General features: G+C 47.3%; 413 protein-coding genes, 5 tRNA genes, 3 rRNA genes, 1 pseudogene and 1 riboswitch. Of the genes and pseudogenes, 208 read left to right on the forward strand and 214 right to left on the reverse strand.

Features of this window, described 5'->3' with window-relative positions:
- Window positions 1–100 precede the first annotated feature (100 nt).
- Both dnaA and ACMUEV_RS00010 read left to right on the forward strand, forming a co-directional pair.
- A complete protein-coding gene (gene dnaA / locus ACMUEV_RS00005; RefSeq protein WP_026149035.1) occupies window positions 101–1,492 on the forward strand; it encodes a chromosomal replication initiator protein DnaA in 1,392 nt (463 codons plus the stop codon).
- A 115-nt stretch (window positions 1,493–1,607) separates the two neighbouring features.
- Entirely contained in the window at window positions 1,608–2,051 is a 444-nt protein-coding gene (locus ACMUEV_RS00010; protein WP_081614815.1) for a hypothetical protein, read from the forward strand.
- 50 nt (window positions 2,052–2,101) lie between these two features.
- Here ACMUEV_RS00010 and ACMUEV_RS00015 read toward each other — a convergent pair whose 3' ends face one another.
- The 3 genes from ACMUEV_RS00015 to radA form a co-directional block, all read right to left on the reverse strand.
- Window positions 2,102–2,440, reverse strand: a complete 339-nt coding sequence (locus tag ACMUEV_RS00015) for a DUF86 domain-containing protein (protein WP_026149034.1) — start codon at window positions 2,438–2,440, stop codon at window positions 2,102–2,104.
- On the reverse strand, window positions 2,430–2,720 hold the full coding sequence (locus ACMUEV_RS00020; RefSeq protein WP_017291400.1) for a nucleotidyltransferase family protein: 291 nt from the start codon (window positions 2,718–2,720) through the stop codon (window positions 2,430–2,432). Before ACMUEV_RS00020 ends, ACMUEV_RS00015 begins: the two co-directional genes overlap by 11 nt.
- A gap of 62 nt (window positions 2,721–2,782) precedes the next feature.
- A complete protein-coding gene (radA, locus tag ACMUEV_RS00025; protein ID WP_190652527.1) occupies window positions 2,783–4,279 on the reverse strand; it encodes a DNA repair protein RadA in 1,497 nt (498 codons plus the stop codon).
- Between the two features lie 173 nt (window positions 4,280–4,452).
- On the opposite strand from radA, the gene rpaB reads away from it, so the two are divergent.
- Window positions 4,453–5,184 carry a response regulator transcription factor RpaB gene (gene rpaB, locus ACMUEV_RS00030; RefSeq protein ID WP_017291398.1) on the forward strand — a complete coding sequence of 244 codons (732 nt, stop codon included), beginning with the start codon at window positions 4,453–4,455 and terminating at the stop codon, window positions 5,182–5,184.
- Window positions 5,185–5,283: 99 nt separating this feature from the next.
- On the opposite strand, the gene ACMUEV_RS00035 is transcribed toward rpaB, so the two are convergent.
- On the reverse strand, window positions 5,284–6,489 hold the full coding sequence (locus ACMUEV_RS00035; RefSeq protein ID WP_242044652.1) for a glycoside hydrolase family 5 protein: 1,206 nt from the start codon (window positions 6,487–6,489) through the stop codon (window positions 5,284–5,286).
- Between the two features lie 533 nt (window positions 6,490–7,022).
- Between ACMUEV_RS00035 and ACMUEV_RS00040 the strand changes: the two genes are divergently transcribed.
- Window positions 7,023–7,772 carry a hypothetical protein gene (locus ACMUEV_RS00040; protein WP_190652529.1) on the forward strand — a complete coding sequence of 250 codons (750 nt, stop codon included), beginning with the start codon at window positions 7,023–7,025 and terminating at the stop codon, window positions 7,770–7,772.
- Between the two features lie 92 nt (window positions 7,773–7,864).
- Here ACMUEV_RS00040 and ACMUEV_RS00045 read toward each other — a convergent pair whose 3' ends face one another.
- Entirely contained in the window at window positions 7,865–8,560 is a 696-nt protein-coding gene (locus ACMUEV_RS00045) for a hypothetical protein (RefSeq protein WP_017291395.1), read from the reverse strand.
- A gap of 403 nt (window positions 8,561–8,963) precedes the next feature.
- Here ACMUEV_RS00045 and ACMUEV_RS00050 point away from each other — a divergent pair, with 403 nt between their 5' ends.
- The 5 genes from ACMUEV_RS00050 to bcsA are packed head-to-tail and all read left to right on the forward strand — an operon-like array spanning window position 8,964 to window position 19,254.
- Window positions 8,964–10,562, forward strand: a complete 1,599-nt coding sequence (locus ACMUEV_RS00050) for a carbohydrate porin (RefSeq protein ID WP_190652530.1) — start codon at window positions 8,964–8,966, stop codon at window positions 10,560–10,562.
- A 12-nt stretch (window positions 10,563–10,574) separates the two neighbouring features.
- Window positions 10,575–12,920 (forward strand): tetratricopeptide repeat protein, encoded by a 2,346-nt coding sequence (locus ACMUEV_RS00055; protein WP_242044654.1) that lies wholly within the window; start codon window positions 10,575–10,577, stop codon window positions 12,918–12,920.
- A 20-nt stretch (window positions 12,921–12,940) separates the two neighbouring features.
- Entirely contained in the window at window positions 12,941–14,167 is a 1,227-nt protein-coding gene (locus ACMUEV_RS00060) for a glycosyl hydrolase family 8 (protein ID WP_190652531.1), read from the forward strand.
- The gene (locus ACMUEV_RS00065) at window positions 14,164–16,692 is read left to right on the forward strand and encodes a cellulose biosynthesis cyclic di-GMP-binding regulatory protein BcsB (RefSeq protein ID WP_190652532.1); all 2,529 of its coding nucleotides are present in this window, start codon (window positions 14,164–14,166) and stop codon (window positions 16,690–16,692) included. Before ACMUEV_RS00060 ends, ACMUEV_RS00065 begins: the two co-directional genes overlap by 4 nt.
- A gap of 6 nt (window positions 16,693–16,698) precedes the next feature.
- Window positions 16,699–19,254, forward strand: coding sequence for a UDP-forming cellulose synthase catalytic subunit (gene bcsA, locus ACMUEV_RS00070; protein WP_190652533.1), 2,556 nt, complete (start codon window positions 16,699–16,701; stop codon window positions 19,252–19,254).
- Between the two features lie 139 nt (window positions 19,255–19,393).
- Here the strand turns inward: bcsA and ACMUEV_RS00075 are convergent, their stop codons facing one another.
- Window positions 19,394–20,569, reverse strand: coding sequence for a glycosyltransferase (locus tag ACMUEV_RS00075; RefSeq protein WP_190652534.1), 1,176 nt, complete (start codon window positions 20,567–20,569; stop codon window positions 19,394–19,396).
- 294 nt (window positions 20,570–20,863) lie between these two features.
- On the opposite strand from ACMUEV_RS00075, the gene ACMUEV_RS00080 reads away from it, so the two are divergent.
- A complete protein-coding gene (locus tag ACMUEV_RS00080) occupies window positions 20,864–21,601 on the forward strand; it encodes a response regulator transcription factor (protein ID WP_017291388.1) in 738 nt (245 codons plus the stop codon).
- A gap of 4 nt (window positions 21,602–21,605) precedes the next feature.
- Here the strand turns inward: ACMUEV_RS00080 and ACMUEV_RS00085 are convergent, their stop codons facing one another.
- Window positions 21,606–21,863, reverse strand: a complete 258-nt coding sequence (locus tag ACMUEV_RS00085) for a chlororespiratory reduction protein 7 (protein WP_017291387.1) — start codon at window positions 21,861–21,863, stop codon at window positions 21,606–21,608.
- Between the two features lie 113 nt (window positions 21,864–21,976).
- Between ACMUEV_RS00085 and ACMUEV_RS00090 the strand changes: the two genes are divergently transcribed.
- The 5 genes from ACMUEV_RS00090 to ACMUEV_RS00110 all read left to right on the forward strand — a co-directional run bounded on the left by ACMUEV_RS00090 (window position 21,977) and on the right by ACMUEV_RS00110 (window position 29,500).
- Window positions 21,977–22,942, forward strand: a complete 966-nt coding sequence (locus tag ACMUEV_RS00090) for a YegS/Rv2252/BmrU family lipid kinase (RefSeq protein WP_190652535.1) — start codon at window positions 21,977–21,979, stop codon at window positions 22,940–22,942.
- 105 nt (window positions 22,943–23,047) lie between these two features.
- Window positions 23,048–26,272, forward strand: a complete 3,225-nt coding sequence (locus tag ACMUEV_RS00095; protein ID WP_190652536.1) for a PAS domain S-box protein — start codon at window positions 23,048–23,050, stop codon at window positions 26,270–26,272.
- The gene (locus tag ACMUEV_RS00100) at window positions 26,260–27,210 is read left to right on the forward strand and encodes a response regulator (protein ID WP_017291384.1); all 951 of its coding nucleotides are present in this window, start codon (window positions 26,260–26,262) and stop codon (window positions 27,208–27,210) included. The genes ACMUEV_RS00095 and ACMUEV_RS00100 overlap by 13 nt, the downstream gene beginning before the upstream one ends.
- A gap of 756 nt (window positions 27,211–27,966) precedes the next feature.
- Entirely contained in the window at window positions 27,967–28,494 is a 528-nt protein-coding gene (locus ACMUEV_RS00105; protein ID WP_190652537.1) for an outer membrane beta-barrel protein, read from the forward strand.
- Between the two features lie 160 nt (window positions 28,495–28,654).
- Window positions 28,655–29,500 carry a hypothetical protein gene (locus ACMUEV_RS00110; protein WP_017291382.1) on the forward strand — a complete coding sequence of 282 codons (846 nt, stop codon included), beginning with the start codon at window positions 28,655–28,657 and terminating at the stop codon, window positions 29,498–29,500.
- Between the two features lie 140 nt (window positions 29,501–29,640).
- On the opposite strand, the gene ACMUEV_RS00115 is transcribed toward ACMUEV_RS00110, so the two are convergent.
- Window positions 29,641–30,714 (reverse strand): tetratricopeptide repeat protein, encoded by a 1,074-nt coding sequence (locus tag ACMUEV_RS00115; RefSeq protein WP_026149033.1) that lies wholly within the window; start codon window positions 30,712–30,714, stop codon window positions 29,641–29,643.
- A 622-nt stretch (window positions 30,715–31,336) separates the two neighbouring features.
- Here ACMUEV_RS00115 and ACMUEV_RS00120 point away from each other — a divergent pair.
- On the forward strand, window positions 31,337–31,981 hold the full coding sequence (locus tag ACMUEV_RS00120; protein WP_017291380.1) for a hypothetical protein: 645 nt from the start codon (window positions 31,337–31,339) through the stop codon (window positions 31,979–31,981).
- Window positions 31,982–32,142: 161 nt separating this feature from the next.
- Here the strand turns inward: ACMUEV_RS00120 and ACMUEV_RS00125 are convergent.
- Window positions 32,143–32,216 (reverse strand) — tRNA-Arg (locus ACMUEV_RS00125).
- Window positions 32,217–32,254: 38 nt separating this feature from the next.
- On the opposite strand from ACMUEV_RS00125, the gene moaC reads away from it, so the two are divergent.
- Both moaC and ACMUEV_RS00135 read left to right on the forward strand, forming a co-directional pair.
- Entirely contained in the window at window positions 32,255–32,761 is a 507-nt protein-coding gene (gene moaC / locus ACMUEV_RS00130; RefSeq protein WP_017291379.1) for a cyclic pyranopterin monophosphate synthase MoaC, read from the forward strand.
- Between the two features lie 132 nt (window positions 32,762–32,893).
- Window positions 32,894–33,058, forward strand: coding sequence for a hypothetical protein (locus ACMUEV_RS00135; RefSeq protein ID WP_154660841.1), 165 nt, complete (start codon window positions 32,894–32,896; stop codon window positions 33,056–33,058).
- Window positions 33,059–33,309: 251 nt separating this feature from the next.
- Here the strand turns inward: ACMUEV_RS00135 and ACMUEV_RS00140 are convergent, their stop codons facing one another.
- Window positions 33,310–33,462: a hypothetical protein gene (locus ACMUEV_RS00140; RefSeq protein WP_017291378.1), complete on the reverse strand. Its 153-nt coding sequence runs from the start codon at window positions 33,460–33,462 to the stop codon at window positions 33,310–33,312.
- Between the two features lie 123 nt (window positions 33,463–33,585).
- On the opposite strand from ACMUEV_RS00140, the gene ACMUEV_RS00145 reads away from it, so the two are divergent.
- Both ACMUEV_RS00145 and ACMUEV_RS00150 read left to right on the forward strand, forming a co-directional pair.
- Window positions 33,586–34,362 carry an S-adenosyl-l-methionine hydroxide adenosyltransferase family protein gene (locus ACMUEV_RS00145; RefSeq protein ID WP_190652538.1) on the forward strand — a complete coding sequence of 259 codons (777 nt, stop codon included), beginning with the start codon at window positions 33,586–33,588 and terminating at the stop codon, window positions 34,360–34,362.
- Between the two features lie 112 nt (window positions 34,363–34,474).
- Window positions 34,475–35,266 carry an IS5 family transposase gene (locus ACMUEV_RS00150; RefSeq protein WP_415354614.1) on the forward strand — a complete coding sequence of 264 codons (792 nt, stop codon included), beginning with the start codon at window positions 34,475–34,477 and terminating at the stop codon, window positions 35,264–35,266.
- A gap of 101 nt (window positions 35,267–35,367) precedes the next feature.
- Here ACMUEV_RS00150 and ACMUEV_RS00155 read toward each other — a convergent pair whose 3' ends face one another.
- The gene (locus tag ACMUEV_RS00155) at window positions 35,368–36,183 is read right to left on the reverse strand and encodes an inositol monophosphatase family protein (RefSeq protein WP_190652622.1); all 816 of its coding nucleotides are present in this window, start codon (window positions 36,181–36,183) and stop codon (window positions 35,368–35,370) included.
- A gap of 116 nt (window positions 36,184–36,299) precedes the next feature.
- Window positions 36,300–38,162 carry a chromosome segregation ATPase gene (locus tag ACMUEV_RS00160; protein WP_190652621.1) on the reverse strand — a complete coding sequence of 621 codons (1,863 nt, stop codon included), beginning with the start codon at window positions 38,160–38,162 and terminating at the stop codon, window positions 36,300–36,302.
- 224 nt (window positions 38,163–38,386) lie between these two features.
- Between ACMUEV_RS00160 and fabG the strand changes: the two genes are divergently transcribed.
- Window positions 38,387–39,127: a 3-oxoacyl-[acyl-carrier-protein] reductase gene (gene fabG / locus ACMUEV_RS00165; RefSeq protein ID WP_190652620.1), complete on the forward strand. Its 741-nt coding sequence runs from the start codon at window positions 38,387–38,389 to the stop codon at window positions 39,125–39,127.
- 151 nt (window positions 39,128–39,278) lie between these two features.
- Here the strand turns inward: fabG and ACMUEV_RS00170 are convergent, their stop codons facing one another.
- Together ACMUEV_RS00170 and hisD are read right to left on the reverse strand one after the other, a co-directional pair.
- Window positions 39,279–39,707: a universal stress protein gene (locus ACMUEV_RS00170; RefSeq protein WP_017291372.1), complete on the reverse strand. Its 429-nt coding sequence runs from the start codon at window positions 39,705–39,707 to the stop codon at window positions 39,279–39,281.
- A gap of 98 nt (window positions 39,708–39,805) precedes the next feature.
- The gene (hisD, locus tag ACMUEV_RS00175; RefSeq protein ID WP_017291371.1) at window positions 39,806–41,119 is read right to left on the reverse strand and encodes a histidinol dehydrogenase; all 1,314 of its coding nucleotides are present in this window, start codon (window positions 41,117–41,119) and stop codon (window positions 39,806–39,808) included.
- A 217-nt stretch (window positions 41,120–41,336) separates the two neighbouring features.
- Between hisD and rpsT the strand changes: the two genes are divergently transcribed.
- The 5 genes from rpsT (at window position 41,337) to ACMUEV_RS00200 (ending at window position 52,256) form a co-directional block, all read left to right on the forward strand.
- A complete protein-coding gene (gene rpsT / locus ACMUEV_RS00180; protein WP_017291370.1) occupies window positions 41,337–41,636 on the forward strand; it encodes a 30S ribosomal protein S20 in 300 nt (99 codons plus the stop codon).
- A gap of 11 nt (window positions 41,637–41,647) precedes the next feature.
- Entirely contained in the window at window positions 41,648–42,454 is an 807-nt protein-coding gene (locus ACMUEV_RS00185; RefSeq protein WP_190652619.1) for a TatD family hydrolase, read from the forward strand.
- A 422-nt stretch (window positions 42,455–42,876) separates the two neighbouring features.
- Window positions 42,877–46,197, forward strand: coding sequence for a DNA-directed RNA polymerase subunit beta (gene rpoB / locus ACMUEV_RS00190; RefSeq protein WP_017291368.1), 3,321 nt, complete (start codon window positions 42,877–42,879; stop codon window positions 46,195–46,197).
- A 123-nt stretch (window positions 46,198–46,320) separates the two neighbouring features.
- A complete protein-coding gene (locus tag ACMUEV_RS00195) occupies window positions 46,321–48,186 on the forward strand; it encodes a DNA-directed RNA polymerase subunit gamma (RefSeq protein ID WP_190652618.1) in 1,866 nt (621 codons plus the stop codon).
- 104 nt (window positions 48,187–48,290) lie between these two features.
- Window positions 48,291–52,256, forward strand: a complete 3,966-nt coding sequence (locus tag ACMUEV_RS00200) for a DNA-directed RNA polymerase subunit beta' (RefSeq protein WP_017291366.1) — start codon at window positions 48,291–48,293, stop codon at window positions 52,254–52,256.
- A gap of 166 nt (window positions 52,257–52,422) precedes the next feature.
- On the opposite strand, the gene ACMUEV_RS00205 is transcribed toward ACMUEV_RS00200, so the two are convergent.
- Both ACMUEV_RS00205 and ACMUEV_RS00210 read right to left on the reverse strand, forming a co-directional pair.
- Window positions 52,423–52,785: a pentapeptide repeat-containing protein gene (locus ACMUEV_RS00205; RefSeq protein ID WP_017291365.1), complete on the reverse strand. Its 363-nt coding sequence runs from the start codon at window positions 52,783–52,785 to the stop codon at window positions 52,423–52,425.
- Between the two features lie 124 nt (window positions 52,786–52,909).
- Window positions 52,910–53,215 (reverse strand): RNA recognition motif domain-containing protein, encoded by a 306-nt coding sequence (locus ACMUEV_RS00210; protein ID WP_017291364.1) that lies wholly within the window; start codon window positions 53,213–53,215, stop codon window positions 52,910–52,912.
- Window positions 53,216–53,483: 268 nt separating this feature from the next.
- On the opposite strand from ACMUEV_RS00210, the gene ACMUEV_RS00215 reads away from it, so the two are divergent.
- On the forward strand, window positions 53,484–53,783 hold the full coding sequence (locus ACMUEV_RS00215; RefSeq protein ID WP_017291363.1) for an RNA recognition motif domain-containing protein: 300 nt from the start codon (window positions 53,484–53,486) through the stop codon (window positions 53,781–53,783).
- 146 nt (window positions 53,784–53,929) lie between these two features.
- Window positions 53,930–54,118, forward strand: a complete 189-nt coding sequence (gene rpsU / locus ACMUEV_RS00220; protein WP_017291362.1) for a 30S ribosomal protein S21 — start codon at window positions 53,930–53,932, stop codon at window positions 54,116–54,118.
- A gap of 133 nt (window positions 54,119–54,251) precedes the next feature.
- On the opposite strand, the gene ACMUEV_RS00225 is transcribed toward rpsU (ACMUEV_RS00220), so the two are convergent.
- Window positions 54,252–55,517, reverse strand: a complete 1,266-nt coding sequence (locus ACMUEV_RS00225; protein ID WP_017291361.1) for a sensor histidine kinase — start codon at window positions 55,515–55,517, stop codon at window positions 54,252–54,254.
- 162 nt (window positions 55,518–55,679) lie between these two features.
- Between ACMUEV_RS00225 and ACMUEV_RS00230 the strand changes: the two genes are divergently transcribed.
- On the forward strand, window positions 55,680–56,069 hold the full coding sequence (locus ACMUEV_RS00230) for a VOC family protein (RefSeq protein ID WP_017291360.1): 390 nt from the start codon (window positions 55,680–55,682) through the stop codon (window positions 56,067–56,069).
- A 94-nt stretch (window positions 56,070–56,163) separates the two neighbouring features.
- Here the strand turns inward: ACMUEV_RS00230 and hisIE are convergent, their stop codons facing one another.
- The 3 genes from hisIE to ACMUEV_RS00245 form a co-directional block, all read right to left on the reverse strand.
- A complete protein-coding gene (gene hisIE / locus ACMUEV_RS00235; protein WP_017291358.1) occupies window positions 56,164–56,808 on the reverse strand; it encodes a bifunctional phosphoribosyl-AMP cyclohydrolase/phosphoribosyl-ATP diphosphatase HisIE in 645 nt (214 codons plus the stop codon).
- A 12-nt stretch (window positions 56,809–56,820) separates the two neighbouring features.
- Complete coding sequence (locus ACMUEV_RS00240) at window positions 56,821–57,732, reverse strand: ROK family protein (RefSeq protein WP_190652617.1); 912 nt, start codon at window positions 57,730–57,732, stop codon at window positions 56,821–56,823.
- Window positions 57,733–57,972: 240 nt separating this feature from the next.
- A complete protein-coding gene (locus tag ACMUEV_RS00245; protein ID WP_017291356.1) occupies window positions 57,973–58,212 on the reverse strand; it encodes a hypothetical protein in 240 nt (79 codons plus the stop codon).
- A gap of 132 nt (window positions 58,213–58,344) precedes the next feature.
- Between ACMUEV_RS00245 and ACMUEV_RS00250 the strand changes: the two genes are divergently transcribed.
- The 3 genes from ACMUEV_RS00250 to ACMUEV_RS00260 all read left to right on the forward strand — a co-directional run bounded on the left by ACMUEV_RS00250 (window position 58,345) and on the right by ACMUEV_RS00260 (window position 61,601).
- Entirely contained in the window at window positions 58,345–60,411 is a 2,067-nt protein-coding gene (locus tag ACMUEV_RS00250; RefSeq protein WP_190652616.1) for an NAD(P)/FAD-dependent oxidoreductase, read from the forward strand.
- A gap of 75 nt (window positions 60,412–60,486) precedes the next feature.
- Complete coding sequence (locus tag ACMUEV_RS00255) at window positions 60,487–61,035, forward strand: hypothetical protein (RefSeq protein WP_190652615.1); 549 nt, start codon at window positions 60,487–60,489, stop codon at window positions 61,033–61,035.
- On the forward strand, window positions 61,032–61,601 hold the full coding sequence (locus ACMUEV_RS00260; protein ID WP_017291353.1) for a hypothetical protein: 570 nt from the start codon (window positions 61,032–61,034) through the stop codon (window positions 61,599–61,601). The genes ACMUEV_RS00255 and ACMUEV_RS00260 overlap by 4 nt, the downstream gene beginning before the upstream one ends.
- Window positions 61,602–61,664: 63 nt before the next feature.
- Here ACMUEV_RS00260 and ACMUEV_RS00265 read toward each other — a convergent pair whose 3' ends face one another.
- Window positions 61,665–62,519 carry a GNAT family N-acetyltransferase gene (locus ACMUEV_RS00265; protein ID WP_190652614.1) on the reverse strand — a complete coding sequence of 285 codons (855 nt, stop codon included), beginning with the start codon at window positions 62,517–62,519 and terminating at the stop codon, window positions 61,665–61,667.
- A 143-nt stretch (window positions 62,520–62,662) separates the two neighbouring features.
- On the opposite strand from ACMUEV_RS00265, the gene ACMUEV_RS00270 reads away from it, so the two are divergent.
- Complete coding sequence (locus ACMUEV_RS00270; protein WP_190652613.1) at window positions 62,663–63,016, forward strand: resolvase; 354 nt, start codon at window positions 62,663–62,665, stop codon at window positions 63,014–63,016.
- A gap of 62 nt (window positions 63,017–63,078) precedes the next feature.
- Complete coding sequence (locus ACMUEV_RS00275; RefSeq protein ID WP_190652612.1) at window positions 63,079–64,680, forward strand: ABC transporter substrate-binding protein; 1,602 nt, start codon at window positions 63,079–63,081, stop codon at window positions 64,678–64,680.
- Window positions 64,681–64,845: 165 nt separating this feature from the next.
- On the opposite strand, the gene ACMUEV_RS00280 is transcribed toward ACMUEV_RS00275, so the two are convergent.
- Both ACMUEV_RS00280 and ACMUEV_RS00285 read right to left on the reverse strand, forming a co-directional pair.
- Window positions 64,846–65,829 (reverse strand): ATP-binding cassette domain-containing protein, encoded by a 984-nt coding sequence (locus ACMUEV_RS00280; protein ID WP_190652611.1) that lies wholly within the window; start codon window positions 65,827–65,829, stop codon window positions 64,846–64,848.
- 138 nt (window positions 65,830–65,967) lie between these two features.
- Window positions 65,968–66,387: a hypothetical protein gene (locus tag ACMUEV_RS00285; protein ID WP_017291348.1), complete on the reverse strand. Its 420-nt coding sequence runs from the start codon at window positions 66,385–66,387 to the stop codon at window positions 65,968–65,970.
- Here ACMUEV_RS00285 and ACMUEV_RS00290 point away from each other — a divergent pair.
- The gene (locus ACMUEV_RS00290; RefSeq protein WP_190652610.1) at window positions 66,386–67,045 is read left to right on the forward strand and encodes a class I SAM-dependent methyltransferase; all 660 of its coding nucleotides are present in this window, start codon (window positions 66,386–66,388) and stop codon (window positions 67,043–67,045) included. The two genes, ACMUEV_RS00285 and ACMUEV_RS00290, sit on opposite strands and share 2 nt — an antisense overlap.
- A gap of 9 nt (window positions 67,046–67,054) precedes the next feature.
- Here the strand turns inward: ACMUEV_RS00290 and ACMUEV_RS00295 are convergent, their stop codons facing one another.
- Window positions 67,055–67,759: a hypothetical protein gene (locus tag ACMUEV_RS00295; protein WP_190652609.1), complete on the reverse strand. Its 705-nt coding sequence runs from the start codon at window positions 67,757–67,759 to the stop codon at window positions 67,055–67,057.
- A 198-nt stretch (window positions 67,760–67,957) separates the two neighbouring features.
- Here ACMUEV_RS00295 and cbiD point away from each other — a divergent pair, with 198 nt between their 5' ends.
- From cbiD to ACMUEV_RS00315, 4 genes are all read left to right on the forward strand, one after another.
- A complete protein-coding gene (gene cbiD / locus ACMUEV_RS00300) occupies window positions 67,958–69,037 on the forward strand; it encodes a cobalt-precorrin-5B (C(1))-methyltransferase CbiD (RefSeq protein ID WP_190652608.1) in 1,080 nt (359 codons plus the stop codon).
- 180 nt (window positions 69,038–69,217) lie between these two features.
- Entirely contained in the window at window positions 69,218–70,765 is a 1,548-nt protein-coding gene (gene guaA / locus ACMUEV_RS00305) for a glutamine-hydrolyzing GMP synthase (RefSeq protein WP_190652629.1), read from the forward strand.
- Window positions 70,766–70,870: 105 nt separating this feature from the next.
- Complete coding sequence (locus tag ACMUEV_RS00310; protein WP_190652607.1) at window positions 70,871–71,767, forward strand: aspartoacylase; 897 nt, start codon at window positions 70,871–70,873, stop codon at window positions 71,765–71,767.
- A 108-nt stretch (window positions 71,768–71,875) separates the two neighbouring features.
- On the forward strand, window positions 71,876–72,370 hold the full coding sequence (locus ACMUEV_RS00315; protein ID WP_190652606.1) for a DUF3122 domain-containing protein: 495 nt from the start codon (window positions 71,876–71,878) through the stop codon (window positions 72,368–72,370).
- Window positions 72,371–72,457: 87 nt separating this feature from the next.
- On the opposite strand, the gene ACMUEV_RS00320 is transcribed toward ACMUEV_RS00315, so the two are convergent.
- Window positions 72,458–72,931 carry an NAD(P)H-quinone oxidoreductase subunit N gene (locus tag ACMUEV_RS00320; protein ID WP_071596195.1) on the reverse strand — a complete coding sequence of 158 codons (474 nt, stop codon included), beginning with the start codon at window positions 72,929–72,931 and terminating at the stop codon, window positions 72,458–72,460.
- Window positions 72,932–73,192: 261 nt separating this feature from the next.
- Here ACMUEV_RS00320 and ACMUEV_RS00325 point away from each other — a divergent pair, with 261 nt between their 5' ends.
- From ACMUEV_RS00325 to ACMUEV_RS00335, 3 genes are all read left to right on the forward strand, one after another.
- Window positions 73,193–74,272, forward strand: a complete 1,080-nt coding sequence (locus ACMUEV_RS00325) for an MFS transporter (RefSeq protein WP_144056297.1) — start codon at window positions 73,193–73,195, stop codon at window positions 74,270–74,272.
- Between the two features lie 204 nt (window positions 74,273–74,476).
- Complete coding sequence (locus ACMUEV_RS00330; protein ID WP_190652605.1) at window positions 74,477–75,256, forward strand: YoaK family protein; 780 nt, start codon at window positions 74,477–74,479, stop codon at window positions 75,254–75,256.
- A gap of 18 nt (window positions 75,257–75,274) precedes the next feature.
- A complete protein-coding gene (locus ACMUEV_RS00335) occupies window positions 75,275–75,730 on the forward strand; it encodes a hypothetical protein (protein ID WP_017291339.1) in 456 nt (151 codons plus the stop codon).
- Window positions 75,731–75,805: 75 nt separating this feature from the next.
- On the opposite strand, the gene ACMUEV_RS00340 is transcribed toward ACMUEV_RS00335, so the two are convergent.
- Entirely contained in the window at window positions 75,806–76,480 is a 675-nt protein-coding gene (locus ACMUEV_RS00340) for a hypothetical protein (RefSeq protein WP_017291338.1), read from the reverse strand.
- 315 nt (window positions 76,481–76,795) lie between these two features.
- Between ACMUEV_RS00340 and hppD the strand changes: the two genes are divergently transcribed.
- From hppD to ACMUEV_RS00375, 7 genes are all read left to right on the forward strand, one after another.
- Window positions 76,796–77,884: a 4-hydroxyphenylpyruvate dioxygenase gene (hppD, locus tag ACMUEV_RS00345; RefSeq protein WP_190652604.1), complete on the forward strand. Its 1,089-nt coding sequence runs from the start codon at window positions 76,796–76,798 to the stop codon at window positions 77,882–77,884.
- 61 nt (window positions 77,885–77,945) lie between these two features.
- A complete protein-coding gene (locus tag ACMUEV_RS00350; RefSeq protein ID WP_190652603.1) occupies window positions 77,946–78,566 on the forward strand; it encodes a DUF3859 domain-containing protein in 621 nt (206 codons plus the stop codon).
- Complete coding sequence (locus ACMUEV_RS00355) at window positions 78,566–80,227, forward strand: asparagine synthetase B family protein (RefSeq protein WP_190652602.1); 1,662 nt, start codon at window positions 78,566–78,568, stop codon at window positions 80,225–80,227. Before ACMUEV_RS00350 ends, ACMUEV_RS00355 begins: the two co-directional genes overlap by 1 nt.
- Window positions 80,228–80,508: 281 nt before the next feature.
- Entirely contained in the window at window positions 80,509–81,642 is a 1,134-nt protein-coding gene (locus tag ACMUEV_RS00360) for an SGNH/GDSL hydrolase family protein (RefSeq protein WP_190652601.1), read from the forward strand.
- 29 nt (window positions 81,643–81,671) lie between these two features.
- A complete protein-coding gene (locus tag ACMUEV_RS00365) occupies window positions 81,672–83,072 on the forward strand; it encodes an MBOAT family O-acyltransferase (RefSeq protein WP_190652600.1) in 1,401 nt (466 codons plus the stop codon).
- A gap of 75 nt (window positions 83,073–83,147) precedes the next feature.
- A complete protein-coding gene (locus tag ACMUEV_RS00370; RefSeq protein WP_190652599.1) occupies window positions 83,148–83,978 on the forward strand; it encodes a DUF6920 family protein in 831 nt (276 codons plus the stop codon).
- A 100-nt stretch (window positions 83,979–84,078) separates the two neighbouring features.
- Window positions 84,079–84,417, forward strand: a complete 339-nt coding sequence (locus ACMUEV_RS00375) for a DUF4342 domain-containing protein (protein ID WP_190652598.1) — start codon at window positions 84,079–84,081, stop codon at window positions 84,415–84,417.
- 2 nt (window positions 84,418–84,419) lie between these two features.
- Here ACMUEV_RS00375 and ACMUEV_RS00380 read toward each other — a convergent pair whose 3' ends face one another.
- Window positions 84,420–85,481, reverse strand: coding sequence for an ATP-dependent 6-phosphofructokinase (locus ACMUEV_RS00380; protein ID WP_190652597.1), 1,062 nt, complete (start codon window positions 85,479–85,481; stop codon window positions 84,420–84,422).
- A gap of 204 nt (window positions 85,482–85,685) precedes the next feature.
- Between ACMUEV_RS00380 and glyS the strand changes: the two genes are divergently transcribed.
- Window positions 85,686–87,824 carry a glycine--tRNA ligase subunit beta gene (gene glyS / locus ACMUEV_RS00385; RefSeq protein ID WP_190652596.1) on the forward strand — a complete coding sequence of 713 codons (2,139 nt, stop codon included), beginning with the start codon at window positions 85,686–85,688 and terminating at the stop codon, window positions 87,822–87,824.
- Between the two features lie 70 nt (window positions 87,825–87,894).
- Window positions 87,895–89,187: an FAD-dependent oxidoreductase gene (locus ACMUEV_RS00390; protein ID WP_190652595.1), complete on the forward strand. Its 1,293-nt coding sequence runs from the start codon at window positions 87,895–87,897 to the stop codon at window positions 89,185–89,187.
- Between the two features lie 121 nt (window positions 89,188–89,308).
- On the opposite strand, the gene ACMUEV_RS00395 is transcribed toward ACMUEV_RS00390, so the two are convergent.
- A complete protein-coding gene (locus ACMUEV_RS00395) occupies window positions 89,309–91,573 on the reverse strand; it encodes an amylo-alpha-1,6-glucosidase (RefSeq protein WP_190652594.1) in 2,265 nt (754 codons plus the stop codon).
- A 411-nt stretch (window positions 91,574–91,984) separates the two neighbouring features.
- Here ACMUEV_RS00395 and pyk point away from each other — a divergent pair, with 411 nt between their 5' ends.
- Window positions 91,985–93,766, forward strand: a complete 1,782-nt coding sequence (gene pyk / locus ACMUEV_RS00400) for a pyruvate kinase (RefSeq protein WP_190652593.1) — start codon at window positions 91,985–91,987, stop codon at window positions 93,764–93,766.
- Window positions 93,767–94,126: 360 nt separating this feature from the next.
- Window positions 94,127–95,296: a hybrid sensor histidine kinase/response regulator gene (locus tag ACMUEV_RS00405; RefSeq protein ID WP_190652592.1), complete on the forward strand. Its 1,170-nt coding sequence runs from the start codon at window positions 94,127–94,129 to the stop codon at window positions 95,294–95,296.
- Here ACMUEV_RS00405 and ACMUEV_RS00410 read toward each other — a convergent pair.
- The 4 genes from ACMUEV_RS00410 to ACMUEV_RS00425 all read right to left on the reverse strand — a co-directional run bounded on the left by ACMUEV_RS00410 (window position 95,285) and on the right by ACMUEV_RS00425 (window position 118,148).
- Entirely contained in the window at window positions 95,285–96,451 is a 1,167-nt protein-coding gene (locus ACMUEV_RS00410) for an Lpg1974 family pore-forming outer membrane protein (RefSeq protein WP_190652591.1), read from the reverse strand. The genes ACMUEV_RS00405 and ACMUEV_RS00410 overlap by 12 nt on opposite strands.
- 79 nt (window positions 96,452–96,530) lie before the next feature.
- Window positions 96,531–114,959 (reverse strand): DUF4347 domain-containing protein, encoded by an 18,429-nt coding sequence (locus tag ACMUEV_RS00415; protein ID WP_190652590.1) that lies wholly within the window; start codon window positions 114,957–114,959, stop codon window positions 96,531–96,533.
- 220 nt (window positions 114,960–115,179) lie between these two features.
- Complete coding sequence (locus tag ACMUEV_RS00420; RefSeq protein WP_190652589.1) at window positions 115,180–116,001, reverse strand: peptidyl-prolyl cis-trans isomerase; 822 nt, start codon at window positions 115,999–116,001, stop codon at window positions 115,180–115,182.
- A 239-nt stretch (window positions 116,002–116,240) separates the two neighbouring features.
- Complete coding sequence (locus tag ACMUEV_RS00425) at window positions 116,241–118,148, reverse strand: acetate--CoA ligase family protein (RefSeq protein ID WP_190652588.1); 1,908 nt, start codon at window positions 118,146–118,148, stop codon at window positions 116,241–116,243.
- A gap of 144 nt (window positions 118,149–118,292) precedes the next feature.
- On the opposite strand from ACMUEV_RS00425, the gene ACMUEV_RS00430 reads away from it, so the two are divergent.
- Together ACMUEV_RS00430 and ACMUEV_RS00435 are read left to right on the forward strand one after the other, a co-directional pair.
- Window positions 118,293–118,562, forward strand: coding sequence for a hypothetical protein (locus ACMUEV_RS00430; protein ID WP_190652630.1), 270 nt, complete (start codon window positions 118,293–118,295; stop codon window positions 118,560–118,562).
- Between the two features lie 88 nt (window positions 118,563–118,650).
- A complete protein-coding gene (locus ACMUEV_RS00435) occupies window positions 118,651–119,502 on the forward strand; it encodes a cyanophycinase (RefSeq protein WP_017291319.1) in 852 nt (283 codons plus the stop codon).
- Window positions 119,503–119,539: 37 nt separating this feature from the next.
- Here ACMUEV_RS00435 and ACMUEV_RS00440 read toward each other — a convergent pair whose 3' ends face one another.
- From ACMUEV_RS00440 to ACMUEV_RS00465, 6 genes are all read right to left on the reverse strand, one after another.
- On the reverse strand, window positions 119,540–119,782 hold the full coding sequence (locus ACMUEV_RS00440; RefSeq protein WP_190652587.1) for a hypothetical protein: 243 nt from the start codon (window positions 119,780–119,782) through the stop codon (window positions 119,540–119,542).
- A gap of 91 nt (window positions 119,783–119,873) precedes the next feature.
- Complete coding sequence (clpB, locus tag ACMUEV_RS00445; RefSeq protein ID WP_190652586.1) at window positions 119,874–122,498, reverse strand: ATP-dependent chaperone ClpB; 2,625 nt, start codon at window positions 122,496–122,498, stop codon at window positions 119,874–119,876.
- A gap of 203 nt (window positions 122,499–122,701) precedes the next feature.
- Entirely contained in the window at window positions 122,702–123,598 is an 897-nt protein-coding gene (locus tag ACMUEV_RS00450) for a hypothetical protein (protein WP_190652585.1), read from the reverse strand.
- 84 nt (window positions 123,599–123,682) lie between these two features.
- Window positions 123,683–123,841 (reverse strand): PCP reductase family protein, encoded by a 159-nt coding sequence (locus ACMUEV_RS00455; protein WP_017291315.1) that lies wholly within the window; start codon window positions 123,839–123,841, stop codon window positions 123,683–123,685.
- Window positions 123,842–124,015: 174 nt separating this feature from the next.
- Window positions 124,016–126,187 carry a tetratricopeptide repeat protein gene (locus ACMUEV_RS00460; protein WP_415354725.1) on the reverse strand — a complete coding sequence of 724 codons (2,172 nt, stop codon included), beginning with the start codon at window positions 126,185–126,187 and terminating at the stop codon, window positions 124,016–124,018.
- A 75-nt stretch (window positions 126,188–126,262) separates the two neighbouring features.
- Window positions 126,263–126,724 carry a hypothetical protein gene (locus ACMUEV_RS00465; RefSeq protein WP_190652583.1) on the reverse strand — a complete coding sequence of 154 codons (462 nt, stop codon included), beginning with the start codon at window positions 126,722–126,724 and terminating at the stop codon, window positions 126,263–126,265.
- A gap of 237 nt (window positions 126,725–126,961) precedes the next feature.
- Here ACMUEV_RS00465 and ACMUEV_RS00470 point away from each other — a divergent pair, with 237 nt between their 5' ends.
- A complete protein-coding gene (locus ACMUEV_RS00470; RefSeq protein WP_190652582.1) occupies window positions 126,962–127,501 on the forward strand; it encodes a C39 family peptidase in 540 nt (179 codons plus the stop codon).
- Between the two features lie 5 nt (window positions 127,502–127,506).
- Window positions 127,507–127,815 carry a hypothetical protein gene (locus ACMUEV_RS00475; RefSeq protein WP_190652581.1) on the forward strand — a complete coding sequence of 103 codons (309 nt, stop codon included), beginning with the start codon at window positions 127,507–127,509 and terminating at the stop codon, window positions 127,813–127,815.
- A gap of 116 nt (window positions 127,816–127,931) precedes the next feature.
- On the opposite strand, the pseudogene ACMUEV_RS00480 reads toward ACMUEV_RS00475, so the two are convergent.
- The 4 genes and pseudogenes from ACMUEV_RS00480 to ACMUEV_RS00495 all read right to left on the reverse strand — a co-directional run.
- Window positions 127,932–128,111, reverse strand: a pseudogene (locus ACMUEV_RS00480) (DUF4351 domain-containing protein); the annotation flags it as partial.
- 172 nt (window positions 128,112–128,283) lie between these two features.
- Window positions 128,284–128,934 carry a peptidase gene (locus ACMUEV_RS00485; RefSeq protein ID WP_190652579.1) on the reverse strand — a complete coding sequence of 217 codons (651 nt, stop codon included), beginning with the start codon at window positions 128,932–128,934 and terminating at the stop codon, window positions 128,284–128,286.
- Window positions 128,919–129,227, reverse strand: a complete 309-nt coding sequence (secG, locus tag ACMUEV_RS00490; protein WP_263970843.1) for a preprotein translocase subunit SecG — start codon at window positions 129,225–129,227, stop codon at window positions 128,919–128,921. Before secG ends, ACMUEV_RS00485 begins: the two co-directional genes overlap by 16 nt.
- 3 nt (window positions 129,228–129,230) lie before the next feature.
- The gene (locus tag ACMUEV_RS00495; RefSeq protein ID WP_190652578.1) at window positions 129,231–129,806 is read right to left on the reverse strand and encodes a hypothetical protein; all 576 of its coding nucleotides are present in this window, start codon (window positions 129,804–129,806) and stop codon (window positions 129,231–129,233) included.
- 351 nt (window positions 129,807–130,157) lie between these two features.
- Here ACMUEV_RS00495 and ACMUEV_RS00500 point away from each other — a divergent pair, with 351 nt between their 5' ends.
- The 5 genes from ACMUEV_RS00500 to ACMUEV_RS00520 all read left to right on the forward strand — a co-directional run bounded on the left by ACMUEV_RS00500 (window position 130,158) and on the right by ACMUEV_RS00520 (window position 135,289).
- Window positions 130,158–130,823 carry a hypothetical protein gene (locus ACMUEV_RS00500; RefSeq protein ID WP_190652577.1) on the forward strand — a complete coding sequence of 222 codons (666 nt, stop codon included), beginning with the start codon at window positions 130,158–130,160 and terminating at the stop codon, window positions 130,821–130,823.
- A 129-nt stretch (window positions 130,824–130,952) separates the two neighbouring features.
- The gene (locus ACMUEV_RS00505) at window positions 130,953–131,279 is read left to right on the forward strand and encodes a hypothetical protein (protein WP_017291307.1); all 327 of its coding nucleotides are present in this window, start codon (window positions 130,953–130,955) and stop codon (window positions 131,277–131,279) included.
- A gap of 196 nt (window positions 131,280–131,475) precedes the next feature.
- A complete protein-coding gene (locus ACMUEV_RS00510; RefSeq protein ID WP_199329649.1) occupies window positions 131,476–133,146 on the forward strand; it encodes a transglutaminase-like domain-containing protein in 1,671 nt (556 codons plus the stop codon).
- Window positions 133,147–133,306: 160 nt separating this feature from the next.
- Window positions 133,307–134,431, forward strand: coding sequence for a glycosyltransferase (locus tag ACMUEV_RS00515; protein ID WP_190652576.1), 1,125 nt, complete (start codon window positions 133,307–133,309; stop codon window positions 134,429–134,431).
- A gap of 102 nt (window positions 134,432–134,533) precedes the next feature.
- Window positions 134,534–135,289, forward strand: coding sequence for a hypothetical protein (locus ACMUEV_RS00520; RefSeq protein WP_190652575.1), 756 nt, complete (start codon window positions 134,534–134,536; stop codon window positions 135,287–135,289).
- Between the two features lies 1 nt (window position 135,290).
- On the opposite strand, the gene ACMUEV_RS00525 is transcribed toward ACMUEV_RS00520, so the two are convergent.
- Window positions 135,291–135,869, reverse strand: coding sequence for an Npun_F5749 family FMN-dependent PPOX-type flavoprotein (locus ACMUEV_RS00525; RefSeq protein ID WP_017291303.1), 579 nt, complete (start codon window positions 135,867–135,869; stop codon window positions 135,291–135,293).
- 55 nt (window positions 135,870–135,924) lie between these two features.
- Between ACMUEV_RS00525 and ACMUEV_RS00530 the strand changes: the two genes are divergently transcribed.
- Entirely contained in the window at window positions 135,925–136,626 is a 702-nt protein-coding gene (locus tag ACMUEV_RS00530; protein WP_190652574.1) for an esterase/lipase family protein, read from the forward strand.
- Between the two features lie 63 nt (window positions 136,627–136,689).
- Here the strand turns inward: ACMUEV_RS00530 and ACMUEV_RS00535 are convergent, their stop codons facing one another.
- Together ACMUEV_RS00535 and ACMUEV_RS00540 are read right to left on the reverse strand one after the other, a co-directional pair.
- The gene (locus ACMUEV_RS00535) at window positions 136,690–137,544 is read right to left on the reverse strand and encodes a hypothetical protein (RefSeq protein WP_190652573.1); all 855 of its coding nucleotides are present in this window, start codon (window positions 137,542–137,544) and stop codon (window positions 136,690–136,692) included.
- A 172-nt stretch (window positions 137,545–137,716) separates the two neighbouring features.
- The gene (locus ACMUEV_RS00540; RefSeq protein ID WP_190652572.1) at window positions 137,717–138,232 is read right to left on the reverse strand and encodes a L,D-transpeptidase; all 516 of its coding nucleotides are present in this window, start codon (window positions 138,230–138,232) and stop codon (window positions 137,717–137,719) included.
- A 139-nt stretch (window positions 138,233–138,371) separates the two neighbouring features.
- Here ACMUEV_RS00540 and ACMUEV_RS00545 point away from each other — a divergent pair, with 139 nt between their 5' ends.
- Both ACMUEV_RS00545 and ACMUEV_RS00550 read left to right on the forward strand, forming a co-directional pair.
- The gene (locus ACMUEV_RS00545) at window positions 138,372–138,665 is read left to right on the forward strand and encodes a DUF2470 domain-containing protein (RefSeq protein ID WP_017291298.1); all 294 of its coding nucleotides are present in this window, start codon (window positions 138,372–138,374) and stop codon (window positions 138,663–138,665) included.
- A gap of 21 nt (window positions 138,666–138,686) precedes the next feature.
- The gene (locus tag ACMUEV_RS00550) at window positions 138,687–139,889 is read left to right on the forward strand and encodes a glycosyltransferase family 4 protein (protein WP_242044657.1); all 1,203 of its coding nucleotides are present in this window, start codon (window positions 138,687–138,689) and stop codon (window positions 139,887–139,889) included.
- Window positions 139,890–140,015: 126 nt separating this feature from the next.
- On the opposite strand, the gene ACMUEV_RS00555 is transcribed toward ACMUEV_RS00550, so the two are convergent.
- Window positions 140,016–141,029, reverse strand: a complete 1,014-nt coding sequence (locus tag ACMUEV_RS00555) for a type I glyceraldehyde-3-phosphate dehydrogenase (RefSeq protein WP_017291296.1) — start codon at window positions 141,027–141,029, stop codon at window positions 140,016–140,018.
- An 826-nt stretch (window positions 141,030–141,855) separates the two neighbouring features.
- Between ACMUEV_RS00555 and murC the strand changes: the two genes are divergently transcribed.
- The 4 genes from murC to ACMUEV_RS00575 all read left to right on the forward strand — a co-directional run bounded on the left by murC (window position 141,856) and on the right by ACMUEV_RS00575 (window position 145,551).
- Window positions 141,856–143,331, forward strand: coding sequence for a UDP-N-acetylmuramate--L-alanine ligase (murC, locus tag ACMUEV_RS00560; RefSeq protein ID WP_017291294.1), 1,476 nt, complete (start codon window positions 141,856–141,858; stop codon window positions 143,329–143,331).
- Between the two features lie 103 nt (window positions 143,332–143,434).
- The gene (gene murB / locus ACMUEV_RS00565; protein WP_347277624.1) at window positions 143,435–144,460 is read left to right on the forward strand and encodes a UDP-N-acetylmuramate dehydrogenase; all 1,026 of its coding nucleotides are present in this window, start codon (window positions 143,435–143,437) and stop codon (window positions 144,458–144,460) included.
- Window positions 144,461–144,740: 280 nt separating this feature from the next.
- Window positions 144,741–145,088, forward strand: coding sequence for a YbaB/EbfC family nucleoid-associated protein (locus tag ACMUEV_RS00570; RefSeq protein ID WP_017291292.1), 348 nt, complete (start codon window positions 144,741–144,743; stop codon window positions 145,086–145,088).
- 67 nt (window positions 145,089–145,155) lie between these two features.
- Window positions 145,156–145,551 carry a hypothetical protein gene (locus ACMUEV_RS00575; RefSeq protein ID WP_190652571.1) on the forward strand — a complete coding sequence of 132 codons (396 nt, stop codon included), beginning with the start codon at window positions 145,156–145,158 and terminating at the stop codon, window positions 145,549–145,551.
- On the opposite strand, the gene ACMUEV_RS00580 is transcribed toward ACMUEV_RS00575, so the two are convergent.
- The 4 genes from ACMUEV_RS00580 to ACMUEV_RS00595 form a co-directional block, all read right to left on the reverse strand.
- Complete coding sequence (locus ACMUEV_RS00580; protein ID WP_017291290.1) at window positions 145,548–146,576, reverse strand: serine/threonine-protein kinase; 1,029 nt, start codon at window positions 146,574–146,576, stop codon at window positions 145,548–145,550. The two genes, ACMUEV_RS00575 and ACMUEV_RS00580, sit on opposite strands and share 4 nt — an antisense overlap.
- Before the next feature lie 115 nt (window positions 146,577–146,691).
- Entirely contained in the window at window positions 146,692–147,348 is a 657-nt protein-coding gene (locus tag ACMUEV_RS00585) for a nucleoside triphosphate pyrophosphatase (protein ID WP_017291289.1), read from the reverse strand.
- 4 nt (window positions 147,349–147,352) lie between these two features.
- On the reverse strand, window positions 147,353–147,904 hold the full coding sequence (gene psbP, locus ACMUEV_RS00590) for a photosystem II reaction center PsbP (protein ID WP_017291288.1): 552 nt from the start codon (window positions 147,902–147,904) through the stop codon (window positions 147,353–147,355).
- A gap of 121 nt (window positions 147,905–148,025) precedes the next feature.
- A complete protein-coding gene (locus tag ACMUEV_RS00595; RefSeq protein ID WP_017291287.1) occupies window positions 148,026–148,208 on the reverse strand; it encodes a hypothetical protein in 183 nt (60 codons plus the stop codon).
- A 126-nt stretch (window positions 148,209–148,334) separates the two neighbouring features.
- Here ACMUEV_RS00595 and ACMUEV_RS00600 point away from each other — a divergent pair, with 126 nt between their 5' ends.
- The 3 genes from ACMUEV_RS00600 (at window position 148,335) to ACMUEV_RS00610 (ending at window position 150,932) form a co-directional block, all read left to right on the forward strand.
- A complete protein-coding gene (locus ACMUEV_RS00600) occupies window positions 148,335–148,970 on the forward strand; it encodes a DUF3038 domain-containing protein (RefSeq protein WP_026149027.1) in 636 nt (211 codons plus the stop codon).
- Complete coding sequence (locus ACMUEV_RS00605) at window positions 148,967–150,478, forward strand: DUF4335 domain-containing protein (protein WP_190652570.1); 1,512 nt, start codon at window positions 148,967–148,969, stop codon at window positions 150,476–150,478. The genes ACMUEV_RS00600 and ACMUEV_RS00605 overlap by 4 nt, the downstream gene beginning before the upstream one ends.
- A gap of 97 nt (window positions 150,479–150,575) precedes the next feature.
- Entirely contained in the window at window positions 150,576–150,932 is a 357-nt protein-coding gene (locus tag ACMUEV_RS00610) for a DUF6464 family protein (RefSeq protein ID WP_190652569.1), read from the forward strand.
- On the opposite strand, the gene cbiE is transcribed toward ACMUEV_RS00610, so the two are convergent.
- Window positions 150,929–152,110 carry a precorrin-6y C5,15-methyltransferase (decarboxylating) subunit CbiE gene (gene cbiE, locus ACMUEV_RS00615; protein WP_190652568.1) on the reverse strand — a complete coding sequence of 394 codons (1,182 nt, stop codon included), beginning with the start codon at window positions 152,108–152,110 and terminating at the stop codon, window positions 150,929–150,931. The two genes, ACMUEV_RS00610 and cbiE, sit on opposite strands and share 4 nt — an antisense overlap.
- A 49-nt stretch (window positions 152,111–152,159) precedes the next feature.
- Here cbiE and ACMUEV_RS00620 point away from each other — a divergent pair.
- Both ACMUEV_RS00620 and ACMUEV_RS00625 read left to right on the forward strand, forming a co-directional pair.
- A tRNA-Lys gene (locus tag ACMUEV_RS00620) sits at window positions 152,160–152,231 on the forward strand.
- 295 nt (window positions 152,232–152,526) lie between these two features.
- The gene (locus tag ACMUEV_RS00625) at window positions 152,527–152,889 is read left to right on the forward strand and encodes a hypothetical protein (RefSeq protein ID WP_144056292.1); all 363 of its coding nucleotides are present in this window, start codon (window positions 152,527–152,529) and stop codon (window positions 152,887–152,889) included.
- Between the two features lie 152 nt (window positions 152,890–153,041).
- On the opposite strand, the gene ACMUEV_RS00630 is transcribed toward ACMUEV_RS00625, so the two are convergent.
- Window positions 153,042–153,710: a hypothetical protein gene (locus ACMUEV_RS00630; RefSeq protein WP_415354726.1), complete on the reverse strand. Its 669-nt coding sequence runs from the start codon at window positions 153,708–153,710 to the stop codon at window positions 153,042–153,044.
- A 74-nt stretch (window positions 153,711–153,784) separates the two neighbouring features.
- On the reverse strand, window positions 153,785–157,462 hold the full coding sequence (gene cobN / locus ACMUEV_RS00635; protein WP_190652566.1) for a cobaltochelatase subunit CobN: 3,678 nt from the start codon (window positions 157,460–157,462) through the stop codon (window positions 153,785–153,787).
- A gap of 257 nt (window positions 157,463–157,719) precedes the next feature.
- Here cobN and ACMUEV_RS00640 point away from each other — a divergent pair, with 257 nt between their 5' ends.
- Together ACMUEV_RS00640 and ACMUEV_RS00645 are read left to right on the forward strand one after the other, a co-directional pair.
- Window positions 157,720–159,465, forward strand: a complete 1,746-nt coding sequence (locus ACMUEV_RS00640) for a GAF domain-containing sensor histidine kinase (protein ID WP_017291241.1) — start codon at window positions 157,720–157,722, stop codon at window positions 159,463–159,465.
- Window positions 159,466–159,493: 28 nt separating this feature from the next.
- Window positions 159,494–160,246, forward strand: coding sequence for a hypothetical protein (locus ACMUEV_RS00645; RefSeq protein ID WP_190652565.1), 753 nt, complete (start codon window positions 159,494–159,496; stop codon window positions 160,244–160,246).
- Here ACMUEV_RS00645 and ispD read toward each other — a convergent pair.
- Entirely contained in the window at window positions 160,224–160,925 is a 702-nt protein-coding gene (gene ispD / locus ACMUEV_RS00650) for a 2-C-methyl-D-erythritol 4-phosphate cytidylyltransferase (RefSeq protein WP_190652564.1), read from the reverse strand. The two genes, ACMUEV_RS00645 and ispD, sit on opposite strands and share 23 nt — an antisense overlap.
- Before the next feature lie 124 nt (window positions 160,926–161,049).
- Window positions 161,050–161,811, reverse strand: coding sequence for a pentapeptide repeat-containing protein (locus tag ACMUEV_RS00655; RefSeq protein ID WP_190652563.1), 762 nt, complete (start codon window positions 161,809–161,811; stop codon window positions 161,050–161,052).
- A 147-nt stretch (window positions 161,812–161,958) separates the two neighbouring features.
- Here ACMUEV_RS00655 and ACMUEV_RS00660 point away from each other — a divergent pair, with 147 nt between their 5' ends.
- Entirely contained in the window at window positions 161,959–163,155 is a 1,197-nt protein-coding gene (locus ACMUEV_RS00660; protein WP_190652562.1) for a WD40 repeat domain-containing protein, read from the forward strand.
- A 101-nt stretch (window positions 163,156–163,256) separates the two neighbouring features.
- On the opposite strand, the gene dapB is transcribed toward ACMUEV_RS00660, so the two are convergent.
- Both dapB and ACMUEV_RS00670 read right to left on the reverse strand, forming a co-directional pair.
- On the reverse strand, window positions 163,257–164,078 hold the full coding sequence (gene dapB / locus ACMUEV_RS00665) for a 4-hydroxy-tetrahydrodipicolinate reductase (protein WP_017291236.1): 822 nt from the start codon (window positions 164,076–164,078) through the stop codon (window positions 163,257–163,259).
- A gap of 95 nt (window positions 164,079–164,173) precedes the next feature.
- Window positions 164,174–166,618 (reverse strand): AMP-binding protein, encoded by a 2,445-nt coding sequence (locus ACMUEV_RS00670; RefSeq protein WP_190652561.1) that lies wholly within the window; start codon window positions 166,616–166,618, stop codon window positions 164,174–164,176.
- A 268-nt stretch (window positions 166,619–166,886) separates the two neighbouring features.
- Here ACMUEV_RS00670 and ACMUEV_RS00675 point away from each other — a divergent pair, with 268 nt between their 5' ends.
- Window positions 166,887–167,042, forward strand: coding sequence for a hypothetical protein (locus ACMUEV_RS00675; RefSeq protein ID WP_190652560.1), 156 nt, complete (start codon window positions 166,887–166,889; stop codon window positions 167,040–167,042).
- On the opposite strand, the gene hemC is transcribed toward ACMUEV_RS00675, so the two are convergent.
- The 3 genes from hemC to psbQ form a co-directional block, all read right to left on the reverse strand.
- Window positions 167,039–168,007 (reverse strand): hydroxymethylbilane synthase, encoded by a 969-nt coding sequence (gene hemC / locus ACMUEV_RS00680; protein ID WP_017291233.1) that lies wholly within the window; start codon window positions 168,005–168,007, stop codon window positions 167,039–167,041. The two genes, ACMUEV_RS00675 and hemC, sit on opposite strands and share 4 nt — an antisense overlap.
- 305 nt (window positions 168,008–168,312) lie before the next feature.
- Entirely contained in the window at window positions 168,313–169,389 is a 1,077-nt protein-coding gene (locus ACMUEV_RS00685) for an NAD(P)/FAD-dependent oxidoreductase (RefSeq protein ID WP_190652559.1), read from the reverse strand.
- 48 nt (window positions 169,390–169,437) lie between these two features.
- Entirely contained in the window at window positions 169,438–169,881 is a 444-nt protein-coding gene (gene psbQ / locus ACMUEV_RS00690) for a photosystem II protein PsbQ (RefSeq protein WP_017291231.1), read from the reverse strand.
- A 175-nt stretch (window positions 169,882–170,056) separates the two neighbouring features.
- Between psbQ and ACMUEV_RS00695 the strand changes: the two genes are divergently transcribed.
- Complete coding sequence (locus ACMUEV_RS00695) at window positions 170,057–171,241, forward strand: HhoA/HhoB/HtrA family serine endopeptidase (RefSeq protein WP_190652558.1); 1,185 nt, start codon at window positions 170,057–170,059, stop codon at window positions 171,239–171,241.
- A gap of 20 nt (window positions 171,242–171,261) precedes the next feature.
- Here ACMUEV_RS00695 and ACMUEV_RS00700 read toward each other — a convergent pair whose 3' ends face one another.
- Window positions 171,262–171,585: a DUF760 domain-containing protein gene (locus ACMUEV_RS00700; RefSeq protein ID WP_017291229.1), complete on the reverse strand. Its 324-nt coding sequence runs from the start codon at window positions 171,583–171,585 to the stop codon at window positions 171,262–171,264.
- Window positions 171,586–171,675: 90 nt separating this feature from the next.
- On the opposite strand from ACMUEV_RS00700, the gene tadA reads away from it, so the two are divergent.
- A complete protein-coding gene (gene tadA / locus ACMUEV_RS00705) occupies window positions 171,676–172,191 on the forward strand; it encodes a tRNA adenosine(34) deaminase TadA (RefSeq protein WP_190652557.1) in 516 nt (171 codons plus the stop codon).
- Window positions 172,192–172,219: 28 nt separating this feature from the next.
- Here tadA and hemB read toward each other — a convergent pair whose 3' ends face one another.
- Window positions 172,220–173,203: a porphobilinogen synthase gene (gene hemB, locus ACMUEV_RS00710; RefSeq protein WP_017291227.1), complete on the reverse strand. Its 984-nt coding sequence runs from the start codon at window positions 173,201–173,203 to the stop codon at window positions 172,220–172,222.
- 166 nt (window positions 173,204–173,369) lie between these two features.
- Between hemB and ACMUEV_RS00715 the strand changes: the two genes are divergently transcribed.
- Together ACMUEV_RS00715 and ACMUEV_RS00720 are read left to right on the forward strand one after the other, a co-directional pair.
- A complete protein-coding gene (locus tag ACMUEV_RS00715) occupies window positions 173,370–174,515 on the forward strand; it encodes an FIST signal transduction protein (protein ID WP_190652556.1) in 1,146 nt (381 codons plus the stop codon).
- A gap of 3 nt (window positions 174,516–174,518) precedes the next feature.
- Complete coding sequence (locus ACMUEV_RS00720) at window positions 174,519–175,574, forward strand: sensor histidine kinase (RefSeq protein ID WP_017291225.1); 1,056 nt, start codon at window positions 174,519–174,521, stop codon at window positions 175,572–175,574.
- Here the strand turns inward: ACMUEV_RS00720 and ACMUEV_RS00725 are convergent.
- Together ACMUEV_RS00725 and ACMUEV_RS00730 are read right to left on the reverse strand one after the other, a co-directional pair.
- The gene (locus ACMUEV_RS00725) at window positions 175,566–176,744 is read right to left on the reverse strand and encodes a bifunctional sterol desaturase/short chain dehydrogenase (RefSeq protein WP_190652555.1); all 1,179 of its coding nucleotides are present in this window, start codon (window positions 176,742–176,744) and stop codon (window positions 175,566–175,568) included. The two genes, ACMUEV_RS00720 and ACMUEV_RS00725, sit on opposite strands and share 9 nt — an antisense overlap.
- A gap of 70 nt (window positions 176,745–176,814) precedes the next feature.
- The gene (locus ACMUEV_RS00730; RefSeq protein WP_017291223.1) at window positions 176,815–177,762 is read right to left on the reverse strand and encodes a cation diffusion facilitator family transporter; all 948 of its coding nucleotides are present in this window, start codon (window positions 177,760–177,762) and stop codon (window positions 176,815–176,817) included.
- A gap of 62 nt (window positions 177,763–177,824) precedes the next feature.
- Here ACMUEV_RS00730 and ACMUEV_RS00735 point away from each other — a divergent pair, with 62 nt between their 5' ends.
- Entirely contained in the window at window positions 177,825–178,649 is an 825-nt protein-coding gene (locus ACMUEV_RS00735; RefSeq protein WP_190652554.1) for a Cof-type HAD-IIB family hydrolase, read from the forward strand.
- Between the two features lie 177 nt (window positions 178,650–178,826).
- Here ACMUEV_RS00735 and ACMUEV_RS00740 read toward each other — a convergent pair whose 3' ends face one another.
- Window positions 178,827–179,294, reverse strand: coding sequence for a DALR anticodon-binding domain-containing protein (locus ACMUEV_RS00740; RefSeq protein ID WP_415354797.1), 468 nt, complete (start codon window positions 179,292–179,294; stop codon window positions 178,827–178,829).
- On the opposite strand from ACMUEV_RS00740, the gene ACMUEV_RS00745 reads away from it, so the two are divergent.
- A complete protein-coding gene (locus tag ACMUEV_RS00745) occupies window positions 179,246–179,371 on the forward strand; it encodes a hypothetical protein (protein ID WP_277880436.1) in 126 nt (41 codons plus the stop codon). The two genes, ACMUEV_RS00740 and ACMUEV_RS00745, sit on opposite strands and share 49 nt — an antisense overlap.
- A gap of 617 nt (window positions 179,372–179,988) precedes the next feature.
- Window positions 179,989–180,708: a Crp/Fnr family transcriptional regulator gene (locus ACMUEV_RS00750; protein WP_017291220.1), complete on the forward strand. Its 720-nt coding sequence runs from the start codon at window positions 179,989–179,991 to the stop codon at window positions 180,706–180,708.
- Between the two features lie 250 nt (window positions 180,709–180,958).
- Here ACMUEV_RS00750 and ndhD1 read toward each other — a convergent pair whose 3' ends face one another.
- The gene (ndhD1, locus tag ACMUEV_RS00755; protein ID WP_017291219.1) at window positions 180,959–182,563 is read right to left on the reverse strand and encodes a photosynthetic/respiratory NAD(P)H-quinone oxidoreductase subunit D1; all 1,605 of its coding nucleotides are present in this window, start codon (window positions 182,561–182,563) and stop codon (window positions 180,959–180,961) included.
- A 151-nt stretch (window positions 182,564–182,714) separates the two neighbouring features.
- Window positions 182,715–184,787 (reverse strand): NAD(P)H-quinone oxidoreductase subunit 5, encoded by a 2,073-nt coding sequence (locus ACMUEV_RS00760; RefSeq protein ID WP_190652552.1) that lies wholly within the window; start codon window positions 184,785–184,787, stop codon window positions 182,715–182,717.
- A gap of 301 nt (window positions 184,788–185,088) precedes the next feature.
- Here ACMUEV_RS00760 and ACMUEV_RS00765 point away from each other — a divergent pair, with 301 nt between their 5' ends.
- The gene (locus ACMUEV_RS00765; RefSeq protein WP_190652551.1) at window positions 185,089–186,864 is read left to right on the forward strand and encodes an autotransporter domain-containing protein; all 1,776 of its coding nucleotides are present in this window, start codon (window positions 185,089–185,091) and stop codon (window positions 186,862–186,864) included.
- 106 nt (window positions 186,865–186,970) lie between these two features.
- Here ACMUEV_RS00765 and ACMUEV_RS00770 read toward each other — a convergent pair whose 3' ends face one another.
- The 3 genes from ACMUEV_RS00770 to ACMUEV_RS00780 form a co-directional block, all read right to left on the reverse strand.
- The gene (locus ACMUEV_RS00770) at window positions 186,971–187,567 is read right to left on the reverse strand and encodes a hypothetical protein (protein ID WP_017291215.1); all 597 of its coding nucleotides are present in this window, start codon (window positions 187,565–187,567) and stop codon (window positions 186,971–186,973) included.
- Window positions 187,568–187,673: 106 nt separating this feature from the next.
- A complete protein-coding gene (locus ACMUEV_RS00775; protein ID WP_190652550.1) occupies window positions 187,674–188,924 on the reverse strand; it encodes a glutathionylspermidine synthase family protein in 1,251 nt (416 codons plus the stop codon).
- Window positions 188,921–189,205 (reverse strand): hypothetical protein, encoded by a 285-nt coding sequence (locus tag ACMUEV_RS00780; RefSeq protein ID WP_144056291.1) that lies wholly within the window; start codon window positions 189,203–189,205, stop codon window positions 188,921–188,923. Before ACMUEV_RS00780 ends, ACMUEV_RS00775 begins: the two co-directional genes overlap by 4 nt.
- 149 nt (window positions 189,206–189,354) lie before the next feature.
- On the opposite strand from ACMUEV_RS00780, the gene ACMUEV_RS00785 reads away from it, so the two are divergent.
- From ACMUEV_RS00785 to ACMUEV_RS00805, 5 genes are all read left to right on the forward strand, one after another.
- On the forward strand, window positions 189,355–191,448 hold the full coding sequence (locus ACMUEV_RS00785) for a S8 family serine peptidase (protein ID WP_190652549.1): 2,094 nt from the start codon (window positions 189,355–189,357) through the stop codon (window positions 191,446–191,448).
- A 212-nt stretch (window positions 191,449–191,660) separates the two neighbouring features.
- Window positions 191,661–192,965: a preprotein translocase subunit SecY gene (gene secY, locus ACMUEV_RS00790; RefSeq protein WP_017291208.1), complete on the forward strand. Its 1,305-nt coding sequence runs from the start codon at window positions 191,661–191,663 to the stop codon at window positions 192,963–192,965.
- On the forward strand, window positions 192,965–193,516 hold the full coding sequence (locus ACMUEV_RS00795) for an adenylate kinase (RefSeq protein WP_017291207.1): 552 nt from the start codon (window positions 192,965–192,967) through the stop codon (window positions 193,514–193,516). Before secY ends, ACMUEV_RS00795 begins: the two co-directional genes overlap by 1 nt.
- A 142-nt stretch (window positions 193,517–193,658) precedes the next feature.
- The gene (locus ACMUEV_RS00800) at window positions 193,659–194,090 is read left to right on the forward strand and encodes a hypothetical protein (RefSeq protein WP_190652548.1); all 432 of its coding nucleotides are present in this window, start codon (window positions 193,659–193,661) and stop codon (window positions 194,088–194,090) included.
- Window positions 194,091–195,269 (forward strand): cation:proton antiporter, encoded by a 1,179-nt coding sequence (locus ACMUEV_RS00805; protein ID WP_190652547.1) that lies wholly within the window; start codon window positions 194,091–194,093, stop codon window positions 195,267–195,269.
- On the opposite strand, the gene ACMUEV_RS00810 is transcribed toward ACMUEV_RS00805, so the two are convergent.
- On the reverse strand, window positions 195,266–197,230 hold the full coding sequence (locus tag ACMUEV_RS00810) for an FHA domain-containing protein (RefSeq protein WP_190652546.1): 1,965 nt from the start codon (window positions 197,228–197,230) through the stop codon (window positions 195,266–195,268). The two genes, ACMUEV_RS00805 and ACMUEV_RS00810, sit on opposite strands and share 4 nt — an antisense overlap.
- A gap of 12 nt (window positions 197,231–197,242) precedes the next feature.
- Window positions 197,243–197,770, reverse strand: coding sequence for an FHA domain-containing protein (locus tag ACMUEV_RS00815; RefSeq protein ID WP_017291202.1), 528 nt, complete (start codon window positions 197,768–197,770; stop codon window positions 197,243–197,245).
- 364 nt (window positions 197,771–198,134) lie between these two features.
- Here ACMUEV_RS00815 and ACMUEV_RS00820 point away from each other — a divergent pair, with 364 nt between their 5' ends.
- On the forward strand, window positions 198,135–198,371 hold the full coding sequence (locus ACMUEV_RS00820; protein WP_017291200.1) for a hypothetical protein: 237 nt from the start codon (window positions 198,135–198,137) through the stop codon (window positions 198,369–198,371).
- Window positions 198,372–198,434: 63 nt separating this feature from the next.
- Here the strand turns inward: ACMUEV_RS00820 and pntB are convergent, their stop codons facing one another.
- Entirely contained in the window at window positions 198,435–199,823 is a 1,389-nt protein-coding gene (pntB, locus tag ACMUEV_RS00825; protein WP_190652545.1) for a Re/Si-specific NAD(P)(+) transhydrogenase subunit beta, read from the reverse strand.
- 9 nt (window positions 199,824–199,832) lie between these two features.
- On the reverse strand, window positions 199,833–201,521 hold the full coding sequence (pntA, locus tag ACMUEV_RS00830; protein ID WP_287455123.1) for a Re/Si-specific NAD(P)(+) transhydrogenase subunit alpha: 1,689 nt from the start codon (window positions 201,519–201,521) through the stop codon (window positions 199,833–199,835).
- 412 nt (window positions 201,522–201,933) lie between these two features.
- Here pntA and ACMUEV_RS00835 point away from each other — a divergent pair, with 412 nt between their 5' ends.
- From ACMUEV_RS00835 to ACMUEV_RS00890, 12 genes are all read left to right on the forward strand, one after another.
- Window positions 201,934–202,467 carry a DUF2808 domain-containing protein gene (locus ACMUEV_RS00835; RefSeq protein WP_199329648.1) on the forward strand — a complete coding sequence of 178 codons (534 nt, stop codon included), beginning with the start codon at window positions 201,934–201,936 and terminating at the stop codon, window positions 202,465–202,467.
- A gap of 90 nt (window positions 202,468–202,557) precedes the next feature.
- On the forward strand, window positions 202,558–202,704 hold the full coding sequence (gene rpmH, locus ACMUEV_RS00840; protein ID WP_026149018.1) for a 50S ribosomal protein L34: 147 nt from the start codon (window positions 202,558–202,560) through the stop codon (window positions 202,702–202,704).
- 1 nt (window position 202,705) lies between these two features.
- The gene (gene rnpA / locus ACMUEV_RS00845; RefSeq protein WP_017291195.1) at window positions 202,706–203,053 is read left to right on the forward strand and encodes a ribonuclease P protein component; all 348 of its coding nucleotides are present in this window, start codon (window positions 202,706–202,708) and stop codon (window positions 203,051–203,053) included.
- Window positions 203,043–203,441: a PH domain-containing protein gene (locus ACMUEV_RS00850; protein WP_190652544.1), complete on the forward strand. Its 399-nt coding sequence runs from the start codon at window positions 203,043–203,045 to the stop codon at window positions 203,439–203,441. Before rnpA ends, ACMUEV_RS00850 begins: the two co-directional genes overlap by 11 nt.
- 97 nt (window positions 203,442–203,538) lie before the next feature.
- Window positions 203,539–204,702: a membrane protein insertase YidC gene (gene yidC, locus ACMUEV_RS00855; RefSeq protein ID WP_026149017.1), complete on the forward strand. Its 1,164-nt coding sequence runs from the start codon at window positions 203,539–203,541 to the stop codon at window positions 204,700–204,702.
- A 12-nt stretch (window positions 204,703–204,714) separates the two neighbouring features.
- Window positions 204,715–205,218, forward strand: a complete 504-nt coding sequence (locus tag ACMUEV_RS00860; protein ID WP_190652543.1) for a protein jag — start codon at window positions 204,715–204,717, stop codon at window positions 205,216–205,218.
- Between the two features lie 276 nt (window positions 205,219–205,494).
- On the forward strand, window positions 205,495–206,031 hold the full coding sequence (locus tag ACMUEV_RS00865; RefSeq protein WP_239741245.1) for a YceD family protein: 537 nt from the start codon (window positions 205,495–205,497) through the stop codon (window positions 206,029–206,031).
- 39 nt (window positions 206,032–206,070) lie between these two features.
- On the forward strand, window positions 206,071–207,594 hold the full coding sequence (locus tag ACMUEV_RS00870; protein ID WP_017291190.1) for an AAA family ATPase: 1,524 nt from the start codon (window positions 206,071–206,073) through the stop codon (window positions 207,592–207,594).
- Complete coding sequence (locus tag ACMUEV_RS00875) at window positions 207,595–207,783, forward strand: RNA-binding S4 domain-containing protein (protein ID WP_017291189.1); 189 nt, start codon at window positions 207,595–207,597, stop codon at window positions 207,781–207,783.
- Between the two features lie 94 nt (window positions 207,784–207,877).
- Window positions 207,878–208,648: an MBL fold metallo-hydrolase gene (locus tag ACMUEV_RS00880; protein WP_190652542.1), complete on the forward strand. Its 771-nt coding sequence runs from the start codon at window positions 207,878–207,880 to the stop codon at window positions 208,646–208,648.
- A complete protein-coding gene (locus tag ACMUEV_RS00885; protein WP_017291187.1) occupies window positions 208,645–208,923 on the forward strand; it encodes a 4a-hydroxytetrahydrobiopterin dehydratase in 279 nt (92 codons plus the stop codon). Before ACMUEV_RS00880 ends, ACMUEV_RS00885 begins: the two co-directional genes overlap by 4 nt.
- A 145-nt stretch (window positions 208,924–209,068) precedes the next feature.
- Window positions 209,069–209,884, forward strand: coding sequence for a helix-turn-helix domain-containing protein (locus ACMUEV_RS00890; protein ID WP_190652541.1), 816 nt, complete (start codon window positions 209,069–209,071; stop codon window positions 209,882–209,884).
- 111 nt (window positions 209,885–209,995) lie between these two features.
- Here ACMUEV_RS00890 and ACMUEV_RS00895 read toward each other — a convergent pair whose 3' ends face one another.
- From ACMUEV_RS00895 to serA, 3 genes are all read right to left on the reverse strand, one after another.
- On the reverse strand, window positions 209,996–210,580 hold the full coding sequence (locus ACMUEV_RS00895) for a hypothetical protein (protein ID WP_199329647.1): 585 nt from the start codon (window positions 210,578–210,580) through the stop codon (window positions 209,996–209,998).
- Window positions 210,564–211,454 (reverse strand): 50S ribosomal protein L11 methyltransferase, encoded by an 891-nt coding sequence (prmA, locus tag ACMUEV_RS00900; RefSeq protein ID WP_190652540.1) that lies wholly within the window; start codon window positions 211,452–211,454, stop codon window positions 210,564–210,566. Before prmA ends, ACMUEV_RS00895 begins: the two co-directional genes overlap by 17 nt.
- A gap of 205 nt (window positions 211,455–211,659) precedes the next feature.
- Window positions 211,660–213,240 (reverse strand): phosphoglycerate dehydrogenase, encoded by a 1,581-nt coding sequence (serA, locus tag ACMUEV_RS00905; protein ID WP_026149015.1) that lies wholly within the window; start codon window positions 213,238–213,240, stop codon window positions 211,660–211,662.
- Between the two features lie 192 nt (window positions 213,241–213,432).
- Between serA and ACMUEV_RS00910 the strand changes: the two genes are divergently transcribed.
- From ACMUEV_RS00910 to ACMUEV_RS00920, 3 genes are read left to right on the forward strand one after another with little or no spacing between them, the layout of a single operon-like run.
- On the forward strand, window positions 213,433–213,669 hold the full coding sequence (locus tag ACMUEV_RS00910) for a DNA cytosine methyltransferase (protein ID WP_268242242.1): 237 nt from the start codon (window positions 213,433–213,435) through the stop codon (window positions 213,667–213,669).
- A 46-nt stretch (window positions 213,670–213,715) separates the two neighbouring features.
- On the forward strand, window positions 213,716–213,859 hold the full coding sequence (locus ACMUEV_RS00915) for a DNA cytosine methyltransferase (RefSeq protein ID WP_347277625.1): 144 nt from the start codon (window positions 213,716–213,718) through the stop codon (window positions 213,857–213,859).
- The gene (locus ACMUEV_RS00920) at window positions 213,798–213,941 is read left to right on the forward strand and encodes a hypothetical protein (RefSeq protein ID WP_242044665.1); all 144 of its coding nucleotides are present in this window, start codon (window positions 213,798–213,800) and stop codon (window positions 213,939–213,941) included. The genes ACMUEV_RS00915 and ACMUEV_RS00920 overlap by 62 nt, the downstream gene beginning before the upstream one ends.
- Window positions 213,942–214,439: 498 nt before the next feature.
- Here ACMUEV_RS00920 and glyQ read toward each other — a convergent pair whose 3' ends face one another.
- On the reverse strand, window positions 214,440–215,327 hold the full coding sequence (glyQ, locus tag ACMUEV_RS00925; RefSeq protein WP_017291182.1) for a glycine--tRNA ligase subunit alpha: 888 nt from the start codon (window positions 215,325–215,327) through the stop codon (window positions 214,440–214,442).
- A 321-nt stretch (window positions 215,328–215,648) separates the two neighbouring features.
- On the opposite strand from glyQ, the gene ACMUEV_RS00930 reads away from it, so the two are divergent.
- The 6 genes from ACMUEV_RS00930 to ACMUEV_RS00955 all read left to right on the forward strand — a co-directional run bounded on the left by ACMUEV_RS00930 (window position 215,649) and on the right by ACMUEV_RS00955 (window position 221,261).
- Window positions 215,649–217,136: ribosomal RNA gene (locus ACMUEV_RS00930) — 16S ribosomal RNA — on the forward strand.
- A 114-nt stretch (window positions 217,137–217,250) separates the two neighbouring features.
- Window positions 217,251–217,324 (forward strand) — tRNA-Ile (locus tag ACMUEV_RS00935).
- Window positions 217,325–217,338: 14 nt separating this feature from the next.
- Window positions 217,339–217,414: transfer RNA gene (locus ACMUEV_RS00940), tRNA-Ala, on the forward strand.
- Window positions 217,415–217,613: 199 nt separating this feature from the next.
- Window positions 217,614–220,497, forward strand: a 23S ribosomal RNA gene (locus ACMUEV_RS00945).
- A gap of 114 nt (window positions 220,498–220,611) precedes the next feature.
- A 5S ribosomal RNA gene (gene rrf, locus ACMUEV_RS00950) occupies window positions 220,612–220,728 on the forward strand.
- Together the 16S, 23S and 5S rRNA genes with 2 tRNA genes alongside form the textbook arrangement of a ribosomal RNA operon.
- Before the next feature lie 149 nt (window positions 220,729–220,877).
- Window positions 220,878–221,261: a single-stranded DNA-binding protein gene (locus ACMUEV_RS00955; RefSeq protein WP_017291181.1), complete on the forward strand. Its 384-nt coding sequence runs from the start codon at window positions 220,878–220,880 to the stop codon at window positions 221,259–221,261.
- A gap of 50 nt (window positions 221,262–221,311) precedes the next feature.
- On the opposite strand, the gene ACMUEV_RS00960 is transcribed toward ACMUEV_RS00955, so the two are convergent.
- Window positions 221,312–222,724, reverse strand: coding sequence for a glycosyl hydrolase family 57 (locus ACMUEV_RS00960; RefSeq protein ID WP_190649761.1), 1,413 nt, complete (start codon window positions 222,722–222,724; stop codon window positions 221,312–221,314).
- Window positions 222,725–222,870: 146 nt separating this feature from the next.
- Between ACMUEV_RS00960 and glgA the strand changes: the two genes are divergently transcribed.
- On the forward strand, window positions 222,871–224,346 hold the full coding sequence (gene glgA, locus ACMUEV_RS00965; RefSeq protein WP_190649759.1) for a glycogen synthase GlgA: 1,476 nt from the start codon (window positions 222,871–222,873) through the stop codon (window positions 224,344–224,346).
- Window positions 224,347–224,421: 75 nt separating this feature from the next.
- Here glgA and ACMUEV_RS00970 read toward each other — a convergent pair whose 3' ends face one another.
- From ACMUEV_RS00970 to ACMUEV_RS00980, 3 genes are all read right to left on the reverse strand, one after another.
- A complete protein-coding gene (locus tag ACMUEV_RS00970; protein WP_190649757.1) occupies window positions 224,422–226,224 on the reverse strand; it encodes a M3 family oligoendopeptidase in 1,803 nt (600 codons plus the stop codon).
- Window positions 226,225–226,320: 96 nt separating this feature from the next.
- Window positions 226,321–227,229, reverse strand: a complete 909-nt coding sequence (puuE, locus tag ACMUEV_RS00975; RefSeq protein WP_190649755.1) for an allantoinase PuuE — start codon at window positions 227,227–227,229, stop codon at window positions 226,321–226,323.
- The gene (locus tag ACMUEV_RS00980) at window positions 227,229–227,651 is read right to left on the reverse strand and encodes a hypothetical protein (RefSeq protein ID WP_190649753.1); all 423 of its coding nucleotides are present in this window, start codon (window positions 227,649–227,651) and stop codon (window positions 227,229–227,231) included. The genes puuE and ACMUEV_RS00980 overlap by 1 nt, the downstream gene beginning before the upstream one ends.
- Before the next feature lie 151 nt (window positions 227,652–227,802).
- Between ACMUEV_RS00980 and ACMUEV_RS00985 the strand changes: the two genes are divergently transcribed.
- From ACMUEV_RS00985 to ACMUEV_RS00995, 3 genes are all read left to right on the forward strand, one after another.
- Entirely contained in the window at window positions 227,803–228,240 is a 438-nt protein-coding gene (locus tag ACMUEV_RS00985; protein ID WP_199329389.1) for a DUF3574 domain-containing protein, read from the forward strand.
- A 318-nt stretch (window positions 228,241–228,558) separates the two neighbouring features.
- Window positions 228,559–228,703: riboswitch (cobalamin riboswitch) on the forward strand.
- Between the two features lie 103 nt (window positions 228,704–228,806).
- Window positions 228,807–229,262, forward strand: coding sequence for a hypothetical protein (locus ACMUEV_RS00990; RefSeq protein ID WP_190649749.1), 456 nt, complete (start codon window positions 228,807–228,809; stop codon window positions 229,260–229,262).
- A 37-nt stretch (window positions 229,263–229,299) separates the two neighbouring features.
- The gene (locus ACMUEV_RS00995) at window positions 229,300–230,121 is read left to right on the forward strand and encodes an acyl-CoA desaturase (RefSeq protein WP_190649747.1); all 822 of its coding nucleotides are present in this window, start codon (window positions 229,300–229,302) and stop codon (window positions 230,119–230,121) included.
- Between the two features lie 153 nt (window positions 230,122–230,274).
- Here ACMUEV_RS00995 and ACMUEV_RS01000 read toward each other — a convergent pair whose 3' ends face one another.
- On the reverse strand, window positions 230,275–230,664 hold the full coding sequence (locus ACMUEV_RS01000; RefSeq protein WP_017291171.1) for a RidA family protein: 390 nt from the start codon (window positions 230,662–230,664) through the stop codon (window positions 230,275–230,277).
- Window positions 230,661–231,089 (reverse strand): NUDIX domain-containing protein, encoded by a 429-nt coding sequence (locus ACMUEV_RS01005; RefSeq protein WP_017291170.1) that lies wholly within the window; start codon window positions 231,087–231,089, stop codon window positions 230,661–230,663. Before ACMUEV_RS01005 ends, ACMUEV_RS01000 begins: the two co-directional genes overlap by 4 nt.
- A 102-nt stretch (window positions 231,090–231,191) precedes the next feature.
- Here ACMUEV_RS01005 and malQ point away from each other — a divergent pair, with 102 nt between their 5' ends.
- The 3 genes from malQ to ACMUEV_RS01020 all read left to right on the forward strand — a co-directional run bounded on the left by malQ (window position 231,192) and on the right by ACMUEV_RS01020 (window position 233,922).
- The gene (malQ, locus tag ACMUEV_RS01010; RefSeq protein ID WP_190649745.1) at window positions 231,192–232,700 is read left to right on the forward strand and encodes a 4-alpha-glucanotransferase; all 1,509 of its coding nucleotides are present in this window, start codon (window positions 231,192–231,194) and stop codon (window positions 232,698–232,700) included.
- A gap of 120 nt (window positions 232,701–232,820) precedes the next feature.
- Window positions 232,821–233,189 (forward strand): response regulator, encoded by a 369-nt coding sequence (locus ACMUEV_RS01015; RefSeq protein WP_017291168.1) that lies wholly within the window; start codon window positions 232,821–232,823, stop codon window positions 233,187–233,189.
- A gap of 205 nt (window positions 233,190–233,394) precedes the next feature.
- A complete protein-coding gene (locus ACMUEV_RS01020) occupies window positions 233,395–233,922 on the forward strand; it encodes a nucleoside monophosphate kinase (RefSeq protein WP_017291167.1) in 528 nt (175 codons plus the stop codon).
- Between the two features lie 20 nt (window positions 233,923–233,942).
- On the opposite strand, the gene ACMUEV_RS01025 is transcribed toward ACMUEV_RS01020, so the two are convergent.
- On the reverse strand, window positions 233,943–234,152 hold the full coding sequence (locus tag ACMUEV_RS01025; RefSeq protein ID WP_190649743.1) for a hypothetical protein: 210 nt from the start codon (window positions 234,150–234,152) through the stop codon (window positions 233,943–233,945).
- A 56-nt stretch (window positions 234,153–234,208) separates the two neighbouring features.
- Between ACMUEV_RS01025 and ACMUEV_RS01030 the strand changes: the two genes are divergently transcribed.
- A complete protein-coding gene (locus tag ACMUEV_RS01030; protein WP_017291165.1) occupies window positions 234,209–234,496 on the forward strand; it encodes a DUF3288 family protein in 288 nt (95 codons plus the stop codon).
- A 56-nt stretch (window positions 234,497–234,552) separates the two neighbouring features.
- Here ACMUEV_RS01030 and ACMUEV_RS01035 read toward each other — a convergent pair whose 3' ends face one another.
- Window positions 234,553–235,251: a hypothetical protein gene (locus ACMUEV_RS01035; RefSeq protein ID WP_017291164.1), complete on the reverse strand. Its 699-nt coding sequence runs from the start codon at window positions 235,249–235,251 to the stop codon at window positions 234,553–234,555.
- Between the two features lie 179 nt (window positions 235,252–235,430).
- Here ACMUEV_RS01035 and ACMUEV_RS01040 point away from each other — a divergent pair, with 179 nt between their 5' ends.
- The 6 genes from ACMUEV_RS01040 to ACMUEV_RS01065 all read left to right on the forward strand — a co-directional run bounded on the left by ACMUEV_RS01040 (window position 235,431) and on the right by ACMUEV_RS01065 (window position 244,404).
- Window positions 235,431–235,940, forward strand: a complete 510-nt coding sequence (locus tag ACMUEV_RS01040; RefSeq protein WP_190649741.1) for a peptidoglycan-binding domain-containing protein — start codon at window positions 235,431–235,433, stop codon at window positions 235,938–235,940.
- A gap of 166 nt (window positions 235,941–236,106) precedes the next feature.
- On the forward strand, window positions 236,107–238,743 hold the full coding sequence (locus ACMUEV_RS01045) for an AAA family ATPase (protein ID WP_190649739.1): 2,637 nt from the start codon (window positions 236,107–236,109) through the stop codon (window positions 238,741–238,743).
- Between the two features lie 55 nt (window positions 238,744–238,798).
- A complete protein-coding gene (locus ACMUEV_RS01050; protein WP_190649738.1) occupies window positions 238,799–239,704 on the forward strand; it encodes a DUF4351 domain-containing protein in 906 nt (301 codons plus the stop codon).
- Window positions 239,705–239,792: 88 nt separating this feature from the next.
- A complete protein-coding gene (locus tag ACMUEV_RS01055; protein ID WP_242044312.1) occupies window positions 239,793–241,148 on the forward strand; it encodes a serine/threonine protein kinase in 1,356 nt (451 codons plus the stop codon).
- A gap of 70 nt (window positions 241,149–241,218) precedes the next feature.
- On the forward strand, window positions 241,219–243,447 hold the full coding sequence (locus ACMUEV_RS01060; RefSeq protein ID WP_190649736.1) for a hypothetical protein: 2,229 nt from the start codon (window positions 241,219–241,221) through the stop codon (window positions 243,445–243,447).
- Window positions 243,448–243,504: 57 nt separating this feature from the next.
- The gene (locus ACMUEV_RS01065) at window positions 243,505–244,404 is read left to right on the forward strand and encodes an amino acid ABC transporter substrate-binding protein (RefSeq protein ID WP_190649734.1); all 900 of its coding nucleotides are present in this window, start codon (window positions 243,505–243,507) and stop codon (window positions 244,402–244,404) included.
- 230 nt (window positions 244,405–244,634) lie between these two features.
- Here ACMUEV_RS01065 and metH read toward each other — a convergent pair whose 3' ends face one another.
- The 3 genes from metH to ACMUEV_RS01080 form a co-directional block, all read right to left on the reverse strand.
- Window positions 244,635–248,267 (reverse strand): methionine synthase, encoded by a 3,633-nt coding sequence (gene metH, locus ACMUEV_RS01070; RefSeq protein WP_190649732.1) that lies wholly within the window; start codon window positions 248,265–248,267, stop codon window positions 244,635–244,637.
- Window positions 248,268–248,531: 264 nt separating this feature from the next.
- Window positions 248,532–250,373, reverse strand: a complete 1,842-nt coding sequence (gene ftsH3 / locus ACMUEV_RS01075) for an ATP-dependent zinc metalloprotease FtsH3 (protein ID WP_017291153.1) — start codon at window positions 250,371–250,373, stop codon at window positions 248,532–248,534.
- Between the two features lie 213 nt (window positions 250,374–250,586).
- Window positions 250,587–250,901, reverse strand: coding sequence for an ATP-dependent metallopeptidase FtsH/Yme1/Tma family protein (locus ACMUEV_RS01080; RefSeq protein WP_017291152.1), 315 nt, complete (start codon window positions 250,899–250,901; stop codon window positions 250,587–250,589).
- Window positions 250,902–250,996: 95 nt separating this feature from the next.
- Here ACMUEV_RS01080 and ACMUEV_RS01085 point away from each other — a divergent pair, with 95 nt between their 5' ends.
- Complete coding sequence (locus tag ACMUEV_RS01085; RefSeq protein WP_190649729.1) at window positions 250,997–252,181, forward strand: tetratricopeptide repeat protein; 1,185 nt, start codon at window positions 250,997–250,999, stop codon at window positions 252,179–252,181.
- Window positions 252,178–252,957 carry an aminotransferase class IV gene (locus ACMUEV_RS01090; protein WP_190649727.1) on the forward strand — a complete coding sequence of 260 codons (780 nt, stop codon included), beginning with the start codon at window positions 252,178–252,180 and terminating at the stop codon, window positions 252,955–252,957. The genes ACMUEV_RS01085 and ACMUEV_RS01090 overlap by 4 nt, the downstream gene beginning before the upstream one ends.
- Here the strand turns inward: ACMUEV_RS01090 and ACMUEV_RS01095 are convergent.
- From ACMUEV_RS01095 to ACMUEV_RS01105, 3 genes are all read right to left on the reverse strand, one after another.
- Window positions 252,947–254,920 carry a tetratricopeptide repeat protein gene (locus ACMUEV_RS01095; RefSeq protein WP_190649725.1) on the reverse strand — a complete coding sequence of 658 codons (1,974 nt, stop codon included), beginning with the start codon at window positions 254,918–254,920 and terminating at the stop codon, window positions 252,947–252,949. The genes ACMUEV_RS01090 and ACMUEV_RS01095 overlap by 11 nt on opposite strands.
- Window positions 254,921–255,007: 87 nt before the next feature.
- A complete protein-coding gene (locus tag ACMUEV_RS01100) occupies window positions 255,008–255,895 on the reverse strand; it encodes a S1 RNA-binding domain-containing protein (RefSeq protein ID WP_190649723.1) in 888 nt (295 codons plus the stop codon).
- 40 nt (window positions 255,896–255,935) lie between these two features.
- Window positions 255,936–256,649, reverse strand: a complete 714-nt coding sequence (locus tag ACMUEV_RS01105) for a dienelactone hydrolase family protein (protein WP_190649721.1) — start codon at window positions 256,647–256,649, stop codon at window positions 255,936–255,938.
- Window positions 256,650–257,041: 392 nt separating this feature from the next.
- Between ACMUEV_RS01105 and ACMUEV_RS01110 the strand changes: the two genes are divergently transcribed.
- Window positions 257,042–258,031, forward strand: coding sequence for a GntR family transcriptional regulator (locus ACMUEV_RS01110; protein ID WP_017291146.1), 990 nt, complete (start codon window positions 257,042–257,044; stop codon window positions 258,029–258,031).
- Window positions 258,032–258,111: 80 nt separating this feature from the next.
- Here the strand turns inward: ACMUEV_RS01110 and ACMUEV_RS01115 are convergent, their stop codons facing one another.
- From ACMUEV_RS01115 to ACMUEV_RS01165, 11 genes are all read right to left on the reverse strand, one after another.
- A complete protein-coding gene (locus tag ACMUEV_RS01115) occupies window positions 258,112–258,288 on the reverse strand; it encodes a hypothetical protein (protein ID WP_017291145.1) in 177 nt (58 codons plus the stop codon).
- On the reverse strand, window positions 258,289–258,540 hold the full coding sequence (locus ACMUEV_RS01120) for a DUF2281 domain-containing protein (RefSeq protein WP_199329387.1): 252 nt from the start codon (window positions 258,538–258,540) through the stop codon (window positions 258,289–258,291).
- 367 nt (window positions 258,541–258,907) lie between these two features.
- Complete coding sequence (locus ACMUEV_RS01125; RefSeq protein ID WP_190649719.1) at window positions 258,908–259,387, reverse strand: GNAT family N-acetyltransferase; 480 nt, start codon at window positions 259,385–259,387, stop codon at window positions 258,908–258,910.
- A gap of 168 nt (window positions 259,388–259,555) precedes the next feature.
- On the reverse strand, window positions 259,556–261,697 hold the full coding sequence (gene topA, locus ACMUEV_RS01130; RefSeq protein WP_190649717.1) for a type I DNA topoisomerase: 2,142 nt from the start codon (window positions 261,695–261,697) through the stop codon (window positions 259,556–259,558).
- 101 nt (window positions 261,698–261,798) lie between these two features.
- The gene (arfB, locus tag ACMUEV_RS01135) at window positions 261,799–262,215 is read right to left on the reverse strand and encodes an alternative ribosome rescue aminoacyl-tRNA hydrolase ArfB (RefSeq protein WP_190649715.1); all 417 of its coding nucleotides are present in this window, start codon (window positions 262,213–262,215) and stop codon (window positions 261,799–261,801) included.
- A 222-nt stretch (window positions 262,216–262,437) separates the two neighbouring features.
- Window positions 262,438–264,888, reverse strand: coding sequence for an ATP-dependent Clp protease ATP-binding subunit (locus ACMUEV_RS01140; RefSeq protein WP_190649713.1), 2,451 nt, complete (start codon window positions 264,886–264,888; stop codon window positions 262,438–262,440).
- Between the two features lie 176 nt (window positions 264,889–265,064).
- Window positions 265,065–265,241: a twin-arginine translocase TatA/TatE family subunit gene (locus ACMUEV_RS01145; protein ID WP_017291139.1), complete on the reverse strand. Its 177-nt coding sequence runs from the start codon at window positions 265,239–265,241 to the stop codon at window positions 265,065–265,067.
- 110 nt (window positions 265,242–265,351) lie between these two features.
- Window positions 265,352–267,820, reverse strand: coding sequence for a beta strand repeat-containing protein (locus tag ACMUEV_RS01150; protein ID WP_190649711.1), 2,469 nt, complete (start codon window positions 267,818–267,820; stop codon window positions 265,352–265,354).
- Window positions 267,821–267,939: 119 nt separating this feature from the next.
- Complete coding sequence (locus tag ACMUEV_RS01155; protein ID WP_190649709.1) at window positions 267,940–271,395, reverse strand: AAA-like domain-containing protein; 3,456 nt, start codon at window positions 271,393–271,395, stop codon at window positions 267,940–267,942.
- A 311-nt stretch (window positions 271,396–271,706) separates the two neighbouring features.
- On the reverse strand, window positions 271,707–272,651 hold the full coding sequence (locus tag ACMUEV_RS01160; RefSeq protein WP_017291136.1) for an SPFH domain-containing protein: 945 nt from the start codon (window positions 272,649–272,651) through the stop codon (window positions 271,707–271,709).
- 12 nt (window positions 272,652–272,663) lie between these two features.
- A complete protein-coding gene (locus tag ACMUEV_RS01165) occupies window positions 272,664–273,074 on the reverse strand; it encodes an NfeD family protein (RefSeq protein WP_017291135.1) in 411 nt (136 codons plus the stop codon).
- Between the two features lie 176 nt (window positions 273,075–273,250).
- Between ACMUEV_RS01165 and ACMUEV_RS01170 the strand changes: the two genes are divergently transcribed.
- Together ACMUEV_RS01170 and ACMUEV_RS01175 are read left to right on the forward strand one after the other, a co-directional pair.
- Entirely contained in the window at window positions 273,251–275,122 is a 1,872-nt protein-coding gene (locus tag ACMUEV_RS01170) for a PP2C family protein-serine/threonine phosphatase (RefSeq protein WP_190649707.1), read from the forward strand.
- A 64-nt stretch (window positions 275,123–275,186) separates the two neighbouring features.
- Entirely contained in the window at window positions 275,187–275,444 is a 258-nt protein-coding gene (locus ACMUEV_RS01175; protein WP_317135202.1) for a ferredoxin-thioredoxin reductase variable chain, read from the forward strand.
- On the opposite strand, the gene ACMUEV_RS01180 is transcribed toward ACMUEV_RS01175, so the two are convergent.
- Window positions 275,445–275,672, reverse strand: a complete 228-nt coding sequence (locus tag ACMUEV_RS01180; protein ID WP_017291132.1) for a hypothetical protein — start codon at window positions 275,670–275,672, stop codon at window positions 275,445–275,447.
- Window positions 275,673–275,828: 156 nt separating this feature from the next.
- Between ACMUEV_RS01180 and ACMUEV_RS01185 the strand changes: the two genes are divergently transcribed.
- From ACMUEV_RS01185 to ACMUEV_RS01230, 10 genes are all read left to right on the forward strand, one after another.
- The gene (locus ACMUEV_RS01185; protein ID WP_190649705.1) at window positions 275,829–277,172 is read left to right on the forward strand and encodes a sensor histidine kinase; all 1,344 of its coding nucleotides are present in this window, start codon (window positions 275,829–275,831) and stop codon (window positions 277,170–277,172) included.
- An 87-nt stretch (window positions 277,173–277,259) separates the two neighbouring features.
- Complete coding sequence (locus ACMUEV_RS01190) at window positions 277,260–277,988, forward strand: DUF2993 domain-containing protein (protein ID WP_190649702.1); 729 nt, start codon at window positions 277,260–277,262, stop codon at window positions 277,986–277,988.
- Between the two features lie 13 nt (window positions 277,989–278,001).
- A complete protein-coding gene (locus ACMUEV_RS01195) occupies window positions 278,002–278,526 on the forward strand; it encodes a DUF2231 domain-containing protein (RefSeq protein ID WP_017291129.1) in 525 nt (174 codons plus the stop codon).
- Between the two features lie 102 nt (window positions 278,527–278,628).
- Window positions 278,629–278,982, forward strand: a complete 354-nt coding sequence (locus tag ACMUEV_RS01200) for a hypothetical protein (RefSeq protein WP_199329386.1) — start codon at window positions 278,629–278,631, stop codon at window positions 278,980–278,982.
- 86 nt (window positions 278,983–279,068) lie between these two features.
- Window positions 279,069–279,941, forward strand: a complete 873-nt coding sequence (locus tag ACMUEV_RS01205; RefSeq protein WP_190649701.1) for an SDR family oxidoreductase — start codon at window positions 279,069–279,071, stop codon at window positions 279,939–279,941.
- A 660-nt stretch (window positions 279,942–280,601) separates the two neighbouring features.
- Window positions 280,602–281,861 (forward strand): RNA polymerase sigma factor, encoded by a 1,260-nt coding sequence (locus ACMUEV_RS01210; protein WP_190649698.1) that lies wholly within the window; start codon window positions 280,602–280,604, stop codon window positions 281,859–281,861.
- A 72-nt stretch (window positions 281,862–281,933) separates the two neighbouring features.
- The gene (locus ACMUEV_RS01215) at window positions 281,934–282,302 is read left to right on the forward strand and encodes a YciI family protein (protein WP_190649696.1); all 369 of its coding nucleotides are present in this window, start codon (window positions 281,934–281,936) and stop codon (window positions 282,300–282,302) included.
- 36 nt (window positions 282,303–282,338) lie between these two features.
- Entirely contained in the window at window positions 282,339–282,818 is a 480-nt protein-coding gene (locus tag ACMUEV_RS01220) for a DUF1579 domain-containing protein (RefSeq protein WP_190649694.1), read from the forward strand.
- A 22-nt stretch (window positions 282,819–282,840) separates the two neighbouring features.
- Complete coding sequence (locus tag ACMUEV_RS01225) at window positions 282,841–283,197, forward strand: YciI family protein (RefSeq protein WP_190649693.1); 357 nt, start codon at window positions 282,841–282,843, stop codon at window positions 283,195–283,197.
- A gap of 100 nt (window positions 283,198–283,297) precedes the next feature.
- Entirely contained in the window at window positions 283,298–283,729 is a 432-nt protein-coding gene (locus tag ACMUEV_RS01230; RefSeq protein WP_190649691.1) for a YciI family protein, read from the forward strand.
- A 198-nt stretch (window positions 283,730–283,927) separates the two neighbouring features.
- On the opposite strand, the gene ACMUEV_RS01235 is transcribed toward ACMUEV_RS01230, so the two are convergent.
- The 6 genes from ACMUEV_RS01235 to ACMUEV_RS01260 all read right to left on the reverse strand — a co-directional run bounded on the left by ACMUEV_RS01235 (window position 283,928) and on the right by ACMUEV_RS01260 (window position 289,062).
- Window positions 283,928–284,956 carry an aromatic ring-hydroxylating oxygenase subunit alpha gene (locus tag ACMUEV_RS01235; protein WP_026149007.1) on the reverse strand — a complete coding sequence of 343 codons (1,029 nt, stop codon included), beginning with the start codon at window positions 284,954–284,956 and terminating at the stop codon, window positions 283,928–283,930.
- Window positions 284,953–286,101: an LptF/LptG family permease gene (locus ACMUEV_RS01240; RefSeq protein WP_017291113.1), complete on the reverse strand. Its 1,149-nt coding sequence runs from the start codon at window positions 286,099–286,101 to the stop codon at window positions 284,953–284,955. The genes ACMUEV_RS01235 and ACMUEV_RS01240 overlap by 4 nt, the downstream gene beginning before the upstream one ends.
- Before the next feature lie 3 nt (window positions 286,102–286,104).
- The gene (lptB, locus tag ACMUEV_RS01245) at window positions 286,105–286,833 is read right to left on the reverse strand and encodes an LPS export ABC transporter ATP-binding protein (RefSeq protein ID WP_017291112.1); all 729 of its coding nucleotides are present in this window, start codon (window positions 286,831–286,833) and stop codon (window positions 286,105–286,107) included.
- 40 nt (window positions 286,834–286,873) lie between these two features.
- Window positions 286,874–287,344 carry an LptA/OstA family protein gene (locus ACMUEV_RS01250; protein WP_017291111.1) on the reverse strand — a complete coding sequence of 157 codons (471 nt, stop codon included), beginning with the start codon at window positions 287,342–287,344 and terminating at the stop codon, window positions 286,874–286,876.
- Between the two features lie 158 nt (window positions 287,345–287,502).
- Window positions 287,503–287,925, reverse strand: coding sequence for a DUF309 domain-containing protein (locus ACMUEV_RS01255; RefSeq protein ID WP_190649689.1), 423 nt, complete (start codon window positions 287,923–287,925; stop codon window positions 287,503–287,505).
- A gap of 15 nt (window positions 287,926–287,940) precedes the next feature.
- A complete protein-coding gene (locus tag ACMUEV_RS01260) occupies window positions 287,941–289,062 on the reverse strand; it encodes a DUF58 domain-containing protein (protein ID WP_190649687.1) in 1,122 nt (373 codons plus the stop codon).
- A gap of 282 nt (window positions 289,063–289,344) precedes the next feature.
- Between ACMUEV_RS01260 and ACMUEV_RS01265 the strand changes: the two genes are divergently transcribed.
- The 7 genes from ACMUEV_RS01265 (at window position 289,345) to ACMUEV_RS01295 (ending at window position 297,411) form a co-directional block, all read left to right on the forward strand.
- On the forward strand, window positions 289,345–290,622 hold the full coding sequence (locus tag ACMUEV_RS01265) for a type IV pilus twitching motility protein PilT (protein WP_017291108.1): 1,278 nt from the start codon (window positions 289,345–289,347) through the stop codon (window positions 290,620–290,622).
- A 75-nt stretch (window positions 290,623–290,697) separates the two neighbouring features.
- The gene (locus tag ACMUEV_RS01270) at window positions 290,698–291,309 is read left to right on the forward strand and encodes a 2OG-Fe(II) oxygenase (protein WP_190649684.1); all 612 of its coding nucleotides are present in this window, start codon (window positions 290,698–290,700) and stop codon (window positions 291,307–291,309) included.
- Between the two features lie 34 nt (window positions 291,310–291,343).
- Window positions 291,344–291,604, forward strand: a complete 261-nt coding sequence (gene grxC, locus ACMUEV_RS01275) for a glutaredoxin 3 (protein WP_190649682.1) — start codon at window positions 291,344–291,346, stop codon at window positions 291,602–291,604.
- Between the two features lie 78 nt (window positions 291,605–291,682).
- Window positions 291,683–292,651, forward strand: a complete 969-nt coding sequence (gene gshB, locus ACMUEV_RS01280) for a glutathione synthase (RefSeq protein ID WP_190649680.1) — start codon at window positions 291,683–291,685, stop codon at window positions 292,649–292,651.
- 225 nt (window positions 292,652–292,876) lie between these two features.
- Window positions 292,877–295,075 (forward strand): CHASE2 domain-containing protein, encoded by a 2,199-nt coding sequence (locus ACMUEV_RS01285; RefSeq protein ID WP_190649678.1) that lies wholly within the window; start codon window positions 292,877–292,879, stop codon window positions 295,073–295,075.
- An 82-nt stretch (window positions 295,076–295,157) separates the two neighbouring features.
- On the forward strand, window positions 295,158–295,862 hold the full coding sequence (locus ACMUEV_RS01290; RefSeq protein ID WP_190649676.1) for an MFS transporter: 705 nt from the start codon (window positions 295,158–295,160) through the stop codon (window positions 295,860–295,862).
- Entirely contained in the window at window positions 295,846–297,411 is a 1,566-nt protein-coding gene (locus ACMUEV_RS01295) for a DHA2 family efflux MFS transporter permease subunit (RefSeq protein ID WP_190649673.1), read from the forward strand. The genes ACMUEV_RS01290 and ACMUEV_RS01295 overlap by 17 nt, the downstream gene beginning before the upstream one ends.
- Before the next feature lie 38 nt (window positions 297,412–297,449).
- Here ACMUEV_RS01295 and ACMUEV_RS01300 read toward each other — a convergent pair whose 3' ends face one another.
- Window positions 297,450–298,838, reverse strand: coding sequence for an adenylate/guanylate cyclase domain-containing protein (locus ACMUEV_RS01300; RefSeq protein WP_190649671.1), 1,389 nt, complete (start codon window positions 298,836–298,838; stop codon window positions 297,450–297,452).
- 103 nt (window positions 298,839–298,941) lie between these two features.
- Here ACMUEV_RS01300 and alr point away from each other — a divergent pair, with 103 nt between their 5' ends.
- Entirely contained in the window at window positions 298,942–300,174 is a 1,233-nt protein-coding gene (alr, locus tag ACMUEV_RS01305; RefSeq protein ID WP_190649669.1) for an alanine racemase, read from the forward strand.
- A gap of 120 nt (window positions 300,175–300,294) precedes the next feature.
- Here alr and ACMUEV_RS01310 read toward each other — a convergent pair whose 3' ends face one another.
- Entirely contained in the window at window positions 300,295–301,059 is a 765-nt protein-coding gene (locus tag ACMUEV_RS01310; protein WP_190649667.1) for a hypothetical protein, read from the reverse strand.
- A 487-nt stretch (window positions 301,060–301,546) separates the two neighbouring features.
- Window positions 301,547–301,936, reverse strand: a complete 390-nt coding sequence (locus ACMUEV_RS01315) for a Mo-dependent nitrogenase C-terminal domain-containing protein (RefSeq protein WP_190649665.1) — start codon at window positions 301,934–301,936, stop codon at window positions 301,547–301,549.
- A 548-nt stretch (window positions 301,937–302,484) separates the two neighbouring features.
- Here ACMUEV_RS01315 and ACMUEV_RS01320 point away from each other — a divergent pair.
- Together ACMUEV_RS01320 and ACMUEV_RS01325 are read left to right on the forward strand one after the other, a co-directional pair.
- Window positions 302,485–302,736 (forward strand): hypothetical protein, encoded by a 252-nt coding sequence (locus tag ACMUEV_RS01320; RefSeq protein WP_026149006.1) that lies wholly within the window; start codon window positions 302,485–302,487, stop codon window positions 302,734–302,736.
- Between the two features lie 68 nt (window positions 302,737–302,804).
- Window positions 302,805–303,968 carry a murein transglycosylase A gene (locus tag ACMUEV_RS01325; protein WP_190649663.1) on the forward strand — a complete coding sequence of 388 codons (1,164 nt, stop codon included), beginning with the start codon at window positions 302,805–302,807 and terminating at the stop codon, window positions 303,966–303,968.
- Window positions 303,969–304,091: 123 nt separating this feature from the next.
- On the opposite strand, the gene lexA is transcribed toward ACMUEV_RS01325, so the two are convergent.
- Complete coding sequence (gene lexA / locus ACMUEV_RS01330; protein WP_017291096.1) at window positions 304,092–304,712, reverse strand: transcriptional repressor LexA; 621 nt, start codon at window positions 304,710–304,712, stop codon at window positions 304,092–304,094.
- A 422-nt stretch (window positions 304,713–305,134) separates the two neighbouring features.
- On the opposite strand from lexA, the gene hemL reads away from it, so the two are divergent.
- Window positions 305,135–306,433 carry a glutamate-1-semialdehyde 2,1-aminomutase gene (hemL, locus tag ACMUEV_RS01335; protein ID WP_190649661.1) on the forward strand — a complete coding sequence of 433 codons (1,299 nt, stop codon included), beginning with the start codon at window positions 305,135–305,137 and terminating at the stop codon, window positions 306,431–306,433.
- Window positions 306,434–306,517: 84 nt separating this feature from the next.
- On the opposite strand, the gene ACMUEV_RS01340 is transcribed toward hemL, so the two are convergent.
- From ACMUEV_RS01340 to ACMUEV_RS01360, 5 genes are all read right to left on the reverse strand, one after another.
- Window positions 306,518–306,682, reverse strand: a complete 165-nt coding sequence (locus tag ACMUEV_RS01340) for a metallothionein (RefSeq protein WP_190649660.1) — start codon at window positions 306,680–306,682, stop codon at window positions 306,518–306,520.
- Window positions 306,683–306,817: 135 nt separating this feature from the next.
- The gene (locus ACMUEV_RS01345) at window positions 306,818–307,309 is read right to left on the reverse strand and encodes a YajQ family cyclic di-GMP-binding protein (RefSeq protein WP_017291093.1); all 492 of its coding nucleotides are present in this window, start codon (window positions 307,307–307,309) and stop codon (window positions 306,818–306,820) included.
- Between the two features lie 16 nt (window positions 307,310–307,325).
- Entirely contained in the window at window positions 307,326–307,754 is a 429-nt protein-coding gene (locus ACMUEV_RS01350; RefSeq protein ID WP_190649658.1) for an MAPEG family protein, read from the reverse strand.
- A 6-nt stretch (window positions 307,755–307,760) separates the two neighbouring features.
- Window positions 307,761–308,267 (reverse strand): hypothetical protein, encoded by a 507-nt coding sequence (locus tag ACMUEV_RS01355; protein WP_017291091.1) that lies wholly within the window; start codon window positions 308,265–308,267, stop codon window positions 307,761–307,763.
- A 36-nt stretch (window positions 308,268–308,303) separates the two neighbouring features.
- A complete protein-coding gene (locus ACMUEV_RS01360; protein ID WP_190649656.1) occupies window positions 308,304–308,888 on the reverse strand; it encodes a PadR family transcriptional regulator in 585 nt (194 codons plus the stop codon).
- 132 nt (window positions 308,889–309,020) lie between these two features.
- Here ACMUEV_RS01360 and ACMUEV_RS01365 point away from each other — a divergent pair, with 132 nt between their 5' ends.
- Genes ACMUEV_RS01365 through ACMUEV_RS01385 form a run of 5 tightly spaced genes read left to right on the forward strand, consistent with a single transcriptional unit; the run spans window position 309,021 to window position 313,890 of the window.
- Window positions 309,021–310,172 carry an ABC exporter membrane fusion protein gene (locus ACMUEV_RS01365; protein ID WP_190649655.1) on the forward strand — a complete coding sequence of 384 codons (1,152 nt, stop codon included), beginning with the start codon at window positions 309,021–309,023 and terminating at the stop codon, window positions 310,170–310,172.
- A 33-nt stretch (window positions 310,173–310,205) separates the two neighbouring features.
- Window positions 310,206–310,595, forward strand: a complete 390-nt coding sequence (locus tag ACMUEV_RS01370; protein WP_017291088.1) for a DUF3291 domain-containing protein — start codon at window positions 310,206–310,208, stop codon at window positions 310,593–310,595.
- Between the two features lie 7 nt (window positions 310,596–310,602).
- Window positions 310,603–311,763, forward strand: a complete 1,161-nt coding sequence (gene devC, locus ACMUEV_RS01375; protein ID WP_190649653.1) for an ABC transporter permease DevC — start codon at window positions 310,603–310,605, stop codon at window positions 311,761–311,763.
- 2 nt (window positions 311,764–311,765) lie between these two features.
- Window positions 311,766–312,437 carry a DevA family ABC transporter ATP-binding protein gene (locus ACMUEV_RS01380; RefSeq protein ID WP_190649652.1) on the forward strand — a complete coding sequence of 224 codons (672 nt, stop codon included), beginning with the start codon at window positions 311,766–311,768 and terminating at the stop codon, window positions 312,435–312,437.
- Between the two features lie 25 nt (window positions 312,438–312,462).
- Complete coding sequence (locus ACMUEV_RS01385; RefSeq protein WP_190649650.1) at window positions 312,463–313,890, forward strand: carotenoid oxygenase family protein; 1,428 nt, start codon at window positions 312,463–312,465, stop codon at window positions 313,888–313,890.
- A gap of 79 nt (window positions 313,891–313,969) precedes the next feature.
- Here ACMUEV_RS01385 and ACMUEV_RS01390 read toward each other — a convergent pair whose 3' ends face one another.
- Complete coding sequence (locus tag ACMUEV_RS01390) at window positions 313,970–314,518, reverse strand: response regulator (protein WP_017291084.1); 549 nt, start codon at window positions 314,516–314,518, stop codon at window positions 313,970–313,972.
- Between the two features lie 279 nt (window positions 314,519–314,797).
- On the opposite strand from ACMUEV_RS01390, the gene lipA reads away from it, so the two are divergent.
- Window positions 314,798–315,724, forward strand: a complete 927-nt coding sequence (gene lipA / locus ACMUEV_RS01395; RefSeq protein ID WP_190649647.1) for a lipoyl synthase — start codon at window positions 314,798–314,800, stop codon at window positions 315,722–315,724.
- Window positions 315,721–316,131: a gamma-glutamylcyclotransferase gene (locus ACMUEV_RS01400; protein WP_199329379.1), complete on the forward strand. Its 411-nt coding sequence runs from the start codon at window positions 315,721–315,723 to the stop codon at window positions 316,129–316,131. Before lipA ends, ACMUEV_RS01400 begins: the two co-directional genes overlap by 4 nt.
- Before the next feature lie 39 nt (window positions 316,132–316,170).
- On the opposite strand, the gene ACMUEV_RS01405 is transcribed toward ACMUEV_RS01400, so the two are convergent.
- From ACMUEV_RS01405 to ACMUEV_RS01415, 3 genes are all read right to left on the reverse strand, one after another.
- Window positions 316,171–316,692 carry an anti-sigma factor family protein gene (locus ACMUEV_RS01405; RefSeq protein WP_190649646.1) on the reverse strand — a complete coding sequence of 174 codons (522 nt, stop codon included), beginning with the start codon at window positions 316,690–316,692 and terminating at the stop codon, window positions 316,171–316,173.
- Between the two features lie 170 nt (window positions 316,693–316,862).
- Complete coding sequence (locus tag ACMUEV_RS01410) at window positions 316,863–317,522, reverse strand: sigma-70 family RNA polymerase sigma factor (protein WP_017291080.1); 660 nt, start codon at window positions 317,520–317,522, stop codon at window positions 316,863–316,865.
- A 152-nt stretch (window positions 317,523–317,674) separates the two neighbouring features.
- A complete protein-coding gene (locus ACMUEV_RS01415) occupies window positions 317,675–317,824 on the reverse strand; it encodes a hypothetical protein (RefSeq protein ID WP_190649644.1) in 150 nt (49 codons plus the stop codon).
- 284 nt (window positions 317,825–318,108) lie between these two features.
- On the opposite strand from ACMUEV_RS01415, the gene ACMUEV_RS01420 reads away from it, so the two are divergent.
- The 3 genes from ACMUEV_RS01420 to ACMUEV_RS01430 all read left to right on the forward strand — a co-directional run bounded on the left by ACMUEV_RS01420 (window position 318,109) and on the right by ACMUEV_RS01430 (window position 321,617).
- Entirely contained in the window at window positions 318,109–318,678 is a 570-nt protein-coding gene (locus tag ACMUEV_RS01420) for a L,D-transpeptidase (protein ID WP_190649642.1), read from the forward strand.
- 362 nt (window positions 318,679–319,040) lie between these two features.
- Entirely contained in the window at window positions 319,041–321,284 is a 2,244-nt protein-coding gene (locus ACMUEV_RS01425) for an ATP-dependent RecD-like DNA helicase (RefSeq protein ID WP_199329377.1), read from the forward strand.
- A gap of 99 nt (window positions 321,285–321,383) precedes the next feature.
- The gene (locus tag ACMUEV_RS01430; RefSeq protein ID WP_190649640.1) at window positions 321,384–321,617 is read left to right on the forward strand and encodes a photosystem II protein, Psb35-related; all 234 of its coding nucleotides are present in this window, start codon (window positions 321,384–321,386) and stop codon (window positions 321,615–321,617) included.
- Between the two features lie 173 nt (window positions 321,618–321,790).
- Here the strand turns inward: ACMUEV_RS01430 and ACMUEV_RS01435 are convergent, their stop codons facing one another.
- The 3 genes from ACMUEV_RS01435 to ACMUEV_RS01445 form a co-directional block, all read right to left on the reverse strand.
- Window positions 321,791–323,803: a hypothetical protein gene (locus ACMUEV_RS01435; protein WP_190649638.1), complete on the reverse strand. Its 2,013-nt coding sequence runs from the start codon at window positions 323,801–323,803 to the stop codon at window positions 321,791–321,793.
- 309 nt (window positions 323,804–324,112) lie between these two features.
- On the reverse strand, window positions 324,113–324,541 hold the full coding sequence (locus ACMUEV_RS01440) for an aspartyl protease family protein (RefSeq protein WP_190649636.1): 429 nt from the start codon (window positions 324,539–324,541) through the stop codon (window positions 324,113–324,115).
- Entirely contained in the window at window positions 324,534–324,749 is a 216-nt protein-coding gene (locus ACMUEV_RS01445; protein ID WP_190649634.1) for a hypothetical protein, read from the reverse strand. Before ACMUEV_RS01445 ends, ACMUEV_RS01440 begins: the two co-directional genes overlap by 8 nt.
- A 287-nt stretch (window positions 324,750–325,036) precedes the next feature.
- Here ACMUEV_RS01445 and ACMUEV_RS01450 point away from each other — a divergent pair, with 287 nt between their 5' ends.
- Entirely contained in the window at window positions 325,037–326,098 is a 1,062-nt protein-coding gene (locus tag ACMUEV_RS01450; RefSeq protein ID WP_190649632.1) for a RuBisCO accumulation factor 1, read from the forward strand.
- Window positions 326,099–326,195: 97 nt separating this feature from the next.
- On the opposite strand, the gene ACMUEV_RS01455 is transcribed toward ACMUEV_RS01450, so the two are convergent.
- From ACMUEV_RS01455 to fraC, 10 genes are all read right to left on the reverse strand, one after another.
- Window positions 326,196–326,876, reverse strand: a complete 681-nt coding sequence (locus ACMUEV_RS01455) for a potassium channel family protein (RefSeq protein ID WP_017291074.1) — start codon at window positions 326,874–326,876, stop codon at window positions 326,196–326,198.
- A 57-nt stretch (window positions 326,877–326,933) separates the two neighbouring features.
- Window positions 326,934–327,140 carry a glycogen debranching protein gene (locus ACMUEV_RS01460; RefSeq protein ID WP_190649630.1) on the reverse strand — a complete coding sequence of 69 codons (207 nt, stop codon included), beginning with the start codon at window positions 327,138–327,140 and terminating at the stop codon, window positions 326,934–326,936.
- A gap of 49 nt (window positions 327,141–327,189) precedes the next feature.
- The gene (locus ACMUEV_RS01465; RefSeq protein WP_190649628.1) at window positions 327,190–327,666 is read right to left on the reverse strand and encodes a GNAT family N-acetyltransferase; all 477 of its coding nucleotides are present in this window, start codon (window positions 327,664–327,666) and stop codon (window positions 327,190–327,192) included.
- 46 nt (window positions 327,667–327,712) lie between these two features.
- Window positions 327,713–329,149 carry a phosphoglucosamine mutase gene (glmM, locus tag ACMUEV_RS01470; protein WP_190649626.1) on the reverse strand — a complete coding sequence of 479 codons (1,437 nt, stop codon included), beginning with the start codon at window positions 329,147–329,149 and terminating at the stop codon, window positions 327,713–327,715.
- Between the two features lie 93 nt (window positions 329,150–329,242).
- Window positions 329,243–329,542 carry a hypothetical protein gene (locus tag ACMUEV_RS01475; protein WP_017291070.1) on the reverse strand — a complete coding sequence of 100 codons (300 nt, stop codon included), beginning with the start codon at window positions 329,540–329,542 and terminating at the stop codon, window positions 329,243–329,245.
- Window positions 329,543–329,573: 31 nt separating this feature from the next.
- Window positions 329,574–330,179, reverse strand: a complete 606-nt coding sequence (locus ACMUEV_RS01480; protein ID WP_190649624.1) for a DUF3177 family protein — start codon at window positions 330,177–330,179, stop codon at window positions 329,574–329,576.
- A 59-nt stretch (window positions 330,180–330,238) separates the two neighbouring features.
- The gene (locus ACMUEV_RS01485) at window positions 330,239–332,056 is read right to left on the reverse strand and encodes an ATP-binding protein (RefSeq protein ID WP_017291068.1); all 1,818 of its coding nucleotides are present in this window, start codon (window positions 332,054–332,056) and stop codon (window positions 330,239–330,241) included.
- 178 nt (window positions 332,057–332,234) lie between these two features.
- A complete protein-coding gene (locus ACMUEV_RS01490; protein WP_017291067.1) occupies window positions 332,235–333,035 on the reverse strand; it encodes an ABC transporter permease in 801 nt (266 codons plus the stop codon).
- 52 nt (window positions 333,036–333,087) lie between these two features.
- On the reverse strand, window positions 333,088–334,131 hold the full coding sequence (locus tag ACMUEV_RS01495) for a DUF5357 family protein (RefSeq protein ID WP_017291066.1): 1,044 nt from the start codon (window positions 334,129–334,131) through the stop codon (window positions 333,088–333,090).
- A 12-nt stretch (window positions 334,132–334,143) separates the two neighbouring features.
- A complete protein-coding gene (gene fraC, locus ACMUEV_RS01500) occupies window positions 334,144–334,677 on the reverse strand; it encodes a filament integrity protein FraC (protein ID WP_190649623.1) in 534 nt (177 codons plus the stop codon).
- 156 nt (window positions 334,678–334,833) lie between these two features.
- Here fraC and ACMUEV_RS01505 point away from each other — a divergent pair, with 156 nt between their 5' ends.
- Window positions 334,834–335,715 (forward strand): S-methyl-5'-thioadenosine phosphorylase, encoded by an 882-nt coding sequence (locus ACMUEV_RS01505; RefSeq protein WP_190649621.1) that lies wholly within the window; start codon window positions 334,834–334,836, stop codon window positions 335,713–335,715.
- On the opposite strand, the gene ACMUEV_RS01510 is transcribed toward ACMUEV_RS01505, so the two are convergent.
- The 15 genes from ACMUEV_RS01510 to ACMUEV_RS01580 form a co-directional block, all read right to left on the reverse strand.
- The gene (locus ACMUEV_RS01510; RefSeq protein WP_190649618.1) at window positions 335,702–337,123 is read right to left on the reverse strand and encodes an O-antigen ligase domain-containing protein; all 1,422 of its coding nucleotides are present in this window, start codon (window positions 337,121–337,123) and stop codon (window positions 335,702–335,704) included. The genes ACMUEV_RS01505 and ACMUEV_RS01510 overlap by 14 nt on opposite strands.
- Window positions 337,124–337,126: 3 nt before the next feature.
- Window positions 337,127–338,266, reverse strand: coding sequence for a glycosyltransferase family 4 protein (locus tag ACMUEV_RS01515; protein WP_190649617.1), 1,140 nt, complete (start codon window positions 338,264–338,266; stop codon window positions 337,127–337,129).
- Between the two features lie 12 nt (window positions 338,267–338,278).
- Window positions 338,279–339,442 carry a glycosyltransferase family 4 protein gene (locus tag ACMUEV_RS01520; protein WP_190649615.1) on the reverse strand — a complete coding sequence of 388 codons (1,164 nt, stop codon included), beginning with the start codon at window positions 339,440–339,442 and terminating at the stop codon, window positions 338,279–338,281.
- A 36-nt stretch (window positions 339,443–339,478) separates the two neighbouring features.
- Window positions 339,479–341,344, reverse strand: coding sequence for a heterocyst formation ABC transporter subunit HepA (gene hepA, locus ACMUEV_RS01525; RefSeq protein WP_190649613.1), 1,866 nt, complete (start codon window positions 341,342–341,344; stop codon window positions 339,479–339,481).
- Between the two features lie 65 nt (window positions 341,345–341,409).
- Complete coding sequence (hepC, locus tag ACMUEV_RS01530) at window positions 341,410–342,372, reverse strand: heterocyst development glycosyltransferase HepC (RefSeq protein WP_190649611.1); 963 nt, start codon at window positions 342,370–342,372, stop codon at window positions 341,410–341,412.
- Between the two features lie 527 nt (window positions 342,373–342,899).
- Complete coding sequence (locus ACMUEV_RS01535; RefSeq protein ID WP_190649609.1) at window positions 342,900–345,116, reverse strand: polysaccharide biosynthesis tyrosine autokinase; 2,217 nt, start codon at window positions 345,114–345,116, stop codon at window positions 342,900–342,902.
- 70 nt (window positions 345,117–345,186) lie between these two features.
- Window positions 345,187–345,876: a glycosyltransferase gene (locus tag ACMUEV_RS01540; RefSeq protein WP_263972366.1), complete on the reverse strand. Its 690-nt coding sequence runs from the start codon at window positions 345,874–345,876 to the stop codon at window positions 345,187–345,189.
- A 114-nt stretch (window positions 345,877–345,990) separates the two neighbouring features.
- Window positions 345,991–346,542, reverse strand: a complete 552-nt coding sequence (locus ACMUEV_RS01545) for an IS630 family transposase (RefSeq protein WP_415354687.1) — start codon at window positions 346,540–346,542, stop codon at window positions 345,991–345,993.
- Window positions 346,543–346,562: 20 nt separating this feature from the next.
- Complete coding sequence (locus ACMUEV_RS01550; RefSeq protein ID WP_415354688.1) at window positions 346,563–347,066, reverse strand: helix-turn-helix domain-containing protein; 504 nt, start codon at window positions 347,064–347,066, stop codon at window positions 346,563–346,565.
- A gap of 54 nt (window positions 347,067–347,120) precedes the next feature.
- Window positions 347,121–347,426: a hypothetical protein gene (locus tag ACMUEV_RS01555; protein ID WP_415354727.1), complete on the reverse strand. Its 306-nt coding sequence runs from the start codon at window positions 347,424–347,426 to the stop codon at window positions 347,121–347,123.
- A gap of 257 nt (window positions 347,427–347,683) precedes the next feature.
- On the reverse strand, window positions 347,684–347,884 hold the full coding sequence (locus ACMUEV_RS01560; protein ID WP_017291056.1) for a hypothetical protein: 201 nt from the start codon (window positions 347,882–347,884) through the stop codon (window positions 347,684–347,686).
- 75 nt (window positions 347,885–347,959) lie between these two features.
- The gene (locus ACMUEV_RS01565) at window positions 347,960–348,721 is read right to left on the reverse strand and encodes a M48 family metallopeptidase (RefSeq protein WP_017291055.1); all 762 of its coding nucleotides are present in this window, start codon (window positions 348,719–348,721) and stop codon (window positions 347,960–347,962) included.
- An 80-nt stretch (window positions 348,722–348,801) separates the two neighbouring features.
- A complete protein-coding gene (dnaB, locus tag ACMUEV_RS01570; protein WP_415354728.1) occupies window positions 348,802–350,217 on the reverse strand; it encodes a replicative DNA helicase in 1,416 nt (471 codons plus the stop codon).
- Between the two features lie 71 nt (window positions 350,218–350,288).
- Window positions 350,289–350,747, reverse strand: coding sequence for a 50S ribosomal protein L9 (rplI, locus tag ACMUEV_RS01575; RefSeq protein ID WP_017291053.1), 459 nt, complete (start codon window positions 350,745–350,747; stop codon window positions 350,289–350,291).
- A 71-nt stretch (window positions 350,748–350,818) separates the two neighbouring features.
- On the reverse strand, window positions 350,819–354,745 hold the full coding sequence (locus ACMUEV_RS01580) for a non-ribosomal peptide synthetase (RefSeq protein WP_190649607.1): 3,927 nt from the start codon (window positions 354,743–354,745) through the stop codon (window positions 350,819–350,821).
- Window positions 354,746–355,362: 617 nt separating this feature from the next.
- Between ACMUEV_RS01580 and ACMUEV_RS01585 the strand changes: the two genes are divergently transcribed.
- Window positions 355,363–355,433, forward strand: a tRNA-Gly gene (locus ACMUEV_RS01585).
- Between the two features lie 133 nt (window positions 355,434–355,566).
- Window positions 355,567–355,959 (forward strand): SCO5389 family protein, encoded by a 393-nt coding sequence (locus tag ACMUEV_RS01590; RefSeq protein WP_017291051.1) that lies wholly within the window; start codon window positions 355,567–355,569, stop codon window positions 355,957–355,959.
- Window positions 355,960–356,128: 169 nt separating this feature from the next.
- Here ACMUEV_RS01590 and ACMUEV_RS01595 read toward each other — a convergent pair whose 3' ends face one another.
- Both ACMUEV_RS01595 and ACMUEV_RS01600 read right to left on the reverse strand, forming a co-directional pair.
- Window positions 356,129–356,644: a DUF3531 family protein gene (locus ACMUEV_RS01595; protein WP_017291050.1), complete on the reverse strand. Its 516-nt coding sequence runs from the start codon at window positions 356,642–356,644 to the stop codon at window positions 356,129–356,131.
- A gap of 1 nt (window position 356,645) precedes the next feature.
- Complete coding sequence (locus tag ACMUEV_RS01600; RefSeq protein ID WP_036044956.1) at window positions 356,646–357,563, reverse strand: Sll0314/Alr1548 family TPR repeat-containing protein; 918 nt, start codon at window positions 357,561–357,563, stop codon at window positions 356,646–356,648.
- 207 nt (window positions 357,564–357,770) lie between these two features.
- Between ACMUEV_RS01600 and ACMUEV_RS01605 the strand changes: the two genes are divergently transcribed.
- Both ACMUEV_RS01605 and rsmG read left to right on the forward strand, forming a co-directional pair.
- Window positions 357,771–358,442 (forward strand): ABC transporter ATP-binding protein, encoded by a 672-nt coding sequence (locus ACMUEV_RS01605; protein WP_017291048.1) that lies wholly within the window; start codon window positions 357,771–357,773, stop codon window positions 358,440–358,442.
- Window positions 358,436–359,161, forward strand: coding sequence for a 16S rRNA (guanine(527)-N(7))-methyltransferase RsmG (gene rsmG, locus ACMUEV_RS01610; protein ID WP_017291047.1), 726 nt, complete (start codon window positions 358,436–358,438; stop codon window positions 359,159–359,161). Before ACMUEV_RS01605 ends, rsmG begins: the two co-directional genes overlap by 7 nt.
- On the opposite strand, the gene ACMUEV_RS01615 is transcribed toward rsmG, so the two are convergent.
- From ACMUEV_RS01615 to ACMUEV_RS01625, 3 genes are read right to left on the reverse strand one after another with little or no spacing between them, the layout of a single operon-like run.
- Window positions 359,158–360,507: an AAA family ATPase gene (locus ACMUEV_RS01615; protein ID WP_190649606.1), complete on the reverse strand. Its 1,350-nt coding sequence runs from the start codon at window positions 360,505–360,507 to the stop codon at window positions 359,158–359,160. The genes rsmG and ACMUEV_RS01615 overlap by 4 nt on opposite strands.
- Before the next feature lie 40 nt (window positions 360,508–360,547).
- Window positions 360,548–360,961, reverse strand: a complete 414-nt coding sequence (locus ACMUEV_RS01620; RefSeq protein ID WP_190649603.1) for a VOC family protein — start codon at window positions 360,959–360,961, stop codon at window positions 360,548–360,550.
- A 42-nt stretch (window positions 360,962–361,003) separates the two neighbouring features.
- Window positions 361,004–361,513, reverse strand: a complete 510-nt coding sequence (locus ACMUEV_RS01625; RefSeq protein WP_017291044.1) for a TIGR02652 family protein — start codon at window positions 361,511–361,513, stop codon at window positions 361,004–361,006.
- Window positions 361,514–361,635: 122 nt separating this feature from the next.
- On the opposite strand from ACMUEV_RS01625, the gene ACMUEV_RS01630 reads away from it, so the two are divergent.
- The 4 genes from ACMUEV_RS01630 to ACMUEV_RS01645 all read left to right on the forward strand — a co-directional run bounded on the left by ACMUEV_RS01630 (window position 361,636) and on the right by ACMUEV_RS01645 (window position 363,893).
- Complete coding sequence (locus ACMUEV_RS01630) at window positions 361,636–362,175, forward strand: gamma carbonic anhydrase family protein (protein ID WP_017291043.1); 540 nt, start codon at window positions 361,636–361,638, stop codon at window positions 362,173–362,175.
- Between the two features lie 94 nt (window positions 362,176–362,269).
- Window positions 362,270–362,383, forward strand: coding sequence for a photosystem II protein Y (locus ACMUEV_RS01635; RefSeq protein WP_017291042.1), 114 nt, complete (start codon window positions 362,270–362,272; stop codon window positions 362,381–362,383).
- Window positions 362,384–362,492: 109 nt separating this feature from the next.
- Window positions 362,493–362,972, forward strand: coding sequence for a flavin reductase family protein (locus ACMUEV_RS01640; protein WP_190649601.1), 480 nt, complete (start codon window positions 362,493–362,495; stop codon window positions 362,970–362,972).
- A gap of 147 nt (window positions 362,973–363,119) precedes the next feature.
- Window positions 363,120–363,893 carry a TerC family protein gene (locus ACMUEV_RS01645; RefSeq protein WP_017291040.1) on the forward strand — a complete coding sequence of 258 codons (774 nt, stop codon included), beginning with the start codon at window positions 363,120–363,122 and terminating at the stop codon, window positions 363,891–363,893.
- Window positions 363,894–364,125: 232 nt separating this feature from the next.
- Here ACMUEV_RS01645 and ACMUEV_RS01650 read toward each other — a convergent pair whose 3' ends face one another.
- The gene (locus ACMUEV_RS01650; protein WP_190649599.1) at window positions 364,126–364,764 is read right to left on the reverse strand and encodes a C40 family peptidase; all 639 of its coding nucleotides are present in this window, start codon (window positions 364,762–364,764) and stop codon (window positions 364,126–364,128) included.
- Window positions 364,765–364,785: 21 nt separating this feature from the next.
- Between ACMUEV_RS01650 and ACMUEV_RS01655 the strand changes: the two genes are divergently transcribed.
- Window positions 364,786–365,721, forward strand: a complete 936-nt coding sequence (locus ACMUEV_RS01655; protein WP_190649598.1) for a serine hydrolase — start codon at window positions 364,786–364,788, stop codon at window positions 365,719–365,721.
- Here ACMUEV_RS01655 and ACMUEV_RS01660 read toward each other — a convergent pair.
- From ACMUEV_RS01660 to cax, 5 genes are all read right to left on the reverse strand, one after another.
- Entirely contained in the window at window positions 365,718–365,897 is a 180-nt protein-coding gene (locus ACMUEV_RS01660; protein WP_190649595.1) for a hypothetical protein, read from the reverse strand. The genes ACMUEV_RS01655 and ACMUEV_RS01660 overlap by 4 nt on opposite strands.
- 73 nt (window positions 365,898–365,970) lie before the next feature.
- Window positions 365,971–367,431 carry a GTP-binding protein gene (locus tag ACMUEV_RS01665; protein ID WP_190649593.1) on the reverse strand — a complete coding sequence of 487 codons (1,461 nt, stop codon included), beginning with the start codon at window positions 367,429–367,431 and terminating at the stop codon, window positions 365,971–365,973.
- 108 nt (window positions 367,432–367,539) lie between these two features.
- Window positions 367,540–367,719, reverse strand: coding sequence for a 30S ribosomal protein S21 (gene rpsU, locus ACMUEV_RS01670; RefSeq protein ID WP_017291035.1), 180 nt, complete (start codon window positions 367,717–367,719; stop codon window positions 367,540–367,542).
- Window positions 367,720–367,866: 147 nt separating this feature from the next.
- Complete coding sequence (locus tag ACMUEV_RS01675) at window positions 367,867–369,129, reverse strand: hypothetical protein (RefSeq protein ID WP_017291034.1); 1,263 nt, start codon at window positions 369,127–369,129, stop codon at window positions 367,867–367,869.
- 370 nt (window positions 369,130–369,499) lie between these two features.
- A complete protein-coding gene (gene cax / locus ACMUEV_RS01680) occupies window positions 369,500–370,603 on the reverse strand; it encodes a calcium/proton exchanger (protein WP_190649591.1) in 1,104 nt (367 codons plus the stop codon).
- A gap of 504 nt (window positions 370,604–371,107) precedes the next feature.
- Here cax and ACMUEV_RS01685 point away from each other — a divergent pair.
- From ACMUEV_RS01685 to ACMUEV_RS01695, 3 genes are all read left to right on the forward strand, one after another.
- Window positions 371,108–373,588 (forward strand): DUF3536 domain-containing protein, encoded by a 2,481-nt coding sequence (locus tag ACMUEV_RS01685; protein WP_242044311.1) that lies wholly within the window; start codon window positions 371,108–371,110, stop codon window positions 373,586–373,588.
- A 263-nt stretch (window positions 373,589–373,851) separates the two neighbouring features.
- The gene (locus tag ACMUEV_RS01690; RefSeq protein ID WP_026148998.1) at window positions 373,852–374,271 is read left to right on the forward strand and encodes a BlaI/MecI/CopY family transcriptional regulator; all 420 of its coding nucleotides are present in this window, start codon (window positions 373,852–373,854) and stop codon (window positions 374,269–374,271) included.
- Window positions 374,271–375,101, forward strand: a complete 831-nt coding sequence (locus ACMUEV_RS01695) for a M56 family metallopeptidase (protein ID WP_190649587.1) — start codon at window positions 374,271–374,273, stop codon at window positions 375,099–375,101. Before ACMUEV_RS01690 ends, ACMUEV_RS01695 begins: the two co-directional genes overlap by 1 nt.
- Window positions 375,102–375,360: 259 nt before the next feature.
- Here the strand turns inward: ACMUEV_RS01695 and aroB are convergent, their stop codons facing one another.
- The 3 genes from aroB to ACMUEV_RS01710 all read right to left on the reverse strand — a co-directional run bounded on the left by aroB (window position 375,361) and on the right by ACMUEV_RS01710 (window position 379,239).
- Window positions 375,361–376,467, reverse strand: coding sequence for a 3-dehydroquinate synthase (gene aroB / locus ACMUEV_RS01700; protein WP_017291029.1), 1,107 nt, complete (start codon window positions 376,465–376,467; stop codon window positions 375,361–375,363).
- Between the two features lie 90 nt (window positions 376,468–376,557).
- Entirely contained in the window at window positions 376,558–377,703 is a 1,146-nt protein-coding gene (locus ACMUEV_RS01705; RefSeq protein ID WP_190649584.1) for an alpha/beta hydrolase, read from the reverse strand.
- A 9-nt stretch (window positions 377,704–377,712) separates the two neighbouring features.
- Window positions 377,713–379,239 carry an aldehyde dehydrogenase family protein gene (locus ACMUEV_RS01710; protein WP_190649582.1) on the reverse strand — a complete coding sequence of 509 codons (1,527 nt, stop codon included), beginning with the start codon at window positions 379,237–379,239 and terminating at the stop codon, window positions 377,713–377,715.
- Window positions 379,240–379,332: 93 nt separating this feature from the next.
- On the opposite strand from ACMUEV_RS01710, the gene ACMUEV_RS01715 reads away from it, so the two are divergent.
- Together ACMUEV_RS01715 and ACMUEV_RS01720 are read left to right on the forward strand one after the other, a co-directional pair.
- Window positions 379,333–379,932: a peroxiredoxin gene (locus tag ACMUEV_RS01715; RefSeq protein WP_017291026.1), complete on the forward strand. Its 600-nt coding sequence runs from the start codon at window positions 379,333–379,335 to the stop codon at window positions 379,930–379,932.
- Window positions 379,933–380,011: 79 nt separating this feature from the next.
- Complete coding sequence (locus tag ACMUEV_RS01720) at window positions 380,012–380,557, forward strand: peroxiredoxin family protein (RefSeq protein ID WP_190649580.1); 546 nt, start codon at window positions 380,012–380,014, stop codon at window positions 380,555–380,557.
- Window positions 380,558–380,630: 73 nt separating this feature from the next.
- On the opposite strand, the gene ACMUEV_RS01725 is transcribed toward ACMUEV_RS01720, so the two are convergent.
- Window positions 380,631–381,629: a DnaJ C-terminal domain-containing protein gene (locus ACMUEV_RS01725; protein WP_017291024.1), complete on the reverse strand. Its 999-nt coding sequence runs from the start codon at window positions 381,627–381,629 to the stop codon at window positions 380,631–380,633.
- A gap of 217 nt (window positions 381,630–381,846) precedes the next feature.
- Window positions 381,847–382,758, reverse strand: a complete 912-nt coding sequence (gene queG / locus ACMUEV_RS01730; RefSeq protein ID WP_190649579.1) for a tRNA epoxyqueuosine(34) reductase QueG — start codon at window positions 382,756–382,758, stop codon at window positions 381,847–381,849.
- Between the two features lie 54 nt (window positions 382,759–382,812).
- Here queG and ACMUEV_RS01735 point away from each other — a divergent pair, with 54 nt between their 5' ends.
- Both ACMUEV_RS01735 and ACMUEV_RS01740 read left to right on the forward strand, forming a co-directional pair.
- Complete coding sequence (locus ACMUEV_RS01735; protein WP_190649577.1) at window positions 382,813–383,184, forward strand: nuclear transport factor 2 family protein; 372 nt, start codon at window positions 382,813–382,815, stop codon at window positions 383,182–383,184.
- Window positions 383,185–383,213: 29 nt separating this feature from the next.
- Window positions 383,214–383,657, forward strand: a complete 444-nt coding sequence (locus tag ACMUEV_RS01740; protein ID WP_190649575.1) for an Rrf2 family transcriptional regulator — start codon at window positions 383,214–383,216, stop codon at window positions 383,655–383,657.
- Between the two features lie 210 nt (window positions 383,658–383,867).
- Here the strand turns inward: ACMUEV_RS01740 and ACMUEV_RS01745 are convergent, their stop codons facing one another.
- The 5 genes from ACMUEV_RS01745 to ACMUEV_RS01765 all read right to left on the reverse strand — a co-directional run bounded on the left by ACMUEV_RS01745 (window position 383,868) and on the right by ACMUEV_RS01765 (window position 393,912).
- Window positions 383,868–386,921: a hypothetical protein gene (locus tag ACMUEV_RS01745; RefSeq protein WP_190649574.1), complete on the reverse strand. Its 3,054-nt coding sequence runs from the start codon at window positions 386,919–386,921 to the stop codon at window positions 383,868–383,870.
- A gap of 6 nt (window positions 386,922–386,927) precedes the next feature.
- Window positions 386,928–388,745: a response regulator gene (locus ACMUEV_RS01750; protein ID WP_190649573.1), complete on the reverse strand. Its 1,818-nt coding sequence runs from the start codon at window positions 388,743–388,745 to the stop codon at window positions 386,928–386,930.
- A gap of 19 nt (window positions 388,746–388,764) precedes the next feature.
- Window positions 388,765–390,891, reverse strand: coding sequence for a response regulator (locus ACMUEV_RS01755; protein ID WP_190649572.1), 2,127 nt, complete (start codon window positions 390,889–390,891; stop codon window positions 388,765–388,767).
- 16 nt (window positions 390,892–390,907) lie between these two features.
- Window positions 390,908–393,409: a response regulator gene (locus ACMUEV_RS01760; protein ID WP_190649571.1), complete on the reverse strand. Its 2,502-nt coding sequence runs from the start codon at window positions 393,407–393,409 to the stop codon at window positions 390,908–390,910.
- Window positions 393,410–393,732: 323 nt separating this feature from the next.
- Complete coding sequence (locus ACMUEV_RS01765; RefSeq protein ID WP_190649570.1) at window positions 393,733–393,912, reverse strand: hypothetical protein; 180 nt, start codon at window positions 393,910–393,912, stop codon at window positions 393,733–393,735.
- A gap of 345 nt (window positions 393,913–394,257) precedes the next feature.
- Between ACMUEV_RS01765 and ACMUEV_RS01770 the strand changes: the two genes are divergently transcribed.
- From ACMUEV_RS01770 to ACMUEV_RS01780, 3 genes are all read left to right on the forward strand, one after another.
- Complete coding sequence (locus ACMUEV_RS01770; protein WP_190649569.1) at window positions 394,258–394,653, forward strand: hypothetical protein; 396 nt, start codon at window positions 394,258–394,260, stop codon at window positions 394,651–394,653.
- Between the two features lie 66 nt (window positions 394,654–394,719).
- Complete coding sequence (locus tag ACMUEV_RS01775) at window positions 394,720–394,998, forward strand: type II toxin-antitoxin system ParD family antitoxin (protein ID WP_190649567.1); 279 nt, start codon at window positions 394,720–394,722, stop codon at window positions 394,996–394,998.
- Window positions 394,995–395,288, forward strand: a complete 294-nt coding sequence (locus ACMUEV_RS01780) for a type II toxin-antitoxin system RelE/ParE family toxin (protein ID WP_190649565.1) — start codon at window positions 394,995–394,997, stop codon at window positions 395,286–395,288. Before ACMUEV_RS01775 ends, ACMUEV_RS01780 begins: the two co-directional genes overlap by 4 nt.
- A 99-nt stretch (window positions 395,289–395,387) precedes the next feature.
- Here ACMUEV_RS01780 and ACMUEV_RS01785 read toward each other — a convergent pair whose 3' ends face one another.
- Window positions 395,388–396,518, reverse strand: a complete 1,131-nt coding sequence (locus tag ACMUEV_RS01785) for a cob(I)yrinic acid a,c-diamide adenosyltransferase (RefSeq protein WP_190649564.1) — start codon at window positions 396,516–396,518, stop codon at window positions 395,388–395,390.
- Window positions 396,519–396,691: 173 nt separating this feature from the next.
- Between ACMUEV_RS01785 and ACMUEV_RS01790 the strand changes: the two genes are divergently transcribed.
- Window positions 396,692–397,201, forward strand: coding sequence for a phosphate-starvation-inducible PsiE family protein (locus ACMUEV_RS01790; protein WP_190649562.1), 510 nt, complete (start codon window positions 396,692–396,694; stop codon window positions 397,199–397,201).
- 82 nt (window positions 397,202–397,283) lie between these two features.
- On the opposite strand, the gene tsf is transcribed toward ACMUEV_RS01790, so the two are convergent.
- Together tsf and rpsB are read right to left on the reverse strand one after the other, a co-directional pair.
- Window positions 397,284–397,946 carry a translation elongation factor Ts gene (tsf, locus tag ACMUEV_RS01795; RefSeq protein ID WP_017291010.1) on the reverse strand — a complete coding sequence of 221 codons (663 nt, stop codon included), beginning with the start codon at window positions 397,944–397,946 and terminating at the stop codon, window positions 397,284–397,286.
- Between the two features lie 96 nt (window positions 397,947–398,042).
- Window positions 398,043–398,822: a 30S ribosomal protein S2 gene (rpsB, locus tag ACMUEV_RS01800; protein ID WP_190649560.1), complete on the reverse strand. Its 780-nt coding sequence runs from the start codon at window positions 398,820–398,822 to the stop codon at window positions 398,043–398,045.
- 147 nt (window positions 398,823–398,969) lie between these two features.
- On the opposite strand from rpsB, the gene ACMUEV_RS01805 reads away from it, so the two are divergent.
- From ACMUEV_RS01805 to ACMUEV_RS01815, 3 genes are all read left to right on the forward strand, one after another.
- Window positions 398,970–399,485 (forward strand): hypothetical protein, encoded by a 516-nt coding sequence (locus ACMUEV_RS01805; RefSeq protein ID WP_190649558.1) that lies wholly within the window; start codon window positions 398,970–398,972, stop codon window positions 399,483–399,485.
- Between the two features lie 53 nt (window positions 399,486–399,538).
- Window positions 399,539–400,771: a site-2 protease family protein gene (locus tag ACMUEV_RS01810; protein WP_190649557.1), complete on the forward strand. Its 1,233-nt coding sequence runs from the start codon at window positions 399,539–399,541 to the stop codon at window positions 400,769–400,771.
- 66 nt (window positions 400,772–400,837) lie between these two features.
- Window positions 400,838–401,464, forward strand: coding sequence for a Uma2 family endonuclease (locus ACMUEV_RS01815; protein WP_017291006.1), 627 nt, complete (start codon window positions 400,838–400,840; stop codon window positions 401,462–401,464).
- Window positions 401,465–401,474: 10 nt separating this feature from the next.
- Here the strand turns inward: ACMUEV_RS01815 and ACMUEV_RS01820 are convergent, their stop codons facing one another.
- Complete coding sequence (locus tag ACMUEV_RS01820; protein ID WP_190649555.1) at window positions 401,475–403,019, reverse strand: ArnT family glycosyltransferase; 1,545 nt, start codon at window positions 403,017–403,019, stop codon at window positions 401,475–401,477.
- A 228-nt stretch (window positions 403,020–403,247) separates the two neighbouring features.
- On the opposite strand from ACMUEV_RS01820, the gene ACMUEV_RS01825 reads away from it, so the two are divergent.
- A complete protein-coding gene (locus ACMUEV_RS01825) occupies window positions 403,248–403,883 on the forward strand; it encodes a serine/threonine protein kinase (RefSeq protein WP_190649553.1) in 636 nt (211 codons plus the stop codon).
- A 52-nt stretch (window positions 403,884–403,935) separates the two neighbouring features.
- On the opposite strand, the gene ACMUEV_RS01830 is transcribed toward ACMUEV_RS01825, so the two are convergent.
- The 8 genes from ACMUEV_RS01830 to hpsL all read right to left on the reverse strand — a co-directional run bounded on the left by ACMUEV_RS01830 (window position 403,936) and on the right by hpsL (window position 410,453).
- Window positions 403,936–404,154 carry a DUF4926 domain-containing protein gene (locus tag ACMUEV_RS01830; protein ID WP_190649551.1) on the reverse strand — a complete coding sequence of 73 codons (219 nt, stop codon included), beginning with the start codon at window positions 404,152–404,154 and terminating at the stop codon, window positions 403,936–403,938.
- Between the two features lie 71 nt (window positions 404,155–404,225).
- Window positions 404,226–404,504 (reverse strand): DUF6883 domain-containing protein, encoded by a 279-nt coding sequence (locus ACMUEV_RS01835; protein ID WP_190649549.1) that lies wholly within the window; start codon window positions 404,502–404,504, stop codon window positions 404,226–404,228.
- A gap of 155 nt (window positions 404,505–404,659) precedes the next feature.
- Window positions 404,660–405,013: a DUF5615 family PIN-like protein gene (locus ACMUEV_RS01840; RefSeq protein ID WP_190649547.1), complete on the reverse strand. Its 354-nt coding sequence runs from the start codon at window positions 405,011–405,013 to the stop codon at window positions 404,660–404,662.
- Window positions 405,010–405,246: a DUF433 domain-containing protein gene (locus ACMUEV_RS01845; RefSeq protein ID WP_017291001.1), complete on the reverse strand. Its 237-nt coding sequence runs from the start codon at window positions 405,244–405,246 to the stop codon at window positions 405,010–405,012. Before ACMUEV_RS01845 ends, ACMUEV_RS01840 begins: the two co-directional genes overlap by 4 nt.
- A gap of 72 nt (window positions 405,247–405,318) precedes the next feature.
- Window positions 405,319–405,543: a type II toxin-antitoxin system HicA family toxin gene (locus ACMUEV_RS01850; RefSeq protein ID WP_017291000.1), complete on the reverse strand. Its 225-nt coding sequence runs from the start codon at window positions 405,541–405,543 to the stop codon at window positions 405,319–405,321.
- Complete coding sequence (locus ACMUEV_RS01855) at window positions 405,536–405,760, reverse strand: type II toxin-antitoxin system HicB family antitoxin (protein WP_017290999.1); 225 nt, start codon at window positions 405,758–405,760, stop codon at window positions 405,536–405,538. Before ACMUEV_RS01855 ends, ACMUEV_RS01850 begins: the two co-directional genes overlap by 8 nt.
- 73 nt (window positions 405,761–405,833) lie before the next feature.
- On the reverse strand, window positions 405,834–408,695 hold the full coding sequence (locus ACMUEV_RS01860; protein WP_190649545.1) for a pentapeptide repeat-containing protein: 2,862 nt from the start codon (window positions 408,693–408,695) through the stop codon (window positions 405,834–405,836).
- A 138-nt stretch (window positions 408,696–408,833) separates the two neighbouring features.
- Window positions 408,834–410,453, reverse strand: coding sequence for a hormogonium polysaccharide biosynthesis protein HpsL (gene hpsL, locus ACMUEV_RS01865; protein ID WP_190649543.1), 1,620 nt, complete (start codon window positions 410,451–410,453; stop codon window positions 408,834–408,836).
- 83 nt (window positions 410,454–410,536) lie between these two features.
- Between hpsL and ACMUEV_RS01870 the strand changes: the two genes are divergently transcribed.
- The 6 genes from ACMUEV_RS01870 (at window position 410,537) to rplY (ending at window position 417,372) form a co-directional block, all read left to right on the forward strand.
- Window positions 410,537–412,147: a glycosyltransferase family 39 protein gene (locus ACMUEV_RS01870; protein ID WP_190649541.1), complete on the forward strand. Its 1,611-nt coding sequence runs from the start codon at window positions 410,537–410,539 to the stop codon at window positions 412,145–412,147.
- A gap of 34 nt (window positions 412,148–412,181) precedes the next feature.
- On the forward strand, window positions 412,182–413,408 hold the full coding sequence (locus ACMUEV_RS01875; protein WP_190649539.1) for a glycosyltransferase: 1,227 nt from the start codon (window positions 412,182–412,184) through the stop codon (window positions 413,406–413,408).
- Between the two features lie 110 nt (window positions 413,409–413,518).
- Window positions 413,519–414,451: a J domain-containing protein gene (locus tag ACMUEV_RS01880; protein WP_190649537.1), complete on the forward strand. Its 933-nt coding sequence runs from the start codon at window positions 413,519–413,521 to the stop codon at window positions 414,449–414,451.
- 18 nt (window positions 414,452–414,469) lie between these two features.
- Window positions 414,470–415,675: an ATP phosphoribosyltransferase regulatory subunit gene (locus tag ACMUEV_RS01885; RefSeq protein WP_190649535.1), complete on the forward strand. Its 1,206-nt coding sequence runs from the start codon at window positions 414,470–414,472 to the stop codon at window positions 415,673–415,675.
- Window positions 415,676–415,718: 43 nt separating this feature from the next.
- Window positions 415,719–417,059: an adenylosuccinate synthase gene (locus tag ACMUEV_RS01890; protein ID WP_017290992.1), complete on the forward strand. Its 1,341-nt coding sequence runs from the start codon at window positions 415,719–415,721 to the stop codon at window positions 417,057–417,059.
- 19 nt (window positions 417,060–417,078) lie between these two features.
- Window positions 417,079–417,372 carry a 50S ribosomal protein L25 gene (rplY, locus tag ACMUEV_RS01895; RefSeq protein WP_190649533.1) on the forward strand — a complete coding sequence of 98 codons (294 nt, stop codon included), beginning with the start codon at window positions 417,079–417,081 and terminating at the stop codon, window positions 417,370–417,372.
- Window positions 417,373–417,421: 49 nt separating this feature from the next.
- On the opposite strand, the gene ACMUEV_RS01900 is transcribed toward rplY, so the two are convergent.
- Both ACMUEV_RS01900 and ACMUEV_RS01905 read right to left on the reverse strand, forming a co-directional pair.
- Window positions 417,422–417,757, reverse strand: a complete 336-nt coding sequence (locus tag ACMUEV_RS01900; RefSeq protein ID WP_190649532.1) for a XisI protein — start codon at window positions 417,755–417,757, stop codon at window positions 417,422–417,424.
- Complete coding sequence (locus ACMUEV_RS01905) at window positions 417,745–418,161, reverse strand: XisH family protein (RefSeq protein ID WP_190649530.1); 417 nt, start codon at window positions 418,159–418,161, stop codon at window positions 417,745–417,747. Before ACMUEV_RS01905 ends, ACMUEV_RS01900 begins: the two co-directional genes overlap by 13 nt.
- A 165-nt stretch (window positions 418,162–418,326) precedes the next feature.
- Here ACMUEV_RS01905 and ACMUEV_RS01910 point away from each other — a divergent pair, with 165 nt between their 5' ends.
- The 3 genes from ACMUEV_RS01910 to ACMUEV_RS01920 all read left to right on the forward strand — a co-directional run bounded on the left by ACMUEV_RS01910 (window position 418,327) and on the right by ACMUEV_RS01920 (window position 422,790).
- Window positions 418,327–419,820: an AAA family ATPase gene (locus ACMUEV_RS01910; RefSeq protein WP_190649528.1), complete on the forward strand. Its 1,494-nt coding sequence runs from the start codon at window positions 418,327–418,329 to the stop codon at window positions 419,818–419,820.
- Window positions 419,821–420,008: 188 nt separating this feature from the next.
- Window positions 420,009–420,386, forward strand: a complete 378-nt coding sequence (locus tag ACMUEV_RS01915) for a hypothetical protein (protein ID WP_190649526.1) — start codon at window positions 420,009–420,011, stop codon at window positions 420,384–420,386.
- 139 nt (window positions 420,387–420,525) lie between these two features.
- On the forward strand, window positions 420,526–422,790 hold the full coding sequence (locus ACMUEV_RS01920) for a GUN4 domain-containing protein (protein ID WP_190649524.1): 2,265 nt from the start codon (window positions 420,526–420,528) through the stop codon (window positions 422,788–422,790).
- Window positions 422,791–423,029: 239 nt separating this feature from the next.
- Here the strand turns inward: ACMUEV_RS01920 and ACMUEV_RS01925 are convergent, their stop codons facing one another.
- Both ACMUEV_RS01925 and ACMUEV_RS01930 read right to left on the reverse strand, forming a co-directional pair.
- Window positions 423,030–423,830, reverse strand: coding sequence for an Rpn family recombination-promoting nuclease/putative transposase (locus ACMUEV_RS01925; RefSeq protein ID WP_190649522.1), 801 nt, complete (start codon window positions 423,828–423,830; stop codon window positions 423,030–423,032).
- A 204-nt stretch (window positions 423,831–424,034) separates the two neighbouring features.
- Window positions 424,035–424,208 carry a hypothetical protein gene (locus ACMUEV_RS01930; protein ID WP_017290985.1) on the reverse strand — a complete coding sequence of 58 codons (174 nt, stop codon included), beginning with the start codon at window positions 424,206–424,208 and terminating at the stop codon, window positions 424,035–424,037.
- Between the two features lie 178 nt (window positions 424,209–424,386).
- Between ACMUEV_RS01930 and ACMUEV_RS01935 the strand changes: the two genes are divergently transcribed.
- The gene (locus ACMUEV_RS01935) at window positions 424,387–424,614 is read left to right on the forward strand and encodes a helix-turn-helix domain-containing protein (protein WP_242044310.1); all 228 of its coding nucleotides are present in this window, start codon (window positions 424,387–424,389) and stop codon (window positions 424,612–424,614) included.
- 28 nt (window positions 424,615–424,642) lie between these two features.
- Here ACMUEV_RS01935 and ACMUEV_RS01940 read toward each other — a convergent pair whose 3' ends face one another.
- Window positions 424,643–425,344: a response regulator transcription factor gene (locus ACMUEV_RS01940; protein WP_190649519.1), complete on the reverse strand. Its 702-nt coding sequence runs from the start codon at window positions 425,342–425,344 to the stop codon at window positions 424,643–424,645.
- Window positions 425,345–425,568: 224 nt separating this feature from the next.
- On the opposite strand from ACMUEV_RS01940, the gene ACMUEV_RS01945 reads away from it, so the two are divergent.
- Together ACMUEV_RS01945 and ACMUEV_RS01950 are read left to right on the forward strand one after the other, a co-directional pair.
- Window positions 425,569–426,309: a phycobilisome rod-core linker polypeptide gene (locus tag ACMUEV_RS01945; RefSeq protein ID WP_190649517.1), complete on the forward strand. Its 741-nt coding sequence runs from the start codon at window positions 425,569–425,571 to the stop codon at window positions 426,307–426,309.
- Between the two features lie 6 nt (window positions 426,310–426,315).
- Complete coding sequence (locus tag ACMUEV_RS01950; RefSeq protein ID WP_190649515.1) at window positions 426,316–428,520, forward strand: PAS domain S-box protein; 2,205 nt, start codon at window positions 426,316–426,318, stop codon at window positions 428,518–428,520.
- A 379-nt stretch (window positions 428,521–428,899) separates the two neighbouring features.
- Here the strand turns inward: ACMUEV_RS01950 and aroC are convergent, their stop codons facing one another.
- Entirely contained in the window at window positions 428,900–429,979 is a 1,080-nt protein-coding gene (aroC, locus tag ACMUEV_RS01955; RefSeq protein ID WP_190649513.1) for a chorismate synthase, read from the reverse strand.
- 113 nt (window positions 429,980–430,092) lie between these two features.
- On the opposite strand from aroC, the gene ACMUEV_RS01960 reads away from it, so the two are divergent.
- The gene (locus ACMUEV_RS01960; protein ID WP_017290977.1) at window positions 430,093–430,617 is read left to right on the forward strand and encodes an alpha/beta hydrolase; all 525 of its coding nucleotides are present in this window, start codon (window positions 430,093–430,095) and stop codon (window positions 430,615–430,617) included.
- A gap of 52 nt (window positions 430,618–430,669) precedes the next feature.
- Here the strand turns inward: ACMUEV_RS01960 and ACMUEV_RS01965 are convergent, their stop codons facing one another.
- The 5 genes from ACMUEV_RS01965 to ACMUEV_RS01985 form a co-directional block, all read right to left on the reverse strand.
- Window positions 430,670–430,861 (reverse strand): hypothetical protein, encoded by a 192-nt coding sequence (locus ACMUEV_RS01965; protein WP_190649511.1) that lies wholly within the window; start codon window positions 430,859–430,861, stop codon window positions 430,670–430,672.
- Between the two features lie 98 nt (window positions 430,862–430,959).
- Window positions 430,960–431,559 (reverse strand): low-complexity tail membrane protein, encoded by a 600-nt coding sequence (locus ACMUEV_RS01970; RefSeq protein WP_190649510.1) that lies wholly within the window; start codon window positions 431,557–431,559, stop codon window positions 430,960–430,962.
- Between the two features lie 131 nt (window positions 431,560–431,690).
- Window positions 431,691–431,909 carry a hypothetical protein gene (locus ACMUEV_RS01975; protein WP_017290974.1) on the reverse strand — a complete coding sequence of 73 codons (219 nt, stop codon included), beginning with the start codon at window positions 431,907–431,909 and terminating at the stop codon, window positions 431,691–431,693.
- A gap of 340 nt (window positions 431,910–432,249) precedes the next feature.
- A complete protein-coding gene (locus ACMUEV_RS01980) occupies window positions 432,250–432,417 on the reverse strand; it encodes a hypothetical protein (protein WP_190649508.1) in 168 nt (55 codons plus the stop codon).
- A 154-nt stretch (window positions 432,418–432,571) separates the two neighbouring features.
- Window positions 432,572–433,735: a GuaB3 family IMP dehydrogenase-related protein gene (locus ACMUEV_RS01985; RefSeq protein WP_017290973.1), complete on the reverse strand. Its 1,164-nt coding sequence runs from the start codon at window positions 433,733–433,735 to the stop codon at window positions 432,572–432,574.
- Window positions 433,736–433,993: 258 nt separating this feature from the next.
- Here ACMUEV_RS01985 and ACMUEV_RS01990 point away from each other — a divergent pair, with 258 nt between their 5' ends.
- Both ACMUEV_RS01990 and ACMUEV_RS01995 read left to right on the forward strand, forming a co-directional pair.
- A complete protein-coding gene (locus tag ACMUEV_RS01990; protein ID WP_017290971.1) occupies window positions 433,994–434,512 on the forward strand; it encodes a Ycf51 family protein in 519 nt (172 codons plus the stop codon).
- A gap of 22 nt (window positions 434,513–434,534) precedes the next feature.
- Complete coding sequence (locus ACMUEV_RS01995) at window positions 434,535–435,704, forward strand: iron-containing alcohol dehydrogenase family protein (protein WP_190649506.1); 1,170 nt, start codon at window positions 434,535–434,537, stop codon at window positions 435,702–435,704.
- Between the two features lie 217 nt (window positions 435,705–435,921).
- Here the strand turns inward: ACMUEV_RS01995 and ACMUEV_RS02000 are convergent, their stop codons facing one another.
- Entirely contained in the window at window positions 435,922–437,238 is a 1,317-nt protein-coding gene (locus ACMUEV_RS02000; RefSeq protein WP_190649504.1) for a hypothetical protein, read from the reverse strand.
- Between the two features lie 70 nt (window positions 437,239–437,308).
- Window positions 437,309–437,575 (reverse strand): hypothetical protein, encoded by a 267-nt coding sequence (locus tag ACMUEV_RS02005; RefSeq protein WP_190649502.1) that lies wholly within the window; start codon window positions 437,573–437,575, stop codon window positions 437,309–437,311.
- Between the two features lie 178 nt (window positions 437,576–437,753).
- Here ACMUEV_RS02005 and ACMUEV_RS02010 point away from each other — a divergent pair, with 178 nt between their 5' ends.
- From ACMUEV_RS02010 to ACMUEV_RS02020, 3 genes are all read left to right on the forward strand, one after another.
- On the forward strand, window positions 437,754–438,551 hold the full coding sequence (locus ACMUEV_RS02010) for a Uma2 family endonuclease (RefSeq protein WP_190649768.1): 798 nt from the start codon (window positions 437,754–437,756) through the stop codon (window positions 438,549–438,551).
- Window positions 438,552–438,648: 97 nt separating this feature from the next.
- Window positions 438,649–439,833, forward strand: coding sequence for an aspartate aminotransferase (locus tag ACMUEV_RS02015; RefSeq protein ID WP_190649500.1), 1,185 nt, complete (start codon window positions 438,649–438,651; stop codon window positions 439,831–439,833).
- A gap of 80 nt (window positions 439,834–439,913) precedes the next feature.
- Complete coding sequence (locus tag ACMUEV_RS02020) at window positions 439,914–441,614, forward strand: alpha/beta hydrolase (protein ID WP_190649498.1); 1,701 nt, start codon at window positions 439,914–439,916, stop codon at window positions 441,612–441,614.
- A gap of 180 nt (window positions 441,615–441,794) precedes the next feature.
- Here ACMUEV_RS02020 and ACMUEV_RS02025 read toward each other — a convergent pair whose 3' ends face one another.
- Window positions 441,795–447,608, reverse strand: coding sequence for an AAA family ATPase (locus ACMUEV_RS02025; RefSeq protein ID WP_190649496.1), 5,814 nt, complete (start codon window positions 447,606–447,608; stop codon window positions 441,795–441,797).
- 307 nt (window positions 447,609–447,915) lie between these two features.
- Here ACMUEV_RS02025 and ACMUEV_RS02030 point away from each other — a divergent pair, with 307 nt between their 5' ends.
- Window positions 447,916–449,616, forward strand: coding sequence for an NAD(P)H-quinone oxidoreductase subunit 4 (locus tag ACMUEV_RS02030; protein WP_199329375.1), 1,701 nt, complete (start codon window positions 447,916–447,918; stop codon window positions 449,614–449,616).
- 113 nt (window positions 449,617–449,729) lie between these two features.
- Here ACMUEV_RS02030 and ACMUEV_RS02035 read toward each other — a convergent pair whose 3' ends face one another.
- From ACMUEV_RS02035 to ACMUEV_RS02110, 16 genes are all read right to left on the reverse strand, one after another.
- Complete coding sequence (locus tag ACMUEV_RS02035) at window positions 449,730–449,909, reverse strand: hypothetical protein (protein ID WP_190649495.1); 180 nt, start codon at window positions 449,907–449,909, stop codon at window positions 449,730–449,732.
- A complete protein-coding gene (locus tag ACMUEV_RS02040) occupies window positions 449,910–450,281 on the reverse strand; it encodes a hypothetical protein (protein WP_017290962.1) in 372 nt (123 codons plus the stop codon).
- Window positions 450,278–450,553, reverse strand: coding sequence for a hypothetical protein (locus ACMUEV_RS02045; RefSeq protein ID WP_017290961.1), 276 nt, complete (start codon window positions 450,551–450,553; stop codon window positions 450,278–450,280). The genes ACMUEV_RS02040 and ACMUEV_RS02045 overlap by 4 nt, the downstream gene beginning before the upstream one ends.
- 129 nt (window positions 450,554–450,682) lie before the next feature.
- The gene (locus tag ACMUEV_RS02050) at window positions 450,683–450,847 is read right to left on the reverse strand and encodes a hypothetical protein (RefSeq protein ID WP_242044309.1); all 165 of its coding nucleotides are present in this window, start codon (window positions 450,845–450,847) and stop codon (window positions 450,683–450,685) included.
- A 20-nt stretch (window positions 450,848–450,867) separates the two neighbouring features.
- Window positions 450,868–451,029 carry a hypothetical protein gene (locus ACMUEV_RS02055; protein WP_190649492.1) on the reverse strand — a complete coding sequence of 54 codons (162 nt, stop codon included), beginning with the start codon at window positions 451,027–451,029 and terminating at the stop codon, window positions 450,868–450,870.
- A 337-nt stretch (window positions 451,030–451,366) separates the two neighbouring features.
- A complete protein-coding gene (locus ACMUEV_RS02060) occupies window positions 451,367–452,500 on the reverse strand; it encodes an ISAs1 family transposase (protein ID WP_415354710.1) in 1,134 nt (377 codons plus the stop codon).
- An 80-nt stretch (window positions 452,501–452,580) separates the two neighbouring features.
- Window positions 452,581–453,405: a hypothetical protein gene (locus ACMUEV_RS02065; RefSeq protein WP_190648614.1), complete on the reverse strand. Its 825-nt coding sequence runs from the start codon at window positions 453,403–453,405 to the stop codon at window positions 452,581–452,583.
- A 224-nt stretch (window positions 453,406–453,629) separates the two neighbouring features.
- Window positions 453,630–454,280: a response regulator transcription factor gene (locus ACMUEV_RS02070; protein WP_017290958.1), complete on the reverse strand. Its 651-nt coding sequence runs from the start codon at window positions 454,278–454,280 to the stop codon at window positions 453,630–453,632.
- Window positions 454,281–454,715: 435 nt separating this feature from the next.
- Complete coding sequence (locus ACMUEV_RS02075; protein WP_190648609.1) at window positions 454,716–455,129, reverse strand: (2Fe-2S) ferredoxin domain-containing protein; 414 nt, start codon at window positions 455,127–455,129, stop codon at window positions 454,716–454,718.
- Window positions 455,130–455,160: 31 nt separating this feature from the next.
- Window positions 455,161–457,269 (reverse strand): PhoD-like phosphatase, encoded by a 2,109-nt coding sequence (locus ACMUEV_RS02080; RefSeq protein ID WP_190648606.1) that lies wholly within the window; start codon window positions 457,267–457,269, stop codon window positions 455,161–455,163.
- Window positions 457,270–457,287: 18 nt separating this feature from the next.
- Window positions 457,288–458,721: a glycerol kinase GlpK gene (glpK, locus tag ACMUEV_RS02085; RefSeq protein WP_190648603.1), complete on the reverse strand. Its 1,434-nt coding sequence runs from the start codon at window positions 458,719–458,721 to the stop codon at window positions 457,288–457,290.
- 9 nt (window positions 458,722–458,730) lie between these two features.
- Window positions 458,731–459,546 (reverse strand): DUF6671 family protein, encoded by an 816-nt coding sequence (locus ACMUEV_RS02090; protein WP_190648600.1) that lies wholly within the window; start codon window positions 459,544–459,546, stop codon window positions 458,731–458,733.
- Window positions 459,547–459,550: 4 nt separating this feature from the next.
- Window positions 459,551–460,045, reverse strand: coding sequence for an AAA family ATPase (locus ACMUEV_RS02095; RefSeq protein ID WP_190648598.1), 495 nt, complete (start codon window positions 460,043–460,045; stop codon window positions 459,551–459,553).
- A 67-nt stretch (window positions 460,046–460,112) separates the two neighbouring features.
- Window positions 460,113–460,391: a GIY-YIG nuclease family protein gene (locus tag ACMUEV_RS02100; protein WP_190648595.1), complete on the reverse strand. Its 279-nt coding sequence runs from the start codon at window positions 460,389–460,391 to the stop codon at window positions 460,113–460,115.
- Complete coding sequence (locus tag ACMUEV_RS02105; RefSeq protein ID WP_415354729.1) at window positions 460,384–460,677, reverse strand: hypothetical protein; 294 nt, start codon at window positions 460,675–460,677, stop codon at window positions 460,384–460,386. Before ACMUEV_RS02105 ends, ACMUEV_RS02100 begins: the two co-directional genes overlap by 8 nt.
- A gap of 40 nt (window positions 460,678–460,717) precedes the next feature.
- Window positions 460,718–461,275: a hypothetical protein gene (locus tag ACMUEV_RS02110; protein WP_190648590.1), complete on the reverse strand. Its 558-nt coding sequence runs from the start codon at window positions 461,273–461,275 to the stop codon at window positions 460,718–460,720.
- Between the last annotated feature and the right edge of the window lie 98 nt (window positions 461,276–461,373).

Raw genomic sequence — 461,373 nt, forward strand, 5'->3', positions numbered from 1 at the left:
AATGCGGTTTTGATCGAAAAAAAGTTCGCTTGATCGCTTCGAGGCAAAATGCAATAGAGTAGATTATTCTATGCTTTGGTCTGGGGTTCGGAGCGCAACTATGGCGGTAGACAGTTCGATCGATAGAATGTGGTCTGAAGTTCTGGACGTTTTGGCCCTCAAGTTCAGCCGCCCAACGTTTGAGGCGTGGGTGAAAACGGCGATCCCTGAAGAGCTGACAGAAACTTGTTTAACGTTGAGAACCTCGAATCCATTTGCCAAGAACTGGATTCAGAAGTACTACATGAAAACGATTCTCGAAGTCGTTCACCATGTTCTCGGTCGTCCGGTCGAGGTGCAATTTCGGTTTGTGCCTGATCCGGATGCGGTGGTCGAGGAGGATGCCGATTTGTTTTATCCGTTCATGACGGAACCTCCGCCGATTAATAACCAGTTACCTGCTCAGGGTCAAGCGAGCAAGTCTACTGACCTCAACTCGAAATACGTCTTTTCTCGTCTCGTTGTCGGGCCGAATAACCGCATGGCACATGCCGCGTCGCTGGCAGTTGCCGAATCTCCCGGACGAGAATTCAATCCTTTATTCCTCTGCGGTGGGGTCGGACTGGGCAAAACTCATTTGATGCAGGCGATTGGGCATTACCGTCTGGAGATTTCTGCGGATGCGAAAGTGTTCTACGTCTCAACTGAGAAATTTACCAACGATTTGATCACAGCCATTCGTAAAGACGACTTGCAGAGTTTTCGCGATCGCTATCGTGCTGCTGATGTGCTCCTCGTCGATGACATCCAATTTATCGAAGGCAAGGAATACACCCAAGAAGAGTTCTTTCACACCTTCAATACGTTGCATGAAGCAGGCAAACAGGTTGTGCTCGCTTCGGATCGCCCCCCGAATCAGATTCCTCGCCTGCAAGAGCGGCTCTGTTCTCGCTTTTCCATGGGCTTAATCGCCGATATTCAACCGCCTGATCTCGAAACTCGCATGGCAATTTTGCAGAAAAAAGCGGAATACGAGAACATGCGACTGCCGCGTGAAGTGATCGAGTACATCGCCTCTAGCTATACCTCGAATATTCGAGAATTAGAAGGCGCACTGATTCGAGCGGTGGCATATATCTCAATCTCTGGGTTGCCGATGACCGTTGAGAATATCGCTCCGATGCTGAATCCACCGATCGAGAAGGTTGAAGCTTCTCCTGAAGCCGTTTTGAACTCAGTTTCAGAGGCGTTTGGGGTGTCGATCGAGGACCTCAAAGGCAACTCTCGCCGTCGAGAAATCAGCGTTGCTCGACAAGTTGGGATGTATTTAATGCGTCATCACACTGAATTGAGTCTGCCAAAAATCGGTGAAGTGTTTGGGGGCAAGGATCATACGACGGTCATGTACAGTTGCGAAAAAATCGGACAATTAAAAGAGAAAGACTCCAGCATGGCGCAAACCTTACGGCAACTCAGCGATCGCATTCAGCTTGCAAGCCAGGGGCGAAAATAAGGGTATAGAGAATGCCAATGATCCTGTCTTGAAACTGTCCATCACCCATGACAGATCAGAAAAAAGCCACTAGAGTGTAGTGGCACAAACTTTAAGTTCTTGTTTTTTACGTAAAGTGTCTGATGTTCTGACTCAGCTTAGCCACGGGCAATCGCTGATAGTGAATAGCCGTAGACGAAATGGATTAATTATTTATAAGCAGTTTCATGCGGAGTTTGCAGGTCCAGGTGCGGCGGTCGGAAATTTATTCGATCGAGATTGCAAAGGGGTGTTGGCAGTCGGAGATCTGTCATTAGTGTATCCAAAAGCTCACGATGAGCGGCAGAAGGCTTATTTAATTCGTCGGCAATGGATTCGTTTAACGCAGCAGATTACAGATAATGCGCTGCCGTTTCAGCGCGCGCAAATGATTCTGAATCAATTTGAAAATTATTTTGGAGCCGAATTAGTGTCCCGCTTACCGAGTGAAGCGTTTGCGCTAATGGTAGGCGTATTGCCTCAAACGATCGAAATCGTCCGCTACTGCCCTGATCACCCATCCATAAAAGGGCGCAACTAAAACTTCTCCCCTTGCATCCTTACAATGATGTGCAACCTTTAGCTTTGTCCTCAAGGGTCTAGTAATTGGCGAAGAGAAAATTCCAATGAAACAAGGTCTTCTTGAATCGTTTGCCAGATGATAGACAAATTCACTTGAAAGTACTCGTGAATCACGATATTCCGCATTCCGCGCATGTCGTTCCAGGGAATTTCAGGGTGTGAAGCTTCTAAGTCAGGTGGAATGATACGAACTGCTTCACCAATCATGGCAAGGTTATACAAAACGGCACTGATCGTCTTTCGATCGGCTTGGAACTGTTCAAACGTGATCCCGTTTGTAAACTCTCGGATCTCCACGATCGCAGTTAGCACGTCTCTGACTCTATTTTGCCAATCTCTAGAAGGCACGGATCGCCTCCCGAAAAACGGGTTCTCGCAAGTAAGGTTTGAGAGAGTCAGGCGTGCCCAGATCAACCGGGCACTCTAAAATCTCTTCCAGATATCGCTTCAAGCGTACAAACGTGAATAACCCGACCGGACGATCAAACTCTACTAGCAGATCCACATCGCTGTCTGTTCGCCCTTCATCCCGTGCCACTGAACCGAACAGCATGAGAGACTTCACGCCAAAACTCTTCAGCGTTGTTTGATGGTTTGCCAGTACTGCAAGGGCTTCTTGTTGACGCATAATCCAAGCTGTAACGAAAGGAAAACCTACCGAGAATTCTATCTCACCTCCCGATGACTTCTCTACTCGACGACATCCTCCCGCTCAATTTCATGTTCCTCTTGCTGTCGCGCCCGACTTCCCGCCAGCGCGACACTGATCGCATCCAAAACCCGCGACACTGGGATCACTTCCATCCCGACATCTCCATAACTCGCGCCCTTGGGAACGATCGCTTTTTTAAATCCCAATTTTGCCGCCTCCTTCAGCCTTAATTCCGTCTGCGAAACCGGGCGCACCTGACCCCCCAACCCGACCTCTCCGATCAAAACCGTGTAGGGATCAACAATACGATCGCGAAAACTCGCTGCCACCGCGACTGCTACGCCCAAATCCGCCGCAGGTTCCCCAACATTCAACCCACCCGACGACGCAACATAGGCATCCAACTTCGATAACGGAATGCCAACCCGTTTCTCTAGAACTGCCAGAATTTGCAGCAATCGATTGTATTCAATCCCTGTCGTCGATCGACGAGGTGAACTATAACTCGTCGCACTCACCAAAGCCTGCAATTCCACCACAATCGGACGAGTCCCTTCACACGCGACGATTGTAGCTGTTCCGGTTGCCGCTTCTTCTCGACTGCCTAAGAACAATTCCGACGGATTCAGAACTTCTTGCAGCCCTTGATCGACCATTTCAAATACGCCGATTTCATGCGTTGCGCCGAATCGATTCTTCACCGATCGCAATAATCGATGACTTGCAAAGCGATCGCCTTCAAAATACAGAACCGTATCAACCAAGTGTTCTAAGACTTTTGGGCCCGCGATCGCGCCTTCTTTGGTTACATGCCCGACGATAAACAGCGTAATATTCTGCCGTTTTGCAACCTGCATCAGCACCGAAGTACACTCACGCACCTGCGAAACTGATCCCGGAGCCGAAGTCAACGCACTGTAGTACAACGCCTGAATACTATCGATGATCGCCACTCTTGGCTTCAGCGATTCCAACTCCGCCAAAATCGTATCTAAATCAATCTCTGGCAATAAATGCAGGCTGCCTTGCTCCTCAGAAGGATCGAGCAGTTCAGTTGCTTCTCCCTGCTTGCCAACGCCAAGCCGTTGCGCTCGCAGTTTCACTTGTCGCCCGGATTCTTCCGCACAGACATATAGCGTCCGATATTTCGTCGCTAATCGATTCGCTGTCTGCAGCAACAGCGTCGATTTCCCGATTCCTGGATCGCCCCCAATCAACACCAGCGATCCTGGTACGATTCCGCCTCCTAAAACGCGATCGAGTTCCACATATCCTGACCCTAATCGATCCTGCGCCGTATCCGAAATTTCATTTAGTTTCAACGATGCGATCGCGCGGGCGGGAGAGTCAGAGTGCGATCGCCCTTTCGTTGCGCCTCGTAACCGGGTCATCTGAGCCGCTGCAGGGGGGGCAGCTGGACGAGAGACCTGTTCCTCTAGCGAATTCCACGTGGAACAGCTCGGACAGCGCCCAAAATGTTGAGAAAATTCAGCCCCACATTCATTGCAAACAAACGTCGATCGTACTTTAGGCATTCGTAAAAATTAATGATAAATTGCGTGTAGACATTAGCAAAGCTTAAGAAAGCTTGAAGCTCAGACATAATCAGGATTTGATGCCCTGAAAATTAAAAAGTGAGCTACTATCTCCATAATAAAAGTTGGAAAAATTAACGACTACGGATTTGACTTAAGGAGTATTACAAATCGTGGAAAGTCATAAAGAAAAAATTCTGGTTGTAGACGATGAAGCAAGCATTCGTCGTATTCTAGAAACTCGGCTCTCAATGATTGGTTACGATGTCGTGACGGCTGCTGATGGGGAAGAAGCCCTTGATACATTCCGCAACGCTGATCCCGATCTCGTCGTTCTCGACGTCATGATGCCAAAGCTGGATGGCTACGGTGTCTGCCAAGAACTCCGTAAAGAATCCGATGTCCCGATCATCATGCTCACTGCTCTGGGTGATGTTGCCGATCGTATTACCGGACTCGAATTGGGTGCAGATGATTATGTCGTCAAGCCATTCTCGCCTAAAGAACTCGAAGCTCGCATTCGTTCGGTGCTGCGTCGGGTAGACAAAACGGGCGTAACCGGAATTCCCAGTTCTGGCGTCATCCACATTAACAGCATTCGTATCGATACCAACAAACGCCAAGTTTACAAAGGGGACGAACGGATTCGCTTAACGGGCATGGAATTCAGCCTGCTCGAACTCTTAGTCAGCCGATCCGGCGAGCCATTTTCGCGATCGGAAATTCTCCAAGAAGTTTGGGGCTATACGCCTGAGCGCCATGTCGATACCCGCGTTGTAGACGTACATATCTCCCGCCTGCGCGCCAAACTGGAAGACGATCCGAGCAATCCAGAACTGATCTTGACGGCTCGTGGAACAGGCTATCTCTTTCAGCGCATTCTAGAACCCGGTGAAGAACTTTAAGTAAAGTGTTGGCGAGGAATGTCCCCGCCCCACTAACGTTCAATCCATGAGCGTGAGACCCATTGACGTGAAACCAACTGATATTCAAACAGTGTGCTGTTAACGAGCTTGGGTCTGCATCGGTTGAACGGGGAGCAATTGATTGAGTAACTGTTGTTTCGGTTGATCGATCGCGACCCAATCATCCTGCAAAATCCCACCTGTATCCTGGCTATTCGGATTCCAACTCCAATACGCGAATCCTAATTGGTTGCGCTTCAAATAATCCACAAATCGGCGCTGCCAAATCCCTTCTTTAGATTTTTCGTCAACTTGCCGACCGCCGAACTCTCCAACAAAGATCGGCGCAATCTTTTGTCGGACAATATAAAAAAATCCTTGCTCCCATCGGGTGGTCAGATTCCGCGGAAAATCGATCGCAGAGAACCAAGGCTGCTGAAAGACCCCTGCACCATATTCATGCGGCGAGTAAACCACGCGATTCTGCACGGCTAAACGAACCGGGAATCGCTTCACCCCTTCAAGATTGCCGCCCATCCAGTGCTTCAGTCTCTGCCCTGGCACATTGTTCTCAACCCCTTCGACCACAATCAGCCAATTGCGATTTACTTTCAAAATGGCATTTCCAGCCCGTTCTGCCGCCAATCGCCAATCTGTTGCTCGATCTCCAGTACCCCAACTTGCTTTGCCATGCGGTTCATTTTTCAAATCAGCCCCAATCACATGCGGCTGATTCTTATATCGCTCTGCCAGCATTGTCCAAGTGGAAATCCAATCCTCTTCTGTAAATCCATCGCCATACCAAAGCTCAGGAATGCGCTGATTATTCAAGCGATGGCTATCCAGCAACACCATCAATCCTTGCCGTCCTGCCTCTTGGATCACTGCATCCATTACCTCGATCGGCTTTTTCCCCTGTAATTCCTGATTGCTCCCGATCGCAAAATTGATCCCGCTTACCTCAGCCGCCCGCAATCCTTGCACCGAATACGGCAATCGAATCACGTTGTATCCCAACCCCTTGATCTGCCCCAACATTTCTTTATAGTCACGCGCCCAAAGCCCATGCGGCGAATTCGTCTCTGTCTCCAGTCCAAACCAGTTCACCCCTCGCAGCAATACAGGTCGTCCTGCCGCATCTACAATCTCAGATCCCCGTGTCGAGAGCGGAAGTTGAATTCGCACGGTCATTTGAGCCACAGAAGGCAAAGATTCAGGTGCAATGAAATTGAAAAGAATTGCGGCGATCGCGGCGACAAACAGAATTGGATAGAACGGTTTACGGCTCAAGTGCCGATGCAACATTGATCGAATCAAGAATTCACGTAGCCTATTTACAAAGCAATCAATTCGCTGATTGAGTCTCATGATTTCGGGAATGTTTGAAAGAGAAACCTGAATAAAGCAGAGGAATCTTGCGCTATTAAACCTGAAGCAGCGATCGCGAAAATGCTCATCTAAAATACTCTTCCATCCTTGACGTAACCCTCAGACAAAAGTCTCATCTTCATTGATGAAACTTTTGTGAATTCCTGAAATCGCGACAAACCTCTGCGATTTCGCCTCTACGGATCTAACCCCTGTTAGCCGTTGAATTTCGTGAATCTTGATAAAAACAACCGCATTTTTACAGAAACTTTTCTGTGATTTGGCGATTCTTCATCAGATTTACACCTGTTTTCCCTCTTAAACAGATTAAGGTTAGTAGCAATAAGTAATCCTTCCGAGTGCCGTCGGTTGTCTTGATTCCGTTTCCATCGTGAATCCTGGCCGCGATCACTCAAAGAAATTACTGATCTAACCCGGTTTTCTAACCAAGATACTCAGAACAGTCACTTATGTCTTCACTTGCAAAACTCTTTGTGCCTGCTGCCCTCAGTGCTGGAGCGGTCTTCTCAGCCTCTGCTGTCCCTCTTACGCTATATGGTTCTCAGCCGCTCGCGGTTCAATTTAAGGAAGAGCGTATATTTGAGGGACAATTGAGAGAGGTTGCAACTCCTTATCTCGCGATCGCCGGCTTTCTCAGCTTGGGAACTAGCCTAACGATCTGTGCGGCTCTCGGTTGGAGACGTGCTGCCCAAAACGCAGAATTCGCTGAAGCGCAACTCCTAGAAGTAGAAAAGCAGCTGAAGCAGAAAGAAGCTCAGTTGCAGAACACGCTGATGTCTGAAGCTTATCTAGCAGATTCTAACTTGAAGTTTTTCCTCGATGAAGATGTGCCGCTCCCTACTCCTAGCGTCCCTAAGTTGGTCACGCCTCAACCTGCTGTCAGGTCAACTCAAGTGACTCAACCTGTTGCGGCTCAAATTCAAACTGCCGTACCTCTTCATGCAGCCCAAACCTATCTGGGATTTTCACGCTCGACTGCGGTAGTTCAGTCTACTACTGCTCCCAATGAAGCGGATGCGATCGCAAAAATGCAAAAGCTCCAAAGCCAACTTCAGCACATCATGACTGAGATTGAAACGATCCAAAGCACGCTGCGCGTCGAGCCTGCATCAACTTCAACTCCTGTCTCTGATGCTCCTCTGAATCATCTCGCTCAACGCTTTCAAGCACTTGATCCAGCTTGGGTAGTCCAGAAGTAATCAAAAAAGCACTCAAGCTCACCTGCTCAAGTGCCCCATCATTGCTTCAATTCAAAGTCCCGCATTTGGGAGCCTGCAAAACCTATCTTGTGTCAACGCATAAATGCGTTTACAGGAAGTGCAGCATCAATCTGCTCTTTCACATCGTTTACTTTATTGACAGGTTGAACTGAAACTTTCACCACAGTTGTACCGGATTTCTGACTCGCCACTTTCGCAGTTGGCGGCTCGATCGACATCCACTGTTCTGTCTGTAAGTAACTTTTCCCATCTGCAGTGAATTGAACACTGGTTGCTTGATTCTTTTGGGCTTGTGATTGCACTGAGATCGAACTTCGAGTTGGATCAGTCAGTGCTAGAAATCTCACCTGATTATCGGGCTGAAATTTCAAAGCCAATTCTTGATTGCTCTGCTGCCAAGTTTCTAAAGCCCCATTCTGACCAGGTTGCAACAGATTCAGCGAGGTTTGCCATTTGCCTTTCTCAACACTCACTTGAGTCTTTGCCAGGATGGAGTAAGACCGCTCAGCAGCGATTTGTACATCTCGTCCCGGAATTTGCAGCGCTCGGATTGCTTGAACGGTAATCTGAGTCTGTTCTGGCAGATTTGTTTGACCGGAGATTTTGTAAACGCCTGTTTCTCCAGTTGCCTCAACTTGCATGGATAAAGTCGTCGTCTGTTGAGAACTACTCAGAAATGGCATCTGGGTACAGCCTGTGCAGAGAATCAGAAGCGAAATCAGGGTACTACTCGCAAATTTACGGAGAAATTGCTGCAAACTTTTCATAACTCATCATGGGTAGAGGGTAGTCAATTTGTCTAGCGATCGCAAATGTCAGACAACACCCTTATTCATTCCCTGACAGCTGAACTGACTCACATTTCTAATTTTCAAGGACACTTTGCCCACCGTCCAAATAATTGTGTCATTTTTTACCAGGCAAGTTAAAAGAGTAATAACCAGAGAAAATTTGAGGTTTCATTCCGAGATTTCGCGGGAACTCTAGGCATGGGAAATGCTGGCGCAAGTTGTAGTACTGAAATTCAGCTTTCCAGAAGCCGTAGGGTCATCAAATTAAGTATTTAAAAGCACGAGTTAATTCGTGAGATTACTTAGAACAGGCTTCGCAGTTCGTCCAAGTCCAAACAGTAAAAACCTGTCTATCGAGTCAATATGGTGTGGGTGAAGCATGTCAGATGTATCCCGGTTTCCTAAATTTATCTCTCTCATTTCTTGGGTTGCCTTCTCGTCAGTCTTAACAGTCCTGACGACTCAGGCAAGTTTCGGTAATTCAGCCCAAGCAAACCCCTTAAATTCCAAATCTCCTGAAAAGATTGCTGCTGTTTCTCAACCGAGCAGCCCAGCTTTGCTGATTGAGAAATCGCAACCCGTGAATCAGAGCGAAGCAGATTTAATTCAACAACTATCCGGTCAAGCGACCTCTGTGCAGCCTGTGAGTGCTGCGATGCCCAGTTTCGCTCCGCCTGCTGCTACAGTTCCAATTGCTGCTCAAAGCGTTCAACGTCCTGAGCCAGATTCTCCATCACTCGTCGCTTCTACCCTCTCTGGCAGTGATGTCAGCGCGAATCTAGTCCCCAAGACCCGCTTTAAGGCTTCGACTGCATCAATTCGCGGCATTAACCCAGACGCATTCAACTCTACGATCTCACTGCAATCCCCGACAACAGCTCCAGCAGCTCCAGCGATTGCCGTCCAAAATAAAGCTAATTTCTTGGCACAATCCGGACGCAATGCGGAGATGCTAGGACGACCCAATCGTCCGTTCATGCGAAGTACAGCCTTAACACCTCCAAGTTTGACCTTTCAGGGTGTTTTTCTTTATCAAGGTGATGAAACCTCAGCACGGGCAAGACTTTACGGCGTATACCCACTTAGCCCAAGTGCCTTAGTGGGAGCAACTTTAGATGTCACGACTGGCAATAGCTTCACTGATACGCCCGAGAACGGCTTTAATGTGAACGAGTTATATTTTGCGATGTCTCCCCGTGACATTCCCAACCTGCGCTTTGTCGTTGGACAAATTGATTTTACGTCCTACTTCGATCGCAATAGTTTTGCAAAAGACGGTGCAACTCACTTCTTCAATCCGATTTTCCAAACGAACCCTGCTCTCAGCGCAACGGGTATTGCATCTCGTCCTGGCGCACTTGTTAATTTCAGCTTGACGGACAACATCGAAGCAAAAGCTGCGGTCTTCTCTTCTTCAAAGGGATTAAGCGACTTTGCCTTAGACGGTTTTGCTGGTGAGTTGGGGATGCGCTACGGAAACTTGATCGTGCGTGGAACCTACGCCACTGATCGAGATTCTGGCTCAAACAGCGGCTTCCAAGAAATTTTCCAGCTGAGCCGGGGCGGAGGTCGTACTGGATTATTAAAAGGCGATCGAGAACAAGCTTATGGTGTCAATGCAGAAGTTTTCATTCCTAACTTGAAGATGGGAATCTTCGGGCGATATGGACGCTATAACAATCTTGATCTAGACGAAAGTGGCGACACCTTCAGTGGGGGCATCACCTTCCTCGATTTATTTAGCCCTGACGATCGTTTAGGACTCGCTTACGGTCGCGCGTTGTCAAATGACAAGCTCAGACGGAACAGTGGCGAAAATGTACCCGATGCTTTGGAGTTGTTCTACGACTTCAAGCTTCTGTCGAACTTGCGTGTGGGCTTCTCAGTCCAACAGCGCAATAATTTCTCGGAAACCATCGCGGGCGTTCGTCTTAGAAGCGAATTTGATGTCACACCCAGAGGAAGACTGGTTCAATAATTCACCTGCATCATGAGTACACGGAAACACCCTGCTAAGATGTCTCGCGTTAAGAAACAGTTCACGCTCTCTCTTTGCCTTGGATGGCTACTTGCCGGAACACCTCTGCTGACTCTTGCAGAGGCACAAATGGCAATCGCTCAAACGCAAAACATCCCTGCGGATGTCCGTCAAGCTTATACGCTACTCGGCAAAGGTTGGGTAGACGATGCAATCCAAGCATTCCAGCGATCGATTCAACGCTATCCAGACTCAGTTGAAGCGAAGCTAGGATTAGCGATCTCGCTGCGTCGAGCAGGTCGTGATTCTGAGGCGTGGCAAGCCTATCAACAAGTGTTGCAGCAAGATCCGAACAATCAATTAGCGCTGAAAACAGTTGGACTTTTAGCAAGCTTTAAGCCGGAGTGGCAGAAGCAAGGGATCGATGCCTTGACGACGCTGCTTCAACTCAACGCAGGGGAAACTGAAGCACGTGCCCAACGTGCCTTGCTGTATGGCTATCAAGGTCGTTTTACCGAGGCACTTGCAGATTATGAGATGGTCTTAGCAACAAATCCAACGCCAGAAGTTCTGTTAGGAGCCGCTCAAATCTATACCTATGCTGGAGATAGCCAGAAAGGACTGGAGTTATTTGAGCGATATCGTTCGCGCACTCGTACTCCAATTACGGGCAATGCAGCGATCGCCTATGCCCGTGCTTTGCGTGCAGCAGGAAACAATACTCAAGCTATTCAAATTTTAGAAGGGCAACTTCCAAAGCAAATGAATGCGTTTGGAATTCAAGTACGCTCTGAACTCTCTCAAGCTTATTTGGCAAATCGGCAGTCGGCGCAGGCACTCGCAATCCTTGATCCATTACGCGATCGCACTGATTCTCGGTTGCCGTTAGCACGTGCATTGAATGAACTGGGCAGACAGGAAAACCGCCCAGAACTTCTAGCACAGGCAGGAGCATTGTACAGACAGGTCTTAGCATCAACATCGAACCCTTCTCCAACGCTGCTTCGAGAGATTGCAGATGTCTTGGGTGGAATTTCTCAAGAGCGCCAAACGGCTCTACAGATCTATCGTCAACTCGTTCAGCAACAACCGAACAATCAGACTTTAGTCATTCAGCAATTGGCATTAGAGAGCCAGCTTGGCACGCTGAATCAAAGCGAAATTCGGCAACGTTTAAGACCGATTTTACAAAGTTTGCCGAACGAGCCTGCTCAACAATTTGCGATCGCTCAAGCACTGGTTCGATTAGAACCCGATCCTGAGTTCTTCGACATCTATGAGACATTAATCCAGAAAGAAGTCAGTGAACCGTTCTTGAACTTCCGTTACGCGCAGCTTTTGATTGAGCGTAACGAATTTGAAGCAGCAAGAACCGCTTTATCTCGCTATCAATCGACTTCAGTTGGCGCACGCGACCAAGCTCCAGAACTGCTATTTGCAGAACTCGATCGCCGACAAGGTAACTTAGAAGCTGCCGCAAAACGCTATGAAGCTTTAATTGCGAGTACCTCAGCAAATGATGAGTTAAAAGCAGGAGCAATTCGTTCTCTCGCAGGCTTGAGACTGTCTCAAAATCGCTTCGACGATGCCTTGAAATTGTACGATCGCTTAATTGCAGACAACCCTGACGATTTACAACTTCAACTCGGTCGCACTTCTGTTGCTTATCAGGCAAAGAAAATTTCAGAGCGTGAAGCAGAAGTTGTGCTGGCTCGATTCTTGCAGTCTCGCCCTTCTGAAACGCCTGCTGAACTGTATACCTTGGTAGGAATTTTACCGAGTGATGTCAGCCGCGAACCTCTATACAACGCTCTCATTGAAGCTGATCCCACAAATGTTCCGGTTCAGGTGCGGTTGATTCAACTGTTAGCCAGTCGCGATCCGCTGCAAGCGAGAGCACAGGCAAATCGGCTGATTGCGAAAGTACGGCGAACTGCATCAGACGATCGCACCAATCTTTCTCTGTTATTCCTCAAAGCTCAATTAGAGCAAACACTCGGAAATAGTAATCGTGCAGAAGATGCTTATCAAGCAATTTTGAAAGTTGAACCTGAGAATTTAGACGCGCTTTCTGGTTTAGGGGGAGTGAAGTTCCAACAGAGACAATTTACATCAGCCGAAAATATCTACACTCAAATCCTGGAAATGAATCCAGACAATTTGATTGCTCAGCGATCGCTGGCTGAACTCTCTGCGGCTCAAGGTCAACCTTTGGCAGCACTAGATCAATTTGAACGGCTGAAAATTCAACAGGCCGAGCAAGGAGCATCAGATTTAGAACTGGAGCAACGAATTCAGAAACTCCAGGAAGGAATGTTGCAACAACGCGGTTTCCAGCCGCCTTGGGAACGTTATTAACTTAACGGTGACTTAACTGTATGCTGCGATTGCTTGTCCCGCTCACGATTATCGGATGCATTAGCATCGGTGGCTTAGTGTCTTGCACCGTTCCACCTCCGCGATCGACATTGGCTTCTAGCGTGGAAGTTTCTGACCATCGTGCCTTACTTGCTGAGAGTTGGACAGCTTATCGAAAGCGATTTATTCAAGCCGATGGTCGCGTGATCGACTGGGAAGCGACGGGTCGCTCGACTTCAGAAGGTCAAGCCTACGCCATGCTTCGAGCCGTGATTGCAGACGATCCCGAAACATTTGAACGAACGCTACGCTGGGCAGAAACCAACCTGCGACGACAAGATCAATTCCAGACTCCGATCGATTCCCTCTGGGCTTGGAAATGGGGACAGGACGCTGGAGGCAAGTGGAGAATCCTCGATCCAAATGTTGCGAGCGATGCTGATATTGATGGAATTACCGCATTAATTTTGGCATCGCGACGATGGCAGCGATCGGACTATCTCACCCTCGCGCGCCGTAAATTAAAAGATCTTTGGGCAAAAGCAACCGTCACGCTTCCAGCCGATCAGAAACGATATCTCCTCCCTGGCGCTGTGAATCTATTTCAGCGCAACGAAAAGCTCAAAGCGAACCCCTCATACCTTGCCCCTTATGCCTTTCGTCTCTTTGCCCAAGTTGATTCAGAGCGAAATTGGCTGAGTCTAGTCGATAGTAGCTATCAGATGTTAGAGCAATCCTCGAAAGTCTCCCCTGTCGGCTTACCGAGCGATTGGATCGCCCTCGATCCGAAAAATGGACAGTACAGTGCATTAGATCCAGGCAGTCCACTGATTACCCAATATGGTTTTGATGCGAGTCGAGTTTGGTGGCGGGTTGCCTTGGATGCGACCTGGTTTAATGAGCCAAGAGCGAAGTCATACCTTCAATCAAATCTGGGACATCTCAAACAGATGTGGCAAGCTCAGCGCAAAATTCCTGCCAAACTCGATTTACAAGGACAGGCTGTTGTGGATTACGAAGCCACCTCGCAATACGGCATGTTATATGCTGCCTTCCGAGTGATTGATCCCGCGATCGCTGAGGAAATTCTCACCGAAAAGCTCCTGCCCGCGTATCGCAACGGATTCTGGGATAACGATTCCGCTTATTACTCTCAGAATCTCGCCTGGTTTGGACTGCTCCCTCCAAATGTCATGGCGGCTTATCTTACAGATCCTACTCAAGCTGCAACTATATCCCTCCCATGAACAAACGGTTTTCAGATCAGTCCTCTCATTCAGGACATCCACGTCGATTTTCTAAAACACTGCTGAAACGGGCATTAATTCTCTGCTGTGCAGGTTTAGTCACTGGGCTTGCGATCGTGCTTTTGCACGCCCCGCAACCTATCTCAGCTCAAGGTGTTCAAAGACAGGAAGATCAGCTCATTCGGGACTTTAAGCTCCCATCCACGCCAGTTGAGGCACCTGTCTATCGCCCACAAGCCCCTGTCTATCAGCCTGAACCTGCTCCTATCGTTGAAGCACCGCCAGCAGCAGAGCCTTACTACGAGCCTGCACCGTCACAACCTGCGCCTGTAGAATCGGCTATACCCGCACCGTCGCAATCTGCACCCAAAGCCGAGCCAAAGTCTGAGCCAACCAAGGCTGCCAGCGCAGAAGCATTGAGCCGATATGTTTTAGAATTCAACCGGAGTCCAGCGATCGGGAACCGTTTCCGTTTACAGGGAACCTACGCTGAAGCACGGATTGGCTTCACACGACCCAAAAACTGGACGGTCAAAACTGCAAAAGTTGTCGTTCGATTCCAGCATTCTCCCGCGATCGTGGCAGACAAATCGAATCTGATTGTCCGCGTTAACGATACCAGCATCGGCAGCGTTCCATTGAACTTGAAGAATGCTCAAATCGGTGAAGCAGTGGTGAATATCCCAGCGAATCTGATTCAGGATTACAACGAAGTCACCTTAGTCGCTCAGCAATCTAATTCCCCAACTTGTGCAAATCCTGACGATAAAGCCCTCTGGTCAGAAGTTCTGCCTGACTCGAAAGTGGTGCTAGATTATCAGCCTCAGCCACTCGCATTAGATTTCAGCCGCTATCCTTTGCCGTTCTTTGACAATCTCGGCTTAGATACAACTCGGTTGAACTATCTTCTGCCCGGACAAGTGAATGAAGCTTGGCTCACCGCTACGAGTCGTTTTCACGCGCATTTCGGACGGTTAGCTGATTTTCGATCGCTAGAAACCAGCCTCGTAAAAGACACGAAGAAGTTTCAGTGGAACGATCGCTTAATCATCATCGGCACACCCAAAGACCAACCAACTCTCAAATCGATGAAGTTGCCTTTGAACATCACGAACGATCAGATCGTGGATGGGAATAAAACGGCACTTCCTGACAATGTCGGTGTATTGATGCTGGCAACGCTCAACAACGGCGGTATTCCGGTTCTCATTGCTTCTGGAAACAGTCCAGAAGCAGTTGCAAAAGCAGTTCAATTCCTGGTGCAACCGAGCAATAGCCAGATTGGAGCAGGGCAAGTTGTTTTAGTTCAGAATGTTGCAGAAGTCGAAAGTCCAAGACCTCGTAGTTGGGAACGCTACTTGCCACTTGAAGATTCTTTCCAATTGAGCGCGTTGAAAGGCTTAGATAACAAGCCATTTAAGGATGTGACAGTCCGTGGAACTTCTGCGCCACCGGTTCAGTTTCAGTTCCGAGCGTTGCCCGACGATCGCATGTTACGGGGTAGCTCAATGAATTTGAAATATAGCTACAGCGCTCAAGTCAACACCCGCAAGTCTTCGCTCTCTGTACGAATTGATGGCGTTACAGTCGGAAGCAAGAAACTGACTTCTGATAATGGTGCAAGTAATGAAACGTTCAACGTTGATTTGCCGCCCAATTTGATCAAGTCGGATTCTGTAATTGATGTTGCTTTCGATCTCTATCCCAAAGAATCTTTGAAATGCGGCCAGGTCAGCGATCAGCAGCTGTCGGGAACCGTTCACAGTTCAACAGAGTTCAAGATCAACCGTGAAAACTCTGTCGAGTTACCAGACCTCAAACTGTTGACCACGGGTTATCCATTTGCCGCGCCGCAAGATCTTTCCCAAACGGCGATCGTGGTTCCTGACGCTCCGACTGAAGCAGATGTGATGACGCTGCTGAAATTTAGTGAGCGTTTAGGGCGGCTCAGCCAAGCTCAATCCGTCAAGCTCGATGTCTACAAGCCTGGAAGCCTGACTGAAGCAGTGAAAAAAGATCGGCATTTAGTCGGAATTGGGACACGCGATCGCTTCCCCATTCAGGAAATGCTGGAGGCAAATAGCGGTTTCCGCCTGATGGATTCTTTTACTAGAGAATCTGGCAAAGAGAAGATTAACGTCTTACCCGATCAAGGCGGTGTGATCAAGAGCATGATGTCGCCTTGGAATCGCGATCGCGTTCTACTAGCACTGACCGCTCAAACAGATTTCGGCTTGAAGCAAGTTCAAGATGTTTTCAGCAATGACCTTTGGTTCTACCAACTTAAAGAAGACACAGCTCTGATCAGCACGAATCAAACGAATCCTTCACCTTTCGATTCCAACGCTTATCAAATGCAGTTTGTGAGCCAATCGGAGCGCCGTCGAATTGAAGACACAAGCATTGTGAGCAAGGCAAGGCAATTCCTGCAAGAACAGTGGTATCTGCTTCCGGTCGGCATTGTCGGCAGCTCAGTCGTGCTCTATGGCATCAGTCAGCTTTTCTTGAAGCAAGTTGGAGGTTAATTGATCATGGCAAATTCATCTCCAAGACGCTACCAAAGTAAAGGACAAAGAGTTCTAGCTTGGTTTGTCGAACTCATTCCAAATTTCTTCGATCGACTTTTTCAGAGAAATAGCGCTCCTCAGCTTGTCTTCCTGATGGTGCTGCTGCTCGTACTCGCAATTCCTCTCATCATCACTCCGCTTGAAATTTGGCAGCAAGGAATTGTGGCGATCCTTTTAATCGGATTGGGCTGGGGCGTCACAGACATCGAGCACAAGCACGCAAAAGGACAGACGAGCGAGTATCTACACCTTTTCATGGTGTGGCTCAGTCTGATTACAACGTTTCGCTATCTTTACTACCGCACCAACTACACCCTCAATCTGACAAGTGGTTGGCTTGATGCGGTGTGCAGTGTGCTGCTCTTTTTAGCAGAACTATATGCCATCATGACGCTCGCTTTAGCGTTCTTCCAAACCCTAAAGCTCAAAGAGCGCAAGGCTGTTGATCTGGCAACGATTCCCGAGAATCAATGGTTTAAGGTCGATATCTACATTCCAACTTACAGTGAGGATGTGGAGATTGTTCGCAAAACCGCACTCGGGGCATTAGCGATCGACTATCCGGCTGACAAGAAACGAGTTTACATTCTCGATGATGGTCGTGCAGAGAAGTTCCGGGCAAGACGTGAGCAGTTACGGCAAATGTGTGCTGAGCTAGGATGCACGCTGCTCACGCGAGATAACAACGACCATGCGAAAGCTGGAAACATCAATACAGCGCTGCGTCGGACAGGGGGCGACCTAGTTCTCATTCTCGATTGTGATCACATTCCAGTCCGTCACTTTTTGAAAGACACCGTTGGATTCTTCTACAGTCCTAAAGTTTCTCTCGTTCAAACCCCTCACTGGTTCTACAACCCTGATCCCTTTGAACGGAACTTGCAGACAGGCGGAAAAATTCCAGTCGGGAATGAATTGTTCTACAAGGTGCTACAAAAAGGAAATGATTTTTGGAACGCAGCATTTTTCTGCGGTTCTGCGGCAGTTGTCCGAAAATCGCACTTGCTAGAAGTGGGCGGAATTGCAGTAGAAACGGTGACGGAGGATTGCCATACCTCGTTGAGACTGCATTCTTTGGGCTATGAGTCGATTTACTATGACAAGATCATGGTAGCTGGACTTGCACCAGAGAAATTTTCAGCTTATGTCGGTCAACAAATTCGATGGGCGCGAGGAATGGCACAAATTCTTCGGATTGAAAACCCTTTGTTCAATCCGAAGTTGAAATTGTCGATCGGGCAAAGAATCTGTTATTTCAGTGCAACGTCTCACTTCTTCTATGGATTTCCTCGATTGATGTATGCGCTTGCGCCTGCACTGTTTCTCGTGTTCGGGATTAATCCAATCCGAGGTTTAGGGTTAGAGACGCTGGCTTACGCACTGCCACACTTCTTTGTGTCAACTTACGCAAACTACATTACTTACAAAAATGTCCGCTTCTCGTTCTGGAATGAGATCTATGAGTTTGCCATGTCATTCCACGCTGGAATTGTGACATTCCTCGCATTGGTCAATCCGAAGTTGGGAAGCTTCAACGTCACAGATAAGGGGTTATCGGTGACAAAACGCAGTTTCGATTGGGGTTCAGCAAGAGCGCTAGCGGTCGTCACGTTGCTAGTTATCGCTGCGATCGCGGCAGTTCCGTTCTGGTTGATTCTGCGTCCTCAAGATGCGGAAGCTGTGTTAGTCAACATGGCTTGGAGTATTTTCAACCTGCTGCTGATTGTTTCGGCGTTGTTGGTCGCGTTAGAACAACCCCAGTTGAGACGGGCGCATCGACTCGATCGCAAGTTGCCTGCGACCCTTTACAGCAATGGGGCAACCGTTCCTGGCTATACTCAGAATGTCAGCGAAACGGGTTGCCAGTTGATTGTTGAGAGTTGGGCAGATTTTCTCGAAGATGCAGAAATCGAACTGGTGGGAGACTACGGTGCGCGCGCGTTTGTAAAAGGTCAGATTATTCGGATCGTCCCGGTCAGTGAAACGCAGTCGATGTTATCGATCGAGTTTATTGATCTCACCCGCGCTCAGCTGGATGCCCTCAGTATTGTGATTTACTCAGATGTGCGGGAATGGTACTCGCAGCAACGGGAAAACGTGGACGATCCGTTGCAGTCTTTCAAGTTCATTGCAGGCAGCTTCTTTCGATCGTTCCAGCAGCGCAATGCTGAGCCAAGCAATGTCACGAGAGTGCGGAAACAGATTCATGCACATGCTCAACTTTATTGGAGAGGGCAATTCTACTCAGGCATTGCGACTCAAATTAGCAATCGCAGTTTGAGATTAGAAATTCAATCTGACGCGATCGAAGATGTCAGGCTCTTAGAGTACTATCAGCCTTTGGTTGGAGTGCTCTTGAGTCAGACTGCGGATGAATCTTTGCCAAATCGACTGCTTGCAAAGGTAGAACAGGTAGACCTGATCATGGGCGATCGCACAATCGTTGAATTGCAGTTTCCCGAGCAAGTGATGCAACGACAAGAAAGCAAAATTAAGCAGCTTGTCGATACGCTGAACTAGCAATAATCTGGAATTGTGCAAAGAGGGCATATTAGCATGCCCTCTTTTTATTTTTCTAGATGCCTAGGAAAGCGAGTAGACATAGGATCGAAACTGAGATTGCCTTTCAGGTGTGCGGTTTACAAGTAACCTTTCGCTCTTAGAGTCTTTCTAACTGTCTGCCTCGCCAAGTCCAACCCCAACCTGTCTCGGTTTTAATGATCGAGGTCAAGACGATCGCACAGACCACTAATCCTCCGGCTCCCATCATCCACCAGTTTTGCAGTGGGATAGTAGTAAAGGGCGCGCTCTCGCGTCGAACTCGATATTGCAGAAAAATGCCGATCGCGCTGATGCTCAACGCGATTGCATTCCAAATCGTGAGCGAGGAGAGCGCCAGATCAATCAGTCCACTCACTATCCCAATCCAAGGCAGCGCAAAAATCATGAATGTGACAAATACACAGTACAAGGCGGCTTGATAGTTGCGATTTGACCCCATAAACCAATTTTTCGTCCAACCTTCCCACAAAGCCGAAAAAGATTGATACATCTGCGCTTCAGCCAGATTAGCTCCCAAACCGTACCACAGTTTGAAATGTTGTTGTTTAATGCGACGGCTCAATTCGACATCTTCCACCACTTGATCGTGCACGGCTGCATGTCCGCCGATCGCGTCATAAGCGCTACGACGAAATAGCATGAATGGTCCTGCCGCAAACGCGGTGTCCGAAGTCGGATCATTGACAGGAGCAAAATCAAATCCGACCCCTAGTAAAAGCACAACAATCGGCTGCACTAACCATTCCGACCAATGACGACACAGAATCACAACGGCAAGCGAAAGCAAATCGATTTTTTCCTGTTGAGCATACGCGATCGCCGTTTCAATACTCTTTGGCTTCAATCGCACATCCGCATCGATAAACAAAAGAAACTCGCTTTGAACCTGCTGCACGGCTTGAGTACAGGCCCAATTTTTGCCGACCCAAATCTTCCCTCCTGGGCGGGATTTTCCCGATAAAAGTTTCAATCTGGGATCTAGACGGGAGCCTTGTAGAAGTTCAACGATCGCAGCCGTTTCATCTGTCGATTGATCATCCACAACCCAAACTTCAATCTCTAAATCTGTACTTTCTAAAACAGATGTGACACACGCCTCGATATTTGCAGCTTCGTTATATGCAGGAATGATGACGGATACCGAGAAAGAAGAATCAATTGAATCAGGATCAATTGAAATCTTTGGGGCGCTATTTAAGGCGCGGCTAAGCTTGCCAGAAAAAATAATGATCGCAATGATAGAAACAACTAAACCCAAGACAAGAATTATCACAATGAATGGCTGCCGAGAAGAGACAAATCATGTTCCTTACCTTATCGCATCAACGGCAGCACGCTTCTACTAGACAGAGTATCCTGAGACGGTTAGATACATTTATTTACAAATAAATCACAAAGAATTTAGATTTGAAAAAAAGTCCTTTTTGCTCTATTTTTTCTATGAGACTAACTTTATATATCGAAGGAATTAAGATCCTTGCGTATAATCTGAACAAGGTTCTTTACTATTTTTTGAGCCTCGACTTCCGCGATCATTCAACCTCCTTTAGTTAGAAGAGATTTAATCATGCCGCGTATCCTTGTAATCGACGATGATCCTGCGATCGCAGAACTCGTCGCTGTCAACCTAGAAATGGCAGGCTACGATGTGAACCAAGCGTCGGACGGCATTCGTGGACAAGCCCTTGCTCTCCAAATTCAGCCTGACTTAATCATGCTGGATCTCATGCTGCCTCAAGTCGATGGATTCACCATCTGCCAGCGCATTCGCCGAGATGAACGAACGGCTGACATTCCCGTCCTGATGCTGACTGCCTTGGGTCAGACCCAGAATAAAGTGGAAGGCTTTAACGCTGGCGCAGATGACTATTTAACAAAACCGTTTGAAGTTGAAGAAATGTTGGCGCGGGTGCGGGCGTTGCTGAGACGGACGGATCGCATTCCTCAAGCGGCGAAACACTCAGAAATTCTCAGCTATGGACCCCTGACCCTCGTACCTGAGCGGTTTGAGGCGATCTGGTTTGGCAAAACCGTGAAACTGACGCATCTAGAATTTGAGTTGCTCCATTGCTTGCTACAGCGACATGGGCAAACTGTTTCACCGAGCGAAATTCTCAAAGAAGTTTGGGGTTACGATCCCGATGACGACATTGAGACGATTCGCGTTCATGTTCGCCATTTGCGCACCAAGCTTGAACCAGATCCGCGTCATCCTCGCTATATCAAAACCGTCTATGGTGCAGGGTATTGCTTGGAACTGCCGAGTGAAAGTGTTGCGATCGAAGACGTACAAATGGCTGGCTAACGGCTCATTTCTCCAACCGCACCGCATACCACTGTAAATACTCGCCCGGCGCCATATCCAACTCGCAGGTCGTATCTAATAGATATCGAATCTGGTTGTCGATTGTGCCTGCTTGTTGAAGGTCTGGGGACAACGTGTCTTGACGAGTTGCGAGAATCGATCGCAGTTTTTCACTCAGTTCGGCTGCGCTCAGAATTGCTTCAGGCTGGTTCGTTTCAAGAACAACAAAGTGTTCTTCTTCGTACATCGATGCCGCAGACATAAGGTTTCGGAGATTGAAGATCTCTCTCATCTTGCCATTTAAATCTCCCGCAGGTCAGAACCAGATGGCTTTATAGCCATGATATCCAGAAAGTATTTCTATCCGGAATTGATATGCAAACGGCACACTTGATTTTTAATCCCGTCGCTGGCCAGGGAAACGCTGAACAGGAACTTGCACTGATTCAAGAACTCTTAAGCAAGAAGTTTGACTTTGAGACGCATTTAACGACACCTGAGATCGGAGCAGACGACTTAGCAAAGCAGGCGGTGCAGCAAGGTGTAGATGCGCTTTTTGTATCCGGCGGGGATGGAACGGTTTCGACAGCAGCAACAGCCGTGATTCGGACAGGGATTCCGCTCGGTGTGATTGCCCGTGGAACTGCGAATGCGTTTGCGAATGCGTTAGGGATTCCAACTGGAATCGAGGCTGCCTGTGAAGTCATTTTGAAACAGCAAACTAAGACTGTCGATGTCGCATTCTGTAATCATTTGCCGATGGTCTTGCTTGCCGGTATCGGATTCGAGGCAGAAACCGTTCAACTGGCAAGCCGAGAAGCGAAGAATCGATTCGGAATTTTGGCGTATATCTTAGCGGGTTTGCGGAAGTTACAAACGCTGGAACAGTTTGAAGCAGAAGTAGAGACAGACGATCGCGTGATTTCTTTCACGGCATCGGCGTTGACGATCGCGAATGCCGCACCTGCCACTTCAGTCTTGGCTCAAGGGCCTGCCGGGTTAATTGTCGATGATGGGTTATTGGATTTGACGATCGTCGCTCCAGCCAATCGAACTAGTGCGATCGCAGCCACTTACCATCTGCTACAGTCTGCCCTCAGCGGCAATCCAGCCGAGCGAGATGACGTCGGCTACGTCCGATCCAAGCGTTTCAAAGTGACAACCCATCCCCCTCAGAAAGTTGTGGTCGATGGAGAAATGGTCGGGACAACGCCGATCGAGGTGGAATGCGTTCCAGCGGGGCTGACCGTATTTATGCAAGATCCTGAAGCCGAAATTCCAACGGAGAAATTAGAAGGATTACCCGACCTTGTGATTGAGCCTAAAGATTCCGGAAGTTAACGATCGAGGAATTTTTCCATAGACTATAAAAAGAAAAACTGAGAACAGTGTTCTCAGTTGAGGCGTGACCAAAATGTTCGTGATTTTGGCTGTTTTGTCAGCTAAATGTACGAATTACGAATTGTGGAATTGGCAGGCAAAATGGCGGTGAGTCTCGAATGGGTCTTTGGAGGGGCGGCTTTCTTCGCCGCGATCGCAAATGGCGTTGGGTTTTGGTATTATTGGCGATCGTCTCGTGTCGAAAGTTCGGAACAAGAGTTGCAAGCCGCACTTTGGCGGCAATCGATCGCAGTTGAAGCTGCTTTAGATGGAATTGCGATTCTCAGCGATGCCGGAAAATTGCTGTATCTCAATGATGCTCATCTAGAAATGTTTGGCTACAGTCGGACAGAACTGATTGGGAAAAGTTGGAAAACGCTGTACTACCCCGAAGAAAGTCAGCGTATTGAGCGGGAAATTCGCCCGATTCTGCAACAGACAGGACAATGGCGCGGACAGGTGATCGCAAAGCGCAAAGACGGCAGTACTTTCTTTGAAGAAGTTTCCCTGACACAAACTGAAAAAGGGGTCGTTTCCGTCTGTCGAGATATTACTGAAACGAGACAGACTGAGATTCGCCTCAAAGTTCTAGAACGCGCGATTAGTGCGAGCAGTAACGGGATCATTATTACCGACCCAACTCAGTTGGATAATCCGATGATCTACGTCAATCCAGGATTTGAGCGAATGACAGGCTATGCTGCGGTCGATGTTCTTGGCAAAAATAGCCGCTTGCTGCAAGGCGCTGCAACAGAAAAGGATGCGCTCGAGCGGTTACGTCAAGCCTTTAAAGAAAACGAAGACTGTACGGTTACGCTTCGCAACTACCGGAAAGATGGAACCGTGTTTTGGAATGAGTTATCGATTTCACCGATTATGAATGAGCACGGACAGGTGACTCACTATATTGGAATTCAAACTGATGTAACCGAACGTATTCGCACAGAAGAAGCGCTGCAACTTCAGATCCAACGCGCTCATTTATTAAAGCAAATTACGCAAGAGATCCGCCAAAGCCTCGATACACAAGAGATTTTTCAAACCACTGTGACTCAGATTGGCAGAACGTTTGGGGTCGATCGCTGTTTGCTACATGCCTATATCGAGCGTGAAGAAGATGCGATCGCGTCCGGCTTTGCCATGTCTCAGCTCGATACAGTCTTTCCAAAAATTCCAGTGGTGGCGCAATATCTGGAGCGAGGCTGCGATTCCATGCAGGAGGTTGAAGTCCCAATTCAAGGCAATCCTCATACCCAGAAAGTTCTAAACTGCGATCGGGCAATTTCTTCCCCAGATGTGCAACGCGATCCATTGCTTCGCTCTACTCTACCGCTCTGTGAGCGCGCCCGCATCAAATCAATGCTTGCCGTTCGCACCTCTTATCAAGATGTCCCCAATGGGCTGATTTGCTTACATCAATGTGAAGGATTGCGCGCTTGGAAAGACGACGAAATTGAACTGCTCGAAGCCGTTGCCGACCAAGTTGGCATCGCGATCGAACAATCTCGACTCCTCAAACAAGAACGACTGCAACGGGAGCAACTCACGAAACAAAATTTAGCCCTAGAACAAGCGAAACAGATTGCCGAGACCGCAAACCGTGCAAAAAGTGAATTTCTAGCAACGGTGAGCCATGAGATTCGGACTCCGATGAATGCCGTCATTGGCTTGACGGGCTTACTGCTAGAGATGGAACTGACCGAGCAGCAGCGAGATTTTGTGGAAACGATTCGCAACAGTGGCGATTCTCTGCTGACGATTATCAATGACATTCTTGATTTCTCCAAGATCGAATCTGGCAAACTCGATTTTGAGCAACAGCCCTTTGATTTGAAAGCTTGCGTCACCGAATCGATCGACTTGCTGAGTCCTAAAGCGATCGAGAAAAACTTGACTTGCACTTATCAAATTGCACCCGATGTCCCCAAGATGGTCGTGGGAGATGTCACCCGCCTGCGCCAAATTCTCGTCAATCTGCTTAGTAACGCCGTTAAATTTACGCAGCAAGGTGAAATTACCGTTTCAGTCACACTTGCACCCCCTTGTAACATGGCATCTGTCTGCAAGACGACTAGAATCGTTCACTGTGCTCAACTTCCTAGTGAGCAATCGTTGGGATTGCAATTTGCCGTCAGGGATACAGGGATTGGCATTCCACCGGAGCGGATGACACGACTCTTTAAATCATTCAGCCAAGTCGATTCCTCAACCAGTCGTCAATATGGTGGAACGGGCTTAGGATTGGCAATTAGTCGGCGTTTGAGTGAAATGATGGGGGGATGTATCTGGGTCGAAAGCCAAGGTGCGATCGGAGGATGTCCTCCTCAAAACTTTGTTGCCACTCAACATTCATCTCAACCGGGTTCAACATTTTACTTCACGCTTTGCACACGTGCAGCTGACTCCAATGCAACTCAATTGATCGAGCCAATTGCCAATGTCGAATTCACGCAAGAATCTCCGCAGGTCACACCGCGATCTCAACCGCTGAGAATCCTGCTGGCAGAAGATAACGTCGTCAACCAGAAAGTGGCCTTACATTTACTATCCCGATTAGGATATCGCGCAGACGTTGCAGGCAATGGGCTAGAAGTCTTATCTGCTCTGGATCGTCAAGTCTATGATGTCATTCTCATGGATGTGCAAATGCCGGAAATGGACGGCCTAGAAGCGACCCGGAAGATTGTATCGGGTGCATTTCCAGTTCAGCCCTATATCATTGCCATGACCGCAAATGCGATGGAAGGCGATCGCCAACTCTGTCTAGATGCAGGAATGAATGATTATTTAAGCAAACCGATCCGGGTTGATGCGTTAAAATTTGTTCTCAGCAAGTGTATCCCTGTTGCACGATCAGTACTCAAGCGGAGCAATCTCGATTCCACAGAGTCTCCCCCTGCTTCTGTGCCATCCTCTCTCTCAATTGCTCCCTCAGATCCAAACCCTGATCCTGCTGTTCTGCTGTCTCGTGACTTGACCCACGATTCCGGATCGACTCTCTCTTCTGATTTGATCAATCAGTATCTTAGCGATACCCGACTTTGGGTTGCTCGGCTCCAGCAGGCCACTCAATCAACGGATGTGCGAACCCTACATCAGATGGTTCGCCGTTTGCGATCGAGCAGTCTGCGTGTTGGAGCAACGGCAATGGTTGAGCAGTGCGATACGTTGGAATCCTGCCTGAGTCTGGGAACGCTAGAACAGGTCGCTTTTCGAGTCCGCCAATTAGAAGCCGAGTACGATCGTGTCCAGGCTTCGCTACATTTGGAACTTCAGCAATGCCAGAAATGATGCCCTCTTTCCATAATCCCCCGCTAATCTTAGTCGCAGATGATGATAAAACCATGCGGCTCGGTGTGCGTCAAGCGATGGAGCAAGATGGCTATCAAGTAATTGAGGCACACGATGGCAATACCTGTCTGAGTGTGTTCGAGCGGGTTCGCCCGGATGTGGTCTTGCTCGATGCCATTATGCCTGCGATCGATGGCTTTACCTGCTGCCGTCGCATTCAAGAAATGAGTGGAATACGTCGTACTCCGGTTCTGATGATCACAGGACTGGAAGACCAAGATTCAGTGGATAAAGCCTTTTCAGTTGGAGCGGTTGATTACATCACGAAGCCGATTCACTGGGCAGTATTGCGGCAGCGCGTGAAACGATTGATTCAGCAAGTTCGCCTTTATCAACAGCTTGAGACGGCGAATCATGAACTGCAACGATTAGCCGCGATCGATAGCCTGACTCAGGTCGCAAATCGCCGCAGATTTGACGAGTATTTGCAGCAAGAATGGCAGCGAATGTTGCGCGAACAGTTGCCGTTGTCGTTGATTCTGTGCGATATCGATTGCTTTAAGCTTTATAACGATACGTATGGGCATCAAGCGGGCGATGATTGCTTACGCCAAGTCGCACAGGTCATTCAGAATGCGGCAAAAAGAGCGATCGATTTACCTGCCAGATACGGGGGTGAAGAATTTGCCGTCATTTTGCCTAATACGGATCAAGAAGGCGCAATTTTAGTTGCACAGGATATTCAGACCGGGGTGAAGAATTTGCAAATTTCTCACACGGCTTCCAAGGTCTGCGACACGGTGACAGTGAGCCTGGGAGTATCCAACACGATTCCGAGTGTGATTACGTCTCCAGAGTTGTTGATCAATGCAGCAGATAAAGCGTTGTATCAAGCAAAGGCGGAAGGACGCGATCGCTATTGCACATGTCTTAGCTAGAGCAGACTCAATCGGAACAAATTCAGAGTTAGGACGGTCTGAAGCTGTATTAGGGTGAAATTTATCTCAATACAGCTGTGGAAGCATGTGCGCATTTTCTAAAAATCTGCGTCTTGTTCGGCTCGACTTCGCTCCATCGTTCAAATTAGGGAACTTGGTGCAGTTAGAGCTGAACTGATTGAAAGCAATACATCTGTGAAAGTCTCCCTCGAAAAGTATACCAATGCAATCAATCTGAGTGTTCTTCTTAGCAGCAGACAGAGCATTTATGAAAAAAGACTACTACAACTTTCCGAAATCACCCGAGTGATGAGCGTAGTTATCTTCAGCCTTTAAGGTTAGGAATCTTCTTCAAACGTACAACTTATGTATGAAGATAACCGAACTTCAACGCTAAATATTTACGCCTATAACTTCTAATAGGAATGCTTTATTCAGTTAAAAACCTGACAGCATTCCTATTTTTTTGTTCCTTAAAAATTGTCATATTCTATTATGTGACAGTTGAAGAACAGACCATTATTCTAGATAATCTAAGCGCCCTAACGATACAAATTAGATATGAGAAATCGATACGGTTTGTACACGATAACTCACCGTTCCTCTAAAGACAAATCAGCAAATCAACCGCTTGTAAATAAAGACAAAAAGTTGCTGAGTTTCTAGGAACAAAAACACTCTTTCTTACGACTATTAAAGTAAGAAATCTGAGAAAAAAGCTCTCAATCAAATCTTCAGTTACTCTAGGATATAGTCATGAAACTCTCTCTTAAGTCGGTTGCAACTCTCTCTGCCCTTTCCGCGCTCGTTCTCTCGCCTTTGTTTGTTGCTGGTTCTGCTTCTGCTCAACCTGTTCGCTTCGATGGTAGCTACGTTGGTGCAGGGGTTGCAGCAGGTATCACCAATGGTGGACGTGATAATGATGCAGCCACATTCGGAGGTAATATTCAAGGACGATTTGCAGTTCCGAATGCTCCTGTTTCTGTTCGCGGCTCTGTCTTGTTTAATGGCAACAACAGTGTGATCATTCCTTCCTTAACTTACGACCTTCCTGTTGCTAAAAACACAAACGTTTATGCTGGCGCAGGCTACGGTTTCGTTCAGAAAGATGGTCAAGCTTCTCAAATGGGGAACAAAGATGCAGCCGTTCTTTCTGTAGGTGTTGAATCGGAAGTTACGAGAGGCGTAGTTGTCTACAGTGATGCAAAATATGGCATCAATGCTTATCAAGGAAGTGGCGCTGGTTCATTGAGCTTACAGGGTGGCGTTGGGATTAGATTCTAATTGCAATTCTGCAATCTCAATCTGTTTGTCTCTCTGATCTAAAAATTAGCTCCTAGCAATGCTAGGGGCTTTTTTATTAGCCCTAAGAAAGAGGGTGTTTTAAAACTGCTTCGTCAATATAAAGACAGAGATTTGAAAAAGTTTTTAATTAGAGGATGGTATGACTAATTCTGCCAAAGAAAAAATTTCAACAGATTTGCAACAAGCCAAAGAAGTTGGACAACTGCGTGCTGATCGGATTCGGGAAATCATGCGCAACGCGATCGCTCAGGTCATGTCAGAACTGAAATCCGGTACAGGAGATATTCGATCGCTGGTGAAAGACGCCTTCTCCAGTGCTGCAAGCAGCCTGCAAGAAAGCGGAACTCAAGTCAAAGAAGACATTACTGCATCTGTTGAAGGCGTGATTGAAGGGATTAGTCGCACTCGGCAGCAGCAAATTGCAGAAACCGAAGCTCAAGTGAAGCAATTACAATCGCAATTATCCGAGCAAGAAGAGGAACTTGAGCAAGAAGTAGAAGCGGGAATGCATGGACTGAAAGACGCAGCGAAAGATATGTCAGCCGAAGTTCGAGAGCAGATTGAACAAACCATTGAATCGATTCGCAATAGCGAGGAAGCGACTTTGTTGAAGAGACGATATGCTCAGGTTCAAGCGCAATTGGCAATTCTCAGAGCAAACTTGGCAGCGCGGACAGAAGATTATCACGATCGGGCACAAGCTCATCTCGATGAAGCGAGAGAGTGGTACGACAAAGCACGCCCGCAAGCTGAAGCTGCAAAGACTCAAGCTGATCAGAAGATGGCTCAGCTAGACCAAAAAATGGGAGAGGCAGGAATAGCTTTGGCTCAGAAGGAACGGCAAGTCAAGCAGTTGCTGAAAGATCTTCTGAAACAGGCAACGGATATGGTGAAGGATGCGAGTGAATCTCGCAAAGCCCCCAAATCTTCAGAACCAAAATTGCCCCCGACTCAAATCGAAATCGAGGACAGTAAAATTCGTTAGAACCGTTGTGAGATTTAGTTTCGGCTTTACTCAATCCGCGACGCTCTTAGAGTTATAGGTTGAGCGGAGCCGAGACGCATTCTTCCGGTTGCTTGCTGTGATTGATCCAGCACGATCGAGCAGCCCGATCGTGCATTCATTTAAGATCGTCTTGTTTGCTCGATTGCATCTTCTGCACGTTTCGCATCTTCTGCTTTGCCCTGCTCCTCAAACAGTGTTTTAGCGCGTTCAAATGCCTCGATCGCGTCTCTTGGAAAATCACGCGCCTTCAACGCAGTGCCTAACTGGAAATAGGCACTGGCATTATTTGGATCTAGCTTGATGACTTCTCGAAATACCATAATCGACCGCATCGTTTCTTTCTGTTCTAAAGCTGTTTCTGCTAGAGCAAATTGTGCTTCAACAGAATTTGGATCCAAATTGACCGATCGCTGAAACGCGGCTAAAGCTGCTGCATTATTCCCGACTTCCCGAAGAATCTTGCCGATTTGAAGATGCAGCTTTGAATTATTCGGATCTAATCTGACCGCCCGATTGAATGCAGTCAAAGCAGCCGTCGAATCTCCCTTACTTAACAAAGCAATCCCTATACCAATTTGAGTACTGGTTCGTCTTGGATCAAGCTGAGCTGCCCTTTGAAGTGTAGCGATTCCTTGATCAATCTGCCCTTGTTGAATCTGGATTAGCCCCATTGATTCTTGTGCATCTACATTTCGACTATTGAGCCTTATAGCCTGCTGATAGGCTGCCAAAGCTTGCGACAAATTCCCCTGACGTGCGAGTACCGTTCCTAAACCCAAAAACGCGTTGACATTGCGAGCGTCTAATTCTGTCGCCCGACGATAAGCAGTTGCCGCCGCACTATCATTGCCCAAATTCGCCAGGCTAAATCCCAATGCATAAACAAAATCTGCATTTGCAGGTTCTAGCGTAATTGCCTGCTGATAAGCATCTGCGGCTTCCTGAAACTTTCCTTGCTGAGCGTAAATGTAACCCATGCCAGAAAAGATTCGAGCATTACGATTATCGATCGACGAAGCTCGCTGAAAGGCATCGATCGCCTCAGTCCACTTCTTTTGATCGACTAACTCTCGCCCTTGTTCGAGGAGCTTATCGAGTTCAGTATCTTGAGACTGGGCAAACGCCAACGAAGGCATCAATCCTGCCCAAAGCAAGACAGTCAGTGGCAATATTGATCGACGAATTCGAGTCATTGTGAGCATACGAGAATCTATAAAACAATTACGAGGAACGTCAAGTCGATCAGAAACTAGCGTGTTCAGATGTTCGATGAAACATTGCAATTTCGATGAAACATTGCAATTATCTGCGAGCACTTCTATCAAAGGGCAGTATTCACCTGGATAAATTCTATGATCTTACCTACACCAGATGTGCTTAAAAATCTAGTGATCGGATCATACCTTGCGATTGTCACAGCTGACATCGGGTACGCGATAAATGCGTGAAACACCCTCTTGATGGTATTCAAAGACTGATAGGAAAAGGACTACAAGCTACAAATGCAGATTTGCACAAGAACACCCACCCTAGACAGGTAGAACTTCAGCAGTAGGCAAAACTCTAGCTACACCTGCTGTAATAGGGTATCAAGATCGATACTGAGACGATTTATCTTGTTCAATCTGGCGTTTTTTTCTGATCACTGCAGTGTGGACTACCGTAAAAATTTGCTGATCCCGCAGAATTTCTTTCTAATGATGGATCAAGGTCATCTCACTCTCGATAGAGTGATTTCCATTGAGCAGCCCATATAGTCTTAGGCAAGAGTAATTTCTTTGCAAATGACTATTTTGTTCGAGGAGCAAATTTACAATGGCATATACTAATCGTCCTGTAACTGAAGCGGCTGTCATTCCTGTAGCGGCTGATTATCATGATCGGGTTCGTTGGGGTCCGATTCTCGCTGGCTTATTCGTCGCGCTAGTTTCGCAGTTAATTTTGAGTGCACTGGGTGCAGCAATTGGGGCAACCTCGATCGCAAATTCGGGCGCACCCCGCTCTGACGCAGGTGGAGTTGGTACAGCAGTTGGCATCTGGGCAACGATTAGCTTACTGATTTCTCTGTTTATTGGAAGCTGGATTATGGCACGGGCTTGCGGTCCGATGACCCGAAGTACGGCTTTGCTGAATGGGGCAATTCTTTGGGCAACGACCCTAGCGTTGAGTGCTTTTCTTTTAGCGAGTGGTGTATCAGGCGCGTTTGGCTTAGCAGCTACAACAGCGGCAAATGTTGCAGGGGCGGCTTTGCCTCAAACTGGAGTGCCGAATGTCGATCCAAATGCAGCGCCCAATATCAGCGCTCAAGATGCCCGAAATATCGCAGGTACGACTGCAACCGCAGGTTGGTCATTTGTGATTGGTTCACTTTTGGGCTTAGCGGCATCTCTTGCAGGCGCAGCAACCGGCACTCGCAGACCGCGGGCTGCTTATGTTGAACCAGGTCGTGTCGCGCAGTAATTGTCGCAACAGCGATCGTTGAAAACCCCTCACAGCAGTTAGGGGTTTTTATTTTGGATTTTGGATAAAAAGTACAAGTCAGAAAATAGAATAGTGTGGAACAGGAAAATTGCCTTTAAAACATTAAAGGGGTGTCTCATCAACACCCCTAAAATATTAAACGGGCTAGGAGGGATTCGAACCCCCGACACCGTGGTCCGTAGCCACGTGCTCTAGTCCACTGAGCTACAAGCCCTTGTCAGCACTTATTCAATATACAACAATCTGCTCCAAATGACAAAAAATTCTGAAAATTCCTCAACACTTTCTCATCTTGATGCTCAAGGACAAGCGCAGATGGTTGATGTATCAGCTAAATCTGCAACGATAAGACAAGCAACAGCGATCGCGCGGGTGCGGATGAAGCCCGAAACTTTACTGGCGATCGAGTCGGGTAATAGTCCGAAAGGGGATGTTCTAAGCACAGCCCGAATCGCCGGAATCATGGCAGCGAAGCAAACATCCAATTTAATTCCACTGTGTCACCCACTCCCGATTCAAAAAGTCGAAGTCAATATTATTGCCGTGCCCGAACTTCCCGGATTTGAGATTCAAGCCACTGTGAAAATCAAAGCAGAGACGGGCGTTGAAATGGAGGCTTTGACAGCAGCCTCTATTGCGGCTTTGACGCTCTATGACATGGCGAAAGCGCTCGAGAAATCCATTACGATCGAACAAATTTGCTTGCTGAGCAAAACGGGAGGAAAATCGGGAGATTATCAGCAATCACCAAACCCGTAATTCCTCTTAAATTTTTTGTAAAGCGGGAACTATTTGAAGGCGTTCCCCGTGAAATTGCTTATACTCAGGAAATGCTCCCTTGACATCGCCCCCTCATTTTTCCATTGGCAAATCCAAGGTGGTATTCCCGCAATGAATGAACCGAACGAATTAGAACTGACTGAATCGCTCTTTAATGCGATCGCACAAGCTTTAGAGGCGTGTTGCCACTCCGGACATTTATCGGCAGATGAATACATCTCACTGCTTGACTCTGTATGGTTTACGCTCGACTTCGGCACGCGTCGTCCGAGATGAATCATCAGCCAGGTTGCGGCTCTGCTCAACGTGCAATTCTAAAATTTCTGCGAGTTCAGCGAAACCCAAGCCCGGATCTCACGATCAGTTGAATTGAGTTCTCTTATATTAAGGTGGATTTTGAATTGCAGAATTGATAGGGACAGGACGATTGCTGAAGCCGTCCTTCCTCAATCCAAAATTCACCATTAAAAAAGCGCGGCTAAGCCGCGCATATTTGAGATCCTACAATGAGAGATGAGGGAGACACTTTATCTCAGATAACTTGCTTCTGCTTCCAACATCCGCAGCAGAGCTTGATCGCCACGTGCTCTTGCGGCTTCCATGCGGCGTTGTAGATTTCGTTGTAAGTTTTCGCGGTGAACGCGGGTAACTTCGGCTGCGTGAAGACGATTTCTATTCATATGTAGGGTTCCTAGAGGTTAGTTTTTCTTATCACCATGATTTGATATTAGCATTGGCAAATTAAAACGGTAGCTTATGCTACTAAAAATTCATACTTGAGATGTAGTTTTTTGACAAAACAGATGATTGTTACCCTGATGACAGACTTTGGATTAAGTGATGCTTATGTCGGAGTGATGAAAGGTACGATCGCTCAAATTAATCCAAGGCTGCAAACTATTGACCTTACGCATCAAATTCCTCCGCAAGATATTACTTCTGCCCGTTTTCAACTTATGACTGCCTATCCGTATTTTCCGGACGGGACAGTTCATGTTGTCGTGGTTGATCCAAGCGTGGGCAGTTCGCGCAGAGCGATCGCAGTGCAGCTGAAAGCTGGATTTGTGGTTGCGCCAGATAATGGTTTGGTGAGCGGCATCTTAGAACATGCAGTGGCAGCGGTCGAGTTAACGAATCGAAAATATTGGCGATCGCAAACTCCCAGCGCAACATTCCACGGGCGCGATATCTTTGCCCCGGTTGGAGCACACCTTGCAAGTGGCGTTCCCTTGAAAGAGTTAGGGGATGAAATTGATTTGAATTCGATCATCAAATTGCCAATTCCTGATGCGATCGCAACCGAGAACGGCATTCAAGGAGTAATTCAGGCGATCGATCATTTCGGCAATTTGATCACCAATATTCCGGGGGAAAGGTTTTTCAATTGCTCTTGGTCAGTTCAGATTCATCAATCGATTTATGCAGGTCATACAACCTATGCTGATGCGAAAGTTGGCGAGATCATCGGACTGATTGGAAGTCACGGTTGGGTTGAAATTGCGATGAATCATGGCAATGCTCAGAGCTATTTGAAATTGGGGATTGGAACGTCGATCGTGACTGTTATTCAGTCAAATTAGTCCGAAAACTTCAAGACTTCTGAGAGGATGTTTTAAAAGACAATTGAGGCTGTAAAAAAGCTCTCCGGTCATAAGCTGTAAATACGTAAAAGCACAGCACCGAGAGAGCTACATGAGTAAATCGTATCCCAGTAACCTCACTCCTGCCCAATATGAATTGTTGAGCGACCTGCTACCTGATGCAAAACCAGGGGGACGACCGCGAGAAGTAGACTTATGGGACATTCTCAATGCAATTTTTTATGTTTTAGTCGAAGGAGTGCGGTGGCGAGCGTTACCTGGAGATTTTCCAGCTTGGCAAACGGTCTACACTTACTTTCGTAATTGGCGTAAGGATGGAACCTGGTTGAGCATTCACGACCGTCTCTATCGCTGCATCCGCATCGAAGTCGGGCGCTCTCCGAGCCCATCTGAAGCAATTGTCGATAGCCAAAGCGTGAAAAGTGCGGCAGGAGTGCATGCAGCAATCGGATTTGATGCAGGTAAGGTGATCAAAGGGCGCAAGCGATTCATCACGGTCGATACGCTGGGATTGATCTTACGGGTCTTTGTCACTGCTGCCAGCACCCCAGAACGCGCCGGCGGCAAAACTGTTCTCCAGCGGGTGCGACAACGCGGGAAAGCCGTGTCTCGTCTACACACGATTTGGGTGGATGGCGGCTTCGATGGCTTTCCCTTTATGCACTGGGTGGTCACCATCTGTCGTTGGATTGTCCAAGTGGTCTTACGCCCGGAACAAACCAAAGGCTTTGTCCTGCTCAAAAAGCGATGGGTGGTGGAACGAACTCTGGGCTGGCTGATGCACTGTCGTCGCTTAGTTCGGGATTATGAGTTACTTCCAGAAACTTCAGAGACTTGGATTTACTTAGCAATGATTCGGATCATGGTTAGGAGATTGGCATAAAATTTGACCGACTCCGACTTTTAAAACACCCTCTGAGTTCACCATCCAATCATTGAAAGAACCATGAAGCGTTGAAGGCTTGTAGATTGTTCAAATCACCGCTATTTAAATTTACCGATCGCCCGAACCAACGGCTCAAAAACCTCGATCAACTCTTTGCGACTCACGACTAACGTGGGATACGATCGTGCTCCATAATCTTTCCCAACCTCTAACGGAAAAATCGGGGTTAACTCTAGCGGATACCAAACGGCTCCTGATGCTTGCACGATCGCCCAAACCGCCGCAATATCCCAAATTTTTGGAGTCGCCTCAACTCCGCCCATTGTTGACCCCGCCGCAACGGTCAGCAAATTGTAAGTCGCTACTCCCAACATCCGAATTTTCGCAGGAAACGGCTGCTGCAAAACCGAAGTACTTCTTGCACAGAGATTAAAAAAGTGATTCTTCGTTAAAGCTTCTTGGCTCGATCGAATCGGTTTGCCATTGAGAAAAGCCCCCGACGGCATCTCTAGCCCTGATTCACCCTGCCAATATCCATAAAAAGACTGCCCCAATGGGGGCAAATGTACCAATCCAAAAACCGGAGTGCCCTGATAAAGCAATCCGATCGAGATTCCCCACAGCGGCAACCCTCGTGCAAAATTCGTTGTGCCATCGACTGGATCAATAATCCAGCACCATTCTCGATCGGGAAAAATATGCTCCACTTCTTCACTCAAAACCCCATGATCAGGGAAAACTTGAGCGATCGCGCTGCGAATCCGTTCATCTGCCCACTGATCCGATTGAGTCACCACACTGCCATCAGCTTTTTCGACCGCTTGAGCTTGTCCAAAATCCTTAAGCAATTGCGCGCCAACTTCTGTAGTAATTTGCTGAGCAAAAGAGAGAACTGTATTCCAAAATTCAGACATATCGAAATCCTAAAGCAGTGCAGGAGATAGGGAGCGGGGAGCCTTCTTCCATCATCCTGCAAAATGCTCCTTCATCTTTTCATCCCTCAAACTCAGACGCTCAACCTCAGAACGGGCTATCTTCTCAAGCTACGTTGCCATAAGGAAATCAACGACTGCGCCTGATCGTAAGCATTTGTGCCAAGTGGAATTCTTTGTGCGATCGCGATCGCGCCCGCCGGATCTACACTCGCTTGTGACATTGCCGTTTGCAGCAATTGCTGACTCAGATCATTCATCAACGTCTGAGCTTCTGGGCGGAGTGGGCTAGCTATGGGTACAGTATCTGCAATCTGAATTCCTTCTGTGACCGAATCAACCGTACCACCATTCGCCGCCGCTCTTGCTTTCTGCAACGTGAGTACAGCATCCCCACCCTGTAGCGGAGTTGCTGAATCAGGGACAGGACTAGACACAGGTTGAGCCAACGCCTGTTCGCGCTCGCGAATGGCTTGAAGTTGCTGAGCATACTGACCGCGTTTATCGGCTGCTTCTGCACCGAGCGATCGCCGGGAAGAAATGCGACCCAGCAAATCGATCGCTTGTTGCAACGATCCTGCATCGCCTCGACTCGCAATTTGCTCTGCTTGCTGAATGAGGGGACGATCCTCTTGATCTTGCATCTCGCTGGTAATTCGCTGGATCAACTGGCGAGCTTCCCGAGACTTCGGATTAGAACTAGAAACCTGAGATGCAGCATCAATCGCCGCTTGCAAATCTTCAGGTCGGTTGGATTGCGCAAGCTGCTGTGCTCGATTCAATTGCGCCATATCTCCTTTTTCTGCTTGCCAACGCGCAATTAACCGCTGCGCTTTTCCAAAAGTCGGACGATCTGCACCAATTTTCTGCGCTTGGGCGGTCGCGGCATCATAGTCTTCGGGCAAACCATTGCCGATTCGATTGATCGCACTTGCTAATGTTTCGTAGTCTTCGATCTCTTGCTTCAAATTTGCAGCTTCTGGAATTTGCCGAATAATGTCTAATGCAGCCGTTGTGTCTCTACGATCGAGTGCTGCATCAGCTAACGCCAACATCTTCTTCCCAGCATCGACCAGGGTTTCCTGCGCACCTTGGTAGACATAGCTCTTATTGTTGATGCTAGCCAGCAGTTTGATTGCTTCTTGAAAATTCTGTATCCCGCCGGACTCGATCAAACTTTTTGCTTTCGTAATCTTGCTGATGTCGTCGCGGGTTGCAGCAATGATGCCGCTAATCTCTTGGTATTTTGTAGTTTGCCAGAAGGTATTGTCGATCGACAATAACCGTCCTGCTTCTGTCATTGCTAACCGCCAATTTTGCTGCCGTAGCGCTTCTTCAGCTTTGCGGTAAAGCGTTTCAGCAGATGACCAAATACTCTGCCATTTTTTAATTCGCTCTTCGACTTGAGTATGGGCAGTCCCAACTCTTGGAACCCTTCTTGCTGTTTTAATGGCAGCATCGAGTTTTCCAGCTTGGAATGACTCTTCACTCAAGTCCAAAATCTCTTGTGCCCAAGCTTCAATCAACCGAGTCGCTTCTGCATAAAGCGGATGATCGGAGGGAAGATTTTTGACAAGCTCGATCGCTTCTAATAAATCATTTGGAGTCCGCTTATTTGCTGCGAGCTGAGCACAATGGAGTCTTAGAGAAGCTGAAGCGAGCGGCCAGAAAATTGAAGGACAATTGGGAACGGCAGGAAGCTTGAACAAAAATGCGAGCGAGAGCGCAGTTGTGCCCCCTGTGATTGCGAGTGACAATGCGATCATTGCCCGCCAATCACTAAATAGCCAGGTTCGCGCTTGATTGAGGCGATCGAGCACAGCAGCCAACTTAGTCGGAGACTCTTTCGGGGAAGGGAGTTCTTGAACCGCTTGGGTCGATCGCGAAGAAGCTGCCACGCTTCGGTGAGACGGCGATGACTTACGGTTCCGACGATTAGGAATGCCGCGTTCTCTGGTCATAGGTGAGTGTAAAACTGCAAGAGAGCGATCGATACAAATTGAGAGATCGCAATAGAAGCCATCCTACTCCTCAATGAGGGGAAAAGACCATCTAGCTTCTGCGAGTTAATCATCTTTTCACCAAATTTTCAAGCTATCCGGGATCAGTCCTGGCAGATTCACTGATCTGCGATTCCCGCTTCTCGATATGATCAGATTCGCATATTTACATCGGATTAGACCTCATGGAACTGCAAGGAAAAGTCGCGATCGTCACGGGCGCATCACGAGGAATCGGACGGGCGACCGCATTGGCATTGGCAGAAGAAGGCGCAACAGTCGTTGTGAATTACGCGAGTTCTAGTGGTGCAGCAGATGCAGTGGTAGCAGAAATTGTTGGAAACGGCGGAAGTGCGATCGCGCTGCAAGCCGACGTGTCGAAAGCAGATCAAGTCGATGCCTTAATCAATTCCACCATGGAGAAATACGGCAGAATTGATGTCTTGGTCAATAATGCAGGCATTACACGCGACACGTTGCTGCTAAGAATGAAGCCTGAAGAGTGGCAAGCCGTCATCGATTTGAATTTGACGGGCGTATTTCTCTGCACGAGAGCCGTGAGCAAAACTATGTTGAAGCAGCGGAGCGGCAGAATTGTAAATATTACTTCTGTGGCTGGACTAATGGGCAACCCGGGTCAAGCGAATTACAGTGCAGCAAAAGCGGGTGTTATTGGATTTACAAAAACCGTTGCGAAAGAGTTAGCAAGTCGCGGAATTACCGTCAATGCGGTTGCACCGGGATTCATTGAGACAGATATGACCCATGATCTGAAAGCGGATGAAATTCTCAAATTCATCCCGCTCAATCGCTATGGCAAACCCGAAGAAGTGGCAGGACTGATTCGCTTTTTGGCAGCGTCTCCCGCGGCTGCCTATATCACCGGACAAGTCATGAATGTCGATGGTGGAATGGTGATGGCTTAGTTGAATGCAAAAACCTCGCTCACGAATCGCAACTTTGAGCGAGGTTTATTGTTGTACTGAATTGCAAATGTCTGGGTTAGCGCAATCGGTTGAAATCGCAAAATCGAATCGTAGAGTGATTGAACCAAAAATGGGCAAGTTCGCGATCCGCCTATTTTGGTTTCACCACTAAGACAGAACACGGTGCATCTTCTACAATCTGACTGCTAACAGAGCCAAGCAAAATTCGCTTCATCCCAGTCAAACCTCGACTTCCCAGCACAATCAGATCCGCGTGATGAATCTTTGCGAGCCTCAAAATTTCTTCGGCAGGATCACCCGTGACAATTTCAACTTCGCTCTTACAAGCCAGCGAGTGTTGATAGGTTTGTAACTGCTTTTCAATTTCAGCGTAGGGAAAGCTTTCTAAATCAGCGCTCGGTCGATCGACGACGATATCCACTTCAGATTGATTCGTTGGCACAACATGCGACAACACAACTTTCGATCGCGGTTCGAGTTTCAACTCCTCAACTGTATTGAGCACCTGTCTCGCAGAAGACTCTGCGACATCGATCGCGACTAATACCGTATTTAGCATCAGGTCTGCCTCCCATAGAGCGCCACACTTTGACTGTAGCGCTCTATCTTTAGAGTTCTAAAAACTACCGGAATCCCTTAATCTTCAATCGAGTATTTCTACGGTTCAGGATTGAGCAGCGAATCTTTGCGAACTCGGATCGAGTTTGCATGAGAGTGTAAGCCCTCAGCCGTCGCTAAGATATCGACTGCGCTCGCAACCTTTTGCAGCGCGATCGGCGAATACTGAATCACACTTGAGTGTTTCAAAAACGTTTCCACACCCAGCGGCGAAGCATATCGAGCCGATCCAGACGTTGGCAATGTGTGATTAGGTCCTGCCAAATAATCTCCGACTGCCTCAGGAGTCGAATCTCCTAAGAAAATCGCTCCAGCATGACGGATATTTTGCATCAACTCCCAAGGATCAGCGACTTCGAGTTCTAAGTGTTCTGGCGCGAACTCGTTAGAAAGCTCGGCTGCCGCTTCTAAGGTTTCTACAACAATAATCAAGCCGTAATGCGCGATCGCTTTTTCGGTCAAGGTTCGACGCGGATGATCGACTAACTGCTGCTCAACTTCATCCACAACCTTCCGCGCCAAAATCGCATCGGTTGTAATCAGAATCGAGGCTGCCATTGCATCATGTTCCGCCTGCGCCAACATATCCGCTGCCACATGAGTCGGGTTTGCGGTGTGATCGGCAATGATCAACACTTCAGACGGGCCTGCTAGAGAATCGATGCCAACGGTTCCGTAAACTAATTTTTTTGCCAAGGTCACATAGATATTGCCGGGACCTGTGATCACATCGACTTTCGGAATCGTCTCCGTCCCATACGCCAAAGCACCAACGGCTTGCGCTCCACCTACCCGATAGATATCTGTCACTCCTGCTTCTTGAGCCGCAACCAGAACGGCTGGATTGATGGCTTTATCTTTTCCAGGTGGAGTCACCATGACGATCTTGGGCACTTGCGCCACGATCGCGGGAACCGCATTCATCAAAACCGTACTTGGATACGACGCTTTTCCGCCTGGAACATACAACCCGGCGCGATCGACCGGAGTGTAGCGTTTCCCCAGAACAACATCATCGTCGCCAAAATGCACCCAGCTTTTCGGCACACGCTGACGGTGAAAGGCTTCGATTTGTTTGCGGGCAAGGCGAATTGCATCAATCAGCTCACCAGAGACTTGGCTATAAGCAGCTTCAAGTTCTAGGGGGCTAACTTTTAATTCTTCAGGAGCCAATTCTTGTTGGTCAAACTCTAAGGTATATGCCAAAAGCGCACGATCACCTTGACGTTTGACAGCTTGCAGTACCTCCCGGACTGTCGCTTCTTTGTGTACAACTTGATCGTCATGAGTGCGATCGCAAATGCGTCGCAGTTCAGATGTTGCCTCAGACCACTGAGTAATGATTCGCAGCATGGAGTTAGGAAGTGTCAGTCTCTAAAAGAACCCGTCCGAGATATGCAGGGCTTGAACGATTCTAACGGTCTTGACCCGAATTGGGGAGCGTTTGTCGTTTCTTTATCTAGCTTAACCTGGATTTCTGAAGGAATACACAGATCGAGCGATCCTGATGTTATAGTATTTTATCTGACTATTTTTCTGTCCATCTAGAACAAGCTTTCTAAGACTCACCGTGGCAAACATCAAATCTGCTAAGAAGCGCGTCCAAGTTGCAGAGCGTAATCGCCTGCGTAATAAATCCTATAAATCAGCGGTAAAAACCCTGATGAAGAAGTATTTTGCGGCTGTCGATCAGCTTGCCGCAAATCCGTCAGATTCGGAAGCTAAGAAAGCAGTCGATGAGGCAATGTCGGCAGCTTACAGCAAGATCGATAAGGCTGTAAAACGTGGAGTTCTCCATCGCAACACTGGCGCACGTCGCAAAGCTCGGTTGAGCCGCGTGCTGAAGCAAAAGACCGCAGTCGCTTCGTAATTCATCTCTGAATGCAACTGATCGATACTCACGTTCATATTAATTTCGACGCATTCGAGCCTGACTTGGATGCGATCGCTGAGCGTTGGCGTGAAGCAGGCGTGGTTCGATTAGTCCATTCCTGCGTGGAACCGTCGGAATTTCCGCAAATTCAGAATCTAGCAAATCGTTTTCCCGAACTCTCGTTTGCGGTCGGTCTTCATCCGCTCGATGTCGAGGAGTTATGGTCGGCGAATTCAGAACAGGAAATTCTCACCCTGGCGCAATCGGATTCGCGGGTTGTGGCGATCGGGGAAACCGGGCTAGATTTTTTCAAAGCAGAAAATCGATCTGAGCAGATTGCAGCATTTCGGACACAGTTAGCGATCGCGAAGCAGTTAGATCTGCCCGTGATTATTCACTGTCGAGACGCGGCTGAAACGATGGCAGAAGTGGTGCAAGACTTTTGGCGCGAGCAAGAACAAGTCAAAGGCGTGATGCACTGCTGGGGCGGGACTCCAGCAGAAACTCAGTGGTTTCTGGATTTAGGCTTTTATGTCAGCTTCAGCGGTACAGTTACGTTTAAGAACGCGAAGCAAATCCATGAATCCGCCAAACTTGTTCCGAGCGATCGCATCTTAGTCGAAACCGACTGTCCGTTTTTGGCTCCGGTTCCAAAACGGGGGGAGCGGCGGAATGAACCATCCTATGTTCAGTACGTGGCTCAACACGTCGCAGCACTCCGTGACGTTTCGATCGAGCAGCTTGCAAAACAGACGACAGAAAATGCTTGCCGACTGTTCGGGCTGACGATTTCTGAATCGCTTGCTCCGAATTGAGCAGCGATCTCTAATCGACGTGGGAGGTATGCAGTTTCAGCCGCATCCGCTAAGCCTGCATCTCACAAGTTCCTCGAATCGTCAAGGCACAAAATGAAAAACTTGCGCCATAATGAGAAGAGTGCGAAAATTACTAGGCTAATTTTCATTGACTTGTTGAATTCAGCTTTTCGGGGTTGAATTCTATGAGCTTTTCGCACCGCCAACGAATCAAGGCTACGCGGCTCACCTTTTTCGTTCCACCTTCATTGGCAACCTTGGAGGCTTAACTGGCTAACTCACCCGTTTCTCAACGTCCAACAATCTAATATTCCGTTGTTTTGGGGTTCTTTAGAAGCCCAAACTTTTTGCATTGACATATTTTTGCAATTACCGTAAAATCTGGGATTCGCGATCGCAGCGCGACCCTGCAGAGGAGACGCATGACTGAGCAGCAGACCTATACCACTCCCGCCTTCGTACTACCGGATTTAGTTGAAATCCAGCGGGCAAGCTTCCGTTGGTTTCTCGAAGAAGGGCTTATCGAAGAACTCGACAGCTTTTCACCGATTACTGATTACACCGGGAAGCTAGAACTTCATTTTATCGGCAAAAACTTCAAACTGAAACGTCCGAAGTATGATGTCGATGAAGCTAAGCGTCGAGACAGCACTTACGCCGTTCAGATGTATGTCCCCACTCGCCTCATCAACAAAGAGACTGGGGAAATCAAAGAACAGGAAGTGTTTATTGGTGACTTGCCGCTGATGACCGATCGCGGAACGTTCATCATCAACGGTGCGGAACGTGTGATCGTGAATCAGATCGTTCGTAGCCCTGGCGTCTATTACAAATCAGAAACCGATAAGAATGGTCGTCGGACTTACAATGCGAGTCTGATTCCCAACCGAGGCGCATGGTTGAAGTTTGAAACCGATAAGAACGACTTGGTTTGGGTACGGATCGATAAAACTCGGAAACTGTCGGCGCAAGTGCTCCTCAAAGCGTTGGGTCTGACCGATAACGAGATTTTTGATTCGCTGAGACATCCGGAGTATTTCCAGAAAACGATCGAGAAAGAAGGTCAGTACGGCGAAGAAGAAGCGTTGATGGAGCTTTACCGGAAATTGCGTCCGGGTGAGCCTCCGACCGTTTCAGGTGGAGCACAACTTTTAGAGTCGAGATTCTTTGACCCCAAACGCTACGACTTGGGCAAAGTGGGTCGCTATAAGTTGAACAAAAAATTGCGCCTGAACGTACCGGAAGCGACCAGAGTTCTGACTCCGCAAGATATCTTGTCGGCGATCGACTATCTGATCAACCTGGAATTCGATATCGGCATGATCGACGATATTGACCACTTGGGAAATCGTCGCGTTCGTTCGGTTGGTGAATTGCTGCAAAACCAGGTGCGAGTTGGGCTGAACCGTTTAGAAAGAATCATTCGGGAACGGATGACTGTTTCTGATTCGGATTCATTAACTCCTGCATCTTTGGTCAACCCGAAACCGTTGGTCGCTGCAATCAAAGAGTTCTTTGGTTCGTCGCAGCTATCGCAGTTCATGGATCAAACCAATCCTCTCGCCGAGCTGACCCACAAACGCCGGATCAGCGCACTCGGTCCAGGTGGCCTGACTCGTGAGCGTGCAGGTTTCGCGGTGCGTGATATTCACCCATCGCACTATGGACGGATCTGCCCGATCGAGACTCCTGAAGGTCCGAACGCGGGTCTGATTGGTTCACTTGCAACTCACGCACGCGTTAATCCGTACGGATTTATCGAAACGCCTTATTACAAGGTGGAAAACGGTCGGGTTCGCAAAGACTTGCCAGCCGTCTATATGACCGCGGACGAAGAAGACGATCTGCGGGTGGCAGCAGGTGACATCAACACCGACGAAGACAACAACATCATTGGAGAATCGATCGCAGTTCGATATCGCCAAGACTTTACGACTGCTGCACCTGAAGAAGTGGACTATGTTGCCGTTTCTCCGGTACAGATCATCTCGGTTGCAACTTCGCTGATTCCATTCCTGGAACACGATGACGCGAACCGGGCATTGATGGGATCGAACATGCAACGTCAGGCAGTTCCTCTGCTGCGTCCAGAACGTCCTTTAGTGGGAACTGGATTAGAAGCACAGGCAGCGCGTGACTCTGGGATGGTCGTCGTCAGCCGAACTGATGGTGAAGTGACTTATGTCGATGCGACAACGCTGCGCGTGAAAGATGCTGCAACTGGTAAAGAAATTGAATACCAGATGCAGAAGTATCAGCGATCGAACCAAGATACCTGCTTAAACCAACGCCCGATCGTCTTTGTCGGCGATAAGGTGAGAGCTGGGGAAATTTTGGCAGACGGTTCTGCGACTGAGCGAGGCGAATTAGCGCTAGGTCAAAACATCCTAGTCGCCTACATGCCTTGGGAAGGCTACAACTATGAGGATGCGATTCTAATTAGTGAACGCCTCGTTTACGACGACGTTTATACCTCAATTCACATTGAGAAATATGAAATTGAAGCGCGTCAAACCAAGTTAGGGCCGGAAGAAATCACGCGTGAAATTCCCAACGTTGGGGAAGATTCTCTGCGTCAACTGGATGAAAACGGCATTATCCGAATTGGAGCCTATGTCGAAGCGGGCGATATCCTCGTCGGTAAAGTGACTCCGAAAGGGGAATCTGATCAGCCTCCTGAAGAAAAACTCCTGAGAGCGATCTTCGGTGAAAAGGCGCGCGATGTAAGAGACAACTCTTTGCGTGTACCAAACGGTGAGAAAGGTCGGATCGTTGACGTGCGGGTGTTTACTCGTGAGCAAGGAGACGAATTGCCGCCGGGTGCAAACATGGTTGTTCGGGTTTATGTCGCTCAGAAACGGAAGATCCAAGTCGGCGACAAAATGGCGGGGCGACATGGAAATAAAGGGATTATTTCGCGGATTTTACCGATCGAAGATATGCCCTATCTTCCCGATGGCACACCCGTTGACATCGTTCTGAATCCACTCGGTGTACCGAGCCGGATGAACGTGGGTCAGGTCTATGAATGCCTCTTAGGCTGGGCAGCTCAGTGTCTGGAAGCTCGATTCAAAATCGTGCCATTTGATGAAATGCACGGCGAAGAAAAATCGCGTGAATCGGTGCATGGCAAATTGCAGGAAGCTCAGGACACGCGGATCAAAGCAACCGCAGATGGTTACTGGCTCTACAATCCAGACGATCCAGGTAAGATTCAGGTCTATGACGGACGAACGGGTGAAGCCTTCGATCGACCGATCACAATCGGTAAAGCTTACATGCTGAAACTGGTTCACTTGGTTGACGACAAGATCCACGCGCGATCGACTGGTCCGTACTCGCTCGTTACTCAGCAACCGTTGGGTGGAAAAGCGCAGCAGGGTGGACAGCGATTCGGAGAAATGGAAGTGTGGGCGCTCGAAGCATTTGGAGCTGCTTACACCCTGCAAGAATTGCTGACAGTGAAATCCGACGACATGCAAGGGCGAAATGAAGCGCTCAATGCGATCGTTAAAGGTAAAGCCATTCCGCGACCTGGAACACCGGAATCCTTTAAGGTCTTGATGCGCGAGTTGCAATCTCTCTGTCTTGATGTGGCAGTCCACAAGGTTGAGACCAAAGACGATGGAAGCAGCCGAGATATGGAAGTTGATTTAATGGCGGATGTCAATAGCCGTCGCGCGCCGTCGCGTCCAACTTATGAGTCGATTTCGCGTGAATCGCTGGAAGAGGACGACGATTAAGCCTAGAAGTTAGAACGCTGTAAATTAGCATCTATCCTTATCCAGGCAAGATGTCGCCTTCACAGCGTTCTGCTTCGTACCCCTCACACATTTTTGTCGCTACACCAACTCAAGGACAACACGATGCCAAAGATAGAACAGCGGTTTGACTATGTGAAAATCGGTCTGGCATCTCCGGAACGCATTCGCCAATGGGGAGAACGGACTTTACCGAATGGGCAAGTCGTTGGAGAAGTCACGAAGCCAGAAACCATCAACTACCGTACACTCAAGCCTGAAATGGACGGCTTGTTTTGTGAGCGGATTTTTGGACCTGCAAAAGATTGGGAATGCCATTGTGGCAAATACAAGCGGGTTCGCCATCGCGGGATTGTCTGTGAGCGTTGCGGAGTCGAAGTAACCGAGTCCCGCGTTCGTCGTCACCGGATGGGGTATATCAAACTGGCGGCTCCTGTCGCTCACGTCTGGTACCTCAAAGGGATTCCAAGCTACATGGCGATCTTGCTCGATATGCCACTGCGCGACGTTGAGCAAATTGTTTACTTCAACGCTTACGTTGTTCTCAATCCCGGTAATGCTGACAATCTGACCTACAAGCAATTGCTGACCGAAGATCAGTGGATTGAGATCGAAGATGAACTCTACAGCGAAGATTCTCAGCTGAGCGGAATCGAAGTTGGCATCGGGGCAGAAGCACTGAAACAGCTGCTGCAAGACATCAACTTAGACGAAGAAGCGGAAAGACTGCGCGAAGAAATCGCAGTTTCCAAAGGTCAGAAACGCGCCAAATTGATCAAACGTCTGCGCGTCTTAGATAACTTCATCGCGACAGGCTCACTGCCTGAGTGGATGGTGTTAGATGTCATTCCGGTGATTCCGCCTGACTTGCGCCCGATGGTGCAACTCGATGGTGGACGGTTTGCGACTTCCGACTTGAACGATTTGTATCGTCGCGTGATCAACCGCAACAATCGTCTGGCTCGTCTGCAAGAAATCCTCGCACCTGAGATTATCGTGCGGAATGAAAAGCGGATGTTGCAAGAAGCCGTAGACGCATTGATCGATAACGGTCGTCGCGGTCGAACAGTCGTCGGGGCAAACAACCGTCCGTTGAAATCGCTCTCTGACATTATCGAAGGGAAACAAGGTCGATTCCGTCAGAACTTGCTGGGTAAACGGGTTGACTACTCCGGTCGTTCTGTAATTGTGGTCGGGCCAAAGCTGAAAATTCATCAGTGTGGACTGCCGCGAGAAATGGCGATCGAGCTTTTTCAACCGTTCGTGATTCATCGCCTAATTCGTCAAGGCTTAGTCAACAACATCAAAGCCGCGAAGAAACTGATTCAGCGGAACGATCCGACCGTTTGGGACGTTCTAGAAGAGGTGATCGAAGGACACCCTGTATTCCTGAACCGCGCCCCGACGCTACACCGTCTGGGGATTCAAGCCTTTGAACCCATCCTCGTCGATGGTCGTGCTATTCAACTGCACCCGCTTGTCTGTCCAGCCTTTAACGCTGACTTTGACGGTGACCAAATGGCGGTTCACGTGCCGCTCTCGCTCGAAGCTCAGGCAGAAGCGCGCCTCTTAATGCTGGCATCGAATAACATTCTTTCGCCTGCAACCGGTCGCCCGATCATTACGCCTAGCCAAGATATGGTCTTAGGCTGCTACTACTTGACCGCAGAAAATCCAGAAGCGACAAAGGGCGAAGGACGCTACTTTGCGAATCTCGACGATGCGATCACAGCTTACGAACAGAACCAAATTGATCTGCACTCCTACGTTTGGGTGCGATTTGATGGCGAAGTCGAGGGTGGCAATGGGGACTTGATCGAGCAACAAGAAACCGAGGGCATTGTGACCAAAATCTATGAGTCTTGCCGTCGTCGTGAAGATGCAGACGGGAATTTGATTTCGCAGTACATCAAAACGACAGCAGGGCGAATTATCTACAACAAGACAGTGTTCGACGCATTGGTTAGCTAGTCGGGAGCTAGGAGCTAGGGAAATTGGGGGAAGCTTTGAGAACACTTCCCCACTCCCCACTCCCCACTCCCCCACAAAAACTCACGGCAAACATGGGGCACAGCATGGCAGAGCAGAACTCAGAAAAGCAAGTTTTTCGTAATCAGGTTGTCAACAAAAAAGAATTGACTAACTTGATCGCGTGGTCATTCACCCACTATGGAACTGCCCGCACCGCACAAATGGCAGACTTGATCAAAGATCTTGGCTTCCGATATGCAACGCGCGCAGGCGTTTCCATCAGTGTCGATGACTTACAAATTCCTCCGACAAAGCGAGCGCTACTTGATGCCGCGACTGAAACGATTCGCGACACCGAAGAGAAATATACTCGCGGAGAAATCACGGAAGTCGAACGGTTCCAAAAAGTAATTGATACTTGGAACGGAACCAGTGAAGAACTTAAAGACGAGGTGGTTCGACATTTTCGATCGAATAACCCGCTCAACTCGGTCTACATGATGGCATTCTCCGGAGCACGGGGAAATATCTCACAGGTTCGTCAGTTGGTCGGGATGCGGGGCTTGATGGCAAACCCACAAGGGGAAATTATTGACTTGCCCATTAAGACCAACTTCCGAGAAGGCTTAACGGTAACCGAGTACATTATTTCCTCTTACGGTGCGCGCAAAGGTCTTGTCGATACCGCACTTCGAACAGCAGACTCTGGATACCTCACCCGTCGATTGGTGGATGTCTCTCAGGATGTCATCATTCGTGAACTCGACTGCGGCACGACCCGAGGGATTCCAGCGCGTCCCATGATGGATGGCGATCGCGTTCTTATTCCGTTGAAAAATCGTTTGCTCGGTCGCGTTGCCGCTCAAGATGTCCTGCATCCTGAAACCGGGGAAATCATTGTTGCTCGCAATGAAGCCATTTCAGATGACATTGCTCAACTGATTGGGAAAGCAAAAGTTCAAGAAGTCGTCGTGCGATCGCCGTTGACCTGTGAATCTGCGCGATCGGTTTGTCAGCATTGCTATGGCTGGAGCTTAGCCCATGCTCACATGGTCGATATTGGAGAAGCAGTCGGGATTATCGCGGCTCAATCGATCGGGGAACCCGGTACACAGCTTACGATGCGGACATTCCACACGGGTGGGGTGTTTACTGGAGAAATGGCGCGTCAAGAACGGGCAAACTTTGATGGAACGATCAAGGTTCCCAAACGCTTGAGAACTCGTCCCTACCGGACTCGTCATGGAGAAGATGCGCTGATTGTTGAAAGTGCAGGATCGGAACTGAAAATTACGCTGGAAGGCTCAGGCGGACAGCAACAAGCTTTCACCGTTTCACAAGGGGCGACGCTCTTAGTGAAAGATGGAATGAAGGTGAAAGCTGGACAGACTCTTGCAGAAGTTCCCTTAACCGGACGCGGACGCAAGACGACTGAGAAAGCCTCGAAGGACGTTGCCTCTGACTTAGCTGGAGAAGTTCGGTTCGCAGATGTCGTTCCCGAAGAGAAAAAAGACCGTCAAGGTAACACCACTCGAACTGCACAAAGAGGCGGTTTGATGTGGGTACTCTCGGGCGAAGTGTATAACTTGCCGCCGGGTGCTGAACCTGTGGTGAAAAACGGCGATCGCATTGAAGCCAATAGCACGATCGCTGAAACGAAGCTCGTCACTGAAAATGGTGGGGTCGTTCGTCTACCTGAGAACGGAGTCGAAAATAGCAAAGGCGGTCGCGAGATCCAAATCATCACGGCATCCGTCATGTTGGATCAAGCGCGAGTTCGGGCTGAGACCTCTCAAGGACGGGATCAGTACTTGCTGGAAACCGCTGGAAATCAGACTTTCTTACTGAAAGCGACTCCAGGAACTCAGGTTACAAACGGTCAAGTCGTCGCTGAACTGAGAGACGATCGCTACCATACTCAAACTGGAGGAATCATCAAGTACTCCGGCGTTGAGATTGGCAAGAAAGGCAAGGCAAAACAAGGCTACGAAGTCATCAAAGGTGGAACCATTCTCTGGATTCCCGAAGAAGCGCATGAGGTGAATAAAGACATCTCGCTTCTGATGGTCGAAGACGGTCAGTATGTCGAAGCCGGAACCGAAGTTGTGAAAGACATTTTCTGTCAAAGCAACGGAGTTATCGAAGTCACGCAGAAAAATGACATTCTGCGCGAAGTGGTGATCAAGCCCGGCGATCTGCACATGATCGATAGCTTGGATGAGGTGATCACTCGTGAAGCAACGCTCGTCAATCCAGGGCAGCAAGTCATGCCTGGATTAACCGCGAGTGAACTGCTGTATGCCGAGTACGTTGAAACACCGGAAGGTCCGGCAATTCTGCTGCGTCCGGTGACTGAATTTAACGTACCAGATGATCCAGCGGTTCCAAGCCAAGAATCTGCTAAGGAAGAATCGGGTCGAGCAATTCGTCTGAGAGCTGTTCAACGCCTGCCTTACAAAGATGGTGAGCGGGTCAAATCCGTTGAAGGTTTGGAATTGCTCAGAACTCAACTCGTTCTCGAAGTCGATCAAGACGCGCAACTCGCTGCTGATATCGAATTGATTCCTGATGAGACTGATCCTGAAGTCATGCGGCTTCAGTTGGTGATTCTCGAATCGCTGGTGATTCGGCGTGACATTGCCGCTGACGTGACTCAAGGCAGCACTCAGACTCGCATCATGGTCAAAGATGGCGACCAGATTACCGCAGGAGCGGTTGTTGCTCGGACTGAAATTCTCTGTAAAGAAGCAGGGGAAGTTCAAGGGATTCGCCAAGGGGCTGAATCGATTCGTCGGATTCTCGTCGTTCGTGAAGTCGATACCGTCACCCTGACCGCTAGTAACCCGAGTGTCAAAGCAGGCGATCTGTTGATTGCTGGCAGTGATATCGGTGGAACTGTTCTTGAGGAATCTGGACAGATCTTGAGTGTCCAAGGCGATCAAGTTGTTGTGCGGATTGCTCGTCCGTATCGCGTCTCTCCGGGTGCAGTACTGCACGTCGATGATGGTGACTTGGTACAACGGGGCGATAATCTCGTGCTGCTGATTTTTGAGCGCACGAAGACGGGAGACATCATTCAAGGTTTGCCGAGAATTGAAGAACTTCTAGAAGCTCGTAAGCCAAAAGAAGCTTGTATTCTGGCACGTCGCGCGGGAACGGCTCAGGTCGTTTATGGAGAAGACGATTCGGTTGAAGTGAAGATTGTCGATCGAGAAGGTCTGATCACCGAATACCCAATCGGACCTGGACAAAACGTGATCATCGGGGATAGTCAAGAAGTCGCGGCTGGAGAACGGCTTACAGATGGCCCTGCAAACCCGCACGAATTACTCGAAGTGATGTTCCGAGCCAGAAATGAAGAAGTCAGTTTGCATGATGCGGCTTTGTTTAGCTTGCGGGAAGTTCAGACCTTCTTGGTAAACGAAGTGCAATCGGTGTATCAATCTCAAGGGATTGATATTTCTGACAAACACATCGAAGTCGTCGTGCGTCAGATGACCTCAAAAGCACGAGTCGAAGACGGCGGTGATACAACCATGCTGCCTGGTGAGTTGGTAGAAATTTACCAGATTGAACAGGTAAATGATGCCATGTCGATCACAGGGGGCGCACCTGCTCAATATGAGCCTGTATTGCTCGGGATCACGAAAGCTTCGCTCAACACAGATAGTTTCATCTCTGCGGCAAGTTTCCAAGAAACGACGCGGGTACTGACTGAAGCTGCGATCGAAGGAAAATCTGACTGGTTGCGCGGTCTGAAAGAGAACGTGATCATCGGTCGTCTCATTCCTGCGGGAACGGGCTTCAATGCTTACGAAGAAATGGGTAGCCCAGCCGACATTGATCCAGTTTATGATCCGATGTTCCTAGATGAGGATACTGATTTCTCGGATGTCGTTCTTGACGATCGTACGGCGCGCTCTTATGGCTTAGAAGCAATGGACGATCGTCCTAGCTTTAGCTTTGAGAGCTTCGGCAACTCAGATGAAGCAGATTCAGATTCGATCTATTCGCCGATTATTGATGATGATGATGATCTGATCGCAGATGATATGGATGACGATCTGTAATGCTAGGGAGAGCCGGATGTTGAGGAATTGACCCGCATCCGGCGATTCATGCAAACCGTCGAATGACTCGATCCATAGTTCATATAAAAGCCTCCGGCTAGACACCGGAGGCTTTCTTACTTGAAGAAATAAAATTCTAAGAAAATAGCACTTATACAGATAGTACCTATACAGGTGGAGAGGTGAGAGGAGTTTTAGGAGAAGTACGATTCACTAGGTCGGGTAGGATTGTTCCTTTCAGATAGGTCTGCCTGAAATTCGCCTGATTCGGATTGGTATCGCTTAGATTGGCATTAGTAAGGTTGGCTTGAGTAAAATTCGTGCCTGTTAACGTTGCTCCAGTCAGAATCGCATCTGTGAGGTTGGCATGACTGAGGTTAACTTGAGTCAGATTTGCCTTCGTTAAGTTAGCACCACTCAGATTGATGCCCGCTAGATTCAGATTTCTAAAGTTAACAGCAATCAGATTCAGATTGCTAAAGTCTCGTTGTCCTGCCGCATATCGACTGATAATTTCTTTGATATTCATTGGGATGAGGATAGAGAAGAACATGCCTTGCAACAGCGCATCATAAGAAATGAGGCAGACTGTTAGCCTGCCTGCAAGACTTTATAAGATGCGACTGAATTAAGAATTCAGAAGATTCAACACTCTAATAGCGCCGAGAGGAGCCACCTTTACGATCGAAACTGCCGCCACGAGAAGAGCCTCTGTCTTCACGGGGTCTTGCTTTATTCACTGTTAAATCGCGTCCCATCCATTCCGCACCATTTAAGGCTTCGATCGCGGCATCCTCTTCCGCATCGCTCGCCATTTCAACAAATCCGAATCCGCGTAAGCGTCCTGTTTCGCGATCGGTCGGAAGCTGAACACGCTTGACTGTTCCAAATTCAGCGAAAATCTCAGCAAGATTTTCTTGTACAACCTCATAAGAGAGGTTACCAACATAAATTGACATACAATTGTTGCCCCAGAATTACAGTGTAGAGAGAGTTAGATTCGGAGCAACATTTGATAGAGGAGATCACATTGCCGAAGATAGTCTCTTCTATAAGAAGTTTAGCATAATCTTGACCCTTAGGTGCGATCGCACAAATCAATTTCCCCGCATATTGCTCTCTCTATGCTAAACTTCCTGATAAGGTTTATCTTCGGGCGTGTAAATCGTTCCAGCCTAGCGTTTCTCCGAACATACCTCTCTTCATTGATGATTCTGGAGAATCTTTATGTCAGTTTACGTTGGTAATTTGTCCTATCAGGCAACACAGGATGGTTTAACCCAGGCTTTCTCAGAGTATGGAACCGTGAAGCGGGTGCAACTGCCGACCGATCGCGAAACGGGTCGGATGCGGGGATTTGCTTTTGTCGAGATGGGAACCGATGCAGAAGAAGACGCTGCGATTGAAGCACTCGATGGAGCCGAGTGGATGGGGCGCGATCTCAAGGTGAATAAAGCGAAACCCCGTGAAGACCGCGGGTCGTCTCAGGGGGGGTGGGACAATCGAGGCGGTTCTAGACGTTACTAAACTTAAAGACTGGAGCAGATGCGCAAATTTCGCTGTGCGTTAATGGCAGCTTGAATGCTTACAGTCAAAGTTGGTCAGAGGCTACTCAGTCATGGGTAGCCTTCTTCATCAGCTTTCATCACATTTCATGTTCGGGAGGAGAATGAATGCCCCAAGTTATTCCAGGTGAGAATGAAGGAATCGAATCTACATTACGTCGATTTAAGCGAGAAGTTTCTAAGGCAGAAATTTTTCCAGATATGAGAAAGCATCGCTATTTTGAGACACCAATCGAAAAACGCAAGCGTAAAGCATTGGCGAAGCATAAACAGCGGAAGAGAAAATTCCGGCATTAGCCTGGTAAAAGATGAAAAGCCGAGCTGTTTCGTTCCTGTGCCGCTTGGAACTCAAGTTCAGGATGGGTAAACCCAACATTTTTCAATTACCCTACTGAGCGAACCAAAAGCCTGAGGCGCAAACGTTTTAAACCTATGTTGGGGACTGGCTATCGGATTGGGGGAGCGTTACAGTAACAGTTGTTCCCTGGTTTACCTGACTGTCAACTTGAATGTGTCCATGATGGTTTTCAACAATGGCGAGCGCGATCGCGAGTCCCAATCCTGATCCTCCCGTTGCTTTTGTTCGAGCTGGATCAACTCGATAGAACCGATCGAACAATTTCGCGATCGCGCCTTCTGGAATTCCAATGCCCGTATCAATGACTTTGGTTTGTAATCCAGCTTTCGTTGCGACTAGCTCAACTGTGATTTCTCCCTGCTCGGGAGTGTATTTGATCGCATTACTAATCAAATTTGTAAACAGTCGAGAAAGCTGATCCCGGTCACCCTGTAACCAATATTCTGACGTGCGATCGACCTTAAATGACAATTCCTTGTCTGCGGTGGTAATGCCTTGTTCTTCTAAAACCTCATCAAGTAAATCATCGAGCGCGAGCGCAGTTCTCTGAGGTTGAACAATCCCGCTATCCTGTCTCGCTAAAAATAGTAAATCATCGACTAGTTTGCCTAGTCGCTGAGTGAGCCGTTCAATCACTTGCAAATATTGCTGCTGAATCTGAGGGTCAGGATCGGACAGTGCCACTTGTACATTCGTTTGAATGACAGCGATCGGGTTTCTCAACTCATGCGATGCATCAGCGGTAAACTGCTTCAACCGTTGATAGGATTCGCGAATCGGTTGCATGGCAATTCCCGACAGAAACCACCCGATCGCAGCAACAATTCCCACCATGATCGCCGTGCCAACACTCAAGTCCAATACTAATTGACGAGTTGGCTTTGTGACTTCAAACCAAGGATGGCTCACGCGCAAGTATCCTAATACCCGATTGCCAATCTGAACTTTCTCAGTCACCTGCCGCAAGAGTTGTGTGTCGGAGACATGAACAGTCTCGCCATCGTGATTGACATGCATGGGAATAGAAAGGGGTTCTGCAAAGGTTGACCACAGTTGTTGTCCCTTCGCATCGAACCACTCCAAATCGATGTGATCGTCTTCCAAAGAAATGGAATTATCCCGAAAGCTCGCTTCAACATTGACGCTCACCTGATCCCCGATCGCTTGGATCACCAGCGATCGCTGAACAACTTCTGCCACATGATTTAGAGTGTCATCGATGCGCTCGATTAATGTCGATCGCACATAAAAATAAAACCCACTTGCAAACACTAACAACAACACAGCGGTGACCGTGGTGTACCAAAGTGCTAATCGTCGTCGTGTCGCTTGGAACATAGTTTTAATGACTTCGAGGAGGTGTGAATCGACCCCTTCCATTTGATAGAAGTTGCAGAGCCTTCTACTCGTTAATTTAGCAGAAACTTCTGGCTGAACTCCTTTAGTTTCAGGTTCCGATTACGATCAATTTGATTGATCTTGTATTCATTTGACCAGACGATGCAAAACATTCAAGCCGTTCATCACATTGCAATTATTTGCTCCGACTACGATCGCTCAAAGCATTTCTATGTCCATTTACTAGGCTTTTCAATCATTCGTGAGGTCTTTCGAGAAGCACGCCAATCGTACAAGCTCGATTTGCAAGTTGATTCTCAGACTCAAATTGAATTGTTCTCTTTTCCGAATCCGCCTGAGCGACCCTGCTATCCCGAAGCTTGTGGTTTGAGACATCTCGCTTTTTCGGTGGCAGATTTGGATCTCGCGATCGCTGACCTCTCTGCAAAAGGAATCGAAACTGAACCTGTTCGAGTCGATGAATGGACGGGTAAGCGATTTACTTTCTTCAAAGATCCAGATGGTTTGCCATTAGAACTCTACGAACGCTAGTGAACCTGAATTTGATGCAGAATTGCCTGATCAAAAAATTCAAACTGCTCATCCATGATTTTTGGGTGAATTTCTTCGATCAAGCCGTGCATCTCTATCGGCGAGACTGAAGCTTGCGATAAACATCTTTCAAATCCACACCATGATGCGCGATCGCGACTAATGAATGAAAGAACAAATCCGCCACTTCACCCGCGATCGCATCTTTGTCATCATCCTTACAAGCCATCACCACTTCTGCCGCTTCTTCCCCAATCTTCTTGAGAATCTTGTTATCTCCGCCTTCAAATAATGTCCGAGTGTAAGACTTCTCAATAGGGTTATCTCTGCGATCGCAAACCACAGCAAACACTTGCGACAAGGTATCAGCAAGCGGAGGCGTAATGCTGCCATTCACTTGATGAAAGCAGCTTCTTTCGCCTGTATGACAAGCAATATCACCAATCTGCTCAACTGAAATTAACAGCGCATCACTATCGCAATCGTATCGAATCGCCTTCACCTTCTGCGTATGTCCAGACGTTGCCCCTTTATGCCAAAACTCTTGCCGCGATCGACTCCAAAACCAAGTCTCACCAGTTGCTAGCGTCTTTTGCAGAGACTCTTGGTTCATCCACGCCATCATCAAAACCGCACCATCCAAATAATCCTGCACGATTGCAGGTACCAACCCGCGATCGTCATATTTAATCTTGTCAGTGGGGATGGAATCAGCAGAAACAAGTTCGATGGAAGCCATAACAATCGGTGTTTATTCAGGGCAGTTCTCAATGTAACGTGAATTGAGAGCTAATTTTGCAGCCCCAATCATTCCAGCGCAATTCCCTAACTGAGCAGGAATGATCTGTAATCCTTCTCGCGAAGTTGGCATGACTCGTTGTTCGATTTCTGCGATCGCGCTCGGTAAGAAGAATTCTGCACTCGCACTGATTCCCCCACCAATCAAGATCGCTTCTGGAGTCAGGACATAAATTAAACTCGTCAAACCCAGCCCCAAATCGCGTCCATAGAATCGCCAAAATTCTAAGGCTGCTGGATCGTGCGATCGCGCTAATCTGCACAATTCATCCGGTTCTTTTCCCGTCCGTCGTCGAATTGCTTGAATCGACGTATGCTGCTCCAGAGAGCCGCGATTTCCACTCTTACAGGGCGCGCCATTCGCATCTAAGCTAATCAGCCCTAATTCACCTGCTGCGCCCGTATGTCCGATAAACAGTTCCCCGTTCAAAATAATTGCCCCTCCGACCCCGGTTCCCAGGGTCAGAAGAATGAAATTTTGAAAGGCTTTGCCAGCACCGAGCCACGCTTCTCCTAAACCTGCACAATTGGCATCATTCGACAAAATCGTCGGTCGTCCTGTTTTTTCTTCGATCCAATCGGCTAAGGGAATCTCAATCCAATCCGGCAAATTGATTGCGATTCGGGCGATGCGACCTTTAGCATCGGTTGGTCCTGGCATACCAATTCCGATCGCACAAGCTTCGCGCTTCGGATCAAGGTCAGCGATCGCATCAACGATCGTCATCAGCACCGCTCTAGGCAAAGCGGGTTGAGGCGTTGGAACCGTGAGTGCTTGAAGGCACGTTCCATCTGGAGTAAACCGTCCCAATTTAATTGCTGTCCCACCTAAATCGATGCCCAGAACTTGAATTGCAGCCTTCATCACGTTGCCTGAAAAATAGGATCAATCAAGAGCCTACCGGATAAACTGCAAAACTGGCTCAACCTCGGTAAGCCGCATCCGACTTTTCAAAGAAAGTTTCGGATTTCGCACATACCATGTCCGCTTTAATCACTCCTACACAGACTTCGGCAACCCCCAAATGAAGGTGATTCCGGGATGGACTTCTCATAGAAATTGATCGCTTAGAAGTGTAATTGATAGCTTCTCAACTTAGACATTTCAGCATGAGTGCGGAAAATCCTGCCAAGCTTGCGTCACAATATCGCTGAGCCATTGCCGCTGTTGGGCATCTAGAATTGCGTCGTCGGCTAGGACTTCAGCTTTGATTTCTTCTAAAGACTGTCCCTGAGAGCGAGCGGTTTCGATCACAACAGCGATCGCGTTGAGAATAAGTTCTTCAGCCCCAGGAGACCGTACTGAGATAGATTCAGAAGCGCGCGGTGAAATAGGATAATTCATAGTGCTGATCTGATCCGAGTCCTCGATAATAATGAAAATGATGTAAAGAATTTAATTTGGTATCAGGAGTAGCTTGTTTTTTATTGGTTTGTCAACCGTCTTGCTGAATTGATCGGAGTTTAGATCTTACTCATGGAAGAAATCCTTTACCTAGAAGTCCCCACCCCCGATACGGCTGCGGTCATTTCATGGCTGCATGCTGACTATGCTCCTGAACAAGGCGAGAAAGTCCTCATGCCTGCGGGGATTCGGCTAGGTGAACTTTCGATATTTGTCTGGTCAGTTCAGCGATCGACCTATCTGAAAGTATTTCGCTGGGCAGATCGCGCTGGAGCAGGTGAAGCAAAAATTCTCCGAAAATTAGTGGCGGATTTGAGAGAAGAATTTCCGCCAGTCTATCCTGCCCCTCCAAACATTGATTTATCGCAGCAGTCGATTTTTGAAGCATTAGCGGCAGATTATCCGAAAACGGTTGAGTTTTTCAAGAAAATACCGAATGGCGAGTATGACTTAAATCGCGTGTACTGGTGGGAACAACGCTGGCGTGAGAGTGTCCAGACTCCTCAAACTCCGAAGCAAGTTGTTTTCCGCACGGATGATGGCAATATCACGCCAGCGAAGCCATCTTATGACCTCATCTACATTGGAGGGGCGTTAGGCATTGTTCATGCGGCTGTGATGGCAAAATTGGGCTACCGGGTGCTACTGCTGGAGCGGATGCCGTTTGGACGGATGAATCGGGAATGGAATATTTCACGCAGTGAGTTTCAGAGTTTGATCGATTTGGGATTGTTTACAGTCGCCGAATTCGATCGAGTGATTGCGGCTGAGTATGTCGATGGCTTCCACAAGTTCTTTGATGCAAACAATCCACCGCAAGCTAAGGCAAAGATTCTGCATACGCCGACGGTTTTGAATATTGCGATCGACGCAGAAAGATTTCTCAAACTCTGCGGGGATAAGTTCCGCGAAGCAGGTGGCGAAATTTGGGATGAGACTGAGTTTGAGCGCGCCGACATTAACCCAGATAAGGCGACGATTTACGCCAAACATTTGCCAACGGGAAGCGATCGTCAAGTCACAGGGCGGTTGCTCGTAGATGCAATGGGAACGGCTTCACCGATCGCGTGGCAACTCAATTCAGGTCGAGCCTTTGATAGTGTTTGCCCAACAGTTGGAGCGGTGATTTCTGAAGGATTTGAGCCGGAAGTCTGGGATGTGCAATATGGCGATGTGCTGAATAGCCACGGAGACATTTCTCGCGGACGGCAGTTGATCTGGGAACTTTTTCCGGCTGAGGGCAAAGAACTGACGTTTTATCTGTTCCACTATCATCAAGTGCATCCTGAAAATCCAGGTTCTTTACTTGAGATGTACGAGGATTTCTTTACGATCCTGCCCGAGTATCGGCGTTGTGATATGGAGAAGTTGGTCTGGAAGAAGGCAACATTTGGCTACATTCCAGGGCATTTCAGCATGAGCAGTCGCGATCGCACCATTGCATTCGATCGCTTAATTGCGATTGGCGATGCTGCTTCGTTGCAATCTCCGTTAGTGTTTACAGGCTTTGGGTCATTAGTACGGAATCTATCTCGTCTGACTCATTTACTAGATACAGCACTGAAGCATGATTTACTCGATCAGCGATCGCTGAATGCAATTCGGGCTTATCAAAGTAATGTCTCTGTGACTTGGATGTTCTCAAAAGGCATGATGGTGCCAACCGGTAAGATTTTGCCGCCGCAGCAAGTCAATTCGATGCTGAATACCTTCTTTGATGTCCTTGCTGATCAGCCGCCAGCGATCGCAGATGCATTTATCAAAGATCGGGTGACTTGGACAAGATTTAATCGCATGGCACTCGTTGCTGCTAAGAAAAATCCGCGTCTTTTACTCTGGATCTGGCAAATGGCAGGCGCAAAGGATCTGACCCGCTGGCTAGGGAATTACTTGAACTTTGCCGTCAGTGCGTTGATGAGTTGGATCTTTAGCGGCTGGTTTCCAAAGCTGCTTTATCAGATGCAGCCTTGGTTAGAGCCTCGATTGCCTTCAGTATGGCTGTGGGGATTATCTCAGAGCTATGCACTGACTTATGGGCTAGGAAAACCACATTTGATGCCGAAGTTTCAGCTTACAAAGCCGAGAGCGAAGGTGGAAGTGCGATCGCGATTAGGTAGTCAGGAACCAGAAATCGGATAAGTCCGCGCGGGATCAGAACTCGAAGTTGTCAGAAAACTTCGAGTTCTGGTCAATCAGGGTTACAAAGAGAAAAAGATGCCAACAGCATTAGAATACGAACGCAGAATCACCTGCTACGACTGGGACGAACCCTTAATGCTATGGAACCAAATTCAGTTGGGTGATACTCCTGATTGGGAACGTGGGAAAGCAATGGAATACCTAGTACTCAGGGCATTTCATTTAGAAGGTGCAGAAGTTATCTATCCTTACAGTGTGGTCATTGAGGAAGAAGAATTAGAGCAAATTGATGGTGCAATTTATTCCAATGGGCTTGCTTGCTTAATCGAATGCAAAGACGTAGCAGAGCGTGTCAATATCGAGCCGCTGGCTAAAATGCGAAACCAGCTATTGCGCCGACCTGCATCAACGATCGAGATTTTGTTTAGCCGGAATGGATTTACGTATGCTGCAATTTCTCTTGCTCGGTACATTGCTCCTCAAACAATTTTGCTGTGGACTGGAGACGAGATTGAATATGCGCTACAGTCAAGACAAATGCAACAATCGTTGCTGAAAAAGTATCGATTTTGTGTGCAGCAAGGAATTCCAAACTATCGAATTCAAGCGGAGGAAGGGGGATGAATCGAGTTTATTTGATTACAGAACGTCCTTCTGATGCAGAGATTCTTAGAAAAGTGCTGCCAAAATCGGCACAAGAAGGAGTTCAGTTTGTTGAAAGCAAAAGCGATTATGATGCAGAATCTCGGGCAATGTCTCTGCTTGCCGAGAAGCGTCTACCTGTAGTCTTGGTTCTGAATTCGAGAACAAATGATGAGTCAGCAATTCAGCAAAGAAAAGCAGATTTAGGGTACTTGCTTCGGACTTATGCTGGCTCTGTGCCATTCAAATTAGCGATCGCTGTTCCAGAACTAGAAGTTATCTTTTTCCAAGATCGATCGCTTATCGAAACTCTCATTGGCAAAGCCTTGACTGATCTAGAGTGGAAATTTGCTCAGCGGCATCCTCAAGAGCTATTAGACACTCTAGCAGAAGACAAGACAGCCTTGTTAGCAGAAATCTTGAGACTCCTCTCTCCAGAGACACGTCAACTTTTACAACAGTATCCCTTGATTCATGAAATCACAACATTTTTGCTAGAAATTAGCATTCATCAGAAATCGATTGAAGAAAGCGCAGTTCCAGGTTGACACCAATGCATTAGAGCGTGTCATCAATTAGGCAAATCGTAGATGGGCGTTCAATCTGAGTGCTTATCCCAATTCCAGAGTCGTCGCACCAAAAATACGATCGACAGGCAAGGTTGGAACTTGTCCCCAATACATTCGCACACAAGTGAACATCGGTTCTAATGCATATCGTTGCTTTAAGCTTGGCAAAGCAGGATGAACATCTGGAATATCGATAAACACAGGCTCTGTTCCCGCTTTAACGATCAAGGCTTGCAAAATAGCTTCTGCAATTTCTAGCGAATCTGCAAATAGCGGACAGACTTTAAATCCCTGCACACAGCGGCGAATTACACCATAACCAACTAATCGATTCTGTTCCACAACTCCATACGCTGCACTTTCTGGCATCTGAAGCCATGATTCTAGAAAGTGCGAACGGGATGCCGGAAATAGTTCAGCGTCATATCGAAGAATCTCTGCTAATGGAAGTTGATTGAGAGGAATTACCCAGTCAGGATGCTGAGCTGAACCATCGGGTTGATGAAGATGCCGGATATGACGGTAAGCTGGAACGAATCCAGCCTGGCGATAAGTGGCTTCTCGAGCGAGCACTCCATCTAACCCAATACTGGCATCAGCATCGAGTCTTGATACAAATTGCTGCCATGCCGTCTGCCATAATTTCAAACCGTAGCCTTTCCCTCTCCATTCGGGTTGAACGATGTACAGCCCAATGAAACCAAACTTCTGGCTGTAGCGAACGACAGAGATACAGCCAATCGGTTGTTCATCGAGTTCTGCAAGTAAAAATCCATCGGGGTCAGCTTTGGAGAAAGGTTCTGCATCATAAAGTCCTGGATTCCAGCCTTCTTGGGCTGCCCAGTTTAAGGCAATTTGAACCTCTGCTAGGGTCATCGATCGAATCTTCAAAGTCATCGCCAACCTCTCAAAATTGATCCATCTATACCAATTAACAGTAAAGGTAGAGTTCTCCAAGCGGATCAGAACAATCGATAAATCCTACTTTACACAAAGATTCTTATGTTAAGATTTTCGCGTCTAATTGCGAGAATGAATGCATGTACGCGGATACCGAATTTGGTGGAACCACAGGTTTAATGGATGTCGAAGCTGTTCAGAAAACTCTGAATCGATCGCGCGCTTCGGTCTATCGCTATGCCAATACTGACCTTGAACAACTCAATCCTCCGTTCAATCCCAAACGTCTTAATCCTGAACTGCGGCAATCTCCGAACGATCCATTGATGTTTCACTCAAATGAAGTCGCTCGATTTGCCAAAGAAGTTTTGAAAATCAAACAAGTGACGATCGAGATTCAAGAGCCTCAACCGAATCACACGCAAGAAGTCCTCGAAGCCATTCTCGCTGAACTCAAGAGTATTCATGAACTGCTCAAATCTCGATCGTCTTAGGCACTCAACTGTCAGACCACCTTTCCTGCTACACTCAAAAAACTCATTTTTGGCACTCGACAATGCTGAGAAAAATTGGGCGATCGCTCTTCTTAATCTGTCTTTGTTTCTCACTGGTGGTTGGTTGTACTCGATCGACATACGAACCTCCTGCAAATGCAGATGGACAAATTACGATTGGCTCAACTGCTAGCATTAACACGATCGATCCGGCTGATGCTTATACGAATTTTGCAGGCAGCTTGTTGTACAACTTAGGCGATCGACTTTACGGATATAAGCCTGGCACGAGCGAATTACAGCCTCAATTAGCAACAGCTTTGCCGAAAGTCAGTGCAGATCGATTGACCTATACGATTCCGATTCGTCAAGGCGTTGTGTTTCATGATGGCGAACCGTTTAACGCCAAAGCCATGGAATTTTCGCTGAAACGGTTTATCGAAAATGGCGGCAGTCCTTCGTTTTTACTAGCAGATGTGATTGATTCGATCGCGGCTAAAAGTGAAAATGAGCTTGTGATTAAGCTGAAAAAACCCTTTGCAGCATTTCCTTCGCTACTCGCATTTTCAGGTGCTTGTGCTGTTTCTCCTAAAGCTTACGAGATTGGTCAAAATAAGTTCAATTCCGAAGTGTTTGTAGGAACGGGAGCTTACAAGCTAGTAAAGTATGGAACAGATTCGCTGAAGCTCGAAGCGTTCGATCGCTATTGGGGAACTAAACCTGCGAATCCAGGGATTAATATTCAATTTTTCTCAAGCTCTGCGAATTTGTTTAATGCCTTTCGCACAGGCGCGATCGATGTTGCTTATCAAGGTCTAGCACTCGATCAAATTCGGATGCTCAAAGATGGAGCGAAAAATGCGGCTTGGAAAATGCTGGAACAGTCTGGCAGTGGCATTGATTATTTAACGCTGAACTTGAAGTCTCCGCCCTTAGATCGCTTAGAAGTTCGTCAAGCGATCGCGGCAATGATGGATCGTCCGTTGCTAGAAAGTCGAGTTTTTCAGGGACAGATTGAACCGCTGTATAGTCTGCTTCCGAAAACCATGAAAGAGCAGAAGCCTGTGTTTCAGGAATTGGGCGACCGCAATGTCGAGAAAGCTAAATCATTACTTGCCAAAGCAGGCTACAGCGAATCGAATCCGCTGAAAGTACAACTCTGGTATCGATCGAATGTCTCAACTGATGGCATGGCAGCGATTACTCTCAAAGAGTCTGTACGTAAGAGCTTGGGCAATTTGATGCAGATTCAGCTAGACAGTGTGGAGTCTACTACGGCTTATCGAAACATTGATAAAGCTGCTTATCCGATGTTTCTATTTGACTGGAATCCTGATTTTCTCGATGCTGATAACTACATTCAGCCGTTTATGGAGTGCACTAAGGCAACAGCAGATCAGCGATGTGAGAGTGGTTCAACCGTGTCTCAAGGGTCGTTTTACTTTAGCGATCGCGTCAATCAATTAATTGATCAAAGTCGCCAAGAGCTAGATCCAGTCAAGCGCAAAGGATTGTTTGAGCAGTTGCAGGCTGAATTGGTCAAGGATGTGCCGTTTATTCCATTGTGGCAAAACAAGGACGTTCTGTTTGTGCAGAACAACATTCAGAATGCGAGCTTGGAAGTAACGCAGAAGGTTCCGTTTGGACGAATGAAGAAAGCTTAGAACAATCAAGCGGTGGCTTTCTGCAAGAAAACGCCTGCTATGGAGAGCTATCTTTTGGCAAGCGCTTTTGTCTTTGCCTCTTCCCGATCGAGTTCTATGTCCTAAGCATCTCTAAGTCAATACAAGTTTCTAAGATTCAACTTGAGACAAACTGTAATCTGAGCCTCAAATCACTGCGCCTGCTTGGAATACTCGCCCAATGACTTCTTCGATCGGAGGATCACTCACTGCTAAATCAACCACTTGCAACTCGGCTAGGATTCTCGCGATCGCTTGTGTCAAGTCCTCTTGCTGCACTAAAAAGCGCACGGATTGTTTCTCAACCTCTTGTACATACCCATAAGCTGAAAGTTCCGACTCAGTGTACGTGCGATTAAATTCTACTTTGACCTCGCGACAGGGAGAGAAGCGATCGACTAAGCCATCCAAACTGCCGTCATAAATTAGCTGTCCCTGATGAATCATCAACACCCGCTCACACAAAGCAGTAATATCTGCCATGTAATGACTAGTTAGTAAAACGGTTGCTTTGTATTGAGCATTATATTCTTTCAAAAACTCTCGAACAGAGACTTGTGCATTCACATCTAGCCCTAAAGTCGGCTCGTCTAAAAACAAAACTTGGGGTTCGTGAAGTAAAGCGGCTAGCAATTCGCATTTCATGCGTTCACCGAGCGAAAGTTTGCGGACAGGCTGAGTCAGTTTGCCTTCTAGAGACAGCATCTCTGAAAGTTCGCCGATCCGAGCTTTTAGCGTACGATCGCTAATTCCATATACCGCAGCATTGATGCGCAAAGAATCAGCAGCAGGCAAATCCCAAATCAACTGCTGCTTTTGTCCCATGACTAGCGTGATTTTTTGCAAAAAGCTCGATCGACGCTCAAAAGGCACATGTCCTGCAACGGTCACTTTGCCAGAAGACGGATGAATCAATCCGGTGAGCATTTTCAACGTCGTCGTTTTTCCTGCTCCGTTTGCCCCTAAAAATCCGACCACTTCGCCCGGTTCGATATGAAACGAAACATCCTGAACCGCTTTCACCTGGCGATAAGTGCGTTTGAAAAAGTGGGTCACTGTTCCTCTGAACCCTGCCTCTTTCACAGCAACAGGATAGACTTTCGTTAAGCGATCGACGGTGATGCTAGACATAACAGCAGAGAAAAACACTAATTCTGTTTATTCTAAGACGGCTTGCCGTGAATCGAATCTACTTTAGGGATTGTGACAAACAGGATTGCTCAATTCGCAAGAAGATCGATCGGTCAGCCCGATAAATTCGGCAAGAAACTATCCCTTACGTGCCCCAATCGGCTGTAAGTTCCAATCATCCTCGGTACGTTGTGCCAGTTGCCAGGTTTGCGTTTTGCCTTCGGGTTTCCGTTGGAGATAGAGGTCGAACGGATTGTCACTTTGGCTTTCTTGACGTTTCGGGAGTTTGAGCGTGAAATCATACACGCCTTTGACGTGGAAGCCGTCCGATCCTTGAATCTTTAGGGGCGATTGTTCGGTAATTTTGACCCGATCGATACTCACCTTCGGATCGGCTGACAATTTCAATTCCTGGCTAATCTGTTGCTCGGTTTGATTCACCGAAATGGCGATCGCATTTTTCAACACATTGTCTGGAACCGAATATCGCCCACCGCACGCAACTAAGCCGATTGCTAGGACAATAGATAAGATAATTTGTAGTGATTTTCTCAACATGTTTAAGCAGGCATTTGGTGTAGACGAGTCTCTATACGCCTATATTCTCTCAAACTCGCTGCACGAATCCGACATTCTCGCCCAACTTCGTCACGAAACCAGCGAAATGCCGCAAGCCCGAATGCAGATTTCGCCGGATCAGGGTCAATTCATGGCGCTGTTGGTGCGATTGATGCAGGCAAAAAAAGCGATCGAAGTTGGAGTCTTTACCGGATACAGCTCGCTGTCTGTAGCAATGGCAATGCCAGAAGATGGAAAATTAATTGCCTGTGATGTGAGCGAGGAATATACCGCGATCGCTCGGAAATATTGGAACCTTGCAGGCGTAACAGACAAAATCGATCTGCGAATTTCTCCTGCGATCGAGACGCTCGATCAATTACTTCAAGACCAAGCTGGAACCTTCGATTTTGCGTTTATTGATGCGGATAAGGGAAACTATGCGAATTACTACGATCGTGTAATTCAGTTGGTTCGCTCAGGTGGATTAATTTTGATTGATAACGTGTTGTGGTCAGGTCGAGTGGCAGATGCCAGCGATTCCGATAAGATTGTCAATACGATTCGCGCTTTCAATACAAAACTTGCTCAAGATGAACGTGTTTTGATCACAATTTTACCGATCGCAGATGGATTAACGTTAGCGTTGAAAAAATGAGTTGTCTTTTTAGTTCGAGCGACTACTAGAAACTACAACTTCATCCGTTCTGACTGGGGAAAGACTGGGCTGTTTGAGCAGTGAGATACCATACCAACACAATAGGCTCATAACAATCATTTCACCCCCATCCTCTGCCAATTCAAATGCAAACCCCAGGGGAATTCCAGGTCGATTAATGACCTCAATCATGATATGCAGCGCATCAACTACGACACCAAAAAAAGCAAGACAGCCAAGTAATACGAAGAGACGTTTGCAGATCCAACGAAACTGTTGTGTGCCCAACCAATAGGAAACACCAATGAGCAACAGAAAAAATAGACCCGTACTAGCGGCAACAACTAACTCGCCCAAATCAATTGCTCTTAATCCCAAGACTGGCTGAAAATTTTGAGTCGTTGCAATCCACTCCCCAACTCTCTCATGGACAAGAAATGCATCATCGATCAGCAGATAACCGAATAGCAAGGAAAAAGACAGATATGACCATTCCGCCCGACTGCTCGCCAAAATTGCAAAGCTACAGAACAGCCAAAACTCCTTGACGTATTGAAACGTTTCCCCAAATCCGCGATCGGTAGTGATTGTCCAATAAGTAGACTTAATCTGAGGCGAAAGACGGAGAGCGAAATGCGCCAAGATGGATAAAAAATCAGTTAGCAGCAGTAGCAGGAGAATTTCAGCAGCGGGTTGAAATTTTAGTTTCTTCATGAAGTTTTCAGGCTTTAGGACTTGGGATTGAAGAATGGAGTGTCATAAATTACACTGATTGCTTTCCTAGAGATCAGGAGTAACACATAAAATTTAACCTCTTTTTATTCCAAAATTAATACTCGCTTAACCTAAAGAACGCATGTAACTTAAGACATACATCTGAACAGTTAGGAGTTAATTCTTAAGAGAATTTTTATGAAATCTGGTTATACACTTCCTGTTTTCGCTTGTGCTTCCGCGATCGCTGCCGTGCAACACTTAAAACATCAATCTGCAATTTCTGAAGTGGAAGTGGATCTGATTAATCCAGTTGCACAGGTGAAAATCCCGATCGAACAAGTCGCCAAATTAACACCCCATTCAGCACTAGCAATTACTCGCAGCGATCCCGGCGACAATCTCGACTTGACTCGCAACACCCCAATTTGGGCAATGGTCGAACTGACTCAAGGACAAGGGATTGAAATCATCGGCGGAGAAGGCATCGGACAAAAAGCCGACCAGCAAGCCGCAATTTACGCTTACGCTCAGCAACTCATCCAAACGAATCTAGAACGGCTTTTAGAACCCAATGAAGCGCTCCGCATCACCCTGATTTTGCCGGAAGGTCGGCAACTGGCAAAACGCACATCCAACGAAGCATTTGGCGTGGTTGAAGGCTTATCTTTACTCGGTACATCTGGCATCGCTCACCCTCTCAGCGCCCCGGATCAGTTAGAACTGTTTCGAGCCGAGTTACAGGAGAAAGCGCAGCAATTCGAGACGCTCGTCTTCTGCATTGGTGAAAATGGATTAGATTTGGCAGCCAAGATGGGAATTGAGCGCGATCGCACGCTCAAAACTGCCAATTGGATCGGCTCTCTCCTCGTCGAAGCGGGAATGCAGCGAGTCAAATCGATTCTGCTGTTTGGCTATCACGGGAAACTGATCAAACTTGCAGGTGGCATTTTCCACACGCATCATCATGTGGCAGATGCTCGGCAAGAAATCCTAACAGCACATGCGGCAAAAGTCGGTGTCTCAACTTCTGATCTACAATCAATCTTTACCAGTTCTACGGCTGAGGACGGATTGACATACTTGAGAACCTTGGGCAAAGAGATTGCGGTTTACGATTCGATCGCGGCTGCAATCGAAACTCGCGCTGAAGAATATATTTATACCCACAGCGAAGCAAGCGTTGAAATCGGCGTAATTTTGTTTGATCGATCGCGTCAAGTTTTAAGACAAAGTAGAAAAGCAGAGAAACTGCTTGAGTCGGTTCGAGAATTGTGATTAAAATAGCCAGAATATTCAAAACCCTTGCTTTTTTATTCCGCTTCAAAAGTTCGTTTAACCTCGTTTGACCTTCGTTCTCTCTCATCAGGACACACTCTCGTGACTCCACCTATTGAACCGTCTGTTTTGGATGCACCCGCATCTACTTCGCAAGGATTTGATGCACTCGAACGCCAGATGATTGTAATTCTCGATTTTGGATCGCAATACTCAGAACTGATTGCCCGTCGCATCCGCGAAACGCAAGTTTATTCTGAAGTGTTGTCTTATCGCACAACGGTTGAACAACTCCGCCAACTCAATCCGAAAGGCATTATTTTGTCGGGTGGCCCTAACTCGGTTTACGACCAAGGCGCACCTCAGTGCGATCCAGGGATTTGGGAGCTTGGCATTCCTGTTTTAGGGGTTTGTTACGGGATGCAGTTGATGGTGCAACAGCTTGGCGGTAGCGTTGAGCGCACCGATCGCGGTGAATATGGAAAGGCAAAGATTGAGATCGACGACCCCACCGATTTGCTGACGAATGTCGAAGATAACTCGATCATGTGGATGAGTCACGGAGATTCTGTGACCAAGTTGCCAGAAGGATTTGGCTTACTCGCACATACGACGAATACACCTTGCGCGGCGATCGCAGAACACGATCGCAATCTGTACGGCGTGCAGTTCCATCCCGAAGTCGTGCATTCGCAATTTGGACAAGCGCTGATTCGCAACTTCGTCTATCACATCTGTAAGTGTGAGCCGACTTGGACAACGGAAGCATTTGTTGAAGAATCGATTCGAGAAATTCGCGCCAAAATTGGCGATAAGCGGGTGCTGCTGGCTTTATCGGGTGGCGTTGATTCTTCGACGCTGGCATTTTTGCTGCATCGCGCGATCGGGGATCAACTGACTTGTATGTTCATCGATCAGGGCTTTATGCGGAAGTTAGAGCCAGAGCGTCTGGTGAAACTTTTCCATGAGCAGTTCCACATTGATGTTGCGTATGTGAATGCGCGGGAGCGATTTGTGAACGCGATCGCAGGCATCACCGATCCCGAGGAAAAACGCAAACGCATCGGACATGAATTTATCCGAGTGTTTGAAGAAGAATCGAAGCGATTGGGGCCGTTTGACTATCTGGCGCAAGGAACGTTGTATCCAGACGTGATCGAATCTGCGGATACCAATGTTGATCCTCAGACCGGAGAACGAGTCGCCGTCAAGATCAAGAGCCATCACAATGTAGGCGGACTGCCGAAAGATCTGCAATTCAAGCTGGTTGAACCGTTACGGAAGCTGTTTAAGGATGAAGTGCGGAAAGTTGGGCGATCGATTGGTCTGCCTGAAGAAATCGTCAATCGTCAACCCTTCCCTGGCCCAGGTCTAGCGATCCGGATTTTGGGAGAAGTGACGAATGAGAAGTTAAATATCTTGCGCGATGCAGATTTGATTGTGCGGCAAGAGATCAATCGGGCTGGCATCTATCACGATGTTTGGCAAGCCTTTGCTGTGCTGCTTCCTGTCCGCAGTGTCGGTGTAATGGGAGATCAGCGCACTTATGCTTATCCGATCGTGCTGCGTTGTGTGAAGAGTGAAGATGGCATGACAGCAGATTGGGCACGCATTCCTTACGATTTGTTAGAAACGATTTCTAACCGAATTGTGAATGAAGTGAAGGGTGTGAATCGAGTTGTGTATGACATCACCTCGAAGCCGCCTGGAACCATCGAGTGGGAATAGTTTAGAGACTTGCCCTGATTCGCTCCGAAAGCCCCCGGTTTTACTGGGGGTTTTCCCATTGGTTCAGACCCCCAATTATTGCAGTCACACAGAGGGGGAATTGTTATGTCTAAGTTGATTCGACGAGTCGCAATTGTCGGCGGAACGCATGGAAATGAATGGACAGGCGTTTATCTCGTCAAAAAGTTTCAGCAATTTCCAGCATTGACGACTCGATCGAGCTTTGAAACCATCACACTCTTGGCAAATCCAAAAGCGATCGAACTAAATCGCCGCTATATCGATCAAGACTTGAATCGAAGCTTTGCCAGCGAGGATTTATTGAATCCCAAATTGATCAACTATGAGAATCAACGTGCGCGGGATATTGTCGCTCAACTTGGTTCTAGAGATCGGCCTCAAGTAGATGTGATTATCGATCTGCATAGCACCACGTCGAATATGGGGCTGACGATTCTTCCTTCGACTCCTGATCCCTTTAATCTGCGACTCTCTGCTTATTTGAGCCAGATTTATCCGGATGTGCGAGTGGCTTTAGGAATGAATTGTACGCAAGATGCGCCGTTATTGCGATCGCTCTCGCCCTTGGGCTTCACGATTGAAGTTGGAGCAGTAGCTCAGAGTGTTCTCAACGCTGATTTATTCCTCAAAACCGAGCAACTCATTTACGCCGTTTTGGATTACATCGAAGCTTTGAATCAAGGAAAACCACTGGATGTGCCGCCTCGTTTGACGTTGTATCAAGCGATCGAGGCTATCGATTATCCCAGAGACGCGATCGGGAATCTACAAGCTTTCATTCATCCTGATCGCCAGTTCAAAGACTATGAACCGTTACAGCCTGATGAGCCGATCTTTCTGACTTTTGCGGGAGAATCGATTCGTTATCAAGGCAACTCTACAGTTTTTCCAATTTTTATTAACGAAGCTGCTTACTACGAAAAACAGATTGCGATGATTTTGACTGAAAAGCGCGAGATTGAGCTAGATAAAGAATATTAAAAAACGCTTAATTGATGTGTTTCTCAGTGTTTTTTCGAGCGTAATTTTAATGACAGACTAAAGTCTTAAATTATAAAATTCAAATTGTGGAAAACCGGTGAATAAGCTGTGGAAAATCTGTTTCGCTTGTGGAAAACTTGCGTTTTAGTCGGAGTAATTTGGCTTTTTGTCTCGACTTCTGCATTTGCTTCGGTTCATACTTATTCGGATCAAAATAGCGTATTGTATCGATCGCTATCAAGATTACAAGATGACTCAAATCGAGCCTGGCAAGTGGTTTTTTATAAACGATTTCCGCTTGGACAGCCCAATTCAGTTCATTTAAGATTAGTGGGATTTCCTGGAGCGGTGACGATCGATCATCCGCGATCGTTAGAAGTTGAAGCCAATCGATCGCTCTTGAGCATTGAGGATGTGACCTCAAAAGATTTCCCGATCGCTCATGTGGGCGAATATGATTTCAAACCTATCTTGAACCAGTTAGATACCGATACCAAGCTCACTTTGATTCTGCCCTTGAAATCTGGAGAAGCGCGGTTAAAGGTTCCCCAAGACACGGCATTGGAATGGTGGCGAGTGGCAAGTTGGCAGCCGGAGCAGTAGAGGAGATTAACGACTCCTATAGATCAGTAAAGGAGCGATCGACACAAACTCGATCGCTCCTTCAAACTCAAAGAAAAATTCTCAGACTTACGCCGCAATCACTTGAGTCAGCGGTGACCAGCGGAAATATCGCTCTCCACCGACTTCAATCACAACCTTCACTCGCGGCTCAATCTTCGGCAAGTTCGCTAAATACTCAAGCTCTTGATTCGACAGAATATGTCCCTCAATAATCCAAAGCAATAATCCCTTCGACTTCGGCGGCAAGTGAGCAATTTGACTCGTCACGATCGGCGGAACGAAATAGGTATATCCAACCGCTGCACCCGATCCGGTGCTCTTTTTGCCCAAATGCGGAGGACGAACGCCATGGACTCCTGTCAGATAAGCCGCCACATCCCCTAAACCTCTTGCCGTAATGCTGAGCGACTTGTAACCTGCTGACCGAATTCGACGGCGATAGCGTCCTTCAAATCCGCCTTCGAGGGGAACATAGGCAGCGATCGCGCCGTGGGTTTCAAGATCTTTAATTAGCTGTCCGCCTGTGGTGAGAAGTGCCATGCCGCTCGAACCTTCCTAAATTTAACGGTAAACATTTCAGAGATGCTCAGCATCCCTACTTATTCTAAAGGGTTATCTTCTTCTAAACCTTCAAGAATCTCTATTCCATTCATAATTTTCTCCATCGATTGAACTCAATGGGTCTTTCTCAAGATGGGTGAAAACTAATATGAAAAAGATTATTTGTATACAGTATGCGATTTTACAAACTGAGTGCCTTAGTATACTTCATACTTCAGTGGTGCAATTTATCCTAACCTTATGAAACACTCTGCCCTATGGTTAATGACGATCGCCTGTACGATCTCGATTGGCAGTCTTTACTATAACCAGCCAATGCTGGGATTAATTAGCACGCATTTCCAGGTGTCAATTACGGATGTGAGTGCTGTCCCAACCCTGACCCAGATTGGATATGCGATCGGGATGCTCTTCTTTGTCCCCTTAGGGGATCGGCTGGATCGGCGGAAATTGATTGTTTGGCTGAGTGGATGCAATGCGATCGCGCTGCTGTGTGCCGCGCTGTCTCCTGGATTTTATTGGTTAATTGCTGCAAGCTTCATGATTGGACTCACAGCGGTCGTGCCTCAATTATTGATTCCTTTTGCTGCTCAGTTGGCAGATTCGGAGCAGAGAGGACGAATTGTGGGAACTGTGATGAGCGGCTTGCTCGTTGGGATTGTATTAGGGCGAGTTGCAGGTGGGTTTTTCGGAGGAGAATTCGGCTGGCAGTCCACATTTTTGATTGCGGCAGGATTGATGGTGGGATTAGGCATCGTCTTGGTCAAGCAATTGCCGAGCACGTTGCCTGCTAAAACTGAGATTTCTTATTTGGAATTATTGCGATCGCTGCCTGTTTTATTCGCAGAACATTCAACCTTGAGAAAGCGATCTATTGCGGGAGCAATGTTCTTTGCCGCCTATAGTGGCTTTTGGGCAATCCTGCCCTTCTTATTGGAACGTCCGCCGTTTGAATTTCAAAGTGAGATGATTGGGCTGTTTGGATTAGTTGGGATCATGAGCGCAGGAGCTTCTCCCCTGTTAGGAAAGATGACCGATCGCACCAATCCAAGAGTGATGCTGAGAATTGCGATCGGGCTATTTCTCGGCGCACTTCTCGTTTTATTTCAGTTTCACAGTACGCTTTGGGGATTGATTGTCGGCGCAATCCTACTGGATCTCGGAACACAAACAGGTCAGATTTCTAACAAGGCAAAAATTTATAGCTTACCGATTGAAGTTCATAACCGTCTCACGACAGTTTATATGGTGATCTTCTTTACAGGTGGTGCGATCGGCTCGTGGTTGTGTGCCTATGGATGGAAGTTTTCGGATTATTAATTTAATTGGGGTTTAGAGCAATTTTGTAGTTCAACATACAATTTTGATCCGGCTAGATTGATAAACCTAGAATCTGCCCTAGCTTTGATATACGGTATACGCGATTCATCCGTTTGGACAGTACAAGGATTCAATACGGAGCAAATTACTGTATGTGCAGATGGGTGAACCGCAAGCTCAACGCCCTGAAAAACCCGAAAAACCATGACAATTACTGCACCTGAGAAAGAGCGATTTAGCCTAAGTGCGTTTCTAATTCGTGATGCTCCTGCTCGATTTTTGCTCAGTTGGGTTGCAGGATTTGTCGATACGGCGGCTTTTATTGTGCTGTTCGGTATTTTCACAGCTCATGTGACAGGAAATATTGCACTCGCCGGTTCAGCCTTTGCCAGTTCTGATCCTCAGACGACCTTACTCCGGCTCTCCATGCTTCCCGTTTTTATGCTATCGGTGGCTTTTACGTCACTGTTAGCAAATTTTGCTCGAAAGATCGGATGGGCAGTGTTGCCTGTGTTGTTGAGTGCAGAAGCGATCGCACTGGGGATCTTTATGGTCGTCGGATTGCAGTTCTCAGCGACCTTGCTTGTCGATGTGCAGGATGAGTTGATTTTCCCGATCGCAGTTACGGGCGTTATGGCAATGGGAATTCAGAATGCGCTGATGAAGGAAGCGGCTGCTTCATTTACGGGCTATTTTCCGACCACGGTGATGACCGGAAACTTTACACAGTTCACGATCGATTTAGTTCACTACATCAGTGCGAAGTTTGTCAAACAGACCGAGGAAACAAAGGCAGAAGCAGCAGAAGCAATGAGAAAGTTAAAACTGACTTTGCCCTTGCTGACTGGCTTCTTTTTGGGTGGGACAGGAGCCGCTTACTTTGTGCCTTCAGCTGAATTTTGGTGTTTATCAATGCCATTGTTTGCAGTCAGCCTGCTAGCAGTTGCTGCTTACATTCAGGCAGGAGTAACAAAGACTGTTTAAGAGATTAGGAAATCAACCATGCAACGGACCTTGATTACAATTTTTGCTTGTGTGATGTGCTTATTGGCAGGTCTGAGTTTTGCGAATTTAGTGCAGGCGGCTCCGATGCTTGTTGCTGATGTGACTTCGGCAAGCGATCCATTTACTGCGTTGAAGGCAAAGATTGTTCCAGAGCTTGAGAAGATTTTGACTCCGGATCAGAAGACTCAGTTTGAAGATGCGATCGCGAATGGCGTGACTTTGAAGAAAGCGTTTAAGTCGATTACGCTGACTCCTGCACAGAAAAGCAAAGTTGGAGCGATGCTGAAATCGGTTCCTAAAGATTATTTTGCATCGCTGTCTCCGGCTCAGAAACGGGAGCTTTTTATGCAAAAAAAAGACTTCTATATGGAAAAAGGCAAGGAGAAGGCAGCAGAAGCAATCGAAATCGCCAAGGACGTGATAGAGAAAGTTAAGGATGCTGTAGCAAACTAGCAAGATTCTAAACGTCGGACAAGCCGAACTCAACTAAATCGCAAAATGCTTCATGCTTTAGAGCAAGTGGTGGTTTCAAACATGATTGAAAATCATCACCATCAAGCCAAGAGTCAGAAGCACGATCGCGCTTCCAAGCCAATCTGTCTTGGGATTGCTCAATCGAAATGCAGGCTGTAACCAAAATCGTAATGCGTTACTAATTTGAGGCATCACAATCCAGGTGAGTAAGGATGACACTACGAAATTACTGATTAGAGTCACGAAAGCGGGCGACCAAGACTGCAAAAAACCAAGTGTCGGAAGAATTTTGGTTTGGATCATGACCAGTGGATAGAGTCCCAAAACTACTGACATGACTTGTTTCCAGGGAGGAGTCCCTAAACTGGATCGCTCTTGTCCTGCCGCAGATGAAAACCATCCTTCTAACCCTGTCGTGAAAGATTTGAACTTGTAGTTATCAAAGATATTGTGTCCAGACTCAACGAGTGTGGCGCGATCGCGAGAATTCAGCCAATCATTCAAATGATCAGGCGTATCAAAATGCACGATCGAGTACCACTTCATCACACCATCTACGCACTGCAATGGTAGACAAGAATCTGTTCTGATATAGCCTGGAAATCGCTTTGCAGAGCACATCAGAGTATTATGCCACTTGCGAAACATGGCGCGATTTTGATTTGGAACAATATACTCTAGAACAACGGTGGAGTAGAAGACGCGATCGTTAATTTCAGGATTCAACATTACTAAAAGTTTTAACTAGGACTTCATCGATAACACATTTCTGTGATTCATTAAATCAACATCAAGAGACATATCACTCCTGTCACTTAGGTTACAGAATGTGGAATTGAGCAGGAATTCAAGCAATCTTTTTGCACGAAACTTCTGCCTGGGACACAATCCCCCTCAAGGTATATTTATTGCCAAGATTTTACGCATAGCCTAGTAAGGCGCTAATTTAAGAACAAATCTATATTTCTTCCTAGAAAAACCAGAGTGAATCATTTCACAGTGATATGAATTTTCTGAGTTCAATTTCTATACTTTAGGCTTTGCATGAGCGACGCTTTTTCGATTCTGACCTTTGATCATTTAGAATTTTATGTCGGGAACGCAAAGCAAGCAGCGATGTTCTACGATCGCGGTTTTGGCTTCTCGACGATCGCATATCGAGGACTTGATACTGGAGAACGCCATGTTGCGTCTTATGTCATGCAGCAGGGCGAAATTCGCTTAGTCTTAACTTCTGCACTCAACCCAGATCACCCAATCGCTTCAAGAGCGGCGAAGCATGGAGATCATGTAGCAGTGATTGCTTTGGGTGTTAGAGATGTCGATCGTGCATTTCAAGTCAGTACCTCCCGAGGCGCATTAGAAGCGGTTGCACCGAATGAGGAGCAAGACGAAGCGGGAAAGTATCGTTACGCAATGATTTATGGCTATGGCAATACTTTAATCAAGTTTGTGCAACGCGATCGCTATCAAGGTGTTTTCGCGCCAGGATTTGTCCCCCGCTCGATTCCGTCTCGCGCCAATGCCGGATTGATTCAAATCGATCACGTCGTTGGCAATGTTGAAAAAGGACAAATGAACCACTGGGTGGAGTTTTTTCAGAAGACGTTGGGATTGGAATTACTCGTTAAATTTGACGATCGAGCAATCTCGACCGAATATTCTGCGCTTACGTCATCGGTGATGCAAAGTTCAACAGGAAGGGTCAAACTTCCGATTAATGAACCCGCGATCGGCAAAGGCAAATCTCAGATTCAAGAATTCCTGGAATACAACTACGGTGCGGGTGTACAGCATGTTGCTTGTCTGACTCATAACATTGTTGAAACCGTCACCGAATTGAAAAATTCAGGAATTGAATTTCTCAGTGTCCCGAGTTCTTACTATGCAAATTTAGAAGCTCGGGTTGGCAAAATTGATCAATCGATCGAGCAACTGGCTCAACTCGGAATTTTAGTCGATCGCGATCGCGAAGGATATTTGCTGCAAATCTTTACGCAACCTGTGCAAGATCGCCCGACTTTATTTTTTGAAATCATTGAACGGCATGGATCTCAGGGTTTTGGAGAAGGAAACTTTAAATCTTTGTTTGAAGCGATCGAGCGAGAGCAGCTAATCAGAGGAAATCTTTAAGTCTAAGCAGATCACAGGATCGCTTATGCTATGACAGATTCATTGCGAGACTGTTTTGAATATGGATACCCGCCTTACGCAAGCTCAACTTTCTCAAGTCATAGCTGAAATCGATCGCTTATCTCAACTTCGCGACAACGAACTCGATCGTGAGCAAGTCAAACAGATTTTACAAGAGTTAAATTTGCCCGACGATTTACTCGATGACGCGATCGTGCAATTGCGCCGACGAGAAGCTCTAGCTCAGCAAAACCAGCGCCATAAAATTGTCATTTCAACCATTGCAATTATGATTGTTGGCCTGATTGCAACCGTTGCTGTCGTTCAGCAGAAACAGCACAATAAGATTGCTCGCATTGCTGCGATTCAAGACATTGTGACGTTAAAAGATTCAACTAATTCAGTCACCCAGTTCGATCGCACAAAAGACGCACAAGTGTTTTACCGAGTCACATTGAAAAATCCCCCGATCAACGATCGCTTAGCTGTCAGTTGTGATTGGTTAGATTCAACAGGTGAGAGAATTCATCAGAGTCGTTTCCAGACTCAAGAAATTACACGATCGCCCTGGACAACGTTTTGCTTTGCTCCTTTATCGCCGCAGTCCAAGCCTGGAAATTGGACGGTGAAAATGTCGATCGCAGAACGTCCCATTAGTGAAGAAACGTTTGTGGTGAAGTAATGTTGGGATATTGGGGCTATGGTGATCAGCCCAAACTGATACAGAGACTCTCTGAACTCAGTGATGCAAAGATAGCAACTCAATTCTGCACTGATCAGTGGGGATTTGCAACGACTCAAACTCGGCTCAGTGCTTGCGGAAGAAGCACTATCAATGATGTGTGGGTCAATGCAACTGAAGCGTCTTTAGAACTAGGTCGAGACGCATTTGGTCGAGTTCCACTTTACTGGATCAAAATTGAATCGGTTATCTGGTTCTCAACCCAGTTGAAATCCCTGCTCAAACTCGCTCAACCAACAGTAAGCCATGCTGCACTGTATGCTTATACTTGCTTTTCTTATGTTCCAACACCGCTAAGCCCGATCGCAGAAATCGCTTCTATCTCTGCTGGCACGACGCTGACTTGGACAAAAGATTTTACTTGCACCATTTCTGAGACTGAAGACTGGCGCGAATCCAGCACAATGATTCACGATGAAACTGAAGCCGTCAGACAGCTTCAAGCACTGTTGAAAACAGCGATCGCACATCAGATTGAAGATTTACCCGATGAGCCTGTTGGCGTATTTCTATCTGGTGGGATTGATTCCTCGATCGTGGCTGCTTTACTAGTTCAATCTGGGGTTAAAGTTCGAGCTTATGCTCTTGATTTTGGCGTAGAAGATTCAGAGCTACCTTACGCGCAGCAAGTTGCAGACTATCTCAACATTCCATTGACTCTAGTTCCAGCCCAAGCGAAACAGATTATTCAAGCTATTCCTGAAACGGCTAGAGCTTTAGATGCACCGTATGGAGATGGTGTTACAGCTCCACTATTGTTGCTCAATCAAGCTGCATCTCAAGATGTTCGCGTTGTATTCAACGGGGAACACGGCGATCAGTTATTTGCAGGCTGGACGAATAAGCCTTTAATTGCGAATCAAGTATACGACTCAGAGAATTTCATGTTATCAAAACAGTATCTCAATACATTTGGCAGATTGTACGGTTGTGAATCTCGAATCTTTTCTAATTCTGTTTACCAAAGTATTCGCGAACTTGATCTCCAACCTTATCTCGGTGATGCTTTGAATCCTGAAAAATGTGGTTCTCTTCTGGCTCAATTAAGGCGTGCATCGCTGATGTTAAAAGGCGCACAGAATATTCAACCGCGTGCGACTGCCTTGGCACTTTCACAAGGATTGCAAGTACGATCGCTATTTTGTGATCCCGACCTGACTCGCTGGACATTCAAAATTCCTGGCGAACTGATGTTACAAGGAGCTTGCGAAAAGTACATTCTCAAACGTGCGGTTGAATCTTGGTTGCCCTCAGAGGTCGTTTGGCGAGAGAAACGAGGCATGCGAGTGCCGTTGCGTCCTTGGTACTATGGCGAGTTTTGGCGTGAGATTGGTAAATGGTTGAATCCGGGCGTGCTGCGGGCTGAAGGGCGATGGCAGCCCCAGATTGCAGAACAGATGATGTCAGGACAGATGGGAGCGAATTTACGCGATCGCTATTTAGGCAACAATCTTTGGCTTCTGATCATGTGGCAAGCTTGGCGAATTGAAGTCTTGGGAGAATCAGTTGGGGCATCTTCTTGGGATCATCCATTTTGTCTGCCACCGCAAGTCTGGCAGAGAGTCAGAAAAGTTCGGCAAGTTTTTGAGAGGTCGTTCTAGCGTTGCGGAGACTTAGCAGTAGCTCCGCTAGAAATCGCTCATTCTTTTGTGAACATCACTTCAAAACTGGCGACTCGTCTTTAAAGAGACGATAAAGTTAGTTAGATACAGTAATTACACTGAAATTAGTAATGTAAGCTCTCTGTATTCTTAAGTGAAATTAGGGATATAACAAGCGCTGTTAGATGCCGATCTCGCTCCTAAGTCGCAATTAACACGATTCCTGGCTGTGTCTCATCCGGGCGCAGTGGTTGTTTTAAAACTTGGTTTAATCATGCATCATGAGAAATTTTACGTCAGGACGGTCGAGCGCCCCACGACCGCTTCTAGAGACAACTAACCCCATACAAGAAGATCGTTACTCCTCTCAGAGAGCGATTCTTTACGTCCTGTTAAAGTCCGCGATCGCGATCTTGTTATCACTTTTTGCTTGGGAAATCATTGTCCGAAATACAATCGAGCAGTCCCCAGGAACCACAAAACATCCAAGCCTAGGAAGAATTTATAACCCTGGTGACAGAATCGAATCGGGTGAAGGCTTCAGCCGCACTAGAATGAACAGCTTAGGAATGCGCAACGACGAGATTCTGCCCAAAGCTCAAGGCGAATTTAGAGTTTTGTCGATCGGGGATTCGTTTACGAGTGCAGAACAAGTCGAAGATGCCAAAACCTACAGTGCGCGAATTGGATCGACTTTCAAGCAGCAGAATTCGCCTGTCATGGTTATCAATGGAGGTAGAACCGGGGCGACACCTGCCTACTATTTGCACTTAGCAGATTTCTACAAGACTCAATTGCAGCCTGACGCTGTGATAGTTCAAATTAACGATTCTGATTTTACTGAAGAAGGCTTAGATCCCACAAAAGAGTTCTACATTCGTGCTCAAGGCAACACATTTCAAGCTATTCACAATCAGGATTTTGCTAGTGATGATCGCTTATCTCAACTCTTTCAGCAAAAGTTTCCGCAGCTGAGCTTTATGCTGCAAATTTCGACACTACGAGTCGGCGGAAAGAACCTCCAAGCGATGCTGAAAAAACAGGCGAAACCGACTGAAGCAGCACCGAAAAAATCGCAGGGCAATTACGATCGCTTGATTGAATGGACAGTTGTGAATTTGAAAGCGAAGTACCCGAACTTGGTGATTCTGCATATTCCCTATGTCACTTTCAACAATCCAAATGAGCCACCTAATCCGGCTGAAGCAGCTTTGATCGAAATCGCAGAAAAGCACAAGGTTCCGATCGTGGCAATGCGGCGCGATTTTGTGAACTATCATCAAACGTTCCATCAACCGACCAGCGGGTTTAACAATTCTGTTCCTGGCACAGGTCATATCAATGAAATTGGGCATGAACTGATTGCACAACGGCTCGTTCCCCTGCTCGAAGCAATGCGCAAAAAGACAAATTAGTCACTCATGATGTCTGAGGCTGCTGAACCATGATTTTCTCAAGCTTAGAATTTTTTGTCTTTTTTAGCGTTCTGATTGGAATTTTATTGCTTGCGAGATCGCAGGGATTCAAAAAAATCATTTTACTCGGTGCTAGCTACTTCTTCTACGGCTATTGGGACGAACGCTTTGTTTTTCTGCTTGCTGCACTGACGATCGTGAATTACGCGATTGGTTTCCAGATTGAATCGACCCAGAATCCAGAGAAGAAGCGATGGCTGATTGCAGGGATTACTTTCAATCTGATCGTGCTAGGGTTCTTCAAATATTTCAACTTTTTCATCGATTCGCTCAATCTGGGTCTGAATGTTCTGAACCTGAATTTGTCCAACCTCCGGATCATTTTGCCGATCGGCATTTCGTTCATCACTTTTGAAGTCATTAGCTACCTAGCAGATATCTATCGTGGAACGAGCAGACCCGCAAAAACGTTTTGGGATTTTGCGCTTTTGGTTGCGTTTTTTCCACATTTGATTTCGGGACCAATCCTGAGATCGAGTCAGTTCCTTGGCGAAATTCAGAAAGGCATTCACTTAAACCGGGAGAATTTCAGTCAGGGTGCTCAACTTTTCTTACTGGGCTTAGTCAGAAAAGTGATTGTTGCCGATCGCTTAGCTTTGTTTGTGAATGAAGTGTTTAAGCAGCCTGCTGATTACAGTGCAATGACGCTTTGGCTTGCGGTGATTGGATACGCGATTCAGCTTTATTGTGATTTTTGCGGCTACAGTGATATGGCGATCGGGACTGCAAAAATTCTCGGCTTTGATATTCCCAAAAACTTTGCGACACCTTATCTCTCACGCAGTATTACCGAGTTTTGGCGACGCTGGCATATTTCGCTCTCGAATTGGCTACGCGATTATCTCTATATTCCTCTGGGCGGCGATCGACGTGGGAAAGTTCAGCAATATGGCAATCTGATGATTGTGATGCTGTTAGGTGGATTATGGCATGGAGCAAGCTGGAACTTTGTGGTTTGGGGTGGGCTACATGGTGGAGCACTTGTGGTGCATAAACTGTATGCAGACAGAATCCCAAAAAGCAGCGTTACACAAGCCTGGGACTATCAGCTTTGTGCAAATTTTGTCACTCTACTCTTTGTGTGTCTAACTTGGATCTTTTTTCGATCGTCAGATTTCTCGACCTCTTTGTTCATTTTGCAGAAGCTATGGGGTGTGATTGATCCAACGGGCATCAATTGGTTTGCAACTGCACTGGCGATCGCAGTTCCAATGTTCATTCTGACGGACTATGCAGGTCACCAGCTAGCTCAAGGAATGCGCTTGAGATTAAGTTCACTTCCGGGTCTATGTGCCTTCTTTTTTGTCATGTTTGGCGTACTTTTTCTCGCTCCAGCTCAGCCTGCACCATTTATCTATTTTCAGTTCTAGGATGATCTGAGTTCTCTACATCCGAAGCACGACTATAGTAGAGAATGAGTACACCAAAAATTTCAAGGTGAGGCTATGCTGGCAAAGATTTTATTCCTTGTCGGATCGTTAGTTGCGATCGCATTGATCGCGCTACTCATCATACAAGCAAAAAATAATGCAGAGATTGCACAAATTTGGCAAACCTTAGAACCTAAAACACCCGCAGTCGAACCATTTAGCCAAGACCTAATTGCAGATCAACCGGAACCTGTACAGCGATATTTTTTACATGCGATCGCGCCTGGAACGCCCCTAGCAAACGCTGTCTACCTAACAATGAAAGGTACAATTCGACTTGCACCCAATCAAGACTGGATGCCTCTCCAAGCAGAAGAACTGCTTTCTACTACAGGATTTGTCTGGCAAGCGAACGCAAGACAAGGAATTATCCAGATGCAAGGAGCAGACTACTACACTGCTAGTACTGGACGAATGCGGTTTTCGCTCTGGGGGGTGATTCCTGTTGTCAATGCTCAAAGTCCTGATCTGATGCGCTCGGCAATTGGGCGCTCTGTAGGAGAGTTGTTCTGGTTGCCGTCTGCTTTACTGCCTCAGCGAGGTGTGAGTTGGCAAGTCATTAATGACAACACAATTCAAGCGAGCCTGACGCTCGACAATGAGCCGATTACTCTGACTTTTGTGATTGATAGCCAGGGCAGATTACTCAAGAGTTCTTTTCTTCGTTGGGGGGATCAAACCGAAGATAAACAGTATGCCAAGATTCCTTTTGGTGGGGAATACCAAGCAGAACAGACCTTTGGCGGTTACACAATTCCCTCGCAGATGGGCGCAGGCTGGTGGATTGGCAGCGATCGCTACTTTGAATTCTTTCGCGTCACCCTTGAGCAAGCAGTATTTCAATGAGGTTACAGAGCTTGAATCGTTGAAAAACTGTCCTCCCTCACAACTTCCTCAACTTTTATCTCTACGCTTTAGATATCAATCATGATGGAGATCTATATCTATGAATACTCCTCTCGACGAACCTAAAGAAGTCATCGAAACAGTTCCAACTGAAGTGGTTCCTCCAGAAACTGAAACTCACTTTGAAGAGAAAGGAACGATCGAGGAATTTACAATTAGCGGCGATGCTTTAGTCGCGAAAGTCAGAGAACTGATTCATCAAGGCAATATTCGCCGGATTATTCTCAAAAACGAAGAGCGAACACTCATCGAAATTCCACTCACGGTTGGGGTCGTCGGTGGTGTTGTCAGTGCAGCTTTGTTTCCGGTCATTGCGGCTGTCGGTGTGATTGGAGCAATGGTGGCACATCTGACGATCGTGATTGAGAAAAAAGAATAGCTTTACTTGCCTGTATAGATGCCTAAAGCCCTTGCAGTCTGTACCAGATCACTTGCCGGATCAACAGAACACGGACTCTTTGCTAAAACTGCATCAAGCGGAACGGTTTCAGCATGACCATTCTGCCAGGCAACCATTTTTCGAGTCTCTCCGTTCGCAATTAAATCGACGGCAGTTTTGCCCAAGCTAGCTGCGATCAGGCGATCGAGTGCTGAAGGAATGCCACCTCGCTGAATGTGGCCTAGCACCGAGACTCGGCAATCGACAGGGTAAGGGCTACATTTTGCGATTTCATTCGCAACATATTGTCCCATGCCACATTTTATGGCTTCGCAAGATTGATTTGCGCTTTCTAAACTCCGATGTGCGCCTTCCGCAACGACCACGATCGCAAATCTTCGTCCCCAGCGATCGCGCAGTTCGGCAAGATGTTGACAGACTTGCTCGATCGAGTAAGAAATTTCAGGGATCAGAATCACATCCGCTCCGCCCGCAATTCCAGAATGCAAAGCGAGATGCCCCGCTTCTCGTCCCATCACTTCGACGATCATGACGCGATCGTGACTCGCAGCAGTAAAGGTTAATCGAGTCAGGGCTTCTGTAATCGTATTGACTGCGGTATCGAATCCAATGGCTCGTTCAGTGCAAGCAACATCATTATCGATCGTTTTCGGAATGCCAATAAACTGCCAATTCCCTTGAGTTGCGAGTTGATTGAGAATCGCTAAACTGCCATCTCCACCAATTCCAATCAACGCATCAAGCTCTAAGGCAGCATATCCATCTAAAACATCCTGAATTCTACTCAGGGTATCTCCTTTGTTAATGCTGCCAAGAATCGTTCCGCCCATTGTCAGCAGCGGATCAATTCCTTTTAAATCTAAGCCGTGTAAGCTCAGTGGCATCATTGCTCGATCGAGCAAGCCTCGGGTTGCATAAGGAATCCCCACAACATGCCAACCGTAAGTGAGCACGGCATGGCTGATGACCGCCCGGATGACTGCATTCAACCCTGGGCAATCTCCTCCACTGGTTAAAATTCCGAGTCGTTCCAATGTCTTCATATCTGGCAGTAATTCACGATGCTCGAAGACTAAATCAAGAATCTGAGGATCTCGTGAAGATTAACTTCTCCCCTAACAAAATCGCTGTGTTCTTATCATGATGCGCTTCGGATGCGGGTTGCAGACTGAAAATTGCGTGAAGATTGCAGTGGCACGGTAAACTGATGAGATTGATTAATTCGCTCATTTCGATCGTCCCCAGTCATGCCGTCATTTTTACTAGAAGTTGGAACTGAAGAACTACCCGCAAGTTTTGTCGATGAAGCGTTGTCACAATGGCGATCGCGGATTCCGAAACAATTAGCGGAGTTAAATTTGACGACTGACGCAATTCAGTTTTATGGAACGCCGCGACGATTAGCGATCGTCATTCAAGGGTTGCCTGCTCAACAACCGGATCAAGAGGAAGAAGTCAAAGGACCGCCTGCACAAGCAGCTTTCAAGGATGGACAGCCCACCAAGGCAGCCGAAGGATTTGCCCAAAAACAAGGAGTCTCGATCGCGGATTTTGAAATTCGTCCAACCGAGAAAGGCGAATTCATTTTTGTCAAAAAAACAATCAAAGGCAGAGCGATCGCGCAAATCCTAACGGAATTGATTCCGCAATGGATCACACAATTGGAAGGAAAACGCTTTATGCGTTGGGGAGATGGCGATCTGCGCTTTTCTCGACCAATTCGCTGGTTGGTCACGTTGCTTGATGGCGATGTTTTACCGATCGAGATTACGAGTAATTCGATTGCATACAAGAGCGATCGCATTTCTTGGGGTCATCGCGTTTTACATCCTGATCCGGTTTCAATTCCGAATCCAGAATCTTATGTTTCAACCTTGAAATCTGCATTCGTTGAAGTTGATCCCGAACAACGTCAGATTGTAATTAAACAGCAAGTCGAAGCAGCAGCAAAACAGTTGAATGGAGTTGCCATTATCGATGCTGATTTGCTGCGTGAGGTGACGAACTTAGTCGAGTATCCTTCAGCGGTTGTTGGCAAGTTTGATGCAGAATTTTTAGAACTTCCGGCGGAAGTAATCACAACCGAAATGGAAAGCCATCAGCGGTATTTCCCGGTGCAGAAAGCAGGCAGTTCTGAACTATTGCCGAACTTTATTACGGCATCCAATGGCGATCCTCAAAAAGCAGCAATCATTGCATCCGGAAATGAGCGAGTGATTCGGGCGCGGTTGTCCGATGGGAAGTTCTTCTTTGATGCCGATCGTAAAATCCCTCTGGAAGCCTATTTACCCAAGCTCGAAACAGTGACATTCCAAGCGGATTTGGGATCAGTCCGTGCAAAAGTCGATCGCATTGTGGCGATCGCAGGTCAGATTTGCACTCAGTTACAAGTTGGGGATCGCACTGAAATTGAACAAGCAGCACTCTTATGCAAAGCTGATCTCGTGACTCAAATGGTAGGCGAATTCCCAGAGCTTCAAGGGGTGATGGGACAGAAATACGCGATCGCAGGAGGTCAGTCCGAAACGGTTGCGAATGCGATTTATGAACATTATTTGCCCAGAGGTGCAGGCGATGATTTGCCGCAATCTTTAGCAGGTCAGATTGTCGGAATTAGCGATCGCTTAGATACCTTAGTCAGCATTTTTGGATTGGGATTAATCCCGTCTGGATCGTCTGATCCATTTGCGCTGAGACGAGCAGCAACCGCGATCGTCAACATTACTTGGGCAGCAAACTTAAAGCTGGATCTCAATTTACTTTTAGAACAGTTAGTTAAGGGTTTTAGTGAAAACTACGCGCAAGTCCAGAAATTAGCGACGGCTGATTTGCTCAAGCAGTTGAAAGACTTTTTCTTACAGCGCGTTGAAACATTGCTGAAAGACGAAAAAATTGACTATGACTTAGTCAATGCTGTGTTGGGTGAGAATGACCCAGACTACGCAGCGCGGGCATTGCAGAACTTATTAGATGTCCGCGATCGCGCGAATTTCTTACAGACGATTCGCAATGATCAGCGTCTAGCAACCATTTACGAAACTGTGAATCGTGCGTCTCGACTCGCCGTTCAAGGCACATTAGATCGTCAACAGCTTGATCCCGTTCCCGTCATTCGTTCTGAACTGTTTGAAAAGAATTCTGAGAAAGCTTTCTTTACTGCCCTGCAACAGTTGAATCAAACCCTGCAAGGCAAGACTGATTACACGAAGCTCGTTGAGGCTTTAAGTCAGATTGCTCCAACCGTTAGCGCCTTTTTTGATGGAGAAGATAGCGTGTTGGTGATGGATTCCAATCCAGACATCAAGCAGAATCGTTTGAATTTGTTGGGGATTTTGCGAAATCATGCGCGATCGCTAGCGGATTTTGGCGCGATCGTCAAATCTTAGCGATCTGGGCAACCTTGCAATTCAATCCTCGAATCGTTATCTTCGGGATTGAGTTGCTCCCATCAAATCTATGCCTATCCAACAGAATCAACATGCGATCGTCATTGGTGGCAGTATTGCTGGATTGCTTGCGGCGCGTGTGCTATCCGAATACTTTCAGCAAGTGACAATTGTCGATCGCGATCAGCTTCCTCTGACGGCTGAACCGCGACGAGGCGTACCGCAATCTGTTCAACCGCATGTTCTATTTACCAAAGGCTACCGAATCTTAGAAGCACTCTTTCCTGGCATTGACGATGCACTTGCAACGGCTGGAGCCATTCCGTTTGATTGGGGAAAAGACTTCTTGTACTTTCAAGCGGGTCGTTGGTCACCCACAACTGAAACACCAGTCGGGCTAGAATCTTACACCTGTACCCGCCCATTGCTCGAAAGCGTAATTCGACAGCAGGTGAGTAAAATCGCCAATATTACTTTTTTACAAGAGCAACGAGTGATTGGATTGTTGTCTACTGGAACTGCAATTCAAGGGGTCAAACTTCCAAACGGCGAACTTACTGCCCAACTTGTTGTAGATGCCAGTGGTCGCAGTACCCATGTTCCTCAATGGTTAGAAAGTCTTGGAATCACTCCACCTCCTACAACTGTGATTGATCCAGGATTAGGCTATACAACTCGTCGATACCGCATTCCCTCTCAGTTTCAGCCGGATGGTAGGGTTTTGCTGATTAGCCAAGTCCCCCCTGATCAAACTCGTTTGGGATATTTAGCTCAAGTGGAAAATGATCAATGGATTGCTACCTTGGGAGGATATGCACATGATTATCCGCCGATCGAGGAACAAGGCTTTTTACAATTTGCTCAAAGTTTAGATCATCCTGCTTTCTATGAAGCGATCGCGCAAGCAGAACCCGTGTCTGATATTCAAGCCCATCGCGCCACAATGAATCGACTGTATCACTACGAAAAAATTGCGATGCCAGAAGGGTTAATTGCGATCGGAGATGCGGTCTGCGCGCTCTGTCCCATCTATGGACAAGGGATGACCGTAAGTGCATTAGCCGCGCTGGTTTTACAACAATGGTTAGCAAAATTGCAGAAACCCAATTTTCAAAAGCAACTGGCTCGCAGTAATGCTTTTGCTTGGTCACTAGCAACCGGATCTGATTCTAAGTTTCCAACAACGAAGGGAGCGATCGCGCCGAAACAAGGAGCAAAATTATTCCAGGTTTATCTCGATCGATTGATGGCTACTGCACAAAAAGATGTTGAGGTACATTTGGCTTTTTTACAAATGGCACATATGCTGAAGCCTCCGAGTATTGTGTTTCATCCCAAATTAGTGCTGAAAACATTGTTCTAATGTGAGGTGAATCTGACAGAATGATGCGAAAAGTATCTGTTCTCTCTGAAAGCTAAATTCCACAAATTTGGGAATTGAGGGGCGCAAATCACTTGAAATAGCACCCCTCATCGAATTGACGTTAAGCCTCAATTACCACTCGCAAATTCCCTCGTTTCTTCGACACCCGACAAGACGTAGAAGACCCCGATCGCTCAAATTCGAGATCCAACAATGTTGGACCCACCCGTAAGTTCTGCAACGACAGCGAATTAATCGACTCTGGCAAAGCCGGATCAATCACTCGCAAACAGTTCCCAGGCGCGTCTGGAACCAAGTTCACAATCATATGCACCAATTGGAAAATGCTTCCCGTTGCCCAAGCTTGCGGCGTACAAGCCACTGGATATTGAACTGGCTCATTATCATCTGTGCGATCGTAGCCGCAGAACAATTCCGGCGGACGTTGATACGGCTGATAGCGCGTCATATCGAGCAAGCCTTTACACAGTTCTAACGCTTGGTCAATTAACCCAAGCGAACGTAGCCCGATCGCAATTAAAGCATTGTCATGAGGCCACACCGAGCCAACGTGATAGCCCATCGGATTATAAGCAGGCGACAAACTACTTAATGTCCGAATGCCCCAACCATTGAACATATCCGGCGCACGTAACCGTTCCGCCACACTGTAAGCTTTCTCCGGCGTGAAAATGCCTAAGCTCAAACAGTGCCCTGGATTTGAGGTAATACTATCGACTGGATTGCCATCGCCATCTAATGCCAAAGCACAGAAATCTTGATCTTCCATCCAGAAATCGCGATTGAAGCGAACTTTCAGATCTCTTGCTTCCTCATCCCAGCGATCGGCAAGATCAATCCGCTTCTTCATCCGGGCAATATGGCTCAGCCGAACTTTCGCAGAATACACATAGCCTTGAACCTCGCAAAGCGTAATCGCACCTTGAGCGAGTCTACCTTTACGATCGACAATACAATTCCCCGAATCTTTCCAGCCTTGATTGTCCAGCCCTCGCTTTGACGTGCGGTGATAAGCAAGATAGCCCGTTTCTCGCATATTGCGATCGATCCAATCCATCGCAGCTAGTGCAGAATTCCATAAGCGATCGAGCGTCTCATAGTCTGCTGTCCAGGAGAAATACTCTGCATACAGCATTAACCACAACGGGGTTGCATCCACCGTTCCATAGTAAGGAGTGTGCGGAATCTCCTGACAGCGCGCCATCTCACCAAATCGAATCTCATGCAGAATTTTTCCGGGTTGCTCTTCGCGCCATTCATCATCTGCTTTGCCTTGATAGTGCGCCAGAATTGCTAGCGTTTCTTTCGCAATTTGGGGATCAAGGAGTAACGTCTGAGAAGCGGCAATGATGGAATCGCGTCCAAACAAAGTCGAGAACCACGGAACGCCAGCCGATAACGCTTTATTTCTGCCAAAGGTTTGTCTGAGCAAGTACACATCTTGCTCGGCTCGTTCGATCACTCGATTGAAAGTATTTTTATCCGATCGAATCTGAGTCACCTGCTGCCGCCAATGTTGCTCCTCGGAAAGTTCTGCCGCTTTGGCTTGGGAAAGCGTCATCGGCGTGCTGACTCTCGAAACCGGACGACCGTTACTCAAAGGCTGCAAGCGATAGCCAAATTTCTGAGTCTCATGCGGCTGCAATTTGAGTTGCCATAGGGCTGTATAGCCTTTGAGGAAGTGCGGTTGATGATGCACGAAGTCGATTCGAGATTCTAAAACCGAGCCATCTAACCCTTGATATGCCAGAGTCAGTTCAACCTGAGCCGTTTCTGGCGCTTCAAACGAATCCGGATCTGACTCGACTTCTTCTACAGGTTTGGTCATCTCAACGGGTACATGACGAAGCAGCGTGCCGCGTTGCGATCGATCAAAGCCCCGTACCTCAAACAAATCAATAAAGTCTGCATCAAAGCTAAGACTTAATTCAAACTCAATCGGTTCGGTACTATAGTTCGCGATCTCGATCTCCTCAAAGAGTCCTCCATTTAGCACCAATTCGCGTTTGATCCCGATCGTTTCAGCAGGAATGCGATCGTCAATGCGAGGATTCGTACACAGCACAGATAGTACAAATCCTTTTTCTGCCGTGCTGCTCAGCAAAATGGGAGGGCGACCATCGATCTGAAACTCTAACCGATTCAGAAAGCGCGTATCATGACAAAACAATCCTAAACCGCTACTGCGTCCCTCATCCGAGGAGCCGCCAATGTTGCCAAACGTATCCGTGAGTAGAAACAGATCATCATCTTTGAGCGTCAAAATGGGTTGGGGGCGCTCATTCAACACAGAAGCCCACTCTGGAATGGGCAACTCTTCAGCCGGAACAAACTTTTTACCGTCGATTTCAATGATTTCTGACATTGGTCAAGAAAAATGGGCAAGGGGACAGAATAAAACTTCTCGAAGTTCGTTTAAGGATTAAGACGAGTTATAAATCGTAACCATTTTAACGATGAAGTGATCCGTAGATTTGAGGTTTCGATCTTTTGCTTCTCTTTTTCTTTGATTGCAATTGTTTTAGTTTATTCATGAGTTGTCAGGCTGAACGCGACCAACAATATGTTTTGTAAGCAATTGTCTGTGCTTTGTGTAACATTTTGCTTAAAGTCTTCGTCAATCTCTGTCTGGATGCCATTTTGAGATCGACCTAAACGTGGTAGTATCCCAAGTGCCCTAGATCAGCATTTTGAACGTCCTGGGTCTTACTGCTTTTCGACGAACGGAGAAAGCAGGTTTGGTTTATTTGATCGTCTATAGAGTTGTTCACCGTACATGCCGCTGCCATCTTCCCACCGTCGAACTAAAATTGTCGCTACGATCGGTCCTGCAACCAGTAGTCCCGAAGTCTTGCGCGACCTCATTGAAGCGGGTGCAACAACACTCCGCCTCAATTTCTCCCACGGAACGCACGATGATCATCTCCGAAGCATTCGCTTAATTCGGCAGATTTCCTTTGAATTGAATCAGCCCGTCGGGATTTTACAGGACTTACAAGGACCAAAGATTCGACTTGGGCGCTTCGAGAATGGCCCAATTACGCTGAAAAAAGGCGACCCCTTTACGCTTACCAGTCGCACCGTTCCCGGAACCCAAGAGATTAGCTCAGTCACTTATGAGCATCTCTCTGAAGAAGTTCCTGAAGGCGCAACAATTCTGCTCGATGATGGCAGAGTCGAAATGAAGGTTGAAAAGGTCGATCAAGCTGATCGATCGCTGCATTGTCGAGTCGTTGTCGGTGGTCCGCTTTCTAACAACAAAGGGGTGAATTTCCCTGGCGTTTACCTCTCGATCAAAGCTTTAACCGATAAAGACCGCAAAGATTTGGTCTTTGGCTTGGATCAAGGTGTGGATTGGGTGGCATTGAGCTTTGTGCGCAATCCTCAAGATGTTTTGGAGATCAAAGAACTGATCGCCAGTGCAGGTAAGTCTGTTCCAGTAATTGTGAAGATCGAAAAGCACGAAGCGATCGAGCAAATGGAAGCGATTCTCTCGATCTCAGATGGAGTCATGGTCGCGCGGGGCGATTTAGGCGTTGAACTTCCGGCTGAAGATGTGCCGATTTTGCAGAAGCGATTGATCAAAACGGCGAATCGTTTAGGGATTCCGGTGATTACTGCCACTCAAATGCTCGATAGTATGGTGAGCAGTCCTCGCCCGACTCGTGCAGAAATTTCGGACGTGGCGAATGCGATCTTAGATGGCACCGATGCGGTGATGCTGTCGAATGAAACGGCAGTTGGGAAATACCCGATCGAAGCAGTTTCGCAAATGGCAACGATCGCGATTCGGATCGAGCAAGAGCATTCTCAAAAACTGTTGGAAAATACAGGTCGATCGATTCCGAATGCGATCAGTCAAGCGGTCGGTAATATTGCGATGCAGCTAGATGCAGCCGCAATTATGTCCCTGACGAAGACCGGAGCGACAGCGCGGAACGTGTCAAAATTCCGTCCGAGAACTCCGATTTTGGCAATTACGCCGCACGTAGATGTAGCACGGCAGATGCAGCTTGTCTGGGGCGTAAAACCTTTACTCGTTCTAGATTTGCCTTCCACAGGTCAGACGTTCCAAGCGGCATTGAACGTGGCACAAGAAAAAGGCATGGTGTCTGAAGGAGATCTAGTCGTGCTCACGGCTGGAACACTTCAGGGGGTCGCGGGTTCGACTGATTTAATCAAAGTTGAAGTCGTCACAGCAGTCCGTGGCAAAGGCGTAGGAATCGGACAGGGATCAGTCAGCGGTCGCGCCCGGTTAGCTTCCACCATTCGGGAAATCCACCAATTTCATTCGGGTGAGATTTTAGTTGCACCGAGTACAACGGCAGAGCATATTGATGCGATTCGCAAAGCGGCAGGGATTGTCACAGAAGACAGTAGCCTCACAAGCCATGCAGCGGTGATTGGCTTGCGGTTAGGCATTCCTGTGTTAGTGGGTGTGAAAAATGCAACCGGGGTCATCCGCGATGGTGAAATTGTGACGTTGGATATGCAACGAGGATTGGTTTATTCCGGTTCGAGTGGTGCAACGCAGACAGATGCGGCTCTGTCAGTCTAGAGTTTAGTCTCGACTTGCGTTGAAATGAGAAGCATAAGGCACAGAGAGATAGGAAATTCTCGTATCTTATGCTTCGATTGCTATGTAGCAATGATAGCAACTAGTACGGATTGACATTGATTCCCAAACGTCAGAATCTAGTAAGGCAAAGGTTCGCGTACTTAGGAATAAGAATTGATTCTCTGCAATGTCTCGAACTTGCTCTCATTTTCGATCCGTCTTCCGGTTTGGGAGCAAAGGTCGTTTAAGATGGAGGCAAAGCCGTTCAGAGTTGTAGATCATTAAATTCATGACTCTTGGCACCGTTGAAGTCTGGCTCTTTCTGCATCTTCCTCATAGGTGTTTCCCTGGCAGAATGATATGAAGCAGTTCTGCACTCTTCTCCTGATTCGCCGATCTCAGTTTGACAATGCTCTCTTTCAGCGATCGCTCAGTCAGTCCCCTGACGTTGACTGGAATATCGTTGTAGCACGTTCAGGCAATGCGGCGCTGAATATTTGTTGCCATGCTGCTCCAGATGCGATCTTGATGCACTCCGATCTGCATAATATGGAAGGCGAACAATTTATTAGCAAACTCAAGCAATTTGAAGACACAGTTCCGATCGTTGTGATCGCGCACACATTAGAAATTGCATCGCAACTTCTAAAAGCAGGTGCAAAAGATTACATCCTCTCGCACAAAGTAACGCCAGAAGTATTACAACATACACTGCAGAGCGTAGTACTGCGGCAAATGATCGAGGGAAACCAAAAGGATCGATTAAATCAACAGCTTAAACAAAGTCAAATTGCGCTGAGAAGAGCGATCGCGCAACGCGAAGAAGCAGAAACCGCAAATCAAAATAAAGACGAATTTCTCGCTGTCGTTACGCACGAATTGCGCACACCACTCAATGCCATTTTAGGCTGGGCGAAATTACTGCGATCGCGCAATCTCGATTCTGAAAGTATCGATCGAGCCTTAGAAACGATCGAGCGCAATGCCCAATCTCAATCTCAATTAATTGAAGACCTCTTAGACATTTCACGCATTATTCGAGGTCAATTGCCGATCAAAGTCATGATGGTCAATTTATACGCAGTCATTTCTGCTGCGATCGAGGGCGTTCGACCAACAGCAGCAGAAAAGAACATTCAGCTTGAATTTAGCTCGATGGATTTAGATCTGGTCATTTCAGGCGATCCGAAACGATTGCAGCAGATTTTATTAAACTTGCTCACCAATGCAATTAAGTTCACTCCAGCAGGCGGAAAAGTTACAGTTCAACTCACTGAACTAGATGGAATGGCATACGTCAAAGTGATCGATACCGGGATTGGGATTCAGCCTGAATTTTTACCGCATATTTTCGATCGGTTTCGTCAAGATGAAACCAATGCTGCTTCCGCAGACGGGTTAGGTCTAGGTCTGACGATCGTGCATCAATTGGTCGAACTGCATCGAGGATCAATCACCGTTGAAAGTGAAGGCAGCGATCGCGGTGCGACATTCACCGTCCAGTTTCCACTTGCTTCGCTAAAACTCTGAACTGATCCCAAGTTTCATAAAGAAGCCTTGAAAACTGAAATCATTCTGGCTTTCAGAAAATACGCCTGGACTCGCTCCATCGACAAATCGAATCGAATTCGACACATTAAAGAGATGTTGATATTCATAACCCGCACTCAGATTCAAAGTCGCTTGCTGACTGATTTTGGGTTGCCAACTCACTCCTAAAGCAAACTCCAAACCTGGCACAAACGTTTGATATTTATCCTGCGAAATTCGAGCGACCAGATCAGCACGATTGTTATCGGTTTCTTCGTAGCTCGTTGTCCGATTGCCCACTAGAATCATTCCTGCACCGCGACCAAACAGACTAAAATCTTTGCCGAGTCTAAGATCTGCTTGCGCGCCCATGCGAGGTCCAAACCCACTCAATCGATTCTCAATCCGAGCCGTTGCCTGGTTAAAATCTCGCCCATCATAGGCAACATTCATCACTTGATTCACAGTCGCAAATCGCAATCCTCCAAACACTCGCACACCCAAGCTTTGTCCAATTTTGAACCGATAAGCTAGTTCAGCATCAGTCGCTGCATAATTCATCCGCGCACTGGCGTCCGCCGTATTGGCAGAATCATTCTGAACCGGATGCGTCAACGTAGAGTACAAGAACCCTTGAGTCGGTCGAACGGCACTTTGCTGCCCGCCAGTATTGAAAAACATATGAGTTGCAGCCACTTCCCAAGCCGTCTTTTCAGGACGATAGGTTAAACCCACGCGCAGCGCCGTTGGATCTTCATATCGAACTCTTGCCAGATCCCCACTAACTGCTAGTGCTTGTCCTGAATCTACGATCGCGAAATCCATCGCGTTACTCGTTCGAGCCTTTAAGAATAATGCTTCTGCCGAGACTTCAAACTGTTGAGGACGTTTTTCAGGAGCAGTCACCCCGACTTGATTAGAAGTAGGCTTTTTAGCAGTGCCGGATTGTGGCGAAATCTGCTGCCGTAAGCTTTCAATTTCTTGTTCTAGCTCTTGCTGCTTTTGCTCTAGTAATTGGAGCTTTCTAATTAGCTCTGCATTAGGAGAAGCTTGAGCGATCGTCGAAGGAGCAGGAGAAACTTCAGTCGCAAAAGCACTGAAAGGAGCGAGAAAAATTGCGGAAGCTGCAATCCAAGGGGCATGAATCTTTTTCACGGGAAAGTCCTAACAGGTAAGTGAGCTGGCAAAGGAAGCGTATTACTTATAACTCAATACGCTCGGCTTACTGAAAAAATTAATCCGGGAAGGAAAGCTGGAACCGTCCTTCGAGAGTGAGTTTGTTTTTCTCTTGATCTAGCTCTGAGATATAGCGCTGGAGAGCAGGACTGAGGAAGTTCACAAGATAGGCGTTGATGCGAGGATTGATGATTGTGCTGTCCCCTGCACTGGGATTTGTTGCTCGGATCACATTTGTTCCTAATGTGTCATTCAGTACATCCGTCTCTGCACCTCCAAACAAGTAATCATCTCCAGCATCTCCTTGCATCGTATCAACGCCTCGAAGTCCAAACAGGATGTCATTTCCATCGCCGCCTGTCATCGTATCTTCAGCAAATCGCGTTGCTCCTAGATTTGAATTGCGGTAGATCAAATCGTACTGATGAGGTAGACCTTGACTGAAGTTGTAAGATTCGTCGCTGGAATCGAGATAGCCTCTGACGATTTCAAAGCTGAGATTGATTTGTCGATCGACGATCGGGAGCAGCAGCGTTGCATTATCGCCCAACATCAAGTCATCGCCTGCTTCACCATTCATCACATCGTTTTGAGCAATCAGGGTATGAGACTGATTGTTATTGACATACTCAATGCCGTGATTGGTATTGTGCAGGTCGCGAATGAAGGTTCTGACATCTTCAGCAAACAGTTCGAGATCGCGTTGGAATTGTAGGCGATCGCTTTGAGTGACAGGCGCTTGATTTGCGAGCGGCAGAATCACATTACTATAACCAGCAATCATTAAGTCATTTCCAGAACCACCATTCACCAAATCGTTGCCGAGCTTCAGGTTAAACTCGCGCAGCGTAGAACGAGCAGGCTGATCACCGCCGATAAGTGCATAGTTCCAGAAGCTGCCTTTCACATAGTTGGGATTGCTGAAGTTAGGAGCAAGAACAAAAGTGTCATCAGCGAGAAGCTTGTCATCGCCACTATTTCCAGTGATTTGATCATTGCCGATCGCTAAAGTAAACGGCTGATTCATGGGTCGAGTGGTGAGCGGATCTAATACCGTATCAACGGTGCGATTGAAGTTCGCAATTAATTGCTGAAGATTTCCGACCATTGTACTAATCGCCGCAGCATTACTCGGTGATTTAATCGTTAAGCCCCCGATCAAGAAGGCATTGTCACCCATGACTAAATCGCGATCTCCCCCTGCATCAATCACATCTCCACCGAGTGTAATTTCTCGTGCAGCCGCACCACTGGTTCCAGTTAGTGCGAGTTCTAAACCATGCAGGTCATAGTTCAACTGATACAGCGATCGCATCATCAGATCCAACGATTGATCAATTCCAGCTACTCCTGTTCTCAGCGGAATAGTATTTGTATAGTTATCTCCCACAACCGTGTCTAAGCCAGCACCCGCCGAAATTTGATCATTTCCTGCTAGTAAATCAAGATGATTGATCACATCAGGAATGACAGCAGCTAGCGTTTGGAACGTTACACCCGAGGTTGTACGAAGCGCACCCGTGATCGGAGTCGGAGAATGATCGCGCGTTAAAGTTGGTGAGAGCGTCAAGGCTGGCAGCAAGCCCGAAATTGGGTCAGGCGTTAAGGTCAAGTTTGGCGTAACGATCGTCCCGAAGAAATCGAGAGCTAGGTTTGCATTCTGCTCAATCAGGTGAATCGCACGCGTGACGATCGGGAGTTCCGTGTTAAACGGTGGCAGATTCGAGGTGTCATCTCCAACGATGAAGTCATCGCCTGCAAGATCATCAATGAAATCATTGCCTGCATTACCTTCAATGTAATCATTGCCTGTTCCACCTTGAATCGTGTCGTTACCGCGCTGACCGAAGAGCGCATCATCTCCAGATCCCCCATTAATTGCATCATTCCCATCTGCTAGGAGTTCGACCTCATATCCAGCCGATTCAGTCAGTAACAAGAGATCTGGATTTTGGAATTGTGCCGCAGTCGGTGTGTTGCTGACGGTTCCAGTCACGCGACCAACATCAGTTAGAATCACATCTCGATGCCACGAGCCATTGAGATTTCGACGAGCCGAACCATCTGGATTGACATCGCGAGTAATGATACCGACATCTCCTAAAATCGTGTCTTGTCCGTCTCCACCTTGAATGATGTCATTGCCCAGTTGTCCATAGAGTTCATCATCTCCAGCACCACCATCAATGAAATCGTCTCCACGCTGACCTTGAATGATGTCATCGCCAGTTCCTCCGACCATCGTGTCATTGCCAGCGATGCGATCGACATCATCAAAGCGCACAATATCTCGAATAACCGTCGCAAACGGTGCCACAAATCGCTGCCACGCATTGTTCACCCAACGCCGAGTAATCGTGCCGTTATCACCGAGCATCACATCCGAGTCTGCTTCTCCATCCATCGAATCATTGCCATCGGCACCACCAAGAACATTGTGACCGCCAGTCATGTCATCTTCACCTGCACCACCGTACATGATGTCGTTGCCTTGCTGACCGAGCAGAATATCGTCGCCTTGATTGCCATACAGCACGTCGTCTCCACCGCCATCGGCTGCTTGTGTGTCGATCGAGACGAAATTGCGATCGCGCTGCAATGCCTGATAGACGATCGCATGATCACCCATGACCAAATCATCTGATGCACCAGTGGACACAGGTTTTGAATCTCCTTGACGGTAGAGCGCTGTATCATCAATCTGCACGCCATTGATCATCCACACCGCAGCATCTCCGGTCGCAGCATCCCGCCAGACAAACTCAGCCTTACCATCGTTGTTCAAGTCACTAATCGCTTTGACTTCCCAGTTAAAGGGCACACCCGAAATGATCACAGCGGCTCCTGCCAGTTGAGTGCCATTGATCAACCAAACCGCAGCATCGCCATTACCGCGATCGCGCCAGGCGATATCGCTCTTGCCATCATTGTTAAAGTCGCCAATTCCTTCGATCGTCCAATTGCTCGGAATTCCGGCTAGAACAATTCCAGATCCAGCAATTTGCAACCCATTCATCAACCAAACAGCAATCTCACCGTTCGTTTGCCCTCGCCAGAGCAGATCGGCTTTGCCATCGTTGTTAAAATCGCCAATTCCCTGAATGTTCCAGTTCAACGGCACGCTGCGGAGAACAATTGCAGATCCAGCAATTTGCAGACCATTCATCAACCAAACGGCAACATCGCCATTACTGCGATCGCGCCAAATGAGATCCGCATTACCATCGCCATTGAGATCATCAACGCCTTCAATGGTCCAGGTCAACGGTACGCCTGGAACGACGACTGCGGCTCCCGCAATTTGCGAACCATTCATTAGCCAAACAGCAACATCGCCATTACTGCGATCGCGCCAAATCAGATCCGCTTGATTGTCGTTATTCAGGTCAGAGATACCTTCGATTGCCCAACTCAGTGGCACACCTGGAAGCACAATCGCAGCAGTGTCAATCTTTCTGCCGTTCATTAACCAAAGGGCAACATCGCCATTAGCACGATTGCGCCAGATAAAATCATCCTTGCCGTCTTTGTTGAAGTCGTCAATTCCTTCGATCGTCCAACTCAAAGGCACACCGGGTAAGACCACTGCGAAATCGAGTATTTCTTTGCCATTCATCAACCAAACGGCAACATCCCCCCGAACTTGATTGCGCCAAACGAGATCGGTTCGACCATCTCCGTTAAAGTCACCTTCATCAACAACTGTCCATTCCCGAGTCAAGACAACGTTTGGATCAGCCCCGTTATCGCCTGCAACAAAGTCAGAACCTGAGCCACCGATAACTTGATCTTCACCTGCACCGCCAAAGATACTATCGTCACCGCCCAAAGTTGGATCAGTAGTTGTGATGATATCCAAGGTTGATAGATCAGAATCGGCTCCAACGACCGCATCCCCTGCAAAAGCAAAATCGAATCGACCGTTATCACCTAAGATTCTGTCATTGCCAGAATCGCCGTAGAGAATATCATCGGCAAATCCGCCCAGAATCAGATCAGTCCCATCGCCCCCGGAAACAACATCATCTCCCCCAATGCCTGGGTCGATGCTATCCACGAGTTTTACCCGTCCGCCCGTTAACGTAATTTCAGCCTGATCTCCAATCAGAATGTCGTCTCCTGCATCGCCAGTAACGGTATCGTTTGCGGCTCCAGCGATCGCAATATCATTGCCGTCATTCCCTGCGATTTGATCGTTGCCACCCAAGGTTGGATCAGTGGTCGTAATCAGATCGAGGGTTGTAAAGTCGCTATCGACTCCATAGTTAAGGAGTCCATTGTCACCGAGAATGATGTCTTGTCCTGCATTACCTTGAATGGCATCCGCCCCATTTCCACCAAGAATGCGATCGTCACCCTCATTGCCTTGAATATTATCGTTTCCACCAATTGCTGGCGAGGTTGTGGTGATCAAATCTAAGGTTGTGAGGTTACTATCTAGCGTGTAATCTAGGCTGCCGTTATCGCCGAAGATGACATCATTGCCTTCATTTCCTGTGATCGTGTCGTTTGCGGCTCCACCGAATAAGAGATCGTCGCCTGTATTTCCAGCGATCGTGTCATCTCCACCTTGGTCTGCAAAAGTTGATTCAATCTTCTCAATGACATCGGCAGCATTACGAGTGATGTAACCATGATCGCCCAAGATCACATCGTTGCCTTCATTGCCTGTGATGAGATCGTTGTCTGCCCCTCCCAAGATGATATCGTTGCCCAATCCACCTGTGAGGATGTCTTTTCCACCATTTGCTGGATCAGTTGAGTAGATATCATTTGCTTGAGCAGTTCCATCTCCTCGAACAATGACCCCGTGATCACCCAGAATCACATCATCTGCAAGATCAGAGCCTCCAGTAATCGTGTCATCGCCAGCGCCACCAAGAATAAAGTCGCCTTGGTCATCGCCATCGATCGCATCATTGCCACCGAGGGTTGGATCAGTAGTTTCAATGCGAGCTACAACCCCAGTCGGCATCGTCACTTTCGCATTGTCTCCAGTGATGAAGTCAATTCCAGTACCACCTTTGAGGGTATCGTTCGCGGCTCCACCGATGAGAATGTCATCGCCTGCATTGCCTTCAATCACATCATCTCCGCCTTGAGCTGCGAAGCGTGCTGTGATTTCTTCTACAACATCCGATGCATTGCGAGTGATGTAAGCATGATCGCCATACACGATGTCATTCCCTTCATTACCTGTGATGCGATCGCTCTCAAATCCGCCGAGAATCAAATCATCTCCCAGACCACCAGAGATACTATCTTTTCCGCCACTTAATTCATCGGTTGAAAAGACATCATTCGCTTGGGCTGAACCATCGGCACGAACAACTACGCCATTGTCTCCAAGGATAGTGTCATTGTCTGCTCCTCCCGCGATCGTATCGTCGCCAGAGCCACCCAGAATAATATCTGTGCCATCATTCCCTTGAATGGTGTCATTGCCGCCACTGAGTGCTTCTGCCGTCTCAATCCGGGCTACAACCCCATTCAGCATGGTGATTTTGCCGTTATCTCCGAGGAGGATGTCGCTACCGACATTGCCCTGAATGGTGTCATTGGCGAACCCACCGAAGATTAAGTCATTGCCATCATTACCCGTAATATTGTCGTCGCCGCCATTCGATGCGAAAGAGGTTGCGACTTGCTCAATTTGGTCGTTACTATCGCGAGTGATATAAGCATTGTCGCCAATGATCCAGTCATCGCCTTCGTTTCCTGCCAGGATGTCACCGCCGAGACCTAATGCATCATTGCCACCAGAACCACCGATGATCAAGTCATTGTCTAACCCTCCAGTGATCGTGTCTTTGCCGCCGAAGGTTGGCTCAGTCGAGTAAATATCATTGGCTTCAATCGTGCCATCGGCTCGAACTACAACGCCATTGTCACCGAGTAAGACATCTCGACCGATCTCTCCAGAAACCGTATCGTCCCCAAATCCGCCGATCGCAATGTCATTACCGTCATTTCCAGCGATCGCATCATTTCCTCCGAGTCCTGGATCAATCGATTCAATTCTCGTTAAGATGCCTGCCGAAAATTGCGCGCGTCCGTTGTCTCCAATTAAGAAATCATCGCCAGCATTTCCAGAAATCGTGTCATTTCCAAATCCCCCGATCGCAATGTCGTTGCCTTCATCACCATTTAGCGTGTCGGTTCCGCCAACATTTGCTTCTGTCGTTTCAATCTTGGTGACTGCACTATTCACAAAGTCAATCACACCTTGATCACCGATTAAGCGATCGTCTCCCAAGTTTCCAGAAATCACATCATTGCCGGCTCCACCAAAGAGAGCATCATTACCAATTCCACCGGAGATCGTATCGTTGCCATCTCCTGCAACCGAAGCATTCGCGGCGCGAGTCACTTCTCCTGTCGGAGCAAATGTGAGCGTTCCAGTATCCCCAAAGATGTAATCCGCCGCGCCGTTATTGTCATTGAAAACCGCGATCGAGCGATTGACATCAATCGTGGCATTATCGCCAGCAATCACATCATTTCCGGCTCCACCAAACAGATAGTCCGTTCCATCTGCGACATTCGCAGTAAAACTACCTCCAACGATGTTGTCATCGCCACCTTCCCCATAAACGGTATCGCTTCCAATTCCACCGGAAATTGTGTCATTCCCTTGAGAAGTTTGCTGTGTAGCACTTGGACGCGATCCAGCAGGAGCCGTCATCACATTCGCATCAAAGGTAAAGCTGTTATAAGCCGCATCTGTTGCTTGAACCGGGAAAGTTGAATCGCCATAGATTTCATCATTTCCGGCATTGCCATCAATACGATCGTTCCCTGATCCGCCGCCGATCAAATCGTTGCCTGATCCGCCTTGTAGCGTATCGTCGCCATCCCCACCATTGAGAACAATACCGCGTGTGGATGCAGTTGCATTCACCACATCATTGCCTGCTTCACCATTTACAACTAATGTTCCACCTGGAGTGATCACCGAAACCGTTACGTTATCATCGTTTGCGCCTGCATTAACGGTCGTTGCGCCTGCATTGGATTGAACTGCGATCGTATCAGCACCCGCAGCACTATTTAGAGTCGTAGAACCTGTGTGTGTACTTTGAATCGTAAAGGTGTCTCCACCTGAACCGAGAGTAATGTCTAAAGCTTCAACAGTGTCGTAGTCGATTGCACCTGCCATTCCTAAGCCCGAGACGCGAGTGCTGGTTAAATTGCCTGTGTTTGCAGTAGTATCACCCGAGTCAATCACGTTGAGAGTATCAGTACCCGCATCCCCTTGAACCGTTAGAGTCGCGCCAATATCGTTAACAGTATTGCTCGCGCTTCCAACATTAATTGTGTCGTTGTCTGCACCTGCATTGACTGTAGTCGCGCCTGAGATCGATTGAACATTGACAGTATCCGCGCCTGCATTCGCATTGACCGTAGTTGTTCCTGCGATCGTGCTAGCAACAGTAAACGTATCAGCCCCAGAACCGAGTGCGACCTCGATCGCTTCGACTCCTGCGTAGTTGATCGTGCCTGTCATACCCAATCCGAGCAATTGAGTATTCGTGAGAGTTCCAGTGTTTGCGGTTGTATCACCTGAGTCGTCTGCTTTGAACTGATCGTTTCCGGTTCCTCCGTCGATCGTCAAATTCGCACTGATCCGATTTAGAGTGCCATTCGTATTTGATGTAGGCGTGGAATTACTGCCGATATTGATCGTATCATCACCATCTAAGGTTCTAATGGTTACAGGTGAACCCGTCGAAACATTGGTGAGATTGACGCGATCGTTGTTGCTATCTCCAGTAATTTCGACAACTGGAGCTTGGAGGGTTCCGCGAATGTCGATCGTGCTTCCAACCGCATCTGCATTTCCGTAGTCCCCTTTAATTGCAATTTGAGTTGCAGCCGCGATCGTACCCGTTGGATTCAATGTGAAGTTGTCGCCTGCAAGTAGAGAAATACTAGCACCTGTACTTTCGACTTTCGTATTGGCGACAACTTCAATGTCTTCGCCTTGATTTTGTGTATCTGTTGTCGTGACTTGAACATTCCCAGAAGCCGTCACATTCTCGCTGACCGTTACCGATCCTGCATTGGTGAGAGACAGATCACCTGTGATAGTTAAACCGATCATCGGGCTAATTCCGCCGATCGATAAATTCCCAGTGTTGTTAATCCACATTCCCCCTGAACCATTCGCTTCGAGTCGAGAAACGGCTGTATCGATCGCATTACTGCTAGACCCGATTCCAGCAGTAGCTTGCAGAATTGCATTTTGAGCAATAATGTCTGCACCGACAGTATTTACATCAACTAATTGTCCAACCGTTTTTAGATTCACTGTGCCAGATTGAGCCTGGACTTTGCTAATATTTGCGGTGCCTTGAGCAATGTCAACTTTGACAGAACCTTGAGTCGAAGAGAGATTCTTGAGATTGTAAATTCCATCGATCGCAACACGAGACAGCTCAAAAGTATTGAGATCAAATTGATAAATATCAGCTTGTCGAATTGCGAGATCAATATCTTGTCCAGCCGTAATGCTGTTGATTTCTAACCCATCAAGCTGTGTGATGCCAGTGCTGAGAGCATTGCTTGATAGTTGAAGATTGAGAGAAATGCTCTGTCCAGCATTTGCCTGCAATGTTGCATTCGTTGTCTCATCGAACAAGCGTAAATTCAAACGATTGGTGAGATCTCCAATTCGACCCTGTGCCGCATTCAAATTCGCGCTGGCATTCTCTAGCTGGACATTGCCACCCATGAGGATACTTCCGCCTTGGTTGGTGACCAGCAAGCTACCCGTTGAGTTCTCAATGAGTCCTGCAAAAATCACATTAGAAGCAGTATTGTTCTGAATAGTGATGGAAGGCAGACCGACAACATCTGTAACCGTTGTGACATTAGCAGTATTGATATCGGCTCGAATATCCAAATCAGGAGACTCAACTGCATTATTAATCGTCCGAATCCGATTAATTCGCAGATCCTTCGTCGAGTTATTCGTAATGTCAACGCTTTCTAGAACGCTATTTTTGTGAATGATTACATCTCCAGTCACCGTTCCGAAAGGAGAGTTAATTAAGATCTGTCCAGGTGGCATTGTCGTCACATCGCTGACTACGGCTTCATTTCCAACAATCTGGGCTGAAATATTCCCCTGAGTCAGAACAGACAAATCTGGATTCACTACCAGAGAAGCACGGCTAGGTGCGCCTTGATAGATGTCACCTGCAAGATTAATTGTATTGTTGCTGGAGAAGTTACCAGAGCGTTTTGCTTCTGCTTCGCTGTTCAGAATTTGCTCAACGAGCTTGATGACTGTCCGAGTCACCCATTTCACGAACCAACCAATAATCGGAATTTTACTAACGACTTTGACGACTTCTTCTACTGCTGTCAAGACATAGTTCACAACAGTTTTAGCAACAGTTTCAGGATCGAGAACATAGATCGCATTGCGATCTTGAGGAGAAACAGCTTCTAGTAAAATATCAATCCCAGAAAGCTGTGATCGTGACTGGATATCAATATCGGCATCGAGATCCATATTGTTATGAGCCGTCGCAAACACTGAACCTGTCAGACCTGCGGCAATTTCTGATTTTGCTTTACTATCTGTATCGACTCCATCTTGTCGCGAGATAATTTCAAGACGGTTTTGACCATTTAAACTTGCGCCAATTCCATTTGTGACTTTGGTATCCACATCGGTATTGACATTCGACTGAGCATTCGTTGTAGAATTTGCCGCAATTGTCTTCGAGTAGGCATCTGCATCGACATCAAGCTTAGTGACTTTTGAGTGCAGTTGAATACGATCGCTTAATAGACTCGCACCATCCCCGATGGTTGTACGGACTTGAGAAGTGACATTACTCGTTGAATCGGTACGATTGCTAGTCACTGCACCGCCCGTTGAAATTGATCCACGACTACGTGCCTCATTACTGACTAGCGATTCAACCTTAATCGTTCCGCTAAGAGCCGTAATTCGAGTATTCGCTCCGACGGATGCTGTTGTATTGTCAGTAATGATCGCGGTTCCAGAAGTACTGGCTCCAGCAAACACCCCACCTGCACCCCCGATCGCTTCTGAACGAGTCACTCGATTATCAGACTGAGCCGAAATCGTGACATCTTGCCCTGCATTAATTTGTACGTTCGTGCCTGTGGAAGCAGTATTTGTATTGTCAATTTCTGCTCGCGCTGAAGTCAATCCTCCTGCTGCTATTCCAAAGGCTTGCCCGCTAGCATAGGCATCGACAATATTTGTGGATTGAGATTGGAGTGTGACATTTCCGCTTGCAGTCAATGCTGAACCATTATCTGCAAAAACACTCACCGTTGTCTTCGCTTTTGATGCCGCATCAGACCCAACACCCCCAATCAATCCACCTGTCGAAGATGTCGCGCTCGATTTTACCTGCTGTCCTCGGTGCTGTGCCAAAACCTGAATATTTTGTCCCTGAACCTGAGTATTGGCTCCTAAACGGGCAGAAACATTGACTGTTTCACTCGCATTGGCTAAAGAAACTCCAACTGCTGCTGCTCCATAGCTATTACCTTGAGCATCTGCGATCGTATTACTCGTCGATCGCGACTGCGCCAAGATGTTTCCACCTGCTTTGAGGTTTGTGCGATTCCCGATAGTTGTACTTAGAGTCGGATTAGTAATCGCGGTTGCATCGGCTCCATTGCCACTGAGCAATCCGCCTCCAGACGAATTTGCTGTTGCTCTTACATCCTTACCTGAAACGATTTGCCCCGTGCTGTCCAAATTGAATCGGCTATCGAGTAGAATGCTCGTTCCTGCATCGAGAACAGCATCGCTTCCAACACTAGTGGTTAAGGTTGGAGTCACTTGAGATTTTGCGATCGAAGCCCCAATTGCCAGTCCTCCCGCATTCACGCCAAATACATCGGTCGTGATGTCAGCCGTACCACTCGCGACCACATTGATATTTTGCAGCGTTTTGATATCTGCTTCTGCTCCAATACTTGCGGTAATATTCGGAGAAGCTTCAATCATCGCAACGTTCGCACTCCCTGCACCAATCCCGACCGAAAGCGATCGCGTCGTAGCAGTTGCCGTGAGATTAGAGTCTGCCGAGACATTGAGACTACCAACGGTGCTGCCTGCTAGCTGTCCGATCTGAGCATTGTCTCCAACGACAACCTGAGTTGATCCGCCACCCGTCAGTCGAGAAATTGCGGCTCCAGCAACGTATCCTCCAACTTGCAGGTTGAGCATCGTGCTGGTATTTGTTCGATTCGCACGAGCATTGACCGAGACATTGTTAGCTTGATTAATTCTGGCTCCGTTGCGAATTGCTGCAATTTGACTACTATCATCGTTGACAATTACAACTTGAGCACCCAAGCCCACCAGTCCACCCTGTCCTGCACCTGCAATGCTATCCAGGTTATTCGTAAAGTTCGCAGCAACATTGATATTGTTACCTGCATTGACAACCGAACCTGCTGCCAAGAATGCTTGAGTATTACCGTTGATATTTGCGATCGCAACCGATCCTCCAACACCGACTGCCCCGACTGTAATGTTACCGATTCCCTGATTTAGCGTAATTATCTCAGTCGCAGTCACATTGACATCTGCACCAGCGTTGACGATCGCATTCACGCCCACAAAAGCACTGGTTCCGTTCAGCACTGGAGCAGTCGCCCCAAATCCTGTAGTTCTCATCCCGACAGTCTTGCTATCCGCCTTAGTTTTCGCACGAGTCGCAAAGCTCGAACTACCTAAACCGCTATCAATTTGGCTCTTATTGAGTTGACCATCGGTTGTAGATTGAGTGTCAGAGACAGAACTCGTTCCATCACTGGACATACCACTGCCAATATTGACAACAGAGACCGCCCCTGCGACTCCAACGCCACCGCCTGCGAATGCCATGACAGCCGTTGTCACAGATTTATTCGAGACCGCATTGGCTGAAACAGTACGCCCTGCACTCACCGTTGCGTTATCTCCGATCGAGGCTGAGGTCGTATTCCAAATCCCCGACACCATAACCGAAGCACCAAAGCCTGCAATTCCTGCACCTAGAGATGCAACGCCCCCTGTCAGAGTCGAATCGTTTTCAGCAGTCACTCGGACATCTTGTGTGGCTGTGCGATAAACCTGATTTTGGTTGACTTGGCTTGTTCCATCGATCGTTGCGATCGTGCGAGTGGTCAGTGAGGAGACTAATGATGTACCTGCTACTCCTCCAAATAGCGCCGCCCCTAGAGACGCACCGCCTGTGGTCACGATTTCTACCGAGGTTGCTTTGACTTCAGTCAGTCCACTTGCATTCGTTGTAGAGTTCGTGATTTTTGCCGTTGTCGAATTGGCGATCGTAATGACGGAAATCGCCGCACCAAATCCAACTCCCTTACCCGCAAGTCCTGCTGCTCCTGAGGCTCCAGTTGCTTCGACTCGATCATCAGCAATCACTCGCAGATTACCAAAGGTATTAATGGTCGAACCTGCAATGAATGCTTCATTCTGACTGCGAATATCACTCACTAGAAGTGAACCTGCTACTCCTGCAAAAAATCCACCTGCACCACTTGCAACAACGGACCCAAATTTTTCACGAGTAAAGGAAGTGACATCAACGCCAGCTTGGGCATTAACAATCGGAGCATTGTTAATAAAGGCACGAGTCGTATTTCCAATCACAGTCACATCAACGGTCGCACCAACACCGACTGCGCCACTCCCCGCGATCGAACCTGCTTTAATGTCAACATCAGAATTATTGAATGCCTTAACCTTGACGGTTTGACCCGCATTTGCCCCCGTGTTATTTGCATTAACGGACGCGCCATCGATCGATGCTGTCGTCTGACTTTCTAAAACGGTGACAGATGCTGTTGCTGCTACGCCTGCTTTGCCGCCCCCTGCAAGATTGACGGATACGACATCCACCTGCTCTTCGCTGGTCGCGATGACTGCAACGCCGCGTGTGAGTTCACTCGTTCCTGTACCATCCGCTTTTGGAATCGAACTCGTCGCATTACCTTTTGCGGTAACACTTGCACCTTGGCGAATTGCAGCTTGGGTTGTATTTGCGATCGTATTGACATTCGCAAGACCGCCAACTCCTGCTGCGCCTCCAACCGAAATTGTCCCGCCATAAAACTCGATCGCATTTTGACTATTTGCCAGTACAAGTACGTTGTCATCTGCGCTGACGGTTCCACCGACGATCTCTGCTGTTGTGGTATTTCCCATCATGCTGACGGAGGCAGAACCCGCAACACCGACCTTACCTGCGCCAGAGCCTCCGACAGAAATCGTCCGCACTGTGTCACGAGAATCTGCGCTGACAATCACATTGCCTTGAGAACTTGTAACTGTAGAGCTTGAAATCTGTGCGATCGTTCTATTTTCTAGATCATTCACGGCCAGTGAGCCTGCAACACTCACTTTACCTGCAACTGCTAAAGCTCCCCCATTCGCCTCTAAAGTCGAAGATGCGATCGCTTCGACTTTCACATCTTGAGCCGCAGTCACTGTAGCACTATCTGTAATATGGCTATCTACTGTTTTACGAATCAAGTTAACAGAAACAGATCCCCCAATCGCAACGCTTTGAGCACCTGCGCCTCCGACTGTAATCGTTTTAATCGTTGCGCTTGCTTCAGCAACAGAACGAACGCCTGCATTTTGTGACGTAACCGTAGATTTCTCAATGTAGCTTGTCGTCGTCGTTGAAATATCATTCACTGAGATTGCGGCTCCGATCGCGGCTGTTTGAGAGCCTGCAATTCCACCTGATAAGCCTTCGATCGTGCTAATGTCTTTCGCGCTTAAGTTGATTTGTCCTCCTGCTAGAAGAACAGTATCTTTCTCGATAAAAGCACGGGTTCCGCCTCGGATGAGATTGATCGAGACAGAGCCACCTAACCCAAGTTGTTTACCGCCACCGACTCCTAGTGTTAGAGATTGAATCGTTCCTGAAGATTCTGCGGTGATCTCTGCTCCTGCGGTCGTCGCGAGTGTAGACTCACTGACAAAAGCTTGAGTATTATTTGTGATGCCATTGTAGGCAACGGCTGCTCCGAAACCACCGTTTTGACCGACTCCGACCGCACCTGCTAAAGATTGAATCGTTGCAGTATTTTGAGCAGAGAGTGCGATCGCGCCTGTGGGTAGAGCCGCGCTGATAGTCTGGTTCGTTTTCGTTATCGAAGCTTCTGTAGTTAGAGCGATGTTGTTAACTGAGACGGTTCCCGCGCCGCCAATTCCACTCTGTTGTGGAGAGATGCCAAGAGAGGCTGTGATAGATTGAATTTGAGAGCGATTCAAAGCTGCAAGTGTCAGGCTAGTCTCTAGATCAAGCGTAGAGTTATTGAGATTCGCTCTGACCGTATTCTTGATGATGTTGACCCCTACGCCTGCACCAAATCCAGCCCGTCCACCCAAACTTGCTGCCCCGCCGATCGCGAAAATTTGAGAGTTATCTTCCGCATTCAGTAAGACACTTCCAGCAATCGCAGCTTGTACGCCATCAATGTAAGCCTGAGTGGTATTGCTAATCCGGTTGACCGAGACAGAGCCTGCGATCGCAATTCCATTCTTACTTGGAGCGCCAGAACCACTTGCTGACAGCGCAAATAAATCTCCGCTCCGAGTTGCTTTTAAAGAGAGTTCACTCGCATCCAATGCAAGTTTTTGTCCCCCTGTCGCAGTACCCGAAATGAAAGCACTGGTTGTTCCTGTTAACGTATTAACGCTGACAGAACCTGCAATTCCGACTGATGTAGCATTCGCATCAGTGGATTTCGCAAATGCAGCAGAGCCAGAAGCGACTCGCATCACCGTGTCATTGGTCGCTTCTAGGGCAACTTTTTCTCCCTTGATTGTGCCTGCATCATTGATAAAAGCAGAAACGCGATCCGTCGCTGTGTTGATAGAAACGTCTCCAGAGATGCCAATGCCTGATTTGCCTTGATTCCCTTTGTCGTTGGAGGTGTTCGCAGCGCTATTATTTTGGTTGCCTGGAGACTCTTCTGGGGTCATTTCTCCAAAGAGCGTTGGCAACGTCACTCCATCTAAAGGATCATCAGACTGCCCTTGAGAATCAGCAACATCGGTGGATTGTTCGGGGGGATTTTGATCGGTTTGAGCTTGAGGATTTTTAGACGCGATCGCAGCGGCTAACGAGAACGACCATAAGCCTCCTGTTCCTTTCGCTTGAAGGTTAATATCGCCGACATTAATGGCTGTTCCAGTGATCGGCACGCCCGTTTCCTTGCCAATCAGCGCAGAAACCGTTCGATCCATCTCATTGAGTGAGACTGACAGACCCACACCGACGTTTCCGCCCTTCGCGACACCTCCAACTGCATTGACCCGAGTCGTCTCATCTCCTGCCGTAATGTTTAGTGCTCCACCTGTTACCTTTGCACCACTGCTCAATTGTGCGAGTGTCGTACTCTTCTGATTGGTGTAGGAGAACGTACCCCCCACTCCAAACTGTCCACCGCTTGCACCTGATTGAGCAACATTGACATCAATGTTTTTAGACTGAGCATTGATGGTGAGATTTCCATCTTTTCCAGTACGAATTTCTGCATTCTGGTCTACTTTTGCGATCGTTGCACTGTTGTTAAACAACAAGAAAAGCGACCCGCCCATACCGCCTTTGTCGCTTTGGGAGCCAGCCGGATTCAGTTCTGCTAGGCGATCTTTAGAGGTTCGCAGATCATTGAGCTTGTCTAAAGAAATTTCAAAGTCGAATACACCTGTGACATTGATCAGATTTAAATCAGTTGTTGCTTCGACTGTGACGGTCTGTTCATCTGATTGATAAGCAGCATCTTGATTGATTTTGGCATTTGCGCCGATGATGGCTTGAGCATCGCTATTAAATTGTTGATAATTGACCGATCCTGCTAAACCTAGATTTTTACCTTTTGCCGTGCTCTTTGCCCAAGAATTGAACAATGAACTCTTAAAGCCTAATGTCCCATCAAGATAATCTGTAAAGCCTGATAGCCCATCATCTTTCAGCTTCTGCTTAAAGTCAAACATCTCTTTGAGCGTGGTCAGGAAAGGATAAGTGATTTCTGCGCTAATCGATGTTGTTTTACTCGCGTCGAGCACCGCTCCTGGTGAAATTGTTGCTTTTGCGGTATTGCTATATAGTCCTACAATGACCGCTGCGCTGGCAGATTTTTGCTGTGCAGAAGCATCATCTGCGGCTTCGGAAGAGGCTTCTGAGGCAGTCTGTAGCTTATTCTCGATCGTTGCTTGCACATAGAGATCCGCTTTCGATTTGAGAACGCCAGTTACGCCGATCGTCGCTGCAACAGTATTGTCAACTTTAGAGAATGCTAAAGCACCTGCAAGACTAAAATTAGATTTTGCTCCGCTTCCACCCGATCCGGCATCTTTTGAGGCATTATTTTTAGTCAATGCTTCAATAATTTTCGTCACGGCAATTTCTGGCTTGACATTATCGGCGATCGCAGGATCACCCCCAACTCCTGAAGTTGCATCAGCCTTGTCTTCGCTTTCTAATTGAGCGACAACACGTAGCCCCGGATCGCGGATAAGATGGGCTGATCCAGTCACGCCTGACTTTGATACGTCGATCGCTTTGTTCTCTTCAGTATCAGAAGCGGATTCTGCTAATTTGATGGTATCGCTATCGACCACAATGACATAGTAAGTTTTGCCATCTTCAAGACCTTTGAGATCCGAACCGCCGCCATTGTTATAGACGATCGCTTGTCCTTTCTTAAAACCGTGATCGACAATCTTAATGGTGTCTTCGTCATCACTGACATTAACCGCTGGATCAAATGCTTTTGCGATCGTTGTTGCTGAAGTAACTTGACCATCTACAACCGCTTGAACATCAGAAGTTGTAAATCCAAGCCCTAGAGAAATGCCTGCTCGTCCATCGTCATAGGCGCCAGCTTCCGCACTGGCTTCTCGCTCGACCTTACCCGTTGCCAGAATGTTCGCATTTCGTCTGGCTGTAATCTTCGCTGCTTGTGCGATCGTCGTTTTTGCAGTTAAATCAGCATCAGCAACAGCCAGCGAGACAGCGATTCCGGTATTATCGGCTGGACCAATGCCCATATTCTTCAGCGTGCGAGTTGTCATACTCGCTTTAGCGCTGGCATTGGAGAGAATATCTACATCTCCTTGAGCGGTGATCGTCACGCCTTGAGCGATCTCAGTGATTGCAGAAGCAACTGCATTACTCCAACCAATACTGAAGTATTGACTGATCGCTTTGGATGTCGCATCTGCCGCAGCTTTAGCAGAAATGATCACATCGCCGCTGGTAATCAACTCAGAATTATCTCCAATCGAGATTGTTGAGTTTGATTTGCGAATCATCACGCTGAGCGGTAAAGACGCAATCTCCTGACCAAACTCAACCAGCGGCGTGACTAGTGCGCCTGCCAAATATTTATTGAGTCCTTCAATTGGATTTTTATCTTCTGTTTCTGCACTCAGATTAATGCCTGCGGCTTGGATTTTCGTATTTTTACCGATCGTGATGCTGGCATCTTTGGTATTTCCTGTAAAGCCACCCACAATGGGAATTAAGCTATCCAGCGTTGAGGCAGTTTCACTAGCAGTAAAGGTTAGCTCGCCATCAAGGGTAATATTTACGCCATCGAACACTGTAATCGTTGGAGCCTCAATCGTCAGGTTGCTAAATCCGCCCGTTCCGATTAGCCCTCGCAGGTCAACTCTACCTGTCGCTTTTAAAGTGAGATTGTCCGCTCCACCAGCGTTGTCTCCAGTAATGCCGCTTGCATCGATCGTGATATCCCCAATCACGTCTAAAATCGCGTTGCCTGTGATCCGCGCGATCGCACCTGCTGTATTGATGCCTGTATTCGTAAGGGCGCTTCCAGTAAAGCTAATGCCTAGAACAGATTGATAGTCAGCGAGTGCAGTAGATTGAAAGACTATTCCGGCTTCGATCTTGCCGTGTTGATATTCTAAAGTCCAGTCTCCACCTAGCGCTGCGCTTCCAGTCAAATTCGTTGAAGCTGCAACATCTGCCTGCGTCAATTCGCTCAAAATATTGACAAATGCCTGTCCAATTTCGCCCTGTGCAACCTCACATCCGTAGAGCAAGATATCTGCGTCTTGAGTGAGTGCCTTTGACCAACTTCGGAACTGATCCGCATACTGCTCCAAAGCGTTGCTATCGAGCCAGTTTTGTCCTAATGTCAGTCCGCCGCTGCTTCCATGCGAAAGAATGTGAACTGCCGAGATGCTCGTGCGCTCTAGTAGAATGTCGGTGATTTGCGAAACTGCATCTTTGATGGGATCTAGAACATAGATTTCTGTTCCTGAAGCAGCGTTTGCGAGGAGCTTTTCATATCCTTGAATTCCACGATCGACAAATGCAATCGAACTCGATCGAGAGATATCGTTTAGTGCTGGACTTAAGTTAATCTCAAGCGGCGCAGGGGCAATTGCCGTTGTAGAACCTAGTAAAGCATTACGAAGTAGAGCATCAGATTGCATAAGTCGTTACCGGGATTAAGTTTGGATGAAAAGCAAAACCGCGCGATATCTAGAAGCGATCGCGCTCAGGAAATTAACATGAATTGGATTGGGCTGTTCTCAACCAGAATGCCTATGTTATGAAGGTATTCTGTGCTTTTCAAAGTTTCTCAGTATGCGAGATTGAGGGGCAAAAGTCTGAGGCATTGGCAGAGCTATTCACCCCTACACACCTGATCAACTACATTGTCGCTACCAGTTCCCGTTCTTCTGTCTCAACGGCAGAAGCCTCAGCCAGTTGAGATCCTCCCAATCGAACAGATAACTGCTGGATCTGATGAGCAACCCATTGTTCAAACAGCTGATTTTGTAGCGCAAGCTTTAATTCACCTTCCAAGACAGCAGGAACGACTGCTTCGATGCGGAACACACACCAGCGCTGCTCAACTTCGATTGCGCCCACGGTATCGCCAGCTTGCTTTTGTGCGATCGCGGTCCTGAGGTCTTCAGGCAACTGAGCCAGCGAAAAAGCCCGTCTAACCAAGCTCACTTGCGGCTCTTCTGCTAAAGCATACTCTCTCGCAACTTTCTCAAAACCACCTTCTTGTTCGATTTTGCGCTGAATTTCTTCAGCAATCTCTTGGCTCGAAGCGATCATGTAATAAAGTTCGACCTGATCCAATGCGAGCTTCTGCTGATCAAACAATGCCTGCAAATTTGGCTCTGCGATCAATGCTTTCAGCTTGTCCACCTTCAGCCCAATCACAAACCGACTTCTCAATACTGCGAAGTCGATGCCTTGATTGATTAACCATTGCTCAAAGACATCTGCATCAGACAATTGATTGTTGATTCGGAAATTAATGACTGCTTGATCTACCTCAGATTCAAGAATATTCAAGTCGTTGCGAGATTGAATCGTTTGAAAAACAATATGCTGTTCCAGAATGTCTCTAATCCAAGGCATCAGTTTTCCAGAGAGTTGAAAGTACTGAAGTACCGTGCCAAGAGAAAGGGATTGGTTGTCGATCGTCAACAGGGAGATTTGCTCAAAGTCTGACATTGGGTAATTCCTGAGAAGTAATATAACCAGTTGTGACCCTCTAAAAGTAGGGACACACTAGTTAAACGGGGCAACGTCGCTCATGCAAACCAGTAAATTTAGTAAGCACACTAACTTACCAGCTTGCTTCTTTTACGTGCCAATTAACACATAAATTCCACAAGAATCACCCAGTAAAATTACTTAATTCAGAAGAATTCTCTAGAGAATCGATATATGTCTCTTCAAAGGCATCAGTTTTACAAGATCATTGCCGCGATCGCTTCTAGGTAAACCTGATCGAACGATTCACTTAAAGCATATTGTTCAATCAATCCTTGATATTGAGTTGAAACTTTACTGCCTTGCTTAATCACAACTTTTGCATCTTCAAAAATATTTTTTGCCAACATCATTTCGATCTCTGTTGGATCATTCAGCACAACAAGATTGCTCTTTTCATAAAACATGCCAGAGCGATCGAGAATGGATTCAGGATATTCAGCAATCAGTAAATCTAACTTAGGATTTCTCAGTAGATTCTGAATGTTGGTGTTGTAGTCTGGATGCAGTGGCTTTTCAGAGTGATTGATCAAAATACCATCTTGGCAAGCGGCTCCAATTGTCCAATGTGGATAATGTCGAAGAATGTAAGCGATCGCAGTTTGCAAATCTGAAAGAGTAACGCGATTGAAGGTGATAATCGGAATTCGAGCTTCTGCACTTGAGTGAAAGAAGGTTTTCAAAATATGAGAAGTCACATCGACTCGATTGCCGATCGCAGGTTTTAAGTGCATAAAAATTCCAGGAGCCGCATTGATTTCAATGATGGCAAAGTTTCCTTCTTTCCAAGAGCGGCTGAGATCGCGGGTCATGATATCAATGCCGAGGCAAGTCAAGCGAAAATGTTGAGCGACATCCTGAGCTAGCACAATGTTATCGGGATGAATGTTCGGTGTTGCATCAATGCTCAGTCCACCAGCAGAGAGATTCGCGACTTTGCGCAAGAAGATTGTGCGATCGCGCTCTAGTACTGTCTCAATTGATAAATCCTGCTCAGCTAGATAGCGGTGCATCGCGTCATCGACATGAATCTTACCCATCGGCGAAGTTGGGGTATCGCTGCGTTCAGGAGAGCGATTCGCTCGGTTGATCAATTCCTCGATCGTAGACATTCCATCTCCGACTACCGAAGCAGGTTCGCGCTTCGTCGCAGCAATGAACTTTCCATCCACACACAACAATCGAAAATCATCGCCTTCAATACTCTGTTCAATAATGATCCGAATCGATTGTTCGGGTTCAACAGCTTCTACTGCTCGATCGAATGCGGCTTCTAGATCTTCATCGGATTGGATATTTGCCGTCACGCCGATGCCTTTATGTCCGACCACAGGCTTTACCGCGACTGGATAACCGATGCGATCAACTGCGTTGAGTGCTTCATTGAAGCTCGAAACAATCCGACCTTTTGGCACAGGAAATCCTAAAGTTTGCAAGAACGCTTTGCAGTCATCTTTGCGTGTCGTGAAGTCTGAATCGAGATGACTATCCCGCTCGAAAGTTGTGGCAATGCCTCTGACTTGCTTTCGCCCGTAGCCATACTGCATCAACCCTTCATCCCACAGATAGAAAGTGGGAATGCCTAGCTCTCTAGCCGATTTGAGTAAAGCATAAACCGTAGGGCCACCATACACCGATCGCCGAAACTGCGCCTGCAGCACTTCGATGTGATCTGCGATCGCAAAGTCTTGTCCCTGAGTCATCGCTTCAAACCAGTCCCAAACTGAAAAGATCAGTTCTCGACTGGTTCGAGCATGTAGCGTTTCGACTGCAATACGATCGAACTGTGGATAAGCCGTGACACTCCAGTGCTGCAAATGCAGATCCATCTCCAGTGCACTCACTTTCGCGACGGTCTGAGCAAACAGATCAGCATGAGAAGTAAACGTTTTTTCTCGGAAATCAGGATAGCGATCGCTCACAATCTTGGCATACTGCTCGACGGGCAGCGCATTCTGATTTTTCGTCAGCGTAAAATCGAACACGATGGCAGCCATCGACAAATAGGGATTTGCACCAACGTAAGCACGAATATTAAAAATATCAAACGCATCAGTTTTTCTCGCATTGACGCGGTTGAGTTCGGAGATGCGATCGACAACCATAATTTCACAAGATATTTGTACCTTGAGACTCTACAGAAATCGAAGCGTAAGCTGCGTCTATCCCAAAGAGTAAAACTCAAGCTAGGTGTCAAAAGATTCTGACCTGTATTACAACTCAGACTAAATCAAGTAAAGACTGACATTATGGATACTAATTTACGTGAAGAAGTTCATACCTTAGCGGAAGAAGCATTTCACCTGCACTTAATTTCCGGCTATGGCGATGGTGAATATGACAATGAGTACCAGATTGTTTACAAAGGCAAACCTCGCCATCTTCCTTTAGAAAGAGCAAAGGCGTTTTTGACTGATTTAATTCAGCCTGAAGTCAAGAGCTTTAATCAGTTTCGTTTGGCTTGGATGTTGTTACTTGAAAGCTATCGACGACGATCGAGAGATTCGCGGGCGCTCTAATTTTTGTATCGAAATCTACCGTTCGGTTGTGATGGAGTGATAACCAAATATGGTTCAGTAACATCAAACTCTTATATTGGAGATGGTTATGGTAAGTCAGATTGAAACGCCTGCTCAGGATGACCCTCAAGAGAATGTCGCTTTACCTGAGACGCATGGTGAACTTGTCATTATTGGTGGAGCCGAGGATAAAGAGGGAGAGTGTAAGATTCTGCGGGAATTTGTGCGGCGATCAGGTGGACTTGATGCGCATATTGTTGTGATGACGGTTGCGACGGGCTTACCAGGTGAAGTTGGCGCGCAGTACATTGACATTTTTGAGCGATTAGGCGCAAAAGACGTTCAGGTTGTCGATACGGGCAAGCGTGAGGATGCGAGTGATCCAAGAGCGATCGAAGCTATCTCTCAATCGACCGGGGTGTTCTTCACGGGGGGAAACCAAGCTCGAATTACAGAATGCTTGAAAGATACAGAGCTAGAAGCTGTTTTGCACAGGCGCTTTTCTGAAGGCATTGTAATTGCTGGAACGAGTGCAGGTGCAGCGATGATGCCCGATATGATGATTGTCGAGGGTGAAGGCGAAACGAATCCTCGACGCGAGGTAGCTCGCATGGATCGGGGCATGGGCTTTTTGCCGAATGTGATTATTGATCAGCATTTCGCACAACGCGGACGACTGGGACGATTACTTTCTGCTTTAGCACAGCAGCCTGCTAGCTTAGGCTTTGGGATTGATGAGAATACTGCGATCTCAATCAATGGCAAAATCCTAGAAGTCATTGGTGAAGGTGCAGTAACGATCGTGGATGAATCGACGGTCACGCACAACAATATGGCTGAACTGTTGCATGACGAAGCTTTAGCGCTCTGTGGTGCAAAGCTGCATATTTTGCCACACGGGTATAAGTTCGATTTGGAACAGCGATCGCCGATTCTCTAGTTGATTCTTCAGTGTTTGATTTGGGCAGACGGGCATTCTAGAAGCATTGGTTTTTACCAAAACACTTAGAATAAAAGCCACAAATCTCGTGAGTTCGTCTCTCACGTCTGAAGATCAAAAAGAGGTGATAGCTACGATCGCGCTGATCAAATCCAGTTGGAATCGTTTCAGGAAAGACAACCATGACTTCAACCTCTGCTCCAACAGAACTGTCAGGAACTTCAATCTCAATTCTGTTTCCAGGTAGCACTTTGGCTCTGATTCGGACGGCTGCTTGCATGATGGCTTTTTTCGGTCAACGATGCCTCAATTGGAATTTCATTTACTTCTAAAGCAATGAAGGGGTGAGAGAAGTCTCACCCCTTCATTGCCTATTGCGTGGTCAACACTTCAGAAGGCAAGCGTTTGAATTCTAAGCGCTCCGTTTCACCGACATCGACGAAGATCGTATCGCCTTCAGTGAAGTTGCTGCGTAGAATTTCTTTGGCGATCGTTGTTTCCAACTCCCGCTGAATTGCCCGCTTCAGTGGACGTGCTCCATAAACTGGATCAAAGCCTACTTCTGCTAAGAAATCGAGTGCTGCATCGGAGAGCTTCAGGGACATCTTCCGCTCTGCTAAGCGACTTTCTAAGCGATGCGTTTGAATCTTGACGATCTCGCGGAGTTGAGCCTTTTGCAGACTGTGGAAGATGATGATCTCATCAATCCGGTTCAAGAACTCAGGACGGAAGTTCGATCGCATTGCTTCCATCACTCTCGATCGCATTTCCTCATAGCGATCGTCATCACCACCGTATTCAAAGATGTACTGCGAACCGATGTTCGAGGTCATGATGATAATTGTGTTCTTGAAGTCTACGGTGCGACCTTGGGAGTCTGTCACGCGACCATCATCGAGAATTTGCAGCATCACATTGAAGACATCGGGATGGGCTTTCTCGATTTCATCAAACAGAATCACCGAGTAAGGACGACGACGAACCGCTTCCGTGAGTTGTCCGCCTTCTTCATAGCCGACATATCCAGGAGGCGCACCAATTAAGCGAGAAACAGAATGCTTCTCCATGTATTCGGACATGTCGATCCGAACCATTGCTTCTTCGGTGTCGAATAAGAAAGCAGCGAGTGCTTTCGCAAGCTCAGTTTTACCAACCCCTGTTGGTCCTAAGAAAATGAAGCTAGCCGTTGGACGATTTGGATCAGAAAGTCCGGCTCTCGATCGCTGAATTGCATCCGAAACTGCCGTCACTGCTTCGTCTTGTCCAATCACGCGCTGATGTAAAACATCGTCAAGCTGCAAGAGCTTTTGCATTTCAGATTCAACGAGTTTACTAACGGGGATACCCGTCCATTTGGAAATGATTTCAGCAATGTCTGATTCAAGAACTTCTTCACGGAGCAGCGTCGCTCCCGATTTCTGAGTTTGAGACAGTTGGGATTCCGTTTCTTCAACTTTACGATTGAGTTCATTGAGCTTACCGTACTTCAGTTCAGCGGCTCGGTTGAGGTCGTAATCGCGTTCGGCTTGTTGGATTTCGAGGTTGACTCGATCGATTTCTTCTTTGAGCTTCTGAAGATCTGTGATCACGCTTTTCTCAGCCTGCCACTGAGCATTCAACTTGGATTGATCTTCTTTGAAATCAGCAAGTTCACGCTCTAATCGTTCTAAGCGATCGCGAGATGCTGCATCGTTCTCTTTCTGCAACGAAAGTCGCTCCATCTCAAGCTGAAGAATTTTACGATCGACTTCATCGAGTTCTTCGGGCTTCGACGTAATCTCCATTTTGAGTTTGGCAGCCGCTTCGTCTACGAGGTCGATCGCTTTATCGGGAAGGAAGCGATCGCTAATGTATCGAGTCGAAAGGGTTGCAGCGGCAACTAACGCAGAGTCGGAGATTTTCACCCCGTGGTGAACTTCGTACCGCTCTTTTAGTCCGCGCAGAATCGAGATTGTGTCTTCAACACTCGGCTGATCGACGAAGACTTGCTGGAAGCGCCGCTCTAAGGCTGCATCTTTCTCGATGTATTTGCGATATTCATCTAAAGTCGTTGCACCGATACAGCGCAACTCACCTCTTGCCAGCATCGGCTTCAGTAAGTTTCCGGCATCCATTGCGCCTTGAGTTGCACCTGCACCGACAACGGTATGAATTTCGTCGATAAACAGAATGATGTTGCCGCGAGAATCGGTGACTTCTTTAAGAACAGCTTTCAAGCGTTCCTCAAATTCACCTCGGTATTTTGCACCTGCAATCAGTGCGCCCATATCTAATGCGATCAGTTTGCGGTCTTTGAGGGATTGCGGCACATCTCCACTGAGAATTCGCTGAGCAAGACCTTCTGCGATCGCGGTTTTACCGACACCGGGTTCACCGATCAAAACTGGATTGTTTTTGGTGCGACGGGACAAGATCTGGATCGTGCGTCGGATTTCGTCGTCTCGTCCAATGACCGGATCGAGTTTCCCTTCGCGAGCATACTGGGTCAAATCACGCCCGTATTTTTCTAGGGATTCGTATTTGTTTTCAGGAGTCTGGTCGGTCACTTTTTGATTTCCCCGAACTTGTTCGATCGCGTTTCTTAATTTTGCTTCATCGATTCTAAATTCTGACAGCAATGCTTTTCCGAATCGACTGTCTTGGGCGTACCCGAGCAAAAGATGTTCGATCGAGATAAAGCTGTCCTCGAATTGCTTGCGATATTCTTCAGCCCGATCGAGTAAGGCATCGGCACTGCGTCCCCAGTATACCGAGGTTCCACTTCCAGAAACTTTTGGCTGACGGCGAATAAAATCATCGGTACGATCGCGCACTCGATCGACGGGGACAGCGAGTTTGTTGAAGATGCTGATCGCTAAGCCATCTTGTTCGAGCAGAGCTTTCATCAGATGCTCCGTCTCGATCTGCTGTTGTTGCGCCTGTTTTACAATCTCTTGAGTACGGATGATTGCTTCCCAGACTTTTTCGGTAAATTTTTCTGAGTTGGTCGGCTGCATCGTGTTCCCCCTTCTGTGTCGATCGTGCTATCGCTATTGTAGAGAAGGGATGGAGTCTGGAGAGATCGGAGTACCGTCCTTTGGCGATAGAAATAGCCGAAGTGTTTGGTTCGACTTTGTTTCGAGCCTGATAGGTGAAGTGGGGAGTGGGGAGTAGGGAAGTGTTTCCTTAGTCGCTCTTCCTATTTTCTACCCCCTATTCTTTAGTATTTTCGCCAGTTTGGATCGATTTGAGTCAGCAGGGATTCTGCTGTGGCGCGAGGGACATCGTACTCTGATAAGTCTCTTAGACTCATTGCACCGCCGCCCGATGTGAGAACTTTCCAAGTTTCGTTCTCTTTTCTCAACAGCATCATGCCGCCTGCTTCGCCTTGTTGCCATTGAATGAGAGCGGTGTTTTCGACGATCGCGGTTTTCTCGATCGTTGCTTTGACAGAGCCAGGAGTATTGAGGTGCTGAAGGGCGGTTTGCTCCATAGATTGTGGCTTTGAAGTGCCCGATGGTTGACTTGCGTCTGGATCAAACTGTTCAGAAATCGTCATTAACTGATCTCTCGCACCGAGTTCTAGCTGATTCCAGCGAGCTTCATCGGTGATGACGTTGATTTCTCGTTTTCCGAGGAGTTCGACGATCGTCTTTTTGTCTTCTGGGAGCAGAACGACGACTTCATCAGAATGAAAGTACCGAATTGCGTAGATATCGCCCTGCTCATTTAGCCAATACCCCGCGCCATCGCCTTCGTTCTTCAGAGATGAAGAGGCAGAAACAATGCGGGTGACTCCCTGCGTGTCAGTCATGCTGCAAAGGGTGTAGCGCATATTCCCGACCACTTTTTCCTGCTGTTTACAGGCTTTTTGGGTGAGCCGCTCAAACTCTGTATAAATCGCCTCTGCACTGGGTTGAGTTGGCGAGGGGTTTGGTTTGCTTGAGGATGCTTCGGCTTGTCGGGGTTGCGAGGATGGCTTTTGAGGAGATGCGGAAGCGGGCTGGATAGGAGTGCTAGATAAACTTGCAGTGTTGGGTTGCCCACAGGCTAGTAAACCGAAACTGAATACAATCAGTCCGCTCAATCTGGAGAGTACAGCTATTCTTGTGGGCATGGATTTGCTTCGTGATTAGATTGCTGAGTGAGTATACCCCGCAGAGTCTAAGAATCACTTTATACTTTGGTTCAGAGATCGAGCTTAGTTGCCGAACTGTTGTTTGGCTCGATCGTAAATTTCGACGGTAATTTGAGTTGCACCCATTTCTTGAGCAAGTTTTTCGATTTTCTTGCGGGCGGCGGGTCGTACGAAGAAGGGGATTTCTTTGAGTTTTGCTTCTGCTTCGGCTGTCCATTCCATCGTTCAGAGTCCTCACACCTGGGTTGTGTCTCAATTGTGTGTTCCTATTTTATCGGTTGAATCTGTAAAGAAGCCGATTCGCAATCGAACACTCCCAAATTCTCCAACTCACTCTCCTCACCTAATCTATTCCCTCCTCTCCCCATTTCCCCACTCCCCCACTCCCTACTCCCTCTACCGAATCGATCGAATCCCAAAGCAACGCAGCAGAAACCGAACGAATCGGCGCAGGGGACGCAAGAGGCGACGGAAGGCAGAGCGCGGCGGAGTTGGCGGGGGGATGAGTTGCTGTTGTTGGCGAAGGTAGGCGAGATTGTCGCGAACGATTTGGGTGTTGAGGTGATTGGCTCCTAAGAATTTCTCGAAGAGTTGGAGGGCTTGATGGTAGTAGATTTCAGCTTGCTCTAGTTTTCCTTGTGCTTGGTAGAGGAATGCGAGATGGTTGAGGCTGTTTGCCACATCGGGATGGTCGCCCTCAAAGAGGCGTTGTCGCATATCGAGAGCTTGTACTAAGAGGGGTTCCGCCTCACTCAATCGTCCTTGTGCTTGGTAGAGTCCTGCGAGATTGTTGAGGCTGGTTGCTACATCGGGATGGTCGCCCTCAAAGAGGCGTTGTCGCATATCGAGAGCTTGTACTAAGAGGGGTTCCGCCTCACTCAATCGTCCTTGTGCTTGGTAGAGTCCTGCGAGATTGTTGAGGCTGTTTGCCACATTGGGATGGTCGTCATCAAAGAGGCGTTGTCGCATATCGAGAGCTTGGAGATAGAGGGGTTCCGCCTCACTCAATCGTCCTTGTGCTTGGTAGAGGAATGCGAGATGGTTGAGGCTGTTTGCCACATCAGGATGGTCGCCCTCAAAGAGGCGTTGTCGCATATTGAGAGCTTGTACTAAGAGGGGTTCCGCCTCACTCAATCGTCCTTGTGAGTTGTAGAGTCCTGCGAGATTGTTGAGGCTTTGTGCGACATCGGGATGGTCGTCATCAAAGAGGCGTTGTCGCATATCGAGAGCTTGGAGATAGAGGGGTTCCGCCTCACTCAATCGCCCTTGTGCTTTGTAGAGAAATGCGAGATTGTTGAGGCTGTTTGCCACATCGGGATGGTCGCCCTCAAAGAGGCGTTGGGTGACAGCTAAACAGTCTGCATATTGTGATTCTGCATCTCTAAAGAGTGCCTGTCCTTTATAGAATCGTGCGAGTCCGACGAATGCCCCCAGCAGATCGTCCTCTTCTAATTCTGCTATATGTCGCTTTGAAATTTCTTGAACGTGCAATTCTAGACCCTTAAACTGATTCACCTGTTTCGTCGTCGGGTTTTGTGGCATTTCACTCGCGATCGCAATCATCTCTTTCACAAATGCCGCTCGAATCTCCTCCTCCTCCGGCTGATCGCGCAAGAAACTCTGAATCAAGGGATGCAACCGACAATCCCCAATGCGCTCCGGCTCAAATTCCACCAGCGACGCATTCTCTAGCCGCGCCTTCCATTTCCCAAATCGATACTCCTCCCCCTCCACCCGTTGCATCACCCGTTCCGCCAACTCCCACGGCACCCAATCCAACCCGAAATAACTCAACAACCGCGCCACCCGTTTCCCTTCCGGCTCGATCGTCTCCCAAGTCAAATCAAACGCCGCTCTCACCCCCAACTCCGCCGCCATCTCATACTGCGGCGATCGCTCAAGCGCCTCGTCCCGCACCCCATTCGCGCTCAACCGCTCCCAAACCTCCGAGAGCGTCAAATGTCGATCGTGCCGCAAATAAGATCCAACCAGCTCGATCGCAAGTGGCAAATAGCCCAACCCCGCACAAATCCGGTCAGCAAATGCTCGATCGTTCTCAACCCGTCCAACCTCCTCCAATACCGCCAACAGCGATCGCGCCTGCCCCGGTTCCAGCCGCTTCAACGCGATCGTATGCTGCTGCGGTAAAAGATCGCGCTGTCTCGTCGTCACCAGCACCCGAAAGCGACTCTCCACAGGCATCAGCGATCGTACCTCTGCCCAGTCCGCCACATCATCCACCACAATCAGCGTCGGCTCTTTCGGCAACCAATGATCCCAACACCACTTCGCGATCACTGCCGACTCCTGCAATCGCTCTTTCGCCGCATCCAATCCAGGTAAGTGCAGATCGGATTCTGCTTTATAAATGATCTGAGCCGCTAAATTCTTGGCGCGACCATTCAGCCAATAGATTCCCCCCGGATACTTCGCCTTGTTCTCCGTCGCATACTTCGCCGCCAATTGCGTCTTGCCCAATCCGCCCATTCCGCTCACAACAGCGATCGCCGCAGACGCAGACGATCTCAAAATCTCCTGCAATCGAACAAGCTCATCCTCCCGTCCCACAAAATTCGGTGAGACGCGATAGGGAATTTCAAAAGACGGCGTTACTTGGTCGGAACCGCGATCCGACGAATTCAGTCAATCCTTGCCGTAATTGAAATTAATGCTGGCATTCTCTCCCGCCTGAATCACAGGTGCAGTCGAATCATTCACCTGTAAGCCTTGTCCACCGTAAATATTTTGAATATTCTTCCCTTCAATTCTGCCAACGTTAATGATCTGTTCAGCCATTTGCCGCACCTGCGCCGCAAACTCCTGATCCTCAACCATTGCCACATTCAAATAAGCCCCAACCGTTTTCAATGCTTGCTCATCGCCACTTTCCGCTAATGTGATCGCTTGTTCCGCTGTTGCATTTCCCTGCAATTTCTTGACCACGATCGACTTCAATTCCCCTGCTTTCTTCAATCCCGCCTCAAGCGTCTTCTCGCCAAGCTTTCCGACGATCGACTCAATAAACTTCTTTCCAGGTTCAGACTGAGCAAAATGACTCAAGAAAGCAAACGCAGCAATACCGAGAGCGCTTAAAGGATCAGTCATAAGAATTTTCCGAAAAGGGGCTGTATCTTTTCTACTCTAAGAATGAAAGTCGTTCCGAAAAATCTCAGGATTTCTGTAGAAAAGCGACAGATTAGATCTTCGCTGAGATCTTGGAGGATTGGAAGCGAAAGCGTAGTCAACCGCGATCGCAAATTTTCCGCGCAATCAGCAATAATAGAAGCCTTCTAGAATGTGAGCGTCGTTCTAGAAAGGTAATCGTATCTTTACTTTTCGCGAATGCAATCAACCCCCTTTGGAGCAGGAGGTCGTTGGATTGTTCTGGACGAACAAGACGACCCAACCGTCATCCAGCAGTTTAATCGAGATGCCTGTGCCGCCGCTTGTGGGGAAATCGTTCTTCGCGATCGCAATATTCAAATCAATCAAAGAGAAATTGCCGCGATCGCAGGCGGTGTGCCAATGGATTTGGAAGACTTGGCAGATGCACTCAATTCAACTCGAACTCTCACAGGACAATGGCGAGGAATTGCTGTAACCATTCCAGGCGCAAGTGATGAAGAACTATTGCACACACTCAGCCAGACAGGTTCATGGATTGCAGGCTTTTGGGAAGATGAACAACCCATCGGACATGCTGTTGTCGTGGATGGATTCGATCAAAATGGCTATCTTTTGATTCGTGATCCATGGGGATGTGATTTCTTCGATGTATCCCAGAGCCGCACCCTTCAGTCTAAATATGGTTGCAGATATAAAATGGGTGTACAGGCATTTCTAGAAGTTTGGAGTCGGAAGGCTGTTTTTTACCTAAACTGAGTCCTATGAACATTCAAGTTTTGAAAATCGAATCGAATTCCGAAAACCAATGGAGTGTCAAACTGCTGATTGGTCAGCACGAAGCAATTTATCCCTTCACTCAAGAAGAAGTGATGATCGCAGATCGTCCGGTTGTTGGAATTGTTTCTGATCCAACCTTCAGAAAGTTCTTCAAATTTAATCAGCACATCATTAGCAAAATCACTCGCCTACTCGTTCAAAAAGTGAACGGAGAAAGCATTGAGTTTCCGGTTGAAGTGGGACATTTTTTGACCCCTAATCAAGCTCCAGAAAAAGTGCTTTTAGCAGAATAAATTCCACCTCTGCTGCACCCCAGAGCATCTTGGCTCACTGTATTTACTGCACGCTCGATCTTCAGACCATCCCGCACGCCAGAAATAGTATGGCTAAAGATCGCCACCCGCAACCTTTAGCCATGTTCAGCAATCCAATTTTCCAAATCGTCTAAGCTCCGAAAATCTAGTAAAGCTTCGCTGAGATCTTCGAGGACTGGAAGCGAAAGTGTAGTGAGACGCGATCGCACTTCTTCAGGCAATTCTTGTTGCAATCGACGATTCAACATCCGTGTGATTAGAGCGATCGCTTGCTCCTCTTTAGCTTCTCAAATCGCACGAGGTTCTTCAGACAAATTGATTCCTATCATCGTTCTAATCTCCAAGAGGCTTAAGGCTGAAAACTTGTATGCAATGATCGAGGTGACTACATCTATAATCACTTCTCAATCATTTTTCTTTCTCAACCGCGATCGCTCAAACTCTCTCCTACCAACCCAAACGAGTCGGCTGTTCATACACCCGTTTCAACGTATTCACATCTCGCGCCGAAATGGTTGGTGGCGTGCGCACCTGCGAAAAATACATTACATCGGTTTCTAGAGGGCTATGTCCCCAAATTCCTAAAGCATGACCCAACTCATGCCGCGCTGCTAGCAATAAAGAATCATTTGGACGATTGGGCTGAATCCGAATTTTCATCCGATGCCGCAAAACAGAGTGTTGTTTGTAAAGCTCGAACCGAGCATCCGCAAATCGAACTCGCTCCGTTGGAGGAAACCGGAGCGGAATAGAAGCACGATCGAACACAATTCCTGCTGCTTCTCTTTGATCGGTCAACTCTAAAGGAAAATAAACTTTCCATTCATTCACAGCCTGGGTCATCAACTTTGCCCAAGTCGCATCTCCAGATTGGACATACACCTTGACGGGAAATTCTGACCAAATCAAATACTCTGGCTCAGTTTTCTCAACTCGATCGAAATAATCGCCCGATCGATCAGACCACTGCGCCAAAATCGGTGGCATTGCGTGAATCTTTGGAGTCGCCTGCACCGAAATTGCCCAAAACAAAACGCATCCGATCGCGAAACAGATCGAATGCGCTTTGAACCAATTCCACTTTAACGACCGAGCCATCCGGCACTGAGAACCACCGTGATTCCCATACAAATCGTCATTAATAACCAGGTCAGACGATTCAGCGTCGTCTCTGCACTTTTGGTACTGGTAAACAGTTGCGCTTGACCGCCCAAACCGCCCAAACCATCCCCTTTCGGGCTATGCAGCAGCACCAGAATAATTGTTCCTACCGCAGAAACCATCCAAATTATCTTCAGCACTGCAATTAGCGTCATCTCAACAAATCCAATACGATCGACTCGTTTCTCATTATATGAACATTGCAGATACATTGAAGAATTTTCGGACATTCACTACTGCCCTGTATTACTTGGACTGGGGCTTGCAGTCGCTTCAGGAGAAGGAGTAGTCGTTGGTTCGCTCGTCGATCGCGGTTGTTCTTGACGGGCAGGCTCTTGCTGTTGAGAACTGGGCGTAGAAGGCGAGGTTTGAGGGTTAGGTCTGGGAGATTCAATTCTGACTTCTGGAGCCGGAACGACGACAGGCGCACTTTGCTGAGGTTGGGGAACCGGCACAATGCGATCGCGCTCAATCACTCGCTCGCGCACCTCTGGAGACGGAGACGGAGACGGGGATGCACTCGGAACCACAATCGTGCGTTGCGGAACCGGAGTACGATCGCGCTGGGTGACAAAATATGCCAAAGCTGCGCCGCCTAAAACTAATCCGGTCAACAAGATTCCAATCAAAAAACCATTCGCCGTATTGTTTTCATCTCTGGCTTGCTGTGCATCTGCATACCGCTGCCTTTCAACCGTTTGTCTGGACAAATCGTTACGGTTATAGCTTGGTGGGTTCAGTGGGTCGTTTGAAGTCGAGCCAGGATAGTTTGTGCGATCTTGGGGATCACCAGGATTGGGATTTGCCATTTTTGAATAGTCCTTAATTATTTACAGCCAAAATCACTGAGGTTGATGTCTCAGATTGGTATTCATAGATGCTCTAATGCAACCAAAATACTCAAAACGCCAAGGCAAGTCACTCTGTCTGGAGAAGTGAGCCTTGGGCTGAAAAACTGAAAGTTACGTCAACCTTTAGAAAGAGAAGCGCTCTGAGCGAATGACAAGTTCAATACAGCGGGTCGCAGGTCGCAAACTTAGACTTGCCTCAAAATCCACCTTTTGATGTCTCACCCTAATTCTTTAATCGCTGCTTCAATAGAGATATTTCTATCAGGCGATCGAGTATTCTTAGAATAATAATAAGAATTGTTAACAACAATGACCTGGAATTTTTTATTGGAACTCTTTTGGTTTGACCGATCTGTGCCGCTACGGCGAAAGCGCTCTGCCTTTGAGATCGAGGATTTACCTGGATTGTGGCGCATTCATTGGCAACTGGGCAAGACGATAATTCTTTCAACCTTTTACACCCGCATCGACCAAGCTTGTATCCTCTGGGGAGTTATCTCGACTCTCATTTTTGCCACCGCTCAATTTTTAGCGATCGACTGGCAAATTCAAGCCTTCTTATGGTCGGGATTGTCATTGGTGGGCACGCTCTCAATGGCAAAACTTTCTCAGTGTTGGCGCACGATTAAGCCCCTGAAAGATGTGATCGATGCTTGGGTCATCCTGATGCTGGTAGGAATTACTCTCACGGATTTGAGTATATTTCTAAGTTGGGGAGAACTGATGGCGCGGCTGTGCCCTCTGTGGCTAGGCATTAATGCGATCGGGTATTTGTTCACAGGTATCAGGATTCGATCGCGGGCATTTGCTTGGATCGGAGGGCTAAGTTTTTTGGCGATCGCGCTCCTGCCTTATGTGGGTGGATGGGAATTTCTGACTACGGGACTCGTTACGGGAGTGAGTGCGCTCTTGATTGCTGAGTTGCAGTGGGATTCAGGGGATGTCTGCGCTCATCTCAAACGCCTCGAAAGATAGCGAGATCTAAATATTCCTTAAGTAGTATTGGTGAAATATAAACTGTCACGTAAGATACAGAATATAACCCCGAGTTTATAGATTGCCTGGGGAATCCTCAAGCAATAGCCTTTTTAGATTATCTCTCTTATGCGTCACTCCCGGCTTACTCAATCTTATTTGTCTCCGTTTCCCAGTCTCGAAGTGCGAGAAACGGAAATCGGACGGTCTGTGAAACCTTGGACTTGTCAGACTATCGCTCAAATGAGTATTCCAAAAGCTGATGTCCTGGTTGAGAAATCGCCTGTGAAGGCGCGACGGCTTGGCATTGTCCGCCGCTCTCATTCTGTTGCAGACGCGCATCGCGTGACAATTCACCGGAATGTCACACGTCGAATGCAGGTTGCGAGAGAACGAGGCGATCAAAATCTTTTACGCGCTTTAGAAGCCGAACTGCGAGAAATGATCTCGATTTAAGCGTGAATTCAGTTTGTAGGTGAAGGTTAGCAGGTGGTATTGGAGATGATCCAATGCCACTTTTACTTTGTGAGATTAAATATTTTGTGAGATCAAAGCCGATCGCACAATTCAAAAACTCGGTGGCTGGGATACATTCGATCGCGCTCAGGTTTACTAGAATTCAGAAGTGTTAACTTATGGCATCTGTTTTTGAATGCTCGACTCTGGTACTTCAACTCCGCATTCCAACCCCCAAGCCGCTTCAGAGTGGTCTGCTCGATCAATCCGACCGATCGGGGCTTATGCGCTGCAAGGTTTAGCGACTTGGCACAATCAACTTGTGACGATGGATGCGATCCGAGGCTATTTGCTTCAGGTCAATCCCCTCAGTGACAATACAACAATTCTCAATTCCTATCACACCGAGCTATTTATCGAAGCAACAGGCTTTGCGGTCTGGGAGGATACGATTTGGTTTGCGAAAGGCAAAGAGGTTTATTGCTGTGACTTTGGACAGTTTGAGCCGCAGTTGTTCACTGTTCTACCTTATGAAGCCGATGGAATCGGCATTTGGGAGTCAACAGTTTATATTACGAGTCAAAAACTGGGATATATTCTGATCTACGAACGTCAAACGAAACGCAAGATTACCCAATTTCCGTTGCCTGGCGTTGGAATTACAAATTTGACGGTAAGAGATGAAGAGCTTTGGCTATGCGATCGCACCGAAGAAACGGTTTATTGTCTCGATCGCGCAACGGGTGAACAGAAGTTCAGTATGCTCACTCCGTTTGAGAATCCAACTGCGATCGCGTTCTTGAATTCAACGCTGTATGTTTCCTATGCGGGTGAAGAAGCTTACATTCGTGACAATCCGAATGCCGACCCGAATTTAGAGCTGACCTATCGCGATCGAACGTTCATTCATCCCTTACATTTTCGCCATTATCCAGACGAGCGCTACACGTTATCGACTGGATATTTGGTGGAAATGTCGTACGTTGAGGAACTCCTTCCCCTCGATGACGTGGAATTAACCGATCTAGAATGGCGAATTGCATTGCCAACGGAAACACATCGTCAAAAGATTCGCAGCGTTGAAGCGATCGGGATTCCGTTTACCGAAGATATCCAAGACGGACAAAGAGTTGCAGTCTTTCAATTTCCGAGACTCAAATCTCAGGAGCGGCAGATTTTCGGCTGGAAAGCGGTGCTAGAAGTTCGAGGTATTAAGTATCAGTTTTCGTTTGAGGATGTTGAACAGTCGCCAGAGCTTCCGCCAGAATTTCGCGATCGCTATTTAGTCGATGATGATGAATTGGCAATGGATAAGCCAGCCATTCAACAAGCTGCAAAAGAAGCGATCGGAACGGAGACCAATGTATTACGTAAAATGCTGAAGATTCGGAATTACGTTTACGATCGGTTGTCTTATGGGATTAAGCCTCATATTGATTCTCCTGATGTCGTTCTTGATCGCGGAGTTGGTTCTTGTGGTGAATACGTGGGTGTGTTGCTAGCATTATCTCGTCTGAATGGAATTGCTTGCCGAACGGTTGGACGGTATAAATGTCCGCCTTTTGCCGATCGCCAAAATGTCCCGCTTGAACCTGACTACAACCATGTGTGGATTGAGTTCTATCTGCCTGGATATGGGTGGCTACCGATGGAGTCGAATCCGGATGACATTGTTGAGCGTGGACCTTATCCGACTCGATTTTTCATGGGGCTACCCTGGTATCACGCTGAGATTGGTAAAGGCATTTCTTTTGAATCGCTGAGAAGTCAAGGAATCCCGATTGGTGATTTGATGGATTTATCGATCGGGGATTTAGCATTGAATCATATTCGATTCACGATCTTGGGAGAATTGCCTCCGCCATAACTGCTGTCTTTATAGATCCGCTCAACTTGCAAAACTCTACGTGATTCAATGCCAGAATCTTCTGCGGGTTGAGCGGATCTGAGACCCAAACACCACGATAAATTGAATGTTGTATCCAAACCGATGCGATCCTTAGATCAGACGATCGCGAAACTTAAAAATGTTCTGGCTCGAAATTTTATTAACTATCCCAGTGCTAGGTTCAATGGTCTTTTACCTCGCCTGTGCCTACTTCACACTGCAATTTTTCTCAAAATCTCACTCGATCGCATCTTCCGAAGATCCTGTCTCTGTCTTGGTTCCGATTTGCGGTCTCGACGAAGGTGCATTTGAAAACTGGTCATCTCTCTGTACGCAAGACTATCCGACCTACGAAGTCTTATTCGGTGTTGTCGATGAAACCGATCCAGCCGTCCCTGTGCTCTATCGCCTCAAAGAAACCTACTCGGATCGGGTTCAAGTCTTCGTCGGACTTCCCCCACGCGGAATTAACTTCAAAGACAGTACCCTCAGCTACCTTTTAGAACAGACCCAATACGAAACTCTCATCTTTGCAGACAGCGATATCCGAGTCGCTCCAGACTATATTCGCACTGTCACTGCTCCACTCGCTCAAGTTGACATCATCACCTGTGGCTATATCGCGCATCATCCTCAGTCTTTGACCTCCGCGATCGCGTCTCTGGGGCGCTGCTGTGACTTCATCCCGAGTACTTTAATTGCCCGTACTCTCGATCGAGGATTAAAATTTGCCATCGGCGTGACGATCGCGACTCGAAAATCTACTCTCGTCAACTTTGGCGGACTCCAACTCAACCGCATCGGCTCAGACTATAACCTCGGTAAACGGGCTGCTCAAGCTGGTTACACCGTCGAACTTTCCCACCTGATTCTCGAATCCGATACAGGAAAAGAAAGCCTTTGGGATCTCTTTCAGCGAGAATTACGTTGGTCAAGAACGATCCGCTTCAACCGAGGTAGCATTTATTACAGTATGATCTTTTGCTACGGAACAATATTGTCTCTGCTGTTGCTTTTAGTGTCGAAATTTGCAGCTTGGGCAATCGTGCTGACTGGATTAGTCTATGTGATTCGTTATACTCAAGCAGCGATCGCAGCATTCAGCATGGATGCCTCTGGGCTATTGCGTTGGTTATGGGTTCTGCCATTTCGAGATGCATTGAGTTTGGTAATTTGGGCGATCGGTGGATTTGGGCGAGAAGCCTACTGGCGTGGGCGAAAACTGCGTATTGAAGGAGATGGAATCATTCAGCAAATTGACTAAGTGCAATCCATTTGAAGCTTTCATCAAGAAGCAGGGCGTTTACCGGATTGTGAAACCTGAGTGTGCTAGTTTTTAACACATGTTGCCATTGGGAAGAGTGGAATGTTTGGTTTAACGAAAATCAGCTTAACCAAATCGCGCAAAATTGCTCTTGTAGTCGCAGGTGTTGCTGCTACAGGAGGCATGATTGTGATCGCGACTCAGGCGAGAGCACAATTTCGGCTCTCTCAAGTAATGCCTGCTCCTGCTCCTGATACTCCTGATGCTTTCGCTGCACCGAGCCAGATTGGCATTCCAGGCGCGCCACCTGCCCCGATTACCGCTCCGCCCGCTCCTGCTCGTCCAACTCGAAGACCTCGCCGCATCCCCATCGATCCAGTTCCCATGCCTGGAGATGCCCGCGCTCCGCTGCCTGAACTTCCGAGACCACTCGACATTCGCACGCTTCCCGGTTCTCCGGTCACTCCAATTAGCGGCATCTCTGGCAAAGTGATGTTCACTCCTATCTGTCCTGTCACCGCTCCATCCGCTTCCTGTCGTGTTCGTCCCTACACAGGTGCGATTAAGATCACGACAGTTGCCCGCGATCGCGTAACACGTCTTGTCACTGACCCCGAAGGACTCTTCCAAATTCGTCTGATTCCCGGCATGTACGTGATCGAGCCTGACTCTCCCGACTTCCCGATCGGAACCAGTCAAACGATTACTGTTCTGAACAATGTGATGCGTCAAATGGAATTCAACTTTCAGGGGAATCCGGCAGCAGTCGGTGCAACCCTGCCACCGATCCGTACTGCCCCCGGCACACCCGGTATAGGTGCAGCACCCGCGCCGCTTCCAGGGGCAATGCCGCGATAAATCAAGGATTCACTGCTTCCATGCTCCAATTACCTTGATGCAAGTGATATTGATGTCGATTCTGCGGGTCGCCTCTGAGTTCTAAGTGATCCACAGAAAGCGGCTCAAGTAAGAGTAAGCAAAACTGCGGCAAAGGTTCCGGCTGATTTGGGATAGGCGGCGAGAATGTCTCTGCGGCAGCGCGAGGGAGTCCTGGATGTGCCCAGGCGAATTGAATTCTGGCACTGTCAGACATGTCTTGCCATGCTTGCTGTCTCGCTTTTTGGAGCTTCTCATCTGAATTTGCGCGATCGATGAGCTTCAACTCTCCTGCAATCCGAAACTGCTCACGAGTATTCGGAAAATACCAGCACACCTCTCCCCAAGGGCAATGCTCGATTTGCTGAGGTTTCTCACTGCGATCGTCTGTGACGAATTTAAGCTGATCCGTCTCTTCTAAAAAGCCTCGGAAGACAATCGTGCGATTTGCGGGCTTGCCATCCGGACGAACCGTTGCCAGTTGGACATACCGGGCATTCGGCAGAGCGCGATTTCGATGCAGCGCACGAGCAATCAGAGAACGCCAAGGAGCTAGGGGCATAAACAGTACGATCGAGAAATGCTTTACAATTCTACATAGATGTTCTCTTGGTGTTATGCCCCTACCGACTGTAATTTTGCCAGGCTATCTTGCAGGCGCGATCGACTATCGCGAAATGCAGCAAACTCTCATTGACCTGGGAATTCCAGCCGTAACCGTTCCTTTGGTGAAACGGGACTGGCTGCCAACCTTGGGCGGTCGATCTGTGTTACCGATTTTAGACAAGCTTGATCGCACTGTTCAAGAAGTTCGGCAGACTTACAATACCGAGAAAATTAATCTCATTGGGCATTCCGCAGGCGGATGGATTTCTCGCATCTACTTAGGCGCAAAAGCTTACGACATTCACGGCAGGGTTAGCGATCGCGTTTATAGCTGGCAGGCACATCAATTTGTTTCAACCTTAATCACATTAGGCACACCACAAACGAGCTATGAACGCTGGACATTGAAGAATTTGAACTTTGTCAATCTGACGTATCCAGGTGCGTTTTACCCAGAAGTCAAATATGTCTGTATTGCAGGCAAGTCGATTTTTGGAGTGCGGCGGGTTGGAAGTTGGCTAGCTTATAGCAGCTATCAATTGACAGGAGGCAGAGGGGATACTTGGGGGGATGGAATTACCCCGATCGAAGCCGCCCACTTAGAAGGAGCAGAGAATCTGACTTATGAAAACGTCAGTCATTCTCCACGATCGAGAGGCAAGTGGTATGGCTCTGCTGAGATTGTCCAACAATGGGCAACCTATCTCAATTAAAAAAGAGGGGTGCAATTGCCCCCTCCTTGAAAGAACTAGTAATTCAACTGACCTCGATTCAACTTACCAAAGAGCACGTACTCCACCAGAACTATCGCTGTCATTTGTGTTAGAAGGCGTGGTGGTCGAATCTGGAGTGGTGGAGCCGCCAGGCGTGGTGGTCGAATCTGGGGTGGTGGAACCGCCAGGTGTTGTAGTTGAATCTGGGGTGGTGGAACCGCCAGGTGTTGTAGTTGAATCTGGAGTGGTGGAGCCGCCAGGCGTGGTGGTCGAATCTGGGGTGGTGGAACCGCCAGGTGTTGTAGTTGAATCTGGAGTGGTAGAGCCGCCAGGTGTCGTCGGGACAATCACATCTCCAGAAGGACTCGGCGAAGTTGGGCTAGAAGTTCCCGGAGTTACTGTTGATGGAGTGCTGCTTGGAGACGATTGGGTTGGACTGGAAGATTCGCTCGGGCTAGCCTCAGTCGGAACCGTCGAAGGATTCGATCGTGGAGAAGTCGGCTGCTGAGAAGTCGCTGGGCTGGAACTAGAACCCGGAGCCACAGAACTGCCCGGAGTCATAGAGCCACTGGGCATCGTACTGCTAGGAGCTAGGCTAGGAGTTGAAGTGTCAGGTGATGCCGCAGCAGAGCGATTATAAGGCGCTTCATTAAAAATACTGGGATTGGGATTGACCTTTCCTAGTGACGGTGTTGAGTTACGAGGCAAATCTGTGTTTGGAGAACTAGAAGGCGCGATCGTAGAAGAGTCTGGCGCTGCCTGAGCTAAAGTTCGCGTATAAGGTGCTTCGCTAAAAATGCTAGGATTCGGATTTAATGGCGACTGTGCCATTGCAGGTAGCGAGAGCAAGGAACCAAAACCTGCGACCCCGACCGTGCCTGCTAATTTTGTAAGCGCGTTTCTGTTTTTTCCGTTCATTCGGTCTCTCCTGTTTACCTAAAAGGGTTGTTGCAGATTGAAACTCACCGAGTTTGCGGAAGCGAGAATCCGAATCTGGATCACCACCACAGGTTGTAGTCTAGTGATTGCGAAAAAAGACCTACTCCTCCTCTGGTCTGATTTATCTGAGTAAGAATTTTATGATCTGGGATCAGTGCTTCACGACAACTTCTGTCCCGAGACGAACTGTACCAAAGAGTTCTTCAACATCTCGGTTGTACATGCGGATGCAGCCATGCGAAGCCGCCGTTCCTACAGATTCTGGATTTGGTGTGCCATGAAAGCCGATCCAATTCTTGCCATCTGTCCAGAATCCAATCCAGTATCGCCCTAGGGGATTTTCAGGCGTGCCCCCTGGAATTGTGTATCCTTCCAAAGGATGAACCCAAGCTGGATTACGAATCATTTGACGAATTTTGTAAGTTCCGGTAGGTGTTTCCCAACCTGCGCGCCCAACGGCGATCGGATAACTTGTTACTTTGGTCTCGCCGCGATAAACTGTCACTCGTTTTTGCTTCAACCGAATTTCTAATCGCATTGGTTGAGTTTGCGGCTGAGTGTCTGTCGCAGACTCAATCGCAGGTGGAGCCGAGAAACTAGGTTGCGGCATCAGAATCGTTGCACAGGTGAGCAGAGCGACCCCACACCAGAGTTTTTTTCGCTGCATCGACTTGATTTAGGATTAGCTACGTTAAGACAAAATCAAATTTGCGTTAGGTATTGCATCTATCATCCGCAGGAAATTCTACGATGACCTCGCATCTCACATTGCGATATCATCGGGATCGACGCAATAGAGAGAACTTATGTCTGAGTCAGTCAGTGAAGCCTTTTCGCCTGCGATTAGCGATCGCATCTGCGGTCATATGAATAAAGATCACGGTGATGCAGTCTTAGTTTACGCCCAGTATTTCGGCAAAATCAGCGACGCAACTGCTGCTGAGATGAAATCTATTGACGCGAAAGGCATGGATCTTTCAGCACAGGTAAATGGAGAGACGGTTCCGGTACGTGTGAATTTCGATCGCACCTTAAAAGATGCCAAAGAAGCGCATGTGATCCTAGTAGAAATGCTGAAACGAGTCCGCCCCAGCGACTAACAAACGCAGGATATAAGCCGCATGTTCTTAAGACTGTTCGATCATGCGGCAGTTTTGGGTATTCAAAAAGAGGGTAATCTGATGCTCTTCTGGGCGGACTGCGGTTCGCCCTTTTTCCTGTTTATGGCTCACCACGTTTTTGTCTTTCTCGAAATTCTCTCGTGCGAAGGCGGGATTCAGTCCTATGTCAAAGATATTCTGCAAGCCTATTCGCAATTAGAAACCGCAAACGCTGATATTTTCCTGCTTCGAGATGGCGCTGATGCTGAGAATCCATTGGTGTCTGAACACATGCGATTTCACTATTGCAAAATGGATTCCGCCAAACTCGGACGTGCCAAACTGGCGATCGCACTTTTCACCCATCTCCTCAAGCATCGTCCTAGCCGCGTCTTTTGTGGACATATTCACCTCGCGCCACTGGTCGAGATGCTCTGCAAACCGTTGGGCATTCCTTACACGGTTCTGACTTACGGAAAAGAGGTGTGGGAGCCGTTACCGAGACGAAAACAAAAAGCGCTACAAAATGCCGATCGCATTTGGACAATCAGTCGATATTCGCGCGATCGCACCTGTGCAGCGAATGGGATTGATCGCGATCAGGTCGATTTTCTCTTCTGTGCAGTCGATGGCAACGTATTTCGTCCCCAAGCCAAAGCGCCGGAGTTAGTCCAGCGTTACCACCTTGAAAATCATCAAGTGTTGATGACGGTTGCCCGCTTGTGGTCAGGCGATCCCTACAAAGGTGTTGATGTCACCATTCGTGCGCTGCCCGATATCCTCAAATCTTGCCCCGATGCGAAATATTTAGTGATTGGGCGCGGTGATGATCAGCCCAGATTACAAAAACTTGCCGAAGAATTGGGAGTCAGAGATCGCGTTGTGTTTGCGGGGTTTGTTCCCTCTGAGGAATTGCCAAAGCATTATTGTTTAGCAGATGCGTATGTGATGCCTTCACAAGAAGGATTTGGCATTGTGTATTTAGAAGCAATGGCTTGCGGGGTTCCAGTACTGTCTGGTAATGCAGACGGCTCTGCCGATCCCTTACAGGATGGACGGTTTGGCTGGCAAGTCCCGTATCGCGATCCGGTTGAAGTCGCGATCGCTTGCATCGAGATTTTAAAGGGCGAAGACCAGCGCTGTAAGGGACACTGGCTCCGAGAACAAAGCCTATCGATTTTCGACAAACCTGCCTTTACTCAACGTCTAAAGGCACTGCTATAAAAACTTCATTGAGCGCGTTGCTGTAGCGATTCCCCACTCCCCATCTCCCCGCTCCCCACAAAAATTGCCTCTGACGTTCAATCAAACGTCAGAGGCAAGCAACATTAGATCAGAAAAAGGAATATCTTACTTTTCCCAGTTCTTCGCAACAACTTCCGCTAAGTCTACAACGCGCTGAGAATAGCCCCACTCGTTGTCATACCAAGCGACAACTTTCACCATGTCTCCGCCCATCACCATGGTCAGAGCCGCGTCAATGATCGAAGATTCATCGGTTCCAGCATGATCGCTCGAGACCAACGGCAGATCGCAGTACTTGAGAACGCCTTTCATCGTCGTCTCAGCTGCTTCCTTGATCACCGCATTCACTTGTTCCGCGATCGTGCTCTTCTCAACTTGCACAACCAAATCTACAACAGAGACGTTCGGAGTCGGAACCCGCAACGCAATCCCGTTTAACTTACCTGCTAATTCAGGCAGAACCAACGCTACCGCTTTTGCAGCACCCGTTGAAGTCGGCACAATATTGATTGCTGCTGCCCGTGCGCGTCGCAAATCCCGGTGGCTCGCATCGAGAATCCGCTGATCTCCGGTATAGCTGTGCGTGGTGGTCATTGTCCCTTTGATAATGCCGAAATTGTCATTCAGCACTTTCGCAATTGGAGCCAAGCAGTTGGTTGTACAGCTTGCATTACTAATAATGTGGTGTTTGTGGTGATCATATTCATGATCGTTCACACCCACAACGAAGGTTCCATCTTCGTTCTTACCCGGCGCAGTGATCAGAACTTTTTTCGCACCCGCATTCAGGTGCTTGGTTGCGCCTTCTTTGGAGATGAACACGCCCGTCGATTCAATAATCAAATCGATATCCCACTCTCCCCACGGAAGATTCTCGGGATTGCGATCGGACGTACATTTGATAACGTTACCGTTCACCGTAATGGTGTTTTCGTCCGCGCTCACCTCGCCGGAAAACTTACCCAGCATCGAGTCATACTTGATCAAGTGAGCGTTGGTTCTGGGATCAGACGTGTCGTTAATCGCAACCAATTCGATTCCCGTCTGTTGTCGCCCTGCCCAGCACCGCAAAAAGTTGCGTCCAATGCGTCCAAAGCCGTTGATCGCTACTCTAACCACTGCGTCTTGCCCTCTGAATATAAATACCTATTGATGCAGACATCATACCGTAAAACAATGCGCTCATCTCAACTCAAAATCAATCTGGGATCAACAGATGGTGACAAGCACGAAAAATGAGTCACAGCGACTGATCCCTGAAGCATGCTGAGATGAATGGGCGATCGGGCAATCGGTGAACTTGGGAACGACCACAATTCGCTTGAGAAGCAAAAACATGTTTCTGGCTGTGCAAAAAAATTGTGCATCAGCCATCTGTTGAATGCAGCCCTGAATCTAATCTGAGTCTTTACCAATACTTGTGTTCTTTCTGACTTGCGGGGAACCCTAGGCAATCTAAAGAGTAGATGCCAATTCAAAATAGTTGTGGCAAAATCTGTAGCGACTCTACAACTGTCGTATGGTGAAAAACTTGAGAAATGGAGCAGATTGAAGAAAAAGGTACAAAATTAAATCACGATCAAGTTGAGAATCGATGCAAATTGGCTAAAAAGTTGAGAGCATTTCTCACAAACGTTTAGTACCTTTAGAAGTACACAATTTAGGCTTGAATTTGTTGACAGATTGCGGATTGCAATTCAATTATTAAAAAGTTGAATTCTGTCAGGAATTGGAGCAGATCGACTTGTATCTCGTTGATTACAGCTTGTTCTGATTCAAACTCCCCAATTAAGAGCGTTCAAACTAAAATTATTTTGAATTGTTCTAAATGGACTCGATTTAGATAAGCAGATTTGCTATCAAAATGTTTTCTATTACCGTATCGGTAATAGAAGATCCTTGATATGATAGCGCGTGACATTGGTGTGGTGTTTAAGGAGCAAAAATGCTGAGTTCCGTTGACTTCAGCGGCAGACCATTTCATTTCATCGGCATTGGTGGAATTGGAATGTCAGCCCTAGCTTATGTCTTGTTAGACCGTGGGTTACCTGTTTCTGGTTCGGATCTCAGATCCAGCCACATTACTGAACGACTGCGAAGCTTGGGCGCGCAGATATTCATCGGACAAGATGCGTCGAATTTGGATCATTATCAAGTCAGAGCACAGCTTGCTCAACCCGTTGCCGCTGGTGCAAATGTTGTCACATTGCCTGCACCCGTCAAGGATCTGCCCCAAGTGATTTGCTCAACGGCGATTAATCCTACAAATTCTGAATATCGAGCGGCGCTAGAGCTAGGATGTCCAATTTTTCATCGCTCGGATCTCCTTGCTGCGTTAATTCGAGAGTATCGCAGTATCGCCGTCGCTGGAACGCATGGGAAAACAACGACGAGCAGCATGATCAGTTACATGCTCTACAATGCGAAGCTTGATCCGACGGTCATTGTGGGTGGAGAAGTCAAGGCTTGGCAAGGAAATGCCCGGATTGGACGGGGTGAATACATGGTTGCAGAAGCGGATGAGTCAGATGGCTCATTGGTTAAATTTGCACCTTATATTGGCATCATCACGAATGCAGAATTAGACCACCCCGATCACTATAGCGATTTGGATCAAGTCGTTCAAACGTTTCAAACGTTTGCCAGCCAGTGTCAAGTCACAGTCGGCTCGATCGATTGTCAAACAGTTCGCGATCGCATTCCCCCCAACATTACGTACAGTCTCGATCCGGCGACAAAGGCAGACTACACCGTGGATCAAATCCAGTATGCAGGGGATGGAACGACGGCGAGAGTGTGGGAACGGGGGCAGGTGTTAGGAGAAATCAAGCTGCGAGTGCTTGGACAACACAATTTGAGTAACGCGCTGGCTGCGATCGCGGTCGGTCGCCTCATTGGATTGGAATTTAGTACGATTGCTGCCGCGATCGCGCCGTTTGAAGGTGCGCGGCGGCGGTTTGAACACCGGGGTGATTTTAACGACATTTTATTTATTGATGACTACGCGCATCATCCCAGTGAATTACGGGTCACACTAGAGGCAGCAAGACTGCAAGCTGGCAAGCAATCGCCGCGTCGTCGTGTCGTCGCCATTTTCCAACCGCATCGCTATAGCCGCACTCAAACGTTTTTAGCGGAATTTGCGGAGTCTTTTGGAGATGCTGATGTCGTGATTCTCAGTGATATTTACAGCGCTGGAGAAGTCAATACAGGCGAAATTAGCGGTCAGATCCTTGCTGATCTTGTCGCAACACATCATTCGTGCGTGCATTACCAACCCTCGCTACCTGCGATGGGCGATTTCCTGAACAAACTTCTTGTGCCGGGAGATTTAGCAATTTTTCTAGGAGCTGGAAACTTGAATCAAATCATTCCAGACGTCATGGCGGCTCAACAACGAGTTGAGAAAGCTGCTTCCTAGAAACTTCGTGTTTGTTGTGTTGAATGCAATGTGAGATCTGAACCGTGATTTCTGATTACATTGCGGTAAGGGTCTCAGGTTTAAGCTTACCTGTGACAATGTTATGACACTCTCTATTGATTCCCGGACTGTTCATTCACCCGTTATTTCCGATTTCTCTCGCAAGTCTAGCTCGGTTGCCACTCCGTACTCGTCTAGTGAAGCCACTGCAAAACCTGCACGCAAGATACTCACTCTTCCGCTCCCTGGTACTGACGCTGTGCTAAAAGCCAATGTTCCTCTCGCTTCGTTGACCTCTTTCCGGGTCGGTGGTCCTGCTGAATGGTACGCTGCCCCCCGCACAACTGAAGAATTACAAGCGAGTTTAGAATGGGCGCATGCTCAGGATATTCCAGTGACGATGTTAGGGGCTGGCTCAAATTTATTAGTCAGCGATGCTGGATTGCCAGGGCTTGTGATTTCGACTCGGCATTTGAGATTGACTGAGTTTGATGATGCGACGGGTCAGGTAACCGTGGGTGCGGGTGAGCCATTGCCGAGATTGGCTTGGAAGCTTGCCGATCGCGGATGGCAAGGCTTTGAATGGGCGGTTGGGATTCCAGGAACGGTGGGCGGAGCCGTTGTGATGAATGCTGGCGCGCACAATAGCAGTATTTCCGAGATTCTGGTCAAGACGACAATCTTGCTGCCAGACGGCACGCTGCAGGTGCTAAAACCTGCAGCGTTACAGTATGAATATCGCACGTCTGCTCTGCAAGGCAGTTCGCGCTATGTCACATACGCCACGTTTCAATTGCAGCCTGGGGCTGATCCAACGGCGGTGAATGCAGTGACGGCAAATCATAAGCAGCAGCGACAAAACACTCAGCCTTATCATTTACCGAGTTGCGGCAGTGTATTCCGCAATCCCGATGCGTACAAAGCGGGTTGGTTAATTGAGCAGGTAGGCTTGAAAGGACATCAGATCGGTGGTGCTCAGGTGGCGCAACGACATGCGAATTTTATTCTAAATTGTGGCGGTGCAACTGCATCTGACATTTTTGAGTTAATTCATCATGTGCAGCAACGAGTGCATCAGGAATGGTCGCTCTTGCTGGAGCCGGAAGTGAAAATGTTGGGTGAGTTCTGATTGTTGGGTTGGAATCTCAGATCTAGGTGGGGAATGAGGAGATGGAGAGAACCTAAACTCAGCTTGCTCTCTATTTCCCCATTCGATCGATTATGGTGCGAGTCGTCGAGATCCCACGATCGATAAAATTTAGGTCTTTTGAGTAGGGAAATCCCTAATCAGATTGGCGCAGCTAGAGTGCGTCGGATTTGCATCCCGGTGTCATAATTAAATCTGTTTGATTGTTGCCCTGTTCGGGTTGAGCAGGCGACAATATCCACTCATTATTCACTAAAACGTTATGTCACAAGGACAGGGATTTGGCTTCGGTCTGGGCAAAATGCGCGAATTGACCGACGCAATTAAAAAGGCTCAACAGGTTCAAGAAGGCGCAAAACGGCTTCAAGAAGAACTCGAACAAATGGAGATTCAAGGCGAGGCAGGCGGCGGTCTTGTCAAGGTGACAATGAGTGGAAATCAGGAGCCACTGAAGGTTGAAATCTCACCAGACGCGCTGAAAGAAGATGCGGAAACCTTGTCGGATCTCGTACTCGCTGCGACTCGTGCGGCTTATGAACAATCCACGGCAACGATGCGCGAGAAGATGGAAGACTTGACGGGTGGGTTAAATCTGCCTGGCTTAGGTTAAGCGATCGGTTTGACAGATCTTTACATGAAACCGGACTATGAGTTGATAGTCCGGTTTTTTAGCGTTTATGAAAGGGTTGATCGGTTATCTGGCTGAACTCAAAGTCGGGAAAGCGGCGCTTTGGTGCTATCTCATTTGGTATCTTGTGACGCTTTCGTTTCATTTCGATCCTGCCCCTGCTATTTGGATCAACTCGATTGGGATGAGCGCTGTGATTGGAACGGGTCTGGTTTTCAGTGTTGCTTCCCAGACGGCAAAACTGCGCAGTTGGCAAACCTTACGGCTCTATTTGATGCCTTTTTGTGTTTCAAGTTTTGCAGCTTTGATTAAAGGAAAAGGCTTTATTGTCGTTGTCTCACCCGATTTACGGGAGACATTCGTTGCCGTTGCTTGCTGTATTGCGTTTCTATCGATTGTGATGGCAGTCAAGTTCATGAAACGGCGATCGTTGCTTACCCCTTAACGGTTTTTTTCATGTGACTGTCTGGCTGCAAGGCGAGCTTGCCACGCTCGAATTGCGATGGCGGTTCTGACCAAGGGTGAAACAAATTCCAGGTTTTCCGGTTCCAGTTCAGCTTGAGATAACGGGTAATGACTCAAACAGGGGCGGAGCGTTTCTAAGTGATCTTCGAGTTCTAACATTCGCAAAATCTCATCGGCTGATTTGAAGCGATCGTGCGTTGAAGATTTCAGCATTTTGTCCAGAATTCGCTCAAAATGATCACTCACCCGCGCCAGATTTTGCCAATTTAATTCTCCTGTGTAGGGGTCGTAATCTTGCTCATTGGGGATTCTGCCCGACATGAGATAGAGACAAGTGACACCGAGCGCATAGAGGTCGCTCGCATAGGTCGGACGCATGGCAATTTGTTCAGGAGGCGCAAAGCCAATCGTGCCGACAAAATGAGTTGCCATCGATCGCTCAGAGTAATCCGGCGCAACACAGCGTTCTTTCACTGCACCAAAATCAATCAAAACCCAGCGTCCATCTTCTTTACACCAGACAATATTAGACGGCTTGATGTCGCGGTGAATCACCTTTTGTCGGTGGACGTAATGCAGGAGCGGCAGAAATTCTTTTAGAAACTGTTTCACCGCCTGTTCTGACCAAACGCCTGACTTACGGACATCTTGAGCCAGGGTGCGACCTCGGACGAATTCTTGAGCGAGATAAAACTCGCCCTCAATCTCGAAGTAATCTAACAATTGGGGAATCTGAGAATGGCTGCCCAATCTCGCTAAAGTTCTCGCTTCCTGCTCAAAGCGTTGACGTGCTTTTTTCAGGGCAGAGGGATCTTGAACCTTAGGACAGAGCTGTTTAATCACACAGCGAGGTCTTCCCGGCAGCTGCATATCTCGCGCTATATATGTGACTCCAAAGCCACCGCGTCCCAGCACCCGTCCGATCGCATATCGATCGTGTAACAGATCATCAGAACGTTGTTCTGGACTCGCCTCATGCCTTGAAGAATTCACAGGTAACGTCATGCTGGATAAGCGCCAATCTCGAAGGACTTCGGTAAGAGTTCTAACCTATTGTCTCTCTGTGTTCTTCTAGTTTAGGGGCGCTCGCTCCGGATCACGCTAAATCTTTAAACTCGGCTCATGCCCAAAAGTCAGTTACGTCATATCCCAATTCTGCTAACATCTGCCGTAAGAGCGGTAAGCTCAATCCAATCACGTTGGTATGACAGCCTTCTAGTTTTTCGACAAATAAGCCGCCTCGTCCTTCTAAGGCAAAACAGCCGGCACAATTCATCGGTTCTTGAGTGGCAACATAGGCTTCAATTTGGCGATCGCTAATGTCTGCAAAATAAACCTGCGTCACTTGCGTTCTGACGAGCGGTGGATAAGGCATCAATGCGCCTTGCTCCGTTGTGTAAGGCTGCAAAAATGCATGTCCTGTAAACAATTCGCCCACATTGCCGCGCATCATTTTCCAGCGCGCGATCGCCTCGTCAGGGTCTTTCGGCTTGCCGTGAATTTCACCGTGAATCGCCAAAACTGAATCACAGCCAAGAATCAATCCTGGATGCGTAGAGAAAAAACCAGGCGGTAATTCAGCCTGACGATCGAACAAATCGCGCATCGTCGATCGCGCCTTCCCTTCAGCCAAAACCTGCACGAGTTGTCCGGGGTCGGTAATTTGAATTTGCGACTCGTCAAAATCGCTCGGGTAAACCATGACAGGAATCCCAGCCATCGCTAAAAGTCGCTTTCGAGCCGGAGAAGCAGACGCAAGCACAAAGGGAACAGGCATCGATCTAATCTACCTTGAAGGACTTCACAGATTTGGTCAGCAGCGGAGCCATTTTCTCCCAACGCGTCTCAGAGGTAGACGCATTCATGGTGTAGAGCTTGCCGCGATAGACGATCGCACTTGCCAAATTATGACGCTGCTCTTGATTCGGTAACGTGACCAAATATTCCAACAGGTAATAGGTGCGATCGGCAATCTGACGCTCCTCAGCGCTGATCAATTCAGCCTTGCGACCTGAATCAGGCGGAGCGATCGCGCTTTTGCCCAACTGATATCCCACGTCTGAAGGTGTGCCCAAATCCGACAGCTTCTTCTTACCGGGAACGGGGTTGATCACCATACTGATATTCTCGGTCTGCTCGATAATGTCATGAAACACCACATCAGGACCGTTTGCGACCTTGACCGAAAGCCAACCGTTGGGATAGAGGAAGCGATAGCCGTCGGTGCTATCCACAAAACTATTCAGTCCACCCACGCCAGACACACAGCCCTGCAAACCCAGTGCCAGCACCATCAGCAAAACGGCAACGACTCGTTTGAAATTCTTCAACATACATCCAATCAATTAACGCAGGGCAAAACAATGAGATCTATTGTCCCACTTCCCTCATAAAAATCTGCGCTGAATTGCGATCAAATTTGTCAAAATGGAGCAGCACTGTGCGAGAAGTCCGCTAGACTGTAATGCTGTCTGGGAAAATTTTGATTTCAGCAATTGTATCGGTTGCAACTTCCCGCAACTCTACGGAGGCAGGAATTGGACTTCGCCCACAGAATTTGCTAGGTGCGTTGCTAGACTTCACCCGCGAATTCGTCATAAATTCTCGGTACAATGCTGGCAATTCGTAATTTACCATGCGTGATTCGTAGTTAGGAGCAGTGAATGATGGAATGAAGCATTCTCAAATTCTGGGTCTTTCAGCCTTGAAGAAATAAGGTTGCTTCAGACAAATCGTGTAGTGTGACTAGCTAAATTTAAAGGAATGAGTGTCTCCGTGAATGTAATGCAGTTGAATAGCCCACCTGCTCCGCCAACTCCCCCAACTCCGATTATTCTCGATGGTCTGCCCGATCCACCCGTTGCCGATGGCGTTTGCCCCCGTCGCACCCGGATGCAGATCGATTTGTTATTGCTTGCGATCGAGGCGTTAGATCTCACTGGATCAGAGGCAATCTTGGCGGTTGCAAACGATTTTGACCTGCGCGGAGTCCTCAAAAATCGAGTGGCGCTGTGGCGGATGCGATCGACGAATCCATTCCGTCGCTATGCTCAACGTCGCCCTTTAACGTTAGTTGAAGCCAAAGCGTTAGTCCTGATCACTTGCTATTTGGCACGTCGTTTAACCGTGTTGATTCGGCAATTGCTTTTGGCATATCAGCAGTTGAGTGAAAAGAATCTGTCTCCCGATCATCATTTTCGGCTCTCAGAGTATCTAGAGCGATTTCGGGCGCATTATCGCAGCCGGATGAATTCCAAGCGGGCGGGAGTTTTGGCGTATAGTTCAGATGAAAAACTGAACGAATTGGCGCTGGATTTGTTAGAGCAATTGCTGTTTTGTACGGGGACTTCCGGTGTACAACGGCTGTGGATTAGTTTGTTTGACGGAGAAGTGCAATGACGAATGCAATGACGCTACAACGGCAATACAGTTTGCCGAATTGCACTTTGATTTTGGAAGGGCTATCTGATCCAACTGCCACTGGACAAGCCGATATTCGCCCGGTCATGTCGCTTTTAATCAATGCAGAATGTCATCTGCCTGGGCAAGAAACGCCTCTTAAGGGCGGGCGTGAATTCTTTGAAAGCCTGGTCACAGCAGTGAGTTTGTATGCTCAAGAGTTTCTCAGTGGCGTTCATTTACCGCGTCATACGTATAGCGATCGTCCTTCTTTCGTGACCTTAGAGCGTCTCGATCGGTCTCATCACCGCCTCAGTGTCGGAAAAGATCCGAATAATCCGGCGAGTGAAGAACGCTCTGCGGATTTGACCACGGTGCAATTATTTGATCTCGTTGAAGCGATCGATCAATTTGTGGCAGATACGCAGACTCTGCCGTTTTGGTCACTAAATCTTTCTCCTGTACCGAAACGCTATGCTCGCTCTGGCGAACCGCTTGCAAAACAAGTCGTTCCGGCTTCGATTGGCATTTCTGGCTTGGCATTGGCAGCGGTTGCCTTTTTCTCTCTGCCCACAATGCGGGTGAAAACTCCGGAATGTTTGAGTCCGGGCGCGCCCGATTGTCCGGCTGCGATTGCCAACAACTCTCCGAGTCCGAGTCCATCTATTAGCCCGAGTCCCACCACTTCTCCAACGGCTGCGGCAAGTCCCGATCTGACCCAACTGGAAACGGCGCTGAATGCTGCCCCTGCGATTACCGATGCGGCGGAGTTGAAAACATTGGGCGATCGCGTCACTGAGCAGATTCGCGGTAAATGGACGACTCAATCTGCGGTCACTGAAGAGTTAGCCTATCGAATTGGCGTTGCCAGAAATGGCGATATTGTCGGCTTTAAAGCTGAAACGCCAGTTGCATTAGAAAAAGCAAGACAACAAACACCGCTCTTGGATTTGCTCTATCTTCCACCTGGAGGAAGTACGCCGAATTCTGAGCCACTGGCACAGTACCGAGTGGTTTTCAAACCACAAGGCAATCTTGAAGTGACTCCTGCGAATGCTGCTTCAGCTGTTCCGAGTGCAACGGTTGCGGCATCCCCCAGTCCAGATGCGGCAACCGTTGCCGCATCGCCTAGCCCAACTGCAACGGTTGCGGCATCGCCCAGTCCAACGGCTGCTGCCACACCTGCGACCGAATTGACTGATGCTGAGACTTTAGAGAATTTGCAACCAAAGCTCTATGATGCGATCGACAAAAGTTGGCAAGGCAGACCACCGTTTGACAAAGATTTAGTCTATCGAGTCCGTATCAAACCGGATGGCACGATCGCCGGATTCCAACCCGAGAATCCTCCTGCAAATGAGTTTGCGAAGAACACACCCTTGCCGCAATTGAGCAAGCCGATTGATCCAAATGCACCTGCCGAGTCGGCAGCTTCATTTAAGGTCGTTTTCAAACCCAGTGGGGTACTGCAAATCAATCCTTGGTATGGAGCCGTGAGAAAGAGATAGATTTTCTCAATTCTTTGCAAAATCTAAACTCAGTCCGGGTCGTTGCTCAAGTGCGATACCATCAAGGAACTCTAAGCGTTAGCTAGAACACAATTTCATGGAGCAAGACTCACTACCAACAGAGGTTATTCTGACCCATCCGCGTCGCTCTCTTGGCAATGTCCAGTTAGACTGGTCGCCCCAGCCCGGAGCCTATCTTGACTTGGAGGGTCAGACTTATGCCGTTTTAGAACGCCGTCATCGCTACCAACTCAAATTAGGGCGCTATCGACTCCATAAAGTCGCGCTCTATGTCCAAACAGCTCAACGCCCACTCGAGCGATCATTCGTCGATGGGCGTTGGTTTTTGGGAGATGCGAGTTGTGAATTTAATGCGCGATCGGAGTTAGTCCGATGTGCTGTCAATCCAGATGGTCCTTGCGAAGGGTGCCGTCACTATAGTCCGTTGGATTAAGGTTTTGTGACACTCCATTGTGTAATCGGTGACATGGCTTTCCAGCCTAGAAATTTCCCGATCTCTTCTGCTCTTTGAACAGCAATGCGAGTGAGTTCTCCACCGAGTTGACTTTGATAATGGAATAGTTTGGCTTCTGTTTCGACAGTGACTGCATTTGCCACGAGTCGTCCTCCAGATCGCAGCGATCGCCAACAGGTTTCCACGACATCCGGGACAGTTAATCCGCCTCCAATAAAAATCGTGTCGGGTTCGGGTAGATCTTGAAGTGCGATCGGCGCTTTGCCCGCAACGATCTTTAAATTGGGAACGCCGAGGGTATTGGCATTTTGGGCGATGAGTTTGAGGCGATCAGCGTTGGATTCGATTGCGATCGCGCGGCATCTGCGATCGGATCGCATCCATTCGATTGCGATCGAGCCACACCCTGCGCCGACATCCCAGAGCAATTGTCCTGGATGCGGAGCCAGGGTGGATAAAGTCACTGCTCGAATTTCGCGCTTTGTCAGTTGCCCGTCGTGGATATAAGCCGAGTCAGGAAGACCTGGAATTCGTGCAGGTAAGGGAGTAGAAGCACAAGTAATGGCGATCGTATTTAAGTCAGCGAGATGCTCGAAGTCTCCTCGAACAATTCGTTCTTGAGTGCCGCCTAGATGTTCGAGAACAACGATTTCGCTGTCGTCTAAACCGCGTTGCTTGAGGAGATGCTGAACAATCGCAGGAGTTTGTCGATCGGCACTTAACACGAGAATTTTTGCGCCTGGATACAATACAGCATTCAGCAAAGCTGGATCGCGCCCACAAAGGCTCAGCGTTTCGACTTCTTGGAGTGACCAGCCTAAGCGCGCACAGGCGAGGCTAAAGGCTGAAGGCGCGGGTACGATCGTTATTTCTGCAAGGTCAACGTGACGGGCTAAGGTTGAACCAATTCCGTAGCACATCGGATCGCCGCTTGCGAGGACGCAGACGGATTGCCCTCGGTAGGTGAGAAGTTTTTGAATCGAATGATCGATTGGAGAAGTCCAGCGAATTTTGAGGCGGGAATCGGGTGGCAACATGGCTAAATGTCGATCGCCCCCGAAAATAATTTCGGCGCGATCGATGAGTGTTCGACTCACTGGCGAAATTCCGTCGATTCCATCGTCGCCAATTCCAACGATCGAGAGCCACTTGTCCATACCCTATCCTGATTTGAGCAATCCTGATATGATATGAGGAGAACTTCTCGGATGACTAGCTCAATGGTAGAGCATCGGACTCTTAATCCGCTGGTTCTGGGTTCGAGTCCCAGGTCATCCATCGATTTTAGGTTGCAAAAAATATTTTACAAGTGCGCGGATGCAGTGCTAAGTGATTCAACCAATCACACCAATTGCGATCGCGGCCAGTATCAATGCCCAAGCAAGTGTCGAGTGCATTCTTCCATCATTTACCTCTCATCTCACTGACTGCTCAGAACTGTCCTAAATCTGCTCTAGAGAACTAACTACAGATTGTTGATGTTTTAGGAGAGATAGAAATGAAGTGAGAGATGCATAAGATCAAAAACAGAGTCGTAGGGACTAGTACAGCCTCTAGACAAAAGGAGAACCCTATGAACACAAGGAATCTGCTCTCTGGACTTGCACTGTTTGCTCTACCGATGGCGCTTGGGTTAGCTATGCCCTCACTTGCTGTGCCGAACAACGGTGGAAGTGGAACGAAGATGGACGAGTTAAAGAAAGGTGGATATACCTGTGAAAGAGTGTCAGTCAACTTCATTGAATGTACAAAGGATGGCAGTCCTACGTATTGGTGTACAGACAATGGGGAATGCCAACAGCAAGCTAGAAGGCATGTAACATTTCCTGGTCAGTTACCAGGAGCAGCAGATCCAGGAAGACCAACTGTAGTCATTGAGGCTCAACCGATTCTTTCTCCGTCCAACCTTGGAGTTAGAAACGGTGCTCAATTTTAAGACTCTGCGGACAAAGACTTTGCACATATATCCCTTTGTCCGCAGAGTCTTTGTCAAACACCTGTAACAACTTGGGAAGTGGAGTACGCATTGGTATTGCTTGGAGTTAGTCAGATGTTGAGGAGTTTGCCTCAATCGTTGGCTGCAATGTTTTATTTCAAAAGTGCGTCGCGGCTCAGCGATCGATGAACTAGCATTGGCGGACGTAGGCATAAGTAAACCAACGCACCCAATAGAGGAATCCAAGCGATCCGAGATAGCTGAGAATCCGCTGTCAATCCGCGTCGTGCCATGTCATCCTCTAGCAACGTCGGATAGGGAAATAGAAGACAAAATAACCCATTTGCGAGCGTCATCCCATGCACAAATCGATTCGTCATAAACTCTTGGGCAAATCCAGTCCAATCTCCCCAAGCGATCGCATAAACAACTAAAACGATAGTGCTAATGGTGAGAATGATGCCTGTTTTCTGAGCATCGAGAATCGCAATCCAGGAATCTTTCTCACCCTCAAATGATTGATTGGGCTGACGTAGTGCTAAGTATGGGATGAGACCAATCACACCTGTTGCGATCGCGGCTAGCATAAATGCCCAAGCAGGTATCGATTGCATTCTTCCATCTACAAAGATCAAGCAACTGTAGATCAAGAGCCAGATTCCAACCAGACTAAACATTGCGATCAGAACTGGATTGATCGACAACAAGTGTCCTGAGAGTAACGGTTGAAACGTATCGGCTGCAATCGGTGGGGCAAAGAAGAGGACGTAAACAATAAACCCCACCCAAATCAACCAAAGAACTTGCGATCGTGCCATCATTTAACCCTCATCTCAATATGCTTGATTGTTGAGATTGGGAGCGGTCAAATCCACCCTCTAAAGGCAGATTGAACCTAGCTGATGTGCGCTTCGATCGTGCCTTCCGCTTCTAGTACGATCGCTTTTAGTTGCTCCAGTGTTTTCACGTCTGCACTTTGCCACAAGCCTCGTTGATTCGCTTCTAATAATCGCTCTGCCATGTCTCGCAGCGCCCAAGGATTCTTAGATTGAATAAAATCCTGAACCTGTTGATCAAACAGATATGCCTCAGCAACTCCCTGATACATATAGTCTTCAACACAGTGAGCTGTTGCATCATACGCAAATAGAAAATCGATCGTAGCAGCCAGCTCAAATGCCCCTTTGTAACCGTGTCGCATTGCTCCAGCAATCCATTTTGGATTGATAACTCGCGATCGATACACTCTCGCAATTTGTTGTTTGAGCGATCGTATTTTTGGATTTTCTGGGAGTGAATGATCGCCGAAGTAAGTTGTTGGGTTCTTTCCTTGGCTTGTCCGAACTGCCGCTGTCAGTCCACCTTGGAACTGATAGTAATCGTCGGAATCGAGTAAATCATGCTCTTGATTGTCCTGATTTTGTAGAACAATTTGCATGGAATTCAATCGATTTTGGAACGCTTCGGGAGCAGATTGGGCAACACTAGAACTCATATAGGCGTAACTACTCCAGTTAATATAAGCTCGTGCTAAATCTTCTTCGGTTTCCCAATTTTGAGATTCAATCAATCCTTGCAATCCTGCCCCGTATGCGCCTGGTTTTGAGCCGAAGATGCGATGTCGCGATCGACGATCTGCCTGCTCAGGCGTTAAACCTGTTGCTTTCCACGTTTGCGTCTCTTCTTTGACCTGAGCCGCGAGCGGATTTTGATTAGCGGGTTCATCGAGTTGAGAGATCGCAGCAACGGCTTGATCAAATAAATCAATCAAATTCGGAAATGCATCACGGAAAAAACCTGAAATTCGCAACGTGACATCGACCCGGGGGCGACCGAGAAACGAGAGCGGTAAAATTTCAAAATCGACGACTCGCCGAGAAACGCCGTCCCAAATTGGCTGAACGCCAAGCAATGCGAGAGCTTCTGCAATGTCATCGCCGCCTGTTCGCATCGTAGATGTTCCCCAAATCGAAAGCCCAAGGGTACGAGGATATTCGCCGTTTTCTTGGGTGTAACGTTCTACGATCGCTTCTGCTGCTTTTCGCCCGACTTGCCAAGCACTTTCAGTTGGAATTGCTCGAATATCGACCGAGTAAAAATTGCGTCCGGTTGGTAAAACTTCAGGTCGTCCGCGGGTCGGTGCGCCAGAAGGAGCCGCCGGAACATAGCCCCCATTCAACCCATGTAAGAGATAGCCAATCTCTTGATGCGTATTTTGCAGAGCCGGAAGCAGAAAGCTTTGAATCCACTTAAGTTCTGCGGTGTAAAGATGACCTTCTGCAATGTCATTTTCGAGTAAGCGATCGACTAAGCGAATTGCCTCAAGCTCGATTGCTTCGATCGCGTCTCCAGCATTTTGATAGCCTGGAACTGCATCACTTGGATCAGCAGTGAGTGGATCAAAATCTAAGTTCCAATCTTCTGCGATCGCACGAGTTAATCCCATCCGATTTGCTTGCGGATGACGCGCGATCGCAATGATCAAATCTCTCAACTGCCGATTCTCTGGGCATTTCCCAAAAATATGTAGTCCGTCTCGAATCTGAGCTTCTTTTAACTCACAGAGATAGCGATCAGTATTCGTAATCAGATCAGAATCGCCTGCTAGCTCGTTTTGAAGATTGTCTTGTTCTACTAAGTTGACAATGCGATCGCGAACTAGCTCTAATCGCGAAGGATTGAGATCTTGAGCTTCGTAGTACTCATCAATTAAAGCTTCTAATTTTTGCAAATCCCCATAAAGCTCTGCACGGGTCATTGGAGGAGTCAGGTGATCTAAAATCACAGCTTGAGCGCGACGTTTTGCTTGAGAGCCTTCGCCTGGATCATTGACAATAAAGGGATAGAGGTGAGGTAAAGCCGCGATCGCAGTTTCAGGAAAGCAATTTTCAGATAGTGCAACACTTTTACCTGGTAGCCATTCTAAATTTCCATGCTTGCCGACATGAACGATCGCATGTGCTCCAAAGCTTTGCCGTACCCAGTAATAGAAAGCTAGATAAGCATGAGTCGGTTCCAAATCCGGAGCATGATAGTTCAAAGAAGGATCGAGATCATAGCCTCGCGCAGGTTGAATGCCCACAAATACATTTCCAAGTTGAATGCCTGGAATCGGAAATGATTCAGTTGCAGTATTCCAGCGATTCAAAACAGATTGCTGAATCGATGCAGGCAAGGTTGAAAAGTAAGCTGTGTATTCTGCTAGAGGTAATGCTTGATGAATGGTGCGTAGCTCTCTTGCTTCTGGATCATTCGTTACGCCTGTGGTTAGCAACTTTACTAGCTCGTCTCCAGTTTCAGGAATGTTTTCAACATAATATCCCTCATTCTGTAAAGCTTTGAGGATTTCAATACAGCTTGCTGGCGTATCGAGTCCCACTCCATTAGCTAAACGCCCATCTCGGCTCGGATAGTTCGCCAAAATCAGCGCAATTTTACGATCGCATTTTTCACTCCGTCGCAAGTTCACCCAATTCTGTGCTAGATCTGCGACAAACTCTACTCGATCGCGAACTGCTTGATAAGTGACTACTTCAGTCTGCAATTCTGGATGCCGCGACTGTACCGATTTAAACGAAATTGCTCGACTAATAATTCGTCCATCGACTTCAGGTAACGCAACATTGATCGCAGTATCACGTGGCGAAAGTCCTCGTAATTGATCATTCCATTGTTCAACGCTGCCACTACTTAAAATCACTTGTAGCACTGGAATATCTAAAGTTTGCCAAAGTTCCGGCACCGTTGAAGAAGGCGACGCGATCGAGAAACTGGTTGTATTCAGCAACAGATCAATTGACGGTTGCTCTTTCGGCTGAAAGTAACTCAGCAATTCACTCTGAATATCTGGATCGCGTAACGAAGATACAAAGACGGGAACAGGACACAGATCGCGATCGCATAATGCTTTTGACAATTCATCAATTACCGTCGTGTTACCCGATAAATAATGCGCCCGATAGAATAAAATTCCTACCTTGCGCCGACTACATACGGAGCGATACGGGCAGCTTTCTCCCGCCCGATACAATCCCACACGCGGCACAGGCTGAGGCTCAGCAACCGAAGAATTGAGATCAAAATCCAAATAACGCTGCGCCAAAAGCTGAATCACATTGCGATAGTTTTCAACGCCTCCCTCATTGAAATAGCGCCAAACCCGTTCCACTTGAGTAAATGGAACCGTCGAATGGCTCATCAACTCTAAATCCGGTCGATCGTCTCCGGGCAAGACAATCAATGTTGCCCCCGACTGCCGCACAGTTTCACGCACGACTTCTAGTCCGTACGACCAATACGATCGCCCTCCAATAATTCGCAGCACAATCACTTTTGCCTGCTCTAACACTTCTTCGGCATAAGTATCGATCGTCAATTGCTGCTGAAGCTGTAACAGATTTACGCCTCTGACTTCAGGAAACGGAGTCGGCAACTGCGAAATTGCCCCTGCTAAAGTCTGAATATCTGTATCCGCTGCCGTCATGATGACGATCGGCGCGGGAGTCTGTTCTATAAATACAACCCCTTCTAGATCAGGAGTCCAACCGCCAGGAGTTGCAGCAATCCGATGCATAAAAATCACACAGTGTTATTAGTTTTTTACTCTATCGTGACTCCTTCAGCTTTGCCATTTCTACCTCTTGAAAGATGAGCAGATATTAAGACTTATATAGAATTGCAGAGATATACCTTTGCCTAATAAACTAGAGCGTTACAAATTCCAGTGCATTCAAATTCAGATTAATAATAAAAGAAAGGCTCATAGAGATCGCGGTATTCCTTTTTGGATGCGATCTCTCCTTTACCACCCTCTGCGCCCGCTCCCCGGATATGACAAGCTCCCGAACCCATTCTGTCGGTCAACTCCTGTCTTGGGCAATATTTCACCAAGTAGTAGATCTGCTACAAGCTACAGTTGGAACAGATGCGATCGTTCTGACTGAAAATCAGGCTCCCAAACGGTTTTTCCTGGCAGCTTCACCGAGCTTTAGTGCACTCATTCAAGCTGATGCGATCGATGCCGATTACTGTCAGTTGCATCTCACGTTCTCGCCTGACCAAATTTCGGCTTTTTTAGAAGAAATCAATTATGCTTTGCCGTTCCTGCTGCAAGAAAATCAAAGCGATCATCAAAGCGAATTCACCTTAAATCTGATTAAACTTTTTGCTCACTCTGCGCACCCTTCAATTCAGCATCAAGTTGAACAAGAACGCTTGATCAATCAAGTCACGACCCTGATTCGCCACAGTTTAAATCTGCCCGTGATCTTAGAAACGGCAGTGCATCAAGTGCGTGAGTTTCTCGAAGCCGATCGCGTGATCATTTACCAGTTCAATTTTCCGGCACCTTCTTGCCTGATCGATGGCGAAGTTCTCACAGCCGATCCGACTGTGCCAAATCTGGATGGCATTACTTATGAAGCGCGTAGCAGCGATAGAATTCCGTCTATTCTCAATTTGATGAATGAGTACAGTGCAGCGAGCCTGAAGCACTTGCAAAAACGCCACAGCGATTCTGTAACTTGGGCAGCCAACAGCACAAAATCCAAGAGTTCAACGGTCGCGTCTTTACTCGATGAGCCTACTGCCATTTCAATTCAAGCTGAACTTGTCACGCCGATCATGGTTCAAGAGGAACTCTGGGGACTGCTAATCGTGCATCAATGTCAGCATCCGCGACAATGGCTGGAGCGCGAAAAAATTCTGCTCCAGCGAATCGCTGAACATTTAGCGATCGCAATTTATCAATCCAAACTCTACAGCGAACTGCAACAGCAAAAAAATACCTTAGAGCAGCAAATTATCGATCGCACTCAAGAACTGCGAGACACATTAATTGCAGCCGAATCGGCTAGCCTTGCCAAGTCCGAATTTCTCTCGACGATGAGCCATGAGCTTCGCACCCCGCTGACGACAATTTTGGGAATGGCAGCCACGCTGATTCGCGCGTTCCAAGATACCAACTACATTCTCACGCCTCAAAAACAGATTGAATACTTACAAATCATTCAAGAACGAGGCGAACACCTGCTGGCTTTGATCAATGATTTGCTAGATCTCTCGGAAGTTGAAGCTGGAAAAATGATTTTGGAATGCAAAGAGGTTTCTCTATCAAAATTGGCTCAACAGTCGATTCAACTGGTGCAGGGAAAAGCTGATGCGAAACAAGTCGCATTGTCGCTCGAACTGTTACCACCGGGAGAGCGAACATCCCGTGATTTTCGATTTCAAGCTGACCCGCTGCGGGTGCAACAAATCTGCCTCAATCTGCTAAGTAATGCCATCAAATTCACGCCAGAGAAGGGACAAGTGACCATGCGTGTGCGAGTGAGTAGCACTACAGCGATTCTGCAAGTCGAGGACACAGGCATTGGAATTCCTGCTGAGCAGCGATCGCTGCTGTTTCAAAAATTTAAACAATTGGATGCATCCTACCATCGCAAATATGAAGGGACAGGATTAGGACTGGCATTGACTAAGCAATTAGTGGAACTGCATGGGGGTACGATCGAGGTAGACTCGAAAGTCGGGGTGGGATCAAAATTTACCGTCTTTTTACCTTTGCCAAGAGCTTGAATATTTGTTTTGAAGCTAAAATTTTGAAATGTCAACCCCCTTTGTTGTGAAATTTCAAAGTCACGAAGCTGCGATCGCGACCGTGCAATCATTGCAGGAGATGAAAGCAGCGATCGCTGATATGTCTATCTCTGTCAATTGTCCAGTGCTGGTGGTGATTGGCGGAGCCAGTAAGATTAGTGCTGCTGATTATGAACTGATACAGCAACTGTTTGTAAAAGTTCTTGCCCCGATCGCTCAAAAATGGCAAGCAGCGATCGTCGATGGTGGAACGGATACGGGTGTCATGCAGTTAATGGGTCGAGCACGGCAGCAGATTCAAGGAACATTTCCGCTGATTGGCATCTCTCCAGTTGGGCTGGTGACTTTGCCAGGTCAAGCAATTGACTCAGAACAGGCTGCACCCTTAGAGCCACATCATTCTCATTTCCTACTCGTTCCAGGATCAAATTGGGGCGATGAATCATCCTGGTTAGCAGCAGCAGCATCCGAGATTGCGCAGTCGGCACCCTCTGTGACGGTTTTGTTAAATGGCGGCGAGATCACTTGGGAAGATGCTTTGCAAAATGTCACGGTTCAGCAGCGACCTTTGATTGTGATTTCAGGCAGTGGACGTGCAGCGGATTTGATTACGGCAGGCTTGCGAGGAGAACCAACTGACGATCGCGCGATTCCTTTAATCGACTCGGGACGAGTTCAAGCGATCGAGCTAACCGATTTATACCGATTGGGCAAGACGATCGAGGCGATGTTTGCCGCTAATCCCGTTGACGCAGGATAAATTCCGCAATTGCTAAATCCATCGGCGTTGTGACTTTCAAATTCGTCTCTTCTCCTGGAAGAATTTGCACAGGCAGTTGACACTGTTCAAATAACGCTGCATCGTCTGTGACTTCCCAGCCTTGAGTGCGTCCTTCTAAATGACATTTTTTCAACAAGGGCACCGAAAATCCTTGCGGAGTTTGGGCTGCCCACAATTGCGATCGCTCTGGAGTCGAGGCGACTAGACCCTCTGAGACGACTTTAATCGTGTCTTTGACAGGAATTGCCGCAACCAATCCATCACAGGTTTGCAGGGCTTCCGTACAGCGATCGAACAGTTCTGGAGTTGCTAAGCATCGCGCGCCATCGTGAATGAGCACCTGTTCTGCTTCGGGCGGCAGGGCTTGAAGTCCGTTGTAAACCGATTCTTGGCGAGTTGTGCCGCCTTGAATAAAGTGGACAGGTTTAGTCAACTTCAGAGATTTCACGATTTCTTTAAAGTCATCCCAATCGAACGGCTGTCCGATAATGCCAATCCACTCGATTGTCTGAGATGCTTCTGCGGCAAGCAGTGTCCAAGCCAGAATCGGCCTTCCCAAAAGATCAAGCAGTAATTTGTTGCGGGGAGCTTTGTTCTGGCGTTGCCACGCGCTGCCCATGCGCTGCCCTGAACCTGCCGCAGGAATTAATAAATACACGTTCTCTCAATCCAAGTACACTGACAAAAATAAGGCGATCGCATCCTCATCTGCTCATGCCTGCTTGCTTACGGGCGAGTCAGATCAGGACAAAAAATCGATTTGCTGTTGTCAGTTTATCAGCCTAGCGACAGCCTAAACTCACCCGAGTATCAGTGTTCGTCAAGGTATTCGAGCCGCCTGCTGTCTGACACAGTTGAGCGACAGTGTCCGGATCGAGTCTTGCACCCGAAAAATCAGCATTCGCGATCGTTGTACTTGTAAAACTAGCTCCGCGCAAATCAGCATTTCTAAACACCGCATTGGTCAAATCGCTCGAATCAAACCTGACTCCTGCGAGTTGAGCATTGTCTAATCGAGCATTTCTGAGATACACCCCAACCAACGGCTGATTCGTGAAGTTCGCACCTGTCAAATCTGCTCCACCAAAGAATGTGTTGCCTAACGTTGCGCCTTGAAACACTGCGCCTACTAATCGAGCCGATCCAAAATCCGTATTCAGCAGATACGCATTTGTAAAATTTGCTTGGGCGAGAATCGCTCGGCTCAAAGAAGCCCGACTAATATCGGCTCCTGTGAAATTCACTCCTGAAAAGTCACTAATTCGGCGCTCACTCGATCGCGCATTCACGATCAGTTCCCCGGCTTGAATCCCGCTGAGATTTGCTCCACTGAGATTAGTGCCTCTAAAATCTGTGCCAAACAATGAGGTATTAATCAGCTTTGCATTACTGAGATCGAGGTTTGCCAAACTCGTGTTTGTGAGATCGCAACCGTAACAGGTCTTGGTTGATCGAAATTCTTGAAGTTGCTGCGAATTTTCTGCCCGCGCTGAGACTGCCAATAAATTCGTCAAAACTGCGATCGTCAACCAGCTTTTTTTCATCACGTTCCTTCCAATCCAAAAATCTAAAACCCTTTGCGTAGATCTAGCTAGACCTTATCAAAACTTTAACGAGAGTTCATCAGTAACACCGTAGAGCGAATCAGACTCAGAGTGAACACTGGCGGTGATCCCCCTTGGTGAGAAGCTATGTTCCAAGACTCATCGATCGAAGAAATGCCTGTTGTGTTGGATCGCCTTCCTGATTCAGTCTCCGATTTGTTTCAAGATGCTGGAGTTTGGTTTGATCCAGTAGACTACCCGCTACGTGAAGGAGATCCGGATTGCGATCGCATCTCTCCATCTCTTAAGAAAACAGTACAATCCGATTTCACCACTAGAAAAGCCACTTTACATGCTCTGCAAACTTTGAATCCTGGCAATGCTTTGCGACGTATTGCGCTACATCCTGATGGAAAAACACTTTTAAGCGTTGGTTCTCTCACCCGTACTAGCCCATCTGAACTCACGAATACGGTGCAGATTTGGAATTGGCGCACGGTCCAGCGGCTCTTTTCCTTGCAAGGACATACCGCTCCAATTACCGCAATGGCGCTGAGCCAGGATGGCAAGACTTTAGTCACCGGAAGCCAGGATTGCACGATCAAGGTTTGGCAAGTTGCCACCGGGGAAGAACTCACGACGCTCAAAGGTCATCACAGCCCCATTACCGCGATCGCCATTAGTGCAGACGGGCAGATGGTGGTCAGTAGTGGTTGCAATCAGTATGAGTGGCTAGGTCGTCGCGCGGATCTGACGGTACGCGATCGCAGCTTACGCATCTGGAACCTGCCTCAAGGCGAAAATACTCACATCTTGCCTTGTCTGACTGATGTTCCGATTCTTGCGGTCGCCATGAGTGGAAAAGGCTTGCTCAAGATCGAACAGCGCCCCGAAGCCATTAGCTTAAAGACGGGCGAAGCTCGCTTTAGCTTAAATTGGCTCACACCGTATGAGCAATGGCTCGACATGACTCCAGATTGGCAGCGTGTTGCAACGATCGTGGGTCGGCAGGTCTGGATCCGCAAAGTGGCAACGGGTGAGATCCGCTGTCGAATTCAGCTTGACCCAGCCGATGGCGCGCCACATGTCGCTGCGCTCAGCCCCGATGGTCAATGGTTTGTCGCAGGCTATCAGCGAGTTGATATCCATCCGAAACACCGAAATTATGCGCGTCGCCAGAATCTTTTGAGAATTTGGGATGCAGAGACGGGGCAATTGTTAAATAGCCTTGGGCAAGCAGATCTAGGTCAAGGACTGTGGCAAGCTGTCCAATTTAGTCAAAACAGTCGCTACTTAGTGACCAGTGTTGAGAGTGGGTTAAAAGTTTGGCAATGCGATCGCTAAAGTCGAAAAGACCTGTTTATTCTCGCGTTTCGACTGCGCTCAACCTTCTAGATCCTAGATCTTTACGAGTTGAGTGCAGCCGGAACCTGACCTAACGCAAGCTAGATAATCTTTTCCAATCCATAGACCAAAGACTTCAACGAAATCACTTTCCGAATCGAGAGCAACACGCCAGGCATGTAGCAAGTGCGATCGGTTGCGTCATGCCGCAAGGTATAAATTTGCCCTGCTGCCCCGAAAATGATTTCCTGATGTGCGACCAGCCCAGGCAGGCGAATACTGTGAATGCGAATGCCTTCTTCTGCCTGTGCTCCTCTTGCGCCTGTGATCTTTTCGGTTTCATGCACAAGCGGCTCATTGTAAGTCTTACCCAGTTCTGCGAGCATCTGCGCCGTTTGAACTGCTGTTCCGCTCGGTGCATCTGCTTTTTGATTATGATGAAGTTCAATAATTTCAACATGATCGAAATACTGAGAAGCTTGAATTGCAGCTTGCTGCATCAGCACAACCCCGATCGAGAAATTGGGCACGATCAAACAGCCCGTACTTGCCTTATCTGCAAATTCTGCTAATTCTTGAATCTGTCCCGCACTCAGTCCGGTGGTTCCGACAACAGGACGCACCCCATACGCGATCGCGGATCTGACATTGTTATACACGGCATCGGGGTGAGTCACATCCACGACGACTCCCAACTCTTTTTCTTGAGAGAGCATTGCCATCATCGATTCATATTCGTTGGTTACGGGGACTTCCAATGCTCCGCAACCAATGACTTCACCGATATCTTCTCCGAGATACTTGGGATTTTTCGCCAGTGCGCCGATTAAATTCATATCCGGCGACTGCGAGACGGCTTTAATAATTTCCCGCCCCATTTTTCCGGTCGCTCCATTGACGACCACTGGAATCCGACCCGCCATATGATGTTCCCAAACTCAGCTTTCTTATCTTAAGGGGCGATTCTGCCAACCCGCTAAACAATTCTTCTGGTTGACACAGAATCCGCATGCGGATTTTATAGGGCAGTTGCATCGATCTCAGCTTGAGTCGATCGCCGATTTGCCAGAAAGGACTGTACGGTTTGAACTCCTGCCCACACTGCAATTCCGCCGAAGATACCTGCAACTGTATTCACCCAGGGATTCTCGGTATGTCCGACAGTACTGACGATATGGATAAGGATCATGTGGAACAGATAGATATAGTAGGTTGCGGCTCCAACAGTTTGGAGTGGCGATTTGATGAATTGAGGAATTGGAACGGTAGGAATCCAGAGCAGTAATGTGCCTCCGAGCACCATCCACACGGCATAGGTGTAACTGATATAGGCATAGCTCAGACGAGTTAAGATTGGAACCAGTGCCCAGAGTAGACTTGTTGAGACTGCTTTTTGTTGTTTGGTGTGAGCGAACTGAATGATCCAACCCATCGAGAACATCCAAAACAGCATGTGGGGCAGTCGGTCATACAAGTGAGCAGTATTCCAAACCGCGCCTACTCCAAGCTTGGCAATAATTCCGATAACTAGGGTCGCTAATCCAAATTCCCAAGGAGAGACTCGTGCAAATTGTCGCAGAGGTTTGAGGGTGAACAGTAATGAGAAAAGCAGAATGATTTGGACTAACACACTGACAAACCACACTGGGAAAATCGCAGCGACTTCTGGATTCACAAAGTTACTGAATAAGAAGAGCACACTCAAGTCGAAGTCCCGTTTCCAGAGTTGATAGCTGAGGGAAATGATGAGATAAGGCGTGACCAGGTTGCGGAGCAGGGAGAGAATGGGTTGAACGAGTCGCCCTTGCACCAAGGCTTCAGATTGAAATCGAGCGAGGTTGGCTCCTGCGATCATCAAGAGTAGGAATGCGCCCCCAGAGAAATTCATGAGCCCCGCGTGATCGGCAACGACGACGAAGATCGCGATCGCTCTCAAAATGATATTAGTTTCAATCGGGCTGAACGCCTTTTTCTCAGGTGTGAGTGTTTCTAACTGGGCGATTGACAGATGCTCCCAGCCTTGTGGCAAGTAGCCTAGATGCCGCTCCAGTTCCATCGCGAGTTGCACATACGACAACGAATCTCCACCCAGTGAGATAAACGTATCTTCAGGCTGAAGATGCCGCAAGTTCAACAACCGACAGAACGCGGATTCAATGTAATTTTTCCGCTTCGGATCGACTGTTTCGACAGTCGCGGTTGGTGTCTGCTGAGTATACCAGTCTGCAAGTTGTCGGCGTTGCACTTTTCCGGTTGCTGTTTTCGGAAGTTCATCGAGTTCGACAATTGCGATCGCATTGCCTGCATTGACGTCAAACTCTTGAGTTGCTTCTAACACAGCGTCTCGAAGTTGAGATTTATCGATCGTCACTGCCGGAGTCACGGCGACCAAAAAACCTTCTCCCCGTACTGGATCTGGTTTACGACAAATTGCCAGCCCGGTTGTATACCCAATTTTCTCATAGAGCTTTGTCTCAAGGGCTTCTGGATGAACTTTCAGCCCTCCACAGTTAATCACATCATCGGCTCTGCCTTTGTAATACAGCAGTCCATGCTCCAAACTTCCTAAATCTTTTGTGATCAGCCATCCGTCTGCATCTGGAATCGGGGCTTCTTCTCCTTCGATCAGATAAGTCTGCGCTACATGCTCTCCTCGAATGGCAATCCGCCCATCTTCGGTTAACTGCACCTCAACCGAGCCGATCGCTTTGCCAACGGATTCGAGTGCTTCTCCCTCAGCGTTATGCAGTTCGAGTAATGTTGTTCGAGAAGCCTCAGTTAAGCCGTAATGCTGAACAATCCGCGCCTCTGGAAAGAGAGCTTTCATGGCTTCTTTTTCCTGTCGGCTCATGTACTGGCTTCCAATCTCGATCCAGCGCACACGTCTGCCCGCATTCCCAATCAAATCTGAATTTGCCAATAACACTCGCCACAGGCTCGGAACCGCTGAAATCGCGTTAATTTCACCGCGTTTCAGCATCGCACCGATTTCAGCTGGATTGAAGCCTGTTTCCGGTAAGTAAAGCTGTCCTCCAACCGATGAGATCGCTCTTGCTCGCCCAAATCCGAAAGAATGATAGACCGGAACGCCAATATACTCCCGAATCTCATCAGTGACCTGCATCAAGCCATTGAGTCGGCTAACGACTTCTGCCAAATTGCTGTGGGTCAGTAAAACGCCTTTTGGTTTGCCTTCAGTTCCAGATGTAAAAGAAATAACCGCAGGCTCATGACTCGTAGAAGGTTTGAAGCCTCGACTCATCCAGCCTGCTTCGGAGGTTGGAGTGAAGACACGATCGACTTTTGCAGCATTGATGCGATCGTGATCGTCTCCGTGTTTAAGCGGGACTGCAATTTCTTCGGATTCAAGACAAGTCAATATCGCATCAAGATAGCCTGTGGAATTTAGGGCGACAATTCCAAGGCGCGTTCTCACTGAGTTTCGAGTTTCATCGATCGTCATAGTTCAAGTCAATTTTGCTTGCGACTGACGATTTACCCTAGCTAATTTTGCTTAGATTTAGCAGTATTCTAACGAAGACTTTGTAATAACAAAACAATTTTACGTAATACTAACTCAGTAATCTCCCGCAGGCTAAAACCGTTAATTCAACCGGGGTATAGAAATATCTTGGATTACTATTAGTCTACATTCGGTGAATAATTTAGGAAAACTTGATGGAGCGTGTTAATCGCGATCACCGATTTGCCAAAAACGCCTGCAAGGTTTGATGCTGAGCCAGACACTCAGTCCACCTCATGTTGCTAAGATTGAACAAACTGAATCAGCGTATCATACCAACAGACCAAAGCGATCGCATTCCTCTCAGACTGATCTAGAAGGGATGCGATCGCTCAAGTACACTAGTGCAGCAATTGTGGGTTAGCCGCGATTAATTGTGGCAAAGATATCGTTGAGAATTTCTTGTGCGCCTTGCTCTTTTGCTCGGTGGGCCAGTTCGGTTCCTAATTTCTCAGCATCGACTGCCGCACCAGAAACGCTATCTTTCACAAGCTTTTTGCCATCTAAGCTAGCAACAATTCCGGTCAAGGTGAGTGTGTCGCCTTCAATCTTGGTATTGACACCGATCGGAACCTGACAGCCGCCTTCTAGTTCTCGCAAGAAAGCCCGCTCTGCATAACACCGATAAGCAGTGGGCTGATGTTCTAGCACTTTGAGAATTTCAAGAATCTCAGTATCGCCTTCACGACATTCAATGCCTAATGCACCTTGTCCAACGGCATGAAGCGAGATGTCAGATGGAATGAGTTGATGAATACGATCGCTTAAATCCAACCGATTCAATCCTGCCGCCGCCAAAATCAGCGCATCATACTCACCCGAATCCAACTTTGCCAATCGCGTGATCACATTTCCACGCACATCTTTGAAGCTGAGATGTGGATAGTGATGCCGCAATTGTGCTAGCCGCCGCAGTGAAGAAGTTCCAATCACTGAACCTTCGGGTAACGATGCTAAGTCTTTATCCTTGTGCTTTTCATGGACGACCAAAGCATCTGCGGGGTCTTCGCGTTCCGTCACGCAACCTAGCATCAACCCTTGGGGCAATCGAGTCGGCAAATCTTTCAAGGAATGCACTGCGAAATCGGTTGTGCCATTGAGCATTCCATCTTCAAGTTCTTTGGTAAATAAACCTTTGTCCCCAATTTTCGCCAATGCCACATCAAGGATCTTGTCGCCTTGAGTGTTCATCGTATGAACTTCAAACGTGTGTTGAGGAAAAGCTTTCTGTAACTGCTCCTGCACCCAATAAGTCTGAACTAAAGCAAGCTGACTTTTGCGTGAAGCAATCCGAATAGTACGAGTTGGGCTAGAAACAGTTGAGGACATAATTAACGGAAAGTTGGTACGAGCTTATCAAGTGACTATTCTTCACCTTACCGCAGTGTGTTGCCCGATTTGCGCGTCAACTCCGCCGAATTCGTTACAGATGATTAAGCAACTGATTGTAATTGAGGATTGAGAAATCGCTCGATGGTGTCTTGGGTTTGGCGTAGTCTCCAAACTGTACGTCTGTGGAAAAGGGGAATCAGGTAAGGCGTGTCAGTTTAGCTCTTTCGGTAAAGGTTGATTGAATGTGTAAAGCTGGAGCATCGAAACCTGCTGTTCAGATTCAGTATTACTGCCTGTCGAGATTATATAGATGAATCAATTTGTAGAATTTTTGCTTTGACTTGCTCTGCGGTTGCAGGGGCAAGCAATACTCCATTTCGATAATGTCCAGATGCGAGTAAAACATTGGGCTGAACTTCTTCAATCACTGGAGCCGGACGACCCTGCGGACGCGGACGCAACCCAAACCACGATCGCACAACTTCCGCCCCTTTGAGATTTGGACAAAACGCGATCGCTTGCTTCATCACCGCATCAAACATTTCTCGATCGGGCGGCAACACTTCTCCTGATTCTGTTGGAAACTCAACGGTTGCACCGACCCAGTATTCAGCATTTCCAAGTGGGACAATATGCACATCATTCCCTGTGATTACAGGCAAATCTGAATTACTTAGCGGTTGAGGTAAGCGTAGATGAATCGCTTGTCCTAAGACAGGACGAATATCAACGGCTGAAATCTCACGCGATCCAATTCCTGCTGAAATTACAAGATAGTCCGAGTCGATCGAGCCTTCAGACGTTTGAGTCTGGTGCCCTTGCATCCCCAGTACTTTTGCTCCAAACTTGAAGGCTACACCGCGCATTTTTGCGCCTTCAATCAAAGCTTGAGTGAGTGCGATCGGATGAATTTGTCGATCGCTCGGTGAATAAACCGCAGCACTGGCTTGCTGTAAAAACGGAAACTCTGCATTCAACCGTTCTCGATCCCAAAGCTCTAACGGTAAATCCTGGTTGCGCCGCACTTCAATCAAACGATTCCAGACGGTCAAATCATCTTCTGGAAATTGCAGCATCAAAATTCCCTGACGATTAAACAGAATGGATCGTCCGGTTAATTCTGCTAATTGAGGAACTAAGTGGTTATAGTACTGAATTCCAAACAGTCGCATTCTCAAATTGCGACCTTTTTCTTTTTTACTAATTGCACCCATCAAAACGCCGAGCGCTGCCCCTGTCGAGCTTGGGCACTCGTTCACATCGACTTGAATTGGGGTCGGCTGCGCGTCTACAACCGTAATCTCGAGGTCTGGAACTTGGCTCAGTTCATAAGCGATCGTAGCGCCAACTACACCACAACCTGCGATCGTCACTTTCATAAATGATTAAGGCGGAGAAATCACACTTTTCATTCTCCGCCTTAAGCCTTAACCTTGCGGAATCAATTTATAGAATGATTCCACGTCTTTCACCGTTTCTCCATAGTAGCGAACAGCGACTTTGTAGTTATTTTCTGCAGATGCTTGGTCGATCTCAACCAAATCATTCGCGATCTGTTTTGCGAGATCCCGTGCAGCTTTTTGCTCTTTTGGCAACAAATCAGTCGAAATGCGACCCATCAGGATGCGCATTTCTCCCAAAGGCCCATGAATGAAATTGCGCGCGAAAATGAAATCTTCTTTCTGAATTAACTCTTGCAATTCGGGCAATCGCTCAGTTAACTGCTGCAAGTCCGCTGTATGACCCTGAATTTCAGCAATTCTGTCGGGAGTGTAGGTCGGCTTCACCGCTGCCGGTCCGCCACATCCCACCATCACAATTGCCAGGAGAGTACAACAAATGAGTCCCAAAATAGACCGATACTTTGACATAACCTTAATTTCTAAATCACTGGGTTACCGCGCTCTCAAAGGGTTTTGAGTCACAGCTTATGTAAAGGAGTGTATCTCAAAACGTGCCTACACCAAAGCCTCCTGTTTACAAATCGCCACCGTAATCGAAAGGCAAAGATAAACTAGGATTGTCACTGTTTTTTGCGCTTAAGTTATGGTTCTCTCCTTCAGACAGGTCGCGATCGCCGCTTCATTATTGACGGTCGGCGGCGGCGCGGGTTTGGTTGCCAATCATTATTTGGTCAATCGCGGTCAGGGACAGCCGTTTCAGGTGCAGCTTGCTCCACCGAGTTCGGTCTCCGTTGCGGCGAATGGCAGAAATAATGAGAATTTTATTTCGTCTGCTGTCGATCGTGCAGGTCCCGCAGTGGTGCGAATTAATGCCGTACGACGGGTGTCGAGCAATGTGCCAGAAGCTTTGCGTAATCCAGTGTTTAAGCGATTTTTTGGCGACCAACTCCCTGCGCCTGAAGATCGAGTGGAGCGGGGAACGGGTTCAGGCTTCTTATTGACCGCAGATGGTCGATTGTTAACGAATGCGCATGTGGTCGATGGAACGGATACGGTAGAAGTGACGCTGAAGGATGGGCGTACGTTTGAAGGGCGAGTCGTCGGCAGTGATCCTGTAACCGATGTCGCGGCGGTAAAGATTGACGCGAATCAGTTACCAACAGTGACGCTTGGCAATTCTAAATCCATTCTGCCGGGGCAATGGGCGATCGCGATTGGCAATCCCCTTGGCTTAGATAACACGGTGACGGCGGGAATTATTAGCGCGATCGGACGATCGAGCCGAGAAGTGGGAGTTTCCGACAAGCGAGTCAGTTTTATTCAAACCGATGCAGCGATCAATCCCGGCAATTCGGGTGGTCCGTTACTCAACGATCGCGGAGAAGTGATTGGGATCAATACGGCAATTCGAGCCGACGCTCAAGGGCTAGGATTTGCGATCCCGATTGAAACGGCTCAGCGCGTTGCAGAACAGCTTTTCACCAAAGGTAGCGTCGATCATCCCTATCTTGGAATTCAAATGATTGATCTCAGTGCTGCGATTCGGGATGAACTAAATAAAGAATTGGATGGCAAAACTCAGGTGACTGAGGAGCAGGGCGTATTTATTGCTCGAGTTGCAGAAAATTCTCCAGCCGCACAGGGGGGGCTGAAACCAGGCGACATCGTTCAAAAGATCAATGGTGCGCCTGTCAAAACATCTTCGGATGTACAAGCACAGGTGGAAAGTAGCCGCATCGGAACGCCGCTTGGAATTGAGGTGAAGCGCAGCGGCAAAACTGAAACGTTGCAAGTCCGCCCAGGTGCATTTCCGAAGCGATCGAACTAGAGAGAATTGAGGCGATCGATTTAAAGGTCGCCGATTTGATCTTCAAGTTCCATGCGCTGTTCCATTTGGCGCAAGAAGTAGCCTGTCAGCATGGCAGAGGCGAGCAGTCCCGCAAGGTTTTCGCGATCAGTGGTAATTTTGACGTTGAAGCCGTCACTGGGTAGGACACCGACTAAGCCTTGAACGTTGTGCGAAACGATTTGTTTGACTTGTGGGCTAACGGTACGCGCAACACGTTCTAAAACTTCCGGAGGTTGATGCTGGAGATAACGAAGGAGCGCATTCGCATCATTCGCTTCTGCATCGGTATGAAGGAAATTTGCACGGTCAGGATTAAATGCCATTGAGTTCCATTAAAACCTATCCAATTATTTTGGCATTTCTTTACAGATTCGCCCACACTGAAACGAGACAAAATCAAGTCTTTAAACTGTATGCCGTTCCGGATTGCCCCTCCTGAGATTGATCATCCTGAATATCTTCGCCATCGCAATTGGATGCAGCGATCGCTAGAACTTGCAGAACAGGCGGGAAATGCAGGAGAAGTGCCAGTAGGGGCAGTAATTGTGCGAGGCGATACTGTGATCGCAGAAGGCGAAAATCGGCGAGAACGCGATCGTGATCCGACGGCTCATGCCGAAGTTTTGGCGTTAAGGCAGGCAGGACAGGTGTTAAACAGTTGGCATTTAGAAGACTGTACACTGTATGTCACTCTGGAGCCTTGCCCAATGTGTGCGGGTGCGATCGTGCTCGCGCGCCTGGGATTGTTAGTTTACGGGGCGGATGATCCGAAAGCAGGAGCGGTCAGAACTGTATTGAATCTGCCGGATAGTCCAGCCTCAAACCATCGCTTAACCGTGTTAGGTGGGATTTTAGAAGTACCTTGTCGGGAGCAGTTGCAGGATTGGTTTCGTCAGAGGCGCAATCGTGCTAGAGAGATGGGGAGATAAGAAAATTCTCCCCTCTCATTTCCCAAAACTATGCTCCTAACCAACGTGCTGCATCTTTTGCGTGATAGGTGAGAATTAAATCTGCACCCGCGCGCTTAAAGCTGAGCAAGGTTTCCATCACCACCCGTTCCTCATCAATCCATCCATTCAGCGCTGCTGCTTTCACCATTGCATACTCGCCCGACACATTGTAGGCAGCGACCGGAAGATTGCAGGCTTGCTTCACTTGATGAATGATGTCCATGTAGGCTAGAGCAGGCTTCACCATGAGCATATCTGCTCCTTCGGCAATGTCCAGTTCGATCTCTTTAATTGCTTCGCGTGCATTGCCCGGATCCATCTGGTATGTGCGGCGATCGCCAAATTGCGGAGTTGATTCTGCGGCATCGCGGAATGGGCCATAGTAAGCCGAGGCATACTTCGCGGCATAAGACAGAATCGGAATATCCTGGAATCCTGCTTCATCCAATCCTTCCCGAATCGCAGCAACGAAGCCATCCATCATTCCAGAAGGCGCAATGATATCGGCTCCAGCTTTGGCTTGAGAAACTGCAACTTTCTTCAACAGGTCCAACGTTGGATCATTTAAGACGCGACCTGTTAAATCGCCGACTTCCAAAAATCCACAATGACCGTGCGAAGTATACTCACACAAGCAAGTATCTGCAATCACAATCAACTCTGGAACCGCTTCTTTCACCGCCGTTGCTGCTTTCTGAACAATGCCGCAGTCGTGCCATGCTCCAGTGGCATCTACATCTTTGTCGGCTGGAATCCCAAACAAGATAATCGACGGAATGCCCAAGTCGTAGACTTCTTTGGCTTCTTCAACGATTTTATCGATCGATAATTGATACACGCCAGGCATTGATCTGACTTCGGTCGCCACACTTTCACCTGGAACGGCAAACAAAGGATAGATCAAATCACTCGTTGTTAGGACATTTTCGCGCACCATGCGGCGCAGTTGAGGATGGGTGCGTAACCGACGAGGGCGATGAGTTGGAAACATAGGAATATCAACTTCGATAAAAAATCCGAATCAATTCGGGGAGACTTTACAAGTCTAAAACGTGGCTGGAACCGAACGACTGAAGGTAACGAACTGTAAAATGCCTTTGTTAGGTTAATTTGCGCGATCGGGCATGTTAGGGGAAATCTCACCTTGGAGAAGCCCTATGCTGAAAGCGATTGTCGGACACAGTAACGATCCAGATTCCTCCAGCGCCATTGCAGAAGTCATTGCTCAATGTCAAGCTGCACTGAATGGATTAACACCGAATGCAGGCATGTTATTTGCCGCGATCGACTTTGACCACGCTTTGATTTTGCAAGAGATTGATCAAGCCTTTCCAAACCTTGAACTGATTGGCTGCACAAGCGATGCAGAATTATCCGATACGCTGCAATTTCAATACGATTCGATCGTGCTGACGCTCTTTTGCTCAGATGAAATTGAAATCCGCGCCGGGGTCGCGCGGAATCTTGGTGAAGATGAGATCGCTGCCACTCGATCGGCAGTTGAACAGGCAACAGGTGCTCAACCACCTCGACTCTGCATCACCATCCCAGAAGGGATCAAAACCAATGGAACCCTGATTCTCAAGGGATTACAAGCTGCATTAGGAGAACAGTTTCCGATCTTTGGCGGCATGTCAACTGACAATTATCGGTTTGAAGCGACCTACCAGTTTTATAAGACTGAAGTATTGACCGACGCGGCTCCGATTCTGCTGTTTTCTGGTGCAGCGCTGAAATTTTCATATGGAATCGCCAATGGATGGGAGCCAATTAGTGTCTCTAGCCAAGTGACCAAAGCGCGAGGAAATTGCGTTGTAACGATTGGAGAGCAATCTGCTTTATCGTTTTTTCGTGAACAACTCGGTGGTGCAGATCCCGTTCCCCAGAATCCTTTAGCAGTTTTTGAAGCGGGAGAGCCTGAGTTTTACTTGCGGGGGTTTAGTGGATTTGATGAGACAACAGGAGAGGTGCACTGTCTGGCAGATGTGCCTGAAAACTCGATCGTCCAAGTGAGTACTGCAGGTCGTGAAGATATTCTTGCTGCGTGCAAAACTGCGATTCAGCAAGCGACCCAATCTTATCCCAGCCCCCATCCAACGATCGCTTTAATTTTTAGCTGTGACTGTCGCTTCAAACTGTTAGGCAGTCGAGTCACAGAAGAATACGATTTGATTCGAGATTGTCTACCTGCTGAAGTAGTTTGTAGCGGTTTTTATACTTATGGAGAACTTTCCCCACTTCATGAGTATGGGGCAACTCGGTTACATAATATGACGATCGTGACCTTGCTTTTGGGGACTTGATGGATGGATTGCGAAGCGTTAAAACAACGAGTGCAAGAACTGGAAAAAGCAAATCGGATTCTTGAGAAGAAATTAAAACGCTCGGAATCGAGTCAGGCTGAACTGGAAAGAACGAATGATCTGAAAGAGGCTCTCTTTAGAAAAGCAATTCGGGATTTACAAGTTTCACAGGAGACCGTTCAAAAAAGTCATGAAATCCTACAGCAGCAGGCTGCCGAACTCGAACAAGCATTGTCGAATCTCAAACTGACTCAAGCTCAGTTGATTCAGAGCGAAAAAATGTCGAGTTTGGGGCAACTGGTGGCTGGGGTAGCGCATGAAATTAATAACCCAATCAGTTTTATTTATGGGAATTTACGCCATGCTCAGGAGTACGCAGAAATATTAGTGCAGATGATTCGGGCATATCAGAATAGCTCGATCGAGGAAATTCAAACGCTCAGCGAAGAAGTCGATCTCTCGTTTGTGTTGCAAGACTTCTCCAATGTGCTGCGATCGATGTCATCAGGAGCGGAGCGCATTGAAGAGATTGTGAATCTATTACGGACATTTTCGCGGCTGGATGAAGCAGAACTGAAGTCAGTCAGTCTGCATGAAGGTCTGGAAAGTACGTTGATGATTTTGGGATCACGGCTGCGGGGCAGAGTGAATCGGCAAGAAATTCGGATTGTGCGCACCTATGGAGAATTGCCCAAGATCGAATGCTATGCCGGGCGAATAAATCAGGTGTTCATGTCATTGTTGAGCAATGCGATCGACGCGTTGGATGTGCGATCGCAAAAATCAGAACCCGACTGGCAACCCCAACTGACGATCCGGACAGAAATTGATTCGGACTGGGTACGAGTCGGAATTGCTGACAATGGAACAGGGATTCCAGAAGCGATCCAAACGCGAATCTTTGACCCATTCTTTACGACAAAGCCGATTGGTCAGGGAACAGGATTGGGCTTGTCGATCGCGTACCAAATCATCACAGAGCACCATCGCGGCAAATTGAATTGTCATTCTGTTGTTGATCAGGGCACAGAATTTTTAATTGAGCTTCCACTACTTTGAGAACAAGCGGAAATAAAGCGACTGAAAGAACTCCTTGATCGGAAAAAGAATGTAAGTGATCGGATTAATCGTCACAATGATGTCGCGAAAATCTCGTTTCGCGAGTGCCACGATCGCCCAAGCGACCCCAGAGGCAGACATCACCCCATAAGGATTTAACTGACTCTTAAAGGGTCCTAAAACCAACTTGCGGATAATACAAGGTGCATCTAATCGCCGCAGGGTAATCAAATCTCCTAAAGCTCGCTTCGATAGCTCATAAAGCGGACTCAGCGCCGGATTCACTTCAGCCTCAGAGGTATTAATCCAAAGTTCTTTGAGCGCTTTGTGCGAAGATTCGGTGACTGTTTCAAGGAATAGCTCTGCGAGTCTCCAAGTTGAGAATGTATTCACTTCATAGGAAGTCTGGATTGCGGCTGGTGTGCGATCGCCATAGACATTGACGCCATGATTCAGAATAAAGATGTCTACCTTTTGCAGCCGCGATCGCAATTCTTCTTCCGCTCCAATTTGCCAGTGCAGCACTTCTATGCCTTCAGCAAACGCGCGATCGCTCGTCGTTAGCGCAACAACTTTCGCCCCATGCTTCGATAGCTCTGCAATCAATGCTTGCCCTAATGCTCCGGATGCGCCAGTAATAGCCACTGTTTTGCCTTTCAGCGCCAAACTTGTCCCTAACAATTTGTCCACAATTGTAAAATGACCACAATAATAAGCATTCTGATCATCAAAATGATGTCGCCAATGGTAGGTTCGATTCACAATCCAAGGCTTGGGCAACTCAATTAAGTCACCGGGCTTATGAGTCACATCGGTTTGCAGCAGTAACCCTTGCGATCGGGCAACGGCTGGAATTAAGAAGACCAGCGAATACAAGCAACCGATCCATAAAACAGGCAATTGAGTACAGGCTGCCAGAATTGCAGCGGCACCTAGCATCGCGATCGCTTCTGGCACATCATTATTGAGTTGCGCCTTTTGGTACATCTCTAAGCTTGTAATCGTTAAATCAGGGCGATAAGCCTTGTGATGTAAATTGTGTCCTCGCTTTAATGGCTGCCAGTAGTGTCCAGCAATGTGGTAAGCGTCTCGCACCAGTTCCGTGAACACGATCGCAGACGCTCCCAAGAGGCATTGAATAGCAATCTGAGGCAAAAGGGACAAATCCATGAAGTCGGTATAACGTAATGCTTCTTAATAATTCTTTCCCTACTTTACCTTGAGTCTGGCGATCCAAATCTTAATTCCAATCCATTTCGCGACTGGATTGATCTGATCGCAGTGTTTCAAAGGGATGTTGTAAATCGTCTTGCGCTTCTTCGATCGAGATGCACACCTGTACCGGGCCATAGCGATCGCGAATCGCTCCATCGATCTGCTCGATAATCCATTCACTTGCCCCTAAAAAATCTGGATGGACGAACACTCGCATTTCGACTAAAACTTGTCGCCCGACAATTCCGCGCGATCGCACGTCATAACATTGGGTCACCCCTTGCACCTGTCTGACCATTTGCCCGATCGCTTCAGGTGCAATTGCAACTTGTCTGACCATTAACGGTAATTGCCAATTTAAAACCCGCCAGCAGCTCAATCCGGCGGTAATTACCATGACGATCGCCAACAAGGGATCAAGCCAAGCATATCCCTTCCAAATTCCCAGGAGTCCCAGGAGCAAAAACATCGTCAGCCAAGCGTCCTGCAAAATCTGACGCGCATTCACTTTCAAAATCGAGCTATCGAGCGTCCGTGCCACTTTTCGCTCAAAAAACGCTAAGCCCACACTGGCGAGAGACACGATCGCGAGCAGTCCAATCACAGATAGCCGCATCCGAATCGGTGGCAGGATAGCTAGCGTAGGCTGATTGGCTAATTGCTCGATGGCGGTTCCAGACAAACTGAGGCAGGCAAATCCTAATAATGCGACTAGCAGCAACGCCAACATTGCTTCCAACCGACTATGCCCCCAAATTTCTCGCCCTGGGATGCGATGGGGTGAAGAGATTGCAATTAAACCGAGCACTGTACTGAAGCCATCAATAACAGTATGAAGACATTCAGCCACGATCGCTAAAGATTTTGTTGCCCAAGCTGCACCCACTTTTACAACTAACATGAGTAGCGTCAGCCAAAGTGTCATCAATAGAATTTGGCGGCTTACTCCTTTTTGATTTCTGACTTCAGCCATAACGCGCTCTAAGGTAGGAGGATGATGGAAAAGGCTGACATCCCTCACCCTGAATTTAAGTTATGCAGCACTCTGATATTCGATTATTGGTCTTAGACATTGACGGGACAATCGCAGGCAAGTCTAATAATATCCGCGAACCTGTGCTTGCAGCGATTTCCGCCGCACAGAATTCTGGGGTGCAAATTGCGATCGCGACGGGTCGCATGTATCGCTCTGCACTGCGCTTTTATCAAACCGTGGGGTCTTCTCTGCCGTTAATTGCCTATCAAGGCGCATGGATTCAAGATCCTGCGACGAATCAGATTCTACGGCAATGGTCAGTTCCCAAAGCACAAGTCTTGGAACTGCTCGACTATTTTGAGCAATCGCATCTCCGAGAATTGTTATCAATTCATTTCTATATCAATGACGATCTCTATATTCGATCGATGACTCCGGAGACGGCAGCTTATGTTCAGCGATCGGGCATTGTCCCAATCGAAGTTGGGGATCTGCGGAATACATTAGATCTGGAACTGACAAAAGTTTTGGCGCTCAGCGACGACACTGAACTCATTGATACGATGCTGGGGTCGCTTCAGAAGCAGTACACTCCTGCTGAGCTTTACCTAACAAAATCTGTCGCAACGTTCTTTGAGGCAACGAATCCGGCTGCAAATAAAGGAACGGCTGTGAAGTATTTAGCTGAAGAAATTCTGGGTCTGAAGCCTGAGAACGTGATGACGATCGGTGATAACTTCAACGATCTCGAAATGATTCAATATGCTGGAATTGGGGTGGCAATGGGAGATGCTCCGGGCGGAGTCCAACAATATGCCGATTGGGTTGCGCCGAGCGTTGAAGCAGATGGAGCTGCGATCGCCATTCGGAAATTTTTGCTTTAAAACAGAAAGAACGCCGACGACTGGCCGTGTTTCGTCTCGGCGTTCTAACTGGTTCGCTCCTCACACTCCAATACTATAGGCGGGTTCAATAGCTTTGTCACGTGTTTGTCGATAAAAATTCGTTATGTCGATAACATGACGACGGTGTGACAGGATAAAACGATCCCGAATCGAAAATTAAAGTGTTTCCGGCGCTACAACACCAAGTCCCTGCTCTAAAAGCTGTTTTAACAGCCAATGAGTAATCATTACTAAAGCTAATCGACATTGTGCCACCTGAAGATGAATTGTGTCGTACTTTACAATTTGGCAATTCTGATAAAAAGTCTGAAAGGCTTCACTCAGAGAAATAGCAAGGGTTAGAGGATTTGTCTCCTCCCATTCATCTAGCGTCGCGATGATTTGAGACAGCAACTCTGATTCTTTTTGTAATAAAAATTTACTTTCATTCAGCCATTTAGCTGAATCATTTTCTACACTTTTATCTATGTGATTGGAACGAGATGCCATCTCGATCAGGGCGGTGCATCGCGCGTAACTGTACTGACAGAGGAAGATTTTAGAGTCACCGGAGGATTCGCGCTTCAGTCTGAGAAATGACCTGTCAGAAGCTCTGTTCGTCTCATCGGTGCAGTGAGAAAGGATTTCCTGAAGATATTTGGCGATCGCGCGATCGCCAAATTCAAACACCAATCTGCCCGGCTCTAGGTAAGTCACCGTGAGATCACGGAGAAGCTTATTTTCAGTTTCTCCATCCGAAAGATTAGATGGAGAGTGTCGCAGAAAGTGAATAATTTTGTCCGCAATTTCCGCAGGTGTTGAACTGGATCTCGCCCCCAATTGCAAGGCAATTGTCGAGGCATATGCCACTACCGAAGTCGCACTTTTAACTCGTTTTAAAGCAGGGCGAGGCGCTAGAAGCTTGATGATTTCTCGGTTTTTTTGCAAGTTTGAATCCTTGATCGACTGATTTGCTACTTGAACATCTTTCCGCAGGGAGATTGCTTCATAAATTTTCCGCAGTAACAATGAGCGGAGCGTAGGATAAGTGATCTTCGGTAGGTTACAATTCACAGTAATTACGGTTTGCGCTCTGAAATGGGATAGGTTTCGGTTTAAAAAGTTCAAAAACACCAGCATTTTATGGTCAATTCTGTAAAGATCACCGTGATCTCACTGGCGATATGTCATTTTCTAAGTATGATCTCGTAAGTCAGTGAAATTTAGGCAACCTTACAGCGGTTGATTATCCTACCTGGTTCGCCTGTGACTTGATTGCAATCTTGCTGACAACTCAGCGCTTGTCAAAGTCCCATTGTTCTCAAACAGCCTATAACTTATGTACTCAGTTAATTCTCCTCAAAATTCCGATGCGGCTCGTCCATTCCTAACTTGGCAACGAATTATCGATTGGGCACAAGAACATTACCGCGTCCGCAATTTTAGTAAAGATGAGCGGGTTCCAACTCGCCCCGGTTTGCTCTATCTGGTTCAGAAAGGTGCGGTTCGATTAGTCGGAACGGCGCAGGTGAATGCGACAGGCGGCAATGCATCCCGTTTGGCTCGCATCAGTCCTGAAGAAGCATTTTTGGGATTTGTTGGAACGGGTCAACCGTTTGAAATTGTGGCTCAATCACCGTTTACGCTCCAAGCCTACGCACATGTGGATCAGACTTCGGTCGTGTGGATGTACTGGCACGATCTGGATAATTGGCCGCATTTTCGTCGTGAGGTATTGGATGCGTTCCGGTATCAGCATCAGCGGAAGTTGCTGTGGTTGAGTACGTTAGGTCAGCGTCGAACGATCGATCGCTTACTGGGTTTCTTGACGCTCTTGATCGAAGAGTATGGGGAACCGACTGATGAAGGGTATTGCCTACCGTTCCCATTGACGCATGCGCAAATTGGAAGTGCGATCGGATCTACACGGGTGACCGTGACGCGGTTAATGGGTAAATTGCGTCAGAAAGGCATGATTAAGACTCAGGGTGACAATCTACTATGCTTGCCTACCGATTCAGTGATTACTCGGTCAGAAGGAAAGTTGAACGAAAATTAGATTGGGCTGGTAGCTGTAGAAGGTTGAAGTTAAAAAACGCGGGGTTCCTAAGTGGAATGCCCGCGTTTTTTCAGTCACATAAATGGAGAGAAGCATCTAGTCAACCGCATTAATTTTGCGGAGTGGGGAGATGGGGAGTGGGGGGTAGCAACCATGATTTCAGATCTTCACTTTTATCCCCTATCCCTCTATCTCCCCATCGAATTTAGGTGAACTACTTGGAGATGATTAGAGAGTTGAATCTAGCACATTAGCGAATCGAAGGAGCCGAGACTGCTGGCGTGATGGCAGCTTTGCTGTCGCTGAGCGCGATCGCATTCGTTCCCTTGCGATCTGCTAAGGTCGGCACTTCATCTCGCAGACGTGCCGTTAACTGCAAAGTTTTCGAGTCATAAATCTGTGTCAGCATTTTCGGATAGAAGCCGATGCCGATAATGGGAACCAGCAACGAGGCAATGATAAACACCTCACGCGGCTCTGCATCGATCAGATTTTCGTGTGACGTTAACTCTTTATTCTCAGGACCGTAGAAGATCTCACGCAGCATCGACAATAGATAAATCGGGGTGAGAATGACTCCGATCGCAGCCAGTGCCACGACAATTACCCGGAACGTCATGCTGTAAGCATCACTGGTCGCAAACCCAACAAACACCATCAATTCCGCTACAAATCCGCTCATTCCAGGCAATGCCAAGGATGCGAGCGAACATGCCGTAAACATCGAGAAGATCCTCGGCATCTGTTTACCAACGCCGCCCATCTCGTCCAGCATCAAGGTGTGAGTACGATCGTAAGTTGCTCCCACTAAGAAGAACAAACTCGCTCCGATCAAACCATGCGACACCATTTGTAGCACTGCACCGCTTAAGCCTAAATCAGTAAACGATGCGATCCCAATCAGCACAAAGCCCATATGGGAGATCGAAGAGTAAGCAATTTTCCGCTTGAGGTTGCGTTGTGCAAATGAAGTTAATGCCGCGTAAATGATATTCACGACACCTAGAATCACTAGTGCTGGAGCCACGATCGCATGAGCCGCAGGCAGCATTTCTGCATTCATCCGAATCAAGGCATATCCGCCCATCTTCAAGAGAATTCCAGCCAGCAACATATGCACGGGTGCAGTTGCTTCCCCGTGAGCATCCGGCAACCACGTATGCAACGGGATAATCGGCAACTTCACCGCATAAGCGATTAAGAAAGCCGCATAAATCCATAACTGAAAGTTGACCGGGAAGCCTCGATGCGCCAAGGTTTGCATATCGAACGAAGGCGTATCGCCATAAAACGCCATCGCTAATGCCGCAACCAAAATGAACAGCGAACCGCCTGCGGTGTACAAGATAAACTTTGTTGCTGCATACAACCGCTTTTTCCCGCCCCAAATTGCCAGCAAGAAATAGACCGGAACGAGTTCTAATTCCCACGCTAGGAAGAACAGCAGTAGATCTTGAACGGCAAATACAGCGATCTGTCCGCCGTACATTGCCAACATGAGGAAATAAAATAGGCGTGGCTTGAAGGTCACAGGCCATGCTGCCAAAATTGCCAATGTCGTAATAAATCCAGTCAGAATCACCAACGGCATCGACAGCCCGTCCACGCCAACTGACCAATTGAGATCAATTTGAGGAATCCAGGCATAGCGCTCGACGAGCTGCATCTCTGGGTTGGAGAAATCGTACTGGGTGTAGAACGTATAGACAATGAGCAGAAAATCAAGCAATCCGACAATTAGGGAATACCAGCGAACGGTTTTGCCATCTTTGTCGGGGAGGAAGGGAATGGCGAGTGACGCAACGATCGGGAAAAGAATGATCGTGGTCAGCCAAGGAAAATTTGCTGTCACCATGCGTACTGTTAAGATTTGTTTATGAGTAGCAAAAGAATTCGTATGGATTCGTGATATGACAATCCTAGTCGGTTCTTTTTGAAACCTCAGGATTGTTAAGACTATTTGCAGATGGAGCAGGGTGAGGCGAACCCCACCCTGTGCCAGCCAATCAAGTGATACCGGAGAAGACGACTAATCCTAGAACTGCGATGAAGATAATCAGCGCATAGAATTGAGCGCGCCCATTCTCGAAGTATTTCAGTCCTTCGCCGGTTAAGACGGTGGCGAGTCCAGCGAGGTTGACGACCCCATCTACGACTTTGGAATCCACTTCTAAGACTTGGCGAGCTAAGCGACGGCTTCCCATCACAAACACTTCGTTGTAAATCTCATCGAAGTACCATTTATTCTTGGACAAGCGATATAACGCAGGGAATTTGGCTGCGATCGCGCTGGGATCGATTTTGCCTCGCAGATACATCAGCGATGCCAACGTGATTCCAATCAAAGCGATCCCAACTGAATTTCCGCCCATGATCAGGAATTCCGTCAGGTTTTCCTCACCCGCTTCCGCCGCAACTTGTACAGCCTCGCTCGGTGCATGGATGAAATGTTCAAAGTAGTTTGCGAACGGCGTTCCGACTAAACCAATCAGCATGGATGGAATTGCCAGAATCATCAACGGCAGCGTCATCGTAATCGGAGATTCATGCGGTTCGCTGTCGTGGTGATGATCGTGATCATGATCATCTGCGGGTGCTTCGATCGTGAGTTCACGGGGATCCATTGCTCCAGGACCAAAGGCTAAACCTGCGAGTTGAAGCTGCTCGTTTTTGATGGTTTGTTTGACATCAGCGCTCTCGCCTCGAAATTCGCCTTCAAACGTTGTGAAGTACATTCGGAACATGTAGAACGCTGTGATGCCAGCCGTTGACCAGGCAATCGCCCACATCACCGGATTGACAGCAAAGGTCGAACCCAAAATTTCATCTTTCGACCAGAATCCAGCAAAAGGCGGAATTCCGCAAATTGCTAGCGTTCCAATCAAGAAGGTCGTGGCAGTAATCGGCATGTATTTCCGCAAACCGCCCATCATTCTCATATCTTGGGCGTATGCTGCATCGTGACCGACTACCGATTCCATGCCGTGGATCACGGAGCCGGAACCTAAGAACAGCATTGCTTTGAAATAAGCGTGAGTCATCAGGTGGAATAATCCAGCGCTGTAAGCTCCAACGCCCATTGCCATCACCATGTAGCCAAGCTGCGACATCGTTGAATAGGCTAAGCCTTTCTTGATGTCGTTTTGCGTAATCGCGATCGACGCTCCCAAAAATGCAGTAAAGCATCCTGTCCAAGCGATCGTATCCATGACCACCGGAATGCCCTCAAAGACGGGGAACATCCGCGCGATCAAAAACACACCCGCTGCAACCATCGTCGCTGCGTGAATCAAAGCCGAAATCGGAGTCGGACCTTCCATTGCGTCTGGCAACCAAACATGCAAAGGAAACTGCGCCGATTTTGCGACTGGTCCTAAGAACACCAAAATCGCGAACAATGCTGCGATAAAGCCACTGAGCGATCCCGTTGCCACCATTTCTTGCAAGCGGGTGCCGATTTCTCCGAAGTCAAAGCTTCGAGTTGCCCAGTATAAGCCCAAAATTCCAAGTAATAATCCAAAGTCACCGACTCGGTTGGTTACAAATGCCTTTTGACAAGCATCTGCCGCAGCTTTGCGGGAAAACCAGAACCCGATCAGCAAATACGAACACATCCCCACCAATTCCCAGAAGATGTAGACCTGTACCAGGTTTGGACTGATCACCAAGCCTAACATTGAGGAGCTGAAGAGGCTCAAATAAGCATAAAAGCGTACATAACCCGGATCGTGTGCCATGTAGCCATCGGTGTAGATCATCACCAAGAAAGCTACAGTCGTGACAACCACCAGCATCAGCGAGGAGAGTGGATCAATCACATATCCCATCGTTAGACGGAAATCTCCGGCTGCTGCCCACTCGATCGATTGAGTGTAGGGGGCATGTCCTTGAAATTGGCTCCAGAAGAGAGCAAACGCATAGGTCATCGCCGCGCCGATCAAGGACACGATGAAGATAGAGTTCGCTTTTCGGAGCTTGTTGACATCCTTATTGAAGGTAATCAGCCCGAAGCCCACTAACATCGCGCCTGCCAGGGGCAAGACGGGGATGAGCCAGGCGTATTGATAAATCGATTCCATCGCTCGCGCCCAAAGTTTAAGAGTTCGTTACATTACCAGAGTAGTCAATTTCGGTTGCCCTGGTTCATTCTGGATTGTAAGCCAGAGTTATCAATTTTCTTGATAGTCTCTATCATCCAGGATTTCCAATTTGTTTATAGACAACATCTGCATACAGAAGGGTAAAACTGGTAGATTCTCTTAACAATTCGCAGCAAAATTCAGCGATCTTTTAACTGCGTGAATAAAAATTGCGGCTCTAAAAGTCTCAGCTTTATCTGGTTTACACTCAGATTCAACATGCTGTGTAGCATTAAATACAATGAAACCCCAATTTTTTGCAGTTAAGCTGGCAATTCTCACCTGTTTAGTTCCGGTAAGTGCTCAGGCTCAAGCGATCGCAGGGTTTACAATTTTTGGTGACAGTCTTTCAGATAATGGCAATGCGTTTAGAAATACAAACGGTTTAGTTCCACCGAGTCCGCCATATGTAAATGGTCGTTTTACGAATGGAGTTGTTTGGGTTGAAAATCTTGCGACAAAATTGAATTTGACCCCGACTACGATAAATTTTGCATTCGGCGGAGCCACAAGCGGCACTAACAATACCATTACGCCGCTACTACTTGGGGTCACAACTCAGGTGAATGGCTTTTTACAATCTTCGCCTTCTGTTAGTCCAAGTCAGGCGTTTGTCGTTTGGGCAGGAGCGAATGATTATCTGGGCGGTGGAATCACAAATCCAGCGATCCCGGTTGGAAATATCGGTGCGATTTTGCAGCGTTTGACAGCAGCAGGAGCGAATACGCTAGTTGTACCGAATCTGCCGGATTTAGGGCGGGTTCCAGGGACGGTAGGAAATCCGGTGCAAAGTGCGGGATTGACGCAGCTTTCAACCGCGCATAATCAAGGATTGCAGGCTACTTTACGATCGCTTGCCCAAAGTAATCCGAATTTGAGCATTGTTCCGATCGACATTAATGCGCTATTTAACCAAGTTCTCAACGATCCGGCACGATTTGGCTTTACGAATGTCACGCAGGCTTGTCTTGGAACTGGTGCAAACTGCGACCAGTTTTTATTTTGGGATCAATTGCATCCGACAGCCAGAGGGCATCAGATTATTTCAGAATATGCGTTCTCGCTGTTGAGTGCGCCGTTGTCGATCGCGCCTCAGACTGAAATTGCATTAGGCGTGGCACGTCGTCCTTCCAGGGATTTAGACGGTCGAATTTTAGCGCTTCGGCAAAACCCTAACCCAGATCAAAAACTGGGCGTATTCGTGAATGGAGATTTCAATTTTGGGAATCGGGATAGCAACAACGGCATCATTGGCTACGATTTCGATACCAAGAGCGTCAGCGTTGGGGCAGATTATCGCGTGACCGATAACTTAGCTTTGGGCTTGGCATTGAACTATGGGCGAAACAATAGTGAGCTAAATAATAATCTGGGAGAAGTAGATGTGAGTAGCTTCTCGGTTTCAGCCTATGGCAGCTATAGCCAAGAGAAGTTTTATGCGGATACGTTGATTAATTTCGGATGGAATAAATTTGACATTACACGAAATCTGAACGTGACTGGATTTCGTTCTGCGACTGCGGAGCCAGATGGGAAGCAGTTCTCGGTTCGGTTCAATTCTGGATACAACTTTGGCTCAAATGAACTCTCAGTCGGTCCGATGATTGGAGTGCGATATACCAAAGTGAAGATTGATGGCTACACCGAACGGGATGGCAGCATTTTGAATCTGACTGTGCCTGACCAAGAGGCAGATTCGGTAATTCTAAATATCGGCGCGCAGCTAGCTTATGATTTTCGTTCTCCTTCTGCAACTATTACGCCATTTATTGCAGCGAACTATGAACATGAATTTGCGAATGGTAGCCGCGAGATTGTGACGGAATTAGCGAGTCAGCCGGGGATTCCTAATCGAATTCGTACCGGAGAACCCGATCGAGATTTTGTCAGATTAAGTACTGGCGTGCAGGCGCAGTTTGCCAACAATCTTTCGGTTGGGGTTGGGTATGAGACGGTGTTAGGAAAACAAGATGTGAGTGATCATGCGGTGCAGGCGCAATTGCGATATCAATTTTGATTTCAGGACATTCTTTAGGAAGATCGCGTAGATCAAGATTAAAGCCGTGACGATCGTCGATCGTCACGGCTTTATTTAGCTTTGAACAAAATTTGCTCTGCTGATTTTACTGACCCGCACTTTGAGGCGGATCAACAAAGCCGAGTTCTTGCAGTTGTTGATAAGCTTGTTTGCCCAAATCCCGCGTCGGTTGTTGGCTACGGATAATTTGCACTAACAAAGGCACAGCCAATTCAGGCTGATTCATTGCCCGATGCGCTACCGCCAAGCGATAGGTTGCTTGATCTCGTAATTGTGCTGTCTCCAACGCTTTTTTCCGCTGGCTATCTGCGACACGAGTATCAATCCCAGAAAAGCTAGCTGCCAAATCTTGGTGGAAGTTGGACAACTGATTGTAGACTTGGCGAGCTTCTTGCAGCTTTTTCACCGCCAAAGGCATGTTCTGCGATCGAATCGCTTGCTCAGCTTCATTCATGAGCTTTTGCCCACCCTGTAAACTCAGAACACCCCCTTCACCCTGGGTCGCGGTCGGGCGCACCACATTTGGATCAGTCAGATCGATGGGACGGGGCTGACCTGCTCCGGGTGCAGGTTTGGGAGTCTGTGCTTGGACAGCAGGAGCCGCAAACATCACACCTGCAAGCATTGAGAGCGAAAGAATGCCAGAGATGGAAAGAGGTTGAATCGTTCTCAGATGAGCCATGAATAATTGCAGAATGTTTTTAATAGGACAACTTGGAACTCTCGGATCTTATCACTGAAGAATCCTTTTTCAAATGAAGTAAAAAAAATCCAAAAGTTCGTCCGATTTAATTCGCAATTCCGATTGGACACCAATAAGAATAGTCATCGGTTATTTTGCCTTCTGAAACACGAAGTCCGATTCCGGCGGGAACAAAATGATCCGTTCCATCGTTAAATAACCAGGTACTCCATAAGGCAGTCATCTCTTTATTCGCAAGGTCGATCGTCGGAAATTTCAAGAGTTCCTGATAGACATAAAATTGATCGGTGTACCAAGGATCTTGATTGGGGCTTTGGTCACTGATTTCTCCTGCAATTACGGAAAAACATCCTTCTCCTTGTCTGCCAAATACAGGTTTTCCAAAGTAAGTGTCACCCATTTCTTCAGAAATTTGAACTGTTTTTGGAAACAAATCAAAGACGGTTTCAGCCTGTTCTGGAGAGAAGAAATCTAATCCCAAATCGGTAATTAAAGCGAAAATACTTTTTGGCTGTAATGCAAAAGCAGATGCAAAATTGACGATCACTAGCTTTCTTTTAAGAATCAATTCTTCCAGCGCTGACCAAAGTTCTTGACCGTTTGGATCACGATCGAAAATTGCCCATTCGACCGGATACCACATAAATAAAATGTCGATCGCTTCTCCTGATCTCTCGTTAAACAAGTATTGATGATCTTTAATGCGAAGTTGTTCAATCTCAAAGACCTGATGCGGTTGATCGACAAATTTGCTTAGCCAGCGCATCGTTCCCATATCTTCAGGATTATCCAGCGTGGTCATCGCAATGTTACAGCGATCGAGGGATTTCCCTAGCCAATTTGCAGCGCGTTTAATCGCTTGATTGATTGAATTTCTGAGAACTGATTGAATCTGAGTTTCAGCAGGTTTGAATCCAAAATGTTCTGCAACTTTTGCGTTGCCTTCTAAACATTCAAACCAGAAACTCGGGGTTTGAACATTCGCTTCAATGACTTTATAAACTTCTTCTTGTTCGTTCCAGCACCAATCGAGCCGCATACAAAACGGCGGCAATCCATCAAATTTGATCACTCGAACGGTTTCTTCTGGAAATCCATATTCGAGCAAGGTTTCTTCATCAAATCCACGAATTACTGACCAGAGATGACTCAGCACAGTGCCAACTCGTTCTGCTGCATCTTTCATCCGAGAAATTTGCTGTTGTGAAACGGGATGACAGTGATACAGCGCATACGGTTCTAGCGAAACGCCAGCGTTTGGAACGAGGTTGTACCAAGGCATTTGAAGTTGGCGGAAGAGACGATCGCGCTCTGTTCCAGTAAATAAACTACTCATCCTCCAGAACGACCTCCACCGAAGCTGCCAAATCCACTCCGGCCGGAAGCTGGACTAGACACGCGGCTTCCAGACGAGCTACTTCCGCCAGAACGATAGGAGCTACCTGAAGAACTCCCGCCTGAATAACTTCCGCCTGTCGGTGAGCATCCGGGAGGAAGATATCCTTGAGCATTAGGTTGGCAGTTCTGTGTCGAAGAAGATGAACAGGCTGTAAAAAGCGAGAGTATCATGGAGGACACTGCCAAGCTACACAGCACTTGATAGCGATTAGATTTCATAGATTTCCTGTGAACAGGCACATATATATGTCAGATACAAGCTAATCTCAAGATTCCCGAATCGTTGAGGTTAAAAACCGTAAAGCAGTCGCGAAATTCAGTGAGCGACTGTTGAAATTGAATCAGTGAAACCGTTGGAGAACAGCGCCATGACGAACGCATCTACCCCTCAAGGAAATGCCAGTATTCCTGATGAGAATCGCGGCAAAATTCTACAACGCGGTGGAGAAGAATTACTGGTTGAAAAATTAGACGATCGCTTTGCAGTGAATGCGACTTCTAAACAGCAGGCTTGGGATTTGGTGAATAAAGTTCCAGTCCAGATCAATCCGGGTGCGGCTCCTCCTCAATTGACAGAATTTATTGTCGATCCGGCACAAAAAGATCAAGTCTTAAATCAAGTTCGCTCTGATGCTCAGGTGAACTATGCGAGTCATGTTTATCAGGTTCAGGGTAGCCCTGGTTCTCAACTTTATGTGACGAATCAAATTACGATTCAATTCGATCCTGCTGTCAAAGCTGAAACGATGAGCGCGATCGCGCAAGAATTTGGTTTAGAACAGGTGAAACAGATTGCAGGAATTCCAAATACTTTCGTGTTTCAACTGACTGCCAATTCACAAGAGAATCCGCTGAAAATTACAAATCGTCTCATTTCGCGATCGGAGATTCTTACTGCCGAACCGAATATCATTGTTCGCCAGCAAGCGCATTATCGCCCCAAAGATTCGCTGTATTCAAAGCAATGGCATCTGAATCATTCAGGCGGGCAAGATCTGGCAACTGGAGCGCATGTATTTGCTGAGCAAGCTTGGGATATTACACGTGGAAGTCGATCGATTGTGGTTGCTGTGATGGATGATGCTATTGATCTAGGTCATCCTGACTTTCAAGGCTTGGGTAAGGTTGTTGCGCCGAGGGACTTTAAGGGCAGAGACTTTAATCCGGCACCAGACGACTTGGGTGAAGATCATGGCACTTCTTGTGCAGGCGTTGCGGTCGCTGAAGAGAATGGATTTGGGACAGTGGGAGCGGCTCCGGGCTGTGCTTTGATGCCGATTCGGACAACGGGATTTTTGGATGATCAAACGATCGAGGATTTATTTGGTTGGGCAGTCGATCGAGGTGCTTCAGTCATTTCTTGCAGTTGGGGACCGAGTGCTGTTTACTATCCGTTATCTTTGCGCCAAAGAGCAGCAATTACTCGTGCTGCGACCGAAGGGCGGGACGGAAAAGGCTGCGTGATTGTCTTCGCCGCCGGAAATGCCAATCGTCCGACCAATGGAACCATTAATGAATCGGGCTGGCGGAACAATGCAATTAGCGGTAGGACGAGTTGGTTAGGTGGTTTTACTGTACATCCTGACGTGATCGCGGTTTCGGCTTCTACTAGCTTGAATAAGAAAGCAGCCTATAGTAACTGGGGGGCTGAAATTTCAGTGTGTGCGCCGAGTAACAATGCTCCTCCCGGAATGGGACTGCCGGGAATTGGGTATGTGGCAACGCCTCCAGAAGTTCGGACTGCACTGCGCGGTTTGGGGATTGTCACTGCCGATCGACGAGGAAACGAGGGCTATGATACGGGCGATTTTACTTACGGATTTGGTGGAACGTCGAGTGCTTGCCCTTTGGTTGCAGGCGTTGCTGCATTAGTACTGTCTGCAAATCCAGATCTGACGGCTCAAGAAGTGCGTCAAATCTTGCAACAAACCGCCGATAAGATTGTTGATCCAGATCCAGATCCGCAGTTTGGACTGCGCAAAGGAACGTATGAAGCGAGCGGTCGCTGTGATTGGTTTGGCTATGGGAAAGTTAATGCGGCGAAAGCAACTCAAGCCGCGATCGCGAGAAGAGTCTCGTTAACGGTTGCGCGATCGCTGGTGGTTGAGAATAGCAAGATGGTGATGATTCCTGACAATAGCTCGGTTGGAATTGCGAGCGAAATTCAGATCAACGAGTTTGCAACGATCAAAGATATTCAAGTCACCGTCAACATTACACACGATTTCCTGGGTGATATTGAAGTCAGTTTAGTTTCGCCTTCAGGCAGCGAAACGTTACTCCAAGGTCGCACGCTCGGACGGCAGACGGTGCTGAATCGAACTTATTCTCTGCAAACGACACCGCCGTTGAGAAGAATGCTAGGACAGCCAGTACAAGGGCGTTGGCAGTTGCGAGTGGTCGATGCGATCGCAAATGATACCGGGATTATCAATAGCTGGAAATTAGCGATCGGGGTTTAGCTACTGCTAGATCCGTTGATGCGTCGAATTGAAATTCTCGCTTAGCTGGATGGATTCATCGTCAACCTTCACGCTTGAACCGCTAAAATATAGGATGTTCGTCGTTTTGGCGGCTCAACTTGGGCTAAAAAAGCGCATAAAACTAACTTTATTTAACTTGGATTTGGGGCAGAGTCCGCAAATCCAAATTGCTGTCACGAGGAATTCCTTATATGGTCGAGAGTCGAGATAGAACGCCCACCGCCCAGGAAACCTTTGCTCAAATGGCACAGGCTGCTGGATTGCGGGGACGAATACTGGTAACGATCGGGCTTTTGGTGTTCGTTCGACTGGGAATTTTTATCCCGCTTCCCGGTATCGATCGAGCCGCCTTTTCACAAGCGATTCAAAGCAATAGTGCGCTGAGTTTTGTAGACTTATTCGCCGGGGGCGGTTTGAGAACCTTGGGTCTATTTGCCCTAGGGATTCTTCCCTTCATTAACGCCTCGATTATTATTCAACTGCTCACGGCTGCGATTCCTTCTCTAGAAGACTTGCAGAAGAATGAAGGCGAGGCAGGTCGGCGGAAGATTTCCCAGATTACCCGCTATGTGTCCGCCGGGTGGGCTGTGGTGCAAAGTACGCTTTTAACGATCGGGTTATTACGACCGTTCGCTGAAAGCTGGAGTCCCATGTTCGTTGTGGAAACTGTGTTGGCGTTGACGGCTGGCTCTATGTTTGTCATGTGGGCAGGCGAACTGATCACCGAACGCGGTATTGGTAACGGTGCTTCCCTGTTGATTTTCTTGAACATTGTTGCCACTTTGCCGAATACATTAGGTCAGGCATTCGACTTAGCGCAAACGGGCGATCGCGCAGTCGTCAGTAGTGTCGTAATTCTCCTGCTGGTCTTCCTGGCAATGGTGGTTGGGATTGTCTTCGTTCAGGAAGGGACAAGACGGATTCCGATCATTTCAGCGCGTCGGCAAGTTGGACGACGCGTCATGATGGAAAGAAGCAGTTATCTGCCCTTACGCCTCAACCAAGGCGGTGTAATGCCGATCATTTTTGCCTCGACCGTGTTGACGATTCCGGTGATTATTGCCCAATCGTTTAATAATGCAGATCTGGCAAACTTCATTGGCAAATATTTAGGTCCGGCTTCGATTTGGCATAACTTGCTGTACTTTGTGCTGATTCTGTTCTTTAGCTTTTTCTATGCGTCGCTGATTATGCAGCCGGATGATATGGCGAAGAACTTGAAAAAAATGGGATCGAGTATTCCGGGGATTCGTCCGGGGAATGCAACCACGGAGTACATTGAGGGCGTACTGAATCGTTTGACCTTCTTAGGTGCTATCTTCTTAGGAATCGTGGCGATCGTGCCTTCGATTATCGAAAATGCTACGCCTGTTAAGGTTTTCCAAGGCTTTGGGGCGACTTCATTGTTGATTTTGGTCGGGGTCGCGATCGACACTGCTAAACAGATCCAAACATATGTGATCTCTCAACGTTATGAAGGAATGGTGAAACAATAGTGGCGCGACTGATTTTTGTAGGACCTCCCGGAGCCGGAAAAGGGACTCAATCCAAGTTTTTGGCGGATGCTCATCAGATTCCGCATATCTCGACTGGAGATATTCTCCGGGAGTCCGTGGCTGCGAAAACGTCGCTCGGTGTGCAGGCTCAAGGCTATATGGATCGCGGGGAATTAGTTCCGGATCAGTTAGTGATTGATTTGATTCGGGAACGTCTGAGCAAGCCGGATGCACAATCGGGCTGGATTTTAGATGGATTTCCTCGCAATGTGGCACAGGCTGAGTTCTTAGATGCCTTGCTGAGTGAGTTACATCAAGGCTGCGATCGAGTGGTGAATTTTGATGTTCCAGATCCGGTACTGCTGGTTCGGCTTTTGAGCCGGGGTCGGAAGGATGATAACGAAGAAACGATTCGTCGTCGTCTAGAAGTCTATCGAGAGCAGACTGCACCCTTGATTAGCTACTATGAGTCTCAGCAGAAGTTAGTCACAGTCAATGGTGATCAATCGATGGATGAAGTCGCTGCAGCATTAAATCAGGTTGTCGCTTAGCTTTGTTTGATGAAATGAACCTGGCTCGATCGAACAAATCGAGCCAGGTTTTTGTTTGTAAATCAATCTATCAATTTAGGCAGAAAGCACTGGGTGTAGCGGATATGATGCTCTTATTCATCCTGGAAACGAAAGCCTACCTATGACCCCAACGCTCTTTGGTCGATGGCAAACTCGCATTCTGCTGTTATCTACGATCGGGGTGTTCGTCACTCTTCCCTTCTCCCTAGGCATAATAGCTGAGCCATCTGATAATTACCTTGGGATTCTGATTTGGATCGCAATTCTAGGATTAGGCTGGGATGTTCTGTACGACAGAATTCAAAAATTTCGCTGGGATCGGGATTGGCCCGCGAGTTTTCAGTTGCTTGCAGGAATCTGGGAAGGACTCTTTCTGCTCTTTGTGTTGAATGGATTGGAAATCGCTTTGCCTGGAGTTGAGAGCATCCCGATCGAGGTGGGTATCTTCATTTTCCATTACAGTCTTGTTTGGCTCACAGTGTTTATTGCTTCCCAGAGCCTGATGCGAGTTTTCTTTCCACGCTGGCGATTCCGTGGAGGTAAATGGCTCTAAATGTATGGAATTTTAAGCGTTGCAGGATTACCTTTAGCTGATCCAGTCTATCTTTTTAGCCTGATTCTTGGATTGATCTTTGTGGCAATGAAGCTTGCAACTTGGTTGCGGTTGCCGATGATCGTTCTCTTGATTGTATTCGGTGCGATCGTAGGAATGAATGGCTTGGGCTTGATCGCGCGGGATGCTCAACTGATTTTGCTAGAGCGAATTGGATTGCTCTACATTATGCTTTTAGCAGGACTAGGATTGCAGCTCGATTTCCTCCATCATGCAGGTAAGAAAGTCCTCACCTTTGGGCTGCTAACGTTTGGTGTGCCTTTTGCGATTGGCTTTGTGACTGGACAGGTTCTAACTCAGAATTTACTCGTTGCAGTACTGCTGGGGATTCTTTACTCGCCGCATACTTTAATGGCATATCCCATTGTTGTTGCATTTGGGATTGGGCAGCAAGAAGCAGTTTCTGTTGCAGTGGGCGGATCAATCATCACGACAGTTCTAACCCTAATGGCATATGCGATCGTGAAAGCAATTCAAACTGGGGGAATTGGAATCGACCTGTGGATCAAACTGCTTGTCCTGCTGCCGATCGTGATCGTTAGCTGCTTGAAAGGATTACAGTATCTAGCACAGCGGGTGATCAAAGATGAAACCCATCCTCAGCACGCATTCGTATTTGTGCTTGCGGCAATGTTTTTAACTGCAAGTCTGACTCATGCTATTGGCGTAGATGCTATTGTGGGTGCGTTTATTGCAGGGTTAGCTTTAAGTCGCTCCGTGCCGAGTCAGCCCATGCAGCAGCTTGAATTTGTGGGGAATAGCTTATTTATTCCGATTTTTGCTTTGTCGGTTGGCGTGTTATCTGATCCAAATGTCCTGATTCAGCATCCAGAAAACTTAGGTATTGCAGCTTTCGTGATTCTGGGTGCAGTCGGTGCAAAATTCTTAGCAGCTTGGCTGACTGGATATTGTTTCAAATATGATTGGGCAGCAATTTTTACGATGTTTGGCTTAACAATGTCGCGATCGGCGTTAGTCCTCGTCATTGCTTTATTTGGTCGCAATGCTGGTTTACTTAGCTCCGGAGTATTTAATGCGATCGTTGCTTACATTGCGGTCACTTGCTTAATCGGACCTGTCATTACAACCGTTGCAGGCAAAGCGATCGCCGCACGTTAGGGGGCTTGATTTTGAACCCAGCGTAACCATTGAGTAAACGATCGCAAGCCATTCAATGACTTGATGCCAGGAACCTGTGCCGTGCTCAGATCATCGACGGCAACCAATGCTGCATACTGAAGTCCTAAAAAGCTATCGACGGCTGCATAGGGACCTCCCAAGGTCATCGCCCCTGCTGCATACATTCGTCCTGCACCATTTCTCATTCCATGCATTTCAAACTGATTTGAGACTGAAAGCCGTTTTGTGGGATTAAGATCGAGCTTGTACCGCAGCACCAAATCTTTGAGCAAGGGACTAAACTGAACCTCATTCGTGAGTCCTGTGGCATCAATCAAGAAATCGACTTTGATCATCTGCTCATTGTTCTGAGCTTCGGCTTTTTCTAATACATCAATGCGTAAGCGATCGTGCTCTCGCTGCAAATCTTTGATCTCGCCAAACAGAATGCGATACCAACCGGAACGAATCCCTTGATCAATCATGTCCTGCCAGTCGTGACGGTCTGCCGTAGTTGTCCCGCCCCAATCACTAAGTAACCGTTTCCGTTCTTCAGGGGGTGCTTTTTCTAAAGCTTCTCTAAGTTCACCGCCCCAACATGCTTTAGGCCAATTAAACGGCTGAAGCTCTTGGTGATTTTTCACAAGACGAGTTGAGCTTTGATAGCGATGTCCTTGAGAGACGGGCGATCGCATCATGTGAATCAACTGAATCTTCGTGTCTTCGTATTTTCGCATCTCATCAATGCGTTGAATGATCCGAGAGGCAACAATGCCCCGACCTTGTAACACAATCACTCCGCCGCCTCGTTGTTTGAGCTGCTGATAGACATGTTGATGGTCTTCATAGGCATTGACAACTAAACGATCGTCAAATGCTTCTTGAGTCTTTTCACGATAGGTAGTCACAAGCGGCAGATACCGCAGTGCAGGATATCCGATCGCGATCTGGACATAGCGCGCGACCAAATAATGGTAGCTCCGTCCACTCGCACTACTGCGTGAATAAGCAATCACATAGCGATCGTCTGTGGTTTTGCGAATCGCTCGCACATCACCATAGCGAAACATCTGCTGCCATCCCATCCGTCGGGTCTCACGATCGATCGACGCAAAGACATTGCCCGACTTGGGTGTATAGGTTTCGATGCCTGTTGGCTCTGAAAAAACTTGGTAGAGCAGCTTGAACGCATGACCAAGCTGACCTTTTCCCAAATCTGACCAGGCTTCTCGCAGTGCATAGCTAGGAAATCCCCAGATATTATCTGGGCAAGAATCCGAGTTCGATCGTAATCGTTCATGCGGTGGAATTTGAGAAAATTCGCACAGTTGTTGATAGTTCCAATAGGGCTTCTGTTCTGAGTCGAGACGAAGCTTGCCCTGTTGATCGAATTGCACCTTACCTAAGACACGAATCTGATCGGCTCGAATTCCAGATAGCCTGAGCAAATTTGCCCAAATATAGCTCCCCAATCCACCGCCAACCGCTGCAAAATCAATTTGCTCAACCTCAATCCGATCTCGGTCTAAATCCGAGAGGGAAATGTGTTCAGCTTGAATGAACCAAGGAGGCGGAAAGCTAGATTGTGTGCGAGCAGGTGCAGGAGGTGCAGCAACAGAGATTCGCGACGGAAACTGGGTGCGAAGAATGGAAACCTGAAACGGACCCACTTGTAGCACATCGCCATCGACTAAATCTGCCTGCGTCTGAGCGCGACCATTCACAAAGAGTCCATTACTACTGTGTTGATCGCTGACTATCAAGTTCCCGTCTTTCCACTCGATCAGGGCATGAAACCGTGAAACTTGCAAGCTATTGAGAATCACATGCTGGCGATCAGGAATGCCCTGTTGGCGCATCGTTTCTGCACTTCGCCCAATGGCGATCGGAGTGACCGCAACGATTTCTTGCTCAGCTTCAGTAACAGGATCATTCCAAAAGAGAGTAACGGTAACTGGCATACTTTCGTTAGTTTAGGGAATATAGATAGAAGCTCCATGTAAAAAGAAGCCATCTTTCGGACAGCGTCCATTAAATTTTGTGGCTTCCTCGTAGGTATAGCCTGATGCACAGTGTGGGCAAGTCAGGGGCAAGGCAGATGTTGGAGCACCTTCCGCTTTGAGATCCGCAGGCGCGGTTGGAGCAATCACGATCGGGGTGTGGAGCACAACCGAGATCTGGAACACTCGTCTGCCGAGCTGCAACTCTCCATCATGATCAAGTGGCACAGGTACGTCATCCACCCAATTCCCGTACAGCTTAGGAGGATTGCTTTTGCCTTTGAGATTGCGGAGATAAAACTGGTCTGCAGGGGGGGCAAAGTAGATTTCGACATGTAACTTCGATACGGTTAAGTCTTCCTGTGTGATCGAAGGCAAGACTAAATCACAAGTGACTGGATCTCGACCAATTCGCAATTGCGGGTGAGCAATTCCAGGGTGAGTAGAGTAGAGAGTGCGAGTCATCGTGCCCTTGTTCCAGGTAAGAATCAACTCTTTCATGTTCGATGTCAATTTTCGATGTCAATTTTTATGAGAGTAGAACGGGGTAGTATCTCATCTTGCAATGACTACTGAATGCTGTAGAGCGATTCTGCATTGTTATGGGTAAATTTTCATCACGGATGAGGACGTTGCTTGAATCTAGCGCTCTCCTACAATATTTATCACGCCGTCCTTTTTAGAAAACGTTACATCAACAAAATAATACAAACGAATCTGTAGAATAACTATCTCGTTGCATCCACAGATCTCGCTCAAAGCAGTCTCAGATCCGATCTCTCCAAATTCGTTGAGCCTTTGCTCCGGCTCAGCTTTACTTTTGGCTAGAATTGTCAACCCAATTGAATCCGATTGAAGTCAGCGTATGCAGATCCCCAACTATTACGCTCGCACGGAAACGAATCAATGCGATAACACTGTGTTTTTCTTGCTCGACGATCGAGCCGAACAGATTCCCGTTTTGGTGGTTGCAGATGGGATGGGAGGATATGAGCATGGCGAGGATGTCAGCTGTCAAGTCGTCTTAAAAGTAGAAGATTTTCTTAAGCTAAAAAAATCGCCTGTCGAATGCATTCAACGAGGCGATTACCATGACGTTTGACCTTGTAAAGACGTAAAAGCGTTTAAGCTCTTACGGTTGCTTCTTGATTCAGACGCAACGGGGTTAGGCGACGACTAATGCGTTGAGTTTGCTGAGAATTGCATCAGTGTTCTTCTTCGCATCGCCAAAAAGCATGTGAGTGTTTTCCTTGTAGAACAGGGGGTTTTCAACGCCTGCATATCCACTGCCTAAACTCCGCTTTAGCACGATCGTTGTTTTTGCTTTCCAAACTTCCAGAACAGGCATTCCCGCGATCGCACAATCCGGATCTTCGACAGCGCTAGGATTCACCGTATCATTTGCCCCAATCACTAAAACGACATCCGTTTCAGGAAAATCGTCATTGATTTCGTCCATTTCTAGCACAATATCATAGGGCACTTTTGCTTCTGCTAGTAACACATTCATATGTCCTGGAAGTCTTCCGGCAACCGGATGAATGCCAAACCGAACCTTGATTCCGCGATCGCGCAAAATCTTCGTGATTTCAGAAATCGCATGCTGTGCTTGTGCAACTGCCATGCCGTAGCCTGGAACAATGATTACGCTACTAGCATTTTCTAATTGCTCGACTGTGTCTTCTAGCGAAATCGATTTCGCTTCTCCCGTCATCTCTTTTGCCTTAGCACTCTTCCCAGTTCCAAAGCCGCCCAAGATGACACTGATAAACGATCGATTCATTGCTTTACACATGATGTAACTCAGAATCGCGCCACTACTGCCAACTAATGCGCCCGTAATGATTAGCAAATCATTTGACAACATAAATCCAGCAGCAGCAGCAGCCCAGCCAGAGTAACTATTCAACATCGAAATCACGACGGGCATATCTGCACCCCCGATCGCCATCACCAGATGCACGCCGAGAACTCCAGCTAGCACACTCATGATCAGCAATGCCAACGTCGAATCATGATTCAAAAACTGTGCGCCCAAAGCAACACTTGCACCGAGTAAACCAAGGTTCAGAATGTGCCGTCCTGGAATCATTAACGGCTTACTGCTAACTAAGCCTCGAAGCTTACCAAAAGCAACGATCGAACCTGTAAATGTCACTGCTCCGATAAACACACCAATAAAGACTTCGACTTGGTGAATCGTTGCTTCGGCTCCCGTTAAAGCCTGCGGTTGAAGATGATTCGCAATTCCAACCAGCACGGCTGCCATCCCAACAAAGCTATGCAGCATGGCAACTAGCTCAGGCATTTCAGTCATTGCAACTCGCCCTGCGAGAATTGCGCCGATAATTGCTCCCGGCACAATCACAGTGGCAAGAATTCCATACCCTGTCACATCACTGCGGAGAATGGTTGCGAGAAACGCGATCGCCATTCCAGCAATTCCATACCCATTCCCTTTCTGAGCCGTTTCCTGGTTAGAAAGTCCGCTCAAACTCAAAATGAACAAAGCACTCGCGGCAATGTACGCCACATTAGAAAGACTATCAAACATGGCTCACCTCTATTTCTGGAACATTTTGAGCATCCGCTGAGTGACTAAGAAGCCACCCGCGATATTGATGGTGCCGATCAGAATTGCGATCGCGCCTAAAATTGTCGTTGCAGAAGTGGCAGTCCCCGAAATCTGAAGCATTCCACCCAAGATGATGATGCCGCTAATTGCATTCGTCACACTCATCAAAGGCGTATGCAGTGCGGGTTTCACATTCCAAATCACTTGCCATCCCACAAAGCACGCCAGTACAAAGACGGTAAAGTGGCTGAGGAACGATACAGGCGCGATCGTGCCAATTCCGAGTAAGCCTAATCCGAAGAGAACTGTCCAAATCCAGCTTGTGGATTTGCGAACCTTTGAGACTTCAGCTTTGACTTCAACCTTCAAGGCTTCAGCTTTCGGTGCGGGTTCAACTTTCGAGGTGGGTTCAACTTTCGGCAAAGGCTCGACTTTTTCACCTTGATGTAGAACCAAAGCACCTCGAATCACTTCGTCTTCTAAATCCACGTGATAATGATCATTTCTGCCCATGTCATCGAGCAAATGACACAGATTTTTGCCATAAAGCTGACTGGCTTGAGCCGCCATCCGACTCGGCAAATCCGTTAGACCAATGATCGTTACCCCATGATGCCGAGCAATCTGTCCCGGAGTTGTCACTTCGCAGTTTCCACCCTGCTCTGCTGCCAAATCAACGACAACTGAGCCTTCTTTCATGCTCTCTACCATTTCTTTGGTAATCAAGGTGGGAGCTTTCTTGCCGGGAATCAGAGCGGTTGTAATGATGATATCGACTTCTTTCGCCTGAGCCGCGAACAGTTCCATCTCTGCCTTGATAAATTCAGGACTCATGGTTTTGGCATAGCCGCCTTGTCCAGTGCCATCTTCCTCAAATTCCAATTCGAGGAATTCTGCCCCTAAGCTTTCCACTTGTTCTTTCACGACGGGGCGAGTATCGAAGGCGCGCACAATTGCACCGAGCGATCGCGCGGTTCCCACCGCTGCCAATCCGGCAACTCCTGCGCCAATTACCATTACCTTTGCAGGTGGAACCTTGCCCGCCGCCGTAATTTGTCCGGTAAAAAATCGTCCAAAATGTTCAGCCGCCTCAATCACCGCGCGATATCCAGCGATGTTTGCCATCGAACTCAAGGCATCTAATTTCTGAGCACGGCTGATCCGTGGCACGGCATCCATCGCGAGCACGGTCGCTTTACGATCGGCTAAATGCTTGATTAATTCTGGATTCTGAGCCGCCCAAATGAAACTGATCAAGGTTGCCCCTTCATGCAACAAATCGGCTTCATGTTTGTTTAAACTGGAATTCCAAGTTGGCGGACGAACTTTCAGCACCAGATCTGCATAAGACCAGAGCGTTTCAGTATCGACAATAATTCGGCAACCGGCATCTAAATAGGCTTGATTTGAAAAATTTGCAGCTTCTCCAGCTCCCGATTCAACTAATACTTCAAATCCATATTTCTGTAAGATCTGAGCCGTGTCAGGTGTTGCGGCGACTCGGCATTCGCCTAGATAAATCTCTTTTGGAATTCCAATTTTTCTATACAGGGCAGGGGTTTGATCGGGTGTCCGCTCTGCCCCTGATTCTTTATCGATCGCGATCGTCATAGCATCTCCTGATATGTGGAGGTTTGTAACAACATGTCCCTTAATTCCCAAGCCTTTCTCATTCATACTCGAAAACACAAGGCGAGGTGTCGCTTGTGTTTCAAAAAGTAATTTCTGAGGCAAAGGTTCAGAAATTATAGAGTCAGTATATGAGCGACAAGATGTAAGTTTGTATGAGTTTAAATATCTGAAGAAAAATGCAAATCTAAATTAATAAAATTGCGATAAAAACATAGAGATTTACATAGAAATTTACAACTTTCAATACGTCTGATTCATTTCGAGCAGCGTTAAACACGCAAGATTTTGCTGACCTGGACTAATATTCTTGTTCTAAACTAGATAGAGATATTAATGAGATGTCTAACACTCGGGAACGAATCCTGGGCAAAACTCGTCGCCGTGGAGTAGCCCCTCACGCAACAGTTCCTGCTAATCTCAATGTTGAATGAACTTAACCCCTAATCTATTTTTTTCTATGCTGCTGAAAGGATGTTCAATGCGTCGCACGGTTTCAACTCTCGCGATTGCGGGAAGCTTAATCGCTGCGGCTCCCCTGGTTGCGTTCGCTCAAGGTCTGCCCGGATTGACAATCTTCAGCGGCGTTGAAGCGAAAAACCAACTCAGCTATCGACTCGACTTTGGTGGAAATAGCGGCTCCTGGGATCGCTATCGGTTTCGCATCGGGCGAGAAAAAGTGAAACTCGCGATCGCTCAATTTGCGATCGACTACCCCAACTACTTCAAAGGCACGTTCGATCCGAAAGAAGTTGAACTTTTAGTCAATGACAAAAAAGTTGAGATCGATGAAGTCAAATGGGAGAAAGAAAACTACGTGATTGAGATTTTCCCGAAAGAACCTGTTCCGGCAGGTTCCAATGTCGAAATCATCTTCTCAAACGTCAAGAATCCCAATAGCGGCGGCATGTTCTACTTCAACTGTCGCATCCTCACCCCTGGAGATGTTCCTCTTCTGCGGGATCTTGGAACCTGGATCGTTACGATTCAGTAACCGAAAATCATGATACTCTAGTAGACTGTGACTTTTCCCGCAGTCTACTATTTTTTTGCTTGGGATTTATTATTCACTGGAGCCACGGACATGACGAAGCGTACCCTCGGCGGAACAAGCCGCAAACGCAGACGAGTATCGGGATTTCGCGCTCGGATGCGAACCAAAAACGGACAGAAAGTCATTCAAGCGCGTCGTCGCAAAGGGCGGCTTCGCCTCTCGGTTTCGACTTCTTGAGTTGTTACCTCAGGAAAATAGGCTCAGACATCGACGAGATTTTGATGCTGTTTATCAGCGCGGATTTCGTCGAGGATCGCGCTGTTTTACGCTCAGAGTGCTAAAAACGCCTGAGCAACCGACCCAGATTGGCATTTCAATCAGCAAAAAGGTCAGCAAGCGAGCCGTCATTCGCAACCGAATTAAACGTCAAGTGAGAGCAATTTTGCGGAATTTCTTGCCGCGTCTGAACGCTGGATTCTCGATCGTGATCGGAGTCCGGATCGAGGCGGTTGAGTGTGATTACCCTCAATATCTGCAAGAATTAGAGCAGTTATTGATAAAAGCTGAGGTGCTGAATGGCAGTTAAAGAAGAAGTCTTCTACGAAGGTGGCCCTCACATTGGGGATCTCATTATCAATGTGCTGCTTGGGTTCACGGTGATTTGCTTGCCGTTGACCGTTGGTGCGATCGTGCGTGCCCTTTGGTTGCGCTATCGGATTACGAATCGACGGATCAGTGTGACGGGCGGCTGGCAAGGGCGCGATCGTGCCGACGTGATTTATTCCGAAATTACGAAGGTCGTAACCGTACCGCGTGGGATCGGATCTTACGGCGATATGGTGTTGACGCTTCGAGATGGCAGCCGTGTTGAACTACGCGCTGTGCCTAAGTTTCGGGACGTTTACGATTTCATTAACGAGCGGCTTTCTGAGCGCGCCAAAAAAGTCAGTGGAAGTCTCGGAAGTCAACCCTAGACGCTACACTGTATTTGACAATTTAAGCATTTGACAAAAATTGCCTCAGGAATTGTCACAGTCAAACTTTAGATCCTATTAGGTAGACGTAAAGCGAATGGACTTTGGTGTTAGCTTCCTATCCAATAACGTGATGCTGCCGATCCTGGATTTTTTCTATGGGATCGTGCCGAGCTATGGTTTGGCGATCGTGGCGTTGACTTTAGTCATTCGCTTTGCCCTCTATCCCTTGAGTGCTGGTTCCATCCGTAGTATGCGTCGCATGAAGGTGACTCAGCCTGTCATGCAAAAGCGCGTGAAAGAAGTTCAGGCGAAATATAAAGACGATCCTGCCAAACAGCAGGAAGAAATGAGTGCGCTTTACAAGGAGTTTGGTAATCCTCTAGCAGGCTGTTTGCCTGTTGTGTTGCAGATGCCCATTCTCTTTGCCTTGTTTGCGACTCTGAGAGGATCGCCTTTCTCGGATGTGCCTTACACGGTGAATTTTCAAATTGCGCCTCAGGCTCAAGTTGAACAAGTTGCACCGCAAGCTTTTATTACTGCCCCTCAGAATATTTACTTGGCAGATGGCGTTCACTCAAAAATTACTGCGATCGCTCCTGCTGGGACAAAGCTCGCCGTCGGTGAGAAAACGAAAATCGAGTTTCAAACCGTCGAAGGCAAGCCATTTAGTGCCCTGCAATCTGAATATCCTGACAGTCGTTTAGTTCCGAAGTTCAAAGCAACGGTTGGAGCGGAGCGCATCAAGATTAATGAGGATGGCACGATCGAAGCTCTTCAGCCCGGAGATGCAACGGTTCAAGCGTTTATTCCTGGACTGGCAGCCGATAAAGGATTCCTGTTCATCGATCAGCTAGGTCACGTCGGCGCGATCGATCCAGATGGCACATTGCACTGGGACATCATTGGGATGGTGCTGTTCTTTGGGATTAGCCTTTACATCAGTCAATTGATTTCCGGTCAAGGCTCAACGGGTAATGCTCAGCAAGACACAGTGAATAAGATTACGCCTGTGATTTTCTCTGGCATGTTCTTGTTCTTCCCCTTGCCTGCGGGTGTGTTGATGTACATGGTGCTGGCGAACATTTTCCAGACGGCTCAAACTTTCATTTTGTCGCGTGAACCTTTGCCTGAACATCTCCAGAAGCTGGTGGATGCCGAAGCTGCGGCGACGGCAAAAGCAGGGGGTGGAGCGAAGAAAGATAAAGAAGGTGGAGATGATTCTCTGCCGTTTGAACCCGGTCGTAAGAAAAAAGCATAGTTGGTTGGACGTATGGCTGAGACTCAATTACAGCAGCGAGGTCAGCAATGGCTGGAAACCTTCCTGAAGTTCGCTGATTTTCCGGCAACTGTAACTGCCGAAGTACGAGAAACATTTGCTGAGAAAAGCTGCTGGTTGACGATCGACCATACTGCCCTCCAGCCGAATCAGCTCGAAGCACTGCTGGGCAGTAAAGGTGCAGTTTTAGATTCGATTCAGTATTTAGCAAGTTCGATTCTGAACATTGGGCAGGGCGAACAGATGGCTTATACGATCGAGCTAAACGGCTATCGTGAAAAACGGCATCAAGAACTGCTCGAAATTGCTGAAAATGCAGCGGCAGAAGTTCGTGAGACGGGAAGAGAGTATGAGATCAAATCGCTCTCTTCAGCAGAACGAAGACAGGTGCATTCGATTTTGCAAGGGAGCGAGGATATCGAAACCTTCAGTCGCGGACAAGAACCCGATCGACGATTAGTCGTGAAGCTAGTTGGAGCGGGTTCCGACGAAGACTAGCAAGTTCTAAAATTCGATAAACTAAGAGAAGCGGGAGATTTTGTGGTTTAGAAAACAAATCTGCCGCTTTTGGTTTGATAGATGTACGAACAGTACAGCCTTGTGAGACAGATTTCTGATAACACAGGCAATAACACTGCGATTAACGCTTGAAGATTTTTAGCCTAATCGCCCTCGTGCCGCACTTGAAATCGAGCGGTTTTGCGATCGCGATTCGGTCATTTCTTTCACTTTTTCGACTCGACTCTTTACTGCTGAACATGTTCTGAAAGCTGGATGCTGATCAGAACGATTACGACTCTAAGAAACATCATGGAAGCGATTCACATTCCTCGGCTGACTCAGTGCCCTGAACAAACCCAGAAGATTGAGTTCAAAACCCTCCTCAAAGATCTCAAAACGCTGACTCCGGTTCAAGGCTGGCTAAAGGTTGCTCACCGAGGGAATTTTCTCGAAGTCTCGGCTCACGCTGAAACGATCGTCACCTTAACGTGTCATCGTTGTTTGCAGCAATTTAATCATCGATTAGAGATCGAGCCGAGTGAATTGATTTGGCTCGATGAAACGGCTGATCAACTCGACGAACTCCCACTGGATCAAGATTTATCGATGGATGATCTGGTCGAAACCTTGCCGCCGCACGGTTACTTTGATCCAGAAAGTTGGCTCTATGAGCAGCTTTCCCTGGAAATTCCGCAGCGCCAACTCTGTCAGCAAGACTGTGCGGGCATTGAGGTCGCAGATGAAGTGAAGAACCCAGGCATCGATCAACGCTGGGCATCCTTGCAGTCATTGAAAGGAAAACTCAATTGAGTGTTGTACGGTAATAGAAAGACCGTACTTTAAGAAACTATGAGTTTTAGCGACGAATTTAATCTCCTGCTGCGGGCGCGTTACCCCATTATTTACATCCCCACTCGTGAAGAAGAACGAGTCGAAGCTGCGATCGCACAAGCGGCGAAACTTCAAGGCGATCGTGCCGTTTACACCTGGGATTTTGTCGATGGCTATCAGGGCAATCCGAATGATGTGGGATTTGGGAAACGCAACCCGCTGCAAGCTTTAGAATTCGTCGAAAAACTGCCGATGAGTGCGCCTGCAATTTTCATTTTGCGGGACTTTCATCGGTTTCTAGATGACATTTCGATTTCGCGAAAATTGAGAAATTTAACGCGATTGCTGAAGTCTCAGCCTAAGAATTTAGTTTTACTTTCATCGCAGATTGCGATTCCCGATGATCTGACCGAAGTGCTCACCGTTTTGGAGTTTCCACTGCCAGGAGCCGCAGATATTAAGTCTGAGATTGAGCGACTGTTAAGTGCTACAGGTCAGCAGCTTGAGAGCAAGAATTTGGATGATTTGGTGCGATCGTGCCAGGGTTTATCGATCGAGAGAATTCGGCGCGTTCTCGCTCGTGCTTTTGCCTTACATAGCGAACTGCGCTCTGAAGATATTGAATTGATTTTGGAAGAAAAACGCCAAACGATTCGGCAAACTCAGATTCTCGATTTCTATCCCGCAACGGAAGCGATTTCGGATATTGGCGGATTGGATAATCTCAAAGATTGGCTGATTCGGCGCGGTGGATCATTTAGCGATCGTGCTCGACAATATGGATTACCGCACCCAAAAGGCTTAATGCTCGTCGGCATTCAAGGGACAGGAAAATCTTTAACGGCAAAAGCGATCGCGCATCATTGGCATTTGCCGCTGCTGCGCTTGGATGTTGGGCGTTTGTTTGGTGGCTTAGTCGGAGAATCCGAATCGCGCACTCGTCAAATGATTCAACTCGCAGAAGCGCTTGCGCCTTGTGTGCTTTGGATTGATGAGATCGATAAAGCGTTTGCAGGAGTCGATAGTCGAGGCGATGCGGGAACAACGAGCCGCGTCTTTGGAACTTTTATCACTTGGATGGCTGAGAAAAAATCTCCTGTCTTTGTCGTGGCAACTGCGAATAACATTCAATCTTTGCCGCCTGAGATGCTGAGAAAAGGGCGATTTGACGAGATTTTCTTTGTGGGATTGCCGACTCAAGAAGAACGGAAATCAATTTTTTCAGTGCACCTGTCTCGGCTGCGTCCGCACAATTTGAAACAATATGACCTCGATCGCTTAGCGTATGAAACTCCAGACTTTTCAGGAGCCGAAATCGAGCAGACATTGATCGAAGCCATGCACATTGGATTTAGTCAAAATCGGGATTTCACCACCGATGACATTCTCGAATCCGCGAGTCAGATGGTGCCACTTGCCCGAACTGCGAAAGAGCAGATTGAGTTTTTGCAAGATTGGGCAGCGGCTGGCAAGGCTCGGATGGCTTCTAAACATAGTCCCTTGAGCGATCGCATTCAACGACAGTTACAACAACCCGAGTAAATGATGGAAGACACAATTAAGTTAGATCAATTTCTCAAATTTCAAGGCGTAGTCCAGACTGGAGGGCAGGCAAAAATGCTGATTCAGGCTGGAGAAGTCAAAGTTAATGGAACCATTGAAACGAGACGGGGAAGAAAATTAGTCAAAGGCGATCGCGTCACCACCTTGGGAGAGACGATCGAGGTTTAAAATTAGGGTCAGTAGACCTCTTGCACCCGTGCCCTACGAATTGATTCGCTAGGTACGTCTGCAAGCAATCCAATTAATTTCCGGTCAGCAAACAATGTTTCTTACTTGGCTTGATAGTAATTCTTGGCTGATCGAACTCGCTGGAAAGCGTATCCTGCTCGATCCCTGGCTCGTTGGCGAATTAGTGTTTGGCAATCTGGGATGGTTGTTCAAAGGAACTCGATCGAAAGATCGCCCCATTCCTGACAACATCGATTTGATCCTGCTCTCGCAAGGGATTGAAGATCATGCTCATCCTAAAACCTTGAAAAAGCTCGATCGCTCAATTCCAGTTGTTGGTTCTCCTAGTGCGGCAAAGGTAGCCCAAGCGATCGGATTTACATCGATTACAGCATTGAAGCCTGGAGAAAGCTGGAAGTTCGATCAGCTTCAAATTCAAGCGACTTTAGGATCTCAACTTGGGCCTGGGACACAAGAAAATGGTTATTTGTTAACTGAACTCTCGACGGGAACCACACTCTACTATGAGCCTCATGGCAGTCATCCTGCGAACTTGAAAGCCCCAATCGATGTCGTGATCACGCCTTTAATCGATCTCGCTTTACCGCTCGTCGGCGCAATTATTAAAGGTGCTGAAAGTGGAGTCAATCTTGCTCAACAAGTTCGACCTCAAGTGATTTTGCCGACCGCAGCAGGCGGAGATATTCAGTTTGAAGGCATCTTGAACGCTCTACTCAAAGCCATCGGAACAGTCGATCAGTTTCGTGCAAAACTGGCTCAAGCGAATCTATCGACCACTGTGATTGAGCCAAAGCCCGGCGATCGCATTGAAATTCTTCTTCCATCAAAAGAGGTAGCATCATGACTCCACTTTCTTTACAAGATCTCGAAGCCGAATTAAAAAACCTGGATGGTTGGACGATCGAGCAGGGCAAATTACACCGTGAATTCAAATTTGCTTCCTTTGTCGAAGCATTTGGATTTATGTCAAGCTTGGCACTCGTCTCCGAAGCGAACGGACATCATCCCGAATGGTTCAACGTGTATAATCGCGTCACCGTTGACCTAACCACACACGATGCTGGTGGAATCACTCAGAAGGATATTGACTGGGCGAAAACTGCTAATAAACTGGCATAATCTCTGACAAAACTTCCAGATTTCGAGTTCTGAGCCGGAAGAAAGAAGAAATCGACACAAGAGGTTTTTTATGTTGCATTGGCAACATTGCACTAGCGTCTTATACGGGGTCGATCGCAATTCTTGATTTTGGTGAGGACAGGAAATGTTAGCGCAAGATTCGATGCGGATCAGTATGGCAGGCGTGGAGCTAGATGACCATCACACCCTGCTTTCCCAGATAGAAGCTGAGCTATACCGGAGTGAAATCTACCGTCGAGCCGTTGAGCGCTTAGAAGCAGGTGTGTCTGAAGGAACTTCTGCCCAAGTTTGTCTCAAATCAGTGGCACGCGAAGCAATTCGATTGGCACTACGAGAAATGAAGTTGCAAGAAGCTTCCACACCGAAGCCAGAACCGAAAAAAGTAGAGTCTCCTCGTAAGAAGGTGACGGCTGATCTGTCTGAATCTCATCGGCAGGAGTGTTTGGCACGCTTAGGCGCACAGATTCGAGCCGCCCGTGAGGCGCGATCGATGTCGATCGCGGAACTGCACAGCAAAACGCTCGTTCCAGTTCATCAATTAACTGCGATCGAGGCTGGACAGGGCACCCATTTGCCTGAAGATGTCTATCTCAGAGGGTTTATTCAACGCATTGCGAAAGCCTTGAATGTCGAGAGTACGGTGTTGCTCGATTTGCTGCCTGCTGTTGACCCAGTGAAAGCTGTGTTGCCATCTTGGTATCAGCCAAAGCAGCAGAAGTCGATTTCGCTGGGTGGAATGGCGCTCAGTCCAGTGCATTTATATTTAGGCTATGCTGCTGTGTTGAGTGGTGGAATGGTTTGGTTATCGCAGCATTCTTCGCAACCTGCACGACCGGGAGCAGAGTTAAATGCGCCTCAAGTTACGCCTGCTCAGTCTGACTCTCAACCGACTGCAAAAATGAGTGCCAATATGCAAGTTGCTGCACCTGAGAGATTGTAATAGCTCACTGCATTTCGGCTTTGCTCAATCTTTTGAATCGAGAAAGCTCGTAACGAGTTTAAAGAGAAGTTGTGAGTTGAGCGAAGCCGAAGCCTGATATCCATTTGCAACTTAAAGATGAGCTAATCGTTGCAATTCTGCATCAAGATTGCGGCGTGCGATCGCTTCTCTTGCCTGCATCGTGGGTGTGGAATAAATGCGATCGCGGTGCAAAAAACTTTCTAACACTCGCGATCGCCCAATTCGATAATCCTCGTCTGTTACCCAAAAATACTCTTTCCGAATTGCAGCAGCATAGCTCTGATAGTGTTCTGGCTCAGTGCTGAGAATTGCTAAATCTGCATCTAAGAGAATCTGACTTTCTGCATCAAATGCTTGATGGGTTTTCGTACAAAGAATCAAATTGCGAACTTGATGGATCTGCTCAAATTCAGGAAATAAAGCTGCTGCAAGCTCAGCGCTGTTCTCCTCATTATCCTGAGCATGAGTGTCATACACGGCATCATGAAACCATGCCGCAAGATTCAGCGCAATCGACTCTCCGCCTAACTGCTCTAGCATTGAGAGAACGTGATAGAGATGCTCAAGCGTGTGATAGTAACGATTTTGGCTCGAATACGCTGCAATCAACTGCCAAAATAGTGGGTCTGAAAAACGCCAGCGTTTGCGCAACCAATTTCTACGATCGACGGACATTTAAACAGCACCAATCACCACGCTTCCATAAAGCTGCGACAATCCACCCATTCGCCTCTAACGTATCTGCAACAGGTTTTGCTTGCTCCAACAAAATCCCGCTCAAAATTCCCCACGAAGAAGGCTTAATCAAAGGTGTCCATTGTGGAATCAGATCAATGATGACTTCTGCCAAAATGTTGCAAACTAACCCATCGACTGGTTCTTCGATCATCTCTTGAAGTCGCGTGACACTACCTTGATCCACGACTAATCGCGCCGGATCAAGGTGATTCAGTTCTACATTTTCATGGGTTGCTTTGACGGCTAGCGGATCAGTATCGACGGCATAAGCTTTTTTAGCTCCTAAGAGCAGTGCGCCCACTGAGAGAATGCCAGATCCACACCCAATATCTGCGATCGTCACGGTTTGCGGATCTACACTCAATCGCATTTCTAAAGCTTCTAAACACAGTTGAGTCGTCGCATGATCACCCGTTCCAAATGCAACTCCTGGTTCAAGCTGCATGATAATACGATCGGTCTTTTCGGGCACAGGTAGCCAAGCGGGATTAATCAAAAAGCGATCGCCTAGTTCCTGGGGCTTCCAGTAACTCTTCCAACTACTTGACCAATCTTCTTCATCAATGATTTGCCATTGCACGATCGGTGCAGGCAAATTCATGCAAAGTGCATCTTGTTTGAGCAGTAAAGACAACGCAGATAAATCTAACAACTGTGCCTGTTGCTGAGGCAAATACGCTGAAACCAAACAAGACGAGCCTTGACTCTGACTCGATGCCCCTTTACAGCCAAAATTATCAAATCGCCAAATTGCCGTCTCTTCGAGAGCCGCATCACACAGAACTTGAATTTCCCACCAACTGTTAGACATAAATTTGCAGCACGGCAAAATAAAAATAGAAGCATCTAGGCTGATCTGATCAGAGTCAATCATTTATGACTTTAGACTCTTCTCTTCTCAATCCCCCTGAATCTAAGAGGGGATCAAGACCCACATCTGAGGCAGAAAATTCTCGACTCTCCTGATTCAGGCAGGAAGTAGGAGTGATCTCCTGGCTCCTGCCTGAATTCAGTTCTTACAACGTAACCGTGTAAGCGTCGCGGATTCCAGCGACTTGCTTAATCTCGTTCATGATGTTCTCCGGCAACGGATCATCAATGCTGAGCACCATCACCGCATCGCCCCGAACAATTTTCCGTCCCACCTGCATACTGGCGATATTGACATTGAATTCGCCCAACAGCGAACCAATCCGACCAATGATTCCCGGCATATCCCGGTGCAGGGTGAACAGCATATAGCGATTCGGCGGCACGTTGACTGGAAAATCATTGATGCTCGTGATCCGAATCTCATCATCTCCGAGCAAAGCTCCGGTTACAGAGTGTTCTCCCAGTGTGCCTTTTGCGGAAAGATGCAGTGAACCTGCATAGTCTTTGATCGATGCATCGCGAGTTTCAACGACTCGAATGCCTCGCTCTTTTGCTTCAATGCTGGCATTCACATAGTTCACCCGCTCTTGCAATGCCGGAGATAACAATCCTTTCAACGCAGCAATCACGATCGGTTGGCTTTGATTGGTTGCCAAATCTCCCCGCAGCCCAATATTGAGCGATTCAATACGTCCGCCCGCAAGTTGCCCAACCATCTTTCCGAGCGTTTCCGCAAGCTGCAAGTAGGGCTTCAACTGTTCTAAAACGTCAGGGCGCAGTCCAGGAATGTTGACTGCCGATCGAGCAGGTTCGCCAAGTAAGACATCCCGAATTTGTTCTGCAACGTCGATCGCGACATTGACCTGAGCTTCTTCAGTCGAGGCTCCCAAGTGTGGCGTTAAGACAATTTCCTTACCCAAAGCCGTGAGAGGCGATTCTCCTAACGGTTCGCTGGAGAATACATCTAACGCGGCTCCGGCAATTTTTCCAGCTTTGAGGGCTTCTGCGATCGCAGTTTCATCGATAATTCCGCCTCGCGCACAGTTAATAATGCGCGCATTGGGTTTCATTTTCGCGATCGAGTCTGCATTAATCAGGTTGGCAGTTTCCGGCGTTTTCGGAATGTGCAGGGTGATGTAGTCTGCCGATTGAAACAAAACATCGAGTTCAACTAAGCTACAGCCCAGTTGTTCTGCACGCTCCACTGAAATAAATGGATCATAAGCCAGCAACTTCATGCCCATTGCGCGTGCCACAGTTGCGACATGGGCGCCAATCTTACCGAGTCCCACGACTCCTAACGTTTTGTTATAAACTTCGTTCCCGGTATAGCTTTTGCGATCCCATTTGCCTTGTTTCAACTTGGCATTCGCTTCGGGAATATAGCGAGACAACGATAGCATCATTGCTAGGGTATGTTCAGCTGCCGCGATCGTATTACCTTCGGGCGAGTTGACAACAATAATTCCTTTGCGAGTTGCGGCTGGAACATCGACATTATCGACTCCAACTCCAGCGCGTCCAATAATTTTCAGATTGCGTCCTGCCTCAATGACCTCAGCAGTTACGCGCGTTCCAGAGCGAATCATCAGCGCATCATATTCTGGAATCACTTCGACAAGTTGCTCTTTACTCAGATCAGTTTTGACATCTACTTGAGCGACTTGGGACAAAATATCGATCCCAACTTGATCGATTGGATCGGAAACAAGAACCTTGGGCATAACACGAGTGCGAGAGGCAGAGTGAGTAGTGCATGAAAAACTTTTCCAAGTTTTCCACAGATTGATCATTCTAATGGATTGGTGTGACGCATCCCTCCCTATACTCAAAAAGTTTTCGGATTTGCGCTGATCAAGCAGCGAATCTAGTCCTGCCCCTTTAAACTATTATTCTGAGCTTGCGTAAGGTCTATTTTGGTTAGACCGAACGATGGGCTGCACCTATCAAGCGCGATCGGTTCTCTATTTCCAGGTTGTGGAGACTTAGATTTAGGATTTAACCAACCTGGATTTCAGACGATTTGGGCGAATGAGTTCGATAAGAGTATTTGGGAAACTTACGAAAAGAATTATCCTGAAACCGTTCTAGATAGGCGTGATATCAGCAGCATTCCTTCCGATGATATTCCTGAGTGTGTTGGAATTATTTGAAGAACCTCTTTGTCAAAGCTGGAGTGAAGCCGGAACATAGACAGGAATCGAGGATGCAAGAAGTCAGCTTTTTCTAGAGTATGTTCGGATTCTGAAAGATAAGCAACGGCTCTTTTTCCTGACTGAAAATGTCTCTGGAATGCGGCGAAAAACATCTTCATGCGTTGCTTTCAATCATTACGAGCGTTGAGAAAGCGGGCTATGTTGCTTCACATAAGCTACTAAATGCAGCAATTCGGAGCGGATATGAGCGGACTTTGCCACCTGAATAGCATCACATCAGCAAAGACAAAGCACAACGATCAGAATGCACGAATGGAAATGTTCGACAACAGACTGAACGCTCGCATCGACAGCAGAATAAGTTTTGCAAGGTTTGGAAACAGACAAAGGTGACGACTCGTTAGTTGGGAGCGATTTCAATTGGATTTAGCAGCATCGTCGGTTTCGATCCACCGCCTCACAGCGAGCAGAACTGTCCACTTGGACTTGGACGTGGCATGATATCGCAATCTATCCCACCTTATCCTGACGCATTACCCAATCTTTTTAGGCATGCAAAAGACCAAGTGATGCCAGATATTGTAGACATCGCAAATTTAAGACTTGATGTAGACGACATAGTTTGAATTACTCCGGATTCAGAAGCTCTTGTTGCACATAGTTCTTTTCTATTGCCCTATTGCCCACCTTATCCGCGACACTGAATCTGCAGTCAGTGATAGAGCGATCGCAGATTTGTAGAGTGCGATCGCTCTATCTGTTTCCCTTTAAACCGCCTCAACCTTCTCCCTTTTCAACAGCGGAAACCCTAACTTCTCCCGCTGTTTCAAATAAAGCTGCGCCACCTGCCGCGCCAAATTCCGCACGCGCCCAATATATCGCGCCCGTTCCGTCACCGAAATCACCCCACGCGCATCCAGCAAATTAAACGTGTGCGAGCACTTTAGCACCTGATCGTAAGCAGGCAACACCAACCCACGCTGCATCAACTGCTCCGCCTCCTGCTCAAACAACTTAAACAGCGTAAACAAGAGTTCCGGATTCGATGCCTCAAAATTATAAGTCGAACACTCAATTTCCCCTTGCAGATGCACATCACCATAAGTGATCTCATCATTCCATTGAATATCGAAAATCGAGTTCACCCCTTGTAGATACATCGTCAGTCGTTCCAGACCATATGTAATCTCGATCGAAACCGGACGGCAATCTAATCCTCCACACTGTTGGAAATAAGTGAACTGCGTCACCTCCATACCATCCAACCAAACTTCCCAACCGACTCCCCAAGCGCCAACCGCCGCATCCTCCCAGTTATCCTCCACAAACCGAATATCGTGATCCTCCGGCGAAATCCCCAACGCCTTCAGCGACTCTAAATAAATCTCTTGAATATTGTCAGGCGATGGCTTAATCAGCACTTGATACTGATAATAATGTTGCACCCGATTCGGATTCTCCCCATATCGCCCATCCCCCGGACGACGACAAGGTTCCACATAGGCAACCGCCCAAGGCTCAGGCCCGATCGCTCTCAAAAATGTATGCGGACTCTTCGTCCCTGCTCCCTTCTCCGTATCGTAAGGTTGCACCACCAAACATCCCCGCTCCGCCCAAAACTGATTGAGCGTCGAAATCACAGACTGAAAATTCACGTTCCCTAGCCCTCAGCGACAAAAATCACTTGCCTATTGTCGCCCAAAACCTCATTCTGCGGGCGGTTGAGAACGAACTGAAAAAAACTTGAGTGAAGGAGTTGACACCTTGAAGGTTATCCCGCTATATTATCAAAGCGCGGGTGAGGGAAGAGCGAGCGAAAGCGGACTCAGCTTCATCTGCGAGAAACTGAACCTATAAAACAGAATAGTTTAGAAGCCAGAGAAAGGAAAGCCTTCGTCAGAAAAATATCTCTTTTGTTAGAGACCGGAAGGATAACCGGATAAATTACTGAATTGAGCTACAAGCTTACTCTATATACTATGGAGAGTTTGATCCTGGCTCAGGATGAACGCTGGCGGTATGCTTAACACATGCAAGTCGAACGGTCTCTTCGGAGATAGTGGCGGACGGGTGAGTAACGCGTGAGAACATGCCTTTAGATTGGGGACAACAGTTGGAAACGACTGCTAATACCGAATGTGCCTTAGGGTGAAAGATTTATTGTCTAGAGATTGGCTCGCGTCAGATTAGCTAGTTGGAGTGGTAACGGCACACCAAGGCGACGATCTGTACTTGGTCTGAGAGGATGACCAGGCACACTGGAACTGAGACACGGTCCAGACTCCTACGGGAGGCAGCAGTGGGGAATTTTCCGCAATGGGCGAAAGCCTGACGGAGCAATACCGCGTGAGGGAGGACGGCTTTTGGGTTGTAAACCTCTTTTATCAGGGAAGAATCGATGACGGTACCTGATGAATCAGCATCGGCTAACTCCGTGCCAGCAGCCGCGGTAATACGGAGGATGCAAGCGTTATCCGGAATTATTGGGCGTAAAGCGTCCGTAGGTGGTTTATCAAGTCTGCTGTCAAAGCGTGCGGCTTAACCGCATAAGGGCAGTGGAAACTGATGAACTAGAGTGCGATAGGGGTAACAGGAATTCCCAGTGTAGCGGTGAAATGCGTAGATATTGGGAAGAACACCAGCGGCGAAAGCGTGTTACTGGGTCTGCACTGACACTGAGGGACGAAAGCTAGGGGAGCGAAAGGGATTAGATACCCCTGTAGTCCTAGCCGTAAACGATGACAACTAGGCGTGGTTCGTATCGACCCGAGCCGTGCCGTAGCCAACGCGTTAAGTTGTCCGCCTGGGGAGTACGCACGCAAGTGTGAAACTCAAAGGAATTGACGGGGGCCCGCACAAGCGGTGGAGTATGTGGTTTAATTCGATGCAACGCGAAGAACCTTACCAAGGCTTGACATCCTCGGAACCCTGATGAAAGTTAGGGGTGCCTTCGGGAGCCGAGAGACAGGTGGTGCATGGCTGTCGTCAGCTCGTGTCGTGAGATGTTGGGTTAAGTCCCGCAACGAGCGCAACCCACGTTTTTAGTTGCCAGCATTCAGTTGGGCACTCTAGAGAGACTGCCGGTGACAAACCGGAGGAAGGTGTGGATGACGTCAAGTCAGCATGCCCCATACGCCTTGGGCTACACACGTACTACAATGCGTCGGACAAAGAGCAGCCAGCCAGCGATGGTGAGCCAATCTCATAAACCGACGCTCAGTTCAGATTGCAGGCTGCAACTCGCCTGCATGAAGGCGGAATCGCTAGTAATCGCAGGTCAGCATACTGCGGTGAATACGTTCCCGGGCCTTGTACACACCGCCCGTCACACCATGGGAGTTGGTCACGCCCGAAGTCGTTACTCTAACTGCTTGCAGAGGAGGACGCCGAAGGTGGGGCTGATGACTGGGGTGAAGTCGTAACAAGGTAGCCGTACCGGAAGGTGTGGCTGGATCACCTCCTTAAAAGGAGACCTACCCTCTCACTTAGCTAAAGCTAGGATGAGAAAGGTCAACTAGGTCGTTCGAAGCTTTCCATAAATTTCGATGTGCTTCTAAACTATCCCGGTTCAGGGATGGGGGCTATTAGCTCAGGTGGTTAGAGCGCACCCCTGATAAGGGTGAGGTCCCTGGTTCGAGTCCAGGATGGCCCACTCCATTAAGACAAGGGGGTTTAGCTCAGTTGGTAGAGCGCCTGCTTTGCAAGCAGGATGTCAGCGGTTCGAGTCCGCTAACCTCCACCAACCGATTGATTGAATCACTCTGTTGAATTTTTTGTTGAATTGAGCGATTGAGGATATGCGACAGCAACTCATCTGCGAGATGTAGAGAGCCTGCTGGATTATATCCAGTACAAGAACCAAGAAAACTGCATAGTAATGATGTCAGGTAGAGATACACAGACACCAATGTAAAGGACTAAAACTGATTGAAATAATTAGTGGTCAAGCTACAAAGGGCAGATGGTGGATACCTAGGCACACAGAGGCGATGAAGGACGTGACGACCGACGATATGCTTCGGGGAGCTGGAAGTAAGCATTGATCCGAAGATTTCCGAATAGGGCAACCTTTAACATGACTACCTGAATCTATAGGGTAGAGCAAGCTAACCCAGCGAATTGAAACATCTTAGTAGCTGGAGGAAGAGAAAGCAAACGCGATTTCCGTAGTAGCGGCGAGCGAACTGGAAACAGCCTAAACCAGGTGATTTATCATCTGGGGTTGTGGGACAGCAACGTGTATCAGAGCGGTTAAACGAAGTAGTGAGAAGCTACACCAGAGAAGGTGAAAGTCCTGTAGTTGAAAACTTAACTGAGCTAGCTGTATCCCGAGTAGCATGGAGCACGTGAAATTCCGTGTGAATCATCGAGGACCACCTCGAAAGGCTAAATACTCCTGTGTGACCGATAGAGAACTAGTACCGCGAGGGAACGGTGAAAAGAACCCCGGGAGGGGAGTGAAATAGAACATGAAACCATCTGCTTACAAGCAATGGGAGGACGATTGAACGTCTGACCGTGTGCCTGTTGAAGAATGAGCCGGCGACTTATAGGTACAGGTAGATTAAGGCGGAGATGCCGAAGTCAAAGGGAAACCGAGTCTGAATAGGGCGCGATATCTGTATTTATAGACCCGAACCCCGGTGATCTAACCATGTCCAGGATGAAGCTTGGGTAACACCAAGTGGAGGTCCGAACCGACTGATGTTGAAAAATCAGCGGATGAGGTGTGGTTAGGGGTGAAATGCCAATCGAACCGGGAGCTAGCTGGTTCTCCCCGAAATGTGTTGAGGCGCAGCGGTAATTGTTTAAGTCTGGGGGTAAAGCACTGATTCGGTGCGGGCTGGGAGACCGGTACCAAATCGAGTCAAACTCTGAATACCAGATGAATAGATTGCCAGTGAGACGGTGGGGGATAAGCTTCATCGTCAAGAGGGAAACAGCCCAGACCATCAGCTAAGGTCCCAAAATAACACCTCAGTGATAAAGGAGGTGGGAATGCAGAGACAACCAGGAGGTTTGCCTAGAAGCAGCCATCCTTAAAAGAGTGCGTAATAGCTCACTGGTCAAGCGTTCCTGCGCCGAAAATGAACGGGGCTAAGGTGTTTACCGAAGCTATGGACTTGCATTTATGTGAGTGGTAGGGGAGCGTTCTGTTGTAGTGAGAAGCATCAGCGGCAAGCAGGTGTGGACGAAGCAGAAGTGAGAATGTCGGCTTGAGTAGCGCAAACATTGGTGAGAATCCAATGCCCTGAAATCCTAAGGGTTCCTCCGGAAGGCTCGTCCGCGGAGGGTGAGTCGGGGCCTAAGGCGAGGTCGAAAGACGTAGTCGATGGACAACTGGTGAAGATTCCAGTACTCAATTTGGATTGTGACGGGGGACGGAGAAGGCTAACACAGCCCCATGTTGGTTAGGGGTTCAAGCATTCGAGGTGATGAGAGTCGGCGGAAACGACTTGAGCTGAGGTGTGAGTACGAGAGTCTACGGACTCGAAGTGTGTGATGTCAGGCTTCCAAGAAAATCCCGGATCACGATAATTCAAATTACCCGTACCCGAAACCGACACAGGTAGGATGGTTGAGAAAACTAAAGGGCGCGAGATAACTCTCTCTAAGGAACTCGGCAAAATGACCCCGTAACTTCGGGAGAAGGGGTGCCACCGAGAGGTGGTCGCAGTGAAGAGGCCCAAGCGACTGTTTACCAAAAACACAGGTCTCCGCTAAGTTGCAAAACGATGTATGGGGGCTGACGCCTGCCCAGTGCCGGAAGGTTAAAGAAGTTGGTCAGGGATTCGTCCTGAAGCTAGCGACTGAAGCCCCGGTGAACGGCGGCCGTAACTATAACGGTCCTAAGGTAGCGAAATTCCTTGTCGGGTAAGTTCCGACCCGCACGAAAGGCGTAACGATTTGGGCGCTGTCTCGGAGAGAGGCTCGGCGAAATAGGATTGTCTGTGAAGATACGGACTACCTGCACCTGGACAGAAAGACCCTATGAAGCTTTACTGTAGCCTGGAATTGGGTTCGGGCTTTAACTGCGCAGGATAGGTGGGAGGCTATGATTCAATCCTTGTGGGGATTGAGGAGCCAACGGTGAGATACCACTCTGTTAAGGCTAGAATTCTAACCTTCGCCCGTAATCCGGGGAGGGAACAGTTTCAGGTGGGCAGTTTGACTGGGGCGGTCGCCTCCTAAATGGTAACGGAGGCGCGCAAAGGTTCTCTCAGGCTGGTTGGAAATCAGCCGTAGAGTGTAAAAGCACAAGAGAGCTTGACTGTGAGACGAACATGTCGAGCAGGGACGAAAGTCGGCTTTAGTGATCCGACGGCGCTGCGTGGAAAGGCCGTCGCTAAACGGATAAAAGTTACTCTAGGGATAACAGGCTGATCTCCCCCAAGAGTTCACATCGACGGGGAGGTTTGGCACCTCGATGTCGGCTCATCGCAACCTGGGGCGGTAGTACGTCCCAAGGGTTGGGCTGTTCGCCCATTAAAGCGGTACGTGAGCTGGGTTCAGAACGTCGTGAGACAGTTCGGTCCATATCCGGTGCAGGCGCAAGAGTATTGAGAGGAGTCTTCCTTAGTACGAGAGGACCGGGAAGAACGCACCGCTGGTGTACCAGTTATCGTGCCAACGGTAAACGCTGGGTAGCCAAGTGCGGAGTGGATAACCGCTGAAAGCATCTAAGTGGGAAGCCCACCTCAAGATGAGTACTCTCATGGTGTTAAACCAGTAAGGTCACGCGGAGAACACGCGTTGATAGGCTCTAGGTGGAAGTGCAGTAATGTATGCAGCCGAGGAGTACTAATAGACCGAGGGCTTGACCTCTTGAATCAGATTGAATCTAAGCCTTGGTGTTTGAGATTTCTACATTCAAAACTGACATCAAAAACTATGCAGCCTTCTGGGTTCTGGTGAATTTGAGCCAGACTCAACGAGTTTCCTGGTGGTGATGGCGATGTGGACCCACACTCATCCATCCCGAACTGAGTGGTGAAACGCATTTGCGGCGACGATAGTTGGAGGGTAGCCTCCTGTCAAAATAGCTAACCGCCAGGGTATCATTAGAAAGAAAACGTGCTTTAAGATTTTTCTTAGAGCGCGTTTTTAACTTTAAATCCGCTGGATAGCAAAATTTTGAGAGAAGACGGGCACTATGGTTCTACAAAGTTTATTTGCTAAACACGATTTAAAGCTGGAGATTTTTCATGTCGAGTGCTGGACTCAATCAATGGATTGTTAGCGGCAATTTAGCGGCTGATGCAACCGTGAAAACAGTAACGCTTAAAGATGGTAGAGAAGCGAAAGTTGCAGAAGCAACAATCTATGTTCGGAAGTCTCGCAATCGGGAAGAATCTTTTACAGTGTCTTTGAGCATTTGGGAGAAATCGACAGCTTGGCGAGTATTGCCATATTTGAAGAAAGGGTCGTTGATTATTTGTACGGGGGCAGTTGAGCCAAATCCATTCATTTCAAGCAATGGAAACGTGCCAAGAGCAGGCTTGCAGATGACAGTCATTGATATACATCTCGATCAAGTAAAAGAAGAAGAGATGGAAGATGTAGAAGAACCTGTTGCAGTTCCGGCTTAGAAAAAGTAGTTTGAAATGAAAAGCGATCGCACTTCTGCGATCGCTTTTTGCTAGCTTAATACAGACTTACCTCTGCGATAAATCTCACGTGCGTAATCCGTCCATGCTCCTTGTCCCCAATATCGAAAGCAACTTGTTTGAAGCAACAAGTTATAGAGTAAAGCTTCTTGATAATGAAGATGACTAGTATCAATTTGATGAAACATTGCACTCAGTTCTGTCATCGGTTCTAGAACATTCTCATAGCCTTTTACCCAGCTGAGATCATTTGTCCAAGAAGCTCCATCAATGTGAAAGCGATCGTCATTTTGTTTGAGATTCGCGATCGCTTGCTCTACAGTTTCAGCATGATGATCAACTCGTTGCCAGATTTTGTGTTGTTGGACGGCTTGAACTTTTGGATAGTCGTTGGGGCTAATGCCTGATGCTTCAAGTAGCTCTAAATATTCAGTTCCATTGATTGCAACAATGCCTGAATTGTTATTGCCGGAATCTCGGAGTTCGTGGTAAATGCGAAAGAAATCACGCGGATATTCATTCATCATTACGCCGCCATTTTCACCATCAGCAATTTGGGAAACTAAAGATGGAATTTGGGTGTGATTGAGTTGTTGTTTTGATCGTGTTTTTGCCTCAAAGTAAGGCTGCATTTGAGCCACTAATTTTGTATCTGAACCTTGAGTTTTGATTAATGCAGTAATTGAGATTGTTTCGTGATTTGAATTGCGCGCGACCAGTTGATTAGGAATGTATTTCTGGTCATGAGGTAGGGGCGAACCATCGAAACATTCTACAGAATGTTCTTGGACAAGAAGCCATTGGTAACCACATTCTTTTAAGGCTTTAATGTATTGAAAGAGTGTGTCGGGGTGATTTGGGAGGTGCATTTCTGGGGGAGAGAAGCCTCTGACACGCTTGAGAGCCTCGTCGCCGAAGATGGATGCAAAATGATGTTGCCAAGCCTGGATATGGAGTTTCAGGTCAGGAATAGGCGTAGAAGGGACAACGGCATGACTCCACATCGTTCCGAGCCATTCGACGTAGGGTTGGAATTCGCGATCGCAGGTAATTCGCTTGAGATGATTCAAAATGTCGTCACGCCCCATTTGCTGAAATCCCCAGAGGAGATTACCAGAATAGTCGAGCATAATGCGGGGATTGCAGCCTTGAGAAACCAGTTCAGGAATAAATTCTCCTATACGGCTATAGCACCAAGCGAAGGGAGCTGCGTTGTGGTTATCGCCATCGTTTGGATGCTCGAACATATGCTGGAGATTGCTGATCAATTCGCCGTTTCTGCCTGCGGGGATCGTGGGTTGGTGCATGTGGAGGGCACAAGCGAAGGCGGATTGGATAGAGTCAAGGCGGAGATTTGTGGTGGGAAGGAAAACGGGATCAGAGGAATAGGAGATTTCCGAACCGCAGATCGGTGGGAAACTAGAGGTCGTCAGCGTGGTTGCCATGGGGAGATCCTTGAGTCTGTAGGGTCAGATCTTAGATCAGACGTTCTCAAAAGAGGTTTAAGTTTTGAGGCGACTTGCAAAAAATCAAGGTTACGTATTGAATAAAGACATCAAAAAATGAATTTTTGTTAACTAGGGGGATAGAAATGTATATTGTGCAAATTGCCTCCGAGTGTGCGCCAGTGATTAAGGCGGGCGGTTTGGGGGACGTGGTTTATGGTCTGAGCCGGGAATTGGAGAATCAAGGGCATTGTGTAGAGTTGATTCTGCCTAAGTATGACTGCATGCGGTACGACCATATCTGGGGGCTGCACGATGCATATCGAGATTTATATGTCCCCTGGTTTAATGGGTGGGTTCATTGTTCGGTGTATTGCGGCTGGGTGCATGGTCGGGTTTGTTTCTTTATTGAGCCGCATTCGGAAGATTTTTACTTCGATCGAGGAGTCTATTACGGTTGCGATGATGACAACATGCGGTTTGCATTCTTTAGCAAAGCGGCATTAGAGTTTTTGCTTCAAAGTAATAAGCGACCCGATGTAATTCATTGTCATGATTGGCAAACGGGCTTGGTTCCGGTGATGCTATTCGAGATTTATAAGTATCACGGAATGGCAAATCAGCGAGTTTGCTATACGATTCATAACTTTAAGCATCAAGGATTTGCGGGGACGCAAGTTCTCGAAGCAGTGCAGTTGAGACGACCTGAATACTATTTCAGCTATGACAAATTGAGAGATAACTTTAATCCGTTTTCGATCAATTTTATGAAAGGTGGAATTGTTTATGCAAATGCAGTAACAACTGTCTCACCTCATCATGCCTGGGAAGCTCGACATACAGATGTGAGCTATGGATTAGGACATACTTTAGAAGTCCATCAAGATAAGTTCTCTGGAATTTTGAATGGATTGGATTATGGCTTCTGGAATCCTGAGAACGATCGATATTTGCCTTATCATTACTCAGCGGAAACATTTGATCAAAAGGCTTATAACAAGAAGGCATTGCGAGAGCGATTGTTGTTAGAAGATTCAGATAAGCCGATCGTCTGTTTCATTGGACGATTAGATGATCAAAAAGGGGTGCATTTGGTGCATCATTCGATTTACTATGCCTTAGAAAGAGGAGCACAGTATGTTTTATTAGGATCGGCAACGGAGTCGTCGATCGACAAATGGTTTAGACATGAGAAAGAGTTTCTGAATAATAATCCCGATTGTCATATTGAGCTTGGATTCAATGAGGAGCTATCCCATTTAATCTATGCGGGCGCAGATATGATCGTCGTGCCGAGTAACTTTGAGCCTTGTGGTCTGACACAAGTGATCAGTTTGAAGTATGGAACTGTCCCGATCGTTCGAGGTGTGGGAGGGTTGATCAATACAGTATTTGATCATGATTATGATCAAAACCACCCGCCTGAAGAGAGAAACGGATTTGTATTCTATGACAAGGATAACTATGCCTTAGAGTCCGCGATGGGACGAGCTTTTGATCTTTGGGGACAGAATCGGCAGGTCTTTAATCAGTTGGCGATTCAGGGAATGAAGTATGACTATTCTTGGACGGAATCAGCTAAAGAGTATGCGGAATTATATAACAATATTCGGCATAAGTAGCAGTTGACAGAGCTGGATAAATTCTGAGAAGCTCCAGTGAATTACAGTTCACTGGAGCTTCTTTGTTTAAGTCATTTACAGGCTAGCTTGCAACTGATCTAGTAGCTTCTCAACATAGGTTAAAGCTCCACGGATTGTTGCGGGATCTTCAATGTCAACGCCAACATACTGACGCAGTGCAGTCACTTGGTCTAGGCTGCCACCTGCGGCAAGTAGCTCTAAATACCCAGGAATAAAGTCTTTCCCAACTTCGAGATACTTCTGATAACAAGCAAGACTCACAATGTTTGATGCTGTGTACTGATAGCAGTAGAAGGGCTTGAAGTAGATATGTCCGATTCTTGCCCAATCGTATTGATGTTCAGGCAGAACTTCAACTGCATCACCACAAAGAGTTTGATACAATTTCATCCATTCTTCGTTGACAAAGGAGTGATCAAAACTGCTTTGAGCGGCACGTTCATGAACAGCTAGCTCCAGGCGGCTAATTGTGCTTTGTCGGAATAATAGATTTAACTGATCTTCAAGTTGTCGTGTGATCAATGATTTCGTCAAAGCCTTATCGTCTTTAGCTTGTTTCAGCAGATAGTCTAGCAACAGCAATTCATTGAATGTTGATGCGATTTCAGCTAGCACCATTGGAGGATTGCTGTTGAAGTAGGTTTGTCGATCGTCAATCCAAGCAAAGTGCAATCCATGACCCATTTCGTGTGCTAGGGTGAACAACGAATTGTAGTCATCGGTGTATGACATCAATAGATAGCTATGTTTGCCGTAGGTGTAGGAACAGAATGCACCACCACGTTTGCCAGGGCGGACTTTTGCATCGACCCAGTTTTTCACGAAGAATTCTTCTGCTCGACGGGCATAGTTCGGATCAAACTGATCTAATGCAGAAAGTAGCGTTTCGACTCCTGTTTTATAGGTGACAGGTGGGGTTGCTTCAGTTCCCCAGGGAGCATAAAGATCGGCTGTGCGGATTTTTTGTCCTAGAGCTTGACCTTTTAGGGTGTAGTAGCGCTGGAAAAGATCAAAGCGATCGCCTGTACCCTGCATAATTGCTCGAAATACAGGTTCAGAAACTTCATCTGCTAGCAGTTGCTTCTGCAAAGTAGAGTCATAGCTGCGCATCTGGTTTTCGATCTTATGATCCTGCGCCACAGAATTCAGAATGTAGGCATACAGCGAATTGTGCTGTTTCATAACTTTCCGAACAGATTGATAGCCTGCTGTTCGGATTTCTGCGTCGGGGTGATAGAGCAATGCACTCAGTTCTGATTCGGTGCTGACGATGCGCTCATCGGGAGTCGTTACAGGTTCGTATTCTTGTTCGCCAAGGTGAACGGATCTCAGTTGGATAAAGGCTTGTCGTCCTGTCAAGCTATCTTGGTTCCGAGTCTGCTCAACTTCTTCAGAGAGTGTATGGGGGCGATACTTTGCAATGCGATTGAGATAATGCTGATAGGTTGCTAGGGTAGACGCTTTTTGTAAGGTTTCAAATTGGGCAGCATCTAATTTCTGCAATTCGAGATCAAAGAAAAGAAGCTGGTTTTCAACACCTGTGAGCGCTTCCATAACTTTATCTAGGAATTGCTTGGCTTCAGTATTGCGGGTGTCAGCGGAGAAGATGAGCGAAGGAAACGCATAGAGATAGCCGGATTTTTCAGCGATCGCTTCTAATGTTTTAAAACACTCTGCTAATTGATCGGCGCTCAAATCTTTCACCTTGCCGCGATGTGCATCCCTAAACTCGCTGGCTTGTTGCTGCAACGACTCTAAATCTTGAGAGAAATTTGGATCGCTGAAGTTTTGATATAAATCAGATAAATCCCATTCTTGTGGATTGTCCAACTGCATCTGGTCAATCGCTTGTGTCATTCCATTAGCTCCTTAAACGGACTCATTATGATTACGCTTTGATTTCGATAGTAACACAGTAATCAATTTTGAACGGGAAGGCATCCGCGTTCTGGGTTATTTCGGTTGGTGATGTTCGTGCCAGTGTCGAGCAATATCAATTCGACGACAGAGCCAAACGCGATCGTGCTGCTGCACATAGTCCAAAAATCGCATCAGTGCAGCGGCTCGTCCAGGTCGTCCAACCAAGCGACAGTGTAAGCCAACACTCATCATTTTCGGTGCAGTTTCGCCTTCTGCGTAGAGGACATCGAATGCATCGCGAAGATAGGCAAAAAACTGATCGCCAGAGTTGAATCCTTGAGACGTGGCGAACCGCATATCATTGTTGTCTAAGGTATACGGAATGATCAGATGCGGCTTTTGGTCGGTATTGACCCAGTACGGGAGATCATCGGCATAGCTGTCAGAACTGTAGAGAAAACCGCCTTCCTCGATCACAAGTTTGTCGGTATGCTCGCTGCTGCGCCCGGTGTACCAACCAAGTGGGCGACTGCCTGTGACACGGGTGTGAATGTCGATCGCTAATTTGAGATGCTCTCGTTCAGCTTCTTCTGAAAAGTCTTTGTATTCAATCCAGCGGTACCCATGACTGGCAATCTCCCAATCTGCGGCTTTCATCGCAGCAACGGCTTCGGGATTTCGCTCTAATGCCATAGCGATACCATAGACGGTGACTGGAATTCTGCGTGATGTAAACATGCGATATAACCGCCAAAATCCGGCACGGCTGCCGTATTCGTAACAAGATTCCATATTCATGTGGCGCATTCCCTGGAAGGGAGCCGCGCCAACAATTTCTGACAAGAATGCTTCCGAGGCGGGATCACCGTGGAGGACGCAGTTCTCGCCGCCTTCTTCGTAGTTGATGACAAATTGAACTGCGATTCTGGCTTGATCTTTCCATTGGGGATGGGGTGGATTTTGTCCGTAACCCACGAGATTGCGCGGATATGAATCAGGCATCAGCAATTGACCGATAAAAGTTGCTGATTCAGAAATATAACAAGATCTCGGACGGTATGCAGCATACCAATATCCAAACGATCGCGAATTTCAATGCCAAAGCGATCGTGAAAGTCATCACATAAGGTACATTCCCAATCGAACCAGCAGACCAAAGGCAGTTGAAGATCCTCGGTTAAGCGATCGCTTGGAGTAATTTTTGCGAATTGCAACCCGGAATACGCTTCCATTTGCTGATAAACGAAAATTGCCAGATCTTGAGAAATTGAAAGCGGTTGCCAAAATGAGCGATACCAATCCTCGGATGTGCGAGTGGGGCGAGTTCGCATTGCCTGATTGATCTGTCGTCGAATGCTGAGGTCAGGACTCAGATCGGCGTAGGTTCTGATATTTAGAACGATATTATCTAGCTTGCGCCACATGCTCCCTATTATCCGTTTGCCATCGGTTTGTCTCAGTATTCCCACTCAGAGATCGATTCAAGCTATCGATTTTTTGAGGTTTTACAAAATCTAGGGATTGCATGAAGAATTCCACTTCAACGTGAGAGAAGAGAGAGTTGAGGTTGATGTGATGAAATCTAGATTCCACTTAATTTTAGGAGTGGCAGTCGGGCTGATTGTGCCGCTGCTGGTTTTCGCAAAGGTTGATGAATCTGTGGATCAATCTTGCCAGTTGCAACCGCACGGCAAGGCTTTTATGCGAACAGAGTTATTTTTTGGATTCGCGAAACCCGATCGCTCAGAAGTGACTCAGGTTGAATTTCAGCAATTTGTCGATCGCGTTGTGACTCCGTTATTTCCTGAAGGGCTGACAAGGGTAGCCGCGAAGGGGCAATATCGGAATTCGCAGGGTAAGGTTGTGGCAGAAAACTCTCAACTTCTGACGCTGCTGTATCCGATGAATGTTGAGAGTAGCAAGAAGATTGATCAGATCCGAGCCGCTTATAAACAGGCATTTCAGCAAGAATCTGTATTGCGCGTGGATGAGCGATCGTGTGTTTCGTTTTAATGGTCAACTTGATAGTTTAATTTCTGAACGAGTCTCATCTTTATCGGGCATAGCGTTAGAGTTTTACGAGACATGATCGCTCAGAGGCAACGGTTCCGAGGAATCGCGGCTTTTTAGATCAGCGAACAATAGGACGGCTAACTAGCGATTTGGTATTCTCGTCAACAACATGGAATGTAACCGATATGTGGATCTGTGCAAAATGTGAGAGCCTTCAGAGACTACTTTAGTAAACGATTTAGATGATTGGCTCATTTTCAATCCAGTTTGAGTGGGTGAAGTGCGGCAAAGATGAGTCTAATTTTGCTTGATCGTGCTACTCTCTAGATGAGTATCGGTTCTGATGGGAATCAGCCATTAGACGCAAGGGGGAAAGTTCGGTGCAAACCCGACGCTGTCCCGCAACTGTGATAAGAACTGTGTTCTTTGAGTCAGGATGCCCGCCGATGCATAGCGCCTCTTTAAGAGGTATGTCTGTTGTGTTTCATCTGCGAGGTACGGATGATGATGGTTCTTAGTTTCTTAAAACGGATTTGCTTCCCTATTTTGCAGTTCAGGGGAAGTTGATGAGGTTTCAACATTATGATTTGCGATCGCATTTTGATCACTGGCAAGATCTGGTTATTCAGCAGAATTTTTTGCAGATAGGGTTCACTAGCTGGAATGGCTATTTGAGACTAGGGCGAGGACTAGTAACCTGCAAGATTACGAATCGGATCAATGCTTCAATGAATTGGAGTATTGATTCTGTAGTCTTTGAGCAGGAGTTCGTCGCGCAGGCACAAGTCGAGCTATATTTGCGAATGCTTGAAGTTGATAGCCAAGCTGGGGTTGCGATTCACGAGGCAATCGCGACGTATGACCCAACTCAAGCGATCGTGCTTCTGGCGAGACGGGATCGCGAAGTTCAGGTCAGTCTACTGCAAAACCTAAAAATCTCTCCTGCTGATTGCTATAAACAAGTGCAGCACCGTTGGAGTGAGTTTCAACTAGAAGCCACAGAGCGCAATCGTGCTGAGTGATCACGCTGATTTTATCCAAACCGTTTGAGCAAAATTCATGACCGATGTCTGTTTAATTTCTCCACGTCCTCGTTGGACTGTAATTACTGTTGTTGTTTTCTTGCATTTAGGAGCCTTACTTGCACTGTCTCCCGCTTATTTTAGTTGGTCAGCCGTTGGAGTTGCTCTATTCTTGCATTGGCTGACGATCGGGCTAGGAATCTCTTTAGGATTCCACCGCTTAGCAACGCATCGCAGTTTCAAAACGGTCAAATGGTTAGAATACTTCTTTATCTTGTGTGGCACATTGGCAGGTCAAGGAGCCGTGAAGGGTTGGGTCGGCTATCATCGAATGCACCATTTGTTTGCCGATCGGACTGGTGATCCACATGATTCGACTCAGGGATTTTGGTGGAGTCATATCAGTTGGCTGATGCACGAGGTTCCATCTCATTCAGAACTGCATCGATTCACTCAAGATATTGCTCATGATTCGTTTTATCAGTTTTGCCACAAGCACTACATTGCTTTACAGATTGCATTAGCTGTTTTGCTTTATGGTCTCGGTGGAATGCCCTTCGTAGTTTGGGGAATTTTTGCGCGATTGTTTGTTGGCTTTCACAGTACGTGCTTTGTCAATAGTGCATGTCATACTTTTGGCTATCGGAACTATGCGGTCAATGATCGATCGACGAATTGCTGGTGGGCAGCATTGCTGACTTTCGGAGAAGGATGGCACAACAATCATCATGCTTATCAAGCTTCGGCGCAGTTTGGCAAGCGCTGGTGGGAAGTGGATGTGATATGGTTGACGATTCGACTGTTGGAGAAATTGAAACTTGCAAAAAACGTCAAGACTGCTCATCTAGTAGAGTATTGAATCTCACATAACTAATTTCCAATATTCAAATCGACAAAAGCCCATACCCGTTCCAGAACAAGCATTTACCTTGTGATGCGAACCTTCCAGCCATCGCGCTTCGATGCGATCGCTCTCGCTTGTGAATCAGGTTCAAGAGCGATCGCAGTTCTCCTAATCTTTCAGTGTTGCAACACAGTCGATCTCAACCAAAACATCTTTTGGTAAGCGAGCGACTTCCACACAAACTCTTGCGGGTGCAGTTGCTTCATCAAAATATTTGGCATAGACCGCATTCATTGCCGCAAAATCGTTCATGTCTTTCAAGCAGACCATCGTTTTGACAACATCATCGAGCGACGAACCAGCCGCTTCTAAGATGGCTTTCAAACTGGTCATGGCTCGTTCGGTTTGAGCCGCAACATCGCCAGCACCGACAATTTCACCCGTCTGCGGATCGAGTGAGATTTGACCTGCGACAAAGACTAAACCTTGAGCCACGATCGCTTGATTGTAAGGACCAACCGGAGCCGGAGCCGCATCAGTCCGAATTACTTTTTTCATAATCTTGGGCGCATTCCATAATTTCTGTACTGTAAATAATCGTGCAAAATGCGATCGTGATCAAAACATAAATTCTCAGGGATCTCCCAAATCTCGACAATCCGCACATTTTTGGCATCATCACCTGCTTTGGGTTCGCCCTTGGCAGTGGCAATGTACGCAATGCTCATCGTATGTTGGCGCGCATCTCGATCGGGATCAGAATAAACTCCCAGTAAATCAATGAGTTCAATGTGCAGTCCAGTTTCTTCTTCGGCTTCAAGATGTGCGGTTTTCTCAGCCGAATTTCCGTAATCGATGAAACCGCCGGGAATTGCCCATCCATGTGGGGGATTGAGGCGTTCGATCAGCACGATCGGGCGATGGGGGCGATCAATGAGTTCGATGATAATGTCAACGGTGGGAGCAGGATTGCGATGAGCCATAAAAAATTACGATTTCCGAATTAATCTTGATTCTTCTTGCGGTGGATTTTGTCCTCTCCGCCTCATGTTACAGTTCTCACAGCCTTTTCCTGCTAGATTACTATGCCTTTAATGCGATCAAGTGGCGTTTTGCTGCATCCTACCTGCTTTCCCGGTCGATTTGGAATCGGAGAACTAGGAGCCGAAGCTCATCGATTTATTGAGTTTCTTGTGCAGAGTGGACAGCAATATTGGCAAGTGTTGCCATTAGGTCCTACGGGATATGGAAATTCTCCCTATGCATCTTATTCATCAATGGCAGGCAATCCGTTGTTGATTAGTTTAGAGGCGTTGCGCGATCGCGGCTTGCTAGAAGAATCGGATTTTGCGAATGCTGATGGATTTTGGATCGATTGTGTGGATTTCGATCGCGTCTATGCGTTCAAGGCTCCGTTATGGCGAAAGGCTTGCGATGCCTTTAAACATCAGCGTGATGAACAGCGCGATTTTGCCGATTTTTGTACGAGAAAAGCCTTCTGGTTAGAAGACTATGCGTTGTTCATGGCACTGAAGCATGAGAACGGCGGCAAGAGTTGGTATGAGTGGGAACCCGAATTGATGCAGTCGAAACCGGATGCGATCGAAGCTGCTCGAATCCGACTGCAAGAAGAAATTTACTACCAGAAATTTCTTCAATACGAGTTTTTCAAACAGTGGGTGGCGCTGAAAGAACATGCCAACGAAAATGGTGTGCAAATTATTGGAGACATCCCCATTTATGTTGCACATGATAGTGCGGATGTTTGGGCAAACTCAGAGAACTTTCGGCTTGATCCTGAGACCGGACATCCTGAACTGATGGCAGGTGTACCGCCAGATTATTTTAGTGCAACAGGACAGCTTTGGGGTAATCCCATCTATGACTGGAACTATCTGGAATCGACAGATTTCAAGTGGTGGGTGCAGCGATTTGAAGCCATGTTAGATCTGGTGGACTGGATTCGGATTGATCATTTTCGTGGGCTTGAGGCTTATTGGGCAGTTCCGCAAGGTGAAGAGACAGCGATGAATGGGAACTGGATCGAAGCGCCAGGAGATCAGTTCTTTCAGATGCTCAATACGAAGTTAGGAAAGCTACCGATCTTGGCAGAAGATTTAGGTGTGATTACACCGGAAGTAGAAGCATTACGGGATAAGTATGAGTTTCCAGGCATGAAGATTCTTCACTTTGCTTTTGGGTCTGATCCGGGCAATCCTTATCTGCCATTTAACTATCCTCGTAATTGTGTCGTGTATACAGGTACGCACGATAACGATACAACGATCGGCTGGTATGAGCAGCTTTCAGACTATGAGCGGGGCAATCTTTGGAACTATATGGGCTGTATCGGACAGCAGGGAATTCATTGGGATTTGATTCGAGTCGCCATGAGTTCGGTTGCAGTTCTGTCGATCATCCCAATGCAAGATTTAATGGGGTTGGGAGCGAATACCAGAATGAATGTTCCGGGTCAGGCAGAGGGGAATTGGGGTTGGCGCTATCGATCAGAGATGTTGAATGACGAGATTCGCGATCGATTCGCAAGTTTGACGCATCTATTTGGGCGTGCACCTCACCGGAAGCGAGATTAACTCAAAATGTAAATTGAAGAACAGTAATGATGGTTCTCTAGTTTTCTACAATTTTCTGATAGGGTCAGCAACACGCATCAAGCTCTACAAATTGTTTTTCTAGTAATCATTACTGTCTCAATGATGATACAGACTATTCTGCTGATTGAAGATCATGCTGCGCTTCGAGCGAATTTGGCAGAGATGCTTGAGTTAGAAGGCTATCGAGTGATTGAAGCAGAAGATGGAAGCTCAGGAATCAAACTGGCAACGGAGGAACGCCCAAACCTGATTGTTAGTGATTTCGAGTTGCCTATTTTTGATGGATTTGATGTGTTGAGATTGCTCCGTCAAAATCTGGAAACCATGAATATTCCAATCTTGTTTTTAACCGGAGCAGTTGAGAATAACGATCGCTTGAAAATCCTCAAAGATCGAGGAGAAAAGTATCTATCTAAACCTTGCTCTCTCAGTAAGGTACTAGCAGAGATTAGGGAATGCTTATCTTAAGTTTCAGAATTGAATTCGTGATAAACAATGACACAATGTAACATTGCGTTCAGCATGAGCGATCAGTTCTCTAGTTTTTCACACTATTTCTCTATCGTTCTTTGATGTAGCAAACTTTATCATCAGATGTCAGTATGCTGAGATGAGCATGATTCGAGTTCAATCATTGATGACCGAAGTTTAGTCTAATCGTTTGAGGAATAATATGACGGTGCAGCTTATTTTCTTAGGACTTGAGACTGCGAGTGTGAATACACAGGCAGCAATCTTATCGAAACAACTCGGGATTCCCCATATCTCGATGATCCATTTGTTTTCGCAGTTTATGCGCGATCGCTTGTGCAGCGATCTGCAAGCCATCCTCCCTTCCGATACGATCTCGCCTGATACAGAAAAGCTGGCAATGCTGGAAGTCCGTTTGCGGCAATCTGATACTCGTCAGGGTTGGATTCTCACGGACTTTCCTCAGTGCTTTACTCAAGCGCAATCTCTGCACCTTCTGCTTGAATATATGGGCTATTCACAGCCTCAAGCACTTTATCTCAGTCTTACAAAACATGATTTATTAGAGCGATTATCGGCTGATCAATTAGCGTGGAATCAACGGCTGCTTTCTCCTGTTATCGAGTACTACCAGGAACTAGACTGCTTAATGATGGTTGATGCGAATACAACTCCCTCAATTATTAATGAAAAAATTCTGGATAGATTGCAAATTACGATATTGGCTTAGCGAAACAAGCTGCTTGGATCTCAACTGGCTTGGAACTCGGAGAATGTTACAAATCTTGCTTGTGGTTTGAACCAATTTAAATAGGGTTCTAAGCGATCGAGTAAGGCTAATCCATGGTCTAAACCTTCAGCCGATGCTTTGAATTTTATTGTTTTATCTAACGGTTGCCCGTACTCTTCTGGAACATCAAACCCTTCAACATCAAAGCTCAAAAGAATTAACTTATCCATCTCTCTGCAACCGCGTTCCCGTATTATACTGACGAGCGTGATTTCCACGGTGAGATATGGCGCAAGAGCAAAAAGACCAGGAGCATCCTTTGTGGAAGAGCGATCGTGAAATCGTCGATTCTCTACTGACGGGCGAAGCAACGGATTGGAATCTCGCAGAATTAGCCCGCTTGAGAATTCGCTATAACGGTTTCCCAGGGGCACGCGATATTCAAGCAGACTTAGATACAGTTCTCAAACAGTGGAACTTAACGGAGGATGCTTTGTTTGAAAAAACTCGCCACATTCATGTAGAGACGAAGCCTTATAAGGGGCGTGGCGCGAAGCGGGATGATTGGAGCTAGAAAGAAGTGGGGAGTGGGGAAGAAACAATCTCTACTCCCTACTCCCCACTCCCCACTTAGTAGGCATTCACTGCCAACGCAGAATTCAGACGCAAATTCAAATCAGACTGATTGACTGAAATCACCTGATTGCGATTTCGTCCAAGCAATAAGCCACCTAAAGCACCTGCACCCGTACCGATTAGAACTTTGCCCAACGTGATCCGACGATTCCCGGTGATGCCAGAGATAATCGCTGCTGCACCTGAACCGATTGCAGCTCCCTTCAGAATTGCATCTGTACTCACCCCTCGACGAATTTCTTCAGTCCGAGTGACTAAATCTGTTTGACCATTCAGTGCCACCTGATTGCCATTATTCAAAATCAAGGTATTTGCGACAAAGCGAGTTCCACCATCGGCAGGCTGAAACTCTCCTTTCACTTGGCTACCTGCTGGAATCAACAGGGTTCCATTCGAGGTGCGAATATTATTGGGAACAGTTAACGTAATCGGAAGGCGTTCATTCGGGGCAACCAAAATTTTCTCAGCATCTCGGTAAGCCAAGCGCAACGTTGTGCCTGCCGGAATTCGGAATGCACCTGTCGTTTGCGTCGGTGACGAGGGAGATGAGGGGAACAGCTGCGCGACTTTCATCGGAGCAGGAGTAGCCGCGATCGCGTCTTTCGCAAATACGATCGGAGCGGCTCCAGTCGCCGTTACACCGATCGTCAGTGCGAGCGCAGTGCTAGTTTGCAATTTCTTCAAGTTCAACATAGATTTTTGTCCTTCAAGTCCGAGTCTAACGGCGATACTTTCAATGACTTTGCCGCCAGAGATAAGGTTCCTCATCTTAAAAAATAGAATTTGCGATCGCAAAAAAGTCCTATCTCAGGTCAGAGATTCAGGCTTTTTTCATTCATACTCAAATGTAAGAAGCTGAATCTAAAATTGCCATGAGCGCTGAAATTCCCCCCGATAAGATCGAACTGCCCGATTTGTATCCTTGGGATCAAGGAAGCGATGTTATGCAACTGCAAGCCTTATTGAGAGCACATGGATTTAACCTGAGAATCGATGGAGATTTTGGGAGTCGGACTGAAACAGCAGTGCGATCGTTTCAACATCGACATGGATTGAGAATTGATGGTGTGGTGGGTAAACAGACGTGGTCTGTACTCAACACAGACCTAGAACCAGGCACACGGCTCTTAAAACTGGGCTGTATTGGGACAGATGTGGCTGAACTTCAAGGACTCTTGTTAGTTCATGGCTTCGATGTTGACCGAAATCAGGTTTACGATGCTGCGACAGAAGCTGCGGTTCGACAATTTCAGCAGCGCTCCAGATTACGAGAGACGGGCATTGTGGATGATATAACTTGGACTTTTCTGAGAGGTCGAGGACTTCCTACGATGCCTCGCAAGCAGAATCGCTGGCTTAACAATCCGCGCAAGTGGTGGTGACTTTTGACTTGTCTTTGACACAATCAACACTTAGTAATTGTTAAAGTAGCTTCCTTTTCACGTTCTAGCAGCATTTCTGCAATCACAGAACCCGATGGTTTTTATACACAGTTTCAAACCCATGCGACATACTGATGAAGAGAGAATATGTTGCCCTTAGTTTGTCATGACTCAAGCACCTCGTCCTGGAAGTTGGAAGGCAAAGCTGAATCGATCGACTGAAAACTCTTTCATCGGGCGCGAACTTCAATTGCAAGCGTTTCGGGGTGTATTAAGCACGCCTTACGACGATCGCACAACTTCAATTTTCAGCATCTCTGGGCAAGGCGGAATTGGGAAAACTACTTTGCTCAAGCAGTTTCGCAGAATTACAACTGAGCTTGGACAGGTTGCAGCTTATGTTGATGAGGGATCACAGACGAATTTGGTGGATAATGTGCCGGAAGCGCTCAGTCGATTGGCACTGGATCTAGAGAAGCAAGGAATTGAGTGTAAGAAGTTTCAAGAGCGCTACAAGGTTTATCGTCAGAAGAAACAAGAACTGGAAGCTGATCCTGATGCGCCTCAAGGCTTTGCGGCAGGAATGGGAAAATTTATTGCGAGAGCCGGAATTGGGGTGGCGAAATCGATTCCGGGCAGTGGCGGAGTGATGGAATTTGTAGATTCGGAAGGAGTCGCAAATCAGGCTGGAGAGTGGACAGCTTTTGTGGCTCGTAAGCTGACAAATAAGGATGAAGTGCGATTAGTCCAGGAACCGATCGAGGTTTTGACTCCGCTTTTTCTAGAAGACCTGAATCGAGTTGCTGAAAAGCAAACGATCGTATTGTTGCTCGATACCTATGAGCAAACGGGAGCATTTTTAGACGATTGGCTTCGATCGCTGCTGAACGATCGATATGATGTAAGTCTGCATCCGAATTGTTTGATCTGCATTGCCGGTCGTGATCCGCTCAACAAGAATGCTTGGATTGGGTGGGAAAAACTGATTGCACGATCAGAGTTGGAACCGTTTACTAAGGCTGAGGCACGATTGTATCTGGCAAGCTGTGCGATTACTCAAGAATCGATCGTGCAAGAGATTTGGCGATTATCGTCGGGTGGATTGCCTGTGTTGATTGCGATGATGGCTCAGGGAGCGCCTCGTGAGGTTGAGCAAATTAGCGATCCCTGTGAGGATGCTGTGGAGCGATTTCTGTGGTGGGAGCAGGACGAGAAGAAGCGCAAAATTGCTCAAAATGCTGCATTGCCAAGGTTGATCAATCAAGATGTGTTGGCAGTGCTGACAAGTGATGCAGAAGCAGATAGTTTGTTTGATTGGCTAAAGTCTCGATCGTTTGTGGTACAGCATCCGAATGGGTGGCAATATCACAATTTGGTGCGAGGTCTAATTCTGCGTTATCAGCACAAGGTGTCGTTGAAGTCGTGGGCAGCGCTGCATGAGAAACTGGCGAACTACTACGATGAAATGCGGCAAGGATTGAAGCTAGAGGAATCGCAGCGGTGGAAGGATGAAACGTGGCAGCAATATTCGTTGGAGTGGCTTTATCACACTTTATGTATGGCTCCGCAGCGATCTTTAGGAATTGCTTTAAATGGTTGGTTGGTTGCATTGAACCAAGAACATCAGCTTGCACAAGAATGGGCAACTGTAATGGCAACTGTTGGGGAAATAACTAACTATGAAAAGCTGAGAGGATGGGGAAGTAAGCTCCAGATTTCAGAAGATGATAATACTGAATTAGAGAAAGTGCTGTCATCTTTACTGAAGGAGAACTGTTTAGAAGATAAAGCACGTGCGATCGCACTAACTCAACAGGTGTTTCTGGCTCTGAAACAATCATTTCCGGCTCTTACATCATCTGCTAGTCCAGATGATATTCAGCCTATGGAATTCGGAGAATGTCTAAGAAACATTACAGATGTTCATCATATGATCGAAACTCTAAATCAGGCTCTAAACCTAGCTCCTAATGCAGCAGACTCTCTTTTTTTACGAAGCTTTCTGCATATGCTGGAAGGTAATTTAAGTGAAGCTGAGACTGATTTTACTCTTGCAATGGATGTAGCTAAAGATTCAGAAGAGGAACTCCAGTCTATTCAGAATGAGTATCTTCAAATGATTAAAATACTGAGAGAGGAGAGTAACAGTTCATCGGAAACAATTGGGCTTTTAGAGTTTATTCATAAGCAAGAGAGCGAGATTCAGCAGAAAGAGAAAGAGATTCAACGATTGCGCTCAGAGCAGCAATTAAGAAGCGAAATCCGACGATTACGCTCAGAGCTTTTTAGAGTATTTTGGGCAAAGAAGAATTATGAGAAAGCGTATGATATTGTAAGTGAGTTAATAGCAGACAAGCCGAATGGCTATTGGACACTGTGCTTAGTGGCAGAAGCCTTTTTGTTCTCTAAAGAAGTGAATCCATCAATCAGAGCGCTCAATCGCGCACTTCAGGTTAACTCTCAAGATTCACGAGTTTATTACAATTTTGCTTTATTGCACCTTATTCGTCATGAACTAGATTCATTTAAAGCCAATATAACGCTTGCAATTCAAATTGCTCAGACGTGTTATAGTCATGCTCCAGATGACTGGCGCAATGTTTTGGAGCTTGCTTTGTATCGCCTCGTTGATGAACAAGTTGATGCTGCAGAGCTTCTCTTTAGACAAGTTGTTAATGGGCGGGTTCCTTCAACTCGTATTCGTGTTGCTATTTGCGATCTCCAAATTCTTCTTACTCTCTTCCCAGATTTTAACCTAGCTCAGCAGATGATAGAGCTATTGAAAACCTCGATCGAACAATAAATCAAATCCGCGATCGCGCTATTCTCAATAAACTGCCTCAATTTCTGCCGCACTCATGTCACAGATTCCCTTCGATCAGCTTTCCAAACAGTACCTAGAAGAGTTTCTGTCCCCGCTTGGGAAAGTCACGCGGAATCTGGAGATACCCGGCGAATCAAAGTTTGTAGACATCTACTTCGCACCGACTGTCACTCCTTCGATCGCCGATTTAGGCATCTTAGGGCGAATGGTTCAAACCTCATGTCTACTAGAACCTTACCGCAACGCACCTCGACGAGCAGAACTACGATCGTGCCTGCTCAAACTGCTGTGGCTGCAAGAAAACGATCGCCGCAAAGCTAAATCAGAAAATCGATCGCTCCCCGAACTGCCTCAATTGTGGATTCTCGCTGCAACTACACATCAACCCGTCATTCAAGAAGTTGCAGGACAACTCGATCGAGACTGGCTCCCTGGCATCTACTTTCTGCCCAAATTGTTTAGAAGCGCGATCGTTGCGATCGATCAACTTCCAGAAACTGAAGAAACACTCTGGCTAAGAATTTTAGGTCGAGATAGAACGCAAGAACGAGCGATTCTAGAAGTCTTAGCGCTTCCCAAGCATCATCCTCGTCGAAACAACATTCTACAATTGTTAGCAAATTGGAAAGTTAAAATCGAGTTAGGCGAAATTGAGGATTTTTCTCAGCAGGAGGTACTGATGGCGTTTTCACAAGCTTTTTTGGAATGGGAGCAAGCAACCCGACAAGAAGGACGACAGGAAGGACGACAGGAAGGACGGCAAGAAGGGCAAAGAACGCTGATTCTGCGTCTCTTGACTCGACAAGTCGGAAACTTATCAGAAGAGACGCGATCGCAAATTCACACTCTATCGATCGAACAACTCGAAGCGTTAGCTGATGCCCTACTCGACTTTTCAACCGTAACTGATTTAGAAACCTGGTTGCTCAATCACGGTTGAGCAGGACATTTAGAGAGACTCCCTGAGTAGAATGGAGCGCTCGTCAAAGAATAACCGGAATCGCTATGATCAGAGGCGAAGTGAGTCGATGACGATGCTAGGGGGATTCGGTTCGATGCTGACGGCAGGACAGACGCTGTACGATCGCTATCAACTCCAAGAGAAATTAGGACAGACTGCTGGACGACAGACTTGGCTTGCACTGGATTTGAACGCTCAGTCTGAGCCGATTGTGCTCAAACTCCTGGCATTTGGTGCAGAGATGCAGTGGGAAGATTTGAAACTGTTTGAGCGCGAATCCCAAGTCTTACGCCAGATTGATCATCCTCGGATTCCGAAATGTCGAGACTCTTTTTCGATCGACGATCGCATTCTTTGGTTTGGCTTAGTCCAGGATTATATTCCAGGCACTTCGCTCAAAGAGTTGGTGCAGGATGGAAAAAGATTTACAGAAGAAGAAGTGCGAAAATTCGCGATCGCGGTTCTAGAAATTTTGCGCGATTTGCATCAATTAAATCCTCCGCTTCTGCATCGCGATATCAAACCTAGTAATTTGATTTTGGGAAAAGATGAGCAGATTTATTTAATTGATTTTGGAGCAGTTCAGGATCATGTTCCGATTGAAGGTGGAACCTTTACAGTCGTTGGAACCTATGGCTATACACCGATCGAACAATTTGGCGGTCGGGCTGTTGCTGCTTCGGATCTCTACGCATTGGGGACAACTTTGATTCACCTTTTGACAGGAACCGCGCCTGCGGATTTGCCTCAGCGATATCTGAAATTGCAATGGCGCGATCGTGTAACTTTAACTCCTGCTTTTGCAGATTGGATTGATCGCCTGTCTCATCCTGATGTCGAACAACGATTTCAAACCGCAAATGAAGCGATTCAGGCACTCCATTTAGCGGGAGAATCTGCATTTGGTGCAGTGGAGCGTCCTAAAAATACGCGAGTTCAACTTCAGCGATCGAAAAAACGCTTAGAAATTGTCATCCCACAGCAAAATCAACAAGAAGAATCAGTTTTTGAGATGTTCGGCTTACTGATGGCAGGAGTCGCACTGCCTGCTCTGATGTTCTCGCTGCCGATGTTTATGATGCTGCTCGTTTTTGGGGTAATGAGCGCATCTGTCTGGATTTTACTATTTGCCTTGATTGTATTTTTGATTTTTATTAGTCCATCGTTTCAGCGAACTTACGTCAAGTTCGATCGCAAAGAATTTGCAGTCGAAACCCAGCGATTTCGAGCGATGAGCAATCGAATGACAGGCAAGACTCGCCATATTCGAGATGTGCGCCGGGATAATGGCAAAATTACGATTACTTCAGGACCGTATCGGGATGGATATCACTTGCATCAATTTGGAGAGGAGCTAACTGATTTTGAGCAAGCTTGGGTGTTGAAAGAAATTCGATCGTGGTTAAAGCTCAAAGCAGAGTAAAAAACATTCTGGAACTTGTAGGGATGGGATGGTATCTAGCAAACGTCAAGCACTTTGCCCAAAATCGTTTATGTCTCGATCCATTCATCCCTGGCTTCTCCTGAGTATTTTTACATTGATTGCTCCCACTTTTTTAGTCGTCACACGACATCTAGTAGTACCTCATCCAGCTTCTGCTCAGCCTGCTTCGATAACTTGTAATCCTAATGAACAATTAGAAAGCAAGCTTGCAACTTTGACCAATCAAGCGCGTGAAGCTTTGGATCGACAAGATGCCGAAACAGCAGGCACAGCCTTACAAGAAGCAATTACGATCGCGTTGCAAGTAAAAAATACTCCTTTTCAAGCTGACTTAATTCAATCCTGGCTCATCGAACCGTATAATGGCTTCCCGACATTACGGATCATTCAACTTAATCAGCAACTCAAATCTCCACAAAAAACGCGTGCGTTACTTGATCAGTTTCTAACCCTGACTAATCGTCTTCCATCTGCGAATAGCGTGGAGAAAACTCGTGCATTCGTTGCGATCGCACGTCAATATGCAGCGCTCAAACAACTGCGAATTGCCAATAACTTAATGGCACGAGCGCGGCAACTCGAACCTCAAATCAAAGCACCAGACTTACGTGCGATCGCACTCATCGAAATCGCAGAAGCTTACGCTGAACTTTCACAGCCTCAAGTTGCCCAAACTACGCTTGCTCAGGTTGAGAAAATTTTACCCCGGCTTGCAGTTGAAGAATCGAATCGAATTGTAGAACGCGCTGCTGTAACCTATGCGCGAATCGGCAACTATCCGAAAGCACAACAGACTTTAGAGCGCTTGTCGAAAGTTCCAGAAGCTTTTGCAAACACTCAAGAAGGCATCGTGCAAGCTTATCTGAGCAATGGTAAATTGGCGGATGCCGAAAAACTCGCTCAATCAATCTCTGCAACTCCTCAAAAAATTTCTGCTTTAGCAAAAGTAGCGATCGCTTATCGTAAAAACCCAAGTCAATCTACTTCACTCTTCCGCCAAGCTACAACGCTTGCTCAATCTGTAGAAGATCCCTATCAGAAAGATACATTGCTGCAAGAGATTGTCGAAGCCTATGTGCAAGCTGAACAGTTAGACGCAGCAGTGCAGCTTGCAAAATCGGTAAAAAATCTCCGAAACGATACATTGAAGTCAGTTGTTGTGGCGCATCAAAAAGCTGGCAAAACTGCTCAAGCTAAAGTCCTCTTGTCTCAGCAACTTGTAGCAATTAAAGCTCTCAGCGATTCTTGGGAACAGAGAGGTCAAGTCTGGACTGTAATTGAAACTGCGATCGCTGCCAATCAGTTTGACTGGATTCGCGAAGACTGGGCACAAATTTCGTCGATCGACTACGGTTTGATGGATTGGCAAATTATACAAATCGCCAAGGCTTATGCCCAAACAGGTCAACATTCTCAAGCAGCAGAATGGGTACGCAAATTGCCTTTAGAGAATCGTCCTTTGGAGCAGATTAGAGCACTGTCTGCGATCGCGCTCGTCACGGCTCAAGCTGGCAACTCTACCCTCGCCAATCAAATGCTTGAGCAAGCCTTACAAACGATTGATCCGCTCGATAAAGCTTATCGCGAGAGAATCAACCGTGAAGGCGGCGATCTCTTCAGTCTTGAACGCTTTAAACCCACTGCTTTAGCTAGTATTGCTTTGGTTTATTCTCAAACGCAGCAGCCTGAAAAAGCTCGCCAACTTCTTCAGCAAGTGGTTGTTTTTAGTTCAAAGATTGATGATCCCTCGATCGCATCTTTTACAGATAATCCTTTCGCTCAATTCATTGAAGCGAAACAATATTTAGGCGCATTGCAAATTGCTGAAGGAACTGCATTCCCAGAGGTGAGAAATGCTCGCCTACAAACTAGTGCTCTAGGATTGCTCACGATCAATCGATTTGATTTAGTCCAACCGATCGCGAATCAAACAACGGAACCCGTGAGTAAAACGCAGCTTTTACTTGCGATCGCACAACGTTATACCGAGCTAAATCAATCTCAAAAAGCCGTGTCTTACCTTGCTCAAGCTTTCCAAGTTGCCCAAACGATTCCTGGAGAGGAATCGCAATTCGATCGCCTCGGTACAGATGGCGGTACTGTGATTCCGATCGAAACGGATCGTGGCAGTATGTTAGAAGCGATCGCGATTCAATATGCTCGCGTGAATCGGATGTCTGAAGCGATGAAAGTTGCGAACACGTTGAAAGAAAAAGCGACTCGTGACGAGGCAATTCAGAAAGCCCGCTGTGCAAGAACAACTTCGATGCGCGCTTGACAATGTGCCTACCTAAAGTGGTAGAAGATAAGGGCTAAATAATCCATCAGATTGATCATGCCCAAACCATTTTCTCTCGTTGTCCTGAGTACCCTTCTGTGTGCTGCACTGCCGCAGATCGCGAATGCGGAGACAGTCATGCAGAAGGTCGCTCGATCGGGAGTTTTGGTTGCAGGAACCAGCAGTGAAGCGATTCCATTTGCTTATCAAAATCGACAAGGCAAACTAGTCGGATATTCCGTCGATATGCTGGAATTAATTCGATCGCAGATGGAAAAAGAAACAGGCAAGAAAGTTCAATTGAAATTAGTTGCGTTACCGCCTTCGGATCGCGTCAAAAAGGTCGCCGATCGACAAGTGGATATTGTCTGTGATTTCAGTAGCTTTACTTGGGCGCGCAATCGACAGGTTGATTTTTCGCTGGTGTATGCGACGACTGGCACTCAACTTGCGGTCAAAAAATCAAGCAATTTAGGTACTCCAGAAGCCTTTAATGGCAAGCGTATCGGAGTGTTGCCGGGCACGACTAATGAGCTAGCAGTACAGCGAAAATTACCGAAAGCAAAGCCTGTCTATTTTCAAACTTGGGAACAAGGCTATCAAGCATTGGAGAAAGGTACGATCGATGCATTCGCCGCAGATAGTATTTTACTAGAAGCGCGATTAGCTGGAAAAATCAACCAGTACAACATTTTGCCGGACAGTCCATTATCTCAAGAGGGGATTGCCTGTATGGTTCCTGAAGATAACTCTAGGTTTCTGGATACGGTAAATTATGCTTTGTATCGCTACATGCAAGGCTTTGTGCGCGGAGAACCCAAATCAGTACAAATCTTCGATCGCTGGTTTGGTGCAAATGGAGCATTTCCATTAACAAGAGACATGCGAGATATTGCTGTTCAAACGATGCAGCTTGTTGTTGAATCGCGGGAAGAGATTCCGGCGGATGCAAAGTAGTTTGTCGATCGTGTGAATTTTTCGGAGTGGGTAGATGGGGAGAACCCAGACTAAATTGCTTCCTATCTCCCTATCTGATTGATTGTGGTGAACGAGTAACCTTCTCGAAGATTTACCACGCATGCTCTGAAGCAAAAAGCGAGATGCAATTCGCTCACATCTCGCTCCAGTCTTAAACCAATTGAAATGAACTCCCTATCTATCCTCTCTGGTAGATAGGGAGTTCAGCTCTAAGCACTAAAGTACTTCGCGGTCGGGTGATAGACCACAAAGGCGGTCGTCGATTGTTCTGGATAAAGCTGTTCACTTTCATCTATCGACATCTCAATCTTCTCAGTTCCTAGCAGTTCTAATTGCTTGAATTGATCCGCAACGTTCGGACAAGCTGGATAGCCAAAGCTATAACGTGAGCCTTGATAACGTTGAGCTAGCATATCTCGAATGTTATCTGGCTCAAGCTCTCCATAGCCTAACTCTTTACGAATCTGAGCGTGTGACCATTCAGCCAAAGCTTCCGCCATCTGGACTGCCATACCGTGGAAGTAGAGATACTCCGTATAGTTATTCGCCTTGAATAGCTCTTGAGCGACTTCAGTGGCAATATGTCCCATCGTCACCGCTTGCATGGGTAACACATCGAACTGATTGTCTGACACTGGACGGAAGAAGTCTGAAATACACAAGCGGCGTAAAGATTTCTGACGTGGGAATGTCCAGGTGACTAAGGGTGTTGCAGTTGCAGGCGTGAGGCCCTGCTCGATCACACTCGGATCATAAACATGCAGCGAATTCCCCTCAGCCGCACAAGGGAAATAGCCATAGATCATCCGAGGCTCTAACAGTTTCTCAGTCTGAATCTTCTGCTTCCAGCGCTCCAAGACCGGGTAAACCTTCTCAGCTAAGAACGCATCATATTCCTCTTTCGATTGGTCTTTCGGCTTGCGGAATTGCCATTGTCCAACAATCAACGCCTGCAAATCCATGTGCCAGAAGAGGTCTTCTAAGGAGATATCTTCAGGATTGAGAACTTTAGTTCCCCAGAACGGCGGAGTCGGTCGATCGATATCCAACTCAACCGCTTCCGATCGCGCTAAATCGATCACTTCCGGCTCATCCGATTTCTTCTCTAGTTCGCCGTTTAGTTCGCGTTCAGCTTGTTCGATCGCTTTACGCCCCTTCTGATTGAACTGAGCAAATTCGCCTTGGAAACCTTCGGTATCACTCCATTGCCCCTCTTTTTTCGCAGGCATAAAGCGATCCATAAACGTCAAATCCGCGAACGCATCGCGTCCGTAAATCACTTGCCCCTTGTAAGCATTCTGACAGTCTTCGTAAACGAATTTCGGAGTCAGTGCTGCACCGCCAAGAATCACTGGAACACTGATCCCACGTTCATTAAAGACTTCTAAGTTCTCCTTCATGAATGCAGTCGATTTTACGAGCAATCCGCTCATCGCAATACAATCTGGTTGATGTTCAACGTAAGCATCGACGATCGCATCAACTGGCTGTTTAATCCCTAAGTTAATCACCTTGTAGCCGTTATTGGTGAGAATGATATCAACTAAATTCTTGCCGATATCATGAACATCCCCTTTCACGGTTGCAATTAAGAATTTACCCTTGCCACTGTCATCGCTTTTCTTCTCCATGAATGGTTCAAGGAATGCGACCGCAGATTTCATGGTTTCCGCAGACTGCAACACAAACGGTAATTGCATTTGCCCCGATCCGAACAATTCACCAACCACTTTCATGCCATCCAGCAAGAACGTATTGATGATATGCAACGGCTCATAGGTTTCTAATGCGATTTTCAATGCATCTTCTAAACCAATCCGTTCGCCATCAATGATGTGCTGCTTCAAACGTTCTTCAACGGGTAAATCTGCTAAAGAACTCGTCGATCGAGCATCTTTTGCACTTACGCCTTCAAATAGTTCCGTCAGCTTCGTCAGCGGATCGTAAATGCAAATATCCCCATCAAATCGGCGACGATCGTAAATCAGATCTAAACAGACTTCTTGATGCTCAGGCTCAATTTTCGCAAGTGGAAGAATCTTTGCCGCCGACACGATCGCGCCGTCCATTCCGACCTTCGTGGCTTCATGCAAGAACATCGAATTCAAAGTAATCCGAGCCGCAGGACTCAGACCGAATGAGATATTCGATACCCCGACCATGAAGTGAACGCCAGGCAGATTTTCCCGAATCATCCGAATCGACTCAACTGTTGCTTTTGCGTTCTCCCGGTCTTCTTCAATCCCGGTCGAAATCGGCAGAGCTAATGTGTCAAAGAAAATTTCGTGCGGCGGAATTCCGAATTCTAGTGCATCGCGATAAGCCCGTTGAGCGATCTGGAATTTCTTCTCAGCCGTCCGCGCCATGCCTTCTTCGTCGATCGTTCCAATCACGACTCCAGCACCGTACTCTTTCGCCAATTCCAGCACTTTGAAGAATCGCTCATCGCCATCCTCATAGTTGGTCGAGTTGAGAATGCACTTTCCACCCGCAACTTTGAGTCCGGCTTCCATCTTTGTCCACTCGGTCGAGTCGAGCATCAGAGGCAGCGTGACATTGGTAACGAGGCGGGAAACGAGTTCTTTCATATCGGATTCGCCATTGCGTCCGACATAATCGACGTTTACATCCAATACATGCGCGCCTTCTTTGACTTGGGATTTTGCGATTGCAATCAGTCCATCCCAATCATCCGCATTTAACAACTCTCGAACTTTCTTAGAGCCGCTGGCATTCAGTCGCTCTCCTACAATCAGAAAAGAATTATCCTGCTCATAAGGCTGAGACGTATAAATCGATGCGGCTGAAGGCGTGTAGCTTAAAAGTGGTCTGGGTGTTTCTGATTCAAACACTTGACCATTCATCCATTCGCGCTCCCCGATCCGAACATTGCGTTCTTTCGGTTTCATCGTCGCGGCGGCTTCCGCCAATGCTTGAATATGTGCGGGACGAGTTCCACAACAGCCCCCAATGACTTGCACGCCCCAATCTTCGATGAACTTGTGCAATGCCATCTGAAGCTCAACCGGAGTCAGCTTGTAGTGAGCATGACCGCCGATATTTTCAGGCAAACCTGCGTTCGGAATACAAGAGACGACAAACGGCGCATTCTCCGTCAAATACTTGATATGTTCTGCCATGCGATCGGGTCCTGTCGCACAGTTTAAGCCGAGAATATCGATCGGGTACGGCTCCAAGATTGCCAAAACGCCGCTAATATCTGTCCCGACGAGCATCGTTCCCTGGACTTCCATCGTCACAGATACCATAATCGGACGACGCTCGCCTTTTTTCTCAAAGATAGCTTCGACGGCATTCAAAGCGGCTTTGATTTGCAGTACGTCCTGACAGGTTTCAATGATGAATAAATCAACGCCACCATCAAACAACCCTTCTGCCTGAACGGTAAATGCGTCTTTTAGCTCATCGTATGTGATGTGTCCTAAGGTCGGTAATTTTGTTCCAGGTCCCATCGATCCGGCGACAAATCTAGGCTTTTCAGGAGTTGAGAATTCGGCGGCGCATTGTTTCGCGAGTTCAGCCGCTTTCTTGCTCAAGTCATACGCTAGATCTTGCAGCCCATATTCTGCCAGCACAAACGGGCTACTGCCGAATGTATCGGTTTCAATCACATCCGCGCCTGCTGCTAAGAAATCGCGGTGAACTTTCGCGATCGCTTCTGGTTTCGTATGAATGAGATATTCGTTACAGCCTTCATATTCCGCACCTCCAAAATCCTCTGCTGTTAAATTCTGGGACTGAATATTGGTTCCCATTGCGCCATCGAAGACGAGGACAGGACGATCGGGACTGTGAAGACGGGTCAGAAAAGCGCTGCTCATAGGAAAAGGTTGAGGGACTAGACGACAAGATTGAGTAATTACCCTGAGTTCTCTTTAAGTTTTAGGGTGAATGAAGTCATGGCGGAAAGCGGCAACCATGACATTTCACACTAGCTATACATTTAAACTGTGACATATTTATTTAAGTTTTAGCGATCTGGAGTTCTCTGTAAAAAAAAGAGATGCCCCGGTGGAACATCTCTCGAATTTTCAGTGAAGTAGAAACTTACATGAGTATTCAGCGCTTACGCGAGTATTCAGCGCTTACGCGATCGCTGCAATCTGCACGTCGCTATTGCCTAAAAGCTCTTGCAGTTCTTCAGCATCGACGGTTTCTTTGTCCACCAGCATTTCTGCCAGTTTGTCCAGTACCGGACGATTCTGAACCAGTACCGCTTTTGCACGACGGTAAGCTTGTTCAACCAGGTTGCGAACTTCATCGTCGATCGCGGCTGCCGTTTCTTCGGAAAAGTCCCGCTCAGCAGCGATGTCACGACCCAAGAACATGTTGCCTTGCTGACGACCTAATGCGACTGGTCCTAAGCGATCGCTCATCCCAAATCGAGTCACCATTTGTTTTGCAACGCGTGCTACTTGCTGAAGGTCGTTCGATGCACCTGTGGTAACTTCCTCTTCACCAAAGACGATTTCTTCAGCGATTCGACCACCTAGAGCAACGGCCATCTGGTTTTGCAAGTAAGAGCGAGAATACAAGCCTGAATCCATCCGGTCTTCGCTTGGTGTGAACCAGGTCAAACCGCCTGCGCGACCGCGAGGAATAATGCTGATTTTTTGAACAGGGTCATAGTCAGGCATCAAAGCACCGACAAGCGCATGACCTGCTTCGTGATAAGCCACAAGCTCTTTGCGCTTCTCGCTCATTACACGGTCTTTCTTCTCAGGTCCTGCCAAGACGCGATCGATTGCGTCGTTGATCTCGTCCATTGAAATTTCAGTCAAATTGCGACGAGCGGCAAGAATTGCGGCTTCGTTCAACAAGTTCGACAAGTCTGCTCCGGTAAATCCAGGAGTCCGACGGGCAATCTTTTCGAGGTCAACGTCTTTCGAGAGCGTTTTGCCGCGCGCATGAACGTTGAGCACTTCCAAACGACCGGAGTAGTCAGGACGATCAACGACGACTTGGCGATCGAAACGACCTGGACGTAACAGCGCTGCGTCTAAGACATCAGGACGGTTGGTTGCCGCGATGATGATGATTCCCGTGTTACCTTCAAACCCGTCCATCTCGGTTAAGAGTTGGTTCAAGGTTTGTTCACGTTCATCGTTACCGCCGCCGAGACCTGCACCACGCTGACGACCGACTGCATCAATTTCATCGATGAAGACGATGCAAGGTGCATTCGATTTGGCTTGCTCGAACAGGTCACGGACGCGAGACGCACCCACACCGACGAACATTTCGACAAATTCAGAACCAGAAATCGAGAAGAACGGAACGCCTGCTTCGCCTGCAACAGCTTTTGCCAACAGGGTTTTACCAGTTCCAGGAGGTCCAACGAGTAGGACACCTTTGGGAATTTTTGCACCGATTGCAGTAAAGCGATCGGCGTTTTTCAAAAAGTCCACAACTTCGTTCAATTCCAGCTTCGCTTGGTCAATCCCTGCCACATCGTTAAAGGTGACTTGGGTTTGGGGTTCCATTTGCACACGGGCTTTGGATTTGCCAAAGTTCATCGCTTGGCTACCTGGTCCGTTTTGAGCGCGGCGCAACAGGAAGAACAAGCCCACAAGCAGCAAGATTGGGAAGAAAAGACTGCTGACTGCTCTCAGCCAGAAGTCATTGCCATCGGTTGCAGGTAGAACAGAAATATCGACGTTATTGCGAGTCAGAATGCTGATGAGCTCAGGATCGGTCGGCAGATTCACTAAGACGCGATTTCCGTCTTCAGATTGCACTAAAGCGCGAGTCCGATCGGCGCTCAAACTGACTTTATTGACATTATTTTTTTCAACTTCTTGAATAAACTGGCTATAGCGCCAGGTTTCACGAGTTTGGGGTTGCTTATCGAAGACCGCCGTTGCCAAAGCAATCACGACGATCGCTAAAAGCGCATATAGCCCTGCATTTCTCCACCGCTTGTTCACCGGGGTGTATCCTCCTGAAAATAGGAATAAATCGGGTTCTCGGATTTGTATTTGTAAACTTATATTACTCTGTATTAAGACTTCTTGCATCAATACGAGAGAAATCTGAGAATTACCGATTTATCCAATGTAACGTAAGGATTTACTATCGATCACGTTATGGGGTGGAGTTTTTAGTATCCTGGTCAGGAATCAGGCAGGAACGGTTTGGGGCTAGAAGTCGCTGTCCTTGAGTTCAAGCACGATAGAGATATCGACCTGATTCCGCACCAGAGTGTTAATCAGTTCAGGATCGTCCGGTAGGTTGACTAAAAAGCGCTTTCCATCTTCGGATTGTGCCAAGATTCGAGTTCGATCGGCAGTCAAACTGACTTTGTTAACATTGTCTTTTTCAACTTCTTGAATAAACTGGCTGTATTCCCAGGTTTCACGAGTTTGGGGCTGTTCAGCAAAGACTGCGGTTGATAGCGCGATCGTGACGATCGCGAAAAGTCCATATAATCCTGCGTTTCTCCACCGCTGGTTCATTAAAATGTATCCTTCTGAGAATATATAGAGTCGGATTTTCAGAATCGCTGATTCGATTCGTCCAATCTAACTTAAGGATTCACGATCACCACGTTATGCAACTGAGTTTTTGTATCATTGTCAAAAATGAGGCGGAAAATCTGCCGCGCTGCTTGTCTAGCGTTCAGAATGTGGTCGATGAGATGGTGGTTTTGGACACTGGATCGAGCGATCGCACAATAGAAATTGCTCAGTCTTTTGGTGCAGAAGTTTACTGTTTTGAATGGCGGAATGACTTTTCTGCCGCCCGCAATGAATCGCTGAAGTATGTTCATGGCGATTGGATTTTGGTATTAGATGCGGATGAAGTCTTAGTTCCAGAGATTGTGCCGACCTTGAAACAGGCGATCGCTCAAGACGACTATCTCGTGTTTAATCTAGTCCGACAAGAAATTGGGGCCGCTCAGTCACCGTATTCATTAATTTCACGTCTGTTCAAGCGGCATCCTGAGATTTGGTTTTCTCGTCCGTATCACGCCATGATTGATGATCAAGTTGAGGCGTTGCTGAAACGAGAGCCGCATTGGAAGATTGGAGCGATTTCGGAAGTCGCGATTTTGCATGAGGGTTATCAAGCGGATGTGATTGCTGGACGGGATAAGGCGAATAAAGCGCGATCGACCATGGAAGGCTTTCTGGCAACTCATCCCAATGATCCGTATGTTTGTAGTAAGCTCGGCGCGCTCTATGTTCAGATAGGCGAAACGGCGAAAGGCATCGAACTTTTAGAGCGAGGTTTGTCTACCGTCGAGGATGCTGCGACGCAATATGAACTGCATTACCATTTAGGCAGTGTGCGTGTGCAACTGAATGAAATCGAGCAAGCTGCCCATCATTACCAGCAAGCCATTCAGCAGCCAATCCTACCGAAGCTGAAATTAGGAGCCGTCAATAATTTAGCGAGTTTACTGAAAGATGCCGGGGATTTGCAAAACGCCCAAATTCTGTTTCAGCAGGCATTAAAGATTGATCCGAATTTTGCGATCGCGCATTGCAATTTAGGCGCAACCTTAAAAGCAATGGGACAATTCTCATCGGCGATCGATCATTACAATCAAGCGATCGCGCTAAATCCAAATTATGCCGAGGCTTATCAAAATCTGGGGGTCGTGTTACTGAAATTGGGACAAGTGCCTGAGAGTTTGGCAGCGTTTCAGACTGCGATCGGGCTGCACCAACAGCAGAATTCTCCCGAAGCCGAGAGGCTGAAACAAGGATTAAGAGAAATGGGGTTACTGTGAAATATTGGTACAACGGCAGCGCCATTGCAAGGGATCAAATTCAACTCTCCATCACTGATCCAGGTTTAATCTATGGTGCTACAACCTTTACGACCCTGCGAGTTTACCAATCCTTGGATCATGAATTGACAAATTGGAAGGGGCATTGCGATCGCTTAGAAAAAACGATCGCGGATTTCCACTGGCAGTCTCCAAATTGGGACAACATTCGATCGGGTGCAGAATGGCTCTCAACTGAATATCCAGTTCTAAGAATTGTCGTTTTCCCTGATGGACGAGAATGGATCACAGGTCGATCTCTGCCAGTTGATTTAGCAGAGCGTCAGCAAAAAGGCATTACAGCTTGGGTCGCAGGATCTGAACTTTCGCGATCGCTTCCTCAACATAAGACAGGAAACTACCTTGCCCCTTGGCTCGCTCTCCAAACTGCTCAGCGGTTGAGTGCTCAAGAAGCAATTTTGACGGATTTAGATGGCAACTGGCTTGAATCGAGTACAGGCACGCTTTGGGGTTGGAAAGAGAATACTTGGTGGACTCCGCCTCTAGCAGATGGAATTTTACCGGGATTACTCCGCTCGTATCTCCTCAATTCTTTGGGCAATGCGATTGAACAAACTTGGACACCGGGTCTAGTGCAGGAATTTGAAGCGATCGCGTATACGAACTGTGTGATGGAAGTGATTCCAATTCACACAGTTCTCGATCGTGAGACTCAATTCCAATATGTTGCTGACCATCCTAGTTTTCAACTTCTAAGAGAGTGCTTCACCGTTTAAGGCGCGTTAATGGCTCCAAATCATCGAGTAAAGATGAGGGTGCTAATCGTCTTTGCCATTGCTGCACATCAATTCGATCTGGCTCAACTCCAGCCCATAGATTTAGCCAAAGTTGGGCGGCTTTCGTCTCTTTCTGCGCCAATAGTAACTGCAAATATGAATTAGAGAACGTTGCAAAATCATCGATATGCCAGCGTTTTCTAGAAATCATTGGCTTCAGCAGTGTGTCAGCCGCTTCAATGTTTTTATTGTGTAAATGATATTGAGCCATCGAAGCACGCGCAGGGACATAATTTGGAAATCGATCGATGATCTCCTGGATCAGTGCAAGCATGTCTTCAGTTCGCTCTTGGATGTCATAGGATGCAGCAATATTATTCAAAACATCCGGTGAATCAGGATACAGTTCTAGAACCTGTCTCAATAACCGCTCTGCCTCTTCTGCTTCTGCTTTGTCTCCGAATCGCAACTTGTTCAAAGCTGATCGCATCAGGTCATTTGCTTTTTTCGATCGCTTATAAGGCGACTCATCATAGAACTCATAGGAAATCAACGAAATCTCTCGCCATTCTCCTTGCAACCACATCCGAACATTTTCCGTCGGCAACAATCCAGCTTCAGCGACTTGAATGGCTGCCTCATGGCGCATCGAATCTGATCCCTGCTGACTCAGTGCAAAATCCTTTAACATCTCTAGAAACTCAGGCGTTGCTAGATTTGAAGCGATCACAAAAGCCAGATGTCGTCCGGCTGGATCTCCACGATCGAACAAAATTGGGATAACCGCTTTGATTTCCGGATGGTCTTGCAGGCAAATTTGCATCGATTTCTGAAATGCTTTCTCAGAAGATTGTGCCGATCTCATTGCTTTTTCCAGCGCCTTTAAAGCGGTAGGTGTGAACCAATGACTGAACGGAAAAGCCCAAGCAGGTTCACCCGTCATCCGATTTAGATTATCGAGATTTGACTGTGCTAGCTCAAATCCGGGAGAGATTTCTAACGCCTTCTTCCAATGCTTTCGTGCTTCTGAGGACTGTCCTAATCTTGCAAATGCCGCTCCAGCCAAATGGAAAAACATTGCAGAAGCAATATCGAGGTCGCCTTCTTTCTCGGCTTGTTGAAACACCTCAACAACACTTTGATCGTCTCCCAAGAAGCTCAATCCTTCCATTTTTTTCGTCCAGGCATCCCAGGCAGAAGCTTGGCTTGCTTTTAAGCGATCGCCGATTTGCTGAGCGTTGTCCAATCTGCCCATTAGACAGTCATAACGCACTAAATTCGACAGAGCGTGAATGTTATTCGGTTGAGTTTCCAGAACTTGAGTGCAAACTGCGATCGCGCCTTCAATATTGTCTTGTAAGAATTCGATCAAACTCAAATTATTGCTTGCAGCGACAAAATCTGGTTTGCGCTCTAAAACTTGCTCTTCGAGTTGTCTAGCTCTTGCATAATCGCCTACTTCTAGCGCAGCCTGTCCGCGTTCATGCAAGATCGCAATTTCAAACCCTGCTCCACCAACTAAGCCAGCTTCTCCAAGTAATTCATCCACTTGCGATTCAATTTTGCTGATAATCTCGTTGATCTCTTCAGCATTGGGATAATCTGACCAACGTGAGATCGCAGACTGTAGCGTTTGTAGCGCGAGTAAAAAATGAGAATTGGTGAGATAGGTTTGCCCTAAAGCGAACGCTGCATCTGCATTATTCGGTTCAAGCTCAACCAACCGTTCACTGACGCGCTGAAATGCCAACATATCCTGCATTTCATAGCAGCAATTGCTTAACATCAGCAGGATTTCTGTGTTGTTCGGATAATCCTCACTTAAGCGTTCTAAAATATCTCGCGCTTCAGCCCATTTTTGCCTCGCAGCTAGCGCGATCGCTTTTTGTAATTCAGGAGCTAAATTTTTTGTCCCAAATCCTTTGGATGATTTTGAGGATTGAGGTTTCTGCTTCTTTGCCATAAGAAAAAGGTGGCGATCGCGTTCAGAAAAATTGTAGCGACCCTAGATTTCTCCAGAGTCGCTGATGCAACAAGATTTATCAGGAACCTATCCGAGTAAGTTTTTCTTAGCTCGTTCTTGCCGCGATTCTGCTTCTTCCATCAGTTTCGCAAAATCTTCGATCGCTTCTCCAGGATAGTTCTCAAACACCCGTGTCGAAAGCGAAATCCGACCGCGACCTTCATCGAGATCCACAATCATCGCCTTAATTTCTTGTCCAACTTTTAGCAGTGAAGACAGCGATTCAACATAGTTCTTGCTGATTTGATTAATATGCAACAACCCTGTTGTGCTATCAAACTCAGCAAACGCACCAAACGGCTTTAAGCTGGTAATCGTTGCAGTTACGACTTGCCCAACTTCTAGCTGGCTGAAATTCACAGTCCGCGCTGCGAGACGGTTCGATAAAACAATCTTGTTACGATCGCGATCCAATTCTAAGAACGTTGCGGATAGGGTTTGTCCTTTCAGCGCTTCTAAATTTTCACGCTCAACCAGATGCGATCGCGGAATAAAGCCTCGCAGTCCTTGAACATCTACAGTCACGCCGCCCTTATTCATGCCCGTGACCCGAACTTGGACACTCTGATTGTTCGCTTGCAAATCGGCTAGGCGTTCCCAAACTTTTCGCACTTCAAGCTGACGCAGCGAAATGGTTACCCGTCCATCTGCATCTTGTTCGCGAACAATAATGAATTCGCGTTCTTCATCTAAGGGCAGCACAGCCGAAACATCATTCACGCGCCGTACACTCGCTTCTTCGATCGGCAGAAACGCAGGAGACTTGCCTCCAATATCAACTAATGCCCCATCGCTTTCGTAGCTAAAGGCTTTACCCGTCACGAGTTTTCCTTTCTGAAACTCATAATCGTGTTGCTCTAAGGCTTTTGCGAAATCTTCCATCGAAAAGGAAGCATCTGTCGATCGAGATGGCATTGGAGATAGGTCCTAAGAAACAAAGTATCAGCTTTCCATTTTAGTCCTTCAATCTCGAAAACAACGCGTTAACTTTCTCCCAAGCATCAGCGGCGGCAGTCGAATCATAATCAGCGCGGCGATCGCAGAAAAAACCATGCCCTACTGGATACCGAAACACTTGGTGATCAATATGGTGCGCTTTGAGCGCCGCTTCAATTTGATCAATGTGTTCAACCGGAATTAACGGATCTTGGGTTCCAAAAAAGGCGTAGAGCGTTCCTTGAATGTCTGGAGTTCGAGAAACGGTCGGCTCACCTCCACCGGGAGTCATCGTGACAATGCCTGCGCCATAAAACGAAGCGGTGGCTTGAATATCTGGCAGGGTTGCCGCTAAATAGGCAACGTGTCCACCAAAGCAGAAGCCGATCACCCCAATTTTCTGAATGCCTTTCGCTTTTAGATAATCGATCGTCGCTTTCAAATCGCTTAACAATTGGTCAGCCTGAGTTTGATCTTTATGTGATCGCCCAAGTTTCGTCTCTTCTTGGCTATATCCGACTTCAAATCCAGGAGCCGTTCGCTGAAAAATAGCGGGCGCGATCGCGATATATCCGGCTTGCGCGAATCGTTCTGTCACATCTCGAATGTGAGGATTCACACCAAAGATTTCTTGAATGACAATGATCGCCGCTGAAGTTGGCGAACTGGGTTCAGCCAGATAAGCATCAATGTCGAGAGATTGGTTAGAAATTTTGATCCAAGAGGAATTCACGATCGTTCACACTGCAACTCTCAGTATTTTTAACCAAAACTTGCCAAAAAAATCAGCAGAAGCTTTATTTATCTTTACAGTTCAAAAAAAGAGAAACCTAGATAACCTACATCACGGATTTTTTCAAAAAAGGCAATCGAAATTCTACGAGTTATACTGTTGCCATTGAGGTGAGTGAAGGGGTTGAAAGCGAGTTAGATTCAAGGTTTAAGCAAGTCAGAAATAATACTGATGCGCCAAAGTAAATCAAATGACAAACCGAAAAAATACCCAACTTCTTTATCCAGTGTGGCACTTAAACTAGTGGACGATAAAAGCAGATTCTGATTAACGAATAATGTAAGGATTTGCACGGTAAAAATTATTTAGAGAACGTAGCTTGAGGCACGGGCATGGTGCAGTTTCATATTCAGCCAGATAGTGATATCCCGGCATCAACTCAACTCTATAACCAGATTTTATTCGCGATCGCATCGCGGCAATTTCCACCGGGACATCGCTTGCCGAGTACGCGTCAGTTGGCAATGCAAACCGGGCTGCACCGCAATACGATTAGTAAGGTCTATCGCCAGCTTGAAGATGCAGGGGTCGTAGATGCCCAAGCGGGTTCAGGAATTTATGTACGCGACCAGGGGCATGATGACACCGCAGCGCATATTAAATCGCCTCTGCTTGAGCAATATCCCCAAGCGCATAAAATTATCCAAACCAGCTTAGATGAGCTTGTGAAACAAGGATGTTCGCTCGGACAAGCACGAGAATTATTTCTAGCAGAAATCGATTGGAGATTGCGGTGTAGTGCTTCGGTTCTGGTCACGGCTCCGCTGCATGATATTGCCAATGGGGAAGTGTTGATGCGGGAGTTAGAACGCGCTCTGGCAATTCCGATGCAGCTTGTTCCAATGGAAGAACTGGCGCAAGTGTTGGATCAGACGCGCTCAAGTACGGTGGTTACGAGTCGATATTTTATTGCTCAAGCGGAAGCGATCGCGATGCCAAAAGCGGCGCGGGTGATTCCGGTTGATATTTATGACTTTGAGCAGGAATTGAAGATGGTGAAGACGATGCCGAAGGGAACTTGCCTCGGGATTGTCAGTTTGAGTGCGGGAACGGTTGGCGTGGCTGAGGTGATTATTCACAGTTTACGCGGAGATGATTTGTTGGTCATGACGGCGCAGGTGAACGATCGCTACAAACTCAATGCGATGGTGAGAACTGCACAGACGATTTTTAGTTTTGATCACGTGAGTTGTGCGACGGTGAAGGCGACGATTTCGGCTTCGCGGGATGATATTATTCGTCCGCCGCAAGTGATTTGTTGCGAGAATTTTATTGTCAGTAAGTCGATTAGTTTGCTGAAGCGCGAGTTAGGTTTAGAGTAAATCGACTGCGACCCAGTCAATTCGTTATTTCTGCTCTATTGACAGGCTGTGGGAGCAGTTTGAAGCTTACTGATGAATCGTCAATACCAATCTGCGATCGCCAGTCCCGAAACTCGGGAAAACTCGTTGACATTATGGGTGACAAGAGTTGCCTGAAGTGTCAGGGTTGTTCCTGCAATTAAAATATCTAGTGAACCAATGGGCAGCCCTTGTGCTTTGAAGTAGTAGATCAGGGTATTGGTATCCAAAACATACATCTAAAGGCTCTCCCGCAGGGTGTCCTGTCCTGATTCAGCACGAATTGCTTCTAGGGTAGGAAAGTCTTCTGCCCATGCTCCATCCAGAGAATAAACGAACTCTGACCAGTCCGTTGAGCTTACTGTACTCAATGATTGATTATCCTTGAGATGTTTAGCATGAATAAATTCAGCAAAAGTCAGGACTTCGTTTGCTTGGTCTTGAGGAAGAGATTTCACGAGTGCATAAATCTGTTCAGCAATTATCATCATTGAGGTTCCAGATTAAAGTGCAGTTTGACAATAAGCATTCTAGTCAGCTATTTTCCAAGCTATCCCTACAGTTTATGTTACTATTGCTCGGTAAATTTCAAGCCTCAGCAGGCTCACTCTAGCCGTTCAACTCGCTCTATCAACGCGACAAACTGTTTTACTGTTTTTTGTGCCTGCTAACCACCATTGAGTTCGAGAAAAGTACCTTGAAGGGTCTGTTACTCATTCTTGTCGAGAACGGAACGTATTACGGACTGTATAGTAAACAACCTAAATAACGCGAACTAACGACCCCGCTCACCCGCCGCTAGTAAATTTTCGTTCTCAACCAACCAACTCGATACGATCGGTGTGCAACGGGATTATGTTATGCAGCAACACTTCTCAGTGACTTGCGAAAGACAATTTTATCGACACCGTCTGTGTAGAAATCGCGAATTCTCGCTTCCTCCACGTAATCATTGTTGCGGTAAAATGCGCGAACGTATTCAAAGTCGTCTGTTCCAGATGTTTCCACTAGTAGCACACGCTCACCGCGCTCAGCGAGCATTTGCTCGACATATCGCAACAACACGGCTCCGCGTCCCTGTTTTTGGTGGTTGGGATGAATAGCAATCAGATAGAGATTCCATGTCCCGTCTGTCATACGTTCTGGCGCAACGTAGGCAACCCCCACTGGCTCATTATCGTAGTCGGTGAGCCATATACCTTGGCTATCTGTTTCGTTACTGAAATGCTGATTTAGCATTTGAGCGAGTTCTTCAATTTGATTTGACTCGAAAAGCCCTGTTGCCTCTGCCAAAGCAAGTAATGCACTTGTGTCATGGGGTATGGTCAATCGAATCATAGAAATTTTTAGTTAAGGCTTGTACATTTTACTCCATGCTTCAAGCACTAACGTTAAGATTTCCCATCGCCTTCATAATAAATTTCTGAGGCATTTGTGGCTAACCGATAACCTTTCAACTATTACCCCAACCGATAGATTGGTCTGCATAACAACACGATCGAACAATTAGGTTGGTTTTAGTTCTCCAAATTTTGGACTCCACCAACCTTTTTCTGTTTGGAAGTAAACCACATCTTTGTGCTTAGGATCTGTTCTGGCTTTGGGATTTGAACAACGGAGTAACGTTTTGGTCTGTCCTTCTTTTTGATAGTCATAGCGTTCTAACGCTTTTCGGCAAACTGGACAGGAAAAATCGGTGAGTTGTGGTTTTGCTAACTCAGATGGATCGCTTTTGGCTTGTGGAGCTTCCCAACGTTTCGATCGCTCAGACCAAAACAAAACAACATTCTCACAACCTTCTACACATTTGAGAAAGTATTTCTTTTTGACTTTGCTACTTGGAACTTTAGCAAGCGGCTTTTCACAGCTTGGGCATCGAGTTCTAGAGAGTTGAAGTTGCTTTGTTGATCGTGGAATGGGCGAATTTGTCAAATGTTGCGGAAGAATTCGCTCTGCTTTTAATAACGCGGGTTCAAAGTACGTCTCATTCCAAGCTGTGAGATACTTTTGCCAATTTTGCTGACCTGCTGCAATGTAATCGAGCGATCGCTCCATCTCAGCAGTGAATGCAGATTGAAGTAAATCCGGCAAAGCATCAGCTAAAAAGCGATCAACATCTAAACCTAGAGCAGTCGGTTGTAGAACTCCTTTCACCACATCTACGTAAGCTCGTTCTTTTAAAGTAAGAATCGTCGGAGCATAGGTGCTCGGTCGTCCAATTCCTTGCCGTTCCATGACTTGAACTAATTTGGGTTCACTATAACGAGGTGGAGGTTGGGTTTGCTTTTGTTCGTGTGCTGCTTGCGCTAAGGTTAAAGCCTGATTGGCTTGCAACAAGGGCAATTCAACATCAGCACTTAAGTTATTCCAGTACTTGCTGTAGCCTGCAAATTCAATCACTTGTCCTTTGGCTTGCCAAGAAATGTTGCCCGATCGGGTCAAAATTCGAGTCTGGCGCACCCGAGCAGGCTGACATTGAGATGCGATCGCACGTTTCCAAATCAACACATACAGGGCAAATTCATCACCTGAAAGTTCGAGTTTCAGGTGAGCCGACGCTCGATTGATATCAGTTGGGCGGATTGCTTCGTGGGCTTCTTGTGAGCCTTTTACTTTTCGATGGTTCGTCACTTTCTTCGGAACATTGTCTGGATCATGGTCTGTGAGCCATTGTCGGGCTGCATTGCAATACTCTGGGCTGAGTTCAATGCTATCCGTGCGCATATAGGTGATATGTCCCGCTTCATAGAGCGACTGCGCGACCTGCATCGTTTTTTCAGGACTAAACTTAAGGCGCGAGCCAGCCGCTTGCTGCAAGCTAGAAGTCACAAAGGGCGGTGGCGGGGTACGGTTTACGATTTTGCCCTCGATCGACAAAATGTGATGCGGATAAGCTTGGGCTTGTTGAACTAAGCGATTGGCTTCAGCTTGGCTGAGCACGCGAGTTGATTCGGGAGTGCTGCGTTCATTAGCGGGAGTTGCATCATCTGGTGTAGCTTCAGCTTCAGGCGTGTCTGAGCCGTGGTAGAAAGCGCGAAAGCCTTCTGCATATTCGACAAAGACATTCCAATAATCTTGTGGGACAAACGCTTCGATTTGACGTTGGCGATCGCACAGAATGTGAAGTGTGGCGCTTTGGACTCGTCCCATTGATTTTGCTCCATTCTGCAATTTCCAGAGCAAGGGGGAGCCTTTGTAGCCGACGAGTTTGTCGAGGACGGTGCGGCAGAGTCCGGCATCGACGAGGTTTTGATTGAGAAGGCGGGGATGAGCGATCGCTCGTTTGACCGCAGGTGCAGTAATTTCGCTGTAAACAACGCGCTGCGGTTGTTTGAGGTGGAGCGCTTGTTGCAGATGCCATGCGATCGTTTCGCCTTCTCGATCGTCGTCGGTAGCAAGGTAGACGGTGTTGACTTTTTGGACGGCAGATTTGAGTTGCGCGATCGTCTCTTTGCCACGGGTTCCTCTGGGGACAAATCGGCACTTGACTTTGCCCGGTTCTAGCTCGAATCCGAGGGAGTCAATGCCATCGCTCGCGAGTTCCCGAACGTGTCCCATGCTGGCTTTCACCAGCCAATCTGAGCCGAGAATTTGGCTGAGTTTTTTCACTTTGCCGGGGCTTTCGACAATCAGGAGCTTGGTAGGCATGAGGCAAGTAAAACGAGCAGAACATAAGAACTATATCTTATTTCGTTTTATGGGGTTTGGCGATTCCTTTCATTGATTCAGGAGCAAACTAGATATCAACGCTACTCATCGGTTACTTTTCCGCGCATCGATTTAATTTGACTGCGGCGAGTTTTGGAATCTAACCGTTTCCTCTGAGAACTGCGGGTCGGCTGACTGGGCTTACGAGGCTTGGGCACAATCATTGCACTCTGAATCAGTGCTCGAAGTCGCTGCAATGCTTCTTCCCGATTCTGCTCTTGGCTGCGATGCTCTTGCGATTTAATGACAATGACTCCTTCTTTTGTGATCCGATGATCACTGAGCTTCAGCAGTTTTTCTTTATAGCGATCGGGCAATGTAGAAGCTTGAATATCAAATCGAAGATGAATCGCTGTGGAAACTTTATTCACATTTTGTCCACCCGCTCCCTGAGAACGGACTGCCCTCATCTCAATCTCATCATCGGGAATACTCACAGTTCTAGAAATTTGTAGCATTGTTCGCTTTTAGCTCTGATTCGCGACGATTGATCCAAATCGCCGTCCAGAATGACAGGATTGTCTGAATGATAGCTTGTTCAAGTAGGCTTCGACGAGGCAGAAGAGGGGTAACTTTCAAGCCTGGTGTGACTTCCTAAAGCGAAGAACACAGAAAAAGCCCTATGTAGATACATAAGGCTTTTGATCAAGCGTTATTTAAGGTAGATTTGCAGAGAAAACCTACGCAGAAGCGGCGATCGAGACGGGCATTTTCACAGCTTTGATCACCACTTGCTGATCATCATCGACATCGGCGATCGCGGTGTCTCCCCTCTGAATTTGACCTGCTAAGAAGGCTTCAGCCAAACTATCTTCGAGTAACCGAGCAATCGCGCGACGCAATGGACGTGCTCCATAACTGGGGTTGTAACCGTCTACAACGACTCGTTCTTTGAAGCGATCGCTGACTTCGAGGGAAATGCCTTGCTCCGCAATCCGAGTTGCCGCTTCTTGAATCATCAAGTCAGCAATCTCAATGATTTCGGGACGAGTCAATTGACGGAATACAATAATCTCGTCCACACGGTTGAGAAATTCCGGGCGGAAATATTGCTTCAACTCGTCATTCACGAGAGTCCGGATGCGATTGTACTGGACGCTATCTGAGGAACCCGTTTCAGTCGCAAATCCTAAACCTGCGCCACCTTTCTCGATCACTTTTGACCCTAAGTTTGAAGTCATGATCAACAAGGTATTCTTGAAGCTGACCGTGCGCCCTTTTGCATCGGTCAAACGACCATCATCGAGTAATTGCAGCATCAGATTAAAGACATCTGGGTGCGCTTTCTCGACTTCATCAAACAGAATGACGGTATAGGGGTTGCGGCGAACCGCTTCGGTCAACTGTCCGCCTTCGTCATAGCCGATATAGCCAGGAGGCGAGCCAATCAATTTCGAGACGGTGTGAGATTCCATATATTCGGACATATCTAACCGAATCATGGCATCCTCTGAGCCAAACACCGCAACTGCCAAAGCTTTTGCGAGTTCAGTCTTACCCACACCTGTCGGTCCTGAGAAAATGAAGGATGCGATCGGGCGATCGGCGCTTTGCAGTCCAACGCGAGCGCGCTTAATTGCTCGTGCGACTGCGCTCACTGCTTCATTTTGTCCAATGACTCGCTGATGCAGAACGTCGTCTAAATGCAGCAGCATCGCTGATTCAGATTCCGTCAGTTTGCTAACCGGAACACCTGTCCAAGATGCGACAACTTGCGCGATATCTTCTTCGGTCACAGTCGGCATTGCAGCCTCTGGAACTCCAGCAGACAATTCGCGTTCAAGTTCTAATTCTCGATCGCGGAGTGTGCCAGCTTTGTCAAAATCTTGCGCTGCGACGGTCGCTTGTTTTTCTTTCTGCACTTGCCGGAGTTCTTTCTTCAGAGCTTTTAAGGCGGGATTGGTATGCCGTAATCGCACTAAAGAGCCTGCTTCGTCGATTAAGTCGATCGCTTTATCCGGCAAGAATCGGTCGGTAATATAACGATCGGCTAATTTTGCCGCTGCTTCTACTGCTGCATCGTCAATGAGTAATTGGTGGTGTTGCTCATAGCGATCGCGCAATCCTCGAAGAATGTCGATCGTTTCTTCAACACTGGGTTCGCCCACCATGACGGGTTGGAATCGCCTTTCTAAGGCGGCATCTTGCTCAATATGTTGACGATACTCATCCAAAGTCGTCGCGCCAATGCACTGCAACAGACCGCGTGCCAAAGCAGGTTTCATCAAATTCGCGGCATCCATTCCGCCCCCGATCGAACCTGCGCCAACGAGGGTATGAATTTCGTCAATGAATAAAATGACGTTACCGGACTGCTGAACTTCATCGAGAATCTGCTTCATGCGTTCCTCGAATTCACCTCTAAAGCGAGTTCCTGCCAGCAACCCGCCCATATCGAGCATAAAGACTTGCCGATCTTGCAAAATCTCAGGCACGGCTTGGTCGTAAATTCGTTGGGCGAGTCCTTCTGCGATCGCAGTTTTACCCACACCCGGTTCGCCGACTAAAACTGGATTATTTTTGGAGCGGCGACCGAGAATTTGAATGACGCGATCGAGTTCCTTCTGCCGTCCAATCATGGGATCGAGCTTTCCTTCTGCTGCCATCTGGGTCAAGTTTGTCCCAAACTCGTTCAGGGCGACTAATTTATTCGAGCCAGTCGCTTTTCGAGGTGCAGTCGGTTGTCCTACTGCCATCGGTTCCGCTTGAGCGCGGGTGATGTGGGCACGGATTTCAGCCGGACTTAGACCCAATTGGCTCAAGACTTTGATGGCAACGCCTTGGTTGTCATCGACTAAGGCTAATAAAATGTGTTCTGCACGAACGTAGCGCATTCCCATCATCTGGGCTTGTTGTAGCGCTCGTTCCAGGATTTGGCGCGTTTTGGGCGTAAAGGGAAGTTCTCCAAACGACGCACCATTTCCATAACCGACAATTTTTTCGACCTCTGAGCGCACTTTGCTTAGGTCTGCGCCCAATTCATGCAAGACCGATACGGCGATCGTATCATCCTGTCTGAGTAAGCCCAGCAAAACTGCTTCTGTGCCCACAGAGTTCTGCCGCAGTCGGCGGGCTTCTTCTTGGGCAAACATGATGGTCTCGATCGCCTGATCGGTGAAGTATTCAAACATCGGGCTTTCTCCACTATGCGAGGTCTGCGTTGACAAATGCGCCAACAGCAGAGGAGCGTGAACTACTTACAGTTGTAAACTTTCCTGTAGTTCTACACCCCACTCTACCGAGGGAATTTGCAAACCAACGAGGGAGGATAACCGTCTAATTTTCTAGGACGACCGTACTTAAGGATTTAGCGATCGTCGCCAGGTTCAATCTCGTCTGGCTCATCCGCTTGGGTCATGCCTTCTTTAAAGTTCCGCAGCGTTTTGCCAAAAGTTCCGCCCAGTTCAGGGATCTTTTTCGGCCCAAATATGAGCAGTGCCACAAGGCAAATGACTCCAATTTCAACCCAGCCTAAATTAAACATCGCGTTTCTCCAATGCCATGTCTTTAAATGTAGCGGTTTCGGGGCTTGTTTCACCTACTGGAGTTGATTGCTCTAGTAGGTCATTAAGATGAATGTAGTTGACGACTTGCTCAATCAACTTGTGAAGTGATATCAGAAGAAACACTACAAGTTGCGGATAGGGTTGTGTGGTTAGGTCGATCCGCGATCAATTCGATGCGACCCGTTTGAGGATTACGATACCAGGAAGTCGCTTCGATTAAGGGCGCTGGCGGCAGGGTTGACGGTGAACTAGTAACGGATGTGGGGCTGAGAGCGCGAAGATCTGCCCAAGGACGATCTCGCACGACACGTTCAGTAGGATTTTCAGGCATTCCCCCACGCCCGGTGATAATAAAACTGCCATTTTTCGCAGATGAACACCCTTCTGCAACTTGCTGACTAGTATCGATAAGCGTTTCCGATAACGTCATTAGCCCAGAATTTGGATCAACTCCGACATTTTTGACTTGAACAGAACCATTCACCCCAAATTCGGAACTCGCTGTAATGTCGTTGTCAGGGGTAAGTTGAGGACGATACTGGAGTCCAACAATTCCCTGAGTTGTAATCTGAATATTGCCGCCGCGACCGCGAACTGCATTGGCAATGATGTCACTATTTTCAAAGCCCGCAAGGATTGGAGCATTGATCATGATATTGCCACCATTTCCTTTTTCACCTGCTCGTGCACTGATCAAACTCTGATGCCGCATAATCAGTGAATCGCGTGCTGTGAGTTCTAGATTTCCCCCTTGACCTACAGTGGTTGAGGTTCTAATCTGACCCTGTCGCTCTAGTAAAATCGAGTCGGCTTTAATCTTGAGATCGCCAGCATTGCCACTGCCAACATTCTCAGCTGCAATAAATCCTTGATTTCGGATAGTGATATTCGGCGAATTGACCACTAAGTTCCCACCATTTCCTGTGGGTAGAGCCGGGAGTCCAAAGATCTGCCGAAATCGGGCGGAGAGCTGCTGCCCGGATGCTGAGATTCGGCTGGGTAAAGCTAAAGCCACATTCGAGCCGTCAATCTCGATCGATTCGCGAGCATTCACCGTTAAACTTCCTGCATTCCCAGTACCAGACGTACTTGCAGAAATCGCCCCAGATGCTCCGAGGACAATCCGCCCCGTATCAATCACGATCGCGCCTGCATCTCCACCGAGAAAGGTTGAAGAAACAATGCTGCTATTACCAGCAATAACTGGATTTTCGCCGATTAGGGAAATGCTATCTGAGCGCAGCTGAATCGTCCCAGTGCCTCGTCCCCCCAGAACACGAGAAATGATGCCTGCTCCATTCCTAGCAATAAAATCTCCAGTCGTAATCGAGATGTTACCACCTCGACCTCCCCCTAAATTGGACGGTGCGCCAATGCCGCTAAAGCGAGTGCCATCAAAGGGTGAAACCCCAAAGAGTTGGATTGAGTCACGCGCATTGACTGAAATATCGCCGCCCATTCCTCCATTGCGGAATGTTGTAGAAAGAATTTCACCTCCATCGCGTGCCACGATTTGCCGGGCTGAAATATCGATGTGAGCACCGGGACTGCTGCCTAGATTCTCACTCAGAATTAAACTTTGATCCCGATTGCGGAGTGCACCGCTTAGTTCTAGTAAGTCTGCTTTGACTTGAATACGACCTGCTGCTTGTGTTCCGTAATGTTGAACAAACAGCATAGAACTGTTCTGAATCTGAATGTCTTTTCCCTGTAGATGAATTGACCCCCCAGGATTGCCACTCGTATCAAGGAGCGAAGCTTGCGTAAGCTGAATATTTGCTAATTTTGCAGTGGTGTCCGCTTTGAAATTCCATTGAGGCAGGGTGGAATCAAACTGAACTGTTCCTGTGCTCAAGCTTGCTAGATTCACCTGCCCACTTTCTGCAATGAGCACACCGCCGTTAAGTTGAATTCCGTTGCCAATGAGCGCTAAAGTTCTTCCGGGTTGCACTTTTAAGCCGACCTGCTGAGGGTTACGAGTGGCAGGTTCTAAAAAGATAGGGAGATGCAGAATCTGATGACCTTGACCTTGAACCTGAATGCTACTCGAACTTTGTCCCATTTGCAGCCCGCTGGGGACGCTCATTGTTAAAAGGGGGGCGGGATTGGGATCGGTTGCAACGAATTGAGAGCCATCTGCAAATTGAATGCGATCGGCGGTTGTCCCTACAAATGATCCGCCAATATTTAAGCGAGCATTTGTCCCAAATAAAATCCCTGCCGGATTAAGCAGAAATAGGTTGGCAGTTCCATTCGCCTGAAGGAGTCCATCAATGTTGGAGGCGGCTCCTCCACTCACCCGACTGAAGATATTAACGACATCAAGCGCATTATCAAACGTGGCAGAGCCACCTGTAGGAATAGAAAACTGGCTGAAGCTGTGAAATAGGTTGGAACTGTTGTTTGGACGAGTGCCACCTGTAATTATAGAATTGGCACTGCCTGTAACAATTGTGCCGAGTGAACTATCAGCAACGACATTTTGAGCGTGAGCCTGTTCTAAGATTGAAATTGTGCCTAAGCTGACTAGCCCGATACAGAGCAATCCACGCATCATCTTTCTCAACTCTCTAAAGCATCGATCATTAGCTGTAGAGTGCCCTGCTGATTCTGCGATCGCGACGATGCTCTACGTCATCTATATTCAGGAGCAGTCTGAGCAGGAATCTATGAGCATTATTGTTGGCAGAGATTCCGGCGATCGTGAACTTCTGGATTTGTCCGCAGATAGTCTTTCACCCAATCACAAGCGTAGGCGAAAGGGTTGAGGACACGAATTGCGTGCAAATCCCAGAGAATGACCTGTCCATCATCATCACCCGAGATCAAATGACGGCTATCTGCACTAAAAGCAAGGCTGATGACGATGCCACGATGACCGGGTAATGTTCTGAGCAACTCTCCAGTGATACTCCAGAGTTTTACGGTATTGTCTACTCCAGCCGTTGCGATCATTTGATGATCAGGACTAAAAGCAACTCGTGTTAATCCTCGGCTCTGCCCAGGAATGCTTTTAATTAAGCTGCCATCTGGTCGCCATAGCCTCAGCATATCGTCACGGCTGACCGAAGCAATCATATCCCCTTGAGCACGAATGGCAGCTCCCCAGATAGCTCCTTGTCCGGGTAGAGTTGCGATCTGCTGACCTTTTGTTGTCCAGAGTTTAGCGGTTCCATCTTCGCTGGCTGAAACAAGCATGTTCCCCTGCGGATTAAAAGTAAGCTTCCAAATTCTTTCTTGGTGAGCAATGAAGCGATGCAGCGGTTTGCCCTCGATCGTCCAAAGTCTGATCGTTTTGTCATCTCCGGCAGATGCAATTGTTTGACCATCGGGACTCATTGCGACTGCATAGACACTCGCTTCGTGCCCAGTTAGCGTTCGCAATCGTTGAAGCGAAAATTGTTTAGAGTCGTTCACCTTCCAGAGTTGAACCGTGCGATTCATATCCCCTGTGACCAGAATTCGACTGTCCTGGCTAAAAGCAACACTGCGGAAGCCCGCTTCTCTGCCTTGAATCGTTTGGATCAAAGTTCCGTTCATGTTCCATAGTTTGAGTGTGCCATCTCCACTCACGGTTGCAATCAGTTTTCCATTCGGACTCGTTGCAACTTCCCAAATGACGTCCTGATGACCATTCAGGGGTCTCAAGAGAGATTGATTTCGCTGCCAAAGTTTGACAGTCCCATCGTCACTCGCAGAAGCTGCCATCAGTCCATCAGCACTTAATGCCACACTGCGAATCACGGCATTATGCTGCTTTAGATGTCGAACTAAAGTTCCATCTGGCTTCCAAAGACTGACAAAGTTATCCGTCCCACTTGTGGCAATAAATTGACCATTTGCACTACAAGCAACCCCAATCATGGGACGTTCGCCTTGGAGAGTTCTGACAAGCTTGCCATCTCGGCTCCAAAGTTTTGCTGTGCGATCGCCACTCACCGAAACAATCAAATTCGTCTGCGGGCAAAATGTGACTTCCCAAACGGCTGCTCGATGCCCTTTGAGTGTTTTGAGCTCCTGCCCCTTCAGATTCCACAATTTGATGACACGATCGACCCCTGCTGAAGCAATTGTTTGTCCATCCGGACTAAAAGCAACGCCCCAAACGGCTTTTGCATGACCAGTTAAGGTCGATCGTAGCTTGCCATCTACTGTCCAAACTTTTACTGTTTTATCTGCACTAGCTGACGCGATCGTTTGTCCATCTGCACTAAAAGCAACTCCCCAAGCTGGAGACTGGTGTGCCTGAATTGTCTTTAACGGAGTACCATTGATGTTCCAGAGATTGACTGTGCCATCTAAGCCTCCGGTTACAACGCGAGAACTGTCAGGGCTGAACGCAACGCGATGCACTGTCGCAGTGTGCTTTAACGTTTTGAGTAAGGTTCCATCTTGCGACCAGAGCTTGACTGTTTTATCATTACTACCAGTAGCAATAACTTGGCTGTCTGGACTGATCGCAACTGTCAGAACTGAGCCTTGATGCCCAATTAAACGGTTAGTTTCATTAGTTGCATAGACTGCTTGCCGTAAAGCAGCTTCTACTTTTGCGATCGTATACGTATCGACGGGCTGGAGTTTGCGGAGATGCTGTTCAGCTTCGATCGCGTCAATCATGGCATCCAACTGTCGATTTGAGGCGAACAAGCCTTCTGAAGAAGAAGCTAAGGCTCGAATTTGGCTCACTCTTGACTCTCGATATTGATGCAGCGCAAATCCGCTAATCCCCACTGCGATCGCAGACAGCACTGCTAAACTTCCAAGTAATGTCTGCTGCAACTTGACAACTTTGCGTTCTTGCAGCAATCGGGATTGGATTTCCCTGGCTTGGGTTGCTTCCAAAGCCTGTTGCATTTCTCGACGATCGCATTGTTCACTACTTGACAAAAACCAATAATCTAAGTCGCTTAAATGTTTGCCTTGACTCCACTGCTGAGCATCTGCTAGCGCTTGCCCTCGTAACAAGCGAGAATCATCGGTTTGCTGAGAAACCATCCACGCATTGAAGGCTTCCGCATAAGGGCGCAATCGGCTCAAGTGTTGATTGACCCACTCTAAGGTGAAAACTTCTCGATAAATTCGATTTTTGACTTGTAGCGTCCCTTGTTGCTTCTTGACTAAACCAGAGAGCAATAATTCGGTCTGTTCCAAACTATCATCACAGGCAATCCCACGGTTTTGTAGCACTTGTTGATAGAGTCCGAGCAACCGTCCTGCCCATTCTTCTCGAAGCAATAAGCGATCGCGAATCGTTCTGAGATGTTCAGGTTCATCCTGACTTTCCCAGTGTTGAAGTAAATGGGTCTGAACCAGTTGATCAATCCAGGCTGGCGAAGCTTCTTCAGGATGTTCAAGCAGGGTGTTTTGAACGAGGTTGCAGAGCTTTTGGGTCAGAAATGGCTGTCCGTCTGTCCAATCGAGAATGTGACGCAAAATCATTTCTGGATCGGGAAAGTTGAGCAATCCACAGAGCAGTGGAGTCGATTCTGTTAATTGAAAGCCCTGTAGCGTGATCGCTTGTCCGATATTGAAGGGAGTCCGAGCGCGATCGGCGATCAGATCACTGGGAGTCGTCACGCCGATCAAGCAAAAGGTTAATCGCTGATAGGCAGGATTGTCTGTGCGCTTATTGAAGCAAGTCCGAATGAGGGCAAAGAAGTCATCTGACGGAAAATTCAGACCGAGAACACTATCAACTTCATCAATAAAAATTACAATTGGATCTTGAACTTGAGTCAGTAAAACGATTTCGATGAATTCACCCAAACGATTGACTCGTGAGAGATGAGCATGTGACTCCCACCACTGGGATAGATGAATATCGAGTTGAAATCGTCTGACAAGAAAAGCAGCGATCGTAGCGTACCATTGCTCGATCGTGATTTGTTGGGTACCGATTTCGGTCAGATCGATCGTGACGCAACTGACTCCTTCTGCTTGTAGTCGTAACGCAGTTTGCACCCGCAAGCTAGATTTGCCCATCTGCCGCGCATTGAGCACATAGCAGAACTCCTGATTGCGCAAGGCTTGAAATAAATCTTGATCGGCTTGCCGATAGACATAGCTGGTAGATCGAGGCGGTAGACTGCCCCCAACCTGATAGACAGGTTTAGGATGTTCAGAAGTAATCACGAGCGTTCGATAAGCTTGGGTAGATTTAGCACTCTATCAAACCTTGACACACTCGATTTCAAATTTGCTCGCATTCTAAATCTTCTGTGGGAACAAGAAGATTTAATACTGAATCGAGCAGGTTTGCGAATGAGAGATTTCTCTCAATTTGTCGCATTTTAACTGGGCTGAGCGCTTAAACTCTGGCGTTTCCCCGGATTGAACACTGTTGCAACCAACTTTTGGCGGAAAATAGAGAATGACTTTCCGCACAATTTACCCGCCAAAAGTTGGAGTTTTTAGAGAACTCCAACTTTTGATAGTTCGAGAAGCTAAGCTTTGCCGTTCTCATCGACGATCGACAGCATTCCCTGTAAGGTTGCTGGAATGCTGCGAGGATCCATAAACATTACCTTGCTGCTTCCGCTCTGACCCACAGTTTTGCCCATATCCAGATAGCCGAGTGCCAAGAGGACTTTACCTGCTTCAGCCGCACGTACATCATCTTTCAGGGCTTGAGTCACAATCTGAATTGCTTCAGCAGTTGCTTGAGCTTTCAACACGGCTTGCTGACGTTCTGCTTGAGCTTTCAGAACAATACTTTTCTGCTCAGCTTCAGCAGCCAAAATCACTGCTTTCTGACGCGCTTCTGCATCGAGAACTTGCGCTTCTGCTTTACCCCGAGCTGAGTTGACCGCAGCTTCTCGCTCACCCTCAGAAGTCAAAATTGCTGCCCGCTTGCGACGTTCTGCCGACATTTGCAATTCCATTGATTCTTGGACGGCTTTCGACGGCACAATATCTCGCAACTCAACCCGCGTAACTTTGACTCCCCAAGGATCAGTGGCAGTGTCGAGTTCTCGAAGTAAGATTTCGTTGATTTGCGATCGCGCCGTGAACGTCTCATCTAATTCCAACTGCCCCATCTCGGCTCGAATCTGGGTCAACACGAGATTCACCATTGCCGATTGTAGATTTTGCACTTTGTAATAGGCTTTCTCCATATCGACGATGCGCCAATAGACGACAGCATCCACCGTGATCGAAACGTTATCCCGCGTAATACAGCCTTGCGGTGGAATGTCGAGCACTTTCTCTCGAATCGTTTCTTGGAATGCCACGCGATCGAGTCCCGGCAAGACAAAATTTAACCCTGGCGAAAGTTTACGATCGTAGCTTCCTAAACGTTCAATCAGGGCTTCATTTCCTTGCTGAATAATTTTGACGCTTGAAACTGCACCGCCGCCCACGACTAACGCAATCAACCAACCCCACATAAATTTTTCTCCTTAAATATCTTCGGGCATGACAATTAAAGTTGTTCCCTTGCGTCCGACGACATAAACGCGGACACCTGCGGGAATATCGAGATGAGAACTTTCACAGCGCGCCGCCCAAGAGTTGCCTTCATAGCAAACTCGCCCCAGTTGTCCCGACCGGATTTCAGTGAGGGTTTCAGCTTCACTGGCATCGAGTTTTAAATTGGCACGGCGATTGACGAACCGACGGGAAAACAGCACCATCGCGATCGACAAGATCACCCAAACAATGGCTTGGAGATTCACAGGCAACCAGTGCGCCACCATTGCAACACAAAACGCACTAATCCCCGTGACAAAGGCGACAAATGCGGTTGGCAGAATGAATTCGACTAGACACAATCCCGCCCCAAGCAATAGCCATAGAACAGTAGGATTCATAGAGACATTGAGTTTCCAGTTTGAGGAATTAAAATGTAGCGTTCCCCCGATGAGAAGTCATGCTTTAATACAGACTTCAAACCGCAAATGCAACATTCCGGCAATGACTGTAGCTTTTCCACTCAGTCGGCGCTAAGATGCACTGCGATTCGCTTCTTCATCCTAGCTTCTCCCTTATGAATTCCACGTCTAATCTTCCCAACTATACGTCGGCGCTGGCGATCGATCGGTCTCAAGCGCAAGGGTTTCACTATCTCTGGGCAGTAGGAGCGACCGCCCAAAATCAGAAGCCTGGCACAACAATCGCGGCTCGTTATCAGGTGAAGGCAGCCCAAATCTGGCTAGATACCCAACCCGAAGTCGATCCTCAAGTGCCGCTTGCCGTCTCGGAAATCGCACAGACTTATATGCTGTTGTATCCGTATCGGCTGCATGTGCCAGAAGTGTATGGAGTTTGCCGAGAGGGCGGCGACGAGATTCTACTGTTGGAAAACGTGCCGCTCACTGAGAACGGGGAATTGCAGCCGTCGATCGCGCAAGTATGGCATCAAGGCACTGCGACTCGGCAGGTCTATTGGCTCTGGCAAATGCTGGAATTGTGGACTCCTCTGTCTGAATTAGGCGTGGCATCGAGTTTGTTATCGCCGGAGCAGGTGCGGATTGAAGGCTGGCGGATTCGATTACAAGAGTTGATTTTTGACGAAGGACAGACGAGCGAATCCTTTAATCGACCGACGCTCGCAAATTTGGCGCAGAGTTGGCTCGTGCTATTGCCGGATGCCAAGCCGATTATTGCCGATAAGCTACAAGCGCTGTGTACGTTGATGCAGGCAGCAAATGTCAGCTATCGCGATATTTCAACGCAGTTGAATGCGTTATTGCTCGAACAGGCGGCGGCGTTGCCGTTGCGATCGCAAGTCATCGGGGCAACTGAAGTTGGAAAACGGCGATCGCATAACGAAGACACTTGTTACCCGTTACACACGAAGACGCAATCGTTTGATGAATTATCGGCGCGATTAACGATCGTCTGTGATGGAATTGGCGGACACGATGGCGGAGAAGTGGCAAGTCAACTCGCTGTGCAATCGATTCAACTGCAAGTCAAAGCGTTATTGTCGGAAATCGCGCATCAACCCGAACTTTTGCCGCCGGATTTGATTTGTGATCAACTCGCCGCGATCGTGCGAGTCGTGAATAATCTCATCGCCGCTAAAAATGATGCTCAGAATCGCATGGCGCGGCGACGCATGGGCACGACCTTAGTGATGGCGTTGCAGATTCCCCAATGCGTTACGCTCACGAGTGGGTCTGTTTCTAATAACGGTCACGAACTGTATATCGTCAATGTCGGTGACAGTCGCGCCTATTGGATTACGCCAGAATATTGTCACCAATTGACCGTCGATGATGATGTTGCGGTGCGAGAAGTGCGAATGGGTCGATCGTTGTATCGAGAAGCGCTGAAACGCCCTGATTCGGGCGCATTGACGCAAGCGATGGGAACTCGTGAAGGGCATCATCTCCATCCGAGTGTCAGACGCTTCATCATCGAAGAAGACGGATTATTAGTGCTGTGTTCAGACGGCATGAGCGATAACGGCTTTGTCGAGCAATCTTGGGCAGATTATGCAGAACTGATCTTGCAGGATAAATTTTCGCTAGAGTCGGCGGTGAAATCTTGGCTCGACTTTGCCAATCAGCGCAATGGGCATGACAATGCTTCGATCGTGCTGACGCACTGTCAAGTTTCATCCTCGCTGCCGGAATTGCGATTGCCGATGTCATTTGTGACTGGGGAAGACGATCAGGATTTACCCGCTCCTGTCGTGATCCCGCCGACTGAAGTTGTCCCACGGAAACGCAAGAGCCGGATTTGGCTCAAAACTTTGCTGGTTCTGCTGTTGGGCGGTGGTACTGCACTGGGAACTTGGTATTATCGAGATCCGGTGGGAATGGAGCAGCAAATTAAAGGGATGGAGCAGCAGATCAAGTCGAAAGTCGAATCATTGCGTCAATTCGTGCCTAACGATTTGCTGAAGCGATAGAGCGATTGACACGCATTATGCAAAGATAAAAAGGTTATCTATCGTTCATACAGGGCAAGCGACTGTGGTGAATCTTGCGGAAAGAGGGACACTCAAGGTTATGAATATTGGCGATCGCGTTCGAGTTAAAGAATCAGTGGTGGTGTATCACCATCCAGAACACCGCAACGAGGCATTTGATATCAAAGGTCAAGAAGGTGAAATTATAGCGATCGTCAAAGAATGGCAGGGTCGTCCGGTGAGCGCAAATTTTCCTTATCTCGTCAAGTTTGCTGGCAAGTTTCGTGCTCACCTGCAAGAATTTGAACTTGAGGCGATCTAGCTAACTGGATCTGCGTCGAAACCATCTGAATACATTGACATCGCCGCGCATTGTTTCCAGTTCGCGGCGATGTTGCATTGAAACGGTTGCGTACCATTCACAATAGCGATCGTGCTCATCTCGCGATTGAACTTCATAGTAAAACTGATGTGTCGTTCGATATATCTGAAAGATTTCTGGTTCGACGGGCAATGTTGGCACGAACCAGCGATGATCTCGGATCGGCATAGATGAAGAGAGATTGGGTTGGCTTGTGAACAATCTAGCGTACTTTCTCAGAATCCTGCTCTCTTGATAGAGTTGTCTATCTTAAAAATTTGCAAAAATAGTCACAGAAATTTTTATATCTTTATTCATTTCGTATTTTCAGGGCGATCGGACATTATGAGCCATGAATCAGACAATCTTCGCGATCGTCAAAAAATTGCTGATCAATTAGATACAATCGATGAGCGATTTAATCAAATCCATGAAGCGGTCAATCAATCTGATTCTTCTGATACATTTTCAGATTATCTCAACGCGCTTTCAGAAGCATTATCAGAATTAAAAGTCCTTGAACAAGAAGTGTGCCGTCAAAATCAGCAGCTTTTTGAAACTCGACACGCGCTTGAAATTGAAAGACAACGCTATCAAGAATTATTTGAATTTGCTCCGGATGGATATTTAATTACCAATAAACATGGCAAGATTCAAGAAGCAAATCGCGCCGCTGCTGAGCTATTTAACATAGAAAGAAAGTATATTATCGGCAAACTTCTGATGAATTTTGTCTCAGAGGAGCAGCGAAATATTTTTCGATCGCTCTTGGTTCAACTGCAATCGGTTGAACAAGTTCGAGAATGGGAGATGGGATTTATCACTCAAGATAGACAGAGATTTGAAGCAGCATTAACGATCGCGGCTGTCAAAAACAATCGGGGGGAAACGGCTGCTTTGAGATGGATTTTACGCGATATTTCGGCTCGAAAAGAAATCGAATCTCAACTGAGAGCCATTCAAAAACAGAATTTAGAATTAATTGAATCGGTACAGTTAAAGGAGCAGTTTATTTCAACGATGTCGCATGAATTGCGAACTCCTTTAACTGCCATTATTGGATTTTCCAATTTACTTTTAAGGCAGTTTCATCAGCAAGTTCCGCCGCATCATCTTCGATTAATCGAACGAATTTTTCAAAACGGGAAGCACTTATTGGGCTTGATTGAAGATATTTTAGATTTTTCTAATTTACGAGCCAATCGCTTTGAGTTGAGGCTAGAAACCTTTGATCTGATTGAGTTGATTCAAGCAACCGTTCAAGAAATGCGATCGCTCTCTGAGCAAAAGAGTTTAGACCTGGATGTCCAGTTTGAAAGTCACTCCCTTCTCGTGACGAATGATCGCATTCGGCTGAAGCAAATTATCGTCAATCTGCTCTCAAATGCGATCAAATTTACTCATTCAGGTTCAGTTTCTGTGAAAGTGGAAGTCAGGAAAACTGGGCGAATTGCGATCGTGGTTCAAGATACGGGAATTGGCATTGATGATAGTCAATTAGACGCGATTTTTCAGGAATTTCGACAAGTAGATCAATCTTCCACTCGACTACAGAATGGCACAGGCTTGGGGTTAGCGATTACAAAATCTCTCACGCAACTGATGGGAGGAACGATCTCCGTTCAAAGTCAGGTTGGGCTTGGCTCAATGTTTACAGTGGAACTGCCGACTCACGTTGCCTCCCTCTAGGCATAGGTCTAGCTCTATCAGTGTGCAGATTTAGAGCCGAGATGAGATGTTCTAGAGTAGCGCTGAATGATGGCACAGGAGAGGGACATGCCCGATTTAGGTGAACAGGCAGTCAGTAAAGTTGCAGAGCTAGGAATTAAAAGCCAACTGGATGAGGTGGAAACCTTAGACGTTGAAATTGAAACGGATCCGCTCAAAATCATGACAGGCGCAGTCGATTCAGTTGCGATCGAAGGCGAAGGCATGGTGATGAAGCAAGACTTGCGGATTGAGAAAATGGAACTCAATACGGGAGCGGTTGCAATTAATCCTTTGAGCGTGGCATTTGGAAAGATTGAGCTTGCTCATCCGACTGAAGCAGAAGCGATCGTGACTTTAACTGAAGCAGATATCAATCGTGCATTTAACTCCGATTTCGTCCGAGAAAAAATGCAGAACTTAAATGTGCATGTGAATGGTGAACCTGCCACCGTAGACATGCAGAAAATTGAATTTGGATTACCTGGAGAAGGAAAAGTTTCTTTAGCAACTGATGTACTTTTGCAAGCCAGCCAAGAAAGAAAACACGTTGCATTTACAGCAGTTCCAAAGATTAGCGAATCTGGACAGCAAGTCGTACTTGAAAATGTTGAACCGACTGATAATCAAGAACTTTCTCCAGAGCTAACTGAAGCGTTACTCAATCAGTCAAAAGAGCTATTGAATCTAAGCAATTTTGAGCTTGAGGGAATGTCTTTGCAGTTAAAGCGGTTAGATGTTCAGACCGGAAGAATGATTCTGGAATCTGAAGCAATTGTTCATCAATTTCCAAGTTAATTAGGAGAACACTATGACGAAAACGACACCGGATATTCCTTTATTGATCGAATCAGATGAAGCAGAATTGCGCGATAGTGGCGTGCCTAGCACCGTTCATATTGCTAAGCATCCGCTGCATCCACTGATTGTGACTTTTCCGATCGCATTTCTCACAGGTACATTGGTAACAGATGCAGCGTATTGGTTTACTAGCGATCCATTCTGGGCAAGAGCTTCATTTTGGCTACTGGTTGGAGGACTGGTCACAGGTCTCGTTGCAGCAGCAACTGGAATGAGCGATTTTCTCAGAATTGGGCGCGTTCGGGAGCACAGTGCAGGCTGGGCGCATATGGTAGGAAATATTGCAGCTTTAACTTTATCTGCGATCAATTTATGGTTGAGATGGGGCAACGAAACGGGTGCAATTTTGCCGACTGGAATGATTATTTCGCTATTTGTGTCTGCAATTTTAGGAATTACTGGATGGTATGGAGCAGAGCTAATTTACCGACATAAAGTTGCAGTAATTGGAGTTGGCCCAAATCGCCGTCCTTAGTATCTATCTCACCTTTGAAAGATACGATAACTCACCGTTTGAAAGAGGTATAAACTGCCTCTTTTTTTTATGTTGGTACTAAGAAGAATTCAATTTTTTATTATGAATAAAGATTCAGCAGCAGAAACTCAATCTGGAATCAATCAACCGATGACCTCAGCAGAAGTTGATCCCCAGCAAAAATTAGAACAGCAAAAAGAGCTTGCTAAGGAATATTTAGCATCGAATCCGGGCGATCGCATTGATCCGTCAAAATCTCTCGAAGAAAAAGCACAGCAAGTAGCAGTCGATGCCCCTGACATCACTGGTGATCACATTACAGTCCCAACCTATTTTGTGTTTGAGACTCCAGATGGCGAAAAGAAAGCGTTACACCATGTCAAAGATGCAGAAGAAATTTCCGACATGATCCGCTTAGCAAGACTAGATGAAGATGGCCATCGAGTTTGGCGGTAGAGTCCCGGTTTTGGGCGAGCTCGTTTTGTTTTACATCCATTTCGCCCAATCCTCTACAGAACATCGAAAACAACAGGAGCAAGTCAATGGTACAAGCATCGCCAGAAAAGCAGAAGTCGCAGCCTCCACAGCAGCAAGACCAGCAGCCCGGACATGAGTTGCAAATGACTCCTGCACCACAAAGTTCTGGAGAAAGATATCAAGCAGCAGGGAAACTTTCCGGTAAAGTTGCACTCATAACTGGAGGCGATAGCGGAATTGGTCGTGCGGTGGCGATCTTGTTTGCGAAAGAAGGTGCAGACGTTGCGATCGCGTATTTGAATGAACATGACGACGCAAAAGAAACGGCTCGACTTGTCGAACAAGAAGGGCGCAGATGTCTTGCCCTTCCGGGCGATATTGGGGATGAATCGCTCTGCCAATCGATTGTCAAAAAGACGATCGATGAATTCGGTCATCTCGATATTTTGGTCAATAATGCCGCTGAGCAGCATCCTCAAGAATCGATCGAGAATATTACTTCAGAACAGTTAGAGCGAACTTTCCGCACGAACATTTTTAGTATGTTCTTTTTGACGAAGGCAGCATTGCCGCATCTCAAAGAGGGAAGTTCGATCATCAATACAACTTCTGTAACTGCTTACCAAGGTAGTCCACAGTTACTCGATTACTCTTCGACGAAGGGTGCGATTGTTGCATTTACGCGCTCGCTCTCCCAATCTTTGATTGAAAAAAGAATTCGAGTGAATGGGGTTGCGCCAGGTCCTATCTGGACTCCCTTGATTCCGTCTACATTTCCTGAAGAGAAAGTAGAATCATTCGGTAAGCAAGTTCCGATGCAGCGAGTTGGACAACCTGATGAAGTTGCACCGAGCTATGTCTTCTTAGCATCGAGTGATTCGAGCTACATGAGTGGGCAAATCTTGCATCCAAACGGCGGCAATGTTGTCAACGGTTAAGTAAACTCGCCCGAATTTTAAGCACTCCAAAGTTTCAAACTTTGGAGTGCTTCTGCTATGCAAAACCAGCAGCTTCGGTTCAGCCTGAAATGCTTGCTTCAGTGCCTCAGGTAATTCCAGCATCCAATCCAAAAAACAGAATAAGTTCAGTATATGTGGTCGCTCATAACCGTGCTCATACAGCCGTCGCATGAGCCAAAACTTCTACTCTTTCCGAGCTTGGGCATCGTTGCGTGTCTCCTTTGTTTTCAGATGTGCCATTACTGAGGAAATCATAGCCTTACCTCCAATCAATATCTGTAATTGCTCAACCTAGTAGCCAATCGGTCTGCAGTGAGGGAAGGATACGGGAAATAGCATCAAAATTAGATAAACCTGGTTGAGCAATTACCTTCAGTCACACGAACACATCTCTCACCCAAACAAATCAATCAACAAAGAACATTCCTTTGGCATAGTTGTAATGTGAGTAAAACTCTTGTACTATAAAACAGGCTTGATAGTTGCGATCTCTCATCCTGATCATGCAGTGCAAGAGAGGCTTTATGGAACAAACGATTTCGGCTGTGTTCCCGTTCATGGGGCATTTCCTAAACATCCAAGGTGATCAAATTCACTGTTAGTCACTATCCCGATCTATAAGGCGTTGAGGTCTAAGTGATGGATGAACATTCGATCGAACAAGCTCGCCAGACGGTAGACCATTTCTATCGCACTGAGTCCCGTCGGGTTTTCGCAACTCTGATCCGACTGTTGGGGGACTTCGACCTTGCAGAAGAGGCGCTGCACGAAGCATTTGCGGCAGCAATAGAACAGTGGACACGGGACGGGGTGCCACACAATCCCATATCCTGGTTAGTTTCGACCGGACGATTTAAAGCGATCGATACCCTGCGTCGTCGATTTCGCTTTGATGCTTCACTGGGAGAACTGGGAGCACGACTTGAACACGCAGAAAATTCCCTCGTGTTAGAAGACAATGAAGTTGAAGATGATCGGTTGCGGCTGATTTTTACGTGCTGCCATCCCGCCCTTTCGCTCAATACCCAAGTTGCCCTGACCCTGCGGGAGATCTGTGGTCTGAAAACGGAGGAAATTGCCAGTGCCTTTTTGTCCACACCCTCCACCATTGCCCAACGGATTGTGCGGGGCAAAGCAAAAATTCGAGATGCTCGCATTCCTTACGTCGTACCTGCGATCGCAGATCTTCCCGAACGGTTCGATGCAGTATTATCAGTCATCTATCTCGTCTTCAATGAAGGGTATTCCGCTTCATCCGGTGAGTTTGTGACGCGACCGGATTTGTCAACCGAAGCGATTCGCTTAGGGTGTCTCCTGGTTGAACTCCTGCCCGATGCAGAAGGCATGGGACTTCTCGCACTCATGCTATTTCAGGAGTCACGCCGGACTGCCCGCTCCTCACCGGAAGGAGATTTAATTTTGTTAGAGGATCAAGATCGTTCTCTTTGGAACCGAGAGCAAATTGCAGAAGGTCAGCGATGGGTGGAACAGGCATTAGCTGCCCCGCAGATTGGGGTGTATACGCTGCAAGCCGCGATCGCGGCTGTCCATGCTGAAGCGCCCAGTGCAGAGGCAACCGACTGGGGACAAATCGTGGCATTGTATAACCTCCTAGCGCAGGTGGTACCTTCGCCGATCGTGCGATTGAACCGAGCTGTTGCCGTCGCAATGCAAGAGGGTGCAGGGGCAGGACTGCAACTGGTTGATGGCATTTTAGAGCAAGGTGAATTGTCCGACTATCACCTCGCTCATGCGGCACGGGCGGATTTGTGCCGACGCTTGGGTAAGCTTGCCGATGCCAAGGAATCCTATCACCGCGCCCTTGCCTTAGTGCGACAGGAACCCGAACGCCGATTCCTGGAAAAACGCCTGCGCGAATTAGGTGAAAAAAATTTTTAACGGGATGTCGATTTGTGGGAATCCCGAACGACTAATCAATGAAAGCACCCATTCTCTAGTTTGGAGGAGCGGATGAAATTTATTTGCCTTGGCTATATGGAAGAACGCAAGTGGCACGAGATGCCAGAGCGCGATCGTACTACTCTGATGGAAAAATGTTTTGCCTACGATGACGAATTGTGTCAGGGTGGACACTTCATGGGTGGAGAAGCCCTACAAAGTGTTCGCAATGCGGCAACCCTGCAATACCACAATGGTCAGGTTGCTGTTACCGATGGACCCTACGCAGAAACCAAAGAACAACTCGGCGGATTTTTGGTGCTGGAAGCCAGAGATCTGAACCACGCGATCCAGTTGATGTCAAAGCATCCGGGTGTCCGTTTTGGTTCCTTTGAAATTCGCCCGGTGGATGAAAATCAATGCGTCAGTGACAAAGTTTGAGTTCGCTACTTGACTCATTAACTACGGAGAAAAACAATGCAAGCAACATTACAAAAGCAACACCAATGGTTAGACAAACTGATTGGGGAATGGAATTACGAATCAGAATGCCAAATGGAACCCGCTCAACCACCCTCAAAATTTAAGGGAACTGAAATTGTGAAATCGCTAGGTGGACTCTGGATTATCGCTGAAGGTCAAGGCGAAACGCCAAATGGAGAAATGGGAACAACAATCGTAACCCTAGGGTATGACCCGCAAAACGATCGCTATATCGGAACCTTTGTCTGCTCCATGATGTCCCATCTTTGGCTTTACAACGGTTCTCTGGACGCAACCGAAACCGTGCTCACACTAGATACCGAAGGACCCAGTTGCACTGAAACCGCGTTAGCAAAATATCAAGATATTATTACGTTTGTTAGCAACGACCACCGGATTTTGACCTCCCAAATTTTAGGAGAAGACGGCAACTGGCATCAGTTTATGACGGGTCACTACTGGCGCAAATCCTAGTTCAACGATCAGGTTCAAACCCATGAAATACATGCTGTTGATTTACAGTGACGAAACTGCATGGAGCGAGAGTGAACGGGAGCACTGCTATGCTGAGTCGATTCAACTGACGCAAGAACTCCAAGCAAAGGGACAATATTTGGGTGCGTCACCGTTGCACCCTGTTTCAACCGCAACAAGCGTTCGGGTTCGGGACGGCAAACGGATGATCACCGATGGTCCATTTGCTGAAACTCGCGAACAACTCGGCGGTTACTTCCTGATCGATGCAAAGGATCTCGATGAAGCGATCGCGATCGCTGGAAGCATCCCTAGTGCCCGTGTCGGTACGGTCGAAATCCGTCCTGTTCTGGAGCTATCAAACTTGCCGTCAGATTAGTTATTGCGATCGCGACTCTCCGAAAGGCATCTCTGCTGGATACCTATCAATGTAACGACACAATCACACTCAATTACACTCAACCACGGGAGATTCAACGATGAAAGTCATGGTAATAGTAAAAGCGACTCAAGACTCGGAAGCTGGTGTGATGCCCAGTGAACAACTGCTAACCGAAATGGGAAAGTATAACGAAGAATTGGTCAAGGCTGGCATTATGCTAGCAGGCGAGGGACTGCATCCTAGCTCGAAAGGGGCACGGGTTCAATTTTCTGGAACGAATCGAACGGTTATTGATGGTCCTTTTACGGAAACCAAAGAACTGATTGCTGGGTATTGGCTGTGGCAAGTGCAATCGCTCGAAGAAGCGATCGATTGGGTGAAGCGTTGCCCCAACCCCATGCCGGGAGACTCCGAGATTGAGATTCGTCCAGTGTTCGAGGCAGATGACTTTGGTGAAGCATTGACACCTGAACTCAGAGAACAGGAAGAACGCATTCGCGAAAGGACTGAGAAGCTAACGCAAAGATAGGGAACAAAAGTTCGCCTTGTGTAATCCCCATCCAACCTACCTGTCACAGCTTATGGACTACTAGCATTAAGTCCATAAGCTGTGACGCTGGTTAACTGACAAAACTGGAGGCGAGGAGCAAAATCCCGTCATCTAGGGATTACCACACCACTTCAATTACTGTTATGGAAAATGCTCCTCGCCTTTATTGTCAGTCAATCAGCTTCGCCATCTCAAAGTTTGCTCTTTGACAGGATTAATGAAGGCTCGATGTTCAGATTGCGATCGCGCAAATTCTGCCTTCAATTGGTAGTACCATCGCGCCTGAGTATCTGCATCTTTGATCAACATCAAGCCTGGATTGTGCTGTAATCCAATCTTCTGTTTGACGACCATGTCTCGATCTTGATTCAAGAATGTTCGAGTGAGCGGAAGTAAAAAGGGCTTCAACAGATTGAACCAAGGGATTGTTGAATAAAAGAGCGTAGTAACTTCTGTCTCGGTATCATTCAGCGGAGTCATCGTCGTTAGATTGCAGACTCGATGTCGCTTTGTAATCACTTGCTCAAATCGTACTCCTGGGAGTTGGAATGAGATTTCGACTTCTGGATCACCGCCTACTAGATCGTAAAGAAAGGTCGATCGCTCTAATTTATGCCGCCGCATCGTAAATCCGAGCGGAGACGGATCAAACGTTTTTACTTCTTCTGCCAGGGTCGGATCAGCCCGCCACCACCAGGCTCGATGCACAAAAGGCACATGTGCTGGATCCATTAACCCAACTACCGCATGATCTAAGTACGTTGGAAAGTTCATCACAACAGCGGCTTGATACGTCGTGTCAAAGCCAGGGACTTGAGGCGGTTCATCTTGGGGAGACTGCTCTCCGATGTAAATCCAAATATTGCCTTGTGCTTCTCGAATTGGATACGATCGCACTCGAAATTTAGAAAAATCTAACGTTTGATCCTCAGTCAACGCTGGAATCGCAGTACATTGTCCGGCTGCGTCAAACTTCCAGCCGTGGTAAGCACATTCCACCTCAGTACCGTCAAATCGCCCGCAACTCAGCGGAACAGCCCGATGCGGACAGATATCTCTCAGTGCAAAGACTTTGCCCGCCTGAGTCCTGCCGAGTAAAATCGGTTCATTGAGCAGGGTTTTCGCGATCGTTTGTCCCGGCTTCAAACTTCCACCCGGCAGCGCATAGTACCAAAGGTCGCGCAAAAACAAAGGCTTGTCCATCATTTTGCTGCCCGTACTAATAGCCAACTCACTGCCCCCAGTCCCAACACAGTCGGCAACCAAGCTGCCAAGATCGGCGTGAAAATCTCCAACCGCCCAAACGCATCACAAACAAACGACAGCAGGTAGTAAGTAAAAATGATCAAAATACTAATCGCAAAACTTGCACCTCTGCCGCCTCGTCGGGGTTTCGTGCCCAACGTCGAACCTGCTAATCCAAAAACCAAGCACACAAATGGAAAGGCAATTTTCTGCTGAATTCTCATTCTCAATTGATTGGCGCGCTTCTCATCGCCACTTTGGTTGACCAATTGGAGATAATCCTGAACTTCGGCAATATTCATCTCTGCCGAATCAGTTTTGTGAGTGGCTAAATCCAGCGGGGTTCGGGGCAATTGAATCTGCTGCCGCTCGAATTTGAGAATATTGCGGTAAGACGCATTCGGATCAACTAGGTAAATTGTGCCACTGAAAAAGTCCCAGGTTTGATCCTCATAGTTCCAGCGAGCAGAATCTGCACTAATGATCTGATTCACCCCGTTTTGAGAGAAATCCAGTACGGTTAAGCCCTTCATTTGCTGCCCGTCGAATCGTTGAGCATAAAAAATCCGATCGAGCATTTGTACACTCTTTCCATCGGGCTGCTTCTCATCGCGATACTGCTGAAAGACAATATTCTTCTCATCAAACTTCGGCTTATCTTGCTTTAATGCTTGTGATAGCGTTTGAGTCGCTTGATATTTTGCTGCCGGAACAATTGCTTCATTAAAGCCAAAAGTCATCACAGAAACGAGAAAGCTCAACACGATCGCAGGTGCAACCAGTCGATAGATGCTAATCCCGACACTTCGCAGCGCAATCAACTCACTGTCAGTCGAAAGCCGACTATAGACCATTAACGTCGAAAGCAAGGTTGCCATTGGAAAAGAAAGGCTAGCAAACTCTGGCAGTCGCAAGAGAAAAACGCGAGTTGCGATCGACAACGGCAAGCCCATTTCTGTCATCTGGCGAATCAGATCAAACACCGCTCCTACCGACACCAGAATCGATGTAAACGCTGCCACGCCAAAGATAAATGGACCCGTCAATTGTCCAGCAATATAGCGATCGAGAACCGAAATCGGCGCGCGGGTAGGAGCTAAAGACATAATCTAGGGTTGAAAATTGTCACCGAGATAATACTGGCGGACTAAGGGATTGTTGTAAAGTTCCTCAGCACTGCCCGAGGCAAGAATCTGACCATCTCGCATGATGTAAGCGCGATCGATAATGGCTAACGTCTCGCGCACATTATGATCGGTGATCAGAATCCCCATATGGCGATCGCGCAATTGCGCCACGATCGTCTGGATTTCAGCAACGGCGATCGGGTCAACGCCTGCAAACGGTTCGTCTAATAATAAAAATTTGGGTCCGTCTACCCCTGTTGCCAAAGCCCGCGCGAGTTCTGTCCGACGACGTTCTCCACCCGACACTTGAATTCCGAGCGAAGAGGCAACTTTTTCTAATCGAAATTCTTTCAGCAAACTGTTTAAGCGATCGTTCCACTGCCAGCGCGGAACCTTGGTTTGCTCCAGCACGAGTAGAATATTTTCTCGTACGGTTAAATAGCGAAAAATGCTCGCTTCTTGAGCAAGATAGCCAACTCCGAGATGAGCGCGTTTGTCGATCGAGAGATCCGTCACTTCTTTATCATTCAACCAAACCTTACCGCTGTCTGGTTTTTCTAGCCCAGTTGCGATATAAAACGTCGTCGTCTTTCCGGCTCCGTTGGGACCAAGCAGCCCGACAATCTCACCTTGACCCACAGACAAACTGACGCGATTCACCACTGGGCGATCGCCAAACGATTTGTGAATATTTTCTAGAACGATTCTCAAAACCCGCTCCTAAAACCTGAAAAAGAGGGGACGTAACTCGTTAACGACTCGACCGAAACTGAGATTGTGGGCTAAAAGGAGCAGGAGCCGCAGGTGCAGGCGAAGCAGGAGCCGCAGGTGCTTCAATCAAATAGACCGCTTCTACTTGTTTATTCGGTTGAGGGAGCGCCACAAACCGCCCTTCATCGACTAAATACGTAATCGTTTCTCCCCGCAAACTATTGCCCTGTTGCAAGACGTAGACATCCCCTTGCAGAACAATCCGGCGTTCGTTGCTGTAATAAATGGCTTGAGCAGAAGTGGCTTGAATCTGACGAGCAGGATAGTTAATCTGGACGTTACCTTTTGCAACGACAACCCCTGTTTTCGCGTTTGCCTCAGTACTATTGGCGCGCAAGGTAAGCGGAGTCGAGCCTGCGGGTGCTTGAGCGATAGAAACACGTCCATTCGCAAGCACAGCAGCGGCGATGATCGGCAGAACTAGGAGAGAACGAACGGAGAAGCGAGACATGAGTGGAGACTGGGGATGAGGGTGAACAGGACGAATCGAATATATCACTATCAGAAAGTTAAGCGTATGCGATCAATGAATTCTTTGACATCGGGCGATCGTGCGAATAAAGTTCAAGACGAGCGATCACGAAGACAAGTTTCTACATACATGACTCTTCAACGATTTGCTGTGATTTTCTGGATGATTGGTGGACGGAGAAAAATTTTATCGACAGATTCAAGTGGTGGATCGTCAGTCAAAACGATTTGATCAACGCGATCTTGTCCTGCGGCTTGAATTTCACTGAGTAAGGCTGATACATCTTCTATGAGTTGCTCAACCTCAATCCCACCATATTCAGGTTGATAGTCGCTTAATCGATTTAATCCCTCCCCTATCAGAATGACGGCTCCGCGCCAGTTGTAATTGCCTAAATGGTAGAGTCCCACCGCAATCTGTAAAATGCCCTGATAGAATTTTTTATCGACGACAGGAGCTTCGATCCAAATCGCTTCTAAGGTGTCATGGCAGGCGTAGAATTCGCCCTGATTAAATTGCTCGATTCCCTGCCAAAATTCTTCTGGGATGTCTGTGTCCATGCTGTGATTTTATCGCTAAACACTATCTTGCAACTGCGCCTGCAGCGATCGCTCTTGTTCCACCCGAATTCCCAAGTTCGCTGTCGTCTGTCCCTGTCCCCACAAGACCCAGCGACTTCCACTCGGAAGTGTATTCAAACTGCTCGAATTCTGCGTCAGCCAAACGATGGTTCCTTCAGGCAACCGATCTGATTTCACATCCTGATGCGGCTGAATTTCTGCTAAGGTTTCCAAAACCAGTTGCCGTCCCCGGATTGCCCCAGATTCTGCTGTCCACACTCGAATGCTCAAGGTCTGTCGCTCTCCGTAAAAATACAGCGATGCCGCAGTCGTGACTGCCTGCTCAAATGCTTCACGATCCCAAGTTGCCGCACTATCTAAGGCAATCACAATCTCTTGCCCACTGGTTAAAATCTCTAACTCTCGCACGCGCAACTCGCCATACCGAGCACTACTGCGCCAATGAATCATCCGCATCGGATCGCCCCAACGATAGGGACGCAGCGATCGAGTGATGCCCTGCGTCGAATTCTGCGCCCGCTGCGACTGCATTTGCAAACTCATCTCTTGCCCAATCTGATCAATCAACGGGCAGCGGCTCAACGGCAAAACCTGTGGGTAAATCACCGCGATCGCATCGGCTCGAAACGTCTTGCGATACCAAAACAAACCCAAAGGAGCTGCCGTTCGCAGTTGCACTTCATGCCAGCGGTAAATTCCCCGCTGCTCGGCTCGATGCTGGTAAACCCAGTAATACGGCGTGGCTGGATGAATCAATTCCACAACCTTTTCAACAGGCTTGCCGAAGACAGACGGAATGAAATCGGTTGCTTGAATCAAAGTTTTTCTTTGTCGAGTCGGATTTTGAATAAACAACTCGATCGTTAAATTCTCACCGACACTCACGGGCTGAATTGGACGGCGGGTGATTGATAATCGGGACAGCGTTCGTCGGGAGAGCATAGCCGCGATCGCCAACAGCGCCAACACAACGCCGCTCATGACATATAGCCAACCGGACATCGAATTCGTCGCCGCGAGAAAGAAGAAAATGCCCATCCCCGCCAACAACCCACCGCTATAAGCCGGATTGATCCAATGAGATTCGAGCCAGTCTGTAAGGCGAGAGATACGCATGAGAGTTCTGTAAAGGCTTTGCAAAGGGACGTGATTTCAGAATGCACCAGACTGTGAACCGAGAGAACCTTTTCGATGAAGAGTTTCCCGGAATTTTTCGCTCAGCTGATCACAGCCTCAGTGCTTTATCCGTACAAAAACTTTCTGCAAACTTTTTCTCTCCGTATTTCTACGATGCCATGCCATCAGGTACAGTCTGGGGAATCAGAGTATTTCTCTAGCCGCCCCCTCGTCAACTTGCCCATTCCCCTCGATCCCGGCGAAATACGGAAGCCTGAGTATATGACACAAGTAAATCCTTTTGACGAGTCGGTTAAATCTAGCTCGCGTTCTCGATCGCTGACTGAACCTGTTGCGGTTCCTCCTCCTTCCATTCCTCTCGGAGCCAAACGCAATCCAGTTCCCGCTACGCCGCGATCGATGCCACCGAGTTCAGTGCCGACGATTCGACAACTCGTTCAAGATGCGTATGCGAAACAGGCATCTGATATTCACCTGCGCGTGGGTGAACCCGTTCGCTATCGGATTCGAGGGCAAATGATCCGGCAAAATCAAGCCGCAGTCACCCCCGAAATGTTCGATCGCTTTTTAGCCGAGATGCTCACTCCCGAACAGTGCGAACGGTTTCGGCAAGAGAAAGAACTTGATACCGCCATCTTCTATCCTGGTTTCGTCCGCTGCCGGGTGAACTGCTTTGAGAGTTTGACGGGCGGCGCGATCGTACTTCGTCTGATTAGTCTAGAGGTTCCCACGATCGATCGACTGGGCTTACCTTCAGTGCTCAAACATCTAGTCAGCTATCAGCAAGGCTTGATTCTCCTCACAGGACCCACTGGCTCCGGAAAATCGACCTCGATCGCGGCAATGATTCGCCACTTGAACGAGACCGATCAGCGCCATATTGTCACGATCGAAGATCCGATTGAGTATGTTCACACCTCGCAGAATTGCCTGATTAGCCAACGAGAGGTCGGACTGCATACGCATGAGTTTGAACACGCACTCAGAGCGGTTTTGCGCGAAGATCCAGACGTAATTTTGATCGGGGAAATGCGCGATCGCGTCACGGTCGATACAGCCTTAAAAGCGGCTCAAACTGGGCATTTAGTCCTTGGAACCCTGCACACAAAAAGCGCGATCGCAACTGTGAATCGTCTGCTGAATATCTATACGCCGGATGAGCAGGACGCGATGAGAGTTCAGATTTTAGAATCTCTGATTTCGGTTGTGGCTCAGCAATTGTTACCGACGACAGACGGACATCGAACTGCGGTGCATGAAATCTTGCTCAATACACCTGCAATGCAAGATTACCTGCTCAAAGGCAATGATATCGAAGCATTCCAATTGATGGAGACTGGCACCAATGAAGGAATGCAAGTGATGAACCAAGCGTTGTGTGAGTTGATCTTACTCGGCAAAATTACGCCTGAAGATGCCGTGAAAGCGTCTCCAGATTTGGGAGATCTCCGCCGTCGCGTCCGTAATGAAGGCTACGATCCAGGACGGTCTTCAAATCGGGAATTTGATCCGTCTGCACGAGATTATCATCCGGCTTAAATCCGATTTTGAAAATTGTTGAGTCTTTGCGATCGTATTTCGTGTGAAATAGCATCGTTGACGATCGCAAAATTTATGTCTTTTGACCAACCCGCTCAATTTCTCCAAATCGATCACTTCCTCGCCGATGAGGATCGTCTGAATCTGTTGAAATACGTGCTCGATCGCGAAGCTGATTTTGTCCCAACCAGCACTGCAACTGGCGACCTCGACTATCGCAAATCCTGGATTCTCTATCACTTTGAAGCGTATGAAAACTGGATGATTCAGAAAATCACACCGCTCCTGCCGCGTCTGTTCCATGCCTGGAATATCGAACCCTTTGCCATCTCACAAATTGAGATTCAACTCACCGCTCACAACGACGGTCACTATTACAAAATCCATAACGATAACGGTAGCCCAGATGCAGCAACTCGAACCATGTCGTATGTCTATTATTTCAACCGAGAACCGACAAACTTCTCAGGCGGAGCATTACGGCTTTACGACATGCGAATCGAAAATGGACACTACGTTCAAGCAGAGACTTACCGAGACATCCAGCCCGTGAATAATCGGATTGTGTTCTTTCCTAGCCATTGCCTGCACGAAGTCTTACCGATTTCTTGTCGATCGCGCAATTTTGCCGACAGCCGTTTTACACTAAATGGCTGGGTTCGTCGCGAAGCGACCGAGTATGTCTAAAATTAACAAATGTTGCTAATGCTAGGAAATTTGTATGACTCCTCACGTTGAAATCTACACCTGGAGTACCTGTCCCTTCTGTATTCGGGCAAAAGCGTTACTCGATCGCAAAGGTGTGCAGTACACCGAATATTGTCTCGATGGCGACGAACCCGGACGGGCAAAAATGGCAGAACGCTCAAACGGTCGCCGCTCTGTCCCACAGATTTTTATCAACAATCAGCACATCGGAGGGTGTGACGACATTCACGCCTTGGATCGATCCGGCAAACTCGATCCGCTGCTTGCTGCCTAGATCAATGTCTCGATCAATTTGGGAGTTGGTGACTCCAATTCCCACTCTACCCACTTTTCTCTAACGGACTGAGCTGCTGTGAAAATTGCATTTATCATCGATCCGATCGATCGCCTCGACCCGACTCACGACACCAGCGTGGCATTTATGGAAGCTGCCCAGCAACTTGGGCACGAAGTCTGGATCACACAGGCAAATCGGCTCAGCGTCGTTCAAGGCAAAGCCCATGCGACTTTAGAGCGAGTCACACTTGTCCCAGTCACCCTCGGCGAAAATCGATGGATTGCAGTTGACCAGTGGTTTCAAACTGAAGCACCTGTGTTTCTTCCTCTCGAAACCATGGATGCAGTCTTCATGCGCACTGATCCTCCGGTCAATACAGCCTATCTCTACGCAACGTATATTCTCGACTACGTTGATCCTGCCAAAACGAAAGTGATCAACTCACCGTCAGGAATCCGCGCCGCGAATGAAAAAATGTATGCGCTGCAATTCACTGAGGCGATTCCTGAAACGATCGTCACGCAAGAAAAGCGCGTCATCCTGCAATTTTTAGAACAGCAAGGAACCGCCGTTTTAAAGCCGTTAGGCGGAAAAGCGGGCGAAGGAATTTTGTTCTTGCAAGCGGGCGATCGCAATCTCAACTCGATGATTGAAATCAGCACTCAGCAAGGCACATTACCGATTATGGTGCAAACCTATCTGCCCGAAGCCAAAGACGGCGACAAGCGGATTATTCTGCTCAATGGTGAACCGATCGGAGCCGTCAATCGCATCCCGACAGGCAACGAATTTCGAGGCAATATGGCAGTTGGGGGCAGAAGTGCCCAGACCGACATTACCGATCGCGAAAAAGCCATCTGCAAAATGCTGGCTCCCACACTGCAAAGAGATGGGCTTTTCTTTGTCGGCATCGATGTGATTGGGGGCTACTTGACCGAAGTGAATGTCACAAGCCCAACCGGAATCCGCGAAGTCGATCGACTCAATCACACCCAGTTAGCGGTACAAGTGATCGAGTCCATTCAGAACGTCGGGTCGAAATGATAAAATTCTTCCAGCAATTTCTACTGGCGATTCATTAAAGAAGGTAGCCAGCCACAAGCCCCCTTGTACTGACTACCCGCTCGCAAGGGCGACTTACCCGACCCTTGCTCGACTAAGCTAACTTAACGCTGAGGTCGGCTAGGCAAAGGCAGAATAAAGAAATTGCAGATAAATGATGAAGTTCTCAGCGCTCGTACGTACCGTCAGGCTAGTTTGTGAACTGCAATGATCAAAGAATTTGCGCCGTGGCAAGAAATTTGGAACAGAGTCAAGACAACGCTGCGCCAAACTGCCAGAGTCTGGATTCCAGCTTCTGCAATTGCAGGCAGTGTGATTGGGCTGCGAACGACCGGAATTATTCAGCCCTGGGAATTAAGCTATGTCGATAGTTTCTTTCAGGCACGTCCGGCGGAGCCAACTGACGATCGCATTGTGATTGTCGGCATTCGAGAAGCGGAATTACAACAGCATGGATGGCCGTTGAGCGATCGCACTTTGGCAGGATTACTGACCAAAATTGAAAGTGCTAAACCTCGCGCGATCGGGCTGGATATTTACCGCGATCACGCCGTCAGAGAAGGCAATGCTGAACTCGAAAGAGCCTTTCAAACCATGCCGAATCTGATCGGCATTCAGAAAATGCCCGATCCTGAAAGTCCAGGTGTTGCAGCTTCTCCAACGCTCAAGAAGCTGGGACAAGTTGGATTTAACAATGTGATCTTCGATCCTGATCGCAAGATTCGACGGGCAGTCCTATATTGGTTTGAAAATCGTCAGAAATTTCGGAGTTTCTCGATGATGTTAGCGCTGCGCTATCTCGAAAACCAAGGCATTCGCGAAGAGGGAGCGCCTCATGATGCCAAAATTCTAAAGCTTGGACAAGCAATATTTCCCCGATTTCAACAGAATGATGGGGTTTATGTGAATGCAGATGATGGGGGATATCAGATCATCGCCAATTTTCGAGGTGGGGCAGGACATTTCCGAACGGTGATGATGCAAGATGTCTTGGATGGAAAAGTGCCAGCCGAGCAGTTGCGCGATCGCATTGTTTTGATTGGCTCGCTCGCACCGAGCTTAAAAGATTTTTCAGCCACACCCTTTAGTGGAGGTTTCACTCGTACGCCTATCGAAGTGGCAGGGGTGGAAATTCAGGCAAATTTTATTAGCGAAATTTTGAACGTGGCACTCGGGCAGCGCAGGCTTTTGAAAAGTTGGAGTGAGCCTGTCGAATACATCTGGATTTGGACATGGGCGCTAATTGGCACTAGTGTTTGTTGGCGACTGCGTTCTCCTCAGCGCAGTTTTCTGGCAGTCGTTTTGCTAGGTGGGGGACTTACCGGAATTTGCTACGGATTATTTCTGGCAGGGTGGATTGTGCCCTTTGTGCCCGCAGCGATTACTTTAGTCACTTCAGCCACGGTTGTGATTGCTGCGATCGCGCATTCTCAAGAAGAGTTAAAGCGATCGAAAGAGTTTCTTTCGCGTGTGATTAATTCCATTCCTGATCCGGTATTTGTCAAAGATGCTGAGCATCGGTGGGTAGTTCTGAATGAAGCGTATTCTAAATTACTTGGAAAACCGCTCGAAGAATTAATCGAGAAATCGGATTACGAAATTTTTCCAGAACATGAAGCAGATGTGTTTCACCAGCAGGATGAATTAGTGTTCAGATACAAGAACGAATTAGAACACGAAGAAGAGTTTACAAGCACGAATGGTGTGACTTACCACATTGCAACAAAGCGATCGCTACACAAAGATGCGGCTGGAAATCTATTTTTAGTCGGTGTCATTCGCGACATCACACAACGGAAAACGATTGAAGAAGAATTGAGACGAACAACCGAAGAGTTATATCAGTCAAATGTGGAACTACGCTTATCGCAAGACAGATTGAACTATATTGCCAATCATGATGCGTTAACTGGATTACCGAATCGGATCTTGTTGTACGAACGGATCAAACAAGCGATCGAGATGACGAAGGCAAGTAATCAAATTACCGCTTTACTGTTTCTCGATTTAGACGGATTTAAACAGATTAATGACACATTAGGACATGCAATTGGTGATTTGCTGTTACAGGCAGTTGCCAGACGGCTCAGCGGTTGTTTAAGAACGAGTGATACAGTCGCGCGTTTAGGCGGGGATGAATTTGTTGTGCTGCTACCCGCAATTCCAGACATTCTGACCGTGACGCAGATCGCTAGAAAGATTTTAAGCCGTTTATCACAAGCATTTGCCATTTCGGGACAGACCTTATTGGTGACGACGAGCATCGGGATTGCGATCTTTCCAGAACATGCAGATGATTTGGAACTACTCATCGAGAAGGCAGATGAAGCCATGTATCACGCTAAACGATCGGGTAAAAATCAATTTTCGATCGCCGATCGTATTCCCGTCGAAAACCATGACTAATTGGCAAAATCCGTCGATAGAGAGTGTTTGCAATCACTGAAAACGCTCACACTGGGAGGCGCACTCCTCAGAAACTTAAAAGATGCAGTTTCCAGAGACGTTTCGCGCGCTCGAATCCCGAAACTACCGCCTGTTTTTCATGGGGCAAGGGCTTTCTTTGATTGGAACTTGGATGAGCCAAACAGCCCTAATTTGGCTGGTTTATCATTTAACGAATTCTGCATTACTTCTGGGAGTGGTCGGATTCGCGCAGCAAATTCCGAATTTCCTCTTGAGTCCGTTTGCAGGCGTTTTAGTTGATCGTTGGAACCGTCAACATATCTTGATTGCGACTCAGGCTCTGTCCATGCTGCAATCTTTGCTGTTAGCTGTTTTAGCGTTTAGCAACGCGATCGATCTCTGGCATATCATTGCGCTCAGTGTGTTTCAAGGCTGCGTCAATGCGGTCGATATTCCTGCGCGCCAGTCGTTTGTCGTGCATTTAGTTGATCGACCAGAAAATTTAGGAAATGCGATCGCGCTCAATTCTTCAATTTTTAGTGGAGCACGATTGATGGGTTCTGCGATCGCAGGATTATTAATCGCAGCAGTGGGCATTCCCGCCTGTTTTGCGATTGATACGGTTAGCTATGCCGCTGTGATTGCAGGGCTGTTTGCCATGCGGTTGCGAAAGCGCGAGATGCCAATCCCTTCACAAGATGAAACCGTGCCTCGGCCTATACAATCAATCTCATCCCTATCAACCTCATCCCTAATCATTGGAGGATTGCGTGTCTATTACTGCTAGCGATCGAGATCAGGTTTCATTGAAAACGTGGATCGGGGTGTTTGGCACGGTCTTGGGTGCATTTATGGCAGTGTTGGATATTCAAATTACGAATTCGTCGTTAAGAGATATCCAAGCTGCACTTGGAGCGACTTTAGAAGAAGGATCTTGGATTTCGACTTCTTATTTAGTTGCGGAAATTGTAGTGATTCCGCTGACAGGTTGGCTGTCGCAGATCTTCTCAGTTCGTCGCTATCTCCTCGTCAATGCTTCTCTGTTCATTCTTTTCTCAATCCTGTGTGCATTTGCTTGGAATTTACCCTCGATGATTGTGTTTCGAGCACTTCAGGGGTTCACGGGTGGTGTGCTGATTCCAATGGCATTTACTGTGCTGCTGACGACTTTACCACCGTCGAAACAACCGACTGGGATGGCATTGTTTGGTATTACAGCAACCTTTGCACCATCGATCGGGCCAACCTTCGGAGGTTGGTTAACTGAAAACTTTAGCTGGCACTATGTTTTTTATATCAATCTGATTCCAGGCGTGTTATTGCTCACAGCCGTTTGGTATGCAATCGATTCCCGCCCGATGCAGCTCGATCGCTTAAGGGATGGCGATTGGGGTGGCGTGATTGCGATGGCGATCGGGCTTGGATCTTTTCAAGTCGTGCTTGAAGAAGGCAGTCGAAAAGATTGGTTTAGCTCTGATTTGATCGTTCGATTAGCCGTGATTGCTGTAATCTTCTTGAGTATTTTCTTCTGGATTGAACTGACTCGGAGGCAACCGTTTATCGATCTCAGATTGATCAAAGAACGCAATTTTGGACTAGCCAGTGTCATTAACGTTGCACTTGGGTTAGGACTGTACGGCTCAGTTTATATTTTGCCGCTTTACTTAGGACAGATTCAGGGATACAACGCGCTACAAATCGGTGAAGTGCTGATGTGGGTTGGATTTCCTCAATTACTGGTGATTCCGTTTGTTCCCCGGTTGATGAAAATCGTGGATGTGCGGCTCTTGATTGGAGTTGGGGTGAGTCTGTTTGCTGTCAGTTGTTTTATGAATTCGACTTTTACGAATTTGACCGGGATGGATCAATTGCGAACTGCTTTACTGGTTCGGGCGGCAGGGCAGCCTTTGATTATGGTTCCACTTTCGACAGTCGCGACAGCGGGCTTAGCGCCTAATCAAGCGGGATCAGCGTCTGGATTGTTTAATATGATGCGAAATTTGGGTGGGTCGATTGGTATTGCCGCGATCGCGACGCTCCTCACTCAGCGCCAGCAATTTCACTCCAACCGTTTAGGAGAAAGTATTTCTAATTTCAATCCTGCCACTCAAGAGCGATTGAATCAACTGACGCAATTTTTTGTCAGTCGAGGTTCGGATTTAGCCTCCGCTCAAAATCAGGCATTAGCCGCGATCGATAACGTTGTGCGCCGTGAAGCTTATATTCAAGCGTTCAATGATTGCTTTTACTTCATCGGATTCGCATTGCTCGTCAGCGGTATTGCAGTGCTATTTTTCAAGAAGGTTAAAGCCTCAGGCGTGAGTGCTGGACATTAGCAGAGTCAAGCTTGTTCGTGCATTGAGCAACCGGAGCGTCATAAAACGCTGGTTTCTGATGTTGCAACGGAAACATCTTTTCTGTTCTTTAACCAATAGGTCATCATTTCTCCGCGCCCTTTTACCTCAATCACTCCTCGTGGCTCAAAATGATGTGTCTCTACTAGCCGCAGATAAGTTGCTTCTGTGACTTGAATCCCACCTGCAACTCCGTGAGACTCCATACGACTTGCAATATTCACGGTATCGCCCCACAGGTCATAAATAAATTTCCGCAACCCAATCACGCCCGCAACGACTGCACCCGTATTCATTCCAATCCGAATGCTAAAGGCTTCGCCCGTCTCTAAATTGAATTGATTAATCGCCTTTTGCATGTCAATTGCCATGTCCGCGACTGCGATCGCATGATCGTCACTCGGATGTGGTAATCCGCCCACGACCATATACGCATCACCGATCGTTTTAATTTTCTCTAATCCATGCTGTTCTGCTAAGCGATCGAAGCGCGAAAAAATTTGATTCAATAACCCCACCAACTCCTGGGGCGAGGTTCGAGCCGACAAACTGGTAAAGCCAACAATATCCGCAAATAGAACTGTTACATCTCCAAAGCCATCGGCAATATGCGGCTGAATCTCATCGGGCGTTTCTTTGAGCCGTTGCGCGATCGGGCTTGGCAAAATATTCAACAGGAGACGTTCGGACTGGGCTTGTTCTGCTGCCAGCTGTTGAGCGGTCTCTTGCGTCATCGACAGGGAAGCTTCCAGATCATTGAGTGCCTTCTGCAACTGATCAACCGCAGGACGAAACACCAAAATTCCTTCTAATAGCAAGATCAGCATCAGCAATCCGAACAGACTCAGTTCTACCGCTCGGAGTTGTGCAATTCCTTCTTGTGCCTGCTGGTTGTAAGACAACAGCAACTGATTAATCCGCTCAGAAAATTCTTTCCCACTTTCTCGAATTTCCTTCAGATAGTATAAAGTTTGAGCAGGTCGCTTCCGACCCGATTCCAGTTGCATCAACGCTTCAACTGCTTGCCGAATCCGACGATGCGAGGGGACAAGGGCATCCGCTTGATTGCGAATCTCATTGCCAGACCTGCTAAAACTCATGGCTTCCCGAATTGCACTTTGAACTTTTTGATCGGCAACCTCCCACTCTTGGAGAATGTTTTCAATCTCTTGAATCTGTGTCGCATTACTTTGAGTCGAATCAATTTGTAGTGCCAAAGTCGCTTCTCGTAACTGCCAACTTAGCATTCTCTGTCGGCTTGCAATCTCGACGACTGTTGCATTTTGCTTTTGTTGAGACAGCATCGATTGGACGATCGCTTGACCTAAAAGCGCTAGGAATGCCACTGTACCGAGAGAAACGATATAAAGTAAAGTCAAGCGATGGGTCGAAGATCGGGGAGTTGACATGTTCAACACTTAGGAACGCAGCTAAACGCTATATTTCCCGATTGTGAAAGAGAAGTGACGATTAAACTGTCAGGATGAATGGTGTGATCGAGGAGTAAACGTGATGTTGAGTTGGGATCAAAGTTCGAGTATTGCTCTGATGCAGCGAGAGCGAGCTTGGGTTGAGATTGACCTCGCGGCACTGTCCCATAATGTGCAGCAGATTCTCAGCCTGATGTCTCCCCAGACTGAATTAATGGCAGTGGTCAAAGCGGATGCGTATGGTCATGGATCTGTGACTGTGGCGCAGACCGTTCTACAAGCAGGGGCAAGCTGGCTTGGTGTAGCGACGATCCCAGAAGGCATTGAATTGCGAGAAGCGGGGATTGAAGCGCCGATCTTGGTTTTAGGCGCGACTCATACCGCTGATCAAATTCGAGCGATCGAGCATTGGCGGCTGCAACCCACGCTCTGCACTCCCAAACAGGCTTTGGTGTACTCAGAATCGGTTCGAGGCAGCGTTCTGCCCGTTCATATCAAACTCGATACGGGCATGTCTCGATTGGGGACATCGTGGGAGCAGGCGGTTGAGTTTGTGCAGTTGGTGAAGGGTTTGCCGAATTTGTCGATCGATAGCATTTATTCCCACTTGGCAACGGCTGAAGATCTCGATCCCACGATCCGAAAACAACAGCAAAAACGTTACGAAGCAGCGATTCGAGCCTGTGGATATGACGTAGCGGGCAAGCATCCCCGCTTTCATTTAGCCAATTCAGCCGGAACGATGGTTGATCCGAGTTTGCACTATGACATGGTACGGACGGGGCTGATTTTATATGGATTGTATCCAGCAGAGCATTTGCGATCGGGTTCGCACTTACCGCCAGCGTCGCGGTTAGATCTCCGCCCCGTGATGCAAGTCAAAGCGCGAGTGACCCAGGTTAAAAGGATTCAGCCGGGGACTGGGGTAAGTTATGGGCATCGATTTGTTGCCGATCGAGACACGACGATCGCCGTTGTGGGAATTGGCTATGCCGATGGAGTGCCGCGCAATCTCTCGAACAAGATGAAAGTTTTAGTCCGAGGACAACAGGCAGCCCAAATTGGCTCGATCACGATGGATCAACTCATGCTGGATGTGAGCCATATTCCAGCGTTGCAAGAAGGAGAAGTGGTGACACTCCTTGGACAAGATGGGAACGAAAAAATCTTGGCGGATGATTGGGCAAATCTGTTAGGAACGATTTCCTGGGAGATTCTCTGTGGATTCAAGCATCGCCTGCCGCGAGTTTCGGTGGGTCAGCCTTATGTCGCGAAACGCGCAGCATTTGATCCGATCAAGAGAACTTTAGGTTAGTGCAAAATCTGTTTCGACTCCGCTCAAGACTAGAAAAATCTCGACTTTTCACAGATCCTGTCTAGTTAGCGGGTTGAGCGGAGTTGAAGCCCAAATTCTACCAATTCATGTAGTTTGCTTCTATAGCAAGTTAAATCGATGCAGTTGAGACTCAATTGCTTTTGGCAATAATTTCCGCAATTGGGTTTTATCCTTAAACGTCAACCGATTCTGGCTCGACAAATCAAACGGGAAATATCCGGGCATGTCCGATCTCTCCATTTGCACCAGCAGGACTTGCTCGGTTCGCTTACTGCTCAAGGCATATCCCGTCTCAATACACACTTTCGGACTGGGAATGAGTAGCGGAGGCGTATCAGAAATTTCAGCGATCGAAGTCGCATCGCCAATAAATAATAAGGACTGCCGAATCGATCGCATCAGAGAACTATTGAGTCGAATTGCGCCTTCGCTCAGTCGATGGGATTCGCGTAGCGTTAGAGGTAAGCGCGATCGACGATTCAAGCTTTCTACGACAGAAATCAGTTCTTCGCGGATCAGATCGCTTGATTCATCAAACTCATTTTGATAAGAAAAGAAGATTTCAGGCTCCAAATTCGCCATGACTTCTTGTTTTGAGAAATAGATTTCATGGCTCGACAGATCAATATTAGAAATTGCGTAACCGCCGCTTCCTTCGATATAGAATTCAACAATTTCACCGAGGAGATAGCGTTGGAACCACGATGATTTTTTCACCTCATCGCTATCTTCTAAAAAATCAGCACGCAAGCCCGACTTCAGCAAACTATTCTTGCTCAACCTCAAATCGTGGGGACGTTTTTCTAGTTCCCGAATGGGTTCATACTGTTCCAAATACCAGGCTTTGAGAGCAATAATCGCCATGCTGAAATCTGCCTTCTCTTTAAAATTACAACAACACCCAAGTCTTACTCTCTGAGTGACTTCCTCACATTAATCCATTCTAGATAGAGTTGAACAAATTGGATACTTAATTTTAAGCGCCGACTTGTTAAAGACTCTCAGCTATGCCAGAAGAGGAAATATCAAATTTCGGTCTTGGGTGTTGTTGGACGAGACAGATATAAAGTGAAACAGCAGTTGTACCTCTCTTTATTTAACTAGATTTGGCTGTTTGATCTGCCAGGGAAGTTATTCACTAACCTCAATTTCAAAGATACCACTTTGTCCCCAAAGATCTAGGGCATGAAACCAAAGTTTAGAGTCTTAGAAGCACCCAATTCAATCTATATTTCTACTTGTAAATGACTAAATTTAGAAATATAAATTGCAGCGTGTAAAGCCCTGAAATTAATTGCAATAAAAAAGCGGCTCCGGGAGAAGCCGCTGTACAAGACAAGAATTGGAAGCTTTAACAATATTGACCGATATCTTCGCCGCATTCATCAGCGAGATAGCACAATGCGCGGAACCGTAATCCAACGACTTCTTCGTATAACGGATTCAGTTTGCACAGAGGCGGAATGTGAAAGAGAGTCTTGCCAAAGAGCGAAACCGTTCGCTCGAATGGACACTGGGCTGGAATCGATTTTGCGATGAAGTGAGCAAATTCTGGATTTGTAACTTGGAGGTTGTCTAACTTGCGGCGCAGGGGGGCAAGGAGATCAAAGGACTTACGACTTGGTTGAGAGTAAGGTGTAGAGGCGGTTAGGGGGTGATAAACCCATCCTGAAACTGCGATAGTGTTGTGACTGTGACGATCGCGCTCTGGCGCGGAGCCACCAGGTTTCCGAAAGCTCATGCTGAAACGTTCCTTGGACTGGTGAGAGATGTGTAGAGGTAAAGGATTCCGTCCGTGAAGTGACGACTATAGGAAATGAAGCCATTCCGGGCGAAGCTTACAATTCAGAATCCGGTTGACAGACCAGTTTCTATAGTTATGTATCAAAATAGCTTCACTGATTGTAACAATTTTTACGAGATTACTACTTTCTTTGCAAATTTCCTGCAATTCGGTAGAACTTTGTTGCCACGTTTTTATGAAGTAAATTTGACACTTTTTATTCTAGTCTTTCTTTCTAAAGATAGAAGGTCATTCTCGCCACATTTACAGGATTTATATTTAATTTCTGAATGGAATTGATGCGTTTCACGAATCGCTAAAATTCACTATTCAAAAGTTAAAAATTACAGGCAGAATTCTGTAACAGAGATAACGGAATAATTTAATGTCTCGAAGCTTAATCTGCTGTCTCTCCCCTCCTTACCTGATAGTTCTTTGTACACTCCGCCCATACTGAGTCTGTCCTGCGATGCAAAAGACGATCGCTCAATTGAGAGGAAACTCAGATGCCTAGAACGCCTAGCGAATTTTCCGTGCATATCATGATGGAGGGAGGACACCGGGAAGAGGTGCGTTTCCCAACGATTCAAGAGTTTCAGAAGTGGTACAGCGGCGAACTGATGCCGAAAGCTGCCTCTGAGGATTTTATTAGCGTTCCGATTAAAAATATCCAAGGCGAATACATGGTCGTTCGTCCGGCACGCGTTATTAGCTTGAGAGTTGAGCCGCTGTTTGCAGGCAGTGTAGATCGCTATTAACTTGCTGCTGTGGAACTTGTAGGGGTAATCTATTGTCGGTTTTGATTACCCCATGTTCAGTTCTCCCCATGAAACGATCGCTGATTCTTGCAAGTCTACTTTTTCTCGGTGTGCCTGCGATCCCCTTACTTGCACAGCCCAAACCTACGACTCAACCTGCTGCCAAACCCGCTCAAGTTCCGCTTAAACCGATCGCACCCTCTACCGTTGCGGTAGATGATCAGATTTTGCGCGATCGCCGCTCTGTGCTCGGCGCAATTGATCAGAGTTTGAGATATCTTCAGACCTCGAAAGCGATTCAGGCGTATCAGAACTATCCGGTTAAAGAAATTACGCGCGATCGTGTGATCCGAAGTCTGAGACGATTTCGCCAATTACTCCTGACTGCAAAATCTGAGGCGGCACTTTCAGCGGCGATCGCAAAAGAATTCACGCTTTATCAATCGACTGGGAAAGACAATCAGGGCACGGTTGCGTTTACGGGGTATTTCGAGCCTGTTCACACGGCAAGTCGAAAAAGAACAGCCGAATATCGATATCCGCTTTATGCGCTACCTGCGGGATTTTCGCAGTGGAAAAAGCCGCATCCGACTCGTTTGGAATTAGAAGGCGCGGATGGATTACAAGGCAATCGGGGGAAATTACGGGGTACAGAATTGGTGTGGATGCGCGATCGCTTGGAAGCGTTCTTGATTCAAGTGCAAGGATCGGCGCGATTGAATCTCACGGATGGAACGACGATGACGATCGGCGTTGCCGGAATTACTGATCAGCCTTACAGCGGCATCGGGCGGGAACTGATTAAAGATAACAAGCTGAAATTAGAGGATTTGAATTTGCCGAATGTTCTGAAGTATTTTCAGGAAAATCCCAAAGATTTAGATGTCTATCTGCCTCGAAATCGGCGGTTTGTATTTTTTAGAAATACGTTTGGTGCGCCTGCGTTAGGAAGTTTGGGCGTTCCGCTGACGGGCGATCGCTCCATTGCCACAGATAAGTCTTTGATGCCACCAGGGGCATTGGCGTTGATTCAGACACAATTGCCAATCGCGAATTCACAGAAGCAGCTTGAACAGCGATCGGTGAGTCGGTTTGTGTTAGATCAAGATACCGGAGGCGCAATTATTGGAGCAGGTCGAGTTGATATCTTTACAGGAACAGGTGTACAAGCTGGCAATGAAGCTGGCTTGATTAATGCCACTGGGCAACTCTATTACTTGCTCCTAAAGTAGGACGAAAATGCTTGGCGAATAGAATTTGTCAGGCATCACTCAAAAGCTGTTGATTCTGAATTCCAATAAAAAACTCCACTGATTTCTATCAGTGGAGGCAGTTGCAACTTCAAAAACGCAGCTTTACAGTTTGCCGTAACCGCGCCAAACACCGACTAAAACGCCTTGAACTTCAACTTCCGAAGCTGGAACTTCAGTAATCGGATAAAGTTCACGATTGGGATTACCAGGCTTCAGAATGACTTTGCTGCCTTTGCGCTCAAAATATTTCAAAGTGGCTTTACCCTGGTGATGAGCCGCAACGATCGTGTCATTTTTAATCGTTCTTGCATCATTCACAGGCTGCAAAATCACAATATCGCCATCATCGATCAGCGCATCGATCATGCTATGACCACGCACTTTTAAGGCAAAATGGCTTGGTTTTAGCAGCAAGTTCGATAAGTCGAGATATTCAACTTCCACATCGGGAAAAGTTTCTACCAGACTCGTTGCTGCGATCGCGCCACGAATTGGAATGCCTTGCGGATGTGAATTGAGAATCCGAATTGTGCGGGCTTGCCCTTCTGTCCAGCCGATGTAACCCTTGTTCCGAAGGTGCTCCAGTCGGCTCTGGACAGGAGCCGGAGACTTCAAATTCATTGCGGTCATCATCTGCCGAATTGACGGAGCATGTTGGTGGTCGCGGATATAGTCAACCAGCCAATCGTAAAGTTGTTGTTGGGCTTCGGTAAGGGGTTCCATAAACTTCCTAGGTGGACATACAAACAATTAAGGGATTTTAGAACACTTGTATCACGAATTTGGGCGTTCGTCTAGTAAATTTGTTTATCGTTCTTAGAACGTTTGTATCTTACTTTGTCAAACAATACGCAAGTGAGTTGATGTCGATTGAGATATTTCGATCGACATCAGCCGATGACCTTTGCTGACTTCAATTTCCACAGATTTCTGAATCGGATTTTTGGGAGGAATTTGCTGCAATTGAAGCCAATTAGAACTTCTGTTCTAATTCTATTTTTTCAGGTTTCAAGTGAGTTGCGAGACGAATGATTACCATGCGGTTTCGCGATCTGGTTAAGATGATGTAGTTATCAAAAGAGGCGGTAATGAATCGCCTCTTTTTTCAGCGACTCCGATTTTTCTGACGGAGTAAGGAGAGAACTTTGATCACTGGCAATTTAAAAACCACCAAATCAGATGAGATTTTTTCTGCCGCTCAAAAGCTGATGCCCGGTGGCGTTAGCTCTCCGGTACGAGCATTCAAATCGGTAGGTGGTCAACCGATCGTCTTCGATCGCGTCAAAGGTGCTTATGCTTGGGATGTCGATGGCAATCAATACATCGATTACGTTGGCACATGGGGGCCAGCAATCTGCGGTCATGCTCATCCTGAAGTCATTCGTGCGATTCAAGAGGCTGCCGAAAAAGGAACAAGTTTCGGCGCGCCTTCCGCTCTCGAGAACGTGCTGGCAGAAATGGTCATCGATGCGGTTCCCAGCATTGAAATGGTGCGCTTCGTGAATTCTGGTACAGAAGCTTGTATGTCCGTATTGCGCCTAATGCGGGCATTCACCGGACGCGAGAAAATCATCAAGTTTGAAGGTTGCTATCACGGACATGCGGACATGTTCTTGGTGAAAGCAGGGTCTGGTGTGGCAACGTTGGGATTGCCCGATTCTCCAGGTGTGCCCAAATCAACCGCAGCGAGTACCCTCACTGCGCCTTACAACGATTTGGAAGCGGTGAAGAAGTTATTTGAAGAAAATCCAGGTGAAGTTGCTGGTGTGATGCTAGAACCGATCGTTGGAAATTCTGGCTTCATTGTGCCTGAGCCTGGTTTTCTAGCAGGTCTACGTGAATTGACTCGCGAGTATGGCGCGCTGTTGGTCTTCGACGAAGTGATGACGGGCTTCCGGATTGCTTACGGTGGAGTACAGGAGAAATTTGGCATTACTCCTGATTTGACGACCTTGGGTAAAGTCATCGGTGGTGGCTTGCCTGTCGGAGCTTACGGCGGTCGTCGGGACATTATGGAGATGGTTGCTCCTGCAGGCCCGATGTATCAAGCTGGCACGCTTTCAGGTAATCCTCTGGCGATGACGGCGGGTATTAAGACCTTGGAATTGCTACGGCAGCCGGGAACTTATGAAACTCTCGATCGCATTACGTCTCGTCTGATCGCTGGCTTGCTGAATGCGGCGAAAGAAACAGGTCATGCAGCGTGTGGTGGTTCGATCAGTGGAATGTTTGGCTTCTTCTTTACCGAAGGGCCCGTTCATAACTACGAAGACGCGAAAAAATCGGATCTCAGCAAATTCAGCAAGTTCCATCGCGGCATGTTAGAGCAAGGTGTCTATCTGGCTCCGTCGCAGTTTGAGGCTGGATTTACCTCTCTAGCTCATACCGATGAGGATATCGATCAAACGATCGCAGCTGCGAAATCGGTGATGTCAAACCTTTAATCGAGATATTTCATCACGATCGCTCGATCCTACAGAAAATGAATCGTGAAAAAACCGCAGAAATACTTTCTGCGGTTTTTTCAATTAGCAGGTACAGCCTTGATGACCGCAATCGCCATGTCCGTCTGGATGTCCCTCTGCACAAGCTTCGCTGCAATAGAAATGGTCATTTTTCTTGACTGCATTCTCGATCGACACGATGCACAGACAAGCTTCGCACGCGCATTTCATCTGAGTTACGGTTGCCATGTTCATTCTCCAATTCTTTTCTCATTAACCTAACATATGAACAGGTATTCAGATGTTAAGAAAAATAGAAGGAGCATCGATTCGAGTAACATTCCCGATTCATGCTCCAACTCAAGAAGCTTTAGCCGATGACACTTACCGATAGTTGGTAAACTGCAATGCCACCGGAAAATCTTCTTGTTTCATCCGCTGCATCACGGCTTGCAAATCATCCTTTGATTTTGCAGTCACTCGAACGGCATCGCCTTGAATTGAGCCTTGAACTTTCTTGTATTCATCGCGAATAATCTTAGTGATCTGCTTGGCGATATCTTGGCTGATGCCTTTTTTCAACTTAATTTCTTGTCGAACGCGACTTCCGCTCGCGGATTCAACCTTGCCATAATCGAAAATTTTCAAGGACAAATTCCGTTTTGCAGCTCGCTGTTGCATCAGCGTATGCACTGCATCTAGGGTAAATTCGCTATCGGTGTTAATTACGATCGCATCAGCATTCAACTCGATCTCCGTTTTCGTATCTTTGAGATCGTAGCGGCTGAGAACATCGCGCTTCGTTGTGTCGATCGCATTGACGAGTTCCTGACGATCGAAGTCGCTCACAATATCAAACGAAAAAGTAGAAGCCATAAAACAAAAAAGTCTTTTAGAGCGTGCTGATCAAGCTTAGTCCGATTAATGTAAAGCTGCAAACTGAGCCAATTCCGAACATCAACGATCGCAAAATAGAGAGATTCAGAATGTAAAAAATGGGATACAGAAATCGTGCCACAATCCAAGCGATCGCTGCCCATCCTGCCCAGGCGGAAGTTTGATGAGTTACATACGCCATCAATGCTGCCGCGGCAAAAATCGGAAAGGCTTCGAGCGCATTCTGATGTGCCCAAGTTGCTCGCTTTCCATAGTCCGGCAGTTGATCAAAGGTGGCGCGAGGGGCTGCCATCATTTCTTTGTTCGTGAGATACCCAATCTGAGCGCGGGCGTACGCAACAACTAAAAACGGCACATAAATCCACACGACTGCGACCGCGATCGCAATCAGCAGCAAGCTCGGGACGGACAATCCAAACAACATAAAAATTTAGTCGAAATAGAACAATGTCACAACTTTGCGCTGATCTTCAGCATCGCGGCAGGTTTGTAGCAGCGTGTGACTATCATGGAACGCAAACGAAATGAGCTGTTGACAGCGAGAAATGATTTCCTGGTTACAGAGCGCACTCGCTTCGCCAAGAGAAAGGCTATTATTCTCTGGACACTCGACTAAATGCATGACGGTTTCAAGCTGCTCACGAGACTCACGGGGTTGTCGATCGAGTCCTTGCGGCAAAATCACCGTTAACATCGACGGATCAGCCCGTAATGCTCCTCGAATTGCAGCAAAATTTGTCCCGGTCGAACCCGACGTAATAATCCGGTTCCCTTCTAAAACCAACGCATACGTCATCAGTTCAATCAGAGTTTGGTGCGTAATCGGCACGTGGCGTGAACCGAGAATCGCAATCCGTTTCGACCCTGTTTGCTGAATCGTGGCGAGTTCTTGTAGAAAATCATCTACTTTAGGTAGATCGTCGATCGATTGACTCAAAGGATGTACATCTAATTGACAACGCCGTTCATTGTATCAGACACCCTTGCCTTCCGCTTGATTTGCGAATAGTTTGAGAACTTCATCACACCATTCGATATAGTCTGTTTCATAGCGAATGCCGCGCCGCAACACAAGGTAACGGTATTTTTGGGCAATTAGCAGATGATCGGAATCTGGATAAAATTTGCGCTCGATTTGGTGATACGTCGCGAGTCGCTGCTGATGCAGTTCTCGATGTCGCTGGAATTCTTCGATTAGTTTGGCAACGGAAGCGGACTGTTCGATCGCATGAGCAACGGGGATCAATTGCGCTGCCCAAAGTTTCACGAGCAAGTCTTCTTTGATCGGCATGACTTCACAAGGTTGGAGCAGCCATTCGATTAAGAATGTTTCGCCCGCTTTGGTGATGTGATAGAGCTTTTTGTCGGGTCGTCCTGCTTGCGCGATCGTGCTGACTTCAACCAATGCCTGCTCTTCGAGCTTGCTGAGTTCGCGATAAATTTGCTGGTGCGTTGCCTTCCAGAAAAAATTCACCGACTGATCAAAATCTTTTGCCAGATCGTAGCCGCTGTAAGGGCTGTCGATTAAAAGAGCCAAAATTGCGTGACTCAATGCCATAAATTTGAACCTCAAACCATTTGAATCTTAAATGCAATTTTTTGCATACAAAACTGTTGACATATTCAATTAGTTGCATATATTCTAGCAAGTGTTATGCAACTAAGTGCATAGTAATTAGGAGTTAAAACTATGCAGCAGATTCAACCACGATCGATTGGAATTGCGGTTATTTTGACAGCGTTTGGGGCGATCGCGCTCTATCAATTTCGTCCGAAAACGGTGGCAGTTGCGATTTCTGATGCTCCTGCCATTCAAGCGATAACGGCATTGGGGAGATTAGAACCGAAAGGAGAAGTGATCCAACTGGCAGCCAATCCGCCTGGAAGTCGAATTGCTGAATTGCGGGTGAAGTTGGGAGATCGAGTCCGCAAAGGTCAAATCATTGCCGTGTTGGATACGCACGATCGCGCTTTAGCAGCTTTAACTCAAGCCCAGAAGCGAGTCGGAATTGCTCAAGCAAAATTGGCGCAGGTGGAAGCAGGCGCGAAGCGGGGAGAGATTTCTGCACAGCAGGCAACGATTGCTCGAACTGAAGTGCAATTGCGTGAGGATGTGGCAGCGAAAGATGCGGCGATCGCGAAATTAGAAGCAGAAGTAAAAAATGCCGAATTGGAATTTCAGCGATACGAATTCTTAGAAAAACAGGGTGCGATTTCCACTTCTCTCAAAGATGGGAAGCGATTAACCTTAGATGTTTCACGTCAGCAATTAGCAGAAGCAAAAGCCAATCGAAGACAGGCAGCCGAAACGATCGCGAAACAAGTCAAAGAAGCCGAAGCCACGTTAGATCGGATTGCTGAGGTGCGTCCGGTGGATATCGAGGCAGCACAGGCAGAGGTGCAAAGTGCGATCGCTGCGGTTCAACAGGCTCAAGCAGAGTTGGATTTAACACTCGTTCGTGCGCCGAGAGATGGACAGATTCTCAAAGTTCATACCTGGGAAGGCGAGCTAATCGATAGCAAAAATGGAATTGTCTCGATCGGGCAAACGGATGTGATGTATGCCGTTGCAGAAGTGTATGAGACCGATTTGCCAAAGATTCGAGTCGGGCAGGCAGCAACGATGACGAGCGTATCGGGTGGAAAACTCGCACGATCGCTCAAAGGCAAAGTAGACGAAATTGGCTTAGAAGTTGCCAAGAAAGATGTTTTGAACACCGATCCAGCGGCATCGATCGATGCGCGAGTGGTTGAAGTCAAAGTTCGACTCGATCCAGAGGACAGTCAGAGCGTTGCAGGCTTAACGAATATGAAACTGCAAATCGCGATCGGCCTTCAATAATTACTGATCTTCACTAATTTTAGGAGTAAAACAATGCCCTTAATTTCTGTCACGCGCTTACGAGTGCGCTCTGTTCGATTTCTTCCAGCATTTCTCTGGTATTCCTTCAAAAGCAACCAACAAGCAAAACAAGCTCAAGGCAACTTGGCTTCAACCATTCGAGCAGCGGGCAAAAATGTGTTTTGGACAAAGACGGTTTGGGAAGATGAAGCATCGATGCGATCGTTTATGAGATCGGGTTCTCACCGAGAAGTCATGCCAAAACTGCAAAATTGGTGTGATGAAGCTTCGGTCGTTCATTGGCAATCAGAAAGGGCAACCTCAACAACCTGGGAAGAGGCTGAAACGGCAATGTTTACGAGCGGTCGATTTAGCTCATTGACGCATCCCTCGATCGCGCACCAAAACCATCGATTTAATTGAGGCTTTTATGCTGAAACGCAGAATTCCGTTAGCTTGGAAGCAACTGACCAAAGAACGGGGACGAATGATTGTTGCGATCGCGGGAATTGCTTTTGCCGATGTCTTGATGTTCTTGCAAATGGGATTTCGCAGTGCGTTATTTGAAGGAGCCGTTCAGCTTCATCAGGTTTTGGATGGCGAGATTTTTCTAGTCAGCGATCGCTATAAAGCCGTAATTTCTCTCGATCGATTTACAGAACGGCGATTATATCAAGCATTAGGCTATTCAGGAGTTGAATCAGTCACGCCCGTTTATCTCAGCCCAGTTCAGTGGAAAAATCCAGAAAATCAACAAGTTTGGAATCTCTATGCGATTGGGATTAATCCAGATGATCAAACGATTCTGTTACCAGAAGTGCGATCAAATACTGAATTACTCAAGCGCCCTGATACTGTGCTATTTGATGCAGGAGCGCGGCAAGAATTTGGAAAGATTCCGCAATTATTTCAAGCTTCGGGGAATGTGACGACTGAAGTTGAGCATCGACGAGTTGATGTCGTGGGATTATTTAAGCTCGGAACTTCATTTGGAATTAACGGGCACATGATCACGAGCGATTTGAACTTTTTGCGGATGTTTCGAGAGCGGCGGCAAAAAGGATTGATTGATGTGGGAGTTGTGAAACTGCGATCGGATGCAAATCTAGATCAAGTGCTGCAAAATCTGCGATCGGGCTTGCCGAATGATGTCCGAGTCATGTCAAAAGCAGAATTTATGGAGCGAGAAAAGAGTTTTTGGAACACGAGCACACCCGTCGGGTATGTGTTTGATTTGGGTGCAGTGATTGGTTTTATTGTAGGTGCAGTTGTGGTTTATCAGATTCTCTACAGTGATGTATCTGATCACTTACCGGAGTATGCGACGTTGAAAGCAATCGGATTTCAAGATACTTATCTGCTTTCAGTCGTGTTTCAAGAAGCACTAATTCTGGCATTCATTGGATTTCTGCCTGGATTTACAATTTCTCTTGCCTTCTATCAAGTAACCAGACAAGCAACACTTTTACCAATGGTAATGACAATCGGAAGAGCCATCTTTGTATTAATGCTAACCGCAATGATGTGTACAATCTCAGCCGCAATTTCGGTTAGAAAACTGCGATCGGCTGACCCCGCAGACATTTTCTAATCATGCACACCGCAATCTCAATTCAAAATCTCGATCATTACTACGGTCAAGGTCAACTCAAAAAACAAGTTCTGTCTGGCATCAATCTCAACATTCAAAGCGGCGAAATTGTCATCATGACGGGGCCTTCTGGCTCAGGTAAAACAACACTTTTGAGCTTAATCGGATGTCTACGATCGACGCAATCCGGCACGCTCAATGTTCTCGGACAAAACCTCTCAAATGCCAGCAAACTTCAGCTTGTTCAAGCAAGACAGCAGTTAGGCTACATCTTTCAAGCACACAACCTTCTCGAATGTCTCACTGTACGAGAGAACGTCATGATGCCGCTAGAATTAAGCGAAACCCCTTATAAAACTGCTTCGACAATGGCAGAAGAAATTCTCACTGCGGTCGGATTAGAGCATCGGATGGATTACTATCCCGCAGACTTATCGGGTGGACAAAAACAAAGAGTCGCGATCGCTCGTGCGCTAGTGAGTCATCCAAAAATTGTTCTTGCCGATGAGCCAACTGCTGCACTCGATAAAAAATCCGGTCGAGATGTCGTTGAACTCATGCAACAACTTGCTCAAGAACAAGGCTGCACGATCTTACTCGTCACTCACGACAATCGGATTTTAGATATCGCCGATCGAATTATCGAACTCGAAGACGGCAAGCTACTTCACTAAGAAAAATACTTCGCTAAGAAAAAACATGGTCACTACTGTAAGAACACAACCTTGGACGAAATCTGTCCTCCATACTGCCAAAGGTTTCCCAGCCACAGATCTGTCAATTTTATCTGGCAAAATTCCCGAAGGCTTGAGAGGCTCACTGTATCGTAACGGGCCTGGTCGCCTAGAACGCGGAAATACACGAGTTGGACATTGGTTTGATGGCGATGGTGCAATTTTAGCCGTGCATTTCGGTGAGGCGGGCGCAACGGGCGTTTATCGCTATGTGGAAACGCCAGAATTTCTAGATGAAGAACGGGCTGGACGATTGATGTACAGCGGCTATGGCATGTTGCCACCCGGAGGATTGATCAATCGCTTTACGAAAGGCTTGAAAAATGCGGCAAATACCTCAGTATTGGCATTGAGCGATCGCTTACTTGCTCTCTGGGAAGGCGCACATCCGTACACGCTCAATCTAGAAACCCTAGAGACTGGAGAACCTGACCCTTTAGGAGGCTTACCGGAATCAATTCCTTTTTCTGCTCATCCAAAACGTGACCCCAAAACCGGAGATATCTACAATTTCGGTGTGACCGTTGGGAAAGACCCGGTTCTGAATTTGTATTGTGTCGATGCAAATGGCAAACTCAAGCAGCGAAATAGCTACACCCTAGACGGCTTTCCGCTCATTCACGATTTTGTGATGGCAGGTCAGTATTTACTCTTTTTTGTTTCGCCTGTACGGTTGAATCCGTTTTTGCTGTTAGCAAGAATTAAGAGTTTTAGCGAGTCGTTCGACTGGAAGCCAGAACTCGGAACTCAAGTGTTGGTCTTCGATCGAGAAACGCTACAACTGGTGAGCAAAGGCGAAACTGATCCTTGGTATCAATGGCATTTTGGCAATGCTTGTGTGGATGAGGATGGCAATGCGATTGTCGATATTATCCGCCTTCCCGACTTCAACACCAATGAATACCTCAGACAGATTGCGACTGGCGAGACTCATACATTCGCAAAATCAACTCTGTGGCAAGTTCGAGTCAATCCGAAAACGGGGCAAGTATTCGAGCAGCAGGAACTTGTCGATCGACACTTAGAATTTCCGGTGGTAAACCCAGTCGATGTGGGGCAAGACTGGCGCTATACCTATTTCGCAATGCATCGTAAGGGCAGTGATTCGACGAAAGATTTCTTTGGCGCGATCGGGCGATTCGATCGGAAAACTGAAACGCTGATCGAAGCTGACTGTGGTGAACATCGATATCCAATGGAACCGATTTACGCACCTGATGCGATCGATGCTAATCAAGGTTGGATTATCACCGTTGTTTACGATGCGCGTACAGATAGTAGTGAAGTTTGGGTGTTCGATAGTCATCACTTAGACGATCAGCCCGTATGCCGATTAGCATTGCCGGAAGTCATCCCACTCGGATTTCATGGGACATGGAAACCTGCTCAATAAAAAACGCTACGGAGGTGAGAACTTCCGTAGCGCCCTACATTCATCAGAATTACTTCGAGCAAAATTGCTTCAGGCAAAATTACTTCAACTTCTGCTTCACAAACGCTAAAAGCTGACCCATTTGCTTCTTCATTCCATCAATTTCAGCCTGCATCTTCACGATCTTCTGATTCAGGGCTGCAATTTCAGCTGCGTCCGCACCACTTGTGGTCTCAGCAACCGGAGCAACTGGAGCAACTGGAGCCGGACGACGCTTCGCTTTTGCCATTGCCGTTTTAATGGCATCAATTAGACCCTTCTGGTCAAATGGCTTCTGCACAAACTCGAAATACTCAAACGGCTCTTGCAGCTTTTCCTCAACCTCTTCCTTACGTCCCGACATCAGTACTAAAGGAATCGTTTGTAGTTCAGGCTGGCTCTGAATTTGCTGGTACACTTCCCAACCGCTCATTCGCGGCAGCAGGAAATCTAACATAATCAGAGTTGGACGCTCCTGACGAATCAGGGTAATCCCTTGCACTCCGTCTTTTGCTTCCAAAACCTCAAAATTGCCTTTCGGCAACATGTCACGCACCATGTTCCGAATCACGGCGCTATCATCGATAACAATAACTTTGTGACTAGCCACAACTGAACTCCTCTACGGGTGATCTGGGAAACAACATCGGTCAGGATGGTCGGGAAAACGATGCGACCCGTGAATACTGCACCCCTGACCGAGAAACTCAGCAGTAGAAATGATAGCCGCGATCGTGCTAAATGATACTGACTTTTCGTGAAGGAACACTACAGCGTCGAGCCGATGAGTTTCTCACTTTATAATTGACATAGGCAACAAAACTTTATCTTCTAAGCTGTTGGCTTTTGCCAAGTTTTTATTCATCTGACCCCTAGCATTCCCCCGTTTATGTCTTCCCAAACGAATCCTTCGACAATTTCTGAACGTCGTGCCTTGGTTGCTGCGATGCCAGACTGGTTACGCCGCTCGATCGGGAATGCCAGTGATATTTCAACTGTGCAGCAGATTATTAAACAGCGCCAAATTCACACGATTTGTGAGGAAGGACGCTGTCCAAATCGGGGAGAATGCTATGCCCAGAAGACGGCGACGTTTCTGTTGATGGGGCCAACTTGTACGCGATCGTGTGCGTTCTGTCAGGTGGATAAAGGACACGCGCCCATGCCGCTGGATGCCGAAGAGCCTCAGAAAGTGGCGGAATCGGTTCAGTTACTCGGCTTGAGATACGTCGTGCTAACTTCGGTGGCACGAGATGACATCCCGGATCAAGGAGCAGGTTGGTTTGCAGCAACGATGCAGCAAATTCGCAAATTGAATCCGGAGACTCAGATTGAAGTGCTGACCCCTGATTTTTGGGGCGGAAAACAAGAAGGGTTTTCCGCAGAAGAATTGCAGCGGCAGCGAATTGAGACGATCGTGAAAGCGCAACCCGCTTGCTATAACCACAATATTGAAACCGTCAAGCGGTTACAGGCTCCCGTGCGCCGAGGTGCGAAATACGATCGCACTCTTCGAGTTTTAGAAATCGTCAAAGAACTTGATTCGACGATTCCCACCAAATCAGGCTTGATGTTAGGACATGGTGAAACTGAAGAAGAAGTGATTGAGACACTTCAGGATTTGAGAGCCGTCCAGTGCGATCGCGTAACGATCGGTCAATATATGCGTCCTTCTTTAGACCATTTGCCCGTTCAGAAATATTGGCATCCGGATGAGTTCGAGCGTTTGGGCAAGATTGCCAAAGCGATGGGATTTTCTCATGTGCGATCGGCTCCTCTTGTCCGTAGTTCGTATCATGCAGGCGAAGAGGAATGATTCGGGTCTTTGTGTACGGCACGCTCAAGCCGGGTGAAAGTCAGTATGTGCTCTGTGCTGATCGCGTTATTTCCAGCCGAAGCGCGATCGCTCACGCCTCTCTCTATCATTTACAGCTAGGTTATCCGGCAATTGTTCCTGGAAATGGAAGGACTTACGGTTATCTGTTAACTTTCCAGAATGCTGAGATATTAGAAATCCTAGATGACTACGAACAACATGATTCAACCGAGATCGAGCCGTTTGGATCAGGGAACGATTATCAGCGCCAGGAAATTGAAGTCTTTGATCTCAATCAAATCTCACTAGGAAAAGCTTGGGCGTATGTGATGACGCAAGAGCAAGTCGATCGCTTAAAGGGCGTTCTGACTCCCAGCGGAATTTGGCAGAAAAATCGCCCGCAGTGAAATAACCACGGGCGATTGAAATCTTCAGCAAACCTGAGATTAGTTGCGTTGACGTGAAGGCGGTTGAGAATTTGCCATCTTAATTGACACAACTGGGCGATCGAGCGCCACCATCATGTCAGAGTCAGAGGGCTGCTGCTGAGCTTCAAGAGTCGGTTGAGTTTTGGGTTGAACTTGTGCCATTTGGGGCTGACGAACACTAAAGAGCGTCACGGCACCCATAAAGGCAGCAGCAATGGCAGCCCCTCCCCAGACCAAGCGGAGTTTTGGACGGCGATCGACTTTTGCCATGACTTGTTCAACTGTTTGCTCAACAGATTGAACGGGAGCGGGGGCAGGAATCGAGCGAAATGCCTGACGAAGTTTGAGCAAGCGAGCGTGAAGCTGTTGGATCGAAGTATCGGTTGCTAACCATTCTTCAACCTGTTTGCGCTCACTGGCTGTCACTTCTCCGTCGAGATAGGCACTGAGTAACTCGAAGCGATCGCGGGCTTGTGCGTTTAACTGTGAATTGAGCGGAGATTGCATATCGTTATTCAGCGAATCAAAATTGGAGTTCATCGAGAGTCACTTCACTTATGAATGCCCAGAGATCAAACGATTTTCAGTGTACTTAACCACTCCTCGTAATCACTCACTCCTCAGAATATTAAAGCTCTTGCGGAGATACATCTGAGAGCATATTAACAAAGCCAATCTGAAGTCTTAGCAATATCACGGAGAATTTAAAATTATTGTCCATCAAGGTACTGTTGAAGTTGCGATTGGAGGCGATGGCGCGCTCTCGCAATCCGCGATTTCACAGTTCCGAGTGACACTCCAGTGAGTTCAGCAATTTCTTCATATGCCATACCCTCAATCTCACGTAACACAATCGTGGTACGGAAGACTTCGGGGAGGTCAGCGATCGCTTCGTTGAGCTGATCGTAGAATTCCCGAGTGGTGAGATCTTCATCAGGTCCGGGTGTTGCTGCGGCGATTTCCCAATCTACCTCTCCATCATCCACGGATAAAGGTGCATCCAAAGACAGGGGTGCGGTATTGCGTTTGCGTTTGCGAAGCTCGTCGTAAAACAAATTGGTCGCAATCCGACTCAACCAACCTCGGAACTTGACAGGTTCATTCAGTCGGGTGATGTTGCGATAGACCCGAATCCAGACTTCTTGAGCCAGATCGGCACGATCTTGCCAATCCGGTGCTAAATGATAGAGAACTTTATCGACATGAGACTGATACCGCCGCATGAGTTCCGCAAACACGGCTTTCTCCGGGCGATGTCCGGTCTGACATTGCAACACTAAATCGTAATTGGAGAGTTTTTCTGCTTGCACTGGACTCTGATGAACCTTTGGCTCGATCGATGACCAGGATACAGGAAGGGACTGACTCATGGGCGGATGACGGTATTTTCTACGTTCCACCTTTGATGACCCCAACGGGTTTGAGAAAGTTCCTCACAGTTGCCTAGTTTTTGATCGAGTGATCCTATCCAGGATAGATCGGAGATGTTCTCGTTGGAGAACTCTAGCAACAGAAATACGCTTTAGGGTAGAGTTTCGAGCTGTAAACGAGCGATGTGGTCGGCGATCGCTTCAGTTTGGGTGGTATTTCGGACGCGAATTGGACTAGACCAATCATACAGACAGAGAATTGCGCTTGTGATGGCGATCGCTAGAAATAGCTTTTCTTTCATGACTCACTCCTCACTCCTCACTCAGACCGAAACGAACAGGTTGCCAGCATTGTAAATTTGGGATCACCCTTTGGATCAAGATTTACTCAATCTTTTATCTAACCTAGGTAAGATTGCGGCAGATTCGCCAATTTTCCGGGTTAGGTCAAAGGATTCCCGTATGAATTACGTTACGATCGCGACAATGGTATCCGTGTAAAAGAAAAATCTGCTTGCGTCTTAAGATTCACAATCGGGCAGATGAGTTCCGGGCAGAATGAAAAAAGTAGCAGTTTGAGAAGGAAATGGCGGCAAAGATTCAGGAGTCTCCTCTTTCTAAAGCGTTCATGATGATCTGCGTTGTCCCAGGAATCGCGATCGCGCTTTTCCAGGTGCGTCGGTTGCCTGCGTTGCCAAAATTTGACCTGCCGAATTTTCAGGCGATGGTTGCTCCCAAAGCTTCTCCTGCTCCGTCGCCTGTGATTGAGACAAAATTAGTGGTCGATTTAAGCGATCGCAAGGTGCGACTGTTTGAGAAAAAGAAATTAAAGGCAACTTATCCGATCGCAATTGGGCAAGAAGGATGGGAAACGCCCATTGGATCGTTTAAAGTGTCTCAAATGGTTGAGAATCCAACTTGGCAACATCCGATTACGGGTGAGCATATTCCGGCAGGTGATCAGGACAATCCGTTGGGCAAACGGTGGATTGGCTTTACTTCGCAGGGAAAACTTTTGATTGGATTTCATGGAACAAAGGATTACTCGTTGCTAGGGCAAGCCGTTTCTCATGGATGTTTGAGAATGAGAAATGCGGATGTAGTGGCGCTGTATCAAGCGGTGAAAGTGGGTACGCCTGTTGAGGTGAAGAAATAATTCCACCTATCAATTTCGGGTTGATTTGTTGATCGCGTGCTCCCGCACAGGGTTTAAAACCCCGTGCTAACTGTGCGAAGTCCACTGAAGGGACTGCATCGCTGTATTCTGGTAGTCCCTTTAGGGACTTCGCACGGTTAGACCGCGATTTTCAATCACGGGCGGGAAAGTGCAATCAACGATCAACCGAAAATTTGGAGGTGGAAATCCTTTAAGTTGGCTAGTTGCTGATCGCATTCATTCCCCCACTCCCCACTCCCTACTCCAAATTGATTGTGGTGAACGACGTAAAATAAGCAAAACGATGCATTTCGATACGTTTCGTGGATTGAGCGAAGTCGCAGCCCGCCCCCAACCTGATCATGAACATTGAGGAACTCGAAGGCAGCATTGAATCGATCGTATTTACCTCGGCTGAAACTGGATTTACGGTGGCTCGGTTGCAGACGGTTGCCGAGGTTGTAACGATCGTGGGCAATTTTGCCAGCCTCAATTTAGGACAGTCTTTAATTCTCAGTGGAACTTGGCGCACTCATTCTCGGTACGGGTTGCAATTTCAGGTTGAAAATTATCGCGAAGCACTGCCGAATACGATCGCGAGTCTCGAAGCTTATTTAAGTAGTGGTGCAATTCGGGGCATCGGCTCAGCGATGGCGAAACGAATTGTCGATCGCTTTGGGTTAGAAACTCTGACCATTCTTGAGACTGATATCGATCGACTAATTGAAGTCAAAGGCATCGCTCAATCGAAAATAGCGATGATTCAGTCTTCTTGGCTGGAACAGAAACAGACTCATAGCATCATGATGTTTCTACAGACTTACGGCATTGGTCGAAGTCAAGCGGTGAAAGTTTTTAAGCGCTATGGAGAAGACGCGATCGCGATTGTTTCCCAAAATCCTTACCAGCTTGCGGCGGATATTCGAGGCATTGGATTTCACTCAGCCGATGGCATTGCCACGCAACTCGGAATAAAACCGGATTCTGAAGCGCGTTATCGCAGTGCAATTTTGCATTGTTTACGAGAAGCTGGACGAGATGGACATTGTTTTTTGCCGCAATCTACTCTGGTAGAGCGAACTGCTCGATTGCTGGCTCGTCCAGATTATGCAGCACAAGCTGAACAAATCGAGGATCAAATTGTCTATCTGGTTGCCACGCAAGAACTGGTTGTCGAAGAAAGTCGTCGGTATCCGGGACGGTTGGGGTACTACTTGCCTGCGTTTTATTACGCGGAAATGTCGATCGCGACTCGGCTGAAATTATTGCTTCTTGAGCCATTAGAAATTGATCATCATTTTGTCGAAACTTGGATGCAGCAGTACTGCGAATCTTCAGATCTGCTGCTTTCTCAAGAACAAAGGCAAGCCGTGATTTTAGCCGCAACGCAGCGAGTGGTAATTTTGACGGGCGGGCCAGGGGTTGGAAAATCGCATACAACTCGCGCGATCGTTGAACTGTGGGAAGCAATGGGCAAACAAGTTGCTTTGGCTTCTCCGACTGGGCGAGCCGCGCGCAGACTTTCGGAATTAACGCAAAGAGACGCGTCTACGCTGCATCGGCTCTTGGAATATGACCGCAGTAGTGGATACTTTCAGCGCGATCACACTCGACCGCTCAAAGCAGACTGCATTGTTGTGGATGAGTTTTCCATGACCGATGTGTTTCTTGCGAACGCATTGATCAAAGCGGTTTCGCTTCAATCTCAACTCTTGATCGTTGGCGATGTTGATCAGTTGCCGAGTGTTGGAGCGGGTGCAGTGTTGCGAGATTTAATTGAGTCTGAACAAGTGCCTGTAATCCGGTTAACTCAAGTTTGGCGGCAAGCTCAAAGCTCGGCGATTATCTGTCATGCTCACGCGCTGAATCGAGGTGAAGTGCCAGAGATTGAGCGCTTTTCGACGACTCCTCAATCGGATTGCTTATGGATGCCCTCACATTCTCCTCAACATGGCATTCAATGCATTCAGCAGTTGATTACTGAGACGATTCCTCGGCTTGGATTTAACGCATTTAATGATGTGCAGATTCTTTGTCCGATGATCAAAGGAGACATTGGCACGAAAGCGATTAATGCCGTTGTACAAGCGTTGCTCAATCCACCGCAGGCTGATGGCTTCGAGGTTCAGGCTGAGGAGCGCAAATTTAGAATCGGCGATCGCGTGATTCAGTTGGAAAATGATTACGATCGCGAAGTTATGAACGGCGAATTAGGCATTATTGAAACCTACGATGCTCAGAGACAAATTTTAGGCGTTCAGTTCGAGGAACATTGGGTCGAATATCAGCGCACAGAATGGGATCAGATGACTCTGGCGTACAGCATTACCGGACATAAGGCGCAAGGGTCTGAATTTCCAGTCACGATCGTGCCTTTATTTATGCAAAACACTGTAATGCTCAGCCGCCCTTGGCTTTACACAACGCTGACCCGTGCGAAGCAGTTAGCGATCTTAGTCGGACAACCGCAAGCTTTACGTCAGGCAATTTCCCAGTGTCGAGACAAGCGCCGATATACCTTGCTCAGCCAGCGGTTACAAGAAGAGCAAATTGTCCCCTCTTTCTCATCTAATCCTCAAAATTCTCATCAAAATTCTCATAATTGACCGAGTTCGGTTATCACACCTGACGGGTAGATTGCCTTTTCTGAATAATCTCTGTTACATTAGTTTACATAAAGAAACAGAACTTCACAGGAGGTTGCGATGGTAATCTTGATTAGCCTATTTGTTGTCGGTTGGGTCGCAGTTGCTCTATTGGGTTCGATGACTTATTTCTTGGGTGAGCAATCGAAGCCGATTCATGAGCGCAACTGGCGATCGACTTCTTTTGAAAAGCTGGCTCGCGCTCTGACTGGAAATGAAATCGATTACTCTACACGTGTTCCTGCCTTTGTCGTAGCTGATGCCTACGCCAGTGCAAGATTGCCCGAAGCATAGTTAATAGTTTGGTTGATGAAGACGAGGGTTTGGTTGAGAAACTTAGCCCTTGTTTTTTCGTGAATTGAGCTAAATAAAGACTAAGTTGAGCGGCGACAGATATGCTCATAACATAGTGCTTGAAATTGCCGTTCCAATGATTGGTAGATGTCTGGCTACATGGAGAATTGAACTTATAAATTAGAATCAATTAACCGCTTTAGACTATTACTGTATGAATCATTAAACCTGTTCAGTTTCTCTCGAAAATTCAGCCAGTAAGGTTGAACGGATTGGCTGAGTTCTAGGGACTTCTTGAATAAGGATTCAAATCCCTCTTTACATCTATATGAACCGCAAAGTTGACTATTCTCAAAAAAAGCCTCCAAAATACTTTCCCACTGAACAGGGCTTAAGTACTCAGCAATCTTTATTATCAATCTTGTGTTAATCGCAGCAGAATCAAAAGAGCCTGATTTTTCAAACCTTTTTATTATTTCTAAGACATTATTTTTCAAGATTGGTTCAAGTAAGTTATTGGGAATTTCATCCCAATGTCTTCTTTGCTCAAATAGGTCATTGAAGCGCGTTGACTTCACCTGTTGGCTGATAAATCTATCAAATATTTCAAGTATTCTATTTTCTGGAGTAGCCAAGAATTTGTATGTTGATTTCGCTTCCAGTAGACGATCTAAACTTACAGTAGAGATTTTCTTCTCTAGTTCAGGTTCAACTAGAGCTATAAAGAAATCATCTTCTTCGTATCGTGTGATGAAAGCGACGACTTCTTCTAAAGAAATCTCTCCTACCTCTTGCTTGACTTGCTGCTCAATAGAGATATCAAACAACTCAAGTATTTTGTCTTTTTGTTCATTGATCAATTTATACCTTGCTTTTGCTGCAAGTAAGTTTTTCAAGCTTGCACTAGTCATATTCTCTTCTAGGGCAAGTTCAATTAAGCTAATAAGCCATTCATCTTGATACTTAGATGCTGTTGAAGTTAACTCCCACAATGAGGAAGATTGGATTTTCTCTCTTATATTTGCTTCGATTGTGCCATCAGATTTTAATGAAGCTTCGGTTCTCATTGAGATCAATTCATCCAAATTAGCTTGTGGCGATAGTTCTCGTAGAATAGGAATAATAATCATCTCCTTAAAAGAATCATCTCCGCAAGAATCTTTCAATAATAGTAAGTCTTTCAAAGAGAGTTGAAGTTTCTTTGTTATAGACTGCTTCAAGAAATCTATACGAGATGCTTTCACTAATATAGAGATTGCTTGCTGTGAGAGTCGTCTAGGATATTTTTGTTGCTTCTCAAATATATCGAGTCTGTCAATAAACGCTTCTGCTTTTAATCTACATGGTTCGCTAAGATCCTCCCAAGCAGTAACACTGCCAAGATAGTTGATAACCTTATCCCAATTTTCATCACTGACCCTGCTAAGAATAATTTCAGATAATTGACTATTCAACATCTCTCTTGTTTCTTGAAAATACATACTTGAAACAGCGTTTAGTGCTGAAAGCTGTCGCGCACGCTCATCCTCTGATCTCTCCTCTATTAATAGACTTTTCGTTAAGCCAATAACTACATCTTTAACTAAAGTGAATCTTGCTCTTGCAAGCGGACTGTTCTGGAAATACGTTACTGCTAATTCTGTTTCTGATGGAAAATATGCAGAGCTAATGTCCTGGAAGATCCTTTCTCGGGCAGCGCGACCTTGTACAGGTGGATGTTGTAAAAGATGTGATACTGCACTTCTTAAATGATAACGTGCCAGTTCTGCTGTGGCTTCAAATGGTTCTTCTAATGATGTCATAGAAGGATGAGCACATCGGCTTCGATCCTCAAACAGTCTCTCAATATCTGATTTCTCTACATTTGAAATTAGTTCAAACCTTGTAAGTGCAAATTGAGGAATATCAGACTCAAACTGCCAAAGCTCTCTAAATTTGTTAAGTCTGTCACTTGACCTTAAATTATTAAATTGTTCTAGTAATCTTGATGCCTCCAAATCTCCCAAAAGCTCCAACTCTCTGAGCTTATGCAAAAAATCGAAAACTACTGCATTCCACGTTGCGACTATGCATGAGCGGAATGCTCCAGCGCGGTAACAAGAAACAGCTTCTTGGATAAACTTTCTTGATAATTTATCTCTGCATCGCACTATCAATTCGTCTAAATCGATGAAGGCTTCGTACATACGAGGATTCAAACTTCCCAAAACAGATGACGCTGCTATGGTAGCGCATCCTCATGTGAGTAAAGAAAAGCACCCGTATTTCTGGCTTGAAGTTGTCTCTTGCATCCTCAACCAATGCCTTTCAAGAAACCTCAATAGTGGTTGATCTTGACAATTAAATTAATCGAGAAACTTCAAACCACTGCCACCACCTAAAATCAAAGCCATCCAACGATTCAATTTATCAGCAGCAGATAATCCTGAACCGAGCACAAATGGCTTTCGACTATACTGGTGTCACCGAGGACTAGAGGTTGCCAAGAGTGAAATCTACTCGGACACAGAGGCTTTGGGACTGACTGCGAACTCTAGCTGTGAACGGTAGAAGCAAACATCAAACTCCATGAAAAAATTGACCTGCCCCAGGATAAGCGGTACATTAGTCGCCTGTGTCCAGGCAAATACCAGTTGCACAGGCTCAAATTGCCCAACGACTGCTTGAGCAAGTACAACACGCGCTTCATATTGAGCTAAATTTCCTGTCAAACTTAGGGCTGTGGTTTGCCGTTCCCACTCATACCCAAGCTCGATCCCCATTGAATAGGGCAATACATTGACACTTGCTCCAGTATCTAGCAAACCCGATACAGCAGCAGAAACTTGTTGGTGAACCAAGGTAAATGACAGATACGGACGAAAACTGGCTTCGCCTAATGCCGAATCGCCAGGAGTAAAGGGGTATCGTTCAACATTAGGCATGATCTCGATGCTTGGAAGCCTGTAACACCTTTAACATTGTATCTGCTGCCTCAACTGCATCGTAAGGTGACCATACTGGATAAGCTTGATCAGGTTTAATCAAATCTGCTTCTTGTTGTGCTAGTTCTGAAATCAGAAGTTGCATGATATAGAACTTGTCTGGACGGCTCAGCCCCTTTAACGTAGAGATTAAATCTGATGAAACCATAAGAAGCACTCCAGTTTAATCAAATATACCCCTCTCATGTTAATTGCTTCTACTCACTACTGTGAAATGTTTGATAGCAGGAAGACCTCCATTACAATCGTACGCCCTAACTTATTCAGACGAAGTGACCTAACTAAACAGATCTCTTGAAGATTCTTTTTCTATGTTAACTCTGCGTATCCTTGAGAAAACTTATCGGTGAAAGGGCTGCTTCTAATGGTAGGTCGCGTTTCAGAATCAACTATCATCTAGAATTAGTCCAATCCAGATCCGACAAAGAACCTGCTATGACCGAGACACCTCAAGACCTCCCAAATGCTGACGAACTCCTGCTCTCACTCCGCCGCAAACAGGGATCTTGGGTCGAGTGGGGACATACTTGTCAAACCTTGCAGAAAGCAGGATATACACCCCAAGCCATCTTTGAAGCCTCTGGATTCGAGCCGATTCAGCAAAACCAGATCATTGTTGCTGCACAGGTTTATGACACCATGCTGAGAGTCGGGGTTTCGGATGCGGTTAAAAACCATTTTGGACAAAGAGCCAGCGATATTCTGTACGAATTGCGAGTGCTCAAACAAGAAGAACGTGCGGCCGCCGCTGAATTAGTCTTTGAGAAGAACTTAGACACAGACGAAGTGCATGAAGTTGTACGATCGCTCAAAGAATTTTCTCGCCTGAGCAAAATTCCAGAAAACTTTACGGCTCATCCAGGTGACATTGTTGCGTTCTACGCCTGGAAGACTGCGAAAGAAAAATCCGATTTCCAAGAGCGATCGCGCTACATTGCCAGAGGTCTAAAATTCGCGCACACCGAAACAGCTCGAAAAACGATCGAAGCACTCTTAACCGATTTCACTGTTACCCCCAAGCGTCCTGCCCCTCGCCTTCCGCTCTATCGCGTTGACAGTGATGAGCAACTGCCGCGCATTTTACCCGTTGCAGGCAAACTGCCGCTCAAAGTTGCTGATCTTCATGCTGTCCCGATGTTAGAAGAAACGGGAATCTTTGCGATCGTGCAATTTTCCGGCATCGGCGCAGTGATGACGGTTCCGGGTTGGCAAGTGATCCGCAGTGCAGAAGATCCAGTCGCGATTTTAGGACAAAGCGATCGCTTACCTGTTCCATTAGAAGGTGATGCGGAAGAAGTGATCATTGTCATCGATCGAGCGCAACGAGACTGGGACGCAGACAGTTACTTTGCGATCGCTGAAGGAGAACAATTAGAACTGCAATGGTTTGAAGAAGAACCGACGATCAACTTATTAGGGCGAGTCATTCTCGTCATGCGCCCCAAGAAAGTCCTAGACGAAGCTTATACAACCGAGCTTTGGCAGTTAGATGAGTAGAACTGCCTTTTGCAGGTTTGAACCGTGAAAAAAAATCCCCTTACCTTGTTCGATCGGGGAAGGGGGAAATGCACTAAACTCTACCTTCTCAAAACTTCTACTCAGCGCACTTTTGCATGAAATCAATGACCTCGTGCATAAATCCGGGTTTAGTAACCATTAAAACGGTCGAACCCGGCTCTAAAATCGTGCTCCCATTCGGAATCGCCAGATCCATATGTGCATGAGGCTGATAGCCAATGATCAATGACCCCTTTGGAAATCGAGAATCTTGTGCAACTTCAGCCACACTGCGTCCGACTACATTGCAATTTGCAGGAATTGCCAGCTTAAAGACTTCAATCTGACCTTGCTCGAAGTGCATCATCGATTCTACTTCGGGGTATTCGATGACATTCACCATCGTCGAAACCGCAAGCTCGATCGCATTAACCACATGCGTTGCTCCAGCAAGGCGATAAGGCTCAGCAAAATCCTTGTGCCGCATTCTCACCAAAATATTCGGCACACCATAATGCTTTGCCAAAGTCGCCATTGCCAGATTTAAAGCATCACTTCTCAGAACTGCTGCGATCGCATCTGCCTTGCGAATGCCCGCTTCGAGCAAAACTTCTGTGCTGACTGCACTGCCTTCAAAAGCAATCACTCCCAACTGCTCACGAGCATATCGACAAGCCGCAGGATTCACATCAATCACTGCAACCGTGTGCCCTAGATCGATCAGACGTTGAGCCAAACTCACCCCAATCAGACCCGCGCCCCCGATTAACACGTACATAAACTTCTCTCCTGCAAGCTCCGCTTATAGCTTAGAGCAAGGTGAAAGAATTGGCAGCTAATCGAGCTTCAACGAATTGACAGGAACTTCATCCCAAGAGCTGACTTCTCGCATCCGAGCGATCCAACCATCTGCTTTTTGATCTGCGGTGAGGTTCTCTTCAAAGGATTGATGGCATTCATTTGCTTGCGTTTCATCGCAGCAGGCAATGCAGGCATACATCAGTCCAGATGGATCAACTTGTTCATTTACCCAAATTGTCATGGTCGTATCCTCTAGAATCCTACAGAAAATTTTGACATATTTATTTCGGTTAGAAAGCTGACATTTGTAACAAAGCCTCGCCTGTAACGCGACAAATTCGCCAGTCTGGAAGCACTGTTGCACCCATCCGTTCATAGAACCCGATCGCACTCTCATTCCAGTCCAGAACGCTCCATTCTAAGCGCCCACAGTCTTGCTCTAAGGCAATTTGAGCCAATTGAGTCAGGAGTGCTTTTCCAATCCCTTGACCCCGATATTCTGGTAAAACAAACAGGTCTTCCAGATAGATTCCTGGCTTTGTAAGGAAAGTTGAATAGTTATAAAAATATAATGCAAACCCGATCGCGTGTTCATGGACGGTTGCCACGATCGCTTCAACTACAGGCTTTTCGCCGAAGAGATGTGTGTGAAGCTGCTCGATCGAGCCTGTAACCTGATGCGAGAGTTTTTCGTACTCTGCTAATGCCTGAATCAGCGAGAAAATTGCTGGAACATCAGCCGGGAGTGCAGCACGAATTTGAAACATAAGTACAGTCAGGGTGAGAAACAACAGCACTCACCCTACCGCATCTTTAGGTCAGATGTTGCTGAACAGTCGCAACTAAGCGCTCTGTCCAATGTTCTACCAGATCAGAACTTTCTGCCTCAACCATGACTCGGATTACTGGCTCTGTTCCGGATGCACGGACTAAGATGCGTCCACGATCGCCCATTGCCGCTTCAGCTTCAGAAATTGCGTCTTGAACGGCTGCGTTGTGATGCCAGTTCAAGCGCTGAGTCCGATCTTCGACCCGCACATTGCGAAGCAGTTGAGGATAGGTCTTGAAACTGCGATCGACTAATTCTGCCAAGTTTCCACCCGATTGCTGAATCAAGCTTGCTAAGTGCAACGCCGTTAACAATCCGTCTCCACTGACGCTGTGTTGTGGACACAAAATATGTCCAGACTGTTCACCGCCCAAAGCAGCCCCATGCTTGATCATGTCGGCATGAACATACTGATCGCCAACCGAAGCTCGGATTAACTGACCGCCTAACTTTTCCCAAGCCCGTTCAAATCCAAGATTTGACATCACCGTAGCCACGATCGTGGCTCCTGGGAGTTGTCCTGCTGCTAAAAGGTGCTTGCCCCAAAGGTAGAGAATGTAGTCTCCATCGACTGTCCGACCTTGGCTATCGACCGCTAAGACGCGATCGGCATCGCCATCAAACGCAAATCCAACATCTGCTCCCTGCTCTTTCACCGCAGCTTTTAGCAAATTCAAATGCGTTGAGCCACAATTGACATTAATGCGATCGCCATCGGGATCAGCATGTAATACCGTCACATCCGCACCCAAAGACCGGAAAACATCTGCGGCAGAGCGAGTCGCCGCACCCCACGCCAAATCTAAAACGACTTTCAATCCAGCAAAGGGTTCAGCCGATTCAGCCATCAACGGTTGCTGAATTGCTTGAATATATTGCTCAATCAATTCGGAGCGATGGAAATGCTGTCCCCATTGCGAGGAAATGGATGCAATTTTTCTTTCTCCTCGCAGACAAGCTTCAATTTGCTTTTGAAGTTCTGACGCGAGTTTCGAGCCATCTGAATTAAAAAACTTGATGCCATTATCCTCGGGTGGGTTGTGACTAGCAGAAATCATCACACCGCCGATCGCCTCACTGTAGTGCGTTAAATGCGCTACTACTGGAGTCGGACACAATCCTAAATCCCACACTTCTAAGCCTGCTGCGGTCAATCCTGCAGAAAGTGCCATTGCCAGCATATTGCTTGAATTGCGCGAATCTTGACCAATGACGATCGGGGCGCGATTTCCGGAACCTAAAACCTGTCCAGCCCAATATCCGATCTGCATCGCCAAGGGAGCCGTCAGCAAGTCTCCAGCCTTCCCTCGAATCCCATCCGTTCCAAACAAAGCAGACTCTGGCAAAGGTAACGCTTCCCAGTGTTGGGAACGGGAAGAAAAGCGGCTGAGCGATTCAGCCTTTGATGGCAATGACACCATAGATAACTCACATCCTCACACAAAATAACTGTGGTTAAACCGTTGCACCCTTGCAGTCTATCTCACACTGAGGCGTATCTCTAGGTATTTAGACTACACCCCAGCCGCATCTAACAGCCGTTGGAACTCCAGCCAACTCAATCCCTGCTCGACAAATCGTGGATGATTGGGATTGTAAGGACTCTCCAAGCGATCGACAGATTGCACGATCGCATCATCCGGCAGCACAGGCATATCCGGATCGAATGAGGTTGGATTCATCAGCGAACTGGAGAATCCCTTAAAAATCGCAATTTGATCAGGCTGTCCTTCTGCCTCGATCGACACCAATAAGACTTCATTGGGGCACTTAATGGTGTACTGCTCTAAACGCTGTCCAATTGAATGACTCATGGGAAAACTGATGAATAGATAAACACAAGGACTAATTTTCCATCGCAGAGCGTTTCCGCTTCCCGAGACGGAAAAAGACGAAGTAGCCTAAATAGAGAATGTAGATGACCAGTCCGACAATGCCAAAAAATCCCAGAACAAAGGGTCTGACTCCAGAGTGAAGATATTCTCTGAACAAGAACGGTGGATCTAGCCAAACTCGGCAAGCTGCATCTCCTAAAATCTGCTGACTCGCCAAGGTTGCACAGCGTAAGACTGGGATTTGTCCAATCACCCCGATCGCACAATAGACTGAAACTGCCCAGCGCCAAGACACCAGCGCCAATTTCAGCGAACTCGACGGCGAATCGCGAATTTCTTCATTCAAATCTGCCCAATACCAAAGCCCGATCGGAATCAGAATTCTCGCAAGCCAACCAGAGAAAAACCCGATCGGCAATACACCAATCAGTAAATAGAGGGTAATCGCCAACAAGCTAGAAACGCGCCAATAAATCAAGAGCAATCTTTGCAGGGCTTCAACCTGTTGTACGGTCGCCCAAATCAGGAGAGCGAGTGGCAAGATGACAGTGAACAAGACTGCCAAACGGTAATCTGTCCAAACGATTGAAGATAACCAGGCGGGAACGTCTTGCATAACTCAAAAATATAAACGGGTAGCTCAGCCTAACCAGTATATAAAGGAAACCTAGAATTTCAGCGTTTTTGGCTGTACCTTGCAACAGTTTGCGCTAAAGCATTGAGATCAATCGGCTTTGAGACGTAATCAACAGCTCCGGCTTCGAGACATTTTTCACGATCGCCTTTCATTGCCATTGCGGTTTGGACGATCACCGGAATGGAGCGATAGCGTTTTCTCGATCGTAACTGCTGGGTCAGCGTTAAACCATTCACTTCAGGTAGATGAATGTCCATCAAAATCACGGCAGGAATCGATTGCTTGAGAGATTGCCACATCTCTTTGCTGTCTTTTGACCAGGTGACTTCGTAGCCGAGTTTGCATAGATAAGTGATGATCAAGCGGGCATTGTGGGCGTTGTCTTCGACGAGGAGGATGTGGTTGGAGCGGGTGGGGTTAAGGGGAGTGGGGGAGTGGGGGAGTGGGGGAGTGGGGAGATGGGGAGTGGGGGAGAGGCAGAGTTGGTTGGGGGGGGAGGTGGGATCGGTATTGATGGGCATGGTGAGTGGGAGCGCGATCGTGAAGCGAGAACCAACGCCGAGTTCTGAGTCGAGGCGTACCCATCCACCGTGTAGTTCGGCAAGTTTTTGGGTGAGTGTTAGACCTAAACCTGTGCCTTCACCGGGGGTCGCGTTTTTCAGTTGGGTGTAGGGGCGAAAGAGGAGTTGCTGTTGTTCGGGCGAGATGCCTGTGCCTGTATCCCAGACGATGAAGTGCATGAAATCATCGATCGCTTTAACTTCTAAGCCGACCGACCCACGCTCGGTAAATTTCAGGGCATTGGAGAGCAAGTTGAATAGCATTTGCTTCAGCCGGAGTGGATCGGCTGCAATGGTTGTGATTTCGGGTGCGACGACGAGTTTGAGGGGTAGCCCTTTATCGTTTGCTTTTTCCTGGACGAGTTTGAGTGCAAGTTTGCAGACTTCGATGACATCGATCGTTTCTTGCTGGAGAGTAAGCTGATTGGCTTCGATTTTGGACAGATCGAGAATGTCATTAATCAGAGCGAGAAGATGCTGACCACTGCTGAGAATGATTTTTAGGTATTCCTGGTGGCGTAAGTTAGAGGGATTGTAGCCTTGCTCTCTGAGCAGGTGAGTGAAACCGAGAATTGAACTGAGCGGAGTACGGATCTCGTGGCTGGTGTTGGCGAGAAATTCGCTTTTGAGTTTGCTAATTTGGCTGAGTTCTTGGTTTTGTGCTTTTAGGGCTTGGCATTGCTCGATTAATGCTTCGGTCTTTTTGCCGTGGCGAATCACTTGCACCGTTTGGGAAATCGCGCGACTGACGCATTGATCGCGCAGTTGAATCAATATCGGATCGATCGCTGTTGAAGAAATTGGAGAAGAAACGGTTACGAGCCAGCCGTAAGTCGTTTTGCGATCGCACAATTCCCAAGCGTTTTGCCATTCTAATTGCCGGAGGTTCTGTAGAGCAGCGAGTTCAAAGGTGCGACCGAGTTCGAGTTCGATCGCATGACGGGCGATGCAAATCGAAGGGCTAAGTTGCACCATTGATCCGGCTAAATGCTGAATCTCAAATTGGTCAGCTTGATCAGCTTGGTCAGCTTCCATCGGCAGGGCAATTGCTACGATTTCACCCGATAAGGCGTGACCGAGTTCGTCCGCGAGCATTTGCCAGAGTTTCGCTTCCGTCGGCTCCGAATTTAAACTGTCTTGGAGACGAGCATTTAAATGATTTAAGAAGCGCTCAATCCAAAGTTCGGCTGCAAGTTGATTGGTCGCGCAGGAATCAGATTGCGTGAAAACTTGGCGCAGTGAGGCGCTGATCGCATTGCCTCGAATCGTTTGATGTAGATGCAGTTGCGTAGTCATGCCGCAGTCTCAATCATTGAACGGGTGAAGGTCTGAAACGGCAATCTGATAACTCTGGGGGTGAGATGAGATTGTGAATTAGGTTCACCAACTATCGTACCGAGATCTACGGATGACTTAGAACGGGCAGGGTGGGCACTTAACTAAAGCCTTAAGATTGGGTACGGAAGTATGAAGCTTAGAATTCCCGCCGTGAAAAAATTAGCGACGCGATCGTCAGAACAAACGCAATATAAAGAAATGCATAGAGTGCGTTGCCTAATAAAATCTGTGGAGCCGGAATCAGGTTATAGACCGCTTGATTCTTCAAATCCAACCGTGTCAGGTCAGGCAAGACTAAGTACAGTCCTTGAGTAACGGTTTCAATCACAGGATTTTTAGTCAGTTTGCCAAACTTCACAATGTCTGGGCTGAGTTGTCCCATCAGGTATATCCCGAAGCTCAACATCATCGCCAGCAGTGAACTTGTAAAAACACCGAAGAGAATGGCGATCGCACTAATCAACGACAATTGCAGCAGCAGAAACCCCGATGAGATCAGCAAATTGGGCAGAGAAAACGGAATTTTTTCCACCAATAAAATGCCGACTGCAATCAGACTCATAGCTGCAATCAAAACAGCCAAGACTGCAGACAGCCCCAAATGTTTACCAATGATGAACTCGGCGCGGCTCACAGGTTTCGCAATCAGCACGAAGACGGTGCGTTTCTCAATTTCTTTATTCACTAAGCCTGTGCCGATGAAAATTGCCACGATCAGTCCAATCACTGGCATCGTGGCAAGGGCGAGATCGAGCAGAATTTTTTTCTCAGTCGTAGCCGCGATTTCGGGCAGGAGATAATTGGCGAGGATGAGTGCGCCTGCATAAAACATGACGAGATAAAGAATGCGATCGCGCATCACTTCTCGAAACACATTCGATGCGATCGCACCGATCCGATTGAAGGTGCTACCAATCGTCAAGACTGCCTCACTCATTGCTTTCTCCTTGCTCCATGGGAAAATCAGATTCCTCATTTTGCCCGAAGAATCACAGTTTGGCTTGTTCGATTTGTTTCGGTTGGGTGATGGCTCCACACTGAACCGTCCCAACCAGTTTTGGCGTCGTCGGAGCGGTTGCAGGCGGAGAAGCATTATCGAAATTGAACTGGGTCGCGGGTCCTTGTCTTCGAGCTTGGGCAATGCGGCAGATTCGGCTCAACTCATATCCGCCGCGACGAGAGGTCGGTCCTGTCCAAGTCGCTCTGAGTTGCAAATCATACGCATCTGAAATCACATTAGCATTGAGATTCCATAACTCTGCTTCGGCGACTTTGGGCAGTTGCGATTTCACCTGCTGCTGCAATTCTGGAACTTGTCGATCGAGTTGTTCTAGCCAGCGTTCTACTTCTGACCAAGGTTTTCCTTCAAGGTCGGAACGAACTCTTTGAGCGGCAAGGTTCAAGATATCTGCACCTCTCGATAACGCTGCCGCCTTGTCAAATTCCTGGGGTCGCCAGACAAAAGCGCTCCGGCTGAGGTTATCGGCTCGGAGTGAAGGATATTGCGTCATCCAAGTATTGATTTGGAAGTAAAACTGAAACCAACAGCTGAGGACTAAATTCGAGAGCATCAGCAGAATGATGTCTTGGCGGTGTCCTTTGTTGGGATTCGTGTAGATGGGGCTTTTGGTTTTGGGATCGGATTTGACAAATTTTGGGGCTGCCCAAACAATCGACGAAATCGGAGGCCAACTGATGAATGCGGCTTGAGTCGGAATCGTTCTGCCTTCGATCGTGCCGAAAAACCAAATACAAATCAGCGCGCCGACAATCCAAGGTCCGAGAAATAAGTTAAAAAACGTGAGTTTCTTTTTGACATTCGGTTCGTAGACAAACCACCAAACGCCTAAAACCAGGAACAGCCAGCCAAAGGATGAAATGATCCGTTGGGCAATTTGTGGCGCTGGGGACGTGGTGAGCGCAGCCACGACTGCGCTAAAGATACTCAAAAATATTAGCGTTTGCCAGGATGCCCACTGAGGGGGCTGCAAGAGTTTACGAATTTCTTTAACAATATCGGTGATGAATGCCATACGTGGATGCGATTAAAAATTATTAGGCGGTTCAGAAAATGTCCGAATCGCGATGATCAAGGTGATGGCGCTAAAACTGGCGGCATTTGCCCAAAGCACTGCTAGGGCACGATTTGGGATTTCTGAGAATGCCTGACGCTGAGCTTTTCTGCCTTGAAATTTGGTACGATCGCGGACTTCGATTTCGACTGGCTTTTTATTTTCCAAGATTAAGTCGAGCCAATTGAGGCTTTGGAGTTTTACAACAAATGTGCCTAAAAAGGTCAAGAACGCTAAGCCAATCAGCACAGGCGGAGTGCTGGTCAGATCAAAGAAAATATAGTTAATTAATTGCTGTCGCCAAGTGGGAGGAAGCCAAGGCTCAATGACGAAAAACAAAAACCAGCCCGCGACTGTCGAAAGCAAGTTTGCAGTTGCGGCATACTGAATGCTGGACTTTTTCCCAATTCCAAGATATTTCTGCAGCACGAGGGCTTCGACTGCGATCGCTAAGACGATAAAGAGCAGTTGATATAAGATCGCGCGCAGGGGCAACACATCCCACATAATCTGTTTTGCACAAATTTACAAGAAGATTGTAAGTGCAGTTGTTTGGGTTTGCATTAAAAAAATCAGGAAAATTAGGGGGTTCGCCACTATTTTGCGTTATTTCTGCGGGTTGAGCGATCGCATAGTCTGAGTAAAAATTTCGGCACAAGTTATATGTCTCAAGTCAAAATCGGCATTCTCGGCGGCAGTGGTCTTTACAAAATGGAGGCACTCAAAGATATCGAAGAAATTCAGATCGAAACGCCATTCGGCTCTCCGTCGGATGCGCTCATTGTGGGAACTTTAGAAGGAACCCGCGTGGCTTTTCTAGCGCGGCATGGACGTAATCATCATTTATTGCCATCTGAATTACCGTTTCGCGCCAATATTTATGCGATGAAGAGTCTGGGCGTTGAGTATCTGATTTCAGCTTCAGCGGTTGGGTCGTTGCAAGCAGAAATGAAGCCGTTGGATATGGTCATTCCGGATCAGTTTATCGATCGTACCTTTGGGCGAATGGGGACATTCTTTGGAGACGGCATTGTCGCTCACGTTGCTTTTGGCGATCCAGTCTGTCTTCAGTTGGCAAAAGTGTTAGGCGATGCAGTTGAGAGTTTGCAGCTTGAAGGCGTAACGCTGCATCGAGGGGGAACTTATGTGTGCATGGAAGGACCAGCCTTTTCAACAAAAGCAGAATCGAATTTACATCGGAGTTGGGGTGCTTCGGTGATTGGCATGACGAATTTACCCGAAGCAAAATTAGCACGCGAAGCGGAGATTGCTTATGCGACGCTGGCTTTAGTCACCGATTACGATTGTTGGCATCCCGATCATGATAGTGTCACCGTCGAAATGGTGATTGGAAATTTGCAACGCAATGCAGTGAATGCTCAAAAAGTGATTTTAGAAACGGTGCGGCGATTGAGCAAAAATCCGCCTGTGTCTGACGCCCATTCGGCATTGAAGTATGCAATTTTAACGCCAAAAGATCAGGTTTCAGCAGAGGCGAAAACACGCTTGGAATTCCTGTTACAGAAGTACTTTACTGAGGAATAGACGGCTCAGGATCGGTTGCAGGAAAGGGTTGCAGATAGTAGAGCCGAGCTGCTGCTGCTAAGCCAATAAAGCCCCAAAGTACTAATCCGAATGGAGCCAGCATGACGGTATTCAAGCTAATTTGCGAAACGGTCGCGAGTACGATCGCTCGGCAAGCTCCCACAAACGGATCGATCGCGGCTTCCCGTCCTTGCATCATGCTAAAAATCAGTAATACTAATCCAGCAACATAAGGAATCGTGCCAAACCAACCGAGATTCAAAAGCAAGGTGAGAATTCCACTGTCATTCCCCCCAATATTTGCGTCTCGAATCACATAGCCAATACCGCGCCCTTCTACTTCAACGAGTGCATCATTGAGCAAATTCGTATAGCCAATACTACGATCGACAAAGCTGCCGTCTTGCTGTCCTTGAAACAAGGTTTGTACCCGTGAACTGATCACAGTGGAGAAAGGCTCGATCGCCGTTAAGGGCAAGATGACCAGCGACATCACCATTAAGGTGACGATCAATCGCATCTGCAATCGCGGTTTCAAGGATGGAATAAACACAACTAAGCCGATAAACCAACTTAACCAAGCTGTTCTTGCCAAGGTTAAAAGTAAGGTCAGATAGCCTACAGCGGATGCCGCAATTTTGAGCGGATTTTTGATTGCAAACAGTAACAGCACGCAGGCAACGAGTATACAGGCAAAGGGTTGGGGCGAATGCATTGTGCTCCAAACTCGAATGCGTAACGGATCGGGAGTTCCAAACGAGTAGATCTTCATGATTGCAATCAGATTTTGCAGCCAAAACTGATCCCACAGAGGCGCAAACAAAAACTGAATAATTCCATAGCTCCCCATCACGATCGTTCCCCAGAGAAAGGTACGCTCAGTCACTCGCTTGAGTTCTGGAAATTGTCGCCACTTTGAAAAGAGGTGGTATCCAAAAACAATTGGGGTGAGCCAATTTAACAGCGCGATAATCACCGTTTGCGGTTGAAAACTGAGCAAGCCGATAAACGCTCCGTACAGAACTGCGATCGCCGAAAGTACAAACGGTAACCCATTCCCACGAATTGCTTTTGGCAATTGAGTGAGCAAGGTCAAACTCGCGAGAAATGACACGAGAAAGGGTGCCAGTAACACTGGATTGGGGTCAAGCCAGCCCGCTTGCCAATCGATCATCCGCCGCACCAAGGGTGTGAGGAACCACAACCACCAGGTAAACCCAACATAAAAGAGCGGGTATCGAAAGAACAGTAATGCTCCGACAACTAAGCTTCCAGTAGGAAAAATAAAACGAAGGACTGAACCAACATTGGCAGCGAGACATAGTACAGTCAAGGCAACAAGGGCACCAATCATCAGCCAAGGCTCTGAGACTTGCGGAGTTTTAGGTTGGGGTTGAGCGGTGTACATTAGCTAAGCCCTCATGCGTTGCGCCATTTCATAGAAGTTTAGATTATCCTGAGCAATGTTTTGCCAACTGTATCGCTGTGCCGATCGATAAGCGTTGCGTCGTAAGCGATCGAGGAAAGCCCGATCGAGAATTAAGGTTTCAATCGCTTGCTCAAAAGCTTCACGATCGCGACAGGGTACAATCATTCCGGTTTCTCTATCGCGCACGATTTCTAATGGACCTGGAGCCGTGGTTGTGACGGGTGCGAGTCCACATGCCATCGCTTCGACAAGCGCAACACCAAAGCCTTCGGAAATCGTTGGGAGAACTTTAATGTGATGTCCTTTGAGCAGTTCTGGCAGTTTGTGATTTTCGTAGTAGGGAATGACCGTGACGCGATCGCGCACCTCTGGATCAAAGTCGGCATAAACTTGATCGGCTGAGCATTCTGTTCCAAATAAGCTAACTTCTATTTTGGGATAGCGCTTGAGAATTGCATTCAGTGCAGGGGTTCCGTATTGAATGCCTTTCCGCACGATGTAGCTACTGACTTGGGCAATTCGGATCGGTTCATGCTCGGCTGGAGTCGGCTCAAAGGGTAGATTGAGCATCGTTTCGGGAATGCCATTGGCGACGATATGCGCCCGATCGGGATGAACGCCTAACTGTTCGACGACGAAATCGCGATCGCGTTGATTGAGCAATAAAACGAGGTCAGACTGTCGCATGGAAGTTGCGACTTCCCAAAGGCGAATACTGCCTCGATATAAAGGATATTTCCACTCAAGTTTGAGATGTCCTCGCTGCGATTCTTCGAGATATTCTAAGTGTTCTATGTGTTCTAACCCGTGGCAGCGTGCCACTAAAAGGGGGCGCTGTTTTTGCATTTTTTGTAAACCGAGTCCCCAGATCCAAGCATCTGCTGTGGACGCATCAATCACATCGATCGCAGCATGGCGATGAGAGTGGAGAATTTTTGCAGCAGTGAATTCTGGAAATAAAATAAATCGCGCTAAAGGTGGTAATTTTTTGGGTAAATCGTCGAGCGAGTAAAACTCGACTTCATGCCCTAATTTTTCATATTCTCGCCCCAATCGCCAAGTAACTCCTGGGCCTCCCGCGTTTGGATCAGCGCGATAGTGAAATGTGAATAATGTTCTCATGGGTTTGTTAGATCAGCTTGTTAGATCAAATAGGTTTTTTTCGATACCGTTCACCATGTTTTCATGCGTAAAATACTGTGAGATATGTTGCCGACATCTACTTCCTAAAGACGGATCTTCGGTTCGCCAATCTAAAATGCGATCGAGCTTTTCTGCTAAATCTTGCTCGTTCCCTGGCTCAAATAATAAGTCTGCAAATTCATGAGTGAGAATTTCTGGATTTCCGCCAATTCGACTGGCAACTTTTGGAACGCCACAGGCTAAGGATTCAAACAATCCTAAGCTACAGGGTTCGTTCCAAATGCTCGGTAAAACATTCACATCGCTGGCTTGATAAAGCGATACAGGATCGGTGAGATGTCCCAGGAATTTCACGCGATCGCGGATTCCGAATGTTTCGGCTAACTCGATCAGGGATCTGAGGTAATTCATCCCTTCATCCTCACACTCGTGCCCTTTGGAAAAACTGTAGTGGGTTACAGGTTTTCCTGCAATCAATGTCTGAATTCTTTTTCCTTTCTTGATTAAAGCTGCTGTTGCTTTGATCAGAGTTTCTAGCCCTTTTTCACGGTCAATTCTACCGATATAAGAGATGATTTTAGTGTTGTCGGTGATACCTAGTTTTTGTTGGATAGAAATATAATTTTCAGCAGGTTGAAATCGATTCAGATTGACACCATTGTAGACCACATGAATTAGATCGCTTTTGATGCCAAACCTGACCCAATCTTGCTTGGTTTGTTCTGAAACTGCAATAAAATGATCGACGCCTCGCAATCCAAATTTTCGCTGATGATTGAGATTAAGCGGCGGTAGTTGTAAATAGCACACATAAGGAATGTGCCGAAAAGAAGAAAGAGCATAAGCAAATAACGAAAAATGATAGTCATTGCAAAAAATCAATGAATTTTTAGCCTTCGGAATTTGCCAAAGTTGGATCAGGCTAGGAAGAAATTTCAGAATACTCTTCAAGCTTCGCCAATCGAAACCATAAGCAGAGATGGGAATGGTGCGATCGCAAAATGAAGCATACTGCGGAAGTAGATCACCCGGTTTGAGATACAGCAAAGTAATCCGATGCCCGCGTTGGAATAGCCCTCGACAGATTTCGAGTAGATTTAATTCCTGCCCGCCGCGTTGAGTCGTTGTGTGATTTTCAAGAACAATCAAATGCATCCGTTTTGCAACCTAATGATGTTTTCTCTCCACTCCCTACGCCTTTTCACTCGATCGCATTTCATGCTGAATTTGGTGATAGTGCCAAAGCCGCCCTTGTCGCTCTAGCAACTCCTGATATCGACCTTGCTCGACTAACCGCCCCTGCTCCATCACCACTACTTGATCCGCGCGCATAATCGTCGATAACCGATGCGCGATCGTAATTACGGTTCTGCCTTTCGACAATTGCTCTAGAGACTGTTGAATCAATTGCTCTGATTCAGAATCTAATGCACTGGTTGCTTCATCTAAGATCAAAATTTCTGGATCACGGAGCAATGCCCGCGCGATCGCTAATCTTTGCCGCTGTCCTCCAGATAATCGCACACCGCGATCGCCCAAAATCGTCTCAAATTTCTCCGGCATTTCTAAGATAAATGCCAGTGCATTCGCCTGCACCGCAGCCTGCCAAATCTGTTCGTCAGTCATGTTGGTTAACCCATAAGCAATGTTCTCCCGAACGGTCGTATTGAAAATAAAGGTATCTTGACTGACGATCGCAATCTTCTGCCGCAACGATTTCACAGTAAACGATCGCGCATCTTTGCCATCAAACAAGACATAGCCAGCACTCGGATCGTAAAACCTGGGAATCAAATCGACGAGCGTTGTTTTTCCTGCTCCCGATCCGCCCACGATCGCCGTCACTTTTCCCTTCGGAATCGAGAGGGAGACATCTCGAAGGACGATATGATTTGCGTCATATCCGAAATCAACCGTGAAGAACTCGATCGACTGATGCAACCCTGTAAAAATGCGATCGCCCTCTTGCAAATACGGTTTATCTTCTCGCGCTAACAGTTCCCGCACATTCCGAATCGCGCCCGTCGCTGACAATAGTTGCACTCGGCTCGTATTCATCTCATATATGGCTGGAACGAGCCGAAACAAGATAAACAAAAAAGTCAGTAAAGAGGCAGTTTGTAAACTCCCTTGCTTCACAAAAATCGTGATTGCTAAAACAATCATGCTGATCAAAACGGTCGTTGCTAATCCTTCAGCGAGGGGACGCACAATCGCAAATTGGCGAATCGCTTTCATGCCCGCTTTGACAATGTTGGAGCTAGCTTTATAGAAGCGATCGCGCTCATACTCTTGGGTCGCGAACGCTTGTACGGTGCGAATACCTGTGATAAATTCCAGTGCCGTTGAAGTAAATTGGGCATTCGCGCGCGAAACATCAACACTACTGTTGCGGACGCGCTCATTCACATTCGACAAACAGACGGCAACGAGTGTGAATAAGACGAGTGATGTCAGCGTCAACTGCCATGAGATCGTAAAAAGCAACACGGCGTAGACGGTTAAAGTTAATCCTTTTGTGATAATAAAAGCGATGAGCGTAAATGCAAAATTGAGTCTGCCAATCTCATTCGTTAATGTATTGACCAAATCACCGGACGAAACACGATTGAAATAGCTCAGACTCAACGACTGCAGCTGCTCGAAAATTTGCGTGCGTAAGCGATCGACTAAAGTTTGCTGCGTCAGTTCAGTATAAATCTGAGTCAGATAATTAAATCCAGCCCGTACCCAAGCGGAACATAAAATCAGACCCGAAACCCGCAGCAGCCGTTCGGTCGCATCGCGATCGATGCCCAAAATCCAAACATCGAACCAATGCATCCCGGTTTGAAACGGTTCGAGCGTTGGACTAACTAGGCTTTGCAAAAATGCGAGGAGAAACCCAAATCCAAATCCCTCAAACGCGGCTGAACCAAGTGCAAACAAAATAGCAGCGATCGCGATGTTGGGAAAGTGACGAAATTCTCGGATAAAAAACTCATTTTCTTGCCAAAACCGAGTCGCCCCAAACCATTGTCTTGCGCCTCGTCTGAGATAATGCGGAACCCAAGGCATTCAGGATAAGCCTCATAAAAGATCTAACATGGGTCAGAAAACTTGCGATACAGTGCCAACAGCCCCTAAAAAGCTCCGAATCCAGACAATACCTTCGGAAGTGTCCGCAATAAGATTTGAACATCACCGCGAAATGACCAATTGTGCAGATAGTCTAAGTCCTGTTGGCTCACGGTTTCTAGATCTAATTGAGTCGATCGCCCACTCACTTGCCAAGCTCCAGTCATTCCAGGGAGAGCATTCAAACGCAATTGCATATCAGCACTGAGCCGCACTGCATCATAAAGCGCCCAAGGTCTTGGTCCAACTAAACTCATCTCACCCCGGAGTACATTGATCAACTGAGGTAACTCATCAAGGCTATAGCGTCTCAGCCATTTCCCGATCGCGGTAATTCTCGGATCGTCTTCTCGCTTGTGCAGACAGTGAATCGATTGATCCGCCATGACTCGATGGTGCTGCTGATCTGCATTTATCGTCATGGTGCGAAATTTCAGCACTCGAAATAACTTGCCTCGCTTTCCGACTCGCCACTGGCTAAAGAAAATCGAGCCGGGAGAGGTCAGCGCGATCGCGAGTGCAATGACAAGCAAGATCGGACTGAGCACTATCAGACCCACTCCTGCTAATATCCAATCTGCAACGCGCTTACAACCCCAACGCCAGCCTCTGTGTTTGTGGGGAAGATACGCAGCACTCGGAAGTCGCAAATACAGGGCTTTGCCAGAAGATTCACAGGCTTCTGCCCAAGATTTAAGAGCAGGCTCTCCCAGGTCGAGATCAGCTCGCACAAGTTGTACGGTCGATCGCTTGAGGCATTCTGAAAGCCAGTTTGGATCACGAAGTGGGCGAATTGAGGAAGCGCGCTGAGTGTGATCGCTGCTCTGTCCAGCTTTTGATACAGGAGGCTGCAAGACTAAAAGTTGCTGTTGCCGCCAGTACAGAGAACACCGCAGGGTTTCTAGCTCTGACTTTTCCCAAGTCGAGCTTTGCGTTTCTTGCAAAAATAGCGGATCAAAAGTTGTCATGAGCCATCCGGTAAACTCGCGATATGCAGATCAAATCTTTGAAAGCCAATCTAGTATCAATTCGATTAATCTCTCAGAAACGTTCAGAATTTCTCTGCCATTTCCTCTACTACTCAGATAATTAATCACATTATATCTTAGTAGGTTTTGGGAGAGTTTTATCTACTTTAGGGATGATTCATTATGTTTTCTGATTCCTAAAAATTACCAGTCTAAATTCATCTTATTTATGCAGATTTCTCTCAGCAACTTTTGAATTTGCTCTATCAGCTTATTAGTGATTTTCTATACCTGAATTGACTAAAATGCTTTTTCCGATTGGCTTCTCAGAGATGAATTGATGCATTAATCACATTTTTATCTCTGTATTTATTGATTGTTCTGAATGCCATTTATTCAGAACAAATTAAATGATTTCGGGCTATGACCAAAGGCATATTCCAATTGGACTGTCACAAAATCAAGATTAAAAAAAGAACATTGAGCACTTCAAAAAATACTCAATGTTCTTAGTTTTTTACGTCTCATTAGACTGAAGCTGTGCTCGAGCGATAATAGTAACTATTGCCACTTTCTGCACAATTTGCGACGACCCCTACAAGATTGAGACGATTTAACATTCCGACAGCTTGTGCAATTTCAGATTTCTGAACATGCCCCATGCGCCCGACCAGCAGTACTCCGTCACTACAAGAAGAGGCAAGGAGTGCATCGACAATGCCAAGAACAGGCGGCGCATCTAAGATCACTAAATCGTAATGTTGCTCAAACAGAGTCATTAAGTCACGCATCCGCTTAGAACTCAGTAACTTGACGGAATCTGAAGGCGATGATCCCGCCGTGAGCACTGAAATCGGCAAATCACTATAAGTACTTGCAGGCTGAATCGCACCTTGAGTGATTGCGCGATCGCTCGTCAATAAAGTGGATAATCCATGATCGTTCGGCAACTGCAACTGTTTATGCAATCCGGGGCGACGCAAATCTGCATCGATCAGCAATACTCGCTGATGCAGACGTGCTGCACTAATCGCTAAACCCAATGCCACCGTTGACTTGCCTTCACCCGCTAACGCTGAAGTGACCACCAAAGACTTGAGCGGATCGCCATCAGTCATCAATTGCAGATTCTTGTAAATTAAATCTAATGATTCTCGAAACGGTGCCCAATGCAGAACTTGCAGCATTGAGGAATTCTCTTCAACCGCATTGCGACTAAAGGCAAAATTGGGGGTCGTCGGCATCAGTTCAGACATAGGTAGCTCTGGAACCATGCCAATTAATGGAATCGAAGCTTCTTTGGTGAGATCCTCAGAAGTCCGAATCGACTTATCAGCTGACTCGCGTAAGAAGGCTGCGACACAGCCGAGCATCAAGCCCCCCGCCGCGCCAATCAGTAGATTTCTCATCCAGCTTGGACCGACTTGCCTGCCCAACTTCGGTTGTTCGACCATTTGCCAATCAAAGCCACCTCGCGCGATCTCCAAGCTCAAGTCCTGGCGAGCTTTTTGTAATTCATCCAAGGTGTCGCGATTCAAAGTCACAAGCGGCTGCAAGCGATTGTATTCAGCAAGCAAGGATGGGAATCGCTGAAGCTGTCCTCGAAGCTGCTGCTCGGTTCGCGCCAGTTCTTGATCACGCGCTCGGGCGCCAAAGAATTCAACCTGGGCATCGGTTAAGTCGCTGGCAAACTTCAAATCGTTCTCGCCTAACTGCCCGGTTGCAAACAGGCTTTCACTCGATGCTGCGCCTGCTTCTGAACCTAAAATTCGTTGGGCTTCTTGTTGCAGCAAAGACACTTGTCGCTGTCGCTGTTCGGCAAGTTGCTGTACTTGTGGAGTATTGCTAGTAAACTTGGTTTGCATCTGAGCTAATTCCACTTCAGTCTTCTGAATCTCAGCCAGAAGCGCTTGATACTGCTTCGATTGACTCAGTCGGGCAGCAACGGTTGCTTGTCCGGGCGATCGCTGTAACTGCTGCTGTAATGCAATAAATTTCGCCCGTGAACTCGCAAGCAGACCTCGATTTTCTTGCTGGTTTTGCTGGAGTTCTTTCAACGAATCGACGAGCGATTTTGCTTGCACTTCGGGATCAACTAAATTCGAGGTGCTGCGAAATCGTTCGAGATCTGACTCTGCTTGGTTGACTTTGGCTTGAACCTCTGGAATCTGGCGATCGATGAAAGACAACCCCTTGGTCAACCGATTGCGCTGCTGTTCAAGGTTGTAGTCTTGATAAACCTTCTCTAAAGCTTTGAGAACTTCGCGCGTCTTAATGCGATCGTGGTCGATGTAAGTGGCTTCGACCAAATTTGTCGTCACACGCTCATTTCCGCGAAGCTCCTGAACTTGGGCAATGTTAAGGCGTTTTCGTAACCGATCGACATCAATATCGCTGTACCGAGGTTTCAACTGATCGACTGCGCGCTGTAAAAGTTGACCGCTCCGCATCAAGTTCACTTGAGTTGCGGCATCAGTTTCTACGTTGGGATCTGCAAAAGAAGGACGAGTATCATTGGGCGATCGTCGCTCGCGATAGTTCGACTCCACCATCAATTGCATCGTGCTGCGGTACGTCGGCGGTAAGACGGCAGTCACGCCTGCTGCCAATGCTAAAGTTCCAGCTAATGCACCGAGAAACCAAAGTTTTCGCCGGAGCAGTACGCCAAACAGCTGTCCATACCCCGGATCAGGTTCTTGAGCGTGCGGAGAAGCATTGAAGAGGGTGATATTGCTTTGCGCCACGATTACGGTACTCCATTAAATTCAAAAACTCAGGAAACTCCAAACTCTAGAAAAACCGCTCAGATCCGACTTACCCAGTGCCACAGACGTCTAAGATGAGTTGATCGACCGATTGAAAGAAAACATCTTCTGAGAACCGACTCACAGCATGGTCTCGGATCGTTTGATAGTTCCATTCCATCGATCGAGCTTGCAAAAGCGCTCGATGCAACGCGTGAGGAGTCTGTGAATTGAAAAAGACTCCGGTGATCCCAGGGATTTGGGTATCGAGCACACCGCCCTCCCCGTAAGCAATGACGGGAGTTCCACTCGCATTGGCTTCGACGGGAACGAGTCCGTAGTCTTCCAATGCCATGACAATCACCGATCGAGATTTAGACAAAAGCCGCCTGCGTTCTGCATCACTGACATGCCCCAAAAATTGAACATTCTGCATTGCACGTGCTTCTAGCGTATCGCGTTCAGGTCCATCTCCCGTAATCAATAAATTCCACCCCAACCAGTTAAAAGCTTCAACGACAACATCTAGGCGTTTGTAGCTGACTAATCGTGCCGAAGCGAGGTAAAAGTCTTCTTTCTGACTAGAAAACGCAAACTTTTGTGTATCGATCGGGCAATTGATCACTTGCGCTGGCTTCTGATAGATTTGCTCGATGCGCTGTGCCACAGTTCGAGAGTTGGCAATGTAAACATCCGGCTCTTGTGCATAGGTCAAGTCGGTCTTGCGCATTGCCCGAAAGATTTGTTCAATGACGGGCATAAAGCGGCGATAAGCGGTGTATTCGCGCAGATAGGTCTTCGTGTCCCAGAGAAATCGCGTGATGTTATGACAAAAACAAATGTGCTTTGCATCGGGGCGCTTTCTGATACCAAATCAAAAAATTCCTGCGACAGATAGTGCATCTACGATAAAGCTAAAACCAGTCACAGAAGCAACCGTTTCAGTCGTTAAATCGGCAATCAGTCCATCTACCTTGGTTTGTAGCTGAGTCAGATTTTTGAACAATGCCCAACGCAAATCCTTTTTCAAGTGCTGCCACAATCGCTCAATCGGATTTAACTCCGGGCAATACGGCGGTTGAAACAGCAAGATGATGTTGTCGGGAAGAATCAGGTCTTTGGCTTTGTGAAAGGCTCCGTTATCCACTTGGAGAATGTTGAGACTATCGGGATAGACTTGAGAAAACTGGTCGAGAAAAAGCTGGTAGCAGTCACTATCGACATGCGTAAATTGCAAGAAGAACTGCTCTCCGGTCGTCGGTTCCACGGCTCCATAAATCCAGAAGGCTTTGAACTGCCATTGCCAACTGCCAAGCGGTTTGACTCCCAGGCTTGTGATCAACCGTCCGACGGTCGTTTTCAAGCCAAACCGACTTTCATCTTGAGCAAAGTAGCGCAGTCGCTTAAATTCCGGTTTGGCGATCATCGCATACTGCTTGAGCAGAATTAGGTCATCGCTGAGGTTTGCTTAAATGCCTCCAGGGCTTCGGGATTCTGCTTGGCATGAACTGGACGAGCGGCTTTCAACTTTGCCCCCAAGCGATATCGCACCAGATGATGCACCGTGGCATACTCAGCTTGGACGTTCAAATTGTCGGATAACCACTGCTGCACTTGGGTATAGCTTCCAAAGCCAGTTTCAGGGTCATCTAAGCGCTGCTTTAAGCTCTTGACTGCCCAAGCCGGAATAACTTGCGGTCGTCCTGGACTTTGCCGGGTCTCCAGCAAGCTGGCAAGTCCAGTGCTACGGTACTGCTTCAACCAGCGTTGCACACTCCCACGGTTCCGTCCGACGACTTTTGCAATCTCGCTAATGCTCAGAGCATTCGGTAACTTCAGCAAGTACAACACTTGCAACCGCTCCTTTAGGTTCGGATTCGATTGCTGTTGAATCAGAGCTTCGAGTTCTGCGACTGTTTCTTGAATTTTGATGCGAGTCACGCCTGCCATTGCTGTTTTTCTCCACCCGACAGAACCTATTCTCTCATTTGTTACTCTGTTTTTTCAATTTGGTATGACACCTTTTGCAAAGCTGGTTGTGCTGCTGATAATTAAGTCATATTCGCGCAAATCGAGTGCCCGAAATGCAGAGTAATAAAGGGGGGCAAGCAGTTTGAAGTAGCGAGAGGCTTGGGGGATTTTTTGCAAATAGGTTGTGAAAACTTCGCGATCGCCAAAGTCGATCGACGCTTCCGGCTCATATAGCGATGTAAAGATATCTGCATCCGGATAGCGCTTGCACAGCATCTCAAAGACCCGCTCTGCACCACCTTTTTGCGTTAGATAGTCATGAACTAGGGCTACTTTCATTACACGCCAGATAAGACAACAAGCAATCTGAGAAGCCAGCGCATTCAGAAGTTCAAAGTGTTGATCGTGGAACAATATTGCCAAGCGGAGACGGGCGAGCATCTCTACTTAGCGTGAATGCGCGATCGTCACGAAATGAACTAGCACGGCAAAGTTACGGGCTGAAGCCAACTGTAAATTTATCATGAAGCTTGATTCATCCTTCCTGTGATAGAGATCACTTATTGTCAAAACCTAGGTCTAAAGTCATGGTTGCGTTAATCTTCTTCCAGCAAATCGTCTCTAAGATCGCCGGGTTCATTCAACATTTCCGGCGTGACAGCGGGGTTTTCAACGAGTTCTCTGGGATCGGCATCTGTGCCACCTCGGTAAACGAGATCATCGGGATTGACAATCTTCTGTTTCTTTGGAGGGGTGTCGTTCGTTGGACTGGGCAGACGTTCAGTGGGTTCGGTCATGTTCGATGACGGGGATGAAGAACCTCCGCATCGTATAAAGTTCGAGTCGGTTTCATCCCCTATCAAAAGAGCGACTTATTCCTTGATTCCACTCGGTTCTAACCATCCGGGGACATAGTGACTCGAGCGTCGGAGTTCTTGGTCGATCGCTTTATAGGTGGGATCTTTTTCCTGTACAAGTGCCCAGAATCGCGGCGAGTGATTGAGATGGATGGTGTGACATAGCTCATGCACAAAGACATATCGCACAAGTGCCGGGGGCAAAAATAATAGTTTGTAGTTCAAGCTGATGTTGTATTGTTGCGAGCAGCTTGCCCAAAGAGTTTTTTGTCCGCGAATCGAGGCTTTGTGAAACGGAAGTTCTAGCTCTTGGCTGACTGACCAGAGCCAGGGCACGAGCCGCTGATACGCTTTATGGGCGAGCCACTGTTGGAGTAGTGCTTTGCAGAGGTCTTCGTTGTGAGTACTGCCGCGCAAGATCAGGCGGGATTTGCCCTTTTCAGTCAGAGTGACCCGCGAGAAGCCAGTTGGCTGATAGTCAATCTCCCAAGTTTGGTCGATCGCTCTGAGGATCATTTGCTCTGGCAAAGGCGGGCAGGGGTCGATCGACAATTGCTGCCGTTGGGCTTCGAGCCGTCCAATCGTGCGCTCGATCCAACTTTGTTTGGTATGCAAAATTTCCGGGATACGGCTTTGGTCAAATCCGCGAGGAATGATGACTTCTAAGCCGCCCTGCACCGTCATTTTTAGGCTGACGTGTTTTGCTTTAATGCTTTCTCGAACTCGATACTTGGGGAGTTCCACAAGCTGACCAGTAATCAGTCTTGACTCAACCATTGGTAGGCGTGATAGCGATTCCGAATCTGTCACTTATCTTACTGGATTCTCACGGATTTGAATCAGTAAGTTGGCGGGTTTTATTCGTAGGTCGATCGATTCGAGACCGCAAGATTCAAGAACTTAGTAAATTGTGGCTCAAAGAGCAGTTTGATCGTTCCAGTGGGTCCGTTGCGATGTTTAGTAATCAGCACTTCTGCAATGCCGCGATCGGGGGTGTCTGGGTTGTAATATTCGTCGCGGTAAAGCATCATCACAAGGTCGGCATCTTGCTCGATCGAACCACTTTCGCGCAGATCTGACATCATTGGGCGTTTATCAGCGCGAGCTTCTACACTTCTACTTAATTGCGAGAGCGCAATGACGGGCACGTTCAACTCACGAGCAAGACCTTTTAAGGCGCGTGTAATTCGAGACAGTTCTTGAACGCGATTTTCACTGCCATTCCCTTCCATCAGTTGCAGGTAGTCAATGAGAATCATTCCGAGTGCGCCGCCTTGCTCAGCTTGCAGTTTACGAGCGCGAGATCGCATTTCGACAACGCTGATATTGGGGGTATCGTCAATGAAAATTCTTAAATTGGAAAGTTGCCCGATCGCATTGCTCAAAGGCTCCCAATCGTGTTGAGCAATTCTTCCCGATCTCAATCTTCCACTCTCAATTCTTGCCTCACTTGCGAGTAAGCGCTGCACGATCTGCTCTTTCGACATTTCTAAGCTAAAGACAGCGACAGGAAGCTTGTATTGAGCAGAAATATTTCGCCCCAAACCCAGACAGAAGGCCGTTTTTCCCATTGACGGGCGACCTGCAACGATGATCAGATCCGATCGCTGAAAGCCTTGAGTTTTGCCATCGAGATCATAGAAACCGGAAGCGAGTCCCGGTAGAGCCATGCCTGCCGATCGTTCTTCAATTTCTGAGAATGTCTTTGTCAAAATATCCGAAGTCGGAACTAACCCTTGATTCGGTCTGACTTGGGTAATGCTAAACACCTTTTGTTCAGCTTCATCGAGAATTTTTTCTAACTCTTTCGAGGTTTCATGCCCTAAATGTGAAATCTGATGTCCAGCACTGATCAGCCGCCGCCGCAAATATTTATCAATCACTAACTGTGCATATTGATCGATATTGACAGCACTCACGGTGCGATCGACGAGTTGCACCAGTTTTGACTGCCCGCCCACTTTGTCTAAAAATTCTCGATCGATTAACCAAGTCGTCACACTCATCAAATCGGTCGGCGATCCCTGCTGATGCAGTGCGACACATGCTCGATAAATCTCCTGATGCGCACTACTGTAAAACATCTCGGTTTTCAGAATATCCAGCACGCGCGTAATCGCTTCAGGATCAAGCAAAATTCCGCCTAAAATTGACTCTTCAGCTTCTAAATTTTGGGGCGGAATCCGATCGTTTGCAGGTTGAAAACTAAACTCTTGAACCATGATGCGGGGGCGGGTAGAAGGAGCGCGAATGTATTGAGGGGTTGAATCCAATCAAAAACTGCGGATTCAACCCCCCAATATACAGGCATTTCTAATCTTAGCAAGTTTTTAGTATTTAAGTACTAGCTTGCAACAACTCGAATCACGACTGCAGAAGTCACGTCGGGGTGCAATTTCACGTGAGCGGTGTATTCTCCAATCTTGTGAATTTCCGGCAGTGTAATCGTGCGGCGATCGACCTCTTGATTGGTCTTTGCTTGGATTGCATCTGCGACATCTTGGTTCGTTACGGTTCCGAAGATCGCATCGTTTTCACCGACTTGTTTCGCAATATCAAATCCGCCAGCAGCTTCGATCGCTGCCGAGATTTTGAGCGCTTGCTGTTTCAATTCAGCCAAACGTTGTTCTTCCAACTCACGACGACGTGCGACCTGCTTGAGAATTCCAGGGTTGACGTTCGTTGCTTTTCCTTGGGGTACGAGATAGTTTCTTGCATATCCCGGCGCGACTTCGACTAAGTCTCCCATCCGTCCTAATTTGCTTACGTCCTGCGTCAGGACGAGCTGAATCCGCTTCGCCATAATAATTTGTTCTCAGTTTTCAACTATTTCCGCACAAATATTCCATTGTACCGGAGAGCAGGCAAATTGGATCATACAGCTTTTGGGGGCGGCAGCAGATGAGCAATTTTTTTGACGAGTTGCGCGATCGCAGATCTGTCGATACAGGTGACATGATCTCCCGGCAAAATATGTACCGTTAATTTGTCTTCTGCCAGCATTCGCCAACTGACCCAGCGATCGGGCGGATCAAGCTCATCTTCCGACAGAAATAATTGCACGGGAAATGCACTGGGGCGGGGACGGTAGCGCTGAGCGATGCGATCGTACTGGGGATAGCGCGGGTCAATGCTTTGTGTCACCGTTTCCAGTATCCCAAACAGCATTCTTCTCAAGACTAATTTGATGCTCCAAGTTGCTTTTTTGAAGAAAAGCCAAGCTCGATCGACAAAATTTAGCGATCGTATCTCTATCCCATAAGCATTCCAGCGTGTCAGGAGTTCAAGCAACAACTGCAATTGGGGAAAGTTGTGGAGCACAGACAGCCACTTGGGCAGCGTCACTAAATTTCCAGGTCCAATCAAGCCGAGTAGGGCAACCGATTGCCCTTGAGCATGAAGTTGTTGAGCAATTTCATAGGCGACGATCGCGCCCATCGAGTAGCCCAAAAGGTAATAGGGACCTTCGGGTTGTAATGTCTGCATTTCTCGAATCGCATGGCTTGCCATCTGTTCGAGTGTTGTTTTTCGAGTCATGGCTATTTCTTGAATGCCATAAATGGGCACGCGCGGATCGAGATGTGCCCGTAAGCCCTCACATACTCGAAAGGTTCCCAGTGCTCCTGGAATACAAAATAACGGCGATCGCTCAGGTTCTCCTGCCTGAAATCGAATCAAATCGGTTGACAAATCAGGAGGTTCACCTGTGATCGCGGTTGCTAATTGCCGAATCGTCGGTGCTTGATAGAGCAGTGACATTGATACGGATTTGCCTACAACCTGCTCGATTTTTGCTGCCAACCGCAGCATCAAGAGCGAATGTCCGCCCAGATCAAAGAAGTCATCATCTAATCCAATCGGTTCAACCTGCAACGCCTCTTGCCAAATTTGAGCCAGTTGACGCTCTAGTTTCGTTTCTGGTAGAGCAATCTCTCTGGTCGGCACTGACGGTGCAATTTTTAGCAGTGCTTTGCGATCGACTTTCCCGTTTGGGGTCATTGGAAAAGTTTCTAATTCCACAAACGCACTCGGAATCATGTAGCTCGGAAGTCTTTGCTTTAAGAACTGCTGCAATTGCGTAGGTTCAACACAGGCTTGAGGAATCACATAAGCGATGAGTTGCTGATTTTGGGCAAGCACGATCGCAGTGGTGATTGCAGGATGTTGCGTGAGTTGAAATTCGACTTCTCCTAGCTCAATCCGAAATCCTCGAATCTTGATCTGATCATCATTTCTGCCTAAATATTCAAGCTTGCCGTCTTCGCGGTATCGAACTAAGTCGCCTGTTCGATACAGTCGAGTTTTCGGCAGTCCGGGAAACTGATGTTCGATAAATCTTTCTCTGGTCTGTTCAGGACGACGCAGATAGCCACGCCCAACGCCTACTCCTCCAATCCACAGTTCTCCAGTGACCCCAATCGGAACAGGCTGCATCCGCGCATCTAAAACATAAGTTTGAGTATTCGCGATCGCACTGCCGATCGAAAGTTCCGCTTGATCGAATCCTGAACGGAGCGGATCGTAAAGTGTGGCAATCACCGTTGCTTCCGTTGGTCCATAGGTATTGATCCAGCGTGGATGCTGTCCAACTTTTTCGAGCCAGGTCAGATACGTCGATCGCGAGGCTTTCTCTCCACCGACAACGACTAATCGAACGGTAGACGTTAAGTGCAAATTCAGTTCTGCCAGCGCATAGACAATTTGATGCCACAGTGCGGTCGGTAGATTGAGGACTGTAATTTGATAGGTTTCAATGAATTGTAGAAACTGCTGAGTGGAGAGCAGACAATCAGGAGACCTTAGAACTAACCTTGCACCGCACATTAAGGTGGGAAAGATTTCTTCGATCGCAATATCAAAACTCAACGCAGAAGCTTGTAAAACGCGATCGCTTGCTTGCAATTCATATTCCTGGATCACCGCAAAATGATGATTCACCATACTCTGATGCTCAATCATGACGCCTTTCGGTCTTCCGGTTGAGCCTGATGTGTAAATGACATACGCTAAATCGCTAGGCTTAACGTTGCTCTGAATTGCTGCTGAACTGAACGATCGAATTTCGTTCTGTGCAATCTCGACATCAATGACAGGCGAATCGATTTCAGTCATTGGATTTTGCTGCGTTAAGAGCAGTGTCACTTGAGCATCTGAAATCAGTAAGGCTAAACGCTCTTTCGGATAGGTTGGATCAAGTGGAACAAACGCCCCGCCTGCTTTGAGAATGGCGAGAATTCCCACAATAAAGTCAATCGATCGCGGCATACAAATGCCAACTAAACTTTCAGACTGAACCCCTTTTGCTTGTAAGTAACGGGCAAGCTGATTCGATCGCTGTTCGAGTTCCTGATAAGTTATCTGGTCTTGATCAAACTCGATCGCGATCGCATTCGGTGTCTTTGCAGCCTGAACTGAGATCAATTCATGCACACAACCTGATGGAAAAGACTGTGCGGTTGCATTCCACTCTACAAGCAGTCGATGCTGTTCCTGAACGGGCAAGATTGCAAGGTGAGAAATCCGTTCTTGGGGATTGTGAATGATGCTTTCGAGCAATGTCTCAAACTGCTGAGCCATGCGCGCGATCGTGCTGTCCTCAAACCGATTGGCATTGTATTGCCAAACAACATTAAAGCGATCGCCTGCCTCGACCACTTGCAAATCGAGATCAAAGGTTGCTCCACCTTGATGCTCTAGTAAATACGGTTCGAGGTGCAACCCCTCACCGAGTTGATTCAACCAACGATGCTTCTGCCAAGTAAACGTCACCGAGAACAACTCTTCCCGCTGCTGTTTGACGAGCTCTTGAAACGGCATATCCTGATGAGCTTGTACCTCGGTGACACGTTGATGTACCTGCTGCAAAAGCCTGTCAAATGATAGTTTTCCTTGTATGGGCACTCTCAAAGGAAGCATATTTGAGAAGTACCCGATCATCTCGCGAAATTGCTCCTCGCCCCAACGTCCTGCCATCGCAGTCCCGATCGTTAAATCAGTGAGCTCTGTATAGCGATAAAGCAGCACTAGAAAAGCAGTCAATACAACTCGATAGAGGCTATACCCTTGAGCCTGAGCCAGAGATTTCAGGGCTTGAACGAGTTGCTGAGGCATCGGAAACGACTGAATGCCGCTTTGCTCAGTCTGTAGAATACGGGGCTTACTCGGCAGATCAAGTTGAGGTCGATCGCCTGCAAGTTGATGTTGCCAGAAGTCAAGTAAGTCTTTTGCGTGATCGCTTCTCAGCAGTTCCGTCTGCCACTGAACATAGTCAGCATAATCAAACTGTTGCTTCTGCAAAGGTTGCGCATGATAAAGTTGCTGCCATTCCTGAATCAACAGATCAAATGTCCACATGTCTCCTGCAATGTGGTGCATCGTGATCACTTGAATCTGTTCTTGCGGGCTGCATTCAAACAGGCTGACTCGAATCGCGGGTTCTGTTTCGAGTCGAAAGGGTTTTGTAGTTTCAGCTAAGATCTGGCGCTTTAAGGTGGACTCTCTCCAGTCAGAAGCCTGGATGTACCGTAGAGGAATTCTGCCTGGAGCAATGATACGTAGGGGTTGCCCTTTAAGGTCGAGGTAGCGCGATCGCAAAATTGCATGTGCCTCAAAAAGCTGCTGCCAAGCCTGTTGCCAAGCATTGAAATCAAACTCGCCTCGAATGCGAACGGTTTGATAAATGTTGTAAGCACTGCTTTCAGGAGCGAGTTGGTACAGAAACCAGAGTCCTTGTTGCTGCTGCGAGAGCGGATACCCAGATGAAACTTGGGTCGATGAATCGGCTACAGTCAAACTTTGCATATCTTAATGTGGGCAGGTCAATTCAAGGATGGTTTCCAGGCTGCACATCACACTGAGCGCTCTCACAAATCTGCACGATACACACATGAGACTGCTCCTCATCCAAAACGATAGGAGACTTCTTTGCGAACGTGAATTGATTAAAAACTTGCGTATGCCCTAGGTGTGAATGCTTGCCCCTGGTAGACTGGCATACCCTGATAATGTGAAACCCCAATCTGTTGATAGCGAAGCTCAATGAAATGAGGAATCTAATTATTGGGGATCATAACAAGATTGTAATTTCCTCGTCCATAGTATTAGCAAAGTGTCTGTTTCTACTGAATTGAGTCTTCGTGCAGCTGAACTTTTGGCTCAGTGAAACGATCAAAGCAGGTCGGTCACAGCCCAGACGAATCCCTCAATCCCTCTAGATAAAAGGGGGATAGCCAGTTCCATCTTGAACAATTCAAATTTCTTATGGTATTGAAAGTCTAGACTCAATGCATTGCAATATACTGTCGAGTAAGAGGTGCACTTCCTTGAGCAACAAAAGTCTGAAATCTGAAAAGAAATTTGAAAAGATTGTTGTTGAAATTGCTAAGAAGAGATGCTATTCTAATTAAGCGCCGAAACGTGCGGGCATAGTTTAGTGGTAAAACACCTGCCTTCCAAGCAGGATATCCGGGTTCGATTCCCGGTGCCCGCTTTTGCAAGTTAGAAGCTTCTGAGTGACTCAGAAGCTTTTGTTGCGTTTAAATCACGTCTCGTATTTTTGTAATGATAATTGTTCTCATTCTCTGTGTTAGAATCACCTAGCTTTTAGCGAAAGGAGAAAATAGATGTCCCTAGATGTGAGTGCAGAATTGGTGCAACAGGCGGAAATGGATACGATCGACGAATCTGCTTTTGTTGAAACGATTCGTCAGTCATTGCCCTACGCTTGGGGAATCGTTGAAACACTGGTCAAGGAGATCGAAGCAGAAAACCTAGGCTGGTCAAATCATGCGATCGCGCCGCCCAACGAGCAGGCGCGAGGACAATTGTTACGCATGGTCGGAGGGGATGCAATTCGGGGCGCAGTCGAATCGCATTTCAATATCAAGCTTGCCTTTCAAAACTGTCACAACTTGGCTGTGTTTCGCCGCGATCGCGATACAGCGACTGCCTATGCAGAATTCACCTCAATTCGCAGTCAGATTTTGAATCAAACTCCTGAACTGAAGGATTGCTAAACCACATGCTAAACCTGAAAAAGCAAGGAATGCCCGTCACGATGATTACGGAATTCCTAGGCAGCAGTAAAACAACTTTGCTAAATCAAAATTTCAGGCATTCCTAGATGAGCAGCAAATTCAGCAAAACCTGACACAATGCTGCTATGAATTGCAGATTGCAACGTGACTAATTGCGCTGATTGTCTTCCATTACGAATCCTGCACCACTGCCTGGAACGCGCCAGTCTTCATTCTCTCCACCGACAATCACTCGATCGAGGGTGACGAAATCCTTGCTCAGTTGGCGGAGGGAATTGAGCAAAATGTCTATCGCGATCGCATCACTGGTTCCGAGATCAAACCAGCAGCGTCCCCAATTGCCCTCATATTCAAAATCGCTCATATTGTGCATGACTGCCATCATGCTGTTATCTGCAATACTTTCGTCGTAGGGCATATAGCTGACTTCTAGCCCGACATCTTGGACTTGCAGATTTTCCGCATTAAAACCGCCCAGTTTTCCGAGGAAAAACCAGGAACTAAACGTCTCTTCTACATACTGCTTCTCCATTTCAGAAGGCACAGTATTAAACTCAATCCAGATCCAGACGTTAAACGGATCAAATTCTCGAAACTCAACACGCATAAAAGATTCAGAATTCAGGCAGGGTAAAAGTTGAACTGCCTGAATGCCAAAATTCATTCTAGCGTCCGCTCAGGCGTTGTTGAACTCGGTTGAATTCTCGCTGAATCTGGTTTGCCGTGGCTGGCGGAAGCTGAGCCTTTTTATTCAAGGCTTTCTGGAATAAAGGCACGCTTTCATTTAAGCGCTCCTGCCGCACAAAAATTTGCGCTTTCAGATAGCTCAATTCAGGATTATCCGGAGCCGCTGCGATCGCGCGATCGATCGCCTGCATCGCTTTATCAAACTGTTTGAGATCTCGATATCCTACTGCCAAACCGCGATCGGCAACATAACGCGGTTGAGCCGTTTGTTCGAGTCGAGCGATCGCATCTTTTGGACTGGATAACGGCAAACTCAAATTCGTTGCTAGTGCCAAATCGATCATGCCTTTGACCAGATTTAACTCAGGATCTTTGGCATCAATGCGTTCTGCTGCGTCTAAATACCCAAATGCCTGCTGAAGACTACCCAGAATTCTCGGAACACCGTTGACTGTGCCTTCTGTTGCAGCAATATAACCGCCATCTAGAATTGTGCCTGCTGCCATGTAGAGATTGCCTCGCAGCGGGTCAGATTTCAGTAATGCCTGTGCAACGGTGCGAGTTTGATCTGCATTTGCCTTAAATTCACTGAGCAAAGCTTGTTTACGTCCCGCATTCGATTCGCCTTGAAAATTCATGTACGCAATCATCGCTTTCATTGCGAAAGCAAGCGGCTCATTTGCATCTGCCTGACTGAGAATTTTCTGTGCTTCGGTGTAATTGCCTTTCTCAAACATTGCCCGAAACGCCGATTCTGTTTGCGTGCTAATGGCGCGGGGATTGGTTGTTCTAAACGGATCTTTCGCGAGCGACGGACTCGCTAACATTCCCATCATTAATGCTGCTGCACTTAGACTTTGAGCCAGCCGACTCGATACCCACTTCACCATAACCATATGTTTGATTTCTCGATGCAATCAGAGCTTTAACTGACGATCTTATGCGATCGCAAGTTCCACGCAAGTTTCACAGGTAGCATTCCACAACTGTGTAGGTTGAGCGCGTGTCCTTTCAATGATTTGCCACAATAGAGACAGCCATCCGGAAAACCCTGAACTTGGGTAAACTATGCGGAGAGCCTTGCCCCTTAACTGTCTGAATTCATGCTTTATCTGCGCGACTTGTCTTATCATCCGACGGCTACTCCCGAACCGATTTTGAAATCGATCAATCTAGAAGTTGCGCCTCAGCAATGCAGTTTGATTGTTGGTCCAAGCGGTTCTGGAAAAAGTACGCTGCTAGAGATTTTGGCAGGATTGGCAGAGCATACGAGCGGAGAAATTGTCTGGCGTGAACAAGAATTAAATTTTTTGAATATGCAACAACTCTGTGGACTGGTGTTTCAGTTTCCAGAGCGCCATTTTTGCGGCGGCACGATTTTAGAAGAATTGCGGTTGGGACATCCGGAATTGAGTTCCGATCGCATTCACGAAGCTCTGCAAGAAGTCAGTTTAGATCATCTTCCCCTTTCGACGGCTCCTCATGCGTTAAGCGGCGGACAACAGCGCCGACTCGCTCTAGCGGTGCAGCTGATTCGTCAGCCGAGTATTTTGTTACTCGACGAACCGACTGCGGGACTCGATTGGTCGATTCGGCGACAGTTGGTGCGATTATTAGCAAAGCTCAAAACGCATTGGAGTTTGCTTGTGGTTTCGCATGATGCTGGCGATATGTTAGAAATTGCCGATCGCTGTTGGACATTGAAACACGGAGAACTGAAAGAAGTTTCGCCGCAGGATCTCGTTGATCAGAAATTGGAGCGGGTGGGATGTTAGTTGCAACGCTGCCAGAGTTTGCTGATCTGTGGCAATCGACTCTGAATTGGTGTCCGAGTGAACAGGAGCGATCGCAGTTCCAAGCCTTTTATGAATTAATTCTTCAGGGCAATCAACAGCAAAACCTGACTCGCATCACAGAGCCGTCTGACTTTTGGGAAAAGCATCTTTGGGATTCACTGAGAGGCGTTTTCCCGAAAGTGACGCAATCGCGTTTAAGCGCGATCGATATTGGTACAGGAGCCGGATTTCCAGGCATTCCGATGGCGATCGCTCGTCCGAGTTGGAATGTTACCTTGCTTGATTCCACCCGCAAAAAGATCAATTTTCTCCAGGATGCGAGTCGCTCCTTAGGATTAACCAATGTGCGATTGCTCAGCGATCGCGTTGAACAAATTGGACAATCTGCTGGACATCGGGAAGCTTACCAACTCGCAACGATTCGCGCAGTGGCAGCCGCTCCTGTCTGTGCAGAATATGCGTTGCCTCTGTTAAAAGTCGGTGGCTTGGCAGTGCTTTATCGAGGTCAATGGACAGAAGAAGAAGCGATCGCGCTCGATCAGGCGGTGCAGCAATTGGGTGGAGCAGTGGAAGAGTGCGATCGCTTTGAAACACCTTTGACTCAAGGCGTTCGACATTGTTTATATATTCGCAAAACCGAGCCAACTCCGAGAGAATTTCCAAGAGCGATCGGGATTCCGACTCAAACACCGCTCTAACGCAAGACCTGAAGAATATGATCAAGCGTTATCTCCGAAGCCTCCTGTGATAACGCTTGAATTGCAGCAGCTTTGGCGATGGCTTGAATCTCTCCGCCCGTCAAACGATGCTGCTTTGCTAAAGTTTGCCAATCGAATTCTGACAGCGGCGTTTCTGCCGGAAATGCTTGTTTCCACAATTGCACACGAGCCATCGCATCAGGTTTCGGCAATTCGATCGTGAATTGAAAGCGCGATCGAATTGCAATTGGCATTGCAATTCGATGCCTGACACTAAAGCAGGTAAAAGTTCGACGAGAATTGATTAATTCAATTACTTTCTCGATTGGAGCAGATCGCTTCAGCCAACGCTCAGCCGATTTAATTAATAACACCATCGGTGGTTCAGCGATTAAATCCTCAATCAGCGCAGCAGGGTGATCCACGATCGCTAAATCAATTTCAGTGAGTGGCATTTCTAATTGCTGAGCGATCCACTGTACCGAGAGCGTTTTACCCGTTCCAGGTGCACCAATGAATAAAGCATTGACACCCGGCAATTGTCGAAATCCCCAAGCCTTTAACTGCGGCGTGAACTGAATTTGATTACAGATTTGCTGCAACTGTTCTAAAACTGGATCGGGAAGCACTAAATCGATCGGCGTGCGAGGCACGGATCGCGCAAAGACATCAGAGACTTGAGGCTCTAATAACTCTTCTAATTCCATAAAATCTGCTGCGTCTGACAGCAAGTAATTGACGCACGCTTCTGAGAGCTTCAGCGATCGCATTAAAAAAAGTTGATCGGGTTCTTCGACCGTTATCAATCCTGATTGCATCAGCCGACTGGAACTGAGAAAGCTCGATCGCGCAATTCGCCACTCGGCATCCGTTCGACAGAGCAGACGCAACACTAAATCGATCGTTGGTCGTTCGGGAGTATCTTCTCCTGTCTGCAAATACCCATACATTTGCGCATATCGACGATGGACTTCTGGGGCAAGCGCAATCAAAATCGCATTCTTTTCAAACACATTGAGTTCTAAGCGATCGCATAATATCGGTAAAGCTAACCCGATTCCTTTTTGCCAACTCGCTTGAATTCTCGCGTCTAATTGTTGTTGATAGCTTGCAGTGGGTGCAGATTTGCGTCGGTCTGCTGGAGAGTCAGAAGCGATCACTTCCTCAAAATTTACAACTCCTTTCCACCAATGACTCGTGACGCGATCTGCTTTTGTCTGCGAGATGCGCTCAATCGTTTTTGTGTCTTTGCGTTGTCGTGCGACTGCGGTTAAAAGCAATCGTTCTAGCCAATTTAATTCAACTTTGAGATACGCCCAATTATCAAGAAAAGGTTCAGCACGCATGAAACATCACAGCCATCGAGTGCCGTGATCGTACTCTACTTCACTTGAGGCGATGCAAAAATTCGATCGCGAGTCCATCCGCATCAGAAATAAATGCCACTTCGTAAACGCGATCGCCAATCATTTGCTGAGTCGGCTCCAAGAGCACATTCAATGCTTGATCTTGCGCGGCTAACTTTTCTTTTAACGCCTCAATCCACTGCGGCAGATCATCTGCCAGTTCAGTCACTTCAAATGACAGATGATAATATCCCGTGTAATGCTCATCATGAAACGCATCAGGCGCAGGTTTCGGCTCTGGAATTTGCAGTAGCTCAATCCGTCCACCCAAACCTTCCATCCAACACGCCAACGTGAAGCCGGTCTGGAACCGTTCAGCAACAGTGAACCCAAGCTGCTCATAAAACGCGATCGCGCGAAAAATGTCAGCCGTTCTAATCGAAACGTGATGCATGAGACAAAGTGTTACTCATGATGTTACTCATGAGACAAAGTGTTATTCAAACAGGCGGAAATAAGGATACCGGACAGGTGCGCCAGGTTCTTTTTCCAAATCAAAGTTAATCACGTCCCAACAGGGATCATCTTTTGGATCAGGACTAAATTCGACTGGAAGCCCATAGAGTCGAGGTTTTGGCGAATCAGCTTGTCCCCGCCAAGGTGTACTGCGTTCTAGATAGGTGCTAATCAATTCTTTGTATCGCTGAGCAATAATCACGCGAGTCGCGCGATAGCCCTGCGTATAGAGTCGATCGAGCGCTTCGTGAATCTCAAACCGGATGCCATCGGGATGCGTATGCTGGCGATACCATTCTTCGTTCCAAAGTCGCCAATGCCGCCCGGACTGCAAATGGATTAACTCACCCGTCTTCGGATTTGCTTCAAATGCGCCATGTCGCGGACACAGGTAGGTATCAGTCAGTGTCAGAGCCGGAATCGTTTGGCGGCAGTGGGGACACTGAATTTCAGGGCCGAAAATTGGATATTGAAAACTGGGATTAATCATGAAGTACGGGCACTCAAATCATTTCGTATTTGCGAGGCGCGATCGTGAAATTATTATAACTGGCGTTGATTGCACGTTGTTTGCACGTTTATAGAATCATTATCACCGTGAATTCGCTGGAAATGTCATTTCTTTTTACCCCAAATTTCTGGAATCCCCCTGATCTGTCGCTGGCTGCGTTTGTGGCTCCCAATGCGACGGTGTTGGGCAATGTCGAAATCGCTACAGGCGTAAGCATTTGGTATAACGCAGTCGTGCGTGCGGATATCGAACGGATCAGCTTGGGCGCGAGTACGAATATTCAAGATGGCGCAATTTTGCATGGTGATCCCGGTCAGATCACCCTTTTAGAAGAGTTTGTCACTGTTGGACATCGGGCAGTGATTCACAGTGCCCACATTGAGCGAGGCTGTTTGATCGGCATTGGCGCGATCGTACTGGATGGAGTCCGAGTCGGAGCAGGAAGTATCATCGGCGCGGGATCAGTTGTGACAAAGGATATCCCTCCACGATCGCTTGTAGTAGGCGTGCCCGGAAAACCGATTCGCGAGCTGAGCGATCAAGAAGTCGAACACCTAATCGAACATGCTCAGAAGTACGAAAAACTCGCCTATGTTCACGCAAATCGGGGCACAGATCTCGGTTTTTATGAACAAATGTAAATTACCTGAGAGAACTGCTTTGAAAGCTGGACTAAATGCGCTAAAAATTTACATATAACAATATTGAAACATTTGATTACGCGAGAGCAATACTATGGACCTTCGCATCCTGATCGTGTTATTTCCGATTATCTTGGCTGGCGGTTGGGCAGTAACGCGGATTCTTCCGTATGCTTTACAACAAGTGAAAGGTTTCTTGGCTAAGTAGACTGAATTTTTGCCCACAGTTTGCAGCCGACCCTTCTTTTACTAGGAGGGTCGGTTTTGTTATGCGTTCCTTGCTAAGCTTATCGATCGATGAAATCAACGGTGATTGAATGCTCGACGAACAAGCGAAAAAAGCAATGCTCCTGAAAATTCCACATGGACTCTATGTCTGTGGCGTGAAAGATGGAGACGAAGTGAATGGGTTTACCGCAAGTTGGGTGATGCAAGGTTCGTTTAAGCCCCCTTTAGTGGTGAATTGCGTCAAAAGTGATTCTGGCTCAAATCAAATGATCCGCAATAGCGGTGTGTTTGCGTTGAGCTTCCTAGAAGCCGGGCAGAAAGATCTCGCGCAGAAGTTTTTCAAGCCACAGCGCCGAGTGGGCAACAAATTTGAAGATGTGGAATTTTATCTCGGCGAAACGGGGTGCCCGATTATTTCTGACTCTCTCGGCTATGTGGAATGCCGGGTTGTCGGAACCGTTGATCATGGAGATCACACCGTTTTTGTGGGCGAAGTGATCGCAGCAGGGGTGCATCGAGAGGGAGCGGCTTTGAATTTGGCGGATACGGGTTGGCAATATGGCGGTTGATTGAGGTGGGGAGTGGGGAGTAGGGAGTAAAGAGAGTTGTATTGCTTTTTTGGGCACTTGCAGAAGAACTTCCCCACTCTCCACCTAGATCGGACTTCCGTACCTCTCAGAATCGTCGCAAACTGAAACACTTAAGTAGATAATGAAGTGTCTACTTTGCCAATTTGGCACGAAATTCTCGACATGATAGACCTGAACTTTCCGGATCAACTTAGCCCGCAAACATTTCTGGTGCTGCTCGTTTTAGTAGCTTTGGAATGTGTGCTTTCGGCTGATAATGCGATCGCACTTGCAGCCTTGACTCAGGGATTGCAAAATCTCAAGTTGGAGCGTCAAGCTTTAAACATTGGCTTGGTATTTGCCTATGTTTTGCGGATGTCGCTGATTTTGGCTGCGTCTTGGGTGATTGGCTACTGGCAGTTTGAGTTGGCGGGAGCGCTCTATCTGTTGTGGTTGGTATTTCAGTATTTCACGTCTCAAGAAGATGAGGAACACGCGCATCATGGGCCGCGGTTTACTTCACTTTGGCAGGCGATTCCGTTGATTGCGTTGACGGATTTAGCCTTTTCGCTTGACAGTGTGACTACTGCGATCGCGGTTTCTCAAGAGACTTGGCTGATTCTGCTCGGTGGCACGATCGGGATTGTGGCACTGCGATTTATGGCAGGCTTGTTTATTGGTTGGCTGGAAGAATTCACGCATTTGGAAGATGCAGGCTATATCACAGTTTCGTTTGTGGGCATTCGCTTGCTTCTGCGGGTGGTGAACGATCAGCTTGTCCCACCGGAATGGTTGATGATTACACTCGTCGCGCTCGTCTTTGCTTGGGGATTTTCCAAACGGAATCCGGATGTTGTTGAATCGCTACCTGAACCTGAAAAAGTAGAAGCGAAAGTAGAAGCCATTTCGGAAACTGAATAGCCTGCACGAGTCCGCACGAGTTGAAACCCCGTGATCGTCGGACAAAGTCTCTGAAGAGACTGTCTTTCTGAGCCATTGGCTAGGTTCGGGAGTCCCTTGAGGGAGTTCGCACAGTTAGTACCGGGTTTTGAATCCGGTGCGGGACAGAAACGCAGTCAAGATGATATTCAAGCGTTTTGTCTGTTAACCAGATCTCACAACTCCGGGCTTGGCCAAGCCCGGAGTTTTTGATTTAGGGAATGTAGCTTTGAATCACTCTGGCTGCACCTCGATACTGAGCGAAGTAAGTCTGGCTCACTCGATCGCCCTCTGCCGAAAGCACATCAATTCCAATTCCATTACGCCCCTGATCTTTACCAGAACTGTGAATATAGCGCTGCTCACCCAAGTAAAGCCCAACATGCGTCGCTTTCTCAGGCGTTCCAAAGAAGACTAAATCTCCTGGAATCAAATCTTCAACAGGTTGCAGAAACGCCTCTTGTTGATAAGCATCTCTGGGTAAGCGAATGCCAACCGAAGCAAAAGCAGCTTGCATTAATCCTGAACAATCGTAATTTGGGGCAACTGTTCCACCCCAAAGATACTCATTGGGTACAGCCATTGCTGCTTGAGTAAAGGCAATCACTTCAGGAATACAATCTCGGATTTCCTCTTCTGTCCAAACGGGGGCGTGATAAGGCGTTGCAACGGCTTCTAAAAATTGTAAATCATTCGGATCGAGCCACCCTGGATACTCATCCTCACAGGTCATGACTTTGAGCGGTGATTCCGACAAAATTTGCAGGTAACGACCTTGAGCCGATTGGGTTGCCAGACGCGTTAAATCTGGTGAATCGTAGAGATTGAGATTCGCGATCGTGCGATATTGCATAAGACGAAAATTTCACTGACTATGACTTTCTTCCACAAAGACGAACGGTTAGAAACATTGGGCGATCGCGTATTGCAAGCGACTTGGGCAGCATTTCCGACGCTTGCTCCCAACCAGATCGCAATCACCTGGATTGTGTATGACTCGCCTGTGTTCGTCAATACTGGCGGTGCAATTCGTCCTGAAGAATTTTGGCAGCGCTCTCCTAGAGGATTTGCCTATCGGGGCGTTGAGAATATTTATCCGGCAAGCGTCGTCAAATTATTCTACTTAGTCGCAGCCCATGAATGGTTAGAACGAGGCATGATCCCATCGTCTGCGGAACTCGATCGAGCCATGCGCGATATGATCGTCGACTCCAGCAATGATGCGACCGGATTAGTCGTCGATGTGCTGAGTGGAACGACAGGCGGTCCTGAATTGCCTGCTGCACCCTTTGAAACCTGGAAATATCAGCGCAATATTGTCAATCGCTATTTGCAATCGCTGAATTGGTCGGAGTTCACAACGATTAATGTGAATCAGAAGACGTGGTGTGATGGTCCTTATGGACGAGAAAGAGCCTTTTACGGTGAGAATTTTGAGAATCGGAATATGTTAACGACGATCGCGTCTGCACGGTTGTTGCATAGCATCGTGGGCGGAGTTGCAGTTACACCAGAGAGATCGCAACAAATGATGGAGTTGATGAAGCGATCGCTCAATCCTGCTGATCTCGAAGCTGATCCGGAAAATCAAGTCGTTGGATTTATTGGTGGCGGTGTGCCTCAAAATGCTGGAGTGTGGTCAAAAGCAGGCTTGATGAGCCGAGTGCGTCATGATGCTGCTTATGTAGAAGTTCCAAGCTTGCAGCCTTATTTATTGGTCGTCTTTACCGAAGGCACAGCCCATAGCAATAATGAAGAGATTGTGCCGTTTGTGGCTCGCCAAGTGACAGAAGCCATGCAAGAGATTTAGAGACAGTCTTGCCCGTAAAAGGTCGCTTTACCGTCGTCTGTGGATCGTTCGCAAGATACGCCTTGATTGCGCCAGAGTTGGAACTGATGCCACAGTTGAGGCGTAGTTTGCATCCCGAAAATCAGACAGCCAACGGCGACGGAAACCCCCATCATCATTTGATTGAGTCGAATCATGCGCAGGATTAAGAAAACACTCAGAACATCGTAACTGAGCGATCGAGCATCCTGACATCGTTAATTTCACGTGTTACTTAGTAGGCTGTCGGACAGACAGGTCTAATTTGGCTCGGAGTTCATCTTTAATTCGATTCAGAATCGAATCTTCGTCTAATGAGGAGAGGATTTTCGTCACGACCGCTTTCGGACTTTCTGCCCCCCATGAGGCATCATTCGCGAGGTAAACCTTGGCAATTTGACCGATCGCATAAGTCGAAACGCCTGCAACTGCTCCTTGCGTCACTGCAACCGAGAGATAAGGCGCGAGAGATAATCCGCCTGTTGCGGGAGCCGATAAGCCCAGTAGGCTTTTCAGCGAACTGAGTCCTAAATTGGCTAAAAGCTCGCTTGCTGTAATGCCACCCATCGCGATCGCAATTCGTTGCAGCAGTTTAATCGCGCCTTGCTGCGTCATGCTAATCCCATAGAGTTTTGACAAACTCATAATCATCGCCACATCGATCGCGGCACTGCTAATTAAATCGAGAACCATGACTGGATTAACTGCCGTGGCGATCGCTTTCGTCATGACGCCATTCCAGATCGTGCGATTTGCCGTCTGCTCACGAATGTCGAGTTTTCGTTGGAGTAAGCGATCGTTGATCTGATCGGCAAATAACATCGAATTTAAGGCAACCAGAGATTTCCCCTCTCGATGCAAGACTTCTAGAATTTTGAGTTTGAGATCTTGAACCTGCGGATCAAGTCGGATCATCTGTGCCGACATCCGACCATCAGGACGTTTCACCGCACGAGCGACCATGGGAGAAGCCGCAGCCATGACAATCTCATCCGGTGAAAGCAATTCTTTGACGCGCTCATCTCGGATTTTTTGATAAATACTCATACGATCGGCATCGGGATACTGATCGATCTTGTTAAACACCAAAATCATGGGCTTCCCGAAATTTCGTAGTTCAGAAAGCGCCTGAAATTCAACCTTCGTAATATCGCCTGACACAATAAACAGCAAAAGATCGGCTTGCTGAGCCGCCTGACGCGCTAGCGCCTCTCTCGCTTCACCCTGCACTTCATCAATGCCGGGTGTGTCAATCAGTTCGATCTGAGAGCGATTTACGCTTGGAAGCGTCACGCGCAGAATCTCTTGATCACTGCCCGCGATCGCTTCACTTTCAATACTCCAATTCGCGGACTGCTGCGATCGAGTCACACCATGAATCGCGCCCGTTTCAAAAATCTGTTGCCCCAGTAGAGCATTCAGGAGCGAGGACTTGCCACGCCCGACCATACCAAAAGCTGCGATTTGAACGACGAGTCGATCAAGCTTTTCGAGCATCGTCTCTAGTCCGTGAATTTCTGACTCCAAACCCGATCTCTCTTGGGCGGTTAAATCTAGATTCTCAACTAACTCGCGTAGCGTTGCTTGAGCCTGTCGATAATTTAACTCGGTCTGGATCTGATCAAAGCCTGAAATCGCTTCGTCTAGTTCCTGATCCAAAGATTTGCCCGTATCGGAAATGGAGTCAGTCATAAATTCACAGAGAAGTATCCTCACTTCTCTCCATCCTAGCAACGCCGTTTAGAAACGAACTTTGCCCATTAAAAATCGATTCTCAAAAGCAAGAATCGACCCCGGTCTTTAGCGGTAACGGCGATTACGGCGAGCCACGATCGCTTTGCGCTTGCGCTTTTCGAGCGGAGTTTCAAAATGACGGTGAGATCTGAGATCTGCTAAGATCCCTGCCTTTGAGACTTGGCGCTTAAAGCGGCGCAACGCTGAATCAATGCCTTCGTTTTCTCCTAAAACCACTTGGGTCATGCTGTTCCTCCAGTAGAATAATTCTTGAAAGTGATGGTTCTTTTTTGAACGGACTCAGACGAAAAATGACTGTCCACACCAGAGTATGCACAGCATCCGACAGAATGAGTTACCTACCATTGAGCAGGTTAACACAAATTCTCGTCTTCAGCGCACGAGTTGATGAACAAGACATAAATTTAAATCGCTGAAGTTCGTACTCAGTGCCAATTGTAAGTTTTCCATTGCCGCGACCAGCCATTGAACGCGATCGCGGCTGTAGCCTTCATAGTGATGGAATAACACTGAAAATCGCTTTTCTAGATAAGGTTTGACGCGCTGACAGAGTAAAACAATTTGCAGCAGCAGACGAGTTGTTGCAGTTGCGCCCAGATTGGAGAGCAGATCGATGAAGACAAAATGCTGCGGTTGCTGCAGACTGTCAATGACGAGGAAATTCAGCAATTGGCTACAAGTCCGCGTCATCAGAAAATCGCTCAGCGGCTGGTTTTCACTTTCTGAATAGGTCTGTTTGAGAAACTGCCCAAGTTGTTGATTGAAGTGACGATTTCCATAAGCTGGATTGACTGCATCAGTCAGATAGTGGTACAGGTCAGCTTTGAAATGCTTGTAGGATTTGGCTTGCTGACAGTGCACGGAAAACCGCTTCGCAACGTCTTTACAGGTATAGTTTCCGTCAATTTTCCCCGTGAATTGATGTAACGCTGAACTGAGCGATCGATCATCTAACAACGTTGGATTTTCGACGGGATGAATCACGCGGTTGCTCGATGCTCGACGCACTTGGTACGTGACATATTTGGATAAATCTAGTTCAAACTGCTTCTGGCGTTCGGCTTGAAGCTGGCGAATCGAGGCTTTTTGGACGTTTGGGGTTCCTTCAGTGACAAGACAATGCTCGTAGAGATATGGGTAACGGCGAATTAGGGTTCCGAAAGGTTGCGATTCAGCAGGAGTCAGTTCGGGGAGAAGAACGCTCGATAGCCGTTTCAGGGTCAGGTATTGCTCGGTATGCTGGAAAGCCTGAGTGATTTGTCGTTGTCGATTGATTAAGCGCGATCGCGAAAAATCTCCTGCAATCGGGCGGCTCGGTTTAGACTCGAACAAGCTGATCAGTTCCGCCACTTTTTCGTACTGATGCGGGCGAGATTGCCACCGATTGATCAAAATGTGACAGCAGCGATTGAGAACGAAGCGGAAATTTTGCGCTGCGCTTGGAGATTGGATTAAGAGATCGACGGTTTTTTGAAGTTCTGGATCAGGATATCCGGTGCCTTCGATAAATAAGAGCCGAAATCTTTCAATCAGGCGATGCGGCGGCTCAGTTTGAACAAGGTGTAAAAGATGATGATAAAGCCGTTCTTCTTCTTGCGAAATGCTGCGACCGTGATAGATTGACCCAGTATTCATAACTTCCGTAGCCCTCAACCCCAGTTTTCAGGAACAAAATGCGTCATGTGATTTTTCAGTAAACTCGACCGGGGCAAGGTCAAAGTATGGTTTATAGTAACGAAATCCGTGAAAGCTCAGTGTAATTTGAGTCACTTCACACGGATTTCATACAGAAATACGGTGTGTGCTTCACATATTTTTTACTACCAGACTTATTGGTTTCTTTCCGGGTTTCTAGATTGTGATCCGGATCAACCTGGTTAATTTATACAGGCTTAAAAAAGAGTGGATGAGATTGTTCAAGAGATGAATTTGTTCTGTGACAGATTTTGTTCTGCTACAACGCATTCAATCGATCCGCCCAATCGAATGCGTTGTGCCATCACACCTAAACTATGACCGGATGGAAGTAGAATGCTAATCCCAGCACTAAATACGCTGCCAGTAATAACGTGCCTTCGAGCCAATTTGATCGTCCATCCGAACTAATCGAGTTCGTAATTAGAACCGCAACGGCAACGGCAACTAATTCAAAAGGATTAAAGTCCAAATCCATCGGCTGACCCATAAACCAGCCTGCAATCACTAGCACTGGAGCCACAAATAGCGCAATCTGCAAACTTGAGCCTACGGCAACTGAGACAGACAGATCCATTTTGTCTTTCATTGCGACTGTGACTGCTGTGGCATGTTCTGCGGCATTTCCCACGATCGGGAGCAAGATGACCCCAGTAAAGAGCGCGGTTAATCCTAATTTTGCGGTTGCTTCTTCCAAGCTATCGACAAGCAGTTCAGACTCGATCGCGACTAGGACGGTACAGACTAAAAGCACGATCGACCACAACACAAGATTGGGCTTTTCGTGCGGTTCTTTATGAGTGAGATTTGACTCAGCAGATTCTTCGTTCTCTGCGACGCCGACATCATAGAGATACGTATGAGTCTTCATGGAAAAGAGTAAGGTCAGGGCATAGACCGTGATCAGCACGATCGCGACTGCGATCGACAGTTTTTGTAAAACATCTCCTGAAATCCCGGCAGACGTAATATTCATCGCAGTAGGAAGCAGCATCGCGATCACAGCCAAATTCATCGAAGACGCATTCACGCGAGCGACGATCGGTTGAAACTCTTGCTCTTTGTAACGGAGTCCGCCGAGCAACATCGATAAACCCATGACCAGCAGCAGATTCCCGATAATTGAGCCTGTGAGGCTGGCTTTGACCACATCGATCAGCCCTGCATTCAGGGCAACGAGCGCAATAATCAATTCGGTAGCATTGCCAAATGTGGCATTCATCAAGCCACCTAACGTGGGACCGACCACAACAGCGATTTCTTCTGTTGCTGTCCCCATCCAGGCTGCGAGTGGCAAAATTGCAGCAGCAGCAGTGGCGAAAACGATCAGCGATCCCCATTCGAGGTAGTGGGCTGCGATCGAAACCGGGATCATCACCAGTAGCACTGTAAAAATGATGTTTTTGACTGACATTCGGGTTCCAGAATGAGAAATTTCTCTCAATAGGATACTCACGATTCTTCTTCTTTGATCGAGGAATTGAGGGTGGGAAGTGGGGAGATAGAGAGTAGGGAGATGGGAGAGGTAACGAAGCGTTGAGATTCGTCGCGAAGATGTTAACTCCCGTGCGGGGATCTTAAAAAATTGTGAAATGGAGTGCAAAATGCGGTTGAATCGATACAGATGATTGCAGAATGATGGGTCGCAGCCATTCGATTTGTCGTTCCGCTGTCACATCAGCGTTATCACAATCTAGCTCTGAGCACCCATTTTGGTCAGAATAGACGTTGGTGATGAGTTAGATTGTGTTTTTTTAGGCTTGTTATTGTTGAAGCAGGGAAATTTGCGATCGAGCGCATTCCTGAATCTCTATGCAAGGCTGCCTCCACCTCACTAAGTTTTCTAAGTTTGACCCGTTCTGTTTACGCCCTTGTTCGGATGCAGCGTAAACGCACTTTTAATGTGGAAATTGATTCAATGACTTCATTTGATGTTTCAACTCGTTTGTCTGATGGATCGACGGATCCCCTAGAAACTGCAATTGGGGTTTACGTCACGGTTCACGGTCACTTTTATCAGCCCCCCCGCGAGAATCCTTATCTTGATGCGATCGAGCGGCAACCCAGTGCTGCACCGTTTCACGATTGGAATGAGCGGATTCACTACGAATGCTATCGCCCCAATGCATTTGCCAGAGTGCTAAACGAGTCTGGTGAGTTACTGGGGATCGTCAATAATTTTGAGTATTTGAGCTTTAACATTGGCGCGACGCTGATGAGTTGGATTGAGCGGCATGACGTTGAGGTGTATCAACGGATTGTCGAAGCCGATCGCAAAAGCTGTGAGCGATTGAACGGGCATGGAAATGCGATCGCTCAAGTCTATAACCACATTATTTTGCCCTTGGCAAATGAGCGCGATAAGCGAACTCAGATTCGCTGGGGGAAAGCAGATTTTCGCTCACACTTTGGACGCGATCCTGAAGGCATGTGGTTAGCAGAAACGGCGATCGATTACCCCACGGTCAAAGCGTTGATTGAAGAGGGAATTAAGTTTACGATTCTGGCTCCTTCTCAGGCAGAGCGATGTCGAGCAATTGGAGATGCAGACTGGCAAGAAGTCGGCGGTGGACAAATTGATCCCACCCGTCCTTATCGCTGTTTTCTCAATCCTGGGGATCACAGTTCTCCTTACCTAGATATCTTCTTTTATGACGGCCCCATTTCTCGCGATATGGGATTTGATACTGCGCTCAGTAGTTCGCATCATCTTGCAGGGCGCTTAGGACAGGCTGTGCGCGGGGATCATCGTCCGACTCAGTTGATCTCGGTGGCGACTGATGGAGAAACATTCGGGCATCACAAGGGCGGAACCGAGAAATGTTTGGCGTATGCGTTTATTGAGGAATTTCCGCGTCGAGATTGGACGGTGACGAATTTCGCGCATTATCTCAGTCTTAATCCCCCCACTTGGGAAGTGGAATTGAAGCCTGTTACGGCTTGGAGCTGCGCGCACGGAGTCGATCGTTGGCAAGAGAATTGTGGCTGTGGTGGGGGTGGGGAATGGCATCAACACTGGAGACGACCGCTACGAGATTCACTCGATTGGTTGCGGGATCAGTTGATTCGAGTTTACGAAGAAGAAGGCAAGAAGCTGTTTAATGATCCTTGGGCAGCGCGGGATGAATATATTCAAGTGATCCGCGATCGCGGCAATTTATCGAAGTTTCTTGCCAAGCATCAGGTGCAGAAGTTAGGCAATGGTGAGCGATTAGATGCGGTACGCTTACTCGAAATGCAGCGACATACATTGTTGATGTATACCAGTTGTGGTTGGTTTTTTGAGGAGCTTTCTCGACCAGAAGGAACGCAGATTTTACGCTATGCGGCGCGCGCGTTAGAACTGGCTGGAGATGTGTCTGGAATTCAGCTTGAGAAAGGATTTACCAAGCGGTTGACATCGGCTCCGAGTAATGTTGACTGTTTCAAAAATGGAGCGGAAGTTTATCGGCAGTTAGTGATTCCAGCCCAGATTTCGTTTGAACAAGTGGCGGCACACTATGCGATCAGTTCACTGTTTACGTCTTATGCACGTGAGGAGCGGGTTTACTGCTATACGGCGAATCAGTTAGATTATCAGGCTCAACGGATGGGAGCTGTGACTTTAGCGATCGGGCAGTTGCAATTAACTTCAGAAATTACTCGCGAAAGTCGGCATTTCATTTTTGCGGTGCTGCATCTTTGCGGATGGGATTTTTATTGCTGTATTCAGCCGTTTACTGGACGACGAAGCTATACGCAGGTGAAAGAGCAGGTATTTGAAACGCTGGCTCAAGGCAGTGCGGCTCAGACGATTCTGAAGATGAATCAGACATTTGGAGAAGCTGCCTACAGTCTGCAAGATCTCTTTGCAGAGGAGCGGCATCGGATGATGCAGTTGCTCAGCCAGGAAACTCTGACGCGGTTGGATCAGCTTTACACGCAGGTGTATCGCGATAACTATGGTGTGCTCATGGCGTTTCATCGGGATGAATTGCCTGTGCCACGAGAGTTGCAGGTCGCAGCAGAAATTGCGATCGGGCATCGCTTGTTGCTAACCCTGCGATCGCTCGAACAAGATATGGATGAGTGGAATGCCAGTCTGATGCATTTGGGGCAGTTGGAAGCGATCGCAACTGAGGCGGCGCATTTACGGTGTCAGATGCAGCAACCGGAAGCCCGCGAGATTTTGCAGCGCTTGATTGAGCGATCGTTGTGGATGGTGCTGAATGAGGCTGATCTGAAAACGGTAGAGCCTCAGATTCGGCGGTTAGAACGGTTGGTAGTGCTGAATGGGCAACTCGGCTTAGGGGTGTCGATCGCGAAGAGCCAAGAAGCGTTTTACCAGTGGTTAAATCACAAGCCTGTACTAAGTTCGGCAATGCGGGAATTAGCAGCAAAGTTTGCGATCGTGGTTTAAGTCTCGCGTACTCGTTCACCACAATGAATCTGATAAGGAGATAGGGAGAAATCTAAGTTTGGGTTCTTCCTACTCCCTACTCCCCACTCTTGGTTAAGCAAACCTTACAATTTGCCGATGCGATATCGTTTGAAAAAAGCCCCGCACATCAGTCAGGGACTCGTTTAGCAAAAAGTCGAAGCCAGTTTCTTACAGCAGACAGAGCTTTCTCGATCTCGTAATCTCAAGGTATGATCCTTTTTGAACTTCTCGAATTGTCACAGATGGCTTCGCTTCCAGACTATCGCCCGAAACAACTCTCGCTCGGTCCTTTAGAAGCTGAGATTCTTCGCATCGTTTGGGAACTTGAAACGGTGACTGTGAAGGATGTTCACGATCGCATTTTGACCGATCCTGATCGCGAACTTGCCTACACTTCAGTGACAACCGTTCTCAATCGATTAGTGAAGAAAGGCTGGCTTGCCTGCAATAAACAGAATCGCTCGTTCACTTGGACGGCGATCGTGTCTCAATCTGAGGCAAAAGCGCTGCAAGCGATGGAACAATTAAATCAGTTTCTAGCCGTAACGAATCCAGATATTGTGGCAGCGTTTGCGGATAGTTTGGATCAAGCGAGTTGCGATCAGCTAGACGCGATCGCACAACGGCTGAAAGCGGCTCGTCAAAAACGGGAGGAACGATAATGCATTTGATGTTGCTACTCGTTGCGCTCAGTTTGGCGATCGCGGTTCGATGGGCTTGGCGCGCTCGAACGGAAAGCTGGAATACCCGCTGGCAGACGACACTAGGTGCATTTCTGTTTCCGCCTTTGTTGTTGATTACAAGTGCGATCGCGATTCTGTGTATGGGACCGCGCGGTCAGATGATGCGCTGGCACGAAGGATGGGGAAGTTATGGAATTGCGATCGGGTTTCTCATGGTAGCCGTTTTTCTCTTTGCTCAGTTAGCTTGGCAAGCTCGGAAATCGTTTCAGCAAGTGAAGCAAATGCCAGAAGAAACGGTTTTAGAAATACCCGTTCGATTACTAGAGCATTCGACACCGTACATTGCTCAGATCGGATTCTGGAATCCTGAGTTAGTTGTGAGTGATAGCTTATTAGAAACGCTAGACGAATCGCATTTGCAAGTCACGCTGACTCATGAACAGGCGCATCGACATTATCGGGATACATTTTGGTTCTTTTGGTTGGGTGGATTGCGTCGGCTAACCGCATGGCTCCCGAATACGGAAGCACTGTGGCAGGAATTGATTTTGCTGCGAGAGCTACGGGCAGATCGTTGGGCAGCTCGGCAGACGGATGGTTTGTTACTCGCTGAAGCATTGTTCTCGATCGTGTCTGCTTCTCAAATGCAGACTGAACCTTGGATTGCAGCGTTGAGCGGAACACGTCTGGATGAGCGAATCGATGCTTTGCTAGATGAGACAGAGAGTGAGGAACCGCAGAGCTATTTTGTGTGGATGGGATTATCGATCGTGCTTCTGCCGTTGTTTATGATTCCATTCCATTTCTAAGTCATCCTGTTTATTGAGACGTTCAGGCCTTTCTGTAACACCTCGTTGTAGGGGAACAAAATGTCTTGAATGGTTTGGTTTTACGTGGAAGCTGTTACCTTTTTTGCACAGCAATCCAGTCATCATAATCGCTGGGTTGCTGTGGGCGAAGAACCAATCGCATAGTCTGCATATTGAGGGAGGGTTGGTTAACCTGCACCGCGAGAGCCGCCCTACCTCAACACAAACTCGAAGAGCATCGAAGTGCTCATTTTTAATTTCACGGATCACGCAACAGGTCTATTGAATTCAGTACTTTTTCGATCGTATCGGGTGCAACTTGATCTGTGACAATAACCGTCCCGATTTGGCGCGGCAGGACGAATCGAACTTTTCCGTCTTTTACTTTCTTATCTGCCTGTAAAGTCGGCACAATTTCTGAACGATCGAATCCTCCTGGAATTTGAGTGGGCAATCCTGCTTTTTCGATTAAAGCTTTCTGACGATCGCATTCTGCTCGATCCCACAATCCCATTTCTACCGCAATCAATCCGGCTGCCATCATTCCGATTGCAACTCCTTCACCGTGATTGATCACTTTGTAATTCGTCAGACTTTCGATCGCATGTCCAATCGTATGCCCATAGTTAAGAATTTCTCGTAATCCTGATTCTTTCTCATCTTTGCTAACGACATGTGCTTTTGCTTTCGCCGATCGCACTAACATTTCTCGAACCAGTTCATCTCCAACGGCACGGATTTGATCTAATCGTTTTGCCTGTTCCAGCATTTCAAACAATTCTGCATCCCAGATGATGCCGTATTTGATGACTTCCGCGATCGCCGCTCGAAATTCTCGGGCAGGCAGTGTTTTCAGCACTTCTGGATCGATTAACACTAATCTTGGCTGATGAAATGCGCCAATTAGATTCTTCCCTCTAGGATGATTCACACCCGTTTTGCCACCAATTGCCGCATCTACCATTGCGAGTAACGATGTCGGCACTTGTACGACATTAATTCCTCTTAGCCAAGTCGCTGCTGCAAATCCAGTCATATCTCCGATCACGCCACCGCCGAGGGCAATCATCACCGACGATCGCTCTAATCGATTTTCCAGAGCTGCGTCATAAATCTTTTGCAAGGTGGCGGGTGTTTTATACCGTTCTCCTGCGGGCAATAAGCAAGAACTGACGGTAAAACCTGCTTGTGTCAGGGAATCTGTCACCGTTTGCCCGTACTGCTTAAAAATTGCTGCATTCGAGACAATCAGCGCTTTTTTACCCAGTTTGGAAAGCGGCTGGATACGATCTCCGAGTTCAGCAATCGATGCGATCGCGATGTCATAAGAATTTTGCGGCAGCGAGACAGGAATCACAGAAGACATAAAACCCTTCTTAAAAAATGGCAGTTTGCTGATCTTACCAAGCGATCGAGGTCTGTAGATTAAGATCAACAGAAGTGATCTTCTTTTGCCCTACTTCAGCCAAGACGCTAGGAAGCGTTCAGTGTGATAAAGCGCTAATTGATTGCTAATACCATTGAAAACTGCATCAAAAGCATGTTCTGCCCAGGGTATTTCAATGAATACGGCAATGTTGCCATTTTGGTTTAACTTTTCATACATTGCACGTCCGAATTTTGACTGCACGATGTGATCGCGTCCACCGTAAATGAGTAGAGTCGGGGGGAGATGCGATCGCACAGTTTGATAAGGCGATGCCTGACGATAGAGATCCGAGAATTCTTGGGGTGTACCACCGAGAAAATTTCGTAAAACAGTTCGGCTGTCAATCGGATCAGGAAATGGAGGATTGTTGTAACCATCGGTCAGATCGACGGGGCTATAGTAATTGACAACGGCGCGGAACGGAAAAGCATCGAGTGCAAAAGCCGTTAACATTGCTAAATGTCCGCCTGCAGAACGTCCCATGATTGCCATACGATCGAGATTCACTTCGTATTCGTCGGCATGTTGTTGAATGAATTTTAATGCAGTTTTAATATCTTCAATTTGAGTGGGAAATTTATATTCTGGAGCATGACGATAATCGATTGCTAAAACTGTATATCCTTGTGCTGCAATATATTGACTGAACTGTTCATTAGAATTTGGACTTCCTGATCGCCAGGCTCCTCCGTAAATCACGACGATCGCCGGATTCTCTCCGGTTCTATTCGGACGATAAACATTCATCGTCAGTTGCACATTGTCGAGATTCGCAACTGGAATATCGAGTGTGCGACGGACTTGAGATCGGGGAATTCCTTGAAATGCATCTAAAACATTGAACGGTGACGATCGAAAATTGGGTGAAGATGGAATGTCGCTGAGCTTTGATTGCATTGCAATTTCGGCGCGTTCTGCTGTGGTGGGAAATTGCAATGCAGGCAGTAAGCTTAAGCTCAAAGCAAACAACATTGCGATAAAAATGGGCAGAGATTTGAGGCGGACAAATGCCAGGAAAGCTGCGATCGCATTCGTCACAATTAACCAGTGACTAATCTCTGGTGCGCCAACACTTAATGGTAATAGCGAAAAAATTGGAGCAGGAATGACAACCCAAATCGAAATAAAAAAACTAAGAAAACTAAACAGAATAATCAATACTTGGGCAATCATTATCGAAAACTATCCTCGTAACGCTTCAAATATCACTTGAGCAAATTTACTCCAGGTCGGCGTGATTTGGAGTTCTGCGGCTCGTTTGGCAAAATTTGCTAAATTGCGATGATCGGCAAACCAGAACGGAGTCGGAAAAATTCGGAACGGTGCATATAAGACAGATTTCTGAGGATGTGCAAGCAGATAACCATTGTGGACAAAGCCCTGACCCGATTGAATATCATCTGAATCATTGCCAGGATAAGCACCCCAGGCAAAATCAGGCAAGGCATAGATCACACCCGTCCAGACATTGACTCCGATCGCGCCATAGTTCAACTTTGCGATCGCTGAATCGACGTTTGTTTTCGTCAAAATCACACAAGACAAGTTGCCCCAGACTTGTTCATTCACAAATGGAACGACTCGATCGAGAAATTCGGTTGCAGTTGCCGCGTCCAAACTCACTTCTGCTAGCACTCCACAAAAAGCTTCTATCCTCAGAGCATAGTCATCTTCGACGTTTGGAATCAATGTCCAAGGGACAATTTCCTCGGTTCGAGTTCCGAAAATTTCAGCTTGAGGATAGCGATCGAGAAAGTTTTGATATCGTTGCTGTGCACCAGGATAGTAAGCTTTGCGGCTCGGAATTTTTGTGAATTCTTGGCGGAGCAGCGTGAGAAAGCGATCGCGCAATTTCCATCCCTTCGCAGTTACTAACAATTTCGCAGCGACACAATTGAAGCTGGCATTATGAGCCACCATGCTCGCGACATGACGCGCTTGAAATTTGAGATCTGATTCAGACCACTCTCCTGGAACAATCAACACGGGCGTGACACAGCCTAGCTCAGAGGTGATCGGTTTCGGTTGGGGGAGAGATTGCACGATAGCGTAATACGTATGATGCGATCCAGTGATATGAATGGAATCAATTTTGGGATGCTGACAGAGATAACTTCCTAAATCGGAACCGCCATACACAATTTGCAAAAATCCATCGGTAATCAATGGCTCAAAAGCTTGCTCTAAAAATTTCCCCACATACTCATTCACAGGATTCATTTTGAGCAGAACGACTTGATTCTCTGCAAATAGCTTATAGAGCAAATCCATTGGAGGAGTCGAGCCAACATTTCCGGCTCCTAAGACCAGAGAAATTCCTGGTTCAAAGTTCCTCACTTGTGGGGAATTTAGAGAACTGCTTTCTGTCCAAACTTCTCCCCGAAATCCGAGCCAAAGTAATCGATCGAGCAAATTATCCGGAAAGACTTTGGCAATTCCCTGCTCAATCTTTGCTTGTCGCCCTTCCAACGTTCTGATCAACGCCCGCAACGTCATTAACGTTGTCACCGATCCCGTCAGCCATTCTTCTCCGACTGAATCTGTCCCCTTCGCCTCGCAAGCCGCGATCGCCCAATCCTCTGCGACTGCCATCACGCCTGTCATACAGCGCCTCAGATAATCGATTCGGGCTTGAGTTCCGACGTTTCGCCAAGCGGATTTCTGGGATTCCAGTCTCGCAATTGCAGCGTCAATTTCAGAGGAAAACATATCGCAGGTCAAAATCGTAATGACTATGATATAGTTGTAACTGTTTCGTAATCTTTACTACGAATTGCTACTCTTGCAAGGAGAAAAAATCCCATGACCCAAGAAGGATGCTTGCGCGTTGGTCAAACGGCTCCTGACTTTGCAGCGACTGCTGTGATCGACCAGGAATTCAAAGACATCAAATTGTCCGACTATCGCGGCAAATATGTGGTGCTGTTTTTCTACCCGCTCGATTTTACCTTTGTTTGCCCGACTGAAATTACCGCATTCAGCGATCGCTACGAAGAATTCAAATCGATCAACACTGAAATCCTTGGCGTATCGGTCGATAGCCCCTTCTCACACTTGGCTTGGATTCAAACCGATCGTAAATCAGGCGGAGTTGGCGATTTGACCTATCCGTTGGTTTCGGACATCAAGAAAGAAATCAGCACTGCTTACAACGTGCTCGATCCGAATGAAGGAATTGCACTGCGCGGCTTGTTCATCATCGACAAAGATGGTGTAATCCAGCACTCCACGATTAACAACCTTTCGTTCGGTCGCAGCGTTGATGAAACTCTCCGGACACTGCAAGCGATTCAATACGTTCAATCGCATCCGGATGAAGTGTGCCCCGCAGGTTGGAAGCCTGGTGATCAAACCATGAATCCTGACCCTGTGAAGTCGAAAGAGTACTTCGCAGCAATCTAAGGATTGATTAATCCGTTCATAATAGAGGGTGAATTTCACCCTCTTTTTTACTGCACTTTTTACTGCACAATTCTGAACAATGTTGACATCTACTGATTTCAGTGGTCTAATCAATCCGCGATTTTTCCAGAATTTCATGCCGATCCCGGCGACAAATTCGCTTGCTTTGGGACAGGCGGCTCCAGAGTTTGATCTGCCAGATATTAAAAATGCTCGTCGCGTGAAATTGTCGGATTATCGCAACGATCGACCTGTGCTCTTAGCATTTACAAGGATTTTTACAGAGAAGCAATATTGTCCGTTTTGCTTTCCCCATATCAAGGCGTTGAATGAGCAGTATCAGGAGTTTAGCGATCGACAAGTCGAAATTCTCATGATCACCAGTACCGACGAGCAACAAAGTAAAAAAGTCGTTGAAGACTTGGGATTACAGTTTCCTTTGCTTAGCGATTCCAGTTGTAAAACGTTTCGTCGATACCAGACTGGACAGGCTTTGGGTGCGCCGTTACCTGCTCAATTTTTAGTTGATCGTCAAGGCATTCTCAGATACAAACATCTCTTTTCGTTTCTCGATCACAATGCCAGCGTTGAGACGTTATTAAGCGCGATCGATCAATTGAGCTGAGTTCATCGTTGAGAATTGGGTTTCGACTGCACTCAGAATTCGGAATCTCTGTAGGCAGTCGAAACCTCCACTCTTAAAGCTTCACGGCTTTGATGGCGCTACGGGGATCATAGCTGCGATTATCCCGAATCTTTTCGTATGCCTCACGCTCGATCGCACTTAATTCTTTCGGAGGCGCGATCGTAATTTTCACCATTTGATCGCCGCGATCGCCTTTTTGATTCTTCCATCCTTTGCCGCGTAAGCGTAAGGATTGCCCCGATCGCACGCCTGCTGGAACGTTCACCACAACATTTCCATCCGGAGTCGGGACATCGATTTGTGCGCCCAACACTGCTTCGTCAGGCGAGATCGGCACTTCGCAAACAAGATTGCCATCAGCATCGAATTGGAAAAACGAATGCGGCAACATTTCCACCGTGAGATAGAGATCTCCGCGCTGACTTGTGTAGAATCGGCTGAAACGACCTTTCCCACGGACTCTTACTTTACTGCCCGCTTTTGCACCCGCTGGAATCCGGACGTTAATCTCCTCATTGTTCACGCTGAGCCGCTTTTCAGTTCCGTTAAACGCTTCTGCAAAGGTCAGCTTAATCGAAGCTTCGATATCCAGATTTTCGCCAGTTGAGGCGCGTTCGTCGGTACTAAAACCGCCTGGAGCACGATATCCTGCATTGCGGAAAGGATCGCCCGTCCGTCCGTAGGGCGATTTTCCTAACAAATCATTGATAAATTCCTCGAAGTTGTCATATCGTCCGAATTCGACATCATCGAAACCGCCTGTATTGAATGGCGATCGCGAGGTGGAAGTCGATCGAGATGCACCCGCTTGATCCGCTTGCCGCCAGTATTGTCCAAACTGGTCGTATTTTTTGCGCTTATCGGGATCAGAGAGAACTTCGTTCGCTTCGTTGACTTCTTTAAATTTTGCCTCGGCTGCTTTATCGCCGGGGTTTACGTCAGGGTGATATTGGCGCGCGAGTTTACGAAACGCTTTCTTAATGTCATCAGCGCTTGCGGATTTGCTCACCCCTAAAATTTGGTAATAATCTTTGAAGTTTGTTGCAGCCACTCGCTCATCCCCTCGTAAAAAATAGCGTCGATATTCTATTTGGCATCTTAAGAATGCCCGATTTCCTGTATCTATAGGCTAACAAACTTGCTCCTCTCACTCAGAAAAATTTGATGCGAATTTCCGAACGAATTGAGTAGGGGTGTTTCGCTATCGTCTTTTCCAGAGTGAGGGAGAGCCTGATCAAACTTCTATTATCTCTATCTTACACCTGTGATCATTCGCGCAAATTTGCCTTCGCGTTTCGTCTCAACATGCCAATTTTAATGCGTCGCAATGCTGATCCGGTAAATCGTCGATCGTATTCTGCTTCGGAAATTTCAGCTAATTCTTTCAAAGTCGGAGCAATATTCCACGATCGCGGTTGAAAGTCTTCGACATCTGTCTCTTGAGCAAACCGCTGATTCCAAGGGCAAACATCCTGACAGATATCGCAACCTGCGACCCATCCTTTGAGATCGATCTCTGGCAAATTCTCAGCCCGATTCTCGATCGTATGGTACGCAATGCAGCGATTGGCATCAATTACGAATGGTTCTGTGATTGCATCGGTAGGGCAAGCGTCAATACAACGAGTACAGGTTCCGCAATGCTGGGTATGAGGTTGATCGATCGCTAAATCTAAATTGGTGACAACACCACCGAGAAACACCCAAGACCCATAATCGCGAGTAATCAGATTGCCATTTTTCGCAATCCAGCCGAGTCCTGCTTGCTGTGCCCAAAATTTATCTTGAACGGGAGCAGTATCGGCAAAATAACGAGTTTGCGCTCCATTTTGTTCGAGCCAGATCGAGAAGGCTTTCAGTTTTTTGTGCAAAATTCGGTGATAGTCTCGTCCCCAACCATAGCGAGAAATTTTTGCATATTCCTTGCCTGCGGGTCGCTGCTGCGCAGTGTAATAGTTCAAAGCAACACAGATCATCGATCGCGCATCTGGAACGAGTTCGCGAATATTCTGACGTTTCGGATTTGCCATCCACGCCATGTCCGCTTGAAATCCGCGATCGAGCCAATTCTGCAAAGCCTGAATCGCAGAACTTTGAGCCGGATCAGTCACCGATGCAATTCCAACTTTGTGAAATCCTAGCTCGATCGCTTTTTGCTTAATTTCTTCCGTAAGCGTCATGACATCTCTTTCGCAGCTTCTCTATTCTAGTTTGACTGAAACGAGGGAAATTCTATGGAGATTGAAGGCATTTCACACCCCACGATTTTGCGATACTTTGCAACGTTGAACGCGGGCGAATTCGAGACAACGAGCGAATTATTTGATCCAGAAGGAGCGATGCAAGCGCCGTTTGAATCACCGATCGTGGGACGAAGTGCGATCGCGGATTATCTTCAACGAGAGGCCGTAGGATTACAAGCTTTTCCACGGGAAGGAATCGCGGTTCCTGAAACAACCGACTATCAAATTACTGGAAAAGTTCAAATGCCGATGTTTTCAGTCAATGTCACGTGGTTTTTCACGCTCAATGACAATCAAGAGATTACGTTTACTCGCATCAAACTGAATGCGAGTCCTCAAGAGCTGATGAAACTGCGCGGTTAGAATAAAGACTGTGCGTTTAATCTGACTCAATGAAGCTAACCACACGCGGACATTACAGCGTGAAAGCCCTTTTAGATCTCTGTTTTCAGCCGGAGTATGGCCCTGCTTCGGTGAAAGCAATTAGCGATCGACAGGATCTCCCTGCTCCCTATTTAGAAAAGCTCTTGATTGAGATGCGGCGCGCAGAATTAGTCGTTTCGATTCGCGGCGCACATGGAGGCTATCAACTGGCGCGGCATCCTTCCCAGATTTCGCTGGGAGAGATTCTAGCAGCAGTGGGTGAAAGCATTGATCCTTTGCCGCATCACACACCCGACGAGGCTCAAGCGGAAGATTGGGTGGCATTTAGCGTGTGGAATCGCTTGCATCAGAAATTGCGGCAGGCTTTGCATAGCATTTCGCTAGAGGATCTCTATTACGATGCGCGCAGTTGGCAGGCTTCACAAGGAGAAGGGGCGAGTTTTGTAGTTTGAAGGATTCACTGCGATGGGAGACAGAAGCATCGAAGACCGCCAAGAAAGAGACAGTACAACCGAAACGTTTCTAGCTGTTGTTTCGATCTCAATTGTCGTCTCGAGCTTCGTTGTCATTCATATGTCCTAATACAACTAGGTAGGGCTATATCAGTCTGCCACCTTCTCTCAACACACAAGGAAGTCTATTGATAGCGCGCCCATTGATTCTTACTTGGACTGATTCCGTTCAACTGGATGCTTGGATAGGTCTAGAGTGACGCGGGAAATAGGTGCAGCTGTCGTCATAATGCGGGTGCGGCTCTGGGACTTCCAGTGTTGATATCGAAGCAGCGGGAAAGATGCAACCTGTTTTGCCAACGCCCAGAAGAAGACATAGCTTGCCAACAATCGCTCAAATGCTCCAAAGCGAGCTTCCCGTAGTTGTTCTAGCGTCAATTGTCGATCAACAGTGCTATCGTCTGTTTCCCTCAAAGGCAGCGGGTCACTGGACAGAACAATGGCATCCTGAAAGCCTTGATGTGCGATCGCGCTGTTGTGCCCCAATGCAATGATTTCCGCGCCAGTATTTAGATGTTGGACTCCAGTAGCTTGCTTCCCTGTCATGAGCACTGCATTTTCATCTTCTTTTTGCAGCAAGCTCCGCCGACCATCGGGCACTCCTAAGAAAATTAAGGTTCCTCTGACGACTCGATGACCGAAATGATGCAGCATATGATCCTGGGGATTTGCACCATGTACGTCTAACGATGCAATGCCGTAGCTGAGCGAAAAGAGTTTACTCACGTAGACTTTCAGGAGTTGATGAATCCAGGGCACATCTCCAATCACTAGGGTGCGTTTTCCGGTGCGTGCTAAGAGAGATCTGTGCTGAATGTAGCGTAGTCCCAAACTCCAAAGCCAAGGACCAAAGATGTAGATCAGGATGTCTGCCAAGGTAAGTAACGGGAGCAATAATGCAGGTATTGGAAGATTGGCAAGACTAAACAGAACGCGAAATAGAGTTTGTACTAGCGGCGCGTTCAATCCTACAGTAATGAGAATATAGAGCGCATGAATTCCCCAAACTAATGGCGTTTCGAGAATATGCCATGCCCATTTTCGACTACTGTGAATGAGTTGCTGATAGTCGGAAGAGCGGTTTAGGTCGCCCTTTGTCGTAGTTCCGACAATCGATTCGGCGCGATGGATAAACTCATCTTTGGTTTGCTCCAGCATCAATAGATCAGTCGTCGTCAACGTCATCCCAAAGCAGCCTTGATGTGCTGGAAATCGCTCTCGCAGCCGTTTTGCTAGATACAACAAGAATTCCGTTAAGGTGGCTTGAGCCGCAGCGACAGCAACCGTTGTTGGTTCTGCGGTGCGTCGTCCACTTCCATTGATCAAAATACGTCGAGTGAAACTAGATTCTTGATAGTAATACTGGGAAATTGCAGTTCCCATCAGGCTACACATCTCTCCCGTCAGGATGAAGAGTTCACCAATATGACCTTGGCGACGCAGTTCTTCTAGGGCATTCGTGGCTTGTAGAGTAGGGAAGGTTTGCCCGGACTGACTAATTGCAAGCACGATCGTGGTTTTGCCAAGATGCAGCCCCTTCCAACCATACTGCAATCGCTGGAGTAACTGATTGGCAGAGATAGTCTTAACGGTCAATGCTGGAAATAGTGAGATTAAATCTTCAGCAAATCGCTCTCCCAGCCAAAGACTACTTTCAACCCCTGTAATCATTAAATTGAGGCGGGGCAGATCGGCGGCTTGTTCTAACTTGAAATTCACAGTAGCCCGTTGCCTATGATCCCAGATTTTCGCCTGCTCAATTAGGAGTTCAGCAAAATAGTCTGCTGTTTGACGATTGAATGAAGTCGGATCGCGCCAGGATAGCTCGATCGATTTTAGAACCTTGGGAATCTCCTGAATGTCTCGCTGAACCGGATCTGTTGCTTGTTCTTCGGGCGGCAGAATGTAGGAGTTACCTTGCAGAGGAATCCAGCGTTCTTCGAGTTCTGAACTTCGCAGTTCACGGTCTTCGAGCATGGAGTACACCGTAATGTGATCCACGCCAACCCAGGCAATTTCTCCAGCTTTTTGGTCGAGATCCAAGCGGTAGGATCGGGGAATATGAGACAGGACTGCATCAACCGCCGCAGGTTCTGAGGCATAGACCATATAGTTGTCTTGGACATTGAATCCGGTTGCGATCGGTTGTCCCCAAGCACTGACGACGAGCGTTGCTTCACTCAGTGTCGATGCCGTGACGAGACCAAAGCTGCCCTTAGCTCTCGATAGAAAGAGTTTCGTGGCTTGATACAGGTTGTTGTGGAAGAAAACGTGAACTGCGGTTTTGATCCAGGCAGATTGCTTCGCTGTAGACCATTGGCGGATCGAACTATGCTGGCTTAGGGTTTGTAGCAGTTCTTGTTCAAGCTGATTGACATGTTTTCTGGATAGCTCAACTATTGAGTTGGCATAGGGAAGCAGCAGTTTGTCCTTGTGTTTGAGAAAGACCTGTTCCGCGATCGCGCTCCAATCGCTAATCTGTTCCTCTGTTGGGGCTGTATTTGGAGCGGATGCCGAGGGCTGTTTCCCGCCAAATGCGTCTTCAAGCGATTCAGCAACTGCAAGCTGGTACGCGAGGCGAAGCGAAGCATCCCACATGCCTTGCGTGATGAGTAAATCCATCATTCCAGCGATTTTAGGAGAGTCTCCCCGCGTGGCATTCGGTGTATGGAGTACCCGTTGGAGCCAGAGTCCCAGGTGAGCATTTTCAATCGATTCATCAAAGATCGTCCAAGCGTCGAAGTCGCCATTGTGGGTGATGCGATGGTTCACGAGTTGACGATCGCAGATCCATTGTCCATTCTCAACGCGCCACACGTTCGCAAATCGCGCTGGCATCCACTCATGCCAATGGGTTTCCAAGATAGCTGGAGGGCTGCTAGTCGCATAACGATAGTGCCAGATGCCGACAATGGCTTCGTCTAATGGCTTCGCGCCTTTCTTGGTCGCTTGGCGGCGTGTTGTGGCAAAGGTATGTTCCAGAGACTGCGTCAGATTGCGTCGCTTGAGATTGACGACTTTTTTGCCCACAAAGATCACTCGACCGTCACGATCGCGGGCGAAGACAACGCCTCCCCCGGCTTGTTCGCCCCGAATCTCAGTTTCTCGCCCCATGGTCTGACAGATTTCGACCACTCGTTCAGGAAGCAAATCGGAGCCATCTTGCGGCAATCGCTTGCCTAAAAAACCAAAATTTCCACACATGATTTGCTATTTAGAGGTTGAGCTTTTGAGGCAGTCTTCAATTTTGCTGAGCAGGCGGGGCAACTCAATCGGTTTCGTATCATAGTCATCGCAACCGGAGGCTAAGGCTTTTTCGCGATCGCCTGTCATGGCATGGGCAGTCAAGGCAATGATCGGAATGTGGCGAGTTTCAGCATTTGCTTTCAGATGTTGCGTCGCTTCCCATCCGTCCATTACTGGTAAACTGATGTCCATTAAAATCACCTGCGGCTGTTCGGAGAGCGCTTTCGAGACTCCTTCTGCGCCATCGGTGGCAATCACAACTTCATAGCCATGTCGCTGTAAACGGCGACAGAGCATATCGCAGTTTAAGTCGTTGTCTTCTACGAGGAGAACTTTTAGAGGTTTCAATTCAATGGGTTCAGCATTGGACGAGATCTGTCGAAAATAGTCGGTCTGAACAATTTCTGTGGCTTGATGCGATCGCTTGATTTGCTCTAACTCAACCTGTAATGCTGCGAGTTGCTGATTCAGATCTGCTTCGAGCCGCTTATATTCTCTGAACTCTTCTACAATGCTTTCGTAGTGAGCTAATTGATGCCGTATTCGAGCTTGTTCTAGGCAAGCTGTAACTTTTGCATAGAGGAGAGCGGTCGGAAAGGGTTTCGTCAGGTAGTCAGTTGCCCCCAGTGCGATCGCTTGGGAAATCTGCGCCATCTCATCGGGAGCTGCAATCATTAAGACTGGAATGTGTTGCCATGACTCATGCGATTTAAGCTGTTCCAGCACATTCAAGTCTGTTTGACTATCCAGTACGATCAAGTCAAACGAGCTTGCCAAACCCAGCCCTACGGTTGTGGCATTTTTGACGGAGTAGCCTTGACGTTCGAGTTGTCGATATACTGGACTGCCCGCATGAGCAATCACTAACACTCGGCTATTTTCAATCGATGGATCAATTGCTTTACGCTGTTTCCGTGGGAAATTGAGTGGATCAAAGCGATCGCGCTCCTCGCTAGATTCGAGATAACGAGCCATCAAACTATCTAGGTTGTTCACGAGACTAAGCAAATCTTGAGCGGAAGTGTGAATTTGCTCTAGGTCTGGCAGTAAATCAGAAAGCGACTCTTCTAAAAGCAACTCACAGTAGCCCATGATAGTACTCAAGGGGGTAAGCAATTCTCGGCGCAACGCTGGCGCTAAAAGGTCGGCTGTCCAATCTTGCTGCTGAACTTCTAAGAGTGCTGGATTTAGGATCGCTTGGATCAGTTTTAGTAACTGTAAACCTGAGAGATGGATTTTCTGGAGATCGCTCGCGAACGCTGAATTCTGCTGATCGACGAGTGCATCGAGGAGCATATCACTGTAGCCAACGATGGTATAGATCGGTTGCTCTAGATCATGCCGCAAGCGAGTCCATGCGATCGCTTGTCCGGGCACATCAGGAACCGGATCTAGTGGTTTTGGTAACGGCACTTCTGAAGGCTGGAGCAGCGTATCAATCTTTCCGAGCAGTCGCGTAAAATCAACGGGTTTTGTATCATACTCATCGCAACCCGCAGCTAAGGCTTTTTCACGATCTCCAACGATCGCATTTGCGGTTAACGCAATCACTGGAATCTTTTGAGTTTGGGGATTGGCTTTAATTTGTCGAGTTGCTTCCCATCCATCGAGCACGGGCAAATTTAGATCCATTAACACGATGTCTGGTCGTTCAGTTTGAGCCTTCGCAACGCCTTCCGCGCCATCGATTGCAACAACTACATCAAATCCTTTTCGTTCTAGCCGCCGACGCAGCATATCCCGATTGGTCTCGTTGTCTTCAACTAAAAGAATTCTGGTCATAATGTGTTCCTAAAATGATTTACCTTATAAATTGCTGACCAATCTGATCAATGACTTGTGTAAACGGATGATCGGGATAGCAGACTGAGAAAATTTCACTACTCGATAGATGCATTAACTCTTCGCAAAAGGGCAGGATTCCGGCGACTGGCACTTCGTAAGACGCTTCTAACTGTTGCCGATAGGATTCAACATCAAAGCCCGGAAGCGCCCGATTCACAATCAGCGAGATTGCCTCGACCGATAACATGCGGGCGAGTTCTACAATCACCGCCGTGCCTTGATAGTCCTGATAATCGGGACGGAGAACGAGAAGCAGCAACCCGGAAGCCGCGATCGCTTGTAGCGTCCCAGGATCGATTCCAGGGTGACTATCAATCAGCAGAACATCTAACTTAAGATCCCGACTAATCTCCGAGAAACCATCCAGCAACTTCTCGTCGTGGTAGCCTTCCCGCAGAATACGAGTAATGTCGCTCGCTTTCACACTTGCTGGAATCAGATAGATGGCTCCACTCGGCGAGGGTAAGGCGTGGCTAACATCATAGGCAGCTTCATACAGAGCACAACGACCCGATAAATAGTCATTCAACGTGAGCGTCACCGTTTCTTCGTCCAATCCAAACAGCAGATGAATGCCAGGGGATTGTAAGTCTGAATCGATGATCCCCACTCGCTTGCCCTGTTTTGCCAAACTGACTGCAAGATTACTGGTGAGATTTGACTTACCTGTGCCGCCCCGAAAAGAGTGGACAATGATAGTCTGGGTCGTGCGATCGCTCTGGGTTTCAATTGCTGCGAGATCAACTCGGTGGATTCGAGCGGTAACATTCGTTCGATCGTCAACACTCGATTGATCGCCATTCGCAGCAAAGCGAGATAGCGAAGGATAAAGCGACCCGCGATATAGGTTCTCTGTATCTCGACTGCCTTTTCCGCGTTTTTGGATTTGGCGAAAATGATTCGTCGCCGCGAGTTCATCGGCGATCTGCGATCGCTGCTCTTTGTGAATTGCTGCTTGTAAGAAATTCACCTGTTGCTCTAGCGATCTCTCCCGTGACTGCACTTCCTGAGCCATGCGCTGGAAGACTCGCACCAGTTGACCAAACTCGTCACTGCGTTGATTGAGGTCATCGAGGCTCTTGGGATTAAAGGTTTTTGCTTCGATCTCTGCGGCGGCTGTGGTTAAGCGATCGACCTGCTGTAAGTAGAGAATTTCTTGATCCCGCAGGCGCTTCTTCTCTAAACACGCGCCAATTCTCGCCTTCAGCAAGGTAGGGTCAAACGGCTTCTGCAAGTAGTCCTCTGCACCTAGTTCAATACACTTTACAGCGCCATCGATCTCGTCTAACGCAGAGATCATAATCACAGGAATATGTCGCCAGCTTTCATGTTGCTTCAGTTTCTCTAGCAGTTCCAGCCCGTTCATTCCAGGCATGATCACATCCAGCAAAATCAGATCGCAAGGCATTGCTTTCAGTAGCCGGAGTGCTTGTTGAGCAGAGGTCGCAGTCGTGACGGTATAGCCATGCCGCTTCAGTTGTCGCGCGAGTAGTTCAGGATTGGAGTCATCGATCGCTAAAATTGTTCCGCTTTGCACCTGCTTCTCAGGCGACTCCTGACTCAGTGTTTCAAGAGTTGTTGTGGCACTCCGTATGAAAGTAACTGCTGCTGGACTTTCCAGTAACAGAGGTTGTGCCTCCTGCGTGTTGAGAATTTGCAACTGCTGCTGTGCCAAGCTCACAATGTCATTGACTAGCGTGAGTAACTGTTGGGCAGAGGTGTTGAGACTATCTAAATCCGGAATCAACGAGGCTGGGGCATCCTCTAGCAACATCTCGCAGTAGCCGACAATAGCACTCAACGGGGTGAGCAGTTCTACCCGAAGCGTTGCTCCAAAGCTATCTAACCCGCCCTCAATCTGGCTCATTTCCAACTTGGCGGGATCTAGAATCGTACTGACTAAGGTCAACAACTGCTGACTACAGGCATGAATCTTTTGTAAATCGCTTATTAAGTTAGTCTGCTGCTGAATTTGGATTTCTTCTAGCAGGAGTTCACTGTACCCAATCATGGCGTTGATCGGTGTACAGAGTTCGTGACGGAGGTAAACGAGAAGCCGATGCTGAATTTGGCGATTGCCCATGACGAATGCCCGGAATTTAGATGTTTTTAACTTGAAGTAAGCTGCGAATCTCGTCGAGCAGAACTTGTCGGTTATTCTCGCCTTTTGAATAAATCTGCTGCGTCTGTTCGCCCAACCATTGCCGCTCCTCTAGGGTCAAGTCCTTAGCCGTGAGCACAATTACGGGTAGAGATCGCCATTGAGGATGCTGTCGAAGTTCCCGAATAAACGTAAACCCATCCATTTCCGGCATCATTAGATCAAGTAGGATCACGCCCGGTTGCTCGGTCTGCATCACTTCTAGCGCCTTCCGCCCATTCTCAGCTTCCAAAACGCGCCAGCCTGCTTTGGTGACTTGACGGGTAATCATCTCCCGATTCTCGGTGTTGTCTTCCACCACTAAAACCGAACAAGAAGAGGACTGCGTGCGGTAGGGCTGCAAGAGCGTGAGTAAGCGATCGTAATCTACAGGTTTCAATAAATAATCGACTGCACCCAATGCTGATCCCAATGCTTGATCATCCTCGATCGTCACGATCATCACAGGAATTCTTGACAATTCGGGATCAGACTTGAGCAGGCTCAGAACTTCCCAGCCATTCATGTGTGGCATCCGAATATCCAGCAGAATCACATCGGGCATTTGTTGCTTGGCAAGACGCACACCTTCCTGCCCTCCCAGAGCTGCCATGACGCGATAGCCTTCCCGACCGAGAAAGCGTTGCATCAGATCGTGAACGGCGGGATCATCATCAATCACGAGAATCGTGCTTCCAGTACCGTTGACCTCACGCTGGACATTCATACTAGAGGAGGTCTGTAGCGTGGGTCGGTCTGATTCAGGACTCTGTAGTTGTTCTGGCAATCGCATTGTAAAGGTGGTGCCTCTACCCGCTTCACTCTCAACCTGAATCTCTCCTCCTAGCAGTTTGCAGAATTGCTGAGTAATCACAAGTCCCAATCCTGTGCCCCCATACTTGCGCGTAGTGGATGCGTCCGCTTGAGTAAACGCCTGAAATAGGTTTGCCTGCTGTTCTGGGGTCATGCCAATGCCTGTATCACTTACCGAGAAGGTGATCCAGTCTGGTTCTCTACGTTCTACCGTGAGTGTCACTGTGCCATTTTCAGTAAACTTGCTCGCATTACTAAGCAGGTTAAACAAACTCTGCCGTAGTTTGGTGACATCCGATCGCATCGAACCAATGTCGTCTGGACAATTCACCACCAGCGTATTGTGATTCTTAGTCAGTAGTGGATGTAAGGTATCGGTGATCTCTTGCATCAGAGGCGCGATCGCAAACGTTTCCAAGAAAAGCTCGACTTTACCCGCTTCTACTTTTGAGAGATCGAGAATGTTGTTAATCAATCCCAAAAGATGCTTCCCTGCGCCATGAATCTTCTGCACATCAGGGATCAGACTTGGCACCTTGAGATCGGTGATTTCTTCCACCAAAATCTCGCTGTAGCCAATGATGGCGTTCAATGGTGTTCGCAGTTCATGGCTCATATTCGCCAGAAACTTGCTCTTCGTAGCATTGGCTTCCTCTGCCTGCGCTTTCGCCTGTTGAGCCATTTTCATGCTCTCTGCTAGTTGTGCGGTTCGTTGCTCCACCGCCTGGCTCAAGGTTTGCTCACGGGTTGCGACTTCCCGTGCCATGTGCTGAAACGCCCGTGCTAGTTGTCCCGGTTCATCGGCTCGACGCGCCACCTTGACAATCCTAGGAGAGTTAAATTCGCTGACCTGCTCAGCGGTAATTGTGTCTGTCGTAAGACTGTGAGCGATCGTCGTGAGTTGATCAAGGGGATGGATTACTCTGCGCTTCAGCAGTCGATTAATGACCAGCACAACAACCGCAAAAATCGAGGCAAAAATGCCCATGGTCAACCCTAGATACTGTTGCCCTCGCTGAAACACCTGATCTGAGGGGACATAAATCGTCTGAGCCGCAACAATCTCATTGAGTTGCCAGCCAAAACCTCCTTGATCCCCAAAGCTAGCAAGCTGACTCTTAGGTGCTTTGTCCGGCGTTGAATGGCACTGCAAACAACTTTCCTTTTTGACCGATAGGGGACGTGCCGTGAAGAATAGGTTAACGCCATCCATAGTGCGATAGCCAGACAGTTTTTTCATATCCGGCTGCTGGCGGAACTGATCTACGAGCTTGGCTTCAAACTCATCAGCTTTGTCTCTGGGATTGGTGGGATTGAGTGTTGCTTCTCGGTAGATGTAATCTCGATGCTCCGGCTGACTGCGGAAATTCTCAAATACTGTCAGCGCGGAGTAAGCAGGTACCGTTTCGCTGATAAACTTCGGCGAGATCTCTAACTGTTTTTGCAGCAGGGGTGCAACGTTCTCGCTAGTATAAGTTCTGACAGCATTCATCGTTTGCGTCAGTAGTTCAGCTTTGGTAGAGACTTCATCCTCAGCTTTGCGTTGCATTGCCTGTGACAATGTAACTCCACTCAGAATGATTCCACCTAGAAAAATGAGCGTAAGCAGCAGCGTAAACTGAGTCCCCAACCGAAGCTTTCTAAGCATTTCCACTCCTTGAGTCAGATCTTGCTAGAGCACCATTGCGACTAAGCGTAAACTATTTCGTTCTATGGACAGTAACGGGCTAACTTGCTGCGGAAAATGGGTTTCAGATGAAGGTAGAAAGATGTATCAAGATCCCTACGAATATAGGAAATGCTTAAGTGATTGTCAAATTTACTATTAACGGAATATTAAACAAGAAGATTAATGGTTACAACGATTACAATTTTGACCACAATTTCGACAACATTCTAAAATTACGTACCCTAATACATTTGATATAAAGTATTGGCTGCTTTTTGGCGCAATTTTAATCGACGATGCTGCTAAATCCAATTGAAGTAGCTCACGACTAACCGAGTTGTCACCTTTGTCTGTTCCCAAACCTTGCCAAACTTATTCTGCCGTCGATGCCAGCGTCCGGTCTGTTGTCGAACAATCCCATTCGTGCGCTCTACTAGTTGTGTTTTGTCTTTGCCGATGTGATGCGGAACTTCAGGTGGCAAGACCCGCTCATATCCGCCCCGTCATTGCTATGAAATTGTTTGCACTCTGTTTTCCCTTCAGTGTGGAACACTCACTGCTCAATCATTGCATCGGTGCGTTTGCCCACTCGTGCTGTGAGAATCAGACCGCTGCTGTTGGCTAAGCTCAGCCCAATCCAGCAATCTCCTGCTTCTTGCTCCTGAGTCAAGCACTGCTTTTGTTTTTTGAGGCAATCGAAGCTACATTACCTTTTCCCTATAATCAAACTCGCCAATCATCAGAGCATTGAGAAGCGAGATCGCACAAGGGAGAATGTCGATCGTTGTTCTCGCTATAATTCACATATCGCCATTGTGGAAGGAACGATGATGCAAGCTTCTACTGAGCAACTTTTAGACGCGATCGCGCAACTGCCCCCGCAAGAACTAGAGGCATTTGTTGTCCAGGTCTTGAAGCTTCGCGCCCAACGGCAAGCCCCTCATCTATCTTCTTCAGAATCCGAGTTGCTTTCAAAAATCAACCATAGCCTTTCCAGCGATCGACAAGCTCGATTTGATCAGCTTGTTGCGAAACGGCAAGACCTCACGATCACTGAATCAGAACTTGCTGAACTCATCGAGATCACAGAGCAAGCCGAGCTTTTGAACGCTGAACGCATGGCAGCACTCGCAAAATTAGCAACTGTAAGAAATCAATCGCTCACTCAAGTCATGCGAAATTTAGGAATTCATCCACTTGCCTGTCTGACGTGCCCTTCATAGCTCAACCATCGATCGCGATCTCAAAAATTCGGCGATGTTAAACTAAAAGCAAACATCGATCGCGCAATGGATATCACCCTCACTCCAGAACAAGCCCAAATCATTCAGCAAAAGCTTCAAAGCGGACGTTACAAAACGCTTGATGATCTGCTTGCTCAAGCCTTTCAACTCCTAGATGACTGGGAAGAACACAGCCTTATAGAAGATCCTGCTTGGATTGACTCCGCCCGTCAGAAAGTAGATGCTGCAATTCAATCATTAGAGCAAAACGGCGGTACAGATGGAGAAACCGTCGTGAACCGACTCCTTGAGAAATTCCAGCAGGCGCGACAGAACCAACAATGAGTCGATACATTATTTCTGACGAAGCCATTCGGGATCTGGATGATATCTCTGACTATTTCTTACAAACCAATCTAGAAGCAGGTGAGCAGTTTCTTAGAGCATTCAACGCAAAATGTCAGCAGCTAGCCAGCTTCCCAAAAATGGGTCGCAGTTATGGACATATTCGCCCTGACCTCCGTGGACTAGCATTACGGGGTTTTGTAATCCTTTATCGAGTCAACGAAATAGAAGATCAGCTCGAAATTCTAAGAGTCATCAGCGGGCGACGAGATCTAGAAGCTTTATTCTGAACGCTTCAGCTTTGAGAATAATGTCGATTCGATCGCTGAATCTCAATTGAAGAAGCAATCGTGAATCTATAAAACGCGATCGCATCTCCTCAACTGCGGCTAAAAATCAACGCCACGCTTCAAGTCAACGCCTTTCTCCGCATAATGCTTGTGACACACCATCTCAGAGTGAACCGTTGCTAAATCGAAATAAGCAGGTGGATTCTTACACCGTCCCGTGATCACGATTTCCGTATCGCGAGGCTTCCGCAGCAATGCCTGCACGATCGGTTCTTCTGGCAAAAGCTCTAAATCGACCGTCGGATTCAATTCATCCAAAATAATCGTTTTATACAAGCCCGAAGCAATTGCCGCTCTCGCAATTTCCCAAGCCCGCTCTGCTTCCACATAATCTAGCTCTTGCTGCTGACCCCGCCAAACGATCGCATCTCTTCCCGATCGCTGATGATCGACCAAGTTCGGATAGCTCTGACGCAATGCGTTAATCGCTGCATCTTCGGTATAGCCACTGCCACCCTTCAGCCATTGCATGATCAAAACGCGGTGGGATTTATCCTGACTGATCCCTTTACCGATCGCTTGCAGAGCCTTGCCTAATGCACTCGTCGATTTCCCTTTTCCTGCCCCAGTGTAAATCTCAATTCCTGCAATACCTTCTTCCTTTGCAGAATGATAATGCGGCTTCATTTCAGAATGTAAGTTCGCAATATCAACTAATGCTTGTGGAGCCGCACGTCCGGTTACGATCACTTCCATGTGATCCGGTTTTAACGTCAGCGTTCTCACCACTTCATCTACGGGTAAAAGCCCCAGATCAAGAACCGGATTGAGTTCGTCCATCACCACGACAGAATAAAGCCCAGATGCGATCGCACCTTTCGCCACATCCCATCCTCGCTGAGCTTCTTGGCGATCGAACTTCGTAATCTCATCCGCCCCAAAAAATTCGCCCCGTCCCGTCCGAACTTGGTCAATCAAATGCGGAAAAGCACGTTGCAGCGCTGCGATCGAAGCATCTTCGTCATACGTTCGCCCCGGTCCTTTGAGAAATCGCAGCAATAAGACCCGCGTCGGTGAGAGATTTTGAATTCCGAGTCCAATCGATCGCAAAACCACACCCAAGGCTGCTTGAGACTTGCCTTTTCCTGCGCCGTCGTACACATGAATTTGCCCAGTCATGCGTTCCGATCGTGTTTGGGCTGTGCGAATTCCAACACCCGCTCTAGTCATATCTTAAAATCGCCGCTTCTAAATGCAGATTTACTTTAGCAGGTTTCTTCCAAACGGATCCGCGATCGCGCATTTGATTGATTCTATAAATTAAACCAATGCAAGTTAGCTTGAAATATAAGCTTATCTCAAGTTTAATCAAGTTCATGACTCATTCTTAAGGAGCCACCGCTATGCAGGATTCGATCAAGCCATCGTACTCATCGTTGACTGAGACCGAAGAACGGTGGTCAATCAATTCAAGCCGCACTTACCTGGTTAAAACGTTAGAAACGGTTCAAGATTTGATTGTTGTTTCGCTCTGTATTGGATTGTTCTGTGTAATGGTGATCCAATTGCGGGCAATGTTCTTCTCACTCTTGCCGCCCTTAAATTTTCATGGTGTTACGGCAGACATCTTGTTTTTGCTGATTCTGGTTGAGTTGTTCCGGTTGTTAATCATTTACTTGCAGGAACAGCGTGTCTCGATCGGCGTTGCGGTCGAAGTTGCGATCGTTTCAGTTCTCAGAGAATTTATTGTTCGAGGTGTATTAGAGGTTCAGTGGACGCAAATCCTAGCAGGCTGCGCGTTTCTAGTCGTCATGGCGCTGTTATTAGTCGTTCGGGTTTGGCTACCCCCCACCTTTGAAGGAATTGATCCTGAAAAACAGCTTTCGATGCGCAAGCGGAAAGAAGCGCATTAATCCTGACTGGATTTCGATTGGTCGCCCAAAGTAAAACCTCCGAGATTTTTACAACCTCGGAGGTTTTTGTCAAAATCAGAATTTATTTACCGCCGGAGATCTGTGCAGCGACTTCTGCTGCAAAATCAGACTCTTCTTTCTCAATGCCTTCGCCCAGGACAAAGCGCACAAAGCGACGAATCTGGATATTCTCACCCAACTGAGCAACGTTCTGCTTCACCAATTCCTCAACCGTGATGTTGGGATCTTTGATGTAAGGAGTCGGCAACAAGCACATTTCATTCAAGCGCTTATCAATCCGACCTTGAACGATCTTCTCTTTAATATTGTCAGGCTTACCCGCGAGGTCGTCTTTGCCCATTTCGATCGACTTTTCACGCGCCACGATATCCGCTGGAATATCCTCGACACGGACATACTCAACGTTCGTACTTGCAGCGATCTGCATCGCAATGCTGCGAACTAAGTCTTGGAATGCTTCGTTTCTAGCCACGAAGTCGGTTTGGCAGTTCACTTCTACCAACACCCCGATCCGACCGCCGATATGGATATAGCTTCCGACCAAGCCTTCAGCCGCAGTTTTGCCAGCCTTCTTATCTGCCGAAGCAATCCCTTTCTTCCGCAGCCATTCGATCGACTTTTCCATATCGCCGCCATTTTCGGTCAGCGCTTTTTTACAATCCATCATCCCTGCGCCAGTCTTTTCGCGCAGTTCTTTCACCGCTTTTGCTGAAATGTCTGCCATTTGCCTGAGTTCCCAATTTCTTCTCTGATATTGTCCGACGAATTGGGGGAGTGGGGAGTAGGAAGAAAATCCTTCCCCCATTCCCCGATTCCCCTACTATTCTGCGGCAGCTTCCTCTTCAGTAGCTTCCGTTTCATCGTAGTCGTACTCTTCTTCTGCGCCTTCGTAGTCGTACTCTTCTTCGGCTTCGAGTTGACCATGACGACCTTCGTAAATGGCATCAGCCAAACGTCCTACGATCAACTTGATCGATCGAATTGCGTCATCGTTAGCAGGAATGGGCACGTCAACGGTGTCAGGATCGCAATTGGTATCGAGCAGCGCGACGATCGGAATATTCAACTTGACGCATTCTTGAATCGCGTTGTATTCCCGACGCTGATCCACCATGATGATCACATCTGGCAGTTTGCGCATCAGTTTGATACCGCCGAGGTATTTCTGAAGCCGTTCGAGTTCACGACGCAGCACAGAAGCTTCTTTCTTCGGCAATAGATCCAATCCGCCTGTTTCTTCGCGACGTTCGAGTTCTTTTAAGCGCTCGACACGAGTTTTGATCGTTGACCAGTTGGTGAGCATTCCGCCCAACCAACGTTGGTTCACATAGTAAGCGCCACAACGCGAAGCTTCTTGAGCAATAATTCCGGCAGCTTGGCGCTTGGTGCCAATGAACAAGAATTTTTTGCCCTGTTCAGAAGCAGTCCGCACGTAGTTGTAAGCACTATCCATCAACTGAGCAGTTTGCACCAAGTCGATGATATGTACACCGTTACGAGCGGTGTAAATGTAGGGACTCATTTTGGGGTTCCATCTGCGGGTCTGATGCCCAAAGTGAACGCCCGACTCAAGTAATTGAGCCAATGAAACAACTGGCATGAATTGATCTCCTAATTCGGGTTCATCGTCCATTCAGGAGTAGCTTTCGCCACCCGAAATCCTGAATGTGTGAGTTTAAACAGCTTATCTAGGGTAACACAAGACCTTGCCCTTGCTACGCTGAGATAGAGTTGAGGCTTCTGAGAAATGAGCGTACCGACAGAATTAGATGCAGCGATCGCCGTAGTCGGCGGAATCCTGACGGCAATTGCTATTTTTTGTATTCCCAGACAAAATCTCGATCGAGTCCCGATGTCTGGATTGTTCTTGCTGTTGATCATTCATGCGATCGTGGGTTGGGTTTTGGCGATCTCAGACGTTCAAATCGGATTATGGCTGGTCGCTGCTGGCGCAGTGTTGATTGTGGCAATGATTCGGTCTTTGCAATTAGGGCAGGCGGGTGCAATTGCGTTAGGCGGGGCAGCGATCGGTGCGATCGTCTGGGCTGTACGTCAAGATGCAAATGCACAAATCAGTGCTCTTGCATTTTTATTCCTCGGCATTTGGCTGTGGGCATTTGGGGGTGCGCGATATCGGATGGAAGGTGCGGGATTTGGAAAATCGATTCGATGGGTTTTAGCGATCGTCGGTTGGGAAGGATTATGGATTGGTTGGCTGATTGATACATTTGTGGCACCGCAGGTCGGAATTTGGCTACGTTAGCGTTTCTTCGTTCCATCTCTTATGCTAGAAATAGCTGCTTTAGGAATTGATTCATGCAATCTGGTTGGCGAATTGGGTCACTGTTTGGCATTCCTTTGCTGATTGACCCGTCTTGGTTTTTTATCCTCGTGATCGTCACCCTGAGTAATGCGCTGCGGTGGCAATATCGCTATCCGGATTGGGGTACACCTGTGGCGTGGGGCACAGGCTTCGCCATGGCAATGTTGCTGTTTGCCTCGGTGCTGCTGCATGAATTGGGTCATAGCCTCGTCGCGAAAGTCCAAGGGATTCAAGTGCAGTCGATTACACTGTTCTTCTTTGGAGGGATTGCCGCGATCGCACAAGAGCCGAAAACTCCTGGAAAAGCTTTTCAAGTCGCGATCGCAGGACCCGCCGTCAGCTTTATGCTGTTTGTGATTCTGACGCTGTTGACGCTGGTTTTGCCGAATAATGAAATGCCTTTGAGCATTCTGTTTCGAGATTTGGCAGCGATTAATCTTGTCTTGACCTTATTTAACATGATTCCGGGCTTGCCTTTAGATGGGGGGCAGGTGCTCAAAGCGATCGTCTGGAAATTGACTGGAAGTCAGATTAAAGGAATTCGGACGGCGGCGAAAGTTGGGCGATTCCTGGGGCTGTTTGCGATCGCTTGGGGATTGGCAGATGTTCTGGGTGTCACTCGAAATTTAGGATTGCCGACTGCGGGTGGATTGTGGGCAGCGTTGATTGGATGGTTTGTGGTGCAGAATGCGAGTGCATACGATCGCATTACTGAATTGCAAGAAGCGATGCTGAAGGTGAAAGCCGAAGATGCAATGACCCGAGATTTTCGGGTTGTCGATGCATCGATGTCGGTGCGGAAATTTGCAGACGATTATTTAATTACGGAATCGCGTGCGGCTGTGTATTATGCTGCCTCGAATGGGCGCTATCGCGGCGTGATTAATACGGAAGATTTGCAACGGATTGAGCGCAGCGAGTGGGAGAGCAAGACACTTTTAGACATTGTGCATCCGTTGAATGAAGTACCGACCGTGCAAGAATCCACTCCGATTGTGGAAGTGATTCAGCTTTTGGAAAATCAAAGTTTGCCGCGAATTACGGTCTTGTCTCCGGCTGAGGCAGTTTCTGGGGTGATCGATCGCGGAGATATTGTCAAAGCGATCGCGCTAAAGATGAATTTGAGAATTTCTGATGCGGCAATTAAGCAGATTAAAGAAGAGGGAGTTTATCCGCCAGGATTGCAATTAGGAGCGATCGCGCAAGCGGCATCGGAATTAAGATAGGCACGGTTTGCAGCTTAGACTGTCTATTTTCTGGCAGCATCCATTTAGCAAAGGAGCGATCGGCGCATGAGCATCGCAAGCAATCGAACTGTACAACATCGCCCCCTGAGCTTTGATGAGTTTTTAGCTCAATACGGTAGTGACAATCGCTATGAGCTAATTGATGGAGAGGTATTTGATTTGGAACCGACTGGTTTGCATGAACAGGTCGCAGGATTCATCACTCAAAAAGCTTGTGTGCAAATCGACTTAGCAAATTTGCCTTGGCTGGTTCTGCAACGTCCCCTTTTCCGTCCGCCCAACATTGAGATGACAGCATTTCGACCGGATGTAGCTGTGATCGATGAAATGGCGTTAGAGAATGAATTGCTCTGGCGAGAACAGTCAATTTTGACACAGGGCACTTCGATAAAACTTGTGGCTGAAGTGGTCAGTAGTAATTGGCAAAATGACTATTCTCGCAAGTTGGAAGACTATGAAACTTTGGGAATTCCAGAGTATTGGATTGTAGACTATGCAGGCTTAGGTGGCACTCGTCATATCGGTAGCCCAAAGCGTCCCACACTTTCCATTTGCAGATTAATAGAAGGTCAATATCAGATTCAGCAATTTCGGGGAGAGCAGTTGATCAGTTCACCCACATTTCCGGGTCTGAATCTGACGGCTGACCAAGTTTTAAGAATTAGACCGTAAACCACTTCTCCTATTTTGTTTGTTGCCAGCGTTTCGCCAAGTTCCAGCCTTCAAACACATCAACTATTTCATATTTTAAGCCAGGTGTCTTAGCAAGATTGGGATCAATCCAGGCGTAATCGGTGTTGGGTAGAATCTTGGGATTCTCGATTTCTTGTCCAATTTTGGGGGTGTAGAAATTGAGTAAGAGTTGCGTTTTGCGATCGTCACGACTCAGTGCTTTTTCATCGACGATAAAGCTCACAGGCTGCGATCGCAAAACTTCCTGCACATTGGTTTGGAGTAAAAATCGCTTCAGTTGCGGATCGTAATCTCCCCACAATCCAGTTAAATGTAAAGCTGCGATCGCGAACCAAGACGTGACGAGCCAACTAGCTGCCCAGTAGTTTGCAGAGTGAGCCATGCGATCGCGCAAAATCCAAATGAGCGGCAAACTCAACCAACCTAAGCCAACGGCTAAAACGACCAGTGCAATCTTATCTAATTCACTGCTTCGCAAACTGCTAGATTGCAGCAATTGGGCAATTGTCGTGCGTTTATTCACAACAACTAACAAGAAAATCGCGATCGCACCCATAAGCAAATTCAGACCGATAAACGCTCCCGTATATTTCTTCTCGGTATAGAGATGGACGAGATGAGAAAGCGCGATCGCGGCAAATAGCCCAACGAACGGCATTAATTGCAACGGATAGTAATGTGTTTTCGTTCCAAACAATGTTAATTCAATAAACAGAGTAACAGGATAGCCAATGAGTAAAAATCGAGCTTGATGTGATTTGAGCAATGCTCTAATGTCTGGATGTCGAAATGCTAACCACAATCCGCCTAATGCAAAAAACACCCAGGGAAATCCATTTGCAGGAACATTCCAGAAATAATAAAACTGATTTGCTCCTTGATACGTTTGTCCACCTAAATGAAATAGTTTGCCAAACAATTCTTGAATTGGTGCGGTTCCATATTTCTGAATCGCCGCTCCTAACCAAAAAATCACAGGCATAAGCCCAATTCCGAATCCTAGATACAACCAAGGATCGAGTAGATGCCGGTGCCGACGATGTTGAGCAATCAAATAAGGAAAGAGCGCGATCGCCGCTGGAATGATCATGAAGCCTTTGATCATGAAGCCCCATCCGAACATTGCTCCAGCCACAAATCGCCAAGACCGACCCGAAGTCTCGGCAAGCAGTAATGTCCAAATTGCAATCAGTTCGATGCAGACTAGAACCATGTCTTGAGTTCCGAGCCGAGCATATTGTGAGACTAAGGGAATGACGCTAAAAATTGCGGCTCCGAGCCAAGCCATTCGAGGAGTCGTCAGACGTTTGCCGATCGCATAAGTAAGCAATACACTCAAAATAAATGCGATCGCGCTAGGAAGTCGAGCAGTTCCTTCACTAATCCCGAATCCCAGGTATAAGCTAGCAATCAGCCATTGAATCCCAATGGTACGATCGAAACTATAGCCTCCTCCCCATTGTGGTGTGATCCAATCTCCAGTTTGCAGAATCGTGCGAGCTTGAGTGGCGTAAATCCCTTCGTCGTGAGCCATGAGGCTTTGTTGAGAGCTTCGTAGTAAAACGATAGGGAGTACCCAGAGAAAAAGAGTGAGATAGGGAAGGAGCCGTTTGAGATTCACAACGCACCAGAAAACGCTTTCGGTGCGAATTCTACCTTAGATTCTTCGCGATCGACATTGGATCACTTTTGCGGAAAGTCTCAGGTGTAATTTGAATCTGATGGCAGAATGGTGCTGGTATCGCGCTTTTCGGAGTTGCTTATGCGATCGCTGATTGAAACGATTGATCAAACGCTGTTGCCTGATTTAAATATCGAGAGTTGTGACCCGCATGATCCGATCGTCATTCATCGTGTGCCTGCACCTTGGCAAGTGCTAGGAGCCGGAAATTATGCGGCCGTGTTTACGCATCCAGATTTTCCGGATGAAGTGGTGAAAGTTTACGCACCAGGACGACCAGGTTTTGAAGAAGAAGTTGAAGTGTACGATCGCTTGGGTGCTCATCCAGCTTTTTCGCAGTGTATCTATGCGCGAGATGGAATGCTGGTTTTGAAGCGACTGCATGGAGTAACGCTCTACGACTGTATGCACCGAGGGATTAGAATTCCGGTACAAGTGATTCAAGATATTGATCGCGCTTTGGACTATGCGAGCGATCGCGGGTTGCATCCGCATGATGTTCACGGGCGCAATGTCAACATGTATCAGGGGCGCGGCTATGTGGTGGATGTGTCGGACTTTTTGCATGAAGAAACGTGTTCTGCTTGGACAGATTTGAAGAAGGCTTACTACTGGGTGTATCGCCCGATTCTTTGTCCGTTACGGATTCGGATTCCTTATGCGCTGCTCAATGCGCTTCGGAAGACTTATCGCTGGTTACGATCGCTTAGAGATTAAATTCCAGTCGTCTATGAGATTTGTTCGACAATGGATTTATAGTTGCTGAGCTTTAAGATGCAACTTTGTTCATGGATTGGGTTGTTTCTAACTGAATATCTGCAGGAGCTAAGGTTAGAAGCGCGATTGTATGCCCTTTTGCATTGATGAATTCAATTTCAAAAGCTTGCCCGTCGCTATAACAATGCACAACAGCTCCACGATCGCCAGCTCTTAGACCATTTTCTTGAATATCGCGAGTCAGAATCACTGTGTCTAATTCTTGAATCATTTCAGCCTCTTGTATGTTCAAAGTGGATGTGCAGTTACAAAGCGTGGGGTTTCTTGTCCCATATCAATGATTCAAACGGTTCTTAGCGAAATCAAGTATCCATTGGGGGCTTCTATTTCTCCTTCGATGATGTATTTTGTGCCGTGTGGAGAAGTAACAACTTCCTTGACAGATTGCAATCGCGCAATCTCCAGAAGTCTTTGCTCTAGGATATCTACATTTTCTTCATTAAAGCCAGCATCACGAAGTAATTTTGCTTTTGAGCCTCCAACGGAGTGAGTTTCTGAGAGCAAGTATCCAAGCAACTTTTGGGGTTGAATAAATGCGGTTTCTCGGTTCGGTAAGTTCATACGGTGCGATCGCGAATCCTGTCATATCATCTCAAATTTTCTAGGTGCGATCGCTTTCTCCTATTATCCGCGATCGCACATTTTCCGCAGATTCGCGATCGTAGGATTTTACTCTAGACCTAGCTGCTGTTTTAGAGCGAGCTGCGATGAACTATTTACTGGTGAACTGTGATCTCATTACGACTCAGTTCCAGATAAGAGTGTTGTTCAAACAACTCAACAATTCGTGATAGATTTTGCGTAAATACTGTCTCAAGATCTGAGTTTTTGATATTGCCAGTTGTGACTAACAGCAATTTGTATGGTTGTTGAATGGTTAGAAAAGAATTGAGAAAGTCTGCGTCTTTTGTAATGACAATTCTTTGTTCTGCGATCGAGAGCGTATTGATGTCAGCATCGGAAGTTGCATTCTGTTGTGGAAGATCGCGCGTATGTAGCGTGTCGTATCCTGCTTCTGATAATAGTCGTGCAAGACGAGTGGGCAATTGAGCATCGACTAGAAATTTCATGAAGCAATTTTGTGAATACTTTTAATTTGGCTGAGACGAGCGGCAAATAAAAGCGCTGCGAGGATATCTTCGCGTTCTAAATCTTCATAGTCTGCCAAGATTTCTTCGATCGTCATGCCTGCACTCAGAAGTTCTAAAAGGAAATCCACCGGGTAACGTAAGCCACGAATGCAAGGTTTACCGTGACAAATGTTGATATCGTGGGTGATTCGTTGAAGTAGATTCGTTTCCATAATAAATGTGCGATCGCTTTCTCCTATTATCCGCGATCGCACATTTTCCGCAGATTCGCGATCGCATGTAACTTAGATGATGTCGTTGTCTGAATCTTCTTCTGCGGGGTTAATGGCATCAAGAACTTGTCTAACGATTTTAGGATGCAGAATTTTACCTGAATGGAAAGGTACAACTACTCGAATGCCATTCTTGAAATAGATTCGATGACTACCGTTTGTTCTGATGAGTGTAAAGTCAGCATCTAATAAAAGTTTTTCTGCTTCTTGAGCAGTTAGACGTGGCGCTTTAGGCAACTTGCACCTCTAATGTCATTGTCAAGATTTCCTGCCTTTGAAGAATGCTTTTCTCCTCGTCTGAAAGAGTTTCAAGATATAGCTCGATCGCTTCTTTAATATTGGCTTGAACTTCTTCTAAGGTGTCTCCCTGAGTTTGACAGCCTTTGAGCGCTGGACAGTAAGCATAATAACCGTCTTCGTCTTTTTCAATTACGACATCAATTTTGTACGACATGATATCTGTCCTCGATCGCTTTCTCCTATTATCCGCGATCGCACATTTTCTGCAGATTCGCGATCGCAGGATTTTACTCTAAACCTAGCTGCTGTTTTAGAGCGATCGGAATATTTTGAGCGGTGTCTAAGCCATGTACTTCCTCCCAGTTCGTCTCTTCATTCCAATTAATCTTAGAGAGGTTAGCACTGGCAAGGTTAGCACAGTAGAGATCTGCACTACAGAGATCTGCATAGAAAAGGTTAGCACAGAAGAGGTTAGCTCTAAAGAGATCTGCTCTAAGGAAATCGGTTCTAAAGAAGTCGGTACTGGAAAGATCAGCCCCAGAGAGATTGGCTCTGTAGAAGTTAGCATTGGAAAGATTAGCATTAGAGAGATTGGCATTGGAAAGATTGGCTCTGTAGAAGTTAGCATTGGAAAGATTAGCATTAGAGAGATTGGCATTAGAAAGGTTCGCAAAAGCAAGAAAATCACCGACGATCACTCTAAATCCTCCTAACTCTATGCAATCCCCATAACTAATGATTTGAAGTAGACGGGATGTGTGTTCTTCTCCTTCTGCAAGCTGCCCACTTGGATGAAATACAATCTTTTCCTTGAATTCTTTTCTATCTTGAGCATATTGGTGCAATTCTAGGAGCAAAATCAGCACATTGTATCCTGTATAAACATCAACCTGCCTGAGCCCTAGCGTCCTTTTCTGGTCAGGTTGCTGTTCCCGCAGAGAGCGCATTTTTTCTTGCGGCAAGTTCTCTGGCGATGCATCAATAAATTCTCCCTCACACCAAAGCTCATAGAACTCATTCAATCGCTCAAATAGCTCTAAAGGCTTAAACCAATTACTTCGCTTGAGCAATTCCATTAAATATTCGACAATCTCTTTACTTAGAACAGGCGAACCGAGCAAATCGTAAATCTCTCGATGCAATTGCTCAGTCGGAACATAAAACCGATCCCGCTTTCTCCCTGGTTCAATCCAACTCTCGATCGCATCTTTCAACCGTTCTGCACACAAGAACTCTCCAAAGCTCTTATGCACAAACTCAACTGATCCACCTTTTCCCGGTTTCACATAGAACGCAGCTAAAGCATTCCGAAGCGGATTATCATTCAACCTATGCCGGGCTTCTTCCAAAAGCTTTTGCACATTTGCATTCGATTTCAATCGTGCCTCAATCATAGAAATCGGCGCAGACTCACCTCCTGCTTGCACCGAAGCCAATCCTGCCTCAGTCAAAATCGACCTCAAGTCCTCAACCTCTAGTTCCGTCAAATCTCGATTAAGCATATCTGGGCGTTGTTCTGTGAGTACCCAGTCAATTGTCTTCTCGTAAATTAGAATCTTCGCCTGTATTCCTTCTGCACCTTTAAACGAACTCAATTTGAGCTTTTCATCTCGGTGCATGGCTGCTAAAAGAAAAAGTAGAAGCGGCTCCCGTGCAAGTTCGCGTACCCGCTCCGGACATTGTTCGCTCTGCAAGAACTGCTTAAAGGCATTCGTTCTCTGACTCCCAACTAACTGCGCCCACTTTGCAAACCATTGTTCTCGCAGTTTACTACTCATCTCTACAATTTCGAGCCGTTCCAAATTTGATGGCATCCTGCTCTCAATGCTTTGGAGTGACAATGTTCTTCCAGTAACTAACACAAGATGTCCTTTTTCAGAATTCTCCTGACATCGCCGCTGAAACCTCTCAATTTGCTCCAAAAACTCCTCTAGCCCACTACTTGTCCTACCTTGCATTAGCAATTCATCAAAGCCATCTAACAAAAATAAGAATCTAGTATTACGATCGCTTAACCACCCATTATCGCTCGACGCAAAATCCTTATTTACTGCCTTTCGCAAGGTTTCCTCAAAATCTTTCTCTAAGTTCTGAACATCCCGTAACCTAATCAAGATCGGAGTCCAATTCGGATGTTCATTCACCCGCACCCATTCCGCAAACATACGGCAAAACACACTCTTTCCCCGTCCCGGATGTCCTTGAATAAACAGTACTTTATTTTGATTTGGCTGATTCAACCAAGCTTTTGCCCATTCTTCCAAAACAACCCAATCGCGATCCTCAACCTCACCATTTTTATCAATGAATTGGGCCTCAATCGGCACATAAATTTCTTTCAGCGTGAACGGCTCATTGAAAACTCTCCAGCGATCGCGCAAGACCTGAATCGTCGAATCCGGCGAAATTACATCCCGCAAATACTCTTCAATGCTGAGATACTGTTCAAACTTCTCCTGTCCCCCAGTCGAAAACCATTTCACGACCGGATTGACCTTCTCACCCATTCCAGCCAAGGCAGTCTGAATGTGATGATTTGTATTTCGAGCAACTAGCTCAGCACTTCTCCGCACATCAGAACATCCGACCTCTGTTAATCGCGCTTCTAGTACTGCACTAAAAGCTTTCGCAATCTCTGATTCATGAAAAAACAAAATTGCAGTTCGAGCATCGTCATCCTGAAGTTCAAACTCTCCCAATTTTTGAATCTGCCGCCTCACTGCATCTGAGGCTTGAGATGCCTGAATTTTAGACAAGTCAATCTCTGTCAGAAACTCTCGTACACTATCCAAATAAGCCGACTGAACCACCAACGCCATACACTCTTCTAACGTTGGTTCTTTCTTCGTCGCCTCACAAACCAAATTCAGCAACGTCACCGCGATCGATGCAAACGGAAGCACTTCTTTCACCATCAATCCCAACGGCGAATTCAGCACATCCAGCAACGAAGACATCTGACCCACATAAGGCTGAACCGTCTTCAACAACTCCCCATCCAACGGCTTTTCCTTAATCGTCTTTGCCAGATCAAACACTGCCTTAGTTGAATCTGTAACCTGCTTCGTCAGTTCAACCGCTTGCTTACTTCCAAGTTTTGCCAGAAATGATCCAATCTTGGTTGCCATTGCCATTTGCTCGATCGTCATCGAACTTAAGGTAGCGCGAAAAAAAGCGATCGCCCAATCTCTTAAACATTTGCACGACAACGATCTGGCAATGATTTGGATACTAGCTTGCAAGTGCTGAAAAAGCTTCGAGATCCAGTGACCTCAAACGTCGAATTTTCATCGCCTTCGCTTCTTCTTTTTCGCCTTCGGATCTTCAACTGGAACAGGTTCTAAACGATCTAACTCCGGCAACTTTAGCGCAATCCCCGCAAAAAACCAGTAATACACCGCCACCGGATCAACATCCAACGGATAGTAATACGTGTTGTAACTAATCACCAACACAAACGTCCAAAGAACCGCTCCATATCCCCGAATATTCTTATCTTTGACTGATCGAAACGCTCGAAAACAAGCGATCGTCAAACTCGTCACCAACACCACAAACAACACGGTTCCAATCGGTCCAATCTCATACATCACCTTGGGATAGTACGTCTCAATCAACTGCGTATCCCCCATTGCCCGCGCCGAATTCGTTGCGCGTCCCAACCCTTTCCCAAGGAGACTCGCCCCCCGCACTACCGTTTCAAATTGCTCTCGAATAAACGCATCAGGCGGTGATGCATTCCAGCGACCCACTGCACTATCCAGCCGCTCCTGTACCACCGCTGGATTCGATGCCATCGCCACCATAATCGCTCCCGCCAGTCCAATTCCGATCGGCACAAATCGCTTCAAATTTGCAATCTGCCCCGTCGTAAACAACTGAATCACAATCATCACAGGCACAAGCATCAGCGCAATTCGCTGCCCACAGATCACCGCCATAATGATCGTCATCAGCATTCCAATCCCACCGATGATCTTCCAGACCAAATTGCGATCGAAAAACGTCACTGCAAACGTTGTAAACGCACTCGAAATCAAATACCATCCCCACTGCCACGGAGCTACAAACGTCCCCGGCAATCGAATCACCCCTTGCTCTGGCGTATACAGTAGCGCCCCTCCCACAAAACACCGTGCATCCAGCGACGCCTTAAACAATTCCGCTCCTGTCCCTTCAGTCCCCTTGCACCGTCCTGTCTTCAGCATCATGTACTGCACAAATGCCAATCCACAGCAAATGATCACGACCACCACTGTGATTCGCATAAAGTTATAGACATCCTGCTTCTTCTTCATCAAGTAATAAGCGCAGGGAATCAGCGGCGCATAGCCTAGTAAAACTTTTAAGCCCAAGATGCCCATGAAAAAAGGTCGTTCAAGCGGCTTCTGAGTCGTCATTGCCACCTCAGCCGCAGACAACTGCTGCGAACCATTTACAAACAGCAGCACCAACATACAATAAACGAGCAGCAGCATCAGAGGCGTTTTCATCAACTTCGGGATCATCATCGACAAATCCCGCTGCTTACAGTACTGATAAATACTGATCAAAGCAGGAATATACATCCCATCTTTTGCCAACTGCATCAGCGGATTATTCCCCACCGTGGCATACGTAATCGTTCCGCCAAACGGCATGTAAATCATAAAGGCATGAAGCGCTTGCCAGGGAAACTTGAACGATAGCATCAGCGTCAGCACGCCTGCAAAACCGCCGCCTGCGCCTTTAATGCCTCCAACCGCAAATAATGCTAATCCCACCACGATCGAGATCATCGTGGACATAGAAATAAAATTAACAGCCGCTTTACGGGCTAACATCACCCGACGTTTTTCTGCCAAACGCTCTTTCAGGGACAATCCTGGCTCTGCTTCTGAGACCTTGCTTTTGCGCTTCTTAGCCATATCCGTGTCAAAATAAGCACCTGGATCATAGCCGAGAAAGTCAGAACGGGAAGACTACTTGTAGCCCCTAACCCATGAGAATTATGCTCAATCGCAATTTTCTCCTCTATTGCCGAAAAAGCTTAACGTTAGAAATTTTGCTCGGTTGCACGATCGCATTCGGAATTTTCCTCCGCATTCTCAATCTCGGTACGCGCGAATTCTGGTACGACGAAGTTCTCTCGCTGCTGCTTTCGACCGGACAACGATCTGCATATTCTCTTCCCGCTGATGGCACGATCGCACTTGCTCAACTCACCTCCCTGCTTGATCTGCCCCAAGAATCTTTTGCTAAAACGATACAGGGCTTACTGCGCGGACTCTATGCAGGCGAACCCCATCCGCCCCTGTTCTTCTTTGCACACCATTTCTGGCTGCGCCTGTTTGGCAATCGCGAAATTGCGATGCGCAGCTTGCCGATGCTGTGGAGTTTCGGCGCGATCGCTGCTGCTTATGGTTTGGGGCGCAAACTGCTAGATCATCGCAGCGGACTTTTATTTGCCGCATTGATCGCAACGAATCCCTTTTATCTCTTTCACTCGCTCAATGTCCGAATGTACACACCGCTTGTATTTTGGGCAATTTTGAGCGTTTGGGCATTGCTCGAAATCATGTCTCAGCCTCGCTGGACATGGCAAATTATATTCGTGATGTCGATCGTCAGTGGTCTGCTCACGTTCTATTTATTTGCATATTGGATTGTTGTCGTTTCGGTGCTGATTTTGGTGCTCGATCGACGGCATTGGTTCCATCATGGCATTCGGCTGATCATTGCAGGGCTGCTGACCTTGCCTTGGGCAATTTGGGGCACGTTGAAGCAATTGCGAAATGCCGACCTTGGACGATTTGGCAATCCAGAAGGCAACCCTGCCCTTTTACACCTTCAGGATCTCTTTCAAACGATCGGGATTCATCTGATTGTGGGAGACTGGACAACGAGTTTACCCCCTGGAATCACCATCATTGCTGGATTGTTGGCAACCTGCGGATTGGTTCTATCGATCATCTGCCTTAAGAGATCTGGTCAAAAAATAAGTTTGACAGTAGGGTTAGGAATGGCAATCCTACCTTTGTTGCTTGCACTCTGCGTCGATATTGTGACGCGAAAGTATACATTGGGATTTGGAGAAGGGCGCGCGCTGATCTTTGTTTTGCCCGGGTGTTTGTTGCTTATGACGATCGCAATTCGCCAAGTTAAAGCGTACCAAAGCATCATCGCTCTGACTCTGTTGCTGTTCTATCTGACGATCGATGTGGGTGATTTGACTTTAAGAACCCGTTCGGTGTTTCATCAAGTATCAGAGCTGATCCAACTCGATGCGGCTCCAACGCTGATCGCAATGGACACACAAGCGTGGGGACATGTGAATCGCTTAGCGTATTACATCCCGCCCCAGAGTCGAGTCGATCTGCTGGCTCAACCTGCGGCGAAATTAGGTACAGCTTTGAAGACGGTTTTAACCAATGCTCCATATCGACGGGTGCTCTGGCTAGAAAGCGCTGCACCCATTTGGTCGCCCGCTGCTACCGAGCAAGACCGCCAAAAAATTCAGCAAACATTAGCGGAACGTTTTACGATCGCCAAGACTCAATCTCTATCGGGAACTATGAGCTTAGACGAATTTCAAATCAAGCTGTATCAAGTGAGTCCGTAGTTTCGTCCTTGTTGTCCTACCTAACCGCAAATTCATGATTGTGCCTCCCTCTCTCGTCCCGCCACCTGCGGGTGAATTAAAAATCCCACACGCAAACCCGGCGATCGAGCGACAATCTCACTCGATCTACTTTTCGCTGATCGTTCCCACCTACAACGAAGCGCGAAATGTAGAACAAATCGTTCGCGTCCTGACGGGATTGTTGGATCATGCATTGCCAAATGATTACGAGCTGATTATCGTCGATGATGACAGTCCCGATCGCACGTGGGAAATTGCTCAGCAGATGACGGTGGATTTCCCAAATCTGCGAGTGATGCGGCGGCAGGCGGAGCGCGGCTTATCGACTGCCGTGATTCGCGGTTGGCAAGCCGCACGAGGCGAAGTTTTAGGCGTAATCGATGGTGATTTGCAGCACCCGCCTGAAGTATTGTTGAAACTTCTGCAAGCGATTAAGAATGGCGCGGATCTGGCAGTTGCGAGTCGGCATATTGAAGGGGGCGGAACCAGCGATTGGGGCTTGATTCGACGTGTACTATCGCGAGGCGCACAACTGCTCGGATTGGTGATCTTGCCAAGCGTGGTTGGACGCGTGTCTGATCCGATGAGCGGCTATTTTATGGTGCGACGTAGTGCGATCGCGGACTGTCTGCTGAGTCCACTCGGCTACAAAATTCTCTTAGAAGTAATTGGTCGGGGTCAGGTTGACCGAGTTACCGAGGTCGGCTATGTCTTCCAAGAACGACAAGAAGGCGAGAGTAAAGTCACTTGGCGGCAGTATGTTGAGTATCTCATGCACTTAGGCAAACTGCGATCGCGCGGCAGAATTAGCCGATTGCGGGAAAAATTCCAGTTGGGACGCTTTTTACGCTTTGGACTCGTCGGCTTCAGTGGCGTCTTTGTCGATATGGCAGCCTTTTATTTCCTGCGCACCTCGCTCGGCTTGAATTTGGCGCGCAGTACGATGCTCTCCGCAGAATTGGCGGTGATCAATAATTTTCTCTGGAATGACCTTTGGACATTTGGCGATATCGCGCGCGGTCAACCCGGCAAGCGGCAACGATTTAAGCGTTTTCTGAAGTTCAATACGATCTGTTTGATGGGGATCATTCTCCAAGCCTTAATCGTCAGTCTCTTTCATGATGTGTTTCACGTCAGCGAATTCATCGCCAAACCGATCGCGATTGTGCTGGTTACTTTCTGGAATTTCTGGATCAATCTGAAATTGAGCTGGCGGGTCACTGACGTGCGACGAAAATAGACCTCAGATGTCGAGCTTTGTGGATTTCAAGGAACTATAAAACAGGACTGAAGCCGCACCTCTCAGGCTCAGCATCCCTCAAACTCGTTCCTTGAAATCACAGGTAACCCATGAGCTTCCAGATCGATCGCGGGCTATTTCTCTCAGACTTTTCCGACTCTCACGCCATTTTAGGTGTCTCGATCGAAGCCGATGTCAAAGAGATCCGAAAAAACTATCTAAAAATCGCCCGTCGCTTACACCCCGATAGCTGCATTTCTGAAAGTGAGGGAGATAGACAACTTGCTGAACAACTCTTATCCAAGCTGGTGAATCCAGCCTGGGAAAAACTCTCCCAAGAAAAAGCCCGGACTGATCATTTGATTGTTTTGAAAATGAAAGGGCAGGGAGCCGCCCGCAATTTTCACACCATTGGGGTGCTTAACAGTCTAGCTCAGCAGCTTTTGAGCGCAAGCAATCCCGATCACTTTTACCGCACAGCGCTGCAAGATTTATCCAATCGGCAGTATGAGCAGCTCGATCAGGCTTGCGAACTGATTGCCCAAATCAGCGAACTGAATCTTGCCTATCTGATTCGTCGAGAAGCCGCCAGCGATTCTGTTGGAGTTCCGAAAAACAAGACTTTCATCCCCGCAACTAACAACGCTCAAGCCAAGCCTCAAGAGGTTCAAGCCAAAGCTGAATCGTTGAGTGATCAGTATTATCGTCGCGCCGAAGGATTTGCGGCAAAGGGAAATTTTGCCCAAGCAACGATAGAATTGCGAGATGCCTTAAAAATTGACCCAAACAGTAGCCGCTGTCACAGTTTAATGGGCATGGTTTATTTGCGGCAAAACCAACCGACGATGGCGAAGATTCATTTTACGAAAGCGCTGTCGATCGATCCGCAAGACGAGCGCGCCTTGATTGGCAAGCAGAGACTCGATCCCCCTGCGATCCCTTCGTCTTCAGAGAAGCCGAGTGCAAAATCGAATGCGACGAAGCAACCCTCATCTAAATCTGGCAGCGGTCTGTTTGGCGGTCTTTTCGGTAAGAAAAAGTAACGCTAAATTTCTCTCAAAATGGTTTACCAGCCTCCTGCAGGGGCACGCGACCTCCTGCCTCTCGATGTCGCCCAAAAACGTTGGATTGAAGATCGCCTTCAGCAAGTGTTTCATGCTTGGGGCTATCACCGGATTATTACCTCGACGCTCGAACGCTTAGACACGCTGATGGCAGGGGGCGCGATCGAGCGTTCTACGGTCATTCAACTGCATCAACTCGAAGAAGATCCGCTCGGATTACGTCCAGAACTGACGGCTTCGATCGCACGAACCGTGGCGACTCGATTAGCGAATAGTACATTTCCGCAGCGACTGTACTACAACGCCAACGTCTTCCGGCGCGCCCAAGAAGGCAGCCATACTCGCCAACAAGAGTTTTATCAGGCGGGGGTCGAATTACTCGGCGGAGACGGGGTGTGCTCAGATGCAGAAATTCTGTTGCTCGTCATGGATTGTCTGCACGCAGTGGAGTTGCCCGGACAGTTGATTTTAGGGGAAGCGGGATTAACGCGATCGCTCTTATCGGGATTTCCAGAAGCGATCCGCGCGAAAGTTCGACACGCAATTGCCACGCTCGATCGCTTAAGTTTAGAAGCTTTACCCCTCTCAGACGAATTAAAAGCGCGTGCCTTACTGCTTCTAGATTTGCGCGGCAAGCCGAGTGATGTATTACAGCGCGTCAGCGCCTTGGATTTAGACGACTCAGAACGAGCGATCGTCAATAATCTCAAATCGTTAGTTGAACTCCTGCAAGCGAGTTTGACCGTGCCGATCGTGTTAGATCTCAGCTTGATCCAGACCTTCGACTATTACACCGGAATCGTGTTTGAAGTCGTAACCCAATCCGGGCAAGTCGTTTTAGGACAAGGCGGAAGATACGACCAACTTTTGGGGCAATTTCACTCGCAAGGACAATCGATCCCAGGAATCGGATTTTCACTGCACTTGGAGAATCTGCATCAAATCCTATTGGCAACCGGGCAACTTCCTAAACAAACGCGATCGAGTGATTGGCTAGTCGTGTCAGACTCGCCTCAACTGGCATTTGCACAGGCGCAAAAATTGCGCGAATCGGGAGCCGTGGTCGAGGTGAATTTGACCGCTGGAATCCGTGAGCAGATTCAAACCTATGCCCGACAGCGACGAATTGCCCGAATTGCCTGGGTTCAAGAAGATGGGCAAATCCTTGTTGAAGATCCATTTGACACAGAACGCACCTCGTGAGGATAATGGGAGTTTGTTGAAAACTTTAGACTCCTGAAAACCCTTGGCTAACGTAGTTGTTATTGGCGCCCAGTGGGGCGATGAAGGTAAAGGCAAAATCACCGATTTATTAAGTAAATCGGCAGATGTCGTTGTGCGCTATCAAGGTGGTGTCAATGCAGGGCATACGGTCGTTGTCAAGGATCAGACCTTTAAGCTTCATTTGATTCCGTCTGGAATTTTGTACCCGGATACGGAGTGTATTATCGGCTGTGGAACGGTTATCGATCCCAAGGTGCTGATTCAAGAGTTGGATCAGCTTGAGGCGCTCGGCATTACGACTCAGAACTTACTGATTTCTGAGACGGCACATGTGACGATGCCTTATCACCGTTTGATCGATAAAGCCGCCGAAGAACAGCGCGGAAATCACAAAATTGGCACAACCGGACGCGGCATTGGACCGACCTATGCCGACAAATCTGAGCGCGTCGGCGTTCGGATCGTCGATTTGATGAATCCAGAAGGATTCCGTGAGCAATTGGCTTGGACGATCGCCCAAAAGAACACCATTCTCGAAAAGCTCTATGATCTGCCCCCGCTGAGTGCAGACGAAGTGTTTGAAGAGTATATGGGCTATGCCGATCGCTTGCGTCCGCATGTTGTGGATAGCTCGCTAAAGATTTACGATGCGATTCGCCGCAAACGCAATGTCTTGTTTGAAGGCGCACAAGGCACGCTGCTCGATTTGGATCATGGAACCTATCCTTATGTCACGTCCTCGAATCCGGTATCCGGCGGGGCTTGTGTGGGGACAGGGATTGGGCCGACGGTGATCGATCGCGTCATTGGTGTCGCGAAAGCGTATACCACTCGGGTGGGCGAAGGTCCGTTTCCAACCGAGTTGCATGAAGAAATGGGCGCATTGTTGTGCGATCGTGGTGCTGAGTTTGGTACGACGACGGGGCGACAAAGACGCTGTGGCTGGTTTGATGCAGTGATTGGACGGTATGCCGTTCGCATCAATGGTCTGGACTGTCTAGCGATCACGAAGCTAGACGTTTTAGACGAAATGGATGAAATCAAAGTGTGTGTTGCCTACGAAATCGATGGGCAACGCTGCGAAGATTTTCCCAGTAATTCGCGCTTGTTTGCTCAATGCAAGCCGATTTACGAAACGATGCCAGGATGGAAACGATCGACCGAAGCGTGTCGATCGCTCGATGATTTGCCGAAAGAAGCGCTGGATTATCTCAAGTTCCTGGCAGAATTAATGGATGTGCCGATCGCGATTGTTTCGTTAGGTGCAAAACGCGATCAAACGATCATTGTTGAAGATCCCATTCATGGACCGAAACGGGCGTTGTTGTATACCAACGGAACGCCCCAACCCGCAAACGTTTAGTAGATTTTAGGTTTGAATTATGCCGTTCTCGATCGAAGCTCAAAAACGTCCTGAAGGAACTAAGCCGAATGCGCTGCGTCGCGATGGCAAAATTCCTGCTACTTTGTATGGCCACAATGGTGCTGAGTCGATTCACTTAGTCGTCGATGCTAAGGCTGCGGGCTTCCTAGTTCGGGATGCTGCGCCGAATAAATCTGTTGTAGAAGTGAATATTCCAGAATTGTCCTGGAATGGCAAGACTGTGATGCGTGAAGTTCAAACCCATCCTTGGAAGGGTTCGTTGTATCACATCAGCTTTTTTGCTCAAAAGTAAGCCTTAGCTTACGGAGATTTGAAAAGCCAGGGATTTCTCCCTGGCTTTTTTAGTCAGATGTAACCAGAGTCAGTTCTCGCTTATATGCAGGCTGTAGTCCGAGCACAATGTCTTCGCGATCGATTCCTCCATCTGATAAAGCTTGCACCAAGTCTGTGTCAGTTGTATTCTGCTGAATCCACACTTTGCCATCTTTGATATCAAGATGGATCACAACGTGATAGATGCGTTGCGAGCCTTTCCAGCCTACCCGCATCCATTGATAATGATCTCGCTGTGTGTCGATCAATAGCTGGCTTTCCACTTCCGCTTTTGTTGGAAGTTCAGCAATATAGCGCGTCAGCAGGTCTTGAATAGACTGCCGATAGTGTTCTAGTTTCTCCATTCGAGAATCTCCTCCAGAACTGGCTCATAAATCAACAGATTCAACGGATAGCGCTCCAAAACAATCTGAGCAAATCGAGTCTGAAAGAAGGTTTGATACGTATCTGCTGGAACAGCTAGATACAAGATTCGATCAGGCTCGTTTTCTTCTAGCATAATCTGATAGTCCAAACACTGTCCGAGTGCAGTATGAAACTCGCTAATCGCTGAATCTCCTGCAAAGCTTTTAATTTCTACTGCGATCTTTTCTCCATCCCGTTCTGCCCCAATCAGACGTTCTGCCGCCAAATCGATTTTGACTAAAATTTCCTCAATCTCTAGAATCAGCGGATCATCTGTGATTGACCAGCCTTGTTTCTGTAAGGCTCGTTTGACTGCAAAGTGAAACAGATCTCGATTAGACATCGATCGCATGAAAAAATGGACACTGAAATCATCATATCTAGATGCTTTGAAGATTCTGGGATTTATGACTGCTTGCTGACCGATCTAATGTATATAAAGCTAGGGAGAGATCCCTGGCTTTTTTCATGCCTCTTGAATTCCCGTCCTTCTGTGTAGATGTAATTTATGACGACTACGACTCTTCCTCCGATCGTTGAAGCGCTGCTCAATCCCGAAATTTATGATCATCCGGTTCAAGGCGAGATCGAGTTAATTCAGACTCACGTTTCCTATGTTTTTCTCACCGGAGACTATGTTTATAAGCTGAAAAAACCTGTGAATTTTGGTTTTTTAGACTATTCCACTTTGGAAAAGCGCAAACATTTCTGTGAGGAAGAGTTGCGGCTGAACAAACGCGGTGCAGCAGAATTATATTTGGGCATTGTGCCGATTACGCAAGATGGTGACAAGTTTGTGCTGGATGGTTCAGGCGAAGTCATGGATCATGTGGTGAAAATGCAGCAATTTCCTCAAGAGACATTGCTGAGTGCCATGTACGATCGTGGAGAACTCACCGAGCAGCATTTACTCGATTTAGCAAAGGTTTTAGCAGCATTCCACAAATCTGCACCGACGAATGATTACATTCTCAGCTTTGGGGAAGTGTCTCAGATTCGCCAAGCGATCGACGAAAATTACGATCAAACGGTTGGCTATATTGGAGTGGCTCAGACTCAAGAACAGTTTGATCAGACGAAAGCTTACACCGACAAGCTATTTGCTGAGAGTGCAGCCCTTTTCAAAAGCCGAGTCGAACATAAATTTATCCGAGAATGTCATGGCGATGTTCATTTGAGAAACATCTGCTTCTGGAACAATAAGATTCTTTTGTTCGATTGCATTGAGTTTAATGAGCCGTTCCGATTCGTCGATACGATGTTCGACGTTGCTTACATCATCATGGATTTTGATGCTCGGAATCGTCGGGATCTAAGCAATCTATTTTTGAATGCTTATCTGGAACAATCGGGCGACTGGGAAGGCTTACAAGTTTTGCCACTTTACAATAGCCGTCAGTCTTATGTTCGAGCGAAAGTTACTTCATTCTTGCTGAGTGATCCGAGTGTTCCAGAATCCGTGAAGGCAGAATCGAAAGAAACTGCTAGCCGTTACTATCGTTTGTCTTGGGAGTATACGCAACCGAGACAAGGCAAGATTGTTCTGATGTCGGGACTCTCTGGATCTGGGAAAAGTACGATCGCATCTAAGCTAGCTCGTGAAACTGGAGCAATTCAAATCCGTTCCGATGCAGTTCGCAAGCATTTAGGTGGCATTGCTTTGGATGAGAAAGGCGATGCTTCGCTTTACAGTCCTGAGATGACACAGAAGACTTACGATCGCTTACTAGAACTCGGCACAACTTTAGCATCGCAAGGCTATACCGTGATTTTGGATGCGAAGTACGATCGTCAAGCTTTACGCACTCCCGTGATTGAGAAAGCACAAGCACAGGGAATTGAGATTGAGATTCTCTATTGTGATGTTCCGGCGGAAGTTTTACGCGATCGAGTTGCTCAGCGACAGGGTGACATTTCCGATGCTGATCTCGATGTTTTAGCAAACCAAACGTTTGAAACGTTTAGCGAGACGGAAAAGCCATTGGTTAAAACCCTCAGCTAGTACAAGTTAGAGGCAGACTTCCTTACCTCTGCCTCTCTATACAGAATTTGCAAGTGTTTGAACCGTCGAGCCGCGCGATCGCGATTCGATCATAAGTTGTCCTAAAAAATTCGCATAATGAGGACACAAAGCGATCGACATTGTGCATTCGCCTGTATCCTCATAGAGAAACTTAGGAATGAACGATCGTGGCTGAGAAAGGAGAACCAGTATCTAAAGGCTTTGCCGTTGGGCTTCAGATTTGGCTGTTATTTCTAATTAGCCTCTATGCTCTAGGCTATCCAGCGCTGTTTAGTATTGCACTCGGCGCGATCGGGGGAACGGCAAGCGGATTTATTGTCGATTGGTGGTTATCGAAAGAAGAGAACATCGAACCGACCCGAAGACGGGTGAGTGACGAGGGTGTGGAAAGTGTTGCGAGATCGCGGCAACGTCGCCGAGGCACAACTGCGCTACAACATCGCAAACGCCGCAAAGAGCAGGAACCAGTCACGTTAAAGACGCTGACTAGAACATTTTTTCAGCGCGAGCAACCCAATAATCAAACTAATAACAGTGAAGAATAGCTGTGGATTGCACTTGAATTCAAACGAGAAGCGCGACTTTTTCTAGTTTTTGACTGATTTTTCAGGAAAGAGGTTTTCTGAATGCGCTTGTTTTGGATTTCTGCGCTAGAAAGAAATAGAGCCTCTCATCGAAAGTTTTATGCCTGAAGAACCCTCGAAACAAGCTTCTATTCCAGAACAGCTTGCGGAAATTCTCATAAAAGTGCTGAAGCCGGGTGGGATTGGTCTAGGCGGAGGATATGGGCTGTGGCTCTTGCTGATCGAACACAAAGTGAGTGAAGCGATCGCGTCAACTTTGATTGGATTTTGTTTCTCTTATGCTGGAAAGTTGCTAGAGCCAATTCATAAAGGGAATCAACAGCGGTTAGAAAAAGCTGGAGAAGTCGTTAACAAAAAGCTGGATCAGTTCGGAGAACAAGCGATCGCAAAACTGACTTCAGCCGAGGAGCGATATTTTGAGGCGCAGGCGGCAGAGTGTGAAACTTGTAGCACCGAAGGAATGGCGAAGATTAGCGGCATTTTTACACCGATGCTAGAGCAAGTCTTTGTGCCGCTAGAATTCGATGGGCGTGTGGCATCTCCAGGATTTTCTCGATCGCATGAAGATTTGGAACTGTTGCAGTCGTCAGGTGTGAGTATTTGGGATTTGCTAGCACTGGCAAAGCAGGATGCAATTTATAGCGAGATGGCAATCTTGGCTTGGGGTGGCTATGGCAAAACGACATTACTACGACACATCGCTTATAGCTTAGGCAGAAATAAGCAGCCTAAAGACGTAACTCGGTATATTCCAGTTTTGTTGCTGCTGCGGAAGTACCGAGAGATTTTGAGCCAGGAGACTCCGCCGAGTTTGCCAGAGTTGATCATGCAGCATCACATTCCCAGCTTGCCGATCGCGGATCTGAAAATGCCGAGCAATTGGGCAAAGGAGATGCTGGAGCAGGGCAAAATGCTGGTGATGTTGGATGGATTTGATGAAGTTCCGAAGGCAAAACGTCCGCTGGTGGCACGTTGGTTAAATGATCAGCGCAAAAAATATCGCAAATCGCTGTTTATTCTCACAGCACGCCCGAAGGCTTATAACGAGCAAACGAGTAGCGATCGCATCGATTTTAATTCGCTGCTGTACGTCAGAAACTTTAATGAACCGCAGCGCAAAGCTTTTGTGGAGAAATGGTACTGGTGTCAGGAATATTATCACCACGGTAAAGAAGATATTCCAGCCGTGCGGAAAGCGGCTCAAGATGCGGCGGATGATTTACTCAAACAAATCAACCAGCGGCAGGAGTTGGCAGATCTGTCACAAAATCCACTGCTGCTGAATATGATCGCCATGTTTCATCGACGCTATCCCAGTAGCAAGCTGCCAAAACGTCGAGTAGAACTTTATCAAGAAATCTGCGTGCTGCAATTGCGCGATCGTCCTGGTGCAAGGGATCTTGAAACTTGGCTCACAGGGGACAATGATGAATATGCGACAGCGCAAGTGATCTTGCAAATGTTGGCATTAGAAATGATGCAGCAAAAAGAAGAACGAGTCGAGCAAGCGGTTTTGCTGAAGCGACTGGAGGGATATCTAAAAGCTCAAGAGGAATCGATCGCGCCTGCGGACTTTTTGAGGCAGATTGAGCAGATTAGTGAACTGTTGGTGCAGCGAGAACCGGAGGAGTTTGAGTTTCCGCATCTCAGTTTTCAAGAGTTTTTGGCAGCAAAGGAAGTGATGCGCCGAGGTGAGGAGAGTTTGCTGTATGAACGGTTTGGCGAAGACTGGTGGAAGCCTGTGATTTTGCTGTATGCGGCACAGGTGAAGAAACCGAGTACTCTGATTCGCACAGCGTTGTCTCAAGGCTTTAAAGATCTTGCCTATGCTTGCTTTCAGGAGACGAGCAAGCGAATTGATGCCGACCTTCAGCCAGATTTGGCAGAACTGAATGCACTGCGGGAAGCGGCAACTGAGGTGAAGACCTCGCGCTATCAAAGGCTTGAGGAACTATTGAGCACTCAGCAATGGAAAGCGGCGGATAAAGAAACCTATCGGCTGATGATTACAACAGTGGGCAAGGAAGAAGGGCAATGGTTTAGCTCCGCTGATCTCGAAAACTTTCCTTGTGAAGATTTGCGGATACTAGACCAACTGTGGATAAAATACAGCAGTAACAAATGGGGCCTCAGCGTACAGAAACGAATCTGGCAGGAATGCGGTAGCCCGATGTCTTACAGTGATGACTGGGAACAATTTTGTGATCGCGTCGGTTGGCGCAATGATGGAAACTGGTTGAGTTCCGACGACCTCACATATGACCTAAACAGATCTCCACAAGGAAAGTTTCCTTGTTTTGATGGTTGGAGAGGGTTGGTTTTGGGGTTGTGTCTCTTCTCACGAGCAGAGACTTGTGAACTTTAACACGAGTTAGTCCTAGAAATTTTTGAAGGTTTGTCAACGACTGGCTATTCCATGATTTTCCACTTTTTCAGAAATAAGCTACCTGGAACCATATTTTACTTTTTGCACGGAAAAGACGTTGTTTGGAATTTCCCTCACTCAAACCTCAAACTGGCAATCTTGAGGTCATAGCAGTTTGCAACAAGTCGGGATTAGATTGCTCGATCGATTCCTAGTTCGCGATCCAAATTGTGTTGTATCTATTCCTGATTGATAAATTCCTGCACGGTCTCTACTGAAATTCCAGTATCTTCAGCGATCTCCTCAACAGTCCAGCCTTTCTGAAGAAGTTTTGGAACCATCCGAGTTAGATACTCCTTCTGCGCTTCTTCGCGTCCTTCTTGAAGCGCTTCTTGATATGCCCGTGTTTGCTTTAAATCGCCAAGCCCCAACATTTCACCGACCTCGCTAAAAGATAGTTTTGGAAATTTGTAAACGAAGACCGTCTCCACTAATTCTATAAAATTCCGCTGAACGGTCAAATCTGTGAGTTCTTGCCGAGTTCGGTCAATGAGCGATCGACCTTTTGCCGGAGCCTCTTTCGGTTTCGTTCCCAACAGCTTTAACAATGACAACCCAAGACTACGATCGCTTACATCCGACGGCAATTCATCCAAGTAAATGCGCTGCAACCTTGGATTATTGTCATACTCCGAATAGTGATGCGGCAAAGCTTGATCAAAACGTCGCTCTGTGAAAATCACCACTGCCTGCCAAGCATTTACAGGCTCGTAATCGTTGAGATAGAGATGAATTTGACTGAAGAAGCGATAGTAGAAGTTCCGTTTCTCTTTGTATGCCTGCGCTTCTACGAAATAGATGGGAAATTGGCGCAATCGAGTCGGAGGCATAAAGATGCCATCGAGCCGGAATGCTGTTTGCTTCACTTCTTGAGAGGTGAAGGCATAAGTCACAGTCCGTGGATCATCCTCGCCAATTAACTCGAAAAAGGCACTAGGAAAGAGTTGGAAAATTTTGTAAAAGATGGAATCGGTTTTCAAGGATTACACACTTTTGAGGAATTGAGCAGTGAGAGCGATTTTTATCTGAAGTCAGGCAAATCTATTCTGGATATTTTCTTGCCATGAAGCAATAGAACAAAAGATAAAAGCCTAAAACTGTTTCAGGATAAAGGATTCCGCTCTCAGATGTGAGAGCAGGAATTGACGCTGGATACAACTTGAAATTGGAAAAGCAAGCTTGATTCAATCCGGCGGATCGAAAATCACTTCATACACGGCTTGCCGATTTAATCGTTTCAATGCCTGCATCTGCGCTTGAGCATGATTGCGATTTCGGCAGCGACAGACAACGATGCGCTGCATTTTCGGCAATAAGCGAATGATGCACCAGGGAAAAAGAGAATCGCGATACGTCATCGTCCACCTCCACGCCAAAATGCAGAAGTGTCAACGCATGACAAAACAATTGGTATCATGTCTGTACCTCATTCGTAGGTGCGATCGCTTCAAGTTTTCCAGGCTAAGAGCGATCGCTTTGTTTAATTAAAGACTCAGCTGAGTCTTTCTAACCTTATTAAAGGACTCAGTTGAGTCTTTGTCAATCGCATCGATGGGATTAATTCGGCTAAAGATTCGAGAGCTTGCAGATGAGCGCGGATGGACATTGAAAGAAGTCTCTGAGCGTTCTGGACTGAATTACAGCACCGTCAAGAACTATGTTCAGCGTGAAGCCATGACAATGACTGACTACACAGCGCTTCTGAAATTAGCACGAGCATTTGATGTCTCGATCGAAGAACTCGTCGAAGTTTTAGAAGAATAGCGCTACTTTTTACGAGAAGCGAAGACAATCAACAACCCGCCGGATTCGGTTCGCGCTCTGGTTGGTTCAAACGATAGCCTCTGCTGTGAACCGTTTCGATCAGTTCTTCGGATGCTCCCGCCGCTTTGAGTTTTTGGCGTAGTCCACGAATGTGAACCTTAACCGTCGGTTCTTCGGGCGACGACTCAGAAGACCACGCATGATCAATCATCACACTGCGACTTAAGACTCGACGACCATTGCGTAAGAGCAATTCTAAAATCGCATATTCTTTCGGAGTCAAATGAATCGGAGTCTCTCGATAACTGACCTCACAGGTACTCGGATTCAGACTGAGATCGCCCCAAGTCAGAACCGGAGTCGTACTCACGCTACCTCGACGCAGCAAAGCCCGAATTCGCGCAAAGAGTTTCTGTAAATCGACAGGCTTCACTAAATAGTCATCCGCGCCGACATCCAGCCCATTGATCTCATCGTTGAGTGTGTCGCAGGCAGTCAGCATGAGAATCGGTAAATCATAGCGATGCGATCGTAATCTTTGACAAAGGCTAAATCCATCTAACTCTGGCAGCATCACATCCAGCACGATCAAGTCGTACTCGACTACTCTGGCTTGATGCCAACCCGACTCTCCATCGGTTGCAATATCCACCACGTAAAGCTGATCGCTGAGCGCTTCCGCCAACGTTTCTGCAAGCCGCACATCATCTTCAACCAGGAGAATCCTCATACCGTGAGGGTGACTTCATAGAGATTTATACTCATTCATACCAATTTTACGAGAAGTGAACTTCAAAAAAGATCAGGAAATCTCAAGATTTGTTACCCACGCTGATTCTTTCCGTTTTCTTTACCGTTTCATCACCCATTTCCTTACGGCTCGTATGAGATCCTTCAGCTTGAAGGGTCGCGCTAGAGTGCGATCGCTAGAAAAAACCCGTTTGGAAAACGCTTATGTCCATGTCTCTCTTAACCTATCCCCCCGTTTCTCAAAATCATCGAGTCGAAGGATTTGAGATTCCAGGTGATGAACAGCCTCGGATCTACACAACCGATAATCTCCTTTCTAGAACTGACTTTGATGCATTGATCACAGCAGCTTATCGTCAGATTTTTAATGAGCAACAAATGCTCAGTTACTATCGCCAACAGTTTTTAGAATCACAGTTGCGATCGGGACAAATTACCGTCAAAGGATTCATCGCAGGCTTACTGCTGTCGGATTCCTTCCGACGACTCAACTATGAAAGCAATAACAACTATCGATTTGTTGAGCTTTGCATTCAGCGCGTTTTGGGACGAAATGTGTATGGCGATCGCGAAAAAATTGCTTGGTCGATCGTGCTTGCAACCAAAGGATTGCAGGGATTTGTCGAGCAGTTGCTCAACAGTGAAGAATATTTGACCACTTTTGGCGAAAATACTGTGCCGTATCAACGTCGCCGGATTTTGCCTCAACGATCGCAAGGTGAAGTGACGTTTGCTCACACCGCACGCTATGGCGAGGATTACCGAGATAAACTGCCTCAACCAACCCTAAGAGGAAGCCGCAGAGATTCTGCTCGCTTGGATTACCTGCGTTGGGCTTGGCAAAAGAATCCACCCGCAAGCTTAGAAAAAGCCTGGATCGGTTTATTCTATGGAGGCGCGGCGTTTATTGTGTTGCTGTTTTTGGTAACGTTGTTTGGTTTCTAAAACACGGTGAATCACTTTGTCCTCGGTAGTTTAGCACTCTTCTTTCTCATCGCTCTTTCTCGGTATTTTACGCAGGCAAGAATCCTGCGGCAGCAAACCGATCGAGAGCGATTAGTCAATCAGATTGCTCAGCACATCCGTGAATCTCTGAATCTCGATGAGGTGCTGAGCCGAACGGTTGAGGAAGTTCAACGCTTTTTGAACGTCGATCGAGTACTCATCTATCGGCTCTGGGATGATGGAACAGGTTGTACGATTCACGAAACCGTCTTACCGCCTTATCCCAAGATTCTAGGACAAGGGTTTCCAGAAGAAGTGTTTCCCCAAGAGTACCATCAGGCTTACTCTTGGGGGAAAATTCGGGCGATTACGGATGTTGAGCAAGCAGATGTAGAACCTTGTTTAGCAGAATTTGTTCGGCAGTTTGGGGTGCAAGCAAAGTTAGTTGTCCCCATTCTGCAAAAGCATCGTGAGCCTCTCGAACGACCCTATCTTTGGGGACTGTTGATTGCTCATCACTGTCGGAGTCCTCGCCAATGGAAAAATTGGGAAGTGGAATTGATGAAGCAACTTGCGACTCAAGTTGCGATCGCGATTCAACAATCCGAACTCTATAACCAACTTCAGCAGCTAAATTCTGATCTAGAACAACGAGTTCAACAACGCACCGCAGAACTAGCAGCAGCGAATGTTTCTTTAAGAGCAGAAATCATCGAGCGACAACGCACCGAACTCGCTTTACGTCATACGAACGATACCTTACAAGCTTTAGTTACTGCTTCGCCCCGTGCCATTTTGATGCTCGATCGAGTCGGGCATGTGCAGATTTGGAATCCAGCCGCCGAGCAGATGTTTGGTTGGACTGAAGCAGAAGTACTCGGTCATCCGAGTCCCATTCGTCTCGATGATCCGTTAGAAGGAGAGACGAGCTTACAAAAGAGTGTACTAGCAGGTAAAACGCATCCGCGAGTCGAACTCTGTCGGCATTGCAAAGATGGAACCGCGATCGACATTATTTTTTCGGCTGCACCGCTGCAAGATAGTCATGGCCAGATCAACGGGATGGTTGCTGTGATTGCTGATATTACTGAGCAAAAGCAACGAGCAGAACAATTACGACTCTTACAGTCAGTCGTTGTGCATACGAACGATGCAGTGATCATTACTGAAGCTCAACCGATTGATGAGCCTGGTCCTCGCATTCTCTATGTGAACGAGGCTTTTACGCGCATTACAGGCTACGAGGCAGCAGAAGTTTTAGGAAAAACGCCTCGAATTCTGCAAGGAGCAAAGACCGATCGCGCTGAACTGCAAAAAATCCGCAATGCACTCGATCGATGGGAATCTGTCACCGTAGAAGTGATTAACTATCGGAAAGATGGCTCAGAATTTTGGAATGAATTTAGCTTAGTCCCTGTTGCCGATGCTCAGGGTTGGTATACCCATTGGATTGCAGTCCAACGCGATACCACTGCTCGAAAACGGGCAGATGAGATTCGATTAGCACTAGAGCGTGAGAAAGAACTAAATCTCTTAAAAACTCGCTTTTTCTCAATGGCATCTCATGAGTTTCGCACTCCATTGAGTACTGCTTTAGCCGCTGCTCAAGTGTTAGAAACCTCTCAGGTTGAATGGAATCAGACTGAAAAACGATTACGCAATCTGCATCGAATTCAAGATTCCGTCAAGAATATGGTGCAATTGCTAGATGACATTCTCACCATTAACCGCGCTGAAGCCGGAAACTTAGTGTTTCATCCCAAAGCACTCTGTTTAGACCAGTATTGTCATCAGTTTGTTGAGGAGATGCAGCTCAGTGCAGGAAATCAGCATCGTCTGACGTTTACTTGTCAGGGAACACCTTGCTCGATCGAGCTAGATGAGAAGTTAATGCATTCTGTCTTGTCCAATCTGTTATCGAATGCGATCAAGTACTCTCCAAAAGGCGGAACTGTCAGGCTAGCATTAGAATTTCAATCGGATGCAGTACTTCTCAGCGTTGAAGATGAAGGCATTGGCATTGCTCCAGAAGATCAGCGGCGACTCGTTGAACCCTTTTATCGCGGTAAGAATGTAGGCTCGATTCCAGGCACGGGTTTAGGTTTAGTCGTTGTTCAAAAATGTGTGGACTTACATCAAGGAACAATGCAGATTACTAGTACCCCTGGAAAAGGCACGACTTGCGTAGTGAAGCTACCATTACAGCGCTGACTAGGAATACTCAATTAGTCTAAGTAGGAAGGTGCAATGAATTGCAACATAGTCGCTTCGTTGCTCACCCGCCCTGAACTGGAAGTTCGGGCTAACGGTGCGAAGTGGGTTGAAACCCACTGAAGAAGAGATTGTCATTAGCTTTCAGTCCCTTTAGTGGACTTCGCACAGTTAGTCCCGAATTCATTCCGGGACGGGTGAGCAACGAAGCGAGAAAACTCGCCAAACTGATACTGATGTTGAATTCCGCTCATCTACTTATTGGCTCATCACAATCAATCTAGCAGGGAGATAGGGAAATGGAGGGATCTGAATCTGGGTTCTCCCTACTCCCCACTCCCCACTCTGCAAAATTCATGCAGTTAACGACTCCATCACCCTAGCCACATTGCCCGCGCTGTCTCAGCAAGTGATCACACAGCACCAATGCAACCATCGCTTCCACCATCGGAACCGCACGCGGCAGCACACAAGGATCATGTCTTCCCTTCGCTGCTAACGTCACAGCTTCACCCGTATTCGTCACGGTTTTCTGTTCTTTGCGAATCGTTGCCGTCGGCTTAAATGCAACTCGAATGACGATATTTTCACCATTGGAGATGCCACCTTGCACGCCGCCCGATCGATTGGTCACTGTCCGCAGTCGTCCCGACTCATCGGTATAAAATTCGTCATTATGTTCGCTTCCGGTCATTCTCGTTCCCGCAAAGCCTGAACCGATCTCAAAGCCTTTCGTCGCTGGAAGTGACATCACGGCTTTTGCCAAATCCGCCTCTAGCTTGTCAAACACAGGCTCCCCTAATCCCATCGGAACTTGCCGCGCCACACATTCGACGACTCCACCGATCGAGTCTCCTTGCCCGCCCGTTTTCTGAATCAAATCGATCATTGCTTCTGCACAATCGGGATCAGGACAGCGAACAATATTGCTTTCAACTTGGTCTAAGGTGACGGTATTCGGATCAACAGCTGCTTCAAGGTCTTTAATTTGTTTGACATAAGCTACGATTTCAACGCCGGATTGCTGCAAGATTTTTTTCGCGATCGCACCTGCTGCAACTCGTCCAATCGTTTCTCTCGCAGAAGATCTTCCCCCGCCTGCAACGGCTCGAATCCCATATTTTGCATCGTAGGTTGCATCGGCATGTGACGGGCGATACTTGACTGCCATTTCGGTATAGTCTTGCGATCTCTGATCTTTATTCCGCACCATAATCGCGATCGGCGTTCCCAACGTTTTGCCATCGACGATGCCGGATAGAATCTCACAGTGATCCGCTTCATTTCGAGGCGTTGTAATCTTGCTCTGACCGGGACGACGGCGATCAAGCTCGACTTGGATCTCCTCCGCAGAAATCTCAATCAGGGGCGGACAGCCATCAATCACAACCCCGACTCCACCCCCATGCGATTCGCCAAACGTACTAATCCGAAATAAATGCCCAAACGTGCTGCCCATGTGATCTCTATTGATTGCGTAGGATGTCGATCGTAGCGGAAAAAAGTACTCTAAGGAACACTTCAGAATCCTTGGGATTCTAAAAATTGGAGCTATCTATAATGATTTCCACAATGTCGAAAATCCTACAATCCTGTCTCACCCTTGGAGCCGTGCTGCTGCTGAGCAAATCTGCGATCGCAGCAGAGCGAGTTATTTTCAGATACAAAATTTTGCAAGAATCCGTTTCTGTGCCAGAACTCGCCACCTTCGCAGAGACGGGACAAGCTTCACCCGATTTACAAACTTATTTCCGTCTCTCGGGTCAAAAGCCAGAAACGGTGCGTCAGACCCTCACTCGCCCGATTAAGGTGAATCCAATTGTGCTCGATCGCGTTCTGAATAGCCCAGTTGGCAATACGGTACTCGACCAATTAGGTAAAGCGATTCAAACTCCAAAAGGTGGAGCAGAACGGCAAGCACTTCGGGGTGCTTTGGCAGTTTCAGCCAGTGATGGAAGATTAACCGTTTTGGAAATTTTGCAGAATTATCCGACGCAGGAAGTCGTTGTCGATGGCGATCGCATTGAAGAGGCGTATCGTCAATTGAATCAATTTGTCGATCGTGTACGCAATCCGCTCGATCGATTGCTGCGCTAAATAAAATAGCCGAACTAACCTTAGCTCGGCTTTCAATGAACACCATTGAAAATTAATAAGCTAACGTTTCAAGCGTTTCACGCAAATACTGATGAACTAGCGCATCTAGATCTTGACTTTGGGACGTCCGATCCAGTTGCCAGCTTTGAAACCCTGAACTTTCAGAGATCGCAAGCTTCAAGCTTTCCCACATCTGGGAATCGCTCAATTCGGCTGCATCAGCGGGATAGAAGGAGTTAGCCATAAAATACCTTTGTGTGAGAGAGCAAGACTGATTAGCATAACTATTCCAGAATAACGTACTCACCAAAAACGTCTGTGCTGTTGAAGACATTTTCGGGATCAAGTCGATTTCGGAACGTCCAGCGGCGGCACGATTTGATTCACCGGAATTCCAAATACGAGAAATCGTTTGGCAACTTGATCGACTGGAATCGGTTCAAGCTGCATGACATCTGCATCACTCGATGCCATGACGAGAAAAACACTGAAGGGAACCTGCACAAACAAATTGCTGGCAAGAAAGCCGATCGCGGCAACAATTAAGCCCAATCCATGAGACGAAATCGGGGTGATCGCTTCTGCAATGGGCGCGATCGCATAAATCCATCTCAGAATCAGCACCAACACTAACGCGACTAAGCCAATCCCGATCGGACTTCGCCGCACCAGAAACAGCGCTAATAGTTTTCGTTGCAATTCACTCAACCGCTCCGGTCGCAATGCCACGAAGAGCAGACTAAAAATACAGAAAGGTTTTTGAGACTGCATCCATGCGATCGGCGCAATTCCCGCGATCGCAACGAGTCCAATTTCTAACCAAGGCGGCAAAATCGGATCACCGGCGGCAAATCCCAAGAGGCAAATCAGCAACGACAGCGGCAGTGCCGCAATTCCTGCAAGGTGAATCCACAAATACGGATCAGACCAGAACGATCGCATAAGCCAATGTCGGAGGCAATAACTGAATTAGTATATCGTTCCGAGGAAACCGCAAAAAACAAAGGATAGAAATCGAAAAGCTAGACTTCGCTTTTGTTTCCTATCCTTTATTTTTCGACTGAACTACGAGCTTATGAAATGGTCACGACAGCCTGATCGGTACGTTGTTGCTTGAGTGCTTGAAGCTGTTTGAGGAGGGAATCAGCCTCAGCTTGCAAATCTTGCAGCTTTTCTTGTTGGTCGGCTCCATAGAGAAGTTTTAGTTTCTCTAGGGAAGGATTCGATGCACCTGTCTGAGGTTCACAGACTGCTGTGTTACTAAACTGTCCGTTTGAAGCGTTAGATTTCATATCGTTAGTGATTTGTACTTACTCACACCACCAGAATATCTTAACCTGAACTTTACAGAAGTTTGTATTCTGGTATTCATTTCTATGACGATATCAGATTTTTCCAGTTCCGGCGAAATTGTCAAGAGGTTCAATAGATTTGAAGATGATATACCGCTGTATTGTACGCTACGGATGACGATCGTTTTTCTCAATTTCGGACATTTACATAGACTAAAGAGTTGTAAAAGGTAGTGAGAATTACCCCTGGGATCAGAGATAGTGTTCATAATTAGGCATTGAAAATTGAAGCCACCAAACTGTGATATTCACAACTCGCCTTCATTTCTCTCGCGAATGTCTAATATGTTCGGTACGCCCTGCGGATCACCATCTCGCTATTCGGATCAGACAAGCTCAGCGATCGACGATCTCCCGTCTGTCTCAGCGTCAGGAATGGGTTTAAAAATAAGGAACCGCCCAAACCGAAGTTCAGGCGGAGTGTGGTGTGAGGAGTGAACGGAAACATGCGTCTCCGCTACCCTCATTGTAGACGACAGAATCTGTTTTACCAGGCAATCTTGCAACTCCTGGTAAAACTCTTAAAGAATTGATCAAAAGATTATCGAAGCGTTCGCAATCCTTAAATAAAACTCAGGAATCATACCGCTTTTCGACTGCTTCTATTTGCCCATGCCTAACTGTTGAGCTTTCTGATAGACCTTGCCTTCAGTTAACAATGAAGGCGCAATCACCACCTCAACTTGCTGCATTTCCTTGATATCTTTCGCGCCTAACGTACCCATACTGGTTTGCAGTGCGCCCAGTAAATTGTGCGTCCCATCATCTAATTGAGCAGGTCCACGCAGAATTTGTTCCAAGGTTCCCGTCGTTCCGACTCGAATCCGAGTTCCTCTCGGCAAGACTGGACTCGGTGTTGCCATACCCCAGTGGAATCCTCGACCTGGGGCTTCTTGAGCACGCGCAAACGGCGAGCCAATCATCACTGCATCCGCACCGCACGCAATACATTTACAGATATCACCGCCAGTAATTAAACCTCCGTCCGCAATCACAGGCACATACTTACCCGTTTCACGCTGGAAATCATCGCGGGCAGCCGCACAGTCTGCAACCGCAGTTGCTTGCGGTACACCGACTCCCAACACGCCTCTCGACGTACAGGCTGCACCCGGTCCAATTCCAACTAGAACCGCTGCGGCTCCAGCTTTCATCAAATTCAGGGTCACTTCATAGGTCACACAGTTTCCGAGAATGACCGGGATCGGCATTTCTTCACAGAATTTCGCCAGATCTAAAGGTGCGATCGATTCAGGAGACAAATGCGCAGTCGAAACCACCGTTGCCTGAATGAAGAACAAATCTGCACCTGCTTTCGCTGCGATCATGCCAAATTGACTTGCGCCTGCTGGAGTCGCGCTGACTGCTGCAATGCCACCTTGCGACTTAATTTCTTGAATGCGCTTTTCGATCAGTTCGGGCTTGATCGGTTGAGAGTAGAGTTCTTGCATTAAAGGCACAAACTCAGTCGGTCCTACTGATGCAATGCGATCGAGAATCGGGTTCGGGTCTTCGTAACGAGTTTGAACCCCTTCTAAATTGATGACACCTAATGCTCCAAGCTGAGAGAGTTTGACCGCCATGCCCACATCGACAACGCCATCCATTGCAGAGGCGATGATGGGAATCTCGCGCTCAATGCCGCCGATCGTCCAACGAGTATCGGCTAATTTCGGATCTAGTGTCCGGTTCCCCGGAGAAAGGGCAATTTCATCGAACCCGTAAGCTCTGCGAGCCGTTTTACCTCTACCGATTTGAATATCCACGCCAATGTTCCCCAAGAACTAATTGGATAAGAGTATCAAATTTCAATCCGAATTGTGTGAGAAAAGCCAACGGAAAAATGATCAGGTAGCTGACAATACTGTTTCTTCTTTCCATTAATGTTGTGGCGCTTTCTTGATCAATTCGATTTTCTCGTTCCAAGTCTCTGAAGCGACACGGTTGGAAACGCTCGTATTTGAGGTGAGAGACGGTAAGATTGGCTCTAGTACTTCCCGCATATCCTTTTGCCTTTTTGATCCATGTTTGACACTGCTCAGTTAATTCAAAATGCTCAGTACCTCGGAATTGCCACGATCGCATTCGGCGTTTTAGCGATCGTCGCTTTTCTCTTCAAATGGGGAATTCGATTCCGCTTAGTCGGAGTCACCGGATTTATGGCAGTGCTCACCGGAGGCATTTTTGCACTCAGCTTGGGATTGTATACTCGTCCGCAAATTCCAGACTCGATCCATTATTCACGCGTATTTGATGCAGGAGCGGCGCAAGTCGTGATCACTGTACCGCCAACCGTGACCGAATCTCAAATTGAAGCGACGTTGAAACAAGCTGCGATCGACATTTTCTCTCCGGGTCGCTTATCTCAAGGTTCTGATCAAATGACGATTCGCTTGCGGACAGTTTTGCATCCAGAACCGGGAGTTTCGCAACCTTTATATTTAGGTGAAGTTCGGCGATCCCTTGCCATCCGCGAAGATGAAAACGCTACGATCAAGTTGTATCGTGAAAGCTTGGCACAACTGCCCAAGCCAGCCGCTTAACGTTTGTTTCTCATCTCTGAACATGCCTAAATTGAATCCGATTGTTTCGTTGTCGATCGCACCTGCTCAAGTTGTTCGCGGGTTTAATGCGATCGAACAAGTTGGGGATCAGATTGCGCGCCTCGGTTCTCGTCCTTTGATGATTGGAGGAGATCGATCGCTGGATGTCGTCAAATCTCGGTTCAAGTCTGTTTTCAAATCTCACTCGCTCAGTGCTGAGAAAGCTTCTTATGGCAAGGATTGTAGTGAGAAGACTTTGGCGAATTTGAAGGCAGCCGTTGCAGATCATCAGGCTGATTTGATTATTGGAGTGGGCGGTGGAAAAGCACTGGATACTGCGAAATTAGTCGCGTATCAGTGCAATTTACCGATCGTGACGGTTCCCACGTCTGCTGCAACTTGTGCGGCTTGGACTGCCCTCTCCAATGTTTATTCTGAGCAACATGCGTTTCTCTATGATGTTGCGCTAGCGCGGTGTCCGGATCTGCTGGTGCTCGATTACGATTTGGTCGCGACTGCACCGCAGAGAACGTTGGTCGCAGGCATTGGAGATGCGATCGCGAAATGGTATGAAGCTTCGGTTAGTAGCGGTCATTCTGACAAGACGTTGCTGATTGCCGCAGTTCAACAAGCGCGGGTGTTGAGAGACATCTTGTTTCAGAAGTCTCAAGCTGCATTGCTGAATCCTTTGGGATCAGATTGGCAGGAAGTAGTAGATGCGTCGGTATTAATGGCAGGTGTGATTGGTGGCATCGGTGGGGCACAATGCCGAACTGTTGCAGCTCATGCGGTTCATAACGGGCTGACTCATTTACTAGAAAGCCATCATGCACTGCATGGCGAGAAAGTTGCTTTTGGCATTTTGGTGCAGCTTCGACTCGAAGAGATGCTGCAAGGAAATGTACTAGCAGCATCTTCTCGACAGCAATTGTTGAAGTTTTACGATGAGATTGGTTTGCCGAAGACTTTGGCAGATTTGGGATTAGCTGAAGTAACGATCGCGCAACTTCACCAGGCAGCGGAAGTGGCTTGTTCAGAGAACTCTGACATTCATCGACTGCCGTTTAGTGTTGCTCCGAGCCAGCTCATGGCGGCAATGGTTTCGACCACGGCTCCTGATTCAACGATGCGAGCTGAAATTAGTGATCAGCTAGTATCACGTGACATTGAGGAGAGCGTTCGGCAAGACTGATTCAACTTTGAAAAAGGATTAATTGATCTGTTGAACATTCGAGCTGATAAATCAGCGAGTGTAGGCGAGGCTTGTAAGATCGGGCTTATACAACCCGATCTTTATTAGTTTGCTGAGTCCTTACATTCACTTGATAACTTGATTGAGAAAAATCTAAAAAATGCCCTTTATCCTTGGCTAGAAATTGTCTTATTGATTACCATGAATTCAAACGTTGCTAAAGAAAACGATCTATAAATCGTCGAAAGTAGTTTTCATTATGAATAGTTTCAACAGCATTAAGATATAAATCATCGTGAAAGTTAACGGGATGATTTTGTGTACCAACCTTACTAACAAAATCGTAATCAAGTCTAATAAAGTCCCAATATAACTCCCTAAGATAGCCAGTAGTATAGACGGGGTAGTTGGTACAATATATATCTTCATTCGAGTGGAATTTGTACTCCTCCCATGTCATTGCTCCCCAATCGATTGAAGGCGATTTTCCGGTAATAGTCTTTGTTGCATCCTCTACTACTTTGATAGCAATATTGAAAAGATGATTATCCCACGATGCATAAAGCATTCTGAAAAGGTCACTTGAAACTTCCTTTAATCCAGGAATAATATTTTTCATATTGACTCTATTGAATTGATGTAATGCAATATCTTTTACTTGCTCTCTGTTACCCAAGTAGCGCTGACTTGCAGCAGCATAGGGATTGAGTCCAGCCAAAATCAAAGAATTAGTGAAAGGGAATGCTTCAGAAAGTTCTGACCAAATTTGGGAACAGTAAGCAAAGCCATGAATTCCTTGTTGTTCCATTAGTTTTGCAGCCATGACAGCGATCCAATTTAGTTGATCCTTTACTGTTTGAGAGACTCTTTGTCCAGGCGAAGGATTCCAGTTACCTTCAGAATGTTCCCATGCAATTTTGCAGACGTTGAAATTCTTAGGCTGAAGAACTATATCAGTAAAGCTAATAGCGTCTTCTACAGAAGGTATCCAGGGAGATAGCTTAAGCGATGATATTGCATTCCCTGATAGCTCTGGAATAAGTGCAAGAATTGGCTTATTATCAGTAATTAAGGTCTGAATATAAGCTTCTCTAGCTATTCTTGTTTTCATTGGAGATATAAGAACATAAATTATGTCCTCTTTGCACATTCCAGGAAAACAACCTATTAAGTGATTTGAGTAAGCTAATAGTTCGGTGAAAGCCTCTCTCTCTGTTTGATGACTTCTTTTCAATTCTATAATTGCTATCCCTGTTTTATGTTCCAGTGTTCCTAAGAAGTCTGCTCTTATTGTTGAATCTGATGCTTTTTCTAAAGGAACTTCATAACCGAGAAGTTCAATGCTCTTAACCATCTCATATACTTTATTGACTCTCTCTAATACTTGGTTGTGCAGTAATAATTCTGGTTTCACATCTGAAAGATCATCTAGAAACTGATGTTTTTTAGGTAGATGTAGTGGCTGAATTAACTTCCTCCAGCATTTGCGATTATTCCAGATATAAGCCTGCACATCTTTCTCAAGGAATTGCATTGCGTTTTCTCTAAAAATGTTAGCTTTTTATTTTATTCCGAAGAGGCTTAATAGTATTTCATCACACGCTTTATGAAAACTCTAGACTGAGTTCGCCTCCCTCAAATTCTCTCAATCTCTTCTCACAAATTTCCTGAACTTCATTGACAGATTTGCCCATAAACTCCTCATTCTTCACTTCCCGGATCAGTACAGGCTTAACTCCTGGCTCAAGAATTACAGCAGCGGGATTAGTTAGAACGATAAGGTTTCCAGAGTATTGGTTTTCTGATATTTCTGAGATTTTGAGTATAAAACGATATTCTGAGTTGTATGCTTCGAGATTTACAATTTTCATCCGTCTACCTTCATCTGTTGGTAAGTAACACATAATAGTATGATTCTAAGGATTTATACTACAATTATATTGAAATTGTAGTATAAGCAGTGCGGAATGGTGCGATCACAGAAGTGGTGAAGGATCTTGCATGAGCCTAGATTCAGCAATAATGAAGTATCGAGTTTGGTCACTGCCCATGACTCAGCAATTGATCAATACAGATGAAATCGTCACCGAGCTAGACATCAGCCATTTGACGATCGAGGATGATACGCCTGTGGACAACCTGCAATCTGAGAAACAGCAAAGATTACTGGTGGAGCCGCTTTACAGTTCTAAGCCAATTCCGTCACCGTTTCTCGCCGCAGCTAATGTCGGACTGTTTTACATTCTTAAGGGCGATCCGATTGTGCCAGACATGATGTTAAGTCTGGGAGTGCAGTGTGCAGACGATTTTTCGCAAAGGGAAAATCGCGCTTATTTTTTCTGGGAATTCGGCAAACTCCCAGAAGTTTGTATTGAAATTGTCTCGAATAAAGAGGGCGACGAACTGACGTTGAGTTCTAAGTCGAAGCAGAAGGGAAAAACGACTGCCAAAAAAGACTTGTATGCCCAAATTCGCATTCCTTACTATGTCGTGTTTGATCCCTTGCGCCAGATTCAGACAAAAACTGACATGAATACAGCCCTGTTGCGGGTGTGGTCGAATTCAGCAGGTCGTTATACAGAGTTAACTCCTGCCCAAGGAATTAGCGATGTCGGGCAGATGGTGTGGCTAGAAGAAGTGGGATTAGGACTGACGCTCTGGTCAGGACAATTTGAAGAAGACATCACGCGAGTCTGGTTGCGCTGGTGCTCTCGCGATGGACAAGTCATTCCCACAGGTGCAGAACGAGCGGAGACGGAACGATTACGAGCGGAGACGGAACGGCAGCGAGCAGAACGACTCGCAGAAAAATTGCGATCGCTAGGAGTTGATCCAGATCAAATCTAAGTAAGCCTCGTAAATCCGCATATGTTGGAGGGGTTGGATCTGCGGTAGAATAGCCAACTCAGCCATACAAATGTCGTCCTGACTCCGTTTCAATCCCATGAATTTGCCCTGGATTTCTCCTGCCGATCGCTTAACCAAGCTTCCTCAGTATGTGTTTGCACGTCTCGATGAGCTAAAAGCCAATGCCAGAGCGCAAGGCGTTGATTTAATCGATTTAGGAATGGGAAATCCAGACGGGGCGACTCCAGCCCCGATCGTCGAATCTGCGATCGCAGCCATTCAAGACCGCAAACATCACGGTTATCCTCCCTTTGAAGGCACAGCAAATTTTCGTAAAGCGATTACCAATTGGTATCAACGCCGATATGGAGTCATGCTCGATTCCGAGGGAGAAGCGTTGCCCTTGTTAGGCTCAAAAGAAGGCTTGACTCATTTAGCGCTCGCCTATCTTGATCCGGGAGATGTCGTCCTTGTTCCTAGTCCTTCTTATCCGCCCCATTTCCGTGGACCCTTGATTGCAGGTGCGACACTCTATCCGCTCATGCTCAAAGCTGAGCAGGATTGGTTGATTGATCTGGGTGCAATTCCCGATGAAGTCGCTCAGAAAGCGAAAATTCTGTATTTTAACTATCCGAGTAATCCAACCACGGCAACGGCTCCACGCGAATTCTTTGAAGAGATTGTGGCATTTGCCAAGAAGCATGAGATTTTGCTTGTCCACGATCAAGCTTATGCAGAATTGGCATTTGATGGCTATCAGCCCACGAGCTTGCTGGAAATTCCAGGTGCAAAAGAGATTGGAGTCGAGTTTCACACGCTGTCTAAAACCTACAATATGGCAGGTTGGCGAGTTGGGTTTGTCGTCGGGAATCGTCAGGTGATTCAAGGCTTGCGAACCTTGAAGACGAATCTTGACTATGGAATTTTCTCAGCGATTCAGACTGCGGCAGAAACCGCGTTGAATTTGCCCGATCATTATTTGGTCGAAGTTCAAGAACGCTATCGCACCCGCCGAGATTTTCTGATTGCAGGCTTAGCTGAATTAGGCTGGTCTGTTCCGAAACCGAGTGCAACGATGTATCTCTGGATTCCTTGCCCACCCGGTATGGGATCAACCGATTTTGCGCTGTCCGTGCTGCAAAAAACTGGAGTCGTTGTTACTCCGGGGAATGCATTTGGCGCAGGCGGAGAAGGCTATGTGCGGGTGAGTTTGATTGCAGAATGCGATCGCTTAGGGGAAGCCCTAAACCGATTAAAACAAGCCAATATCCGATTCGCTTAAGAGAAATCAAATTTTCCCAGTAGAACCGCGATCTGACGGTATCATATTCGACGAATTGATACAGGCAAAGGGACATTCTCATGGGTCATCATCTACTCACGATCGAGCAATTTGCAGACGAAGGAATTCGGTTTCCAGGATATATCGTGAGTAGTACTGCACCGATTAATGTCGAAGACAAAGAAGAAATTACAGTTGCAAGAGATCCCAACGAAGTCTTAAAAGAAATTGCAGATTATCTCAAACAGCATGAAGGCAATGCTGAGATTTTAATCGCCATTCACGGTTATAACTCTAGCCCATCTGGTTCAAGATGGTGGTACGAAGAAACGCGAAAATACATTGGCAGAAATTTTGACGCGCAAGTTTCTCCGGGGTTTGTTGTGATTGGATATCGCTGGCCTTCTGAGCAGGTTTTGCCAAATACAGGCAGTTGGATTAAGAATGTTCAAAAATTGACGAAATTTCTTCGTATCGCTTTTAGGGCGCTGCCGAAACCTTTGGCGTTGGCTGGAATTTTTGGGATGTCGATCTGGGCAATTGGCGCAGTTTTGAACACGGCGATCGCAATTTTTAAAGTCATCAACGATTTAACCATTCTGATTGCTTCCTCAGTTGTCCTCACAATTTCACTGTTGATCCTTGTCGTTATTCTGACTGTTTTTGTACTGCGCGTCTCTGGTTATTTTCGAGATACGTATCGCGCAGCAAATTATGGAGTTGCTGATTTAGTTGAATTTATTCGTCAGTTAGATAAGCAGATTGTTTCTCAATCTCCGACGGACAATCTGAGGCAAAACTATGAGTTTTGGGAACAGGAAGAAAATAACGATCGCCGAATTCGGTTGCATTTTATCGGTCACAGCATGGGCGCGTATGTTGTGACGAATACGGTGAAAGTATTGTCAGATGTTTTCGATCGTAGATCGATCGGAAATTTAGAAGTCACAGACAAAGAGAAGTGCCCTTCTTCTAATATTGGCAATGTTTTTCGCTTAGGACGATTAGTCTTAGTCGCGCCTGACATTTCATCGGAATCAATTATCTCAGGACGAGGCAATCCTTTACGATCGTCGCTGCGCCGCTTTGATGAAGCCTATCTCTTTAGCAATGAAGGCGATATGGTTCTGAAGATTGCTTCAACCGCAGCTAATTATTTTAGCTTTCCGGCGAATACGCGCGATGGTGGCTATCGATTGGGCAATGTTTTAGTCAAATCTCCAAATGCCACCGTCGAAAAAATGGGAATTGTCAATTTAGATGATCAAGGGATTCTGATTCCGTTCAAGAGTGAAGAGTTTCTCAATTGTCTTTATTTGCACGAAGGTGTTCCACTTTCAGCCCGTCAAAAAGAAGTTGGAGTAGAAAACGAGCGGTTTATTGCTGAGCTTTTCACATACTTTGATTGCACCGACTACAAAGAAAATGGCAAAGGAATCGTGAGCAAGGCGTTAGGAAAATCGTTTTTAAGCTTTTGGGATTATGTGACTCTCATTTTCTCAGGAATTGATGGGCATGGTGGCTTTTTGTACAATTCTGATGCACATTTTTGCCGTCAAGTTATCTATGGGTTAAGCTGTCTTGGATTTGAGAAATTTCTCACAACGCTCGATCCAAATCAAAGCGGATACGCTTCGCGTGAGCCAAGGCAACGCCGATATTTACTCAAGCTCTTTTCTCAACACTGCCAAGCAAAAGGCATACAGGTTTTACTAGCCAACGAGCGATACGATGTCAGCATTTTGAAATTTTGGGAAAAGGGAAATCGTCAGGGATATTAAAGAAATCTGAGGTCGCGGAATATTTTGAGCAGCAATAAAACCTGCGCCTGGAATATTGGTCTGTTCAAGGATCATAAGCATTGAAGGTAGTGCAAGATCATTGAAATCTTGAGATCTCAAGGTTTAACACAAAACTACTTACAAACACATCGATGCAACCTCTCATGCAGAATGGGCTATTCAGCCCACGATCGGCAACTGAATACAAAACTCAGTCCCTTTGCTCGGCTCTGACTGAACGGTTAAACTACCGCTGTGTTTATCGACCACAATTTGACGGGCGATCGCTAATCCCAACCCCGTCCCTTTGCCCACACCTTTGGTGGTAAATAAATGGTCAAAAATTTTCGCCTTCACCTCTTCTGGCATCCCTTTCCCATTGTCACAAATTTGAATCTGAACCTGATTGGCATCGACGCTTGTACGAATCGTAATTTTTTGAGGATGGGCTGCGAGTTCAGCAAAAGAACGGGTTTGAGCCATTTCGTCAAACATATCGATCGCATTCGCCAAGATATTCATAAACACTTGGTTGAGTTGTCCAGGATAACAGTCTAGTAAGGGCAGATTGCCATACTCTTGAATGACTTCAATCGCAGGACGATGCTCATTCGCTTTGAGGCGATATTTCAAAATCAGAATCGTGCTATCCAGTCCATCATGCAGGTTAGCACTGACCTTGTGTTCCGTATCAGCGCGGGAGAAAGTCCGCAGGCTGGTGCTGATACCGCTAATACGATCGGTTGCACCTTGCATAGAATTGAGCAATTTAGGCAGGTCTTCGCTGAGGAATTCGAGGTCGATGTCTTCGGCATTGTCTTGGATAGGCGAGACCGGATTGGGATAATGTTGCTGATAAAGCGCCAGGTGTCCCAGCAGATCTTCCACATAGTCTTTCCCATTTTTGATGCTGCCATTGAGGAAGCCGATCGGGTTGTTGATTTCGTGAGCCACCCCCGCAACTAGATTCCCTAAGGCTGACATTTTCTCACTCTGGATCATTTGCATTTGAGCATACTTTAGCTCCGTCATCGCCTGTTCTAGGGTGCGATTTTTCTCCTGGATGGCAAGCTCCATCTGCTTACGTTCGGTCACATTGCGAACGACAGATAAGCCACAACGCTTGCCTTTATAGACGAAAGGAACTGATGTGACTTCGATGTAGAAAGGAGTCCCATCCTGTTTTTTACAAATGGCTTCACACGTAAATGGCTGTCCAGCTTTAACAGTCGTCAGAAAGGTATCAAACTTATCATGGCGGTCAGAGGGGATGAAGTCTAGGGGGTTCAAACTCAAGATCTCGCTATAGGAATAGCCATGAAGCTGATGATAGGCAGGATTCGTGTCTATGATTTTGCCAGTTTCTAAATCAGTCACTAACAACCCATCGCTAACCGCTTCAAAAATCCCCCGATACTGGGCTTCTTTCTCCTGAGATTGTTGATAAAGACGGGCATTTTCGAGGGAAATGGCAGCTTGGGTGCAGAGGAAATTGAGGATAAGAATGCGATCGTGGGTAAATACGTCTCTAGTCAACCGATTCTTGAGATACAAGATGCCGACTAAATGCCCTTGATTGAGAATGGGCAAACATAAAATACTCTTGGGACGACGCTGATGTAAATACTCATCCATGACTGGTAGTTCAGTTTCACAGTCATCGATCAACACCATTTCCTGAGTGTTCTTGACGTAGTAAATGAGCTTGGTGGGAATATCAGGATTATCTTGTAGGGGGGCATGGCACAATTGTGTGTCTTCCGGTGTAGCGATCGCCCGCACTTCCCATTCATCTTCAGCATTAGGTAAGATTAATACACACCGATCGGCTCCTGAGTTTTGTAAGATAATTTGGGTCAATTGATGTAAGAGATCATCAAATTGGATTGAACTAGCAAGGGCATGAGTTGACTTCAGGATTGCTGCAAAATCCAAAGCGGTATTGATACTAGTGAAGGATTTGTGACTGGTTTGAGTCACTGTAGGAGCAGAGTGAATCGACACCTGAGAATTTGAAATCACTGCTAAGGTTTCCAACGGGTTGAAAGCAGTTGCCTCAGATTGTAAAATCGGCTGTAACAAGTGGGGATAACACACGGTTAAGTCTTCAATTTTGGCTTGTGCTCCCCAGCGGGCATAGCAATAGTAGGCTTCTTGCATATATCCAGCCGCGATTTTTTCCTTATCCCAAGCGAGATAAAACTTTGCTGCTAGCTCATTCGCTAAAGCTTCTTCTTGAACATAACCATTCGCTTTCGCTCCAGCAATTGCTGCCTCATAGGCCAGAATTGCAGCAGGCCAATCCTCTCGCAGCTTATACGTCTCGGCGCAGATTAGGTCATAGCGGTGCTGACAATTCATCGGCGCATGACTCGCCCAACCTTGGAGTTTGGCTTGAGCCGTTTCGATCGCTTGCCAATACTCTGCTTGTTCTGCCTGGGATAGGTTAGCACCCTTTGTTGCCAAGATTGCTAAGTGAGTCAGTGCCTCATACCAACAAAGAATGGGCACAGTGGGCATCCCAACTCCCCCCGCAGCGTGGGAATAAGCCTGTTCTACTCGTAATTTTGCTTGTTCAAAGTCACCGAATAAATAGCTCAAGATCGTTTGACAGTTTCTCAAATGCCATAAGCCTGTTTGATCCTGTTCGGCTTCTAAGGCTTGAGCAACAGCTTGCTCACCTTGAATCGCTGTAAGTTCGATCGGATCGGTTGCTTCACCCAGGAAATTCGCGATCGTTTGACGGATGATCCGCAGATAGCGTAGCGCTGTTTTTTGTTCAATGCTTTCTAGTACAGCATCGTAGGTCGCTAACTCGGAATGCAAGTCGGTGAGTTCTCGACCCGCTAAAAAGGTATGGAAACAGTACATGAATCCGCCATAGCCCGCATAAGTCAAATCACCTGTTTCGATGCCGATGGTATGGGCAGTCTTCAACCCTTCTAGGGTACTGGTGAGCGATCGTTTCCAGTGATTGACAAAGTGATTGATGATGACTTGGGTTTTTGGCAAATGTTCTTGGCTATTGAAGCGTTCTGAGAGCTGTTGAACCACTTCACCAAGTTGATAGCCTAGCTCAATATCTCCTAGCACACCACAGAGTAACAAGCCATAGACCGAATAACCAAACGTCGAAGCTGCAGCATTTCCTTTCGTTGCTGATAACTGAACTTGCTTAAAAACAACTAAAGGATAGAGGGCAGGTTGAGCGACATAAGTTGGGTTGCTCAAATGCATCAAGATTCGCAAGATTATATTGGAATCTGGACAGGTCATGACTGGCAACTGCACAATTTCGTCAGCACTACGACCTGCTAATTGGCGCTGTGTTTCTCCTAAGTAGGCAGCAAAATCTTGCTCAGTTGGCTGGCTGGGAAATTCAATCCCAAAATATTTCAGAAACTCTAGCCCAATGTTGATTGCTTTAGCAAAATCGCCCTGATTACTATAAGCCTCAATTTTGATTTCGCAGACTTCGGTTGTATCCAGAAAAGTTTTAGCTTGCTGGCAAATCAGATCTGCAAGCGCTTCCATTTGAGATAAATCACCTAATAGATAGGCAACTTCCGCCATCGTGATATAACCGCTTAACGTCAATTCATATTGCGTTTTCCAGCGATCTGGCTTCAGGAGTTCTTGGAAATGGTGTAGGTATTGCTTCGCCGCATCATAGGCGGTTGCCGCGATCGCTTTTTGAGCCGCTTTAAGATTGAGTTGAGCCAGTTCTTCCCGTTCAGCCTCATCCGTGATTAAAGCTTTCCCTGCATTTAACTGGCTGACCAGATTAAATAAATGATCGGCTTGTTGTTCGATCGAGAGATTCTGCAAAAGGCTGCGACCAATTTGCAAATGATAGGTTTCTCGTTGCTCGGTTGGAATTAAAGAATAAGCCGCTTGCTGGACGCGATCGTGCAAGAAGCGATAGGTCGGATTAATCGAACTTTGAGCGGCAATTTGTTCGCCAGCTTGGAAGAACTTATAAACCTGACTCGTGGGCAGAATTAAGCCCTCTTGTAAGGCTTTCCACAGTACAGTTGCGGCTTCTGCCACGGGCTGCTGTAAAACCATGGCGAGGGTTGTCAAATCAAACTGGTTCCCAATGCAAGCTGCCAGCTTCAAAACTTGTTGAGTCTCATCCGACAACTTCCGTAATTGAGTTGCCATGAACTCTACAACATCATCAGTTAACGACAATGCCGTAACTTGCGTAATATCACACTCCCAATACCGAAGCTCTCGATTAAAGCGAATATAGCCTTCTTCATATAACGCTTTGAGGAATTGGGCGGTGAAGAAAGGATTCCCCTTGGTTTTGCGATCGACAAGTTCTGTCAATGGTTTTGCTAGTTCGATCGAGCAATTCAACGTATCCGCAATCAAGCGATTTGTAGTACTAAAGGCTAATGGTTTTAAGGTAATCGTGTGGACGATCGCCGTTGACTTTTGAATTTCCTCAACCATTAGCATCAAGGGGTGCGTCGGCGACACTTCGTTATCGCGATAAGCCCCAAGCATCAGCAAATAGCCATTATCCTTCATCAACAGCTTGAGCAATTGCAGCGAAGCCACATCTGCCCATTGCAAATCATCCAAGAACATTACCAAGGGATGATCGACCGTGGTGAAGACTTCAATAAACTTCTGAAACAGCAGATTAAAGCGATTTTGTGCCGCACTCCCCGTCAGTGCTGGAGCCGCCGGCTGTTGACCAATAATCTGCTCCAGTTCCGGCATCACATCAATGAGCACTTGTCCATTCTCGCCCACCACCGCCAGAATCTTTGACTTCCAAGCTGCCAATTCCGCATCGGACTCTGAGAGCAATTGCCGCATCAAATCACGGAGGGCTTGGGCAAAGGCAGAGAGCGGAATGTTGCGGTTAAACTGGTCAAATTTGCCTTTGATGAAGTAGCCCCGTTGCCGCACGATCGGTTTATGGACTTCATTCACCACAGCCGTTTTACCAATCCCGGAAAAACCTGCCACCAGCATCAGTTCGGAACGACCTGCGGCAACCCGATCGAAGGCATCTAGTAAGGTTTGTACTTCCGATTCTCGACCGTAGAGTTTTTCGGGAATCAAGAAGCGATCGCTGACATCCCGCTGTCCCAACTCAAATTCGGCAATCTCACCGCTAGTTTTCCATTGGTTCAAACACGCTTCTAAATCATGTTTTAAACCGATTGCACTTTGGTAACGGTCTTCGGCATTTTTCGCCATCAGTTTACCGACGATCGCCGCTACCATCCCCGGCACCGCTGGATTGACCTGATTGACAGGTAAAGGCACCTTGGCAATATGGCAATGCACCAATTCCAACGGGTCTTCCGACTCAAACGGGAGTTTGCCACTCAACAATTGATAGAGTGTAACGCCTAGAGCATAGAAATCCGTTCGATAGTCAATCCCCCGATTCATCCGCCCCGTTTGCTCAGGAGCCAGATACGCAAGCGTTCCTTCTAGCGTATTGGCGCTTTGGATTTCTTGAGTTTCCTTTGGCAACAACGAAGCGATACTAAAGTCGATCAGCTTGACCTGTTTCGACTCTGGTTGAATCAAAATATTGGCAGGTTTGATGTCTTTATGCACGACCCGATGCTGACCTAGATCATGCAGAATTTCCGCCAGGTGAAGGGCGATCGCCAAAACTGTGGTCAGATCCAACGATTGCTGCTGGATGTATTGGCTTAAAGCCATGCCACCCCAATCTTCCATGACCAAGACATAGCGGCTCCCCAAGGATTCCAGACTCAGGAGGCGAACAATCCCTGGAATTGGCAAATTTTTGGTGATCGTATACTGGTTGCGAAACTGCACCAATTCGCCAAAAGTGGGATAGTCCCGCAGCAGCACCTTAATCACCACGGGTTGCTGAGTTGCCGTTTGTATCGCTCGGTAGACTGCTGTACGAGAACCTAGGTAGAGTTGCTCAGTGAGTCTGTAGCCAAGAACTTCCGGGAATGACTGAGGGGAGGTTTGTATCGAGAGTGTCATAGTGTTGGCTGGACGATCTGACCTGCATTGGGAATTTTCTTCGCCTAGAGTTCCCAGAAAATTGGGCGACCGCACCCTACACAGTTACAGCACACGGCTCGGCAAGTTAGCTAGAAAGGAAAAAGAGAAGCCGAAGAAATAAGCGAGTTGTAGCGTTAGTTCAAGAGAAGATTATGCCATTTCTACACTAGATACATCTGAATACATAATGCTAAGTCCATGACAAATTAGCAAAGGAGTGATAGATGATGAGTCTCACAGTTGCGTAAGATATTCTTAACTCAACGGATAAGCATTTATTCCTATTATGATCGAACAATTCCCGTGGCTGACCGTGATCGTCCTACTGCCGTTGGTAGCCGCGTTGCTCATTCCTTTGATCCCTAATAAAAGCGGCAAGACTGTCCGCTGGTATGCTTTGGGGGTTGGCATGGCTGATTTTGTCCTGATGTCCTATGCCTTTTGGCAGCATTACGACGCGAGCCAAGCGACATTTCAACTGGCAGAAAAGGTGGTTTGGTTACCGCAGTTGGGCTTGAGTTGGGCGCTGTCGGTGGATGGTATTTCGGCTCCGCTCGTGCTGTTAGCGGGGTTTGTGACGACGCTGTCGATGTTTTCCGCCTGGCAGGTGGATCGGCGATCGCGCCTGTTCTACGCCCTGATGTTGGTTCTATATGCTGCCCAAGTGGGGGTGTTCGTAGCCCAAGATCTGATGCTGTTCTTCATCATGTGGGAAGTGGAACTGGTTCCGGTCTATTTGCTGGTGTGCATTTGGGGCGGACAAAATCGGGGCTATGCAGCGACGAAGTTCTTGATGTATACGGCGCTGGCTTCGATTTTCATTTTGGTGGCAGCCCTGGGGATGGGATTCTATGGTGATACGCTCACCTTTGATATTGCTGAACTCGGGTTAAGGGAGTTTCCCTTAGGGCTGGAATTGTTTTTGTATGCTGGACTGCTGGTGGCGTTTGGGGTCAAATTGGCGATTTTCCCCTTTCATACTTGGCTGGCGGACACCCACGGCGAAGCTTCTTCTCCAGTCTCGATGATTTTGGCAGGAGTATTACTGAAAATGGGGGGGTATGGGCTGATCCGGTTGAACATGGAACTGTTGCCGCATGCCCACGTGTATTTTGCGCCAGTGTTGGTGATTTTAGGAGTGGTTAATATCGTCTATGGGGCGCTAAACTCCTTTGCACAGACCAATATGAAACGGCGGTTAGCCTATTCTTCAATTTCTCATATGGGGTTTGTGCTGCTGGGGATTGCTTCCTATAGTGATTTGGGTGTGAGTGGGGCGATGCTGCAAATGCTCTCCCACGGGTTGATTGCGTCAGTGTTATTTTTCTTGGCAGGCGTGACCTACGATCGCACTCGCACGATGATGATGAATCAGTTGGGTGGGTTGGGGGAAGCGATGCCCGCAGTGTTTGCTCTGTTCACGATTGGGACAATGGCATCTTTGGCTTTGCCTGGGATGAGTGGATTTGCCGGAGAGCTGGAGGTCTTTGTCGGCTTGGCTACAACGGACATCTATAGTTCGACCTTTCGCTGGGTGACCGTTTTCCTGGCAGCAGTGGGGTTGATTCTGACGCCGATCTATTTGCTATCGATGGTGCGGCAGGTGTTTCATGGAGCCAGTGCTGATCAAATGTGTGACTTGGTGCCTGCTTGTGATCTGAATGATCTAGATTTGAAGGCTCAGGGCAACCAAGAGGCGAACTGTTTTGGGACAGACTGTGTGTTGCCAGAGCAGGCAGAGTTTAAGGATGCGAATCTCCGGGAGATTTTTATTGCGGTTTGTTTTCTGGGGTTGATTATTACGATCGGGTGTTATCCCAAGGTGGCGACCCAGATGTATGACGTGAAAACGGTGGCGGTCAATACCCAAGTGCGGGCGGCTTATCATGAGGTCTTTCCAGATGCGTTGCAGCCTTTGGCGCAGGGGCAATGGAGTCCTACGATCGCAGAAGCTCAATCTGCGGATGTCTGGGGTGTTGTCAAATAAGGATCTTTGCATCCTACCCAAGCTGCGCGATCGTTATTTTGTCCGCATTCGGATGTGGTTCTGCGATCGCGCTTCGCGGGTGCCGAAGGCATCGCTGATATATTTCCCATGCTTCAATAGAGCTTGAGCAATTCCTGGTTCGCGATCGCACGGACTTTCCGTTGAGCAGCCTGAATCAGGGTAAGAGCTTCAGTAAGTTGAACGGCGACAATATAGACTAGAAACGAAGTGAGAAGACTCTGTTCGCCGTTCCAACGATTGGTTAGACTGTGCCACAGCGGAGAGAATTTCAACTACGTCATGGCTTCAATCTTCACAATGCCGCCCTCAACTGCTTCAATTTGGAGCTTAGATCCATACAGTAGACTCATGCCTACAAGTGGTTCTGCTTCTGATGCTGCCACATCCACAACTTGATACTGTCCATGCCAAATGACAGAAGCACGATACATATCAAAAAGCACTTCACTACCATCGCCTAACGTTGCGAAATCACGAAATATCCAGGGCAATTCCAGTGATTCAATCAGAGATAATGGAAGCGACAAGAATCCAGTAAACCCTGTATCAATCACCGCCTGAATCATTTGCTGACGGGCTTTGGTATGACCTACGACTACTGGAATGATCGCTTCACAACTTTGATTCACGAAGCCTTGCATCATACCGACTTCTTCAGGCTCCGCGAACCAAACCGATAAACGGTACGATGTCCAATCCGAATCACCCAAGGTTGGGCATCGGGTACACGTTCATAAAGACGATCGGTAGCTTCGATCGTATTATCAGCAACTTCAAAGGCTCCAGTTTCAATGTCGATCGCTACGATTCTGCCGTAATTGCCTTCTTCAACTTGCGATCGTACCTGAGTCTCGTAAATCTCATTGCCAAGACGAGCATATTCTTCTTTAGGATAGCGGGGTTGTCGAACTGTCATCGTCTTGACCTCGTTTCAACTTAATCCTTGCATTTTAACTTACCCCCCGCTCCCGAAGCAGCAAAACTGGTTTATCGCCTTGGAGTCAAAAGTTAAACGCCTCTCCTACTGTTAATGATTTCTTGATCGTTATTTTGTCCCCATTCGGATGTGGTTCTGCGATCGCGCTTCGCGGGTGCCAAAGGCATCGCTGATGTATTTCCCAATGCTCCAATAGAGCTTGATCAACTCCTGGTTCGCGATCGCAAGGACTTTCCGTTGAGCAGCTTGAATCAGAGTAAGAACTTCAGGCAATTGAGGCTGCAAAGGATTTGCTATACATTCGATTCAGAATCGTGATGCTGAAGTTCACCCTCAAGAATAAACTCGTCTTGCTCCGAATTTGCAATCATGAAGCCTCGAATACCTTCCAGCATTGCGATAAACCACTTATGTTCATGCACTGCTTCAGTCTTTTTCAGCAATTGGATCTGCATTTCTAACTTTTCTCCATCGCCCCGGAAAGAATAAGCCGATCTTCAATTTCACTAATTTGATGATATTCTCCAACGCCTAATTCAGTACTGATTCTGCACATCTCTGAGGCTTGTTCACCCAACTTATATTTCCAAACTATCTGATAGCCGCTATCAAATTTACACTCAATGTATCTACTCATAGAGCTTCCGTAGCAATTGTGCTAAAGATACAAGTTTAGAGTAGTACAGAGAACAGAGCCATCCAATGGCGAACGTCACTGGCGACAGATAGCATTGAAACGAAGCCAGGGTTTGCCAATCCGTCCGGTCACACGCTAGGGCAAACGCATGAAAATTATTGAGACAGGATTTTGAGAAGATAACCATCATCCCATCCCGCCTTTTTTCGTTTCGCTGCAATGCCTGCCTTCGTCGTTTTGTCTTGTCCTAATAAGTTGAGCGCAATGTGACGCAACAGGGAAAAGTTTTGCGGTGCGTAATCCTTGCGGATACGGCAAGCATCTTCATCAAAAGCAACGTCTAACACCCAGTGCAAATGGTTTTCCACCGTCCAATGGGTGCGGATGGCAGCTAAGAGTTTCGCCGCGTCTGGGTCGAGACTACTGATGTAGTAGTGCGTTTCGCTGCTCGTTTGTCCCTCAATTTTGCGTTCGCGCTGAAGCATTACTACGGTCTTCAGTCCTTTCCACTGCGGCTTCTGCACCAAATAATCCAGTTCTGCGTCTGCCAACGTCCAGCACCGCCGAATCTCAATGCGTCCGTGTCCTTTGTCTATCGTTTGCACAAAGTCATGCGCGACATCTTGGAATTGCACGGCTTGAGCTTGCTCAAATAACCACTGCACATCTTCAAACAATCCACCCTGATTGCCTTTGAGAGCAAGCACATAGTCTGCACCGCGCTCAATGATTGTCGCAGCGATCTCTTTCTGTGTCCCCATCGCATCAATCGTGACGATACAGCCTTCGAGAGCTAGGACTTCTAGCAATTCTGGAATTGCTGTAATCTCATTCGACTTTGCATCGACTTTCTGTTGTCCTAACACCAAGCGATTCTCACTTGCCCAAGCACTCACCATATGAATCGCACCTTTGCCGTTGGCAGTATCATAAGAGTGGCGCACCTTCTTGCCATCAATGGCGATGACTTCGCCCTTACTCAAGGTGCTAATGGCACGAATCCAACCCAGAAAACATTGCTGCATCGCTTCTGGGTCAAGTCGAGCCAACACCCGCGCAAATGTATCATGCGACGGAATGCCGTTCGGCAACTTCAGAAAACTGCTCAACCACGATTGTTTCGATTGCCCATACAGTTCGATATCCACCCAACTCTCTGCCCCACAGATGACGGCACAAATCGTGATTGTGATGATGTCGATAAGTAAATGATCTTTGCCACGCTCATCGCGAGGGTCTGCCAAATCAGCAAAGTGCGTGAGAATCCGCGCATCCGTAGGTTGAGTCATGAGCAGTGTCTCTCAAGCGGGTTACACTGCTTTTAGCCTACGTCACTTTTTTCTTGCGTTTGCCCTAGGTCACACGCTGATTAGGCAGGTGTTGCACCCGCAATATGTATAGACTTAGACGTTATGCTACGACGTATTGTATTGAGTTCTAAAATCATGTGAGTTTCCAAGTCGCTAATATGCTTAAGCATATGCACCAACTCGCTCCCAGCCTCTAAGGAATCTTTCATAAGCTGTGCTCTAGAATCAGAAGCGGGCATCATACGAAAAGGTTGTGCCCCAGAGTGCGCAGCCTCCACATTCCTCCGACGATTAACAATCTTAAGGTGCTCAAATAGACATCCCTCAAATTCGAGGCACAATCCGTAACGGTGAGCGAGTGAACCAAGCATAGAAATTTTGTGCCGAGCTTTGCCAGCTCCTTTGCAATCACGACACTCGGCCGAAAGTAAAGCGCCTATTGACACGTCTTCGTAATATCTCTTTGATATTTGCGTACAGTAGAGGAGCTGCTTAATTGCTGCCTCACAAAATCGTGCCGTATAAAGAACTTGCTCGTTGTATAGACGAATATACTCAATTTCGGCCTCGGTATCGCTCATAGGCTCCGTACTTGTCGCGAAGGCATGTGTAGCATTAATTACGTGAGTGATAATCCCTGCAATAACAGAGGTACTGTAGCTATACGGATTCGTTAAAGATACCGGTAAAGCAGTTTCTTCTGCTAAAAGCAGCGAAACTTGTCCTTTCCTTAGTAGCCAGTTGTAGAGTTCAGTAGCTAGTGGATGAAAGTTAATCCCGATAGGTTGTTCACCATCCCATAGCAAAGACTCTCGTCGAAATTCCCAGTCAAAGTGATAGGCAATATCAGAGTTTGGGTGAGAATTATGATGCTGTGAAGACATTTGTACCACCGAAGAAATAATCAACAATTCTAATTCAGTGACAATAAGCTTTTCAACTCTGATTAAAAGTAGAACCTAAGATAAAGCGACCTAACGATTGTTTAGAATGACTCTTTCCGTCTAATCGCCCGTACTCGGACATTAGCCCGAACAGTAACGATAAAGCAAACAGCAAAAAGGGCGATCGACAAAACTTCGATCGCCCTTCGCTAAATTGGTCATACCTACGCCATGCTATTTTCGATCGCCCAACGTGCTAACTCAGTACGATTATGCAATCCGGTCTTACCGAGCATATTACTGACGTGACTCTCGATCGTTCTCTGGCTCACATTCAACTCTTCGGCAATCTCACGGTTCGCCATCCCGCGCGCCACAAACTGAACCACCCTTAACTCAGTCGGCGTTAATTCCACATCAAACGGAACTTGAATCTTCGGCGCATTCTCGCCGCCCTTCGCATCCTTATGCTGAATCAATCGCGACGCTTGCTTGAGAGAAGACTCCACCTGCGCCACAAGTTCCTCTGGCTCAAATGGCTTCACCATATACACATCTGCGCCAATATTCAGACCCTTCACCCGATCCTGGCTTTGACCCTTCGCGGACAAGAACAATACTGGAATCCAGCTTGTTTTGGGATCTTGACGAATATTGCTCACGAGTTGATAGCCGTCCATTTCCGGCATCATCACATCGCAAATGATCATATCTGGCACATCTTGTTCCAGGACTTCCAGCGCTTCCCGCCCATTTTCTGCGGTGACGACTTCATATCCCCGGAACTCCAGATAATCTTTAACCAACAGAATTAGGTTAGGGTCATCATCAATCAGCAGTAATCGTCTGTGATTCCCTGAACTGGTTTCCTTCATGCTGTGCTACTCGCTCTGCCTGAATCTAAATCAACGTTTACACAAATCAACTTCATGACTAAGCTTTTCCACGGAATCTGAGAATTCAGCTTCGCGCATCAGGCTCAAATGTACTTGTAATGTACTCGTGGTGTACTTACGTTCCTGGACTACCCATTCATGAGTTAAACTCACAAACTGGAAGAATCCAGATTTTTATCTATAGGTCACGTGCCATTATATCCGACTCGTCAAGAAGTTAAACTTTTTTCAGTTCGAGTTTCAAGATCCTCGAACACCGAGAATTTACCTATCCTCATCTATTAGCTTCAAACGTGTTTTTGTAATGTTTAAACAAAGACAAAAGTTACGAGGGAGTCATAGGTTTTGAGGATCGCAAAGCGTAAATTTACCTGGGGTTCATTGATTTCACTCGATTAGAGAATGATTTGCATTTTAGTTAGAAACAATATGATCGACTTCTTTTTCTAAATCGTTTTTCACGCTCGGAAGCGGATGCGTCAAAAATGCAAACTCCTCAACAATTTGATTGCCAATCAGATGTTCTTGAATAATCCGTTCAATCACTTCAGGAGTGGCAGAATGATACCAAACGCCATCCGGATACACGACGAGAATCGGACCGCGATCGCAGACTCTCAGACAGTTGGCTTTCGTGCGAAAGATACAGCCCGCATCCTGAGTAGGCTTGTCGAGCTTGAGTTCTTGGAGTCTTTTCTTGAGATAATTCCATGATTCAATGCTCGCAGCTTTGTCACAGCACAGCGGTTTTGTCTGGTCGGCACAAATAAAGACATGACGCTCAATGCGATCGAGTCCCAACGTCTGCACACAAGTTGAAAATGTCATACACAAGGCGATCTAGGGAGTTGTTTTCATTCTAGAGGGTGGAACGGGCAAAACGGCTTTTCACAATTTCCAACGGTCTCCAGGACGAAAACCAGTACAGGGTGTGAATCACTTCTAAACTAGAGTCGTCTCGGGTAAAGCTGACGAGCGCAAGATTATTCACACCGACAATTTCCCGTCCGTCTTGAATCCATTTCCAAGTCCAGAATTTGAACAAATTGAAATGGAATAAGCGCGATCTGACCGGAAAGCGATCGAGACTCAAGTCCGTATGTTCGGCTGCCCGTCTCGGAATCCATTCCAGTTCACACTTCCAATCGGGCGAATCGATCGGTTTGGAGCGCTCGATCATATGCGGAGGATGATCCCAACCGAACCATTTTCTCTTGGGTTCTGGAAGCAACCAGTGTTTTAACCGCGTGTGAATGATGCGCGTAATCAGTTCCTCATTTTTCATCGCACTGCTGGTCAGTTGCATCAGCACACCCGGCGCAGAATCCGCCCTTTGATAAGACAGGCGGATCGTTGAACTGTAATGAATATCACCAGAGAGCACCACGATCGAGTCTCTCAGCTTAAACAAATGGGTGAGCAATTGAGCCAGGGCATCGGTATTGACGTTCCAGGCATCTCCGACATCAGTTGAAAACACTTTCTTTTTCCGCAGTTGCCAATGATGAATCCAATCGATCACTTGTAAGCCAAAAAGATTAGTTGGCGCAACGAGAAAGGTTGTCAGGTGCTTGGAGTCTTGGAGCAGCGAGAGTTGCTGAACTAAGGCTGCCGGAGCAATCAACCGGGGCGGCGCGATTTTCTGAGAGACTTGCTCGTGATCTAAGGGATAGCCTCGCCAAGTTCGAGTATCGAGAACCAGGATTTCATGACATTGACTGCGAATGACGAAATGCCAGGTGAGCGCATCCGGATGTCGATCGAGAATGTTGACATCTCCGTCTTGAATAAATTTCGGCAATCCGGTTTTCGGATCTTGAGGCGGCATCCCGACGAGTTTGGCAATTTCTTGCAGCGCAGCGCGATCGCTGCCTTGAGAAGCCGACCATGTTTGCGCCGCATCGAGAAGCCTTGCACCAGATTGCTCCACTTCAAACCGTTCTGGCGTATTTCCCCAGCCTTGAAAGACTGCATAGGCGAGGAGCGCATTCTGCACCACTCTGCGACCCAGAGATCGACCCAGAACTCTCAAACACCAGGCTTGATTTAAATTCCAGTCGTCTGTGACATCATGATCGTCAAAAATCATGTAAGTCGGAATGTTTGCGAGGGCGCGGCGAACTTGCCAGAGCGTATGCACGAACCGCTCTAGATGAGGTTCTGTAGGCTTGAGGATTGCCCAGCCAATCTGTGACCAACTGAGTAAATACGTTGCATAGTATTCGCCCAAACTGAACAGGTGATTTTCAACTTTTTGACGTTTATCTCCGAGTCCGCCTGTAAATCCTGCTTGACGAGTCGCAATCTCTCCGCGTTCTTGAGGCTTCAGTTCTGAGGCAGTCATGAAGGTGGATTTGAGCGGCAATTTTTCTTGCCATCCTAATAGACTGTCACCGAGTAACGTTGCCGTTTCTAAAAGTCGCGCAGAAACATCGTCTCCATAGATCTGATCGCCCGTTAAAAATAACTGATGAGGACGATCGCGAATTTCTGCCGCAGTGGTTTCCAACAAGCTGTCTAAAATCGGCAGCGCATCAATTCCATGTCCGTGTGGTTTTCGGCAAGAGCCATGCACTAGCTTGAGATCTTCAATCTGGGTCGGTGGAAGTAAAAAGGTTGGTTTTCCATGATCGAAGTAGCTGAGATTGATATTGGGAAAGCGATCGCTGGTTAGTCCTTCTTGCAGTGAACATTCACCTTGCCCAAATTTGAAGCATAAATCATAGGCATAAAGTTGATCGGGCTGAAGCGTGGTTTGGGCTGTAACAGCCACAACATGCAAAGATTCACCGAGGGCAACTGTGGCGCGCTTGCCCGTGAATAGGCACTTGTCGATTGCTTGAGTATGATAAATCCTGAGTTCAACCGTGCAAGCTTTTTGTAGTGCAATCCAAACCGTCACAACTTCAGAAGTGGTGTGACGCAAGATTGGGCCTGCTAAAACTAGGGGCAATTCAGGATAAAGCATGTCTAAATTCTTGAGCAATCACTCCCAAAGTTTGACGCGATCGACGGCTTTCTGCCAAGTTTTGAACTCAGCTTGAATGCGGTCTGATCCACTCGGCTCGAACACTCTATCAATGATCCGCCTATCGACGAGTTGATCATAACTTTCCCAAATTCCGGCACTGAGTCCTGCTGCAAAAGCCGCCCCTTGAACGGTTGTATCTCGAATCGCGGGTCGCTCGATCGCAATTCCTAAAACGTCAGTTTGGAACTGCATCAAGAAATCATTTTCACAAGCGCCCCCATCAACGGCAAGTTTCTGAATCGGAGTTGGACTGTATTTTTCAATTTCATCAATGACTTCTTTGACTTGAAACGCGATCGCTTCTAAAACCGAGCGCACCAAATGTTCACGATTTGCCCCTCTTGTGATGCCAAGAAATGCCCCACGCGCGCTCATATCCCAATGAGGTGTTCCAAGTCCACTAAGTGCGGGGACAAAGTAAACGCCCCCATTATCAGGAACACTTGCCGCGATCGCTGCTGTCTCCTGTGCCGTTGAAATCATTTTCAACTCATCTCGGAGCCATTGAACACAGGCTCCGCTGGTAAACATGCTGCCTTCGATCGCGTATCCAACTTGATCGGAGTCTGTCCAAGCGATCGTTGAGATGAGTTGTTGATCAGTTCTCACGATTTCGGAACCTGTGTGAGCAACCAGAAAGGTTCCTGTCCCATAGGTGCATTTCATTAATCCAGGTCGATCGCAGCCTTGCCCAAACAATGCAGCTTGTTGGTCACCTAAGATCGCAGTAATCGGAATTCCAGCATAGTCTCCAAAGTGACTCAGGCTTGGCTGAATTGAGGGCAGAATGTGCAGCGGAATTCCAAAGAGATCGAGTAATGTCTGATCCCATTGACCCGTTTTTAAGTTCATCAGTAAAGTGCGACTGGCATTGCTGTGATCCGTTGCATGAACTTTGCCACCTGTGAGATTCCATAAAATCCAACTATCGATCGTGCCTGCTAAAACATTGTTTAGATCAACGCCTTTAACTTGATCGAGTAACCATCGAAGCTTTGTCGCAGAGAAGTATGCGTCGAGTACTAATCCAGTGCGATCGTAAATTTCTCCTTCTAAACCGCGATCGCGCAATTCATTACAAAACGGTGCGGTTCGTCGATCTTGCCAAACAATGGCACGGTGAAGAGGCTTGCCTGTAGTTTTGTCCCAGAGTAAACAGGTTTCACGCTGAACCGTTAAGCCAATCGCTTTGATTTGATCATTGCCGACGGATTCAATCAGCGATCGTGTCGCATTCCAAATCTCTTCAGCATCATGTTCGACCCATCCTGGCTGCGGATAGTATTGGGTTAATTCTTGATAAGCCTGTCCTGCAATGTTGCCTGCTTGATCAAAGAGAAACGCTCGATTTCCAGTTGTGCCTAAATCGAGTGCCAGAATGTACGACATACCTGAGTACTATGGATTACAAAATGCACAATACATTGGATCTGCAACTTGTGACTCAGTTGGCAACAGTTGTTCAAATCCGCAAGTCTGACATCGATAAATTTCCGCCAAAATCAAATCAGTCGGTGCATTACACCAGCCACAGGGTAATCCTCGTTTGATGTCCGAGACTGAGAATCCCGGTTTCGAGCAGTTAGGACAACTCGATTTCAGTTTTTTGACGAGATCCTGCGTAGCTTGTGCGATCGCGTTCATTCGCGTTGGATTATTCATAGCTCGCATATCTGTCTCGATATGCACTGGCTTCGATGCAGCATTGATCAATTGTTCAAGCTGCTGAAAATCGCAAATGCCTTTGGTGATTTGATCTTGATCAATCACAACGAGCTTATGCTCTGGAAATCCAACTTTGATGGCAAATTCGCGAGCCTGCTCAAAGCTAGACACGCTGCGATGAGCAAAATTTGTTTCAAGTGAGATCACTTCACCAATGATTTCTAAATCGTGAACCGTATCGATTAAGAGCACAATTTCGCGATCGCTAGGCAGCATGGGCATGGCGGGATGCGGTGCGAAGCTACCTTCTGAGGCGATCGCGAAATCGAGTCCGGTTTGCTCGATCGCAGACAACGCTTTTCTGCGTGCAGCTTCGATCTGATCACCAGTTCGAGCAATTTCTCTGGTAAATGTTCCAAACTGATCGGTGTTGAAATCAGGTGGAACGATGATTTTGAGATCGAATTCGGATTCTAAGATGGGCGCGATCGCGTGTTCTTTTCGGTGCATTGTGGCAAGGACAGCCGTTCGACCTTTGAATAAATCCATAGGCTTAAATCATTTCATATCTCATGATGTTAAAGCCTTCTGCTTCCGTCGGAGGTTGAAAATAAGAAGTGATGTGGTCGAATTCTGCTTCAGACATGATGGCTGAACCTTCTGGTAAATCAGCATTGCGTTTCTGTAATTGCACCTTACACAAGGGGTCAGATGCAACAATGTAATGAAGAGCATGATTAACTTGAGCCGCTTCAAAGATTGAACGAAACCATTGCCGTTGAGAAGGAACATTCCCTGGAAAATCCAGAACAACAGGAATCCCCTGCGCTAGAATGCTCTGAACATGCTGTGAAACAACAGGTTTTAAGCGAGCCGAGTATTTCAAATAATCCTCAAAAGTTTGAATCTCTTCTGGATACAACTTTGACAACCAGAGGTCTTCACTGATGAGAATAGCTTGATGTTCTGATGCTAGCTTCCTCGATAAGGTTGTTTTGCCTGATGCCATTTTTCCACAGAAGAAATGCAAAGTTGGATCTGTTGTCATAGCTCCGTTGAATCATAAGTTTCAGTTACTTTCACGGATTGTAAAAGCTCTGGTTCTCAGTCATATTTTATGGCTCACGACCTAACAATCCAGACGGATCTTTTTGGTTCAATTCTGGTTGGAAGGAACGATAGGCAAAGGCTTCTGCCCGATTTAAGTTAGAGGGTGAAATTTCTACCCAGTCAATTGTCCAGTCTGTCCCATACTTACAGACAATCTTGGCAAGAATATGATGATTTTGCCAGCGTTTCTTTAGATTAACGGTTTGACCAACATATATTACTCTCCCCTGATACCATACTCGATAGATTGCACTGATAGAAGGAAGTTGAGCCAGGTCAATCATCGTTTTCAGCTGCCTTATCCATTTCAACACGCTCTGGATGAAACGTTAACGTTCCCAGTTTAGATTTAACAGATGAACGTTCTGTTTCTGCAAGAGACTCAACATCAGAAACACGAATTCCTATCCAGTCTCCGTGAGCCCGTAAATTTTTGAGAACGTATTCCCAAGTTTTGCGCTGGCGGAAATCTCGATCGCGACACAGCGTAGGATACTTTTGCTTCAGTTCTGCGGTCGTTGATGCTCCAGAAAGGGCGTAACATTCCTCCTTGATGGCAATCAACTTCATTGCCTTGATGCCAGTTTTTTTCTGATTTCGAGACGGACGCTTAGCCATTAAAAAGCTCCTTCTGAAGTTTATCGAGCTTATCTTTGGAATTTGCGCTATAGATCGCTTCAATCTGGCGACGAATCTCTGGATCTATAGTTCGGGTTACTTTCAAAATCATCTCTCGTTGGCGGCGATAACGATCATTCCAGGATTTGTACATCAGCTGGGATCTTTTGAGAGTTTTGGTGGCTTCGTAGATAGCTTGCAAATCGATACCTGCATTCAATCCTAGAAACTCACGCATTACTCTTGTAAATTTGGCAAAAGGAGTGCTCGCGTTACCTTGGATTAAGGCTGTATTTTCAACTCGCAATGCGTCAATGATGACATCGGCAGCTCCTTGAGTCAGTGCTTTATTTTCAGCAGGGGTAACATTTCCATACTTCCTTCTTTGCTCGTCTAACAAAAAGTCATAGTTCGTTGCGTTATGTCGCAAGTAGTTGAAGACCTGACGAGAATTGTAGCCGTCAGGAACTTGAGCTAGTAACTCAGGTTTGATGAGTTTGACAGAATCTCTTAGTTCTTTTAATTTCTGGGCAGCAATAGACTGATTCATGAGTGCTGTCTCGCGACACTATTCTTTTTTGGGGAAATTGCGTACATGGCTTGTCAAGATCTTAACCTGGAATACTCAGAACTGAAGATGCAAAAAAA

It is taken from the genome of Leptolyngbya sp. FACHB-1624 (assembly GCF_047649235.1).
In the GTDB taxonomy this organism is placed as follows: Bacteria; Cyanobacteriota; Cyanobacteriia; order Leptolyngbyales; family Leptolyngbyaceae; genus Leptolyngbya; species Leptolyngbya boryana.

What these genes read in the sequence shown, in the direction of transcription:
- bcsA (WP_190652533.1), top strand. Translation starts at nt 16,699, where the DNA reads ATGGCAAATTCATCTCCAAGACGCTACCAAAGTAAAGGACAAAGAGTT.
- ACMUEV_RS01200 (WP_199329386.1), top strand. Translation starts at nt 278,629, where the DNA reads ATGAATAAAGATTCAGCAGCAGAAACTCAATCTGGAATCAATCAACCG.
- ACMUEV_RS01345 (WP_017291093.1), bottom strand. Translation starts at nt 307,309, where the DNA reads ATGGCTTCTACTTTTTCGTTTGATATTGTGAGCGACTTCGATCGTCAG.
- ACMUEV_RS01975 (WP_017290974.1), bottom strand. Translation starts at nt 431,909, where the DNA reads ATGAAATCTAACGCTTCAAACGGACAGTTTAGTAACACAGCAGTCTGT.
- ACMUEV_RS00250 (WP_190652616.1), top strand. Translation starts at nt 58,345, where the DNA reads ATGGAAGAAATCCTTTACCTAGAAGTCCCCACCCCCGATACGGCTGCG.
- ACMUEV_RS00785 (WP_190652549.1), top strand. Translation starts at nt 189,355, where the DNA reads ATGACGAACGCATCTACCCCTCAAGGAAATGCCAGTATTCCTGATGAG.
- ACMUEV_RS00440 (WP_190652587.1), bottom strand. Translation starts at nt 119,782, where the DNA reads ATGCAAGCAGCCGTCCGAATCAGAGCCAAAGTGCTACCTGGAAACAGA.
- ACMUEV_RS01360 (WP_190649656.1), bottom strand. Translation starts at nt 308,888, where the DNA reads ATGGCATTGAGTCACGCAATTTTGGCTCTTTTAATCGACAGCCCTTAC.
- ACMUEV_RS01555 (WP_415354727.1), bottom strand. Translation starts at nt 347,426, where the DNA reads ATGAAAGTAGCCCTAGTTCATGACTATCTAACGCAAAAAGGTGGTGCA.
- ACMUEV_RS01510 (WP_190649618.1), bottom strand. Translation starts at nt 337,123, where the DNA reads ATGTACACCGCTCAACCCCAACCTAAAACTCCGCAAGTCTCAGAGCCT.
- ACMUEV_RS02010 (WP_190649768.1), top strand. Translation starts at nt 437,754, where the DNA reads ATGACTCAGCAATTGATCAATACAGATGAAATCGTCACCGAGCTAGAC.
- ACMUEV_RS01435 (WP_190649638.1), bottom strand. Translation starts at nt 323,803, where the DNA reads ATGTACGAAGCCTTCATCGATTTAGACGAATTGATAGTGCGATGCAGA.
- ACMUEV_RS01605 (WP_017291048.1), top strand. Translation starts at nt 357,771, where the DNA reads ATGCTTTATCTGCGCGACTTGTCTTATCATCCGACGGCTACTCCCGAA.
- ACMUEV_RS00835 (WP_199329648.1), top strand. Translation starts at nt 201,934, where the DNA reads ATGCTGCTGAAAGGATGTTCAATGCGTCGCACGGTTTCAACTCTCGCG.
- ACMUEV_RS00580 (WP_017291290.1), bottom strand. Translation starts at nt 146,576, where the DNA reads ATGACGTTACCTGTGAATTCTTCAAGGCATGAGGCGAGTCCAGAACAA.
- ACMUEV_RS01060 (WP_190649736.1), top strand. Translation starts at nt 241,219, where the DNA reads ATGTCTCGATCCATTCATCCCTGGCTTCTCCTGAGTATTTTTACATTG.
- ACMUEV_RS00530 (WP_190652574.1), top strand. Translation starts at nt 135,925, where the DNA reads ATGCCCCTACCGACTGTAATTTTGCCAGGCTATCTTGCAGGCGCGATC.
- ACMUEV_RS02020 (WP_190649498.1), top strand. Translation starts at nt 439,914, where the DNA reads ATGGGTCATCATCTACTCACGATCGAGCAATTTGCAGACGAAGGAATT.
- ACMUEV_RS01875 (WP_190649539.1), top strand. Translation starts at nt 412,182, where the DNA reads ATGATTGTGCCTCCCTCTCTCGTCCCGCCACCTGCGGGTGAATTAAAA.
- ACMUEV_RS00510 (WP_199329649.1), top strand. Translation starts at nt 131,476, where the DNA reads ATGCTCGACTCTGGTACTTCAACTCCGCATTCCAACCCCCAAGCCGCT.
- ACMUEV_RS00775 (WP_190652550.1), bottom strand. Translation starts at nt 188,924, where the DNA reads ATGAGTAGTTTATTTACTGGAACAGAGCGCGATCGTCTCTTCCGCCAA.
- malQ (WP_190649745.1), top strand. Translation starts at nt 231,192, where the DNA reads ATGCCTTTAATGCGATCAAGTGGCGTTTTGCTGCATCCTACCTGCTTT.
- psbP (WP_017291288.1), bottom strand. Translation starts at nt 147,904, where the DNA reads ATGTTGAAGAATTTCAAACGAGTCGTTGCCGTTTTGCTGATGGTGCTG.
- hppD (WP_190652604.1), top strand. Translation starts at nt 76,796, where the DNA reads ATGAGCGACGCTTTTTCGATTCTGACCTTTGATCATTTAGAATTTTAT.
- ACMUEV_RS00895 (WP_199329647.1), bottom strand. Translation starts at nt 210,580, where the DNA reads ATGTCCGTCGATCGTAGAAATTGGTTGCGCAAACGCTGGCGTTTTTCA.
- glpK (WP_190648603.1), bottom strand. Translation starts at nt 458,721, where the DNA reads ATGTCGTACATTCTGGCACTCGATTTAGGCACAACTGGAAATCGAGCG.
- ACMUEV_RS01405 (WP_190649646.1), bottom strand. Translation starts at nt 316,692, where the DNA reads ATGAACTCCAATTTTGATTCGCTGAATAACGATATGCAATCTCCGCTC.
- ACMUEV_RS01340 (WP_190649660.1), bottom strand. Translation starts at nt 306,682, where the DNA reads ATGGCAACCGTAACTCAGATGAAATGCGCGTGCGAAGCTTGTCTGTGC.
- ACMUEV_RS01160 (WP_017291136.1), bottom strand. Translation starts at nt 272,651, where the DNA reads ATGTGGGGTTGGTTGATTGCGTTAGTCGTGGGCGGCGGTGCAGTTTCA.
- ACMUEV_RS01835 (WP_190649549.1), bottom strand. Translation starts at nt 404,504, where the DNA reads ATGAACTTACCGAACCGAGAAACCGCATTTATTCAACCCCAAAAGTTG.
- ACMUEV_RS01055 (WP_242044312.1), top strand. Translation starts at nt 239,793, where the DNA reads ATGACGATGCTAGGGGGATTCGGTTCGATGCTGACGGCAGGACAGACG.
- ACMUEV_RS01410 (WP_017291080.1), bottom strand. Translation starts at nt 317,522, where the DNA reads ATGAGTCAGTCCCTTCCTGTATCCTGGTCATCGATCGAGCCAAAGGTT.
- ACMUEV_RS02045 (WP_017290961.1), bottom strand. Translation starts at nt 450,553, where the DNA reads ATGACAGTTCGACAACCCCGCTATCCTAAAGAAGAATATGCTCGTCTT.
- ACMUEV_RS01825 (WP_190649553.1), top strand. Translation starts at nt 403,248, where the DNA reads ATGCGATCGCTGATTGAAACGATTGATCAAACGCTGTTGCCTGATTTA.
- ACMUEV_RS01250 (WP_017291111.1), bottom strand. Translation starts at nt 287,344, where the DNA reads ATGTCTCGCTTCTCCGTTCGTTCTCTCCTAGTTCTGCCGATCATCGCC.
- ACMUEV_RS01400 (WP_199329379.1), top strand. Translation starts at nt 315,721, where the DNA reads ATGATTCGGGTCTTTGTGTACGGCACGCTCAAGCCGGGTGAAAGTCAG.
- ACMUEV_RS00085 (WP_017291387.1), bottom strand. Translation starts at nt 21,863, where the DNA reads ATGTCTGCGGCATCGATGTACGAAGAAGAACACTTTGTTGTTCTTGAA.
- ACMUEV_RS00890 (WP_190652541.1), top strand. Translation starts at nt 209,069, where the DNA reads ATGTTAGCGCAAGATTCGATGCGGATCAGTATGGCAGGCGTGGAGCTA.
- ACMUEV_RS02055 (WP_190649492.1), bottom strand. Translation starts at nt 451,029, where the DNA reads ATGCAGATCCAATTGCTGAAAAAGACTGAAGCAGTGCATGAACATAAG.
- ACMUEV_RS01810 (WP_190649557.1), top strand. Translation starts at nt 399,539, where the DNA reads ATGCAATCTGGTTGGCGAATTGGGTCACTGTTTGGCATTCCTTTGCTG.
- ACMUEV_RS00325 (WP_144056297.1), top strand. Translation starts at nt 73,193, where the DNA reads ATGAAACACTCTGCCCTATGGTTAATGACGATCGCCTGTACGATCTCG.
- ACMUEV_RS01745 (WP_190649574.1), bottom strand. Translation starts at nt 386,921, where the DNA reads ATGTGTGGAAATTTTGGTTTTTTAGGCAAGCGATTGCCGCAAGATGGC.
- ACMUEV_RS00310 (WP_190652607.1), top strand. Translation starts at nt 70,871, where the DNA reads ATGTCTAAGTTGATTCGACGAGTCGCAATTGTCGGCGGAACGCATGGA.
- ACMUEV_RS00670 (WP_190652561.1), bottom strand. Translation starts at nt 166,618, where the DNA reads ATGACGATCGATGAAACTCGAAACTCAGTGAGAACGCGCCTTGGAATT.
- ACMUEV_RS01970 (WP_190649510.1), bottom strand. Translation starts at nt 431,559, where the DNA reads ATGCGATCGTTCTGGTCTGATCCGTATTTGTGGATTCACCTTGCAGGA.
- dnaA (WP_026149035.1), top strand. Translation starts at nt 101, where the DNA reads ATGGCGGTAGACAGTTCGATCGATAGAATGTGGTCTGAAGTTCTGGAC.
- ACMUEV_RS00155 (WP_190652622.1), bottom strand. Translation starts at nt 36,183, where the DNA reads ATGTCTGAATTTTGGAATACAGTTCTCTCTTTTGCTCAGCAAATTACT.
- ACMUEV_RS00210 (WP_017291364.1), bottom strand. Translation starts at nt 53,215, where the DNA reads ATGTCAATTTATGTTGGTAACCTCTCTTATGAGGTTGTACAAGAAAAT.
- ACMUEV_RS01735 (WP_190649577.1), top strand. Translation starts at nt 382,813, where the DNA reads ATGGAGATTGAAGGCATTTCACACCCCACGATTTTGCGATACTTTGCA.
- ACMUEV_RS01625 (WP_017291044.1), bottom strand. Translation starts at nt 361,513, where the DNA reads ATGATTAATCCCAGTTTTCAATATCCAATTTTCGGCCCTGAAATTCAG.
- aroB (WP_017291029.1), bottom strand. Translation starts at nt 376,467, where the DNA reads ATGTCTTCTGTGATTCCTGTCTCGCTGCCGCAAAATTCTTATGACATC.
- ACMUEV_RS01910 (WP_190649528.1), top strand. Translation starts at nt 418,327, where the DNA reads ATGACGACTACGACTCTTCCTCCGATCGTTGAAGCGCTGCTCAATCCC.
- ACMUEV_RS01860 (WP_190649545.1), bottom strand. Translation starts at nt 408,695, where the DNA reads ATGACGATCGAGCAAATGGCAATGGCAACCAAGATTGGATCATTTCTG.
- ACMUEV_RS00595 (WP_017291287.1), bottom strand. Translation starts at nt 148,208, where the DNA reads ATGGTAAATTACGAATTGCCAGCATTGTACCGAGAATTTATGACGAAT.
- ACMUEV_RS00040 (WP_190652529.1), top strand. Translation starts at nt 7,023, where the DNA reads ATGTCTTCACTTGCAAAACTCTTTGTGCCTGCTGCCCTCAGTGCTGGA.
- ACMUEV_RS00395 (WP_190652594.1), bottom strand. Translation starts at nt 91,573, where the DNA reads ATGTCAGAAATCATTGAAATCGACGGTAAAAAGTTTGTTCCGGCTGAA.
- ACMUEV_RS01255 (WP_190649689.1), bottom strand. Translation starts at nt 287,925, where the DNA reads ATGGACACAGACATCCCAGAAGAATTTTGGCAGGGAATCGAGCAATTT.
- ACMUEV_RS00270 (WP_190652613.1), top strand. Translation starts at nt 62,663, where the DNA reads ATGTACGCGGATACCGAATTTGGTGGAACCACAGGTTTAATGGATGTC.
- ACMUEV_RS00455 (WP_017291315.1), bottom strand. Translation starts at nt 123,841, where the DNA reads ATGGAATGGACAGCCGAAGCAGAAGCAAAACTCAAAGAAATCCCCTTC.
- ACMUEV_RS00060 (WP_190652531.1), top strand. Translation starts at nt 12,941, where the DNA reads ATGCTGCGATTGCTTGTCCCGCTCACGATTATCGGATGCATTAGCATC.
- ACMUEV_RS01650 (WP_190649599.1), bottom strand. Translation starts at nt 364,764, where the DNA reads ATGCAATATCGCACGATCGCGAATCTCAATCTCTACGATTCACCAGAT.
- ACMUEV_RS01965 (WP_190649511.1), bottom strand. Translation starts at nt 430,861, where the DNA reads ATGGCTAACTCCTTCTATCCCGCTGATGCAGCCGAATTGAGCGATTCC.
- ACMUEV_RS00475 (WP_190652581.1), top strand. Translation starts at nt 127,507, where the DNA reads ATGAACATTCAAGTTTTGAAAATCGAATCGAATTCCGAAAACCAATGG.
- pyk (WP_190652593.1), top strand. Translation starts at nt 91,985, where the DNA reads ATGCCGCTGCCATCTTCCCACCGTCGAACTAAAATTGTCGCTACGATC.
- hisD (WP_017291371.1), bottom strand. Translation starts at nt 41,119, where the DNA reads ATGCTGCGAATCATTACTCAGTGGTCTGAGGCAACATCTGAACTGCGA.
- ACMUEV_RS01370 (WP_017291088.1), top strand. Translation starts at nt 310,206, where the DNA reads ATGCCCTTAATTTCTGTCACGCGCTTACGAGTGCGCTCTGTTCGATTT.
- ACMUEV_RS00285 (WP_017291348.1), bottom strand. Translation starts at nt 66,387, where the DNA reads ATGTTGAGAAAATCACTACAAATTATCTTATCTATTGTCCTAGCAATC.
- ACMUEV_RS01775 (WP_190649567.1), top strand. Translation starts at nt 394,720, where the DNA reads ATGGATATCACCCTCACTCCAGAACAAGCCCAAATCATTCAGCAAAAG.
- ACMUEV_RS00230 (WP_017291360.1), top strand. Translation starts at nt 55,680, where the DNA reads ATGCAAAACATTCAAGCCGTTCATCACATTGCAATTATTTGCTCCGAC.
- ACMUEV_RS01550 (WP_415354688.1), bottom strand. Translation starts at nt 347,066, where the DNA reads ATGGCAGGCGTGACTCGCATCAAAATTCAAGAAACAGTCGCAGAACTC.
- ACMUEV_RS00540 (WP_190652572.1), bottom strand. Translation starts at nt 138,232, where the DNA reads ATGCAGCGAAAAAAACTCTGGTGTGGGGTCGCTCTGCTCACCTGTGCA.
- ACMUEV_RS00280 (WP_190652611.1), bottom strand. Translation starts at nt 65,829, where the DNA reads ATGTCTAGCATCACCGTCGATCGCTTAACGAAAGTCTATCCTGTTGCT.
- ACMUEV_RS01365 (WP_190649655.1), top strand. Translation starts at nt 309,021, where the DNA reads ATGCAGCAGATTCAACCACGATCGATTGGAATTGCGGTTATTTTGACA.
- ACMUEV_RS00625 (WP_144056292.1), top strand. Translation starts at nt 152,527, where the DNA reads ATGAACACAAGGAATCTGCTCTCTGGACTTGCACTGTTTGCTCTACCG.
- glmM (WP_190649626.1), bottom strand. Translation starts at nt 329,149, where the DNA reads ATGGTGTCATTGCCATCAAAGGCTGAATCGCTCAGCCGCTTTTCTTCC.
- ACMUEV_RS02025 (WP_190649496.1), bottom strand. Translation starts at nt 447,608, where the DNA reads ATGACACTCTCGATACAAACCTCCCCTCAGTCATTCCCGGAAGTTCTT.
- ACMUEV_RS01580 (WP_190649607.1), bottom strand. Translation starts at nt 354,745, where the DNA reads ATGCAAAGTTTGACTGTAGCCGATTCATCGACCCAAGTTTCATCTGGG.
- rpoB (WP_017291368.1), top strand. Translation starts at nt 42,877, where the DNA reads ATGACTGAGCAGCAGACCTATACCACTCCCGCCTTCGTACTACCGGAT.
- ACMUEV_RS00860 (WP_190652543.1), top strand. Translation starts at nt 204,715, where the DNA reads ATGGCTGAGACTCAATTACAGCAGCGAGGTCAGCAATGGCTGGAAACC.
- ACMUEV_RS01140 (WP_190649713.1), bottom strand. Translation starts at nt 264,888, where the DNA reads ATGTTTGAATACTTCACCGATCAGGCGATCGAGACCATCATGTTTGCC.
- ACMUEV_RS01120 (WP_199329387.1), bottom strand. Translation starts at nt 258,540, where the DNA reads ATGATGATAATTGCTGAACAGATTTATGCACTCGTGAAATCTCTTCCT.
- ACMUEV_RS00655 (WP_190652563.1), bottom strand. Translation starts at nt 161,811, where the DNA reads ATGAAAAAAAGCTGGTTGACGATCGCAGTTTTGACGAATTTATTGGCA.
- ACMUEV_RS01475 (WP_017291070.1), bottom strand. Translation starts at nt 329,542, where the DNA reads ATGAGTCATTCAATTGGACAGCGTTTAGAGCAGTACACCATTAAGTGC.
- ACMUEV_RS00215 (WP_017291363.1), top strand. Translation starts at nt 53,484, where the DNA reads ATGTCAGTTTACGTTGGTAATTTGTCCTATCAGGCAACACAGGATGGT.
- tsf (WP_017291010.1), bottom strand. Translation starts at nt 397,946, where the DNA reads ATGGCAGACATTTCAGCAAAAGCGGTGAAAGAACTGCGCGAAAAGACT.
- ACMUEV_RS01780 (WP_190649565.1), top strand. Translation starts at nt 394,995, where the DNA reads ATGAGTCGATACATTATTTCTGACGAAGCCATTCGGGATCTGGATGAT.
- ACMUEV_RS01040 (WP_190649741.1), top strand. Translation starts at nt 235,431, where the DNA reads ATGAGCGCTGAAATTCCCCCCGATAAGATCGAACTGCCCGATTTGTAT.
- ACMUEV_RS00045 (WP_017291395.1), bottom strand. Translation starts at nt 8,560, where the DNA reads ATGAAAAGTTTGCAGCAATTTCTCCGTAAATTTGCGAGTAGTACCCTG.
- ACMUEV_RS01870 (WP_190649541.1), top strand. Translation starts at nt 410,537, where the DNA reads ATGCTCAATCGCAATTTTCTCCTCTATTGCCGAAAAAGCTTAACGTTA.
- fabG (WP_190652620.1), top strand. Translation starts at nt 38,387, where the DNA reads ATGGAACTGCAAGGAAAAGTCGCGATCGTCACGGGCGCATCACGAGGA.
- ACMUEV_RS01005 (WP_017291170.1), bottom strand. Translation starts at nt 231,089, where the DNA reads ATGGCTCATCGCAATCCTGCTCCCACCGTTGACATTATCATCGAACTC.
- ACMUEV_RS00035 (WP_242044652.1), bottom strand. Translation starts at nt 6,489, where the DNA reads ATGTTGCATCGGCACTTGAGCCGTAAACCGTTCTATCCAATTCTGTTT.
- ACMUEV_RS00640 (WP_017291241.1), top strand. Translation starts at nt 157,720, where the DNA reads ATGACAAGCTCCCGAACCCATTCTGTCGGTCAACTCCTGTCTTGGGCA.
- ACMUEV_RS00520 (WP_190652575.1), top strand. Translation starts at nt 134,534, where the DNA reads ATGTTTGGTTTAACGAAAATCAGCTTAACCAAATCGCGCAAAATTGCT.
- ACMUEV_RS01980 (WP_190649508.1), bottom strand. Translation starts at nt 432,417, where the DNA reads ATGTTTCCGTTCACTCCTCACACCACACTCCGCCTGAACTTCGGTTTG.
- ACMUEV_RS00505 (WP_017291307.1), top strand. Translation starts at nt 130,953, where the DNA reads ATGCGTCACTCCCGGCTTACTCAATCTTATTTGTCTCCGTTTCCCAGT.
- ACMUEV_RS00735 (WP_190652554.1), top strand. Translation starts at nt 177,825, where the DNA reads ATGCAGCACTCTGATATTCGATTATTGGTCTTAGACATTGACGGGACA.
- ACMUEV_RS01770 (WP_190649569.1), top strand. Translation starts at nt 394,258, where the DNA reads ATGATGCAAGCTTCTACTGAGCAACTTTTAGACGCGATCGCGCAACTG.
- ACMUEV_RS01260 (WP_190649687.1), bottom strand. Translation starts at nt 289,062, where the DNA reads ATGCGTATCTCTCGCCTTACAGACTGGCTCGAATCTCATTGGATCAAT.
- ACMUEV_RS00150 (WP_415354614.1), top strand. Translation starts at nt 34,475, where the DNA reads ATGAGTAAATCGTATCCCAGTAACCTCACTCCTGCCCAATATGAATTG.
- ACMUEV_RS00350 (WP_190652603.1), top strand. Translation starts at nt 77,946, where the DNA reads ATGGATACCCGCCTTACGCAAGCTCAACTTTCTCAAGTCATAGCTGAA.
- ACMUEV_RS01640 (WP_190649601.1), top strand. Translation starts at nt 362,493, where the DNA reads ATGCTCGACGAACAAGCGAAAAAAGCAATGCTCCTGAAAATTCCACAT.
- ACMUEV_RS01590 (WP_017291051.1), top strand. Translation starts at nt 355,567, where the DNA reads ATGTCCCTAGATGTGAGTGCAGAATTGGTGCAACAGGCGGAAATGGAT.
- aroC (WP_190649513.1), bottom strand. Translation starts at nt 429,979, where the DNA reads ATGGGCAGCACGTTTGGGCATTTATTTCGGATTAGTACGTTTGGCGAA.
- ACMUEV_RS00525 (WP_017291303.1), bottom strand. Translation starts at nt 135,869, where the DNA reads ATGCCCCTAGCTCCTTGGCGTTCTCTGATTGCTCGTGCGCTGCATCGA.
- ACMUEV_RS01050 (WP_190649738.1), top strand. Translation starts at nt 238,799, where the DNA reads ATGTCACAGATTCCCTTCGATCAGCTTTCCAAACAGTACCTAGAAGAG.
- ACMUEV_RS01960 (WP_017290977.1), top strand. Translation starts at nt 430,093, where the DNA reads ATGTCGAAAATCCTACAATCCTGTCTCACCCTTGGAGCCGTGCTGCTG.
- ACMUEV_RS00020 (WP_017291400.1), bottom strand. Translation starts at nt 2,720, where the DNA reads ATGCGTCAACAAGAAGCCCTTGCAGTACTGGCAAACCATCAAACAACG.
- ACMUEV_RS01455 (WP_017291074.1), bottom strand. Translation starts at nt 326,876, where the DNA reads ATGTACGTGTTAATCGGGGGCGCGGGTCTGATTGGGGTGAGTTTGGCT.
- ACMUEV_RS01620 (WP_190649603.1), bottom strand. Translation starts at nt 360,961, where the DNA reads ATGCATCACGTTTCGATTAGAACGGCTGACATTTTTCGCGCGATCGCG.
- ACMUEV_RS01630 (WP_017291043.1), top strand. Translation starts at nt 361,636, where the DNA reads ATGTCATTTCTTTTTACCCCAAATTTCTGGAATCCCCCTGATCTGTCG.
- ACMUEV_RS02090 (WP_190648600.1), bottom strand. Translation starts at nt 459,546, where the DNA reads ATGGATTTATTCAAAGGTCGAACGGCTGTCCTTGCCACAATGCACCGA.
- ACMUEV_RS01815 (WP_017291006.1), top strand. Translation starts at nt 400,838, where the DNA reads ATGAGCATCGCAAGCAATCGAACTGTACAACATCGCCCCCTGAGCTTT.
- ACMUEV_RS01430 (WP_190649640.1), top strand. Translation starts at nt 321,384, where the DNA reads ATGGTAATCTTGATTAGCCTATTTGTTGTCGGTTGGGTCGCAGTTGCT.
- ACMUEV_RS01465 (WP_190649628.1), bottom strand. Translation starts at nt 327,666, where the DNA reads ATGTTTCAAATTCGTGCTGCACTCCCGGCTGATGTTCCAGCAATTTTC.
- ACMUEV_RS00500 (WP_190652577.1), top strand. Translation starts at nt 130,158, where the DNA reads ATGACCTGGAATTTTTTATTGGAACTCTTTTGGTTTGACCGATCTGTG.
- ACMUEV_RS00770 (WP_017291215.1), bottom strand. Translation starts at nt 187,567, where the DNA reads ATGGCTCATCTGAGAACGATTCAACCTCTTTCCATCTCTGGCATTCTT.
- glgA (WP_190649759.1), top strand. Translation starts at nt 222,871, where the DNA reads ATGTATATTGTGCAAATTGCCTCCGAGTGTGCGCCAGTGATTAAGGCG.
- ACMUEV_RS00105 (WP_190652537.1), top strand. Translation starts at nt 27,967, where the DNA reads ATGAAACTCTCTCTTAAGTCGGTTGCAACTCTCTCTGCCCTTTCCGCG.
- ACMUEV_RS00160 (WP_190652621.1), bottom strand. Translation starts at nt 38,162, where the DNA reads ATGACCAGAGAACGCGGCATTCCTAATCGTCGGAACCGTAAGTCATCG.
- ACMUEV_RS00115 (WP_026149033.1), bottom strand. Translation starts at nt 30,714, where the DNA reads ATGACTCGAATTCGTCGATCAATATTGCCACTGACTGTCTTGCTTTGG.
- ACMUEV_RS01840 (WP_190649547.1), bottom strand. Translation starts at nt 405,013, where the DNA reads ATGAAATTTCTAGTCGATGCTCAATTGCCCACTCGTCTTGCACGACTA.
- ACMUEV_RS00485 (WP_190652579.1), bottom strand. Translation starts at nt 128,934, where the DNA reads ATGGCTCGGTCGTTAAAGTGGAATTGGTTCAAAGCGCATTCGATCTGT.
- ACMUEV_RS00695 (WP_190652558.1), top strand. Translation starts at nt 170,057, where the DNA reads ATGGTTCTCTCCTTCAGACAGGTCGCGATCGCCGCTTCATTATTGACG.
- ACMUEV_RS01165 (WP_017291135.1), bottom strand. Translation starts at nt 273,074, where the DNA reads ATGAATCCTACTGTTCTATGGCTATTGCTTGGGGCGGGATTGTGTCTA.
- ACMUEV_RS01715 (WP_017291026.1), top strand. Translation starts at nt 379,333, where the DNA reads ATGACCCAAGAAGGATGCTTGCGCGTTGGTCAAACGGCTCCTGACTTT.
- ACMUEV_RS01085 (WP_190649729.1), top strand. Translation starts at nt 250,997, where the DNA reads ATGCAACTGAGTTTTTGTATCATTGTCAAAAATGAGGCGGAAAATCTG.
- ACMUEV_RS02060 (WP_415354710.1), bottom strand. Translation starts at nt 452,500, where the DNA reads ATGACTCAACCTACGGATGCGCGGATTCTCACGCACTTTGCTGATTTG.
- ACMUEV_RS00990 (WP_190649749.1), top strand. Translation starts at nt 228,807, where the DNA reads ATGAGGTTTCAACATTATGATTTGCGATCGCATTTTGATCACTGGCAA.
- ACMUEV_RS00865 (WP_239741245.1), top strand. Translation starts at nt 205,495, where the DNA reads ATGCTGATCAGAACGATTACGACTCTAAGAAACATCATGGAAGCGATT.
- ACMUEV_RS00050 (WP_190652530.1), top strand. Translation starts at nt 8,964, where the DNA reads ATGTCAGATGTATCCCGGTTTCCTAAATTTATCTCTCTCATTTCTTGG.
- ACMUEV_RS01385 (WP_190649650.1), top strand. Translation starts at nt 312,463, where the DNA reads ATGGTCACTACTGTAAGAACACAACCTTGGACGAAATCTGTCCTCCAT.
- ACMUEV_RS01905 (WP_190649530.1), bottom strand. Translation starts at nt 418,161, where the DNA reads ATGTCTAATCGAGATCTGTTTCACTTTGCAGTCAAACGAGCCTTACAG.
- ACMUEV_RS01930 (WP_017290985.1), bottom strand. Translation starts at nt 424,208, where the DNA reads ATGACGTATCGCGATTCTCTTTTTCCCTGGTGCATCATTCGCTTATTG.
- fraC (WP_190649623.1), bottom strand. Translation starts at nt 334,677, where the DNA reads ATGTGGGATGTGTTGCCCCTGCGCGCGATCTTATATCAACTGCTCTTT.
- ACMUEV_RS00780 (WP_144056291.1), bottom strand. Translation starts at nt 189,205, where the DNA reads ATGAAATCTAATCGCTATCAAGTGCTGTGTAGCTTGGCAGTGTCCTCC.
- ACMUEV_RS01020 (WP_017291167.1), top strand. Translation starts at nt 233,395, where the DNA reads ATGACGGTGCAGCTTATTTTCTTAGGACTTGAGACTGCGAGTGTGAAT.
- ACMUEV_RS00265 (WP_190652614.1), bottom strand. Translation starts at nt 62,519, where the DNA reads ATGACTTTGAAGATTCGATCGATGACCCTAGCAGAGGTTCAAATTGCC.
- ACMUEV_RS01830 (WP_190649551.1), bottom strand. Translation starts at nt 404,154, where the DNA reads ATGATTCAAGAATTAGACACAGTGATTCTGACTCGCGATATTCAAGAA.
- ACMUEV_RS00370 (WP_190652599.1), top strand. Translation starts at nt 83,148, where the DNA reads ATGCTGGCAAAGATTTTATTCCTTGTCGGATCGTTAGTTGCGATCGCA.
- ACMUEV_RS01665 (WP_190649593.1), bottom strand. Translation starts at nt 367,431, where the DNA reads ATGACTGACTCCATTTCCGATACGGGCAAATCTTTGGATCAGGAACTA.
- ACMUEV_RS00405 (WP_190652592.1), top strand. Translation starts at nt 94,127, where the DNA reads ATGAAGCAGTTCTGCACTCTTCTCCTGATTCGCCGATCTCAGTTTGAC.
- ACMUEV_RS00205 (WP_017291365.1), bottom strand. Translation starts at nt 52,785, where the DNA reads ATGAATATCAAAGAAATTATCAGTCGATATGCGGCAGGACAACGAGAC.
- clpB (WP_190652586.1), bottom strand. Translation starts at nt 122,498, where the DNA reads ATGCAGCCGACCAACTCAGAAAAATTTACCGAAAAAGTCTGGGAAGCA.
- ACMUEV_RS02000 (WP_190649504.1), bottom strand. Translation starts at nt 437,238, where the DNA reads ATGCAATTCCTTGAGAAAGATGTGCAGGCTTATATCTGGAATAATCGC.
- psbQ (WP_017291231.1), bottom strand. Translation starts at nt 169,881, where the DNA reads ATGTCAAAGTATCGGTCTATTTTGGGACTCATTTGTTGTACTCTCCTG.
- ACMUEV_RS01490 (WP_017291067.1), bottom strand. Translation starts at nt 333,035, where the DNA reads ATGAGTGAGGCAGTCTTGACGATTGGTAGCACCTTCAATCGGATCGGT.
- ACMUEV_RS00195 (WP_190652618.1), top strand. Translation starts at nt 46,321, where the DNA reads ATGCCAAAGATAGAACAGCGGTTTGACTATGTGAAAATCGGTCTGGCA.
- secG (WP_263970843.1), bottom strand. Translation starts at nt 129,227, where the DNA reads ATGTCCGAAAATTCTTCAATGTATCTGCAATGTTCATATAATGAGAAA.
- ACMUEV_RS01660 (WP_190649595.1), bottom strand. Translation starts at nt 365,897, where the DNA reads ATGATTCGACTCAATCAAATGATGATGGGGGTTTCCGTCGCCGTTGGC.
- hepA (WP_190649613.1), bottom strand. Translation starts at nt 341,344, where the DNA reads ATGCCTTGGGTTCCGCATTATCTCAGACGAGGCGCAAGACAATGGTTT.
- ACMUEV_RS00225 (WP_017291361.1), bottom strand. Translation starts at nt 55,517, where the DNA reads ATGTTCCAAGCGACACGACGACGATTAGCACTTTGGTACACCACGGTC.
- ACMUEV_RS00820 (WP_017291200.1), top strand. Translation starts at nt 198,135, where the DNA reads ATGCAGATCCCCAACTATTACGCTCGCACGGAAACGAATCAATGCGAT.
- ACMUEV_RS00390 (WP_190652595.1), top strand. Translation starts at nt 87,895, where the DNA reads ATGCCTATCCAACAGAATCAACATGCGATCGTCATTGGTGGCAGTATT.
- rsmG (WP_017291047.1), top strand. Translation starts at nt 358,436, where the DNA reads ATGTTAGTTGCAACGCTGCCAGAGTTTGCTGATCTGTGGCAATCGACT.
- cbiE (WP_190652568.1), bottom strand. Translation starts at nt 152,110, where the DNA reads ATGGACAAGTGGCTCTCGATCGTTGGAATTGGCGACGATGGAATCGAC.
- moaC (WP_017291379.1), top strand. Translation starts at nt 32,255, where the DNA reads ATGACAAAAAATTCTGAAAATTCCTCAACACTTTCTCATCTTGATGCT.
- ACMUEV_RS00600 (WP_026149027.1), top strand. Translation starts at nt 148,335, where the DNA reads ATGAGTGTCTCCGTGAATGTAATGCAGTTGAATAGCCCACCTGCTCCG.
- ACMUEV_RS02110 (WP_190648590.1), bottom strand. Translation starts at nt 461,275, where the DNA reads ATGAATCAGTCTATTGCTGCCCAGAAATTAAAAGAACTAAGAGATTCT.
- murC (WP_017291294.1), top strand. Translation starts at nt 141,856, where the DNA reads ATGCTGAGTTCCGTTGACTTCAGCGGCAGACCATTTCATTTCATCGGC.
- ACMUEV_RS01855 (WP_017290999.1), bottom strand. Translation starts at nt 405,760, where the DNA reads ATGTCGTACAAAATTGATGTCGTAATTGAAAAAGACGAAGACGGTTAT.
- ACMUEV_RS01420 (WP_190649642.1), top strand. Translation starts at nt 318,109, where the DNA reads ATGGCGGCAAAGATTCAGGAGTCTCCTCTTTCTAAAGCGTTCATGATG.
- radA (WP_190652527.1), bottom strand. Translation starts at nt 4,279, where the DNA reads ATGCCTAAAGTACGATCGACGTTTGTTTGCAATGAATGTGGGGCTGAA.
- ACMUEV_RS01310 (WP_190649667.1), bottom strand. Translation starts at nt 301,059, where the DNA reads ATGGCGATTATTGCTCTCAAAGCCTGGTATTTGGAACAGTATGAACCC.
- ACMUEV_RS00630 (WP_415354726.1), bottom strand. Translation starts at nt 153,710, where the DNA reads ATGATGGCACGATCGCAAGTTCTTTGGTTGATTTGGGTGGGGTTTATT.
- ACMUEV_RS01350 (WP_190649658.1), bottom strand. Translation starts at nt 307,754, where the DNA reads ATGTTGTTTGGATTGTCCGTCCCGAGCTTGCTGCTGATTGCGATCGCG.
- queG (WP_190649579.1), bottom strand. Translation starts at nt 382,758, where the DNA reads ATGACGCTTACGGAAGAAATTAAGCAAAAAGCGATCGAGCTAGGATTT.
- ACMUEV_RS01750 (WP_190649573.1), bottom strand. Translation starts at nt 388,745, where the DNA reads ATGACCAGAATTCTTTTAGTTGAAGACAACGAGACCAATCGGGATATG.
- ACMUEV_RS00750 (WP_017291220.1), top strand. Translation starts at nt 179,989, where the DNA reads ATGTACTCAGTTAATTCTCCTCAAAATTCCGATGCGGCTCGTCCATTC.
- ACMUEV_RS00700 (WP_017291229.1), bottom strand. Translation starts at nt 171,585, where the DNA reads ATGGCATTTAATCCTGACCGTGCAAATTTCCTTCATACCGATGCAGAA.
- ACMUEV_RS02065 (WP_190648614.1), bottom strand. Translation starts at nt 453,405, where the DNA reads ATGTCTTCACAGCATCATAATTCTCACCCAAACTCTGATATTGCCTAT.
- ACMUEV_RS01790 (WP_190649562.1), top strand. Translation starts at nt 396,692, where the DNA reads ATGCAGGATTCGATCAAGCCATCGTACTCATCGTTGACTGAGACCGAA.
- ACMUEV_RS01560 (WP_017291056.1), bottom strand. Translation starts at nt 347,884, where the DNA reads ATGACCGAACCCACTGAACGTCTGCCCAGTCCAACGAACGACACCCCT.
- ACMUEV_RS00810 (WP_190652546.1), bottom strand. Translation starts at nt 197,230, where the DNA reads ATGCCAGTTACCGTTACTCTCTTTTGGAATGATCCTGTTACTGAAGCT.
- ACMUEV_RS00805 (WP_190652547.1), top strand. Translation starts at nt 194,091, where the DNA reads ATGTATGGAATTTTAAGCGTTGCAGGATTACCTTTAGCTGATCCAGTC.
- ACMUEV_RS01740 (WP_190649575.1), top strand. Translation starts at nt 383,214, where the DNA reads ATGAAGCTAACCACACGCGGACATTACAGCGTGAAAGCCCTTTTAGAT.
- ACMUEV_RS02095 (WP_190648598.1), bottom strand. Translation starts at nt 460,045, where the DNA reads ATGACAACAGATCCAACTTTGCATTTCTTCTGTGGAAAAATGGCATCA.
- ACMUEV_RS00140 (WP_017291378.1), bottom strand. Translation starts at nt 33,462, where the DNA reads ATGAATAGAAATCGTCTTCACGCAGCCGAAGTTACCCGCGTTCACCGC.
- ACMUEV_RS01440 (WP_190649636.1), bottom strand. Translation starts at nt 324,541, where the DNA reads ATGCCTAATGTTGAACGATACCCCTTTACTCCTGGCGATTCGGCATTA.
- ACMUEV_RS00535 (WP_190652573.1), bottom strand. Translation starts at nt 137,544, where the DNA reads ATGAACGGAAAAAACAGAAACGCGCTTACAAAATTAGCAGGCACGGTC.
- ACMUEV_RS01035 (WP_017291164.1), bottom strand. Translation starts at nt 235,251, where the DNA reads ATGTTGAACTTGAAGAAATTGCAAACTAGCACTGCGCTCGCACTGACG.
- ACMUEV_RS00800 (WP_190652548.1), top strand. Translation starts at nt 193,659, where the DNA reads ATGACCCCAACGCTCTTTGGTCGATGGCAAACTCGCATTCTGCTGTTA.
- ACMUEV_RS01995 (WP_190649506.1), top strand. Translation starts at nt 434,535, where the DNA reads ATGCCTAAATTGAATCCGATTGTTTCGTTGTCGATCGCACCTGCTCAA.
- ACMUEV_RS00420 (WP_190652589.1), bottom strand. Translation starts at nt 116,001, where the DNA reads ATGTCAGACTTTGAGCAAATCTCCCTGTTGACGATCGACAACCAATCC.
- ACMUEV_RS01150 (WP_190649711.1), bottom strand. Translation starts at nt 267,820, where the DNA reads ATGATGCGTGGATTGCTCTGTATCGGGCTAGTCAGCTTAGGCACAATT.
- ACMUEV_RS01195 (WP_017291129.1), top strand. Translation starts at nt 278,002, where the DNA reads ATGACGAAAACGACACCGGATATTCCTTTATTGATCGAATCAGATGAA.
- ACMUEV_RS01000 (WP_017291171.1), bottom strand. Translation starts at nt 230,664, where the DNA reads ATGAAAAAAGTAATTCGGACTGATGCGGCTCCGGCTCCGGTTGGTCCT.
- prmA (WP_190652540.1), bottom strand. Translation starts at nt 211,454, where the DNA reads ATGTCTAACAGTTGGTGGGAAATTCAAGTTCTGTGTGATGCGGCTCTC.
- ACMUEV_RS00360 (WP_190652601.1), top strand. Translation starts at nt 80,509, where the DNA reads ATGAGAAATTTTACGTCAGGACGGTCGAGCGCCCCACGACCGCTTCTA.
- rpmH (WP_026149018.1), top strand. Translation starts at nt 202,558, where the DNA reads ATGACGAAGCGTACCCTCGGCGGAACAAGCCGCAAACGCAGACGAGTA.
- secY (WP_017291208.1), top strand. Translation starts at nt 191,661, where the DNA reads ATGGTCGAGAGTCGAGATAGAACGCCCACCGCCCAGGAAACCTTTGCT.
- ACMUEV_RS01170 (WP_190649707.1), top strand. Translation starts at nt 273,251, where the DNA reads ATGAATTCCACGTCTAATCTTCCCAACTATACGTCGGCGCTGGCGATC.
- ACMUEV_RS01290 (WP_190649676.1), top strand. Translation starts at nt 295,158, where the DNA reads ATGCAGTTTCCAGAGACGTTTCGCGCGCTCGAATCCCGAAACTACCGC.
- ACMUEV_RS00880 (WP_190652542.1), top strand. Translation starts at nt 207,878, where the DNA reads ATGTTTCTTACTTGGCTTGATAGTAATTCTTGGCTGATCGAACTCGCT.
- ACMUEV_RS01820 (WP_190649555.1), bottom strand. Translation starts at nt 403,019, where the DNA reads ATGGCTCACGACGAAGGGATTTACGCCACTCAAGCTCGCACGATTCTG.
- ACMUEV_RS00110 (WP_017291382.1), top strand. Translation starts at nt 28,655, where the DNA reads ATGACTAATTCTGCCAAAGAAAAAATTTCAACAGATTTGCAACAAGCC.
- ACMUEV_RS00730 (WP_017291223.1), bottom strand. Translation starts at nt 177,762, where the DNA reads ATGGCTGAAGTCAGAAATCAAAAAGGAGTAAGCCGCCAAATTCTATTG.
- ACMUEV_RS00450 (WP_190652585.1), bottom strand. Translation starts at nt 123,598, where the DNA reads ATGCCCACAAGAATAGCTGTACTCTCCAGATTGAGCGGACTGATTGTA.
- ACMUEV_RS00090 (WP_190652535.1), top strand. Translation starts at nt 21,977, where the DNA reads ATGCAAACGGCACACTTGATTTTTAATCCCGTCGCTGGCCAGGGAAAC.
- ACMUEV_RS00495 (WP_190652578.1), bottom strand. Translation starts at nt 129,806, where the DNA reads ATGGCAAATCCCAATCCTGGTGATCCCCAAGATCGCACAAACTATCCT.
- ACMUEV_RS00850 (WP_190652544.1), top strand. Translation starts at nt 203,043, where the DNA reads ATGGCAGTTAAAGAAGAAGTCTTCTACGAAGGTGGCCCTCACATTGGG.
- ACMUEV_RS01240 (WP_017291113.1), bottom strand. Translation starts at nt 286,101, where the DNA reads ATGTCTTTAGCTCCTACCCGCGCGCCGATTTCGGTTCTCGATCGCTAT.
- ACMUEV_RS00145 (WP_190652538.1), top strand. Translation starts at nt 33,586, where the DNA reads ATGATTGTTACCCTGATGACAGACTTTGGATTAAGTGATGCTTATGTC.
- ACMUEV_RS01185 (WP_190649705.1), top strand. Translation starts at nt 275,829, where the DNA reads ATGAGCCATGAATCAGACAATCTTCGCGATCGTCAAAAAATTGCTGAT.
- ACMUEV_RS01115 (WP_017291145.1), bottom strand. Translation starts at nt 258,288, where the DNA reads ATGTATGTTTTGGATACCAATACCCTGATCTACTACTTCAAAGCACAA.
- ACMUEV_RS01705 (WP_190649584.1), bottom strand. Translation starts at nt 377,703, where the DNA reads ATGATTGCCCAAGTATTGATTATTCTGTTTAGTTTTCTTAGTTTTTTT.
- ACMUEV_RS01080 (WP_017291152.1), bottom strand. Translation starts at nt 250,901, where the DNA reads ATGAACCAGCGGTGGAGAAACGCAGGATTATATGGACTTTTCGCGATC.
- ACMUEV_RS01030 (WP_017291165.1), top strand. Translation starts at nt 234,209, where the DNA reads ATGGCGCAAGAGCAAAAAGACCAGGAGCATCCTTTGTGGAAGAGCGAT.
- ACMUEV_RS02005 (WP_190649502.1), bottom strand. Translation starts at nt 437,575, where the DNA reads ATGAAAATTGTAAATCTCGAAGCATACAACTCAGAATATCGTTTTATA.
- ACMUEV_RS00675 (WP_190652560.1), top strand. Translation starts at nt 166,887, where the DNA reads ATGCTGAGCCAGACACTCAGTCCACCTCATGTTGCTAAGATTGAACAA.
- ACMUEV_RS02080 (WP_190648606.1), bottom strand. Translation starts at nt 457,269, where the DNA reads ATGCTTTATCCTGAATTGCCCCTAGTTTTAGCAGGCCCAATCTTGCGT.
- hisIE (WP_017291358.1), bottom strand. Translation starts at nt 56,808, where the DNA reads ATGGCTTCCATCGAACTTGTTTCTGCTGATTCCATCCCCACTGACAAG.
- metH (WP_190649732.1), bottom strand. Translation starts at nt 248,267, where the DNA reads ATGAGCAGCGCTTTTCTGACCCGTCTTCACAGTCCCGATCGTCCTGTC.
- hemB (WP_017291227.1), bottom strand. Translation starts at nt 173,203, where the DNA reads ATGTTTCCAACTCATCGCCCTCGTCGGTTACGCACCCATCCTCAACTG.
- ACMUEV_RS01615 (WP_190649606.1), bottom strand. Translation starts at nt 360,507, where the DNA reads ATGCGTGCTGAACCTTTTCTTGATAATTGGGCGTATCTCAAAGTTGAA.
- ACMUEV_RS01325 (WP_190649663.1), top strand. Translation starts at nt 302,805, where the DNA reads ATGAAACGATCGCTGATTCTTGCAAGTCTACTTTTTCTCGGTGTGCCT.
- rpsB (WP_190649560.1), bottom strand. Translation starts at nt 398,822, where the DNA reads ATGCCAGTTGTTTCATTGGCTCAATTACTTGAGTCGGGCGTTCACTTT.
- guaA (WP_190652629.1), top strand. Translation starts at nt 69,218, where the DNA reads ATGATTGTAATTCTCGATTTTGGATCGCAATACTCAGAACTGATTGCC.
- ACMUEV_RS00645 (WP_190652565.1), top strand. Translation starts at nt 159,494, where the DNA reads ATGTCAACCCCCTTTGTTGTGAAATTTCAAAGTCACGAAGCTGCGATC.
- ACMUEV_RS01945 (WP_190649517.1), top strand. Translation starts at nt 425,569, where the DNA reads ATGTCCATGTCTCTCTTAACCTATCCCCCCGTTTCTCAAAATCATCGA.
- ACMUEV_RS01190 (WP_190649702.1), top strand. Translation starts at nt 277,260, where the DNA reads ATGCCCGATTTAGGTGAACAGGCAGTCAGTAAAGTTGCAGAGCTAGGA.
- ACMUEV_RS00720 (WP_017291225.1), top strand. Translation starts at nt 174,519, where the DNA reads ATGGATTGCGAAGCGTTAAAACAACGAGTGCAAGAACTGGAAAAAGCA.
- ACMUEV_RS01760 (WP_190649571.1), bottom strand. Translation starts at nt 393,409, where the DNA reads ATGCTTAGAAAGCTTCGGTTGGGGACTCAGTTTACGCTGCTGCTTACG.
- ACMUEV_RS01320 (WP_026149006.1), top strand. Translation starts at nt 302,485, where the DNA reads ATGCCTAGAACGCCTAGCGAATTTTCCGTGCATATCATGATGGAGGGA.
- ACMUEV_RS01425 (WP_199329377.1), top strand. Translation starts at nt 319,041, where the DNA reads ATGAACATTGAGGAACTCGAAGGCAGCATTGAATCGATCGTATTTACC.
- ACMUEV_RS00065 (WP_190652532.1), top strand. Translation starts at nt 14,164, where the DNA reads ATGAACAAACGGTTTTCAGATCAGTCCTCTCATTCAGGACATCCACGT.
- ACMUEV_RS00135 (WP_154660841.1), top strand. Translation starts at nt 32,894, where the DNA reads ATGAATGAACCGAACGAATTAGAACTGACTGAATCGCTCTTTAATGCG.
- ACMUEV_RS00275 (WP_190652612.1), top strand. Translation starts at nt 63,079, where the DNA reads ATGCTGAGAAAAATTGGGCGATCGCTCTTCTTAATCTGTCTTTGTTTC.
- cax (WP_190649591.1), bottom strand. Translation starts at nt 370,603, where the DNA reads ATGTCAGTCAAAAACATCATTTTTACAGTGCTACTGGTGATGATCCCG.
- ACMUEV_RS00120 (WP_017291380.1), top strand. Translation starts at nt 31,337, where the DNA reads ATGGCATATACTAATCGTCCTGTAACTGAAGCGGCTGTCATTCCTGTA.
- ACMUEV_RS01230 (WP_190649691.1), top strand. Translation starts at nt 283,298, where the DNA reads ATGAAAGTCATGGTAATAGTAAAAGCGACTCAAGACTCGGAAGCTGGT.
- ACMUEV_RS00290 (WP_190652610.1), top strand. Translation starts at nt 66,386, where the DNA reads ATGTTTAAGCAGGCATTTGGTGTAGACGAGTCTCTATACGCCTATATT.
- ACMUEV_RS01755 (WP_190649572.1), bottom strand. Translation starts at nt 390,891, where the DNA reads ATGGGCAATCGCCAAATTCAGCATCGGCTTCTCGTTTACCTCCGTCAC.
- ACMUEV_RS01505 (WP_190649621.1), top strand. Translation starts at nt 334,834, where the DNA reads ATGTCTCAAGTCAAAATCGGCATTCTCGGCGGCAGTGGTCTTTACAAA.
- ACMUEV_RS00660 (WP_190652562.1), top strand. Translation starts at nt 161,959, where the DNA reads ATGTTCCAAGACTCATCGATCGAAGAAATGCCTGTTGTGTTGGATCGC.
- ACMUEV_RS02040 (WP_017290962.1), bottom strand. Translation starts at nt 450,281, where the DNA reads ATGATGCAAGGCTTCGTGAATCAAAGTTGTGAAGCGATCATTCCAGTA.
- ACMUEV_RS01480 (WP_190649624.1), bottom strand. Translation starts at nt 330,179, where the DNA reads ATGCAAGACGTTCCCGCCTGGTTATCTTCAATCGTTTGGACAGATTAC.
- ACMUEV_RS00920 (WP_242044665.1), top strand. Translation starts at nt 213,798, where the DNA reads ATGTCTCTGGAATGCGGCGAAAAACATCTTCATGCGTTGCTTTCAATC.
- ACMUEV_RS00875 (WP_017291189.1), top strand. Translation starts at nt 207,595, where the DNA reads ATGATGGAAGACACAATTAAGTTAGATCAATTTCTCAAATTTCAAGGC.
- ACMUEV_RS01215 (WP_190649696.1), top strand. Translation starts at nt 281,934, where the DNA reads ATGAAATTTATTTGCCTTGGCTATATGGAAGAACGCAAGTGGCACGAG.
- ACMUEV_RS00980 (WP_190649753.1), bottom strand. Translation starts at nt 227,651, where the DNA reads ATGTGGCGCAAGCTAGATAATATCGTTCTAAATATCAGAACCTACGCC.
- ndhD1 (WP_017291219.1), bottom strand. Translation starts at nt 182,563, where the DNA reads ATGGTGACAGCAAATTTTCCTTGGCTGACCACGATCATTCTTTTCCCG.
- hepC (WP_190649611.1), bottom strand. Translation starts at nt 342,372, where the DNA reads ATGACAACTTTTGATCCGCTATTTTTGCAAGAAACGCAAAGCTCGACT.
- ACMUEV_RS00260 (WP_017291353.1), top strand. Translation starts at nt 61,032, where the DNA reads ATGAATCGAGTTTATTTGATTACAGAACGTCCTTCTGATGCAGAGATT.
- ACMUEV_RS00080 (WP_017291388.1), top strand. Translation starts at nt 20,864, where the DNA reads ATGCCGCGTATCCTTGTAATCGACGATGATCCTGCGATCGCAGAACTC.
- ACMUEV_RS01145 (WP_017291139.1), bottom strand. Translation starts at nt 265,241, where the DNA reads ATGTTTAATTTAGGCTGGGTTGAAATTGGAGTCATTTGCCTTGTGGCA.
- ACMUEV_RS01225 (WP_190649693.1), top strand. Translation starts at nt 282,841, where the DNA reads ATGAAATACATGCTGTTGATTTACAGTGACGAAACTGCATGGAGCGAG.
- ACMUEV_RS00885 (WP_017291187.1), top strand. Translation starts at nt 208,645, where the DNA reads ATGACTCCACTTTCTTTACAAGATCTCGAAGCCGAATTAAAAAACCTG.
- ACMUEV_RS01220 (WP_190649694.1), top strand. Translation starts at nt 282,339, where the DNA reads ATGCAAGCAACATTACAAAAGCAACACCAATGGTTAGACAAACTGATT.
- ACMUEV_RS01045 (WP_190649739.1), top strand. Translation starts at nt 236,107, where the DNA reads ATGACTCAAGCACCTCGTCCTGGAAGTTGGAAGGCAAAGCTGAATCGA.
- ACMUEV_RS01445 (WP_190649634.1), bottom strand. Translation starts at nt 324,749, where the DNA reads ATGGTTTCATCAGATTTAATCTCTACGTTAAAGGGGCTGAGCCGTCCA.
- ACMUEV_RS01710 (WP_190649582.1), bottom strand. Translation starts at nt 379,239, where the DNA reads ATGTTTTCCTCTGAAATTGACGCTGCAATTGCGAGACTGGAATCCCAG.
- ACMUEV_RS00470 (WP_190652582.1), top strand. Translation starts at nt 126,962, where the DNA reads ATGCAATCAACCCCCTTTGGAGCAGGAGGTCGTTGGATTGTTCTGGAC.
- serA (WP_026149015.1), bottom strand. Translation starts at nt 213,240, where the DNA reads ATGCCCAAGGTTCTTGTTTCCGATCCAATCGATCAAGTTGGGATCGAT.
- ACMUEV_RS00685 (WP_190652559.1), bottom strand. Translation starts at nt 169,389, where the DNA reads ATGAAAGTGACGATCGCAGGTTGTGGTGTAGTTGGCGCTACGATCGCT.
- ACMUEV_RS01110 (WP_017291146.1), top strand. Translation starts at nt 257,042, where the DNA reads ATGGTGCAGTTTCATATTCAGCCAGATAGTGATATCCCGGCATCAACT.
- ACMUEV_RS00100 (WP_017291384.1), top strand. Translation starts at nt 26,260, where the DNA reads ATGCCAGAAATGATGCCCTCTTTCCATAATCCCCCGCTAATCTTAGTC.
- ACMUEV_RS00745 (WP_277880436.1), top strand. Translation starts at nt 179,246, where the DNA reads ATGACCTGTCAGAAGCTCTGTTCGTCTCATCGGTGCAGTGAGAAAGGA.
- ACMUEV_RS00760 (WP_190652552.1), bottom strand. Translation starts at nt 184,787, where the DNA reads ATGGAATCGATTTATCAATACGCCTGGCTCATCCCCGTCTTGCCCCTG.
- ACMUEV_RS01635 (WP_017291042.1), top strand. Translation starts at nt 362,270, where the DNA reads ATGGACCTTCGCATCCTGATCGTGTTATTTCCGATTATCTTGGCTGGC.
- ACMUEV_RS00330 (WP_190652605.1), top strand. Translation starts at nt 74,477, where the DNA reads ATGACAATTACTGCACCTGAGAAAGAGCGATTTAGCCTAAGTGCGTTT.
- ACMUEV_RS01990 (WP_017290971.1), top strand. Translation starts at nt 433,994, where the DNA reads ATGTTTGACACTGCTCAGTTAATTCAAAATGCTCAGTACCTCGGAATT.
- tadA (WP_190652557.1), top strand. Translation starts at nt 171,676, where the DNA reads ATGCCGTTCCGGATTGCCCCTCCTGAGATTGATCATCCTGAATATCTT.
- ACMUEV_RS00955 (WP_017291181.1), top strand. Translation starts at nt 220,878, where the DNA reads ATGTCGAGTGCTGGACTCAATCAATGGATTGTTAGCGGCAATTTAGCG.
- ACMUEV_RS01885 (WP_190649535.1), top strand. Translation starts at nt 414,470, where the DNA reads ATGGTTTACCAGCCTCCTGCAGGGGCACGCGACCTCCTGCCTCTCGAT.
- ACMUEV_RS02100 (WP_190648595.1), bottom strand. Translation starts at nt 460,391, where the DNA reads ATGATTGACCTGGCTCAACTTCCTTCTATCAGTGCAATCTATCGAGTA.
- ACMUEV_RS00200 (WP_017291366.1), top strand. Translation starts at nt 48,291, where the DNA reads ATGGCAGAGCAGAACTCAGAAAAGCAAGTTTTTCGTAATCAGGTTGTC.
- ACMUEV_RS00995 (WP_190649747.1), top strand. Translation starts at nt 229,300, where the DNA reads ATGACCGATGTCTGTTTAATTTCTCCACGTCCTCGTTGGACTGTAATT.
- ACMUEV_RS01450 (WP_190649632.1), top strand. Translation starts at nt 325,037, where the DNA reads ATGACCGAGACACCTCAAGACCTCCCAAATGCTGACGAACTCCTGCTC.
- pntB (WP_190652545.1), bottom strand. Translation starts at nt 199,823, where the DNA reads ATGTTTGATAGTCTTTCTAATGTGGCGTACATTGCCGCGAGTGCTTTG.
- cbiD (WP_190652608.1), top strand. Translation starts at nt 67,958, where the DNA reads ATGAAATCTGGTTATACACTTCCTGTTTTCGCTTGTGCTTCCGCGATC.
- ACMUEV_RS01720 (WP_190649580.1), top strand. Translation starts at nt 380,012, where the DNA reads ATGTTGACATCTACTGATTTCAGTGGTCTAATCAATCCGCGATTTTTC.
- ACMUEV_RS00365 (WP_190652600.1), top strand. Translation starts at nt 81,672, where the DNA reads ATGATTTTCTCAAGCTTAGAATTTTTTGTCTTTTTTAGCGTTCTGATT.
- murB (WP_347277624.1), top strand. Translation starts at nt 143,435, where the DNA reads ATGACACTCTCTATTGATTCCCGGACTGTTCATTCACCCGTTATTTCC.
- ACMUEV_RS01205 (WP_190649701.1), top strand. Translation starts at nt 279,069, where the DNA reads ATGGTACAAGCATCGCCAGAAAAGCAGAAGTCGCAGCCTCCACAGCAG.
- ACMUEV_RS00435 (WP_017291319.1), top strand. Translation starts at nt 118,651, where the DNA reads ATGGTAAGTCAGATTGAAACGCCTGCTCAGGATGACCCTCAAGAGAAT.
- ACMUEV_RS00255 (WP_190652615.1), top strand. Translation starts at nt 60,487, where the DNA reads ATGCCAACAGCATTAGAATACGAACGCAGAATCACCTGCTACGACTGG.
- rplY (WP_190649533.1), top strand. Translation starts at nt 417,079, where the DNA reads ATGCCGTTCTCGATCGAAGCTCAAAAACGTCCTGAAGGAACTAAGCCG.
- ACMUEV_RS02105 (WP_415354729.1), bottom strand. Translation starts at nt 460,677, where the DNA reads ATGAAGTTGATTGCCATCAAGGAGGAATGTTACGCCCTTTCTGGAGCA.
- ACMUEV_RS00465 (WP_190652583.1), bottom strand. Translation starts at nt 126,724, where the DNA reads ATGACTGATCCTTTAAGCGCTCTCGGTATTGCTGCGTTTGCTTTCTTG.
- ACMUEV_RS01655 (WP_190649598.1), top strand. Translation starts at nt 364,786, where the DNA reads ATGACTTTCTTCCACAAAGACGAACGGTTAGAAACATTGGGCGATCGC.
- ACMUEV_RS01210 (WP_190649698.1), top strand. Translation starts at nt 280,602, where the DNA reads ATGGATGAACATTCGATCGAACAAGCTCGCCAGACGGTAGACCATTTC.
- ACMUEV_RS01300 (WP_190649671.1), bottom strand. Translation starts at nt 298,838, where the DNA reads ATGTCAACTCCCCGATCTTCGACCCATCGCTTGACTTTACTTTATATC.
- dapB (WP_017291236.1), bottom strand. Translation starts at nt 164,078, where the DNA reads ATGGCGGGTCGGATTCCAGTGGTCGTCAATGGAGCGACCGGAAAAATG.
- ACMUEV_RS00545 (WP_017291298.1), top strand. Translation starts at nt 138,372, where the DNA reads ATGTCTGAGTCAGTCAGTGAAGCCTTTTCGCCTGCGATTAGCGATCGC.
- ACMUEV_RS00570 (WP_017291292.1), top strand. Translation starts at nt 144,741, where the DNA reads ATGTCACAAGGACAGGGATTTGGCTTCGGTCTGGGCAAAATGCGCGAA.
- ACMUEV_RS01920 (WP_190649524.1), top strand. Translation starts at nt 420,526, where the DNA reads ATGCCTGAAGAACCCTCGAAACAAGCTTCTATTCCAGAACAGCTTGCG.
- ACMUEV_RS00380 (WP_190652597.1), bottom strand. Translation starts at nt 85,481, where the DNA reads ATGAAGACATTGGAACGACTCGGAATTTTAACCAGTGGAGGAGATTGC.
- ACMUEV_RS01380 (WP_190649652.1), top strand. Translation starts at nt 311,766, where the DNA reads ATGCACACCGCAATCTCAATTCAAAATCTCGATCATTACTACGGTCAA.
- ACMUEV_RS01940 (WP_190649519.1), bottom strand. Translation starts at nt 425,344, where the DNA reads ATGAGGATTCTCCTGGTTGAAGATGATGTGCGGCTTGCAGAAACGTTG.
- ACMUEV_RS01095 (WP_190649725.1), bottom strand. Translation starts at nt 254,920, where the DNA reads ATGGCAAAGAAGCAGAAACCTCAATCCTCAAAATCATCCAAAGGATTT.
- ACMUEV_RS02075 (WP_190648609.1), bottom strand. Translation starts at nt 455,129, where the DNA reads ATGACATTTTCAACTTGTGTGCAGACGTTGGGACTCGATCGCATTGAG.
- arfB (WP_190649715.1), bottom strand. Translation starts at nt 262,215, where the DNA reads ATGCTACAAATTTCTAGAACTGTGAGTATTCCCGATGATGAGATTGAG.
- ACMUEV_RS01675 (WP_017291034.1), bottom strand. Translation starts at nt 369,129, where the DNA reads ATGAATACTGGGTCAATCTATCACGGTCGCAGCATTTCGCAAGAAGAA.
- alr (WP_190649669.1), top strand. Translation starts at nt 298,942, where the DNA reads ATGTTGAGTTGGGATCAAAGTTCGAGTATTGCTCTGATGCAGCGAGAG.
- ACMUEV_RS00240 (WP_190652617.1), bottom strand. Translation starts at nt 57,732, where the DNA reads ATGAAGGCTGCAATTCAAGTTCTGGGCATCGATTTAGGTGGGACAGCA.
- lipA (WP_190649647.1), top strand. Translation starts at nt 314,798, where the DNA reads ATGTCTTCCCAAACGAATCCTTCGACAATTTCTGAACGTCGTGCCTTG.
- ACMUEV_RS01785 (WP_190649564.1), bottom strand. Translation starts at nt 396,518, where the DNA reads ATGACTAGAGCGGGTGTTGGAATTCGCACAGCCCAAACACGATCGGAA.
- devC (WP_190649653.1), top strand. Translation starts at nt 310,603, where the DNA reads ATGCTGAAACGCAGAATTCCGTTAGCTTGGAAGCAACTGACCAAAGAA.
- ACMUEV_RS00340 (WP_017291338.1), bottom strand. Translation starts at nt 76,480, where the DNA reads ATGTTGAATCCTGAAATTAACGATCGCGTCTTCTACTCCACCGTTGTT.
- ACMUEV_RS00605 (WP_190652570.1), top strand. Translation starts at nt 148,967, where the DNA reads ATGACGAATGCAATGACGCTACAACGGCAATACAGTTTGCCGAATTGC.
- ACMUEV_RS02015 (WP_190649500.1), top strand. Translation starts at nt 438,649, where the DNA reads ATGAATTTGCCCTGGATTTCTCCTGCCGATCGCTTAACCAAGCTTCCT.
- ACMUEV_RS01695 (WP_190649587.1), top strand. Translation starts at nt 374,271, where the DNA reads ATGCATTTGATGTTGCTACTCGTTGCGCTCAGTTTGGCGATCGCGGTT.
- ACMUEV_RS01685 (WP_242044311.1), top strand. Translation starts at nt 371,108, where the DNA reads ATGACTTCATTTGATGTTTCAACTCGTTTGTCTGATGGATCGACGGAT.
- ACMUEV_RS01460 (WP_190649630.1), bottom strand. Translation starts at nt 327,140, where the DNA reads ATGACAATTTGGGTAAATGAACAAGTTGATCCATCTGGACTGATGTAT.
- ACMUEV_RS00095 (WP_190652536.1), top strand. Translation starts at nt 23,048, where the DNA reads ATGTACGAATTACGAATTGTGGAATTGGCAGGCAAAATGGCGGTGAGT.
- rpsU (WP_017291362.1), top strand. Translation starts at nt 53,930, where the DNA reads ATGCCCCAAGTTATTCCAGGTGAGAATGAAGGAATCGAATCTACATTA.
- hpsL (WP_190649543.1), bottom strand. Translation starts at nt 410,453, where the DNA reads ATGGCTAAGAAGCGCAAAAGCAAGGTCTCAGAAGCAGAGCCAGGATTG.
- ACMUEV_RS01600 (WP_036044956.1), bottom strand. Translation starts at nt 357,563, where the DNA reads ATGGTTATGGTGAAGTGGGTATCGAGTCGGCTGGCTCAAAGTCTAAGT.
- ACMUEV_RS01565 (WP_017291055.1), bottom strand. Translation starts at nt 348,721, where the DNA reads ATGGTTGAGTCAAGACTGATTACTGGTCAGCTTGTGGAACTCCCCAAG.
- ACMUEV_RS01180 (WP_017291132.1), bottom strand. Translation starts at nt 275,672, where the DNA reads ATGCCGATCCGAGATCATCGCTGGTTCGTGCCAACATTGCCCGTCGAA.
- ACMUEV_RS00960 (WP_190649761.1), bottom strand. Translation starts at nt 222,724, where the DNA reads ATGGCAACCACGCTGACGACCTCTAGTTTCCCACCGATCTGCGGTTCG.
- ACMUEV_RS00245 (WP_017291356.1), bottom strand. Translation starts at nt 58,212, where the DNA reads ATGAATTATCCTATTTCACCGCGCGCTTCTGAATCTATCTCAGTACGG.
- ACMUEV_RS00295 (WP_190652609.1), bottom strand. Translation starts at nt 67,759, where the DNA reads ATGAAGAAACTAAAATTTCAACCCGCTGCTGAAATTCTCCTGCTACTG.
- grxC (WP_190649682.1), top strand. Translation starts at nt 291,344, where the DNA reads ATGACTCCTCACGTTGAAATCTACACCTGGAGTACCTGTCCCTTCTGT.
- ACMUEV_RS01485 (WP_017291068.1), bottom strand. Translation starts at nt 332,056, where the DNA reads ATGACTACGCAACTGCATCTACATCAAACGATTCGAGGCAATGCGATC.
- yidC (WP_026149017.1), top strand. Translation starts at nt 203,539, where the DNA reads ATGGACTTTGGTGTTAGCTTCCTATCCAATAACGTGATGCTGCCGATC.
- ACMUEV_RS01900 (WP_190649532.1), bottom strand. Translation starts at nt 417,757, where the DNA reads ATGGAGAAACTAGAACACTATCGGCAGTCTATTCAAGACCTGCTGACG.
- ACMUEV_RS01015 (WP_017291168.1), top strand. Translation starts at nt 232,821, where the DNA reads ATGATGATACAGACTATTCTGCTGATTGAAGATCATGCTGCGCTTCGA.
- ACMUEV_RS00335 (WP_017291339.1), top strand. Translation starts at nt 75,275, where the DNA reads ATGCAACGGACCTTGATTACAATTTTTGCTTGTGTGATGTGCTTATTG.
- puuE (WP_190649755.1), bottom strand. Translation starts at nt 227,229, where the DNA reads ATGCCTGATTCATATCCGCGCAATCTCGTGGGTTACGGACAAAATCCA.
- topA (WP_190649717.1), bottom strand. Translation starts at nt 261,697, where the DNA reads ATGCCTACCAAGCTCCTGATTGTCGAAAGCCCCGGCAAAGTGAAAAAA.
- ACMUEV_RS00515 (WP_190652576.1), top strand. Translation starts at nt 133,307, where the DNA reads ATGTTCTGGCTCGAAATTTTATTAACTATCCCAGTGCTAGGTTCAATG.
- ACMUEV_RS01265 (WP_017291108.1), top strand. Translation starts at nt 289,345, where the DNA reads ATGACACAAGTAAATCCTTTTGACGAGTCGGTTAAATCTAGCTCGCGT.
- ACMUEV_RS01845 (WP_017291001.1), bottom strand. Translation starts at nt 405,246, where the DNA reads ATGGAAACGAATCTACTTCAACGAATCACCCACGATATCAACATTTGT.
- ACMUEV_RS00415 (WP_190652590.1), bottom strand. Translation starts at nt 114,959, where the DNA reads ATGCAATCTGATGCTCTACTTCGTAATGCTTTACTAGGTTCTACAACG.
- ACMUEV_RS01235 (WP_026149007.1), bottom strand. Translation starts at nt 284,956, where the DNA reads ATGATGGACAAGCCTTTGTTTTTGCGCGACCTTTGGTACTATGCGCTG.
- ACMUEV_RS01100 (WP_190649723.1), bottom strand. Translation starts at nt 255,895, where the DNA reads ATGCCATCTCGATCGACAGATGCTTCCTTTTCGATGGAAGATTTCGCA.
- ACMUEV_RS00970 (WP_190649757.1), bottom strand. Translation starts at nt 226,224, where the DNA reads ATGACACAAGCGATTGACCAGATGCAGTTGGACAATCCACAAGAATGG.
- ACMUEV_RS00725 (WP_190652555.1), bottom strand. Translation starts at nt 176,744, where the DNA reads ATGGATTTGTCCCTTTTGCCTCAGATTGCTATTCAATGCCTCTTGGGA.
- pntA (WP_287455123.1), bottom strand. Translation starts at nt 201,521, where the DNA reads ATGAATGAGAAAGGCTTGGGAATTAAGGGACATGTTGTTACAAACCTC.
- ACMUEV_RS00985 (WP_199329389.1), top strand. Translation starts at nt 227,803, where the DNA reads ATGAAATCTAGATTCCACTTAATTTTAGGAGTGGCAGTCGGGCTGATT.
- hemC (WP_017291233.1), bottom strand. Translation starts at nt 168,007, where the DNA reads ATGTCCTCAACTGTTTCTAGCCCAACTCGTACTATTCGGATTGCTTCA.
- lexA (WP_017291096.1), bottom strand. Translation starts at nt 304,712, where the DNA reads ATGGAACCCCTTACCGAAGCCCAACAACAACTTTACGATTGGCTGGTT.
- ACMUEV_RS01495 (WP_017291066.1), bottom strand. Translation starts at nt 334,131, where the DNA reads ATGGCATTCATCACCGATATTGTTAAAGAAATTCGTAAACTCTTGCAG.
- ACMUEV_RS02070 (WP_017290958.1), bottom strand. Translation starts at nt 454,280, where the DNA reads ATGAAGGAAACCAGTTCAGGGAATCACAGACGATTACTGCTGATTGAT.
- ACMUEV_RS00815 (WP_017291202.1), bottom strand. Translation starts at nt 197,770, where the DNA reads ATGAAAGAGTTGATTCTTACCTGGAACAAGGGCACGATGACTCGCACT.
- ACMUEV_RS01315 (WP_190649665.1), bottom strand. Translation starts at nt 301,936, where the DNA reads ATGAGCTTTCGGAAACCTGGTGGCTCCGCGCCAGAGCGCGATCGTCAC.
- rpsU (WP_017291035.1), bottom strand. Translation starts at nt 367,719, where the DNA reads ATGACCCAAGTGGTTTTAGGAGAAAACGAAGGCATTGATTCAGCGTTG.
- ACMUEV_RS01545 (WP_415354687.1), bottom strand. Translation starts at nt 346,542, where the DNA reads ATGATCGCCAAACCGGAATTTAAGCGACTGCGCTACTTTGCTCAAGAT.
- ACMUEV_RS00320 (WP_071596195.1), bottom strand. Translation starts at nt 72,931, where the DNA reads ATGGCACTTCTCACCACAGGCGGACAGCTAATTAAAGATCTTGAAACC.
- ACMUEV_RS01880 (WP_190649537.1), top strand. Translation starts at nt 413,519, where the DNA reads ATGAGCTTCCAGATCGATCGCGGGCTATTTCTCTCAGACTTTTCCGAC.
- ACMUEV_RS00355 (WP_190652602.1), top strand. Translation starts at nt 78,566, where the DNA reads ATGTTGGGATATTGGGGCTATGGTGATCAGCCCAAACTGATACAGAGA.
- ACMUEV_RS00375 (WP_190652598.1), top strand. Translation starts at nt 84,079, where the DNA reads ATGAATACTCCTCTCGACGAACCTAAAGAAGTCATCGAAACAGTTCCA.
- ACMUEV_RS01415 (WP_190649644.1), bottom strand. Translation starts at nt 317,824, where the DNA reads ATGAAAGAAAAGCTATTTCTAGCGATCGCCATCACAAGCGCAATTCTC.
- ACMUEV_RS01125 (WP_190649719.1), bottom strand. Translation starts at nt 259,387, where the DNA reads ATGATTCGATTGACCATACCCCATGACACAAGTGCATTACTTGCTTTG.
- ACMUEV_RS00765 (WP_190652551.1), top strand. Translation starts at nt 185,089, where the DNA reads ATGAAACCCCAATTTTTTGCAGTTAAGCTGGCAATTCTCACCTGTTTA.
- ACMUEV_RS00425 (WP_190652588.1), bottom strand. Translation starts at nt 118,148, where the DNA reads ATGGTTGTCGATCGCATCTCCGAACTCAACCGCGTCAATGCGAGAAAA.
- ACMUEV_RS00055 (WP_242044654.1), top strand. Translation starts at nt 10,575, where the DNA reads ATGAGTACACGGAAACACCCTGCTAAGATGTCTCGCGTTAAGAAACAG.
- ACMUEV_RS01805 (WP_190649558.1), top strand. Translation starts at nt 398,970, where the DNA reads ATGAGCGTACCGACAGAATTAGATGCAGCGATCGCCGTAGTCGGCGGA.
- ACMUEV_RS00870 (WP_017291190.1), top strand. Translation starts at nt 206,071, where the DNA reads ATGAGTTTTAGCGACGAATTTAATCTCCTGCTGCGGGCGCGTTACCCC.
- ACMUEV_RS00610 (WP_190652569.1), top strand. Translation starts at nt 150,576, where the DNA reads ATGGAGCAAGACTCACTACCAACAGAGGTTATTCTGACCCATCCGCGT.
- ACMUEV_RS01270 (WP_190649684.1), top strand. Translation starts at nt 290,698, where the DNA reads ATGTCTTTTGACCAACCCGCTCAATTTCTCCAAATCGATCACTTCCTC.
- ACMUEV_RS00185 (WP_190652619.1), top strand. Translation starts at nt 41,648, where the DNA reads ATGCAACTGATCGATACTCACGTTCATATTAATTTCGACGCATTCGAG.
- ACMUEV_RS00575 (WP_190652571.1), top strand. Translation starts at nt 145,156, where the DNA reads ATGAAAGGGTTGATCGGTTATCTGGCTGAACTCAAAGTCGGGAAAGCG.
- ACMUEV_RS01515 (WP_190649617.1), bottom strand. Translation starts at nt 338,266, where the DNA reads ATGAGAACATTATTCACATTTCACTATCGCGCTGATCCAAACGCGGGA.
- ACMUEV_RS01690 (WP_026148998.1), top strand. Translation starts at nt 373,852, where the DNA reads ATGGCTTCGCTTCCAGACTATCGCCCGAAACAACTCTCGCTCGGTCCT.
- ACMUEV_RS01285 (WP_190649678.1), top strand. Translation starts at nt 292,877, where the DNA reads ATGATCAAAGAATTTGCGCCGTGGCAAGAAATTTGGAACAGAGTCAAG.
- ACMUEV_RS00170 (WP_017291372.1), bottom strand. Translation starts at nt 39,707, where the DNA reads ATGCTAAATACGGTATTAGTCGCGATCGATGTCGCAGAGTCTTCTGCG.
- ACMUEV_RS01065 (WP_190649734.1), top strand. Translation starts at nt 243,505, where the DNA reads ATGCCCAAACCATTTTCTCTCGTTGTCCTGAGTACCCTTCTGTGTGCT.
- cobN (WP_190652566.1), bottom strand. Translation starts at nt 157,462, where the DNA reads ATGCATCGGATTGCTGCAACTCCTGGCGGTTGGACTCCTGATCTAGAA.
- rplI (WP_017291053.1), bottom strand. Translation starts at nt 350,747, where the DNA reads ATGGCGAAGCGGATTCAGCTCGTCCTGACGCAGGACGTAAGCAAATTA.
- glyS (WP_190652596.1), top strand. Translation starts at nt 85,686, where the DNA reads ATGCCGTCATTTTTACTAGAAGTTGGAACTGAAGAACTACCCGCAAGT.
- ACMUEV_RS01520 (WP_190649615.1), bottom strand. Translation starts at nt 339,442, where the DNA reads ATGCATTTGATTGTTCTTGAAAATCACACAACGACTCAACGCGGCGGG.
- ACMUEV_RS00715 (WP_190652556.1), top strand. Translation starts at nt 173,370, where the DNA reads ATGCTGAAAGCGATTGTCGGACACAGTAACGATCCAGATTCCTCCAGC.
- ACMUEV_RS00550 (WP_242044657.1), top strand. Translation starts at nt 138,687, where the DNA reads ATGTTCTTAAGACTGTTCGATCATGCGGCAGTTTTGGGTATTCAAAAA.
- ACMUEV_RS01025 (WP_190649743.1), bottom strand. Translation starts at nt 234,152, where the DNA reads ATGGATAAGTTAATTCTTTTGAGCTTTGATGTTGAAGGGTTTGATGTT.
- ACMUEV_RS00430 (WP_190652630.1), top strand. Translation starts at nt 118,293, where the DNA reads ATGGATACTAATTTACGTGAAGAAGTTCATACCTTAGCGGAAGAAGCA.
- ACMUEV_RS01540 (WP_263972366.1), bottom strand. Translation starts at nt 345,876, where the DNA reads ATGCCCGTCATTGAACAAATCTTTCGGGCAATGCGCAAGACCGACTTG.
- ACMUEV_RS00585 (WP_017291289.1), bottom strand. Translation starts at nt 147,348, where the DNA reads ATGCCTGTTCCCTTTGTGCTTGCGTCTGCTTCTCCGGCTCGAAAGCGA.
- ACMUEV_RS01595 (WP_017291050.1), bottom strand. Translation starts at nt 356,644, where the DNA reads ATGAATTTTGGCATTCAGGCAGTTCAACTTTTACCCTGCCTGAATTCT.
- ACMUEV_RS02030 (WP_199329375.1), top strand. Translation starts at nt 447,916, where the DNA reads ATGATCGAACAATTCCCGTGGCTGACCGTGATCGTCCTACTGCCGTTG.